Genomic DNA, 459,570 nt, shown 5'->3' on the forward strand with positions numbered 1-459,570 from the left:
CTCGGCAAAATGCCCCCGTAACTTCGGGAGAAGGGGGGCCACGCCTGGTGATCCGTCTTGCACGGTGAGCTGGGGGTGGCCGCAGAGACCAGCGAGAAGCGACTGTTTACTAAAAACACAGGTCCGTGCGAAGCCGTAAGGCGAGGTATACGGACTGACGCCTGCCCGGTGCTGGAACGTTAAGGGGACCGGTTAGTGGTGCTTCGGCGCCGCGAAGCTGAGAACTTAAGCGCCAGTAAACGGCGGTGGTAACTATAACCATCCTAAGGTAGCGAAATTCCTTGTCGGGTAAGTTCCGACCTGCACGAATGGCGTAACGACTTCTCGACTGTCTCAACCATAGGCCCGGTGAAATTGCACTACGAGTAAAGATGCTCGTTTCGCGCAGCAGGACGGAAAGACCCCGGGACCTTTACTACAGCTTGATATTGGTGTTCGGTTCGGCTTGTGTAGGATAGGTGGGAGCCGGTGAAGCATGCACGCCAGTGTGTGTGGAGGCGTTGTTGAAATACCACTCTGGTCGTGCTGGATGTCTAACCCGGGTCCGTGATCCGGATCGGGGACAGTGTCTGGTGGGTAGTTTAACTGGGGCGGTTGCCTCCCAAAGGGTAACGGAGGCGCCCAAAGGTTCCCTCAGCCTGGTTGGTCATCAGGTGGTGAGTGTAAGTGCACAAGGGAGCTTGACTGTGAGACTGACGGGTCGAGCAGGGACGAAAGTCGGGACTAGTGATCCGGCGGTGGCTGGTGGAAGCGCCGTCGCTCAACGGATAAAAGGTACCCCGGGGATAACAGGCTGATCTTCCCCAAGAGTCCATATCGACGGGATGGTTTGGCACCTCGATGTCGGCTCGTCGCATCCTGGGGCTGGAGTCGGTCCCAAGGGTTGGGCTGTTCGCCCATTAAAGCGGTACGCGAGCTGGGTTTAGAACGTCGTGAGACAGTTCGGTCCCTATCCGCTGTGCGCGTAGGAGTCTTGAGAAGGGCTGTCCCTAGTACGAGAGGACCGGGACGGACGAACCTCTGGTGTGCCAGTTGTTCTGCCAAGGGCATGGCTGGTTGGCTACGTTCGGGAGGGATAACCGCTGAAAGCATCTAAGCGGGAAGCCTGCTTCGAGATGAGGACTCCCACCCCCACTGAGGGGGTAAGGCTCCCGGGAGACGACCGGGTTGATAGGCCAGAGATGGAAGCCGGGTGACCGGTGGAGTTGACTGGTACTAATAGGCCGAGGGCTTGTCCGTAGATGTTCGCGTCCACTGTGTGGGTTCTGAGACCACGAACGGCCTCGGCAGGTTTTTCGGGGTTCTAATTGAACAGTGTGCTTGTTCGCTTGGAACACTCGGATGGTGTTTCGGTGGTCACAGCGTGAGGGAAACGCCCGGTTACATTCCGAACCCGGAAGCTAAGCCTTTCAGCGCCGATGGTACTGCATGGGGGACCGTGTGGGAGAGTAGGACGCCGCCGAACAATCTTTGAAGGGCCCTTGGTCCCAGCGTGCATGCTGGGACCAAGGGCCCTTTTGCTGTTTGTGCGCAAGATTGAACATGTACCACCCCAAGACAGGAGCCACATCAATGTCCAATTCCTCCGAGGAACAGCCGGGCCGGCCCGAGCGCTCGGACAGGCCGCGTCGCCAGAGTGGTGACGAGAGGCGGGGTGGCTTCCGTAGGGATGAGCGTCCGTCGTACCGCCGTGACGATCGGAGTGACGACCGGAGCGATCGGCCCCGTGGTCCGCGTCGGGACGATGAGCGTGGTGACCGTGGTGGTTTCCGTCGGGATGACCGGCGTGACGACCGCGGGGGTTTCCGGCGTGAGGACCGTCCGTCGTTCCGGCGTGACGACCGGGATCAGGGGCGTGGCGACCGGCGTGAGGACCGTGGTGGGTTCCGCCGTGACGATCGGGGTGAGCGGCCTCGTGGCCCGCGCCGCGACGATGAGCGTGGTGATCGCGGTGGTTTCCGTCGGGATGAGCGTCCGTCGTACCGCCGTGACGACCGCCGTGACGACCGGAGCGATCGGCCCCGTGGTCCGCGTCGGGACGACGACCGCGGAAGTGGTTTCCGTCGGGATGACCGGCGTGAGGACCGTGGTGGGTTCCGCCGTGACGATCGGGGTGAGCGGCCTCGTGGTCCGCGTCGGGACGACGAGCGTGGTGATCGCGGTGGTTTCCGTAGGGATGAGCGTCCGTCGTACCGCCGTGACGATCGGGGTGACGACCGGAGCGGCCGGCCCCGTGGTCCGCGTCGGGACGATGAGCGTGGTGACCGTGGTGGTTTCCGTCGGGATGACCGGCGTGACGACCGCGGGGGTTTCCGGCGTGAGGACCGTCCGTCGTTCCGGCGTGACGACCGGGATCAGGGGCGTGGCGACCGGCGTGAAGACCGTGGTGGGTTCCGCCGTGACGATCGGGGTGAGCGGCCTCGTGGCCCGCGCCGCGACGACGAGCGTGGTGATCGCGGTGGTTTCCGTAGGGATGAGCGTCCGTCGTACCGCCGTGACGACCGCCGTGACGACCGGAGCGATCGGCCCCGTGGTCCGCGTCGGGACGACGACCGCGGAAGGCGCCCGTACGGTCAGGGCGGCGGCCGCGGCCGTGACGACCGACGTGACGACAGGGGCGGTTACCGCGGGCGGCGCGAGGGTGGGGACACCGGCTACCGGCGTGAAGAGCGCCCGCGCGACCGCAACCAGGACCGGGAGCCCATCAGGCGGCTGCCGATTCCGGAGGACGTCACCGGGCAGGAGCTGGACAAGGACGTGCGGCAGGAGCTGATGAGCCTGCCCAAGACGCTGGCCGATGACGTCGCCAGGAATCTGGTGATGGTGGCGAAGCTGCTGGACGAGGACGCCGAGCAGGCGTACGGGTACGCCAGGGTCGCGCTGCGGCTGGCCTCCCGTGTCGCCGCGGTGCGCGAGGCAGCGGGCTTCGCCGCCTACGGGGTGGGGAAGTACGCCGAAGCGCTGGCCGAGTTCCGGGCCGCCCGGCGGATGACCGGTGCGTCCCACCTGTGGCCCGTGATGGCCGACTGCGAGCGCGGCCTCGGCCGGCCGGAGAAGGCTCTGGCCATGGCCGGCGAGCCGGAGGTGCAGAAGCTCGACAAGGCAGGCCAGGTGGAGATGCGGCTGGTCGCGGCGGGAGCACGGCGCGACATGGGGCAGGCCGAGGCCGCCGTGGTCACGCTTCAGAGCCCCGAGCTGGCGTCGAACTCCGTGCAGCCGTGGACGGCGCGGTTGCGCTACGCGTACGCCGATGCACTCCTGGCCGTGGACCGTGAGGAAGAGGCCCGCGAGTGGTTCGCCAGGGCTCTGGAGGCGGACCAGGGCGGGATGACCGACGCGTCGGACCGGCTGGCCCAGCTGGACGGTGTGGAGTTCCTGGACGCGCTCGACCCGGAGGCGGACCTGGAGGACGTGCCCGAGCCGGAGAAGGGGAACGGGGAGGTTCCCGCCGAGGCGGCCGAGGCAGGCCGGGAGGACCGGGAGAGCGGGGGCGGGAGCCGCGACCGCGACCGGGGCGTGGAGGAAGAGCGCTGAGCGGCGTCTGACGCGCTGTGCACGGCTGGGGGCGGGGTCCGTCGTGGGACGGACCCCGCCCCCAGCCGTACGGTCAGGCAGGCCCTTCCGGGAGGCCGTCGAGGGCGCGCAGCACCAGGCCGGTGGCCGGTTTGGGACCGAAGGACGTGGACTTGCGGGGCATGGTCACGCCTTGGCGGGCCAGCGCGCGCACGGTGTCCTCCGCGACCGCGCGCATCAGGACCGCCGAGCCGCCCAGGCGCTCGGCCTGCTCCACGGCCGCCGCCGCGTCGTGGAGGTAGCCGATCTCGGAGGGGCGGTCCGGGATGCGCCAGACGGCGGCCAGCAGGGTCGAGTGCAGGACCGTGGCGTCCAGCCGCCGCCATTCCTCGGGAGGGCCGTCGCGGACGGTGCGTGCGAGCAGGTCGAGGTCGGGGTCGTGGAGCAGGTGGAAGGCGCCGTCGCCGGTGAGCAGGAAGGCGTTGCCGGGGGCGGTTTCCAGAGCGCGCAGGGCGTGTGGGAGCGGACCGCCGACGGTTCGGACGCGGAAGGCGCCCTCCAGCCCGGCCAGGGCGTCGGCCACCGGCAGGCGGGGCAGCACGCGGTGGATGGCCTGCACCCGCAGCGGGTGGCGGACGGTGTCCACCAGCAGCACCAGGCCGTGGTCCCAGAAGCCGTCCCGGCCGGCGCCTTCCCCGGTGTGCTCGGACCGCAGCCGCAGATAGGTGGCCCAGCGGTGGTGGCCGTCGGCGATGAGGGCCTGGCGGCGGGAGAGGTCGCGCCCGGCCTCGGCGATCTCCTCCGCGTCGGTTACCGCCCACAGCCGGTGCGAGAAGCCGTCCTCGGTAGTGGTGGAGAACAGCGGGGGTCTGCCGGTGGTGCGCTCGATGACGGCGGTCGCGCCGGTCGCGGTGCCGTCGCCGCGGTACGACAGCAGCAGTGGCTCGAGGTTGGCGGCGGTCTCGCGCATCAGGGCCGCGCGGTCCTCGACGACCTCCGGTATCACGTCCTCGTGGGGCAGTACGACGCCCTCGTCCGGCGGGGTCAGCCGCAGGGCGCCGATCAGGCCGCGCTGGAGCACGTCGCCCCGGCGCTGCTCATAGACGTACAGGGCCGGCTCCGGGTCCCGTACGAGGACGCCGTCGGCCTCCCAGCGGCGCAGGGTCCGCGCGGCCTGCAGGTGGCGGGCGGCCGGGTCGGCGGCCTCCGGGAGGATCAGCCGGACGATGTTGTGGGGGTCGGCGGTCTGCAGGTGGTGCAGGCCGTCGGGCCGTACCACGACGTCGTACGGAGGCGAGGTCACGGCGGCCAGGCTGCCGACCCGGTCGGGGGCGTAGCGCAGGCCGCGGAAGGGAGCGAGGAGGAGGCCGCCCGAGGGGTGTTCGGGGCCCGGGGAACGCAGCATTGACGCATGCTATGCCGGTGCGCCGGGTGGGAGATGATCGGGGGAGGAGGACCGCCGACGCAAGGAGCGAGACGACGATGACCGGTTCACACCGCCCGATACGCACCCGGCCGGAGGGCTGTGCGGCCCCGCCGAGCCGGATGTACGACACCGCGCTGCTCGACCTGGACGGCGTGGTCTACGCGGGCGGTGAGGCGGTCGTCCACGCGGTCGACTCGCTCGCGGCGGCCCGGGAGGCCGGGATGCGGCTGGCGTACGTGACGAACAACGCGGCGCGCACCCCCCTGACCGTCGCCGGGCATCTGACGCGGCTGGGGGTGCCCGCCGAGCCGGAGGAGGTGGTCACCTCGGCACAGGCGGTGGCGCGGATGATCGCCGAGGAGCTGCCGGCCGGTTCGCGGGTGCTGTGTGTCGGCGGCGAGGGCCTGCGGGTGGCGCTGCGCGAGCGCGGCCTGGAGCCGGTGGAGTCCGCGGACGACGCTCCGGCGGCGGTCGTTCAGGGGTACGGCGGACCGGAGATGCCCTGGGGGCGGCTGGCGGAGGCGGCGGTCGCGGTGGGGCGCGGACTGCCGTGGTTCGCCTCCAACGGGGATCTGACGATTCCCAGCGGCCGGGGCATCGCGCCGGGCAACGGCGCGGCCGTGGAGGTGGTGCGGATCGCGACGCGCTGGATGCGCCCGGCGCCGGAGCCGAGGACGGCCGGCAAGCCGCTGCCGCCGATGCACCGCGAGACGATCCTGCGGACGGGTGCGGAGCGGCCGCTGGTGGTCGGGGACCGGCTGGACACCGACATCGAGGGTGCGTACGCGGGGGGCGTCGACTCGCTGCTGGTGCTCACCGGGGTGACGGACGCGGCGCAGCTGCTGGCCGCTCCCCCCGAGCACCGGCCGACGTACGTGGCCGCCGACCTGCGCGCACTGCACCGGGCGCAGCCGGAGGTGGAGGAGCTGCGCGACGGGGGCCGGAGCGGGTTCCTGTGCGGTGGCTGGGCGGCCTCGGTGGAGGGGGGCGTGCTGCGGCTGGAGGGCCGGGGGGACGATCCGCTGGACGGGCTGCGGGCGCTGTGCGCCGCCGCGTGGACGCATGCGGGGGAGGGCGTGTGCGACCTGCCCGGGGTGGACGAGGTGCGGGCCGTGCTCGGGCTGTGAGGTCCCTCCGCCGGGCCCGACCCGGGCCCTCGCCGGGGCCCCGCCTCCCGGGGCGTGGGGCCGCGGTGTGCCCCGGGCGGCGCCCGCTTCGTCGGGGAGGGCTCGTCCGGGAGAGTTCGCCGGGGAGGGCTCAGCGGAGGGTGAGGCACAGGGTCGCGACGTAGGCCTCCTCGACCGTACCGCCGGGGAAGAGGGCGTCCAGGCGGTCGCGCTCCCCGGTCAGGAACGTGCCGGCGGCCTCCTCCCCGATGACGAGGAAGTCGGAGTGGCTGGCGAGGTTGGCCAGGTGGGTCTCCAGCGGCACCCGCCGGGACCAGCGCACCTGCCGCCGGGTGAAGCCTGGCCCGGACGGCAGCGCACGGGCACGGGCCGCCTCCACCGCTTCCCGCCCGGCGCCGAAGAAGCGGCGCACCCGGGCGGCCTGGTCGGCGATCCAGCCGACGGACTCGTCGGAGTCGTTGCGCAGGACGGCGAGGGCGCCGCCGGGGCGCAGGACGCGGAGGGCCTCGGGCACCGACCGCCCGGGGTCGGTCCAGTGCCAGGCCTGGGCGTAGGTGACCAGGTCGAAGCGGCCGGAGGCCAGCGGCAGGCGGTCTCCGTCGCCGCGCACCACGGGGACGCCGGGGAGGGCGCGGCGGAACTCGGCCGCCATGCCGTCGCCGGGCTCGACGGCCACGACACGGGCGCCGCGGGCGGCCAGGAGCGCGGTGAGGAGCCCCGTGCCGGCCCCGACGTCGGCGGTGCGGGCACCGGCGAGGGGGCGGCCCGAGAGTTCCTCGACGGCGTCCAGGAGGGCGGGCGGGTAGGAGGGGCGGTTCGCGGCGTACAGGGCCGCGGCGGTGTCGAAGGAGCGGGCGTGGGAGGTGGCGGTCATACGGCCATCGTCGCCACCCGGGGCCCCGTCCACACCCGTTTCCCGCGGCCTTTCGGGCCCGGCCCGTCCGGCCGCCCGGCCCCCGGACGGAGTGGGGCCGTTCAGAGCAGGGACCGCAGCCGCAGCAGGTCCCGCAGGCCCGCCTCGAGCCTGACGCGGCCCCGGGCCCAGGCCCGGGCGAAGTTCAGCCGGCCGTCCACCAGCGAGACGAGGTCGTCGCTGGTCATGGCCAGTCTGATCTGGGCGCGCTCGGGGGGCGGGCCGTGGACGGTGGCCATGTCCTCGATGCGGCCGTGGACGAGCCGGCCGGTGAAGGTGGTGTCCAGATCCGTGAGATGGCAGCTGACCGAGCGCTCCAGGGCGGCGGCGCTGCGCACGTCGTCGTCCGCGTCCGCGAGGTTGGCCGCCAGCCGCTCCAGCGCGGTCCGGCACTGCTGTGTGGTCGCCATCGCCTCACGACGGTACCTCAGGAGGAGTGGCCGCCGTCGTGGCGGGCGCCGCGCGCGGTAGCGTCGTGACCGTGACTGCGCTCCCCGCCCGGGGGAGGGGCTTCCAGCCCGGAGGCCGCGGCCCGGACCGGTGACCGGCCCCTTTGGCGACGAACGGAGAGCCGTCACGTGTGAGGGGAGGCGGTCCTCCCCCGGCCTGGCCGGGGGCGGCCCCGCCTCCGGCCGAGTCAGGAGCAACCCCGCCACCGGCTGAAGCCGGTGGTCCCCTCGCTAGGAGACCGATGGACGAGCCGATGCCCGGCACGATGCCGGAGACGGAGCCACCAGCGCGGGCCCTGGTGGAGGCGGGCACGACGGAACCGGGGGAGGAGCCCTTCGCCGGGAACGGCGGGCCGCGGCCCCTGGGGCTGCACGTGACCCCCACCGGGAACGCCGGGGTCGACGCCCGGCTGCGCCGCCTGGCGGACGCCGACCACCTCGCCGTTCCCGGCCATCTGGAGGTGTACGAGGATGTGCACCGCGGACTGCGTGACACGCTGACCGCGCTCGACCAGCGACCCGGGCCGCCCGCACCGGGCGCGCCGTACAACCCCGGGAGCTGAACCGCACGTGGCAGCGTCACGAAACCAGCGTGGCCGGCGCAACCGGCTCGACGCGGAGCTGGTGCGCCGCGGCCTGGCCCGCTCGCGCGAGCACGCCGGCCGGCTCATCGCCGCCGGGCGTGTCACCGTCGGCGGTGCCACCGCGACCAAACCCGCCACCCAGGTGGAGACCGGGGCGGCCGTCGTCGTGGCCGAGGACGCGGCCGACCCCGACTACGTCTCGCGCGGAGGCCACAAGCTGGCCGGCGCCCTGGCGGCGTTCGCCCCGCGCGGGCTGACCGTGGCCGGCCGCAGGGCGCTGGACGCCGGAGCGTCCACCGGCGGCTTCACCGACGTGCTGCTGCGCGCCGGCGCCGCGCGGGTCGTCGCCGTCGACGTCGGCTACGGGCAGCTCGCCTGGTCGCTGCAGAGCGACGAGCGGGTGCTGGTGCGCGACCGCACCAACGTCCGCGAGCTGACCCTGGAGCAGATCGGCGGTGAGCCGGTGGACCTCGTCGTCGGTGATCTGTCCTTCATCCCGCTCGGGCTGGTGCTGCCCGCCCTCGCACGCTGCGCGGCGCCCGGAGCCGATCTGGTGCTGATGGTCAAGCCGCAGTTCGAGGTGGGCCGGGAGCGACTGGGCAGCGGGGGCGTGGTGCGCAGCCCGGCCCTGCGGGCCGAGGCGGTCCGCACCGTCGCGGGCCGGGCCGCGGAACTGGGTTTCGGCGTGCTCGGGGTGACCGCCAGTCCTCTGCCGGGGCCCTCCGGTAACGTCGAGTACTTCCTGTGGCTGCGTGCCGGGGCACCCGAACTGGACCCGGCCGATGTCGACCGAGCCGTGGCGGAGGGCCCCCAGTGACCGCGCAGAGCACGAAGAAGAGCACGACCGCCGAGAGCGCCGAGAGCACCGAGAGCGCCGAGAGCACCGGGGGTGTGGAGGGCGCCGGGCGGACCGTGTTCCTGATCACCCACACCGGCCGCCCGGCCGCCGTCCGCAGCGCCGAACTCGTCGTCCAGGGGCTGCTGCGCAACGGCATCGGCGCGCGTGTCCTGGCGGAGGAGGCGGCCGATCTGACGCTGCCGCCGTCCGTGGAGACGGTGCGGGACGGCGAGATCTGCGAGAAGGCCGTGGAGGGCTGCGAGCTGATCGTCGTCCTGGGCGGGGACGGGACGCTGCTGCGCGGCGCGGAGTTCGCACGTGCCTCGGGGGTGCCGATGCTGGGGGTCAACCTCGGCCGGGTCGGCTTCCTCGCCGAGGCGGAGCGCGACGACCTGGACAAGGTCGTGCGGCGGGTGGTCGCGCGCTCCTACGAGGTGGAGGAGCGGATGACCGTCGACGTGCTCGTCCGCAGCAACGGGGATGTGATCCACCGCGACTGGGCGCTGAACGAGGCCTCGGTGGAGAAGGCCGCCCGCGAGCGGATGCTGGAGGTCGTCGCGGAGGTCGACGGCCGGCCGGTCTCCCGCTTCGGCTGCGACGGGGTGGTGTGCGCCACGCCCACCGGTTCCACGGCCTACGCCTTCTCCGCGGGCGGGCCGGTGGTCTGGCCGGAGGTCGAGGCGCTGCTGCTGGTGCCCATCAGCGCCCACGCGCTGTTCGCCAAGCCCCTGGTGACCACGCCCGACTCGGTGCTGGCCGTCGAGGTGCAGCCGCAGACCCAGGGGGGCGTCCTGTGGTGCGACGGAAGGCGCACCGCGGAGCTGCCGGCCGGGGCCCGGGTGGAGGTGCGGCGCAGCGCGGTCCCGGTGCGGCTGGCGCGGCTGCACCACGCCTCCTTCACCGATCGCCTGGTGGCGAAGTTCGCCCTTCCGGTGGCCGGATGGCGCGGGGCGCCGCACTGACCGCGCCGCACCGGCCGCGCGTGCGCGCTGCGGGGAGGAAGGGGCGCGCGGGGCGCGTGGTGCGGACCGTGAGTGGGGATCCCGCCACGGAACCTCGTATGGTCGTATCCGTGTTGGAGGAAATGCGGATTCGGGCCCTGGGCGTGATCGATGACGCCGTCGTCGAGCTGTCCCCCGGCTTCACCGCGGTGACCGGCGAGACCGGCGCGGGCAAGACCATGGTCGTCACCAGTCTGGGACTGCTGCTCGGCGGACGGGCGGACGCCGCCCTCGTACGGGTGGGCGCCAAGGCCGCCGTGGTGGAGGGCCGGATCGTGCTGCCGCCCGGCGCGCCCGCGGCGCGGCGGGCCGAGGAGGCGGGCGCGGAGCTGGACGAGGGCGTGCTGCTGGTCAGCCGGACGATCTCGGCCGAGGGACGCTCGCGCGCCCATGTCGGCGGCCGCTCGGCGCCCGTCGGGCTGCTGTCGGAGCTGGGTGAGGACCTGGTGGCGGTGCACGGCCAGACGGACCAGCAGGGCCTGCTGCGGCCCGCCCGGCAGCGAGAGGCGCTGGACCGGTACGCGGGCGGGGCGGTATCCGTCCCGCTGGCCGAGTACGGCCAGGCCTACCGGCGGCTGCGAGCGGTCTCCGCCGAGCTGGCCGAGCTGACCACGCGCGCCCGCGAGCGCGCTCAGGAGGCCGATCTGCTGCGCTTCGGCCTGGAGGAGATCGCCGCGGCCGAACCCCGGGCGGGGGAGGACGCCGAACTGGCCGCCGAGGCCGAGCGGCTCGGCCACGCCGAGGCACTGGCGTCGGCCGCGGCCACCGCCCACGGCGCGCTGGCCGGCGATCCGGCCGACCCGGAGTCGGTGGACGCGGGCGCGCTGGTCGCCGGAGCCCAGCGTGCGCTGGAGGCCGTGCGGTCGCACGATCCGGCGCTGGCTGCGCTGGCCGACCGGCTGGGCGAGGTGGGCATCCTGCTGGCGGACGTCGCCGGGGAGCTGGCCGGGTACGCCGACGACCTGGACGCCGACCCGGCGCGGCTGGCCGCGGTCGAGGAGCGCCGGGCCGTCCTGTCCCATCTGACCCGCAAGTACGGCGAGGACACCGCGGCAGTCCTGGCCTGGGCCGAGGAGAGCGCCGCCCGGCTCGCCGAACTCGAGGGCGACGACGACCGGATCGGCGAACTGACCGCCGAACGCGATGCGCTCCGTGCCGAACTGGCCGCTCTCGCGCAGCGGTTGACGCAGGCGCGGACGGAGGCCGCCAAGCGGTTCGCCGACGCGGTCACCGCCGAGCTGACCGAGCTCGCCATGCCGCACGCCCGCGTCACGGTGGAGCTGCGGCAGCACGAGACGGCGGACGAGGAGTCGGGGATCGAGGTGGACGGGCGGCTGGTCGCCTTCGGCCCCCACGGCGTGGACGAGGTCGAGCTGCTGCTGGCACCGCACCCCGGGGCCCCGCCCCGCCCCATCGCCAAGGGGGCCTCGGGCGGCGAGCTGTCGCGGGTGATGCTCGCGGTCGAGGTCGTCTTCGCGGGCACCGCCCCGGTGCCGACCTACCTCTTCGACGAGGTGGACGCCGGCGTGGGAGGCAGGGCGGCCGTGGAGGTCGGACGGCGGCTGGCGCGGCTGGCGAAGTCGGCGCAGGTCGTGGTGGTCACCCATCTTCCGCAGGTCGCGGCGTTCGCCGACCGGCACCTGGTGGTGGAGAAGACCTCCGACGGCTCGGTGACGCGCAGCGGTGTGAAGACCCTCCGGGACGAGGAGCGGGTGCGTGAGCTGTCCCGGATGCTGGCCGGGCAGGAGGACTCGCAACTCGCCCGCGCCCATGCCGAGGAGCTGCTGGAGGCGGCCCGCTCCGGCATCTGAACCGCGGCCTTCGGGCACCCTTTCCGGGCCGCCCGCGTTTCACCCGTACGGCGTGGCGTCCCGCCGGGGGCCGGGGTGGCATCCTGGAGGTGCCGCACCGCCCGTACACCGTACGCTGCTGTGCGTGATCCGCGACCCCGTCCGGGGGCGGATCCGCGAGTCCGAGCCGTCCGAGCCCTCACACCAGGAGTCCCGGCCCCTTGTGAAGACCACCCCGGTTCCACCGCGCGGCGGACCGCCGCTGCACGTCGTGCAGGTGATCGGCGGCGGCAGCGCCCGAGTCTGCGCACATGTGCGCTCCCTGACCGCCGGACTGGTGGCGCGGGGGGTGCGCGTGACCGTCTGCGCGCCCCCGGGCACCGAGTTGGACTACGGCTTCACCGGCCTCGGCGCCCACTTCGTCCCCCTGCGCTGCGGCACCGGCCCCGAGGCGGCCGCGGTGCTGCGCGCGGTGTGCGCGGACGCCGGCGTGGTGCACGCCCACGGGCTGCGCGCCGGTGTGCCGGCCGCCCTGGCGCTGTGCGGGCGGCGCCGGACGCCGCTGGTGGTCACCTGGCACGCCCGGGCCCAGGCGGTGGGGGCGCGGGCCCGGCTGATGTGGCTGCTGGAGCGGCGGGTGGTGCGGGCCGCGCAGGTGGTGTTCGGCACCACGTCGGACCTGGTGGACCGGGCCCGCCGCCACGGCGCCCGCGACGCCCGGCTGGCTCCGGTGACGGTGTCCGTGCCGTGCGGTGGGCACGAGGGACGCCCGGGCCGGCCGGACGGGGCGGACGACACGGCGCGGGAGAAGACCCGGGCCGAACTCGGCGTCACCGGCCGCCCGCTGGTCCTCGCCGTCGGCCGGCTCGTTCCCCGCCAGGGGCACACCACCTTGCTGACCGCGTCCCGGGCCTGGCGCCGGCTGGATCCGCAGCCTCTGCTGGCCATCGCCGGGGAGGGCCCGGCGCGCCCCGCGCTCCAGCGCCGCATCGAGGCCGAGGAGCTGCCGGTACGGCTGCTGGGGCGGCGCGAGGACGCCCTGGAGCTGCTCGCCGCCGCCGACGTCGCCGTGCTGCCCGCGCGCTGGGAGGGCCGGGCGGTGGTGGCACAGGAGGCGCTGCGGGCCGGGGTGCCGCTGGTGGCGAGCGCGGTGGGCGGTCTGCCGGAACTGGTCGGCGACGCCGCGCTGCTGGTGCCCTACGGGGATGCGGAGGCGCTGGCGGACGCGGTGGGCGGGCTGCTCGGCGACCCCGCCCGGCGCCGCGGGCTGGCCGCGGCCGGGCGTGCCCAGGCCGCGACCTGGCCGAGCGAGGACGACACGGTGACCCAGGTGCTGAGCGTGTACGACGAGCTGGCGCAGGGAGGTTGACGGCCCGGGAGCCCGCAGTGCCCGGCTCCCGCCGTGCCCGGCTCCCGCCGTGCCCGGCTCCCGTGCCCCGGCCTTCGCCGTGCCGGGCGCGGGAACAGGGCCCCCGGCCCCGGCCGGGTCAGCTGGAGGCGCGGACGACCAGCCGGGCGGGAGTGACGACCGGGGCAGGCCGTCCGGCGCCGGAGGCGTCGGCCAGCCCGAGCCGCCGCAGCAGCAGCTCCGCCATCATCCGCCCCATCCCCTGGATGTCCTGGCGCACGGTGGTCAGCGCCGGCTCGGCCCAGGCGGCCTGCTCCAGATCGTCGTAGCCGACCACCGCCACGTCCTGCGGCACCCGCAGCCCGCGGGCGCGCAGCGTCCGCAGTGCGCCCGTGGCCGTCAGGTCGTTGCCGGCGAACACCGCGTCCAGGCCGGGCGAGCGGTCCAGCAGCTCGGCCATGGCGCGCTCGCCGCCCTCGGCCGTGAAGTCGCCGTGCGCGATCAGGGCGGGATCGGGCTCGGTCAGGCCCAGGGCGTCGAGATAGCCGTCGAGCCGGTCCAGGGCGGAGGTCTGGTCCAGCGGGCCGGTGATCACCGCGATCCGCCGCCGTCCCCGCCGCCGCAGGTGCTCCACCGCCTGCCGGGCGCCGCCCCGGTTGTCGGTGTCCACGTACAGCAGGTCGGGGTCGTCCTCGGCTCCGGGCCAGCCCGGCCGGCCGCCGAAGACCGTGGGCAGGCCGGAGGCGTTCGCCATGGACGGCAGCGGGTCGTCGCGGTGCAGCGAGAACATCAGCGCGCCGTCCACGTGCCCGCCCGCCAGATAGCGGCCGATGCGGTCGTAGTCCGTGCGGCCCTCCAGCAGCATGAGCAGCAGTTGCGTGTCGCAGGCCGCCAGCTCGCGGCTGATGCCGCGCAGTTGCTGGGCGAAGAAGGGGTCGGAGAACACCCGGGTCTCCGGCTCGGCGATCACCACGGCGACGGCTCCGGTGCGGCGGGTGACCAGACTGCGCGCCGCGCTGTTGGGTACGTAGCCCAGCTCGGCCACGGACGCCTGGACCCGGTCCCGGAGGGACTTGCGGACACCGGCGCCCCCGTTGACCACGCGCGACACGGTGGCGCGGGAGACCCCGGCATGGGCGGCGACCGCTTCGAGGGTGGGTCTGGGACCGTGCACGGGCGAACAACTCCTTCTCTCGCGGGATCCCGACGCTACCGCCGGACGCGGACAGTCGGCGGACTCTGTGGTGAGAGCGCTTTCACGACCCCGTTCTACGTTGTACAGCACCGTGGCACGGCACCGCCCGGCGCGTCCGGGAAACGGACGTCACCGGGCGGAGCCGGACGGGACGGCGGAGCCGGGGCCCTCAGCCGCCGTACGCGCCCGAGGCCGTCAGCCGCAGGGCGGTGTCGATCAGCGGAACGTGGCTGAACGCCTGCGGGAAGTTGCCCACCTGGCGCCCCAGACGGGAGTCCCACTCCTCCGCGAGCAACCCCAGGTCGTTGCGGAGCGAGAGCAGCTTCTCGAAGAGCCTGCGCGCCTCCTCCACCCGGCCGATCATCGCCAGGTCGTCGGCCAGCCAGAAGGAGCAGGCCAGGAACGCGCCCTCGTCGCCCTCCAGCCCGTCCAGCCCCGCGTGCTCGCCCGAGGTCGGGTAGCGCAGCACGAAGCCGTCCGGCGTGGACAGTTCGCGCTGGATGGCCTCGATGGTGCCGATGACCCGCTTGTCGTCCGGCGGAAGGAAGCCCACCTGCGGGATCAGCAGCAGGGAGGCGTCCAGCTCCTGGGACCCGTAGGACTGGGTGAAGGTGTTCCGCTCGGGGTCGTAGCCCTTCTCGCACACGTCGCGGTGTATCTCGTCGCGCAGCGCGCGCCACCGCTCCAGCGGGCCGTCCGCCTCGCCGGACTCGATCAGGCGGATCGTGCGGTCCACCGCCACCCAGGCCATGACCTTGGAGTGCACGAAGTGGCGGCGCGGGCCGCGCACCTCCCATATCCCCTCGTCCGGCTCGTTCCAGTGGTCCTCCAGATAGCCGATCAGCTTGATCTGCAGGAGGCTGGCGTAGTCGTTGCGCGCCAGACCGGTCATGTGGGCCAGGTGCAGGGCCTCGATGACCTCCCCGTACACGTCGAGCTGGAGCTGGGAGGCGGCGCCGTTGCCGACCCTCACCGGCTGGGAGTTCTCGTAGCCGGGCAGCCAGGACAGCTCCGTCTCGCCCAGCTCGCGCTCACCGGCGATGCCGTACATGATCTGCAGGTTCTCCGGATCGCCGGCGACCGCGCGCAGCAGCCACTCGCGCCAGGCGAGCGCCTCGCTGCGGTAGCCGGTGCGCAGCAGCGACGACAGCGTGATCGCCGCGTCGCGCAGCCAGGTGAAGCGGTAGTCCCAGTTGCGCACGCCGCCGATGTGCTCGGGCAGCGAGGTGGTGGGGGCCGCGACGATGCCGCCGGTCGGGGCGTAGGTGAGCGCCTTGAGCGTGATCAGGGAGCGCACCACCGCCTCCCGGTAGGGGCCGTGGTACGTGCACTGGCGCACCCAGTCGCGCCAGAAGTCCTCGGTCGCCGTCAGGGCCGTCTCCGGCTCCGCGGGCGCCGGGGGCTCCTTGTGCGAGGGCTGCCAGCTGATCGTCATGGCCACCCGGTCGCCCGGCGCGACGGTGAAGTCGGCGTAGGTGGTCAGGTCCTTGCCGTAGGTGTCGGCCTCGGAGTCCACCCACACGGAGTCGGGCCCCGCGACGGCGACGGTGCGGCCGTCCACCTTGTGCACCCACGGCACCACCCAGCCGTAGGAGAACCGCATCCGCAGCGCCGAACGCATCGGCACGCGGCCGCTGACGCCCTCCACGATGCGGATGAGCTGCGGCGCGTGGTGCTCGCGCGGCGGCATGAAATCGATCACACGCACCGTCCCGCGCGGGGTGTCCCACTCGGACTCCAGGATCAGGGAGTCGCCCCGGTAGCGGCGGCGGTTCGCGACCGGCGGCTCCTGGCCGGCGGGGTACGCGGGGCCCAGGCGCCAGAAGCCGTGCTCCTCGGTGCCCAGGAGTCCCGCGAAGACGGCGTGCGAGTCGAACCGGGGCAGGCACAGCCAGTCCACCGAACCGTCCCTGCATACCAGGGCGGCGGTCTGCATGTCCCCGATGAGTGCGTAATCCTCGATGCGCCCGGCCACGAGCATCTCCAGTCGAACAGTGGCTACGCCCCGTGGGACGTGCGGTTTTCCGTCCTGCCGCGCGGGAGGGCCCGCGCGGACAGTCTGAGCAGGATACGACGCGGCCAGATGTTCCGCGCCGAGGTCACCTTAGGGGTGACGGGCCCTTCCGGGTGACAACAATCCGGTGATTGACAACCGCGGTGGACGGCCGCGGCGGCGATCGCCGGGGCGGCCGCCCCGGTAACTGTGCCACGGCCCGGGCGGTGGCGGGCCGCGCCTCGGCAGCCCGGACGCGCCGCTGATACCCTGGTAGCCCGTGGAGCGGAGGGCACAACAACCCCCGAACCGCAGCGACGGCACCCCCACCGGTCGAGCCGATCCGACCGGGGCGCCGAAGCGCACGTCACCTCGCGACCACGGGAGCCCCCTCTTGGCCATGCCGACTCGATCCTCGACATCCATGACGACCAAGCACCTCTTCGTCACCGGGGGTGTCGCCTCCTCGCTCGGCAAGGGTCTGACCGCCTCCAGCCTGGGCGCCCTGCTCAAGGCGCGGGGACTGCGGGTCACCATGCAGAAGCTCGACCCGTACCTCAACGTCGACCCCGGCACGATGAACCCCTTCCAGCACGGCGAGGTGTTCGTCACCAACGACGGCGCCGAGACCGACCTGGACATCGGCCACTACGAGCGGTTCCTCGACGTCGACCTCGACGGCTCCGCCAACGTCACCACCGGCCAGATCTACTCCACGGTCATCGCCAAGGAGCGGCGCGGCGAGTACCTGGGCGACACCGTGCAGGTCATCCCGCACATCACCAACGAGATCAAGCACCGCATCCGCCGGATGGCCACCGACGACGTCGACGTGGTGATCACCGAGGTCGGCGGCACCGTCGGCGACATCGAGTCGCTGCCCTTCCTGGAGGCCGTGCGCCAGGTGCGGCACGAGGTCGGCCGCGACAACGTCTTCGTCGTCCACATCTCCCTGCTGCCCTACATCGGGCCCTCCGGCGAGCTGAAGACCAAGCCCACCCAGCACTCGGTCGCCGCCCTGCGCAACATCGGCATCCAGCCCGACGCCATCGTGCTGCGCGCCGACCGCGACGTGCCCGTCTCCATCAAGCGCAAGATCTCGCTGATGTGCGACGTGGACGAGGAGGCGGTGGTGGCCTGCAAGGACGCCCCGTCGATCTACGACATCCCCAAGGTCCTGCACACCGAGGGACTGGACGCCTACGTGGTGCGCCGGATGGGCCTGCCCTTCCGCGACGTGGACTGGACCCAGTGGGACGACCTGCTGCGCCGCGTCCACCAGCCCGACCACGAGGTGACCGTCGCGCTGGTCGGCAAGTACATCGACCTGCCCGACGCGTACCTGTCGGTCACCGAGGCGCTGCGCGCCGGGGGCTTCGCCAACAACGCCCGTGTGAAGATCAAGTGGGTCACCTCCGACGACTGCCGCGTCCCCGGCGGTGCGAGGAGGCAGCTCGGCGACGTGGACGCCATCTGCATCCCCGGCGGCTTCGGCGAGCGCGGCGTGGAGGGCAAGGTCGCCGCGATCACCTACGCCCGCGAGAACGGCGTCCCGCTGCTGGGCCTGTGTCTGGGCCTGCAGTGCATCGTCATCGAGGCCGCCCGCAACCTGGCCGGCATCGAGGGTGCCAACTCCACCGAGTTCGACCAGGCCGCGCCCCACCCGGTGATCTCCACCATGGAGGAGCAGCTCGACATCGTCGCCGGTGAGGGCGACATGGGCGGCACCATGCGACTGGGGATGTATCCGGCCAAACTCGCCGAGGGCTCGATCGTGCGCGAGGTCTACGGCGGCGAGCCGTACGTCGAGGAGCGCCACCGCCACCGCTACGAGGTCAACAACGCCTACCGGGCCGAGCTGGAGAAGACCGGCCTGGTGTTCTCCGGGACCTCCCCGGACAACAAGCTGGTGGAGTACGTGGAGTACCCGCGCGAGACCCACCCCTACCTGGTCGCCACCCAGGCCCACCCCGAGCTGCGCTCCCGGCCCACCCGCCCGCACCCGCTCTTCGCCGGTCTGGTCGGGGCGGCCGTGAAGCGGCAGCAGGGCTCGGGCGCCGCGCCTCAGGCCGCCCCCGCCGCGGCGGGCGAGGGGGCCTGAGCGGTGGCGGAGAAGGACGCAGGGGCTCTGCGGGACACCCCGAGGCAGTGGCGGGTCACCGCCTCCGAGACGCCCTTCGAGGGCGGCAAGACCAGCGTGCGCACCGACCGTGTGGTGATGCCGGACGGTTCCGTCGCCGCCCGCGACTACCAGGTCCACCCCGGTTCGGTGGCCGTCCTCGCGCTCGACGAGCAGGACCGGGTGCTGGTGATCAGCCAGTACCGGCACCCGGTGAGGCACAAGCTGTGGGAGATCCCCGCCGGCCTGCTCGACGTCCCCGGCGAGAACCCGCTGGGCGCCGCCCGGCGCGAGCTGTACGAGGAGGCGCACGTCAAGGCCGAGGACTGGCGGGTGCTGGTCGACGTGTACACCTCGCCCGGCGGCAGCGACGAGGCGGTGCGCATCTTCCTGGCCCGCGATCTGTCCGACGCCGACGGCGAGCGCTTCGAGGTCTGCGACGAGGAGGCCGACATGGAGGTGGCGCGTGTGCCCCTGGCGCAGTTGGTACGCGGTGCGCTGGCGGGGGACCTGCACAACAACTGCCTGGTGACCGGTGTCCTGGCCCTGACGGCCGCACGGACCGAGGGCGGTCCGGACGCCCTGCGCCCCGCCGAGGCGCCCTGGCCCGCCAGGCCGTTCCGGGCATGAGGAGCCGGCCGGCGGCCGGAGTGTGAACGTGCCCCGGGCGCGGAGCGGCCGCTCCGCGCCCGGGGCGCGCGGCGCCGGTGCGGACCGTCCGTGGTGAACTACCCTTCCAGCCGTGACGGATCAGGCGGTGCACACCGGCGGGCCGGCCCCGTCCGCCGGAGCCGTGGACGGAGGCGGGGCAGCGGGCGGTCTCCTGGGACGGCGGCGCGAACTGGACCGGCTGCGCGCAGACGCCGGACGCGCCGGGCTCGACGCCCTCTCCGGCAGCCCCTCGGCCCGTTGCCGCGTCCTGCTGATCGCGGGCCGGCCCGGCTCGGGCCGCACCGCGCTGGCGGAGGAGTTCGCGCGGCAGGCGGCCGCCGACTACCCCGACGGGATCCTGCGCGCCCGGCTCAGCGACCCGGACGGCACCCCCGTCCCCACCGAGCGCACCGCCCGCGACCTGCTCCGCGCTCTGGCGGCGGCCCGCGGCACGGCCGGCGAACCCCTGGCCGCGCCTCCCGCCGGGGCTGGGGACGTGGAGCTCGCCGAGGCGCTGCGCGCCGCCCTGGCGGACCGCCGCGCCCTGCTCCTCCTGGACGACGTGGCCGCTCCCGAACAGCTTCACGGCCTGCTGCCCGACGGCCGGGGATGCCTGGTGCTGGCCGTCTCCCGCGGGCCGCTGACCGGCATCCCGGACGTGCGCCCCTGCACGCTGGAGGGGCTCGGCACCGAGGCGGCCGTCGCCCTGCTGGAGAAGCGGGCCGGGGACACCCCCCGGGTCACCGTCGACCCGCGTGCGGCGGAGTCCCTGGCCGAGGCGTGCGGGGGGCGTCCCGCGGCGCTCGTCCTGGTCGGCGGCTGGCTGGCGGCCCACCCCACGGCGTCCGTCGCCGAGGCGGCCCGGCGTTTCGGAGCTCTCCCCGACGACCTGCCCGGCGGTGCGGCGGACGACGCCCACGCGCCCGAGGACGCGTCGGGACGCGTGCCCGGCGGCCACTTCGGCGGTCTTCCCGGCGGCCTTCCCAGTGGCCTCCCCGGTCCCGCGCGAGCGGCCGTCCCCGGGCCCCGGGCCCGTTCCGCCGCGGTCTCCCGGCCGCTGGTGCGGGCCTTCCACCTGGTCCACGGCTCGCTGCCGCCCTCGGCCGCGCGCTTCCTGCGCCTGCTGGCGCTCGCCCCGGCCGGACTCGCCGACGCCCACACCGCCTCGGCCCTCACCGGATGCCGGGCGGACGAGGCCGCGGCCACACTGGAGGCCTTCACCGGGCTCGGCCTGCTGCGCACCACCGCCACCCCGGGGCTGTACGCCGTCCCGGGCTGCCTCGCCCCCGTGCTCACGGCCGTGCTGGAGGAGCGGGAGCGCCCGCAGGACGTGAGGCTGGCCCGGGCCAGGGTGCTGGAGCGGTCGGCGCGGCTGCTGCGTTCCTGCCGGGCCGCGGCCGAGCCGCCCGGTTCACCGGCGCGCCGGGCGGCGGCCGAGCTGCCGCGCGCCCTGCGCTTCGAAAGCCGCGCCGCCGCCGCGGCCTGGCTCGGCCCCCGGCTGCCGGGCCTGCGCGCGGCCGCCCGCGCCGCCGTGGCGGACGGGGAACTGGACACCCTGGTCCGGCGGCTGGCCGCCGGGCTCGCCGGGGCGCTGATCGCGCACCTGGGGCACGAGGCGGCCGCCCCCGAGCTGTACCGGCTCCACGAACTGCTGCTGCCCGTCACCGAGCGGCGCGGGCTGCACGGCGAGCGCGCCGCGATCCTGCTCGACCTCGGGGACCTCGACGCCCACGCCGGCCGCCCGCACCGGGCACTGACGCGCTACCGCGGCGCACTGGAGGCCGCCCGCGCCGACGGCGGACGCGGCGGCGACCGGAGCGCGGCGGCGTACGCGCGGGCGCTGGAGTCGCTGGGCGACACCTACGCGCACCTGGGCGACGACCGGCGCGCCGGCGACTGGTACGGCCGGGCGCTGGCGCTGTGCCAGACCCGCGGCGAGCCGGCCGACGAGGCCCGGCTGCACGGGCTGATCGGGGCCGCGCACCTGCGCGAGGGGCGCTGGGAGGAGGCCCTGCGCGCCTGGCGGGCCTGTGCCGCGGCCTGCCGGCGGCTGCGGGACGGGGAGGCGTACGCGCGGGCGCTGGAGGAGGTTGCCAGGGTCCAGGAGTACGCGGGCCGCGGTGAGGAGGCGCGGCGCACCCGCCGCCGGGCCCTGCGGTGGGGGCGTCCGGGGGCGGTGCGCGGGGACGGGGGCGCGGCCCGGGGCGGGGAGACGGGCACAGGAGGCGGCGCCCGTTCGCGCCCCGCGGTGGCGCGGTGGATGCTGGAAGGAGCCTCGCGCACCGCCGAGAGCGGCGGTCGACCTGCGAAATAGACAGCGATCCTCGCAAAAATTGACCCTTTGCAAGGCTGGACAGGGAGAAACCCTTCATTAGACTGGCCGAGCTGCGGCCGCTCGACCGCATCCGACATTTACCCCGTGTACCGGTGCGGTGGGGTGGGCCCCGGTCCATTCCGCAACCATGACACCCCCATGAGACAAGGACCGTGATCGACGTGAAGGTCGGCATCCCCCGCGAAGTCAAGAACAACGAGTTCCGCGTGGCCATCACCCCGGCCGGTGTGCACGAGCTCGTACGCAACGGGCACCGGGTCTACGTGGAGCGGAGCGCCGGCGAGGGCTCCTCCATCCCCGACCGGGAGTACACCGAGGCCGGCGCGGTCATCCTGGACAGCGCCGACGAGGTGTGGGCCACCGCCGAACTGCTGCTGAAGGTCAAGGAGCCGGTCGCCGAGGAGTACCACCGGCTGCGCAAGGACCAGACGCTGTTCACCTACCTCCACCTGGCCGCGTCCCGGGAGTGCACCGACGCGCTGCTGCGCTCGGGCACCACCGCCATCGCCTACGAGACGGTGGAGACCGCCGACCGCGCGCTGCCGCTGCTGGCGCCGATGTCGGAGGTGGCGGGCCGGATCGCCCCGCAGGTGGGCGCGTACCACCTGATGCGCTCGGCCGGCGGCCGCGGAGTGCTGCCCGGCGGCGTGCCGGGCGTCGCGCCGAGCCGGGCCGTGGTCATAGGCGGCGGCGTCTCGGGCTGGAACGCCACCCAGATCGCCGTCGGCATGGGCTTCCACGTCACCCTGCTCGACAAGGACGTGCGCAAGCTGCGCGAGGCCGACCGGATCTTCGGCACCCGGGTGCGGACGGTCACCTCCAACGCGTACGAGCTGGAGAAGGCCGTCCTCGACGCCGACCTGGTCGTCGGCGCCGTGCTGATCCCGGGCGCCAAGGCGCCGAAGCTGGTCACCAACGAGCTGGTGTCGCGGATGAAGCCGGGCAGCGTGCTGGTCGACATCGCGATCGACCAGGGCGGCTGCTTCGAGGACTCGCGCCCCACCACCCACGCGGAGCCGACCTTCACCGTCCACGACTCGGTCTTCTACTGCGTCGCCAACATGCCCGGCGCGGTGCCGAGCACCTCGACGTACGCGCTGACCAACGCCACGCTGCCGTACATCGTCGAGCTGGCCAACCGCGGCTGGCGCGACGCCCTGCGCCGCGACCCCGCGCTCGCCAAGGGCCTGAACGTCCACGACGGCGAGGTGACCTACGGCCCGGTCGCCGAGGCGCACGGGCTGCCGGTGCGCGAGCCGGCCGCGCTGCTCGGCTGACGGGTCGGGCTGACGGCCGGTCGCCGACGGAGTAGACAAGTCGCCATATGAAGCGCCGGTGGCGGTCAACGGCGTGCGTCAACGTCACCCGTCAACACCGCCACGGCCGTTCCGCCGGCCGGAGCCCGGACCCTCCGGGCTCCGGTCGGCGGTTTCCCGTGTGCGGCGGGGGGTTGGCCGCGGGGCGGGGCCGGCGCCGGGCCGACGCGGCGTCAACTCGCCGCGATAGTTGCGCTTCGTCCCTTTCGCGCCCCCGGAAGACCTCGTCCGCGCGGCTGTTACGCCCTTGACAGACGGGTACATGGTTGCCGACACATCCGGCCGTCTACGGCGGATTGTGTTGCTGTGGACGGCCGACACGCCATAGAGTCGCCAATCATCGGCATGGTGCCACGCTGACCTGTCTAGAAGTTTCCTGGTCACCAAGGAGGTAGGACGACTTGTGAATGAGTCGACATTTACTCCCCCGGGTGGTCAACCAGGAATGCCTTCGCGGGGCGAAGCCCCTTCGGGACTCAAGGCCGTCGGCTCCGTCGCTGTCCAGACTTTCGCAGCCCACCAGAACCAGGCGAGCATGACAGCCCATCAGAGCATGGACGGCCACCGAGCGAACGCCATGGCCGCCGACCGCAGGGGCGGCGAGACCGGCCGGCCGGCCGACCACGCGGACCCCCACTACGAGGAACTCCCCGAGGGGCACTTCTACGACCCCGACGCGGAGTACGAACCCGACCCCGAGTACGCGGCCACCCTCGCGCCCGACGCCGCCCGCCAGCGCCGTGAGCGCATCGGGCCCACGGGCCGGCCGCTGCCGTACTTCCCGATCCCCGGCCCGGTCACCGAGCACGGCCCGGCGAAGATCATCGCGATGTGCAACCAGAAGGGCGGGGTGGGCAAGACCACCTCGACCATCAACCTGGGCGCCGCGCTCGCCGAGTACGGCCGCCGGGTGCTGCTGGTGGACTTCGACCCCCAGGGCGCCCTCTCCGTCGGCCTCGGCGTCAACCCGATGGAGCTGGACCTGACCGTCTACAACCTGCTCATGGAGCGGGGCATGTCGGCGGACGAGGTGCTGCTGAAGACGGCCGTGGCGGGCATGGACCTGCTGCCCAGCAACATCGACCTGTCCGCGGCCGAGGTCCAGCTCGTCAGCGAGGTCGCCCGCGAGTCCACGCTCCAGCGCGCCCTGGCGCCGCTGCTGCCCGACTACGACTTCATCGTCATCGACTGCCAGCCCTCCCTCGGCCTGCTCACCGTCAACGCGCTGACCGCCGCGCACAAGGTGATCGTGCCGCTGGAGTGCGAGTTCTTCGCGCTGCGCGGGGTGGCGCTGCTGACCGAGACGATCGAGAAGGTCCAGGAGCGGCTCAACCCGGAACTGGAGCTCGACGGCATCCTGGCGACGATGTACGACTCGCGCACCGTGCACAGCAGGGAGGTGCTCGCACGCGTGGTGGAGGCGTTCGACGACAACGTGTACCACACCGTCATCGGGCGCACGGTCCGCTTCCCGGAGACCACGGTCGCCGGCGAGCCGATCACCACCTACGCCTCCAACTCCGTCGGCGCCGCCGCCTACCGCCAACTCGCCAGGGAGGTGCTCGCCCGGTGCCACGCCGAGTGAGTCTCCCGGCAGCCGACGAACTGTTCCGTTCCACCGGAGGGTCCCCGGTCCAGCCGTCGACCCCCCAGCAGCACACCGGCGGCGACGCCTCCGCCGCCTCCCGGCTCCCCGCCCCGGCGGGCGGGCAGGGAGCCGCGGGCGAGCACGCCCCGGCGGACGACGGCGACGGCCCGGAGCGCACGGCGGCGGGCACCGCCGGAGCCCCGGAGGCCGGTGACCACGGCGGCCGCGAGCCCCGGCAGGCCCCGGTGCCCGGCCAGAGCGCCGGGCGAGGCGGCCGCGAGCCGGCGGAGGCCCGCCGGGGGACGGGCCAGCCCCCGGCCCAGTCCCCCGCGGGCGCCGCCCGGGGCCAGGGCAGGGGCCGTACGGCCGTGGGCGCGGCGGCTCCCCGGCGCGGCAGACCTGCGGCCCGGCGCCCCAGCGGACGCGAGCGCCACGACGAGAAGATCACCGTCTACGTCTCCGCCGAGGAGCTGATGGACCTCGAGCACGCCCGGCTGGTGCTCCGCGGTGAGCACGGCCTGGCCGTGGACCGCGGCCGGATCGTCCGCGAGGCTGTCGCCGTGGTCCTCGCGGACCTGGAGGCGCGCGGCGACGCGAGCATCCTGGTGCGCCGCCTGCGCGGCCGCTGACCCGCGGGGCGGTAGCCTGCCCCGCGATGCCGACCGCCGACGACCCCGCGCCCAACCCCCGGCGCTCCCGCCGCCCGCTCGGCCGGGGGCCGGGGGCGGCACCGGCCGCTCCGCGGCCGCCGGAAGCCCCGGCGGCCCCCGGGCCCGAGCCCACGGGGGAGCCGGAACCGGCCGGTCCGGCCGCCGCCGAGCCCAAACCCGTACCCGTACCCGAGCTTGAACCCGTACCCGAGCCCGAGGCCCTACCGGAACCGGCTCCGGTGCGCGGGCCCGTACCCGAGCCGGAACGGGTACGGCAGCCGCCGCCCGGGGAGGACCCGCCGCCCGGGGAGGGCGGAGAGCCGGAGGGCCGGGAGGAAGCCGGGGACGGGGGCGCCGAGTCCGGCGACGGCCGCTTCAAGGTCGTCTTGGACAACTTCGAGGGCCCCTTCGACCTCCTCCTCCAGCTCATCTCCCGGCACAAGCTGGACGTCACCGAGGTCGCCCTTTCGAAGGTCACCGACGAGTTCATGGCGCACATCCGCGCCATGGGCCCCGACTGGGACCTCGACCAGACCACCGAGTTCCTGGTCGTCGCCGCCACCCTGCTCGACCTGAAGGCCGCGCGGCTGCTGCCCGCCGCCGAGGTCGAGGACGAGGCCGACCTCGCCCTGCTGGAGGCACGCGACCTGCTCTTCGCCCGGCTGCTGCAGTACCGCGCGTACAAGCAGGTCGCCGGGATCTTCGACGGACGCCTGGCCGCCGAGGCACGCCGCCACCCCCGTACGGTGGGACTGGAGCCGCACCACGCCGAGCTGCTGCCCGAGGTGGTCATCAGCATCGGCCCCGAGGGCTTCGCCCGGCTCGCGGTCAAGGCGATGCAGCCCAGACCGGAACCGCAGGTCTACGTCGACCACATCCACGCCCCGCTGGTCAGCGTGCGCGAGCAGGCGGAGATCCTGGTGGCCAGGCTGCGGGAGCTGGGTGAGGCGAGCTTCGCGGCGCTCACCGAGGACGCGGCCGACACCCTCACCGTCGTCGCCCGCTTCCTGGCGCTGCTGGAGCTCTACCGCGAGCGCGCGGTCGCCCTGGAGCAGGAGGAGGCCCTCGGCGGCCTCACCGTGCGCTGGAGCGGCGGGGAGGAGACGCGGCCGCTGGTCACCGACGAGTTCGACGCGGGCGACGGCGCGGGCAGCGGCACAGGCGACGACGGGAAGGACGGCCTCGGATGAGCGCGGACACGGACACGGGACCGGACCCGGCCGGGACGGGGAGGAGCGGGGCGGCGGAGGAGCCCCGGCCGCCGGCCGGCGCCTCCGCCGTCGCCGAACTGGACCTCAAGCCCGCCCTGGAGGCGGTGCTGATGGTCGTCGACGAACCGGCCACCGAGGAGCACCTGGCCAAGGTGCTCCAGCGCCCCCGCCGCGCGATCGCCGTGGCGCTGCGCGAGCTGTCCGACGAGTACGCCCGGCAGGGCCGCGGCTTCGACCTGCGGCTGGTCGCCGGAGGCTGGCGGTACTACACCCGCCCCGAGTACGCCGACGCCGTCGAGAGCTTCGTCCTGGACGGCAGACAGGCCCGGCTGACCCAGGCCGCACTGGAGACCCTGGCCGTGGTCGCGTACCGTCAACCGGTCAGCCGCTCGCGCGTCTCGGCCGTGCGCGGGGTGAACTGCGACGGGGTCATGCGCACCCTCCTCCAGCGCGGGCTGATCGAGGAGGCGGGCACCGAACCCGAAACAGGTGCGATCCTGTACAGGACGACGAACTACTTCCTGGAGCGGATGGGCCTGCGCGGTCTGGACGAGCTTCCGGAGCTCGCGCCCTTCCTCCCCGAGGCGGACGCGGTCGAGGCCGAGAGCCAGGAGGGCGTGCCGTCGTTCGACGTGGACGACAGCGGCGATTCCCAGACTTAGAGACAGTTAGACGGAAACCTTGATGCGAAGCAGCGGCAGGAACAGCAACCGGAACCACCGGGGCGCGGGCAACAGCCGCGACGACAGGCAGAAGCGCGCGGGACGTCCCCGCCCGGAGGAGCGCCGTTACGACGCCGGCTCCGGCGGCGGGCCCGACAAGCCGGGCGGGCCGGGCAAGTCCGCCAAGCCCGGCGGCGCCAAGGGCCAGGGCCGGCGGCAGGGCCAGAGTCAGGGCCAGGAGGGCAGGCAAGGGCAGTCCTCCGGGGGCGCCTCCCGGGGCGGGCCGAAGGCGGGGGCCGGGACGGGAGGTCCCAAGGGCCCCAGGACCGGTCCCAGGCAGGGCGGCAAGGGCGGCGCCCGCGGGCGTTCGGTACCGGCGCGCCCCCGCGAGTACGACGCCCAGATCGAGGAGCGCAACCGCGCACGGCACGCCAAGCCGGCGCTCAAGCTCCCCAAGACCTTCGGCGAGGCGGAGGGCGAGAGGCTGCAGAAGGTCCTGGCCCGTGCCGGCATGGGCTCGCGCCGCGCCTGCGAGGAGCTGATCGACCAGCGCCGGGTGGAGGTCAACGGCGAGATCGTGGTCGAGCAGGGACTGCGAGTGGACCCGGAGAAGGACGAGATCAAGGTCGACGGCCTGACGATCGCCACACAGTCCTACCTGTTCTTCGCGCTCAACAAGCCCGCCGGCGTCGTCTCCTCCATGGAGGACCCGGAGGGCCGCCAGTGCCTGGGCGACTACGTGACCAACCGCGAGACCCGGCTGTTCCACGTCGGCCGCCTCGACACCGAGACCGAGGGGCTGATCCTGCTCACCAACCACGGCGAGCTGGCCCACCGCCTCACCCACCCCCGCTACGGCGTGGCGAAGACTTACCTCGCCGCCATCCAGGGGCCCATCCCGCGCGACCTGGGCAAGCGGCTCAAGGAAGGCGTGAAGCTGGAGGACGGGTACGCCCGCGCCGACAACTTCAAAGTCGTGGAGAACACCGGCAAGAACTACCTCGTCGAGGTCACCCTCCACGAGGGCCGCAAGCACATCGTCCGCCGCATGCTCGCCGAGGTCGGCTTCCCCGTCGACAAGCTGGTGCGCACCCGCTTCGGCCCCATCGCACTGGGCGACCAGAAGTCCGGCTGGCTGCGCCGGCTGACCAACACCGAGGTGGGCATGCTGATGCGGGAGGTCGACCTCTAGGCCGCCGTCCCGCCCGCCACCGGCCCCGGCCCGGGAAACCCCTGGCCGGGGCCTGTGCGCACCCGCCAGGGCGGGCGCATGGCCGCCCCGACCGCCGCCGGTCTCCCCGAGCCGCGCCCCGTACTCGCCCGGCAGCGACACCCCCTGGTCTTCGCGACCGTCTCCGGGGCGCATCTGTACGGCTCCCCCTCCCGCGACTCCGGCGCCGACCTGCGCGGGTTCCACCTGCTGCCGGTGGAGGACCTGACCGGGCCGCGGGAGGGCGAGGAGACCGCGGGCCGGATGCGGGACCGGGACGGGGCCGAGCCGGACCTGGTCACCCACGGCCTGCGCGGGTTCGCCCGGCTGACGCTCCGCCGCTACCGGGGCTTCGCCGGCACCCGGTGGCGGCTGTGCGGCAGGACCGGTGAGCCGAAGCCGCTGCTCCACACCTTCCGAGCGCCGCTCACCGGCATCCGTCCGATGCGCACCGGCGAGGTCTGCGCCCGTCTGCCCACCCTCGCAGAGGAGGTGGGGGAGGCCCCGGCCACCTCGCCGGGCTGATCGACGCCAAGGCCGAGGCCGGGTACGGGCCGGCCCCGCTGGACGGCGGCCGGGACGTCTTCCGGCCCCCGGACGAGCCCGGCGGCCGTGACGCCCTCCACGACCTGGCCGTCCGGGCCCGCATGGCCGCCGGGCGGCCGGTTCAGACGTAGGCGCGGCGGACGCGGACCAGGAAGTCCTCCACCCGGGCGCGGTCCGGTTCGGCGGGCAGCGGGGTGCCGGAGGCGGCCCCGTCCGCCTCCTCGCGGAGGCGCGCGAGCCAGGCCTCCACCTCGGCCCAGGCCACCTCACCGCGCCGGACGGCCAGCAGGCGGTCCCGGTACGGCCCCGCGTCCAGGACGAGTTCCCCGGTGCGCAGCAGATCGCGGCAGGACAGCAGCAGCCGCACCAGGTGCATGGCCTGCTTCCAGCGCATCTCGCCGCGGCTGCGCACCCGCGCCCGCAGCTTGCGGTGCTGCCCCCAGGCGTACCCGGTGAAGGTGCGGTGCACATGCCGGGAGAGGAACGCGCCGCGCAGGGCCAGAAGCTCCCGGCCGGTGTCGTCCAGGCGCTCGACGAGGGGGGAGTGCAGACACTCCAGGATGCTGGGGTTCGAGGCCAGCCCCAGCGCGCAGAAGCGCTCCAGTTCCCAGGAGAACTCCTCCGGACGCGGGCCCTCCACATGCGTCGGGGGCTTCTCCAGGCGCCAGAACAGCGGCGTCGGCGCGGCGTACACACCGCGCCGGTCGGTGTCGCTGTCCTCGGTCGCCAGGCCGAAGGCGTGCGAGCCCATCACACAGGAGTAGACGGTGTGGTCGCGCACCAGGCCGTGCGGGTCCGGGCCGTAAGCTGCCGGGCCGTGCGGGGCCTGGCCGTGCGGGGCGGGTGTGCCGGGCGCGGAGGGCATGGCCGCGATTGTGGCACGCGGCCGTCTCGCAGGGCGGGCGCGGACGCGGGAGCCGGTACACCGCCTCTACGCTGACCAGGACAGCATTACAGCCGCGGACGCAAGGGAGCGAGCAGGTGACGGTACGAGCGGTGCGGGGCGCCGTGCAGTTGGACCGGGACGAGGCCGGGCACATGGACGAGCGGGTCTCGCAACTGCTCACCGCGATACTGGAGCGCAACGCGCTGACGGCCGACGACCTGATCAGCGTCTGGTTCACGGCCACCCCCGATCTGCGCAGCGACTTCCCCGCCGCCGCGGCCCGCAAGCTCGGCATCGTGGACGTGCCGCTGATCTGTGCGCAGGAGATGGACGTGGCCGGCGCCATGCCGCGGGTGGTCCGCATCCTCGCCCATGTCGAGACCGGTCTGACCAGGGCCGGGATCTCCCACGTCTACCTCGGCGCCGCCGGGGCCCTGCGCAAGGACATCGCCCAGTGAGGACCGCGCTCGTCATCGGCACCGGACTGATCGGCACCTCCGTCGCCCTGGCCCTGGCCGGGCGCGGGGTGCGGGTGCACCTGGAGGACCACGACGCCGACCAGGCCCGCACGGCCGCCTCCCTGGGCGCCGGGACCGACCGGCCCCCGGAGGGGCCGGTGGACCTCGCCGTCGTGGCCGTACCGCCCGCCCACATCCCCGCCGTCCTCGCCGCGGCCCAGCGCCGGAAGGCGGCCCGCGGCTATCTGGACGTCGGCAGCGTCAAGGGCGGGCCGCGCCGGGAGGCCGAGGCGCTGGGCTGCGATCCGACCACCTACCTGGGCACGCACCCGATGTCCGGGCGCGAGACCTCCGGACCGCTGGCCGCCACCGCCGACCTCTTCGAGGGGCGGCCCTGGGTCCTCACCCCCACCCCGGAGACCGACACCGAGGTGCTCAACCTCGCGCTGGAGCTGATCTCGCTCTGCCGCGCCGTCCCCGTGGTGATGGACGCCGACGCGCACGACCGGGCCGTCGCCCTGGTCTCGCACACCCCGCAACTGCTGTCCAGCCTGGTCGCCGCCCGCCTGGAGGGCGCCGACGAGACGGCCGTGCGCCTGTGCGGCCAGGGCATCCGCGACGTGACGCGGATCGCTGCCTCCGACCCGGGCATGTGGATCGACATCCTCTCGGCCAACCCCGGTCCCGTGGCCGACATCCTGGCCGCGGTGGCCGGCGACCTGGAGGAGACGGTGCGGGCGCTGCGCGCGCTGGAGTCCGCCGACGAGACCGAGCGCACCGGCGGCGCGGCGGGCATCGAGGAGGTACTGCGCCGCGGCAACAGCGGCCGGGCCAGGATCCCGGGCAAGCACGGGCAGGCCCCGGCCGCCTACGAGACGGTGGCGGTGCTCATCAGCGACCGGCCGGGCGAGCTGGCCAGCATCTTCGCCGACGCCGGACGGGCCGGCGTCAACGTCGAGGACGTCCGGATCGAGCACGCCACCGGCCAGCAGGCCGGCCACGTCCAGCTCATGGTCGAGCCGAGTGCCGCCCCCGTGCTGACGGCGGCGCTGCGCGAGCGGGGCTGGGCCATCCGGCAGCAGTAGGGGTACCCGGCCGACGGTAGCCTTGTGCCGGACGGGGAGGGCGTGCCGGCGTTCCCCTCGCCGGCGCCCCCGCGCCCGCGTCCCGACCCGTGCTCCCAGCAGTTCGAGAAAGGTGCCCGACACCGTGGCAGCAACCTCCCGGCAGGCGTCCTCCGTGTCCCCGGACGCCCCGGCCCCCGTCATCGTCGCCATCGACGGCCCGTCCGGCACGGGCAAGTCGAGCACCTCCCGGGCCGTCGCGGCCAAGCTCGGCCTGAGCTACCTGGACACCGGTGCGCAGTACCGCGCGATCACCTGGTGGATGCTGACCCACGACATCGACGTCCGGGACGCCGAGGCCGTCGCCGCCGCGGCCGACCGCCCCGAGATCCTCTCCGGCACCGACCCGGCCGAGCCGACCATCACCGTGGACGGCACGGACGCCTCCGGTCCGATCCGCACGCAGGAGGTCACCGGCGCGGTCAGCGCGGTCAGCGCGGTGCCCGCGGTGCGCACCAGGATCACCGAGCTCCAGCGCGCCATCGCCGCGGGTGCCCCCACCGGCATCGTCGTCGAGGGCCGGGACATCGGCACCACCGTCCTGCCCGACGCGGACCTGAAGATCTTCCTCACCGCCTCCCCCGAGGCCCGCGCGGCCCGGCGCGGCGGCGAGCTGAAGGGCAGCGGCGGCCGTCCGGTCGACCTGGACGCCACCCGCGAGGCGCTGCTCAGGAGGGACGCCGCCGACGCCGGCCGCAAGACCTCCCCGCTGCGCAAGGCGGACGACGCGGTCGAGGTGGACACCACCGAACTGACCCTGGAGCAGGTCATCGAGTGCGTCGTCACCCTGATCGAAGAGAAGCAGCAGGCCAGGTGAGCGCGGCGGACGGCAGCGGCGGCCCGGGCCTGCCCAGCGCACGGGGCGCCGCGGTCGGGCGGCGCATCGGGATCGGTCTGATGTACGGGCTGTGGCGGCCCAGGGTGCTCGGTGCCTGGCGGGTCCCGGCCGCCGGGCCGGTGATCCTCGCCGTCAACCACACGCACGCCGTGGACGGCCCGCTGCTGATGGGGACCGCACCCCGGCCGGTGCACTTCCTGATCAAGAAGGAGGCCTTCATCGGCCCCCTCGACCCCTTCCTGACCGGTATCGGACAGATCGAGGTGGACCGGAAGGCCGCCGACCGCGTCGCGATCACCAGGGCGCTGGGCGTGCTGGGAAACGGCGGTGTGCTGGGCATCTTCCCGGAGGGCACCCGGGGGGAGGGCGACTTCGCCTCGCTCCGCTCGGGCCTGGCCTACTTCGCGCTGCGCTCCGGGGCGCCCGTCGTACCCGTCGCGGTGCTGGGGACGGCCGGGACGCGCGGGCGCGCGATACCCGCGCTGCCCCCGCTGCGGGCCCGCGTCGACATCGTGTTCGGCGAACCCTTCGAGGCGGGCGACGGCAGCGGCAGGCGCACCCGGGCGGCGCTGGACGAGGCGACGGTGCGCATCGGCAGGCGACTGACGGCCCACCTGGCCGACGCCCGGCGCGCCACCGGGCGCGGTTAGGCGACACTGGACCTCTGCGCCCGTGGCGCCCGCGCGTACCGCGCGGGCGCACACGGCCCCGGACGGGGGCGTGCGCCCACGGGGCGCGCAGGGTCACGGACAACACGTACACACGAGGACAGGACTTCATGAACGAGCAGACCCACGTCGGCGACGAGCACGGGCACGGTGAGCTCGGCGACGCCGAGTACGCGGAGTTCATGGAGCTCGCCGCGCAGGAGGGGTTCGAAGCCGAGGACGTCGAGGGGGCGCTCGGCGAGGCCGGGCATGGGCCGCTGCCGGTGCTGGCCGTCGTCGGCCGGCCGAACGTCGGCAAGTCGACTCTGGTCAACCGCATCCTCGGCCGCCGCGAGGCCGTCGTGGAGGACCGCCCCGGTGTCACCCGGGACCGGGTCACCTACGAGGCCGAGTGGGCGGGGCGTCGCTTCAAGGTGGTCGACACCGGAGGCTGGGAGCAGGACGTCCTGGGCATCGACGCCTCGGTGGCGGCCCAGGCCGAGTTCGCGATCGAGGCCGCCGACGCGGTGGTCTTCGTGGTGGACGCCACGGTCGGCGCGACCGACACCGACGAGGCCGTCGTCAGGCTGCTGCGCAAGGCGGGCAAGCCCGTGGTGCTGTGCGCGAACAAGGTCGACGGGCCCTCCGGCGAGGCGGACGCCGCCATGCTGTGGTCGCTCGGCCTCGGCGAGCCCCACCCGGTCTCCGCACTGCACGGCAGGGGCACCGGCGATCTGCTGGACGAGGTGCTGAAGGTGCTGCCCGAGGCGCCGCCGCAGACCTTCGGCGGCGGGATCGGCGGGCCGCGCCGGGTGGCGCTGATCGGCCGCCCCAACGTCGGCAAGTCCTCGCTGCTGAACAAGGTCGCGGGGGAGGACCGGGTGGTCGTCGACCAACTGGCGGGCACCACCCGCGATCCGGTCGACGAGCTGATCGAACTGGGCGGCAAAACCTGGAAGTTCGTCGACACCGCCGGCATCCGGCGCCGGGTGCACCTGACCGAGGGCGCCGACTACTACGCCTCGCTGCGCACGGCCGCCGCCCTGGAGAAGGCCGAGGTCGCGGTCGTCCTCATCGACGTCAGCGAGCCGGTCAGCGTGCAGGACACCCGCATCATCACCATGGCGGTCGACGCCGGACGCGCGCTGGTCATCGCGTACAACAAGTGGGACACCCTCGACGAGGAGCGCCGCTACTACCTGGAGCGCGAGATCGAGACCGATCTCGGCCAGGTGAAGTGGGCGCCGCGGGTGAACGTCTCGGCGCGCACCGGCCGCCACATGGAGAAGCTGGTGCCGGCGATCGAGACCGCGCTGGCAGGCTGGGAGACCCGGGTGCCGACCGGGCGGCTCAACGCCTTCCTCGGCGAACTGGTCGCCGCCCATCCCCATCCGATCCGGGGCGGCAAGCAGCCCCGCATCCTCTTCGGCACCCAGGCGGGCACCCGCCCGCCGCGTTTCGTCCTGTTCGCCTCCGGCTTCCTGGAGGCCGGCTACCGCCGGTTCATCGAGCGCAGGCTGCGCGAGGAGTTCGGTTTCGAGGGCACGCCCATCCACATCTCGGTGCGGGTGCGCGAGAAGCGCGGGCGCAAGAAGTGAGGCGAGGGCGGGGTGGGCGCCGGCCGGCGCCCACCCCGCCCTCCGCGGACGACCGGTGAGGGTCGTGCCCCGCAGCGGGGCACGACCCTCACCGGTCGTAGGGGCGGCCGTCCCGCGGAGCGGGCGGCAGGACGGCGGGCGCCGGAGCGGCGGGGAGGAAGCCGCCGGTCCGGCGCCCGCCGTACCAGTGGGCCGTCCCGGTGCCGAAGCCCGTGAACCGCAGTTCCTCCTCGCCGCTCCGGTCCCCGGGCAGGGCCCGGAACAGGCGCCGGTACTCGGCGTACAGCGCGTCGTAGATCGGAGTGGCCGGGAAGTGGCCCGACATGGGCTCGTGGGGGGCGCGCATCCCCGGGATCTGGCCGCGGTTGAGATGCGCGTTGTGGGGGCGGGAAGGTTCGTAAGGCTGCACGTCAGTGCCAACGATCACGCCGCCCGGCGGATGCGGGCCCGGTGGGGGGAAACCCCGGTAGGGGGAAGCGGGGCCCGCGGATTCCCCGGGTTCCTCAGGTGCCCGCCAGCGGCATGGCGGCGGCCACCAGGAGGCCGCCCGCGGCGGCCTTCTCCAGCGCGTCGCGCAGCAGGTCCTCGCGCGGCTGCTGCCCGATGGCGCCGACCGGTGCGGCGTAGACGTAGACCGTCCGGCTCCGGTTGGCCGCCGTCCGCCAGTCGTCGGTGACGGGCAGCGGCTGGTGCGCCTGCCACCAGGAGGTGGGCTGCCCGCCGCCGGGGCCCGGCTGGAGGATGGCGTGGAGCCGGCCCATGGCCAGCAGGACGGACCAGCCGCCGACCGGCGCCGGGGCCCGGGCCACGTCGTTCACGGGCATGAAGCCCTGCTCGATGAGGAGCGGCAGGAAGTCGTCGCCGGGGCCGTCGGAGCCGGGGCGGCTGATGGGCGCGGTGGGCTCGACGACGAGGGCGGGGTGGAGCTGGTCGTCGATGAGCACCTGTCCGCAGGTCACGCCCAGCACGGCCTGGCGCGGGGCGGGGGCGGACCCGGAGCCGGCGGGGGGCGCGCCGGAGGGGGAGGACGGCAGGGGCGCGCCGCTCCGGGCGGGGGCGTCGCCGGCCCCGGACCCGCCGGTGATGGTGCGCACGGCGTCCTTGAGCTGCTCCTCGGAGACCGGGACGACCTGGGACGGGATGCAGGTCGCGTGGGCGAAGGCGAGCACGGCCGTCTCCTCGCCGAGGAAGAGCACGGTGCTGGTGCGCTCCTGCTCGGGGTCGCCGGGGGCGCGGCAGGAGGTGCAGTCGTAGCTGCCGGGGGCGCTGTCACCGGCGATCAGCCGGGCGGCTTCCTCCTCGCCGATCTCGGCGCGGACGTCGTCGCTGACATCGAGCATGGGGGACACGGGGAAACTCCTGGCGTTCGGTTCTGGTTCACAAGCACAACGGGGGACCGAGTGCCGTGGTAACGCGCCGGGGGGAGCGCAGGTCGCACAGGCGGATGCGCGGCGCGCGACGCGCGCCGGTTCGTTCCGCTTCCCCTCGGGGAAGCCGGGGAACGCGGGGAGACACGGGGGAGGGGACGGCGGCGCGGAGCGCCCGGAGCCCGGTGCATTGTCGGCCGACCGGGTGGGGTCCGGGCCCCGCACCGGCGCGTTTGCGCCGGTCGCGCGCCTGCACGGGCCTAGCGTGGAGAGGTGCCGCATACGCGTCTCGGCCCCCGGGCCGCCCCCGCCACCGCTCCGCCCCGCGCCGCTCCGGCGGTCCCGGCCGCCGGAGCGTGCCGGCTGCGCGGCCGCTCCGGGCCGGGTGCGGGCGCGGTACCGTCCGACGCCGCCGGAGCCGTCGCGCCGGTGTGCGCGAGGAGACGGAGGCGGCCGGGAGGGAGATCGGAGAGAACCGGCGCGACGAACGGGGAGGACCTCCGGGAGCGGAGGTGCTCCCCGCACTGACCCCCGGGGCGCCGCCGCCCCGCCGGGCCGTCCGTACCGCCGCCCGCCGGGACGGGGGACACGGGGTCGCGCGCGGAAGGGCGCACCGGTGCCCCGCGCGGCGGCGCGGAGCGCCCGGAGAGCGCCCGGAGACGGCGGAACGAGCCGTTCGGTTCCCGAAAAAGACTCACATCAGGTGAACTTTTCGGGTACAAGGCGATCAAGCCGGTCAACCTTCGGCGGACGTCCGCGGTCTCTCCGGGCGAACGCGGCATCAATCAGGAGTGCGACACCGGGAAACACGGCGCCGGGATGCTTACCCGTGCGCTTCCGTGGGACATGGAGACGGATGCATATCTCTTTTCTGCTGCATCACGGGTACGGCATGGGTGGAACGATCCGGACCACCTTCAACCTCGCGTGCGCGCTCGCGGAGCAGCACGACGTCGAGATCGTCTCGGTCTTCCGGTACCGCGACCGTCCCGTCTTCGACCTGGACCCCGCGGTACGCCTGCGCCATCTGGTGGACATGCGCAAGCACAGCCCGGACTACGTCGGCGACGATCCCGAGCACGCCCGGCCGTCCAAGCTGTTCCCGCGCGCCGACGGCAACCACCGCAAGTACAGCGCGCTCACCGACCGCCGGATCACCGAGCACCTGGCCACCGTCGAGGCGGACGTCGTGATCGGCACCCGCCCCGGCCTCAACACCATGATCGCCATGCACACCCGGCCCGGCCCGGTGCGCATGGGGCAGGAGCACCTCACGCTCTCCACCCACTCGCGGGCGCTGCGGGCGACCCTGCGCGGCGCCTACCCGCGCCTGGACGCCATCACCACCGTCACCGAGGCCGACGCGCGTGACTACCGGCGCATGATGCGCCTGCCAGGAGTACACGTGCAGGCGGTGCCCAACGGTGTCCCCGCGCCGGCGGTGGAACCCTCCGACGGCACCGGGAAGTGGGTGGTGGCCGCCGGCCGGCTGGCTCCGGCCAAACGCTACGACGTACTGCTGAGGGCCTTCGCCAAGGTGGTCGAGCAGCGGCCCGACTGGCGGCTGAGGCTCTACGGGGCCGGACGTGAGGAGGCGAAGCTGCGGGCCATGGTCGAGGAGCTCGGCCTGTACAACCACGCGTTCCTCATGGGACCGGCCCACCCCATCGAGGCCGAGTGGGTCAAGGGCTCGGTCGCCGCCGTGACGTCCAGTCTGGAGTCCTTCGGAATGACGATCGTGGAGGCGATGCGCTGCGGCCTGCCGGTGGTGGCCACCACCTGCCCGCACGGGCCGGGGGAGATCATCGCCGACGGGGTGGACGGGAGGCTGGTGCCCACCGGCGACGTCGACGCCATCGCCGGGTCCCTGCTGGAGCTGATCAACGACGACGAACTGCGCCGCAGGATGGGCCGCGCCGCGATCGCGGACGCCGCCCGCTACGACCCCTCGCGGATCGGCGAGATGTACTCCTCGCTCTGCACGGAGCTCGTCGCACGCGGCGGGCGGAGCGGGATCGGCCGGCTGCGCTCCTCCCTGCACCGGACCCGGGGAGCCCTGCTGGGCGGGGCGTACGCCACCAAGGACGCCCTGGCCCGCGTCCGCCGAGGCGCGCTGAGAGGAGGAAGGACCGCATGACCGCGACCACCCGCAGGCCCGCCGGCGCCCCCGACGTCCCCGGGGCGACGGCACCGCGGGCCGACTGCACGGCGGACAGTGCGGGCGGCCTCAGCTTCGACATCAGGGTGCCCGGTGTCGCGGAGCGGTGGGACGCCGCCCTGCTGCTGCGGCTGCGCGACAGCGAACCGGAGGAGTCGGTGCGCCTGCCGCTGGAGCCGCTCTCCGGCGACCGGGACGGCTCCGTGCTGCGCGCCACCCTGCCCAGCACGGTTCCGCTGGCGGAGGGCCGCTGGGACGCCTATCTGGTGATCGGGGAGGGCGAGGCGCGGCGGCTGCTGCCCGGGTGCAGCGACCTGCGCTCCCTCGTCGACCGGGTGCCGCGCAACGACCGGACCTGGCTGGGCGTACGCATCCCGTACGCCACCAAGTACGGCAACCTCTCGCTGTGCTCCTGGCTGCGCTGGCCGCACGCCGAGGCGGGCGACGTCTGGCCCGCCGACGGCGGGCTGACCGTCCACGGGAGGCTGTACGGGGCCCGGCTGACCCCCACCGCGCGACTGGAGGCCCGCCCCCGCCGCGCCACCGCTCCCGACGGCGGGGAGGTGCGGCCCGTCACCGTACCGGTCACCCCGGCCGACGCACCTGCCCATGGGCACGGCTTCACGGCACGGCTGGCGTACGGCGACCTGGTCCGGGAGGGCGGCGCGGAGGGCGACTGGCAGCTGTGGCTGCGCCCCGGCGAGGACGCCGAGCCGGTGCGAGTGGCCCGCATCCTGGACGACATCGTCGACAAGCACAAGATCCTGCGCTACCCGGCGCGGCCCGTCGCAGCGGACGGGGACGCGGACAAGGCGGGCGGGAGCGGAGGGCTGACGGCCCGCCCGTACTACACCGGCGCCAACGATCTGTCCGTCCGGCTGGAGCGCACTGAGCCGTCCGGCTCCTGATCCCCGGCCCGGCCCGCAGGGCCCCCGCCCGTTCGAGGCCCTCCCGGGGCGGGCGGGGCGCCGGCGGGCACAGCGGACAGCCGCCGTCCTCGGTCCTCACGAGGTGGCAGACTCGGCCGCATGAGGGAGACATCGGCACGGCTGCTGCGTCTGCTGTCCCTGCTCCAGGCCCACCGCGAGTGGTCCGGGGCCGAGTTGGCCGAGCGTCTCCGGGTGACTCCGCGGACGGTGCGCCGCGACGTGGAACGGCTGCGGACGCTGGGCTACCCCGTCCACTCCACCACCGGTACCGCCGGCGGCTACCGGCTCGGCGCGGGCGCCGAGCTGCCGCCCCTGCTCCTGGACGACGACGAGGCGGTGGCCGTCGCGGTCGGGCTGCGCACGGCCGCGCACAACGCGGTACAGGGGATGGAGGAGTCCTCGGTACGGGCCCTGGCCAAGCTGGAACAGGTGCTGCCGCACCGGCTGCGCCGCCGGGTGAGCGCGCTCACCGCCTTCACCGATCCGCTCGGCGGGCGCCGCGGCCCGGCCGTCGAGGTGAAGACCATCACCGAACTGGTGAACGCCTGCCGCGACCGGCAGCGGCTGCGCTTCACCTACCGGGGCCACGACGGCTCCGGCTCGCGCCGCACCGTCGAGCCGTACCGCCTGGTGTGCAGCAGCCACCGCTGGTACCTGGTGGGCTGGGACGCCGACCGCGCCGACTGGCGCACGTTCCGCCTCGACCGGCTCGCCCTCACCCCGCCGCACGGCCCCCGCTTCACCCCGCGGGAACCGCCCGCCGAGGACTGGGCCGCCTATGTCTCCGAGGGCATCTCCACGGGGGCGTACCCCGAGCGGGCGACCGTACTGCTGCACGCCCCGGCGGACCGGGTCGCGGAGCGGATCGCGCCCACGGCCGGCGTGCTGGAACCGGTGGACGGACGCACCTGCCTGCTGCGCACCGGCGCCCCCTCCCTGGACGAGATGGCCCTCCACGTCCTGATGCTGGGCTTCGACTTCGAGGTGCGCGAACCGGCCGCGCTGGGCGAGCGGATAGAGGAGCTGGCGGGCCGTCTCGGCCGGGCCTCGCGGGCGTGGCGGGCGGACGGGGAGGGCCGGGAGGAAGGCCGGGGGAGGGGGTGAGGGCGGAACGGGGAGGACCGCGAGGGCCGCGAGGTCGCCGGACCCCGTCCGCCCCGTGCCCGTGTCAGTCCTCGCCCACCGGGTCCCCGGGCTCCCCGTCGCCGCCGGTGGCCCCGCCGCCGTCGATCTCGATGCCCAGGCTCACCGAGCGCTGGAAGTCGGCGAGATCCAGCCGCACGCGGCGGGCCTGGGCGTGCCAGAGGGCCGCGGCCCTCTCCGGCAGGTTCCGGGGGCGGTAGTCCAGGACGACCAGTACCCGGGTCAGGTTCTCGGCCGGCCCGTGGAAGGTGGCCACACCCCTGGCCGCCCCCCTGGCGTCGTGGGCGGTCCACACGACGAGATCGTCCCGGATCCGGTCGGTGACGCGCACCTTCCGGCCGCGCCCGGGCCACAGGATCCTCGCGCCGCCCGGGGCCCCGTCTCCGGCGCCGTCCTCCAGGAACTCCAGCCACCGGTCGTACGCCTCGCGAACCGGTACGCCGACCTCGACGGACTCGCCGACGGCCGGCCCGCGGGCAGCGGTGCGCGCCCGGCCCCCGGCCCCGCCCGGCCCGCGGGCGGCGGCGAGCAGCAGACGCCGGGCACGCACCGCGGCCCGGCCGCCGGACGCCTGCAGCACACGTCCGGCGGCCGGGATGCCGACGGCGGTCCGCCGACGGCCGCCGGCAGCGTCAGCCACGCCCGGAGCCTCCCGTGCGCTTGGCCGTACCGGTCGTCTTCCGGGTGCCGCCGGACGACTTGCCGGCCTGCTCGCCGGCCGAGCCCGTGGCCTTCTTGGCGGCTCCGGCCGGTTTGCGGGACGCGGAGGCCGTCTTCCCGGAGGCCCGCGACGCGGTCTTCTTGGCCGGGGCGCGCCGGGAGGTGCTCCGCTCGCCCTCCTGCGACTTGCCGGAACCGCCGGTGCTCCGCGAGCCGTTCGCGTCCTTCCCCGGCTTCTCCTCCGAGGTGCCGGAGGCATCGGAAGCGTCCGAGGTGTCGGAGGCATCCGACGCCTCCTCGCCGCCGCTCTTCCACGGCACCCTGCCGAGCTGCCCCCGTACGCCGCCGGTCAGCGCTCCCAGGCGCTCGGTCGGCAGCGCGCCGGTGGCGGCCCTGCCGGCCTCCCTGACATTGTTCCGCAGCCGGCCGGTGGCCTCTGCGAGCTGCGGGGTCCTCTCCTTGAACTGCTCGCCGAGCCGGCCCGGGTCCACCCCGAGCCGCCTGGCCAGCAGCGCCCCGCCCATGCCGAGGGGCAGTTTGGTCCTGCCGCGCCCCACCACGTAACCCGTGGCGAAGGCCAGCGCCAGTGCCGACCGGTTCGTCATCTCAGTACTCTCCTTGGTTGCGCCGTCTCTGCTCCTGTACGGCTTCCAGCCGGTCGAGCAGTTCGTCCTCCCGGCGGTCGAACTCCTCCTCGTCGATCAGGCCTTCGTCCAACTGCCTGGACAGTTCGTGGAGTTCACGCTGGATCGCCGACGGGTCGTAGTACTGCCGCTCCGCTTCGGCAACCACCTGCCGCAGCACCCAGCCCGCGCCGCGGAACGGCGCCGCGGGCAGCTTCAGGATCCCGCCGATCAGCCCCATGCCGGCTCACCCCGCGGGCGAACCCGCGGCCTGGGCGGTCCGCCCGGCCTCGTCGGGCCGGCCCACGAAGCTGTACGGCGGCAGCGGACCCGTCGCGCGGATGTCCAGGTGGGGGTTGGCACGCCCCAGTTCCTCGACCGCGGCGGTGAACCCTTCGGCCCCCTCGCGGTCGAGGAGGAAGGAGAGGTTCGCCAGCCAGCCGGAGCCCTCCGGACCCGGCACGTACCGCCGGGCCAGGGGGGCGAGCGTCTCCTCGATCAGCCGGGCGTCCTCCGCCTCGCGCTCGCGCACGGCGTTCGCCACGAGTTCGCCCAGGCGCAGCTTGTCCTCGTGGGAGCCGCCGCCGGCGGCGCGGTTGCGCTCCGCCAGGCTCCGTGCCTCGGCGTCCTGCGAGAGCACCAGGCGCAGCACCTCGTCCTCGCGGTGGACGGCCTTCACGTTGTACTCGGAGCGGCCGTCCAGCTCCTCCAACTGCCGGATGTAGTGGGCGGCGTGCTCGGCCAGGACCCCGCGCACGGCCTCCTCGCCGTCGGAGAGGCTGCCGAAACGCAGCGGCAGGACCGGCCCCTTGGCGCCGACCTCGGTCAGCACCTGCTGGTGGGCCAGGAGATCGCGGCGCTTGGGCCGCAGGTCGTCCGGGCAGTCGCTGACGATCGCGGCGAGGTCTCCCTCGCGCACGATCCGGACCTCACGCGGCGGCTGGCCGACGCCGGGCGCCTTCTCGGGCAGCGCCGGGTGGTCCGAGCGCGCGATTCCGTAGACGTAGACGCTCACTCCGTCTCCTCCTTGCGGCGGGCGGAGGCGCGGCGCCTGCGGGGTTCGGTCTCCTCCTCGTCGGAACGGCCCGGGCGGAACGCGTCGGATATGCTCTCGGCGGCTCCGGCCAGGGCGCCCTTGGTCTTGCTGCTGGCACCGCTCTCGGTGGCGTTCTCCAGCACCTCGGGCAGACCGGGCGACTTCCTGGGCCCGGATTCCAGATCGAGGCGGTTGCACGCCTCGGCGAAACGCAGATACGTGTCGACGCTGGCGACCACGACGCGTACGTCGATCTTCAGGATCTCGATGCCGACCAGCGAGACGCGGACGAACGCGTCGATCACCAGTCCGCGGTCCAGGATGAGTTCCAGAACGTCGTAGAGACCGCTGCTGCCGCCCCCACCTCCGGTGGAACGCTGTGCGGGAACTGCCGTAGTCATATACGGAGCCACTCCTCTCGGGTGTCGCAGCTCTCAGCCGCGGCGGGACGAATCGGCCCGGCCGCGCTCGTAGCGGCGGACGCGGCGGTAACCGGTGAGGTGGCCGTCCTCGTCGAGGGTCACCTCGTACGAGGCCATCAGGCTCATCGTGTCCGGAACCCGCTCGAGTTCCATGACCTCCACCTCCAGAGCCCAGCCGTCCCCGGTCCGTTCGAACCGGGAGACGCTCTCGGCGTGGAGGCCGGTGAGGTCGGTGAACTCCGACCGGGCCGTGCGCATCGCCTCGCCGAGCGGGACGGGGCTCCGCCCGTCCTGCGCCGTCTGCTTGCTGTCGTTGCTCGTCTTCTCTGTCATGGGGCTCCTCTCAACCCCGGATACCGCGAGAGGATTTCCGTAAACATGCCTGTTTCCGGGGGGAATTGAGAGGCCCTCGGAGTTCCTCTTCCGTTATTCCGCGCGGGGAGCGGGATGATCTTCTCGGAAAACCCCTCGCGGCGCGTTCGGAAAGCAGGGCGCGTGGAATCCGCGGCGGTACGCGCGGTACGCGCGGACGGCGCGGCCGTACGGCGTTTGCGCCGCGGAGCGTTGTGACACAAGTGTGACGCCGCCATGATCCGGTCGGAACTTCCGGCTGCGCCGCCGACGCCGTACGGTGCTGCCATGGCACCGGCACCCACGAACCCGAGCACACCGGACGACGACCCCGAGACCTACGTCGGACTCGACGCGGCCACCGCCGAACGGCAGGCCCGCGAACGCGGCTGGACCACAGTGCGGTCCCTCCCGCCGGACGCGGTCATCACCATGGAGTACCTGTCGGGGCGGCTGAACTTCACGGTGGAGGACGGCGCCGTGGTCCGCTGCTGGAAGGGCTGACACGTGCGGTGGCCCCGCCGCCCCCGGCCGGGGGCGGCGGGGCCACCGCACGTACCGGGCTCCGCGGGGCGGGGGGAGATGGTGCGTACCGTCCCGTCCCCGCGGAGCCGAAGCGGCGCTAGGGCGCCGTCACTTCCGCGGCCCCATCGGCGCGGTCCGCGACACCGTGCGCTCACCGTACGGCCGGCGGCTGCCGGCGGGGGTGATGGGGGAGCGCTCCGAGCGGGCGGCGTGCTGCCGCGCATGGGAGGGGTGGTGGGTGCGCGGCTCCCCGGCCCGGGCCGGCGGATCGGCGGACAGCGCGGTCGGCAGGGCCGGTTCGGACAGGGCCGGTTCGGGCCGGGAGGCAGGATACGCCCCGCCCGCGCCGGGCCGGGCGGCGACCGGTGGGATGCGGGCCCCGGCGGTGCGCAGGCGGGCCGACAGGGGGGCCACTCCCTCCCGGAACCGGTACCAGTGGCTCAGCAGATACGCCTCGACATGGGCGATGAGGGGCTCGAACCAGGGCAGCGCCAGCAGGATGAGCAGCCCCGAAGCCCAGCCCAGGAGCACGTCGCTGACCCAGTGGGTGCCGATGTAGACGGTGGTGGTGCCGACGCCGAGCGCGAAGACCGCCGCGACGACCGACAGCCGGCGCCGGGCCCGCGGCGTGGTGGCCAGATAGGCCAGGATCCCCCAGGTGACCACCGCGTTCGCCGTGTGGCCGGAGGGGAATATGTCGCCCGTCAGGAACATCTCGTTGGCGCCTATGCGGTTCGCGTAGTGCGGACCTTCACGCCCCATCCCGAGTTTCGCCGCCCCCACCGTCACGTTCAGCAACAGCAGGGAGGCGCTCAGGACCAGCAGCGGGCGCAGCGTCCGCTGCCGCCAGGAGCGCCAGCCGAGCCAGGCGGCGACCAGCACCGCGGTGGGGCCGCGCTGGCCGAGGACCACGAAGTAGTCGAGGAAGGCGTGGAGCTCCGGCCACTGCTTGTACGGGCGGAAGAGCATGACCTGCCAGTCCAGCCGGACCAGCCGGGAGGTGGTCAGCACCGCCGCCACGATGGCCGCGTAGAGGCCCAGCGTGGTGAAGAAGAGCGTCTTGCGGGTGCCGCTCATCTCCGGTGGGGGAGTGAGCGGCCGCGCTGGCTCCTGTTCCAGGCGGGCGAAGATCCGGTCGGTACGCACTCGAATGAGATTACAGGCGGTGACCGGTGCTACCGAACCGGCCACCTGCTTCGTAATGCCTATGTGATGTGCAACGGGCTTCCGCCCGTGCGCGGAGAGGCTGTTTTCCCACGTCCGGGAGAAGTCTGCGGATTTTCCGACCGGAGCTGTTATCGAAGTTGCGGCGCGTGTTCTTTTTCCCGGAAGACGGGCACAGTCCACCCGCCATTAACCGGTGCGCGACCCGGCCGGACGGGCCGGGCCGGGTCAGGGCGGGCCGGAACCGTGCAGCCACACCACCCCGTACACCGCCGCGCCGAACGCGGCCACGGTCAGGACCGTCGCCGATGCGGCCGTACGCCACCGCGCCAGGGCGGCCGCCGGCGGGCCGTACGCCGGGGCCACGGACTCCCGGGGCGGGGGAGAGGGGGGCGGCAGATCGCTCGCGGGCATGAACGAGGAGGGTATAGGGCCCGGACGGAGCGGCGAGATGGGTTTCGGTCCGGCGTCAACGTGAGGCGGGCCACGTGGCCGCGCGGAGGACTCGCGTACGCTGGCGCATTACTCGACCCTCCACACCGGGCCGGACGCTCCCCCGGCGTCCCGGCATTCCCCACGGCGGCGGTGCGAGCGCAACAGGAGGTGCGTACATGTCCGGGACGACCACGGCCGGAGCCACCAGGGCGGCGGACGTCCCCCGGCAGAGACCGCGACGGACGGGACCGGCCGGTCCGCCCGGCGCTTCCCCCGTGCCGGGCGGCGGCGCGAGCCGCTGGACCGTGCTGGTCGTGTTGTGCACCAGCCTGCTCCTGGTGGCCGTCGACGCGACGGTGCTGCACGTCGCCGTCCCCGCGGTCTCCCAGGCGCTGCGGCCCGGCGCCATCGAGCTGCTGTGGATCGTCGACGCCTACCCGCTGGTCTGCGCCTCCCTGCTGATCCTCTTCGGCACCCTCGGCGACCGGGTCGGGCGGCGCAGGGTGCTGCTGTGCGGCTACGCCGTCTTCGGCGTGGCCTCGGCGCTGGCGGCGTACGCGTACACCCCCGGGATGCTGATCGCGGCGCGTGCCCTGCTGGGGATCGGCGGCGCGATGATCATGCCCGCGACCCTGTCGATACTGCGCCAGGTCTTCCCCGACCGCCGCGAGCGGGCGCTGGCCATCGGCGTGTGGAGCGCGGTCGCCGCGGTCGGCGCCGCGGTGGGGCCGCTGGTCGGCGGCCTCCTGCTGGAGCACTTCTGGTGGGGATCGGTCTTCCTGGTCAACATCCCGCTGATGCTGCTGTGCATCCCGCTCGGGCGCCGCCTGCTGCCGGAGTCCACCGGCGACCGGGACGGCCCCTGGGACGTGGTCGGCGCACTGGTGGCCGCCGCCGGGCTCGGCGCGCTGATCCTGGGAGTGAAGCGGGCGGGCGGCGGCGAGGCGCTCCACCCGGGCACGCTGGTGTCGCTGGCGCTGGGCGCGGCGCTGCTCGCGCTCTTCGTGCGCCGCCAGCTCCGCCGCCGCCATCCCCTGGTGGACTGCGCCACCCTGGCCCGGCCCGCCTTCGGCACGGCGGTGGCATGCATCGTGCTGACGGTGCTGGCGCTGGTGGGCCTGGCGCTGATCGCCGCCCAGTACCTCCAGCTCGTCCTCGGGCTCACCCCCCTGCAGACCGGGCTGCGGCTGCTGCCGCTCAGCCTCGCCGCGATCGCCGCCGGGCTGGCCGGCTCCCGGATGCTGCGCCGGCTGGGGCCGCGCGTCATGGTGCTCGTGGGTTTCCTGCTCACCGCCGCCGCGGTGCTGTCGCTGACCGGTGTCGGCCTGCGGGACGAGCCGGCCCTGCTCGTCTGCGGCTTCGTCGTGCTGGGCTTCGGGCTGGAGACGACGCTGTTCGGTGCGTACGAGTCCATGCTCAGCGAGGCCCCGGCCCGGCAGGCGGGCGGCGCCGCGGCGATAGGCGAGACCGCCTACCAGCTCGGCGCGGGAATGGGCATCGCGGTCCTGGGCACCGTCATGAACGCCGCCTACGCCCCCGGTGTGCGGCGGACGGAGGGTGTGCCGGAGGCCGCCGGGGAGGAGGCCGCCCACTCGCTGAGCGCGGCGTACGAGGTCGCCGAACGCCTCGGCGGCCCGGCCGGCGAGGCGCTGCGCGAGGCGGCGCGGGAGTCGTTCGTCCACGGACTGCACGTGGCGCTGCTGGTCAGCGCCGCACTCCTGCTGCTCGGCGCGCTGGCCGCGCTGCGGCTGCCGCGTGCGATGGGGCTCCCGGGACAGGGCGGGGAGCCGGACGGGGACCCGGGCCAAGGGCTGGGCGGGGACTTCGGGCAGAGGCCGCCGGAGGAGCCGGACCGGGCGGACCGCACGGACCGGGACGGAGCCGCCCCCGCACGGGCCCGCACGTCCCCGGCCTCCGCCGGGCAGCCCGGGCAGCCGGGCGGCCGCCTCTTGTCCAGCGGGGTTACCCGGCCGTAACGTCGGGCGCGACCCTCGAAGACCCCCAGCCGGAGGCCACCGTGTTCAGCTCCGCCCCGCCCCCCTTCGATCCCGCCGACCCCCTCGGCCTGGACGATCTGCTCGCCCCCGAGGAGAAGGCGGTCCGCGACACCGTCCGCTCCTGGGCCGCCGACCGGGTGCTGCCGCACATCGCCGGGTGGTACGAGCGCGGCGAGCTGCCCGGCATCCGGGAGCTGGCCCGCGAACTCGGTTCGATCGGCGCCCTGGGCATGTCGCTCCAGGGTTATGGCTGCGCGGGCGCGTCCGCCGTCCAGTACGGGCTGGCCTGCCTGGAGCTGGAGGCCGCCGACTCCGGCATCCGCTCGCTGGTCTCGGTGCAGGGATCGCTGGCGATGTACGCCATCCACCGCTACGGCTCCGAGGAGCAGAAGCGGCAGTGGCTGCCGAGCATGGCCTCCGGCGAGGCCATCGGCTGCTTCGGCCTCACCGAGCCCGACCACGGCTCCGATCCGGCCGGGATGCGCACCCACGCCAAGCGGGACGGGGACGACTGGGTCCTCAACGGCCGCAAGATGTGGATCACCAACGGCTCGGTGGCCTCGGTCGCCGTCGTGTGGGCCCGCACCGACGAGGGCGTGCGCGGATTCGTCGTGCCCACCGGCACCCCGGGCTTCTCCGCGCCCGAGATCAGGCACAAGTGGTCCCTGCGCGCCTCGGTCACCAGCGAACTGGTCATGGACGACGTACGGCTGCCCGCCGACGCGGTGCTGCCTGAGGTCACCGGGCTGCGCGGCCCGCTGAGCTGTCTGAACCACGCCCGCTACGGCATCGTCTGGGGCGCGATGGGCGCGGCCCGCTCCAGTTTCGAGGCGGCCCTTCGGTACGCGCGCACCCGTGAGCAGTTCGGCCGGCCGATCGGCGGCTTCCAGCTCACCCAGGCCAAACTCGCCGACATGGCGCTGGAACTGCACAAGGGCATCCTGCTCGCCCACCACCTGGGGCGGCGGATGGACGCCGGCAGGCTCCGTCCCGAGCAGGTCAGTTTCGGCAAGCTCAACAACGTGCGCGAGGCGATCGAGATCTGCCGCACCTCCCGCACGATCCTGGGGGCCAACGGGATCTCCCTGGAGTACCCGGTGATGCGGCACGCCACGAACCTGGAGTCGGTGCTGACCTACGAGGGCACCGTGGAGATGCACCAACTGGTGCTGGGCAAGGCGCTCACCGGCGTGGACGCCTTCCGGTGAGCGGCCCGCCCGGCGCCGGTGCCGCGCCGGTCAGCTCTGGTTGAAGAAGCCGTCGGGGCTGCGGCGCTCCTGGCCGCTGATCACCTGGTAGTCGGGAGGAGTCAGCAGGAAGACGCGCGTGGCCACGCGCTCGATGGAACCGCGCAGGCCGAAGGTCAGGCCCGCGGCGAAGTCGACGACCCGCTTGGCGTCGGCGGGCTCCATGGCCGTGAGGTTCACGATCACCGGGACACCCTCCCGGAAGAGCTCGCCGATGCCCCGGGCGTCCCGGAACCCGTCGGGGGTGACCGTCGCGATCCGGGTGCCCTGGTCCTGGGCGGTCTCGGCGGTCACGCGCACCCGAGGGTCGGTGACCCAGGCGTCGCGGGCGTCCTCGGGCTCGGAACCCTCGGCGTACTCGTCGTCGTAGTAACGCATCTCGCTGTCGTCGACGAGGCCCAGCCAGGCACTCGCCTTGCGCACCGATCCCATGGACGCCTCCTCTCACATGCACGGTCCACCGTGTCTGGCAGCGCCTCCGCCGCGGGGCCCGCACCCCTATCGTCGTCCATGATGCTGACAACGCGCCAAACAGTTACCCGTTCCGCACGGGATTCGTGACGGTTCTGGTGCACAGGACGCGCGTGGCGCGCCCCCGCGGCGAGGGCCGGGAGGCTGTACGGGCGGTGACGCGGCGCCGAACCGGGCGGCCCCGCCGGACGGGTGGTCGCCAAGGGCATACGGGTGAAGTGCCCGGTATCGTGACGCGCACTCATGCGTAAGGGGTAACGGGGGGAAACTTGTTCGGCATCATCAGGCCGTGCCGTCACCGGCTCGGCGAGCGGCTGCTGGCCGCCTGGACCGCGCACCTGTGCGGACTCTGCCTCGCGCTGCGCGGCGACCACGGCCAGTTCGCGCGCGTCGTCACCAACTACGACGGACTCATCGTCTCCGCGCTCACCGAGGCGCAGACACCGCGCCCGGCGGGCGGCTCCGGCGCCCTGCGGCGCACCGCCGGCCCCTGCCCGCTGCGCGGGATGCGCACCGCCTCGGTGGCCCGTGGCGAGGGCGCCCGGCTGGCCGCCGCGGTGTCCCTGGTGCTGGCCTCGGCCAAGGTGCGCGACCACGTCGCCGACGGGGACGGGGCGATGGCGCGCCGCCCGGTGGCCGCGGCGGCCCGCAGGGTCGCGGTCGGCTGGGACCGGGCGGGAGCGCGTACCGGGGCCGAGCTGGGCTTCGACACCGCGGTGCTGACCGAGGCCGTCGAACGGCAGCCGCTGGTGGAGGCCGCGACGGGCCCGGGCGGTTCGCTGGTGACGGTCACCGAGCCGACCGAGACCGCCACCGCCGCCGCCTTCGCCCACACCGCCCGCCTCGCCGGGCGGCCCGGCAACGCGGAGCCGCTGGCCGAGGCCGGGCGGCTCTTCGGACGGCTGGCGCACCTCCTGGACGCCGTCGAGGACATGGCCGCGGACGAGGAGGCGGGTGCGTGGAACCCGGTCGCCGCCACCGGTACCCCCCTGCCCGAGGTGCGCAGGCTGTGCGACGACGCCGTACGCGGTGTACGACTGGCCCTGCGGGACGTGGAGTTCGCGGACGAGGAGGGCGCCGAGCTGGTGCGGGCGCTGCTGGGCCGCGAGGCGGGACACGCGGTGGACCGGGCCTTCGCGGCGGCGCGCGTCAGCTCGCCGCGACCCGGGCGTCCGGGATCCCCCGGTTATCCGGGGCATCCCGGAACGCCGTTTCCCGGCCCGCCGCGCCGCCGGGGCGCGGTGGCCGGATGCGCGGTGTGGACGGGACTGTTCTGCACCGGGCGGGTTTGCTGCAGCAAGGAGTACCAGGATCCCTGGTCGGGGCGCAGACGTGAGGGGCTGTGCCGGTCATGCGACTGCTCCAGCTGCGCCGACTGCTGTGAGTGCTGCGGAAACTGCTGTAGGTGCTGCAACAGCTCGGGTGGATCGGGGAGTTCCGGCGGTTCGGGCGGTGGTGGCGGGGGATGCGACTGCAACTGCTGCTGCGGAGGCTGCGACTGACGTCGGATCACGTCCGTTATGCGGGATGGCCGGTGCGCTGAGCGATGCAACTTGGCGCAACGGCACTCTTGCGCGCACGGATCGAACATGTGAATACTCCGTCGCGGTGCTTGTCAGGGACGCGTCGGACAGCGGGTCCCGGGCGGCTCCGCGTGCCCGTGCCCCCATCACGGGTTCCCCCCATACCCTTCACAGGAGGAACAGCCAGTGAAGACCGAGCGCACCTCCCCCAACGGTACTTCCGCCAGACGAGGCCGTATCCGCCTGGTCGCCGCGGCCTCCGCCGTCGTCGCCGCCGCGGCCATGGCCCTGCCGGCCTCGGCGAGCGCCGCCCCCTCGCCCTCGCCCGCGGCCCAGGTCGCCATGGCGGACAAGGCGATGAAGACCGCGGACGTCGCGGGGACCGCCTGGTACACCGACAAGGCGACCAACACCCTGGTCGTCACGGTGGACAGCACCGTCAGCCAGTCCGAGATAGCCAAGATCAAGAAGACGGCCGGCGCGGGCGCGGAAGCGATCCGCATCGAGCGCACCCCCGGCAAGTTCAACAAGCTGATCTCCGGCGGCGACGCCATCTACAGTGGCGGCGGGCGCTGCTCGCTGGGCTTCAACGTCCGCAGCAGCAGCGGTGTGGACTACTTCCTGACCGCCGGGCACTGCACCAACGGCACCTCCAGCTGGAGCAACGGGTCCTCCACCATCGGCTCGACGGCCGGTTCCAGCTTCCCGAACAACGACTACGGCATCGTCCGCTACACCAGCTCCATCAGCCGCCCCGGCACGGTGGGCAACCAGGACATCGCCCGCGCCGCCAACCCGTCCGTGGGCCAGACCGTCTACCGCCGCGGCAGCACCACCGGCACCCACAGCGGCCGCGTCACCGGCCTGAACGCCACGGTCAACTACGGCGGCGGCGACGTCGTCTACGGCATGATCCAGACCAACGTCTGCGCCGAGCCCGGCGACAGCGGCGGCCCGCTGTACTACGGCACCACCGCCTTCGGCCTGACCTCCGGCGGCAGCGGCAACTGCCGCACCGGCGGCACGACCTTCTACCAGCCGGTCGTGGAGGCGCTGAACGCCTACGGCGTGAGCGTCTACTGACCTCACCGCCTTCCGGGCCCCCGTCCGGCTCCGCCGGGCGGGGGCTCCGTCGTGCCTGCCGTACCCGCCGTGATCGTCGGACGGGCGGGGCGGGCGGGCCCGGCGTGCCGGACCGCGCCGGCGCGGGGATGATGGCGGAGGCGGTCGTCACCCTCCGGTGCGGTGTGCGCACTCTCCGTGTGTAACCCCGTCGGCCGAGGAAAGGATGACCGGGCCGGACATTCCTCCGGGGCCGCATCCCCACAGGCGGCCCCATCCCCCACGGGAGGCACAGTGTTGAAACACCGACGGACACTCACGCGGCGCATCGCCGTCGCGGGCGTGGGCGTGGCGGCGATGCTCTCCGCCCCCCTCGCCCCGGCGAGCGCGGACACCCCGGCCCCCGTCGCGCCCAGACCGCTCACCCCCACCGCCGCGGGCCAGCTGGCCTCGACCCTCTCCGGCGACCTCAAGGACGACATGGCGGGCGCCTACTACGACGCAGGGGCGCGCAAACTGGTGGTCAACGTCCTCAGCGGGACGAGCGCGGAGAAGGTCCGGCAGGCCGGTGCCGAGCCCCGGATCGTCAAGCACTCCCTCGCCCGGCTCGGCGCCGTGCAGAAGGACCTCGCGGCCAAGAGCGTCCCCGGCACCGCGCGCGCCGTCGACCACCGGCTCAACAAGGTCGTCGTCACCGCGGACAGCACGGTGGGGGCGGAGGCGCTGGCCGATCTGACGAAGCGGGTGGCGGCGCGGGGCGACATGGCGGTCCTCAAGCGGGCCGAGGGGAGGTTCGCCCCCCTGGCCCTGGGCGGCGACGCGATCTGGCGCGGGGACGGCGCGCGCTGCTCGCTCGGCTTCAACGTGGTCAGGAACGGCATGCCGTACTTCCTCACCGCGGGCCACTGCGCCCGGCTCCTCGACCGCTGGTCCGCCACCAGGTCCGGGCCGGGCATCGGGGTCACCGTGGCGAGCGAGTTCCCCGGCGACGACCACGCCCTGGTGCAGTACACCACCCGTACGGACCACCGCAGCCGGGTGAACCTGTACGACGGGTCCAGCCGGGCCATCACCCGGGCCGCCGACCCCATCGTGGGCCAGCGGGTACAGCGCAGCGGCAGCACCACGAAGGTCCGCGACGGCGAGGTCACGGCGGTGAACGTCTCCGTGACCTACCCGCAGGGCAGGGTCGACGGGCTGATCCAGACGAACGTCTGCGCCGAGCCCGGCGACAGCGGCGGCCCGCTGTTCTCCGACACCACCGGCCACGGCCTGACCTCCGGCGGACGCGGGGACTGCTCCAGGGGAGGCGAGACCTTCTACCAGCCGCTGACCGAGGCGCTGCGGGACCACGGCGCCCGGATCGGCTGACTGCGGCCCGGCCCGGACCGGCTCCGCTTCCCCGAGGGGCGCGGAAACGGCCCCGGCCCCGCCTCCAGCGGGAGGCGGGGCCGGGCGGCGGATGCGGGGCCGCGTACCGGGCGACGCCGGCCGGTACCCGTCGGAGCGGCCCTCCGGGCGGCTAGCGGGACTCGGCCGCGACCAGCTCCGCGATCTGGACGGCGTTGAGCGCCGCGCCCTTGCGGAGGTTGTCGCCGGCGCAGAACAGGGCCAGACCGTGCTCGGCGGTCTCGTCGGCGCGGATCCGGCCCACGTAGGTCGGGTCCTGGCCGGCCGCCTGCTGCGGGGTGGGGATCTCGGAGAGGACCACGCCCGGAGCATCCTCCAGCAGCTCCCGGGCGCGCTCGGGGCTGATCGGCCGTTCGAAGCGGGCGTTGATCTGGAGCGAGTGGCCGGTGAAGACCGGCACGCGCACGCAGGTGCCCGAGACCTTCAGCTCCGGGATGCCGAGGATCTTGCGGCTCTCGTTGCGGAGCTTCTGCTCCTCGTCGGTCTCGCCCAGCCCGTCGTCCACGATGGAGCCCGCCATCGGCAGCACGTTGAAGGCGATGGGCCGCACGTACTTGTCGGGCTCGGGGAACTCGACCGCGGAGCCGTCGAAGGCCAGCCGCGTGGCGTCGCCCTCGACCGCCTTGCGGGTCTGCTCGTCCAGCTCGGCGACGCCGGCCAGACCGCTGCCGGACACCGCCTGGTAGGTGGCCACGACCAGGGCGGTCAGCCCGGCCTCGGCGTGCAGCGGCCGCAGCACCGGCATGGCGGCCATGGTGGTGCAGTTGGGGTTGGCGATGATGCCCTTGGGGCGCTCGGCGACGGCTTGCGGGTTCACCTCGGAGACCACCAGCGGGACCTCGGGGTCCAGCCGCCAGGCGGAGGAGTTGTCGATGACCACGGGCCCGGCCGCGGCCACCTTCGGGGCCAGGGCCTTCGAGGTCGAGCCGCCCGCGGAGAACAGCACGATGTCCAGCCCCGTGTAGTCGGCCGTGGCGGCGTCCTCGACGGTGATCTCGCCGTCCTTCCAGGGCAGCGTCCGTCCGGCCGAGCGAGCCGAGGCGAACAGCCGGAGCTGCTCCACGGGGAAGTCGCGCTCGGCCAGGATCTCGCGCATCACTCCGCCGACCTGGCCGGTGGCTCCGACGATGCCGATTCTCATGGGGCTCCTTCTGTCGTGCGTGTCCCGCTGCGTCAGCCCTCTACCCTGCCCTGCCGGACGGGAGGGTGCCAATTCCTGTGGTTCACCTCACGTTCGCGGCGGTGGCGCGCACACGGCGGTGGCGGCCGCCTCGCGGCGACCGCCACCTTCGCTGTGCGGGGCTGTCCGTCCGATGCCCGAGGGCGCGGGTCAGCGCAGCGGGCAGCTGCCGCGGTACTCCTCGATGGCGAGGCTGGGCCGGGGCAGCGGGCACAGGAACTGCTCGTAGCGGGTGTCGTTGTCCACGAAGCGCTTCAGCCAGGAGATGCTGTACTTGGCGATCTCGGTGTTCGAGGTGTTCGGCGCGAAGTGCGTGGCGTTGTTCAGCTCCATGTACGCCCGGTTGGTGGTGGAGGGCAGGCTCTCGTAGAACGGCTCGGCGTGCGAGCGCACCGGGGCGATGCTGTCTCCGTCGGCTCCGACGATGAAGGTCGGGACGGTGATCTCGCGCCAGGTCTTGTCGAGGTTCCAGGGGGTGAGCGGGATCGCGGCCTTCAGGGACGGCCGGTCCTTGGCGGCCTCCAGGCTGCCTCCGCCGCCCATGGAGTGGCCCATGACCGCCAGGCGGCCGCTGTCGATGCGGCCGCGGACCGAGCTGCGCTGGGTCAGGTAGTCCAGCGCGGCCAGCAGCTGGTCGCCGCGGCTGGCGGGCTGGTCGTAGCGGGTGTTGGTGTCGATGGTGAAGACCACGAAGCCCTGCGAGGCCAGGCGGGGGCCGTACCAGGACATGCTGGACTGGTCGGCGGTGTAGCCGGGCGAGATCGCGACCGCGCCGAAGGTGCCGTCGCTGGTGGTGGTCGGGTAGTAGATCGTCCCGCCGCCGAAGCCGGTCACCGACAGGGAGGACACCCTGGTCTCGGAGACGGAGTAGGGGCCGCGGAGCGCCTCGATGCTCCGCTCGGTCGGGGCCGGGCCGCGCTCGTAGGGGTTCTCGGCGGCCTGGACGGCGGCCGGCGCGGCGCCGGAGCCCTGGGTGGCCTGGGCGGTGGGCAGGGCGACGCCCACACCGCCCAGGACCATGGCCAGGGCCACGCCCAGCTTCGTCAGACGGCGGGGGGCGCGGCGGTGTCTGGTGGCCGTGCCCGGTGTCGTGTCGTGCTGCTGCGGCTCCATGATGACCCTTTCCAGGTGTGTGAGGGGTGACCTTCTGGGGTCGGACGGATGCATCGTGGTGCCGGAGCAGGCGGCTCCGCATCGGTGAAACCGCCGGTTCCCGCCGGGACCCGGTGCGGGTGCGGCGGTCATCGCGGGCGCGGCGCCGGAGCCATTGACGTACCAGTCGGTATGCCGCGAGGATAAGCAAGCGCTTAGTCGTGGCCCGTGAAGGAGATCCCGTGCCCCCTGCGAACGCCCCCGTGACCGACCCGGACGAACTGCGCCGACGTACCCAGGCGCTGCTCGCGGAGCACGATCCGGCCGTCACCGAACCACTCGACTTCCTCCGCGCCCGCTACGACGCGGGACTGGCCTGGGTGCACTTCCCCCACGGCCGCGGCGGGCTCGACGCGCCCCGCGCGCTCCAGGCCGTCGTCGACGCCGAGCTGGCCGCCGCCGAGGCCCCCGGCAACGACCCCGGCCGCAACGGCATCGGCCTGGGCATGGCCGCGCCGACGATCCTGCGCTACGGAACCGAGGAGCAGAAGGAGCGCTTCCTGCGCCCGCTGTGGACCGGCGAGGAGGTGTGGTGCCAGCTGTTCAGCGAGCCCGGAGCCGGCTCCGACCTGGCGGCGCTGGCCACCCGGGCGGTACGCGACGGCGACTCCTGGGTGGTCGACGGCCAGAAGGTGTGGACCTCCGGCGCCCACAACGCCCGCTGGGCCATCCTGATCGCCCGCACCGACCCGGACGTCCCCAAGCACCGCGGCATCACCTACTTCGTCTGCGACATGACCGACCCCGGCGTCGAGGTGCGGCCGCTGCGCCAGATCACCGGCGAGGCGGAGTTCAACGAGGTCTTCCTCACCGGCGTCCGCATCCCCGACGCCCACCGGCTCGGCGGGGTGGGGGAGGGGTGGAAGGTCGCCCAGACCACCCTCAACAACGAGCGCGTCGCCATCGGCGGCCAGCGCATGCCGCGCGAGAGCGGCATGGTCGGCAAGGTCGCCGCCACCTGGCGCGAGCGCCCCGAACTGCGCACCCACGGCCTCCACCAGCGGCTGCTGTCGGGCTGGGTCGGCGCGGAGGTCGCCCGGCTCACCGGCGAACGGCTGCGCCAGCAGCTCACCGCGGGCCATCCCGGCCCCGAGGGCGCCGGGATGAAGCTCGCCTTCGCACGCCTGGCGCAGGAGCTCAGCGGCCTGGAGGTCGAGCTGCTGGGCGAGGACGGCCTGTCCTACGACGACTGGACCCTGCGCCGGCCCGAGGCCGTGGACTTCACCGGCCGCGGGGCGGGCTACCGCTATCTGCGCGCCAAGGGCAACTCCATCGAGGGCGGCACCTCGGAGATCCTGCGCAACATCATCGCCGAGCGGGTGCTGGGACTGCCCGCCGAGCCCCGCACCGACAAGGACCTGCCCTGGAAGGAGCTCGCCCGATGACGGACCTTCTCTACTCGGAGATCGAGGAGGAGCTGCGCGCCAGCGTCCGAGCTCTGCTCACCGACCGCTGCCCGCACGAGAACACCCTGGGCCGCTGCGAGACGGGCGAGCCCTACGACCGCGGGCTGTGGCAGACCCTCGCCCGCGACCTGGGCGCGGCGTCCCTGGCGGTGCCCGAGGAGGCGGGCGGCGCCGGGGCCTCCGTGCGCGAGACCGCCGTGGTGCTGGAGGAGCTGGGCCGGGCGGCGGCGCCGACGCCGTACCTGGGCAGCGCCGTCCTGGCCACCACAGCCCTGCTCGCCCTGGAGGGCGCGGACGGCGACAGCGGTGACAGCGGCGCCGGCGAGGCGTCGAAGCTGCTCGCGTCCCTGGCAGCGGGCGAGCGCACCGCCGCACTGGCGGTGCCGCTCTCCGTGACGCCGGGGACCGGAACCTTCCCCTCCGCCGTACGGGCCGACAGCGCGGGCACTCTGACCGGCACGGTCACCTCGGTCGCCGACGCCGCGGCCGCCGACGTCCTGATCGTCCCGGCCGAGGGCCGGGACGGGCCGGGGCTGTACGCGGTGGAGACGACCGCGGCGGCCCTGGCCGTCGTACCGCGCACCTCCCTCGACCTCACCCGCCCGGTGGCCGACGTGACGCTCACCGGCACCGCCGCCCGGCGGCTGGCCGGCGCGGAGCGGGCCCCCGCCGCGCTGGAGCGCGCACTGCTGACCGGCGCCGGACTGCTCGCCTCCGAGCAGCTCGGCATCGCCGAGTGGTGCCTGACCGCCACCGTCGCCCATCTGAAGGACCGGCGGCAGTTCGGGCGGCAGCTCGGCTCGTTCCAGGCCCTCAAGCACCGGCTGGCCGACCTCTGGCTGGAGGTGGTGGGCGCGCGGGCCGCCGCCCGGTACGCCGCCGACACCCTCGCGACCGGCGATCCGGACGCCCCCGTGGCCGTCGCGGTGGCCGCCTCCCACTGCGGGGAGCTGGCGGTACGGGCGGCCGAGGAGTGCGTCCAGCTCCACGGCGGCATCGGCATGACCTGGGAGCACCCGGCACACCTGTACCTCAAGCGCGCCAAGGCCGACCAGATCGCGCTGGGCACCCCCGACCGCCACCGCGCCGCGCTCGCCGCGCTGGTGGACCTGCCGGCGCCGGTGGGCTGAGGCCGGCCGCGACGGGCCGACGGACCGACGGGCCGACGGGCGCGCGGGAGGCCGGGGGTGCGGGGGGCTCCCGGCCTTCCGCACCCCCGGAGCCGGTGGGGAGACCCTCGCCGGCTCCGGAGGCGCGGGACGGCGGTGCGATGATCGCGCACCATGAGGAGCCTGCGGAACAGAAGACGGCACAGGGAGATCGTCGACGTCCACCTCGTCCTGCGGCGCGGTGAGGAGGTGCTGCTCGCGCGCCGGGCGGGCACCGGTTACGCGGACGGCCTGCTGAACGTGCCGTCCGGCCACGCCGAGGACGGCGAGGACGTGCGGGAGGCGGTGATCCGGGAGGCGTACGAGGAGGTCGGGCTGCGTCTCGCGCCCGAGGAGCTGAAGGTCGCCCTCGTGGTGCAGCACTGCTCCCCGACCGGGGACCCCCGGATGGGGTGGTTCTTCGAGGCATGGGCGGGGGAAGGGCGCGAGCCGGTCAACGCGGAGCCGGACAAGTGCTCGGAGCTGGGCTGGTTCCCGCTTGAGGCGCTGCCCGGCGACATGGTGGCCTACTGCCGGGCCGCGCTGGAGGCCTACCGGGCGGGCCACCGCTTCGCGCTCCACTGGCACCGGCCCGGGGACTCCATCGCCTACGACCCGGCCGCCCCCGGCCGGGTCGTGGTGCTTCCGGCCACCTGAGGGCGGGCGCGCCGGCTCAGCCGAACTGCACCGAGCGCTTGGCCAGCCCGCCCCAGAAGCCGTCGACGGCCGTGCGCTGGGAGCCCAGATCGGCCTCGCCCGCCCCGAGGGAGACGAACAGCGGCGCGAAGTGGTCGGTGCGCGGGTGGGCGATCCGGCCCGCCGGAGCCCGGTGCTCGAAGTCGAGCAGGGCGTCGAGGTCCGCCCTCTCCAGGGCCTCGCCGCCCCAGGCGTCGAACTCCTTCGACCAGGACGGAGCCTCGTCGGGCCCGGCGCCCCACATCAGACCGCGCAGGTTGTGGGTGAAGAAGCCGCTGCCGACGATCAGCACCCCCTCGTCGCGCAGCGGGGCCAGCCTGCGGCCCAGCCGCAGCAGCTCCCCGGGATCGAGGGTGGGCATCGAGAGCTGGAGCACGGGGACGTCGGCGTCGGGGTACATCTCGGCCAGCGGCACGTACGCGCCGTGGTCCAGGCCCCGGTCCGGCGCCTCGTGCACCGGGGTCCCCGGCCCGGCGAGCAGGGCCCGCACCTTCGCGGCCAGGGCCGGGGCGCCCGGGGCCGGGTAGGCGACGCGGTAGTAGTGCTCGGGGAAGCCGTGGAAGTCGTACATCAGCGGGACGGTCCGGGTGGCGCCCAGCGTCACCGGCGCGGACTCCCAGTGGGCGGAGACGATCAGCACGGCCTCCGGTCGCGGCAGCCGCGCGGACCAGTCCGCGAGCTGCGCGGTCCACAGGGCGTCGTCGGCCAGTGGCGGGGCGCCGTGGCTGAGGTAGAGCACGGGCATGCGGTCCGCCGCGGGGCGCGGGGCCGGAGGGACGGTTGCGGTCATGGCGGTGCCTTCCGTTTCTTCTGCGTCCCCGCCTCCCGGGCTCGTGCGGAAGCGCGTACCGGGGAGCCCGGGGGAGGGGTGGATCAGGAGCGGGCCAGCAGGGTCGCGCCCGCGACGACCACGGCCAGTACGACGGCGGCCGCGCCGTGGGAGAGCCGGTGCGAGCGGAGCACGGGCAGGGCGCGGTCCACGGCCCAGCGGCCGGGTCCGGAGAGGGTGAGCGCGGCGGCGCCCGCGGCGAGGAGGAGCTCGTACTCCACGCCCTGCGGCGCGAAGAAGCCGCCGCCCCACTTCACCGCCACCGCGTTGACCATGGTTCCCAGCACGGCCGCCCCGGCGAGCGGGGTGAGCAGGCCGAGGGCGAGGGCGAGGCCGCCCGCGGTCTCCGTCAGCCCGGCGACGACGGCCATCGCCTCGGGCGACGGGTAGCCGAGGGAGGCGAAGAACTGCCCGGTGCCCTCGACGCCGCCTCCGCCGAACCAGCCGAACAGCTTCTGCGCGCCGTGCGCGGCCATCGTCAGGCCGAGGGCGAGACGCAGCAGCAGGAGCCCGGCGTCATGGGCGGTGGGCGAGGACGCCGGGGCGCCGGCGTCGGCGTACGCGCCGTCGGTGCCGTGGAGGGTGCCGGTGGGGATGGCCATGAGTGCTCTCCTGCTCTGCCGTTCTGCTGGTTCAAATTCGAATCACTTGCTCACGGCGAGCGTACAGCTCGGTTCGAATTTGAACAACCGCGTACGATGGAGGCATGAACGAGCCCCGATGGCTGGACGAGCTGGAGATGGCGGCCTGGCAGGGCTTCCTCGAGGCCGGCAACCGCGTCGCCCGACGGCTGGAGCAGCAGCTCAAGGACGAGGCGGGCCTGTCGCACCCGCAGTACGAGATCCTGGTCCACCTCGCCGACGCCCCCGGCGGCGAGATCCGCATGACCGAGCTGGCCGAACGGCTGATCACCTCCAAGAGCGGCCTGACCTACCAGGTCGGCCAGTTGGAGAGGCGCGGCCTGGTACGGCGCCGCGCCTGTCCCACCGACGTCCGCGGCGTCTTCGCGGTTCTCACCGAGGAGGGGCGCGAACTGCTGCGCGGCGCGGCCCCCGGTCATGTGGCGGCGGTGCGCGAGGTGCTCATCGACGTCCTGGACCGCGAGGAACTCGCCGTCCTGGCGCGGGCGCTGGGCGAGGTCGGCCGGCGGCTGCGCGACTGAGCGGACGGCGGGCGGAACGCCGTGCGGGCCCCGCCGCCGTACGGCGGCGGGGCCCGCACCGGCGGAACCCGGCCTGATCAGCGGTACAGCTTGTCCACCGCCGTGCGCGCCGTCTCCTTGAAGTCCTTCACCGGAGCGTCCTCGAAGGTGCCCATCTGGCCCCAGGCGACGACCGTGACCGTGCGCCCGTCCCGCCCCACGCCGAACAGATGGATCCCGTACTCGGACTCCGGCGGAGCGGTGTGGACGCCGTAGACGTGGGCGCCCTCCTCGACATCGACGCGGCCGTAGTCCCTCCACCGGGCGGACGCCCCCGGGTACCGCTCCTGGAAGTCCGCCGCGCAGTCGCGCACCGACGCCTCGGCCTCGGCCGCCAGCCTGCGGGCCGCGCCGGCGCCGGCGGTACGCACCGTGACCTGTACGGCCCCGGTGTCGTACTCCGTGTGGAACTGCCGGTGCCAGGCGCCCTTGGCGGGCAGCGCCTTCTCCAGGCAGAAGACCGGGGACTCCGGGAGCCCCCGGGCGACCTCGCCCTCGTACCAGGGCGAGAGCGGGTGCGGCGGAAGCTCCCGGGCGGAGAGGAACCCCGGTGCGGCGCTCCGCTCCGGGGCGGCCTGGGCCGTGCCGGCGGTGGTCAGTGCGGTCAGCGCGGTGGCGGTGGCGACCGCCACCGCCGCGGCGGTGGCGGTACGGCGGTGCCGTGTGCGGATGGTCATGCGGGTCTCCGTTTCGTCGGGTCGGCGGTTCGTCACCGCGAGCCTGCGCCGCCCCGTCACACGGTGGCAACAGAAACCGCGGAAAGCGGGACGCGGGAACGTTCGCGCCTAGGCTGACCAGTGGAAACGCGCGCGCCTGGAACGCGCTCCCGGAACGGCGCAGACGAGGGGGATGCCATGGGGGCCGCACGGGGGACGGAGGATTTCGCCTCCTTCCTGAGGGAGCTGAAGGAGCGGTCGGGGCACAGCTACGGCACGCTGGCACGCCGGCTGCACACCAGCACCTCCACACTGCACCGGTACTGCAACGGCCGGGCGGTACCGGCGCAGTACGCGCCGGTGGAACGGCTGGCGAGGCTGTGCGGCGCGACTCCGGAGGAACTCCTGGAGCTGCACCGGCGGTGGATGCGGGCCGACGCGTTGCGCGGAAGGGGGGCGGAGCGGCCGGGCCCGGCGGCGGAGACCGCTTCCGGAGCCCGCTTCGAATCCGAGCCCGAATCCGAGCCCGAGCCCGCGTCGCCCGCGGCCGCCGTCCCCCGGCGGAGCCGGGTGCCGCCGCGGCCGCTGCCCGCCGTGATCGCCGTACTCGCGGTGCTCCTCGTCGCGGCGGTCGCCGCCGCGACGTACGCCCTCCCCGACCGCGCCGGCCCGCAGCGCCGCACCGCGGGCGGGCCCACCGCTCCCGTGCCGGGGGCCGACGGCGGCTCCGGCGCCTCACCGCCCTCTTCCGGGCCCTCTTCCGCATCCCCTTCCGCCCCGCCCTCCTCCCCGTCCCCGGCCGGGGACGGCGGTAACGCCCAGGGCGGCGCGGAGCCGGGCCGCACCCCGCGGACGGCCTCCTCCCGGCTGCCGGACGGCGGCGACCGGGAACGCGGGCGCGGCGGTGCGCCGGGAGCGGCCCCGCTGAGCTGGTCGGCCCGCTCCCACGTGTGGCGCCACGGCTGCGACCACCGCTACCTGATCGACCTGCCGCCCTCCCGGGTCCCCCCGCCCCCGGTGGAACAGGACGCGGCCGGCTGGGCCCGCTCCCTGGGCGCCGTGCACGGCGGCGAGACCATCGTGGAGGCCACCGTGTACGGGACCGGGGCGGCCCCCGTGGTGATCGAGACCCTGCACGTCCGGGTGACGGCCCGGCGTACGCCTCCGGCCCGGTCGGTCTTCGCGATGAACGACGGCTGCGGCGGGTCCCTCACCCCGGCCGCCTTCTCCGTCGACCTGGACGCCCCGCGCCCGCGGGCGAAGCCCGTGGACGGCTACGACGGCGAGGGCGGCCGGCCCCTGCCGGCCGACCGCCTGCCGTACCGCGTCACCGCCGACGACCCCCTCGCGCTGCGCGTGGAGGCGCGGACCGAGGGCTGCGACTGCGACTGGTACATCGAAGTGGAGTGGAGCAGCGGCGACGACAGCGGCACCCTCCGCGTCGACGACGGCGGCCGCCCATTCCGCACCGGCGCGGTGGAAGGACGGCCGGAGTACCGCTGGGCGCCGGGGACCGGGACCTGGGAGCGAGGCTGACATGCTGGTGCACAATCGACGCACCCGCCGTACCCGCCCCACCCGCCGTCCCGACCCCGCCGCAGGAGAAGTGCCGTGCCCCTGAGACTCGCCGTCGACCCGGACGCCCCCACCGCACCCTACGAGCAGGTGCGCGCCCAGATCGCCGAGCAGGCACGCGGCGGCGGGCTGCCGGTCGGCCACCGCCTGCCCACCGTGCGCGGACTCGCCGAGGAACTGGGGCTGGCGGCCAACACGGTGGCCAAGGCCTACCGCGCGCTGGAGGCCGACGGGGTGATCGAGACCCGGGGCCGCCACGGCAGCTTCATCGCCGCCACCGGGGACACCGCCGCCCGCGAGGCCGCGGCGGCGGCGCGGGCGTACGCCCAGCGGGCCCGGCGCCTGGGCCTGGACCGGGCCGCCGCGCTCGCCGCGGCCGAGGAGGCGATCGCCGCCGAATACGGCCGGGAGGGCTGACCCTCATCCCGCCGCCAGCCGCTCCCGGGCCGCCATCAGGGCGAAGCCCAGCAGGTTGCGTCCGCGCCAGCGTGCCGGGTCGGACGCCCGCTCGTCGTCCGCGGCCAGCCCGATGCCCCAGATCCGGTCCAGCGGACTGGCCTCCACCAGCACCCGTCCCCCCGTGGCGAGGAGGAACGCCCGCAGCTCGCCGTGCTGCCCGAACTTGTGGAGACAGCCCTCGACCACGATGCCGAAGCGGTGCCCGGCCCAGACTTCCTCGTCGAAGCCCCGCACCGTGCGGCCCGCGGCCTTGGCCGCGCCCGGCTCCGCCGAGGCGAGAATCCGCTCCTCGGCCGCCGCGTCGCCGAACAGCTGCGCCTTGGCGGCCATCATCCAGTGCTCGGCGGTGGGATGGAGGACCCCGTCCACGGTGAACGGCGAGGGCCACCACTGGCTGAGGCACCACGGGCCGGGCGAGCCGTCGCGCCGTCCCCGGGGCGGGGTGTGCCCCCAGAAGTGGAGGTACTCGATGCGCTCCCCGCGCGCCTGCCGCCCGGCCAGTTCCGCCACCGCATCGTCCACGTGCTCCTCGGACGCCCTTCCGAGAGCACTTCCAGGAGCCCTTCCGGGAGGCGTCACAGGTACATCCCCTCGTCCGACCTCCCCGGCTGCGGCGGCACCGAGGCCGGGCCCGAGCCGCGGCGCAGCGCGTACAGCTCGGCCAGGGTCGCCCCGTCGCGGCCGACGCCCTCCTCGGTGCCGAGCCAGTTCACGGCCTCCGCCCGCGTCAGCGGGCCGACCTCGATGCGGGCCAGGCAGCGGCCGGGGCGGACGACCGCCGGGTGCAGCCGCTCCAGGTCCTCGTTGGTGGTCAGGCCGACCAGGACGTTGCGGCCCTGGCCCAGCAGCCCGTCGGTGAGGTTCAGCAGCCGGGACAGGGCCTGGCCGGTGGCGTGCTTGGCCTCGCCGCGGATCAGCTCGTCGCAGTCCTCCAGGAGCAGCAGCCGCCAGCGCTCCCGGCCGGGCCGGTCCGGGGCGCCGTCGTCCTCGCCGATGGCGATGTCCATCAGATAGCCGACCTCGTTGAACAGCCGCTCGGGGTCGAGCACGCAGTCCACCTGGCACCAGTCCCGCCAGGAGCGCGCCAGCGTCCGCAGGGCGGAGGTCTTGCCGGTGCCCGGCGGGCCGTGGAGCAGCAGCAGCCGCCCGGTGATGTCGTCCGGGGTGGTCTTCATCAGCCCGTCCATGGCCTCGGCGACCGGGGCGGTGTAGTTGCCGCGGATCTCCTCCCAGCTCCCGGCGGCGATCCGGCGGGTGGTGCGGTACGGGCCGCGCCGCGGGGAGTTGTACCAGAAGCCCATGGTGACGTCGTCCGGCCGGGGCTCGGGCTCGTCCTCCGCGCCCTGCACCGCGGCCTTCAGCGTCCGCTCCGCCAGTTCCTCGCTGACGGCCGTCACGGTCACGTCGGCGCCGCGGGACCAGCGGGAGACCAGCAGCGTCCAGCCGTCGCCCTCGGCCAGGGTCGCGCCGCGGTCGCCGTCGCGGGCCGAGCGCAGTACGACCGCCCCCGGCGGCAGCAGTGCCACGCCCTTGCGCACCCGCTCCAGGGAGCGGCTGCGGGCGTGCGGCTGCTCGCCGGTGGTGAAGCGGCCCAGGAAGAGGGCGTCGATGACGTCGGAGGGGGAGTCGCTGTCGTCGATGTTGAGCCGGATGGGCAGCGACTCCTCGGTCGGCACGGCACGGCGGTCGGCACACATGGCCCCCATGATCCGGTACGGGGGGCCGCCGCGCACGCAGGTTTCCTCCGCCCCGCCGGGGATTCCGGCGGGCGCTCAGCGCAGGGCCACGGCCACGGCGAGAGCGGCCACCAGCAGGACCAGCAGCCCGGCGACGAGCACCAGCACCCCGCGCGGCCCCCGGTCGGCGTCCCAGGAGCCCGCCGCGGACGGCGGCCGCCGCTCCGGGGCCGTGCCCGGCGCGCCCCGGCGCCCGCCGTCCCCCTCCTCGCCGGAGTCCGTACGGCCCGCGTCCGGCGAGGAGGGGGGCGAGGACGGAGAGGGAGGAGCGGTGGCGCGCGGGCCGCCGCCGGCCGCGGCCACGCGCAGCAGCCGTTCGGCCCGGGCGGCGGTCGTACGCTCGGCCGGGTCCGCCCGCAGCAGCCCCTCCAGCACCGGTGCCAGCGCGCCCGCCCGCCGCATGGGCGGCAGATCGGCGTCGGTGTACGCGGCGAGGGAGCGCAGGGTCTCCCCGGGGGTGCCGCGGCGGAACGGCGAGACGCCCTCCACGGCCAGGTACAGCACCGCGCCCAGGGCCCACAGGTCCGCGGCCGGGCCCGGGTCCTGGCCCCGCGCGCACTCCGGGGCGAGGAACTCGGGCCGGCCGACCGCCGCACCGGGCCGGTCGTGCGCCGTGTCGGCCTTCACCTGCGCGGTGCCGAAGTCGGTGAGGACGATCCTGTTGTCGTTCCCCAGCAGGATGTTGGACGGCTTGATGTCGCGGTGGATGATGCCCGCCTCGTGGGCGCTGCGCAGCGCCGAGACGGCCTCGGCGCCGATCCGCGCGGCGCCGGCCGGGGACATCGGCCCCTCGGCCTCCAGCGCGGCGGCCAGCGACAGCCCCCGCACCAGCTCCATCACGATCCACAGGCGGCCGTCCTCGATCACCACGTCGTGGACGGTGGTGGCGTTGCGGTGGGAGATGCGCCCAGCCGTCATGGCCTCCCGCTCCAGGCGGGAGTAGAGGGCGCGCACCTCGGCCGGGGAGAGCTCCTCGGCGGCCCTGACCTCCTTGACCGCGACCTCGCGTCCCAGCACTTCGTCGCGTCCCTGCCAGACCACGCCCACCTCGCCGCGGCCCAGCTCGGCCGTGAGGCGGTAGCGGTCGGCGAGCAGCCTTCCACTGTCACCGGTGTTCATCCTCGTCCCCCGTCCCCGGCCCCGCCATGGGGCCGGTCGGATGCTGTTGTCTCGTACGGTGTTCGTCAACCCCCTTGCGGGGAAGGTGAATCGAGTGACCGGAATACCCGTGGGTCACGGTCGGGAGATAGGGTTACCCTGCCCGGGCCGGGAGCCCTCGTTTGGGTGGGGAGTGTCATGGAACAGATAACGGTACGCAGCAGGGCGCGGATCCCTGCGATCCAGTGCGGGAGCGGTGCGACCGGTTCGCGCCTGGACCGGCACTTGAGCGTGCTGGCGGGGCCCGCCGTCCCCCAGGATGACACGGCGGAGGCGACCTTGCTCATGCGCGAACTGACCGCGCGCGACGCAGTGCACATGCGCTCCCACAGCAGGGGCGCGCGGGTCTCCCTCTTCGCGCCGCTGCGGCGGCTGCGGCGCTCCCTCTTCGGAGGCCACGCCTGACCACGCCCGGTCATACCCGCAGCACCCGCAGCACCCGGGCCGGAGGATAAAGGTTTCGGCTCAGGGCTCCGGGGGACCGGCCTCCCCGCGGCGGGCCGGGCGTCACCGCCCGGCCCCGGCCACGTCCGCGCACTTCCCCTGGCGACCCGCTCCCGAACCGGCGGTCGGCCCGCCGCGGGGAGGCCGGCTCCTCACAGCAGTGCCAGCTGCCCCTCCGGGCCCTCCTCGCGGTGGTCCAGCACGGAGGCCGGGCGCCGCGCTCCCGGCGGCACCGGCAGCACACCGGCCCCGCGCAGCGTCGACGCCTCCACGGCCGGACGCCCGGCCAGCCTGCCGGCGAACTCGGCGCGGGCCCCGCGCAGCCCGTCGAGGAGGGTGAGCACGGTGATCAGCTCCAGCAGCTCCGAGGTCCACCCGGGCTGCCAGGCCTTCGGGCGCACCGCCTCCAGCGTGCCGGGCGCGGCCGGGGCCGTACGCCGGGCGAACCACTCGGCGAGCACCCGTACGCCACCCGCCTCGAACTCCCAGGCTCCGCGCGCCACCGGCGCTATCCGGCCGTCCCCCACCCACAGGGCCTCCTCCTCCGCGTCGTGGCGCAGCGCGTCCGGGGCCGGGCACTCGGGCAGCGTGGCCCGTACGTAGGGGCGCCGCCCGCCCGGCAGGCGCGGGCGGGAGCCGTCGCCGCAGCGGGCGCCGCGGGTGTGCGCCCGCAGGACCTCGCGGCCCAGCGCGACGCCCTCCCGCCACATCTCCCGGTCCGCGGTGAGCGGCACGGCATGGCCGCCGGGGGTGCCGGGGGTGCCGGGGGCTCCGGGGGCGGGGCGTACCGCGGCAGCCGTCCAGGCCAGGACGTCCTCGGCCGTCACCGGTGTGCCCAGTACCCGGGCCAGCAGTCCGGGCAGGCCGGGGGCGAGGTTGGGCTCGCGGCCGCCGGGGCGCCGGTAGAGGGGGCGTACGCGGCCGGGCCGGGACGCCGCGGCGGCGACCGGGAGCAGTTCGGTGAAGACCGGCTCCGGGGCGGGGGAGCGGGGCGCGGCCGGGGGCTCGACCAAGAAGACCTGCCGGTCGTCGGCGACCCGCCACAGCTCCGGCCGGGCGGCGTCGAGCAGGCGGTGGTCCGGTATCAGCCACTGCCGGTCGTACGGTCCGCACAGCACCCGCACCGGCTCCGGGCACGGCCCGTCCTCCCGGTCCAGCCGGACGGTGCGGGCGCCGGCGCTCCCTGCGGGGCCGGGGAGCTGCGGGACGGCGGTGCGGGTGGTGCGGGCGCGGCTGGGGACGAACAGCGCCTCGCGCTCGGCGCCGGAGGCCCGCAGGAGCTCGGCCCAGCGGGACCTCAGCGACGCGGCGTCCGGCGCCGTCACCCAGTCCCGGCCCGGCCGCGGCGGCCGGGCCGACCAGGGCATCAGGTCGTCGAGCGGGACGGCCTCACCACGGCCGCCGCCCGTTGCGGCACCCATCGGTTCCCTCCCCGTTCCCCTTCCCGTACGGCTCACCGCACGCATGCTACGGACGCGGATCAGTCCGCCTCCACGGTGACGGAGAAGGAGAAGCGGTCGCCGCGGTAGTGGATGCGGGCCACGTCCACCACCCGGCCGCTCTCGTCGTAGGTGACGCCGGTGTAGTGCAGGATCGGGCTGAGCAGCGGCACCTGGAGCATCTCGGCCGTCTCCGGGTCGGCCAGCCGCGCCTGGACGGTGTCGGTGATGCGGCTGATCCGCACCCCCACGGCGTCGCGCAGCACCTTCGTCATGGGCCAGCGCTCCAGGTCCTCCAGGTCGATGCGGCCGGCCAGTTCGGGGCGGACGAGGTTCTCCGCCCAGTTGGTCGGCTCGCCCGTCTCCCGGTCGCGGCGCAGCCGCCGGTAGGCCACCGCCTCGGTGAGGTCGGGGAAGTACTCGGCCAGTTCCCCGGGGACCGGGCCGGTGCCGTGTCCCAGCAGCACCGTCTCCTCGCCCGACTGCTGGGCCACGATGGCGTCCACCGAGCCGAGCAGCCGCACGGGGGACCCGCTGCGGGCGCTCGGCTCGATGAAGGTGCCGCGCCGCCGGTGCCGGGAGATCAGCCCCTCGTTCTCCAGCTCCTTGAGCGCCTGGCGCATGGTCAGCACGCTGACGCCGTAGTGCTCGGCGAGCCGCTCCTCGGTGGGCAGGCGCAGGGGCGCGCCGGGGGAGCGGCCGAGTATCGAGGCGCGCAGGGACTGCGAGACCTGATACCACAGCGGCAGTTTGCGGTTCAGCGCGAGCGAGTCGGGAGCGAAGGTGGTCAAGGCGGCCTCCGGACGGCCAGGCTGGGTTGCCGGGTGTTGCCGGGCCGCCGCGTCACGGTGCCGTGACGCGGCGGCGGTGCGGCGGTACGTCGTGGGTCACGGTACGCGCCATCGCCTCCGGATGCGGGCCCCTCATTCCCGGAAGTGGCGCTCCAGGCCCTGCCACACGTCGTCGTAGTCGCGCTGGAGGTGCCCGGCGTCGCGCGCCTGGGCGGTCAGCGTCACCGGCCAGCGGGTCTCGAACATGAAGGCCAGCCCGTCGTCCACCTTCTGCGGGACCAGCTCGGCTGCGCTGGCCCGGTCGAAGGTCTCGCGGTCCGGACCGTGGGCGGACATCATGTTGTGCAGCGATCCGCCGCCGGGTACGAAGCCGCCGGGGCCGGCCGTCTTGGCGTCGTAGGCGCCCTCGATCAGGCCCATGTACTCGCTCATCACGTTGCGGTGGAAGTACGGCGGCCGGAAGGTGTCCTCGCCGACCAGCCAGCGCGGGGCGAAGACCACGAAGTCCACGCCCGCCAGGCCCGGGGTGTCCGACGGCGAGGTGAGGACGGTGAAGATCGACGGGTCGGGGTGGTCGTAGCTGATGCTGCCGATCACGTTGAAGCGGCGCAGGTCGTAGACGTAGGGCACCAGGTTGCCGTGCCAGGCGACGACGTCGAGGGGGGAGTGGTCGTAGGTGGCCGTCCACAGGCCGCCGCAGAACTTGTTGACCACCTCCACCGGGCCCTCCACGTCCTCGTACGCGGCGGTGGGGGCGAGGAAGTCGCGGGGGTTGGCCAGGCCGTTGGCCCCGATGGGGCCGAGGTCGGGCAGGACGAAGGGGCGGCCCATGTTCTCGCAGACGTAGCCGCGCACCACGGCGTCCAGCGGCTCGACGCGGAAGCGGACCCCGCGGGGGATCAGCGCGATGTGGCCCGGCTCGGCGCGCAGCAGGCCGAACTCGGTGCGCAGCAGCAGGCCGCCGCGCTCGGGCACGATCAGCAGCTCGCCGTCGGCGGAGCTGAACACCCGGCGTTCCATGGGGGCGTTGGCGGCGTACAGGTGGATGGCCACGCCCTCGCGCCGGGCGGCGTCGCCGTTGCCGCCCAGGGTCCACAGCCCGTCCAGGAAGTCGGTGCCGGGGGCGGGGTCGGGCAGCGGGTCCCAGCGCAGCCGGTTGGGGTCGGGCTCGGTCTCGGTGAAGGGGGCGCCGCGCAGGGAGCCGCCGTCGGCGCGGACGAAGCGGGGGTGGGCGGCGGAGGGGCGGACGCGGTACAGCCACGAGCGGCGGTTGTGGGCGCGCGGCTCGGTGAAGGCGGTGCCGCTGAGCTGCTCGGCGTAGAGCCCCAGGGGCGCGCGCTGGGGGGAGTTGCGGCCGACCGGAAGCGCTCCCGGAACGGCTTCGGAGGCGTGTTCGTTGCCGAAACCGGAGGAGTACGCCAGCCCCTCCGCGGTCTTGCGCGCCTGCTCGAAACCGCTTGTGGTGCCACTCATCGCAACGCTCCCGGTGCTCAGGGTTTCCTGTTGTCAACCATAGGAATTCGGAGGTCCGCACGTCAACGGCGAGCCTTGGACGGGTGTGCCGCCGTTTCGGCTCCCACCCCTGGGCGGCCGGGGGGCGACGGGGCTAAGGTTCCCTTACCGGCCGGTCGGTATGGAGCCGCCGGACCGCACCGCCCATCCGGACGCCGCTCATCAGGGGGACCGATGCCGGAGAGTGTCACCACGCAGCCGAACGCGGAGCCCGGCCCCGCCGCGGGCCCCGGCGCCCGCACCGCCCTGCGGATCTGCCCGCTGTGCGAGGCCACCTGCGGACTGGTCGTCACCGTCGCACCGGACGACGGCGGACGGGAGCGGATCACCGCGGCCCGCGGCGACCGCGACGACGTCTTCAGCCGCGGCTTCGTCTGCCCCAAGGGGGCCCTCTTCGGCGAACTGGACGCCGACCCCCACCGCCTCGTCCGTCCCCTGGTCCGCCGCGACGGCGAACTGCGCGAGGCGAGCTGGGAGGAGGCGTTCGCGGCGGTCGCCGAGGGGCTGGGCCGCGTCCTGGAGGACGGCGACCCCCGGGCCGTCGCCCTCTTCCTGGGGAACCCCAACGTCCACACCGTCGCCGGCGCCCTCTATCCGCCCCTGCTGGTCAAGGCACTGCGCACCCCCAACGTCTTCACCGCCTCCACCCTCGACCAGATGCCCAAGCACGCCTCCAGCGGACTGCTCTACGGCGACCCCCTGGCCATCCCCGTCCCCGACCTGGACCGCACCGACCACCTGCTGGTCGTCGGCGCCAACCCGCTGGAGTCCAACGGCAGTCTGTGCACCGCCCCCGACTTCCCCGGCCGGCTCAGGGCCCTGCGCAGGCGCGGCGGCACCCTCACCGTCGTCGATCCGCGCCGCACCCGCACCGCGCGCCTGGCCGACCGGCACGTGGCCGTGCGGCCCGGCGGGGACGCCCTGCTGCTGATGGCGATGGTCCAGGTCCTCTTCGCCGAGGAGCTGGCCGACACCGGTGCGGCCGGGGAGCACCTCGGCGGTGTGGAGGACGTGGCCCGGCTGGCGGCCGGCTTCACCCCCGAGGCCGTCTCCGGCGCCTGCGGCGTCGAACCGGAGGTCATCCGCACCCTCGCCCGCGAACTGGCCGCCGCCGAGCGCGCCGCGGTCTACGGCCGCATCGGCAGCACCACCGTGGAGTTCGGCACCACGGCCAGCTGGCTGGTGGACGTCCTCAACGCGCTGACCGGCAACCTCGACCGGCCCGGCGGCGCGATGTTCCCGCTGTCGGCCACCGCCCGCGCCCCCCGCCCGCCCGCCCCGGGCCGGGGCTTCGCCACCGGCCGCAGACGCAGCCGGGTCAGTGGGCACCCGGAGGTCAAGGGGGAGTTCCCGGCCGCCGCGCTGGCCGAGGAGATCGACGCCCCGGGCGCGGGGCGGGTACGGGCGCTGGTCTGCGTCGCCGGCAACCCGGTGCTCTCCGCACCCGACGGCGCCCGGCTCGAACGCGCCCTGGCCGGGCTGGACTTCATGGTCAGCGTCGACCCGTACCTCAACGAGACCTCCCGCCACGCCCATGTGGTGCTGCCGCCGCCCCCGCCCTCCCGCTCCCCGCACTTCGACTTCAGCTTCAACGCCCTGGCCGTCCGCAACCAGGCGCGCTACACCCGGCCCGTGATCCCCCTGGGAGAGGGGGAGATGAGCGAGAGCGCGATCCTGGCCCGGCTGGTGCTGTGCGCCTCCGGCGCGCCCGGCGCCGACCCGGAGTCGGTCGACGCCCTGGCCGTCGAGCGCACCCTGTCCGCCGCCGTCGCCGACCCGCTCTCCCCCGTCCACGGCCGGGACACCGGAGAGCTGACCCGCCTGCTGAGCGGGGAGAGCGGCCCCGAGCGGCGGCTGGACATGATGCTGCGGCTGGGCCCCTACGGCGACGGCTTCGGCGCCGATCCCGGCGGCCTGACCCTGGCGAAGCTGCTGGAGCACCCCCACGGCGTCGATCTGGGCCCGCTGCGCCCCCGTCTGCCCGAGGTGCTGCGCACCCCCTCCGGCAAGGTCGAGCTGTGCCCGGAGCCGATCGCCGCCGACATACCGCGGCTGCGCCGCTTCCTGGCGGACCGCCGGAAAGAGGCCGCTGCCCTGGTGCTGGTCGGCCGCCGCCATCTGCGCTCCAACAACAGCTGGATGCACAACGTCCCCGGCCTGAAGGGCGGAAGCAACCGCTGCACCCTCCACGTCCACCCCGCCGACGCCGCCCGGCTCGGTCTGGCCGACGGCTCCCTGGCCGAGATCGCCGGCGACGGGGGCGCGGTACGGGCGCCGGTGGAGGTGACCGAAGAGGTGGCCCCGGGGGTCGTCAGCCTGCCGCACGGCTGGGGCCACGACCGGCCCGGCACCCGTGTGCCGGTGGCCTCCGCCGAGCCCGGGGCCAACGTCAACCAGCTCCTGGACGGGCGGCTGCTCGACCCGCTGTCGGGGACCGCCGTGCTCAACGGGTTCCCGGTCCGGGTGGCCCCCGCGCCGACGCCCGCCGGGGAGGCCGCCGGGGAGGCCGCTGCGGAGGCCGGACCGGCCTCCCCGGCTTCCGCCGGATCCACCGCCCCCTCCCCCGTGTGATCCACGGCATGCGCCGTCCTGCTGACACCCCAAACTAGCGCCGCTAGTTTGGGGGCATGCAGGCACACAACGGCATGTACATCGACGGAGAGTGGCGCCCCGCCGCGGGCACGGAGACGATCGAGGTCGTCGATCCGGCCACCGAGGAGATCATCGGCACCGTCCCGGCGGGCACCGCCGAGGACGTCGACGCGGCCGTGGCGGCGGCCCGCGCGGCCCTGCCCGGCTGGGCCGCCACACCGCCCGCCGAGCGCGCGGCGCGGCTCGGTGCGCTGCACGACGCCCTGGCCGCCCGCCGCGAGGCGATCGCGGCCACCGTCACCGCGGAGCTGGGCGCACCGCTGTCCTTCTCGCAGGCCGTCCACGCCGATCTGCCCATCACGGTCGCCGGGACGTACGCCAGGCTCGCCGCCGAGCACCCCTTCGAGGAGAGGCTGGGCAACTCCCGCGTACTGCACGAGCCGGTCGGCGTCGTCGGCGCCATCACCCCCTGGAACTACCCGCTGCACCAGGTCGTCGCCAAGGTGGCCCCGGCCCTGGCGGCCGGCTGCACGGTGGTCCTCAAGCCCGCCGAGGACACCCCGCTGGTCGCGAGGCTGTTCGCCGAGGCGGTGGCCGAGGCGGGGGTGCCCGCCGGGGTGTTCAACCTCGTCACCGGGCGCGGCCCGGTGGCCGGGCAGGCGCTGGCCGAGCACGACGGCGTGGACATGGTCTCCTTCACCGGCTCCACCGCCGTCGGCCGCCGCATCGGCGCGATCGCCGGCGGCGCGGTCAAGCGGGTCGCGCTGGAGCTGGGCGGCAAGTCCGCCAACGTCATCCTGCCCGGCGCGGACCTGGTGAAGGCCGTGAAGATCGGCGTGGGCAACGTGATGGCCAACGCCGGCCAGACGTGCAGCGCCTGGACCCGCATGCTGGTCCACGCCGACCGGTACGACGAGGCCGTGGAGATCGCCGCCGCCGCGGCGGCCAAGTACACCCCCGGCGACCCCACCGACCCCGCCACGCGCCTGGGCCCGGTGGTCAACGCCGGGCAGCGCGAGCGCGTCACCGGCTACATCCGCACCGGCGTCGAGGAGGGCGCGACCCTCGTCGCGGGCGGCGCGGACGCACCCGAGGGGATGGAGCGCGGCTACTACGTGCGCCCCACCGTCTTCGCCGGCGTCACCCCCGGTATGACCATCGCCCGCGAGGAGATCTTCGGTCCGGTCCTGAGCATCATGCGGTACGAGGACGCCGACGACGCCGCCAGGATCGCCAACGACTCCGCCTACGGGCTGTCGGGCGCGGTGTGGGCCGCCGACGACGAGACGGCCACCGCCTTCGCCCGCCGTCTGCAGACCGGCCAGGTGGACGTCAACGGCGGCCGGTTCAACCCGCTTGCCCCCTTCGGCGGCTACAAGCAGTCCGGCGTGGGCAGGGAGCTGGGCCCGCACGGTATGACCGAGTACCTCCAGACCAAGTCCCTGCAGTTCTGAGCGCCTTTCCCGTCCGCTCCCGTCCGCCCGTCCGCCCGTCCGCCCGTCCGGTCCCACCGCAAGCAGCCCGTCCGCCCGAGGACGCGAGAGGAGACGCCACGTGGTCCGCGCCGTAGTCCTGCCCGCCGCCCAAGCCCCGCTGGAACTGGGGGAGATCGACCTGCCGGAGCCCGGCCCCGGCCGGGTGAGGGTCCGCCTCGCCGCCGCCGGGGTCTGCCACTCCGACCTGTCGCTGTCCAACGGCACTCTGCGCCAGCCCGTGCCCGCCGTCCTCGGCCACGAGGGCGCGGGCACCGTGACCGCCGTGGGCGAGGGCGTCACGGCCGTCGCCCCCGGCGACGAGGTCGTCCTCAACTGGGCTCCCTCGTGCGGGAACTGCCACTTCTGCGCGAGGCTGGGCGAGCCCTGGCTGTGCACCGAGGCCAACGCGGCCAGCGGCGTCCCCTACGCCCGCTCCGCCGACGGCCGCGACCTGTACCCGGGTCTGGGCACGGCCGCGTTCGCCGAGGAGACGGTCGTCGCCGAGCGCGGTGTGCTGCCGCTGCCCGCCGGCATACCGCTGACCGACGCGGCCCTGCTGGGCTGCGCGGTCCTGACCGGCTACGGCGCGGTCAACCACAGCGTCCGCCTGCGCGAGGGCGAGTCGCTGGCCGTCTTCGGCGTCGGCGGGGTCGGTCTGGCGGTGGTCCAGGCGGCGCGGATCGCGGGCGCGGACCGGATCGTCGCCGTGGACGTCTCCCCGGGCAAGGAGGAACTGGCTCGCCGCGCCGGGGCCACCGACTTCCTGATCGCCTCCGACACCACGGCCAAGGAGATCCGGAAGATCACCGGCGGACTGGGCGCGGACGCCGCCGTCGAGTGCGTCGGCCGCGCGGAGACCATCCGCGCCGCCTGGTCCTCCACCCGGCGCGGCGGCCGCACCTCGGTGGTGGGCATCGGCGGCAAGGACAGCCAGGTCTCCTTCTCGCCGCTGGAGATCTTCCACTTCGCCCGCACCCTGTCCGGCTGCGTCTACGGCAACTGCGACCCCGTGCGAGACCTGCCGGTCCTCGCCGAGCACGTCCGCTCCGGGCGGCTGGACCTGGGCGCGCTGGTCACCGACCGGATCGGCCTGGCCGACGTGCCCGCGGCCTTCGAGGCCATGCTCGCCGGACGCGGCGGCCGGGCGCTGGTGGTCTTCTAGCCCGTCCGCTCCTCGCCGCCCTCCGCCTCCCGGGCCCGCCCCCGGTCCGGGAAGCGGAGCGCCAGCCCGTCGACGAGGGCGCGCAGGCCCGTCTCGAAGGCGCCCTCGTCGACGCGCTGCTGGTGCTCGGCCAGCAGGTGGGCCTGGTCCAGGTGCGGGTAGTCGCGCTCGTACAGCGCCGCGTCGTCGACGAAGCCGCGCGCGAAGGAGCCCAGCGCGGAGCCGGCCACGAAGTACCGCATCAGCGCGCCGATGCGGGTGGCGTGGGCGCGCGGCCATCCGGCGTCGAGCATCGCGCCGTAGACCGCGTCGGCCATCCGCAGCTGGCTCGGGCGCCGGCCCGGTCCCTGCGCCAGGTACGGGACGATGTTCGGATGGGCGCTGAGCGCCGCCCGGTAGGAGCGGGCCCAGGCCACCAGCGCCTCGCGCCAGTCGGTGCCGTCCTCGAACATCGACAGGTCGACATCGGCGCACACCGCGTCGGCCACCGCGTCCAGGATCTCGTCCTTGGTGCGGAAGTGGTTGTACAACGACGGGCCGCTGACGCCCAGTTCGGCGGCGAGCCTGCGGGTGGACACCGCGGGCAGGCCCTCGCCGTCCACCAGCGCGAGCGCCGCCGCCACGATCCGCTCGCGGCTCAGCAGGGGGGTACGTGGGCGTGCCACGGATCACATCCTCGGGTCTCGTCCGGTATCTGTGAAGTCGCAACTAGCACTGCTAGTTTATTGGGCATGGATCTGGAGCTGTCTCAGGAGCAGGCTGCCGTACGGCAGCTCGCCAAGGAGTTCGTCGACCGGGAGATCGTCCCGCACGCCGCCGAGTGGGACCGCGCCGAGAGCATCGACCGGTCCGTGGTGAGGTCCCTGGGCGACCTGGGCTTCCTGGGCCTGACCATCGACGAGGAGTACGGCGGCTCCGGCGGCGACCACCTGGCGTACTGCCTGGTCACAGAGGAGCTCGGACGCGGGGACTCCGCCGTGCGCGGGGTGCTGTCGGTCTCCCTCGGCCTGGTCGCCAAGTCGGTCGCGGCCTGGGGGAGCGAGGAGCAGAAGCGGCGGTGGCTGCCGGCCCTGTGCGCCGGCGAGGCGATCGGCTGCTTCGGCCTGACCGAGCCGGGCACCGGCTCCGACGCCGCGGGTCTCACCACCCGCGCCCGCCGCGACGGCGGCGACTGGATCATCGACGGCACCAAGATGTTCATCACCAACGGCACCTGGGCCGACGTGGTGCTGCTCTTCGCCCGTACCGGCACCGAGCCCGGCCACCGGGGGATCACCGCCTTCCTCGTCCCCACCGACACCCCGGGTCTGACCCGCCGGGAGATCCACGGCAAGCTCGGCCTGCGCGGCCAGGCCACCGCCGAGCTTGTGCTCGACGGTGTCCGCGTCCCCGACGACTGCCGCGTCGCCCAGGAGGGCAAGGGATTCTCCGTCGCCATGTCCGCCCTCGCCAAGGGGCGCATGTCGGTGGCGGCCGGCTGCGTCGGCATCGCCCAGGCGGCGCTGGACGCGGCCGTCTCCTACGCCACCGAGCGCGAGCAGTTCGGCAAGCCCATCGCCGGACACCAGCTCGTCCAGGAGCTGATCAGCGACATCTCCGTGGACGTCGACGCCGCCCGCCTGCTGACCTGGCGCGTGGCCGACCACATCGACCGGGGCCTGCCCTTCGCCACCGAGTCCTCCGTCGCCAAGCTCTACGCCTCCGAGGCCGCGGTACGCGCCGCCAACAACGCCCTCCAGGTCTTCGGCGGCTACGGCTACATCGACGAGTACCCCGTCGGCAAGCTGCTGCGCGACGCCCGCGTGATGACCCTGTACGAGGGCACCAGCCAGATCCACAAGCTGCTCATCGGCCGCTCGCTGACCGGGGTGTCGGCGTTCTGACGGCCGCCGCGGCGCCCGCTCCCCGGGCGGCCGCCGCCTAAGCGGCTGCTCAGCAACCGTTGTATGGTGTTCGCCCGGCGGGACGAACGGGCGAGGTGCTGATGGCTGCGGAGACGGGAGCGGAGTCCGTGGAGGCTGCGGAGTCCGCGGACGCCGCGGACGCCGTGAAAGAGGCCCGGGGCGACGCGGACGGCGCCGGGGGGCCGGACGACTCCTGGGGCGAGGTGGCCCCCGACGCCGCCCGCCGGCTGCTGCTGGCGGCGGTCGAGGCATTCGCCGAGCGGGGCTTCCACGCCACCACCACCCGGGACATCGCCTCCCGCGCCGGGATGAGCCCCGCCGCCCTCTACATCCACTACCGCACCAAGGAGGAACTGCTCTACCAGATCAGCCGGGTCGGCCACGAGCGCTCGGTGCGCATCCTCACCGAGGCCGGCAACAGCGCCGTGACCCCCGCCGACCGGCTCGCCGCCGCGGTGCGCGCCTTCGTCCGCTGGCACGCCGAGCGCCACACCACGGCCCGGGTGGTGCAGTACGAGCTGAACGCGCTGGCCGAGGAGCACTACGCCGAGATCGTCGCCCTGCGGCGGCGCAGCGAGGAGATCCTGCGCGGCATCCTGGAGGACGGGGTGGCCGCCGGGGACTTCACCGTCCCCGACATCCGGGGCACGGCGCTGGCCGTGCTCTCGCTCTGCATCGACGTCGCCCGCTGGTTCCGCTCCGGCGGCACGCGCACCCCCGAGGAGATCGGCGAGCTCTACTCCGGACTGGTGCTGAGGATGGTCGGCGCCCCGGCCGCCCCCGCCGCGGAAACCGCCGACGGGGCCGGCCGGGGCGCGTGAGCCCGGCGGGCCGCGGGCGTCACAGGTAGTAGCGGACGACGCTCTCCGCGACGCACACCGGCTTCTCCCCGCCCTCCCGCTCGACCGTCACCAGCGAGGTGAGCTGGGCGCAGCCCTCGCCCACCTCGGAGACCTCGGTGATCCGCGCGGTCGCGCGCACCCGCGAACCGACCGGCACGGGGGAGGGGAAGCGGACCTTGTTCACGCCGTAGTTGATGCCCATGCGCACGCCCTCGACGCGGATCAGCTGCGGCACCAGCACCGGCAGCAGCGAGAGCGTCAGATAGCCGTGCGCGATGGTCGTGCCGAACGGGCCGGCGGCGGCCTTCTCCGGATCGACGTGGATCCACTGGTGGTCGCCGGTCGCGTCCGCGAACAGGTCGATCCGCTTCTGGTCGACCTCCAGCCAGTCACTGGTGCCCAGCTCCTCGCCGACCGCAGCCCGCAGCTCGTCGACCGATGTGAAAACCCGGGGCTCCGCCATCGAAGCTCGCCTCCCCAACCGTGCGTGGTGTCAGTGGTGTCCGTGGTGTCGGTACACGCTACTAAGCGCTTGCTCAGCATGGTCGGGGGCATCGGACATGTCAACGGCCGGCCCCGCCTCCCTCCCGTACGCCCCACACGCCCGCGACGCGTCACGGCAGGCCCCGGGAGATCCGGGACCCGCCGTGACGCGTCATGCTCCACCAGGGCCGCCCGGGTCGGACGCGGTCTCGGCCGTCAGCCGCTGACCGCCATCCTCCCCGCGCGGCCGTGCGCCACCGCCCCCGGCCGCCGGGCCCGCAGGGCCTGCTCGGCGTTGTGCATCGCCTGCGCCGCACGCCGCGCCTCGCGCGCCTCCGCCTCGGCGACCAGCCGCCGCAGCACCTCCGCCAGCGGGGCGGGCGGTGCGGCGCCGGGGTCCTCGACGGGCAGCAGCCCGCGACCGCCCCAGCACCGGCGGTGCCAGGCGTCGCCCGGCGGCTGCCGGACGCCGAAGTGCTTCTGCTCCCTGCGCCGCCGCGCGAAGTCGCGCTCGTACGCCAGCCACACCTCCCGGGCCTCCTCCAGCTCCTCCAGTGCGGCCACCAGTCGCTCAGGATCGGGGCTGCGGTCGTCGGGGGAGATGCCCGCGCGGGCGCACAGATGGTGCCAGGTGGCGCGGTGCCCGTAAGGGGCGAAGCGCTCCAGGCACTTGCGCAGGGCCTGCCTGCGCTGGGACGGGTCTCTCTCGGGATCACGGACCTGTTCCGCCAGGGCATTGAAACCGGCCAACGCGTACCACCTCCGACGTAAGTGACCACAGCCGTCATCGTTGGGACGTACCGGACCCTCCAATGGATCCGTGTGCCCCCGAATCTTCCGATGCCACATACCGACTGGTTAGTCTGTGCAGGAAATCCGCGAATCGCCGGCCGCGGCCCCGACACGGCACGACGAGGCCCCGACACGGCCCCGACGAGGCCACCGCCGGCGACCGGAACGAGACGAAGGGTGGGCACATGGAGAACCTGCGGGACGCGGGCGTCGTGGTGACCGGGGCGGGCGGCGGCATCGGAGCCGCCCTAGCCCGCGCCTTCACGGCGCGCGGCGCCAGGGTCGTCGTCAACGACCTCGACGCAGGCAAGGCCGAGGCCGTCGCGCGGGAGATCGGCGCCACGGCGGTGCCCGGCGACGCCTCGGACGTCGTCGCCGCCGCCCGCGAGGCACTCGGCGGCGGCATCGACGTCTTCTGCGCCAACGCCGGCATCGCCCCCGCCGGAGGCCCCGAGGCCGAGGACGCCGTCTGGGACGCCGCCTGGGACGTCAACGTCATGGCCCACGTCCGGGCGGCGCGCGAACTGCTGCCCGAGTGGCTGGAGCGCGGCCGCGGCCGCTTCGTCGCCACCGTCTCGGCCGCCGGGATGCTCACCATGGTCGGCTCCGCGCCCTACAGCGTCTCCAAGCACGCCGCCCTCGCCTTCGCCGAGTGGCTGTCGGTCACCTACCGCCACCGCGGGATCGACGTCCACGCCGTGTGCCCGCAGGGCGTGCGCACCGACATGCTCGCCTCCGCCTCCACCGCCGGCGACCTGGTGCTCAGCCCCACGGCCATCGAGCCGGAGGACGTCGCCCGCGCCACGCTGGAGGCCGTCGACGCCGGGCGCTTCCTGGTCCTGCCGCACCCGGAGGTCGGCCGCTACGCCGTCGCGCGGGCGTCCGACACCGACAAGTGGCTGGACGGCATGAATCATGTGCAGCGGAAGCTGGAGACAATCCAGCGGGACCAGCAGGTCCGGTAAGGCCACGAGGAGCAGGAGGAACCGCCATGACGAGCCCGGCGAACCAGCGGCAGGACGACGCCCCCACCCAGCCTGTCCCGCAGCGGCTGCTGGCCGCCGCCACCCGGCTGTTCGCCGACCGCGGCTACGACCGCACCTCCGTCCAGGAGATCGTCGAGGCGGCGGGCGTCACCAAGGGCGCCCTCTACCACTACTTCGGCTCCAAGGACGACCTGCTGCACGAGATCTACGGCCGGGTGCTGCGCCTGCAGCAGGAGCGGCTGGACGCCTTCGCCTCCTCCGACGCGCCCGTGGAGCAGCGGCTGCGCGACGCCGCCGCCGACGTCGTCGTCACCACCATCGACAACCTCGACGACGCCTCGATCTTCTTCCGCTCCATGCACCAGCTCAGCGAGGACAAGCAGAAGCAGGTACGGGCCGAGCGCCGCCGCTACCACGAGCGGTTCCGCGCCCTGATCGAGGAGGGGCAGAAGGCGGGGGTGTTCTCCACCGCCACCCCGGCCGACCTGGTGGTGGACTACCACTTCGGCTCCGTCCACCACCTCAGCACCTGGTACCGGCCCGGCGGGCGCATGACCCCGCAGGAGGTCGCCGACCACCTGGCGGACCTGCTGCTGCGGGCCCTGCGGCCGTAAGCCCCCCGCCACGACCCGCGAGCCCGGCGCCTCACCAACCACCCGAAGAACCCGGCACGATCCACGACACCGGACCCACGACCCCACACGATCCACTACCCGAAGCGGAGGCCTCAGGTGAAGGCATGGCGCGTCCACGAGAACGGCGAACCGCGCGACGTGATGCGGCTGGAGGAGATCCCGGACCCCGAGCCGGGCCCCGGCCGCCTCCTGCTGCGCGTACGGGCGGCGAACGTCAACTTCCCCGACGCGCTGCTGTGCCGCGGCCACTACCAGGTACGGCCCCCGCTGCCCTTCACCCCCGGCGTGGAGCTGTGCGGCGAGGTCGTGGCGGCCGGCGAGGGCGCGGCCACCGCCGTCGGCGCCCGGGTCATCGCCCAGCCCGACCTTCCCCACGGCGCCTTCGCCGAACTGGTGGCGGTCGACGAGGCCCGCTGCGCCCCGGCGCCGAAGGCGCTGGACGACGCCGAGGCCGCCGCCCTCCACATCGGCTACCAGACCGGCTGGTTCGGCCTCCACCGCCGCGCCCGCCTCCAGGCCGGCGAGACGCTGCTGGTCCACGCCGCCGCCGGGGGAGTGGGCAGCGCCGCCGTCCAGCTCGGCAGGGCGGCGGGCGCGAAGGTGATCGGCGTCGTCGGAGGCCCCGGGAAGGCGGCGGTGGCGAAGGAGCTGGGCTGCGACACGGTGATCGACCGGCACGCGGTCGACGGCGCCAAGGGCCTGGCCGAGGCGGTCAAGGAGGCCACCGGCGGTCGCGGCGCGGACGTCGTCTACGACCCCGTGGGCGGCGACGCGTACACCGCCTCCACCAAGTGCGTCGCCTTCGAGGGCCGGATCGTGGTCGTCGGCTTCGCCAGCGGCACCATCCCCGCCCCCGGTCTCAACCACGCCCTGGTGAAGAACTACGCCATCCTCGGCCTGCACTGGGGCCTGTACAACACCCACGACCCGGCCGCCGTCCGCGCCTGCCACGAGGAGCTGACCAAGCTCGCCGAACAGGGCGCGGTCAGGCCGCTGGTGAGCGAGCGCGTACCGATGGAGGGCGCGGCCGACGCCGTCCAGCGCGTCGCCGACGGCACCACCACCGGCCGCGTCGTCATCCAGCCCTGAGCCCCGCCGGCCCGCCCACCGGCGCCGTGCGCCCCCCCGGACCGCCGGGCGGTCCGGGGGGCATACGGCTCTCTTGTGGGCGACCGGAAAGATCATGAGGAGTTCACCGGTTGCGCTTCTCCGCATCATGCAGGCGCTCGGCATCCTCAGCAGCGCCCCACTTGCGCGCACGCTCGAAGGCGCGCTTGACGCGCACTCCACGCTCCTGCCGCTCCAAGTAGGAACTGAGTGCCGGATTCACCGCTTCCCCCTTGTTCTGGCTTCCGCAAGCGCCATGACGCGTTGCAGGAGATTGCTGTCGAGGTCGATGCGAATCACGGACATGCGGCGCCTCCTTCCATGTGGTGCGACTACAGGCCCTCCACGTCCAGTTCGTCCGCCAGGGTCCGCAGGCTCGCGGGCGGCCGGGGGCTCATGACCAGCAGGTCGGACACGAGCTGCCTGACCACCGGCTTGGCGCGGACCAGTTCGGGGGCGAGGCGCCGGGCTTCGGTGAGGGCGGCCGTCGCCTCCTCGATCTGCCGGCGCTGGGCGTGAGCCCTGGCGAGATCGATGCGGAAACGCGCCTGCCGCTCGGAGGAGAGCGGAGAGGGATCGACGGATTCGGCGGCGCGCAGTGCGGTACCGGCGTCGCCCAGGTCGGCGGCGATGGCGACCTCGTGGAGGCCGACGTTGAGCGGTCCGAACTCCGTGCCGTAGTCGTTGCGGCCCTCTCCCACTCGCTCGGCCATCTCGCGTGCCTGCCGCAGAAGTTCGTATGCCTCCTCGCCCTGGTCCAGCCGGGCCGAGGCCACCGCGTGCTGCAACGTCAGCGCGCCGCGCAGAGCCACCGCCTCGGGCCGTTCCTCCGTGGCCAGTGGTGCCAGGGCTTCGGCGGCGCTGCGCGCGACCCGGGCCGCCTGCTCGTAGTACCCGGAGCCGAGGAAGACGATCGCCAGCCGGAACTCGCCGGCCGCCATCAGCAGCGGATCTCCGGTGCGTTCGGCGGCGGCGATGGCGCGGTCGACCGCGACCCACGCCACGTCCGGCTCGCCCATGTTCGCCAGTGCCGCACCGCATGCGCCGTACACGGAGGCCAGCAGGTGGAGCGGCTCGGCGGGACCCTCCCCGGTACCGGACCGGGCCGCCGACTCCAGGTGCGGCACGAGCCGTTCCAGCAAGCCGGACAGTTCCGCGTACCGGCCCTCGTGCGTCAGGGTCCAGGCGCGTTCCACATCGGTGCGCAGGGCCGGCATGTCCGGGTGCTCCGGTGGCCCGAGTACGGCACTGAGCCGGTGGGAACCGCTCAGCGCCAGCCGCAGCCGGTGCGCTCCGGACGGTTTCTCCTCCGCATGCGACGCCAGGACGGGTGATCCCGCTGCCAGTTCGGCCACCGGCAGGCCGAGGACGTCGGCGACCTTCTCCAGGACCGTCATGCGGTCGATCCGGCGCACTCCGCGTTCCACCTGCGACACCCAGGCTTCCGAGCGGTCCAGGAGCCTGGCGAGTTCCTTCTGCGACAGACCTCTGCGCCTGCGATGGGAGGCGATCCTGCGGCCGAGGGCCTTCTCGTAGTCAGCGCTCATGGACGACACCCTTGCCCGAGACGAACTCCAGACGGTCGACCTCGACGGCGGACAGGTACCGCTCCCGCTCATCGAGGAAGGCGCGCACGTAGTCCTGCGCCTCGTGGAAGGCGAAGGCGTCGGCGTCCCGGTACAGCTCGTAGAAGATCCGTTCCAGGGGGCGGCCGTCAACACGGTGCACGGTGTAGATCACCGTTTCGGGTTCATGGGCGCGGATCTGCTCTCCGGTCCGTGCCACCAGCGCGTCGAACGCCGCTGCCGCCGCCTCGTCCTTGCAGGTGAAGCGCACCATCAGACCGAACATCGGCTCTCCTTCTCCATCTTGGCGTCCCGGCTCTGCACCACGTCGTGGTGAACGCTATGCGGCAGTCGACCGGTACGAAAAGTGCGATCTCGCACCTCAAGTACTCGCACTACGGCTACGGTGCTAGTACTTATTGTACGTGCGAATGTGGCGGTGCTTGCTGCCAGGCGCCGGTGCCGCTGAAAACCGCAGCTCAGAGCAAGGAGACGCGCATGCTCATCCATCGACGGACCTTCGCAGGACGCCCTGAGGAGGTATGTAAGGCCCGCGAATGGACCCGCAAACTCCTCGCCGACACCTCCTGTGTGGACGACGCGGCGCTGATCGTGACCGAGCTGGGTGCCAACGCGGTCACCCACACCACCGGATCGGCCTTCCGCGTCACCGTCACCCGCGCCGCTGAGGCCGTGACGCTCTCCGTCACCGACACCGGCGCCACCACCACACACCCGTGCATCACCCACCCCGGTGCCGAGGCCACCCACGGCCGAGGACTGGAGATCGTCGCCACACTGGCCGACGACGTGAAGGTCCACCACACCGCTCACGGCCACACCGTGACCGCCCGGCTCCCACTCCCCGCACCGCTGCCGACCGCGCGGGAAGCCCAGCCATGCTGACCCGCGCCTACCGGTGCGAGGCCATCGCCTCCACCCCCGACGACGGCCGCATCTTCCCCCTCGGCACCCACCCGGCCGGCTCACCCCGCCTGGCCCTGCGCTGGCTCCACCTCCGGGCCCGCCACATCAGCGACCAGCTCGACCCACCAGCCGCACGGCCCCTCCTGGCCTGGCTCCACGACCACCAGGTCCACGAACACGCGTTAGCCGCCCTAGCCTCCGGCGCGCCTTACACCCACACCGTCTGCGACGACACCGTCCGCTACCTGCTCACCGCCCGACCCACCACAAGGCTCCGCCCATGACCCACGGCCGTGCCGCCGGCAACGAGCAGCTGTACCGCTACGAGATCACCGCCGCCTTGAACGCCGTAGTCCGCGTTTGCCACGTCATCGTCACCGAACACAGCCACCGCGGCTTCTGGACCCCCCACACCAGCACCGAGCCGACCCCCACCCACCGCGAGCTGATCGAGGCCGCCCGCCGCGACGTGCTCAACCGCCTCCAAATGGTCATCCACTGCGCCGAGACGGTCGCCTACACCATCGAGCACGACCGCCAACGCCAGCCCAACCGGCTGCCCGAGTAACAACCTTCGCTGAGCGGAGGGACCAACGAGGAAGCCAGGAGGCCCGGCGAACCGGCAGTGGGTCGGGTGACGGGCTCAGTGCGGTCGGCTCATGACGGTCGGCATCGAGGGTTCGGCAATACTGGTCCGTGATCTGCGTGTCGCTCGCGACAGCAGTCAGTGGGAGCCGAGCCCGGTTGAGCAGGTCCGCGCTGCTCGGATTCTGGAAGTCGTTGTCTCGCGCCCTCTCGGTGAGGCGATCGTCCAGGGCGTGCGGTGGGCGGCTCCCCGTGTGCTTTCGGCGTTCGGTGGCCCCGTCTCCCGTTGTCGGTCAGCAGGTCGAGGAGGCGATGTGCTGTGGCTTCAAGGGCCGGCCGGTGAGCGGCGCAGGCAGGGGCAGGGAGTGCACGATGTGGAGGCGGGAGACCGCCCGGGTGAGTGCCACGTACAGGCGGTTCATGCCGCGGGGCCCGGCTCGGACGATGGCAGAGGGCTCGACCACCACGACATGGTCGTACTCCAGTCCCTTGGCGGTGGAGGCCGGTACCACGGTGAGGCGGGCTTCGGGGAAGTCCGCTCCGGATGCCGGGAGTCCGGCCGTGATGAGAGCGTGGCGGAGTTCTCGCGCTTCGGTGTCGGCCGCGATGACGCCGATGGAGCCCGCTTGCTTCAGCGCTGTGTTCACGGCCGCGACTGTCGCTGCGGTCGCGTCATCGGCCGCCTCGATCCTCACCTCTCCGTCGCGGCGCAGGGAGCGGACGGGTGGTACGTCCGTGTCGAGGTGGTTCAGAAGGCGGTTGGCGAGTTCGGCGACGGCGCCGGGGACGCGGAACCCTGTGGTGAGCGGGGTGACGACGGCTTCCGGCTTCCCCAGGTGGGTGAGGAACTGCGGCCAGTCGCGTGCGGCCCAGGGGGTGGTGCCCTGGGCGAGATCCCCGAGGACGGTGACCGATCCGAAGGATGAGCGGCGGGCGATGGCGCGGCACTGCATGGGGGACAGGTCCTGCGCCTCGTCGATCACCACGTGGCCGTAGCCGTCGGGGCGCTCGATCAGACCGGCGAGTTCGTCGAGGAGGACGAGGTCGGCCGCCGACCAGCGGGCCGACCTGTGGGAGCGCGGGGGCTTGGGCCATCGAAGGACCCTCCGCTCGTCCGCGTCGAGGATGCCTTCGGCTGCGGCGGCCAACGTGTCCGGATGGGCGAACAGGCCGGCGAGGATCTCTTCGGGTTGCACAGCGGGCCAGACGGCGTTGAGCAGGGCGGTGACCGGGCGTGCCCGGGAGACCTTCTGCGCCCAGGTGTTGGTGCGAGGGCCGCCGCGGCGCTCGGCCTGCTGCTGAACGGCGTGGACGATGCGGGTGCGGACGCGTTCGCGCCCTACGGCATAGGGAGGCTCCTCGGCACGCACGTCCCGGACGATCTGCTCCAGTTCGTCGGTCGGTACACGCCAGCGGTAGGAGCCGTCCGGCAGTACGAGCGGCCGCGTCACCTCTGTGCTCACCCGTGCGTGGAGCGCGCGGCGCAGGACCTCTGCCATACGGATGTCGTGCTTGACGATCGCCGCGGCGTCACTGTCCTGTGCCGTGACCGGGTGGCGGGCGATCTCGTCGTCGACGGTGGCTTGTCTCACCCCGGTCTCGCCGAGTGCGGGCAGGACCTGGGAGATGTAGGAGAGGAAAGCGCGGTTGGGGCCGAGGATCAGCATTCCGCCGCGCTGGATGCGCTCTGGATGGGTGTAGAGGAGGTAGGCGGCGCGGTGCAGTCCGACCGCTGTCTTTCCCGTGCCGGGGGCGCCCTGGACGCAGAGTGACGTGGCGAGGTCCTCGCGTACGAGGTCGTCCTGTTCGGGCTGGATGGTGGCGGCGATGTCGCGCATGGGGCCGATGCGAGGACGCTCGATCTCGCCGGCGACGATGCCGCTCTCCCGCTCCTCGCCCTCGCTGAGGTGCTCGTCCTCCAGGCCGGTGAGATCGGCCGAGTCGCCGCGGCCGGAAGGTGACCAGCCGAAGCGGCGCCGGACGGCGATGCCTTGGGGGCTGCGGGCGCTTGCCTGGTAGAAGGCGCGTGCCACCGGGGCGCGCCAGTCGATCACCAGCGGCGGGGCGGACGGATCGTGCGTGATGCGTACACGCCCGATGTGGTACTCCTGCCCGGCGTGGTCGCCGGCGGCCCGGGCGTCCCGAGCGAAGTCGAGGCGCCCGAAGAACAGCGGGCCTTCGGGCGGTTCCCGGAGTTCCTTGGCCTGGCTGCGCAGCCGGTAGCCGAGCACTTCGGCGTCGGCACCGGAGGCGGAGGCGTTCTCGCCGACCACCACCTGTTCCTGCGCGCCGTCGATCATGGCCTTCAGCGCTGCTCGGCATGCGTCGTGGTGGGCGCGTTCCCGGGTCAGGGCGTCGGTGAGTACGGAGTCGGAGTCCGACATGCCTCCACGATAGTGCAACTGGGTAACTTTTTTTACTTGGTTGTGTTTTAGGGCCGGGCAAGGTGAGGCAAGCCGGCCTCGAGTTGCGCGAACGCCGACCGGGCCACCGCCAGGGCTTCGGGATGGAGTGCGTCCGCGCTGCGGCCTGCGGTGATCTGGCGCCAGTTCTCCTGCGCGAGGACGCGCTGGACGGCGATGATCTGCCCCGCGGCCAGACGCGCCTGGACGCCACCACCGGTCTCGACGCCGAGCGCATCGGCGAGAGCGGCCTCGTCCTGCTCCATGTGAGCGTGCAGGCGCGCCACCAGTGACGGCGTCGTGTACAGCAGCCGGTGGAAGGCGAGCACCTCGGCATCGTCGTTCAGGCCGGTCACCGGATCGCGGCGGGTGAGCCCGTCCACAAAGTGGCACCGCAGCGCTTCCAGCGGGGAACGCCCGGCGGGACGCCGTGCTACCACCCTGCCGGCCTCCCCCTCGTGGTCGGCCAGCCGGTGCAGAACGAGGTCCTCCTTGGAGGGGAAGTACCGGAAGAGCGTCGGCTTGGAGATGTCGACGGCCGCCGCGACATCGGCGACGGTCACCCGCTCGTAGCCTTTCTCCAGGAAGAGCCCGATGGCCGTGTCCGACAACCGCCGGTACATCTGTCGCTTCTTGCGCTCGCGCAGCCCGCCGCCCACGTCACCCATGTCATGAAGCGTACGCAGCGGCCGGTCATGCGTTGCCGTGCCGTCCTCGGCGTCGCGGACGCGCGAGGCCGGGCATGGCGGCCGGGGTGAGCCGCAAGGCGGCACTCGCATCAATGCTTCCCTCACCGCAGGGGTGGACAAGGGGCCGGGGCAGCGGGGCAAGCCCGGTGCTCCTTCGGGGACGACAGCCGTACACCGGCGATACGGTCAAGCCATGCAACCTGGTGAGGACATCACCGCGATACGGGAACCCCTGCCGTCCGGTCCCCCGGCCGGATACGTGCTGCGTCACCCTCTCAGGGCCCCGCTTCTGCTGCTGGCTCTGTTCGCCGTTGCGCTGGGGGTGGTGAATGCCAGGAAGATCGTCCCGTATCCGTGGGCGGCTCTGGCGTACGGATTCACCGTGGTGCTTGTCGGCTCGTGGGTGCGGCACAACGCCCGGAATCGGTGGATGAGGGAAACGGGGGACCCCGGTCGCCCGAGGACGGCGGAAGACGGCCGACGTTGACGACTGCCGGCGGACAGCTCGCAGGCCACGCCGCCGGCCCTCGGAAGGTCCCCGAGCCGGCGAGGCTCTGTGCCGCTTCTTCGGCTTCTGGCCGACCTGAGTACGTAATCGCCATGGGCGCTCCGCTCATGGACGGCCGCACCAGCGGTCTTCGCCAAGGTGGTGAACTGCTGCGAAGTGGGGAGTTGGCGTGCGGGACCTGTTCGATGACCCCAGGTGGGCGTCCTTCCTCGCTATCTTCTGGTTCTGGACGGCGGCAAGCACCGGAAGTGAGTTGTGGGTGCGAGCCGGGGCCGCTTTCTTCTCCGGGTTCTGGGCCGGAGAAGCTGTCGGAAGCATCGTCAAACGGAGGCGGGAGCGGTCCCCCTCGCCCGCCGGCGTCAGTGAGTGACGCCGGCGCTTATGGCGGCGCGGTACGGCACCGGCAGCCTCAGAGGGCGCTTGGCCCCCGTCCGGGCTCCGCAAGGCGGTTGAAGCCGGCGAGGCGGGGCGAGACGGTGAAGGGGAAGGACTCGCCGCCGGGGGTCTTGAGGGCGGCGACGATGTCGTGGTCCGGTTCGCCGAACACCTCGAAGTGCTGCACGGTGCAGTGCTCCATCACCTCGCGGATGTACGGGTCCGACAGCCGCCAGTGGGTGCGGACGGCGTCGGAGTCGCGGTAGAGCTGGAAGCTGTGCGCCAGCATCCGTTCCTCGTCGATGAAGACCTCCACCATGAGCTGGGGGCCGTGTTCCCGGGCGAACGCCACCGCCTGCGCGATGGCGCGGCGGAAGCCGTCGAGGTGGCCGTCGGTGATGCGCATGGTGTTGCGGAAGAGGATGGTGCCGCTGTCCGTGGTGTCCATGCGTTTGAGTGTCATATCTCAAGCGAGGTCGAGGTCAAGGGCGCGGTCCGGCCGGGGGCGCCGGCGCCGGTGACGAGGTCGTCGGTGAGTCCCCGGTGGTCCGCCTCCTGCTTCCTCGTGCCGCTCCCGGCGCGCGAGGACAGGCATCCGTCGGCCCGACACGTCGGTGGCTGTCAGACTCGTTCCGTGCGGGCGATCATCGAGGACATGGCGGGCCGTCTGGCCGAGGTGCCGGGCGTGGTCGGGGTGATGCTCGGCGGCAGCCGGGCACGCGGGGAGCACCGGCCCGGATCGGACTGGGACCTCGGCGTCTACTACCGGGGCGAGCTCGATCTCGCCGCGTTGCGCGCGCTGGCCGGTCCCGGCGTGGAGGTGGCCGGCCCGGGCGGCTGGGGGCCCTGGGTGAACGGCGGCGCGTGGCTGCTGGTCGACGGTGTGGCGGTGGACTGGATCCTGCGGGACCTGGACCGGGTCGAGCGGGTGTGGGCGGACTGCCGCGAGGGCCGGTACGAGGTGGGCGTACAGGCGGGGCATCCGCTCGGATTCTGGTCGCCGTGCTACGCGGGCGAGGTGGCGCTCGGCCGGGTACTGGCCGACCCGTCCGGCGAGTTGGCGGATCTTCGGCGCAGGACCGCGGTCTACCCCGAGCCGTTGCGGCAGGCGTTGACGGCGGGAGCCTGGGAGGCGGAGTTCCTGGTCGGTGCCGCGGCGAAGGGCGCGGCAGGGGCGGACACGCTCTACGTCTCGCTCTGCCTGTCCCGGGCGGTCGGTGTGCTGGTGCAGGCGGTGTTCGCCGAGGACCGGCGCTGGTGCCTCAACGAGAAGGGCGCGCTGGCCGTCGCCGAGACGCTGCCGGCCGCGCCGGCCGGCTTCGGCCCGCGAGTCCGCCGCCTGCTGGGGGCGCCCGGCGAGGCCTCCGAGTCGCTGGCGGCGACGGTGGCCGAAGCGCGGGCACTGGTCGGGGAGACCGTCGCCGCGCTGAGGAGCAGCACCGGGTGACAGCGCCTGCCCCGAGCGCGGGACCCGCGCGCCGCGGTGCCGGTTCGGGGTGCGCAAGGCCCTGCCGGCGGCCCTGAGCCGCAATGTGCTCCTCCGGCGCTTGTTGTACGGGCCTCAACCGATCCCGGACCACGGGCCGGCGGTTCTCGGGGCTGCGCAGCGTGTGCCGGAGTCCGATGGAGTAGGCCCAGCCGGCGGGTGCGCCGCCGTTCGCACCCATGCCCGTCACATGCCAGCCGGATTCGGTCACGCTCGCGGCCGTCCGGCGGTCGCGTTCCTCCCGGGCGGGCCCCTCCACGGAGGGCGTACAGAGGAGGCAGGAGCAGGGGGAGGCGCCCATGTGAGGAGCGTAGGGCGGGACTCCGGCCGGGCAGCGGGAGGGGACGACTCGGTGGGGTGGCCCGGGTGCCGCGTCTCGCCCCGGCGTCAGGACCGTACTTCTAAGGGGTGTAGTCCTGACACTCTCGTGCCCGGGGCCGCCACGAATACCACCGCGGCGACCCCGGGCGTGCGTACGCGCCCGGTGGGCGCGGGGCCTCAGGACCCAGGAGGCGCGAAGCGCTTCAGTTCGCGGCGGGCCAGCGAGCGCTGGTGGACCTCGTCCGGGCCGTCGGCGAGCTGGAGGGTGCGGGCGCCCGCCCACAGCTCGGCCAGCGGGAAGTCCTGGCTGACGCCGCCCGCGCCGTGCAGTTGCACCGCGCGGTCCAGGATGCCCACCACCGTGCGCGGCACCGCGATCTTGATGGCCTGGATCTCGGTGTGCGCGCCCCGGTTGCCGACGGTGTCCATCAGCCAGGCCGTCTTGAGCACCAGCAGCCGGAGCTGCTCCACCGACACCCGCGCGTCGGCGATCCACTGCTGGACGACGCCCTGCGCGGCCAGCGGCCTGCCGAAGGCGGTACGGGTGACGGCCCGGCGGCACATCAGCTCGATCGCCCGCTCGGCCATGCCGATCAGCCGCATGCAGTGGTGGATGCGGCCCGGGCCCAGGCGGGCCTGGGCGATGGCGAAGCCGCCGCCCTCCTCGCCGATCAGGTTGGCCACCGGCACGCGCACGTCGTGGAAGAAGACCTCGGCGTGGCCGCCGTGCCAGTGGTCCTCGTAGCCGTAGACCGTCATCGCGCGGCGCACCTCGACACCCGGGGTGTCGCGCGGCACCAGCACCATCGACTGCTGGCGGCGGATGTCGTCGCCGTCCGGGTCGGTCTTGCCCATCACGATGAAGACCGCGCAGTCGGGGTTCATCGCCCCGGAGATGTACCACTTGCGGCCGGTGATGACGTACTCGTCGCCCTCGCGCCGGATGCGCGTCTCGATGTTGGTGGCGTCCGAGGAGGCGACCTCCGGCTCGGTCATGGCGAAGGCCGAGCGGATCTCGCCGGCCAGCAGCGGCTTCAGCCACCGCTCGCGCTGCTCGGCGCTGCCGAACTGCGCCAGCACCTCCATGTTGCCGGTGTCCGGCGCGGCGCAGTTGGTGGCGGTCGGGGCGAGCTGCGGGCTGCGGCCGGTGATCTCCGCCAGCGGCGCGTACTGGAGGTTGGTAAGCCCGGCCCCGTGCTCGGCGTCGGGCAGGAAGAGGTTCCACAGGCCCCGCTCGCGGGCCGCGGCCTTCAGCTCCGCCACCACCGGCGGGGTGCGCCACGGCGAGTCCAGCGCCGCACGCTGCTCGTCGGCCACCGCCTCCGCCGGGTAGACGTGCTCGTCCATGAAGGCCAGCAGCTTCTTGCGGAGCTCATCGGTGCGTGCGTCGAATCCGAAGTCCATGGCTGATCAGCCCTCCTGAAGGGTGGTGAGGCCGTCCGAGACGAAGAGGGGGACGAGTGCGCCGATGCGGTCGAAGCCCGCGCCGACGGTCTGCCCGAGGGTGTAGCGGTAGTGGATGCCCTCCAGGATCACGGCGAGCTTGAAGTAGGCGAACGCCGTGTACCAGGCGATGTCCGACACGTCGCGGCCCGAGCCGGCCGCGTACCGCTCGATCAGCTCCCGCGAGTCCGGGTGGCCGGGCGCCTCGCGTGTGGTGGCGATGGGGGTGCCGGGGACGGGCCGCTGGCTGCTGTACATCACCAGCAGGCCCAGATCGGTCAGCGGGTCGCCGAGGGTGGACATCTCCCAGTCGAGGATGGCGGCGATCTCGTCGTCCGCGCCGACGAGCACGTTGTCCAGCCGGTAGTCGCCGTGGACGATCGCGGGGGCGGGGGAGGCGGGCAGCCGGCTGCCGAGCAAGGAGTGCAGCTCGTCGATGCCGGGCAGCTCGCGGCTGCGGGAGGCGTCCAACTGCTTCCCCCAGCGCCGCAGTTGCCGCTCCAGGAAGCCTTCCGGCCGTCCGAAGTCGCCCAGGCCGACGGAGGCCGGGTCGACCGAGTGCAGCTTCACCAGGGCGTCGGCCAGGCCGAGGACCAGCTCGCGGGTGCGCTCGGGGCCGAGCGGGGCGAGCTGCCCGGCGGTGCGGTACGGCGTGCCCTCCACGTACTCCATCACGTAGAAGGGCGCGCCGAGGACGGAGTCGTCCTCGCACAGCAGCACCGCGCCGGGCACGGGCACGCCGGTGGGGCCCAGCGCGCTGATCACCCGGTGCTCGCGCGCCATGTCGTGGGCGGTGGCCAGGACGTGGCCCAGCGGCGGACGCCGCACCACCCAGCGCGAGGTCCCGTCGGTCACCTGGTAGGTCAGGTTCGAGCGACCGCCCTCGATCAGCTCCGCGCTCAGGGGCCCCCGGACGAGCCCCGGGCGCTCGCCGTCCAGGTACGCGCGCAGCCGCGCGGGATCGAGGCCCGGTGGGTGGTGCTCGGTCATCGGAAGGCTCCTCGGCGGGAAGAGGGTGGTCGTACGTACCGAGCCATGATGCCGACCAGTCGGTATGGAGTCCAGAGAGGAGCGGCGAAAAGGCCGCCCCCGGCGCCGCACGCAAGACGGCGCCGGAAGCGGTACGGGGCGGTACGCGGACCGGGTCAGCGGGGGACGGCGGCGACGGCCAGCTCCGTGACCTCCTGCGGCGTCCCGTCGATGGGGACGGCCGCGCCCGCCTCGTCCGCGTCCAGCGCCTCCAGCGTCTCGAACTGGGACCTCAGCAGAGCGGACGGCATGAAGTGGCCGGTGCGGCCCGACAGCCGCTCGCCGATCAGCTCGGGCGAGCCGTCGAGGTGGAGGAAGAACACCTCCGGCGCGGCCCGGCGCAGCCGGTCGCGGTAGGCGCGCTTGAGGGCGGAGCAGGTGACCACGCCGCCCTCCCCGTCCTGGGCCTTGAGCCAGGCGGCTATCGCGTCCAGCCAGGGAACCCGGTCCCCGTCCGTCAGCGGGACGCCCGAGGCCATCTTCGCCACGTTCTCCGGGGGGTGGAAGTCGTCGGCCTCCGCGTACGGCACTCCCAGCCGCTCCGCCAGGGCCGTGCCCACCGTCGTCTTCCCGGACCCGGACACACCCATCACCACGACGAGCGGACTCACCACAGCCACACCACCATTCCCGAGATCGGCACGGTCAGCGTACAGACGGCCGCCGCGTACGCCGTGCGCGTACCCAGCGGGCCCGGCCGGGGCACATCCAGGACGCGGATGCGGCGGTGGGCCAGCGCCAGGAACACCAGCCACACCAGCGCCCCCAGCGCGGCCAGGGCGTACTGCCGCGGCGGCCCGCCGTCGTGCACCGTCCCGCGGGCCAGCAGCGCCACCACGGCGGCGAAGGCCAGGGTGGTGCGCCGCCAGGCCATCCGGGTGCGCTCCGGCTGCGCGGCCGGGTCGCGTACGGCCCCCTCGGCGCCGCGCGGCCCGCCCCCGGGGGCCCGGCGGTCCGCGCTCACCGGCCCAGCTCCCCGAGCACCACCCCGGCGACCACCGCCAGCGCGGTCACCGCCGTGCCCAGCGCCAGCAGCACGGGGAAGCGGGACAGCGGCAGGTCCTCCCCGCGCCGCATGGCCCGCTCGGTGCGCAGCCAGTGGTTGACCGCCCGCACCGCGCACAGCGCGCCGCCCGCCAGCAGCACCACGGCGATCGCCGTCCGCGGCGCGGCGCGCATCCCCGTCAGGAACTGGTCCACCGCCAGGCCGCCCGCCACCAGCGCCAGCGAGGTGCGGACCCACGCCAGGAAGGTCCGCTCGTTGGCCAGCGAGAAGCGGTAGTCGGGGGTGGTGCCCTCGGCCCGCATCCGCTCCGGTGCCAGCCACAGCCGCAGCGAGTCCCGGAGCCCGTACCAGAGCCGTTCGATCATGCTCTCGACACTACGCGGGACCTCCGCCCCGCTCCCGGTGCCACTCCTTCAGCCGCCGGTGGCACTCCAGCCCGTCGGGCACCACGTCCCACTCCGCCAGCCGCCGCTCCACCTCGTCCTCCGGCAGGAAGTCCCACCAGGCGACCTCCTCGGGCTGAGGGCGCACCGGCAGCTCGCACCGCACCTCGTAGACGGCCAGGAACCAGGTGTGCTCCGGCGACTCGTACAGGAAGGTCAGCCGGTGCTCCGGGTGCGGCAGCCCGCTCACCCCGAGCTCCTCCTCGGCCTCGCGCAGCGCCGCCTCGTCGTAGCTCTCGCCCGCGCCGACCACGCCCCCGACCACCACGTCGTACATCGAGGGGAAGACCAGCTTCCCCGGGGTGCGGCGGTGCACGAAGATCCGGCCCTCGGCGTCCCGCACCCGTACCGAAACGCACCTGTGCCGCATCCGCCGGGCGGTGGCCGTACCGCGCCGGGCCCGGCCGATCACGCGGTCGTACTCGTCCACGATGTCCAGCAGTTCGTCCGCGGATCCGCCCGCCGTCTCCTTACTCGTCATCCGATCATCAAAGCAGCCCGCAGGGGTGCCGCGGGCCCGGGCGTGGGGTTACTCTCCGGTCACCAGCGGGACGGACCGAGGAGCGGATGGGCCGATGGCGTACGACGCCGATGTGATCGTGATCGGGGCGGGCCTGGCCGGGCTCGCGGCCACCGCCGAACTGGCCGACGCCGGGCGGAAGGTGATCCTGCTCGACCAGGAGCCCGAAGCCTCCCTGGGCGGCCAGGCGCACTGGTCCTTCGGCGGGCTGTTCCTCGTCGGCTCCCCCGAGCAGCGCCGCATGCGCGTGCGCGACAGCCGCGAACTGGCCTGGCAGGACTGGCTCGGCACGGCCGGCTTCGACCGGGAGGAGGACGCCTGGCCGCGCCGCTGGGCCGAGGCGTACGTCGACTTCGCCGCCGGGGAGAAGCGCGCCTGGCTGCGTGCCCAGGGCGTGCGGCTGTTCCCCGTCGTCGGCTGGGCCGAGCGGGGCGGCTACGACGCCACCGGCCACGGCAACTCGGTGCCGCGCTTCCACATCACCTGGGGCACCGGGCCGGGCCTGGTCGAGCCCTTCGAGCGACGGGTGCGCCGGGGCGCCGAACGGGGTCTGGTGGACCTGCGCTTCCGCCACCGCGTCACGGGGCTGGCCCGCAGCGCCGGAGCGGTGGACACCGTCACCGGCGAGGTGCTCGCCCCCAGCGGCGCCGCGCGCGGCACGGCCAGCGGCCGGGAGGCGACCGGTGTCTTCGAACTGCGCGCCCAGGCCGTGATCGTCGCCTCCGGAGGCATCGGCGGCAACCACGACCTCGTCCGCGCCAACTGGCCGGAGCGCCTGGGCACCCCGCCCAGGCGGATGCTCTCCGGAGTGCCCGCCCACGTCGACGGGGCGATGCTCGGCATCGCCGAGGAGGCCGGCGGCCGGATCGTCAACCGCGACCGGATGTGGCACTACACCGAGGGAGTCGAGAACTGGGACCCGATCTGGGCGCGGCACGGCATCCGCATCCTGCCCGGCCCCTCCTCCCTGTGGCTGGACGCCACCGGCAGGCGGCTGCCGGTGCCGCTCTTCCCCGGCTTCGACACGCTCGGCACCCTTGAGCACATCATGGGCACGGGGTACGAGTACACCTGGTTCGTCCTCACGAGGAAGATCATCGAGAAGGAGTTCGCGCTCTCCGGCTCCGAGCAGAACCCCGACCTCACCGGCCGCAGCGTCCGCCAGGTCCTGGGCCGTGCCCGCTCCGGAGCGCCCGGCCCGGTGCGCGCCTTCATGGACAAGGGCGCCGACTTCGTCGTCGAGCGCGACCTCTCCGCCCTGGTGCGCGGCATGAACGCGCTCACCGGCGACGATCTGATCGACGAGGCCGCCCTGCGCCGCGAGATCACCGCCCGCGACCGCGAGATCGCCAACACCTTCACCAAGGACCTCCAGATCACCGCGATCCGCGGCGCCCGCACCTACCTCGGCGACAAGCTGATCCGCGTCGCCCCGCCCCACCGCCTGCTGGACCCGGAGGCGGGCCCGCTGATCGCCGTGCGCCTGAACATCCTCACCCGCAAGACCCTCGGCGGCCTGGAGACCGATCTGTCCTCCCGCGTCCTCACCGCCGGCGGCGAGCCGCTGCCCGGCCTCTACGCGGTGGGCGAGGCCGCCGGCTTCGGCGGCGGGGGCATGCACGGCTACCGCTCCCTGGAGGGCACCTTCCTGGGCGGCTGCCTGTTCTCGGGCCGCACCGCGGGCCGCGCGGCGGCGAAGGCGGTGGGCTGAGGCGGCACGGCACGGACGGCGAAGGCCCCCGCGGATCTCCGCGGGGGCCTTCGCCTCTTCCGTGTCCGGAGGGGGACTTGAACCCCCACGCCCGATAAAGGGCACTAGCACCTCAAGCTAGCGCGTCTGCCATTCCGCCACCCGGACAGGTGCGTGCCGCCGACCGTGGTCGTGGCGACGTGTAAACCATAGCACTGGAGCGGAGCCGGGCGATCACCCCGGCTCCTGTGCCTGCGGCCCCGGAGGCGGGAGGATGGGCGCGGACCCCGCAACACGAGGAGGCAGTGTGAGCGAGCCGAACGCGACCACCACCGCGGCGGAGGCGGTCAGGGGCGAGGACGAGGTCGTCGACCTGTGCCGCGATCTCATCCGGATCGACACCAGCAACTACGGCGACCACTCGGGACCGGGCGAACGGGCCGCGGCCGAGTACGTGGCGGAGAAGCTCGCGGAGGTGGGACTGGAGCCGCAGATCTTCGAGTCGCACCCGGGCCGGGCGTCGACCGTCGCCCGGATCGAGGGCGAGGACCCCTCCCGGCCCGCGCTCCTCATCCACGGGCACACCGACGTCGTCCCGGCCAACGCCGAGGACTGGACCCACCACCCGTTCTCCGGCGAGATCGCCGACGGCTGCGTGTGGGGGCGCGGAGCGGTCGACATGAAGGACATGGACGCGATGACGCTGGCGGTCGTGCGCGACCGGCTGCGCAGCGGCCGCAGGCCCCCGCGCGACATCGTGCTGGCCTTCCTCGCCGACGAGGAGGCGGGTGGCACCTGGGGGGCGAAGCACCTGGTGAAACGGCACCCGGAGCTGTTCGAGGGGGTGACCGAGGCGATCGGCGAGGTCGGCGGCTTCTCCTTCACCGTCAACGAGAAGCTGCGCCTGTACCTGGTGGAGACCGCGGAGAAGGGCATGCACTGGATGCGGCTCACCGTGGACGGCACCGCCGGGCACGGCTCGATGACCAACGACGACAACGCGATCACCGAACTGTGCGAGGCGGTCGGGCGGCTGGGGCGGCACAGGTTCCCGGTCCGGGTGACCAAGACGGTGCGCTCCTTCCTCGACGAGCTCTCCGACGCCCTCGGCGTGGAACTGGACCCGGAGGACATGGACGAGACCCTGGCCAAGCTCGGCGGCATCGCCAAGCTGATCGGGGCGACGCTGCGCAACACCGCCGCCCCGACGATGCTGGGCGCCGGCTACAAGGTCAACGTCATTCCCGGCCAGGCCGTCGCCCACGTCGACGGGCGCTTCCTGCCCGGCTACGAGGAGGAGTTCCTGGCCGACCTCGACCGGATCCTGGGCCCGCGCGTCAAGCGCGAGGACGTGCACGCCGACAAGGCGGTGGAGACCGGCTTCGACGGCGCCCTGGTGGACGCCATGCAGTCCGCGCTGAGGGCCGAGGACCCGATCGCGCGGGCCGTGCCGTACATGCTCTCCGGCGGCACCGACGCCAAGTCCTTCGACGACCTGGGCATCCGCTGCTTCGGGTTCGCCCCGCTGAAGCTGCCGCCGGAGCTGGACTTCGCCGGGATGTTCCACGGGGTGGACGAGCGGGTGCCGGTGGAGGGCCTGAAGTTCGGCGTGCGGGTGCTGGACCGCTTCCTCGACCAGTGCTGACCGGCCCGTCCCGCCTCCTCGGTAATCGCCCGTGTGTGCGCATGTGACCAGGACGGGTGAATGCGTCATCGGGCCGTAGCCCGCTTCCCCCGGTGTCGTTACAGGGAGTGCGGTCCGCGGCTGGGATCGCATTGCCAACAAGGAGGAAGAATGATCAAGAAGGTCGTCGCCGTCGCGGCTGCCACCGGTGGTCTCGTGCTCGCGGGCGCGGGTGTGGCCGCCGCCGACTCCGGTGCCCAGGGCGCTGCCATCGGCTCCCCCGGTGTCGTCTCCGGCAACGTCATCCAGGCGCCGATCCACGTCCCGGTGAACGTCTGCGGCAACACGGTCAGCGTGATCGGGCTGCTGAACCCCGCCTTCGGCAACTTCTGCGTCAACAGCTGACGTCGCGCCCGGGCTCGTGAGAGCCCGGTGCACGGCGGCCCCGGAGTGCGCGCCATGCGCTCCGGGGCCGCTGTTTCGGCGGGCGGGGAGTCGAGGAGTGCTCTCCGTCCGCGATCGCAACCGTAGATCGCAAGCCACCCGCACATCAGAGGGCAAGGGGAAGTACACATGCGACAGGTCACCAGGAAGGGCCTGATCACCATCGCCGCGGCCGGCGGCGTGCTGGCCATGTCGGGCGGCCACGCCGCCCACGCGGACGCCGAGGCCCGGGGCGTGGCCGCGGGTTCGCCGGGCGTGCTGTCCGGCAACACCGTCCAGGCTCCGGTGCACGCGCCGGTGAACGCCTGCGGCAACACCGCGACTGTCGGCGGCGGCCTCAACCCGGCCTTCGGCAACAAGTGCGCCAACGTGGACGACCACCGCGGCGGCCACCACCGGGGCGGGCACGACGGCGGGTACCACCGGGGCGGGCACGACGGTGGTCACCACCAGGGCGGGCACCAGGGCGGGCACCGCGTTGGCGGCCACCAGGAGAACCCCGGCGGGCAGCACCGCGAGCACGGCGAGGGGCACGGCAAGAAGCAGGACGGGAGGCACGCCGGCCACGGCGGTGCCAGGGCCGAGGGCGTGGCCGCGGGTTCGCCCGGCGTGCTGTCCGGCAACACCGTCCAGGCCCCCGTGCACGTGCCGGTGAACGTCTGCGGCAACTCCGTGAACGTGGTGGGTGCGCTCAACCCGGCCTTCGGCAACGAGTGCGCCAACGTGGGCGACCACGGGCCGTCCCCGGAGAAGCCCGGGCCCGAGAAGCCGAAGCCGGAGGAGCCCAAGCACCCGGAGAAGCCGAAGCCGGAGGAGCCCAAGCACCCGGAGAAGCCCAAGCCGGAGGAGCCCAAGCACCCGGAGAAGAGGGACGAGCCCCGTGCCGAGGCCCCCGAGAAGCCCGCTCCCCAGGTCATGGGCGGCGAGCTGGCCACGACCGGCACCAGCGGGCTGGGCTCGATCGCCCCGGTCGGTGCCGGGGTGCTGCTCGGCGGCGCCCTGCTCTACCGGCGCGCCCGCGCCATGCGGGGCTGACCGGCGGCCGGAAGCCACGGCCGGGAGCACGGCGAGGAGCGGGCTCCGCCCCTGCAGGGGGCGGGGTCCGCTCCTTCCGCCTTCCGCGTCACCAGGTGGCGCGCAACTGGCGGATGATCCGCCGCCGCAGCCGCACCTGGCGGCTGCCGTCGGAGTTGAGCCTGAGGCGGTCCAGTTCCCAGTGTCCGTACTCGGCGTGTTCGGTCAGCAGACGTGTGGCGGCCTTGCGGGAGACCCCGCGCGGGACGTACACATCACGAAATTCGTATTCCGGCATCACATCTATTGTGCGTGCGGGGCCCCGGTACGGATAGCGTCTGCACTATGTCTGATGCTGCGCAGCCCGGTGCTGCCGAGGTACGAGCCGCCGCCGAAGCGTTGAAGACCGCGCTGGACCGTCACCTCGAAGCCGTCGAACGACGGTCTGCCGAGGGGGGCTCGGGCGCCGGGGCCGCCCGGGCCGAGGCCGCCGTCCACGCCGCCTTCGACGAACTCGCCGCGGCGGGCGAGGCGTACGACGAGCTGTTGTACGACGTCTACGACGAGGTCACACCCTTCGAGATCCCGGGCGGCGACACCATGCCCGCCTACGCCGGGCCGGAGGAGCCCAGCACTCTCAGCGTCCTCATCCGCCGCGACTACACCGTCGTGGAGCCGCAGCGGCTGATGGCCCAGGCACAGCGCGTCACCGCGCTCGACCCGGACTCGGCGGACGCGGACGAGGAGGCGCTGGAGGGCCCCTTCGCCGGGAGCGGCGTGCATGCCGCGCTCAGCGTGCTGTTCGGCGAGTACGAACCCGACGAGATCGCCACCCGGCACGAGGAGTTCGGCCTGGAGGAGGGCGACTCCACGCTCTGGGTGATCGCGGGCGACGAGCCCGCCGAGCCGGGGGAGTGGCTGGGGTCGCCCTTCGACGGAGCCGACCCCGAGCAGGTCGTCTGCCGCTTCGACGTCAGCGCCGTCTTCGACGAGGAGGACCTCTACGAGGAGGAGGACGAGGGCGGCGGACCGGTGGTGCGGGCCGCGGACTGATCCGCGCCCTGCCGCCGGACCGCGAGCCGGTGCCGGCGGCGGGGCGCGCAGAGGTCAGCCCGCGGCCTCCGGCGGCGGGGCCGCCGCCGTCGCCGCCTGTGCGCGCAGCAGCGTGCGCAGGCGCGTCGTGCGCTCCGGGGCCGGGATCTGCGCCACCGCCCGCGGCAGCGCCTGGTCCACGCCGTGCACCACGGACAGATGCCGTTCGCCGCGGCCGAACGCCGTGTACACCCAGGCGCGGTCGAGGGCCGGGACCGCGTCGCCCGGAAGCACCACCACGGCCGCCGGCCAGCGCGTCCCGACGGCCTGGTGGGCAGTGATCGCCCAGCCGTGCCGCACCGTCCGCGCCACCCGCCCGCGCGGGACGGTGACGGCGCGGCCGGAGCAGTCCAGCCGCAGCCCCTCCTCGTCCCCCGACACCACCGTGCCCGGCGCGGTGTGTCCGGGGGAGGGGGAGTAGGCCACCCGGTCGCCCGGATCGAAGCCGCCGAACCGGCCGGGGCCGGGGTTGAGCCGCTCCTTGAGCGCGGCGTTGAGCACCCGGGTGCCCGCGGCGCCGCCGTGGCCGGGGGTGATCACCTGCGTCAGCCCGGGGGGCACCCCGAGCGCCCGCGGCACCGAGTCGGCGACGAGCTGCACGGTGCGGTGCACCGCCTCCCCGGCGTCGCGCACCGGGACGATCACCACCTCCCGTCCGGGCGCCTCCACCTGGTTCAGCTCGCCGATCCCGATGCCCGAGACCAGCTCGCCGACCGGCCCGGGATCCGGGGTGCGGGAGACCACCTGCGGGCAGACGCGCGCCGCGAGCAGATCGGCCAGCACCTGGCCGGCGCCCGCCGCGCCGAGCAGGTTCGGATCGCCGCTGAGGACCAGCCGCGCACCGTCCGGCAGCGCCTCGACCAGCATCGCGGCGCGTTCGGTGTCGAGCTGGGGGGCGTCCAGCACGGCGAGCAGGTCCAGCGCGTACGCGCCCTCCTCGTCGCGCCCGGGGCCCTCCCTGCCGGCCAGCAGCCCGTCGACGGTGACGGCCGCCGGACCCGGGCCGCCGTCCGGATCACCGTCCGGGCCGTCCGCGCCGGTGCCGTCCCCGTCGCCGCCCCGGGCGTCCAGCAGCTCCGCCAGCCGCCGCCTGCCGTCCTCGCTGTGCGCGGCGGCGTACGCCCGCAGCCCCAGTGCCCGGGCCGCGGCCACCAGGGCCGCCGGCTCGGCACGGGCGGCCTCGCCGCCGGTGTGCGCGACCAGACCGCTGCGGGCGGCGGCGCGCACCAGTTCCGCCGCGGACGGGCCGGGCGCACTGGCCGCGGCCTCCTCCCAGCGGGCCGTCTCCTCCTCCCCGGGCGGGGCGAAGGTGCCGCTCAGCCGTGCCAGGCCCTCGGCCAGACTCTCCTCGGCCAGCGCGTGGCGCTCCAGGCCGACGAGCAGCCGCACGGGCCGCTCGGCCTCCTCCTCGTCGCCCGCCCCGGGGCCGCCGGCCGCGGCATCCCCGGCTCCGGCCCCCTCCTCGCCGGCGTCCTCGAAGGCCAGCACCGCGCCCGCGTCGACCGCCTCGCCCACCGCCGTGTCCGGATCCGGCACGCCGTACCGGGCCAGCCCCTCGGCCAGGGCCTTCGAACCCAGCACCGTGTGCCCGGACAGCGCCGCCCGCTCCAGCAGCCACACCGCCAGGGCCCGGCCGCGCCGCTCGTCGCCCGGACCGCTCTCCGGCCCCAGCAGCGCCCGTGCGAAACCGTCCGCCTGCTCCGGCAGCACGCCCGGAACGGCCAGCAGCTCCCACGGATCGGCGCGCAGCACCTCCTCGGCGCCCTCGCCGAAGGTCTCCACCACGGCCGCGCCCAGCGCCGCGGGAGCGCCGCCCTCGGCCAGCAGCGCGGTGACGCCCTCGGGCACGGCCACCGGGCCGCCGGGGCCGCCCGGCCCGCCCGGCCCGCCGGGGACGCCGCCGGGCCGGGCGGCCGGGGCGGCCCGCCGGGGCCGGGGCGCGGGCCTCGGCTCGGCGAAGAACTCGGCGGCCGAGCGCTCGCCGCTCTCCACGGCGCGTACGGCGGCCATGAGCTCCGCGGCCTTGTCCCGGGCGCCCGGGGCTGCGGTCTGAGGGGCCTGATCGGCGTTGTCGGCGCCGGACGCGGTCACAGCGTGCTCCAGTCGTGATCGGGATAGCGGTGCACCGGGGCCGACACATCGTCCAGCGCCCGGCAGATCTCGTCGGGAAGCGTAAGGCTCTCCACTGACAGGGCCTCGCCGAGCTGCTGCGACGTACGCGGGCCGATGATCGGCGCGGCCACCCCGGGCCGGTCGCGCACCCATGCCAGCGCCACCTGGAGCGGGGTGACGGCCAGCCCGTCGGCGGCCGTGGCGACCGCGTCGACGATCCGCGCCGCCGCGTCGTCCAGGTAGGGCTCCACGAAGGGCGCCAGGCGCTCCGAGGCGCCGCGTGAGCCGGGCGGGGTGGAGCGGCGGTACTTGCCCGTGAGCACGCCCCGGCCCAGCGGCGAGGACGCCAGCAGCCCCACCTCCAGGTCCAGCGCGGCCGGCAGCACCTCCCGCTCCACCCCGCGCTGGAGCAGGGAGTACTCCATCTGGACGCCGGCCAGCCGGGTGCGCGCCCCCGGGGCGGCGAGCTGCCAGGAGGCGGCCTTGGCAAGCTGCCAGCCGCAGAAGCCCGCCACCCCCGCGTAGCGGGCGCGGCCGCTGCCCACCGCGGTGTCGAGGGCCTGGAGGGTCTCCTCCAGAGGGGTGAAGGGGTCGTAGGCGTGGACCTGCCACAGATCGACGTAGTCGGTGCCCAGCCGCTCCAGGGAGGCGTCCAGCGCGGCCAGCAGATGGCCGCGCGAGCAGTCGAAGCGGCGCTCGGGGTCGGGCACGCCGCCCGCCTTGGTGGCGATCACCAGGTCCCGGCGGGGCACCAGGTCCTGCACCAGCCGGCCGAGGAGGTACTCGGCGCCGCCGTCGGCGTACACGTCGGCAGTGTCCACCAGCGTCCCGCCGGCCTCCCAGAAGGTCTTCAGCAGGTCGGCCGCCTCACGCTCCCCGGTGTCCCGCGCCCAGGTGAGCGTACCGAGCCCGATCCGGGATACGCGGAGGCCGGTGCGGCCCACGTGCCTGTGCTCCATGGGCGTTGAGAGTACTTGCGGCCGCGCGCTAGAGTCCCGGCGACGGGCACGTTACCGATCGGTAAGGGGACGCGGATGAGGCTCGGGATCAACCTCGGCTACTGGGGCGCCGGGATGGACGCCGACAATCTCGCGGTCGCCCGGGAGGCCGACCGGCTGGGCTACTCCGTGTGCTGGGCCGCGGAGGCCTACGGATCGGACGCCCCCACCGTCCTGGCCTGGGTGGCGGCCCAGACCGAGCGGATCGACATCGGCTCGGCCATCCTCCAGATCCCCGCCCGCACCCCCGCCATGACGGCCATGACCGCCGCCACCCTCGACACCCTCTCCGGCGGCCGCTTCCGCCTGGGCCTGGGCGTCTCCGGGCCGCAGGTGTCCGAGGGCTGGTACGGGGTGCGGTTCGACAAGCCGCTCGCCCGCACCCGCGAGTACGTGGAGATCGTCCGCAAGGCGATGTCCCGCGAGCGGCTGACCCACTCCGGCGAGCACTGGACGCTGCCGCTGCCCGACGGCCCCGGCAAGCCGCTGAAGCTGACCGTCCACCCCGTCCGCGAGCGGATCCCGCTGTACATCGCCGCCATCGGCCCGAAGAACCTGGAGCAGACCGGCGAGATCGCCGACGGCGCACTGCTGATCTTCTTCGCCCCTGAGCACGCCGAGGAGACCACGCTCGGCGCACTGCGGGCCGGACGCGAGAAGGCGGGTCTGACCATGGAGGGCTTCGACGTGGTGCCCACCGTGCCGCTGGCCCTCGGCGACGACATCGACGCCCTGGCCGACACCTTCCGCCCGTACACCGCGCTGTACGTCGGAGGCATGGGCAGCCGCAAGCAGAACTTCTACAACCGGCTCGCCCGGCGCATGGGGTACGAGAAGGAGGCCGCCGAGATCCAGGACAGGTACCTGTCCGGGGACAAGGAGGGCGCCGCGGCCGCCGTGCCCCGGCAGCTCATCGACTCCACCGCGCTGCTCGGCCCTGTCGAGCGGATCGCCGACCGGATGCGGGCCTACGCCGAGGCGGGGGTGACCACCCTGTCGCTGGCACCGGCGGGCTTCACCCTGGAGGAGCGGATCGCCGCGCTGCGGGCCGGGGTGGAGGCTCTGGAGCGGTCCGGGACCGCCTCCTGAGGGACCGCCCCTCGTCCGCCCGCCCCGTCCCCGTCGCGCGGGGCGCGGCCGGGCGGCTCGGTCCGGCCGCGCCCCGCGCCGGGACGCGCCCACGGCCGTGGTGGGGGCTCGGGGGTCCTCCCCGCCACGGCCGTCTCCCGGCACAACGGCGCGGAGCCGCCGGGGTTACGCACGGCGGGGCGGACACGTCCGTTCGGCGCAGGGGCGGGGGTGAGCTGTTGCCGCCGCCCGCTCGCACCGGTTGACTCGGCTTCTGCGGATACGTCCACGGAAGGTGTCGGGCCATGCTGCGCAGAAGGGACCTGGTGCGGGAGGTCCTCGACGACGACGCGTCCTTCCGGCTGCTGTGCTCCCTGGCCGCCGCGGCCCAGGCGCGCAACGGCCGGGAGAGCCGCAGGATCGCCGCCCTCGTTCCCCAGGGCCGGCGCGAACTCGCCCCCGGGATGGCCCGGTACGGCGAGCTTCAGGAGCGGCACGCCCGGCTGCTGGCCGGGCTGCTCGCCGCCTGCGGTCTGGAACCGGCCGAGGTGCCCCCCGAGGCGGACCACGCCGCCCTCCTGGAGCGGCGGGGGAGTTGTCCGGCGCACGCCCGGATGAGGTGCGGGCAGCCCCTGAGCGAACGGGACGTCCTCGCCCACCTCGCCCACGGGCACGCCGCCTCGGCCCGTGCCGCCGCCTGGCTCGCCCGCCTGACCGGACACCTCTCCGGCCGCCCCGGAGCCGGCGAGGCGGTCCGGGAGATCCTCCGCGCCGAACGGGAGCACCTGGCCTGGTGCCGCGAGGGGATGCTGGGCTTCGCCCGCGCCGGCCACGTCGCGGCCGTCGAGTTGGTGCTCAGGGAGAACGCGCTGGCGGAGGCCCGCGCCCACCGCGACGCGGCCCTGGCCGTACTGGCCCGTGCCGGCCACCTGCTGGGCTGGAGCGTGGCCAGGTCGGTGGTGCTGGAGGGCGGCGTCCAGGCCCGGTACGCCTACGAGCGGCTGACCGTCCGGCGCCGCGCCGTGCGCCTGGACCCGCTCCCCCCGCTGCCGGAGCCGGAGCCGGAGCCGGAGCCGGACGCGGGACCGGGGCCGGGACCGGAACACGAGTCCGGGCTTGCGCGCGACGCGGTACGGGCCGGGTCCGTTTCCGGACCCGGGGCGGAATCCGGAGCGGGGCCCGGTGAAGGACCCGGAGCGGGGGCGAGGACTCCGTCCGGGGAGGCGGCTACAACCAGCCCCGGCGTTTGAAGAGGCGGTACAGACCGGCGCTCGCGGCGACCATCAGCACCACCACCCCCGGATAGCCCAGCGGGTGGTCCAGCTCGGGCATGTGGGCGAAGTTCATGCCGTACACCCCGGCGATCATGGTGGGGACCGCCGCCATGGCCGCCCACGCCGAGATCTTGCGCATGTCGTCGTTCTGCCGGACGCCCACCTGGGCCAGATAGGCCGACAGGATGTCCGACAGCAACCGGTCCAACGCCTCCACCTGCTCGTTCGCCCTGGTCAGATGGTCGCTGACGTCGCGGAAGAACGGGCGCGAGGCGTCGTGCACGAACGGCACGCCGGTGCCCGCCAGCCGCTCCATCGGCTCCGTCAGCGGCCCGGTGGCCCGGCGGAACTCCAGCACCTGGCGCTTGAAGCCGTAGATGCGGCCCGCCACGGCGCCGTACGCGGTGCCGCCGGGGGTGAAGACCTCCGCCTCCAGCTCCTCGAGGTCGATGTGCAGCTCGGCGGCCACCTCCATGTAGTGGTCGACCACCGAGTCGCTCACCGCGTACATCACGGCCGTCGGACCGTGCTGCAGCACCTGCGGGTTCCGCTCCAGCCGCTCGCGCACCGAGCCCAGCGGATTGGTCGTGCCGTGCCGCACCGACACCACGAAGGAGTCGCCGAGGAACAGCATCAGCTCCCCGGTGCCGACGGTGTCGGCCGCCTCGTCGTAGTCCACCGGCTTGAGCACCAGGAACAGCGAGTCCTCGTAGACCTCCAGTTTGGGGCGCTGGTGGGCCGACAGGGCGTCCTCCACCGCCAGCGGGTGCAGCCCGAACTCCCGGGAGACCTGGCCGAACTCCTCCTCGGTCGGCTCGTGCAGCCCGATCCACACGAAGGCGTCGCGGTCCGCGCGGGCCGCCCGGAGCGCCTCGGCGAGGCCGGAGGGGTCCTCGGCACGGCGTCCGTCCCGGTAGATCGCACAGTCCACAATCACACCGACGATTCTCCCCCGCCGGCCCGGCGGCACGTGCGACGGCCGCCCCCTCGGCGGCCGCCCGCCCACCGACCGGCCCCGCCCCTCCTCGGCCCCGCCGTCCTCGCCTACGCTGGCTGCCATGCCCACGCTGCTTCTCGTCCGGCACGGCCGGTCCACCGCCAACACCTCCGGACTGCTTGCCGGACGCACTCCCGGCGTCGGCCTGGACGAGCTCGGCGCCGCCCAGGCCGCCGCCCTTCCCGGACGCCTGGCCGCGCTCCCGCTGGCCGCCGCCGTCCACAGCCCGCTGGAGCGATGCCGCCAGACCCTGGCGCCGCTGGCCGCTGCCAGGCCGGAGCTGCCGCTGCACACCGAGGAGCGCATCGGCGAGTGCGACTACGGCGACTGGACCGGCCGCAAGCTCGCCGAGCTGAACGAGGAGCCGCTGATGGCCACCGTCCAGCAGCACCCCTCCGCCGCGGCCTTCCCCGGCGGCGAGACGATGCGCGGTATGCAGGCCCGGGCGGTGGAGGCCGTACGGGAGTGGAACGAGCGGATCGAGCGGGAGCACGGGCCGGACGCCACCTATCTGATGTGCTCGCACGGCGACATCATCAAGTCGCTGGTCGCCGACGCCCTCGGCATGCACCTGGACCTCTTCCAGCGCATCCACGTCGAGCCCTGCTCGGTCACCGCCGTCCGCTACACCCCGTTGCGCCCCTTCCTGCTGCGGCTGGGCGACACCGGTGACCTCACCTCGCTCGCCCCGCGCGAGGCGGACGCCGCGGACTCCGCGCACGGTGCGCCGCGGGCCGGCGGCGACGGCGGCGCGGTCGTCGGGGGCGGGGCCTGACGGCGCCGCCCGGAGGCGGGTCGCACCGCACGGGCATCCGGCCGGCACGGTCGCGGACACGGTGGCGGGTGCGGTGGTCGGCACGGTGATCGCCGTGCGCAGTAGGGTGCCAGTGTCCCAGCAGTCGAACCGATGGAGCAGGACGTGTCCCGTCAGGTGTTCCTCTACGACCCTCCGGAACGCTTCGTGGCCGGCACGGTCGGGCTGCCTGGCCGCCGGACGTTCTTCCTCCAGGCGTCCGCGGCCGGCCGCACCACCAGCGTCGCCCTGGAGAAGGCGCAGGTCGAGGCGCTCGCCGAGCGCATAGACGAACTCCTCGACGAGGTCGTGCGGCGCACCGGCGGCAGCGCCCCGGTCCCGGCCGTCGCGCCCGCCGAGACCGCCGACAACGCACCTCTGGCGACCCCGGTGGAGGAGGAGTTCCGGGTCGGCACCATGGCGCTGGCCTGGGACGGCGAGGACGAGTGCGTGGTCGTGGAGGCGCAGGCCCTCGTCGAGATCGAGGCCGACTCCGACGAGGACCTGGCCGAGGCCGAGGAGAGGCTGCTGCGGGACGACGAGAACGGCCCGCCGGTGCTGCGCGTGAGGATCAGCGGCACCATGGCCCGGGCCTTCGCCAAACGCGCCATGGAGGTCGTCAAGGCCGGCCGGCCGCCGTGCCCGCTGTGCAGTCTGCCGCTCGACCCGGAGGGACACGTATGTCCGCGCCAGAACGGATACCGCCGCGGGCTGTGAGGCCGGAGGCGCACCCCGGCGGCGTACCGCCGGCCGAACTGCTGGCCCGCGGTGAGCTGACGGTGCGCGGACGCCTCCGCGACGCCTCCAACGCGGTGCTGTACTGCACGGTCGCGGAGGCGGGCGAGGAAGGCGGGGACGGCGGGGACGGGGTGCCCTGCGTGTACAAGCCGGTGCGCGGGGAGCGCCCGCTGTGGGACTTCCCCGACGGCAGCCTCGCCCGGCGCGAGGTGGCCGCCTACGAGGTCTCCGAGGCCCTGGGCTGGCACCTGGTGCCGCCGACCGTGCTGCGCGACGGCCCGTACGGCGAGGGCATGTGCCAGCTTTGGATCGGACCCCGGCCGGACGGGACACGGGAACCGGAGGAGCGGGAGGAACCGGGAGGGGACGGCGGTCCCGCCGCCGCGGAACTGCTCGCGCTGGTGGAGGAGGGCGAGCCGGGCCCGGGCTGGAAGCCCGTCGTCCCGGTCGGCGTGGGCGGGGACCGCACCGCGCTGCTGGTGCACGCCGACGATCCCGGGCTGCGCCGCCTGGCCGTCCTGGACGCGGTGATCAACAACGCCGACCGCAAGGGCGGGCACCTGCTGACCACCCCGGACGGGAAGCTGTACGGCATCGACCACGGTGTGACCTTCCACACCGACGACAAGCTGCGCACCCTGCTGTGGGGCTGGGCGGGCGAGCCGCTGCCCGAGGAGACGCTGGAACCGCTGCGCGGCCTGTCCGCCGCGCTGGCCGACGGCGGGCCGCTCGCCGCCCGCCTGGCCGAGCTGATCACCCCCGCCGAGCTGGACGCCCTGCGCAAGCGGACCGACGCCCTGGTCGGCACCGGCCGCCACCCGCTGCCCGGCGGCGGCTGGCCCGCGATCCCCTGGCCGCCGGTCTGACCCGCCGGCCTGACCCGCCGTCCGGCTCGCCGCCCGGTCCGCCGAGCCCGCTCCCGGCGGTTCGTCAAGCGGGCCGCATCGGCCGCGGCGTTCCGGTTCAGGCCATTGCGCGCATCCCGCTCGTGGGCGGCGCCACGTGCCGGTTACGCTCATGACCATGCATGCCTGGCCCGCTTCCGAGGTGCCCGCCCTGCCAGGTCAGGGCCGAGACCTCAGCCTCCACGACACCGCGACCGGCGGACGGGTGACCCTCGCCCCCGGCCCCGTCGCCCGCCTCTACGTCTGCGGCATCACGCCGTACGACGCGACCCACATCGGGCACGCGGCGACCTACAACGCGTTCGACCTCGTGCAGCGCGTGTGGCTCGACACCAAGCGGCAGGTCCACTACGTGCAGAACGTCACCGACATCGACGACCCGCTGCTGGAGCGGGCCGCCGCCACCGGTGAGGACTGGACGGCCCTGGCCGAGCGCGAGACGGCCCTCTTCCGCGAGGACATGACCGCCCTGCGGATGCTCCCGCCCAGGCACTACGTCGGGGCCGTGGAGTCCATACCCCGGATCGTCCCCGTCATCGAGCGGCTGCGGGAGACCGGTGCCGCCTACGACCTCGAAGGCGACGTCTACTTCTCCGTCGCCGCCGACCCCCGCTTCGGCGAGGTCTCCGGTCTGGACGCCGAGACGATGCGGCGCCTGTCGGCCGAGCGCGGCGGCGACCCGGACCGCCCCGGCAAGAAGAACCCGCTCGACCCGCTGCTGTGGACGGCCGCCCGTGAGGGCGAGCCGTCCTGGGACGGCGGCTCGCTCGGCCGCGGCCGCCCCGGCTGGCACATCGAGTGCGTCGCCATCGCCCTGGAGTACCTGGGCATGGGCTTCGACGTCCAGGGCGGCGGTTCCGACCTGGCCTTCCCCCACCACGAGATGGGGGCCTCGCACGCCCAGACGCTCACCGGGGAGCACCCCTTCGCCCGCGCCTACGTCCACGCCGGGATGGTCGCCCTCCACGGCGAGAAGATGTCCAAGTCCAAGGGGAACCTGGTCTTCGTCAGCGCGCTGCGCCGCGACGGCACCGACCCGGCCGCCATCCGCCTGGCCCTGCTGGCCCACCACTACCGCGCCGACTGGGAGTGGACGGACGCCGTGCTCGACGAGGCGCTGGCCCGGCTCGGGCGCTGGCGGGCCGCGGTCTCCCGCCCCGACGGCCCGCCGGCCGACGCGCTGGTGGAGGAGATCCGCGCCGCCTTGGCCGACGACCTCGACGCTCCCGCCGCGCTGGCCGCGGTCGACCGCTGGGCCGAGCGCCAGAACGCGGACGGCGGCACGGACACCGGCGCGCCCGGCCTGGTGTCGCGGGCCGTGGACGCCCTGCTGGGCGTCGCGCTCTGAGCGTCCGCGGCCATCCGGAGCATCCTGGCGCCCGGGCGGTTCCGGGGGTTTCCGGTCGTCTCCGGCTCTCCGGACACTCCGGCACCGGCGCGTGACGGCAAAGACGGGGGCGCCCGCCGAACGGCGGGCGCCCCCGTCTTCGCGCCGTGCGCTCAGCCGTCACCCTCCGGGCCCTCGGCGCCGCCGTCCTCGCCCTCCGGGCCGCTCCCGCCCTCCGGACCGTCCTCCGGCGGCTCCGGCGGCCTCGCCGGACGCGTACGCCCCCCGGCCGAGGTGTCACGCAGATACGTACCGCCCTCGGCGGCCGTACCGCCCCCGGCGTGGCCGCCGGGCTGGCCGTCCCGCCGCCGCAGATAGCGCTCGAACTCCTTGGCGATCGCCTCGCCCGAAGCCTCCGGCAGCTCCGCGGTGTCCCGGGCCTCCTCCAGCGACTGCACGTACTCGGCCACCTCGTTGTCCTCGGCGGCGAGCTGGTCCACGCCCAGCTGCCAGGCCCGGGCGTCCTCCGGCAGCTCGCCCAGCGGGATCCGCACGTCCAGCAGGTCCTCCAGGCGGTTGAGCAGGGCGAGGGTCGCCTTGGGGTTGGGCGGCTGCGAGACGTAGTGCGGCACCGCGGCCCACAGGCTCACCGCGGGCACGCCCGCGTGGCCGCACGCCTCCTGGAGGATGCCGACGATGCCGGTGGGGCCCTCGTACCGGGACTCCTCCAGATCCATCGTGCGGGCCAGATCCGGGTCTGAGGTGACGCCCGTGACCGGGACCGGGCGGGTGTGCGGGGTGTCCCCGAGCAGCGCGCCGAGCACGACGACCATCTCCACACCCAGCTCATGGGCGAAACCCAGGATCTCGTTGCAGAAGGACCTCCAGCGCATGCTCGGCTCGATGCCGCGCACCAGCACCAGATCGCGGGCGCGGCCCCGGCCGTCGGCGTCGCCGATCCGCACCACCGACAGGCGGGTCGTCGGCCAGGTGATCCTGCGCACACCGCTCTCCAGCCACACCTGGGGGCGGTTGACCTGGAAGTCGTAGTAGTCCTCGGCGTCCAGCGCCGCGAACACCTCGCCCTTCCACTCCCGCTCCAGATGCGCGACCGCGGCGGAGGCGGCGTCACCGGCGTCGTTCCAGCCTTCGAACGCGGCCACCATGACCGGGTCGACCAGCTCGGGAACCCCCTCGAGCTCGATCACCCAGTGCCTCCTTCCGGCCGACCGGAGCACTCGCTCCGTACCGGCTGACGTTCCATTACCGTGCGGGCCCAGCCTACGGCGTGACCGTGCCCGCGCCGCAGCCATCGCACTCCTTTACCGGGCTGTGCGGTGGTGATCCGTCCGGATACCGCCGCTGCCGACCCGGGGCGGACCGCCACGACTGAACCGGTGTATACGGTAGGCGTCACCAGTGGCGGAGGAGGTGGACGGCATGACGCGACCGGCCGGACCGCGAGGAGCGGACGAGGCGAGGGAACTGGGCCGGACCGGGGTGCGGGTGCCGCCCCTCGGTCTGGGCTGCGCCCCCATCGGCAACTTCCGCCGCCCCGTGGGCGAGGAGGAGGCCCGCGCGGTCGTGGAGGCGGCCCTGGAGGAGGGCTGGAGCTACCTGGACACCGCCCCGCACTACGGCGTCGGCCTGTCCGAGGAGCGCCTGGGCCGCGCCCTGGCCGGACGCGACCGCGCCTCGTACGTGATCTCCACCAAGGCCGGCCGGCGGCTGCGCCCGCTGGGCGGGGACGAGGCGCCGCCCGACGGCGAGGGCTTCGTCGACACCCCGCCGCGCGTGCGGGAGTGGGACCTCAGCCGCGACGGCATCCGGGCCACGGTGGAGGCGTCTCTGGAGCGGCTGGGCACCGACCGGGTGGAGATCGTGCTGCTGCACGACGTGGAGAACCACGTCCGCGAGGTGTACGAGACCGGCTTCCCGGCGCTGGCCGAGCTGCGTGACGAAGGGCTGGTGCGGGCGATCGGCTTCGGCATGAACCACAGCGACCACCTCGCCCGGTTCGTCGCCGACCTCGACGCCGACGTGGTGCTGTGCGCGGGCCGCTGGACGCTGCTGGACCACCGCGCCGCCTCCGACCTGCTGCCGGTGTGCGCCCGCCGCGGCACCTCCGTCGTCGTCGGCGGGGTCTACAACTCCGGGCTGCTCGCAGACCCCCGCCCCGGCGCCCACTTCGACTACCGCCAGGCGCCGCCGTGGCTGGTGGAGCGGGCGCGGCGGATCCAGGAGGTGTGCGGGGAGTTCGGCGTGCCGCTGCGGGCGGCCGCGCTGCGCTTCCCGTTCGGCCACCCGGCGGTGGCCTCGGTGGTCGTCGGCTGCTCCACCGAGGAGGAGGTACGGGACAACGCGCGGATGTTCGCCCACCGGGTCCCGGGCGCGATGTGGCGCGCGCTGGTCGAACGCGGGCTGCTGGGGGAGGACCTGCCGCTGCCGGAGGGGTGAGGGGAGCGTGACGGCCGACGGCTACCGTTCCACGTCGTGCAGGTGGTGGACGGGGTCGTGGACGAAGTAGCGGGCGATGGACTCCACCGTGAAGCGGGAGCCGTCGCTGCGGTCGCCGGTGCGCCCCCACTGCGCGCCGGACACCGCGGCGAACCGCGCGGCCAGGACCTCGCCCGCCTCCCCCAGCTCGTCGGCGACCCGGTGCGGGTCCTGCTCGCCGTAGCGCTCGGCGACGGCGGTGGCGTCCTGGTCCCAGTCGGGGAAGGACGGGGAGTCCTCGGCGAGCATCAGCCGCAGCCGCCGGTCGAAGATCCGGAACGCATCGCGTACATGGCAGGCGTACTCCAGCGGGGACCAGACGTCCGGAGCGGGGCGCTCGCGCACGTCGGCGCGCTCCAGGACGGGGCGCCAGGCGGCGGTGTTCTCCCGCAGCAGGGCGGGTACGTCCTCGCCTCCCACCCGCCGGGAGTCGAAGCCGCACTCGGGGCAGGGACGCTCCAGCACCCAGGTCCAGTTCCTGGTGTCGGGTTCGATCACGACCCGAGCATCCCGCGCCGCGGCGTCCGGCACCAGCGATTCCTTCTTCACCCGAAGGTGTAGTGCCGCTTGAGCGGCGGCGTGCCGCGGGCCCGCACGGCGGGCGGGGGCCGTGGCCGTGCGGGCCCGGGGCGCGCGGGGATCAGGACCGGCGCCCGTCCAGCACCTTCGCGACCCCGGCGCGGATCTCCTCGGTGTCCAGACCGCGAACGGTCAGCGTGGTGCGGCGGCGCAGCACGTCGTCCGCCGTCGCGGCCCACTCGCGGTCCCGGGCGTAGACGACCTGCGCCCAGATCTCCGGAGCGTCCGGATGGACGCGCTCGCCCAGCGCCGGATCCTCGTGCACCAGACGGGCGATGTCGAACGCCAGCGCCCCGTAGTGGGTCGCCAGGTGCCGGGCGGTCCGCGGGTCGAGCCGGGAGCCCGGCTCGCGGTCCACCAGCAGCCGGTGGGCGACCGCGTCCGGATTGGCCACCCCCGGCAGCGGCACCCGCCGCACCAGCTCGGAGGCCGGTACGGCGTCCTCGGCGAAACCGGTCCGCGCGGTGCCCGGCAGCGTCGCCAGCTTCCGCAGGACGGTGCGGCCGATGTGCCGGTAGGTGGTCCACTTGCCGCCCGCGACCGAGAGCATCCCGCCGCGGCCCTCGGTGACGACCGTCTCCCGCCTGGCCGACTCCACACCGCCCGGGCCGCCGGGCAGCACCCGCAGGCCCGCGAAGGCGTACGTCACCAGCTCCGGCGAGAGCTGCTCGTCGCGCACCGAGAGCGCGGCCTCGTCCAGGATCTGCCGGACGTCGGAGTCGGTGGCCGACACCTCTGCCGGATCGCCCTCGTAGGCCTCGTCGGTGGTGCCCAGCAGCAGGTGGTCCTCCCAGGGGAGGGCGAAGGTGATGCGGTACCTGTCCACGGGCGTGGCCATCGCCGCCCGCCACGGCGCCGCCCGCCTCAGCACCAGGTGCGCGCCCTTGGACAGCCGGACGCTGGGCTCGGCGCCCGCGTACTCCATCCGCCGCAGGCGGTCCACCCACGGTCCGGTGGCGTTGAGCACCAGCCGGGCGTCCACCTTGAACTCCGCGCCGTCCAGCCGGTCCCTCAGCTCCGCGCCGGTGACCCGGCCGCGGGTGAAGCGCAGACCGGTGACCTCGGCGTGGTTGAGGACGACGGCGCCGGAGTCCACGGCGGCGCGGACGGTCATCACCGCGACCCGGGAGTCGTTCATCTGGTGGTCGCCGTAGACCGCGACCGCCTTGAGGCCCTCGGTGCGCAGGGCCGGGTTCTCGGCGGCGGCCTTCGCCGGGGAGATCAGCCGGCCCACCCCGTCGCCGAAGGCGGACAGGGCGGAGTAGGCGAAGACGCCCGCGCCGAGCTTGGCGGCGCCGTGCGGGCCGCCCCGGTAGACGGGCAGGTGGAAGGTGAGCGGACTGACCAGGTGCGGAGCCACGTCCCTGGCCAGCACCCGCCGCTCGTGGTGGTTCTCGGCGACCAGTTTCACCGCGCCGGTCTGCAGGTAGCGCAGCCCGCCGTGGACCAGTTTGGAGGAGGCGGAGGAGGTGGCGCCGGCGAAGTCGCCGGCGTCCACCATCGCCACCCGCAGCCCCGACTGCGCCGCGTGCCAGGCGACGGAGGTGCCCAGGATGCCGCCGCCGACGACCAGCAGGTCGAAGACTGCGCCTTCCAGTACCTCCCGGGTCTCGGCACGGCCAGGGTCCGGACCGGCGGCCGGGCGCGCCCCGAGGGTGGGGACGCTTCGGAGGGTGTTCATACGGATCAGTTCTCCTCTTCGAGCCAGCCCATGGCCCGCTCCACGGCCTTGAGCCAGTTCTTGTACTCGCGTTCGCGTACGTCGGCCTCCATCCGCGGCGTCCACTCCGCGGCCCGCCGCCAGTTGGCGCGCAGGGCGTCGGTGTCCGGCCAGAAGCCGACGGCCAGGCCGGCGGCGTAGGCGGCGCCCAGGCAGGTCGTCTCGGCGACCATCGGCCGGACGACCGGGGCGTCCAGGACGTCGGAGATGCACTGCATCAGCAGGTTGTTGCTGGTCATGCCGCCGTCCACCTTCAGTGCGGTCAGTTCGACGCGGGAGTCCTTCTCCATCGCGTCGACGATCTCGCGGGTCTGCCAGGCCGTCGCCTCCAGCACCGCGCGGGCGATGTGCGCCTTGGTGACGTAGCGCGTCAGGCCCGCTATGACGCCCCGGGCGTCGGAGCGCCAGTAGGGGGCGAACAGCCCGGAGAAGGCCGGGACGAAGTACGCGCCGCCGTTGTCCTCGACCGAGCTGGCCAGCGTCTCGATCTCGGCGGCGCTGTTGATCAGGCCCATCTGGTCGCGCATCCACTGGACCAACGAACCGGTGACCGCGATCGATCCCTCGAGCGCGTAGACCGGGTCCTGGCCGCCGATGCGGTACCCGACGGTGGTCAGCAGGCCGTTGTAGGAGTTGACCGCCTCGGAACCGGTGTTGAGCAGCAGGAACGTACCGGTCCCGTAGGTCGACTTGGCCTCGCCCGGCGAGAAGCAGGTCTGGCCGAACAGCGCGGCCTGCTGGTCGCCGAGCGCGGAGGCCACCGGGACGCCCGCAAGCGCCCCGCGGGCCTCGCCGTAGACCTCGGCGGAGGAGCGGATCTCGGGCAGCACCGCCATGGGCACGCCCAGGGACTCGCAGATTCGCGGGTCCCAGTCCAGGGTACGCAGGTTCATCAGCAGGGTGCGGGAGGCGTTGGTGACATCGGTCACGTGCACACCGCCGTCGGGGCCGCCGGTGAGGTTCCAGATCACCCAGGAGTCCATCGTGCCGAAGAGGATCTCGCCGGCCTCGGCGCGCTCGCGCAGCCCCTCGACGTTCTCCAGCAGCCAGCGGATCTTCGGGCCCGCGAAGTAGGAGGCCAGCGGCAGGCCGGTCTCGCGGCGGAAGCGGTCCTGCCCGACGTTGCGCCCCAGTTCCCGGCAGAGCGCGTCGGTGCGGGTGTCCTGCCAGACGATGGCGTTGTGCACCGGCTCGCCGGTGGCTCTGTCCCACAGCAGTGTCGTCTCACGCTGGTTGGTGATGCCCAGCGCCCGCACGTCCTCGCGCGTGATGCCCGCCCTGTCCAGGGCCTGGGCGACCACCTCCTGGACGTTGGCCCAGATCTCGGCGGCGTCGTGCTCGACCCAGCCGGGCTCGGGGAAGATCTGCTCGTGCTCCTTCTGGCCGACCGAGACGATGCGGCCGTCCCGGTCGAAGACGATGCAGCGGCTGGATGTGGTGCCCTGGTCGATGGCGGCGATGAACTCGCGGCGGGTGTCGCTCATGTCGGGGTGCTCCAAGGGTGGGCGGCGGGGAAGGGGGCGGGGGAGGGGAGCGAGGGGAGGAGGCGGGGCGGGCGGTCAGGCGAACGCGAGCCGGTAGAGGACGCCCGCGAGGGCTCCGCCCAGCAGGGGGCCCACCACCGGCACCCAGGCGTAGCCCCAGTCCGACCCGCCCTTGTTGGGCAGCGGGAGCAGGGCGTGCACGATGCGCGGCCCGAGGTCGCGGGCCGGGTTGATCGCGTACCCGGTCGGGCCGCCCAGCGAGAGGCCGATCCCGACGACGACCAGGGCGGTGACGAGGACGCCGGTGCCGGACAGGGCCAGCCCCTCGGTGAGGCCCTGGGTGAGGATGGCCAGGACCAGTACGACGGTGGCGATGGTCTCGGTGGCCAGGTTCTGCACGGGACTGCGGATCTCGGGAGCGGTGGAGAAGATCCCGAGCACCGGACCGGGGGCGTCGGACCGGCGGCGGTCCGCGGCGGCCGTCGTCTGGGCGCCGGGGCCGCCCACGACCTCGCGGTGGGTCAGGTGCGCCAGGAAGTGGCCGTAGTAGGAGACCCACACCAGGGCGGCGCCGATCATGGCGCCGAGCAGCTGGCCGGCGAAGTAGGCGGGCACCTTGGCCCACTCCCCGCTCTGCACGGCGATGCCCACGGTGACCGCCGGGTTGAGGTGGGCGCCGGAGAGGCCCAGGGAGATGTAGGCGGCGGTGAGGACGGCGAATCCCCAGCCGAAGGTGATGGCGACCCAGCCGGCGCCCATCGCCTTGGAGCGTCTGAGCGTGACGGCGGCGCAGACACCGCCGCCCAGCAGGATCAGGACGGCGGTGCCGATGACCTCGCCCAGGAATATGTCGGAGCTGGACACCCGCGACTCCTTTGCTCTTGTCCGGAGGGAGCCAGATGGAAGAGGTGGGGGAGGCGGACCGAGTTCCGTTCGCTGTTCGACATTGTCGACCGCCGAACGGCAGTTTTATACCAGTCGAACATCTCGTCAAGGGTGCGGACGTCGGATCGTGCCGGCGAACACGGTTCACGCGGGCGGAACCGCACGGGAGCGGCCGGGGTGAGCGGGGGCGTGCGCGGATGTCTTCGAACCATGCCCAGGGGCGACCGCTTCGAACCGGACGAGGGCCGGCATCGAACGAACAATGTGCCGAGCGGATGAACAGGCTCCTGCCGTCGACGGTTCGGCGCAGTCGGGGCCACGCGGCACCCGGCGGTTCAGAAGCGGCCCGCACCCAGGTCGCGCGACACGGCCCGCGCGCAGTCCCGTACGGCCGCCACCAGCCGCGGCTGCATCTCCCCGTCCGCGCACACCCGCTCCACCGCGCCGGTGACGGCCACGGCGCCCACCGGCATCCGGCGGCGGTCGTGGACGGGAGCGGCGATGGAGGCGACCCCCTCCCAGGTCTCCTCCACATCGGCCGCCCAGCCGCGGGCCCGGGTCAGCTCCAGGACCCCCTCGAACGCCTCCGGGTCGGTGATCGTGCGGGCGGTCAGCGCCTCGCGTTCGGAGTCCATCGCCTCGCTGTGGGCCACCGGGTCGTACGCGGCCAGCACCTTGCCCAGCGCGGTGCTGTGCAGCGGCTGCATCGCCCCCACCTCCAGCACCTGCCGGCTGTCGTCGGGGCGGAATACATGGTGCACGATCAGTACGCCCTGCTGGTGGAGCACGCCCAGGTAGACGCTCTCGCCGCTGGAGCGGGCCAGGTCGTCGGTCCATACCAGGGCGCGGGCCCGCAGTTCGTGGACATCCAGGTAGCTGTTGCCCAGCCGCAGCAGTTCCGCGCCCAGCTGGTACCGGCCCGAGGCGGGATCCTGCTCGACGAAGCCCTCCTGCTGAAGGGTGCGCAGCAGGCCGTGGGCGGTGCCCTTGGCCAGGCCCAGGGTGGAGGCGATGTCGGACAGCCCGAGGCGCCGCTCACCCCCGGCGAGCAGCCGCAGCACCGCCGCCGCCCGCTCCAGCGACTGGATGGTCCGGGCCATCGCGCACCTCTCCTCTGTTCGCTTCTCTCTCCGGTGGGCCGGGAGACGGCATTCGACAATGCCGAACGCTATCGGATCATGTCGATGGTGCGGTAGCCGTCCGGAGTCCACGCCTCGGAACACCTGCGGCCCCCGCGGTGCCGACAGATACCCTGGCCGGGTGCGCTTCCCGATGGAAGACGCAAAGCCGACAGCCGTCGCATCTCTGGGAGCCCTTCCATGGCAGCTTCGCCGACCCCGCACAACCTCGACCCGGCGCCGACCGCCGGACCCGCCTCCACGAGCACGTCGAAGACCCCCCGAGCCGACGCCCTGCGTGAGGCGTTGGTGTCGCGGGTGGTGGTGGCCGACGGGGCGATGGGCACGATGCTGCAGGCGGCCGATCCGTCGTTGGAGGATTTCCAGCGGTTGGAGGGCTGCAACGAGGTTCTCAACGTCACCCGTCCGGACATCGTGGCCTCGGTGCACGAGGCGTATTTCGCGGTGGGGGTGGACTGTGTGGAGACCAACACCTTCGGTGCGAACTTCGCGGCGCTGGCGGAGTACGACATCGCCGGCCGGGTGGGGGAGCTGTCCGAGGCCGGGGCGCGGATCGCGCGGGAGGTGGCGGACTCCTTCTCCGGGAGGGACGGGCGGCCGCGGTGGGTGCTGGGGTCGATGGGGCCGGGCACCAAGCTGCCCACGCTGGGGCATGTGGAGTACCGCGTGCTGCGGGACGCCTATCAGGCCAATGCCGAGGGGCTGGTGGTGGGCGGGGCGGACGCGCTGCTGGTGGAGACCACTCAGGATCTGCTGCAGACCAAGGCGGCGGTGCTGGGGGCGCGGCGGGCGTTGGAGGCGCTGGGTGTGGATCTGCCGGTGATCTGCTCGGTGACGGTGGAGACCACCGGCACGATGCTGCTGGGCAGTGAGATCGGGGCCGCGCTGTGTGCGCTGGAGCCGCTGGGCATCGACATGATCGGGTTGAACTGTGCCACCGGTCCGGCCGAGATGAGTGAGCATCTGCGTTACCTGGCCCGGCACGCGCGGGTGCCGATCTCGTGCATGCCGAACGCGGGTCTGCCGGAGCTGACCGCGGAGGGCGCGCGCTATCCGCTGACCGCGGAGGAGCTGGCGGATGCGCAGGAGGGGTTTGTCCGCGAGTACGGGTTGTCGCTGGTGGGGGGGTGTTGCGGGACGACGCCGGAGCATCTGCGGCAGGTGGTTCAGCGGGTGCGGGGCCTGGCGCCGACCGAGCGGGAGGTGCGGCCGGAGCCGGGGGCGGCGTCGCTGTATCAGGCGGTGCCGTTCCGCCAGGACACCTCCTATCTGGCGATCGGGGAGCGGACCAACGCCAACGGGTCGAAGAGGTTCCGCACCGCGATGCTCCAGGGGCGGTGGGAGGACTGCGTGGAGATCGCGCGGGAGCAGATCCGCGAGGGTGCGCATCTGCTGGATCTGTGTGTGGACTACGTGGGGCGGGACGGGGTGGCGGACATGGCCGAGCTGGCCGGGCGGTTGGCGACCGCCTCCACGCTGCCGATCGTTTTGGATTCCACCGAGCCGGCCGTGATCGCCGCCGGGCTGGAGAGGCTGGGCGGCCGGGCGGTGATCAACAGTGTGAACTACGAGGACGGTGACGGGCCCGGTTCGCGGTTCGCGCAGATCACGGCGTTGGCGGCCGAGCATGGTGCGGCGCTGATCGCGCTGACCATCGATGAGGCCGGGCAGGCGCGCACGGCCGAGCATAAGGTGGCCGTGGCCGAGCGGTTGATCGCGGATCTGACCGGTAACTGGGGCATTCGGGAGGAGGATGTCCTCATCGACTGTCTGACGTTCACCATCTGCACCGGTACCGAGGAGTCCCGCCGGGACGGGGTGGCCACCATCGAGGCGATTCGTGAGCTGAAGCGGCGGCATCCGCGGGTGCAGACCACGCTGGGGTTGTCGAACATCTCCTTCGGGCTGAATCCGGCCGCCCGGATGGTGCTGAACTCGGTGTTTTTGGACGAGTGTGTGAAGGCCGGTCTGGACTCGGCGATCGTGCACGCCTCCAAGATCCTGCCCATCGCCCGTCTGGACGAGGAACAGGTCAACACCTGTCTCGACTTGATCTACGACCGGCGCCGGGAAGGCTACGACCCGCTGCAGAAGCTCCTGGAGCTGTTCGAAGGGGCCACGGCGAAGTCGATGAGGGCGTCGCGGGCGGAGGAGCTGGCGGCGCTGCCGCTGGAGGAGCGGCTGCGGCGGCGGATCATCGACGGGGAGCGCACCGGGCTGGAGGCCGATCTGGACGCCGCCCTCCAGGAGCGTCCGGCGCTTCAGATCGTCAACGACACGCTGCTGGCGGGGATGAAGGTGGTCGGGGAGCTGTTCGGCTCCGGGCAGATGCAGCTGCCGTTCGTGCTCCAGTCCGCCGAGGTGATGAAGGCGGCCGTGGCCTATCTGGAACCGCACATGGAGAAGGTCGAGGGCGAGGCGGGCAAGGGCACCATCGTGCTGGCCACGGTGCGCGGGGACGTGCACGACATCGGCAAGAACCTGGTGGACATCATTCTGTCCAACAACGGCTACACGGTGGTCAACCTCGGTATCAAGCAGCCGGTGGCCGCGATCGTGGAGGCGGCCGAGGAGCACGCCGCGGATGTGATCGGGATGTCCGGGCTGCTGGTGAAGTCCACGGTGATCATGAAGGAGAACCTGCAGGAGCTCAACGCCCGCGGTCTGGCCGCCAGGTATCCGGTGATCCTGGGCGGGGCGGCGCTGACCCGGGCCTATGTGGAGCAGGACCTGCACGCCCTGTACGAGGGGGAGGTGCGCTATGCCCGGGACGCCTTCGAGGGGCTGCGGCTGATGGACGCGCTGATGGCGGTCAAGCGCGGCGTGCCCGGCGCCCGGCTGCCCGAGCTCAAGCAGCGCCGGGTGCCCCGGCGGGAGACCGCCGAACTGCAGGTCGCCGAGCCGGCCGGTCCGGTGCGTTCGGACGTGGCCACCGACAACCCGGTGCCCACCCCGCCGTTCCTCGGCACGCGGGTGGTCAAGGGCATCGCGCTCCAGGAGTACGCCTCCTGGCTGGATGAGGACGCGCTGTTCAAGGGCCAGTGGGGGCTGAAGGCGCCGCGCACCGGGGACGGGCCCGGCTACCGGGAGCTGGTCGAGGCCGAGGGCCGCCCGCGGCTGCGCGGCTGGCTGGAGCGGCTGCACACCGGCAACCTGCTGGAGGCGGCGGTGGTCTACGGCTACTTCCCCTGCCACGCCCAGGGCGATGATCTGGTGGTGCTGGGCGAGGACGGCACCGAGCGGTGCCGGTTCACCTTCCCCCGCCAGCGGCGCGGGCGCCGGCTGTGCCTGGCCGACTTCTTCCGCCCCAAGGAGTCCGGCGAGACGGACGTGGTGGGCTTCCAGGTGGTCACCGTCGGCTCGAGGATCGGGCAGGCCACCGCCGAGCTGTTCGCCGCGGACGCCTACCGCGACTATCTGGAGCTGCACGGCCTGTCGGTGCAGCTGGCCGAGGCGCTGGCCGAGTACTGGCACGCCCGCGTCCGCGCCGAGCTGGGGTTCGCCGGGCAGGATCCGGAGGCGATCGAGGACATGTTCGCGCTGAAGTACCGCGGGGCGCGGTTCTCGCTGGGGTACGGGGCCTGCCCGGATCTGGAGGACCGCGCCAAGATCGCCGAGCTGCTGCGGCCGGAGCGGATCGGGGTGCGGCTGAGCGAGGAGTACCAGCTCCATCCCGAGCAGTCCACCGACGCCATCGTCCTCCACCACCCCGAGGCCAAATACTTCAACGCGCGATAGTTCGCGGACCGACGTAAACTGATCTGTCCGGTACAGGCCGGTCGCCCGCACCCGTCAGGTGCGGGCGACCGGCCTTCGCGTCCCCGTAGGAGGCACACGGATGACTCGTCCCCTCTCCCGCGTCGGAGTTCCGCCCGCCTTCGGCGGCAGTGCCCCGGCCCCCGTCTCCGCGCCCGCGCACGTTCCCGGTGGAGGGGGGAGACCGGACACCGCGTCCGCAGCGTCCGGGGCCGCCGCGGCCGGTCTCCAGGCCGTCCTGCTGGACATGGACGGCACGCTGGTGGACACCGAGGGCTTCTGGTGGGAGACCGAGGTCGAGGTGTTCGCCGAGCTGGGGTACGCGCTGGCCGACGAGCACCGTGAGGTGGTGGTCGGCGGGCCGATGTCCCGGAGCGCGACGTATCTGATTCAGGCCACCGGGGCGGACATCTCCCTGGGGGACCTGACGGTGCTGCTCAACTCCAAGTTCATCGAGCGGGTCGAGCGCGGTGTGTCCCTGATGCCCGGTGCCCGGCGGCTGCTGACGGAGCTGGCCGCGCACGACGTGCCGGCCGCCCTGGTGTCGGCCTCGCATCGGCGGGTGATCGACCGGATGCTCGTCTCCCTGGGGCCGGAGCACTTCGCGCTGACCCTGGCGGGTGACGAGGTGGAGCGGACCAAGCCGCACCCGGACCCGTACCTGCTGGCCGCCTCGCGGCTGGGGGCGCACCCGGGGCGCTGCGTGGTGGTGGAGGACACCGTGACCGGTGTGACCTCGGCGGAGGCCGCGGGCTGCCATGTGGTGGCGGTGCCTTCGGTGACCCGGATCGAGCCCGCGCACCGGCGTACGGTCGTGCCGTCCCTGGAGGAAGTGGATCTGCCTTTTCTGCGCTCTCTGATCGCCTCCGCGCACTGAGCGTGCGCCGTTCGCTGCATGATGAATGCATCGTAAACGGTGAGCAGTGGGCCGCTCATTATCCGTGACGAATGCGGTGGCCGAATTCCTGCTTTTCGCCTGGCGGTTGAATGCGTGACGTTCATCACGCGATCCCGGGGTGCGGGGTGGGGTCCCGGGCGGCCGCGGGGGCGGTTGGCCCCTTTTCCGCGCGTCCATGTGTCCCGTTTGGTGCCCGCTCGCGCCGATCGCTCCACCGTCCGGTTATCGGATTGTGCGGCGGGGTTATCGGAGCGTGATAATTCCGCGCCGGTGGCTCGGAGAAGTGACGGACCCCACGGCTACTAATGTCTGTCTCCCGGCCGGAGAATTCGGCAACAGCCTGGCTGGACGAGGAGACCGTCACCGATGAACCGCAAGACGCTGCTGCTGCCCGCCGTCGCGGGACTGCTGGCCCCCATGCTCGTTGCATGCGGCAACGACAGCGCCGGCGGCGGAAACGGCGGGACGATCGTTGTCGGTACCACCGACCGGATCGAGGCCACGGAGAAGGCGCCCGCTCCGCTCGATCCCGCGGCGGTCTACGACGTCAGCACCTGGAACGTCTTCCGCAACACCTTCCAGACCCTGCTGCGCCTGCCCCGCGCGGGCAGCCAGCCGGAGGCGGAGGCCGCGGAGGAGTGCGGCTTCGCCGACCAGCGCAGCACGCAGTACCGCTGCACCCTCCGCGAGGGGCTCACGTTCTCCAACGGCCACGAGCTGACCGCCGAGGACGTGGTGTTCTCCGTCAACCGCATGCTCGGCATCGGCGACCCCGGCGGTCCCGCCTCGCTGCTGAGCAACCTCGACCGGGTCGAGGCGCCCTCCGGGCGCGAGGTGGTCTTCCACCTCAGGAAGCCCGACGCCACCTTCCCCCACAAGCTCGCCACCCCCGCGGCGGCGATCCTGGACAGCGAGGTCTACCCGGCCGACGAGCTCTACGAGGGGTACGGGCTCACCGGCTCCGGCCCCTACGTCCTGGAGTCCTTCGACGCCGAGGGCGGCCGGGCGGTCCTCGCCCGCAACGAGGCCTACAAGGGCGACCTGGAGCCGCGCAACGGCCGCGTCGAGTTGCGTTTCTTCGACGACTCCCAGGCCATGGAGAAGGCACTGCGCGACGGCGACATCGATGTGATGAACCGCAGCCTGTCGCCCGAGCAGATCGACCGGCTGGGGAGCGACAAGGGCGACGGCATCGACGTCGTCGAGATGTCCGGCCAGGAGATCCGCTACCTGGTCTTCGCCACCGACGACCCGGTCGCCGGCCGCAAGGCCGTGCGCCAGGCCGTCGCCCAGACCGTGGACCGCGGCGAGCTGGTGCGCGACGTGTACGAACGGACCGCCGAGCCCCTGTACTCCATCGTCCCCAGCGGGCTGACCGGGCACCACAACTCCTTCTTCAACGCCTACGGCGAGCCCGACGTCAAGGCGGCCCGCGCCACCCTCGAACGCGCCGGCGTCGACACGCCGGTCGAGCTGGAGCTCACGTACACCACCGACCACTACGGCCCCGCCACGGCCGAGGAGTTCAAGGTGCTGGCCGGGCAGCTCAACGACTCCGGGCTGTTCAGGGCGACGGTCAAGGGCGTGCCGTGGAAGACCTACCGGCCCGCCTCGGCCGAGCAGAAGTACGCCGTCTACGGCATGGGCTGGTTCCCGGACTTCCCGGACCCGGACAACTTCGTCGCCCCCTTCTTCGCCGAGGACAACTTCCTGGGCTCCCCGTACGAGAACAACGAGATCCGTGAGCAGCTCATCCCGCGCACGCGGGTCAAGGAGCAGCGCGAGCAGGCGGTCGACGACTTCGTCCGGGTCCAGGACATCGTCGCCAAGGAGGTGCCCGTGCTCCCGCTGTGGCAGGGCAAGCAGTACGTCGCCGCCCGCGACGGCGTCACCGGAGTGGAGTGGGCGCTCAACTCCTCCTCCGTGCTCCAGCTGTGGGAGCTGGGAAGAGGCGTTCAGGACTGAGCGGTTCCCGCGCAGCCCCGCTCCGGGGCGGCGCGGGGCTGCGCGAACGGGGGTTCGGAGAACAGCACATACCACTGATGAGGATGCGAACGTGAGGAAAAGGGCCCGTTTCCGGGCGCTTCCGGCAGGTACGGCCCTGGTCGCCGCACTGCTCACCGGCTGCGGTGACGAGCAGGGGACGAGCGCCGGCCAGGGCGAGCGGATCGTGATGGGGATGACCGACGAGGTCATGGCCGTCGACCCCGCCTCCGGCTACGACCCGGGATCCTGGCTGGTCTTCAACAACGTCTTCCAGTCGCTGCTCAGCTTCCCCAGGAGCGGGACGGAGCCCCAGCCGGAGGCCGCGCGGAGCTGCGAGTTCACCGACACCGGCAGCCGGGTCTTCCGGTGCGTCCTCAAGGACGGGCTGAAGTTCACCAACGGCAACCCGCTCACCTCCAAGGACGTGAAGTTCTCCTTCGAGCGGACCCTGCGCATCGACGACCCCGACGGCCCGGCCGTGATGCTGTCGAACATCGAGGAGATCGACACCCCGGACGCCCGGACGGTCGTCTTCCGCCTCGGCTCGCCCGACGCCACCTTCCCCCAGAAGATCGCCTCCGGCGCCGGCTCGATCGTCGACCACCGCGCCTACCCGGCCGACGAACTGCGCACCGACGGCAAGGCCGTCGGCTCGGGCGTCTACCGGCTGGACTCCTTCGGGGACGAGGAGGCGGTCTTCTCCGTCAACCCGGACTACCTCGGGCCCGCCGAGGCGAAGAACTCCGGGATCACGATGAAGCTCTTCCACGGCGACCAGGCGGCTCTGAAGGAGGCGCTGAGCAGCGGCGAGGTGGACCTGGCCTACCGAGGCCTGGCCATGGACGACATCGCCGACCTCGACGCGGCGGCGAGCGCCGAGAACGGGGTGAAGGTCGTCGAGGGCACCAGCGCCGAGGTGCACCACCTGGTCTTCAACATGGAGCACCCGGTCACCGGCAAGCCGGGGGTGCGCAAGGCCATCGCGTACCTGCTGGACCGCTCCACGCTGATCCGCGACGTCCACCGGCGCACCGCCGAGCCGCTGTACTCGATCGTGCCCGCCGGGATCACCGGCCACAACACCGCCTTCTTCGACGCCTACGGCAGCCGTCCGCAGCCTGCCAAGGCCAGGGCGGCCCTGCGCGCCGAGGGCATCACGGAGAAGGTGGAGCTCACCCTGTGGGCCACCCCGGTGCGCTACGGCCCCGCCACCGTCCGGGAGTTCGAGGAGATCGCCCAGCAGCTCAACGCCAGCGGCCTGTTCGACGCCGAGGTCGAGAGTGTGGAGCTGGAGGAGTACGAGAAGGGCATCGAGGCGGGCGAGTACGGGGTGTACGTCAAGGGCTGGGTGCCCGACTACCCCGACGCCGACAACTTCACCGCGCCCTTCTTCGGCGAGGACAACGTGCTGGGCAACGGCTACGACGCCGGGCGGATCACCTCCAAGCTGCTGCCGCGCACGGCCGCGGCGAGCGACCGCGCCGCCACCGTCGAGGACTTCGGCGAGATCCAGGACATCGTCGCCCGGGACCTGCCGATCCTGCCCCTCTGGCAGGGCAAGCAGTACGCCGTGGCGCACGAGGACATCTCCGGCCTGGAGTGGACGCTGGACGCCTCCACCGTCTTCCGCTTCTGGGAGATCGGCAAGGGCACCGGAGGCTGATCCGGCCCCCGGCCCCCGGCCGCTCCGGGTGCGCCGCCCGCCGCTTCGCCGCGGCGGGCGGCGCACCCGCGTCACCGGTCACCGGACCCGGCCCCGTTCCCGGCGGCGTCCTTACCGGTCGCCGGGGCGGACCAGCCCGCTCTCGTAGGCGTACACCGCCGCCTGCACCCGGTCGCGCAGGCCCAGCTTGGTCAGCACATGGCCGACATGGGTCTTCACCGTCGTCTCGCTGACGAAGAGGTCCGCGGCGATCTCGGCGTTCGACAGGCCGCGCGCCACCAGCTTGAGCACCTCGACCTCGCGGTCGGTGAGCGTGCCCAGCGCGTCGGGCACCTCCTCCTCGCCCGAGGGCAGCTTCCCGGCGTACTTGTCCAGCAGGCGCCGGGTGATGCTGGGGGCGAGCATCGCCTCGCCGGCCGCCACCACCCGGATCGCCTGCACCAGTTCGGCGGCCGGCGCGTCCTTGAGGAGGAAGCCGGACGCGCCCGCGCGCAGCGCCTCCACCACGTACTCGTCCAGGTCGAACGTGGTGAGCACCAGGACCTTGGCGGGACCGTCCCGCTCCGGGCCGGTGATCTGGCGGGTCGCCTCCACGCCGTCCATCCGCGGCATGCGGATGTCCATCAGCACCACGTCCGGCTGGAGCGCCCGAACCTGGTCCAGCGCCTGCAGGCCGTCCCCGGCCTCGCCCACCACGGCGATGTCCCCCTCGGCCTCCAGGATCATCCGGAAGCCGGTGCGCAGCAGCGGCTGGTCGTCGACCAGCAGGACGCGGATTGCCACGGGAACTCCTATCGGGGCCGGGGGCTTGGCAGGCCCATTCTTGCCTAGCCGGCCGCGCCCTCCGCCTCCGGGAGGGTGCCCGGGGAGCCGCCCGTGTCACTGCCCGTGCCGCCGCCCGTGCCGGCGTCCGGCTCCAGCGGCAGCCGCGGCTGGATCATCAGCGGGTACGGCGGGGGAGTGCCCCCGAACTCCGGGCACAGCGCCTGGTGGGCGCACCAGCCGCACAGCGGGCCCGGCCTGGGCCGCCAGTCGCCGGTCTCGGTCGCCTGCCGGATCGCCTCCCACAGGGCCAGCAGCTTGCGCTCCACGCCGCGCAGGTCGTTCTCGTCCGGGTCGTAGGTGAGCACGTCGGCGCTGCCCAGGTAGACCAGCTGCAGCCGGCGCGGGATCGTGCCGCGCAGCCGCCACAGCACCAGGGCGTAGAACTTCATCTGGAACAGCGCCTCGGCGGTGTACTCCGGCCGGGGCGCCTTGCCGGTCTTGTAGTCGACGATGCGGACCTCGCCGGTGGGCGCCACGTCGACCCGGTCGATGATGCCGCGCAGCCGCAGCCCGGACTCCAGGCGGGCCTCCACGAACAGCTCGCGCTCGGCCGGCTCCAGCCTGGTGGGGTCCTCCAGGGAGAACCACCGCTCGACCAGCTCCTCCGCCCGGGCCAGCCACCGCGCCAGCTCGGTGCCGTCGGCCGCGCCCTCGCCCCCGGCCTCCCGGCCGTCCTCCGTGAACAGCTCCGCGAGTTCCGGCCGCTTCGCCAGCAGCCGCTCCCACTCCCGCACCACCAGCGAGCGCGCCCGCCGTACGCTGCGCTCGGCGGCGGGAGCGTCGAAGAGCCGCTCCAGCACCGCGTGCACCACCGTGCCCCGGGTGGCCGCGGGCGTCGGTTTCTCGGGCAGCCTGTCGATCACCCGGAAGCGGTACAGCAGCGGGCACTGCATGAAGTCGGCGGCCCGCGACGGGGACAGGGAGTTGGGCGGCGAGGCGGCGGGGGAGGGCGCCTTGCCGGGTGCCGGATGGGAGACCATGGACACGACCCTACGGCCCGCCACCGACACACCGCCGCTTACCATCGATGGCGTACCCCTTCGCACCCCCCTCGCACCTCACGGCCGCGGGGGCGGACCACCGGGTGCGAGGGCACCTTCTACGAGGGGAACCCGTGGCGGACACGGACAACAGCGGGCGGCCGGAGCCCGGCTCCGGCGGATCGGCGGACGGCAGGCCGAAGCGCCCGCGGGAGAGCGGCGGCGGCATTCTCATGGGCCGCCCCTTCGGCGTGCCCGTGTACGTGGCGCCGAGCTGGTTCGTCGTCGCCGCGCTGATCACCTGGGTCTTCGGCGGTCAGCTGGAGCGCGTGCTCCCGGAGCTGGGCGGCGCCCGCTATCTGGTGTCCCTGTTCTTCGCGGTCGCCTTCTACGCCTCGGTGCTGGTCCACGAGCTGGCCCACACCGTGGCCGCCCTGCGCTTCAAGCTCCCGGTGCGCCGCATCCAGCTCCAGTTCTTCGGCGGGGTGTCGGAGATCGAGAAGGAGAGCGAGACCCCGGGCCGGGAGTTCGTCCTGGCCTTCGTCGGCCCGCTGCTCTCCCTGGTGCTGTCGGGCGTGTTCTACCTGGGGCTGTTCGCGGTCGAGCCCGGCACCGTGCCCGCGGTGCTGCTGGCCGGACTGATGATCTCCAACCTCATCGTCGCGATCTTCAACCTGCTGCCGGGCCTGCCCCTGGACGGCGGCCGGATGCTGCGCGCGGTGGTGTGGAAGATCAGCGGCAGGCCGATGACCGGCACCGTCGCCGCCGCCTGGACCGGCCGCGCGCTCGCCATCGCCGTCCTGGTCGGAATGCCGCTGCTCAGCTACGCGGGGGGCTACGGCGCCGAGGAGGGCTTCGGCGGGGTGGACTCCATCACCGACGCCCTGCTCGCCGCGATCCTCGCCGCGATCATCTGGACCGGCGCCGGGAACAGCCTGCGCATGGCCAGGCTGCGCGAGCGCCTGCCCGAGCTGAGCGCCCGCGCCCTGACCCGCCGCGCCGTCCCCGTCTCCGCCGACACCCCCCTGTCGGAGGGCCTGCGCCGCGCCAACGAGGCCGGGGCCAGGGCCCTGGTGGTCGTGGACGGACAGGGGGAGGCGGTCGCCGTCGTCCGCGAGGCGGCCATCGCCGGGGTGCCCGAGCACCGCCGCCCCTGGGTGGCGGTGAGCACCCTGGCCCAGGACATCACCGAGGGCATGCGGGTGTGGGCCGAGCTGGCCGGCGAGGAGCTGCTGGAGCACCTGCGAGCCACCCCCGCCAGCGAGTACCTGGTGGTGGAGGAGAGCGGCCAGATCTACGGGGTGCTGTCGGCCGGCGACGTCGAGCGGGCCTTCGTGGCGGCCATGGCCAAGCCCGCCTCCTGAACCGCGGGGCCCGCCCCCCGGTCGTAATCGAGCCCCCCGGGGCGCCCCGGGGGGCTCGATTACGGCCGGGGGGCGGGCCTGGACTACCCTTGCCCCCATGTCCGAACCGACCGGTGCCGCCCGCCGTCGCGGGCCCTTCCAGGTCGGGGACCAGGTCCAGCTCACCGACCCCAAGGGACGCCACTACACCTTCACGCTCGAGGCGGGGAAGAGCTTCCACACCCACAAGGGAGCCTTCCCCCACGACGAGCTGATCGGTGCTCCCGAGGGCACGGTCGTCCGTACCACGGGAAACGTCGCCTACCTCGCGCTGCGTCCCCTGCTCCCCGACTACGTCCTGTCCATGCCGCGCGGCGCGGCCGTCGTCTACCCCAAGGACGCGGGGCAGATCCTCGCGATGGCCGACATCTTCCCCGGCGCGCGCGTCGTCGAGGCGGGCGTCGGCTCCGGCTCGCTGAGCACCTTCCTGCTGCGGGCGGTGGGCGACCAGGGCATGCTGCACTCCTACGAGCGCCGCGCCGACTTCGCCGAGATCGCGCAGGCGAACGTCGAGCGGTACTTCGGCGGCCCGCACCCGGCCTGGCGGCTGACCGTCGGAGACCTCCAGGACAACCTGTCCGACACCGAGGTCGACCGCGTCATCCTGGACATGCTCGCCCCCTGGGAGTGCCTGGAGGCCGTCTCCAAGGCCCTCGTCCCCGGCGGCATCCTGTGCGCCTACGTCGCCACCACCACCCAGCTCGCCCGCACCGTGGAGTCCATCCGCGAGCACGGAACCTTCAACGAGCCGGCGGCCTGGGAGACCATGGTGCGCACCTGGCACGTCGAGGGCCTGGCCGTCCGCCCCGACCACCGCATGATCGGGCACACCGGCTTCCTCCTCACCGCCCGCCGTCTCGCCGACGGGGTGGAGCCCCCGATGCGCCGCCGCCGCCCGGCCAAGGGCGCGTACGGGGAGGACTACAGCGGTCCGGGCAGCGGCTCCGGCCGCGACTGAGGCCGTCTCCCCGCCGCCCACGACCCGCGGTGCCGCAGCCGCCCGGCTCCCGCGGGAGCCGGGCGGCTGCGGCATGTGGCGGGCAGGGCGGGGGCCGGGCGGAGACGGGGCGGCGCGGAGAGGCGCACCCGGCCGTTCCACCGCGGTGTGACGTATGGCACGATGCTGGGCACCCCCGGCCGCCCGCACCTCACAGGAGTCGTCCAGCGTGCAGCTTCCGGCAGACTCTGCGCCCGCTCCGTCCGCTCGGCCCCTTCCCGCCGCCTCCCCGTCGTACGTCCCGCCCCAGCCCGGCCCGGCCGGGTCCTCCGCGGCGGCGGGCCGTGCGCCGTCCTCACCCGCGCCTTCCCCCGCCGCACCCGCCCACACCCGCGCCCGCGCGCCGCACTGGCTCGCCACCGCCGCGGCGCTGGGCGCGCTGCTGGGCGCCTCCGCGCTGCTGGAGCCCGCCGGAGCCGACGCCACCCAGCCGCGGGAGACCGCCGCGGTGACTCCCGGTCCGGACGCGGACACGGCCCGCTACCCGCTGGACTGCGGCCCGGTGGAGGCCGAGGTGGTCGACAGGGCGGCGGTGGACTTCGACGGCGACGGCCGGGCCGAGACCGTCGCGGTGGTCCGCTGCGCCGCAGGGATCGGCACCCCGCCCAGCGGTGTGTACGTCCTGGCTCATCCCGTGAGCGAGGGAGGCCGTCCCCGGGTCGCCGAGACCCTGGTGGACCCCGAGGAGGGGATGACGGTGCAGGATCTGACCGTTCGCGACCGCACGGTATTCGCCAGGCTGCTGGGCTACTCCTCGCCGGATGTGCCCCGCTGCTGTCCCGACAGGGCGCGGGACGTCGAATGGGAGTGGCGGGGCGGGAAGTTCGTGCTGGAGGCGGCGCCGACCGCCCGGAGTGTCTGAGCGGTCACGCAGCGCCGCCGGAGGCCGGAGCGCCGCCGTGCCTCCGGCGCTGCCCGGCTCTGTCCGCCTCTGCCCGGCGCTATTCGGCGTCGGGGCCGTACACCTCGACACCGTCGGTCACCCGGCGCACGTGGATGCACTCGCCCGGGCACTCCTTGGCCGAGTCCACCACGTCGCCGAGCAGCGGGAGCGGGACGGGTGCGGTGGCGCCCGGCTCCGTGCGCAGCTCCGCCTCCTCGCCCGCGGGGGCGGGGCCCTTCACGTAGGCGAGCCCGTCGATGTCCAGCTCGAAGACCTCGGGCGCGTACTGCGCGCAGATGCCGTCGCCGGTGCAGAGTTCCTGGTCGATCCAGACTTCCAGCTCTGCGGTCTGCTCGTTGTGCGAGCCCATGTCGCTGCCTGCCGTTCCTGCGCTCGTGACCGGACCGTGTGACGGATTGTCGGTGTGATCTTGGCGGAATAGAGCCACCCGTGACGGGGGTTGACGCTTCAGACGATACAACCGGCCGCTTTCCGGCGAGGTTGGGTGGGTATTCACCCGGGGTAAGGGAGTGCGCAAGGGTGAAGATCAGACACACCCCGACCGTGTTTGTGATCTAGGGGTTTCAACCCCCACGGGTCCAGGTAGGGTCAGGAAGCGTCCAGCTCCCCTTGGAGGAGGTGAGGACCGTGGCAGCCCACGACGACGACATCAACCGCGGCATCCGGCCCGAACGGGGTTCCGACGACCCGGCAGGCCAGGTTGCCCATCTCGAGCAGGAGATCGCCGTCCTGCGCCGCAAGCTCGCCGACTCTCCGCGTCACACTCGGATTCTCGAGGAGCGGATCGTCGAGCTGCAGACGAATCTGGCCGGTGTGTCCGCACAGAACGAGCGGCTCGCCAACACCCTCCGTGAGGCCCGCGACCAGATCGTGGCCCTCAAGGAGGAGGTCGACCGGCTGGCCCAGCCGCCGGCCGGCTTCGGGGTTTTTCTGCAGGCGAACGAGGACGGTACGGCCGACATCTTCACCGGCGGGCGCAAGCTCCGGGTGAACGTCAGCCCCAGCGTCGACCTCGGTGAGCTCAGGCGTGGCCAGGAGGTCATGCTCAACGAGGCGCTCAACGTGGTCGAGGCCATGGAGTTCGAACGCGCCGGGGACATCGTCACCCTCAAGGAGGTCCTGGAGGACGGCGAACGCGCCCTGGTGATCGGGCACACCGACGAGGAGCGCGTGGTCAGGCTCGCCGAGCCCCTTATGAACGCCACGCTCCGGGCCGGTGACGCGCTGCTGCTGGAGCCGCGTTCGGGGTACGTCTACGAGGTCGTGCCCAAGAGCGAGGTCGAGGAGCTCGTCCTCGAAGAGGTCCCGGACATCGACTACAACAAGATCGGTGGCCTGGGCGGTCAGATCGAGCTGATCCGCGACGCGGTGGAGCTCCCCTACCTGTACCCGGACCTGTTCAAGGAGCACGAACTCCGCCCGCCCAAGGGCGTTCTGCTCTACGGCCCGCCCGGCTGCGGCAAGACCCTCATCGCCAAGGCCGTGGCCAACTCCCTTGCCAAGAAGGTCGCCGAGGTGACCGGGCAGCCCCAGGGGAAGAGCTACTTCCTCAACATCAAGGGCCCCGAGCTGCTGAACAAGTACGTCGGCGAGACCGAGCGGCACATCCGGCTGGTCTTCCAGCGGGCGAGGGAGAAGGCGAGCGAGGGCACGCCCGTCATCGTCTTCTTCGACGAGATGGACTCCCTGTTCCGCACCCGCGGCTCCGGTGTCAGCTCGGACGTGGAGAACACCATCGTCCCGCAGCTGCTGTCGGAGATCGACGGTGTGGAAGGGCTCGAGAACGTCATCGTCATCGGCGCCTCCAACCGCGAGGACATGATCGACCCGGCGATCCTGCGCCCGGGCCGCCTCGATGTGAAGATCAAGATCGAGCGTCCGGACGCCGAGGCCGCCAAGGACATCTTCTCGAAGTACCTGACCCCGAACCTCCCGCTGCACTCGGACGACCTCGCGGAGCACAACAACGACCCCGAGGCCACCGTCGCCGGGATGATCCAGTCGGTCGTCGAGCAGATGTACGCCGAGTCCGAGGAGAACCGCTTCCTGGAGGTCACCTACGCCAACGGTGACAAGGAGGTCCTGTACTTCAAGGACTTCAACTCCGGCGCGATGATCCAGAACATCGTCGACCGGGCCAAGAAGATGGCGATCAAGGCCTTCCTCGACCACAACCAGAAGGGTCTGCGGGTCTCCCATCTGCTCGCCGCGTGCGTGGACGAGTTCAAGGAGAACGAGGACCTGCCCAACACCACCAACCCCGACGACTGGGCCCGTATCTCCGGCAAGAAGGGCGAGCGGATCGTCTTCATCCGCACCCTCGTCACCGGAAAGCAGGGCGCGGACACCGGACGCTCCATCGACACGGTGGCCAACACCGGTCAGTACCTGTAGAAGACACCGTCCGGCTGCGGATGCCCGTGTCCCCGTCGAGAGGCGGGGCGGGCGTCCGCAGCCGGATCTTTTCGGACCGATCTCCACCGAGGAAACACGGGAAGTCCGCAGTGATCTCCCAACCACGGCCCGACGGCCCTAGGCTCGTCCGTACCGCCGCCATGCGGAGTGCGAGGCCAGGGGCCGCGCGGAGGCCGGATGCGCAGCGGGACTTGAGCGGTGGCCCAAAGGCGGGCCGCCGCCGGGCAAGGAGGGCCGCATGACCGTACGGCGAGTGATGGGCATCGAGACGGAGTACGGGATCTCCGTCCCCGGTCACCCGAACGCCAATGCCATGCTCACCTCGTCCCAGGTCGTCAACGCCTACGCGGCGGCGATGCACCGGGCGCGCCGCGCCCGCTGGGACTTCGAGGAGGAGAACCCGCTGCGGGACGCCCGGGGCTTCGACCTCGCGCGCGAGGCCGCCGACTCCAGCCAGCTCACGGACGAGGACATCGGCCTGGCCAACGTGATCCTCACCAACGGTGCGCGGCTGTACGTGGACCACGCGCACCCCGAGTACAGCGCCCCGGAGGTCACCAACCCGAGGGACGCCGTGCTCTGGGACAAGGCCGGCGAGCGGATCATGGCCGAGGCCGCCCGGCGCGCCGCCGAGGTGCCCGGTACCCAGCCGATCCACCTCTACAAGAACAACACCGACAACAAGGGCGCCTCCTACGGCTGCCACGAGAACTACCTGATGAAGCGGGAGACCCCCTTCTCGGACATCGTGCGCCACCTGACGCCCTTCTTCGTCTCGCGCCAGGTCGTCACCGGCGCCGGACGCGTCGGAATCGGCCAGGACGGCTCCGAGCACGGCTTCCAGATCAGTCAGCGGGCCGACTACTTCGAGGTGGAGGTCGGCCTGGAGACCACTCTCAAGCGGCCGATCATCAACACCCGCGACGAGCCGCACGCCGACGCCGAGAAGTACCGCCGGCTGCACGTGATCGTCGGCGACGCCAACCTGTCGGAGATCTCCACCTACCTCAAGCTCGGCACCACTTCCCTGGTGCTGTCCATGATCGAGGACGGCTTCATCGCCGTCGACCTGGCCGTCGACCAGCCCGTGCGCACCCTCCACCAGGTCAGCCACGATCCGACGCTGCGCCGCCCGATCACGCTGCGCAGCGGGCGGACACTGACCGCCGTACAGCTCCAGATGGAGTACTACGAGCTGGCCCGCAAGTACGTGGAGGAGCGCTGGGGGCAGGACGCGGACGAGCAGACGAGGGACGTGCTGGCCCGCTGGGAGGACGTCCTGGGACGCCTGGAGAGCGACCCGATGAGCCTGGCGGGCGAGCTGGACTGGGTCGCCAAGCGGGAGCTGATGGAGGGCTACCGGCGCCGCGACGGCCTGGACTGGGACGCGGCCCGGCTGCACCTGGTGGACCTGCAGTACGCCGACGTGCGCCCCGACAAGGGCCTGTACAACCGCCTGGCGGCCCGCGGCCGGATGAAGCGGCTGCTGGACGAGGCGGAGGTGGAGCGGGCCCGCTCCCAGCCCCCGGAGGACACCCGCGCCTACTTCCGCGGCCAGTGCCTGGAGCGGTACGCCGACGCGGTGGCCGCGGCCTCCTGGGACTCGGTGATCTTCGATCTGCCGGGTCGGGACTCCCTCCAGCGGGTACCCACCCTGGAGCCGCTGCGCGGCACGCGCGCCCACGTCGGCGAGCTGCTCGACCGCTGCCGCACGGCGGAGGAGCTGGTCAGGGCGCTGTCCGGGAAGTGAACCGGGGAGAAGGGACGGCTGAACGTCTCCGGATGAGGGAATCATGGAGATGGCTTCCGAACGTCTGTGGCGGCGGCGCGGCAGTGGTACGGCAGAGAAGCGCCACCGGCACGAGAAGAGCCGATGTCAGGCCCGGCTTGTAGGGTCTGATCTTGTACCGTCCAACCGAGCGGGGTGAGGTATATGGCGACCAAGGACACCGGCGGCGGTCAGCAGAAGGCGGCACGCTCCACCGAGGAGGTCGACGAGCAGGCGCAGGACGCGCAGGTCTCGGAGGACCTCAAGGAGCGCCAGGAGGCGCTGTCGGACGAGGTGGACTCCGTGCTGGACGAGATCGACGACGTGCTGGAGGAGAACGCCGAGGACTTCGTGCGCTCCTTCGTGCAGAAGGGCGGCGAGTAGGGCGTGCCCGTCCGTCCCGCACCCCCGCCGTCGCGGGGGTGCGGGACGGATGACATCCGCCGCCACGGGTAAGGTCCGTGCAGGATTCTCAAGATCCGGTCTCACGATCTGGTGGAAGGAAACGTGTGGAAGCCAACACCCGTAGCACAGGGCGTCTGCCTGCTGCCTTCCTGACGCCGGGCTCGTCCTCGTTCATGGACTTCCTGTCCGAGCACGCGCCCGAGCAGCTCCCCGGCAACCGCCCGCTCCCGCCCGTGAAGGGCGCCGTCGAGGCGCCGCACGGCACGACGATCGTCGCGGTCACCTTCCCCGGCGGCGTGGTGCTGGCCGGCGACCGGCGCGCGACGATGGGCAACATGATCGCCCAGCGGGACATCGAGAAGGTCTTCCCGGCCGACGAGTACAGCGCCGTCGGCATCGCCGGGACCGCCGGGCTCGCCGTGGAGATGGTCAGGCTCTTCCAGCTGGAGCTGGAGCACTTCGAGAAGGTCGAGGGCACCCAGCTGTCCCTGGAGGGCAAGGCCAACCGCCTGTCCACGATGATCCGCGGCAATCTCGGCATGGCCATGCAGGGGCTGGCGGTGATCCCGCTGTTCGCCGGGTACGACGTGGACCGGGACAGGGGCCGCATCTTCTCCTACGACGTGACCGGCGGGCGCTCCGAGGAGCAGGGCTTCGCGGCGGTCGGCTCCGGCTCGGTCTTCGCACGCGGTTCGCTCAAGAAGCTGCACCGCGACGACCTCAGCGAGCAGCAGGCGGCCACGGTCGTCGTCCAGGCCCTCTACGACGCCGCCGACGACGACTCCGCCACCGGCGGACCCGACCTGGTGCGCCGGATCTACCCCGTCGTCACGGTGATCACCGAGGACGGCTTCCGCAGGCTCACCGAGGAGGAGGTCGCCGAGATCGCCCGCTCGGTGCACGACGGCCGGCTCCAGTCGCCCAACGGGCCCCAGGCCCCTGTGCTCTAGATCAGGAAGGGACCGATAGCCGGTGTCGACGCCGTTCTATGTCTCACCCCAGCAGGCCATGGCGGACCGTGCCGAGTACGCCCGCAAGGGCATCGCGCGCGGCCGCAGCGTGGTCGTGTTGCAGTACGCCGACGGCATCGTGTTCGTCGCCGAGAACCCCTCTCGGGCGCTGCACAAGGTCAGCGAGATCTACGACCGGATCGCCTTCGCGGCGGTGGGCAAGTACAACGAGTTCGAGAACCTGCGCATCGGCGGTGTCCGCTACGCCGATCTGCGCGGCTACACCTACGCCCGCACGGACGTCACCGCGCGGGGCCTGGCCAACGTCTACGCCCAGACCCTGGGCACCATCTTCTCCAGCGCGGCGGAGAAGCCGTACGAGGTGGAGCTGATCGTCGCCGAGGTCGGGGAGGGCCCCGAGGACGACCAGATCTACCGGCTGCCGCACGACGGCTCGATCGTCGACGAGCACGGCTCGGTGGCGGTCGGCGGCAACTCCGACCAGATCGGCAACTACCTCGAACAGCGCCACCGGGACGGGATGACCCTGGCCGAGGCCCTCAAACTGGCGGTGGGCTCCCTGAGCCGGGACAGCAACGGCGGCGAGCGCACCCTCACCGCCGACCAGCTGGAGGTCGCCGTCCTGGACCGCACCAGGCCCCAGCAGCGCAAGTTCAAGCGGGTGCTCGGCCGGCAGCTCTCCCGGCTGCTGGAGGAGGGCGGTACCTCCGCGTCCGCGGGGGAGGCGTCCGGCGGAGACTCCTCGGGGGAGTCCTCCGCCTCCGAGGAGTAGCCCCCACATCCCCGCCCACTCCGTGGACCGTCCCGTGGGCCCCGGCCGCGCTCAGCGTCCGCCGGGGCCCACGGGCGAGTCCGGGGGCGGGGCGGTGGAGCCCCGCACGGTCAGCCGCACCGGCAGGGTGGTCACCCTGGCGGGGACTCCGGAGCCGCCGGCCTCCCGCGTCCGGCCGTCCAGGACGGCGCCCTCCTTCCGGCCGTCCAGGACGGCGCCCTCCTTCCGGCCGTCCAGGACGGCGCCCTCCTTCCGGCCGTCCAGGACGGCCAGCAGAGCCCGCATTCCAGCCGCCCCCGCGTCCTCGGCGGGCAGCCGTACCGTCGTCAGCTCCGGCTCGACCGCCCGAGCGAGCGCCAGATCGTCGAAGCCGGTCACCGAGACGTCCTCCGGCACCCTCAGCCCCAGCCGCCGCACCGCCTTGCACGCGCCCGCGGCGAGCACGTCGTCGTCGCACACCAGCGCGGTCGGCCGGGGGACCGCCGCCAGCGCCTGCGCGGCGGCACGCGCCCCGGCGGCCACGTCCAGGGCGGCCGTCCAGGTCTGCGGCGGCGGGCAGCCGGCCGCGGCCAGAGCCTCGGCCAGCGCCGCGGCCCGCACCTGGAAGGTCCAGGAGTCCACCGCCGCGGCGATGTGGGCCACCCGGCGGTGGCCCAGTCCCGTCAGATGCGCCACCGCCTGCCGCATGCCGTCGGCGATGTCGAGGTTGACGGTGGCCGCCGCCTGGGTGTTCTCCGGCCCGCTGTCGAGCATCACCAGGGGCAGCTCGCCGCCGGAGCGCAGGGCCGCAAGCGCCTCGGAGGCCATCGAGGAGGCGATCACGCCGTCGAGGGCGGCCCCGGCGGAGTCGAAGGGGTCCCGGGCCGGGCCGACGCCCTCCGGCGAGGGGTAGAGCACCACCCCGAAGCCGTGCTCGGCGGCCACTCGCGCGGCGCCCGCGTGGACCCGGGCGAAGAACTCGTTGGTGAGCGCCGGGACGACCAGCAGCGCGGTCCGGGTGCGCCCCAGTCGCAGACTGCGCGCGGCCAGGTTCGGCCGGTAGCCCAGCTCCCGCGCCGCCTCCCGCACCGCCTCGGCCTTGCCCGGCGAGACCCGGCCGCGCCACTTGCCGCCCAGCACCAGGGAGACGGCCGCCTGCGAGACCCCGGCGGCACGCGCCACGTCCCGGCTCGTGGGCCGGGGGCGGTCGATGGGCACTGGCTGGCTCCCGGAGCGGGCGGACGGTACGGGCGGTACGGGCGGGCAGGGCGGGCAGGGCAGGCAGGGCGGCACCCGGGGCCGGCATGGACCGGGGGGCTGACTCATGGTACGTATGACGGAGCGGGTTATACGTAACACTCTCAGGTCGCCGGAGGAGTCCGGGGAAGAGGAGACCATCCATGGCGACGGGCTACGCCGAACTGCTGCGCGCCAGGCACGCCGCGCGGCTGCTCGCGGGCACCCTGGTCGGCCGGCTGCCGAACGCCACCGCCGCCCTGGCGATCGTGCTGTTCACCCGCGCGGAAGGCGGCAGCTACACCCTGGCGGGCGCGCTGTCGGCCGTCTACGGGCTGTCCAACGCCGTCGGCCAGCCGCTGCTGGGCCGTGCGGTGGACCTGTGGGGCCAGCCGAGGGTGATGCTGCCCGCCGCGCTGCTCTCCGGTCTGGGCATGGCCGCCCTCGCCCTCACCGGCATCGAGCCGCTGCCCGCCGCCTACGCGGCGGTAGCCGTCGCCGGTCTGTTCACCCCGCCCCTGGAGGGCGGCCTGCGCGCCCTGTGGCCGTCCGTCCTGAAGCGCCCCGACCGGGTGCACGCCGCCTACGCGCTGGACGCGGTGGCCCAGGAGGTGATGTTCACCCTGGGTCCGCTGGCCGTCACGGTGCTGGTGGCCCTCTGGAGCGAGGCCGCGGCCCTGCTGGTGATCAACGCCCTGGGGGTGCTCGGCGCCCTGTCCGTGGTCGTCTCGCCGCCCTCCCGCCGCTGGCGCTCCGAACCGCGCGAGGCGCACTGGCTGGGCGCCCTGCGCTCCGGCGGTCTGCTCGCCCTGCTGGGTTCGTTCTTCTTCGTCGGCCTCGCCCTGGGGACGATCGCCGTTGCCGCGGTCGCCTACGCCGACGGCCACGGCGACGAACTGATCTCCAGCTATCTGCTCTCGGCGCTGGGAGCCGGCGCGCTGGTCGGCGGCCTGGCCTACGGAGCCCGGACCTGGGCGGGGGAGCCCGAGGCCCGGCTGCGCGCCCTGGTGGCCGCCCTGGCGGCCGGCTACCTGCCGCTGGCGCTGGCGCCGGGCCCCGTGGCGATGACCTTCCTGACCGGGGTCGCAGGGCTCTTCCTGGCCCCCGCGCTGGCCTGCGCCTTCGTGGTGGTGGACCGGCACGCGCCGCCGGGCACGGTCACGGAGGCGTTCTCCTGGCTGGTGACGTCCTTCGGTGTCGGAGCCGCGGCGGGGACGGCCGTGGTGGGCCCGGTGATCGAGTGGGGCGGGGCTCCGGCGGGCTTCCTCGTCGCCGGTGCGGGCGGCCTGGCCGCGCTGCTGGTCCTGCTGGCCACCCGGCGGGTCCTGGCGGCTCCCGCCCGGTTCCCGGCCCCGGTCCGCACCCCGTCTCCCGATGCCGCCGCCCGGATGGAAAGCGATCGGAACGGGGGCGCCGGAGCCGGTTTCAAAACCGGGCATCAGGCGTAAAGTTCATTCATGGACCGCCGAATCTTCGGGCTGGAGAACGAGTACGGCGTCACGTGTACGTTTCGGGGACAGCGGCGCCTGTCTCCTGACGAAGTGGCGCGGTACCTCTTCCGCCGTGTCGTGTCATGGGGCCGCAGCAGCAACGTCTTCCTCCGCAACGGCGCCCGCCTCTACCTCGACGTGGGATCGCATCCGGAGTACGCCACTCCGGAGTGTGACAACGTGACCGAGCTGGTCACCCACGACAAGGCCGGCGAGCGCATCCTGGAAGGACTCCTCGTCGACGCCGAGCGACGCCTCCACGAGGAGGGCATCGCGGGCGACGTCTACCTGTTCAAGAACAACACCGACTCGGCGGGCAACTCGTACGGCTGCCACGAGAACTACCTCGTGGCCCGGCACGGGGAGTTCTCGCGCCTGGCGGACGTCCTCATCCCGTTCCTGGTGACCCGGCAGCTCATCTGCGGCGCCGGCAAGGTGCTCCAGACCCCGCGCGGCGCGGTCTACTGCGTCAGCCAGCGCGCCGAGCACATCTGGGAGGGCGTCAGCTCGGCCACCACCCGGTCCCGGCCGATCATCAACACCCGCGACGAGCCGCACGCCGACGCCGAGCGCTACCGCCGCCTCCACGTCATCGTCGGCGACTCCAACATGTCCGAGACGACCATGCTGCTCAAGGTCGGCGCCACCGATCTGGTGCTGCGCATGATCGAGGCCGGCACGGTCATGCGCGACCTCACCCTGGAGAACCCGATCCGGGCGATCCGCGAGGTCAGCCACGACATCACCGGCCGGCGCAAGGTCCGGCTGGCCAACGGGCGCGAGGCCTCCGCGCTGGAGGTGCAGCAGGAGTACTACGAGAAGGCCGCCGACTTCTGCGAGCGCCGGGGCATCCGCACGGGCGTGGTGGACCAGGTGCTGGAGCTGTGGGGCCGCACCCTGGAGGCGGTCCGCACCCAGGAGCTCGACAAGGTCAACACCGAGATCGACTGGGTGATGAAGTACCAGCTCATCGAGCGCTACCGGGCCAAGAACAACATCACCATGTCCCACCCCCGGGTCGCCCAGATAGACCTCGCCTACCACGACATCCACCGCCGCCGCGGGCTGTACTACCTGCTGGAGCGGAAGGGGCAGGCGGCCCGGATCTGCAACGACGTCAAGATCTTCGAGGGCAAGTCCGTGCCTCCGCAGACCACCCGTGCCCGGCTGCGCGGCGACTTCATCCGCCGGGCCCAGGAGCAGCGCCGCGACTTCACGGTGGACTGGGTGCACCTGAAGCTGAACGACCAGGCCCAGCGCACGGTGCTGTGCAAGGACCCGTTCCGCTCGGTGGACGAGCGCGTGGAGAAGCTCATCGCCGGTATGTGAGCCCGGCGGCAGGCGCGCCCGGGACCGTGGCACACCGGCACGGTCCCGGGGCCGGGAACGAAATCGGTCCTTCCGCGAGTTGTGGGAGGTGGGCCGGGCGGCCCGTAGAGTGGCCGGACACGCCCGGAACGCCCGGACACCTCCTACACCACGAGTTGGACTGATGCTGCAATCTCGAGGGGGACGCCCCCCACACCCCCGCCCCCTGGCGAAGGTCGGCCGCCGCGTCGCCGCGGCCCTGGTCGTGCCCGCCATGCTCTTCACCGCGGCGTGCGGCTCCGACGGCTCCGACGGCTCCTCCGAGGCCGCCACGAAGGTCTCCGGCAAGATCGGTGAGGAGCCCAAGGTCACCGTCGCCGAGGACGCCGAGGCCCCCGACGAGGCCGCCACGCGGACGGTCACCGAGGGCAAGGGCGACAAGCTCGCCGAGGGCGACTTCGTCCGCGTCGACATCCTGATGACCAGCAACGGCCAGGAGCTGATCAACACCTGGAAACAGCAGCCCGAGGGCGCCTCCGCGGGCGACGCCCGCCGCCAGGAGGTCCTCCGTCTCGGTGAGGCACAGGGGCTTCCCGAGCCGGTCACCCGCTCCCTGATCGGCGAGCGGGCCGGCAGCCGCGTCCTGATCGAGGGCACCGCCGAGGCGATCATGGGCGACTCGATCAATCCGCAGCTGGGGATCGACGGGGGCGACAGCATGGTCTGGGTGATCGACGCCGTCGCCTCCGCCAAGACCGACGCCAAGGCCGAGGCCGACGGTGAGCAGGCGGCCGCCGAGGAGGGCATGCCCGAGGTGAAGGCCGACGGGCAGAAGGCCGCCACCATCACCGTCCCCAAGGGCGAGAAGGCCCCCGAGAAGCTGAAGCAGCAGGTGCTGATCAAGGGCGACGGGCCCGAGGTGAAGGCCGGCGACGGCCTGATCGCCCAGTACACCGGGGTCAAGTGGGAGGACGGGAAGAAGTTCGACTCCTCCTGGGACCACGGCGGCGCCACCGCCTTCCAGATCGGCACCGGCAAGGTCGTCAAGGGCTGGGACGACGCCCTGGTCGGCAAGAAGGTCGGGGACCGCGTCCTCCTGGTCATCCCGCCGGACCTCGCCTACGGGAGCAACCCGCAGTCGGAGCTGGCCGAGAACACGCTGGTGTTCGTCGTGGACATCGTCGGCAAGGTCTGACGGTCTCCGACGGCGGCGGTCCGCCGGGTCTGCGAGACTGGCCCGGTTGACCGATGGAAAAGTTCGTAGGAGCAATTTCGTGAGCATCGACAAGCCCGAGATCGACTTCCCGGGCGGCGAGCCCCCGGCCGACCTGGAGATCAAGGACATCTGGGAGGGCGACGGACCGGTCGCCAAGGCCGGCGACACCGTCTCCGTGCACTACGTGGGCGTCGCCTTCTCCACCGGCGAGGAGTTCGACGCGAGCTGGAACCGCGGCACCCCGCTGCGCTTCCAGCTCGGCGTCGGCCAGGTCATCTCCGGCTGGGACCAGGGCGTGCAGGGCATGAAGGTCGGCGGGCGCCGCCAGCTGATCATCCCGCCCCACATGGCGTACGGCGACCGGGGCGCCGGCGGCCGGATCAAGCCGGGCGAGACGCTCATCTTCGTCTGCGACCTGGTCTCCGTCTGAGACCGGTGGAACACCGGCCCGGGCCCCCGCCGCACGGCGGGGGCCCGGGCTTTGTACCGGGCCCGTCCGGAGCGGTACGGTCGACGGTCGGGACAAGTACGAGAGAGGGCGTCGATGGCCATTGCCAAGGCCGAGCGGCTGATGAATCTGGCGCTGTGCCTGCTGGGGACGCGGCGCCCGCTGACCAAGCGCGAGCTGCGGGCGTCGATCGAGGCGTACCTGGAGGTCGGCGGGGGTTCGGGCAGGGGCGGCGAGGACGCCTTCAACCGGATGTTCGAGCGGGACAAGGACGATCTGCGCGAGCTCGGCCTGGTGATCGAGACGGTGGAGAACCTGGAGGGCGAGATCGCCTACCAGGCCCGCCGCGACAGCAACCGCCTCCCGCCCGTCGCCCTGGACGCCGAGGAGGCCGCCGCCCTCACCCTGGCCGCCAAGGTCTGGCAGCAGGCCCGGCTGGCCGGGGCCGCCAGCGGCGCCCTGCAGAAGCTGCGCGCCGCCGGGATGCCGCTGGCCGACACCGGCGCGGACGACCCGTACGGCGGCCACAGCGCCCTGGAGCCGCGCATCCCCGTGCGCGAGGCCGCCTTCGAACCGCTGATGCTCGCCTGCCGCGACCGGCGACCGGTCACCTTCGCCTACCGCAAGTCCAACGCGGCCCGCCCCGAGACCCGCCACGTGGAGCCGTGGACGCTGGAGTGCTGGCGCGGCCACTGGTACCTGGCGGGCCACGACCGCGACCGGGGCGCCGAGCGGGTCTTCCGGCTGTCGCGCATCACCGGGCCGGTGCGCTCCCGCGCCGGGGCCTACACCGCCGAGGTGCCCGACCACGTCACCGTCCGCGAGACCGTCGAGCGATGGGCCGGGGAGATCGCCACCGCCACCGCCCGCATCCGGCTGCGGCAGGGTGCCGGCTACCCGCTGCGGGCCAGGGCCTCGGAGGTGCGCGACGCCGGGGACGGCTGGGACGAACTGGAGATCCCCTACGGCCACGGGCTGGACGCCTGGCTGGTGGAGTTCGGGCCGGACGTGGTCGTGCTGGAGCCCGCCGAGCTGCGGGCCGACGTGGTGGACCGGCTGCGCGCCGTCGCCAAGGGATGACGGGCCCCGCCAGGGGCCGACGGGCCCGGAGCAGGACCGCGCAGGTCCGCACGGGGCCGGCAAGGGCTTGAGGGAACGCGAGGGAAGAGGCACCACCGACATGGCCACCAACGCCATCGACCAGACCCGCCGGATGCTGTCCCTGGTGACGTATCTGCGCGAGCGGCCCGGCGCCCGCGTCGAGGACGTCGCCCGCGCCTTCGGCATCACCACCGACGAGCTGATCTCCGACCTCCACGTCCTGCCGATGTGCGGCACCAGCTTCCGCGGCGGGGACCTGCTGGACATCGACACCGACGGCGAGCGCATCTGGTGGCACAACGCCGACGCGGTGGGCTCCAGCACCGGCGAGCCGCTGCGGCTGGCCGCTGACGAGGCCACCGCCCTGCTGGTGGCCGCGCGGGCCGTCGCCACCCTGCCGGGACTGCGCGAGAGCGACCGCGAGGCCCTCCAGCGCGCCACCGCCAAGATCGAGGCGGCGGCGGGCGAGAGCGCCGGGGCCAGCTCCCGGCTGTCGGTCACCTTCGAGTCCGAGGGCGGGGTCTTCGCGGACGTCGACCGGGCCATCGCCGAGCGCCGCAGGCTGTGGATCCGCTACTACTCGCCGACGCGCGACACCCTGACCGAGCGCGAGATCGACCCGATCCGGCTGTTCGCCGTCGGCCACACCTACGTCGAGGCCTGGTGCCGCCTGTCCGAGGCGCACCGCACCTTCCGGCTGGACCGGGTGGCCGAGATCAGGCTGCTGGACGAGCCCTCCGACCCTCCGCCGGTGGAGCTGCGCGACCTGTCCGAAGGGCTGGTCCAGCCCTCCGCCGAGGATCCGCAGGTGGTGATCGAGGTGGGGCCGGGCGGGCGCTGGGTCGCCGAGTACTACCCGCACGACAGCGCCGAGGAGCTGCCCGAGGGCGGTCTGCGCATCACCCTGCGCGCCCCCGACCCGGCCTCCCTGCGCCGCCTGGCCCTGCGGCTGGGCCGCGACGGCCGGATCGTCTCCCCGCGGGAACTGGCCGACAGCGCCCGGGACGCGGCGCGGGCGGCGCTGGCGGCGTACGGCGACTGAGCCCCGGCCCGGTCCGGGCCCGCCCGGCCGGGGCCTCCCCGCTCCGGCCGCGGCCGTCCACTACGCTCGCCCCATGCTCTGGCCCATGTTCTTCCTCACGCTCGCCTTCTGCGGAATCGCCGTGCTCGGCGTCCTCGCCGTCCGGGTGGGACTGGAGGTACGGCGCTTCGCCCGCGCGGTCGGCGACGGCTGCGAGCGCGTCGCCAGGGCCGCGGAGGACCTGGAGCGGGCCGCGACCCCCCTGGCCGCACGGGCGCGCGTCGAGCGCTGAACCGGACACGGGCGGGTGCGGGCGGGGTGCCCCGGGGCGGCTGCCGGGCGTCGCCCCCTCCATGTCCGGAGCCCGGGGCGGTACCCTTCAAGACGGCGTACGCGCTGCGTCCGTGAGCGGCACCGGGATGACGCGGAGGCATTGCCCCGCGTTCACCCCCCGGGGTTACGATCGCTGCCAGCGCACCAGTACGAGGAAGCCCGTCCGAATCAGTAGGGCAGGCACGGATACCGCCGCCCCGGCGAGAAGGTAGTGGCACATGATCGGCAACCTGAGGCCCATGGAGATCGTACTGATCCTCCTCGTCGTCCTGCTGCTGTTCGGCGCCAAGAAGCTCCCCGACATGGCCCGTTCGCTCGGCAAGTCGGCCCGCATCCTCAAGAGCGAGGCCAAGGCCATGAAGAAGGAGAGCGAGAACGAGGCCGCCCAGCAGGACGCCTCCGCCCAGCAGGCCGCGCCCAAGACCATCCAGGCCGCGCCCGGCGACGTCACCAGCTCCCGCCCGGTGAACGAGCCCGGCCAGCAGACCACCAAGAACTGATCCGGACCCAGGCCCGGTGACGGGCCCGGTGCCGCCCGAGCCCAGACACCCGGCACACCGCCACTGACATCGAGGACGTGGGTTGCTCAAGTCCGCCCGCAGACAGGGGAAGCCGCAGAGGGATCCCGAGGGGCGCATGCCACTCGCGGAGCACCTGCGGGAGCTGCGCAACCGCCTGATGAAGTCGGTGCTGGCCATCCTGGCCGTCACCGTCGTCGGGCTGGTGTACTACAAGCAGATCGCCGACTTCCTCACCGAGCCGCTCCGCGACGCCGTCGGCTGCACCGCGGGCTTCGGCCGGGCCGCCGAGGAGGGCGAGGCCTGTGCCGAGATCACCATCAGCGGTGTGATCGCGCCCTTCACCCTCATGCTCAAGGTGGGACTCACCACCGGCATGGTGCTGGCCTGCCCGGTCTGGCTCTACCAGCTGTGGGCCTTCCTCGCCCCCGGCCTGCACAGCCACGAGAAGAAGTACGCCCGCTCCTTCGTCGCGGCCGGCGTGCCGCTCTTCCTCGGCGGCGCCTACCTCGCCTACATCGTCCTGCCGACGATGGCCGCCACCCTGATCGAGTTCACCCCCGAGGGCACCGGCAACCTCGTCCCGCTGGACGAGCTCCTCGACATCATCACGCGGATGGTGATCGTCTTCGGGCTCGCCTTCGAGCTGCCCCTGGTGCTGGTGATGCTGAACTTCGGCGGCGTCCTCACCGGCCGCAGGCTGCTGGGCTGGTGGCGGGTCATGGTCGTCTCCATCACCCTCTTCGCCGCCGTCGCCACCCCCAGCGGCGACCCGCTGACCATGGGCGCCCTGGCCGCGCCGATCGTGCTGCTGTACTTCATCGCCGTCGGGATCTCCCTGTTCAACGACCGCCGCCGCAGCCGCAAGGACCCCTACGCCGGACTGAGCGACGACGAGGCGTCCCCGCTCGACCACACCCCGGAGAAGGTCGGCGCGATCGAGCCCGTCGACGCCCCCTCCGCACTGCCCGAGAGCACCCCCGAGGACGGCCCGGCCAGGCGCAACGGTTACGACGACGCCACCTGAGCCGGTATGGTCCGCGCGTGACCAGCGAGATCACCCTGTTCGTCAACCCCACCGCCGGCCAGGGCCGCGGTGCGGGAGCCGCCCAGCCCGCCGCACGCGCCCTGCGTGAGGCGGGCTTCTCGGTGCGCACGGTCGTCGGCGCGGACGCCGACGACGCGCTCACCCGGGCGCGGCAGGCCGTGCGCGGCGGCACCGGCGCGCTGGTCGCCGTGGGCGGGGACGGCATGGCCTCCCTCGCCCTCCAGGCGGTGGCGGGCACCGACACGCCGCTGGGCGTCGTCGCCGTCGGCACCGGCAACGACATCGCCCGCGCCCTGGGCCTGCCCGTCCGCGACCCGGCCGGGGCGGGACGGGTGATCGCGCGGACGCTCAAGGAGGGGCGGAGCCGGCGAATCGACCTCGGCCGGGTCGGCGGGCGCTGGTACGGCAGCGTGCTGGCCTCCGGTTTCGACTCCCGCGTCAACGACCGCGCCAACCGCATGCGCCGGCCCGCCGGGCGCCTGCGCTACGACGTGGCGATGCTGGCCGAACTGGCCGGACTGCGGACGGTCCCGTACCGCGTCACGCTCGACGACGGCCCGCCGCTGGGGATCGACGCGACGCTGGTCGCCGTCGGCAACGGCCCCTCCTATGGGGGAGGCATGCGGATCTGCGCGGACGCCCGTCTCGACGACGGCCTGCTGGACGTCACGGTGGTGGGGGAGTGCACCCGCACCACCCTGCTGCGGGTCTTCCCGCGCGTCTACCGCGGCACCCACCTCTCCCACCCCGCCGTCACCATGCACCGGGCGGCGAAGGTGACCCTGGAGGCCGCCACGTCCGGGGAGACGGTGACCGGCTACGCCGACGGCGAGCCGCTGGGGCCGCTGCCGCTCACGGTCGAGGCGGTCCCGGGGGCGGTACGGGTGCTGGCGCCGGAGCCCGCCGGGCCGTAAAGACCGGTGTTCTGTCGGCGACGGCCGGTAGGCTCGTAAGTACGATGACCGAGGACATGTCCCCAGCAGAGCGCTATGCCGCCGCCCGGGTCCGCGCCGCCGAGCAGGCCACCGCTCTGGCTCCCTTCCGCGAGATGTACGACTTCGAACTGGACCCGTTCCAGATCGAGGCGTGCAGGGCACTGGAGGCCGGCAAGGGCGTGCTGGTCGCCGCGCCCACCGGATCCGGCAAGACGATCGTGGGCGAGTTCGCCGTCCACCTGGCCCTCGCCCGGGGCCGCAAGTGCTTCTACACCACGCCCATCAAGGCGCTGTCCAACCAGAAGTACAACGACCTGGTCAAACGCCACGGCGCACAGCGGGTCGGCCTGCTGACGGGCGACAACAGCATCAACTCCGACGCACCGGTGATCGTGATGACCACCGAGGTCCTGCGGAACATGCTCTACGCCGGCTCGCAGGCGCTCGCGGGCCTGGGCTACGTGGTGATGGACGAGGTGCACTACCTCTCCGACCGGTTCCGCGGCGCGGTCTGGGAGGAGGTCATCATCCACCTCCCCGAGTCGGTGACGCTGGTGTCCCTGTCGGCGACCGTCTCCAACGCCGAGGAGTTCGGGGACTGGCTGGACACCGTCCGCGGCGACACCGAGGTGATCGTCTCCGAGCACCGGCCCGTGCCGCTGTGGCAGCACGTGCTGGCCGGACGGCGGATGTACGACCTGTTCGAGGAGAAGAACGGCCGGCGCGAGGTCAACCCGGACCTGCTCCGCATGGCCCAGCTTGAGAACAGCCGCCTGCCCGCCTTCCGCGACCGGCGCCGGGGCAAGCCGGTGCGCGAGGCCGACCGGGAGCGCGAGCGGCGCCAGCGCAGCCGGATCTGGACGCCCAGCCGCCCCGAGGTGATCGACCAGCTCGACTCCCAGGGACTGCTCCCGGCGATCACCTTCATCTTCAGCCGCGCCGGCTGCGAGGCGGCCGTACAGCAGTGCCTGTACGCCGGACTGCGGCTGAACGACGCCGGGGAACGGGCGCGGGTGCGCGAGCTGGTGGAGGAGCGCACCGCCTCCATCCCCGACGAGGACCTGCACGTACTGGGCTACTTCGAGTGGCTGGAGGGCCTGGAGCGGGGCATCGCCGCGCACCACGCGGGCATGCTGCCGACCTTCAAGGAGGTCGTGGAGGAGCTGTTCGTCCGCGGCCTGGTCAAGGCCGTCTTCGCCACCGAGACCCTCGCCCTGGGCATCAACATGCCCGCCCGGTCGGTGGTGCTGGAGAAGCTGGTCAAGTGGAACGGCGAGCAGCACGTCGACATCACCCCCGGCGAGTACACCCAGCTCACCGGACGCGCCGGACGGCGCGGCATCGACATCGAGGGCCACGCGGTGGTGCTGTGGCAGCGCGGCATGGACCCGGGCGCCCTGGCCGGGCTCGCCGGCACCCGCACCTACCCGCTGCGCTCCTCCTTCCGCCCGTCGTACAACATGGCGGTCAACCTGGTCTCGCAGTTCGGGCGGCACCGCTCGCGCGAACTGCTGGAGACGTCCTTCGCGCAGTTCCAGGCCGACCGCGCGGTCGTCGGCATCTCCCGGAGGGTGCAGCGCAACGAGGAGGGCCTGGAGGGCTACCGCGAGGCGATGACCTGCCACCTCGGGGACTTCGAGGAGTACGCGCGGCTGCGGCGCGAGCTGAAGGACCGTGAGACCGAACTGGCCCGCCAGGGCGCCCTCCAGCGGCGCGCGGCGGCGGCCGACTCGCTGGAGAAGCTGCGGCCGGGCGATGTGATCCACGTGCCCACCGGCAAGTTCGCCGGTCTGGCACTCGTCCTGGACCCGGGCGTCCCGGCCGGGCGCAGCCACGGCCACCGGGGCTGGGACCACCACGACGGCCCCCGCCCGCTGGTGCTGACCGCCGCCAGGCAGGTCAAGCGGCTGGCCTCGATGGACTTCCCCGTGCCCGTCGAGCCGCTGGAGCGGATGCGGATCCCCAAGTCGTTCAACCCGCGCAGCCCGCAGTCCCGCCGGGACCTGGCCTCCGCGCTGCGGACCAAGGCCGGCCACCACGAGCCGGGGCACACCCGCCGCAGGCAGCGCTCGGAGGCCGCGGACGACACCGAGATCGCACGGCTGCGCAAGGCCATCCGCGCCCACCCCTGCCACGGCTGCGACGAGCGCGAGGCGCACGCCCGCTGGGCGGAGCGCTACCACCGCCTCAAGCGCGACACCCGGCAACTGGAACGCCGCATCGAGGGCCGCACCAACACCATCGCCCGCACCTTCGACCGCGTCTACGCGCTCCTGTCCGACCTGGGCTACCTGCGCGGCGACGAGGTGACCGACGACGGCAGGCGGCTGGCCCGGCTCTACGGGGAGCTGGACCTGCTGGCGAGCGAGTGCCTGCGCGAGGGCGTCTGGGAGGGCCTGTCCCCGACCGAACTGGCCGCCTGCGCCTCGGCCCTGGTGTACGAGGCGCGCTCCTCCGACGACGCCCTGCAGCCGGTGCTGCCCGGAGGGAAGGCCAAGGAGGCGCTGGGCGAGATGGTCCGCATCTGGGGCCGGCTGGACGCCCTGGAGGAGGAGCACCGGATCAACCAGTCCGAGGGCGTGGGCCAGCGCGAGCCCGACCTCGGCTTCGCCTGGGCCGCCTACCGCTGGGCGGAGGGCGACAGCCTGGACTCGGTGCTGCGGGAGGCCGAGATGCCCGCCGGCGACTTCGTGCGCTGGTGCAAGCAACTGGTCGACGTGCTCGGCCAGATCGCCGCGGCGGCGCCCGAGGGCGGCACGGTGGCGCGCAACGCCCGCAAGGCGTCCGAGAAGGTGCTGCGCGGCGTGGTGGCGTACACCTCCGTCGGCTGACACACCGGCACGGTTCGCCGCCCCGGGAGCACGCTCCGGCCCGGCGGGCGGCATCGCCGCGTGCCGGGCCGGGAGTGTCCGCTCGCCCCGCGTCAGTCTTCGGCCGTGTCAGTCTTCGGCCGCGTCAGCCCCCGGTCGCGTCAGTCCTCGGCCGCGCCGGCCTTCGGAGCACCCTCCTGCTCCGCCTCCACCTGTGCGTTCCACTCCCGCTTCGACGCCTGCCAGCCGTCCTCGTCATGGCCCAGGCGCCAGTAGCCGGAGACCGACAGCCGTTCGCGCGGCACACCCCGCTCGGTGCGCAGATGGCGGCGCACCTCCCGTACCCAGCCCGCCTCACCGTGGACGAACGCCTGTACGTCGCCGGGCGGGAAGTCCAGTGCGCGCACCGCCTCGATCAGACGGGCGCCCACCCGCCCGGCGCCGCGGTGCAGCCAGCGCAGCTCGGCGTTCGGGGGCAGGGCGAGCTCCTGCTCCTCCCGCGGGCCCGCGACCTCGACGAGGGCCTTCGCCGGCGCCCCGTCCGGGACCGCCTCCAACGAGGCGGCGACGGCGGGCAGCGCGCTCTCGTCGGCCACCAGCAGGTGCCAGGCGGCCTCGGGGGAGGGGCGGTAGCCGCCGCCGGGGCCGAGGAAGAGGACCTCCTCGCCCGGCTCGGCGCGCATCGCCCAGGGCCCGGCCAGCCCCTCGTCGCTGTGGACGACGAAGTCCAAGGTCAGTTCGCACGCCTCCGCGTCCCAGGCGCGCACGGTGTACGTGCGGGTGACGGGCCACTGGTCGCGCGGCAGACGGGCGCGGATGGCGGCCAGGTCGAACGGCTCGGGACAGCGCACGCCCTCGGCGGGGAACAGCAGCTTGACGTAGTGGTCGGTGAACGCGCCGACCGGGAAGCCGGCCAGGGAACCACCTCCGAGCACCACGCGGACCATGCCCGGGGACAGACGGCGGGTGCGCACCACCCGGGCCCGGTTCAGGCGGGGCGTGCGGCGGGTCGGACGGTCTGCCACGGCACTCTCCTCGTGAAGTTAGGTATACCTAACCTTACGGGATGCCGGTCCGATCCGCCCGGCCCGCCCGGTCCGCCCGGTCCGTCCGGGCGGACCGGGAGCTCATCCCGCCAGGGCGTCCAGCAGCCGCCGCAGCGATCCGCCCAGCCCCCACCGCCCGGCCAGCTCCTCCAGCTCCCGGGCGTGCAGCGGCTCGGCCGGAAGCGCCGGGTCGAACTCCGGCAGCGCCACGTCCCCGGCCACCCGCACCACCTTCGGCGCCACGGTCAGGTACTCCCGCGCCGCCTCCAGCTTCCGCCGCTGCGCGGGCGTCAGAGCGGAGGAGGGGTCGCCGACGGCGGCCAGGATGCCGTCCAGATCGCCGTACGACTCCAGCAGCCGGGCCGCGGTCTTCTCGCCGACGCCGGCCACGCCCGGAAGCCCGTCGCTCGGGTCGCCGCGCAGCAGGGCCAGGTCCGCGTACGCCGCTCCGCTCGCCACGCCGTACTTCTCCCGCAGGGCCGCCTCGTCGACGACCATGGGGTCGCCCATGCCCTTGACGGGGTAGAGCACCCGCACCCCGCGCACGTCGTCGACGAGCTGGAACAGGTCGCGGTCGCCGGTGACGACGTCCACCGGGCCGCCGGACCGGCGGACGAGGGTGCCGATGACGTCGTCGGCCTCGTAGCCGTCCGCGCCGACCCGGGCGATGCCGACCGCGTCCAGCACCTTCTCGATCACCGGGATCTGCGGGGAGAGGGTGTCGGGCACCTCTTCGGCGTCCGGACCCCGCTCGGACTCCTCCACCACCCGGTGCGCCTTGTAGGACGGGATCAGCTCGACCCGCCACCCCGGCCGCCAGTCGTTGTCCATGCAGGCGACCAGGTCGTCGGGGCGGTGGTCGCGCACCAGGCGGGCGATGAAGTCCAGCAGCCCGCGCACCGCGTTGACCGGCGTGCCGTCGGGCGCCCTGACCGACTCGGGGACCCCGAAGTAGGCACGGAAGTACAGGGAAGCGGTGTCGAGGAGCATCGTGCGTCGCGTGGTCACGCACCGATCATGCCGCACCGGTCGGACAGCCGGGCCCCGCGGCGGGGGAGCCGGGCCTAGGCTGGCCGCATGGCAGCCACCCACCGCTACGAGCTCACCCTGCAGTGGACCGGGAACCTCGGAGCCGGGACGCGGGACTACCGGGCGTACAGCCGGGACCACGAGGTCCTGGCCGGCGGCAGACCGCCCCTGCCCGGCTCCGCCGACCCCGCCTTCCGCGGCGACCCGGCCCGCTGGAACCCCGAGGAACTGCTGGTCTCCTCCCTCTCCCAGTGCCATCTGCTGTGGTACCTGCACCTGTGCGCGACCGCGGGCGTGGTGGTCACCGGCTACACCGACCGCCCGGTGGGCACCATGACCATGGACGGCGCCGGGGGCGGCGGGCGGTTCACCGAGGTGGTGCTGCGGCCGGAGGTGTACGTGGCCGAGGAGCCGATGCGGGAGAAGGCCCTGGCCCTGCACGGCGAGGTCGGGGCGGTGTGCTTCATCGCCCGCTCCGTCGCCTTCCCCGTGCGGCACGAGCCGACGGTGGCGGTACGGCCGTGACCGGCACCGTCCGCCGGGTCGTCTCGCTGGTGCCGTCCCTGACCGAGGCCGTCGCCGCCACCGGGCCGGATCTGCTGGTCGGGGCCACCGACTGGTGCAGCCATCCGCCCGGTCTGGACGTGGTGCGGGTGCGGGGCACCAAGAATCCCGACCTGGAGCGGATCGCGGCCCTCCGCCCCGATCTGGTCGTCGCCAACGAGGAGGAGAACCGCCCCGCCGACCTCGCCGCCCTGCGCGGCGCGGGCATCGAGGTGCTGGTCACCGAGGTCCGCACGCTCCCGCAGGCGTTCGCCGAGCTGGAGCGGGTGCTCACCGCCGGATGCGGGCTGCCCCGGCCCGCCTGGCTGGACGAGGCCGAGGAGGCATGGAGCGCGGTGCGGCCCGCCGCCGACGCCACCGCCGTGGTGCCCGTCTGGCGGCGGCCGTGGATGGTGCTGGGCCGGGACACCTTCGCGGGCGACCTCCTGGCCCGCCTCGGTGTACGCAACGCCTACGCCGGCCACACCGAACGCTATCCGCGCGTCGGGATCGGGGAGTTGAACGAGCCGGGCCGGGCCGGCCTCGTGGTGCTGCCCGACGAGCCGTACCGCTTCACCGCCGGTGACGGCCCCGAGGCGTTCCCCGGACTGCCCGCGGCCCTCGTCAGCGGACGGCACCTGACCTGGTACGGACCCTCGCTGGCCGAGGCGCCGGCCGTGCTCGGCGCGGCGCTGGCCGAGGCGTCGGCCGCTCCGCAGCCCTGACCGGCGCGCGCCGCCGCGGCCCCGGCCCGCCGGCGCCGCCGAACCCCCGGCGGACGGCGGCATGCCGGGACGCACGTCACCCCGCCGCGGCCGCTGGGGGCGCACCGGCCCTCCCGGGCGCCGGTTGCCGCTACTGTGCACGCCGTGAGCATGACGACACCGCCCGGCTGGTACGCGGACCCCGGGCACACGGGTCCAGGCCCGGCGCCGGAGCGCTGGTGGGACGGATCGGCCTGGACCGAACACACCCGGACCACCGGCGCCGGCACCCACGACACGTACACCCCGTACGGCGCCGGGGACACGTACACCCCGTACGGCCGGACGGCCCCCCTCCCGCGGGATCCGGAGGCGCGGCCCTCGCGCGGCCCGCTGGTGGCCGCCGTCATAGCCGTCGCGCTCGTGGTGAGCGCGCTTCTGGCGGGAGGACTGCTCCTGCTCGGCGGCTCCGGCGGTTCCGGCGACCACCGGGCGCGGCCCGACGCCACCGCCGGCGCGGGCGAGACGCCCGGCGGGCAGCCGGAGGGAGGGCCGGAAGAGGAGGAACCGGACGAGGACCCGGGAGGGAAGGCGGACGACGACACCCCCGGCACCGCGGTCGACCGCGTCAACGGCGTCAGCGTCCCCGTCCCCGAGGGCTGGAACGAGGCGGAGACCGACAGCGGGATCTGGCTGTCCTCCGGCTCCTACCCCTGCCCCGGGGACACCTCCCTCACCTGCGTCCGCGCCGGGGTCTCCCTGCGGCCCGCCGACGACCTCACCGGGGCGGGCCCGCGGGCGATGGCCGAGGCGGACGTCGCCCGCAACGCCGAGGAGTCCTACGACGCCAAGGGCTACGGCGGGATCGAGGAGCACGAGGTGGTCGCCTCCGGCGAGGTCACCGTCGCGGGGCAGAAGGGCCACCGGGTGCGCTGGCGGATCGCCAACGAGCTCGAGCCCGACGCGTACGTGGAGTCCGTCGTCTTCCCCGCCCCCGACGGCAGCGGCCGGATGCTGGTGATGCGCCTGGGCTTCGACATCCACGCCGAGGCCCCGGACCCCGGCGAGATGGACCGGATCGTGGCGGGCGTCCGCGCCGCCGGCGGCCCCGGCATGGAGATCTGAGCCCGGCCCTCCCGCCCCCGGCACGGCGGGTGCCCGGATGCGGGAGGGCCGGGGAGCGCAAGTCCGGGTGGTTCAGAGGAAGGTGCGGCCCTCGCCGCGGTAAGTCGGCACCGTCGCCGCCACCCGGTCGCCCTCGACCAGGTGCAGTGCCGCGAAGCGCTCGCACAGCTCCCCGGCCTTGGCGTGCCGGAACCACACCTTGTCGCCGATCAGCAGGTCGTCGGCGGGCGGTCCGAGCAGCGGCGTCTGCACCTCGCCCGGCCCCTCCGCCGGGTCGTAGCGCAGCCCGGCAGGCAGATACGGCACCGGCAGCCGGTCCCGGCCCGCCGCGCCGGAGGCCGGGTAGCCGCCGCCGAGCACCGTCACCACGCCCACCCCGGGCCGCCGCACCACCGGCTGCGCGAACAGTGCCGCGGGGCGGCCGGAGAACGAGGTGTAGTTGTCGAACAGCCGGGGCATCAGCAGCCCCGAGCCCGCGGCGATCTCGGTGACCGCCTCCTCGGCGGCGGTGTGCTGCACGCTCCCGGTTCCGCCGCCGTTGACGAACTCCAGGTCCGGCGCCACCGCCCGCACCGCGCGTACCGCCGCCGCGCGCCGCTGGGCCAGCTCGCGCCGCGCGGCCGACTGCATCAGCCGTACCGCCCGCGCGCGCAGCGGGCGCCCGGGAGGGGCGTCGCCCACGCCCGCGATGTGCCCCTCGTACGCCATCAGCCCCACCAGCCGGAAGCCGGGCCGGCGCGCCACCGACCGGGCCAGATCGGCCAGTTGGGCGGGGGAGTGCAGCGGCGAGCGCCGCGCGCCGATCCGTACCCGGCCGCCCAGCAGCCACAGCGAGGTGTCCAGCTCCAGGCAGACCCGGATCTCCTCGCGCCCGCCGCCGCGGGCGGCGTCGATCAGGGCGAGCTGCGCGGGGTCGTCGACCATCACCGTCACGGCCGCGGCCAGCTTCGGGTCGGAGGCCAGCTCGGCGTAACCGGCCCGGTCCGCCGACGGATAGGCGAGCAGGACGTCGCCGAACCCGCAGCGGGCCAGCCACAGCGACTCGGCGAGCGTGAAGCCCATGACCCCGGCGAACCCCTCCCGCGCCAGCGCGCGTTCCAGCAGGGCACGGCAGCGTACGGACTTGCTGGCCACGCGGACGGGCTTGCCGCCGGCGCGGCGCACCAGATCGGCGGCGTTGGCGTCGAACGCCGCCAGATCGACGACGGCGAGCGGCGCGTCGAGATGGGCGGTGGCCCGGTCGTAGCGGGCCCGTTCGGCTGCGGGATCAGCGGTCGCGTCGAACACCCTGGCAGCTTGCCAGAGCCCACCGGGCCCGGGACAGACCCGGTGGCGGCGACGCGGGCCCTCCGCCCCGGTCCGGGCCCCGCGCGGAGACCGGGACGCGGGTTGCCGCCACCGTGCCGGATCCCCGTAGAGTGACGCGCACACCACCGTCGGCCGCTGGTCAGCGGTGTGATGTCCCGATACCAACCGGCCTGCCCCGAAAGGGACTCGACGGGGCGGCACAGAACACGAGGGGGTGCCGGTGAGCACTGAGGCCGACCCGGTCCGGGCTCCGCTCCCACCCGTCGTACCACCGCGGCCCGCCCTGCCGCCGAGGGCCCCCCGGACCGCGGCCGCCGCGCCGCCGATAGCGACGGGACCGCCGCCACCGAGGTTCGCGGTCCCCCTGGTGTATCCGGGCGAGCCGGTCGCCGCCGCGGGGCCGGAACGGCGCGTGCGCGGTCCGTTCCGCACCGCCGCAGCGGCCGTCTGCCTCGTCCTGGGCTTCGGGCTGCTGGGTGGAGCCGCCGCCGGGACCTGGCTCACCGGGGACTCCGGTGAGCGCCCTGCGGCCGACTACGCCGAGGCGCGCTCGCTGTGGCACGAGATACCCGTCGACACGCTCTTCCCCCCGACCCTGCACGGCAAGGGGGCCGGGCCGGGGCGCGCCGACCGGCGCTGGACCCGGGTGGCGGTCGCCCCCGACGCCGACTGCCGCAACGCCTTCGACCCCCTGCTGGCCCAGGCCCTCTCCCCGGCCGGCTGCGAACGGCTGCTGCGCGCCACGTACACGGACGAGACCGGCAGCGGCGTCACCACGGTCGGGCTGCTGTTCACCGAGGCCGACGAGAAGGGCATGCGCGCCCTGCGCGAGCGGTTCGACGAGGACGACCTCGAACTGCGTGCCGATCTGATGCCCCGTCCGTACGCGGCGCGCGGCACCGCCGCGGCCCGTTTCGGCGACGCCCAGCGCGCGAGCTGGACGATCCGGCCGCTCACCGACGCCCCCGTGGTGGTCTACACCGTCTCCGGCTTCGCCGACGGCCGTACCGTCGGCGACCCGCAGCCGGCCTCCGAGGCCGTTCTGGAGGACCAGACCACCGCACCCGCCCAGGCGGGCCTCGGCCACGACGCCCGCGGCATCGCCGACCGTGTCGAGCGCGGCCTGCGCCGCATCGTCGCCCAGGGAACCGGACAGGACCGATGAACACGACCGGCCTCCCCGCCCCCGCGAACCCCCCGCGAGCCCGCCGCGCCCGCCCCGCCGCCGCGCTGCTCTCCGCGCTGTCGGCGCTCGCGGTGCTCTGCGCCTCCCTGCTGCTGACCGCGCCCGCCGCGCACGCCGACGAGGTGCGCGACCGGCAGTGGGGACTGGACGCGGTGGGCGCGCGCGACGCCTGGAACACCACCAGGGGCCAGGGCGTCACCGTCGCCGTGCTCGACACCGGCGTCGACGCCGGCCACCCCGACCTGCGCGGCCGGGTGCTGAAGGGCAGGGACCTCATCGGCTTCGGGGCCCGCCGGGGCGACGAGCACTGGGCCCGGCACGGCACCGCGATGGCCGGGATCATCGCCGGGCGCGGCCACGGCCCCGGCGACTCCGAGGGGGTCCTCGGAGTCGCACCCGAGGCGCGGATCCTGCCCGTGCGCGTCCTGCTGGAGGACGGCGACCCGCAGCGCAAGAAGGCCCGGGAGGAGCGCGGCGAGGCGCTGGCCGAGGGCATCCGCTGGGCCGCCGACCAGGGCGCCGACGTCATCAACCTCTCGCTCGGCGACGACAGCGCCTCCGCCCACCCCGACCCGGCCGAGGACGCCGCCGTCCGCTACGCGCTGGCCAAGGGCTCGGTGGTGGTCGCCTCCGCGGGCAACGGCGGGGAGGACGGCGACCGGGCCTCCTATCCGGCCGCCTACCCCGGCGTGATCGCCGTGACCGCCGTGGACCGCGACGGCCGGCGCGCCCCCTTCTCCACACGCCGCTGGTACGCCACCGTCAGCGCCCCCGGCGACGACGTGATCATCACCTACCCCGACCGCGAGTACTACGAGGGCTGGGGGACCAGCGCCGCCGCCGCCTTCGTCTCCGGCTGCGTGGCCCTGGTGCGGGCCGCCCACCCCGACCTCAGCCCGGCGCAGGTCAAGGAGCTGATCGCGCAGACCGCCCGGAACACTCCGCCCGGCGGGCGCAGCGACGACCTGGGCAGCGGCATCGTCGACCCGGCCGCCGCCATCGAACTGGGCGCGAACGTCGAACCGCGGCGGCAGCAACCGGTGGCCGAGGCGTATCCGGAGGAGTACTTCGGCGCGGGACCGGCCCCCGGGCGCGGGTACGGCGGCAGACTGGCGCCCGCCGCCGCGGTCGCCGGCCTGCTGCTGGTGGTCTGCGCCGTACTGCTGTACCGGGGCGACCGCCCGGCGGAGCGGTTCGGAGGGCGGACCGGGGAGCGGGCCGGGGGGCACGCCGTCTGACCCGGGCGGATACCCTCGAGGCGTGGCGCTCAAGAACATCCCCGATCCCGGCTTCGCCGGCGACGACGGCTCGGCCGACCCCGCACTCGCCCGGGCGCTGGCCGCCTGGGCACAGGACCGCACCGCCGAACCGGAGGTGCTGGCCGCGCTGGCGCAGGCCCGGCTTCTGGTGCCGGTGGTCGCCGTCCTCGGCGAGGTGGAGACCGGCGAGGACGGCCTGCGCCGGGAGAAGACCAGTGACATGGCGGTGCCCACGCTCAACGCGCCGGACGGGCGGAAGGCCCTGCCGGCCTTCACCTCCACCGACAGCCTGGCCCGCTGGCGCCCGGAGGCCCGCCCGGTCGCCGTCCCCCTGCGCCAGGCACTCCAGGCCCTCGCCCAGGAGGGCGCCGACACCCTCGTGCTGGATCTCGCCGGGCCGGTGACCTACCAGCTCACCGGCGCCGCGCTGCTGGCTCTCGCCGAGGGCCGCACCGGGACCGCCGACCCGCTGGACGACCCGGCCGTCGCCGAGGCGCTGCGCACGGTGCTGGCCGCCGAGCCCGCGGTGAGCGCCGCCCGGCTGGGCCCCGGACGCGGCACCGACGGCGTACTGGCCCTGCGCCTGGACCCGGCCGCGCCGCCGCGCGAGACCGCCGGGCGGGTGGCCGCCGCGCTCGCGGCGGACGAGACGCTCCGCGCGCGTCTGGTGCGCGGTCTGGACCTGGCCCTGCTGCCGCCGGAGGGGGCCCTGCCGGGGCGCCCGCTGTACGACCGCGACTGAAACCCTACGACCCCGGCCGAGCCGCGAGGCCGCGCGACCGAGTCGTGAGGCCGCGGCCGTGCCGGACGCCCGGGGCCGGCGGGTCTCAGCCGATGACCGGGCCGGTGAACTTCTCGCCCGGGCCCTGGCCCGGCTCGTCCGGCACCGCGGACGCCTCGCGGAAGGCGAGCTGGAGCGACTTCAGCCCGTCGCGCAGCGGAGCCGCGTGGTAGGAGCCGATCTCGGTGGCGGCGGCGGTCACCAGCCCGGCCAGCGCCTGGATCAGCTTGCGCGCCTCGTCCAGGTCCTTGTGGTCCTCGCCGCCCTCGGCCAGGCCGAGATTGACCGCGGCCGAACTCATCAGGTGGACCGCGACCGTGGTGATCACCTCGACCGCGGGCACGTCCGCGATGTCGCGGGTCATCGTCTCGAAGTCGGCCGCCGCTCCGGCCTCTCCGGCGGCGCCGGAGGAGGGGGAGGGGGTGCCGCTGTCGTCGCTCATCGTTCTCCGCTTCCTGCTGGTCGGGTGCGCTCCAGCCTAGGTCCCGTCCCGTCGCGCGCGTGCACGACGGGACGGGGAGGAACTTCTCCGCGACCCTGCTATGCTGGTATATCGACCGGCCGGACCACGTTCCCGACGTGGTCGCCGGGTGACCGCCCAGGTGGTTCACCCGGATGATCCGCGCAGAGCGCGTTCCGGCCCGCAAGTGGAGGCTCCGAAGCTCCCACCCGACCGACCCCCGGGTCGGCGGGTCACAGGTCAGGCTGCGCCCCGCGGTGTATCGCGGCGGTGCTCCCGGTCAATGAGGAGCCCCGCCTGCGTCCCGTCCGGGGCGTTCTCGCGTTCCGGCTCGGTGGTCGTACCGAACGCAACCGTGCGCGGCTGTCCGCCAGGCATCCGCGTGGCGCAACCGAGGAGGCCCCATCAGCGCCGAGCCCCGCATCAACGACCGGATTCGCGTCCCCGAGGTGCGACTCGTCGGTCCCAGTGGCGAGCAGGTCGGCATCGTGCCGCTTGCCAAGGCCCTGGAGCTTGCCCAGGAGTACGACCTCGACCTGGTCGAGGTCGCGGCGAACGCCCGTCCGCCGGTGTGCAAGCTCATGGACTACGGAAAGTTCAAGTACGAGTCGGCCATGAAGGCCCGTGAGGCGCGCAAGAACCAGGCGCACACGGTCATCAAGGAGATGAAGCTCCGGCCGAAGATCGATCCGCACGACTACGACACCAAGAAGGGTCACGTCGTCCGGTTCCTCAAGCAGGGGGACAAGGTCAAGATCACGATCATGTTCCGCGGTCGTGAGCAGTCCCGTCCCGAGCTGGGCTACCGGCTGCTCCAGCGCCTCGCGGAGGACGTCCAGGACCTGGGCTTCGTCGAGTCGAACCCCAAGCAGGACGGCCGGAACATGATCATGGTTCTCGGTCCGCACAAGAAGAAGACCGAGGCGATGGCCGAGGCCCGTGAGGCGCAGGCCGCCCGCAAGGCGGAGCGCCAGCAGCAGGGGAACGCAGCCCCTGCCGAGGAGCGCGCCGAGGCATGATCCGGCGGCCGCGGAACCGGCCGCCAGGTCACACGGGCCCCTTCCCGGGCCCGGACAGCAACCGAAACAGCTGACGCCGCCGTGCGCCGGCCCACGGGCCGGCGGGGCGGCGCCACCGACGAGGAGAGTACGGCGACATGCCGAAGAACAAGACGCACAGTGGTGCGAGCAAGCGCTTCAAGATCACCGGCTCCGGCAAGGTGATGCGCCAGCGCGCCGGCCGCCGCCACCTTCTCGAGCACAAGCCGTCCACGCTGACGCGCCGCCTTGCCGGCAAGACCGAGATGGCCCCGGCCGACGCCAAGAAGATCAAGAAGCTTCTCGGCAAGTGAGCCGGCCGCCCGCCGGTCCCCGTGACCGGCCGGGCGCAGGACACCGGACACCGGTACCCCATCGAACCTTCGGGCCGACGGCGCCGTAGCACGGCAGCCGGACCACCACACCGGCCCCGCGACAAGGAGTAATTCACGTGGCACGCGTCAAGCGGGCGGTCAACGCCCACAAGAAGCGCCGGGCGATCCTCGAGCAGGCCAGCGGTTACCGCGGTCAGCGCTCCCGCCTGTACCGCAAGGCGAAGGAGCAGGTCACCCACTCCCTCGTCTACAACTACAACGACCGCAAGCGCCGCAAGGGCGACTTCCGGCAGCTGTGGATCCAGCGGATCAACGCCGGCGCCCGCGCCAACGGCATGACCTACAACCGCTTCATCCAGGGTCTGAAGGCCGCCGAGGTCGAGGTGGACCGCAAGATCCTGGCGGACCTCGCGGTCAACGACCCGAACGCGTTCGCCGCGCTGGTCGAGGTGGCCCAGAAGGCGCTGCCGAGCGACGTCAACGCCCCCAAGGCCGCCTGACGACGGCACGGGACGTCAACGGACCCGCGGGCCATCGAGCCCGCGGGTCCGGTCGTTTGCCCCGGCCCGCCCGGCCGTCCAGTCTCCCCGCCCGCCGAGAAGCCCCGAGAAGCGAGAACGCCGCGCCATGGCCGCCGCCCCGGAACTGACCTCCCCGCGCTCCCCGCGCGTCATCGCCGTCCGGCGGCTGGCCCGCCGCAACACCCGCGGCAAGGAGCGCCGCTTCCTCGCCGAAGGGCCCCAGGCCGTACGCGAGGCGGTCGGCCACCGCAGCGACGGCGAGCCCACGCTCACCGAGCTGTTCACCACCCCCGAGGCCGCCGAGCGGCACGCCGACATCGTCGCCGCCGCCCGCGCCGCCGGGGCCCGCGTCCGCACCGCCACCGACGAGGTGATCGCGGAGCTGTCGCAGACCGTCACCCCGCAGGGACTGGTCGGGATCTGCCGCTTCCTCGACCTGCCCTTCGACCGGGTGCTGGCCGCCCGCCCGAAGCTGGTCGCCGTCCTCGCCAACGTGCGCGATCCCGGGAACGCCGGGACGGTGCTGCGCTGCGCGGACGCGGCCGGAGCCGACGCGGTGGTGCTCACCGACGCCTCGGTGGACCTGTACAACCCCAAGTCGGTACGGGCCTCCGTGGGCAGCCTCTTCCACCTGCCCGTCGCCGTCGGCGTCCCCGTGGAGCGGGCCGTGGCCGGACTGCGCGATGCGGGCGTACGGGTGCTGGCCGCCGACGGCGCGGGCGAGCACGACCTGGACACCGAGCTGGACGAGGGCCGCATGGGCGGCCCCACCGCCTGGGTCTTCGGCAACGAGGCGTGGGGGCTGCCCGAGGAGACCCGCGCACTGGCCGACGAGGTGGTGCGCGTACCCATCCACGGGCGCGCGGAGAGCCTGAACCTCGCGACCGCCGCGGCCGTGTGCCTCTACGCCTCGGCCCGTGCGCAGCGCGCACCCGGAGGGTGCCGCTGCGTCACCCCGAGCTAGTAGGGTGGCGGCCCCGGGGACCGAAGGGGGTGAACGGGAGTGGACGTGAGGACGTCCGGCGGACAGGGCGGCGAGCCGTCCGACGCGCCCGGCGCGCCCCGCACATCCCGCGCCCGTCCCGCGCGGCAGGCGCCGCCGCGGGCCGACGGCACGGGGGTGCCCCCCGACGACCTCCCCGACGGACTGGTCGTCGCCGACGCCCGCGGCCGGGTCGTCTGCTTCAACGCCGCGGCCGCCCGCATCACCGCCCTGCCCCGCGAGGACGCGCTGGGCCGCCCCGTCGAGCAGGTCCTGCCCCTGGAGGACCTGGAGGGACGCCGCTGGTGGAAGGTCACCGACCCCTACGGGGGCCTGGCCATCCGCACCGGCCAGCCCGAGCGCAACCTCTTACTCCCCGGAGGCCGGGAGGTCCTGGTCTCCGCCCGGTACGTCCGCGCCCGCCCCACCGGCCCCGTGCAACGCCTGGTGGTCTCCCTGCGCGGCACCGAGGCCCGGCGGCGCACCGAGCGCAGCCACGCCGAGCTGATCGCCACCGTCGCGCACGAACTGCGCTCGCCGCTGACCTCGGTGAAGGGCTTCACCGCGACGCTGCTCGCCAAGTGGGAGAGGTTCACCGACGACCAGAAGCGGCTGATGCTGGAGACGGTGGACGCCGACGCCGACCGCGTCACCCGGCTCATCACCGAGCTGCTGGACATCTCGCGCATCGACTCCGGGCGGCTGGAGATCCACCGCCAGCCCGTGGACATGGCCGCCGCCGTGGACCGGCACATACGGGCCCACATCGCCGCGGGCCGCCCCGAGGAGCGCTTCGCCCGCAGGATCGCCACCCCGCTCCCGCCGCTGTGGGCCGACCCCGACAAGATCGACCAGGTGCTCGGCAACCTGCTGGAAAACGCCGTGCGCCACGGCGAGGGGACGGTCACCATAGAGGTGGCACCGGCACGGACGAAGACGGGCGACGAAGGAACGGCGGTCACGGTGAGCGACGAGGGCCCCGGCATCCCCGAGGAGTCGATGAGCCGCGTCTTCACCCGCTTCTGGCGCGGCAGCAAGCGCGGCGGCACCGGCCTGGGCCTGTACATCGTCAAGGGCATCGTCGAGGCCCACGGCGGAGTGATCACGGTCGGCCGCTCCCCCGCGGGCGGCGCCGAGTTCCGATTCACCCTGCCCGCGGGCGTCCCGGCCTTCATGGCCTGAGCGGCACCCGCGGGCTCTCCGGGTCAGTAGCGATCTTCCTCGCCCCGTAGACTCGACAACCGGTACCTTCGAGCGGCCCGGGAACCGGATCCGCCGGGACACAGGGGTGCCGAAGCGCCGAAGCGGGGCGAAGCAACCAACCGAAACCACGGGCCAACCGAAAAGCACGGGAAGAGATGTCCGCACCCAACAAGTCGTACGACCCCGTAGAGGTCGAGGCACTGAAACCGGAAGAGATCGACCGGGCACGGGACGCGGCCCTCGCCGCGATCGCCGCCGCCGGCGATCTGGAGGCGCTGCGCGAGGTGAAGGCCGCCCACGCCGGCGACCGCTCGCCGCTGGCGCTGGCCAACCGCGAGATCGGCGCGCTGCCGCCGCACGCCAAGGCCGAGGCCGGCCGGCGCGTCGGCCAGGCGCGCGGCGCGGTGGGCCAGGCGCTCAAGCGGCGCCAGGAGGAGCTGGAGGCCGAGCGCGACGAGCGCGTGCTGGTCGAGGAGGCGGTGGACGTCACGCTGCCCTTCGACCGCGTCCCCGCAGGGGCCCGCCACCCGCTGACCACGCTGTCCGAGCGGATCGAGGACGTCTTCGTGGCGATGGGCTACGAGGTCGCCGAGGGGCCCGAGGCCGAGGCCGAGTGGTTCAACTTCGACGCCCTCAACATCGCCCCGGACCATCCGGCCCGCACCATGCAGGACACCTTCTTCGTCCAGGGCCCCGACGGCTCCGGAGAAGGGGAGTCGGGCGTCGTGCTGCGCACCCACACCTCGCCGGTGCAGATCCGCTCCCTGCTGGAGCGGAAGCCGCCGGTGTACGTGATCTGCCCCGGACGGGTCTACCGCACCGACGAGCTGGACGCGACCCACACCCCGGTCTTCCACCAGGTGGAACTGCTCGCCGTGGACGAGGGCCTGACCATGGCCGACCTCAAGGGCACCCTGGACCACATGGTCCGGTCCCTGTTCGGCGAGGACCTGCGCACCCGGCTCCGCCCGTCGTACTTCCCCTTCACCGAGCCGTCCGCCGAGATGGACATGGTGTGCTTCGCCTGCCGCGGCGAGTCCGTCGGCGATCCCGACCGCCCCTGCCGCACCTGCTCGTCCGAGGGCTGGATCGAGCTGGGCGGCTGCGGCATGGTCAACCCGCGGGTGCTGACCGCCTGCGGTGTGGACCCGGAGCGCTACAGCGGCTTCGCCTTCGGGTTCGGCATCGAGAGGATGCTGATGTTCCGCCACAACGTCGAGGACATGCGAGACATGGTCGAGGGTGACGTCCGGTTCACCCGGCCGTTCGGGATGGAGATCTGATGCGGGCCCCGCTTTCGTGGCTGCGGGAGTACGTCGACCTGCCGGCCGGTGAGACCGGCCGCGACGTCGCGGCGAAGCTGATCGCGGCCGGGCTGGAGGTCGAGACCGTCGAGCGGCTCGGCACCGGGATCACCGGGCCGCTGGTCGTCGGCCAGGTCCTGGCGATCGAGGAGCTGACCGGCTTCAAGAAGCCGATCCGCTACTGCCAGGTCGACGTCGGCGACGCCAACGGCACCGGCGAGCCGCAGAACATCGTCTGCGGCGCCACCAACTTCGCCGTCGGCGACAAGGTCGTGGTGATCCTGCCCGGCGGCGTGCTGCCCGGCGACTTCAGGATCGGCGCCCGCAAGACCTACGGCAGGCTGTCGGAGGGCATGATCTGCTCGGCCAGCGAGCTGGGCATGAGCGACGACCACGACGGCATCATCGTGCTCCCGCCCGAGCACGAGGTGGGCACCGACGCGATCGAGCTGCTGGAACTGGTCGACGAGGTCCTCGACATCGCCGTCACGCCCGACCGCGGCTACTGCCTGTCCATGCGCGGCATCGCCCGCGAGGCGGCCACCGCCTACGGCCTGCCGCTGCGCGACCCGGCGCTGCTGGACGTGCCCGTGCCCAACGAGCACGGCCACCCGGTGAAGATCGAGGACCGGCGCGGCTGCGACCGCTTCACGGCCCGCACGGTCACCGGTGTGCGGCCCGACGCGCGCTCCCCGATCTGGCTCCAGCGGCGGCTGCAGAAGGCCGGCATGCGCCCGATCTCCCTGGCCGTGGACATCACCAACTACGTGATGCTCGAACTCGGCCAGCCCCTGCACGCCTACGACCGCTCCCGCGTCAGCGGGGCGATCGGCGTGCGCCGGGCCCGGCCGGGGGAGAAGCTCACCACCCTCGACGGCACCAAGCGCGAGCTGCACCCCGAGGACCTGGTCATCACCGACGACAGCGGGCCGATCGGCCTGGCCGGGGTGATGGGCGGGGCCGACACCGAGATCGCCGACGCCCGGGAGGCGGCGGGCACCAGCGAGATCGTGATCGAGGCCGCGCACTTCGACCCGGTCTCCATCGCCCGCACCGCCCGCCGCCACAAGCTGTCCTCCGAGGCGTCCAGGCGCTTCGAGCGCGGGGTGGACCCGCAGGCCACCTCCGCCGCCGCCCAGCGCACCGTGGACCTGCTGGTCCTGCTGGCGGGCGGTACCGCCGAGGCGGGCGTCACCGAGATCGTCTCGCCCAGCGGCCCGCACACCATCAGGATGCGCGCCGACCACCCGGACCGGGTCGCGGGCGTGGCCTACGGCCGCGAGACCGTGGCGCGGCGCCTGCAGGACGTGGGCTGCGACGTCTACGGCACCGACGAGCTGACCGTGACCGTGCCGTCGTGGCGGCCCGACCTCACCGACCCCAACGACCTGGCCGAGGAGGTCATGCGGCTGGAGGGCTACGAGGCCCTGCCCTCCACCCTGCCGCGCCTGCCCTCGGGCCGCGGTCTGACCGAGCGGCAGCGGCTGCGCCGCAGGGTCGGGCGGGTGCTGGCCGGAGCGGGGTACGTCGAGGCGCTGAACTACCCGTTCGTCGGGGACGCCGCCTTCGACCGGCTCGGCCTGGAGCCGGACGACCCCCGCCGCCGCACCGTACGGCTGGTCAACCCGCTCTCCGACGAGGAGCCGGCGCTGCGCACCACGCTGCTGCCGGGACTGCTCGCCGCGCTGCGGCGCAACGACGGCCGCGGATCCCACGATCTGGCGCTCTTCGAGACCGGCCTGGTCTTCCGGCCCACCGGATGCGAGACCGCCGCGGTCCGGCTGCCGGTCGACCGCCGCCCGACCGACGAGGAGCTCGCCGCCCTCACCGCCGCGCTGCCCGCGCAGCCGCGCCGGGCCGCGGTCGTGCTGGCCGGCGCGCGCGAGCAGGCCGGCTGGTGGGGCAAGGGCCGCCCGGCGACCTGGGCCGATGCCGTCGAGGCGGCCCGCACCGTCGCCCGCGAGGCCGGTGTGGAGCTGGCCCTGGAGGCCGACCGGCACGCTCCCTGGCACCCGGGACGCTGCGCCGCGCTGTACGCGGGCGTCGACGGCGAGCGCACCCTGGTCGGGCACGCCGGCGAGCTGCACCCGCGCGTGATCAAGGCGATGCAGCTGCCCGCCCGCACCTGCGCCATGGAGATCGACCTCGACCTGCTGGAGCGCGCCTCCTCGGGCGCCCCGCAGGCCCCGCACGTGTCCACCTTCCCGGTGGCCACGCAGGACGTCGCCCTGGTGGTGGACGCCTCCGTCCCGGCGGCCGAGGTCGAGTCGGCGCTGCGCGAGGGCGCGGGCGAACTGCTGGAGTCGCTGCGGCTGTTCGACGTCTTCACCGGTGAGCAGCTCGGCGAGGGGAAGAAGTCCCTGGCCTACGCCCTGCGCTTCCGCGCACCCGACCGCACGCTGACGGCCGAGGAGGCCACGGCCGCCCGCGAGGCCGCCGTGGCGGCGGCGGTCGGACGCACCGGCGCGGTGCTGCGCGGCGCGTAGCGGCCCCCCGTCCGCCGCGGCCGGCCCACCCGGTACCGGCGGCGGGGAACGCCGGTGACGGAGAACGCCGACGGCGGGGCACCCCGGAAGGGTGCCCCGCCGTCGGCGTTCCCCGTGCCTGCCGGCCCGCCGCACCGGGCGGGCCGGCGTGCCGCGGGGTGTCAGTAGGTGTAGAAGCCCGCGCCGGTCTTGCGGCCCAGGCGGCCGGCGTCGACCATCCGCTGCAGCAGCGGCGGGGCGGCGTACAGCGGCTCCTTGTACTCCTCGTACATCGAGTACGCGACCGAGGCGACGGTGTCCAGGCCGATGAGGTCGGCGAGCTTGAGCGGCCCCATGGGGTGCGCGCAGCCCATCTCCATCCCGTTGTCGATGTCCTCGCGGCTGGCGATGCCCGTCTCGAACATCCGGATCGCCGAGAGCAGGTACGGGATCAGCAGCGCGTTGACCACGAAGCCCGAGCGGTCCTGGGCGCGGATGGCGTGCTTGCCCAGCAGCTTGACGACCGCGGTCTCGGCCCGCGCGATGGTGTCGTCGGAGGTGGTCAGCGCGGGGATCAGCTCCACCAGCCGCTGCACCGGCGCGGGGTTGAAGAAGTGGATGCCGATCACCCGGTCCGGGCGGGAGGTCGCCACGGCCAGCTTCACCAGCGGGATGGAGGAGGTGTTGGAGGCCAGGATCGCCTCCGGGCTGGTCACCACCTGGTCGAGGATCTGGAAGATCTCGGTCTTGACCTGCTCGTTCTCCACGACCGCCTCGATCACCAGATCACGGTCGGCGAACTCGCCGAGGTCGGTGGTGAAGGACAGGCGCTCCAGGGTGGCGTCGCGCTCCGCCTCGCTGATCTTGCCCCGTGCGGCGGCCTTGTCCAGGGAGGTCACCAGCCGGGTACGGCCTATCTCCAGGGCTTCGCCGGTGGTCTCGGCGACCATGACGTCCAGGCCGGCCCGTGCGCAGACCTCGGCGATACCCGAGCCCATCTGGCCGCAGCCCACCACTCCGACGCGTTCGATGTCGGTCACATCGTGCCTTTCGCTGATCCACTGGTCCGTGACGCCGCCCCCGTACGGTTCCGGCCGCAGCGCCTCGCCGACCGACGTTACCGCGTCGCGCCGGGGAAACGGTCGGCCGGGGCGCGCAGCCCCGGCCGACCGGTCGTCCGGACAGTGGTCCGGTGCGGTCAGCCCGTGGCGCAGGCCGCTCCGTTGAGCTCGAAGGCGGCGGGGACGCCGTTGGAGCCCGACCAGGAGCCGGTGAAGCCGAAGGACGCCGAAGCGCCCGGCTCCAGCCGCGCGTTCCAGCCCACCGAGGAGGCCGTCACCGTCGCGCCGCTCTGGGTGAAGGAGGCGTTCCACATCTGGCCGACCCGCTGGCCGTCGGCGAAGGACCAGACCGCCTTCCAGCCGTCGAGGGCCGTCGTGCCGGTGTTCCGCACGGTGACGTCGGCCTGGAAGCCGCCCTGCCACTGGTTGGTGACCTTGTAGGCGACGGCGCACCGCGCGGTGCCGGGGTCTTCAGGCTCCTCAGGGTCCTCCGGGTCCTCCGGGTCCGTCGGATCCGTGGGGTCGGTCGTCCCGGGGCTGTCGCCGTAGAGGATGCCGCGGCCGTTGGTGGAGACGTAGACCCGGCCGTACACCCGCGGGTCGCCGGTGATGTCCGCGCCGGTCCAGCCCCACTGGTGGGCGTCGTCGTTGATCCGCACCCAGCTCGACCCGGCGTCGTCGGAGCGGTAGATCCCCCGCACCCCGCCGATCTTCGCGCTGCTGTACAGGGCGGGGTGGGACGCGCCCGGCGCGGCCTTGCCGAAGCCGATGGTGTCCGCCTCCTCGACGCCCTCGACCCGGGTGAAGCTCTTCCCGCCGTCGGTGGAGCGCCATAGCCCGTAGGCGTCGCCGCCGCCGCCCGCGAGCCAGATGTGGCCCTCCTTCCCGGGCACGGCCTTGAAGCGGACGTTGCCGTCGGCGGGCAGTCCGGTGGCGCCGGAGGCCGTGAAGGTGGCGCCGCCGTCGCCGCTGACGTAGAAGGTGCCGTCGAGGAAGCCGTAGAAGGTGTCGGCGTCCACCCGGTCCGCCTCGACGCGCGCGCCCGCCGGGATGCCCCGCGAGGCCGACCAGGAGCTGCCGTAGCCGGTGGTGCGGTACACACCGGCGCCCTCCGGGCTCCAGACGAAACCGCTCGCGTCGGCCGCCGCGGCCACCGTACCGCCGCCGGTCACCCCGGGCGGCCGGCTGCCGCCGGCGAACCAGTTGGCGCCGTTGTCGGTGGAGAAGGCGATGCTCCCGGCGCTCCCGCCGCCCTGGTCGTCGCTGCTGCCGACCCGGACCACCGTGTTCGGGTTCTTCTCCGCGTAGTCCAGGCTGGAGACGTTGCCCATGAAGGGCGACTGGTACATCAGCTCCGGCACCCGGTCCAGGTCGGTGTGGCGGAAGCCGCCGATGTCGAGCATGCCGCTGAGCAGCGGGGCTCCGGAGGGCGGGCTGATCAGGTCGTTGACCGCGGTCTCCTCAAGGCCTCTGACCATCGGCTTGATGGTGAAGGTCTCGTCGCGGTCCCAGGCGGTCAGCTCCTCGGTGCCGTAGATCGTGGCCCCGGTGCCGTACATCATCCGGTCGGAGTCGAACGGGTCGATCTCCAGCGACTCGGTCATCCAGCCCAGCTTCGGCGCCGTCTCCGGTGGCGAGGGGTTGCCGCCGAAGGTCAGCCAGGGCACGGAGGAGACGTCCATGGTGAAGCGGTCGGAGCGGTTGGGGTAGCCGTCGTACTCCCAGGCCCGGGTCCAGGTCTCGCCGCTGTCGGTGCTGCGGAAGATCTGGGTGTCCGGCCACCAGGAGCTGTAGCCGGTGACCATGAGCGTGCCCGGGGCCCGGCGGTCGACCGTCAGCCCGCTGTAGCCGAAGTAGGTGTCGGCCTCGGGCACCGGGCTGACGTCCGTCCACTCGCCGCTGCCGGTGTCGTACCGCCACACCTGGCCCTTCCCGCCGTCGTACGGGCCGCCGGTGTCGGAGGTCGCGATGTAGAGGTGGCCGCTGTCGGTGTCCAGCACGCCCTTGTGGGGGAGGTAGCCGGTGGGCTGGCCGGGGACGGCCTCCCAGGTGGTGCCGCCGTCGGTGGAGCGGTAGACCGACTCCTCCTTGTCGGCGACGCCGACGTAGATCGTCCGCGTCCGGCTTCCGGTGCCGCCGGTTCGCTCGTCGAAGGTGACCCAGACGACGCCGACCTCGTCCGTCAGGTAGCTGTTGTCGCTCTCCGGGTCGGGCACGTAGGTGCCGGGGTTGGGGAAGCTCTCCACCTCCGACCAGGTGACGCCGGAGTCGGTGCTGCGCCACAGGCCGTGGCCGCTGGGGGCGCCCAGGTAGAGGACGCGGTTGTCGTTGGGGTCGACGGCCAGCCGCTCGCCCATGCCCCGGCCCGGCATGTTCCCGCCGAGCTTGAAGGGCAGTTCGGCGGTCTTCCAGGTGGCCCCGCGGTCCGATGAGCGCATGACCGCGCCGTTGTTCGGGTCCCAGTCGTTGGTGTAGTTGCCGACGGCGACGTACACGTTGTCGGGGTCGACGGGGTCGGTGGCCAGGGACGCGACGCCCGTGTGGCCCCACTTGTCCCAGCCGACGGAGTCCAGCAGCGGTGTCCACCGCTTCCCGGCCTCGTCCCAGCGGTAGGCGCCGCCGATGTCGGTGCGGGCGTAGACCAGGTCCTTCTCCGAGGGGTTGAAGACGATGCCGGGCACGAAGCCGCCACCGTCGATCCGGACGTTCTTCCAGGTGTAGCTGTCGGCCGAGACCTCGACGCCCTGTCCCCGGGCTTCGGGGCCGGCCGAGGCCGGGTCAGCGGAGGCGGTCAGTAATCCTCCGGCCAGAGCCAGCGCCGCCAGGGCGGCGCCGGCCGATCGTCTTCCGGGCACGGATACGTCCTCTCCGGGCAGATCCGCCCATGTGGGCGGTGCGGGGGTGAACCAGTGAGTGGGAGCGCTCCCAGATGTGCGGATGCTAGTTGTCGAACGGTGTTCGCATAAGGGGGTGTGTCAAGAGGGCGATGTGGCGCGGACGGGCGCCCGGTCGTCCGTTACGCGGAGTTGCCATGCCGCTACCCTGTCGGGATGATCGGGTGAGTCGTCGTCAGGAGGAGGCAGCATGGGGCTTTTCTCTCGGAGGACCTTCGGTGCGGCGGCGGTCGGGGTGCTCTCCGGCTCGCTGCTGACCGGCCCGGGGGCGGGAACCGCGTCCGCCGGGGAGTCGGGGGGCGCCCGGTACGGGCAGCGCCCGCAGTTGCGCGGGGTGTGGGTGGCGACCGTCGCCAACATCGACTGGCCGGCCAGGCCCGGGCTCGCCGCGGCCGAGCAGCGAAGACAACTGCTGGCCCATCTGGACACGGCGGTCGAGCGCCGCCTCAACACGGTTTTCCTCCAGGTGCGGCCCACCGCGGACGCCCTGTGGCCCTCGCCGTACGAGCCCTGGGCGCAGTACCTCACCGGCACCCAGGGCGAGGACCCCGGCTGGGATCCGCTGGGCTTCGCCGTGTACGAGGCGCACCGGCGCGGGCTGGAGCTGCACGCCTGGTTCAACCCCTACCGGGTGGCCAACCACGCCGACCCCGCGCGGCTGGCCGCGTCCCACCCCGCGCGCCGCCACCCGGAGTGGGTGGTGCCCTACGGCGGCAAGCTCTACTACAACCCCGGGCTGCCCGAGGTGCGCGCCTTCGTCCAGGACGCGATGTTCGACGCGGTGGAACGCTACGACATCGACGGCGTGCACTGGGACGACTACTTCTACCCGTACCCGGTGGCGGGCCAGGTCTTCGACGACGACGAGGCGTACGAGCGCTACGGCGGCGCCTTCGACGACCGGGCCGACTGGCGGCGCGACAACATCGACCAGCTGGTGCGCGAGACCGCGCTGCGTCTGAGGCGGACCAAGCCGCGCGTGCGCTTCGGGATCAGTCCCTTCGCCGTGTGGCGCAACGCGGGCACCGACCCGGAGGGCTCCGACACCCGCGCGGGCGTGCAGACGTACGACGACCTGTACGCCGACACCCGCAAGTGGGTGCGCGAGCGCTGGGTCGACCAGATCGTGCCCCAGGTGTACTGGAACATCGGCTTCGCGGCCGCCGACTACGCGAAGCTGGTGCCCTGGTGGGCCGATGTGGTGCGCGGCACCGGCGTCGAACTCCACATCGGCGAGGCGCTCTACAAGGCGGGCGATCCGGCCCAGGGGCCGGCCTGGCACGACCCGGCCGAGCTCTCCCGCCATCTGACGCTCTGCGGCCGTCACCCCGAGGTCCGCGGCAACGTCTACTTCTCGGCGAAGCACGTCGCCGCGGACCCGATCGGGGCGATGAGCCGGGTGGTGGAGGACCACTACGACCGTCCGGTGCGGGCACCCCGCTAGCCGGTCTCCCGCGGCGGCCCCCGTCTGTCCGTCTCCTTCGGTCCGGTACGCGGCCCCGGCGTCAGCGGCGCCGGGGTTCGCCGTGCTCCAGCAGGGGCTCGCCGTGGTGCCGCACCACGGAGTCGGGCCCCGGCGACATCACGGTCTCGTGTCCGTCCTCGAAGCGGACCCGGTACGGCGGCTCGCCGTTCGTCCCCAGTACCTCGATGATCTCCGCGACCCTCTCGTGCTGCCCCACGAACCTGCCGTGGACCAGCAGCAGGTCGCCCACGTTCGCCTGCATCGGCGGTCTCCTTCTGTCCGTATCGAGAAGAAAAAGCCCTTTGGTCACGATTCTAGGTGCGGAGAGGGGCCGGGCGCCCGCGAGCGCGGAAACGCGGGGAGACCCGGGGAGCGCGGGGAGGCGGAGGGGAGAGCGGGCAGGCGGAGGGGGAGCGGGGCGGAACCGGTCGGCGGTCCGCACGACGGCTGCCGGGCTCTCCCGCCACGAGCACCGCGTACGAGATCTCCGCCGACCCCGCCGCCCGCGGCCGGGGCCCGGGGAAGACGCCGGTGGAAGCCGCGCTCGCGGAGCCGGGGCCGTACGGGCCGAAGCGGGTGCCGCCGGCCGCGGAGGACGCGCACGGGCTCTGCGAGGGGTTCGGCTTCCGCCCGCCGGCGGAACCCGGACGGCTGATGGCGCTGGTCCCCCGGTGATCCGGGCATACGTCCGAAAACAGTCCGTGCCCGACCGTCGAACAATCCGGTTCACGGTTCTACCATCCGGTAATGCACCTGCGGATCACGCTTCTCGCCGCCGCCCGCAGCTCATCCCTGCTGGACGTGCGCTTCGAGGACGACCGCCCCCTGGACGCCGCCGGGTGGCGGGAGGCCGAGCGGGCCATTCCGGCGTACGCGCACCTGGCGGGCGCCGAACTGCGCTACTGCTCGCCGACCATGCGCTGCCGCGAGACCGGGGACGTGCTGGGCATGCGGCCGCTGGCCCAGCCCGCGCTGCGCGAGTGCGACATGGGCCGGTGGCGCGGGTGCACCTTCAAGGAGGTCGCGGCGAGGGAGCCGCGGGCCGTGGACGCCTGGCTCGCCGACCCCCACGCCACCCCGCACGGCGGGGAGTCGCTGTTCTCCTTCATCCTGCGGGTCGGAGACTGGCTCGACACCCGGCCGGGCGGCGAGGGCGAGACCCTGATCGCCGCGGTCGTCGAACCGACGGTGCTGCGCGCGGCCGCGGTGTACGCGCTGAAGGCTCCGCCGCACACCTACTGGCGCGTGGACGTCCGGCCGCTGTCGTCGGTCACCCTGGCCGGGTGGGCGGGGGACTGGACACTGGCCATGGACCACTGACGGCCTCCGGGGCCTCCGGGCCGCGCTCCGGAGGCCCCGGTCCCGGGAGCCGGAACCCCTACAGCTCACGCTCGGCGTAGGCGCTCATGGCGTCCCGGACGAAGGCCGCCGTGCCCTCGCCGTACCGGTCGTAGGTGGCGGTGAAACGGGGGTCGTCGACGTACATCTGCCCGAGCCCGGCGAACTGCTCCGCGCTGGGGCGCCTGCCCTGCCAGCCGCCGCAGACCCACTCGTAGTGCCGCCGGGTGATCGCGAGCACCTCGTCGCTGTCCGGCGCGAGACCGGCCCGGTGGGCGCGGGCGTAGTCGGTGGTGATGTCGATCTGGCGCTGCTGGAAGGACTTCTTGTCGTCCTCCGTCAGCGAACGCCACCAGCGGTCGCCACGCTCGAAGGCGTCGCGGCCCCAGCGTTCGATCACCTCGTCCTTGTACCTGGTGTGGTCGAAACCGTCGAGAGCCTCCTCGGGCATAAGGGGCTCGCCTCCTTTCATCCTGGCCAACGTCTTCCGTACCGACTCGATCCGCCGGCCCAGGCGCTCCCGCTCCTGCTCGAGCAGCTCCAGATGGGTGTGCAGCGCGGCGGCCGCGTCCCGCTGCCCGTCGAGCGCTTCGGAGATGGCCGCCAGCCCCAGGCCGAGTTCGCGCAGCAGCAGGATCCGCTGGAGCCGCACCAGCGCGTGCTCGTCGTAGTAGCGGATTCCGCCGTGCCCGACCCGGCTGGGACGCAGCAGCCCGACGGCGTCGTAGTGGCGCAGGGTGCGGCTGGTGGTCCCGGCCGAGCGGGCGATCTGCTGAATGGACCATTCCATCGCCTGTGGCCTCCGAGTCCCCGGTGGTTCGGTCGGTGCAGACGACGCTAGGGGTTTACGCAGCGTCAACCGCAAGCCCGGTGTCCGGGCTCTTCTCCGGTGGCAGCGGAGGGACGGTGCGGGCGCTGCGGAGGCGCTACGACCTGCGGCGGGGCCTGCCCCGCCTGCCGCCCCCGGAGCCCTTGGCGCCGCCGGAGCCGCGCCGGGGGGTCCGGCCGGTCTGCCCGCCTGCAGCGGACTTCCGCCGCGCGCCGCCCCCGTCCGAGCGCTTCGGTTTCGGCTTCTCCTGCTTGCCCGGCTCGGGCCCCTCGGCGGCGGGGCGGCGGCCCCGGGTGCTGTTGACGGTCCGCCCCCGGACGATCCCGATGAAGTCCTCCACCAGGTCGGTGGTCCGGTCCTCCCGCCACGACAGCGCGACGCGCGACTGGGGAGTGCCCGTGACCGGCCGGTAGGTGAGGTCCCTGCGGTGGTGCAGGCGGGCGAGCGACTGCGGTACGACCAGCAGCCCCACCCCCGCCGCCACCAGCTCGACCGCGTCCGCCGTCGTGGCGGGGCGCTCGAAGGCGGGCCGCCCCGGCGGGCGCTCCCAGTCCAGGGTGTCGTCGAGGGGGTGCAGCACGATCTCGTCGGCCAGTTCCTCGGCGGACACCTCCTCGGCCGCTGTCACGAGGTGGTCCTTGGGGACCACCACCACCGTGGTCTCGGTGTAGAGGGGGATCGCGCTGAGATCCGTCCGGTCGGTGGGAAGCCGCAGGAAACCCGCGTCGGCGCCGCCGTCGCGCAGCACGCCGGACGCCTCGGCGGCGGGCACCTGGACGAGGTCGAGCGGGATGCCGGGCAGGCGCTCGTTCCAGATTCGCACCCACTTGGTGGGCGTCACTCCCGGGACGTACGCGAGCCGGAACGAGGGGGATGCTTCCGAGCCGTTCACCGAGCCAGGCTACCGGGGAGCCGGGTGGCTGGAGGAGCCGTGGGCGCTCGATACCCTGGACCCCATGAAGTCGCAGCAGACCGCCCAGACGATGAAGCCCGCCACCGCGGCGAAGAAGCTGGGCGTGTACCTCGAGGCCACCCCCGCCGAGTTCCGGGAGGGCGTCGTCTCGCGCGCGGAACTGAACGCGCTGCAGACCGACCCGCCCGAGTGGCTGCGGGAGCTGCGGCGCAACGGACCGCACCCCCGTCCGGTGGTCGCGGCGAAGCTGGGCGTCTCCAACTCGGGGCTCGCGCGCGGCGGGATCACCGAGCCCCTGACCACCGAGCAGATCGAGGCGCTGAAGGCGGAGAACCCCGAGTGGCTGCAGAAGGAGCGCGCCACCCAGGCCGAGGTCCGCAAGGAGGCGGCGCGCCTGAAGGAGCGGAAGGCGGAGCAGGGCGACTGATCCCACCCGCCGTACTCCCGATTCCGGCCTCCGCCCCCGCGGCGCCCGTGTGACGCCGCATCCGTGCCCGTCACCCGCGGCCCCGGCCGCGCCCTTCCCCGGCCCGCCGACCGGTCCCTGCGACCGGCCGGCGGGCCGTACGTCTTCCGGGGCCGCTCCCCGGAGTCCCCGGCGCCGCACGGATTCATTGCATAAAACTGCTGACGTGCGTATAGTCATGCCATCGATGAGGAGGATTCCATGGCAGTGCGAGCGGCGGTGGCGGGAGCGAGCGGCTACGCGGGAGGCGAGATCCTGCGCCTGCTGGCCGGGCACCCCGAGGTCGAGATCGGGGCGCTGACGGGCAACTCCAACGCCGGGCAGCGTCTGGGCGCGCTCCAGCCGCACCTGCCGCCGCTGGCCGACCGTGTCCTGGAGGTCACCACGGCGGAGGCGCTGAGCGGCCACGACGTGGTCTTCCTCGCCCTGCCGCACGGCCAGTCCGCGGCCGTCGCCGGGCAGCTCGGCGACGATGCGCTGGTCATCGACTGCGGCGCCGACTTCCGGCTGAGGGACCCGGGGGACTGGGAGCGTTTCTACGGCACGCCGCACGCCGGCACCTGGCCGTACGGCCTCCCCGAGCTGCCGGGGGCACGCGACGCGCTGACGGGGTCCCGGCGCGTCGCGGTCCCCGGCTGCTACCCGACGGCCGTGACGCTCGCGCTCTTCCCGGCGTTCGCGGCCTCTCTGGTCGAGCCCGACGTGGTGGTGGTCGCGGCCACCGGCACCTCGGGGGCCGGCAAGGCGCCCAAGCCCCATCTGCTGGGCAGCGAGGTGATGGGCTCGATGAGCCCCTACGGTGTCGGCGGCGGCCACCGGCACACCCCGGAGATGGCCCAGAACCTCTCGGCCGTCGCGGACGAACCGGTCACGGTCTCCTTCACCCCGACCCTCGCCCCGATGTCCCGGGGCATCCTGGCCACCTGCACCGCCAAGGCCCGGCCCGGCCTGACCGCCGACCGGCTGCGCGAGGCGTACGGCAAGGCGCTGGCCGCCGAGCCGTTCGTCCACCTGCTGCCCGAGGGCCAGTGGCCGTCCACCGCCGCCGTGTACGGCTCCAACAGCGTGCTGGTGCAGGTCGCGTACGACGAGGCGGCGGACCGCGTGATCGCCGTCAGCGCCATCGACAACCTCACCAAGGGGACCGCGGGCGGCGCGGTGCAGAGCATGAACCTCGCCCTCGGCATCCCCGAGGAGACCGGCCTTCCCGTCACCGGGGTCGCCCCGTGAACCGGGGACACCTCCCGGCGGTGGCCGGGAGCGCACGCGCGGCTGCCGGTCCGCTGTCGGCGATGATGCCCGCGCGGTGCCGCGTGGGCGGAGAAGAGAACGGAGAGACACCGTGAGCGGCGCACGCGCGGCTGCCGGTCCGCTGTCGGCGATGATGCCCGCGCGGTGCCGCGTGGGCGGAGAAGAGAACGGAGAGACACCGTGAGCGTGACCGCGGCCAAGGGATTCACCGCGGCGGGGATCGCCGCCGGGATCAAGGACAACGGCAACCCGGATCTGGCTCTGGTCGTCAACACAGGGCCGCGGCTGGCCGCCGCCGGCGTGTTCACCTCGAACCGGGTCAAGGCCGCCCCCGTGCTCTGGTCCGAGCAGGTCCTCAGGGGCGGGCAGGTCTCGGCGGTCGTCCTCAACTCCGGCGGCGCCAACGCCTGCACCGGCCCGCTCGGCTTCCAGGACACCCACGCCACCGCCGAGAAGGCCGCCGAGGTGCTCGGCCACAGCGCCGGCGAGGTCGCCGTCTGCTCCACCGGCCTGATCGGCGTGCGGCTGCCGATGGACCGGCTGCTGCCGGGGATCGAGGAGGCCGCGAAGGAGCTCTCCGCGTACGGGGGCGACAAGGCCGCCATCGCGATCAAGACGACCGACACCGTGCACAAGACCGCCGTCGCCGAGGGCGCCGGCTGGGTCGTGGGCGGTATGGCCAAGGGCGCGGGCATGCTCGCCCCCGGTCTGGCGACCATGCTGGTCGTCCTCACCACCGACGCCGACGTGGACGCCCCCGGGCTGGACGCCGCGCTGCGCGAGGCCACCCGCACCACCTTCGACCGCGTCGACTCCGACGGCTGCATGTCCACCAACGACACCGTGCTGCTGCTCGCCTCCGGCGCCTCGGGGATCGCCCCGGAGGCGAGGGAGTTCGCCGAGGCCGTGCGGTCCGTCTGCGACGACCTGGCGCAGCAGCTGATCCGGGACGCCGAGGGGGCTTCCAAGGACATCCGGATCGAGGTGGTGAACGCGGCGAGTGAGGACGACGCCGTCGAGGTGGGCCGTTCCATCGCCCGCAACAACCTCCTCAAGTGCGCCGTCCACGGCGAGGACCCCAACTGGGGCCGGGTGCTCTCCGCCATCGGCACCACATCCGCCGCCTTCGAGCCCGACCGGCTGAACGTCGCCATCAACGGGGTGTGGGTCTGCCGCGACGGTTCGGTGGGCGAGGACCGCGAGCTGGTGGACATGCGCTACCGCGAGGTCCGCATCACAGCCGACCTGGCGGCGGGCGACGAGTCCGCCGTCATCTGGACCAACGACCTCACCGCCGACTACGTCCACGAGAACAGCGCTTATTCGTCATGAGCACACGTAGGCACACCGCCCTGCCCAAGGCCCAGATCCTCATCGAGGCGCTGCCCTGGCTGACCCGCCACCACGGAAAGACCGTGGTCGTCAAGTTCGGCGGCAACGCCATGGTCGACGAGGACCTGAAGGCCGCGTTCGCCCAGGACGTGGTCTTCCTGCGGCACGCGGGCCTCAAGCCCGTCGTCGTCCACGGCGGCGGTCCGCAGATCAGCGCCCACCTGGACAGGCTCGGCCTGGCCAGCGAGTTCAAGGCCGGACTGCGGGTCACCACCGAGGAGGCCATGGACGTCGTGCGGATGGTGCTGGCCGGCCAGGTGCAGCGCGAACTGGTCGGTCTGCTCAACCGGCACGGCCCGCTCGCCGTCGGCATGACCGGCGAGGACGCGCACACCCTGACCGCCACCAAGCGCTACGCGCACATCGACGGCGAGAAGGTGGACATCGGCCGCGTCGGAGAGATCACCGAGGTCGACGCGGGCGCCGTCCAGGCCCTGCTGGACGACGGCCGTATCCCGGTGATCTCCTCCATCGCCCGCAGCGCCGACGACGGGCACGTCTACAACATCAACGCCGACACCGCCGCCGCGGCCCTCGCCGCTGCGCTCGGCGCCGAGACGCTGATGGTGCTCACCGACGTCGAGGGCCTCTACGAGGACTGGCCCAACAGCGACGACGTGATCAGCCGCCTGACCGCGAGCGAACTGGAGAGGCTGCTGCCGGACCTGGCCAGCGGCATGGTGCCCAAGATGGAGGGCTGCCTGTACGCCGTGCGCAACGGCGTCAACACCGCCCGGGTCATCGACGGGCGCGTCCAGCACTCCATCCTGCTGGAGATCTTCACCGACGAGGGGATCGGGACCATGGTCGTGCCGGACGGAACCGCACCGGACAGGACCGCACCGGACAGGACCGCACCGGACAGGACCGCTCCGGACGAGACCGTGACGGACGAGGCCGCGACGCGGGAGACGGCGGCGGAGAAGGAGCAGCGGGCATGAACGACACCGCCGCCACACCCGGCAACGCCGGTCTCACCCGGCGCTGGCAGGGCGCGCTGATGGACAACTACGGCACCCCCCGCATCCCGATCACCCGCGGCGAGGGCGCCCGGCTGTGGGACGCCGACGGCAGGGAGTACCTGGACTTCGTCGCAGGCATCGCCGTCAACTCGCTCGGCACCGGCCATCCGGCGGTCGTCCGAGCGGTCTCCGAGCAGATCGCCACCCTCGGCCACGTCTCCAACCTCTTCGTCGCCGAACCCCCGGTCGCCCTCGCCGAGCGGCTGCTCCAGCTCTTCGGCCGTCCCGGACGCGTCTACTTCTCCAACTCCGGGGCGGAGGCCGTCGAGGCGGCGTTCAAGATCGGCCGCCGGACCGGCCGGACGCACATGGTCGCCACCGCCGGCGGCTTCCACGGCCGCACCATGGGCGCCCTCGCGCTGACCGGCCAGCCCGCCAAACGCGATCCCTTCCTGCCGCTGCCCGGCGAGGTCACCCACGTCCCCTACGGCGACGCCGACGCGCTGCGGGCGGCCGTCACCGAGGAGACCGCCCTGGTGATCGTCGAGCCGGTCCAGGGCGAGAACGGCGTCGTCGTCCCGCCCGAGGGCTACCTGGCCGCCGCCCGCGAGATCACCGCCGCCACCGGTTCCCTGCTGGTGCTCGACGAGGTCCAGACGGGCATCGGCCGCACCGGGCACTGGTTCGCCTGCCAGGCGCAGGGGGTGCGGCCCGACGTCGTCACCCTCGCCAAGGGGCTGGGAGCCGGACTGCCCATCGGCGCCACGGTCGCCTTCGACGAGGCCGCCGAACTGCTGGGCCCCGGCCACCACGGCTCCACCTTCGGCGGCAACCCGGTCTCCTGCGCGGCGGCGCTCGCCGTCCTGGACACCATCGCCTCCGAGGGACTCCTCGACCACGTCAAGCGGATCGGCGGCCGGCTGCGCGAGGCCGTCCGGGCACTGGGACACCCGTTGGTCGACCAGGTCCGCGGCGCCGGGCTGCTGCTCGGTATCGTACTGACCGAACCCGTCGCACCCCAGGTGCAGCAGGCTGCCCAGGACGCGGGCTTCCTGGTGAACGCGTGCGGTCCGGACGTCGTCCGGCTGGCACCACCGCTGATCATCGGCGAAGCCGAGGTGGACGCGCTGGTCCGGTCCCTCCCCGCCGTCCTCGACGCCGTCGACGGGACCCGACGAGCCGGAGACTGACGAGACGATGACCGAGGCGCAGGCGCAGGGCGGCAACCACGGCGGCCCGGCCGTACCCCACACGCGTACGGCCCGGCACCGCCGGATCGTGGAGATCCTGAACCGCGAGCCGGTCCGGTCCCAGAGCCAGCTCGCCAAGCTGCTCGCCGACGACGGGCTGAGCGTCACCCAGGCGACGCTCAGCCGGGACCTCGACGAGCTGGGGGCGGTCAAGATCCGCAACACCGGGGGCGAGCTGATCTACGCCGTCCCCGGCGAGGGCGGCGACCGCACGCCCCGGGCTCCGCTGGGGGAGTCCGCGAGCGAGGCGAGGATGGCGCGGCTGGCGGGCGAACTGCTGATCTCGGCCGAGGCGTCGGCCAATCTGGTGGTGCTGCGCACCCCGCCCGGCGCCGCCCAGTTCCTCGCCTCGGCCATCGACCAGGCGGAGGTGCACGACATCATCGGCACCATCGCGGGCGACGACACCCTGCTGCTGATCAGCCGCCACCCCACCGGCGGCCAGGCCCTGGCCGACCATCTGCTGCGGCTGGCGCAGAAGAACTCCCACCAGGGCAACGCCACCTGACGGATTCCGGGCCCCGGCAGCCGCCGGGTGCGCTCCGTCAGCCGCGCGCGCCGTGCCCGGCGGCGGTCCGCCACTCGTGCGCCAGCAGAGCCCAGACCTGGAGGTCGTGACGGCGGCCGCCCATGGAGAACACACTGCGCAGCGTGCCCTCGTGCGTCATGCCCAGCCGCCGGGCCACCGCGATGCTGGGCCGGTTGTCGGGGGAGACCAGCCACTCCACCCGCGCCAGGCCGCGCACCCCGACCGCCCAGTCGATCATGCGCCGGGCGGCGGTGGTCACCAGCCCGCGCCCCTGCGCCTCGGGCGCCAGCCAGGCCCCCAGCTCACAGGAGCCCTCGGAAGCGCTGAACAGCCGGAAGAGCATGCCGCCCACCAGCTCGCCGTCGAGCCGGATGCCGTAGATCCGGCCCTCGTCGGCGGCCTGCTTGTCGGCGTACCGCTGGAGGAAGGCCCGGGCCGAGGCGGTGTCGGTGACGGTGTGCGCCCACGGCAGCCAGGGCGCCAGATGGTCGCGCGCCCGGTCGGTGTACGCGGCCAGCTCCGCCGCCTGCCACGGCTCCAGGGGGCACAGCTCCGCGCCGCCGCCGAGAGGGGTGCTGAACATGGGGGGCTCCTCGCAGGGTCGCTCGCAGGGGGTGGGGCGTGCGGTCGCGGCGGTCCCGCCGGTCCCGGCAACGCCATGATCGAACCCGCCGTCACGCTAGCGGCGCCCGCCGCGCGGAACCAGCCGGTGGACGGCGGACCGGCGGGCGGTCGCGCGCCCGGTGCCCGCCGTCCACCGGATCAGAGCGGCTTCTTGTGGAAGAGGGTCGTGGGCCGGAGCACGCCCTCGGTGTCCGCCGCGTAGTCGGGGATCGTGCCGGCCTCGGTCCAGCCGGCCGAGCGGTAGAGGCGCTCGGCCGGGCTGCCGGTCTGGGTGTCCAGCACCAGCAGGGAGATCCCCGCGCCGGCGGCCTCCCGTTCGGCCGTCGCCAGCAGCCGCCGGCCCAGCCCCCGGCCCCGGGCGTCCCGGTGCACGATCAGCTTGGCCATCTCCGCGCGGTGGCGGCCGTTGGGCATGCCGCAGAACCTGAGCTGCACGGTCCCCAGGATCCGGCCGCCGCTCCGGGCGGCCCACACCACCGTCCGGCCGTCGGCGACCTCGGGTGCCAGGCCCTCCCACCAGGCCGCCGCCTCGGCGGGATCGAGCGGGGCGAGGAAGCCGATCGACGAGCCGCCCTCGACGGCGTCGCGGAGCAGGGCGGCCAGGTCCCGGGCCGCGGCGAGGAGATCGGCGGCCGGCAGGCGGGTGATCACCGGCGGGGCGCTGCTGATGTGTTCGGTTCGCACCGCCCGATGGAACTCCTTCCGGGGCCCTGGCCGCAAGGACGTTCCGCCAGGTGGTCAGGAGGGGGTGGGCGGCAGGGGGAGCGGCAGGCCCGGAAGGCCGTCGATGCTGGTGGCGACGTGCTCCTTCTTGTGGAAGTACGCGTCCAGCGACTCGTCCGTCTCGCGCTCGAAGCGCGAGCGGTGCAGTGGGCGGTCGCTCTCGTACGTCATCAGCGGCACGGCGTAGCCGCAGGTGTCGCGGATCAGCTCGGCGGTGACCACGATGATCGCGCGCAGGCCGTGCCGGGAGTGGTCGATGCCGGGGAAGCGGCCGACCAGCTCCCCCCAGCGCGGGTCGTCGCGGAAGACGGGCTCCCCGCGGCCGTGGACGCGCACGATGTTCGGCGGGCCGGAGAAGGCGCACCACATCAGGGTTATGCGGCCGTTCTCCCGCAGATGGGCGACGGTCTCGGCGTTGGAGCCGGCGAAGTCGAGATAGGCGACGGTGCGTTCGTCCAGGACGGCGAAGGAACCCCTCAGCCCCTTGGGGGAGAGGTTGACGGTGCCGTCGCCGGACAGCGGCGCGGTGGCGGTGAAGAAGACGGGCTGGGCCTCTATGAAGTCCCGCAGCCGTCCGTCGATGCGTTCGTATGTCTTTCCCACATTGGCATCATGCCGCCGCGAGGGCGTACGTGCCCGGTGATTACGGCGCGGGCCGGGCACATGGCCGGAGGCAGGGGCGGGCGCGGCGGGAGCGGCAGCCGGCAGGGGAGGGGACGCTGACGCCGCCCACGGCCGCCGGGGACGTGGAGCGCAGCCCGCGGCCGTGCCCGCCGAGGTGCCGCGGATCACCGGAAGGCCGTTGACCTGCTCTTTCTCCGGCCACCAGGTGCGCTTTGACGAATCATGCGGAGGAGTGCATACTTATACCAGTCACCGCATGCATCGTAAGGAGTCCCCCGTGACCGAGCGCGTCGTACTCGCCTACTCCGGTGGCCTGGACACCTCCGTCTGCATCGGCTGGATCGCCGAGGAGACGGGCGCCGAGGTCATCGCCGTCGCCGTCGACGTCGGCCAGGGCGGAGAGGACCTGGACGTCATCCGCAAGCGCGCGCTCGCCTGCGGTGCCGTCGAGGCCGAGGTCGCCGACGCCAAGGACGAGTTCGCCGAGGAGTACTGCCTCCCCGCGATCAAGGCGAACGCGCTCTACATGGACCGCTACCCGCTGGTCTCCGCCCTCTCCCGGCCGACCATCGTCAAGCACCTGGTGGCCGCCGCCAGGAAGCACGGCGCCACCACCGTCGCCCACGGCTGCACCGGCAAGGGCAACGACCAGGTGCGGTTCGAGGCGGGCATCTCCTCCCTGGCCCCCGAGCTGAAGTGCATCGCGCCGGTGCGGGACTACGCCATGACGCGCGACAAGGCCATCGCCTTCGCCGAGGACAAGGGCCTGCCGATCGCCACCACCAAGAAGTCGCCGTACTCCATCGACCAGAACGTCTTCGGGCGGGCCGTGGAGACCGGTTTCCTGGAGGACATCTGGAACGCGCCGATCGAGGACGTCTACGACTACACCCAGAACCCGGCCACCGCGCGCGAGGCCGACGAGGTGGTCATCACCTTCGACAAGGGCGTCCCCGTGGCCCTCGACGGCAGGCCCGTCACCGTCCTGCAGGCCATCCAGCAGCTCAACGAGCGGGCCGGGGCGCAGGGCGTGGGCCGGATCGACATGGTCGAGGACCGCCTGGTGGGCATCAAGTCCCGCGAGGTCTACGAGGCGCCGGGCGCCATCGCGCTGATCACCGCCCACCAGGAGCTGGAGAACGTCACGGTCGAGCGCGAACTGGCCCGCTACAAGCGGCAGGTGGAGCAGCGGTGGAGCGAGCTGGTCTACGACGGCCTGTGGTTCTCCCCGCTCAAGCGCGCCCTGGACGGCTTCGTGGAGGAGGCCAACGAGCATGTGTCCGGCGACATCCGGATGACCCTGCACGGCGGCCGGGCCACCGTCACCGGCCGGCGCTCCCACAAGTCGCTGTACGACTTCAACCTGGCCACCTACGACACCGGCGACACCTTCGACCAGTCGATGTCCAGGGGTTTCATCGAGATCTTCGGCATGAGCAGCAAGATCGCCGCCAAGCGGGACCTCGCGCAGTAACCTGCCCCCGCGGCAGCCGCACACCGCACACCGCCCGCCTCCTCCGCCCCGTGGCGGGGGAGGCGGGCGCCTTCCCGTCCCGCCGGGCCGGCGCCGTCCGAGACCGTCCCGCACCGTCCGACACGGCCCAGCACGCCCGGCACGTCCAGCACGACCGGCAAGCGCACGAGGAGCACCGATGACCAACGCCCCCCAGACCCCGCCCCCCGCCGCAGGCGGCGACGTACGGCTGTGGGGCGGCCGGTTCGCCGACGGACCGGCCGAGGCGCTGGCCGCCCTCTCGGCCTCCGTCCACTTCGACTGGCGGCTGGCCCCCTACGACATCGCCGGGTCGCGCGCCCACGCCCGGGTGCTGCACCGGGCCGGGCTGCTGACCGCCGACGAGCTGGAGAGGATGCTCGCCGGCCTCGACCGCCTGGCGGCCGACGTCGCCGACGGCACCTTCACCGGCACCGTCGCCGACGAGGACGTGCACACCGCCCTCGAGCGCGGCCTGCTGGAGCGCCTCGGCCCGGAACTCGGCGGCAAGCTGCGCGCCGGGCGCTCCCGCAACGACCAGGTCGCCACGCTGTTCCGGATGTACCTGCGCGACCACGCCCGGATCATCGGCGGCCTGCTCGCCGATCTGAACGAGGCCCTGGTCTCCCTGGCCGAGGCGCACCCGGACGTGGCGATGCCCGGCCGCACCCACCTCCAGCACGCCCAGCCGGTCCTCTTCGCCCACCATGTCCTCGCCCACGTCCAGGCGCTGTCCCGGGACGCCGAGCGGCTGCGGCAGTGGGACGCGCGCACCGCCGTCTCGCCCTACGGGTCGGGGGCGCTGGCGGGCTCCTCACTCGGCCTGGACCCCCGCGCCGTCGCCGCCGACCTCGGCTTCGAGCACGGCTCGGCCGCCAACTCCATCGACGGCACCGCATCGCGCGACTTCGTCGCCGAGTTCGCCTTCATCACCGCGATGATCGGTGTGGACCTCTCCCGGATCGCGGAGGAGGTGATCATCTGGAACACCAAGGAGTTCTCCTTCGTCACCCTCCACGACGCCTTCTCCACCGGCTCGTCGATCATGCCGCAGAAGAAGAACCCGGACATCGCCGAGCTGGCGCGAGGCAAGTCCGGCCGGCTCATCGGCAACCTCACCGGGCTGCTGGCCACTCTCAAGGCGCTGCCGCTGGCGTACAACCGCGACCTGCAGGAGGACAAGGAGCCGGTCTTCGACTCCTGCGACCAGCTGGAGATCCTCCTCCCGGCGTTCACCGGGATGATGGCCACCCTCACCGTCAACCGCGAGCGGATGGCCGAGCTGGCCCCGGCCGGCTTCTCCCTGGCCACCGATGTCGCCGAGTGGCTGGTGAAGCGGGGTGTGCCGTTCCGGGACGCGCACGAGATCGCGGGGGAGTGCGTCAAGGTCTGCGAGGCCGCCGGGATCGAGCTGGACGAGCTGACCGACGAGCAGTTCGCGCGGATCTCGCCCCACCTCACCCCCGAGGTCCGCACCGTGCTGAGCGTCTCCGGCGCCCTGGCCTCCCGCGACGGACGGGGCGGCACCGCGCCGTCCGCCGTCGCCGTCCAGCTCGCCGAGGTCAAGGAGGACCTGGCCCGGCAGCGGGAGTGGGCCGAGGAGCCCCGCCCCGGCGCTGTGAGCTGACCGGCCGCCAGGCCCCTGCCAGGTCTCTGCCGGGCCCCCGCCGGCCCATGTCAGGGACCGGCGGGGAACTCCACATTGCCGGTCTCCTCCCGGCAGTGGGCTCCGACCACCTCCAACTCGCCCCGCCGCAGCAGCGGCAGCAGGACCGGGTCGTCGCGCAGGTGCGCGACGACCCGGTCCTGCTGCGCCCGGACGGTGTTCTCCACCGCGTCGCCCGGAGCCTCCGAGCCGTCCCGGCAGGCCGCCGCCAACCGGGCGGCCGCCACGGCCAGATGGGCCGGCGGCCGGGTGCCGGCCGTACGCGACTCGAGCGCCGCCGCCACCGCCCCGCAGCGCTCGTGTCCCAGGACGACCACCAGCGGCACGCCCAGCTCCACCGGCCCGTACTCGACACTGCCCTCGACCGTCGCGTCCAGGGTGTGTGCGGCGGTGCGGATCACCAGCAGTGCCCCGGGCTCCTGGCCGAACAGCGTCTCCGGCGGCACCGGGCAGTCCACACAGGCCAGAACGGCGGCGACGGGGCGCCGGGCGGCGGAGCACCCGCCGCCTCCCCTCCTCGCGCCCCTCGCGCCCCTCCCGGCCCGGCGGGCGTTCCCCTCGCGCAGCAGCCGCAGCGCCTCGGCGGGTGTGAGCCGCCGCTCCTGTGCGTCCGTGCCCTCGGCGCCCGTGTTCCCGGCTCCCGTGCCCTTCTTCCCCGTGCCCTCCGCGCCGCGCGGCCGGACGTCCCGCGGAGCGCCGCCGGGCAGGCGGACGGCCCCGCGCAGTGTCCAGCGGTGGTTCCTCGGCGAGCGCGGCACGTGTTCCTCCAGGTCTGTCGGCGTCCTGGGGAAGCATGGACCGCCCTGCCTTCCGCTACGCCCCCGGAAGGGGTGAACCGGAAGGCGCCGAGGGGACGCGGTTCACCCGCGGGGGCGAACGGCCGCTTCGAGGGAGGGCCGTTTTCGGGAAGGGGCCGCCGCGCACCGCCGGCGGGGGTTCAGGCCGCCTTCGCCTTGGTGGCGTACATGTCCACGTACTCCTGGCCCGACAGCCGCATCACATGGCTCATCACCTCGTCGGTCACGGCCCGCAGCACATAGCGGTCGCGGTCCATGCCCTCGTAGCGCGAGAAGTCCAGCGGCTCGCCGAAGCGGACGGTGATCCGGCGGCCCGGGCCGATCCGGGGCAGTCCGCTGCCGCCCGGCTGTACGCGGTCGGTGCCGATCATCGCGAACGGGACGACCGGCGCGCCGGTCATCAGCGTCAGCCTGGCGATGCCGGTGCGGCCCCGGTACAGGCGGCCGTCGGGGGAGCGGGTGCCCTCCGGGTAGATGCCGAAGACGTTGCCCTCCTCCAGCACCCGGCGGCCGGTCATCAGCGCCGCGACGCCGCCGCGCCCGCCGTCGCGGTCCACCGGGATCATGCCGACGCCGGTGAAGAACCACGCCATCAGACGGCCCTTGAGGCTCTTTCCGGTGACGTACTCGTCCTTGCCGATGAAGAAGACCTGCCGGTCGACGACGATCGGGAGGATCATCGAGTCGATGAAGGTCAGGTGGTTGCCGGCCAGGATCACCGGGCCGCTGCCGGGGATCCGCTCCGCTCCCTCGACCTGCGGACGGAACAGCACGCGCAGGAGCGGGCCGAGCAGCGCCTTGATGAGCAGGAAACGGGACAACGTGCCCTCCGGTCGTGATGGTCAGCGCGCGCACCCGCGCAGGTGAGTACGGTACTCGCCGGTCACCGGCGGGCGCGCGCCGGGTTCGTCCCACGGATACCCCGTGATGGCGCGATTTGTCAGCCGTTCACGCCACGTTTCGTGTGCGGTCTCCCGCAGTGAAGCGACGCGCACCTACCATGCGCGGGTTCCGTTGCTTGTCAGGTGCGGGACAGTCACAGGCGTGTGAAGGGGAGAGGAGAGCCCATGGGACAGGCGCAGAGGCCGGACCGCAGAACCGTGCTGGGCGCGGCGGTGCTGGGCGCGGGCGCGGCGGCACTGGGACCGGCCGCCACCGCGGCGGCGGCCGACGGCGGGAAGGGGAGCGGCGCGGGCCGCGGGCGCACGGCCCTGCCGGCACCCGCCGTCATCGCCCACCGCGGTGCCAGCGGCTACCGGCCCGAGCACACCCTGGGGGCCTACCAACTCGCCCTCGACATGGGCGCCGACGTCATCGAGCAGGACCTCGTGCCCACCCGGGACGGTCATCTCGTCTGCCGCCACGAGAACGACATCACCGGCACCACGGACGTGGCCGACCACCCGGAGTTCGCCGGCCGCAGGACCACCAAGACGGTGGACGGCGCCGAGATCACCGGCTGGTTCACCGAGGACTTCACCCTCGCCGAACTCAAGACGCTGCGCGCCACCGAGCGCATCCCCGGCACCCGCCCCGACAACACCCTCTACGACGGCCGCTGGACGGTCCCGTCCTTCGAGGAGGTGCTGCGCTGGGCCGAGCGCGAGGGCCGCCGGCGCGGACGCCCGGTCTGGCTCCACGTCGAGACCAAGCACCCCAGCTACTTCCGCGCGCTGGGCCTGGGCCTGGAGGAGCGGCTGGCGAAGCTGCTGCGCCGCTACGGGCGGGACCGCGCGAACTCCCCCACGTTCCTGCAGTCCTTCGAGCCGACCAGCATGGAGCGGATGAGCCGGCTGGTGAGGACCCCGCGCGTGGTGCTGCTGTGGACCGCCGACTCCCGTCCCTGGGACTTCGAACAGGCCGGCGACCCGCGCACCGTGGCCGACCTCGCCACCCCCGAGGGGCTGGAGTGGATCTCCGGCTTCGCCCAGGGCGTCGGCCCGGTGCTCGACCTCGTCATCCCCCGGCGGGCGGACGGGCGGCTGGGCGAGCCCACCACCCTGGTGCGCGACGCCCACGCCCGCGGGCTGCTGCTCCACCCGTACACCATGCGCAACGAGAACCGCTTCCTGCCCGCGGACTTCCACCGCGGCGCCGACCCGGACGCGTACGGGGACGCCTTCGGCGCCCTGCGCGCGTACTTCGAGACGGGCATCGACGGCATCTTCGCCGACCAGCCGGACACCGCCCTGCTGGCCGCCGAGGACTTCCGCCGGGACTTCCGCCGGGGCTGACGGCCGGCCGGACCGGCCCGGCGGCCCCGAGGGCGGCGCGGACCGCGGTGGTCACCCTTGCGGGTGGCGCACACGCGGTCCGCGCATCCGTTTCCGCCCCCGAACGCCACGGCGGCCGCGGTACAGGAGGACCTGCCCACCGGACCCCGCCCGCGGGGAAGCCGCCCGGGAGTTGGGAATCTCACAGGGCGGTCCCGGACCGATTCGTTCCCATTGCATCGATTGCCTGCGCAGAATGCTCCCGGCGGAGGTTGCGCCCCCCGAACCAGGGGAAGGGTGCGGTGAACCACCGGCGTCATCAGGGCAGACAGTTCGGGCGCGCGACCCTCGTTCCGCATGCGCGCCCGGACGCGACGAGACATGGGGAGACGTGCGCACATGGGAATGAGCGTGACCATCTCTGCGGCGACGGACGAAGACGTCGAGCAGATCCTCAAACTGCAGTACCTGTGCTACCAGTCCGAGGCCGCGCTCTACGGCGACTACGGCATCGAGCCGCTCACCCAGACCCTCGACGACCTCCGCGCCGAACTGGCCCGCGGCTGCGTGCTCGTGGCCCGGCTCGGCGAGGAGGTCGTCGGCTCGGTACGCGGCCGTGTCGAGGACGACGGCACGGCCGTGATCGGCAAACTGATCGTCCACCCCCGCATGCAGCGCCACGGGCTCGGCAGGAGGCTGCTGTCCGCGGTCGAGGAGCGCCTGGCGCGGGAGCGGTCCGCCCGGCGCTACCGGCTGTCCACCGGCCACCGCAGCGAGGGCAGCATCCGCCTCTACCGCAGGCTCGGCTACACCCCGGTGGCCACCGAACAGGTCTCCTCCAGGCTGAGCATGGTGACCCTGGAGAAGGCGCCGCGGCCGTCTCCGGCGGGCGGGGAGGTCTCCCGGACGTACGCCGCCAGCGCCTGACCGGCGCCCGGTACGCGTCCCGTACGCGCTCGGGCCGCCCCGGCGACACCCGCCGGGGCGGCCCGAGCGCGTACCGGGGCCGCCGAGCCGGGGAGGAGCGCCGCGCCGCCCGTACCGCTTCCGCGGTCAGACCGCTTTGGCCCCGGCGGGCGAGCGGCGCAGCCACAGCAGGCCGATCACCGGCAGGACCAGCGGGAGCAGCAGATACCCCAGGCCGTAGTTCGACCAGACGGTCGCGTCGGGGAAGGCGGCCGGATCCAGCACCGTCCAGGTGCCGACCGTCAGCACCCCGGCCAGCTCGGCGGCGCAGCACACCAGCGCCACCCGGCGGGCGCCCCTGCCGCCGCGCACCAGGGCGACGGTGATCACCACGTACACCGCCGCGGCCACCGCCGAGAGGACGTACGCCAGCGGCGCCTCGTGGAAGCGCGTGGAGAGCTGGTAGACCGAGCGGGAGGTCGCGCCGACCGCGAAGACCGCGTACAGCGTGACCAGCAGCCTGCCCGGCCCGCGGTTCAGACCCGAGGGCGCCGGAGGGCCCGAGGGCTCAGCCATGCCCGCCTCCCCACACGTCGTACAGCCGCACCTGGAGCACGGCCATCACCACCGCGCCCGCGGCGACCGTCGCCGAACCCCAGCGGGTGCGTTCGGCCAGGGACATGAAGCCGACCGCCGGCACGCAGGCCGCAACGCCCAGCAGGTAGGAGACGAAGACCACCGTGCCGCCGTCCGGCTTCTCGCCGCGCGCCAGCTGCACGACGCCGACCACCAGCTGCACCAGGGCGAGCGCGGTCACCACGGCCATGCCGGCGAAGTGCCAGTCCTTGGTCGGCTGGTCCCGGTAGGCCGCGAAGCCGCACCAGGCGGCCAGGGCGAGCGCGGCCACGGCGACCGCGACCGTCAGCGGGGTGAGCATGTCGGCACTGTATTCGAGCCCGTCATCGCGGACGAAACGACCCCTCCCGAAGTCCCTCCGAATCTTTCCCGGGCCCCTGCCGACCGTGGCCTTGACCACATGCCGGGCTGTTCACCGGATGGTCCGCGAACGGCTTCCGCGCAGGTGGCGGCGGGTGCGACGGCTCTTTCCGCAGGTGGGCGCGCCGGGCGCCGCACACCGCCGGCCGTCCACTATCCGGACAGGGGCGTCCGTTTTTTACGTGTAGAGACCAGGAGTCTGCTTTACTCTTCCGCATGACCGCGACGAGCTACCGCATCCGTGCGACCGAGGCGACGATGACGCCCGGTGCTCGTCGTATGTGTCGAATGTGTGACCGCTGAGGGCCCCCGTCCGAGCCGCCTCGCGCCCCGAAGCGAGACCTGAGCCTTCCGCCTCCCGGCAGTCCGCCCGGAGGGCGCCGGATGCGCTCGGCCCCGCGCTCGCCCGTCGTCCGCCCGCCCGAGGCGTGATCTCCGGACAGCGGGTTCCCACCCTTTTCGTCAGGAACATCCGTGCCCGGCGCCGTACCCCCGCGCCGCGCACTCGACAGTGATGGACACCCAGTGATCACCACCACGGGACTCACCAAGGTCTACCGTTCCCGAGGCCGCGACGTGACCGCGCTCGACGGCGTCGACCTCCACGTCCGCGAGGGCGAGGTCTTCGGCGTCGTCGGCCGCAGCGGAGCGGGGAAGTCCTCCCTCATCCGCTGCGTCAACCTGCTGGAGCGCCCCACCTCCGGCACGGTCGTCGTCGACGGACAGGACCTCACCGCCCTGGCCGGGCGCGGACCGCGGGCCGGCGCCGAGCTGCGCCGGGCCCGCAGCCGCATCGGCATGGTCTTCCAGCACTTCAACCTGCTGTCCTCCCGGACCGTCCAGGGCAACGTCGAACTGCCGCTGGAGATCCTCGGCGTCCCCGGCCGCGAGCGCGCCCGCAAGGCCCGGGAACTGCTGGGCCTGGTCGGCCTCGCCGACCACGCCCGCTCCTGGCCCGCACAGCTCTCCGGCGGCCAGAAGCAGCGCGTCGGCATCGCCCGGGCACTGGCGGGCGACCCCAAGGTGCTGCTGTCGGACGAGGCGACCTCCGCGCTCGACCCGGAGACCACCCGCTCCGTCCTGGCCCTGCTGCGCGACCTCAACCGGCAGCTCGGCCTGACCGTCCTGCTCATCACGCACGAGATGGACGTCGTCAAGGCCGTCTGCGACTCGGCCGCGCTGATGCGGGACGGGAAGGTCGCGGAGTCCGGCACCGTCTCGGGGCTGCTTGCCACCCCCGGCTCGGAGCTGGCCCGCGAGCTGTTCCCCCTCGGGGGGAAGCCCCCGGCCGGGGAGGCGGAGACCGGGGCGGGGCCGGTCCGGGAGCGCACCGTCGTGGACGTCACCTTCCACGGCGAGAGCACCGGACGGCCGCTGATCTCCCAGCTCTCGCGCACCCACGACATCGACGTGTCGATCCTGGGCGCAGCCATGGACACCATCGGCGGCCGCCAGGTGGGCCGGATGCGGATCGAACTGCCCGGAGCCCCCGAGGACAACGCCGTGCCGATCGGCTTCCTGCGCGAGCGGGGACTGACCGTCGAGTTCCCCGGAGCGACCGGGACCGTCAGGCCCTCCGGAAGCCCCGGGACTCCCCGGACCCCCGAGAATCCCGGGACCCCCCGGGCCCCCGAGACCCCCGAGACCATGGAGAAGACCCGATGACCTGGCCGGAGATGCAGCCCATCCTGCTCCAGGGCACCGTCGACACCCTCTACATGGTCGGCTGGTCCACCCTCGTCACCGTCCTGGGCGGCCTCCCGCTGGGCGTGCTGCTGGTGCTCACCGACCGCGGCGGGCTGCTGGCGAACAGGACGGTCAACAAGGCCGTCGGCGTCGTGGTCAACGTCGGGCGCTCCCTGCCCTTCATCATCCTCGTCGTCGCCCTGATCCCCTTCACCCGCCTGGTCGTCGGCACCTCCATCGGCCCGACGGCCGCCGTGGTGCCGCTGTCCATCGGCGCCATCCCCTTCTTCGCCCGCCTGGTGGAGACGGCCGTGCGCGAGGTGGACCACGGACTGGTCGAGGCCGTCCTGTCCATGGGCGGCGGCACCGGCACGGTCGTCTTCAAGGCGCTGCTGCCGCAGGCCCTGCCCTCCCTCGTGGCCGGTCTGACCACCACCGTCATCACCCTCGTCGGCTACTCCGCGATGGCCGGCGCGGTGGGCGCCGAAGGCCTGGGCAGCAAGGCCATCACCTACGGCTACCAGCGCTTCGAGACCGGCTTCATGCTCGCCACCGTCGTCGTGCTGCTCGCCCTCGTCACCGCCGTGCAGCTCCTGGGCGACGGCGCGGTGCGCCTGCTCTCCCGCCGCGAGCGCACCACCTGAACCACCCCCCGACCACCCCCCACATGGAAGCCGGACCCCTTGTCCGGCACCGACCGGAGCCCGGCATCCCCCGGAGCCCCGGAGAACGCAGAACGGAAAGAGGCACTCTTCGTGCGCACCATCACCAAGTCCGCCATCGCCAAGTCCGCCCGCACCAGGGCCACCGCCGCCGCGGCCACCGCCGCGCTGGCCCTCTCACTGGCCGCCTGCGGCACCGACTCCGACCCCGCCGCCTCCGGCGGCTCGGGGGACGCCGACGCGCCGCTGACCGTCGCGGCCTCCCCGACCCCGCACGCCGACATCCTCGGCTTCGTCAAGGAGAACCTGGCCGAGAAGGCCGGACTGAAGCTGGAGATCAGGGAGTTCACCGACTACGTGCTCCCCAACACCGCCACCGAGAACGGCGAGGTCGACGCCAACTACTTCCAGCACAAGCCCTACCTGGACGACGTCAACGCCAAGCAGGGCACCCACCTGGTGCCGGTGACGGGCGTCCACCTGGAACCGCTGGGCCTCTACTCCTCCACCCTGAAGAAGGCCTCCGAGCTCGGCGCCGGCGACACCGTCGCGGTGCCCAACGACACCACCAACGAGGGCCGCGCCCTCAAGCTCCTGGACGACCATGGCCTGATCGAGCTCAAGGACGGCGCCGGGCAGGACGCCACCCTCTCCGACATCGCCGACGCCAAGGGCCTGGAGTTCAAGGAGCTGGAGGCCGCCGCGCTGCCCCGATCCCTCGACGACGTGGACGCCGCCGTCATCAACGGCAACTACGCCATCGAGGCCGGTCTGGAGCCCTCCGAGGACGCCCTGGCCCTGGAGGAGGCCGAGGGCAACCCCTACGTCAACCTCCTGGTCGTCAAGGAGGGCGGCGAGGACGACCCGCGGGTGAGGAAGCTGGCCGACCTGCTGGCCTCCGAGGAGGTCGCCGACTTCATCGAGCGCAAGTACCGGGGCTCGGTGGTGGCCGCGGCCGACGCCTCCTGACACCGGTACGGCGGTGAGCCGGGCCCCGGCGGGGGGCCGGGGCCCGCGCTGCACGCCGCCGGGACGATGCTGCATGCTGTGCACTCGACCCCGTCAGGCTGGAGCGGCGCATGACATCCATCTTCCCGGAGATCTCGATCAGCACGGAACGGCTCGTGCTGCGTCCCCTCGAGACCGAGGACGCCCCCGCGTTCACCGAGATGATGAACGACGAACTGGTCACCGCCTGGACCTCCGCGCCCGTCCCCTACACCGAGGACCACGCCCGGGAGTGGATCGCCCGGGGGGCGCCCGCGGAGCGGACCGAGGGACGCGGCATCGTCTTCGCCGTCGTCGAGTTCCTCACCCAGCGCCTGGTCGGCACCGTCCATCTGCGCAAGGCCGACTGGCGGGTGCTGTCCGTCGAGGCCGCGTACGTGATCGCCCCCTGGGCACGCGGCGAGGGGTATGCCGCCGAGTCGCTGCTCGCCGCCGTCCAGTGGCTGTTCCAGGACCGGAAGTTCGAGCGGCTGGAGATCCGCACCCCGGCCGACAACACCGCCTCGCAGCAGGTCGCCCAGAAGGTCGGCTGCGTCAGCGAGGGAGTGCTGCGCAACGCCTGGATAGCCCGGACCCGCACCGAGGACGGGAGCTGGACCGACATCCGCACCGACCTGATCGTGTGGAGCCTGCTGCCGGAGGACCTGGAGGACGGGCCGGGCGAGGCGGCCGGCGCCGGCGGGTACTCCGCCTACCCCGAGGCCGGGAGCTACTCCGCCTACCCCGACTGGCGCTGACGGCCCGGGAGCCCGAGCCGTGCGGCCCGAGCCGCGAAGCCCCGGCCGGCTCCCCGCGCCGGGCGCGGTAACCTCACTGCGGCGATCCCACCGCCCCACCGCCCTGCAGCCCCACCGTCCTGTCGACACCGCAACACCGCGCACCGCACACGTTCCCGCACCGCCTTCCGCCCCCGCCCCGCGACGCGCCAGGAGAGAGCCGACGATGGCCGACCGTGTCACCGTGATCGGGTGGGACGGCTCGCCGCTGACAGAGGCCGCCCGCGCCGCCCTCGGAGCCGCCACCCTCGTCGCCGGCGCCGCCCATCACCTGGCCCTCCCGGAGGTCCCGCCCGGTGCCGAACGCATCCGGCTGGGCAGCGTGGCGCTGGCCGCCCGCCGCATCGCCGGGCACCGCGGCACCGCGGTGGTGCTCGCCGACGGCGACCCCGGCTTCTTCGGCGTCGTCCGCACCCTGCGCGCACCCGAGTACGGCCTGGAGGTCGAGGTCGTACCGGCCGTCTCCTCCGTCGCCGCGGCCTTCGCCCGCGCGGGGATGCCCTGGGACGACGCGCAGATCGTCGTCGCCCACGGCCGCACCCTGCGCCGCGCCGTCAACGTCTGCCGCGCCCACACCAAGGTCGCCGTCCTCACCTCGCCCGGTGCCGGGCCCGCCGAACTGGCCCTGCTGCTGGAGGGGGTGCACCGCACCTTCTTCATCTGCGAGGCCCTGGGCACCGACCGCGAGCGGGTCACCGTACTGACCTCCGACAAGGTCGCCGACCACGTCTGGCGCGACCCCAACGTCGTGATCGTGGTGGGCGGTTCGGCCGCCGCTGCCGGGCCCGGCGCGGCGGACCGGGGCGGATGGCTGGCCGGACGCGATCCGAACTACCCGCCCGCTGTCCGGGGCTGGGCCCTGCCGGCCGCCGAGTACGCCGGGCAGGACACCCGGGCGGCGGCCCCCGCCGGGACCGCGGACTCCGCGCAGTTGCGCGCCGCCCAGCTCGCCCGGCTCGGCCCCAGACCCGGTGACCTGCTGTGGGACATCGGCGCGGGCAGCGGAGCCGTCGCCGTGGAGGCCGCCCGCTTCGGCGCCGCGGTCCTCGCGGTCGAGCGCGACGCGGCGGCCTGCGCGCGGATGTCCGCCGCCGCACGGCGCTTCGGCGTCCAACTCCAGGTCGTGCACGGCATCGCGCCCCTGGCGCTGGAGGCGCTGCCCGAACCCGACGTGGTGCGCGTCGGCGGGGGAGGGGTGCGTACGGTCGCCGCCTGCGCCGACCGCAGACCCGAGAGGATCGTCACACACGCCTCCACGCGCGACGAGGCCGAGGCCGTCGGGCGGGTGCTCGCGGACGGCGGGTACGCCGTGGAGTGCGCCCTGATCCAGTCCCTCGAACTGGACACCCGGGAATGGACGGAACGCGAACGCGCGGTCGTCTTCCTGCTGTCCGGCAGCCGGATGTGATCTCGCCCGAGACGAACCGGACCAACCGGGGCCAGTCGTCCACCCCCCGCCTCCCGCGGGGTGCGGCGGCGGGTAGGCTGATGGACCGTTGTGCCGCCAGCCGGGGTTGACGCTTTGTCTGTCGATGTCCGGATGGTTCAGGCGGGGGCACGGCGGGCGCCCGCTGGGGCTGGAAGGAGCACTACCGATGGGCGAGGGGTACGCATGACTGACACCGGCCGGGTCCCGGGCGAGGGACAGCCGGAGAACGCAGGCGGACAGCCGGAGCAGCCGGGTACACCGGCACCCGGCACGTACACCTTCGCGGGCCCGGTCGAAGGTGTGGGGTCGGGCTACGAGGACGACCTGCTGCTGCCCGGCTCCCAGGGATGGGGCGAGGCGGCGGCGTCCGCCCAGTCCCAGGCGCACGCGTCCGCCCCCGTGCCCGGCCCGCGCGGGTCGGACGGATACGGGCAGTACCCGGCGCCGCCCGCGCAGACGGCCCGCGGGCAGGCGCCCCACACCGCCGCGACGCCTCCCCGGCCGCTGCACCTGGGGCCGCCCGTGCCCGAGCAGTCCGGTGTGGTGCGCACGCTCGCCGACCGCAGCAGCTCCCCGGCGGCTCCGGCGCCCACGCCCCCGCAGGGCATGCCCGTACGGCAGCCGGGACCGCCGACCACGGGGCCCGAGTACTTCGACGTCGCCCACGAGGAGCCCGCGGCGCAGGCCGCCCCGTCCCCGGAGGCGCTCTCCCCGCAGGCGCCCGGGACGACCGCGCCCGCCCCCGCCGCGCAGCCCGGACCGCAGCAGCCCGGCACGCTTCCGTCGGACCCGGTGCAGCCGGGCGCCTGGGCGCCGCAGCCCCCGGCACCGGAACAGGTGGCGGAACCGGCGCCCGCTCCCGTGCAGCCGGCGGCCGGATGGCCGACCGAGCCGCTGCCCGGCCCGGACCTGGCCGCGATGCCTCCCCTCCCGGACGCCGGTGAGGTGCCCGCCGCGCAGGTCCAGGCACCCGCTCCGGAGTTCGCGCCCGAGGCGGAGGCAGCGGAGCCGCACCCTCAGGAGCCCGTGCCGGCACCGGCACAGGAGGCTCCCGCACCCGAGCCCGAGCCCGCACCCGAGCCCGCTCCGGAGTCGGAGCCCGCGGCAGAGTCGGCGGCGGAGGCGGTCGAGGCCCCTGCCGCCGAGCCGCCCGCCGCCGAGCCCTCCGCACCCGGGACCGCCGTGGCCGGCCCCGCACCGCAGACCGCCGAAGAGCCGCGGGCCGCGGAACCGGGGCAGCAGTCCCGGCCCGTCGCCGAGCAGGTACCCGGGCCCGAGGCGCCGGAGCCCCCGGAGAACCCGGAAGGCACCGGGGAGTCCGTCACGGAGGAGGTCCCGGCGGACGCTTCTGCCGAGCCCGAGCCCGAGCCCGAGCCCGAGGTCGGGGCCGAGGCGGCCCTTGCGGAGCCCGCCCCCGCGGAACCCGGTTCCGAGGCGGTGGCCCAGGCTCCAGCCCCCGAACCCACCGCGGCCGAAACCGCGCCGGTCCAGGCGCCGTCCGAGCCCGTGCCCTCCGAGCCCGCGGCCGGGGCCCCCGCTCCGGAGCGGGCCGGGACCGGCGACGAACAGGCCCCCGCCCCCGCCCCCGAGCAGCAGCTCGCCGTGGCGGCGGTGCCCGGCGCCGGACCGCAGGTGATGGAGGCCGTGGCGGTCACCGCCGAGGCCCCCCGTCGGGACGACGGACAGCCGCCCGCCGCCGAGCAGGCGCCCGAGCCCGGGACGCCGGAGCCGGCCGGCACTGCGGAAACCGACGGTGCTGCGGAAACCGACGGTGCTGCGGAAACCGACGGTGCTGCGGAGGCCGGCGGTGCCGAAGCCGGTGCCGAAACCGGCGTCGCTCCCGCTCCCGCCGCCCCGGGGTACGACGAGGCCGAACGCGAGACGCTGCACCGCCTCATGCGCGAGCGGCGCGACATCCGCAACGGCTTCCGCTCCGACCCGATCCCCGACGACGTGCTGCTGCGCGTTCTGGAGGCGGCCCACACCGCCCCCAGCGTCGGCCACTCCCAGCCCTGGGACTTCGTCCTCATCCGCTCCGAGGAGACCCGCAGGACGATGCACGAGCTGGCCATGCGCCAGCGCGACGCGTACGCCCGTTCGCTGCCCCGGGCCCGTGCCAAGCAGTTCAGGGAGCTGAAGGTCGAGGCGATCCTCGACACCCCGGTCAACATCGTCGTCACCGCCGACCCCACCCGCGGCGGCCGCCACACCCTCGGCCGCCACACCCAGCCGAAGATGGCGCCCTACTCCTCGGCCCTGGCGGTGGAGAACCTCTGGCTCGCGGCCCGTGCCGAGGGCCTGGGCGTGGGCTGGGTCAGCTTCTTCGACGAGCGCGAGATGGTCCGGGTCCTCGGCCTGCCCGAGCACCTGGAGGTCGTCGCCTACCTGTGCATCGGGTACGTGGACGCCTTCCCGGACGAGCCCGAGCTGGTGCAGGCGGGCTGGTCCAGGCGCCGCCCGCTGTCCTGGGTCGTCCACGAGGAGTCCTACGGCCGCCGGGTCCTGCCCGGCGCGGAGGAGCCGCACGACCTGCTCACCGAGACCCTGGCGGGCATCCGCCCGCTGGACGCCAAGGCGCTCGGCGAGGCGTGGGAGCGCCAGAAGCGGATGACCAAGCCGTCCGGCGCGCTCGGCATGCTGGAGATCATCTCCGCGCAGCTCAGCGGTCTGGCCCGGCAGTGCCCCCCGCCGATCCCCGAGCCCGCGGCCGTCGCCGTCTTCGCCGGGGACCACGGGGTGCACGCCCAGGGCGTCACCGCCTGGCCGCAGGAGGTCACGGCGCAGATGGTGGCCAACTTCCTGGCCGGCGGCGCGGTCTGCAACGCCTTCGCCGGCCAGGTCGGCGCCGAGGTGTGCGTGGTGGACGTGGGCGTGGCGGCGGACCTGCCGTCCGCGCCCGGTCTGCTGCCGCGCAAGGTGCGGCCCGGCACGGCGGACTTCACCACCGGGCCCGCGCTCACCCGCGAGGAGGTGCTGCGCGCGGTCGAGGTGGGCATCGAGACCGCCCGCGACCTGGTGGCGGCGGGCAACAAGGCGCTGCTGACCGGTGAGATGGGCATCGCCAACACCACCGTCTCCGCCGCGCTGATCTCCGTCTTCACCGGCGCCGACCCGGCCGAGGTCACCGGCCGCGGCACCGGTGTCAGCGACGAGATGCACGCCCACAAGGTCGAGGTGGTGCGCCGCGCCCTGGAGCTGCACCGGCCCGACGCCTCCGACCCCCTCGGCGTCCTGGCGGCGGTCGGCGGGCTGGAGCACGCCGCGCTGACCGGGCTGATCCTCGGCGGCGCCTCGCTGCGCACCCCCGTCGTCCTTGACGGAGTGAGCGCGGGGGCGGCGGCCCTGGTCGCGCGGGCCATCGCGCCCGAGGCGCTGGCGGCCTGCATCGCCGGTCACCGCAGCGCGGAGCCCGGCCATGTCGCGGCACTGGCCAAGCTGGGGCTGCGCCCCCTGATCGACCTCGACCTGAGGCTCGGCGAGGGGACGGGCGCGCTGCTGGCCCTGCCCGTGGTGCAGAGCGCGGCCCGGGCCATGCACGAGGTCGCCACCTTCGACTCGGCGGGCGTCACCGAGAAGAACTGACGCGCCCCGCCGCCGTACTCCCCGCAGGCCGCCGGGAGGGCCCGAGCCCTTCCGGTGACCTGCGGCACAGCGTGTCCGGGCCGCCGCGTCGTACGCTGCCCGCACCCGCTGCCCTCCGCAGCCAGTCCCGTTCCCGCCGCTCCACCGCCGCAGCGGCCCGCGATCCTCCAAGGAGCCGCACCGCCATGTCCGAGCACTCCGCGCACCCCGCCTACCCCGTGGGCCTGCGTCTGACCGGGCGCCGTGTGGTCGTCCTCGGCGGCGGGACCGTCGCCCAGCGGCGGCTGCCCGCGCTGCTGGCCGCGGGCGCCGACGTCCTGCTGATCGCGCCCTCGGCCACCCCCTCGGTGGAGGCCATGGCCGAGGCGGGCGAGCTGCGCTGGGAGCGCCGCGCCTACCGTCCGGGCGATCTGGACGGCGCCTGGTACGCGGTCGTCGCCACCGACGACGCCGAGGCCAACGCGGCCGCCTCCGCCGAGGCCGAGGAGCGCCGGGTGTGGTGCGTCCGCAGCGACGACGCCGACGCCGCCACCGCCTGGACCCCGGCCACCGGACGCAGCGAGGGCGTCACCGTCGCCGTCCTCACCGGACGCGATCCGCGCCGCTCGGCAGCCGTGCGCGACGCCGTGGTCGAGGGCCTGCGCGACGGCACCCTGACCGCCCCCCGGCACCGCGCCCGCAGGGCGGGCGTCGCCCTGGTCGGCGGGGGCCCGGGCGACCCGGACCTGATCACCGTGCGCGGCCGCCGGCTGCTGGCCGAGGCGGACGTGGTGATCGCCGACCGGCTCGGCCCGCGCGACCTGCTGGACGAACTGCCTCCGCACGTCGAGGTGATCGACGCGGCCAAGATCCCCTACGGCCGGGCGATGGCCCAGGAGGCCATCAACGCCGCGCTCGTGGAGCACGCCAGGGCCGGGAGGTTCGTCGTGCGCCTCAAGGGCGGGGACCCCTATGTCTTCGGCCGCGGCATGGAGGAGGCGCAGGCGCTCGCCGAGGCCGGGATCCCGGTCACCGTGGTGCCCGGCATCTCCAGCTCCATCAGTGTGCCCGGCGCCGCGGGCATCCCGGTCACGCACCGCGGGGTGGCCCATGAGTTCACCGTCGTCAGCGGCCATGTCGCTCCCGGTGATCCGCGTTCGCTGGTGGACTGGGCGGCCCTGGCGAAGCTGCGCGGCACCCTGGTGATGCTGATGGCGGTGGAGCGCGTCGGCGCCATCGCCGAGGCCCTCATCGAGCACGGACGGGCCCCGGACACGCCCGTCGCCCTGGTCCAGGAGGGCACCATGGCCGGCCAGCGCCGGGTGGACGCCACGCTGGCGACCGCGGCGCGCACGGTCGAGAAGGAGGGCGTACGCCCGCCCGCGGTGATCGTCGTCGGCGAGGTGGTCGGCGTGAACCGGGCCGAGACCGGCCGGTGACGGCGCCGGGGGCCGGGGGGACCGGAGGGACCGGGGGAGAGGACGAGGAGACCGCCGTGGCGGAAGGCGCGACCGGGGCGGCCCGGGGCCCGATCACCGTCGAGGACCCCGGAGATCCGCGCCTGGGCGACTACACCGGCCTGACCGACGTCCGGCTGAGGCGTGTGCGCGAACCGGCGGAGGGCCTGTTCATCGCCGAGGGCGAGAAGGTCATCCGGCGAGCCCTCGCGGCCGGCTACGAGATGCGGTCGATGCTGCTGACGCCCAAGTGGGCCGAGGCGATGCGCGACGTGATCGCCTCGGTCCGGGTGCCCGTCTACAGCGTCGGCCCGGAGGTGGCCGAGCGGGTGACGGGCTACCACGTGCACCGCGGGGCCCTGGCCTCGATGCGCCGCAAGCCCCTCCCGAGCCCGGCGGACCTGCTGGCGCACGCGCGCCGGGTGGCGGTGCTGGAGGCGGTGAACGACCACACCAACGTCGGCGCCCTGTTCCGCAGTGCCGCGGCGCTGGGCATGGACGCGGTACTGCTCTCCCCGGACTGCGCCGACCCCCTCTACCGGCGCTCGGTCAAGGTCTCCATGGGCGCGGTCCTCCAGGTGCCGTGGACCAGGCTGGAGTCCTGGCCGGAGGACGTCGGGGTGCTGAGGGAGGCGGGATACGTCACGGCGGCGCTCGCCCTGGACGAGGACGCGGTCGACCTCGGCGAGTTCGCGGCCCGCCGGCCCTCCAGGCTCGCCCTGATCCTCGGCTCCGAGGGGGACGGCCTGCGCCCGTCCACGGTCGCGGCCGCCGACGTGACCGTGCGGATCCCCATGAGCGCGGGCGTCGACTCCCTCAACGTCGCCGCGGCCGCGGCCGTGGCCTTCTACGCGACAGGCCCCGCCGCGGGGTGAATCCGTCCGGGCGCCCCTGTCCGCCAAAGCGGGCATCTCGTGACACTGCGTGATAAAGTGAGCGCGCCAGTACTCGGTCGGCGCGGCCGACGGCGGGCCGACCGCCGCCCCGGCCCGCTCACGTCGATGAAACGCAGGTCTGTACTGGGGGTGCAGACCTCGACTTTGCCCCATCCAGAGGATGGTCGGGTTGAGGCCGTTCGAACTCGGTCCGGCCGTCCTTCCGAAGGGAAGGAAGACGACCGATGAGCACCCAGCCCGTTTCACACCCCCCGGTGGTCAGAGCCCTGTGGGTCCTGGTGGCCGTGTTGTTCTCCACCCTGGTCGCCCTGGTCGCGGGCATCCTCTCCGGCGCCGCGGGCAGCCCCTTCCCCGAGGCCGTGCTGCACGCCGGCGGCGCCTTCGCCGCGGCCCTTCCGCTGTGCCTGACCGTCCTGTCCGCGCTCGGCGCGCTGTAGGCGCCGGGGTGAGGGGGCGTCAACGGGCGGGGCGCCCGGCCGAGTCGGCGGAGTCCGGCCGCCCGGCCCCGGACACCGCCCCGGCCACGCCCGCGTCCGCGGCGCCGACGGCCGGATCCGCGGAAGGCCCCAGCCCCCGGGCCGGCCCCTGACAGCCCTGCGCCGTCGCGATCCCGAGTGCGACCAGCAGCGTCACCGTCACGAACACCACCAGGCGCTGGCGCAGCAGACGGGGGTCGGCCGGCCGCCGCGCACCCGGCCGGGTGCCGCCCGCGGTGCGCACCGGACGCCGGGCCGAGGATCCTCCCGCGGTGCCGCCCGCCCGCCCTCCGGCGGACGGCCGGGCGCTATTCCGGGGCGGTGTGCGCGGTACCGGGCCCCGGGACGTGACCGCCCCGTCCCGTCCGGCGAGGCCCGTGCGACCGGGAGCCCCCTGGGAGCCGCGGCCGCCCGAGGGGCGGTCGCCGTCGCGCGAGGTGCGCTGCCGCAGGTACTGCTCGGCCCGCTTCCCGGTCGGCCGCACCGGACGTACGGCCGCCCCCGTGGCGGCGCCCTCCGGCAGCCCGCGTGCCTCCCGGGCGGCGATCTCCCGCAGCCGCAGCGACAGTTGCAGTGTGCTCGGCCGGTCCTCCGGATCCTTCGCCAGACACGCCCTCACCAGTGGCGCCAACGCCGCGTGCACACCGTGCAGCTGGGGCTCCTCGTGCACCACCCGGTACAGCATCACCTCCGAACTGCCCTGCCCGAAGGGCGAGTCCGCGGTCGCCGCGTACGCCAGCGTCGCGCCCAGCGAGAACACGTCCGTCGCCGGGGTCACCGCCGCCCCCCGTACCTGCTCGGGCGCCAGGAAGCCCGGGGAGCCCACCGCCGTGCCGACGTGCGTGAGGGTGCTGGCGCCGGTCGCCCAGGCGATGCCGAAGTCGATGATGCGCGGACCCTTGGGCGACAGCAGGATGTTCGACGGCTTCAGATCCCGGTGCACCACACCGGCCTCGTGCACCGCCACCAGCCCCTCGGCCAGCGCCGCACCGATCGAGGCGACCTGCGCGGCGGGCAGCGGGCCCTCCTCGTTCACCTTGTCGTGCAGCGACGGACCCGGCACGTACTGCGTGGCGAACCACGGGCGGTCCGCTTCCAGGTCCGCCGCCACCAGCCGGGCCGTGCACCCGCCGCGGATCCGGCGGGCGGCCGACACCTCGCGCGCGAAGCGCGAGCGGAACTCGGGGTCCTCCGCGAGATCCGGCCGGATCACCTTCAGCGCCACCCGCTGCCCGCGCCGGTCGGAGCCGAGGTACACCACGCCCATGCCGCCCGCGCCCAGCCGCCGGTGGAGCCTGAACGAGCCGACGACTCGCGGGTCCTCGCGCCGGAGCCGCATCATCGCCATGTCCTTCCCCTACCTCCGGCCGGGAGGCCCGTCCCGCCCCGTTGGGGCGGCCCTGCACTGCCCGGTCCCTCTGACGTGCCACAGCTTACGGACTGCGGCCCCTCCGCGCCGACAGGCCGCGCATGCGGACCGTGCCGGTTGTCAGTGCCCGGTGGGAGACTGAGGGAGTGGGCGCGCGGCGGTCAGGGGTGGGGAAAGCCCTGCTCAGGAGGCGTCCTGCAGGCATTCCCGGAAGGGGGATCGCACGATGAAGGGCGACTGGGTGGAGATCGTGGTGGACGCCGGAGACACCACCCGTACCTATGAGATGGCGGCCACGCGTGCGGGTCGGCGCGTGGAGACGCAGGTGCGCAGGGGAGTGGTGGAGGTGAGCGAGGTCACCCGCAGCGGCACGGTGGTGCGCACCGCGCGCTTCATGGCCAACCGGGTGCTGGCCCTGGTCGAGCACCCGGTGCCGCGGGAGGACGCCGCGCAGGAGCCGGGGCGCTGACCGGCGGTGCGGCTCGTCCGCTCGGGGTCTCCCCTCCGGGAAGTCCCGGGTCCGGGAGGGCGGTTCTCCACCCTGGGGAGTACCCGGGGCGGACCGGAGTCATCCTGCGGGAGGCCCCCGTTCGGTACGCGGGCATGACGCCCGGGGGCGCCCTTCGCTCCTAGTGTTGTCCTCAAGCGGCGGGTGCAGCACTCGTCCCCCGAGGCCAGACGCCCGCCGCCCCGGATCACGACAGGAGCGGAACCATGGCGCACACAGCAGAGCGCCCGGCGGCCCGGGCACGTGGGCGCCTGGCGGATCTCGCGGCCCTCGGCACCCGGCCGGGCGGCCGCCGCCACCCGCTGGTGGCCGCCGTCATGGTCCTTCCGCTGGCCGTGCTGCTGGCCGTCGTCTTCGGCGGTGTGGAAGCGGTGATCACACAGGCGTCGTCCGTGGCCGGACTGCTGGGGTTCTGACACAGGGCCCCGGGCTCGGGAGAGCGGCCCGAGCCCGGAACATCCGGTCACCCAACCCCGTGGGGACGGGGGTACGGCGGACGGCGCGGGGCCCGGGCAGGCGGGGAACTGCCCGGGCATCGCGCCGTCCGGGGCCGTACGATCCGCCGCACGGCCCGCGCCCGCGGGCCCGCAACGGACGGGGACACCGTGGCGCACGCACCGCTCACCGCGCATCTCGCGCACCGGGCCGCCTCCGCCCACGCCGCGACCACCGACGGCGCCGCCCGCCCCGTGGTGCTGGCCGAGCGGGCCGACGCCACCGTCGTACGCAGCGGGAGCGTCGTGGCCAAGGCACACGCCCCCGGCGGCGACTCCGGCCGGCTCGCGCTCCGGCTGAGCGTCGCCGCCCACCCGCTGCTGAGCCGCGTCCTGCTCGCGCCGCTGCCCGTCGCCGCGGATCCGCGCAGCGGGGCCCGGGAAGCGGGGAGAGGGCCGGAGAGGCGACTCCTGGACACCCTGCCCGACGGCCGCCCGGTGAGCCTGTGGCCCTACGGCACCCCCGTCGACCCCGGTGCGCCCGAGGCCGCCCCCTGGGAGGCGGTCGGCGCGCTGCTCGCCCGCCTGCACGCCGTACCGCCCGTCGCGCTGCCCGGCCCGCTCCCGCCGATGCGCGGCCCGGCCAAGGCGGCCCGCGCTCTGGAAGTGCTGCGCCGCACCGTCCGACGCACCGCCGCGGTACGGGCCGTCGAGGCGGCCTGGGCCCGTCTGCCCGCGTGGACGCGCGACGAGGCCCCGCCGCCGCGTGCGGACGCCCTCTGCCACGGCGACCTCCACCTGGGGCAACTCGTGCGGCACCCGGCGCACGACGGCCCCTGGCGCCTCATCGACGTGGACGACCTGGGCCTGGGCGACCCGGCCTGGGACCTGGCCCGCCCCGCCGCCTGGTGCGCCACCGGGCTGCTGGCGCCCGCGGACTTCGGCCGCCTCCTCGACGCCTACCGGGCCGCGGGCGGCACCGCGCTCCCCGGCGGCGCGGACGGCCCTCCCCCCGACCCCTGGCCGCGGCTGGACGCGCCCGCGCGGGCGCTGACCGCCCAGCTGGCGGCCCGTGCCCTGGTCAGGGCCGAGGCCGAAGGGCGGGCGCCGGACGAGACCGACCGGGCCCTGGTCGACGCCTGTTCCCGCATAGCGGGGTCCTGAGGAGCCCGCGGGCCCTACGCTGGTGCGCCCGGACGGCCCGCCCCACCGGTCCTGCCGGTGCGCGGACGCATCCAAGTCACCCCCGCAGCGCGTCCGCACAGTCACACGGCCCCTACCGCCACGGAGGCGAGACGCGATGCAGTGCCCCAAGTGCCGAGCGCACATGCAGACCTACAACCGCAGCGGAGTCCAGATCGAGCAGTGCAGCGGCTGCCGGGGGGTCTTCCTCGACTACGGGGAGCTGGAGGCGCTCACCCGCCTCGAGTCGCAGTGGTCGCAGCCCGCCCCGCCTCCGCCGGGACCTGCCGCCCAGCCCTACCCGGCCCCTCCCGCCTGGGGAACCCCGCACCACGGCCACCATGGTCATCACGGCCGCCACAAGAGCTTCAGCCGGATGCTGTTCTCCTCCTGACCGTCAGGTCCCCCCTCCCGGCCGCAGGACGGTCCGGGGCACGGCGAAGGGCCGGAGCACCAGGCTCCGGCCCTTCGGGATGTGGACGATACTGGGATTGAACCAGTGACCTCTTCCGTGTCAGGGAAGCGCTCTCCCGCTGAGCTAATCGTCCGCAGTGCGGTGTGCCGCGTGCGCGATACTGGGATTGAACCAGTGACCTCTTCCGTGTCAGGGAAGCGCTCTCCCGCTGAGCTAATCGTCCGCAGTGCGGTGTGCCGCGTGCGCGATACTGGGATTGAACCAGTGACCTCTTCCGTGTCAGGGAAGCGCTCTCCCGCTGAGCTAATCGCGCGGAACAAGGACCCCGAGGGGCCCTCGGTGGACGATACTGGGATTGAACCAGTGACCTCTTCCGTGTCAGGGAAGCGCTCTCCCGCTGAGCTAATCGTCCGAGGTGGAGACGGGATTTGAACCCGTGTAGACGGCTTTGCAGGCCGTTGCCTCGCCTCTCGGCCACTCCACCAGTGCGGGGGCCGCAGGGCCCCCATCGAGCGGACGACGAGACTCGAACTCGCGACATCCACCTTGGCAAGGTGGTGCTCTACCAACTGAGCTACGTCCGCAGTGCCTCTCCCGGGGCGGTGCTCGGGAGCTGCCGTCACCGCCCGCTGCCGCGCTCGGTGACGACATGAACTCTAGCGGATTCCCGGGCCAGCTCAAATTCCGTTTCCCCAGCGTGCCCGCCGTAGACTCGCCGCGTGCACGATCCGGCCCCTCTCGCCCGCTTCGGCGGTCTTGTCGCCACCGACCTGCGGGACGTCACCAGCGATCCCACCGCCCTGGACTCCACCGGCTGGTGGGCGGTGGTCGCCGACTTCGAGGGCCGCCTGGTCTGCGCCCGCTTCGGCGATGTGCGGCCCGCCCCCGTACCCCGCCCCCGTCCGGGGCGCTGGCGCGGACCGGACGCCGGCGCCTGGACGTCGTCCCTGGACCGCGCCGCCTACACCGCGGGCGTGCGGCGCATACGCGAGCACATAGCGGCGGGCGAGGTCTACCAGGCCAACCTCTGCCGCGTGCTCACCGCGCCGCTGCCCGACCCGGCAGCCGCCGACCCCGACGAACTGACCGCGCTCCTGGCGCTCGGCAACCCCGCCCCCCACGCCGGCACCGTCCGCCTCCCCGCCCACGGGGTCGAGGTCGCCACGGCCTCGCCCGAGCTGTACCTCGCCCGCCGCGGACGCACCGTGGAGTCCCGTCCCATCAAGGGCACCGGGCGTACGGCCGCCGACCTGCTGGACAAGGACCGCGCGGAGAACGTGATGATCGTGGACCTGGTCCGCAACGACCTCGGCCGCGTCAGCGCCACCGGATCGGTCACCGTCCCCGCCCTGTGCGCCGTCGAGCCGCACCCCGGACTCGTCCACCTCGTCTCCACCGTCCGCGGCGAACTGGCCCCGGGGGCCGGCTGGGCCGAGCTGCTGGAGCACACCTTCCCGCCCGGATCGGTCACCGGCGCCCCCAAGTCCAGTGCCCTGCGCGTCATCCGCTCGCTGGAGACCGCCCCGCGCGGCCCGTACTGCGGCGGCATCGGCTGGGTGGACGCCGACCGCGGCACCGGAGCGCTGGCGGTGGGCATCCGCACCTTCTGGATCGACCGCACCGCGCCCGGCGGCCCGGCGCTGCGCTTCGGCACCGGCGCCGGGATCACCTGGGGTTCGGATCCGGAGCGGGAGTGGGAGGAGACCGAGCTCAAGGCGGAGCGGCTGCTCGCGGTAGCGTCGGGGGAGTACGCGAAGACGCCTTCCGCGAGCGGCGCGATCCGGACCACCGGCGCGGCGAGCACGGCGGGCGGGACCGGAGGAGCTGGGGCATGACGCTGATCTGGGTGGACGGAGAACTGCGGGACGCCGACGCCGCGCGGGTGTCCGTGCTCGACCACGGACTGACCGTCGGCGACGGGGTCTTCGAGACGGTCAAGGCCGTCGACGGGCGCACCTTCGCCCTCACCCGCCATCTGGAGCGCCTGGCCGTCTCCGCCCGCGGCCTGGGCCTGCCCGAGCCGGACCGGGACGAGGTGCGCCGCGCCTGCGCCGCCGTGGTGGAGGCCAACCCCGTGCCGCTGGGCCGGCTGCGGATCACCTACACCGGTGGGCTCTCCCCCCTCGGCTCCGACCGCGGTGACGCCGGGCCCACCCTGGTCGTCGCCGTCGGCGAGGCGAAGCCCCGCCCCGACACCACCGCCGTCGTCACCGTCCCCTGGGTCCGCAACGAGCGCGGCGCGCTGGCCGGTCTGAAGACCACCTCCTACGCCGAGAACGTCGTCGCGCTGGCCCACGCCCACCGGCAGGGCGCCTCCGAGGCCCTGTTCGGCAACACCGTCGGGCGGTTGTGCGAGGGCACCGGCTCCAACGTCTTCGTCGTCCTCGACGGAGAGGTGCACACCCCGCCGCTCGCCTCCGGCTGCCTGGCCGGGATCACCCGCGCGCTGGTGGCCGAGTGGACGGGTGCGCAGGAGACCGATCTGCCGATGGACATCCTGGAGCGGGCCGAGGAGGTCTTCCTCACCTCCACCCTGCGCGACGTCCAGGCCGTCCACCGGATCGACGGACGCGAACTGCCCTCCGCGCCGGGACCGGTCACGGCCAAGGCGATGCGGATCTTCGCCGAGCGCTCGGCGGCCGACATCGACCCGTGAGGCGGCGGCCGCGCCCCCGGTGCCCCGGTGTCCCCGGTCTTCCCGTGTCCCGGTGACGGGCGGGGCGCCGAGGTGGGTAGAACCCAGTCGATGACCACCACCCTGCGCCCCACCGGACCCGAGCGGCGCGCCGCGGACGGCGCCCGCTCCCGCTCGTACGACATCTGCGTCAACGGCCGCCCCGTCGGCCGTGTGCGGCTGGCCGCGGACGGACGCCTCGGCCCGTCGGCCGGCCGCATCGAGGAACTCGCCGTCCACGGACCCGACCGCCGCAGGGGCCGGGCCACCGTCGCCGCGCTCGCGGCCGAGGAGGTGCTGCGCGGCTGGGGCTGCCGCCGGATCGAGGCGAGCGTCCCGGCGGACGCCGGTCCCGCCCTGCGGCTGGCCGCGGCCCTGGGGTACGCCGAGCGCAGCCGGAGCATGGCCAAGGAGCTGTCCGAGCCGCCCGTACTGCCCGGCGGCAGCGTGGTGCGCCCCCTGGGGGCGGACGAGTACCCGGCTTGGCTGGAGAGCCGCCGGGAGGCCTACGCCCGCGTCTGGGCCGGGTGGGGGACGGACCCGGAGTGGGCCCGCCTCAGGTCCGAGGCCGACCACGCCGGGCTGCTGCCCGACGGGCCGGACACCGCGGGCACCGCCCTGCGCGTCCTCGTCCACGAGGGAGAGGACGTCGGCACGCTCTGGCTGGCGACGGCCCGTGCGCGCGGATCCGGCGCCTGGGTCTTCGACGTCGAGGTGGCCCCGTCACACCGCGGCCGGGGCCACGGCCGGACGCTGATGCTCGCCGCCGAGCGCGAGTGCCTGGCGGCCGGGGTGCGCACGCTCGGGCTCAACGTCTTCACGGACAACGCCGCGGCCCTGCGGCTGTACGAGTCGCTCGGCCACCGGCCGACCGCCCACCACCTGCACAAGCCGCTGCTCTAGCCGTGCCGCCCGGTCCCCTCCCCGGACCCGGCCAGCAGCCGGTCGGCGATCTCCTCGATCCGCTCGCGCAGGCCGTCCTGGCTCTTGCCGCCGTCCAGCCGCTCGCCGCCGATCACATAGGTCGGGGTGCCGGTGACCCCGATCGCCCGGCCCTCGGCCTGGTCGGCGTCGACGACCAGCAGATGCCGCCCGTCGACCAGGGCGGTGTCCATCTCCTCGGCGTCCAGACCCGTCTCCCGGGCCACCTCCAGCAGCAGTTCCTCGCCGCGCTCGCCCAGCTCCCCGGCGCGGGCCAGGACCGCCTCGGCGTACTCGTCGCCGCGGCCCTGCGCGTACGCCTCCTCGGCGGCCTGGGCGGCTGCGTAGGAGTGGCGGTGCTTGTCCAGGGGGAAGTGGCGCAGCCGGATCTCCAGGGCGTCGCCGTACCGCTCGCGCAGCACGCGCAGGTCGGCCATGGCCCGGTAGCAGTCCGGGCACTGCAGCTCGCACCAGACGTCCAGGACGGGGCGGGCGGGGCGGGTGTCGTTCATGCGGACAGTCTCCCAGTCCGGCCCGGGGAGGAGACCGTGAGGTCCGGGAAGGGGGCCGGGGCCGGGGGATCCCGGAAATCTCCCCGGGCCACGGGGCCGGGCATGGCACATACGGGGCGGGAAGCGGCACGATGGATACATGCTGACCACGACCGTCTGCGCGGCGCTCTCCGCGGCGGGACTGGCCGTCGCCTTCCTGACGGCCTACCGCCGCCGCTTCGCCGCGGCCACCCGTATAGCGGCCCTCTCCCTGGTGCCCGTCGGACTGGCGATGTCCGGCCTGCTGGGAATGTTCGGCGAGATCGGAGGGGCGGTGGCGTCCTGGGCCTCGGGCCTGGTGCTCGAACCCACGGTCTGGGCCGGCTTCGGGGTGCTCGCCGCGGCCCTCGTCCTCTACGTGGTGGGCCGCGCCGCCGGGAGGCGTACGCGTGCCCGCGAGGGCGGCACCGGATCCGGGCGCGGCGGGCGCCGCGCGGCGGAGTCCGCCGCCTCCCGGCCGGCCCTCGGAGGCGAGGGCGCCGGGGGAGGCGGGGGCCGTGAGAAGCGGCCGGCGGGGGCGACCGACGCGGACGACTTCTCGGACATCGAAGCGATTCTGAGGAAACACGGCATCTGAATCCGGTGAACCGGGCCCGCGCGGTGGTGTGTTGAACCGCGCGCCACCTCGGCCTGCGTCATCATCGCGGCGAGATGCGCGACACCACCGACACCACCGACATCACCACCAGCGCCGCCACCGACACGACCGAGGACCGTGCTCCCGGCTCCCCGCACGAGGCGGGCCCCGGCGTACGGCCCGGCGGACCGCCCGCCGGGCTTCCCGAGCCCCGCGGCTGTCTGTTCGCCCTCTCCCAGCCGCCGCTGATGCTCTTCCTGGCCGTCGTCGGCGCACTGGTCTTCCTGGCGGCGGCGCACGACCTGTTCCTGCTCTGACCGCCGGCTGCTCCGCTCCCCGGCCCCGGCGCTCCCCGGCCGGTCCCGGTCAGCTTCCGGAGGCCTCGCGCTGCCGCGCCCGGTAGGCGGCCACGTGCAGACGGTTGCCGCAGGTGCGGCTGTCGCAGTAGCGGCGCGAGCGGTTCCGGGACAGGTCGATGAAGGCACGGCGGCAGTCGGGGGCGGCGCAGCGGCGCAGCCGCTCGCGCTCCCCGGCGACCACCAGGAAGGCCAGGGCCATGCCGCCGTCCGCGGCGAGGTGGTCGGCGAGGGAGGCGCCGGGTGCGAAGTAGTGGATGTGCCAGTCGTAGCCGTCGTGGTCGGTGAGCCGGGGCGTGGTGCCGGCGGCGGCGACCAGTGTGTTCACCAACTCGGCCGCGCGGTGCGCGTCGGAGGCGGCGAAGACCCGCCCGAACTGCTCGCGCACCTCTCGCACGGCGGCCAGGTCCGTCTCGTCCAGGGCGCCCACGTCGCTGACGGCGTTGCGCTCGACGAAGGCGCGCAGCGCGCCGACGTCGGCGAGCGTGTCGGGAGTGTGCTCGTCGGGCGCGGTGTTCAGGAGATCGACGACGGCGTCGAGAGCGCACCGGGTGTCGTGGTTGATCAGCACGGTCGTCGCTCCCTGGCCGGTGTCTCGTCGGCAGCCCTGCGGGCCCTGCTGCGGTGAGACTCTAGTCGCTCCCGGACACGGCGACGCCGCCGCCACGGTGATACGTGGCGGCGGCGTCGCCGTCGCCGGGCCGGGAGGGCCGGGCCCCGAGCCGTCGCCCCGAGTCGGACGGCAGCGGGGTGCCGGCGTCTGTCAGCTCTCCGCGAGGATGTGGGAGAGCTCGGTGTCGAGGTCGAAGTGCCGGTGCTCGGTGCCGGGGGGGACGGCGGCGTCCGTTCGCTTGAGGAAGGACTCCAGGGCCCGCGCGGGGGCCTCCAGCAGCGCCTCGCCCTCCGGTGAGCTGAGAGCGATGCAGACGACGCCCTGACCGTGGCTGCGGGACGGCCAGACACGGACGTCGCCGGTGCCTGTGGGACGGTGCAGGCCTTCGGCGAGGAGGTCGCGGGCGAAAACCCACTCGACGGTCTCCTCGGCACCTGTGTGGAAGGTGGCGTGCACGGCGTAGGGATCGGCCGTGTCATACCGCAGGCCCGCGGGCACAGGCAGGGAGGACTCGCTCGATACAACGAGGCGCAGGTGCAGCTCGCAGCTGACCGTGGTGTTCATAAGCGCCAGGGCCTTTCGCTCAGTGTGCGCTCGGGGATTCGCACGTCGGCGAAATCGACATGCCACCTACGGGATGGGTGTAAACCCCTCTGCCCCTTTTGTTTCCCTTCACATCATTCAGATGGAGGAATGCGGATTTAACCGGTGGTCTGTTCGGGCGAACGGTGCAGAGGCCTCGGGTAATCTGGGGCGGGTGGAAACCGAGAGTAAGGAACGGGCCCTCGGTTCACGGGCGCCGCAGTTCATCAAGGCGTCCCGGGCGCTCCATCTGAGCTGGCAGGTGGGGGTCTTCCTGGTCGGGCTCGCCATCGTGATCGCCGGAGTGCTGATGCTGGCGCTGCCGGGGCCGGGCTGGCTGGTGATCTTCACGGGGCTGGCGGTCTGGGCGACGGAGTTCGTCTGGGCCCAGATCGTCCTGCGGTGGACGCGGCGGAAGGTCTCCGAGGCGGCCAGGCGCGCGCTCGACCCGAAGGTGCGGCGCCGCAACATGGTGCTCACGGTGCTCGGCGTGGCCGTCGCGGCGGCCCTGGTGGCCGTGTACCTGGCGCTGTACGGGACGGCGATGCCGTGGGACGTCGCGAGCTGAGCCGGTGGGAGCCCCGGGGTGGGCGCGAGGGGGTCACGAGCAGTCGCTGACATGCGGTAATGTTGTCGCCGCACCCGGGCGATTAGCTCAGCGGGAGAGCGCTTCGTTCACACCGAAGAGGTCACTGGTTCGATCCCAGTATCGCCCACCGAAGGCCGGGGTCCCGGCAGGCTCGGAGCCTGCCGGGACCCCGGCCTCTTCCATGTGTGGCCCGTGCGCACCCGTACACGCTCCGGATGCCCGCCGGTGAATTCTGTCCGAACCGTTGACGCCTCTGCCGCTCGTCCCTAAGTTAGCCCGGCAAGCGCTTGCCTAAAACGTTTCAAACAACCGGGGTGGCGGGACGAACCCGCCCGGGAGGGGCGTTTCGATGAGTTCTCGACGGAGCAGGACCACGGGCCTGCGGGCGATAGGGGCCGGCCTGGCCGCGCTGGGGCTGCTCGCCTCCGGATGCGGCGGCGGCGACGGAGGCGCGGACGGCAAGGTGACCATCCGCTACTCCTGGTGGGGCGCGCAGGACCGGGCCGACCTGATCAACAGGGCCGTGGACCTGTTCGAGAAGGAGAACCCCGGCATCGAGGTCAAGACCGACTTCCAGGAGTACGGCGACTTCTGGACGAAGTTCAACACCCAGGCCGCGGGCGGCAATCCGCCGGACGTCTTCCAGAACTCCTATGCCTTCCTGCGCAAGTACGGGCAGAAGAACCTGCTGCTGGATCTCGACACCCAGGTGAAGGCGGGCAATCTGAACCTGGACGACTTCCGCCAGGGACTGGGCAGGGCCGGCGAGGTCGACGGAAAGCTGCTGGGCGTGCCGGTCGGCGCCAACACCTTCACCCTCGTCTACGACGTCAAGGCGTTCGAGGAGGCCGGGGTCACCCCCGAGCACGGCTGGACGTGGAAGGAGTTCGACGCGGCCGTCGAGAAGATCAGCGGATCCGGGAAGGACTTCTGGGGCGCCAGCAACAACGGCGGCGTGATGTACCTGTACGACCTCTACCTGCGTCAGCAGGGGAAGGCGTTCTTCACCGAGGACGGGCTCGGCTTCACCGAGGCCGACCTGAAGAAGTGGTGGGGCGACTACCGGGAGAAGCTCGACGACGGCCTGCTCGTCCCGGCCAAGCAGGCCGAGCAGGTCAAGCCCAAGTCCGAGGTCAGCGCCGGCCTGTCGGCCGCCGAGTTCACCTGGGACAACTTCCTGGTCCGCTACGTCTCCGAGACGGACAGGGAACTCGCCCTGGCGCCCATCCCGACCATGGACGGCGAGCGGACCGGGCAGTACCTCTCCTCGCTGATGCTCAGCGCCTCCGCCCGCACCAAGCACCCGGAGGAGGTCGCCAAGTTCATCGACTTCATGGTCAACGACCCCGAGGTCGGGAAGATCATGGGCTACAACCGCGGGGTGCTGCCGACCAACGCGCAGTTCGACGCCTACAAGCCCGAGGGTCCCGACGCCAAGATCGCCGAGTACGAGAAGAGCGTCACCGACTACCTCGAGCCGATCACGCCGCACCCGGCCGGAACCGACACCGTCGAGGCCGCCTTCCTGAGCATCTACGGCTCGGTGGCCCAGGGATCCGTCTCCGTCGACGACGCGGTGTCCCAGTTCTTCGACGAGGCCAAGACCGCCCTCGGCTCCTGACCCGAGGAGAACGTCCCGTGATGCGTACCGACACCCCCGCACCGGCCGGGGCGGAGGGGGAGCGGGCGGTGGAGACCCCCCGCCGCCCCGCCCCGTCCGCCCCCGCCCCCCGGCCCGCCTCCACCGCGCGGCGGCGGGCCCGCCGGGAGACCCTGGCCGGCTACCTGTTCCTCTCCCCGTGGTGCGTCGGCATCCTGCTGCTGACGCTGGGGCCGATGCTCGTCTCGCTCTACCTGGCCTTCACCGACTACAACCTCTTCGACTCGCCCCGCTGGGTGGGTCTGGCGAACTTCTCCGAGATGTTCTCCGACGGCCGCTGGTGGACGTCGGTCCGGGTCACGGCCGTGTTCGTGCTGATCGCCACCCCGCTCAAGCTCGCGGTCGCGCTCGGCGTGGCGATGCTGCTGGTGCGGCCCCGCAAGGGGCAGGGCTTCTACCGCTCGGCGTTCTACGCCCCCTCGCTGATCGGGGCGAGCGTGAGCATCGGCATCGTCTGGCGGGCCCTGTTCCAGGACGACGCGGTCGTCGACCGGTCCCTGAGCCTGTTCGGCTGGGACGGCGGCGGCTGGGTCGGCGACCCGGACTGGTCGATGCCCACCCTGATCGCCCTGTCGGCCTGGCAGTTCGGTGCGCCGATGGTCATCTTCCTGGCCGGCCTCAAGCAGGTGCCGCGCGAGCTGTACGAGGCGGCCGAGGTGGACGGAGCCGGCGCCTGGCGGCGGTTCCGCTCCATCACCCTGCCGATGATCTCCCCGGTACTCTTCTTCAACCTGTTGCTGGAGATCATCCACTCCTTCCAGATCTTCACCTCCGCGCTCGTGATCGCCGGACCCGGCGGCGGACGCGCGGGCGGCCCCGGCGACTCGCTGCTCGTCTACACCTGGTACCTGTACGAGCAGGGCTTTTCCAACCTGCGCATGGGCTACGCCTCCGCGATGGCCTGGATGCTGCTCGCCGGGATCGCCGTGGTGACCGCCGTGCTGTTCTGGTCCCAGCGCCGCTGGGTGCACTACGAGGAGGGGGGCCGATGAGCGCGCCCACCGGCACCGTCCGTACCGCCCGTCCCGTCCGCCCCCCGCGCGGCGGGGCCGGCGCCCCGGCGCGCCGCGGTGCGCGGTCGGTCCTGTGGCACCTGGGGGCGCTGGCCCTCCTGGCCGTGGTGCTCTACCCGGTGGTGTGGGTGCTGGGCGGCTCCCTCAAGCCGGGCAACGAGATCGTGGGCAGCCTCGAACTGCTGCCCACCGACCCGATCACCGACAACTACGAGCGGCTCGCCGACGGGATCGCGGGCATCGGCATCGAGACGTTCTTCCTCAACTCGCTGCTGGTGGCGCTGGGTTCGGTGATCGGTGTGCTGTTCTCCTGCTCGCTGGCCGCGTACGCCTTCGCCCGGATCCGCTTCGCGGGCCGCAACGTGCTGTTCACGCTGATGATCGGCACCCTGCTGCTGCCCGTCCACGTGCTGCTGGTGCCGCAGTACGTGCTGTTCCAGAAGATGGAGCTGATCAACACCTATGTGCCGCTGCTGCTGGGCAAGTTCCTCGCGGTGGACGCCTTCTTCGTCTTCCTGATGGTGCAGTTCATGCGCAACCTCCCCAGGGAACTGGACGAGGCGGCCCGCATCGACGGCTGCGGCCACTGGCGGATCTACTGGACGATCGTGCTGCCGCTGTGCCGCCCGGCGCTGATCACCAGTGCCATCTTCAGCTTCATCTGGGCCTGGAACGACTTCCTCGGGCCGCTGATCTACCTCAACGAGCCCGACAAGTACACCGTCTCGCTCGGTCTGAAGATGTTCATGGACCAGGACAGCCTCGCCGACTACGGCGGCATGATCGCCATGTCGGTCGCGGCCCTGCTGCCGGTGCTGCTGTTCTTCCTGGCCTTCCAGCGCTACCTCGTCGAGGGCGCGGCCACCTCGGGGCTCAAGGGATGAGCGGGGCGGGCGCCGCGGCGCGGGCTTACGCGGACACTTCCCCGGACACATCCCCGGACACCGCCGCGGGCGCCGCCGGAAGTGCGGACCGGCGGCCCCTCGCCGCCCGGTTCGCGCTCTTCGCCGAGTGCCTGCTGGCCGGGGTGTGGCTGCTGCTCGCCGCGCTCGCGCTGGTGACGGCGCTGCCCGCGTTCGCCGCCGCCTGCGGGCACCTGCGGCGGTACCTGGACGCCGAGCGGGCGGGGTGGCGGGAGTTCGCCGCCGAGTGGGCGGCGGCCGTACGCACCGGCTGGCGGTTCTCGCTGCTGTGGTGGGCCGCCCTGGCGCTGCTCGCCTTCGACCTGCGGGTGGTCTCCTCCGGGCTGCTGCCCGGAGGCCCCGTGGTGGCCGCGGTCGGCGCCGTCACGGCCGCCGCCGCGGTGGCCGTGGTGGTCACCGGGCTGCGCACCGCCGCAGCCTGGCGCCCCGGCGCGGACTGGTTCCGCACCGGCCGGGCCGCCGTCCTGCGCACCCTGCGCACCGAGCCGGGCGGCTCGCTGCTGCTGGCCGGAGGGCTGGCCGTGGTCGGCGTCGCCGCATGGATGCTGCCGCCCCTGGCCGCCCCGGCGCTCGGCTGCCTGGCCGCCTGCGCGGTCGCCGCCGAGCGGCGGTACGGCCGCCCCTGACCGCATTCCCGACCCGGCCGTCCGGCGCCACCGCCGGGCGGCCGGCACCTCGAACTGTCATGGCCCTGACATCAGAATGGGAGCGTCATGTCCCCGATCCCCAGACGGAACGTGCTCCAGGCCGCCGCGGTCGCCGGCGCCGCCGCCCACGCCTCCTGGCTGCTCGGCGGGACCCCCGCCCACGCGGCCCGCCCGGCCGGCGCCGCCACCGGCACCAAGGGAGCCGACGGCCCGGTGGAGATCACCTGGCTGGAGGACGGCGGCCTCGGCGAGGCCCCCGGCAACACCTTCGGAGTGCCCTGGCCCATGGGCGCCCTGAAGGCCGGCACCCCCTTCTCGCTCAGCGCCGCGGACGGCACCGCCGTCCCCGTCCAGACCTGGCCCACCGCGTACTGGCCCGACGGCACCCTGAAGTGGACCGCGCACGCCGTCGGCCCCCAGGCCGGGAACGCCGCCTCCTACCGCCTCACCCCCGGCGACGCGCCCGCCGCACCCGCCAAGGCCCTCACCGTCACCCGCAAAGGCGGCGACGTCGTGGTGGACACCGGTACCGTCACCGCCCGCATCGGCGGGGACGGCGGATCCCTGGTGAAGTCGGTGCGCCGGGGCTCCACCGAGATCGCCCGCGACGGCCGCCTGGTCCTGCTCCGCCAGGGGAGGATCGACGACGGCGACCAGGGCACGCAGAAGTGGCAGCGCTTCGACGGCGACATCGAGAAGGTCGCCGTCGAACAGGACGGCCCCGTCCGCGCGGTGGTCCGCGTCGACGGCAGGCACCGCCGGGGGAGCCGCGGCTGGCTGCCGTTCTCCGTCCGCCTGTACTTCCACGCCGGATCCGACGCCTTCCGGATGCTGCACACCGTCACCTTCGACGGCGACGAGCACGAGGACTTCGTCCGCGGCCTCGGCGTGCGCTTCACCGTACCCATGCGCGACGAGCACCACGACCGCCACGTCCGTCTCGGCGGTGAGGGCCGCGGTCTGCTGTCGGAGGCGGTCAGGGGCATCACCGGACTGCGCCGCGACCCCGGCGCCGAGGTCCGCGCCAAGCAGGTCAGGGGTGAGAGGCTGCCCGATCCCGCCACCTGGGACCAGCGTGTCACCAGCCGGCTGCACCTCATCCCCACCTGGGGCGACTACACCCTCGCCCAGCTCTCCGCCGACGGCTTCACCGTGCGCAAGCGCACCAAGCCCGGCCACGGCTGGATCGCCGCGGGCGGCGGGCGCCGCGCCTCGGGCTTCGGCTACGTCGGCGGGGCCGGCGGCGGACTCTCCTTCGGACTGCGCGACTTCTGGCGCAAGCACCCCGCCCAGCTCGACGTACGCGGCGCCGCCACGGACGAGGCCGAGGTCACCCTCTGGCTGTGGTCGCCCGAGGCGCAGCCGATGGACCTGCGCTTCTACCACGATGGCATGGGCCAGGACACCCACGCCGAGCAGCTCGAGGGCCTCAACATCACCTACGAGGACTACGAACCCGGCTTCGGAACCCCCTACGGCATCGCCCGCACCAGCGAGCTGATGTTCTGGGCCAACGCCGCCACCCCCGCCGCCGAGACCCTCGCCCGCCAGGCCGAGGCCGTGCAGACCCCACCGCAGCTGGCCGCCCCGCCCGCGCACCTGGCCGCCGCCGGAGTCCTCGGCGCACTGTTCGCCCCCGTCGACCGCTCCACACCCGCGAAGGCGAGGCTGGAGGACCACCTGGACTTCCTCTTCGACTACTACCGCGACCAGGTGGAGCAGCGCCGCTGGTACGGCTTCTGGGACTACGGCGACATCATGCACACCTACGACGCGGACCGGCACCAGTGGCGCTACGACGTCGGCGGTTACGCCTGGGACAACTCCGAGCTCTCCCCGGACCTGTGGCTGTGGTACGCCTACCTGCGCTCCGGACGCGCCGACGTCTTCCGCTTCGCCGAGGCCATGACCCGCCACACCGGCGAGGTCGACGTCTACCACCTGGGCAAGTGGGCCGGGCTCGGCACCCGCCACGGCGTGCAGCACTACGCCGACAGCGCCAAGCAGCAGCGCATCTCCACCGCCGTCTACCGCCGCCCGTACTACTTCCTCACCGCCGACGAGCGCTGCGGCGACCTGATGCACGCCCTGGTCGACTCCGACGAGACCTTCCTCGCCCTCGACCCGCTGCGCAAGATCCGCACCGAGCCCTACGAGCCCGACCCCCGGGCGCTGGGCATCGGGCTGGGCACCGACTGGAGCGGGCTGGCCGCCGCCTGGCTCACCGAGTGGGAGCGCCGCGGCCCCAAGGCGGAGAGGGCCGAGAAGAAGCTGAAGGCCACCATGCGCACCATCGCGCGGATGCCCAACGGGTTCTGCACCGGCGAGGGCCGCTACGACATCGAGACCGGGGAGTTCGCCGAGGCGGAGAAGAAGGTCTCGATGAGCCATCTGAGCGCGATGTTCGGGCAGGTGGAGATCTGCGCCGAGCTGATCCACCTCACCGACGTGGAAGGCTTCGAGGAGGCCTGGCTCCAGTACTGCCGCCTCTACGGCGCCACCCGGGCCGAGCAGCAGGCCGAACTCGGCGGCTACGCCACCAACCTCATCCTCCAGCAGGGCCATTCCCGCCTCACCGCCTACGCGGCCTCCCGGCTGAAGGACGAGCGGGAGAAGTACGGCACCCGGGCCTGGCGCGAGTTCTTCACCAAGGACGCCTGGGGTTACAGCGAGTCCTCCCCCTGGAAGACGGAGAAGATCAGCGGGCCCATGGCCCTGGTCGAGGGCAGCGGGGCCGCCTGGGTGGACACCAACACCACCGCCCTGTACGGCCTGGCCGCCATCCAGAACCTCGCCCTGATCGGGGACCTCCTACCCGAGTGAGGCCGGCCGGACCGGGGCGGACGGTCCAGGCTCCCGTCCGCCCCGTCCGCCCCTTCCGGTCCGGCCCGGTCCGGCCCGCTTCCGCTCCTGCCGCTTCCGGGATCGCCGCAGCCACCGGGCCGTCAGCGCATCCGGCCCACCGCGCGGCGCAGCCGCCGCGCTTCCCGCAGCCGCCGCTCGTAGGTCGCGCCGAGGGCCAGGAGCAGTACGCCCGCGGCGGCCGGCGGCGCCCACCGGGGGAGGAGCCCGGCCACCTGGACGACGTAGGGGGCCAGTTCGTGCACGGCGACCAGCGCGGCGGTGCCCCCGCCCATCAGCAGCGGGGCCTTCAGCCGCGACCGCGCGCCCAGCACCGTCAGGGCCAGTGCGGCGGTGCCCAGCAGCAGCGGGCGCAGCCAGTGCGTGTCCAGCCAGACCGCCACCAGGCTCGGCACCAGCGTCGTCGCCAGCCCGGGGCCGTACGCCGCCCAGGAGGAGACCTCCGGCCGGATCCGGTGCAGATGGCCGACGGCCAGCGCGGGGATCGTGACCGGCAGGGTGTACGCCTCCGGCGAGGTCACCTCCCAGCTCCCCAGCCGCACCCACCAGGCCAGCACCAGCAGCAAGCCCCCGGCGTACGCCGCGACCGGCCGGCGCTCCGCGCGCAGCGCCACGCCCCCCGCCGCCACCCCGCACAGGGCCAGCGCCAGGGAGAGCGCGACGGGCTCCGCGACCGTCAGCGCGACGGCCGCGGCGGCGACGGCGTACCCGGCGCACTCCACCGGCGCCCCGGTCGGACGCGCCCGCAGCCGGGCGGCCAGGGGCACCGTGGCGACCGCGGCGCCCAGCACCGCGAACGCCGCCCGGTGGGGCGGTGCGCCCAGGGACAGGGGTACGGCGGCCGCGAACGCGCCCGACCACAGCACCGCCGCCACGGCCACCGCCGGACCCACCGGCGCGGAGGCGCGCGCGGCCACCGCCGCCCCGGCGAAGGCCGCGGCCAGCGTGCCCAGGACGGCCACCGTCATCGCCGGTTCGGCCAGGGACCAGCCGCCCACCGCCACGGCCGCCGCCAGCGCGGTCACAGGAGCCGGCCAGGCCGTACCCGACCCGGCCGTGTCGGGTGCGGCCGGGTGCGGCCGGACAGGGCTCACCGAGACGGCCAGCAGCACCACCACCTCTGCCAGCAGCAGCACCACGGCCACCCGGTACGGCAGGTCCAGCACCACCGGCAGTACGGCCGCCGCCGCGGCCGCCGCCACCAGCGCGCCCCCTCGGGCCCGCGCGCGCCACTCCCGCGGCACCCGCGCCCCCGCCCCCGGGCCCCACCCCACCGCGGCCGACACCGCCGCCAGTGCGCCCAGCACCGCCGGCAGCGCCATCCCGTACGGCCAGCCCAGTCCCGGAGCGACCGCGGCCCGGGCGCCCTGCGGCGCACCGTCCCACACCCCGAACACCCACCCCAGCGGCCCCAGCACCAGCCGTGCCACGGCGGGCAGCGCCCACAGCGCGGCACCGGCGCACACCGCGGCGGACGCCAGTCGCAGCCCCGCCGCCACGGACCGTTCCCTCACCGGGACCGCCCCCAGCGCCATCGCGCACAGGAGGAAGCCCAGCACCGGCCACCCCGGCTCCGGCAACGCCCCCGTTCCCCGCAGCGCGCCACCACCCGCCACCAGCACGGCCAGCCCCGCCACCGCGGCGGGCACCACCGCGGCGGGCGCCACCGCCGAGGGCGCCGCCGCATCCGTGCGGGCGGTGATCCGGGCGAGACGGCGGGCCGCGTACAGCAGCACCGCCGCGGCCGCCGCGAGCAGCGCCGCCGAGTGCGCGGACCCGGCCCACCCCCTCGCCGTCAGGGCCAGTACGGCGGCGGTCAGCAGCCCCGGGACCCCCAGCGCGCACCCCGCGGCGAGAGCCGTCACCGCCACCGCCCGCCGTCCGGCGCACCACAGTGCCACCGCCGCATCACCGGCCGCCGTCGCCAGCAGCGCCCAGGAGAACGCGTACGGGCCGCCGCCCGCGCTCAGCGCCCACAGCGGCAGCGGGAGCTGGGCCAGGCACACGGCGACGGGCAGCGGACCGCGCAGCCGGGGCAGCGCCGCCCCGTACCCCGCCCAGAGCGCGGCGGTCACGGCCGCCGCCACCGCCGCGTAGCCGGCGTCGCCGGCCTCCGGCAGCGCCACCCGGTGCAGTGCGTAGGCGTCGAGCAGCAGCAGGACCAGCCCCAGCGACGCCACCGCCTCGGCCGTCGCGGTCAGCCCGCGGCGGGTCAGCGCCGCGGGCACGCCCAGCCCCAGAAGCGTCAGCGCGCCCAGCACGGCCGCGCGCCCTCCGATGCCCAGCCGGCCCCAGCTCACCAGCGTGAAGGCGGTCACCGCGACCGCCAGCAGCACCCCGCCGAGGGCCAGCAGCACGTTCCGCGCGGTCGGCGGGGCGGGCGGCGGTGCGGTCGATCGGCCGGGCGGACCGGCCGGGGGAACGCGAGGGGCGGTGTCCGCCCGGCCGCCGCCCCCGGAGCCGGGGGCGCGCAACCCGGCCAGCAACTGCCCGCGCCAGGACAGCAGTTCGGTGCGCCGGGCCTCCAGCCGCCACAACTCCGCGTCGATCTCCCGCACCTGCTGCGGCACCTGACCGGTGAGCGGCAGCGCGCACCGGGGGCAGGCGGCCGCCGGCGCACCGGGAACGAGTGGCAGGGAGCAACCGGGGCAGTAGGCAGGCGGTGGGAGGTTCGGCATGCGCGGAGTGTGGCGCGTACGAGGGCGATCGGACATGCGCGGTGGTACTCAGGGCCTTCTGAGTACCACCGCGCCCCGTGCGGAGGGAGGGTGACGCGGTGGGCCTGAGCCACTACCGCTTCCGCAGCGTCTGGGATCTGGACACACCGCCCGGGGACGTCTACGCCGTCCTGGAGCGGGCCGGGGAGTACCCCGAGTGGTGGCCGCAGGTGCGCGAGGTCGTCTGGCGGGGGGACGGCGGCGGGGGAGGAGAGCGGGCGGCCGGCTCCGCCCGTGTCCGCTCCCTGCTCCCCTACGACCTGCGGATCACCGCCCGGCTCACCCTCCGCGACCCCGCCGCCCGGGCTCTGGCGATCGAGATGGACGGCGACCTGGCAGGCTGGGCCCGCTGGCGGCTCGCCCCGCGCGCCGCCACCGGCACCCGGGCCGTCTTCGAGCAGGAGGTGGAGGCCCGCAGACCCCTCCTGCGGCTGCTGGCGCTGCCCGGCCGTCCGCTGTTCGCGGCCAACCACGCGCTGATGATGCGCGCCGGGCACCGCGGGCTGCGCCGCCGGCTGGGGGAGGGGCCGCCGGGAGGGCGCGGGAAGGAGTTTGGATGAACACCCGCGGTCCCTGTATGGTTCTCGTCGTGCCGCAGGGCACCGCAAGGGCGATTAGCTCAGCGGGAGAGCGCTTCGTTCACACCGAAGAGGTCACTGGTTCGATCCCAGTATCGCCCACCGCCCGGGAGGCCGGTTCCGTCCGACGGAACCGGCCTCCCGCGTTTCGCGCCCACGCTCCCGGTCGCCTCCTCCGGGACGGCTCCGGACCGCTCTCAGACCGCGGCCGGGAGCTCCGTCCGCAGCGGCCACGCCGGATCGACCACCTCGTCGGACCCGTTGCGGGCGAACCACGCCTGCAATCCGCGTGCCTGGGCCGCGTGCCAGACCGACTGCAGGGTGTGCAGCTCGGCCGGCGACAGCGAGGACAGCCGCCGCGAGTGGCGGTGCCCCACCTCCCGCACGACCTCCAGCGCCGCCGTGGCGTCCGCGGCGGCGTCATGGGCCTCGGCCAGTTCCACGCCGTAGTGCTCGCACAGCGCGGCCAGGGTGCGGCGGCCCTTGCGGTAGCGGTCCAGGTGCTTGTCCAGCACCCGCGGGTCGAGTACGCACAGCGGCCCGGACCCTGCGGTGTCGCTCAGCGAGGCGCCGTGGTGCCGCCGCAGTTCCCGGTCCAGCAGCGTCAGGTCGAACGGCGCGTTCATCACCACCAGCGGCAGCCCCTCGGCGGCACGCTCCGCCAGGGCCACCGCGATCTCCCCGAGAGCCTCCGCGGGGCGGCGGCCGTGCTCGCGCAGATGCTCCCCGGTCAGGCCGTGCACCGCCGCCGCCCGTTCGGGCACCGGCACCCCCGGGTCCACCAGCCAGCGCGCGGCGCGCACCGGCCCTCCCGGCGCGTCCTGCACCACCAGCGCGGCCGAGACGATCCGGTCCCGCTCCGGGTCCACCCCCGTGGTCTCGGTGTCGAATGCGGCGAGCGGCCCCTCGTACCACACCGTCATGCTCTCGTTCCCCTCCGTGTCGAGACCGGGACCGTCCCGGCGGGCGGGCGCACACGGCGGCGCGTACGCCCGTCGCCCGTCTTGATACCTCACCCGGCTCGCGGCCAACCCCGGCCTCCCTGGACCGGGCCGCGACCGTTTCGCGGCCGGGGCGTCCGGCTCGGTACGATTCACGGTGCGCGGCGATCGCCCGCGCCTCGGGCGTATCCCGAGACGGGGAGACCCGAGACGACAGCAGTCAGGAGAGACCGGTGGCGGACGTCCGTGTGATCATCCAACGCGATTCCGAGCGGGAAGAACGCGTGGTGACCACGGGCACCACGGCCGCCGATCTCTTCGCCGGCGACCGCTCGGTCGTCGCCGCCCGCGTCGGCGGGCGGCTGAAGGACCTGGCGTACGCCGTCGCCGACGGCGACGAGGTCGAGCCCGTGGAGATCTCCTCCGAGGACGGGCTGAACATCCTGCGGCACTCCACCGCGCACGTCATGGCCCAGGCCGTGCAGGACCTCTTCCCCGAGGCCAAGCTCGGCATCGGCCCGCCGGTCAAGGACGGCTTCTACTACGACTTCGACGTCGCCGAGCCGTTCACCCCGGACGACCTCAAGCGCATCGAGAAGCGGATGCAGGAGATCGTCAAGCGCGGCCAGCGCTTCTCCCGCCGCGTGACCGGCGACGAGGAGGCCCGCGAGGAGCTGGCCGGCGAGCCGTACAAGCTGGAGCTGATCGGCCTCAAGGGCAATGCGGCCGAGGCCGCCGAGGGGGCGTCGGCCGAGGTCGGCGCGGGCGAGCTGACCATCTACGACAACCTCGACGCCAAGACCGGCGAGCTGTGCTGGAAGGACCTGTGCCGCGGCCCGCACCTGCCCACCACCCGCAACATCCCGGCCTTCAAGCTGATGCGGTCGGCCGCCGCGTACTGGCGGGGCAGCGAGAAGAACCCGCAGCTCCAGCGGATCTACGGCACCGCCTGGCCGTCGAAGGACGAGCTGAAGGCGTACCTGGAGTTCCTGGCGGAGGCCGAGAAGCGCGACCACCGCAGGCTCGGCGCGGAGCTGGACCTGTTCTCCGTCCCCGAGGACATCGGCTCCGGCCTGGCCGTCTTCCACCCCAGGGGCGGCATCATCCGCCGCACCATGGAGGACTACTCGCGCAGGCGGCACGAGGAGGCGGGCTACGAGTTCGTCTACACCCCGCACGCCACCAAGGGGAAGCTGTTCGAGAAGTCGGGCCACCTGGACTGGTACGCCGACGGCATGTACCCGCCCATGCAGCTCGACGAGGGCGTGGACTACTACCTCAAGCCCATGAACTGCCCCATGCACAACCTGATCTTCGACGCGCGGGGGCGCTCCTACCGCGAACTGCCGCTACGGCTGTTCGAGTTCGGCACCGTGTACCGCTACGAGAAGTCGGGCGTCGTCCACGGCCTGACCCGGGCGCGGGGCTTCACCCAGGACGACGCGCACATCTACTGCACCAAGGAGCAGATGGCGGACGAGCTCGACTCGCTGCTGACCTTCGTGCTGAACCTGCTGCGCGACTACGGCCTGGAGGACTTCTACCTGGAGCTGTCCACCAAGGACCCGGAGAAGTTCATCGGGACGGACGAGAACTGGGAGGAGGCCACCGAGACCCTGCGCCGGGCCGCCGAGAAGCAGGGTCTGGAGCTGGTCATGGACCCGGGCGGCGCCGCCTTCTACGGCCCGAAGATCTCGGTGCAGGCGCGCGACGCCATCGGCCGGACCTGGCAGATGTCGACCATCCAGGTCGACTTCAACCTCCCCGAGCGCTTCGACCTGGAGTACACCGCACCCGACGGCTCCCGGCAGCGGCCGGTGATGATCCACCGCGCGCTGTTCGGCTCCATCGAGCGGTTCTTCGCCGTGCTGCTGGAGCACTACGCGGGCGCCTTCCCGGCCTGGCTGGCCCCGGTCCAGGCGGTCGGCATCCCGATCGGCGACACCCATGTGCCCTACCTGGAGGAGTTCGCGGCCAAGGCGAAGGCGAAGGGGCTGCGGGTGGAGGTGGACTCCTCCTCGGACCGGATGCAGAAGAAGATCAGGAACGCCCAGAAGAGCAAGGTGCCGTTCATGGTCATCGCCGGTGACGAGGACATGGCCAACGGCGCGGTCAGCTTCCGCTACCGCGACGGCTCGCAGAAGAACGGCGTGCCGGTCGACGAGGCGATCGCGGAGATCGCCAAGGCCGTCGAGGACCGCGTCCAGGTCTGACCGCCTGCGAAGGCGTGCTTCCGGAGCGCCGGCGCTCCGGAAGCACGCCTTCCTTCGTCGTCGTCCCGCCCCACCGGCCCGCCGCGGCCCGGTGAAGTCCTATGCTGGCCCGCATGAGCAGCGAGCCGGAGCAGCAGATCGGAGTGGGGTCGCCGGACGCCTTCCAGCGCCTGTGGACGCCTCACCGGATGGCCTACATCCAGGGGGAGAACAAGCCGAGCGGCCCGGGCGCCGGTGACGGCTGCCCGTTCTGCACGATCCCGGCCAAGTCCGACGAGGACGGACTGGTGATCGCCCGGGGCGAGCTGGTGTACGCGGTGCTCAACCTCTACCCGTACAACGGCGGCCATCTGATGGTGGTGCCCTTCCGGCACGTCGCCGACTACACCGACCTCACCGAGGAGGAGACGGTGGAGCTGGGCGACTACACCAAGCGGGCCATGAAGGCGCTGCGCGCGGCCTCCGGGGCGCAGGGGTTCAACATCGGCATGAACCAGGGCGAGGTCGCGGGCGCAGGGATCGCCGCCCACCTCCACCAGCACATCGTGCCGCGCTGGGGAGGCGACACCAACTTCATGCCGGTGGTGGGCCACACCAAGGTGCTGCCGCAACTGCTGGCCGACACCCGGCGGATGCTGGCCGAGAAGTGGCCCGCGGGGGCCTGAGGCGCCCCCGCCGCCGCACACACCGCACGCACCGCACGGACGACCGCGCGGGACCCGTACGACCGGAGGAACCGGTGCTCGTACGGGTCCCGCGCGGCCGTGCGCGAGGCCCCGGAGGGGCGGATCAGGCGTTGTACGCGTCGGCGTTGCCCGGCTCGGCGGCCTGCACCTGGCCGCTGAGGCTCAGGGAACGGGCGTTGAACTTCTCGGTGTCCACGTTGTTCTCCTTCAGCACCTTCAGGGCCGCCGCGTGCACCACCCGCAGCACCGGGGTGGCGGCGCGCAGGGCGTCGTCGGCCATGAAGCGGTGGCGCCAGGGCTTGTCGGCCCACACGTGCCGCAGCCCGAAGGGCTCGGGAAGCGTCAGCTTGCCGCCCAGGAAGTCCAGCACCGGCGGGAACCACGTCAGCGGGGCGCGCGCCGCCAGCCGCACCACCTCGCGGGCCTCGATCAGCGGCAGCTCGATGTCCTTGGTCTCCCAGAACCGGACGGTCTTGGAGACAGTCTTCTTCCTCGGCGACGGCTTGGAGAAGAACACCGGGTGCACCGGGCCGAGCGCGTGGCCGGTGACCTCGATGCGCAGGGTGTGGTGCAGCACGGTCACGTTGACCAGCAGGGTGAGCACGAGCTGGCCGTCCCACAGCACGAACTGGACGCCGAGGTAGTGGCGGTTGCCGCTGCCGAACTGCTGCTCGTTGCAGATCCGCTGGACCTCGAACTCCTTGACGCTGTACGCCTCGACGTTCTGGCCGTCGGGCCGGGAGACGTCCGAGGCGCCCTCCCCGACCGGGGCGACGACCCAGTGCCGGACGGAGGGCCTGGGGAAACCGCCCGTGTGCAGCGGGGTGCGCTCCAGCATCCGCAGCTGGTCGTGGATCGCGCGCGCCACGTCCCAGCTGCGGAAGGGGTTGATCTCGGTGCCGGGGGAGGCCGGCACCAGCTCCTCGGCGAGCTGCCAGCTCCCCCAGCGGGTGCCCATGCCGAGTATCCCCTTGGGGCCGGCGTAGAAGACCACGTTGCTGCGCTGCTCGGCCGTCAGCTTGGCCAGATTCAGCCTGATGCTCTCCGCGCCCGCGTCGCCGGGGGCGTGCGGCACCGCCTCGGGGATCTTGGCGCCGATGCCGCCGCCCGACAGCAGGCCCTCCCAGCGCGAGCGCAGGTCCTTGGCGTACCGCTCGCAGATCTGCTTGGCCAGCAGCCAGCCCACGACCGGGGCGACCAGCATCACGCGCAGATAGATCGCCCAGAAGCCGGTGAACGGCAGCTTCAGCACGAAGACCGCCGCCAGCACGCCGAGCGCGACGAGCACGCCCATGCCCAGCGCCCCGGCCCGGCGGTCCTGCGCGCCCGCCAGCGTCCGGCGCAGCTGGAAGCCCCCGAGCCACAGCAGGACGCCGGGCAGGAAGAGCACTCCGAAGAGCACCATCACCACCGTCAGCCGGGCGTCGCGCTCCCGGCGGATGCGGTTGGCCGCCAGGCAGTGCTCGACCACGACCTGCGGCTCGCAGCCGAAGGACTGGATCAGCGCCTTGCGGGCGCCGCCGAGCATCCGAGACTGGACCGCGCGGGAGAATGCCTCGCCCAGATTCGGCTCGAACAGCGAGAAGCGGGGCGCGGAGACCTTGGCGGAGTCGTTCGCCGCGAGCAGGTCCGTCACCGGGCCGTCGCGGTAGGCGGCCGAGGCCAGCGCCTGGGTGGCGGCGGTCTGCCCGCCGCCCGCGCCGGTCAACGGGACCTGCGCGCCGGGACTGAAGTCGTACGCGCCGCCCTCGACGTCATCGAAGCCCGCCAATGGTGCCCCCACTCCGCTCGCGCCGTCCGACGTCAGGCTCGTACCGACCGTTCCCAACCACGGCCCGCCGCACACCTTTCGGTGCCCGCCCGTGCCGGGCCCGACGCCGCGGCGCTCAGCGTACCGTCACCACGGGGTCACGCCACGCGGCTTTCGGCCTGCCCGCGGATCCGCTCCGCGACCTGCCGCGGCACCGGCTCGTGGCGCAGGTAGGAGCGGGAGAAGCGGCCCGTGCCGTGCGAGAGGGAGCGCAGGTCCACCGCGTAGCGGCCGATCTCCGACTGGGGGGCCTCCGCGCGCACCAGGGTGCTGCCGCCGGGGATCTGCTCGGTGCCCACCACCCGGCCGCGCCGCCCCGACAGATCGCTCATCACCGCGCCCACGTACTCGTCGGCGACCGTCACCCGCACCTCGTCGACCGGCTCCAGCAGGTGGATCCGCGCGCCGGCGGCGGCCTCGCGCAGCGCCAGGGCGCCCGCCGTCTGGAAGGCGGCGTCGGAGGAGTCCACCGAGTGCGCCTTGCCGTCGACGAGGGTGACGCGCACGTCCACCAGCGGACAGCCGGTGGCCACCCCGCGCGCCGCCTGGGCCCGCACCCCCTTCTCCACCGAGGGGATGAACTGGCGCGGCACCGCGCCCCCCACCACCTCGTCGGCGAACTCGACGCCCGAACCGGCCGGCAGCGGCTCCACGGTGATCTCGCAGACGGCGTACTGGCCGTGACCGCCGGACTGCTTGACGTGCCGCCCCCGCGCGGAGGCCCGTTCGGCGAACGTCTCGCGCAGGGCCACCCGGTGGGGTACGGCGTCCACCCGGACGCCGTAACGGGTGCGCAGCCGCTCCAGCGCCACGTCCCGGTGGGCCTCGCCCATGCACCACAGCACCAGCTGGCGGGTGTCGGGGTTCTGCTCCAGGCGCAGGGTGGGGTCCTCGGCGGTCAGCCGGGCCAGCCCCTGGGAGAGCCTGTCCTCGTCGCTCCTGGCGTGCGCCTCCACGGCCACCGGCAGCAGCGGGTCGGGCATCACCCACGGCTCCATCACCAGCGGATCGCCCTTGTCCGACAGGGTGTCGCCGGTCTCGGCCCTGGTGAGTTTGGCGACACAGGCCAGATCACCCGCCACGGCCAGCGGCACATGCCGCTGCTGCCCGCCGAAGGGGCTGGTCAGGGCGCCGACGCGCTCGTCCACGTCGTGGGGCTGCCCGGTGGAGGCGCCGTCGTGGTCCGTCAGGCCGTGGCCGCAGACGTGCACGGGGACGTCCGGGCGCAGAGTGCCGGAGAAGACCCGCACCAGCGACATCCGCCCGACGTAGGGGTCGGAGGACGTCTTTATCACCTCGGCCGCCAGCGGGCCGTCGGGGTCGCACTCCAGCGGGGGGCGGGGCCGTCCGTCGGGGGTGGTGACCGGGGGGATCTCGCGCTCCCCCGGGGTGGGGAAGCCGCGGGTGACCAGCTCCAGCAGCTCGACCGTGCCCAGGCCCTGCCGTGCTCCCTCCGCGGCGGGGGCCGCGGCCAGGACGGGGTGGAACACACCGCGGGCGACGGCCTTCTCCAGATCCCGCACCAGCGTTTCCACCTCGACGTCCGCACCGCCGAGGTAGCGGTCCATCAGGGTCTCGTCCTCGCTCTCGGCGATGATGCCCTCGATCAGCCGGGCGCGGGCGTCGGCGATCAGCGGAAGGTGCTCGGGGTCGGGGGCACGCTCGGCGCGCTCGCCGGCGGAGTAGTCGCAGATCCGCTGCGACAGCAGCCCGATCAGCCCGGCGACCGGCGCGTGCCCGTCGGGCCCCGGCTCTCCGAGCAGGGGCAGGTACAGCGGGAGCACGGCGTCGGGGTCGTCGCCGCCGAAGACCCGCCGGCAGATGTCGGTCATCTCCTCGAAGTCGGCGCGGGATGCCTCCAGATGGGTGACGACGATGGCGCGCGGCATCCCGACGGCGGCGCACTCCTCCCACACCAGGCGGGTGGAACCGTCCACGCCGTCGGCGGCCGAGACGACGAAGAGGGCCGCGTCCGCGGCCCGCAGACCGGCCCGCAGCTCCCCGACGAAGTCGGCGTAGCCGGGGGTGTCCAGGAGGTTGACCTTGACCCCGTCCCACTCCAGGGGGACCAGGGAGAGCTGGACCGAGCGCTGCTGCCGGTGCTCGATGTCGTCGTGGTCGGAGACCGTGGTGCCGTCCTCGACCCGGCCCGCGCGGCCCAGCGCGCCCGAGGTCTGGGCGAGCGCCTCGACCAGTGTCGTCTTCCCCGCGCCGCCGTGGCCGACCAGCACCACGTTCCGGATGGAACCGGGCCGGTCGGCCACCGGCGCCCTTCCCGCGGCCCCGGTGTGCGTACTGGTCCTGTCGCCCATGTCTTCCGCCTCCCGGTCCGCGCGGCTGGGTCGGATGGTCGTGCCGGATCGCACAAGAGGTGCTCCTTCGAGCTTTCCACCGCCACCGGAGTCCGTCCATACGTGGCATTCGGCACTACCGGGGGTACAGGTGCGAAACTCTCCGTTCATGCGCGAAGCTCACCCGGCAGGGCGAAACCGGACTCCCCGGCCCGCCCTTCGCCGCCACCGCCGCGGACGCCGTGACGCACCGGCGGAGCCCCGGACGCGGCTGGCTACGATGGGCGCGCCGACGGCCCCCCGGCCGCCGGCCCACCTCGACCTCCGGGAAGGCCATGCTGAACAAGTACGCGCGTGCGTTCTTCACGCGTGTTCTCACACCGTTCGCCGCCCTGCTCCTCCGGCTGGGGGTCAGCCCCGACACGGTCACGCTCATCGGCACCGGCGGAGTCATGGCGGGGGCGCTGGCCTTCTTCCCCCGCGGCGAGTTCTTCTGGGGCACCGTCGTCATCACCCTGTTCGTCTTCTCCGACCTGGTCGACGGCACCATGGCGCGGCAGTCGGGCCGTTCCAGCCGCTGGGGCGCCTTCCTGGACTCCACCCTCGACCGCATCGCCGACGCGGCCGTCTTCGGCGGCATCGCGCTGTGGTACGCGGGCGGGGGCGACGACCCGGTGCTGTGCGCGGTGGCGATCTTCTGCCTGGCGAGCGGCCAGGTCGTGTCGTACACCAAGGCACGCGGCGAGAGCATCGGGCTGCCGGTGAACGTCAACGGCCTGGTCGAGCGCGCCGAGCGACTGGTGATCACCCTGGTGTGCGCCGGGCTCGCCGGGTTCGAGACCACCTTCGGCGTCCCGTACATCGGGATCCTGCTGCCCGTCGCCCTGTGGGTGGTGGCCGCGGGCAGTCTGGTGACGATCCTGCAGCGCATGGTGACGGTCCGGCGGGAGGCCGCCGAAGCCGAGGCCGGCCGGGCCGGAGGAGAGGCCGCGGGGCCGGGACGCGGCGGAGCCGCCGCGACCGAGCAGGGGGGCGGCAGCTCATGAGGGAGCGGATGACCGGCGCCCTGTACGGGCTGGGCTGGGGCGCGGTCAAGCGCCTCCCCGAGCCCGCGGCCGCGGCCCTGGGCCGCGCCATCGCCGACGCCGCCTGGCGGCGCCGGGGCCGGGGCGTGCTGCGCCTGGAGGCCAACTACGCCCGGGTGGTCCCCGGTGCGGGGCCCGAGCGGCTCGCCGAGCTGTCCCGCGCGGGCATGCGCTCGTACCTGCGCTACTGGATGGAGTCCTTCCGGCTGCCGGTGTGGGACGCGGCGCGCATCCGCGACGGCGTCGAGGTCACCGACCTGCACCGGCTCACCGGCACGCTCGGCTCCGGCCGCGGTGTGATCCTGGCGCTGCCGCACATGGGCAACTGGGACCTGGCCGGCGCCTACCTCACCACCGGTCTGGGCATCCCGTTCACCACCGTCGCCGAACGCCTCAGGCCCGAGACCCTGTACGACCGCTTCGTCGCCTACCGCGAGGGCCTGGGCATGGAGGTGCTGCCGCACACCGGCGGCGCGGCCTTCGGCACCCTGGCCCGGCGGCTGCGCGCGGGCGGGCTGGTGGCACTGGTGGCCGACCGGGACCTGTCCTCCTCCGGCATCGAGGTGGACTTCTTCGGCGAACCGGCCCGGATGCCCGCCGGCCCCGCCATGCTGGCGCTGCAGACCGGGGCCGCACTGCTGCCGGCGTACCTGTGGTTCGACGACTCGCCCGTGATGAAGGGGCGCGTCCTGCCGCCGGTGGAGGCGCCCGCCGAGGGCACCCGCAAGGAGAAGGCCGCAGCCATGACCCAGGCGGTGGCGGACGGCTTCGCGACCGGCATCGCCGAGCACCCCGAGGACTGGCACATGCTGCAGAGACTGTGGTCGGCGGACCTCGCGCCGCGGGCCGGGACGGAGAACGGAACCGGCCCGGGCCCGGCCGGCCGGGGGGCGGGACGGCGGTGAGGATCGGCATCGTCTGCCCCTACTCCTGGGACGTCCCCGGCGGCGTCCAGTTCCACATCCGGGACCTGGCCCAGCACCTCACCGGCCTCGGGCACGAGGTCTCCGTCCTCGCCCCGGCCGAGGAGGAGACCTCCCTGCCGCCGTACGTCGTGCCGGCCGGGCGGGCCGTCCCCGTCCCGTACAACGGCTCGGTCGCCCGGCTGAACTTCGGCTTCCTGTCGGCGGCGCGGGTGCGCCGCTGGGTGCACGAGGGCGCCTTCGACGTCCTGCACATCCACGAGCCCGCCGCGCCCTCGCTCTCCCTGCTCGCCTGCTGGGCGGCGCAGGGGCCGATCGTGGCCACCTTCCACACCTCCAACCCGCGCTCGCGGGCGATGATCGCCGCCTACCCGATCCTGCAGCCCGCGCTGGAGAAGATCAGCGCGCGGATCGCGGTCAGCGAGTACGCCCGCCGCACCCTGGTCGAGCACCTGGGCGGGGACGCGGTCGTCATCCCCAACGGCGTGGACGTGGGCTTCTTCGCGGCCGCCGAGCCCAAGGCCGAGTGGCAGGGCCGCGACGGCGGGAACACCATCGGCTTCATAGGGCGCATCGACGAGCCCCGCAAGGGCCTGCCCGTGCTGATGCGGGCGTTGCCGCACATCCTCGCCGAACGCCCCGGCACCCGGCTGCTGGTGGCCGGGCGCGGCGACGAGGAGGAGGCCGTCGCCGGCCTGCCGCGCGAGCTGCGCGACCGCGTGGAGTTCCTGGGCATGGTCAGCGACGAGGACAAGGCGCGGCTGCTGCGCAGCGTGGACCTGTACATCGCCCCCAACACCGGCGGCGAGTCCTTCGGCATCATCCTGGTGGAGGCGATGTCGGCCGGGGCCCCGGTGCTCGCCAGCGATCTGGACGCCTTCGCCCAGGTGCTGGACGGGGGAGAGGCCGGCGAACTGTACGCCAATGAGGACGCCGGTGCGCTGGCCGCCGCCGCGGTGCGCCTGCTGGGCGACCCGGAGCGGCTCGCTGCGCTGCGCGAGCGCGGCAGCCGCCACGTACGCCGCTTCGACTGGTCCACCGTCGGGGCCGACGTCCTGGCCGTCTACGAGACCGTCACCGACGGCGCAGCCTCGGTCGCGCCGGACGAGCGGGTGGGACTGCGTGCCCGGCTGGGCCTGGCCCGCGACTGAACCGAGGGGAACCTTCCGACCGTGACCACCACGATCGTCTGGATCGCGGCGGCGCTGCTGCTCGTCGCCGTCTACCTGAGCTGGACCGCCGGACGCCTGGACCGGCTGCACGCCCGGATCGACGCGGCCCGCGCCGCCCTGGACGCGCAGTTGCTGCGGCGCGCATCCGTCGCACAGGAGCTGGCCACCGCGGGGGTGCTGGACCCGGCCGCCTCCATCGTCCTGTACCAGGCCGCGCACGACGCCCGGCAGGCCGAGGAGGAGCAGCGGGAGGTCGCCGAGAGCGAGCTCAGCCAGGCCCTGCGCGCGGTGTTCGCCGAGAGCGCGCAGCTGGAGGCGGTACGGGCGGCGCCCGGCGGCGAGGCGACGGCCGAGGAGCTGGCCGCCGCGGTGCGCCGGGTGCCGATGGCGCGGCGCTTCCACAACGACGCGGTGCGGGCCGCCCGCGCGCTGCGCCGGCACCGCAAGGTGCGCTGGTTCCGGCTGGCCGGACACGCCCCCTTCCCGCTGGCCTTCGAGATGGACGACGAACCGCCGGCGGTCCTGGCGGACCGGGCGGGACCGGCCGGGGAAGGCCACTGACTTCCGATTGGCCCTTTCGCGGGGGCCGATCGCCCCGTTTCATCGGTCCTGTAGCAGGGATCACCGTGAACTGGACCGGACGGCGGGCCCGGCAGGGAATCGAACGGCTCTACGATGGGTTCACAGTACGGCCGCCGCGCCCGTCCGCGCGGGTGGCCCGGCCGTCCGCCGGCCGGCGCCGTCCGCCGACGTCCACCGTCCCGGCCGTCCCAACCCGTCCCAATCGCTGTCACCGTCGCCGAGTGAGGTCACACCTTGTCCACCACGCCTTCCAGCACGCCCGAAACCGCCGCCGCGTCGACGCCCGAGACCGGTACCGCGCGCGTCAAGCGCGGTATGGCCGAGCAGCTCAAGGGCGGTGTGATCATGGACGTGGTCACCCCGGAGCAGGCGAAGATCGCCGAGGACGCCGGTGCCGTCGCGGTCATGGCCCTGGAGCGGGTGCCCGCCGACATCCGCAAGGACGGCGGTGTCGCCCGCATGTCCGACCCGGACATGATCGAGGGGATCATCGACGCCGTCTCCATCCCGGTGATGGCCAAGTCCCGCATCGGCCACTTCGTCGAGGCCCAGGTGCTCCAGGCCCTCGGCGTGGACTACATCGACGAGTCCGAGGTCCTCACCCCGGCCGACGAGGTCAACCACAGTGACAAGTGGGCCTTCACCACGCCCTTCGTCTGCGGTGCCACCAACCTGGGCGAGGCCCTGCGCCGGATCGCCGAGGGCGCGGCCATGATCCGCTCCAAGGGCGAGGCCGGCACCGGCAACGTCGTCGAGGCCGTACGCCACCTGCGCCAGATCAAGAACGAGATCGCCCGCCTGCGCGGCTACGACAGCAACGAGCTGTACGCCGCCGCCAAGGAGCTGCGCGCCCCCTACGAGCTGGTCAAGGAGGTCGCCGAGCTGGGCAAGCTGCCGGTCGTGCTGTTCTCCGCCGGCGGTGTGGCCACCCCGGCCGACGCCGCGCTGATGCGACAGCTCGGCGCCGAGGGCGTCTTCGTCGGCTCGGGCATCTTCAAGTCCGGCGACCCGGTCAAGCGCGCCGCCGCCATCGTGAAGGCCACCACCTTCTTCGACGACCCCAAGGTCATCGCGGACGCCTCCCGCGGCCTGGGAGAGGCCATGGTCGGCATCAACTGCGACACCCTCACCGAGGCCGAGAGGTTCGCCGGCCGCGGCTGGTGACCCGCGGCGCACACCGCGCCGCCGCCACGCCCCCGGCGGAGGGCGGCCCGCGCACCGCGCCGCGGGCCGCCCCCGTACGTCCCGCCCCCGTACGTCCCGCCCCGCCCGTCCCCACGCCATTTCCGTACGTCCGTGAAGAGGTGCGCCCCGTGACCACCCCCGCCATCGGAGTCCTCGCCCTCCAGGGCGACGTCCGCGAACACCTCGCCGCGCTGGAGGCGGCCGGTGCCGACGCCCGCACCGTCCGCCGCCCCGAGGAACTCGCCGCGGTCGACGGCCTGGTGATCCCCGGCGGCGAGTCCACCACCATCTCCAAGCTGGCCACCGCCTTCGGGCTGATGGAGCCGCTGCGCGAGCGGGTCCGCTCGGGCATGCCGGCCTACGGGTCCTGCGCGGGCATGATCATGCTCGCCGACAAGATCCTCGACCCCCGCTCCGGCCAGGAGACGGTCGGCGGGATCGACATGATCGTGCGCCGCAACGCCTTCGGCCGGCAGAACGAGTCGTTCGAGGCGTCCGTCGAGATGGCCGGGGTGGAGGGCGGGCCGGTCGAGGGCGTCTTCATCCGCGCGCCCTGGGTGGAGTCCACCGGGGCGGAGGTGGAGGTGCTGGCGGTCTTCGACGGCCACCCCGTCGCCGTGCGCCAGGGCTCCCTGCTGGCCACCGCCTTCCACCCCGAGCTCACCGGTGACCACCGCGTGCACCGGCTCTTCACCGGGGTGGTGCGCTCGGCGGCACGGTGATCCGCCGGTGTCACCCGCTGTAGTATCGGCCCGTTGATTCCTCCGTTGGCGACATGAAGGAGCGAGGCTGTGTCCGGCCACTCCAAGTGGGCAACCACCAAGCACAAGAAGGCCGTGATCGATGCCAAGCGCGGCAAGCTCTTCGCCAAGCTGATCAAGAACATCGAGGTCGCGGCCCGGATGGGCGGCCCCGACCCCGACGGCAACCCCACCCTCTACGACGCCATCCAGAAGGCGAAGAAGAGCTCCGTCCCCAACAACAACATCGACCGTGCGGTCAAGCGGGGCGCGGGCCTGGAGGCGGGCGGCGCCGACTACCAGACGATCATGTACGAGGGCTACGGTCCCAACGGCGTCGCGGTCCTGATCGAGTGCCTCACCGACAACCGCAACCGCGCGGCCTCCGACGTGCGCGTCGCCATGACCCGCAACGGCGGCTCCATGGCCGACCCGGGCTCGGTGTCGTACCTGTTCAACCGCAAGGGCGTCGTGATCGTCCCCAAGGGCGACCTGACCGAGGACGACGTGCTGGCCGCCGTCCTGGAGGCGGGCGCCGAGGAGGTCAACGACCTCGGCGAGTCCTTCGAGGTCATCAGCGAGGCGAGCGATCTGGTCGAGGTGCGCACCGCGCTGCAGAAGGCGGGCATCGACTACGACTCGGCGGACGCGAACTTCGTCCCCACCATGCAGGTGGAGCTGGACGAGGAGGGCGCCCGCAAGATCTTCAAGCTGATCGACGCGCTGGAGGACAGCGACGACGTGCAGAACGTCTTCGCCAACTTCGACGTGTCCGACGACGTCATGGCCAAGGTCGAGGCCTGACCTTCCGCACGTCCGGGCGCAGCCCGGTGCGGGGCCCGGCGTCGGCCCTCTTCCGTGTCGCCCTCCGGCGTTGTCGGTGGCAGCCGATAACCTGCGGGAACAGGTGATCGAACGACCAGTGGACGGAAGGGGGCCGCGGTGCGCGTGCTCGGCGTGGACCCGGGGCTGACCCGCTGCGGCATCGGCGTGGTGGAGGGGACCGCGGGCCGCCCGCTGCGGATGGGCGGGGTCGGCGTCGTGCGGACCCCCGCCGACGCCGAGGTGCCCGACCGGCTGGTGCTCGTCGAGCGCGGCATAGAGGAGTGGCTGGAGGAGTACCGGCCCGACGTCGTCGCCGTGGAGCGCGTGTTCAGCCAGCACAACGTGCGCACCGTGATGGGCACCGCGCAGGCCAGCGCGGTCGCCATGCTCTGCGCGGCCCGGCGCGGCCTCCCGGTCGCCCTGCACACCCCCAGCGAGGTCAAGGCCGCCGTCACCGGCACCGGCCGGGCGGACAAGGCCCAGGTCGGTGCGATGGTCACCAGACTGCTGCGGCTGGACGCCCCGCCCAAGCCCGCCGACGCCGCCGACGCCCTGGCACTGGCCATCTGCCACATCTGGCGCGCCCCCGCCCAGGACCGGCTCCAGCAGGCCAGACTCCAGCAGACCCGGCACCAGCAGCTCCACCGCCGGCAGATCCGCGCCGCCCGGGCCGTCTCCGAGGCGGTGGCGGGAGCGGAGCCGGCCCCGGCGCCCGGATCCGCGCCGCCCGCCGCGCCCGCCCGACGAACCCAGCGCACCCCGAAGGACAGCCGATGATCGCCTTCGTATCCGGACCGGTCGCAGCCCTCTCCCCGGACACCGCCGTGATCGAGGTCGGCGGCATCGGCATGGTCCTCCACTGCACCCCCGGCACCCTGACCGGCCTGCGCGTCGGTGAGCACACCCGGCTGGCCGCCTCACTGGTGGTCCGCGAGGACTCCCTGACGCTCTACGGCTTCGCCGACGACGACGAGCGGCAGGTCTTCGAACTGCTCCAGACCGCCAGCGGCGTCGGCCCGCGGCTGGCCCAGGCCATGCTCGCCGTCCACAGCCCCGACGCGCTGCGGCTGGCGGTCTCCACCGGAGACGAGAAGGCACTCACCGCCGTACCCGGCATCGGGAAGAAGGGCGCGCAGAAACTGCTGCTGGAACTGAAGGACAGGCTCGGCGAGCCGCTGGGCACCGGGGCCGCGGCGGCCGGCCGCGTCCCCGGCCCGGCCGCGGGCGAACCCGGCTGGCGCGAGCAGCTCCACGCCGCCCTGGTGGGCCTGGGCTACGCACCACGCGAGGCGGAGGACGCGGTCGCCGCCGTCACGCCGCAGGCCGAGGCGGCACTGGCCGATGGCGGCCGGCCGCCGGTGCCCCAGCTCCTCCGCGCCGCCCTGCAGACCCTGAACCGCGCACGCTGAGACGCCGGTCCGTGCCGCCGCGGCGGCACGGACCGGCGACGGACCGACGAGAGACCGACCATGACGCCGCACTCCCCGCCCCGCCTCCGCCCCACGGACCGGAACCCCGCCCCGGCCGCCGTCCCGCCCACCGCCCCGGGGAGGCCGTCATGAGCTGGGAGGACCACCCCGGCCACACCGACGGCGGCGCCGAACGCCTGGTCGGAGCCACGGCCGACGGCGAGGACACGGCGGTCGAGGCCGCGCTGCGCCCCAAGGACCTGGCGGAGTTCGTCGGGCAGTCCAAGGTGCGCGAACAGCTCGATCTGGTGCTGCGCGCGGCCCGGGCCCGCGGCGGCACCGCCGACCACGTGCTGCTCTCCGGCGCCCCCGGCCTGGGCAAGACCACCCTGTCCATGATCATCGCGGCGGAGATGGGCGCCCCCATCCGCATCACCTCCGGGCCGGCCATCCAGCACGCCGGGGACCTGGCCGCGATCCTCTCCTCCCTCACCGAGGGCGAGGTCCTCTTCCTCGACGAGATCCACCGCATGTCGCGGCCCGCCGAGGAGATGCTCTACATGGCGATGGAGGACTTCCGCGTCGACATCATCGTCGGCAAGGGGCCCGGCGCCACCGCCATCCCCCTGGAACTGCCGCCCTTCACCCTGGTCGGCGCCACCACCCGGGCCGGCCTGCTGCCGCCGCCGCTGCGCGACCGCTTCGGCTTCACCGCCCACATGGAGTTCTACGAGCCGGCCGAACTGGAGCAGGTCATCCACCGCTCCGCCCGGCTGCTGGACGTGGAGATAGACGCCGAGGGCGCCGCCGAGATCGCCGGGCGCTCCCGCGGCACCCCCCGCATCGCCAACCGGCTGCTGCGCCGGGTGCGCGACTACGCCCAGGTCAGGGCCGACGGCCTGATCACCCGGGAGATCGCCGGACAGGCCCTGGCGGTCTACGAGGTGGACGACCGGGGCCTGGACCGCCTGGACCGGGCGGTGCTGGACGCCCTGCTCAGGCTGTTCGGCGGCGGCCCGGTCGGCCTGTCCACGCTGGCCGTCGCGGTGGGCGAGGAGCGTGAGACGGTGGAGGAGGTCGCCGAGCCGTTCCTCGTCCGGGAGGGGTTGCTGGCCCGCACCCCCCGGGGCCGGATCGCCACTCCCGCGGCATGGGAGCACATGGGGCTCACCCCGCCCCGGCAGCCGCCGGCGTCCGCACCGGGAGGGCCGGGCCAACCCGGTCTCTTCGGATCGTGACGGCGTGCGAACTCGCCCCTGGCGGAACCTCAGTGCGATGCTTGACGTTGTTCCCCAAGCGCGGGCTCGCTTAGACTCCGCCGACGCCCTCCGTCCCGGAGGGCATGACCACCCCCGAATACCAGGCCGCTTCCCAGCGGTCGTGTGAAGGAAACCTTCCGCCGTGGATATTGGACTTCTCCTCCCCTTCATCATCCTCATCGGGGCCATGCTCCTGATGACGCGCTCGGCCAAGAAGAAGCAGCAGCAGGCCATGCAGATGCGCGACCGGATGGAGCCAGGCACCGGCATCCGTACGATCGGTGGCATGTACGCGTTGGTGAAGGAGGTCCACTCCGACACGGTCCTCCTGGAGGTGGCGCCGGGCGTACACGCGGTCTACGCGAAGAACGCCGTCGGCGCGGTGCTGGAGGCCGACGAGTACGAGCGCATCGTCAACGGTGAGGACCACGACGCGGACACCCCCGTCGTCCCGGACGACGCCTCCTCGCTGGTCTCCGACGGCAGCACCGGAAAGACCGACCTGAGCAAGACGGACTCCTCCGCCGACGACGCGGAGACCGGGGACGCCAAGCGGAAGGGCGACACCGACTCCAACTGAGTCGCCCCGCCGCCGGCCCCGACGGGCCCGGCGGTGCCGCACGTCCTTACGACCACTTCGCGCGCCGCGCGGCGACCATTCGAGCGCGGGCGGTTGGACAGGGAGATACGAGAAGGTGGCAGCACCGAAGAAAGGTCGCAGATCACCGGGCACCCAGGGACGGCCGTGGCGCTCCCTGGCGCTCATCCTGGTGGCCATGGTGGCGCTCACCGGAGGCATGTTCCTCTCCGGGCACACCACGCCCCGCCTGGGCATCGACCTCGCCGGCGGCACGAGCATCACGCTCACGGCCAAGGCCCAGCCCGGCAAGGAGGAGGCGATCAACGAGACCAACATGAACACCGCCGTCTCCATCATCGAGCGGCGGGTCAACGGTCTGGGCGTCGCCGAGGCCGAGGTGCGGACGCAGGGTGCCGAGAACATCGTCGTCAACATCCCGCGGGGCACCGACGAGAAGCAGGCCCGGGAGCAGGTCGGCACCACCGCCCAGCTCGCGTTCCGCCCGGTCCTGACCGTCGCGTCCGGAGCCCCCGCCCAGCCCCAGCCGGACCCCTCGGCGAGTCCGTCGGGCGCCGCCGGTGAGAAGGACGAGAAGGCGAAGGACGGCGAGAAGGCCGAGGAGGCGACGGACGGCGAGAAGTCCGGCGACTCCTCCGCGACCCCCTCGCCCGAGGTCTCCACCCAGGGCCGGGCCGTCACCGAGGACCTGCTGGCCGAAGGCTCCGAGTCGCCCACCCCCTCGGCGCCCGCGTCCGGGAGCGAGGAGGCCGAGGAGCCCGCCGACCCCGAGCCCTCCCAGCCTGCTCCGGCGCCGGACGCCGGCATCCCGGCCGACCTGCAGAAGAAGCTCGACGCACTGGACTGCGCCACCGACGAGGGCCGCTCCAAGGCCAGTCGGGCCGCCGCCGAGGCGGAGAACTCCGAGCCCGTCGCGTCCTGCGACGAGAGTGGCCTGTACAAGTACGCGCTCGGCCCCGTCGCCGTCCCCGGCACCAACGTCACCGACGCCGCGGCCCTCTTCGACGACCAGCGCGCCCAGGGCTGGATCGTCACCATGGAGTTCGACTCCAACGGCGCCGAGAAGTTCGCCGACATCACCCAGGAGCTCTCCACCCAGACCGAGCCGCGCAACCAGTTCGCGATCGTGCTGGACGGCGAGGTCGTCTCCGCCCCCCGCGTCTCCGAGCGGCTCGGCGGCGGCAGCGCCGAGATCTCCGGCAGCTTCAACCAGCAGTCCGCCGAGGAACTGGCCAACATCCTGTCCTACGGCGCCCTGCCGCTCTCCTTCGAGGAGAGCAACGTGACCACCATCTCGCCCACGCTCGGCTCCGAGCAGCTCAAGGCGGGCCTGATCGCCGGAGCCATCGGCCTGGTGCTGGTCGTCGCGTACCTGATCTTCTACTACCGGGTGCTGGCGCTGGTCGCGATCTCCAGCCTGGTGGCCGCGGCCATCCTCACCTACGTCGTCATGACCCTGCTCGGCCCGGCCATCGGCTTCGCGCTGAGCCTGCCGGCCATCTGCGGCGCCATCGTGGCCATCGGCATCACCACGGACTCCTTCATCGTCTACTTCGAGAGGATCCGCGACGAGATCCGCGAGGGCCGCTCCATCCGGGCCGCCTTCGAGCGGGCCTGGCCCAGCGCCCGGCGGACCATCCTGGTCTCCGACGTGGTCTCGATCATCGCCGCGATCGTGCTGTTCATCGTCTCGATCGGATCGGTCCAGGGCTTCGCCTTCGTGCTCGGCCTGACGACCGCGCTGGACCTGGCCATCGTCTTCCTGCTGACCAAGCCGATGATGACGATCATGGCCGGCCGCAAGTTCTTCACCAGCGGCCATCCGTGGTCCGGACTCGACCCGAAGCGGCTCGGGGTCACCCCGCCGCTGCACCGGGGCCGCCGCGCCGCGGTCGCCGCCCCCGCCGAACCGAAGGAGGCCTGAGATGTCACGATTCGGTGACCTCGGCGGCAAGCTGTACCGCGGCGAGGCCAGCTACGACTTCGTCGGAAAGCGGAAGCTCTGGTACGGCGTCACGCTGCTGCTGATGCTGATCTCCCTGGTGGGTCTGGGGGCCCGCGGCCTGTACATGGGCATCGAGTTCCAGGGCGGTGCCGTCTTCACCACCCCGCCCACCCAGATGTCGATCGAGGAGGCCCGCGAGACCGCCCAGGAGGTCTCCGGCACCGAGCCCCGCATCCAGGAACTGGGCAGCGGCGCGCTGCGCATCCAGGTCACCGGGCTGGACAACGAGCAGTCGGAGAAGACCCGCGCGGCCCTCGCCGACGAGCTCGGCCTGGAGGCCCAGGAGCTGGACACCGAGCTGGTGGGCCCGAGCTGGGGCGACCAGATGAGCAGCAAGGCGATCCAGGGCCTGATCGTCTTCCTCGTCCTGGTCAGCGTCTACCTGGCCATCGCCTTCGAGTGGCGGATGGCGGTGGGCGCCATGGGCGCCCTGATGCACGACCTGGTCGTCACCGTCGGCGTCTACGCCATCGTCGGCTTCGAGGTGACCCCGGGCACGGTGGTCGGCATCCTGACGATCCTCAGCTACTCGCTGTACGACACGGTGGTGGTCTTCGACAAGGTCAAGGAGAAGACCCGCGGCCTGCTCAAGCAGAACCGCCACACCTACGGCGAGCTGGCCAACCTCGGCATCAACGCCACCGTGGTCCGCTCCGTCAACACCTCGGTGGTCGCCCTGCTGCCGGTGGCCGGACTGCTGTTCATCGGCACCGGCCTGCTCGGCGGCGGCATGCTCAAGGACATCTCGCTGTCGCTGTTCATCGGCCTCGCCGCCGGTACGTTCTCCTCCATCTTCATCGCCACCCCGATCGTGGTGGACCTCAAGCTCCGCTCGCCGGAGATCAAGGCCCACGACCGGCGGACGCTGGCCAAGCGGGCCAAGGGCGGCGACGGAGCCGAGGAGACCGAGGAGACGGGCGAGAACGCGGACTCCGGTGCGCGGCGGCCGGCGGAGGCCGGCGCCGCGACGGCCGGAGCCGTCGGCGGACCCCGCTCGCCGGAGTCCGGCAGCCGCGGGCGCGGGCGTCCCTCCGGACGGCGGCGGTGACCCGATGATCTCCGTCACCGCCGACTTCGAGAGGCTGCGCGGCCTGCTGCTCAGCAGGATCCGCGACGTGCCCGACTACCCCAAGCCGGGAGTGCTGTTCAAGGACATCACTCCGCTCCTGGCCGATCCCGAGGCCTTCACCGCCCTCACCGACGCACTGGCCGGCCTCGCCCGGGAGCGCGGCGCCACCAAGGTGGTCGGCCTGGAGGCGCGCGGCTTCATCCTGGCCGCCCCGGCGGCGGTGCGGGCCGGCGTCGGCTTCATCCCCGTGCGCAAGGCGGGCAAGCTGCCCGGCGCCACCCTGTCGCAGGCGTACGAGCTGGAGTACGGCAGCGCCGAGATCGAGATCCACGCCGAGGACCTCACCACCGAGGACCGGGTGCTGGTGATCGACGACGTGCTGGCCACCGGCGGCACCGCCGAGGCGTCGCTGCGCCTGATCCGCCGCTCGGGTGCGCAGGTCGCCGGCGTCGCGGTCCTGATGGAGCTGGGCTTCCTGCCCGGCCGGACCAGACTGGAGGCAGCCCTGGAGGGCGCTCCGCTGGACGTCGTGATCACCGTCTGAGAGCAGCCGGTGCCGCCGCGGCACCGACTTCGCGGAGGGGATGGCCCGGAGCGCTCCGGGCCATCCCCTCCGTCGCTTCCGGCCCTCCGCCTGTGACACCCTCGAAGACGTCCGAAGACATCCGAGGCCACCCCGCGCCGGCGCCCGGCTCGTTCCGGGGCCGGGGTGGATACCATGGCAGTCCGGCCTGTTCCCGGCCGGAACCGCCCTCCTCACGCCGCGACCGGCGAGGAGGGGCCCACCGAGGAGTTGCCCTTGCCAGACGAGGCCAAGCCGCTCACCGCAGCGCAGCAGCAGGACGCCGGCAGGCCGGCGAAGCCCTCCACGGCAGGCGCCACCGCGGCCGGGAAGCGCGGCGGCGCCCCCAAGCCGTCGCAGTCCACCGCCCCGCCCGCGGGCGGGAAGCGCGACGACGCGGCCTCCCGGGACAAGGCCTCGGCCACCCGCGCCGTCTCGGGCGTCTCCGGGCGCTCGGGCTCCTCCAACCGCGTCCGCGCCCGCCTGGCCCGCCTCGGCGTCCAGCGGTCCAGCCCCTACAACCCCGTGCTGGAACCGCTGCTGCGGATCGTCCGGAGCAACGACCCCAAGGCCGACACCTCCACCCTGCGCCAGATCGAGCGCGCCTACCAGGTCGCCGAGCGGTGGCACCGCGGGCAGAAGCGCAAGAGCGGCGACCCGTACATCACCCACCCGCTGGCCGTCACCACCATCCTCGCCGAGCTGGGCATGGATCCGGCCACCCTGATGGCCGGCCTGCTGCACGACACGGTGGAGGACACCGAGTACGGCCTGGACACCCTGCGCCGCGACTTCGGCGACCAGGTGGCCCTCCTCGTCGACGGCGTCACCAAGCTGGACAAGGTCAAGTTCGGCGAGGCGGCCCAGGCCGAGACGGTCCGCAAGATGGTCGTCGCCATGGCCAAGGACCCCAGGGTGCTGGTCATCAAGCTCGCCGACCGCCTGCACAACATGCGCACCATGCGCTACCTCAAGCGGGAGAAGCAGGAGCAGAAGGCCCGCGAGACGCTGGAGATCTACGCCCCGCTCGCCCACCGCCTGGGCATGAACACCATCAAGTGGGAGCTGGAGGACCTCGCCTTCGCGATCCTCTACCCCAAGATGTACGACGAGATCGTCCGGCTGGTCGCCGAGCGCGCGCCCAAGCGCGACGAGTACCTGGCGACCGTCATCGACGAGGTCCAGGCCGACCTGCGCGGCGCCCGCATCAAGGCGACCGTCACCGGCCGCCCCAAGCACTACTACAGCGTCTACCAGAAGATGATCGTGCGGGGCCGCGACTTCGCCGAGATCTACGACCTGGTGGGCATCCGCGTCCTGGTCGACACCGTCCGCGACTGCTACGCGGCGCTGGGGACCGTCCACGCCCGGTGGAACCCGGTGCCGGGGCGGTTCAAGGACTACATCGCGATGCCCAAGTTCAACATGTACCAGTCGCTGCACACGACGGTCATCGGGCCCGGCGGCAAGCCGGTCGAGCTGCAGATCCGCACCTACGACATGCACCGCCGCGCCGAGTACGGCATCGCCGCGCACTGGAAGTACAAGCAGGAGGCCGTCGCCGGCGCCTCCAAGGTCCGCACCGACGCGCCCGCCAGGAAGGGCGATGCCGTCAACGACATGGCGTGGCTGCGGCAGCTGCTGGACTGGCAGAAGGAGACCGAGGACCCGGGCGAGTTCCTGGAGTCGCTGCGCTTCGACCTCTCGCGCAACGAGGTCTTCGTCTTCACGCCCAAGGGCGACGTCATAGCGCTCCCGGCGGGCGCCACCCCCGTGGACTTCGCCTACGCCGTCCACACCGAGGTCGGCCACCGCACCATCGGCGCACGCGTCAACGGGCGCCTGGTGCCGCTGGAGTCCACCCTGGACAACGGCGACCTGGTGGAGGTCTTCACCTCCAAGTCGCCCGGCGCCGGCCCCTCCCGCGACTGGCTGAGCTTCGTCAAGTCGCCGCGCGCCCGCAACAAGATCCGCGCCTGGTTCTCCAAGGAGCGGCGCGAGGAGGCCATCGAGCAGGGCAAGGACGCCATCGTGCGGGCCATGCGCAAGCAGAACCTGCCGATCCAGCGGATCCTCACCGGCGACTCCCTGGTCACCCAGGCGCACGAGATGCGCTACCCCGACATCTCGGCGCTCTACGCGGCCATCGGCGAGGGCCATGTCTCCGCGCAGAACGTCGTCCAGAAGCTGATCCAGGCCATCGGCGGCGAGGAGGCCGCCAACGAGGACATCGCCGAGACCGTCCCGCCCCTGCGCCGGCGTACCAAGCGGCGCTCCAGCGCGGACCCGGGCGTGATCGTCAAGGGCGTGGAGGACGTGTGGGTCAAGCTGGCCCGCTGCTGCACGCCCGTGCCCGGCGACCCGATCCTCGGGTTCGTCACCCGCGGCAACGGCGTCTCCGTCCACCGCGCCGACTGCGTCAACGTCGACTCGCTCTCGCGCGAGCCGGAGCGGATGCTGGAGGTGGAGTGGGCGCCCACCCAGTCCTCGGTCTTCCTGGTCGCCATCCAGGTCGAGGCGCTGGACCGCTCCCGGCTGCTGTCGGACGTCACCCGCGTGCTGTCCGACCAGCACGTGAACATCCTCTCCGCGGCCGTCCAGACCTCCCGGGACCGGGTGGCCATCTCCCGCTTCACCTTCGAGATGGGCGACCCCAAGCACCTGGGGCACGTGCTGAAGGCGGTGCGCGGGGTGGAGGGCGTCTACGACGTCTACCGCGTCACCTCGGCCCGCCGGTCGTAGCCCGGTCCACCCGTCCGGTCCGCCCGGCCGAGGCCGGGCGGACCGGGCGGCCCCGGCACCTTCGAAGGTGCCGGGGCCGCCCGTCGTGTACCCGCGTCCCGCGCTCTCAGCCGCTGAACTCCCGCAGCCCCTTGAGGGCCTGGTCCAGCAGGGCCTGCCGGCCCGCGAGCTCGCGCTCCAGCTTCTCCGCCTTGGCGGTGTTGCCGGCCGCGCGGGCCTTCTCGATCTGCGCGCGGAGCTTGTCCACGGCGTCCTGGAGCTGGCCGGTCAGGCCCTCCGCGCGAGCCCGGGCCTCGGGGTTGGTGCGGCGCCACTCGGCCTCCTCGGCCTCCTGGATCGCCCGCTCCACCGCGTGCATCCGGCCCTCGATCCCGGCCCGGGCGTCCCGGGGCACATGGCCGACGGCGTCCCAGCGCTCGTTGATCGCGCGGAAGGCCGCACGGGCCGCCTTCAGATCGGTGACCGGGAGCAGCTTCTCCGCCTCGGCGGCCAGCTCCTCCTTGCGGGCCAGGTTCTCCCGCTGCTCGGCGTCCCGCTCGGCGAAGACCTCGCCGCGGGCGGCGAAGAAGACGTCCTGGGCGCCGCGGAAGCGCTGCCACAGCGCGTCCTCGTGTTCGCGCTGGGCCCGGCCCGCGGCCTTCCACTCCTGCATCAGCTCGCGGTAGCGGGCCGCCGTCGGGCCCCAGTCCGTCGAACCGGACAGGGCCTCCGCCTCGGCGACCAGCTTCTCCTTGCGCCGCCGGGCCTCCTCGCGCTGGGCGTCCAGCGACGCGAAGTGGGCCTTGCGCCGCTTGGAGAAGGCCGAGCGGGCGTGCGAGAAGCGGTGCCACAGCTCGTCGTCGGACTTGCGGTCCAGCCGGGGCAGGCCCTTCCAGGTGTCCACCAGGGCGCGCAGCCGCTCCCCGGCGGCCCGCCACTGGTCGCTGGCGGCGAGCTCCTCGGCCTCGGCGACCAGAGCCTCCTTGGCCTTGCGCGCCTCCTCGGCCTGTCGGGCCCGGGTGGCCTTGCGCTCCTCCCGGCGGGTCTCGATCAGCTCGGTGAGCTGGTCCAGCCGCCTGCCCAGGGCCTCCAGGTCGCCCACCGCGTGCGCCTCTTCGACCTGCTGCCGCAGGTGCCCGACGGCGGCCAGGGCGTCCTTGGCCGACAGGTCGGTGGTCTTCACCCGGCGCTCAAGGAGGTCGATCTCCACGACCAGGCCGTCGTACTTGCGCTCGAAGTAGGCCAGGGCCTCCTCTGGGGCTCCGGCCTGCCACGAGCCGACGACCTTCTCGCCGTCGGCGGTACGCACGTAAACGGTCCCCGTCTCATCGACGCGGCCCCACGGGTCGCTGCTCACAGCGCCTCCTCCACATGATGCCGACGGGAGGCGTGCGCTCCCCGGCATCGTCCACGGTTGTCATACGGCCGACGGTCGGATTCGACCGGTCGGGCCGGTCCGGCCGCACCGGTTCGACCGGCCGGCCGGAGGGTTTGCCCGGCCGTCGGCGCAGGCACCCCGTACAACGCCCAACATAGGCGACCGGTGCCCGCCCTGTCCGCATCCCGGGCGACCGAAATCCGGGTGCGCGGCCGCCGGGAGCGGCCGCCGGGCACGGACGCGGCACCGGCCGCCGGGGGTCACTTCTTCCGCACCGTCGCCTTGTCGATCACCACGGTCGCGTTCGGCTTGGTGTTGCCCGTCTGCGGGTCCGGGGTCATACCGGCGTCGGCGATCTTCTTCAGCACGTCCATGCCCTCGGTGACGGTGCCGAAGGGGGTGTAGTCCGGGGGCAGCTGGCTGTCCTCGTAGACCAGGAAGAACTGGCTGCCGCCGCTGTCCCGGCCCTCCTTGGTCTGGGCGTTGTACCGGTTGGCCATGGCGACCGTGCCCGCCGGATAGGTGCCCTTCTTCACCTTCGGGTCGTCGAGGTTCTCGTCCGGGATCGAGTAGCCGGGCTGCTGGACCTTGCCGTCCTCGGACATGCCGGTGCCGGTGCCGGTCGGGTCGCCGCACTGCAGCACGTAGATGCCCTGGTTCACCAGGCGGTGGCACGGGGAGTGGTCGAGGTAGCCCTCACCGGCCAGGAACTCGAAGGAGTTCACGGTGCGCGGCGTCTTGGCGGCGTCCATCTCGATCTCGATGTCGCCGCAGGTGGTCTCCAGCTTCATCGTGTAGGTGGCCGAGGTGTCGATCGACATCTTCGGCTCCTTCTTCCAGTGCTTCTCGCTCGGCTCGCCCTTCGCCGGCTTCTCGCAGGGGTCCGGGGCCTTGCTGGTGGGCGGGGCGGAGGGCTCGGCGGAGGCCTTGTCGGCCTTCTTGTCGCCCGCCGCCAGGCCGCCCGCGGCCGCGTAGGCGCCGCCGGCCGCCAGGACCAGGGCCAGGCCGCCCGCGATGGAGGCGTTGCGGATCCGCCCCTTGCGCCGTGCCTCGGCCCGCCGCTGCTGCTGACGCAGGTACTTCTCGCGGGCGAGCTGCTTGCGCCGCTGCTCACTGCTGACCACGGGTCGTCTCCTTCGAATCCTTCGGGGCGTCTGTACGAGGCGTGCGTACGCACACGTGTGCCACAGCTTGGGCCGTACGGTATACGGGATACGGGTTCGCGGGCTCCGTCCCGTCGCCGGTAGGCTCTGTAACCGCTGCCCGCGGCCGGTCCGACGGCCGCGGCATCCCTGCCGGACGACCGAAGGACGATCGTGCTCATTGCCGGGTTCCCCGCCGGGGCCTGGGGGACCAACTGCTATCTGGTCGCCCCCGCCGCGGGCGAGGAGTGCGTGATCATCGACCCGGGCCACCAGGCCGCCGAAGGCGTCGAGGAGGCCATAGCCAGGCACCGCCTCAAGCCGGTCGCCGTCGTCCTCACCCACGGCCACATCGACCACGTGGCCTCCGTGGTCCCGGTGTGCGGCGCGCACGGTGTGCCCGCCTGGATCCACCCGGAGGACCGGGAGATGATGAGCGACCCCGAGAAGTGGCTGGGCCGCTCCATCGGTCAGCCGCTGATGGGCGAGCTCTCCGTGGGGGAGCCGGACGACGTGGAGGAGCTGGCCGACGGCGCCGTGCTGTCCCTGGCCGGACTGGAGCTGACCGTCTCCCACGCGCCGGGCCATACCAGGGGGTCGGTGACCTTCCGGATGCCCGAGCAGGCCGACGTCCCGCCTGTGCTGTTCTCGGGCGACCTGCTGTTCGCCGGCTCCATCGGACGCACCGACCTGCCCGGTGGCGACCACGCCGAGATCCTGCGGTCGCTGGCACGCGTGTGCCTGCCCCTGGACGACTCGACCGTGGTGCTCTCCGGCCACGGTCCCCAGACCACCATCGGCCGCGAGCGCGCCACCAACCCGTTCCTGCGGGAGGTGGCCGCCGGCGGCCCGTTCGGAACGGGAGGCGGCACCGCCGCCCCGCGACGAGGAATGTGACGACGAAGAAGACGTGAGCACCTTCTCCGCCCCCAGGGGCACCTATGACCTGATCCCCCCGGAGTCGGCCGACTACCTCGCGGTGCGCGAGGCGATCGCCGCGCCGCTGCGGCGCGCCGGCTACGGCTACATCGAGACGCCCGGCTTCGAGAACGTCGAGCTGTTCGCCCGCGGTGTCGGCGAGTCCACCGACATCGTGACCAAGGAGATGTACACCCTCACCACCAAGGGAGGCAGCCGCCTGGCGCTGCGCCCCGAGGGCACCGCGCCGGTCGTCCGTGCCGTGCTGGAGCACAACCTGCACCGCGGCGCGCTGCCGGTGAAGGTCTGGTACTCCGGCTCGCAGTACCGCTACGAGCGCCCCCAGGCCGGCCGCTACCGGCACTTCTCCCAGGTCGGCGCCGAGGCGCTGGGCGCCGAGGACCCGGCCCTGGACGCCGAGCTGATCATCCTGGCGGTGGACGCGTACCGCTCGCTGGGGCTGCGGAACTTCCGGCTGCTGCTGAACTCCCTGGGCGACCGCGAGTGCCGCCCGGTCTACCGCGCGGCACTCCAGGACTTCCTGCGCGGACTCGACCTGGACGAGGACACCCGCGCCCGCGTCGAGATCAACCCGCTGCGCGTGCTGGACGACAAGCGCGAGGCCGTCCAGAAGCAGCTCGCCGGCGCGCCGATGATGCCCGACCACCTGTGCGAGGCGTGCAAGGAGTACCACGAGCAGGTGCGCGGGCTGCTGACGGCGGCCGGGGTGGAGTTCGAGGACGACGAGAAGCTGGTGCGCGGCCTGGACTACTACACCCGCACCACCTTCGAGTTCGTACACGACGGGCTCGGCTCGCAGTCCGCGGTCGGCGGCGGCGGCCGCTACGACGGCCTGTCGGAGATGATCGGCGGCCCGCCGCTGCCGTCGGTGGGCTGGGCGCTGGGAGTGGACCGCACGGTCCTGGCCCTGCGGGCCGAGGGCGTGGAGCTCCCGCAGCCCTCGCGCACCCAGGTCTTCGCCGTCCCGCTGGGGGAGGAGGCGCGGCGTGCGCTGTTCGGCGTGGTCACCGAGCTGCGCCGGCAGGGGATCGCGACGGACTTCGCGTACGGCGGCCGCGGTCTGAAGAACGGCATGAAGTCGGCCAACCGCTCGGGGGCGGCGTACGCCGTCGTGGCCGGGGAGCGGGATCTGGCCGAGGGGGTCGTCCAGGTCAAGAACCTCGACAGCGGCGAGCAGGTCCCGGTGCCGCTGGACGGTGTGGTGGCGGAACTGCGACGGAATCTCGCCTGACTCGTTGTGCGTTGTGCACAATGAAGAACCCCACCTGAGATGACGGGATGACTCGACCATGACGACGACCACGGCACCCCGGGACGAAGCGGCCCGCACCGGCGACGACGGCGGCGGGCCGCCCGCGGGGGGTGCCGTGGGCGCGGGCCGCGCCTACGCCCTGCTGCTGGTGATCACCGGACTGGCCGGAGTGCTCGCCGCCTGGGTGATCACGGTCGACAAGGTCAGACTGCTGGAGGCCAAGCTCACCGGGGACACGCTGGACATGGCGTGCGACATCAACCCGATCGTCTCCTGCGGCAGCGTGATGGAGAGCCCGCAGGCCGAGGCGTTCGGCTTCCCCAACCCGGTGCTCGGCCTGGTCACCTACGGCATGATCGTCGCCGTCGGCATGGGCCTGCTGGCCGGGGCGCGCTTCCCCCGCTGGTACTGGCTGACCATGAACGCCGGCATGCTCTTCGGAGTCGGCTTCTGCACCTGGCTGATGTACCAGTCGCTGTACGAGATCGGCAAGCTGTGCCTGTGGTGCAACCTGGCCTGGGTCGCCACCCTGCTGATGTTCTGGTACACGACCTTCCGCAACATCCACAACGGTTTCCTGCCCGCCCCGGCCTGGCTGCGCGAGGGCGTGCGGGAGTTTCACTGGGTGATCCCCGCGGTCCACGTCGGCATCATCGGCATGCTGGTCCTGACCCGCTGGTGGGACTTCTGGACGAGCTGATCCGCGAACGGCCGGAGGGCCGCCCCGCGCCGTCACCGGTGCGGGGCGGCCCTCCGGCCGTTCGCCCCGGCAGCGCCGGCGCTGCCGGTACGGCTGTCGGCGGCGTGACTTAGGGTTGCGTTCCGTGGAACCGGATCTGTTCACCGCCGCCGCCGAGGAGCGCCAGGAGAAGGACCCGTCCGCCTCCCCCCTGGCGGTCCGGATGCGGCCGCGCACCCTGGACGAGGTCGTCGGCCAGCAGCACCTGCTGCGTCCGGGCTCCCCGCTGCGCCGCCTGGTCGGCGAGGGCGGGAAGGGGCCCGCGGGGCCGTCGTCGGTGATCCTGTGGGGGCCGCCGGGCACCGGCAAGACGACCCTGGCCTACGTCGTCAGCAAGGCCACCGACAAGCGCTTCACGGAGTTGTCGGCCATCACCGCCGGGGTCAAGGAGGTCCGGGCCGTCATCGACGGCGCACGGCGCTCGTCGGGCGCCTACGGCAAGGACACCGTGCTCTTCCTGGACGAGATCCACCGCTTCAGCAAGGCGCAGCAGGACTCGCTGCTGCCGGCCGTGGAGAACCGCTGGGTCACCCTCATCGCGGCGACGACGGAGAACCCGTACTTCTCGGTGATCTCCCCGCTGCTGTCCCGCTCGCTGCTGCTGACCCTGGAGCCGCTGACCGACGACGACCTGCGCGGGCTGCTGCGCCGCGCGGTCGCCGACGAGCGCGGGCTGGCGGGCGCGGTGGAGCTGCCGGGGGACGCCGAGGCGCATCTGCTGCGGATCGCCGGCGGCGACGCGCGCCGGGCGCTCACCGCGCTGGAGGCGGGCGCGGGCGCGGCCCTGGACAAGGGCGAGCGGGAGGTCACCCTGGCGACGCTGGAGGAGGCCGTCGACCGGGCGGCGGTGAAGTACGACCGCGACGGGGACCAGCACTACGACGTGGCCAGCGCGCTCATCAAGTCCATCAGGGGATCGGACGTGGACGCGGCCCTGCACTACCTGGCCCGGATGATAGAGGCGGGGGAGGACCCGCGGTTCATCGCCCGGCGGCTGATGATCTCCGCCAGCGAGGACATCGGCCTGGCCGATCCCACGGCCCTGCAGACCGCCGTGGCCGCGGCACAGGCGGTGGCGATGATCGGCTTCCCCGAGGCGCGGATCACGCTCGCCCAGGCGACCGTCGCCCTGGCCCTCGCCCCGAAGTCCAACGCCGCCTACCTGGCGATCGACGCGGCCCTGGCGGACGTACGGGCGGGACTGGCCGGCCCCGTGCCGCGGCATTTGCGCGACGGCCACTACCAGGGCGCGAAGAAGATGGGCCACGGCGAGGGCTACCGGTACCCGCACGACCTGCCCGGCGGCATCGCCGCGCAGCAGTACGCCCCGGACGGCGTCCACGGCAGGCGCTACTACGAGCCGACGAGGTACGGGGCGGAGGCCCGGTACGCCGAGGTGGCGGAGCGGGTGCGGGCCAGGCTGCGGGGGGAGGGGGCGCCGGACAAGCCCTGAGGGCCCGCCGCCGGCTCCGCCGGGCCCCGCGCGTTCCCGGCGCCGGGCCCCGAACCCCTCAGGACGCGGAACCGGCCTCGAACAGGGCCCGGACCGCACGGCGCAACCCCGACGCGTCCCGCACCGGCCGCGGGAAGTCGAAGAGGGCGTCGAAACCCCGCCCCTCCGCGCAGAACCGCACCCGCAGCCCGAAGCGGTCCAGGGCCACGGGCACCACCGCCTCCCAGGCGGCGCAGGCCCGCTCCCGCTCGCCCAGCAGCGAGCACAGCCCGCGCAGCAGGTCGCCGTGGGCGGCGGCGAGGTGCTGCAGGAACTCGGCCTCGTGGCGTGCCAGGGGGTCGGGCGCCGCGGCGGTGAACTCGTCCGGCTCGACGTGCCCCTCACCCCGCAGATCGCCGATCCACCCCTCGCCGACCTCCAGCCGCAGCGGTGTCCACGCCGTGCCCGGGAACGGCCCCGAGGGGTGCCGCTCGGCCATCAGCCGGGCGCAGGACGCCCGCTCGCCGCCGGAGACGGGGGTGAGCCAGCCCGCGACCTCGGCCCGTCCGCGGACGCGGTGGGGCACCGCGACGGGCGCCACGTCGGTGATCTCCATCACGGCGGCCAGATCGCCGTCCCGGGCGTGGGCCGCGGCCCGGGCGGCCGGGGAACCGGCCGGGACCAGCAGGAGCACGTCCCCCTCGGGGGTGACGGCGCGGGCCTCGCAGGCGCCCCGGCCCGGCCACTCCGGATCGCCCGGGTCCGCACCGGGAATGACCAGGGCGGCCGAGGCGTTCGACTCGACGAGGGTACGCATCCGCTCGGCGGCTCCGGGCCGCCGTTCGTCAGGCTCCGCCTCGGGACGCGGCTGACCCCTCCTCGCGCTCTCCGCCCCGGCGGCGGCTCCGGCACTGCCGCCGGGGCCGCCGCCGCGTGCGGAACCGGCGCCGGGCAGGGGGCTCCCAGGTCGAAACATGCGTTCTCCTCCGCTAAGGTTAGGCTCACCTAAATTACACGGAGGTCCGTTCAACGTGAACCAGTCGCGTCCCAAGGTCAAGAAGTCGCGTGCGCTCGGCATCGCGCTGACCCCGAAGGCCGTGAAGTACTTCGAGCAGCGCCCGTACCCGCCGGGCGAGCACGGCCGGGGCCGCAAGCAGAACAGCGACTACAAGGTCCGGCTGCTGGAGAAGCAGCGGCTGCGCGCCCAGTACGACATCAGCGAGCGCCAGATGGCCCGCGCCTACGACCGCGCCCGCAAGGCCGAGGGCAAGACGGGTGAGGCCCTGGTCGTCGAGCTGGAGCGCCGCCTGGACGCGCTCGTCCTGCGCTCGGGGATCGCCCGCACCATCTACCAGGCCCGCCAGATGGTCGTGCACGGCCACATCGAGGTCAACGGCCGCAAGGTCGACAAGCCCTCCTTCCGCGTCCGCCCGGAGGACGTGGTGTCCGTCCGCGAGCGCAGCCGTGCCAAGCACCCCTTCCAGGTGGCGCGCGAGGGCGGTTACGCGCCCGACGGGGAGACCCCTCGCTACCTCCAGGTCAACCTCCAGGCGCTGGCCTTCCGTCTGGACCGGGAGCCGAACCGCAAGGAGATCCCGGTCGTCTGCGACGAGCAGCTCGTCGTCGAGTACTACGCCCGCTGATCCGGCACCGCACCGCACCCGTACCGCCCGGTCCCCGGCCCTTCTGACGCATCGCGCGGCAGGAGGGCCGCGGCGCGTCGCGCACCGGCGCGCGGGCCGGTGCCGCCGGGCCGGGGGAGCGCGGTACGGGAACAATGCGGTACGGGCGACGGCCCGCGGCGCGATAAGGTCGGTATCCGCCGTCGCACCCGTGAGATCGGTGGGCAGGTACCCCCACGAACCGCAGGACGCGGCGGCCGACCCCATACGACCCGAGGGAAGCGGTGCAGCGTGTCCGGTGGAGAGGTGGCCGGCCTCCTGGTGGCCGTCTTCTGGGCGATCCTGGTGTCGTTCCTCGCCGTGGTGCTGGTGAGGCTCGCGCAGACGCTCAAGGCGGCGACCAGACTGGTGACGGGTGTGACGGAGCAGGCGGTCCCCCTCCTCACCGAGGCGTCCGAGACCGTCCGTTCGGCACAGAGCCAGCTCAGCCGGGTGGACGCCATCGCCTCGGACGTCCAGGAGGTCACCGCCAACGCCTCGGCGCTCTCCTCCACCGTCTCCACCGCCTTCGGCGGCCCGCTGGTCAAGGTGGCCGCGTTCGGCTACGGAGTGCGCCGCGCCCTCGGCCGCAGGAACGACCCGCCGCGGTCCAGGCGCCCCGTCGTCGTGGGCCGGTCCGTGCCGGCCGCGCGCCGGGGGGCCGGCCGGCGCCGCGACGGAAAGGACTGATCCCACCGTGTTCCGCCGTGCCTTCTGGTTCAGCGCCGGCGCCGCCGCCGGCGTCTGGGCCACCACCAAGGTCAACCGCAAGCTGCGCAGCCTCGCGCCCGACAGCCTCGCCGTACGAGCGGCGGACCAGGCCGTGGCGGCCGGGCACCGGCTCAAGGACTTCGCGCTCGACGTCCGCGCCGGAATGGCACAGCGGGAGATCGAGTTGAACGACGCACTGGGACTGACGGCCCCCGCCGACCCCGGGGCCGCAGGCCAGGCGGAAGAACGCCGGGGGATCGCCGGACGGGCCCCGCACCGTCCTGCCCTCGGAGCCACCCACCCGTACGACCGGAATGAGGACCACTGATGGAGTCGGCTGAAATCCGCCGCCGCTGGCTGCGCTTCTTCGAGGAGCGGGGGCACACCGTCGTGCCGTCGGCGTCGCTGATCGCGGACGACCCGACGCTGCTGCTGGTCCCCGCCGGCATGGTGCCCTTCAAGCCGTACTTCCTGGGTGAGGCCACCCCGCCGTACGAGCGCGCCGTCAGTGTGCAGAAGTGCGTGCGCACCCCGGACATCGAGGAGGTCGGCAAGACCACCCGGCACGGCACCTTCTTCCAGATGTGCGGCAACTTCTCCTTCGGCGACTACTTCAAGGAGGGCGCCGCGAAGCTCGCCTGGGAGCTGCTCACCACGCCCCAGGAGGAGGGCGGCTACGGCCTGGAGCCGGAGAGGCTGTGGATCACCGTCTACGAGGACGACGACGAGGCCGAGCGCATCTGGCGCGACGTCGTCGGCGTCCCCGCGGAGCGGATCCAGCGGCTGGGCAAGGAGGAGAACTACTGGGACATGGGCGTGCCCGGTCCCTGCGGCCCCTGCTCGGAGATCAACTACGACCGGGGCCCGGAGTTCGGCGCCGAGGGCGGCCCGGCCGTCAACGACGAGCGCTACGTGGAGATCTGGAACCTGGTCTTCATGCAGTACGAGCGCGGGCCGGGCGAGGGCAAGGACTACCCGATCCTCGGTGAGCTGCCCAGCAAGAACATCGACACCGGCCTCGGTATGGAGCGCCTGGCGATGATCCTGCAGGGCGTGCACAACATGTACGAGACCGACACCCTGCGCGCGGTCATCGACAAGGCCGGCGAGCTGACCGGGGTGCGCTACGGCGCCGCCGAGGACAGCGACGTCTCCCTGCGCGTGGTCGCCGACCACATGCGCACCTCCGTGATGCTCATCGGCGACGGCGTCACCCCCGGCAACGAGGGCCGCGGCTACGTGCTGCGCCGCATCATGCGCCGCGCCATCCGCAACATGCGCATCCTGGGCGCCGACAAGCCGGTCGTCGGCGAGCTGGTCGACACCGTGATCGGCACGATGGGGCAGCAGTACCCGGAGCTGATCACCGACCGGCAGCGCATCGAGACCGTCGCGCTCGCCGAGGAGGCCGCCTTCCTCAAGACCCTCAAGGCCGGCACCAACATCCTCGACACCGCCGTCACCGAGACCAAGGCCGCCGGCGGGGCCGTCCTGCCGGGCGAGAAGGCCTTCCTGCTCCACGACACCTGGGGCTTCCCCATCGACCTCACCCTGGAGATGGCCGCCGAGCAGGGCCTGTCCGTGGACGAGGAGGGCTTCCGCCGCCTGATGAAGGAGCAGCGGGAGCGCGCCAAGGCCGACGCCAGGGCCAAGAAGACCGGCCACGCCGACCTGAGCTCCTACCGCGAGGTCGCCGACACCGCCGGGACGACCGTCTTCACCGGCTACACCGACACCGAGGGCGAGGCGTCCGTTGTCGGCCTGCTGGTGAACGGCCTGCCCTCGCCGGCCGCCTCCGAGGGCGACGACGTGGAGGTCGTGCTCGACCGCACCCCGTTCTACGCCGAGGGCGGCGGCCAGCAGCCCGACACCGGCCGCATCCGCCTGGACTCCGGCGCCGTCGTAGAGGTCCGCGACGTCCAGCAGCCGGTGCCCGGCGTCACCGTGCACAAGGGCACCGTCCAGGTCGGCGAGGTCACCGTCGGCGCCTCGGCGTACGCCGCCATCGACGTCACGCGCCGCCGGGCCATCGCCCGCGCCCACAGCGCCACCCACCTCACCCACCAGGCGCTGCGCGACGCGCTCGGCCCGACGGCCGCCCAGGCCGGCTCCGAGAACGCCCCGGGCCGCTTCCGCTTCGACTTCGGTTCGCCGACCGCCGTGCCCGGCGCCGTGCTCACCGACGTCGAGCAGAAGATCAACGAGGTCCTCGCCCGTGAACTCGACGTCATGGCCGAGGTGATGAGCATGGAGGAGGCCAGGAAGCAGGGCGCCATCGCCGAGTTCGGCGAGAAGTACGGCGACCGGGTGCGCGTGGTGACCATCGGCGACTTCTCCAAGGAGCTGTGCGGCGGCACCCATGTGCACAACACCGCCCAGCTCGGCCTGGTGAAGCTGCTGGGCGAGTCCTCCATCGGCTCCGGCGTGCGCCGCGTGGAGGCCCTGGTCGGCGTGGACGCCTACAACTTCCTCGCCCGCGAGCACACGGTGGTCTCCCAGCTCACCGATCTGCTCAAGGGCCGCCCCGAGGAGCTGCCGGAGAAGATCTCCGGGATGCTCGCCAAGCTCAAGGACGCCGAGAAGGAGATCGAGCGCTTCCGCGCCGAGAAGGTCCTGGCCGCCGCCGCGGGCCTGGCCTCCTCCGCCCGCGACGTCAACGGGACCGCGTTCGTCGGCGCCCGGGTCCCCGACGGCACGACCGCCGACGACCTGCGCAAGCTCGTCCTCGACGTGCGCGGCCGTGTCCAGGGCGGGCGTCCGGCCGTGGTGGCGCTGTTCTCGGTGGCCAACGGCCGTCCGCTGACCGTCATCGCCACCAACGACGCCGCCCGCGACCGCGGCCTGAAGGCGGGCGACCTCGTCCGCGCCGCCGCCAAGGCCCTCGGCGGCGGGGGCGGCGGCAAGCCGGACGTCGCCCAGGGCGGAGGCCAGAACCCCCAGGCGGTCGACGAGGCCGTCGCCGCCGTCGAGCGCCTGGTGGCGGCCGCCTGATGCGGCGCGGCAGGCGGCTGGCCGTCGACGTCGGGGACGCCCGGATCGGGGTCGCCTCCTGCGACCCCGACGGGCTCCTGGCCACACCGGTGGAGACCGTGCCGGGACGCGACGTCCCGGCCGCCCGCCGCCGGCTGGCCGAACTCGTCGCGGAGTACGAACCGCTGGAGGTCGTGGTCGGGCTCCCCCGCTCCCTCAACGGGCGCGAGGGCCCGGCCGCGGCCCGGGTGCGGGCCTTCGCCCGGGAGCTTGCCCAGGCCGTCGCCCCGGTGGCGGTACGCCTGGTGGACGAGCGGATGAGCACCGTCACCGCGGCCCAGTCCATGCGCGCCTCGGGCGTCTCGTCGAAGAAGGGGCGCAGCCGGATCGACCAGGCCGCTGCCGTGGTCATCCTGCAGAGCGCCCTGGAGACCGAGCGGGTGTCCGGCCAGGCCCCGGGGGAGTGCGTCGGAGCGGGCGGCCGATAGCGGTACGGTAACGTTCCGCTTCGGACGGCGCCGTTCGAACACCAAGCCGTACGCCGGAGACGGCTGTTCGGGCAGCGGCGTCCGCGAGTACCGCAACCGGCTGCCGTCCGACGGCTCTAGGGGATCGATGACTGAGTATGGCCGGGGCACCGGCTCCGAACCGTGGCACCCCGACGACCCCCTCTACGGGGACCAGGGGTGGAACGACGGAGTCCACCACGGGGCCCAGCAGGGAACCCGGCACGGCGACTGGGACACCTACGGCGGGCAGAGCCAGTACCACCCCCAGCAGCACCAGGGCCAACAGCACCAAGGTCAGCAACAGCACCAGGACCACCAGCAGTCCGGCTACGGGCAGCAGGGCTGGGACACCCAGGGCGGCGGACAGCAGTACGGGCACCAGCAGCAGTACGGCGATCCGTACGGCCACCAGGACCAGCAGCACCACGGGCAGCACCAGGGCGACCCCTACGGCCACCAGCAGCAGTACGGCGATCCGTACGGCCAGCAGCACCACCAGCAGCACGGGCAGCACCAGGGCGACCCCTACGGACAGCACCAGGGGCAGCACCAGGACGATCCGTACGGCGGCGGACAGTACGCGGACCACACCGCTCACCCCGGAGCCCAGGACGCCTACCCGCAGTACCCCGAGCAGCATCCCGAGCAGCACGGGCACCGCGACCACCCCGAGCAGCACGGGCAGCACGAGGAGTACGGGCAGCAGCCTCCGCACCCCCAGCAGCCGGGGCGGCGGCGCCGCGACGAGCCGGACCCCGGCCCCGGGCCCGACGAGGAGACCGGCTGGGACCCCGGCCCGGACCAGGGCGAGCACGCCTTCTTCTCGGACGACGGCGACGACGAGCACGACGACGAGGGCGGCGGCCGGTCCGGACGCGGAGGCAAGGGCAGGGGCGGCAGGAAGGGAAGGAACGGCATCGCCTGCCTGACCGTCGCCCTCGTCCTGGTCGGCGGCGTCGGCACGGCCGGCTACTTCGCCTACGACTTCTACCAGAGCCACTTCGCCGCCGCGCCCGACTTCTCGGGTCAGGGCGAGGGCGAGACCCAGGTGGAGATCCCCGAGAACAGCACGCTGGCCCAGATGGGCGCCATCCTGGAGAAGGCCGGCGTGGTCAAGAGCCAACAGGGCTTCATCGAGGCGTCCAACGCCAATCCCAGGGCGCAGAGCATCCAGCCGGGCGTCTACATGCTCCGCAAGGAGATGTCCTCGGCGGCGGCCATCGAGATGATGCTCGACCCCTCCAGCCAGAACGCCCTGATCATCGCCGAGGGCAAGCGGGCCTCGGAGATCTACGCGCTGATCGACGAGAAGCTCGACCTGGCGGAGGGCAGCACGAAGAAGGCCGCCGAGAAGGCCGACCTCGGCCTGCCGGAGTGGGCGGAGGGCAACCCCGAGGGCTTCCTCTTCCCCGCCAAGTACACCGTGGGCGACAAGACCGAGCCCGAGGACCTGCTCAAGAAGATGGTTGAGCGGGCCGAGCGGGAGTTCGAGAAGGCGGACCTGGAAGGCCATGTGGAGCGGCTCGGCCTCGAGTCGCCGCTCCAGGTGCTCACCGTCGCCAGCCTGGTGCAGGCGGAGGGCAAGTACAAGCACGACTTCGTGAAGGTCTCCCGTGTGGTCTACAACCGGCTGAAGCCCGACAACACCGAGACCAACGGCTACCTGCAGTTCGACTCCACCTACAACTTCGCCAAGAACCAGTACACGCTGGACGTGCCCTCGCCCAGCACCATGGCCAAGTTCGACCACCCCTACAACACCTATGCCAAGAAGGGCCTGCCGCCCGGCCCGATCAACAGCCCGGGCGCCGAGGCGCTGCACGCGGCGGTGGAGCCGGCCGAGGGCAACTGGTACTACTTCGTGTCGATCACGGAGGACAACACGGTGTTCTCCGACACCTACGAGGAACACAGCCGGCACGTGGAGAAGTTCAACGCGGAGCAGGAGAAGAACGGGGAGGGCGGGTGAGCCCGGCCGCGAGGCGGGCGGCGGTCCTGGGATCGCCCATCGCCCACTCCCTCTCCCCGGTGCTCCACCGGGCCGCCTACCGTGAGATGGGCCTGACCGGCTGGTCGTACGACCGCTTCGAGGTGGACGAGGGCGGCATCGCGCCCTTCCTGGAGAAGCTCGCCGCCGGCGGCGAGGAGTGGGCCGGCCTGTCGCTGACCATGCCGCTCAAGCGGGCCGTCATCCCCCTGCTGGACGGGATCGGCGACACCGCGGCCTCGGTCGGGGCCGTCAACACCGTGGTCTTCACCGCGGACGGCCGCCGCCTCGGCGAGAACACCGACATCCCCGGCATGATCGCCGCACTGCGCGAACGCGGCGTGGAGAGCGTTCCGCACGCCGCGGTGCTGGGCGCCGGGGCCACGGCCTCCTCCGCGCTCGCCGCGCTCGCCCGGATCTGCACCGGCGAGGTCACCGCGTACGTCCGCAGCCGGGAGCGGGCCGAGGAGATGCGCGGCTGGGGCGAGCGGCTGGGTGTCGCGGTGGCGACCGCCGACTGGGCGGACGCGCCGCGGGCGCTGACCGCGCCCCTGGTGATCGCCACCACGCCCGCGGGCGCCGCCGACGCCCTGGCGGCGGCCGTGCCCGAGCGGCCCGGCACCCTCTTCGACGTCCTCTACGAGCCCTGGCCGACCCCGCTGGCCGCGGCCTGGGCCGGGCGCGGCGGACAGGTCCTCGGCGGCCTGGACCTCCTGGTGCACCAGGCCGTCCTCCAGGTCGAGATGATGACCGGCCGCTCCCCGGCCCCGCTGGCCGCGATGCGCGCGGCGGGCGAGGCCGCGCTGGCCGCGCGCACGGCCTGAGGCGGGGACCGGCAGCCGAGACGGGCGTCCCGCCTGCTGGACGGAGGGCCGGTCCCGCGGTGCGATCGTGAAAGGATCGGGACCGAGCACGTACGGGCCTGGACTGAGGAGCACCGTTGAGCAGGTTGCGCTGGCTGACCGCGGGGGAGTCGCACGGCCCCGCACTGGTGGCGACGCTGGAGGGGCTGCCCTACGGCGTGCCGATCACCACGGAGATGGTGGCGGACGAGCTGGCGCGGCGGCGGCTGGGCTACGGTCGCGGCGCGCGGATGAAGTTCGAGCGGGACGAGGTCACCTTCCTGGGCGGGGTGCGGCACGGGCTGACCCTGGGCTCCCCGGTCGCGGTCATGATCGGCAACACAGAGTGGCCCAAGTGGGAGAAGGTCATGGCGGCCGACCCGGTGGATCCGGCCGAGCTGGCCGAGCTGGCCCGCAACGCGCCGCTGACCCGGCCCCGCCCCGGCCACGCCGATCTGGCCGGGATGCAGAAGTACGGGGTGGGCGACGCCCGGCCGATCCTGGAGCGGGCCTCGGCGCGGGAGACGGCCGCCCGGGTGGCGCTGGGCGCGGTCGCCCGGTCGTACCTGAAGGAGACGGCCGGCATCGGGATCGTCTCCCATGTGGTGGCGCTGGGCGGGGCCGAGGCCCCGGCCGGGACGCTGCCGGAGCCGGGGGACGTGGCGCGGCTGGACGCCGACCCGGTGCGCTGCCTGGATCCGGAGGCGAGCCGGGCGATGGTGGAGGTCATCGACGCCGCCCACAAGGACGGCGACACCCTCGGCGGCGTCGTCGAGGTCGTCGCCTACGGGGTGCCGGTCGGGCTGGGCTCCCACGTGCACTGGGACCGCCGGCTGGACGCCCGGCTGGCCGGAGCGCTGATGGGCATCCAGGCCATCAAGGGCGTGGAGGTCGGCGACGGCTTCGAGCTGGCCCGGGTGCCCGGCTCCAGGGCGCACGACGAGATCGTGCCCGGTGAGGACGGCATCCGGCGTGCCTCGGGGCGGTCGGGCGGCACCGAGGGCGGGCTGTCCACCGGCGAGGTGCTGCGGGTGCGGGCGGCGATGAAGCCGATCGCCACCGTGCCGCGGGCGCTGGCCACCGTGGACGTGACCACCGGGGAGGCCACCCGCGCCCACCACCAGCGCTCGGACGTGTGCGCGGTCCCGGCGGCCGGGATCGTCGCCGAGGCGATGGTCGCGCTGGTGCTGGCCGACGCGGTCGCCGAGAAGTTCGGCGGCGACTCGGTCACCGAGACCCGCCGCAACGTGACCGGCTTCCTGGACCACCTGGGGATCCGGTGAGCACCGGGCGGCCGCGGGAAGCCGGCGCCGGCCCGGCCGTGGTCCTGGTGGGCCCGCCCGGCGCGGGCAAGACCACCGTGGGGGCGGTGCTGGCCCGCCGGCTGGGTGTGGCGCTGCGCGACACCGACGCGGACATCGAGGCCGCCGCGGGCAAGGCCATCCCCGAGATCTTCGTCGACGACGGGGAGGCGCACTTCCGCGCACTGGAGCGGGAGGCGGTACGCGCGGCCCTGACCGGGCACGAGGGCGTGGTCTCGCTCGGCGGCGGCGCGGTCATGGACGCCGGCACCCGCGAGCTGCTGGCCGGCCTTCCCGTGGTCTTCCTGGACGTGGCACTGGCCGACGCCGTCAAACGCGTCGGGCTGGACGCCCCGCGCCCCCTGCTGGCGGTCAACCCCCGCAAGCAGTGGCGCACGCTGATGGAGCAGCGCCGCCCGCTGTACACCGAGGTGGCCCGCGCGGTCGTCACCACCGAGGGCCGCGACCCGGAGGAGACCGCCCAGGCGGTCCTGGACGCACTTAGGTTGAAGGAAGCATGACCACCACACCTCCCACCCGCATCACCGTCGGCGGCACCGCGGGCACCGCGCCCTACGACGTCCTCGTCGGACGGCGGCTCCTGGACGAACTGCCGGGTCTGATCGGCACCGAGGCCCGCCGGGTGGCCGTGATCCACCCCGAGGCGCTGGCCGAGACCGGCCAGGTGCTGCGCGAGGACCTGGCGGAGCAGGGGTACGAGGCCATCGCCGTCCAGGTGCCCAACGCCGAGGAGGCCAAGACCGCCGAGGTCGCCGCGTACTGCTGGAAGGCGCTGGGGCAGTCCGGCTTCACCCGCACCGACGTCGTCGTCGGCGTCGGCGGGGGAGCGACCACCGACCTGGCGGGCTTCGTCGCGGCGACCTGGCTGCGCGGGGTGCGCTGGATCGCGGTGCCCACCACGGTGCTGGGCATGGTGGACGCGGCCGTCGGCGGCAAGACCGGCATCAACACCGCCGAGGGCAAGAATCTGGTGGGCGCCTTCCATCCCCCGGCCGGAGTGCTGTGCGACCTGGCCGCGCTGGAGTCGCTGCCGGTGCACGACTACGTCAGCGGCCTGGCCGAGATCATCAAGGCGGGCTTCATCGCCGACCCGGCCATCCTGGACCTGATCGAGGCCGACCCCGAGGCCGCCCGCACCCCCGAGGGCCCGCACACCTCCGAGCTGATCGAGCGCTCCATCCGGGTCAAGGCCGAGGTGGTCTCCTCCGACCTGAAGGAGTCGGGACCGCGGGAGATCCTCAACTACGGGCACACCCTGGCCCACGCCATCGAGAAGAACGAGCGCTACAACTGGCGGCACGGCGCGGCCGTCGCCGTCGGCATGGTCTTCGCCGCCGAGCTGGGCCGCATCGCGGGCCGGCTGGACGACGCCACCGCCGACCGGCACCGGGCGATCCTCACCGCCGTCGGGCTGCCCGTCACCTACCGGGGCGACCAGTGGCCCAAGCTGCTGGAGACGATGAAGGTCGACAAGAAGACCCGCGGCGACCGGCTGCGCTTCATCGTCCTGGACGGGCTGGCCAGGCCCGCCGTCCTGGAGGGGCCGGACCCGGCGATGCTGCTCGCCGCCCACGCGGAGATCGCCGCGTGAGCGGCGCCGGGCCCCGCAGGGTCCTCGTCCTCAACGGCCCCAACCTCGGCCGCCTGGGCTCCCGCGAGCCCGACGTCTACGGTTCCACCTCCTACGCCGGGCTCGTCGAGCGGTGCACGGAACTGGGCAGGGAGCTGGGCCTTGAGGTCGAGGTCCGCGAGACCAACGACGAGGGCGAGATGATCCGCTGGCTCCACGAGGCCGCCGACGCCTGTCTGCCGGTCGTCCTCAACCCCGCCGCGTTCACCCACTACTCGTACGGGATGCGCGACGCCGCCGCCCAGCGCACCGCCCCGCTGATCGAGGTGCACATCTCCAACCCCCACGCCCGCGAGGAGTTCCGCCACACCTCGGTCGTGGCGGCCGTGGCCTCCGGCACCATCGCGGGCTTCGGCATCGGCTCCTACGAACTGGCCCTGCGCGCCCTGGCCGGCGACCGGCCGCAGGGCTGAAACGGGCCGGGACGGGGGCGCGGGCACCACTTCGGACCGCCGACCGTTCACACGGCACCGGACGGGGAGGGTACCGTTCGGTGCCGGACGGACGAGGTGACGTCCGGCCGGGCCCACCGCGCCCGGCCGGCGCACCGGACGGAAACGGAGTTGGGACCGGATGCAGCAGTACGGGGCGCAGCGGCCCGTCCCGCCCTCGGGCTCACCCCAGGGCCATCCCCAGGGACACCCACCCCACCCCCACCCCCACCCCCATCCCCACCCTCACCCGCAGCCCGCTGCCCACCCCGGCTGGAACACCCCCCGCCGGGTCCCCCCGCCTCCGCCCCCGCCACCCTCGCACCCGGCTCCGCCCGCCGTGCCCACGGCACCTCCCGCCGGGCCGCCCCCGGCCGCCGCGCCCACCCCGGCGCCCCCGCCGCAGGCTCCGGACGCCACCGGCCACCTCCGGCTGCCGCCCGGCGCGCCGGTGCAGATATCGGGCACGGCCGACCCTGCCGCCGGCCCCGTCACGGTGGAGGCCGCGCACACCGCCGCCGTCGCCGTCCTGCTGATCGGTCCGGCGGGAGCCGGCAAGACCACCGTCGCCCGGTACTGGGCGGACACCCGCCGGGTGCCCACCGCGCACATCAGCCTCGACGACGTCCGCGAATGGGTGCGCTCCGGTTTCGCCGACCCCCAGTCCGGCTGGAACGAGCACTCCGAGGCGCAGTACCGCCTCGCCCGCCGCACCTGCGGCTTCGCGGCCCGCAACTTCCTGGCCAACGGCATCTCCTGCATCCTGGACGACGCCGTCTTCCCCGACCGGCCCGTCGTCGGCCTCGGCGGCTGGAAGCGCCACGTCGGCCCCGGCCTGATCCCGGTGGTGCTGCTGCCCGGTCTGGAGGTCGTCCTGGAACGCAACGCCGAGCGCAGCGGCAACCGGCGGCTGTCGGACGAGGAGGTCGCCCGCATCCACGGGCGGATGGCCGGCTGGTACGGTTCCGGGCTGCCGATCATCGACAACTCCCGGCAGGACGTGGCCACCACCGCACGGCTGCTGGACGAGGCCGTGGCGCGCGCGCTCACCAGCCCGCCGAGCTGGTAGCACGTGCGGCGGGCGGCGGGTGCCGCCGTCCGGACGTGTCGGGACGCCGCCGTGCGTCACCCTGCGTACGCTCAGGGGCATGTCCGAGGTGTACGTGGCCCGCCGCAGCCGACTGCGCGACCGCTGGACGGCGGAGGGCGGTGAGGCCGCACTGGTCTCCCGGTCCGCCAACGTCCGCTACCTGACCGGCTGGTCCGTGCCCGGAGCGGTCCTGCTGCTCGGGGCGGACGGCCGCGACACCCTGCTGAGCCCGTCCGCGCCCACCACCGACGGACGCACCGAGCCGCCGCGCGCCACCGGCGACCTGCGCTGCACCGTCCTGCCCGGGAACGTGCCCGACCCGGCCGTCGCGGCCGCCGAACTGGCGGCGGCCACGGCCGGGCCGGGCACGTCACTGCTGGCGGTGGAGGAGCACGACCTCACCGTGGCCCGGCACCGGGCCCTGGCCGCGGCCGCGCCCCGGCTGCGCCTGACCGACCTGGGCCGCGCCGTGGAGCAGCAGCGCCTGGTCAAGGACGAGGAGGAGCTCGCCGCCCTGCGCGTCGCCGCGGAGATCACCGACCACGCGCTCGGCGAGCTGCTGGAGTCCATCCTGGTGGGCCGCACCGAACGCCATCTGGCGCTGGAGCTGGAACGGCGCCTGATGGACCACGGCGCCGACGGCACCGCCTTCCCCACCTGCGTCGGCACCGGCCGCAACTCCGGCCTGCCCGGCCACCGGCCCGGGGACCGGCGGGTGGAGGAGGGCGACTTCCTGAGCGTGCGGCTGGGCGCCCGCCACCGCGGCTACCGCTGTCAGATCGGCCGCACCTTCGTGATCGGCCCGGCCCCCGCCGACTGGCAGATCGAGCTGTACGAGCTGGTCTTCGCGGCCCAGCGCGCAGGGCGGGAGGCACTGCTGCCGGGGACGGAGTACCGTGAGGTGGACAGGGCCGCCCGCCATCCGCTGGAGGCGGCCGGGTACGGCGACCTCCTGGAACCGGGCACCGGGCACGGTGTGGGGCTGGAAATCGGCGAGGACCCTCGGTTGTCGCCGGCGGCCATGGGTAAACTGGACGCTTGTGTGCCGGTCACCGTCGAACCGGGGGTCCACCTCCCGGGACGGGGCGGCGTCCGGATCGACGACACGCTCGTCGTCCGCCCGCAGGCGGACGGCGGACCGGAGCTACTCACCATCACGACCAAGGAACTGCTCGCCCTGTGACACGGGGGCGCGGTCCTTCGGTCTTCCGCAGCAGCAGCAGTCTCAGGAGATTCCGCGACCGTGGCCACCACGAACGACCTCAAGAACGGCATGGTGCTCAAGCTCGAAGGGGGCCAGCTCTGGTCCGTTGTCGAGTTCCAGCACGTCAAGCCCGGCAAGGGCGGCGCCTTCGTCCGCACCAAGCTCAAGAACGTGCTCTCCGGCAAGGTGGTCGACAAGACCTTCAACGCCGGCACCAAGGTCGAGACGGCCACCGTGGACCGGCGCGGCATGCAGTTCTCCTACAAGGACGGCGCCGACTTCGTCTTCATGGACACCCAGACCTACGACCAGATGCCCATCACTCCCGAGGTCGTCGGCGACGTCGCCAACTACCTGCTGGAGGGCCAGGAGTGCACGGTCGCCGTGTACGAGGGCAATCCGCTGTTCATCGAACTGCCCGCCGCCGTCGAGCTGGTCGTCGAGTACACCGAGCCGGGCGTCCAGGGCGACCGCTCCACCGGCGGCACCAAGCCCGCCCGGCTGGAGACCGGCTACGAGATCGGCGTGCCCCTCTTCATCACCACCGGTGAGAAGATCAAGGTCGACACCCGCTCCGGCGAGTACCTCGGCCGGGTGAACAGCTAACCGTGGCAGCCCGCACCAAGGCACGTAAACGGGCCTTCCAGATCCTGTTCGAGGCCGACCAGCGCGGCAGCGCCGTGACGGCCGTGCTGGCGGACTGGATCCGGCACGCGCGGACCGACGAGCGGCAGCCGCCGGTCGGCGAGTACACGATGCAGCTCGTCGAGGGGTACGCGGAGCACGCGGACCGGATCGACGAGCTGATCGCCACCTACGCCGTCGGCTGGACGCTGGACCGGATGCCGGCGGTGGACCGCAACCTCCTGCGGCTCGGCGCGTACGAACTGATCTGGGAGGACGCCGTACCCGACGCGGTGGTGATCGACGAGGCGGTGCAGCTCGCCAAGGAGTTCTCCACCGACGAATCCCCGACCTTCGTCAACGGCCTGCTGGGCCGTCTGAAGGAACTCAAGCCGACGCTGAAGCGCGTCTGAGCCGCCTGGCCGGGACCGCACCGAAGAAGCGGCGAGGGGCCCGGGACACCCGACGGGTGCCCCGGGCCCCTCGCCGTCGGAAATCCCCGGGGGACCGGCGCGGAGCGCGACCGCCACCGGGAGCGGAACCCTCGCACGAGGGCCCCGCCCGGTGACGGCCGCGCCGCGGGGAGTGCCTCAGGCCTCCTCGTGCTGGACCGCGCGACGGGCGTCGGCGTCCAGCACACCCCAGCCGATGAGCTGCTCGGTCAGCACCGAGGGCGACTGGTCGTAGATGACGGCGAGGGTGCGCAGGTCGTCCTGGCGGATCGACAGCACCTTGCCGTTGTAGTCGCCGCGCTGGCTCTGGATCGTCGCGGCGTACCGCTGCAGCGGGCCCGCCTTCTCGGAGGGCACGTGGGCCAGCCGCTCCAGGTCCAGAACGAGCTTCGGCGGCGGCTCGGCGGCTCCGCCCGGCGTGCTGCCCGGCAGCAGCTCCTGCACCGGGACGCCGTAGAAGTCCGCCAGCTCGGCCAGCCGCTGCACGGTCACGGCACGGTCGCCGCGCTCGTACGAGCCGACCACGACCGCCTTCCAGCGGCCCTGGGACTTCTCCTCGACACCGTGGAGGGAGAGCCCCTGCTGGGTGCGGATGGCGCGGAGCTTGGCTCCGAGCTGTTTGGCGTATTCGCTGGACATATGGCTCCCCGGAGGACGTCTTCGTAACTCACTGTGATGTTACGCAGCGTAATGTACGGCGTCAAGCCGGGCCGGTCCATACCGGGGGGTGCGCGGCGGGCGCGGCCCGCGCGCCCCGGTGCGGAACGGCCCCGGCGGGCGCCGGAGCGGACGCCCCGGACGGCCCGTCCGGACGGGCTGGTAACGTTGACGGCGCACCATCCGACGTCCTTTAAGGCCCGTCCCGTGAGGCGGGGAAGGAGGTCCGTTTACCGTGGACACATCCATGGGAGAACTGGACGGCAACGGTCCCGGCCCGGTCCGCCCCGTGCTGGAGGCACCGGACATCGCGCGGGTTCTCACCCGCATCGCCCACGAGATCGTCGAACGCGCCAAGGGCGCCGACGACGTGGTGCTCCTGGGCATCCCCACCCGCGGCGCGCACCTGGCCAGGCGGCTGGGAGCCAAACTGGAGGAGATCACCGGCCGCTCGCTGCCGGTCGGCTCGCTCGACATCACCATGTACCGCGACGATCTGCGGATGCGCCCCGCCCGCGCCCTGGCCCGCACCGAGATCCCGGCCGAGGGCGTCGACGGGCGCCTGGTCGTCCTGGTCGACGACGTGCTCTTCTCCGGCCGCACCATCCGGGCCGCGCTCGACGCGCTCGGCGACATCGGCCGCCCCCGCGCCGTGCAGCTCGCGGTCCTGGTCGACCGCGGCCACCGCGAACTGCCGATCCGCGCGGACTACGTCGGCAAGAACCTCCCCACGTCGCTGCGGGAGACGGTCAAGGTCCAGCTCACCGAGGAGGACGGCCGCGACGGCGTGCTCCTGGGCGTGCGAGAGGCCGCCCGGTCCGGCGAGCGGTAGCGCTCCCGCACCCCTCGCGCCCCTCCGCCGCTCCCGCCCTCCCGGGCCCAGCGGCCACTCGCGGCCGCGTCCGCGCGCCCGCATGCCTTGAAACCTCCACACACCGGAGCACATCCAGATGCCGCTCTTCCCCGGGGGCAACCCCCGGACTTCCGGTCACCTGATCTCGGCCGCCGACCTCACCCGCGACGACGCCGTGCGCATCCTCGACACCGCCGAGGAGATGGCGCGCCTGGCCGACCGCCCGATCAAGAAGCTGCCCGCGCTGCGCGGCCGCACGATCGTCAACCTCTTCTTCGAGGACTCCACCCGCACACGCATCTCCTTCGAGGCCGCCGAGAAGCGGCTGTCCGCCGACGTCATCAACTTCGCGGCCAAGGGGTCCTCGGTCTCCAAGGGCGAGTCCCTCAAGGACACCGCCCAGACCCTGGAGGCGATGGGCGTGGACGCCGTCGTCATCCGGCACGGCGCCTCCGGGGCCCCCTACCGCCTGGCCACCTCCGGCTGGATCGACGCCGCCGTCGTCAACGCCGGGGACGGCACCCACCAGCACCCCACCCAGGCGCTGCTCGACGCGTTCACCATGCGCCGCCGCCTGATCGGCCCGGACGCCGGGCTCGGCCGGGACCTCGCCGGCCGGCGGGTCACCATCGTCGGCGACATCCTGCACAGCCGCGTCGCGCGCTCCAACGTGGACCTGCTGAACACCCTGGGCGCCCAGGTCACCCTGGTGGCCCCGCCCACCCTGCTGCCGGTCGGCGTCGAGGGCTGGCCCTGCGAGGTCTCCTACGACCTGGACGCCGTGCTGCCGAAGTCCGACGCCGTGATGATGCTGCGCGTCCAGCGCGAGCGGATGAACGCCGCCTTCTTCCCCACCGAGCGCGAGTACTCCCGCCGCTACGGCCTGGACACCCAGCGCATGGACCGGATGCCCGAGCACGCCGTCGTGATGCACCCCGGGCCCATGGTCCGGGGCATGGAGATCACCGCCGAGGTCGCCGACTCCGGCCGCTGCACCGTCACCGAGCAGGTCGCCAACGGCGTCTCGATCCGCATGGCCGTGCTGTACCTGCTGCTCGGCGGCTCCGAGCACGCCAACGCCAACAACGCCAGCAACGCCAACGCCGCCGGCACCACCGCCCGTACCGAGGAGAAGTGACACCCATGAGCAAGACCCTGATCCGCGGCGCGAAGGTGCTGGGCGGCGAGGCGCTGGACATCCTGGTCGACGGCGAGACCGTCGCGGCCGTCGGCACCGGCCTGGACGCCGACGGGGCCCGCGTGGTCGAGGCCGAGGGGCAGATCCTGCTGCCGGGCCTGGTGGACCTGCACACGCATCTGCGCGAGCCGGGCCGCGAGGACTCCGAGACCGTGCTGACCGGCACCCGGGCCGCGGCCTCCGGCGGCTACACCGCCGTGCACGCCATGGCCAACACCTTCCCCGTCGCCGACACCGCCGGCGTCGTCGAGCAGGTCTGGCGGCTGGGACGGGAGTCCGGCTACTGCGACGTGCAGCCGGTCGGCGCCGTCACCGTCGGCCTGGAGGGCAAGCAGCTCGCCGAGCTGGGCGCGATGCACGAGTCGGCCGCCTCGGTGCGGGTCTTCTCCGACGACGGCAAGTGCGTGGACGACGCGGTGATCATGCGCCGGGCGCTGGAGTACGTCAAAGCCTTCGACGGAGTCATCGCCCAGCACGCCCAGGAGCCCCGGCTGACCGAGGGCGCCCAGATGAACGAGGGCGCCGTCTCCGCCGAGCTGGGCCTGGGCGGCTGGCCGGCGGTCGCCGAGGAGTCGATCATCGCCCGCGACGTGCTGCTGGCCGCGCACGTCGGCTCCCGGGTGCACATCTGCCACCTGTCCACCGCCGGCTCGGTGGAGATCGTGCGCTGGGCCAAGTCCAAGGGGTGGAACGTCACCGCCGAGGTCACCCCGCACCACCTGCTGCTCACCGACGAGCTGGTGCGCTCCTACGACCCGGTCTACAAGGTCAACCCGCCGCTGCGCACCGAGGCCGACGTCACCGCCCTGCGCGAGGCGCTGGCCGACGGCACCATCGACTGCGTCGCCACCGACCACGCCCCCCACCCCCACGAGGACAAGGACTGCGAGTGGGGCGCGGCCGCCATGGGCATGGTCGGCCTGGAGACCGCGCTCTCCGTCGTCCAGCACACGATGGTGGAGACCGGGCTGCTGGACTGGGCGGGCGTCGCCGACCGCATGTCCTTCCGCCCCGCGGCCATCGGGCGCCTGGCCGGCCACGGAAGGCCCGTCTCGGCTGGTGAGCCCGCCAACCTCACCCTGGTCGATCCGGCCTACCGTGGAGCGGTGGATTCCGCACGTTTCGCCTCCCGCAGCCGCAACACCCCCTACCAGGGACGCGAGCTGCCGGGCCGCGTCACGCACACGTTCCTGCGGGGCAGGGCGACAGTCATGGACGGAAAGCTCGTATGAACCTCTCACCGGTACCAATCGCCGTCCGCTACACCGCGGCGCCCGAGTCGCAGCAGGTCACGGACTGGGCGCCCCGGATCGCCTGGGTGATCGGCCTGCTGCTGGTCGTCGCCCTGGTGTACTGGCTGATGAGGGAGGGCTGGAAGTGGCGCTCGGTGCTCCAGTCCGACCTCCCCGAACTGCCCCAGGCGCCCGCCGACCCCGGTGAGCCGAGGCTGACCATGACCGGCCGCTACCACGGTTCCACCACCGCCGGGCAGTGGCTGGAGCGGATCGTCGCCCACGGCCTGGGCGCCCGCAGCCGCGTCGAGCTCACCCTCACCGAGCACGGGGTGGGCGTGGCGCGGCCCGGTGCGAACGACTTCTTCATCCCGGCCGGCCGGCTGCGCGGCGCCCGGCTCGACAAGGGCATCGCCGGCAAGGTCCTCACCGAGGACGGCCTGCTGGTGATCACCTGGGAGCACGGCGACCGCCTGCTGGACTCCGGCTTCCGCTCCGACCGCGCCGCCGAGCACGCCGCCTGGCTGGACGCGCTCCGTGCGATGTCCACCGGCACCGGCTCGGGCACGGCCTCGGGCACCGCGTCCGGCACCGCAGACGAACCCCACGGCACCACCGAAGCTGCCGCCACCAAGCACCACGAGGAAGGCGCACGATGACGACCTCCGCCCGCAAAGCCTCCAGGGTGCCCGCCGTACTCGTCCTGGAGGACGGCCGCACCTTCCGCGGCCGCGCCTACGGGGCCGTGGGCGAGACCCTCGGCGAGGCCGTGTTCTCCACCGGCATGACCGGCTACCAGGAGACCCTGACCGACCCCTCCTACCACCGCCAGGTGGTCGTCATGACCGCCCCGCACATCGGCAACACCGGCGTCAACGACGAGGACCCGGAGTCCAGGCGGATCTGGGTGGCCGGCTACGTGGTGCGCGACCCCGCCCGCGTGCCCTCCAGCTGGCGCTCGGTGCGCACCCTGGACGAGGAGCTGACCGCCCAGGGCGTCGTCGGCATCAGCGGCGTCGACACCCGGGCGCTCACCCGCCATCTGCGCGAGCGCGGCGCGATGCGGGTCGGCATCTTCTCCGGCGACGCGGTCACCGACGAGGCGGCCATGCTGGCCAAGGTGAAGGCCGCCCCCGAGATGACCGGCGCCGACCTGGCCGCCGAGGTCGCCACCACCGAGGCGTACACCGTCCCGGCGATCGGGAGCAGGCGCTTCACGGTCGCGGCCGTCGACCTGGGCATCAAGGGCATGACCCCGCACCGGATGGCCGAGCGCGGCATCGAGGTCCACGTGCTGCCCGCCACGGCCACCATCGAGGACGTCTATGCGGTGGAGCCGGACGGGGTGTTCTTCTCCAACGGCCCCGGCGACCCCGCCACCGCCGACCACCCGGTGGCCCTCATGCGAGGGGTGCTGGAGCGCTCCACCCCGCTGTTCGGCATCTGCTTCGGCAACCAGATCCTCGGCCGCGCCCTCGGCTTCGGCACCTACAAGCTCAAGTACGGCCACCGCGGCATCAACCAGCCCGTGCAGGACCGCCTCACCGGCAAGGTCGAGGTCACCGCGCACAACCACGGCTTCGCCGTGGACGCTCCCCTCGACGCGCCCAGCGACACCCCCTACGGGCGCGCCGAGGTCTCCCACGTCTGCCTCAACGACGGCGTGGTGGAGGGCCTGCGCCTGCTGGACCGCCCCGCGTTCAGCGTCCAGTACCACCCCGAGGCGGCGGCCGGCCCGCACGACGCCGCGTACCTCTTCGACCGCTTCGTCTCCCTGATGGAGGGCCAGCGTGCCTAAGCGCACCGACATCCGTTGCGTCCTGGTCATCGGCTCCGGCCCGATCGTCATCGGACAGGCCGCCGAGTTCGACTACTCCGGCACGCAGGCGTGCCGCGTCCTGAAGGCCGAGGGCCTGCGGGTCGTCCTGGTCAACTCCAACCCGGCCACGATCATGACCGACCCGGAGATCGCCGACGCCACCTACGTCGAGCCGATCACCCCGGAGTTCGTCGAGAAGATCATCGCCAAGGAGCGCCCCGACGCGCTGCTGCCCACCCTGGGCGGCCAGACCGCGCTGAACACCGCGATCTCCCTGCACGAGGCGGGCACCCTGGACAAGTACGGGGTGGAGCTGATCGGCGCCAACGTCGAGGCGATCCGCAAGGGCGAGGACCGCGACCAGTTCAAGGAGGTCGTGGAGGCGGTCCGGGAGCGGATCGGGCACGGCGAGTCCGCCCGCTCGGTCATCTGCCACTCCATGGAGGAGGTCCTGGCCGGCGTCGAGGAGCTCGGCGGCTACCCGGTCGTCGTGCGGCCCTCCTTCACCATGGGCGGCGCCGGCTCCGGCTTCGCCCACGACGAGGAGGAACTGCGCCGTATCGCCGGCCAGGGGCTGGCGCTCTCCCCGACCACCGAGGTGCTCCTGGAGGAGTCCATCCTCGGCTGGAAGGAGTACGAGCTGGAGCTGATGCGCGACCGCAACGACAACGTCGTGGTCGTCTGCTCCATCGAGAACTTCGACCCGATGGGCGTGCACACCGGCGACTCCATCACCGTCGCCCCGGCGATGACGCTCACCGACCGCGAGTACCAGGTCCTGCGCGACATCGGCATCGCCGTCATCCGCGAGGTCGGCGTCGACACCGGCGGCTGCAACATCCAGTTCGCCGTCAACCCCGCCGACGGCCGGGTCATCGTCATCGAGATGAACCCGCGCGTCTCGCGCTCCTCGGCGCTGGCCTCCAAGGCCACCGGCTTCCCGATCGCCAAGATCGCCGCCAAGCTGGCCGTGGGCTACACCCTCGACGAGATCCCCAACGACATCACCGAGCAGACGCCGGCCTCCTTCGAGCCCACGCTCGACTACGTGGTGGTCAAGGTCCCGCGCTTCGCCTTCGAGAAGTTCCCGGCCGCCGACTCCACCCTCACCACCACCATGAAGTCGGTGGGCGAGGCGATGGCCATCGGCCGCAACTTCCCCGAGGCGCTGAACAAGGCGCTGCGCTCGCTGGAGAAGAAGGGCAGCCAGTTCGACTTCGCCACCCCGGTGGAGAGCCTCGGGGACAAGGACGAACTGCTGGCCGCCGCCCGGCGCCCCACGGACGGCCGGATCAACACCGTCATGGCCGCCATCCGGGCCGGCGCGAGCCCCGGGGAGGTCTTCGAGGCCACGAGGATCGACCCCTGGTTCGTCGACCAGCTCTTCCTGGTCAAGGAGATCGCCGACGAACTGGCCGAGGCCGGCCGCCTCGACCCCGAACTGCTGGCCGAGGCCAAGCGGTACGGCTTCTCCGACGCCCAGATCGCCGCGATCCGGGGCCTGCGCGAGGACGTCGTGCGCGAGGTCCGCCACACCCTGGGGGTGCGCCCGGTCTACAAGACGGTCGACACCTGCGCCGCCGAGTTCGCCGCGAAGACCCCGTACTTCTACTCCTCCTACGACGAGGAGAGCGAGGTCGCCCCGCGCGAGAAGCCCGCGGTGATCATCCTCGGCTCGGGTCCCAACCGCATCGGCCAGGGCATCGAGTTCGACTACTCCTGCGTCCACGCCTCCTTCGCGCTGCGCGACGCGGGCTTCGAGACCGTGATGGTCAACTGCAACCCCGAGACCGTCTCCACCGACTACGACACCTCCGACCGGCTGTACTTCGAGCCGCTCACCCTGGAGGACGTCCTGGAGATCGTCCACGCCGAGCGGCAGGCCGGCCCCGTCGCGGGCGTCGTCGTCCAGCTCGGCGGCCAGACCCCGCTGGGGCTGGCCCAGGCGCTCAAGGACAACGGCGTGCCGATCGTGGGCACCTCCCCGGAGGCCATCCACCTCGCCGAGGACCGCGGCTCCTTCGGCCGGGTGCTGCTCGAGGCCGGGCTGCCCGCGCCCAAGTACGGCACCGCCTTCTCCTTCGCCGAGGCCAAGGAGATCGCCGCCGGGATCGGCTACCCGGTCATGGTCCGCCCCTCCTACGTGCTGGGCGGGCGCGGCATGGAGATCGTCTACGACGAGGCCTCGCTGGGTGACTACCTCACCCGCCACGCCGGCCTGATCTCCGAGCACCCGGTGCTGATCGACCGCTTCCTCGACGACGCCATCGAGATCGACGTCGACGCGCTCTACGACGGCACCGAGCTCTACCTCGGCGGCGTGATGGAGCACATCGAGGAGGCCGGCATCCACTCCGGCGACTCCGCCTGCGCCCTGCCGCCCATCACCCTGGGCGGTCACGACATCAAGCGGCTGCGGGCCTCCACCGAGGCCATCGCGCGCGGGGTCGGGGTGCGCGGACTGATCAACATCCAGTTCGCGCTGGCCGGGGACATCCTCTACGTGCTGGAGGCCAACCCGCGCGCCTCGCGCACCGTCCCCTTCACATCCAAGGCCACCGCCGTGCCCCTGGCCAAGGCCGCCGCCCGGATCTCGCTGGGCGCGACCATCGCCGAGCTGCGGGCCGAGGGCCTGCTGCCGGCGAGCGGCGACGGCGGCACCCTGCCGCTGGACGCGCCGATCTCGGTGAAGGAGGCCGTGCTGCCCTGGAGCCGCTTCCGCGACGTCCAGGGCCGCGGCGTGGACACCGTGCTCGGCCCGGAGATGCGCTCCACCGGCGAGGTCATGGGCATCGACTCGGTCTTCGGCACCGCCTACGCCAAGTCCCAGGCGGGCGCGTACGGCGCGCTGCCCACCAAGGGCCGGGCCTTCGTCTCGGTGGCCAACCGCGACAAGCGCTCGATGATCTTCCCGGCCCGCGAGCTGGTCGCCATGGGCTTCGAGCTGCTGGCCACCTCCGGCACCGCCGAGGTGCTGCGCCGCAACGGCATCGACGCCACCGTGGTGCGCAAGCACAGCGAGGGCGAGGGGCCGGGCGGGGAGAGGACCATCGTCCAGCTCATCCACGACGGCGAGGTGGACCTCATCGTCAACACCCCCTACGGCACCGGGAGCCGCCTGGACGGCTACGACATCCGCACCGCCGCGGTCGCCCGCTCCGTGCCCTGCCTGACCACGGTCCAGGCGCTGGCCGCCGCCGTACAGGGCATCGAGGCCACCTCGCGCGGGGAGGTCGGGGTCCGCTCCCTCCAGGAACACGCGGAACACCTGACCGCCGCCCGCGGGAAGTGACCAGGGGTGAGGGGGACGCCGGCAGCGGCGTCCCCCTCACCGCGAGAGCGCCCCGCCGCCGGATCCCGTACCGCCCCGCCGCACGGAAGACCCGTATGTATCCCCTGCTGTTCCGTCTGATCCTCAAGCGCCTGGACCCCGAGCGGGCGCACCACCTGGCGTTCGCCCTGATCCGGCTGGCCGCCCGCGTCCCCGGCCTGCGCGCCCTCGTCGCGGCCGTCGCGGCCCCGGGCCGGGCGCAGGCCCGCGCCCTGGCCACCGAGGCCTTCGGCCTGCGGATGCGCGGCCCCTTCGGGCTCGCCGCCGGCTTCGACAAGAACGCGGTCGGCGTCGACGGTCTCACCATGCTCGGCTTCGACCACGTCGAGATCGGCACCGTCACCGCCCACCCCCAGTCCGGCAACCCCGCACCGCGGCTGTTCCGCCTGGTCGCCGACCGGGCCCTGGTCAACCGCATGGGCTTCAACAACGACGGTTCCGCCGCCGTGGCCGCCCGCCTGGCCGGACGCCGGGCCGTCTTCCCCGCCACCGTCGGCGTCAACATCGGCAAGACCAAGATCACCCCTGAGGGGGAGGCCGCCGGTGACTACGCGCTCTCCGCCTCCCGGCTGGCCCCGTACGCCGACTACCTCGTCGTCAACGTCTCCTCACCCAACACCCCCGGCCTGCGGAACCTCCAGGCGACCGAGCACCTGCGCCCGCTGCTGGCGGCGGTGCGCTCCGCCGCCGACGACGCGGTGCCCGGCCGCCGCGTCCCCCTGCTGGTCAAGATCGCCCCCGACCTGGCGGACGAGGACGTCGACGCGGTCGCCGACCTCGCCGTGGAGCTGGGCCTGGACGGCATCATCGCCACCAACACCACCATCGCCCGCGACGGCCTGGGGCTGGCCGCCGACCGCGCCGAGATCGAGGCCGCCGGCGCCGGCGGGCTGTCCGGCGAGCCGCTGAAGGACCGATCCCTGGCCGTGCTGCGCCGTCTGTACGCGCGTGTCGGCGACCGCGTCACGCTCGTCGGCGTCGGCGGGGTGCGCACCGCCGACGACGTCTGGGAGCGCATCCTGGCCGGGGCCACCCTCGTCCAGGGCTACAGCGCCTTCGTCTACGAGGGGCCGCTGTGGTGCCGCCGCGTCCACCGGGGCCTGGCCGCGCGCCTGGCCGCCGGCCCGTACGCCACCCTCGCCGAGGCCGTCGGCGCCGACACCCGGAAGGTGACCTCCCGATGACCACCCCGGACACCCCCCGGACGCCGCACGCCCCGCACGCCCCCGAACCGTTCGGCGCCCGGCTGCGCCGCGCCCTGGACGACCGCGGCCCGCTGTGCGTCGGCATCGACCCGCACGCCGCGCTGCTCACCGCCTGGGGTCTGGACGACGACGTGGCGGGCCTGGAGCGGTTCACGCGCACGGTGGTGGACGCGCTCGCCGACCGGGTCGCCGTCCTCAAGCCGCAGTCCGCGTTCTTCGAGCGCTTCGGCTCGCGCGGGATCGCCGTGCTGGAGAGGGCGATCGCCGACGCCCGCTCGGCCGGCGCCCTGGTGCTCACCGACGCCAAGCGCGGCGACATCGGCTCCACCATGGCCGCCTACGCCGCCGCCTACCTGGACCCGGGCAGCCCGCTGTTCTCCGACGCCGTCACCGTCAGCCCCTATCTGGGCTTCGGTTCGCTGCGCCCCGCTCTGGACGCGGCGCGGGCGGCGGGTTCGGGCGTCTTCGTCCTCGCCCTGACCTCCAACCCGGAGGGCGCCGAGGTGCAGCGCGCCACCGCCGAGGGCGGTGCGTCGGTCGCCCAGACGGTGCTGGACCACATCGCCCGCGAGAACGCCGGGGCCGATCCGCTCGGCCCGGTCGGCGCGGTGGTCGGCGCGACGCTGGGGGAGACCGGCGCGGACCTGGCGGTCAACGGCCCGCTGCTGGCGCCGGGGCTCGGGGCCCAGGGCGCCACCGCGGCCGACCTGCCGAGGGTCTTCGGCGGCGCGGTGCGCAACGTGGTGCCGAGCATCAGCCGGGGCGTCCTGGGCCGCGGGCCCTCGCCGGAGGCCCTGCGGGAGGCCGCGGCGAGGGAGGCCGACGGCCTGAGGGAGGTCCTGGGCTGAGGAGCCGGGGCAGAACCGGAGGGTCCGGAAAAACCGGGGAACCCCGCGGAATCAGTCCCGCGACTGCAACCGTTTGTCCGGAAATGTCCAGGTCGACTCAAGTCTGACCTGGACTTTTCCCCTGTTCTCGCTGACTCAGGCGCGATCGGCCGCTAGTCTCCGACGAGAGCACCGCGAATTCCGGGGTCCTCGCAGGTCCGGAGGGCGCCGGGGAACGTGTTGCTCGTTGCTCCGCAGGTGCGGGGCCACTAGGTTCCTCACCGACCAATATCCGACCAGTTCGACATCCGAGGTGACGTAGGCGTGGCTCTTCCGCCCCTTACCCCTGAACAGCGCGCAGCCGCGCTCGAGAAGGCCGCCGCGGCTCGCCGGGAGCGCGCCGAGGTCAAGAACCGACTGAAGCACTCCGGCGCCTCGCTCCACGAGGTCATCAAGCAGGGCCAGGAGAACGACGTCATCGGCAAGATGAAGGTCTCCGCCCTCCTGGAGTCCCTGCCCGGCGTCGGCAAGGTCCGTGCCCGCCAGATCATGGAGCGGCTCGGCATCTCCGAGAGCCGCCGGGTGCGCGGCCTGGGATCCAACCAGATCGCCTCCCTGGAGCGCGAGTTCGGCGGCGGTTCCGCCTGACGTTTCCAGGTCTCCCTGGGAACCGGGATAATCGCCGTATGAGTGAACGTCCGCGGCTGACCGTGCTCTCCGGCCCCTCCGGGGTCGGCAAGAGCACGGTCGTCGCCCATCTGCGCAAGGTCCATCCGGAGATCTGGCTCTCGGTGTCCGCCACCACCCGCAGGCCGCGCCCCGGCGAGCGGCACGGTGTCCAGTACTTCTTCGTGGACGACGAGGAGTTCGACAAGCTGGTCGCCAACGGCGAGCTGCTGGAGTGGGCCGAGTTCGCGGGCAACCGCTACGGCACTCCGCGGCGGGCCGTCCTGGAGCGGCTGGAGGCGGGCGAACCGGTGCTCCTGGAGATCGACCTCCAGGGCGCGCGGCTGGTCCGCGAGTCGATGCCCGAGGCGCAGCTCGTCTTCCTGGCCCCGCCCAGCTGGGACGAGCTGGTCCGCCGCCTCACCGGCCGCGGTACCGAGTCCCCCGAGGTCATCGAGCGGCGGCTGGCCGCGGCCAGGGTCGAACTGGCTGCCGAGTCGGAGTTCGACGTGACCCTGGTCAACACCTCCGTCGAGGACGTCAGCCGCGAGCTGCTAGCCTTGATGAAGGTTTCGTGATCGTCGCCGGAGGGCCGGGCAGGACAGCCGCCGGATTCCGGGACACCGGCAGGAGGCTTCCCGCACCGGGGCCCGGCCGGATCACTGCCCGTCTTATCCACCGCAGCGGAAGGTAGAGCGTGTCCTCTTCCATCAACACGCCCGAGGGCATCATCAACCCGCCGATCGATGAGCTGCTCGAAGCCACCGACTCGAAGTACAGCCTGGTGATCTACGCCGCCAAGCGCGCGCGCCAGATCAACGCCTACTACTCGCAGCTCGGCGAGGGCCTGCTGGAGTACGTCGGCCCGCTGGTGGACACCCACGTCCACGAGAAGCCGCTGTCGATCGCGCTCCGCGAGATCAACGCGGGTCTGCTGACCTCCGAGGCCGTCGACAACCCGGCGCAGTGAGGCCCCGGCCGCCCACGGCGGCCGGCCGGCCGCACGACGGCACCACCACCACCGCCACGGGCCCGGCAGCGCGACTGCCGGGCCCGTGGTGTGTCATGGGTACCGGCGGAAGCGTCCCCGACGCGCCCGCCGCCGACGCGCGACAGTGAGCCGAGAGTGAGCCGAGAGTGAGCCGAGCGGCCGACGGGCCGCCGAGCTGGGAGAGGCGAGGGATGGACAGGTCCGACAAGCCCAGGGTGGTCCTGGGGGTCAGCGGCGGCATCGCCGCCTACAAGGCGTGCGAACTGCTGCGGAGGCTGACGGAGTCCGGTCACGACGTGCGGGTGGTGCCGACCGGGTCGGCGCTGAGGTTCGTCGGCGAGCCCACCTGGGCGGCGCTGTCGGGCAACCCCGTGACCACGGGGGTGTGGGAGGACGTCCACGAGGTCCCGCACGTGCGCATCGGGCAGGAGGCCGACCTGGTCGTCGTCGCGCCCGCCACCGCCGACACCCTCGCCCGGGCCGCCCACGGCCTCGCCGACGACCTGCTGACCAACACCCTGCTCACCGCCCGCTGCCCGGTGGTCTTCGCGCCCGCCATGCACACCGAGATGTGGGAGCACCCCGCCACCGCCGAGAACGTGGCCACCCTGCGCCGCCGCGGCGCGGTCGTCATCGAGCCCGCCGTCGGACGGCTGACCGGAAAGGACACCGGCAAGGGACGCCTGCCCGACCCCGGCGAGATCTTCGAGGTCTGCCGCCGGGTCCTGGCCCGCGGCGCCGCGCCCGGGCGCGACCTGGCCGGACGGCACGTCGTGATCAGCGCGGGCGGCACCCGCGAGCCGCTGGACCCGGTCCGCTTCCTGGGCAACCGCTCCTCGGGCCGGCAGGGATACGCCCTGGCCCGCACCGCGGTGGCACGCGGCGCGCGGGTGACCCTGGTGGCCGCCAACACCGCCCTGCCCGACCCCGCGGGCGCGGACGTGGTGCCGGTGGGCACCGCCGTACAGCTGCGGGAGGCGGTGCTGAAGGCCGCCGAGGACGCGGACGCGGTGGTCATGGCCGCGGCCGTGGCCGACTTCCGGCCCGCCCGCTACGCCCAGGGGAAGATCAAGAAGCGGGAGGGGCAGGAGCCGGAGCCGGTCGCCCTGGTCCGCAACCCCGACGTCCTCGCCGAGCTTTCAGCCGCCCGCCCCCGCCCCGGGCAGGTGGTCGTCGGCTTCGCGGCCGAGACCGACGATGTCCTGGCCAACGGCCGGGCCAAGCTCGCCCGCAAGGGGTGCGATCTGTTGGTCGTCAACGAGGTGGGGGAGGACAAGACCTTCGGCGCGGCGGAGAACGAGGCCGTCGTCCTGGGCGCGGACGGCAGCGAGACACCCGTGCCGCACGGCCCCAAGGAGGCGCTCGCCGACACGGTGTGGGACGCGGTCGTCCACATGCTGAACGCCGGATGACCTCCGCGGCGGGAGGGCCGCACCGCCGCGTCACCAGGACGGCGGGCCCCTTCCGGGCGCGGCCCCTCCCCTCGGCGGGGGCCGTGTGGCACGTTGGACGTGTGTCGGAGTGCGAGACGTCCTGGCGGATCCGCGATGAGCTGCGGATAAACTGACGGCGGACCGCGCTCGGGCCAGCCCGACGACCGGATCCGCACACCAAGTCAGCCAGCAGCCGCTGCAAACCCAGGGAGCGATGTGTCCCGCCGCCTGTTCACCTCGGAGTCCGTGACCGAGGGCCACCCCGACAAGATCGCCGACCAGATCAGCGACACCATCCTCGACGCCCTGCTGGAGCAGGACCCGGCCTCCCGGGTCGCGGTGGAGACGCTGATCACCACCGGTCTGGTGCATGTGGCCGGCGAGGTCACCACCGCCGCCTACGCCGACATCCCCACCCTGGTGCGCAACAAGATCCTGGCCATCGGCTACGACTCCTCCAAGAAGGGCTTCGACGGCGCCTCGTGCGGGGTGTCGGTGTCCATCGGGGCGCAGTCCCCCGACATCGCCCAGGGCGTGGACACCGCCTACGAGACCCGCGTGGAGGGCGATGAGGACGAGCTGGACCGGCAGGGCGCCGGCGACCAGGGCCTGATGTTCGGCTACGCCTGCGACGAGACGCCCGAGCTGATGCCGCTGCCCATCCACCTGGCCCACCGCCTGTCGCGGCGGCTGAGCGAGGTCCGTAAGAACGGCACCATCCCCTACCTGCGCCCGGACGGCAAGACGCAGGTCACCATCGAGTACGACGGCGACAAGGCCGTGCGCCTGGACACCGTGGTGGTCTCCTCCCAGCACGCCTCCGACATCGACCTGGACTCGCTGCTGGCGCCGGACATCCGCGAGTTCGTCGTCGAGCACGTGCTGGCCTCCCTGGTGGCCGACGGCATCAAGCTGGACACCGACGGGTACCGGCTGCTGGTCAACCCCACCGGCCGGTTCGAGATCGGCGGCCCGATGGGGGACGCGGGCCTGACCGGACGCAAGATCATCATCGACACCTACGGGGGCATGGCCCGCCACGGCGGCGGCGCGTTCTCCGGCAAGGACCCCTCCAAGGTGGACCGCTCGGCCGCCTACGCGATGCGCTGGGTGGCCAAGAACGTGGTGGCCGCCGGGCTGGCCGCCCGCTGCGAGGTGCAGGTGGCCTACGCCATCGGCAAGGCCGAGCCGGTGGGCCTGTTCGTGGAGACCTTCGGCACCCACACGGTGGACCCCGAGCGGATCGAGCAGGCCATCTCCGAGGTCTTCGACCTGCGCCCGGCCGCGATCATCCGCGATCTGGACCTGCTGCGGCCGATCTACGCCCGGACGGCCGCCTACGGCCACTTCGGCCGCGAGCTGGACGACTTCACCTGGGAGCGCACCGACCGCACCGACGCCCTGCGCAAGGCCGCCGGGCTGTAACACCGCGCGCCGCGGCAGCAGCCCGCGCCCGTCGGCGCGGGCCCGGCCCCGCGACTCCCCGCCGGGAGCCGCGGGGCCGGGCCGTGTCAGAGGGTTCTGGTAGGACTGGGGGCTGTGAGCAGCGAGAACGGGCGATCGGACAGGCCCCCGGCGCAGGACCCGCCGGGGGGCGAACAGCTCGCGCTGATCCGCGAGACCGTCCGCCGGGCCAAACCGCCCCGCGCCCGGCCGCGCACCTGGCGCGGCGCCGAGCTCGCCGAGCGCGACCCCGTCGCCCGCGTCCTGGTCGACAAGGGGCTGCTCCACCTCGACCGTCTCTTCGACTACGCCGTCCCCGCAGCCATGGACGCCGAGGCCCGGCCCGGGGCGCGGGTGCGGGTGCGCTTCGGGGCGGGGGAGCGGGGCGGACGCCGCGAGGGCGGCGGGCTGGTCAACGGCTTCATCGTCGAGCGCCGCGCGGACTCCGACTTCCCCGGCGTCCTCGCCCCCATCGCCCAGGTCCTCTCCCCGGAGCCCGTCCTCGGCCCCGGCCTGCTGCGGCTGTGCCGGGCCGTCGCCGACCGCTACGCCGGGGCGCTGGCCGACGTCGTCCAGCTCGCCGTGCCCCCGCGCATGGCCCGCGCGGAGAAGGCGCCCGCCGCGGGGGCCCCCGCCGCGCCCCCGCCCCGGCCGCCCGAGGCGTCCTCCTGGGCGCGCTACCCGGCCGGGCCCGGCTATCTGAGGGCGCTGGCCGAGGGGGAGTCCCCGCGCGCGGTGTGGACGGCGCTGCCCGGCCCGCACTGGCCCGACGAGCTGGCCCGCGCCCTGGCCGCCGCCCTGGCCTCCGGCCGCGGCGCGCTCGCCGTACTGCCCGACGGACGGGCCGCGGCCCGGGTGGACGCCGCCCTCACCGCCCTGGTCGGCGACGGCCGGCACGTGCTGCTGACCGCCGACGCCGGAGCCGAGGCACGCTACCGCCGCTGGCTCGCCGTCAACCGCGGGCTGGTCCGCTGCGTCGTCGGCACCCGCGCCGCGATGTTCGCGCCCGTGCACGACCTGGGGCTGGTCGCGATCTGGGACGACGGGGACCCCAGCCACCGCGACCCCCGCGAACCGATGCCGCACGCCCGCGAGGTGCTGCTGCTGCGCGCCGCCCGTGACAGATGCGGCTTCCTGCTGGGCGCGCACAGCGGCACCGTGGAGGCCGCGCAGCTCCTCAGGACCGGCTGGGCCCGCCCGCTGGCCGCCGACCGCGACGCGGTACGGGCGAGCGCCCCCCTCGTCCGCACCGTCGGCGACGGCGACGAGGCCCGCGACCCGGCCGCGCGCGCCGCCCGGCTGCCCACCCTCGCCTGGAGCACCGTGCGCGAGGCGCTGCGGCGCGGCCCGGTGCTGGTGCAGGTGCCGCGGCGCGGCTATGTGCCCCGGCTGGCCTGCGACCGCTGCCGCGAGCCCGCCCGCTGCGCCCACTGCTCCGGCCCCCTGGAGGCCACCGGCGGTGGCGCCCCGCCCCGCTGCGGCTGGTGCGGACGCGACACGCCCGGCTGGGCGTGCGCGGAGTGTGGCGGGACCCGCCTGCGGGGACGGGTCTTCGGAGCCCGGCGCACCGCCGAGGAACTGGGCCGGGCCTTCCCGTCGGTGCCCGTCCGCACCTCCGGCCGCGACCACGTCCTGGACGCGGTGCCCGACCGGCCCGCCCTGGTGGTCAGCACCCCCGGCGCGGAGCCGGTCGCCGAGGGGCCCGGCTACGCGGCGGCCCTGCTGCTGGACGGCTGGGCACTGCTCTCCCGCCCCGACCTGCGCGCGGGGGAGGAGGCCCTGCGCCGCTGGCTGGACGCCGCCGCGCTGGTGCGCCCCCACACCGAGGGCGGCACGGTGGTGGTCATGGCCGAACCGGCGCTGCGGCCCGTCCAGGCGCTGGTGCGCTGGGATCCGGCCGGGTACGCGCGGCGCGAGCTGGCCGAGCGGGCCGAGCTGGGCTTCCCGCCGGTGTCCCGGATGGCCGCTGTGACCGGGCCGCCCGAAGCCGTCGCCGAGCTGCTGGCCGCGGCCGAACTGCCGTCCGACGCCGAGGTCCTGGGGCCGGTGCCGCTGCCGGTGCCCGACGCGGGGCGGCCCCGGCGCCCGGGCGGCCCTCCGCCGGGCGAGCGGTGGGAGCGGGCCCTGGTGAGGGTGCCGCCGGGCAGCGGCGCGGCGCTCGCCGCCGCGCTCAGGACCGCCCGTGCGGCCCGCCTCGCACGCCGGGGGAGCGAGCCCGTACGCGTCCGCGTCGATCCGGAGGACATCGGCTGACCGCCCGGCGCCGGGCCGAGGGGGAGGGGCCGGGCGCCGGGCGGCGGGGGAGACGGCTGGGGATCAGCCGTTGCGGGGGGAGGGGAGGGTGCCCGGGCGGGAGTCCGGCGGCGGCTGCACCGGCCGCCCGGGCGGCGGATGGGGGGCGGACGCCGGGGCGGCGTCCGATCCCGCGGTCAGGGCGTGTGCGGCGGCCCCGGCGTCCCGGCCGCCCTCCCCGTCCCGGTCGGCCCGCCGAGCCGCCTCCGCCCCGTCGGAGGCCGGCGCCGTGGTCGTGGCCGTAGTCGTGACCGTGGCCGGTGCGGTGGCGGTGACGGCCGTGGTGGGCCGTGCGGTGGCCGCCGCCACCGTCGCCGTCGCGGCGCCTCCCGCCTGCGCCGCCGGCCGGCGTGAGCCGTAGCGGCGGTGGACGGCCTGCTTGGTCACGCCGAGGGCCGAGCCCACCGCGTCCCAGGAGAAACCCAGCGAGCGGTCGAACTCCACGGCCGCCGTCACCAGCGTCTCCACGCTGTCGCGCAGCTCCTGTGCGAGCCGTACGGTCGGCGCGGGCGCCCTGCCGTAGACGACGAAGCCCGTCGACGGCCCCGTGCGCCGCGGCCGGTAGACGTTGCCGAGCTGCGCGGTGAGCGTGCGCAGTGCGTCCACCTGCCGGCGGACCCGCTCGATGTCCCGCACCAGCAGGTGCAGGCTGGCCCGTGCCTGGGCGTCGGGGGTGGCGTGGTCGGCCATGGTCAAGCCTCTCGAACCGGCGTGGGATCGGCCGGCCGCGTCTGCGGCCGTTTCGGTCAAGCTGCATTGACCAACGCCGCACCGGGGGCCGGGGTCACGCTGAGGGGGCGTGAAAAAGCCTGCGGGAGCGGCGTGCCCGGGGCCGTACGCCCCGGCCGGCGCCCGGAGCGCGCGCGGGGCCGGCCGCCGCGGACCGTAGACTGGTGCGCCGTTCCGCGCCCGGCGCCTCTCCGCGTCCGGCGCGGCCCGGTGCCCGTCTCCGACACACCCGCCCGCTCCCGCCCGTCCCCGACACACCCGTCTCCGAGAGGTGGTCCCGCACCGATGAGGCTCGTCTTCGCCGGTACCCCCGAGGTCGCCGTACCCGCCCTCGACGCACTGATCGCATCGGAGCGGCACGAGGTCGCGGCCGTCGTCACCCGCCCCGACGCGCCGGCCGGGCGCGGGCGCCGCCTGGTGGCGAGCCCGGTCGCCCAGCGGGCCGAGGAGGCCGGCATCGAGGTCCTCAAGCCCGCCCGGCCGCGCGACGAGGACTTCCTCGCCCGGCTGCGCGAGATCGCCCCGGACTGCTGCCCCGTCGTCGCCTACGGCGCGCTGCTGCCCAGGGTCGCGCTCGACGTCCCGGCCAGAGGCTGGGTCAACCTGCACTTCTCGCTGCTGCCTGCCTGGCGCGGCGCAGCGCCCGTCCAGCACGCGATCATGGCCGGGGACGAGGTCACCGGGGCCTCCACCTTCCTCATCGAGGAGGGGCTGGACTCCGGGCCGGTCTACGGAGTGGTCACCGAGGAGATCCGGCCCACCGACACCAGCGGCGACCTGCTGACCCGGCTCGCCTTCGCAGGCGCCGGACTGCTGGCCGCCACCATGGACGGCATCGAGGACGGCACGCTGCGGGCCGTCCCCCAGTCCGCCGAGGGCGTCAGCCTCGCCCCCAAGATCACGGTCGAGGACGCCCGTGTGGACTGGGCCGCCCCCGCCCTGCGGGTGGACCGCGTGGTGCGCGGCTGCTCGCCCGCTCCCGGCGCCTGGACGCTCTTCCGCGGTGAGCGGCTCAAGCTGCGGCAGACCGCCCTCGCCCCCGACCGCACCGGCCTGGCCCCCGGCGAACTGGCCGTCGGCAGGAACACCGTGCACGCCGGCACCGGCTCGCACGCCGTCGAACTGCTGTGGGTCCAGCCGCAGGGCAGGAAGCCGATGGCCGCCGCCGACTGGGCGCGCGGCGTGCGCATCGCCCAGGGAGAGCGGCTGGGGGAGTGAGGCGGCCGGTTCCGGACCGCCCCACCCCGCCCCGGCGGGGAGCCGGCGCCACCCGGGCGGGACGCCCGGGCGGGTGCGATTAGGCTGGAATGCCGCATCCACCCGGCGCCCACCGCGCGCCGCCCCCGACACCACCCGGAGCACCTTTTCCGTGAGCAGCCGGCCACGCCGTCCCGCCAGGCCCTACCGCCGCCCCAAGAAGGACCCCGTCCGCCTGATCGCCTACGAGGCGCTGCGGGCCGTGGACGAGCGCGACGCGTACGCCAACCTCGTCCTGCCCCCGCTGCTGCGCGGGGCCCGCGAGCGCGGCGACATCGACGGGCGGGACGCGGCCCTGGCCACCGAGCTGGTCTACGGCACACTGCGCCGGCAGGGCACCTACGACGAGATCATCGCCGCCTGCGTGGACCGCCCGCTGCGCGAGGTGGACCCGCCGGTGCTGGACGTGCTCTCGCTCGGCGCCCACCAGCTGCTGGGCACCCGCATCCCCGCCCACGCCGCGGTGAGCACCACCGTGGAGCTGGCCCGGGTGGTGCTCGGCGACGGGCGGGCGAGGTTCGTCAACGCCGTGCTGCGCAGGATCGCCGCCGACGACCTGGAGGGCTGGCTGGAGAAGGTCGCCCCGCCCTACGAGGACGACCCCGAGGAGCACCTGGGGATCGTCCACGCCCACCCCCGCTGGATCGTCTCCGCCCTGTGGGACGCGCTCGGCGGCGGGCGCGGGGACGTCGAGGCGCTGCTGGAGGCCGACAACGCCCGGCCGGAGGTCACCCTGGTCGCCCGCCCCGGCCGCGCCACCGCCGAGGAGCTGCTGACCGGCGACGCCGTCCCCGGCCGCTGGTCGCCGTACGCCGTACGGCTCACCGAGGGCGGCGAGCCCGGCGCGATCGACGCCGTGCGCGAGGGGCGCGCCGGGGTGCAGGACGAGGGCAGCCAGCTCGTCGCCCTCGCACTGGCGAACGCGCCGCTGGACGGCCCCGACCGCCGCTGGCTGGACGGCTGCGCCGGACCGGGAGGCAAGGCCGCGCTGCTGGGCGCGCTGGCCGCCGGACGCGGCGCGGCCCTGCTCGCCGCCGAGAAGCAGCCGCACCGCGCCCGCCTGGTGGCCCGCGCACTGCGCGGCAACCCCGGCCCGTACCAGGTGGTCACCGCCGACGGCACCCGCCCCGCCTGGCGGCCCGGCTCCTTCGACCGCGTCCTGGTCGACGTGCCCTGCACCGGGCTGGGCGCGCTGCGCCGCCGCCCCGAGGCACGCTGGCGCCGCCGCCCCGAGGACCTGGCCGGCTTCGCCCCCCTCCAGCGCGGACTGCTGACCGAGGCGCTGCGGGCGGCCCGGCCCGGCGGCGTCGTCGGCTACGCCACCTGCTCGCCGCACCCGGCCGAGACCCGCGCGGTCGTCGACGACGTGCTGAAGCACGAGAGCGCCGAGATGATCGACGCCCGGCCGATGCTGCCCGGTGTGCCCGCCCTCGGCGACGGCCCCGACGTCCAGCTCTGGCCGCACCTGCACGGCACCGACGCGATGTACCTCGCCCTGCTGCGCCGCACCTGAGCCGCGGGCCGGCGCCGGTGCGCGGGGCGCACCCGGCGGGCGGGGCCGGACGGGTGACACGACATACTGGGGCCATGGTTCAGATCAACCCCAGCATCCTGTCCGCCGACTTCGCGCGCCTGGCCGAGGAGGCGCGGCGCGTCGGAGGACCCGAGGGCGCCGACTGGCTCCATGTGGACGTGATGGACAACCACTTCGTCCCCAACCTCACGCTCGGTGTCCCGGTCGTCGAGTCGCTGCGCAAGGCGACCGACACTCCGCTGGACTGCCATCTGATGATCGAGGACCCCGACCGCTGGGCGCCGCAGTACGTCGAGGCGGGGGCCGGCTCGGTCACCTTCCACGCCGAGGCCGCCGCCGCACCGGTGCGGCTGGCCCGGGAGATCCGCGCCAAGGGCGCCCGCGCCTCCATGGCGCTCAAGCCCGCCACGCCGATCGAGCCGTACGAGGACCTGCTGCCCGAGCTGGACATGCTGCTGGTGATGACCGTCGAACCCGGCTTCGGCGGCCAGGCGTTCCTCGACGTCATGCTGCCCAAGATCCGCCGCACCCGGCAGCTCATCGACAAGCACGGCCTGCAGCTGTGGCTCCAGGTGGACGGCGGGGTGTCGGCCTCCACCATCGAGCGGTGCGCCGAGGCCGGCGCGGACGTCTTCGTGGCCGGCTCGGCCGTCTACGGCGCGGACGACCCGGCCGCGGCGGTGCGGGCACTGCGCGCCCAGGCACGGGAGGCCGCCGACGGAGCCGCCGATACGTGCGCCCACTAAAGGAGGGCCCGGGGCGCCTGAGGGGCGGCCGGCGGTGACGGGCATGGGTGCACCGTGCACGGAGTGGATCAGGACCGCCGCGGATCTGCGAGGATGAACGCGCAGAGTGAGGGACGGGTGCGTACACGAGTACGGCGGAACGGTAGCGAGGTGAGTGCGGTGTCGACCGGGCGGTCAGCCACGAGAATGGGTCCCGCCGAGCTGATGCAGGCGGCGGCCATGGCGCGCCGCTTCTATCTGGAGGGCAAGTCCAAGATCCAGATCGCGGACGAGTTCGGGGTGAGCCGCTTCAAGGTGGCCCGGGTGCTGGAGACCGCGCTGGAACGGGATCTGGTGCGCATCGAGATCCGCGTCCCGGCCGAACTGGACGCGGAGCGGTCCGACGCGCTGCGCGCCCGCTACGGGCTGCGCCACGCCGTCGTCGTCGAGTCGCCCTCGGACGCCGCCGAGGACGCCGCCGACCCGGAGAACCTGGGCGAGGTCGCCGCCGACCTGCTGGGCGAGCTGGTCACCGAGGGGGACGTCCTGGGCCTGGCCTGGGGCCGCTCCACCATCCACATGGCCACCGCGCTGCACCGGCTCCCGCCGTGCACCGTCGTCCAGCTCACCGGCGTCTACGACGCGGGCACCGCCGAGCGCGGCTCGGTGGAGGCCGTGCGCCGCGCCGCCACCGTCTCCGGCGGCGCGGCCCACCCGATCTACGCGCCGATGCTGCTGCCGGACGCGGCCACCGCCGCCGCGCTGCGCGGCCAGACGAGCATCGCCGCGGCGTTCGAGTACTTCGACAAGGTGACCGTGGCCGCGGTCTCCATCGGCTCCTGGGAGCCGGGCGTCTCCACCGTCCACGACATGCTCGGCGAGGAGGAGCGCGCCCACTACGCCTCCCTCGGGGTCGCCGCCGAGATGTCCGCGCACCTCTTCGACGCCGAGGGCCGCCGCATCGGCCGCGACCTGGGGGAGCGCTGCATCACCGTCGAGGCCGACCGGCTGCGCCGCATCCCCGAGGTCATCGCGATCGCGGGCGGCCGCCGCAAGGCCGCGGCGATCGGCGCGGTGCTCCGCTCCGGACTGGTGACCAGCCTGGTCACCGACACCGCCGCCGCCGACTACCTGCTGCACGAGACCGGCCCCGGCCCCCGGCCCGCGCTGGACCGCGCTGACCCGGACGAGAGCGCGCGCTGACCGAGGGTCCGGGCCGGAGGGGTCCGGCCCGGACCCCGGCACTGTGGTGGGAACGTACGACGGCGTCCCCGCCCACCTGGGCTTTTCTCCATGGCCGGGGGCGGGGGCGGGCATGCAACAATGAAGTACGTGCGATTTCTCAACGACCAGCGGCCCGCGTACGACCTGACGTACGACGACGTCTTCATGGTGCCCAACCGCTCCGCGGTCGGCTCCCGGCAGGGCGTGGACCTCTCCGCGCCCGACGGGACGGGCACCACCATCCCGATCGTCGTGGCCAACATGACCGCGATCGCCGGGCGCCGGATGGCCGAGACGGTCGCCCGCCGCGGCGGCCTCACCGTCATCCCCCAGGACATCCCCCTGGACGTGGTCACCGACGTCATCTCCTGGGTCAAGCAGCGCCACCTGGTCCTGGACACCCCCATCGTCCTGGACCCGTCCGCGACCGTCGCCGACGCGCTGTCCCTGCTGCCCAAGCGGGCGCACGGCGCGGGCGTCGTCGTCGACGGGGAGCGGCGGCCGGTCGGCGTCGTCACCGACTCCGACCTGACCGGCGTGGACCGCTTCACCCAGCTCTCCCAGGTGATGTCCCGCGACCTGCTGCTCCTGGACGCCGACATCGACCCGCGCGAGGCCTTCACCCGCCTGGACGGCGCCCACCGCAAGCTCGCCCCCGCCGTCGACGCCGAGGGCCGCCTGGCCGGCATCCTCACCCGCAAGGGTGCCCTGCGCGCCACCCTCTACACCCCCGCGACCGACGCCGCCGGACGGCTGCGGGTGGCCGCCGCCGTCGGTATCAACGGCGACGTCGAGGGGCGGGCCAAGGGGCTGCTCGACGCAGGGGTGGACACCCTCGTCGTGGACACCGCCCACGGCCACCAGGAGTCCGTGCTCTCCACCCTGAGGACGATCCGCGCGCTGGACCCGCAGGTCCCCGTCGTCGCGGGCAACGTCGTCTCCGCCGAGGGCACCCGCGACCTGATCGAGGCCGGCGCAGACATCGTCAAGGTCGGCGTCGGGCCGGGCGCCATGTGCACCACGCGCATGATGACCGGTGTGGGCCGCCCGCAGTTCTCCGCCGTGCTGGAGTGCGCCGCCGAGGCGCGCAGGCACGGCAGGCACGTCTGGGCCGACGGCGGCGTGCGGCACCCGCGCGACGTGGCCATGGCGCTGGCCGCCGGAGCCTCCAACGTCATGATCGGCTCCTGGTTCGCCGGCACCCACGAGTCCCCCGGCGACCTCCAGCAGAGCGCCGACGGGCGCCTGTACAAGGAGAGCTTCGGCATGGCCTCCGCGCGCGCGGTGCGCAACCGCACCGCAGAGGAGTCCGCCTACGACAGGGCCCGCAAGGCCCTGTTCGAGGAGGGCATCTCCACCTCCCGGATGTTCCTCGACCCGGCCCGGCCGGGGGTGGAGGACCTGATCGACTCGATCATCGCCGGAGTGCGCTCCTCGTGCACCTACGCCGGAGCCGCCACCCTGGAGGAGTTCGCGCAGAGGGCCGTCGTCGGCGTCCAGAGCGCCGCCGGCTACGCCGAGGGCAAGCCGCTGCACGCCAGCTGGTAACCCGCCGCCTCCGCCTCCGCCTCCGCCCAGAGCAGGATCCGCCCGGACCCGCGGTCCGTCCCCTTTCCGGGACGGGCCGCGGCTGCTTCCATGGGTCCATGAGCGGACCGGTGCACGAGGAGACCCGTCGGGGCCACAGCGGTACGGGCCCCGGAGCGATCACCCCCGACGGCTGCGCGGTGGAGGTCTACACCCGCCTGCCCGTCGGCGACGAGCCCGACGTCATCGCCTCGGCCGTCCCCGCCGGGGCGAGCCTGCTGGAACTGGGCTGCGGCACGGGCCGGGTGACCCACCCCCTGCTGGAGCGCGGCTTCGCGGTGACGGCCGTCGACGAGTCGCCGGGGATGCTGGAGCACGTGCGCGGCGCCCGCACCGTGTGCTCGCCCATCGAGACGCTGGAGCTGGGCGAACGCTTCGACGCCGTCCTGCTGTCCTCCTTCCTGGTCCACGCGGGCGACGTCCGGGTGCGCGACGCGCTGCTGCGCGCCTGCCGCCGGCACGTCGCGGACGACGGGTGCGTACTGATCCAGCGCGAGGGCGAGGACTGGCACGACAGGGTGCCCCGGGAGCGGAGGGCCGGCGGCGGACTGGTCAGGATCGCCGCGGCCGACCCCACCGACGACCCGCGGGTGTCCTCCATCCGCTGCGAGTACGTCTTCCCGGACGGGACGTGGACCCAGACGTTCCTCTCCCGGCGGCTGGACCGGGAGGAGTTCGAGGAGGCGCTGGCCGGCGCGGGTCTGGCCGTCGACTCCTACCTCACCGAGGACCGGACCTGGGTGAGGGCCCTGCCCACGGGATGACGCGCGGGCGGGCAGCGGCGGCGGGCCCGGCGGGCCTCAGGTGCACTCGCCGGACTTCCCGACGGCTTCGGCGTAGGCGGCGATGAGCTTCTTCATCGCCGCCTCGTCGGGCCTGCCGGGTTCATCGACTCTCGCTGCTACGAAGAGATCGTCATCCGGTTTCCTCGGCTTGGGACAGGCGACCTTTCCGACGGCTCCGGTGCCGGAGTAGATGTACCTGCCGTCCTCCGTCTTCTTGTCGCCGGGCTCGACGTTGGGGAAGACGGAAGCGAACCTGGCCAGGGGGGACCCCTTCTCCCGCCACTCGATGTTGAAGGTGAGGACCTGCGTGTCGTCGACGTAGACGAGACAGCGCGTCATCCCGTCCGCTCTGTCGGAGACAGCGGTGGAGATCTTGTCCCCCGCCGGCAGGAGGGGGTCCGTGAGTTTCGGGGACACGGCCGTGCCGCACATGGAGGAGGGGGTTTCGTAGTTCTTCTCCTGCGCGGAGCAGGCTGCTGTCCCGAAGCTGAGGAGCAGCGCAGCGGCGGCCGAGAACGTAAGCCGGGATCCTGGTCGCATGTTCCTTCCCGAGGGGCTCGGATCGATTCCTGCCCTGGCAGGCGGGGACGGAACGACCGGAGCGCGCCGGGGGGTCATCTGGGAATCTCCGTGTCGAGGTCGTCTGCCATCTGGGAGACGTTGACCGAGGCGCTGTCGAAACCGTCCTCGTTGCCCCGCCTCACCCAGTCCGCCACCTGGTCGGCGTACGGCAGGTCGTGTGCCTTGGCAGCCTCCATAGCGGCCGTCTGGCCGTGCCAGAGGCTGTTTTCCCTGGAACGTTCCCACCTTTCGCCCACGTTCTCCCCGGCGTCCTTGAGATTGCTCGGCTCCAGATCACCAAAGATCTGCTCCAGGACGACGCTGCTCACGGTGTTCGCGGTTCCACCCGCGACGGCCCCCGCGACGGGTGTCGCGACGAAACTCGTCCCCACGCCGATGCCGGTGCCGATGGTGCCGGAAATGATGTTCTTCACCTGGCCCATCGACTTCTTGTAATCCTCGTCCTTCTGGTGCGCATCCCCCAGGATCGCCTCTTGTCGGCCGATGGACAGCGTGCCGCTGATCTCCCCCGACCTTCGAGCGATGTCCTCGATGGTGGTCTGGGGGTTCTGCGGGTACCGCCTGTCTTCCGGGAGGTCGGGGTTCAGGTGGTAGTCCATCAGGTTGGTCATGTAGGCCTTTTGGCCCATCTCGACCCTGGAGAACCCCTCCGGGTTCTGACCCACGCTGACGAGGAAGCGTGTGACGTCGTTGTGGTCCAGTTCGGCGGCGGTGCCGGCGACGGGGAACAGCAGATTGGTGTTCCCGTACTTGTCGTCGGCCATGGCCCGGTTGATGTCGGGCAGGTACTCCGCCGCGATCTGACCCATGCTGTCCGACAGGTAGCCGCGCTCGGTGAGGCGTTCGGTGTCCGCCGAGACGGAGTCGAAGATCTGCTCCACCAGCCGGGCCTGCTCCGGGCTGTGCGGAGGGGTGTCCGGGCCAGGCTGCTCACCGGCCGGGTGGCCGGTCGCCGCGGCCTCCAGGGCCCAGCCCATGGCGTTCTGTCCGGCGATGCTCTCCTTGAAGTCGAAGTCGTACTGCTTGGGCCAGTCGCGCTCCTCGAAGAGGTACTGGAAGTTGGTCAGGCCGACCTTGCCCTCCTTGCCGTTGCCGTCGGTGTCCCGGGTGAAGTCGTGGTCCTCGTCCTTGGTGACGAAGGTGCCGTTGAAGAAGTCGGTGGCGGCGTCGGGGCTCTTGCCCAGGGCCATCATGAAGCCCGTCATCGGGTCCGAACCCTCGTCGGTGCCCGTCCGGTTGAGCATCGGCCCCATGGGGAAGTGCCAGGCCAGATCCGCGCTGCGGCCGTTGCCGCTGCGCTCCTTCTCGACCCGGATGAGCTCGTCGCCGTAGTTCTTCAGGAACTTGTCGTCGAAGTCGCCCCAGCGCATCAGGTTGCTCATCACCTGGGCGCCCACGGCCCGGGGGTTGTCCCTGCTCGGGACGAACTCGCCGGTCAGCCCGACCATGTCCCGCTCCCAGCGCTGCATGGCGGGGCTGTCGGACTGGGTGGCGGTGGCCAGGGTCAGGCCGAGGTTCTCCTGCAGGGCGCCGTACTTGTCCACCCGGGCCTGGCCGAGCTGCATGTTGGTGTGCGGGTCGTTGATGCCCGCCCAGAAGTCCAGCACGCCCTGGGGGCCCAGCCCGGTCGCGAACCGCTCGGCGAAGAGGGGGTCGTCCTTGTACCGCGCCATGGTGGAGTTGAAGTCGTCGAACTCCTGCGGGGACATGTCCGCGGGGTCCTTGGCGAGTTCGACGGCCCGGTCGGCGGCCTCCATCGCCTCGGCTGCGGAGTCGCGGTCGGAGTAGGAGGCGTCGGAGAAGCCGTGGGGGGTCTGGTCGGCCAGGGCCCTGAGCGCCCTGGCGGCGCTGGAGTCGCTCTCGGTGGCCTTGGTGAGGATGCCCTGGACCTCGTCGCGCAGGGCGGTGACGTCCTCGGGGGTGTGGTCGGGGACGTCGGTGCCCCGGGCGGCGCGGTCGGGGTGGATGTTCATGGTGACGGTGAAGCTGCCGTCGGAGTTGGCGATGACGGTCAGGTTCTTCTTCAGACCGCGTTCGATGGCGTCGTTGAGCTGCCTGCGGTACTCGACCAGCTCGTCACGGGTGTCCTTGAGGATGTTGTGGATCGAGGAGGCCTGGGTGTGGGCGTCGGCGAACTCGCCGGCGGTCTTGGCGACGAACTCCCGGGTGACGGCGGCGTTGAGACCGGTCCAGTCGGCCTTGTCGGCCTTGCCCTTGAGCTGCGAGCGGGCGTCCTCCTTCAGGACGCTCAGTTTCTCGACCATCTCCGACCAGTCGGTGACGGCCGCGCTCAGCTTGGAGAAGTCGGCGTGGCGGAGGGCGTCGAGCTTCACTGGAGCCGGGTCCTCTCGTCGAAGCCCTCGTCGAGCGTGGAGACGCTGTTGAACAGCGAGCTGATGTGCTGCTCGTCGTCGGCGTGGGCCTTGTTGCTGTACTCCATGTGGTTGGAGATGTGGGCGCAGGCGTCGGTGAGGGTGCGCAGCTGCTCCTGCCACCGGGTCGCGACGTGGTCCAGTGCGCCGCCGATCTCGAAGTCGCCCTTCAGCCCCGCGGCCGCGCCGGTGCTGCTCTCCCGGGCGTGGTCGCCGTCCTTGCGCAGCCGCTCGTAGAGGTCGAACGCCGCGTCCCCGACGGCGGCCAGGTCTTTTTGCGACACCTCGAGCTCGCCGGAGGACGTCGCGACCCCGCCTCCTCCGCCGCCGTCGAGCTGGTTCAGGCGCGTCTGCGCGGCCTTCCGCTCGGCGGCGGCCTGCACCAGCCGGTTCCACTCCTCGTCGAACGACACGTTCTCTCCCCCGCGTCCGGCTCCGCTTGTCGGGCCACACGGTATAGAAGCGCGGCTCCCGGTCGCCAGCGAGGGCCGTGCGGAAGGGATCCGGCAGGGGACCGCCGCGCCGCCGGCGGCGGACGCCGGTACGCCCGGTTCGCGGGGGTGCGGCCTGAAAGGGGCGCCCGGAAGTTCGGACATGCTCCCCACCGGGCGGCGCCGCCGGGCCGTGTGATGCTTCGGTGAAGATTCCCCGGCCGTCCGTGCCGCGGACCGGCCCCGCCGGAGGACCGTCCCGCGGGCCCGGTGTGCTGTACTTCGCTGCCGGGGCGACGCGATCACCGCGGCGTCCCGCGTACCGCCCGCACGACAGAAGTGGCCCACCCGCAGTGCGACTGAACGAGCTCGACGAACGCATCGTCCGCGCCCTCGCCGAGGACGCCCGGCGCTCCTACGCCGACATCGGCGCCGAGGTGGGCCTGTCGGCCCCCGCCGTCAAACGCCGGGTGGACCGGCTGCGCGAACAGGGCGCCATCACCGGCTTCACCGTACGGGTGGACCCGGCGGTGCTCGGCTGGGAGACCGAGGGCTTCGTCGAGATGTACTGCCGCCACAAGACCTCCCCCGAGGACATCCGCCGGGGGCTGGCGCGCTACCCGGAGGTGGCGTCCGCCTCCACCGTGACCGGCGACGCGGACGCGATCGTCCAGGTCTTCGCCTCCGACATGCGGCACTTCGAGCGGGTGCTGGAGCGGATCGCGGGGGAGCCGTTCGTGGAGCGCACCCGGTCGGTGCTCGTCCTCTCCCCGCTGCTGCGCCGCTACGGTTCGGGGTCGCCGGCCTGAGGCGTCTCCGGACACAGTTCCGGAGGCACCCCCGGGCGCTCTCGTGGACACTCTCGCGGGCGCACAGCCGCTGCGCAACGAATCGACGGACGAGGGCCCCAAGACGCAACGGATCGATGCCCGGTGCGCAACGGGTGCGGCTTGTGGGGCGCGGAGGGCGGACCGTACCGTCGAAGCGTCCCCAGATCCCGCAGCCGTACCCCGGCACGCCCGGTACGGCCGTCCGACGTGAACGCGAAGAGGTCCCATGACGCCGCTGCGCACCGCGCTGCTCCAGGGCCCAGGCGGTGTCCCCGGCTCCACCGCGGACAGCCTGGCAGCCCTCGACCGTGCCGCCCGCCGGGCCGCCGCGCAGGGGGCACGGCTGCTGGTCGCCTCCGAGATGTACCTGACCGGGTACGCGATCGGGGAGCGGATCGCGGAGCTGGCCGAGCCCGCCGACGGCCCCGGGGCCGAGGCGGTGTCCCGCATCGCCGCCGAGCACGGGATCGCCGTCGCCTACGGCTACCCCGAGCGCGACGGCGACGCGGTGTACAACTCCGCCGGGCTCGTCGGTCCCGACGGCGCCCGGCTCGCCGACTACCGCAAGACCCACCTGTACGGCGGCTTCGAGGCCTCCGCCTTCCGCCCGGGCGACACCCCCGTCGTCCAGGCCGACATCGACGGCGTCCGCGTCGGGATGCTGATCTGCTACGACGTGGAGTTCCCCGAGAACGTCCGCGCCCACGCGCTGGCCGGCACCGAGCTGCTGCTGGTGCCGACCGCGCTGATGCGGCCGTACGAGATCGTCGCCCGGACCCTGCTGCCGGCCCGCGCCTTCGAGAACCAGCTCTACATCGCCTACGCCAACCGCTGCGGCACCGAGGGCGAGGGCGAGGGTGCGATCACCTTCACCGGACTGAGCTGCCTGGCCGCCCCCGACGGCACGGTCCGCACCCGCGCGGGCGCGGGGGAGGACCTGATCACCGCCGACGTCGATCCCGGGCGGCTGAGGGCGTCGCGCGCGGACAACCCGTATCTGCGCGACCGCCGCCCCGAGCTTTACGGCTCCCTCGTCTGAGGCACGGCCCCCGCCCGGTTCCGCCCCGTCCCGTACCACCCGACACCGCAGCCGCCGCCGTCCGGGCCGACTGCCCGGGCACAGCCCGCCACGTACCACCAGGAGAACCGTCCATGACCTCCACGGTGCCCGCCGCCGTCCACGACGAGCAGCACGCACAGGCGCAGAACGAGCCGCCCGTCACCATGTTCGGCCCGGACTTCCCCTTCGCCTACGACGACTACCTCGCCCACCCCGCCGGTCTGGGCCAGGTGCCCGCGACCGCGCACGGCACCGAGGTCGCGGTCATCGGCGGCGGGCTGTCGGGGATCGTCACCGCGTACGAGCTGATGAAGATGGGCCTGAAGCCGGTGGTCTACGAGGCCGACCGGATCGGCGGACGGCTGCGCACGGCCCGCTTCGACGGCTGCGACCCCGAACTGACCGCCGAGATGGGCGCGATGCGCTTCCCGCCGTCGTCCACCGCCTTCTGGCACTACGCGGACCTGGTGGGCCTGGAGACGAAGCCGTTCCCCAACCCGCTGGCGCCCGACACCCCCTCCACCGTCGTCGACCTCAAGGGCGAGTCCCACTACGCCCGCACCCTGGACGACCTGCCGGAGGTCTACCACCAGGTGATGGACGCCTGGAACGCCTGCCTGGAGGAGGGCGCCGACTTCTCCGACATGCAGCAGGCCATACGGACGCGCGACGTGCCGCGCATCCGCGAGATCTGGTCGCGCCTGGTGGAGAAGCTCGACAACCAGACCTTCTACGGCTTCCTGTGCGACTCCCCGGCGTTCTCCTCCTTCCGCCACCGGGAGATCTTCGGCCAGGTCGGCTTCGGCACCGGCGGCTGGGACACCGACTTCCCCAACTCCATCCTGGAGATCCTGCGGGTCGTCTACACCGGTGCCGACGACGACCACCGCGGCATCGTCGGCGGCAGCCAGCAGCTTCCGCTGCGGCTGTGGGAGCGCGAGCCGGAGAAGCTGGTGCACTGGCCGCTGGGCACCTCGCTGAAGTCCCTGCACGGCGGCGACCCGCGCCCGGCCGTGACCCGGCTGCACCGCACCGCGGGCAACCGCATCACCGTCACCGACGCCACCGGCGACGTGCGCACCTACCGGGCGGCGGTCTTCACCGCCCAGTCGTGGATGCTGCTGTCGAAGATCGACTGCGACGACGACCTGTTCCCCATCGACCACTGGACGGCGATCGAGCGGACCCACTACATGGAGTCCTCCAAGCTGTTCGTGCCGGTGGACCGGCCGTTCTGGCTGGACAAGGACGAGCGCACCGGCCGGGACGTGATGAGCATGACGCTCACCGACCGCATGACGCGGGGCACCTACCTGCTGGACGACGGCCCGGACCGGCCGGCCGTGATGTGCCTGTCGTACACCTGGTGCGACGACTCCCTGAAGTGGCTGCCGCTCAGCCCCCAGGAGCGGCTGGAGGTCATGCTCAAGTCCCTGCGCGAGATCTATCCGGACGTCGACGTCCGCAAGCACATCATCGGCAACCCGGTCACCGTCTCCTGGGAGAACGAGCCGTACTTCATGGGGGCGTTCAAGGCCAACCTGCCGGGCCACTACCGCTATCAGCGCAGGCTGTTCACGCACTTCGTGCAGGACCGGCTGCCCGAGGACAAGCGCGGCATCTTCCTCGCCGGCGACGACATCTCCTGGACGGCCGGCTGGGCCGAGGGCGCGGTGCAGACCGCGCTCAACGCGGTGTGGGGCGTGATGCACCACCTCGGCGGCTCCACCGACCCGGCCAATCCCGGGCCGGGCGACGTCTACGACGAGATCGCCCCGGTCGAGCTTCCCGAGGACTGAGCCGGGCCGGCGGGCCGAACCGGCTTACGGGGGCACGTCGTCCGGCCCCTGCCCGCTCTGGGTGGTGCCCCGGTCCCGGCGGCTCCGTGCCGCCGGGACCCACCGGTGCCCGCGGCCCGCACGGCCGCGCGGGCCGTGCCTCCAAGGTCCCGTCCCGGTGTGCCCAGTGTGTTTACAACGTTGATACATCGTTGTAAAAACCTGGTTCACCGTCATCCGCACCGAGGAGGACCACATGGGGACCGTACGCAGACCGGGCCCGAGAGCCCGCCGGACGCTGGCCGTCCTGGCGATCGCCGCCCTGACGGCGGGCGGCGCACAGGCGCCGGGCGCGGCCGCCGAGCCCGGGCAGGGCGCCGACCGCGACGGGCGGCAGGGGGCCGGGACGTACGTAAACCCCGTCTCCAGGGGCTTCGCCGACACCTTCGCCGACCCCGCCGTCGTCAGGGGCGAGGACGGCCACTGGTACGCCTTCGGCACCACCGATCCCCTGCGCTCCGGCGAGGGCAGGATGCACTCGATCCCGGTCGCCCGCTCCGCCGACCTGGTCGACTGGACCTACGTCGGCGACGCGCTCGGCGGTGACGCCCCGGCCTTCGCGGACACCGGCGCCGCCTACTGGGCTCCCGACATCACCCGCCACGACGGCCGCTACTGGCTCTACTTCACCGTCACCGAGACCACCGTGACCGGCGAGCGCGGCGACAGCGCCATCGGGGTCGCCACCGCGCCGACCCCGGCCGGGCCGTGGACCGTCCACGACGAGCCGGTCGTCGCCCCCCGCCCCGCCGACGGCGGCAGCGGCTTCAAGTGGACCTTCGACCCGGCGCACGTGGTGGACACCGACGGCCGCCGCCACCTCTACTACGGCTCCTACCACGGCGGGATCTGGGTCACCGAGCTGTCGGCCGACGGCACCCGGGCGGTGGGGGAGCCGGCCATGGTGGCGACCGACAACCGCTTCGAGGGCGCGTACGCCGTCCGGCGCGGCGGCTGGTGGTACCTGTTCGCCTCCTCCGGCGACTGCTGCGCCGGACCGACCACCGGCTACTCGGTCTTCGCCGGGCGCTCCCGCTCGGTGCGCGGTCCGTTCACCGACCGCGAGGGAGTGCCCCTGACCGCCTCCCGCACCGGCGGCACCGTCGTGCTGACCCCCAACGGCAACCGCTGGGTGGGCACCGGCCACAACTCCGTGGTCACCGACCTGGCGGGGCAGGACTGGATGGTCTACCACGCCATCGACCGCGAACGGCCGTACCTGGACGAGCCGTACGGCGTCAACCGCCGCCCGATGCTCATCGACCGGCTGGACTGGGAGGACGGCTGGCCCGTGGTGCGCGGCGGACTGGGCGCCTCCGAGCGGCGGCAGAAGGCACCGGTCACCGATCCCCGGCACGCCCGCGCGGCGGACCGCGAGCGGGACGGGGGCCACCGGGAGCGCCGGGGCCACCGCCCCGGGCGGCTCGACCCGGCGCGCGGCGACGAGTTCGAGGGCGACCGGCTCGGGCCCGGCTGGAGCTGGGTGCGCCCGGCGGACGTACGGCTGGACGGGGGCCGCCTGGTGTGGCCGACGCAGGACGCCGACCTGCACAAGGGGAGCAACACCGCCTCGGTGCTGCTGCGCGAGGCGCCGCGCGGGGACTACACGGTCGAGACCAGGCTGACCATCGACCTCGGCGAGGACACCGTCCGCAACTACCAGCAGGCCGGGCTGGTGGCCTACACCGACGACGACCGCTACCTGCGGCTGTCGCACGTGGCGATCTGGAACACCCGCCAGACCGAGTTCGGCAAGGAGCGGCCGTACGCAGACCGCGTCGCCTACGGCTCGATGACCGTCGGGCCGCCCGCGCGGACCACCTGGCTGCGGTTGCGGCACACCACCGATCCGCGCACCGGCGAGCACCGCTTCCGCGCGTACACCAGCCGGGACGGCGCGCGGTGGATCGCGGGCGGCACCTGGACGATGCCCGCGGACGCGAAGGTGCGCATCGGACTGGTCTCGCACGGAGGTTCGGGGGCGACGGCGGAGTTCCACCACTTCCGCGTCCACCGCGGCTGACGGACCGGCCGCCCCGCGGGAACAGGGCGGGAACGGGGCGGGGCATGCGGCCGCAGCCCGCCCCGCCCCCGCCCTCCGTCCCGGAAACCCCGCGGTGTCAGGGCCTGACGGTGCTCTCCCGGACGATCAGCCGGTAGTCCGCCTCCACCTCGCGCCGCCCGTCGTCCTCGGCCGGCCGGCCGCCGCGTCCGCTCCCGCTGATGCGGGCGTCCAGCAGTTCCACGGCCGTCCGCGCTATGTGGGCCTTGTCGGGGGAGATCGTCGTCAGGGTCGGGGTGCTGTAGCGGCCGTCCTCGATGTCGTCGAAGCCCGCCAGCGCCAGGTCGTCGGGGACCCGCAGACCGGAGGTCAGCGCGGTGCGCAGGGCGCCGAGCGCCAGGAGGTCGTTGAAGCAGAAGACCGCCTGCGGGGGTTCGTCCAGCTCCAGCAGCCGGCGCATCACCGCGGCGCCGTCGGCGCGGTGGTACGACGCCGTCGGCGGGGCCAGCCGCTCGTCGTAGGGGAGTCCGGCGGCCTCCAGCGCCTGCCGGTACCCGGCCAGCCGCAGGTGGGCGGTGTTGGCGCTGGGGTTCTCCTGGGCGCCGATGGCACCGATGCGGGTGTGGCCCAGCGAGATCAGGTGCTCGGTCATCTCGCGGGCGGCGCGCTGGTTGTCGATGGCCACGTGGTGCGTGGGGCCGTCCATGATGCGCTCGCCGAGCAGCACCATCGGGGTGCTGTCGGTGCGGGCCGCCAACTCCTCGCGGCCGACGGTGATGGGGCTGAAGATGAGCCCGTCGGTGAGCTGCTCCCGGATGCCCTGGAGCACTTCGCGCTCGCGGTCGGCCAGGCCGTCGGTCTGGTCGATCAGCACCGTCCAGCCGCGCTCGACGGCGGCGTCGATGACGAACCGGGACAGCTCGGCGAAGTACGGGGCGTCCAGTTCGGGCAGGGCCAGGGCGATCACGCCGGTGCGGCCGCGGCGCAGGTTGCGCGCCGAGAGGTTCGGGCGGTAGTCCAGCTCCGCCAGCGCCTGCTCGACCTTCTCCCGCGTGTGCGGAGCCACGTAGGTGTAGCCGTTGACCACGTTGGATACGGTCTTGACCGACACCCCGGCCCGTGCGGCCACGTCCTTGAGGCTGGCGCCCACCTCTGTTCACCTCCACCCGGCACCCACCGGTGCCGCTCACGAAGCGGTACGGGCCACCCTGGCACACCACCGGCGCGCGGCGCGGACCGACCCGGCACCGCCTGCCGCACGCGGCGCCCTCGTGGCTCCGCGGTCGGGTTCCCGCCCGGTTCGGAAGAACCGGTGTCGGGACTATTTACAACGCTGTTTCAACGATGTAATCGTATCAGCGCACGCCACCCGCCCGGTTCGCCCCTCCCAGCGGCCGGGCGGGAACCGCTGCCAGCGGCCCGCCGCAGCGGTCCCGTACGCGGTGAGCGTGCCCCGCGGACGGGACCGCCCTCCCCCTCCCCCTCGTCCCGTCCGCGGCACGCCCAGCCCTCTGAGCCCCATGGAGCGCCCATGCCCACCGCCCGTCTCACCGTCGACCCAGGCTTCCGCATCGGGGCCGTGGACCGGCGCCTGTTCGGCTCCTTCGTCGAGCACATGGGCCGGTCGGTCTACACCGGGGTCTTCGAGCCGGACCACCCGGCGGCCGACGAGGACGGCTTCCGTACGGACGTCCTGGACCTCGTCCGCGAACTCGGCGTCACGCTCGTGCGCTACCCCGGCGGCAACTTCGTCTCCAACTACCGCTGGGAGGACGGGGTCGGCCCGGCCGACCGGCGTCCCACCCGCCTGGACCTGGCCTGGCGCAGCGTGGAGAGCAACGCCTTCGGCCTCAACGAGTTCATGGCCTGGGCCGCCAAGGCCGGCATCGAGCCGATGATGGCCCTCAACCTCGGCACCCGCGGTACCTCCGAAGCCCTGGACCTGCTGGAGTACACCAACCACCCCGGCGGCACCGCCCTGTCGGACCTGCGCCGCTCCCACGGCGTGGCCGACCCGCACGGCGTGCGCCTGTGGTGCCTGGGCAACGAACTGGACGGCCCCTGGCAGATGGGCCACAAGACCGCCGCCGAGTACGGCCGGCTCGCCGCCGAGACCGCCCGCGCCATGAAGCGCTTCGACCCCGGCCTCGAACTGGTCGCCTGCGGCAGCTCCAACGCCCACATCGACACCTTCGCCTCCTGGGAGGCGACCGTCCTGGAACACACCTACCCGTTCGTCGACTACGTCTCCCTGCACGCGTACTACGACCCCACCGACCGCGACACCGACTCCTTCCTGGCCAGCGCCGCCGAGATGGACCGGATGATCGACTCCATCGTGTCCACCGCCGACCACGTCGGCGCCAAGCTGCGCGACCGCAAGAAGATCAAGCTCTCCTTCGACGAGTGGAACGTGTGGTACCAGAGCCGCTTCGGCGGCGAGGACTCCCTGGACTGGCGGCCCGCGCCGCGCCTCATCGAGGACGTCTACGACGTCACCGACGCGGTCGTCGTCGGCAGTCTGCTGATCACCCTGCTGCGCCACGCCGACCGGGTCGGCGCCGCCTGCCAGGCACAGCTCGCCAACGTCATCGCCCCGATCATGACCGAGCCCGGCGGACCCGCCTGGCGGCAGACCATCTTCCACCCCTTCGCGCAGACGGCGCGCCACGCGCGGGGTACCGTGCTGCGCGTGGAGCCGGACTCCCCGGTGATCGAGACCGAGCGCTACGGCGAGGTCCCGGCCCTGTGGGCCACGGCCACCCACGACGAGGAGAGCGGCGAGATCGTCCTGTTCGCGGTCAACCGCGACCGCACCTCCCCCCTCGCCCTCACCGCCGACCTGAGGCCCTTCCCCGGCGCCCGGGTCCTCGAACACCTCGTGCTCGCCGACGACGACCCGGGCGCGGTCAACACCGCCGAGCGCCCCGACCGCGTCCGGCCCCGCCCGGTGGACGGCACCGGGACCTGCGACGGCGCCCTCACCGCGCAACTGCCGCCGGTCTCCTGGAGCATGATCCGCCTCGCCACCCGCTGACCCTCCCGCCTCCCCGCTTCCCCGCCCCCTCCGGTAACGGTCGACCGCCTCCCAGGAGCAGACAATGAACAGTGCATCCCCGTACGGTACGAACATGCGGCGCAGGTCCTTCCTCGGTGCCGCGGGCGCCCTGGCCGGCACCGGCCTGCTCACCGCCTGCGGCGGGGGCACCAAGCTGGGCGCCGACGACAGCGGCCCCGACGAAGCGCCCGAGTTCGACGGCGGCGAGTACGACGGTCCCAAGGTCACTCTCCAGTACTGGAACGGCTTCACCGGCGGCGACGGCCCTCACATGCGCGCCATGCTCAAGGCGTTCAACAAGGAGTACGCCGGGAGGATCGAGGTGCGCAACACCACCAGGCAGTGGCAGGACCTCTATCCGGCGATGCCCACCGCCATCACCGCGGGCAAGGGCCCCGACGTGGCCGTCATCCACAACGACTGGGTCGCCACCTTCGCCGCGCGCCGCACCCTCGTCCCGCTGGACGACGTGGTCTCCGCGCTGGAGCTGACCGAGTCCGACTTCATCCCGGCGGTCTGGCAGGCCGGGATCTACGGGGGCAAGCGCTACAGCATCCCCCTGGACGTGCACTGCCTGGCCGACTACGCCAACGCCAGGCACCTGTCCCGCGCCGGGCTGGACGCGCCGCCCACCGACCGCTCCGGCTACGAGGACGCGCTCGCCGAACTGCGCGACGCCGGGATCGACAACCCGTTCTGGATGCCCAACAAGTGGCCCGCCCACCTGATGTTCATGTCCCTGCTGTGGCAGTTCGGCGGCGAGCTGTACGACGCCGAGGGCACCGCCGCCCTGTGGGGCTCGGACGCCGGGGTCGAGGCCCTGTCGTGGATGCGCGAGCAGATCACCAAGGGCCACAGCCCCGCCCAGGTCGCCCAGGACGCCCAGTACAACGCCTTCAAGAACAACAAGGTCAGCTTCACCTGGGACGGCATCTGGCAGATCAACGACCTCAAGGCCAACGCCAGGGACCTGCGCTGGGAGATGGCCCCGATCCCCACCATCGGCGACACCCCCGCCGCCTGGAGCGCCTCCCACAACTTCGTGCTCACCTCGCAGGCAGCCAAGGACGAGAACAAGGTCAAGGCCGCCAAGTTCTTCATCGACCACATGAGCAAGCGCTCCACCGAGTGGGCCAAGGCCGGGATGATCCCCGCCCGCAACTCCGCCCGCAAGGACCCCGAGGTCGCCGGACTGCCGCAGATCGCGCTGGCGAAGGACGTGGGGGTCTTCCACTTCCTGCCCGCCCTCCCCGGCATCGGCGACGTCCAGTCCAAGGCGCTCGAACTGGCCGTGCAGAAGGCCGTCCTGGGTCAGCTCCCGCCCGCCAAGGCCCTTGCCGAGGGCGTGCGGACGGCCGACAAGCTCCTTGCGGAGAACAAGCAGAAGTACGCGAAGTGAGGCATCCGACGTGGCACTGCGGCTGACCGCACGGCCGACCACCGCGGGAGCGCGGCCCAGGCGGGGCGCGGCTCCCGCCCGGGTCGCCACCCGCCCCTACCGCTGGTGGACGCCGTACGTCTTCATGGGCCCCTACCTGGCCCTGTTCGCCGTCTTCGTCCTCGCCCCGATCGGCTACGGCCTGTGGATCAGCCTCCACGCGTGGGACATCAACGTCCCGGCCAAGCCCTTCGTCGGCCTGGGCAACTACCGCGAACTGTTCGACTCCGGGAGCGTGGAGGGGCCCCGCTTCTGGAGCGCGATGCGCGCGACGGGGATCTTCACCGCACTGTCCCTGCCGTTCCTGCTGGTCGTGCCGCTGTTCGTGGCGATGCTGATGAACGGCAGATTCCGCGGCCGCAACCTGTACCGCGCGGTCTACTTCGCCCCGTACGTGCTCGGCGTCGCCGTGGTCGGCCTGCTGTGGCGCTTCCTGCTCGACGGCAACATCGGCATGGTCAACCACTACCTGGGCGTGCTCGGACTGCCCGACGACATCCAGTGGACGACCGACACACCCGCCGCCTGGTGGGGCCTGGTGGGCGTCACGGTCTGGTGGACGCTCGGCTTCAACGCCGTCATCTACCTGGCCGGACTCCAGGACATCCCCGCCGAGCTGTACGAGGCGGCCCGCGTCGACGGCGCCGGCGCCTGGCACCGGTTCGTCCACGTCACCCTGCCCGGACTGCGACCGGTGCTGCTGTTCGTGGTCAACGCCACGCTTCTGGCCTCGGCCAACATGTTCGGCCAGTCCTATCTGATCACCACCGGCGCCCCGGCGGACGAGACCAAGACGGCGATCTTCCTGATCGCCGAGACCGGTCTGCGCCGGTTCGAGATGGGCACCGCCTCGGCGATGAGCTTCGTACTCGCCCTGGCGCTGATGGCCGCCAGCGCGGTGCTCTTCCGCATCTTCCGCGAACGCCAGGAGGACCGATGACCGCCGTCCGCTCCGGCTCCACCCCGGCGTCCGGGCCCCGAACGCACGAGGACGGAACCGCCCCCCGGGCGCCGCAGCCGCCCCGGAGGGCGGGGGAGCGGACCGGTGCCCGCCGGGCGGGCGCGGCCGGCGGGCCGGCCACCCGGCGGCTGCGCCGCTCCCTGCTCCACCTGGTCCTGGGCGTCGTCGCCGCGCTGTACCTCAGCCCGCTGCTGTACATGCTGACCACCTCGCTCAAGACCCGCGGCGAGGCCGGGGCCACCGAACCGCGCTGGATACCCGATCCGTTCACCCTCGACGCGTACCGCCACGTACTGGGCTCCACCGACAGCCCGGTCATGCAGTGGTTCCTCAACAGCCTGCTGGCCGCGACCGCCCACGCCGCGCTGGTGCTGGCCACCGCCACCCCGGCCGCGTACGCGCTGGCCCGCATGGACTTCCGCGGCCGGGGCGTGATCTTCGCGGGGGTCGTGGCCACCCTCTTCGTGCCCCCGGTGATCCTGCTGGTCCCCAACTTCCTGATCGTCAACGAGCTGGCCTGGGTGGACACCCTGCCCGCGATCGTCGTCCCGGCGGCGGCCGGCGCGTTCGGCGTCTTCTTCCTGCGGCAGTTCTTCCTCACCCTTCCCGGGGAACTGGAGGAGGCGGCGGAGATCGACGGCTGCAACCGGTGGCAGATCTTCGTCCGGGTGGTGCTCCCGCTCGCCCGTCCGGCCCTGGTCACACTCGCCCTGCTGTCGTTCCTGACCAACTGGAACGACTTCCTGTGGCCGCTGTACGTGCTGCTCAGCCCCGAGTCGCTGACCCTGCCCGCCGGGCTGGCCAACTTCCAGGGCGCCAACAACATCCGCTACGACCTGCTGATGGCCGGGGCCGTCATCGCCAGCGTCCCCGTGCTGCTGCTGTACGTGGTGGCGCAGCGCTGGGTGATCGAGGGGGTGTCCCGCTCGGGGCTGAAGGGGTGAGAGGGGCCGGGCGGGTGCGGGCCCGGGGCGCTCACACCGTCCGTGCGACCGGGCGGCGCTCCAGCGGGGTGAGCAGGAAGCGGCCCACCAGGCCCACCCCGGTGTCCAGCCGGTGGGTGAACTCCTCGGCCAGCTCCGGCAGTCGCCGCATGCTCCACAGCAGCCGCGCCGCCGACCAGGCCGCGTCCCGGGCCCGCTCCATGTTCCAGCCGGCGATCAGGTGGGTGAGCGGGTCGGCGACGTCCAGCGGATCGGGGCCGGGCACCAGGTCCTCGCGGATCCGTTCCTCCAGCTCCACCAGGACGTCCCCGATCCGGTCGAACGCGCCCTGGAGCGCGGAGGGTTCGCACCCGTGCGTCCGGGCGGTGTCCACCACGGCCAGCACCAGGTCGTACCCGATGTGCGCGTTGACCCCCGCCAGCGCGAACTGCACGGGGTGCACTCCCGTGTGGTGGCGCGCCCGGAACAGCGGGCGCCAGCAGGCGGGGACGGGCTCCCCGGCGGCGGCCAGGTCGACGGCGGCCGGATAGCGGCCGGCGAAGACCGCCGCCAGGGCCGCCGCGGAGCGGGGGCGGGGCAGGAGGCCGTCGAGGAGGCTCCGGCGCACCGACAGCGTCACGGCCAGGTAGACCCGGTTGAAGGCCGCCACCCCGTCGTGCGGCGGCAGTTCCTCCTGGAGCGCGCGCATCCGCGCGATCACCCCGTCCACCCCGTCCACCCCGCCCGCCTCGTCCGTCCCGTCCGCGGCGGGCCCGGTGACGGGCCCGGACTGCGTCATCGTCATGCGCTCAGCGTGACAGAAGGGGACGGGGCGCAGGAGGGTCCACGGGAAGTCCGCCCGGATCGGGCGACCTCCGAACGAGGGGCGAACCCCTGTCCGCGGGAACGCCGCGGGGGCGTGGGCGGCGCGGCGGGCGGCCGCCCCGCCGCCTACCGCTTGCCGGGCCCGGTGCCGCCCGCGTCCTCCGCACCGCCGGTGCCGTCCGTGCCGCCGCCCGCGGTCGCGGCGTCGTAGGAGGAGGTGCCCTCGTCCAGCAGCGGTTCCTGCTCGCGCATGTGCGCCGGGGCCAGCGCCCGCAGCACGTGGTAGCCGGTGAGGACGACGATGGTGCCCAGCGCGATGCCGTTCAGCTCGAAGCCGTCGGTGATCTGCAGACTGACGCCGCCGACGCCGATGATGACGCCCGCCGACACCGGCACCAGGTTCAGCGGGTTGCGCAGGTCCACCCGGCCCGCGAGCCAGATCTGCGCCCCGAGCAGGCCGATCATGCCGTAGAGGATCACGGTGATCCCGCCGAGCACGCCACCGGGGATCGCGGCGATCACCGCGCCGAACTTCGGGCACAGCCCGAACAGCACGGCGAAGCAGGCGGCGGCCCAGTAGGCGGCGGTGGAGTAGACGCGGGTCGCGGCCATCACGCCGATGTTCTCGGAGTACGTGGTGGTGGCCGGGCCGCCGACCGCCGTGGACAGCACCGTGGCCACGCCGTCGGCGCCGATCGCGGTGCCCAGCTTGTCGTCGAGCGGGTCGCCGGTCATCTCGCCCACGGCCTTCACATGGCCCGCGTTCTCCGCGATCAGCGCGATCACCACGGGCAGCGCCACCAGGATCGCCGACCACTGGAACTCGGGGGCGTGCAGGGAGGGCAGCCCGATCCAGTCGGCCTCGGAGACGGCCGAGAGGTCCAGCCGCCAGTGGTCGACGGCCTCCCCGCCGCCCGCCGGGGAGTGGATCTTCCCGAAGACGCGGTCCAGGGCCCAGGAGACGGCGTAGCCGAAGACCAGTCCGAGGAAGATCGCCACACGGGACCAGAAACCGCGCAGCGCCACCACCGCGAGCCCGGTGAAGAGCATGGTCAGCAGCGCCGTCCACTGGTCCTGCGGCCAGTACGTCGAGGCCGTCACCGGCGCCAGGTTGAAGCCGATCAGCATCACGACCGCGCCGGTGACCACGGGCGGCATCACGGTGTGGATGACCCGCGCGCCGAACCTCTGCACCACCAGGCCGGCCAGCAGCAGCACCACGCCGACCACCAGCAGCGCCCCGGTGATCGTCCCGCTGTCGCCGCCCGACGCCCGGATCGCCGCGGCGACGCCGACGAAGGAGAGGCTGGAACCCAGGTAGCTCGGCACCCGGCCGCGCGTCATGAGCAGGAACACCATGGTGGCGACACCCGACATCATGATGGCCAGGTTGGGGTCCAGACCCATGAGGACGGGCGCGACGAAGGTGGCGCCGAACATCGCCACCACATGCTGGGCCCCCAGCCCGGCCGTCCGCGGCCACGACAGCCGCTCGTCGGGCCGTACGACGGCTCCGGGCGCCGGCGTGCGGCCGTCGCCGTGCAGGGTCCAGCGCAGACCGAGGCCCATGGGTGCTCCGTTTCGTGCTCGCGCGGTGGTGCTTTGCGGCGCGCCTGGAAGCGCGCCGGGATGCGATCGGGTGTGTGACCGGAATCGGTCGGCCCACATGCTACGGGGCGCCTGCGGGGATGTCAGTCGGCGGAGTGGGAGGGAAAGGCAGGTCACGCCCGCTGGTCAGGAGCCGGGGCGGCCGGGGCGGTCACCGGCCGGCGGCGCCGGGCCGCCTGCCCGCCGCCTGCCTGCCGCCCGTCCGCCGTTGCCGCCCGTCCGCGTCCGCCCGTGCCGCTCCGGTCAGTTCCCCTGCAGCTCCGTCCGTGTGTCCCCGGCGCTGCGGGCGACGACGCCGCTCCGGCCGGGGGTGCCCAGTACTCCGGCGGCCAGGACGAGGACGGCGGTGGCAGCGGTGACCAGGACGAACGAGGCGCGCAGCGAGACCAGTTCGGCGAGCAGGCCGATGACGGTCGGCGCGGCCAGTCCGGTGGTGTAGGTGATGGTGGCGACGCCGGCGATGGCCTGCCCGGGGGCCGGACCGCTGTGCCCGGCCGCGGCGAAGGCCAGCGGCACCACCACGGCGATCCCGACGCCCAGCAGCGCGAACCCGGCGACGCCCGCCACCGGACCGGGTGCGGCCACCACCAGCGCGCCGCCCGCGGTGGCCAGAACGCCGCTGATCCGCACCGTGCGCACCGGGCCGAAACGGCGTACGGCGGCGTCACCGGCCAGGCGGGCGGCGGCCATGGTGCAGGCGAACGCGGTGTAGCTCGCGGCCGCGACCGTCGCCGACGCCCCGGTGACGTCCCTGAGGTAGACACCGGACCAGTCCATCGACGCGCCCTCGGCGAGCACCGCGCACATCCCCACGGCGCCGATCAGCAGGGCCGAACGCGGCGGCAGCGCGAAGCGCGGCGGTGCCTCCTGCCCCGGCGCGGGCCGTACGTCCAGCAGCCCGCGGCAGGCCGCCGGAACGGCCGCGGCCAGGGCGGCGGCGGCCAGGGCCAGGTGGATCCGGGCGTCCAGGCCGAGGTGGACGGCCCCCACGCCGGCCGCCGAGCCCAGCAGCGCGCCCACGCTCCACATGCCGTGCAGCCCGGACATGATCGAGCGCCCGTAGCGCCGCTCCACCTCCACGCCCTGCGCGTTCATGGCCACGTCCGCCATCCCGGCGGCGGCGCCCAGGACCAGGAGCGCGGCGCACAGCGGCGCCAGGTGGGGGGAGAGGGCGGGCAGGGCGAGGGAGGCGCACCACAGGGCGAGCAGGGCGCGTACGGCGGCCCGTCCGCCGTAGCGGTGCACCAGACGTCCGGCCAGCGGCATGGCGAGCGAGGCGCCGATCGCGGGGAAGGCCAGGGCGAGACCCAACTGGCCATTGCTCAGGTCGAGTTGGTCCCGGATCCAGGGGATGCGGGTGGTGAAGCCGCCGGAGACCGCGCCGTGCAGGGCGAAGACCAGGGCGACCGAGCGCCGGGCCCGGCGGATGGGGGAGGAGGGCATGCGCGTAAACTATCAGGAAGGCTTCCTGAATGAAAAAGGAAATCTGCGAGGATTCCCGCATGACCACGCCCCCGCGGCCCGCGCCTCCCGCCGCCCCCGCGCCTCCGCCCCGCCCCGCGCGTACCGCGTCGCCCCGTACCGCCCGCGCCATCAACGACCGGATCGCGCTGGAACTGCTGGTGGAGCACGGCCCCCTGACGGCCGGCCGGCTCAAGGAGCTGACCGGGCTCTCCCGTCCCAGCGTCGCCGACCTGCTGCGGCGCCTGGCCGACGACGGGCTGGTCCGGATCGTCGGCCAGGCGGGGGAGGCCCGCCGCGGACCCAACGCCCGGCTGTACGGCCTGGTCGCCGACCGAGCCCACGTCGCGGCCGTCGACCTCCGTGCCGACGGTGCCTCCTTCGCCCTGGCGGACCTCGCCGGCGGTACGGCCGGCGGGGCGGAAATCCCGGTCGGAGACGGCGCGGACGGCGCGGACGCCGGAGACGGCGGAGGCGATCCCGTGGAGCGGACGGTGACCGCCCTGCGGGACGCGCTGGGCGAGAACGGCGTCACCACGCTGCACACCGTCGCCGTCGGCGCCCCCGGCATGATCGACCCGGCCACCGGAGCCCTCGGCCGCGGCACCACGCTGCCGGCCTGGCACGCCCGCGTCCCGGCCGCGATCCGCGAACGGCTGGGCGCCCCGGTGGTCCTGGAGAACGAGGTGAACCTCGCGGGCATCGCCGAGCACCGCCTCGGCGCGGCACGCGGCCGCGACACCTTCGTCCTGCTCTGGCTGGGGCACGGCGTGGGGGCCGCCGTGATCCTGGACGGCGCACTGCGCCGCGGCGCCTCCGGCGGCACCGGCGAGGTCGGTTTCCTGCCGGTGCCCGGCACCGCAGGGCTGCCGTCGGCGACGGTCTGCGACGGCGGCTTCCACTCCCTGGCCGGCGCCGAGGCGGTGTGCGCGCTGGCGCGCGGACACGGCCTGCGACCGCCGCGGTACGCCTCCGCGCACGGCGTCCACGCCGCGGAGGCGGTGGTGCGCGCGGCGGTGGCGGGCGAGGCGGGAGCCGGCGCCGAGGCGTTCCTGGATGCGCTGGCCGAACGGGTCGCCGTGGGCGCCGCGGCCGTCGCCTCGGTGCTCGACCCCGGCTGCGTGGTGCTCGGCGGCGAGGTGGGACGGGCCGGGGGGCAGCCGCTGGCGGAACGGGTGGCCGGCCGTCTGGCCGGGATGTCCCCGCTGGCCACCGAGGTGCTGTGCGGCACGGTCGAGGGAAGCCCGGTGCTCGGCGGCGGCCTGGTGACGGCCCTGGACGCGGCACGGCGGGAGCTGTTCACCCCGCGGTGACGCGGTGACGCGGTGCGAACGGCTCCCGCCGCGGGGGCGGTTCGCCGCTGCGGGGCCCCGGCGGGCGTCCAGGCCCCGCCGGACGCCCGCCCCGTTCGCCGGTGGTGGCGGCACCTCTCGTCCCGGCTCGTCTCCGTGTCCACCGCCCGGCCTCCGCCCGGCCCCCGCCCGGCGCTCCGCCCGCGGCCCTTCCGGGAGACGGTCCCTGTGAGTCAGTCCACAGCCCTTCCCCAGCGCCGCCCGATCCGGACGTGGCACACTGGTCGCGTACCAACGTCAAGCGCACTCCGGGGTCGGTGAAAGTCCGAACCGGCGGTTACAGTCCGCGACCCGACCGCTGCCAGCGGCCGGTTGACCAGGTGAAATTCCTGGACCGACGGTTAAAGTCCGGATGGGAGGCAGTGCGCGGCGGGCCGCGAGACGGCCGGTACGCCGCCGCAGGCGGATCCTCGGGCGCCCACCGGGCCCCGGAGTCCGGCCCGCCGCCCGGCGTACCGCCCACCCCGCGAGACCGCTCGTTTTCCCGTACCGCCCCGGAGTCCGTGCCCGAAGAGGCAGGAGGACCCGGTGGCCACCGAAGCCGCAGCGCCCACCGCGCGGGAGCGCGAACGCGACGCCATGCGCCGCGCCGTCGCCCTCTCCGCCCGCGGCCTCGGCTCCACCAGCCCCAACCCCGTCGTCGGCTGCGTCGTCCTCGACGCCGCCGGGCGGATCGCCGGCGAGGGCTGGCACCGGCGCGCCGGCGGCCCCCACGCGGAGGTCCACGCCCTCGCGGAGGCCGGCGAGGCGGCCCGCGGCGGCACCGCCGTCGTCACCCTGGAACCCTGCGACCACACCGGCCGCACCGGCCCGTGCAGCCGGGCCCTGATCGACGCCGGCGTCACCCGGGTGGTCTACGCCGTCGCCGACCCCACCCCCGCCGCCCGCGGCGGCGCGGACACCCTGGCCGCCGCCGGGATCGACGTCGAGGGCGGCCTCCTGGCCGAGGAGGCCGCCGAGGTCAACGCCCCCTGGCTGACCTCGGTGCGCCTGGGCCGCCCGTACGTGCGCTGGAAGTACGCCGCCACCCTCGACGGCCGTACCGCCGCCGCCGACGGCACCAGCCGCTGGATCACCTCCGGCGAGGCCCGCGCGGACGTCCACCGGCTGCGCGCCGAGGCCGACGCCGTGCTCGTCGGCTCCGGCACCGCCCGCGCCGACGACCCCCACCTCGCGGTGCGCGGCGTCCCCGGCGCCGTCCAGCCGCTGCGCGTCGTCGCCGACACCGAGGCCCGCGCCGTCCATCCCGGCGCCCGTGTCCTGGACGGCGCAGCCCCCACCCTGGTCGCCGTCGCCGACGACCTGCCGGACGCCGCCACCGCCCACCTCGACGGGCACGCCGAGGTGCTGCGGCTGCCGCGTGCCGGCGGGCACGGCGGCGGGTACGGCCGGGGCCTGGACGTGGCCGCGCTGCTCACCGCCCTCCACGGCCGCGGCGTGCGGTCCGTGCTGCTGGAGGGCGGCGCCACCCTGGCCGGGGCCTTCGTCGCCGCCCGTGCGGTGGACCGGGTCACCGCCTACCTCGCCCCGGCCCTCCTGGGCGCCGGGCCCGCCGCCCTCGCCGATGCCGGAATCGCCACCATCGCCGATGCGTTGCGACTGACGGTGACCGCGATCGGGAGGATCGGGCCCGATCTGCGCATCGACGCCGTACCCGCCGCGTCCGTACCCGCCGTACCCGCCGCGCCCGTTCCCGCCCCCGCCGTCCACGAGCCCAAGGAGTCCTGAGTGTTCACCGGAATCGTCGAAGAGCTGGGCGAGGTCGCCGCCGTCGAGAAGCTGAGGGAGAGCTCCCGCTTCCGGCTGCGCGGCCCGCTGGTCACCGAGGGGGCGAAGCACGGCGACTCGATCGCGGTCAACGGCGTCTGCCTGACCGTCGTGGACACCGCGGACGGCGAGTTCACCGCCGACGTCATGGCCGAGACGCTCAATCGCTCCTGCCTCGGCGCCCTGACCGCCGGCGACCGCGTCAACCTGGAGCGCCCCATGGCGCTGGGCGGACGGCTCGGCGGCCACATCGTCCAGGGCCATGTGGACGGCACCGGCACCATCACCGAGCGCGTCCCCGGCGAGAACTGGGAGATCGTCAGGATCGCCGCCCCGGGCGGGCTCACCCGCTACATCGTGGAGAAGGGCTCGATCACCGTGGACGGCGTCAGCCTCACCGTCGTCGAGGCGGGCGAGACGGACTTCACCGTCAGCCTCATCCCCACCACCCTCGCGCTGACCACACTGGGTGTGAAGGGCGTCGGGGACCCGGTCAACCTGGAGGTCGACGTCCTGGCCAAGTACGTCGAGCGGCTGCTCGGCCACCGGGCCGCGACCGGGTCGACCGGGTCGGCCGGGGCCGTCGAGACCGCCGGGACCGCCGGGGTCGTCCGATGAGCGCGCTGGAGTGGCTCGACGGGACCCTCAACGGCACCGCCTTCGAGGCGTTCGGCCAGGGCGTGAAGTGGTCCGACATGGTCGGCAACGTCATGGGCCTGACCGCTCTCGCCCTCGGCTGGCGCCGCTCCATCTGGACCTGGCCCGCGCAGTTCCTGGCCGGGCTCATCCTGGTCGCCGCCTACGCCTCCGCCCAGCTCTCGGGCGGCGTCGGCAAGCAGCTGCTGGTCATCGGCGTCGCCGTGTGGGGCTGGCGCCAGTGGCAGCGCGGCGCCTCCGCGGCGGCGGAGGACGGCGGGAGCGCGGCGGCCGGGCGGCCCTCCGGCGACAGGGCGGGCGACAGGGCGGGCGACAGGGCCGACGGCAGGATCACCGTACGGTTCGCCACCTGGCGCGAACGCGGCCTGCTGCTGGCCGGAACGGTCGCCGGCACCGCCGCGGTCGGCGGGCTGTTCACGCTCTACCCGCAGCTTTCCTGGAGCCCGTGGGCCGACGCCTACATCTTCGTCGGCACCCTGGCGGCGATGGTCGCCCAGGCCCGCGGATGGGTGGAGTTCTGGTTCGCCTGGCTGCTGGTGGACCTGGTCGGCGTCCCGCTCGCCTTCGGCAGCGGCCTCGCCTTCTCCGGCCTGGTCTACGTCATCTACTTCGTCCTCGTCCTGTGGGGCCTGCGCGACTGGTGGCTGCGCTCCCGCGCGAAGGCGGCGAACGACCCCGCTCTGGAAGGAACCCCGGCATGACCGTGCTGCACACCCGGAACCCGCGTCCCGCGGACCCCGTGGCCTCCGCCGGCCCCGTGGCGGCCGACGCGTTCGGCGGTGCGTTCGGCGACGCCCTGGCGCTGGACCCGGTCGAGCGCGCGATCGCCGACATCGCCGCCGGACGCCCGGTGGTGGTCGTGGACGACGAGGACCGCGAGAACGAGGGCGACCTCGTCGTCGCGGCCGAATCGATCACGCCCGAGATCGTCGCCTTCATGATGAGCGAGTGCCGCGGCCTGATCTGCACACCGATGGAGGCCGGTGAGCTGGAGCGGCTGGAACTGCCGCAGATGGTCGGCGACAACACCGAGTCGATGGGCACCGCCTTCACCGTCTCCGTGGACGCCTCCGCCGCCCACGGCGTGACCACCGGCATCTCCGCCGCCGACCGCGCCACCACCATCCGGCTGCTGGCCGACCCGGCCTGCGAGGCCGGCGACCTCGTGCGCCCCGGCCATGTCTTCCCCCTGCGCGCGCGCCCCGGCGGCGTACTGGAGCGGCCCGGCCACACCGAGGCGGGGGTCGACCTCGCACGCCTGGCCGGACTGCGTCCCGCCGCCGCCATCGTGGAGATCGCGGGCGAGGACGGCACCATGCTGCGCCTGCCCGAGCTGGTGCCCTTCGCCCGCAAGCACGGCCTGGCGATCGTCTCCATCGAGGCGCTGATCGCCTACCGCCGCTCCCGTGAGCAGGCCGGCCCCGCCGGTCCCGTGCCCGCCGCCCCCGTCGCCTCCGCGACCCTCTCCGCCGCCCCCTCCCTGCCCACCGTCCGCCGTGAGGCCGTCACCTCCCTGCCCACCGCCCACGGCGACTTCCGCGCCCACGGCTACCGCTCCACCGCCGACGGCGTGGAGCACATCGCCCTGGTCGCCGGGGACGTCGAGGACGTCGAGGACGTCCTGGTGCGGGTGCACTCCGAGTGCCTGACCGGCGACGTGTTCGGCTCGCTGCGCTGCGACTGCGGTCCCCAACTGGAGGACTCCCTGCGCCGCGTGGCCGCCGAGGGCCGCGGCGTGGTGGTCTACCTGCGCGGGCACGAGGGCCGGGGCATCGGCCTGCTGTCCAAGCTGCGTGCCTACCAGCTCCAGGAGGCGGGCCGCGACACCCTCGACGCCAATCTGGAGCTCGGCCTGCCCGCCGACGCCCGCGACTACGCCGCCGCCGCGCAGATGCTCACCGACCTCGGTGTGCGCTCCCTGCGCCTGATGACCAACAACCCCGACAAGACCGGCGCCCTCGCCCGGTACGGTCTGCGCGTCACCGGCCGCGAGCCGATGCCCGTCCAGGCGGGCGAGCACAACCTGCGCTACCTGCGCACCAAGCGGGACCGCATGGGGCACGACCTGCCCTGGCTGGAGGGGGAAACGGTCCCCGTCTGCAGCGGCCAGTGACACCGGCCCGGTGACGCCGGCCCCGCCGGACGTCCCCGTCCCCGCACCCATCCACCGAACGACCCACCGACGAGGAGCAACGTGAGCGGCAAGGGCGCCCCCGAACTGACCGTCAAGAACTGCGGCGACCTGCGCGTGGCCGTGATCGCCGCGCAATGGCACGAGAAGGTGATGGGCGGCCTGCTCGACGGCGCGCTGCGCGCCCTGGGCGAGCTGGGCATCCACGAACCCACCGTGCTGCGCGTCCCCGGCAGCTTCGAACTGCCGGTCGCCGCCAAGGTGCTGGCCGCCCGCGGCTACGACGCGGTCGTCGCGCTCGGCGTCGTCATCCGCGGCGGCACCCCGCACTTCGACTACGTCTGCCAGGGTGTCACCGCCGGCCTCACCCAGGTCTCCGTGGAAACCGGCGTGCCCGTCGGCTTCGGCGTGCTGACCTGCGACACCGAGGAGCAGGCCCTGGACCGTGCCGGACTGGAGGGCTCCAGCGAGGACAAGGGACACGAGGCGGTCACCGCCGCCGTCGCCACGGCCGCCGTCCTGCGCACCGTCGCCGAACCCTGGCGGTGATCCCCGGCCGATCCCCGGCCGATCCCGGCGGTGAGCCCCGGGGGCGAGCGGGCCCGCGACCGGCGTAGGGTAGGGGGCACCATGGCGAACAAGACATTCGAGGAGCTCTTCGGCGAGCTCCAGCAGAAGGCCGCCACCGGCGACCCCGCCACCTCCCGTACCGCCGAGCTGGTGGCCGCGGGCGTCCACACCATCGGCAAGAAGGTCGTCGAGGAGGCCGCCGAGGTGTGGATGGCCGCGGAGCACGAGGGAGCGGAGCGCACCGCCGAGGAGATCTCACAACTGCTCTACCACCTTCAGGTGATGATGGTCGCCCGGGGCATCGGCCTCGACGACGTATACGCTCACCTGTAGGAAGCGCCGTCCCGGACCTCGCGGACGCGTCCCGCCGAGGCCACCGCCGACCGCACCGTTCCGCCCGCACATCCCACCCCGCACCACCCACTCCGAGCCGCCCGCACCGGCCCGAAGAAGCGAAGGAAGACCACCCCATGCTGCGCATCGCCGTCCCCAACAAGGGTTCACTGTCCGAGCCTGCGTCGGCGATGCTCCATGAGGCCGGCTACAAGCAGCGCAAGGACCGCCGCGAGCTGGTCCTGGTGGACAGCGACAACGAGGTCGAGTTCTTCTTCCTCCGCCCCCGCGACATCGCCGTCTACGTGGGCTCCGGCAAGCTCGACATCGGCATCACCGGCCGCGACCTGCTGCTGGACTCCGGGGCCGCCGCCGAGGAGATCCTCCAGCTCGGCTTCGCCGCCTCCACCTTCCGGTACGCCACCCGCCCCGGCACGGCGGGCGGCGTCGGCGACTTCGGCGGCATGACCATCGCCACCTCCTTCCCCGGCCTGGTCGCCAAGCACCTGGCCGACAACGGGGTGGACGCCTCCGTCGTCCGCCTCGACGGCGCGGTGGAGACGGCCATCCAGCTCGGTGTCGCCGAGGTCATCGCCGACGTCGTCGAGACCGGCACCACGCTGCGCAACGCCGGGCTGGAGATCATCGGCGAGCCCATCCTGGAGTCCGAGGCCGTCGTCATCCGGCGTACCGGAGCACCCGCCGACGACCCCAAGGTGCGGCAGTTCCTCCGCCGCATGCAGGGCGTCCTGGTGGCCCGGCGCTACGTGATGATGGACTACGACATCCGCGCCGAGAAGGTCGAGCAGGCCGTGGCCCTCACCCCCGGCCTGGAGTCGCCCACCATCTCGCCGCTGCACCACGAGGGCTGGGTCGCGGTGCGCTCCATGGTGCCCGCCCGCGACGCCCAGCGGATCATGGACGACCTGTACGACCTGGGCGCCCGGGCGATCCTCACCACCGGCATCCACGCCTGCCGCCTCTGAGGCCGCCGGCATCCACCGAAGCACCGACCCACCGGAGAGCGACGCACGTGCCCGCCCCCGCCCCCGAGCCCGGCGCAGAGCCCGGCCCCGGCCCCGAACTGCCGGTGACCTTCCGGCCCGCCCGCACCCGGATCGTCCTGCTGTCGGTCGGTGTCGCGATCCTGGCCACCCTCACCGCGGTCGCGATGATGCTGGAGGGGATCGGCGCGGGGGAGCGGGCCTCCTTCGTCCTCACCGGCCTGCTGTTCCTCGGCGTCCTCCTCCTGCTCAGCCGTCCGAAGGTGGTCGCCGAGGAGAGCGGCGTCACGGTCGTCAACCTCACCACCGTCCGTCACCTGGAATGGGCGGAGATCGTCAAGGTGAACCTCCGCCCCGGCGACCCCTGGGTGCTCCTCGACCTCGCCGACGGCACCACCCTGCCGGCCATGGGCATCCAGCCGGGCATCGCGAGACAGCAGGCCATCCGGGACGCGAGGGCGCTGCGCGCGCTGGCCGAGCGCCACGGCACGGGGCCGTCCTCCCGCTGACCCCGGTCCTTGCGCGCCGGTCCGGCACCGAACCGCCGTACATCCCGCGCGGCCCGAGCCGCGCCCACCCTGCCCGCCCGCGGGGCGCCCGGCGCCCCGCGGGCGGGGATCAGGTGAACGAGGGAGGCTCGCGCCGCGGCCCCTCGGGGCCGCGGCCGGACAGCACCTCGCCGTAGGCCTGCATCAGGTCCGGCAGCCGCAGCGTCGCCAGCTCCTCCCGGGAGGGCGTGCCCGGGTAGTCCGACAGCCGCAGATCACGGTAGGCGCAGGACTTCTCGTACAGGGTGCGCAGGAAGCGGCCGTTGCCCAGCTCGTCGATCCAGCCCTGGTCCACCACATGGCCGCTGATGCTGCGCAGCTCCTCCAGCGCCTCCTCGTCCCACACGTCGCCGTTCTCGGCCGCCAGCACCTCGCCGATGGCCGTCAGCTCCGGCGGGCGGTAGCTGGGGAAGTCCACCCGGGTGGTGAAGCGCGAGCCCAGACCCGGATTGGCGGCCAGCAGACGGTCCATGCCCTCCGGATAGCCCGCCAGGATCACCACCAGCCGGTCCCGGTTGTCCTCGGCGCGCTTGAGCAGCACCTGGAGCGCCTCGTCGCCGTACGCGTCGCCCTTGCCGTAGCCGGTGTTGGACAGGCTGTACGCCTCGTCCACGAAGAGCACCCCGCCCAGCGCCGAGTCGATCAGCTCGTTCGCCTTGACCGCCGTCTGGCCCAGGTACTCGCCCACCAGATCGGAGCGCTGCGCCTCCACCAGGTGGTCGCCGCCCAGCAGGCCCAGCGCGTAGAACACCCGCCCCAGGATCCGCGCCACCGTCGTCTTCCCCGTCCCCGAGGGGCCGGAGAAGACGAAGTGCCGCTTGGGCGGCTGGACGGGCAGCCCCTGCTCGGCGCGGAGCCGCGCCATGTGCAGCTGCGCCGACAGCGCCCGCACCTGGCGCTTGACCGGCTCCAGCCCGACCATGCGCTCCAGCTCCTCCATCGCGTGGGCCAGCAGCACCGGGTCGGCCGGTCCCGCCGGGAAGCGCCCGGCCGTGCCCCGGCGGCCGGAGGACCGCTCCCGCACCCCGTCGGCCTCCACCGGCACGGGCCCGCTCACACCGCCGCCCGTGCCACCGACCGAGCCGGCGGAGCGCAGGCCCCCGGCGGCCGGATCGGCGAGGTCCGCGCCGTCGGCGGACCAGTCCACACCGGCCGGCAGGTCACCCGGTGGAGCATCGAACGGGGGGCCGCCCGCTCCGTCGGCGCCGTCCGCGAGCGTCACGGCCGTGGCCGCCATCCCCGGCGCGTCGTCCAGCCCGTCGCCTTCGGCGATGGCGGTGAGCCGGGCGGCGGTGTCCATGAACGCCGGATCCACCCGGTACACCGCCCGGTACAGCGGCAGCGCCGCCGCGCTGCGCCCGGTGCCCTCCCGGGCCCGGGCCAGCCAGTAGCGCAGCTCCTTGCGCTGCGGCTGCTCGCTGCGGCAGCGCATCAGGGCGGCGGCCAGCAGCGGCTCGGCCTGCCCGTACATCTCCAGCCGCACCCGGGCCATGCCCGCGAACAGGCCGGCCTCGACGCCCAGCAGCGGATCGCCCACCAGCGGCTCGGTGTGCCGGACCAGCAGCTCCCAGTCCTTGGCGAGATAGGCGCGGCAGGCGTGCAGGAACCGCACCTGGGGGTCGGCCTCCACCGGCGGGCACTCGGCCAGGGCGCGGTCCAGGTCGGCCACGTGGCGGCCGTCCAGCCAGTGCGAGGCGTGCGCCAGCAGCAGGTCGCGCTCGGTCTCCAGCACCGGCTGCACCCACCAGCCCAGCCAGTACCAGGAGTTGAGGGCGCGGCCGTGCCGGGCGCGCTGCTCGCCGAACCGGTGGCGGTGCTCGTGCATCCGCAGCAGCGCGGTGGTGGCGTCCACGCGCAGGGCGTGCAGCCCCAGCCAGGCGTCGGCCATGCCGGGATCGATGCGCACGGCGGCGCGGAACTCCTCCTCTGCGTGGGTGTAGGAGCCCACGGTGTACGCGTCGACGCCGCGCAGCCAGGCGAGATCGGCGGGGGCCTGCGGACCGTGGACGTCCTGCGTGCCGTAGTCCCTCACGTCCCCCACGAAACGTCCCCCGAAGGTATGCGCCGGGCGGTCACCCGGCGGCGGCGATGGTTCTCAACGTCGCTCAACGGCCATGCTGCGGAAGGGAGTTGCCGCAGGCAACAGGGCAGGACCCCGGCCGTCCGCGGCCTTTGGCATGGTACCCGCGCCGCGGTTCCCGTCGTAGACGGCGTATGGGCAGGCCGGAGGGGCGCGGGGGAGGCCCGGCGGGCCGGCGGCTCCCGCCCGGTGGCGGACGGTGACGGGAGGTGAGAAAGCGCCGGAGCCGTCCGGGCGGAACCCGGGCAGGACGAAGCCCCCGATCACGGGGGAACAACCGGGGGCTTCGCGTGGGAACGGCCTGTCAGGCCGTTCAGGGAGAACGTAGAACCAGGAGCCGGGGCCGGTCAAGCCGGTGCGGGACGGAACGTACGGCCCGGTACGGTGAGGGCGCGTACCGCTGACCCGGCGTCACCCACCGTGATCCGCGACGGACTTCCCCCCGCCCCCTCGCGGCCCCGGAAGCACCAGGTACCCCTGTGCGCACCCCCGTACCAGGAGGTCGGCGTGGGGGAGGGTGGGGTCGGCGGCGAAGTGCCGCTCCTCCGCGCGCTCCCAGCCGTCCCAGAAGCCCGCGAGTTCCGGCCCGTCCCTGTGCCGCCCCCGGGCCCAGGCATCCTCGCGCGGCACCTCCAGCCATACGACACAGGCCAGATGGGGGCGCAGGGCACGGCGCCCCGCGCCGACCCCCTCCACCAGCACCACCGGCGCGGGAGGCAGCGTACGCTCCCCGCCGAACACCCGGTGCTCCCAGTCGTACACCCCGTACCGGGCCGGCTCCCCGCGTGAGAGGGGGGCGGCCACCTGCTCCAGAAAGCGGTCCGTCCACTCGAACAGGGCGTCGTGGCTGGCCAGGTCGTCCAGATGGAGCACCGGCGCCCCGCCCAGCCGAGCCGCCAGGCGCCCGGCCAGCGTGCTCTTGCCGGACCCGGCGTGCCCGTCGACCGCCACCAGCCGCACCGGACCGCACGACGGAGGCAGGGCGCGCAGCCGCCGGACGAGGCCGGCCAGACCGGAACGGGCACGGGAGATCACCGCTCCAGCGTACGGCCGACCGGGTAACGCCACTGGTCGACACCAATGTTTTCGGGTGTACGAGGGCCCGCAGCACTGGCCCCGAAGATCCGGCGGCGGCAAGATGTGGACACTCCGCGGTCCGTCCGCGGCGCCATCGCCGCCGTATCGGCGCAGCACCCATGCGCGGCACCGCACGCGCACCGACTCACGGAAGGACCGGGGTACCCACCGCCATGACCGACAGCAGACCGGCCACCCGCCGCACCGTACTCGCCGCCGCCGTCGCCACCGCCGCAGCGGCCGCCGTCGCCTCCCAGACCGCGCTCTCCCCGGCCGCCGCCTCCCCGCTCCCGGCCTCCCCGTCCACACCCGGGACGGGCCCGGGCGGCGCACGGACCGGCGCACGGACCGGCTCCACGGTGGACTACCGCGCCTGGACCTCCGCCGCCGACTGGCGCTCCGGCACCGGGCAGGGCACCCGCGTGGCGGCCGGCCACCGCCCCGGCATCGCCATCGCCGCCCCCGCGGGCACCACCGACTACACCGACCCGCACACCCGGCGCACCGCCGCCTGGGAGTACGCGGTCTGGACCTCGCCCGTCCACCGCCTGCCGGTGCCCGCGAGCGAACTCGTCGCCTCCTGGAACGCCCACACCCCCGCCGGCACCTGGATCCGGATCGAGATGCGGGGCACGTACACCGACGGCACCGACACCCCCTGGTACACCCTGGGCGTCTGGGCCGCCGGCGACGAGGACATCCGCCGCACCTCCGTGGACGACCAGGGCGACGGCAAATCCAGCGTCTGGACCGACACCTTCGCCGTCGACGACACCTCCACCGGCCTGCGCCTGGCCTCCTACCGGCTGCGCGCCACCCTCCACCGCGCCCCCGGCACCGACGCCACCCCCGTGGTCTGGCGCCTGGGCGCCATGGGCTCCGACGTCCCCGACCGCTTCGAGGTCCCCGCCTCCGCGCCGGGCGTGGCCGCGGGCATCGAACTGGACGTCCCGCGCTACTCGCAGAACACCCACATCGGCCAGTACCCGGAGTACGACAACGGCGGCGAGGCGTGGTGCAGCCCCACCTCATCGCAGATGATCATCGAGTACTGGGGCCGCAAGCCCACCGCCGAGGACCTGTCCTGGGTCAACCCCGAGTACGCCGACCCCCAGGTCTGCCACGCCGCCCGCTTCACCTACGACTACCAGTACTCCGGCTGCGGCAACTGGCCGTTCAACACCGCTTATGCGGCCACGTACCGCGACATGCAGGGCATCGTGACCCGCCTGGACTCCCTCGCGGACGCCGAGAGCCTGATCCGCGCCGGCATCCCCCTGATCACCTCCCAGTCCTTCATGGAGTCCGAACTCGACGGCGCGGGCTACGGCACCGCGGGCCACCTGATGACCGTCATCGGCTTCACGAAGGACGGCGACGTCATCGCCAACGACCCGGCCAGCGACAGCAACGAGGCCGTCCGTCACGTCTACAAGCGCCGGCAGTTCGAGAACATCTGGCTGCGCACCAAGCGCTACGACGCCAACGGCCGGGTCAGAAGCGGTACGGGAGGCATCTGCTACATCCTCTTCCCGGCGAAGCCCTCTCCGGCCCAGCACCGCGCGCTACGCGCGCTCGGCATCCGCTGACCCGGCGCCGTCGAAGACGGCCCCGAGCACCTGCCGGCAGCGTTCGCTGCCGTCGGCGGTGAGGTGGCCGTAGCGGTCCGCCGTGACCCTGATGGAGGCGTGCCCCATCCACCGCGACACCTCGTGGAGGGGAACACCGATACTCAGGGGCACGGCGGACTTTTCATCCCTCAAGCCGCGAGGGTTGCACTTGCAGGCGCAGCGCGTCTGAGACCCACCACGGTCAACACGCGCACGTGACGCACGTCACGTAACTCTGCGTGTTCGTTGTCTCATTGAGAGCTAGATGTCCGCTTGGTGGGGCTGGCTGGTCCGTGGTGAAGCGTTTACGGTCTCCTCCGGACCTTTACGTGATCTTCATGTCTTCTCTGGGGGGTCGGGGGATGTTTCGTCGTGCCCGCACGCGCGGCTTCGGTGGCCCGGTGGCCATCGCACTGGGGGCCGTGCTGGTCGCGGGGCTGACACCCGGCCTCGCCGAGGAGGCGTCGGCTCGGCCCCGGCCGCAGCGCGTGCTCACCGAGGATGGGGACTCGAAGCAGCCGTCGGCGTTCTCCGAGGATGAGGCGCTGGCAGAGGCGAAACGTTCCGATGAGAGTGTGGAGGTCCTGTCGCTGCGCGGTGAGAGCAGCGACGTCCATGCCACCCCGGACGGGCAGTTGGAGGCGCGCGAGTATCTGCGTCCGATCCGTACCCGGGTGAAGGGGGAGTGGCAGCCGATCGACACCGGTCTGGCCGCGACCCCCGACGGGACGGTGGCGCCGAAGGCGACCACGGTGGGGCTGGAGTTCTCCGGCGGTGGCGACGCCCCGCTGGTGCGGATGGAGAAGGCCGGACGCGAGCTGGCCCTGACCTGGCCGGGGGAGCTGCCCGAACCGCGGCTGGACGGTGACACGGCCACCTATCCGGAGGTCCTGCCCGGGGTGGACCTGCGCATGGGGGCCCAGGAGGACGGCTTCACCCAGCTGCTGGTGGTCAAGTCGGCGGAGGCGGCGGCCAGTCCCGAGCTGGCCGAGCTGCGCCTGAGCCTGGCGGCCGACGGGATGGACGTCCGCGAGACCGCCCAGGGCGGACTGGAGGCGATCGACGACGGCGCCAAGGGCGTGGTCTTCGAGGCGCCGACCCCGCTGATGTGGGACTCCAGCACCGGTGGGACCGGCGAGGCGGCGGCGCAGAAGGCCCCGGCCCAGGAGACGGCCGCCGGAACCGGGGAGGCCGGCGGTGAGCCCGGCGCGGGCGAGTCGGGCAAGCTGGCACCGCTGGACGTGGAGGTCCCCGAGGACGGGAGCGAGCTGGTCTTCACCCCTGACCAGGAGGTGCTGCGCGGAGCGGACACGGTCTACCCGGTGTTCATCGACCCGCAGTGGTACTCGCCGCGCGCCTCGGCGTGGACGATGGCGTCGAAGTACTGGGCCTCCTCGCCGCAGTGGAAGTTCAACGGTGAGCCGGACGCCGGCATGGGCTACTGCGGCTGGGACTACTGCAAGCCGTATGACACCAAGCGGCTGTTCTACCGGATACCGGTCTCCAGGTTCGCGGGCAAGTCGATCCTGTCGGCGGAGTTCGTCGTCCGCAACGTCCACTCGGCGTCGTGCTCGGCACGCGGAGTGCAGCTGTGGCGCACCAAGGGCATCTCCTCCTCCACGACCTGGAACACCCAGAACAACTCCGACTTCTGGATCGACCACCTCAAGACGGAGTCCTTCGCTCACGGCCACGACGGTTGCGCGGCCAAGGATGCCGAGTTCAACGTGAAGTCGGCGGTCCAGCAGGCCGCGAACGGCAATTGGTCGACGATGACGTTCGGGTTGCAGGCCTCCAGCGAGACCGACCGCTACGGATGGAAGCGGTTCTCGGACAAGGCGTTCCTGCGAGTGAAGTACAACCGTCCCCCGTATCAGCTGAAGATGTCGCAGTTGACGATGGAGTACGGCGGCACCTGCAAGCGGCCGGCGGACGCGGCGCGGGTGCGCAGCCTGGGCACGATCTACGCCAGCAACGTCACCGACCCCGACGGCGACAACATCGCGGTGCAGTTCCAGGCCAAGTGGGACGCCGGGGACGGCAAGGGTCTGATCGCACGGTGGAAGCCGCCGCTGACCGGCTACAAGAAGTCCGGCTCCAGCTTCTCCATCAAACTGCCGACCTCAGTGCCCGCCAACAAGCAGATCCACTGGTACGCGCGGGTGCGGGACACGGACTCGACCGGGTACGGGAACTACTCGCCGTGGTCCTACGCGGGCGACCCGACCGGCTGCTACTTCGTCTACGACACCAGCGTGCCCAAGGCCCCGGCGGTCTCCTCGGGTGAGTATCCGGCCTCGGACCCGGAGAACCCGGACGACCCCTGGTACGACGGGGTGGGCCAGTACGGCACCTTCACGGTGGACTCGTCCTCGACGGATGTGACCCGCTACCGGTACGGCATCAATGGTGATCCGGTGGCAGCGAACCAGATCAGCACTTCCGGTGGAGGGGCGAAGGAGTTCAAGATGCTGCCGGCGAAGCCGGGGCTGAACTTCATCACCGCTCAGGCTTTCGACGCGGCCGGTAACGGGTCGGAAATCCGCACCTACCAGTTCCGGGTCAGGGCCGGGCAGCCCGAGCGGGCCACCTGGCAGATGGACGAGGAGGTCGGCGCCGCCCGGGCCGAAGGCTCCACCCCGGCCCGCAACGCGACCCTGCACGGCGGCGCCACCCCGGGGGCGGCGGGCAAGAAGGGCACCGCCGTGGAGTTCGACGGCACCGACGACTACGCGGCCACTGACATCCCGGTGGTCGACACCAGCCGCGGATTCGCCGTCTCCGCCTGGGTCAAGCTCTCCGCGATGCCCGGCAGAGCGGCGATCATCGCCGCCCAGCCGGGCAACCACAGCCCCGGCTTCGAGCTGTACTACTCCCAGGCCTATGACCGGTGGGTGTTCAACCAGTACGCCGCCGACCAGGTCGGCGCGGGCATCGTCCGCGCGATGGCCGACACTCCCGGCGGGGTGAGCACCGGCACCTGGACCCACCTGGTGGGCTCCTACGACTCTGCCCGGGACATGCTGGAACTGTTCGTCGACGGCACCCTGGTCGGCCAGACCCCGTACGCCACCCCGTGGAACGCCCGCCGCGGCCTGACCATCGGCGCCGGTTCCTACAACGGCACCATGGGCAGCTTCTTCCCCGGCGCCGTCGACGACCTCCAGCTCTTCGACAAGCCGCTCACCGCCAACGAGGTCGGCAAGCTCGGCGCCCACCAGCAGGTCGGCGACCCCGGACGTCCCGCTGTGGCGGTCTTCCCCCTCGATGAAGAGGCGGACGCCACCCAGATCACCGGGCACGGCGATGTGCTGCCCGCCCGCTTCCACGGCGGTGTCACCCCCGGCGAGCCCGGCGTGGCGGGCAAGGCCGCCCACTTCAACGGCACCGACGCCTACGCCAGGATCGGGCAGACCAGCGGCCCGCACGTGAACACCGCACGCAGCTTCACCATCTCCGCCTGGGCCAAACTGGACAGCAAGCCCGGCAGAGCGGCGATCATCGCCGCCCAGGCGGGCCAGGCCCGCCCCGGCTTCGAGCTGTACTACTCGGCCGCCAACGACCGGTGGGCGTTCAACCAGTACGCCGCCGACAGCGCGGGCTCCGGCCTCATCCGCGCCATGCAGCCGGAAGGAACCACCGCCCACGCCGGGCAGTGGACCCACCTGGCCGGCGTCCACGACACCGTCGCCGACACCCTGACCCTGTACGTCAACGGCACCAAGGCCGGATCCACCACACTGGAAGGCGCCTTCTACGCCAACCAGTCCATGTACCTCGGCGCCGGCTCCTACAGCGGCGTCATGGGCAACTTCTTCCCCGGCGCCATCGACGACGTCCGCCTCTTCGACCGCCCCGCCTCCTCGGCCGAGATCCAGCAGCTGTTCAAGCAGCGCCCGCTGGTCAAGGGCCGCTGGAACTTCGAGTCCACCGACGGGACCTCCCCGGTCACCACCCCGGACTCCTCCCCGGAGGGCCGCCCCATGACCCTCCACGGCGGCGCGGCCGGCGGCATGGAGTCATGGATCGACTTCGGCTCCCTGGAACTGGACGGCGTGAACGACTATGCCGCCACCGGCGTGGTACCGGTGGACACCAGCGCCAGCTTCACCGCGACGGCCTGGGCCAAGGCCGCCGCAATCCCCGAGGCCCCGGTGACCCTGCTCAGCACGGAGGGCTCTCACCGAAGCGCCTTCGCCGTGCGCTACCTGCCAGATGACGACCCTGAGCACCCGGGACGCTGGCAGATCACCGTCTCCGAGGCGGACAGCGCCGGTTCGCCGGTGACATCAATGGAGAACGAAGCATCCTTCTACGACGCAGGATCGTGGAACCACCTGGCCCTCGTCTACGACGGCTTCTCCAAGGAAGCACGGTTGTACGTCAACGGCATGCTTGAGGAGGTCGCCTGTGTGGACGGGGACGATGACGGCAGCGCGGACGACGCGTCCTGCACCGACCGGATTCCGTGGGCGGAAAACGTGCTGTCGTTCAAGGCCACTGGAGCCTTCCAAGTGGGCAGGACGAACGACGCCGGTGTGGGGCGTGAGCACTGGCCCGGACTGGTGGACGATGTATGGATCTTCCAAGGGGCGCTGAGCGCCGCTCAGGTGTCCTACCTGGCTGAGCAGATCTACGGGACACCGACCGAGGTGCCTGATACGGACTGACCAGGTGCGGATGTAACGAGGTTCGACTCGAGGCGCACCCACAGCGGCTTTCCGGCATGACGTACGTGTTTTTCCGCGCCTTCGTGTGTACGGGCAATCCTCTGCCCGGAAGCGGCGCTTGCGGTGAGGGATGGGGACAGGGATGAGCGGCAGACCGAACAGATTCGTGATGAAGATGCGGCACCACACGGCGTTGGCGGTGTCGGCCGTGATGGTGGGGACGTTGCTGCAGGCGGTGGCCGCGCCCACGGTCGCGGCCGACGACAGGCGAGGCCGCTCCGGCCTGCCGACGGCCGAGAAGACCGTGGCCGGCAAGGACGGCATCAAGGTCAAGCCCCGGAAGATGTACAGAGGGCCGAAGACGCCCAAGGAAGCCCCAAAGGCGGCCTGGCCGAAGGCCGGCACGGACGTGGTGACCCTCCCCAAGGCCACGGCGAGCGGCCCCGCCGCTCCCGCTCCGCGAAAGGCGAAGGGACTGCCGATCGCGCTCGGCGTCCCCGGAACAGAGACCGGACATCCCGGGGCCCGGGCCAGAGCCGCCGAGGCCGCAGCCGACGGGGACGTCGAAACACGCGTCCTGGGGCGCAAGCGCGCGGCCGAGGCGGGCATCGACGGCCTGCTGTTCAGCCTCATTTCCCGCAGCGGTGATGGCATGGGCAAAGCCGGAAAGACAAGCGTGACGGTCGACTACTCGGCCTTCGCGCAGTCCTACGGCGGCGGCTACGCTTCCCGGTTGGCTCTGGTGGAGCTGCCCGAGTGCGCACTGACCACCCCGGAGAAGAAGGACTGCTCGACACGCCGGGCGGTCCCCACCACCAATGACACCGAACGGCAGAAGCTGACGGCCGACACCGTCACCCTCCGCTCGGACGCGCCGACCGTGCTGGCCGCGGTCGCCGACGACCAGGGCATGGAGGGCGACTACAAGGCCACCCAGCTCTCCCCGTCGGCCACCTGGGACACCAACCTCAACACCGGAGACTTCACCTGGTCCTACGGCATGCCGGTGCCTGAGGTGCCCGGCGGCCTGAAGCCGAACGTCGGCCTGTCCTACTCCTCGGCGACGATCGACGGCCGTACGGGCTCGACCAACAATCAGTCCTCCTGGGTGGGTGACGGCTTCGAGCTGTGGCCCGGTTACATCGAGCGCCGCTACAAGCCCTGCGCCGACGACGGGGTGAAGAACGCCGACGGCAACAAGCCCGGCGACCTGTGCTGGGGCTACGACAACGCGTTCATCTCGTTCAACGGCAAGGGCGGGGAGCTGGTCCCGGCCGGAGACGACGAGTGGAAGTTCAGGCAGGACGACGGAACCCTCATCAAGAGGCTGACCTCCACCAACCGGGGCAACGGCGACGACAACGGCGAGTACTGGCGGCTGACGGACCCGCAGGGCAACCGCTTCTACTTCGGGTACAACCGCCTCCCCGGCTGGGCGTCGGGCAAGGAGACCACCGATTCCACCTGGAACGTCCCCGTCTTCGGTGACGATGCGGGCGAGCCCTGCCACGCCTCCGCCTTCGCCGACTCCTGGTGCCGGCAGGCATGGCGCTGGAACCTGGACTACGTCGTCGACCGGCACGGCAACGCCATCGCCTACTACTACGACAAGGAGACCAACTCCTACGGCCGCAACCTGAAGGCGTCGGACGACACCCGCTACGACCGCGGCGGCCATCTGGACCGCATCGAGTACGGGCTGAAGTCCTCCAGCATGTACGCGGCCGAGCCGCTGGCCAAGGTCGACTTCACCAGCTCGGAACGCTGCCTGCCCAAGACCGGGGTGACCTGCGCCGCGGACACCATCGACGACCAGGCGTTCTACTGGTATGACACCCCCTGGGACCTCAACTGCGAGGTCGGCGAGGACTGCGACCGGCGCCTGTCGCCCACCTTCTGGACCCGCAAGCGGCTGACCGAGGTCTCCACCCACGTCCTCAAGTCCGACGGCTCCTACGGCAAGGTCGACTCCTGGAAACTCGGCCACCGCTGGGGCATGGCAGACATCGACTACCAGCTCCTGCTGGACAGCATCCAGCGCACCGGGCACACGGCCAGCCCGACGGTGACCCTGCCGAAGACCACGCTCGATTACACCCAGATGGAGAACCGGCTGGACGAGACCGGAGACGGGTACGCGCCGTTCGTCAAGGAGCGCCTGTCGACGGTGGCCGACGAGTCCGGCGGCCAGATCGACGTCAACTACTCGGCTCCGGTCTGCAACTCCGCCTCCCTGCCGACCCCGCAGACCAACACCATCCGCTGCTTCCCGCAGTACATCGGCGGATCGGCGGAGGAAGACCCGGAGCTGCACTGGTTCAACAAGTACGTCGTCACCGCCGTCACCGCCACCGACCGCACCGGAGGGGCACCGGACCAGGTCACTCGCTACAACTACCTGGGCGGAGCCGCCTGGCACTACGACGATGACGACGGCCTGACCAAGGAGAAGCACAAGACCTGGTCCCAGTGGCGCGGCTACGGGCACGTGCGGGTGCAGACCGGCGGGCAGGACACCGGCAGCATGAAGACGCAGCAGGACACCTACTTCCTGCGCGGCATGCACGGCGACCGCAAGGACACCTCCGGGGACACCACCAAGACCGTCACCGTCTCCCTCGGCGAGGGCGAGGGCGACCCCATCACCGACCACGAGGCGGCCAGCGGGTTCGCCTACAAGACCGTCACCTATTCCGCACCCGGCGGAAAGATCCTCGGCAAGACGGTCAGCCGGCCCTGGCGCCACGAAACCGCCAGGAAGGTCCGTGACTGGGGCACGGTGACCGCCAACTTCACCGGTACCTCCCACACCAGGACCTGGACCTCCCTGGACAACGGCGCCGGCAGTCAGTGGCGCGTCACCTCCTCGTCGAAGACGTACGACACCGTCGCCGGACGCGTCACCGAAGTGGACGACCGGGCCGACAACTCCACCGCCGCCGACAACCGGTGCACCCGCACCACCTACGCCGCCAACACCGAGAAGAACATCCTCACCCTGCCCTCCCGGGTGGAGACCGTCACCAAGGACTGCGCCACCACGCCCGACCGCTCCAGGGATGTCGTCTCCGACATCCGCACCGCCTACGACGGCGGTGGCTACGGCGATGCCCCCACCAAGGGCGACGCCACCGCGAGCGCGGTGCTGAAGAAGCACGACGGCACCACGGCCACCTACCTGGAGTCCGGCGCGACCTTCGACTCCTACGGTCGTGAACTGACCACCACCGACCTGACCGCGAACCTCACCGTCACCGGCGACGGTGCACCGGTCCGCACCCCGCGCACCGACGGCCGCACCACGACCAAGGCGTACAGCCCGGCCACCGGCATCCCGACGAAGCTGACCGAGACCGGACCGCCCGCGGTCGAGGGGGACACCACCTCGGCACTGACCACGACCACGGAACTGGAACCGCTGCGCGGCCAGCCCAGCGCCGTCTACGACGCCAACAACGTCCGCACAGCCTTCGCCTACGACGCACTGGGCCGCTCCAGCAAGGTCTGGCTGGCCGGCAAGCTCACCGGCTCCGTCCCCGACCACGAGTTCGTCTACTACGTCAACGAGAACCAGCCGGTCGCGGTGGCAAACAGGATTCCCAACCACAGCGGCGGCCAGTACATCACCTACACGATCTACGACGGCTTCCTGCGTGAACGCCAGACCCAGGCCCCCGGCCCCGAAGCCGGACGGATCATCACGGACGCCTTCTACGACGAACGAGGCCTGGTCGCCAAGACCTTCGCCCCGTACCACGCCGAAGGCAACCCGAGCATCAACCTCTTCGCACCGGACAACGCCCTGTCGGTGGAGACCCAGTCACGCCACCTCTACGACGGACTCGGCCGGGAGACCGAGGTCCGGCAGATCGCAGGCAACGGCGACGGCGGCACTGTCCTGAACACCACCAAGACCCTGTACGGAGGCGACCGCACCACCGTCATCCCGCCCGTCGGAGGGACGGCCACCACCACTCTCACCGACGCCCGCGGGCAGACCACCGAACTGCGCCAGCACCACCACCGCGCGGCCGACGCCCCCTACGACACCACCGCCTACCGCTACACCCCCCGGGGCGAGCTGTCGAAGGTCATCGACCCCGAGGGCAACACCTGGGAGTACTCCTACGACCAGCTCGGCCGGCAGATCACGGCCAAGGACCCCGACAAGGGCACCACGACAAGCCGCTACGACGACCGCGGCCAGCTCACGTCTACCACCGATGCCCGCGGCACCGCCCTCGCCCACGTCTACGACGGCCTGGGCCGCCAGACCGAACTGCGCGAGGACTCGGCCACGGGCACACTGCGCACCAAGTGGGTCTACGACACCATCAGCGGCGCCAAGGGGCACCTGGCCGAGGCCATCCGCTACCACGACGGGAACGCGTACACCTCCAAGGTGACGATGTACGACCGGTACTACCGGCCGATCAGGACCGCCGTCGAAATCCCCTCCGCCGAAGGACCACTGGCGGGCACCTACCAGACCGGCACCTCATACAAGCCCTCCGGTCTGATCGGCGGCGTCAGCTACTCCGCCGCCGGCTCCCTGCCCGGGGGCGGCTCCACCTACCTCTACGACAACCGCACCCTGCGCACGACCTCGGTGTTCGGGCTCAACTACGACGCCGACGTCACCTACAGCCTCACAGGCAAACCGCTGATGTACTCACTCGGTGCCTCCGGCAGCAGCCCGAGAACCGAGATCACCAACACCTACGAGTGGGGAACCCAGCGCCTGGCCACCTCGCGTGTGGACCGGCAGAACATCAACGGCGTCGACCGGCACAACACCTACCGCTACGACGAGGCCGGCAACGTCCTGTCCATCACCGACGTCTCCCGCTCCGGCACCGACAACCAGTGCTTCACCTACGACTACCTGCGCCGCCTCACCCAAGCGTGGACACAGCCCACCCAGACCTGCGCGGGCACCCCGAGCGCCGGCGTACTCGGCGGCCCGGCCCCCTACTGGCACTCCTACTCCTACGACAAGACCGGCAACCGGCTGACCGAAACTCAGCACGACATCACTGGCGACACCGCCAAGGACATCGAGCGGGCCTACGACTACCCCGCGCCCGGCAGCCCGCAGCCGCACACACTGGCCTCGGTGACCACCACCGGACCGACCGGCACGGCCCGCGACAGCTACGGCTATGACGAGTCCGGCAACACCACCACCCGCACCCTCGGCGGCGACACCCAGCGGCTGACCTGGGACCCCGAGGGACACCTGGCCAAGGTCACCGAACCCGTCGAGGGCGAGGACGACCAGGTCACCGAGTACCTCTACGACGCCGACGGCAACCGACTCATAGGCCGCACCCCGACCGAGACCACCCTCTACCTCGGCCACACCGAGATCACCCTCGCCAAGGGCACCACGAAGCCGAAGGCCACCCGCTACGTCGACCTCCCCGGCGGCCACCAGGCCGTCATCGAGGACGACGGCACGGTCTCCTTCACCATCGCCGACCACCACGGCACCGGCCACCTCGCCATCGACGCGAGCGACCTGTCGATGACCCAGCGCCGCAGCCTGCCCTTCGGCGGCCCGCGCGGCGAGCAACCGGAGGTCTGGCCCGGCACCAAGGGCTTCGTCGGCGGCACCACCGACACCGCCACCGGCCTGACCCACCTCGGCGCCCGCGAGTACGACCCCGCGATCGGTCGCTTCATCTCCGTCGACCCGATCATGGACCTCGCCGACCCCCAGCAGATCCACGGCTACACCTACGCCAACAACAATCCCCTCACCTGGTCCGACCCCACTGGTCTCATACCGGTAGGCATGTGTCAGGGCTTCGTCGGCTGCGACACGGATGACACAGAGGTCGACGAATGGTTCAGCCAGAACGACGACGGAACGTGGACCCAGCACACCGTCACGACGCAACTCGATAGTCGGACAGACGGAACCAGGCTCTGGACCTACACCTATACCGAGGGCGGGGAGAAGACGGTCAATTATGTGACCGAAAATGCCCGAACCGGGTATTCTGTGCCTTTCGAAACCCCAGTGGGGGAACACCACTTGTGGACGAAGGCGAAAGAAGCTTTCAAATTCTTCGTACTCGATCCACAAGACTGCGCGGACATCGCTAGCTGGGACTGCGCCTTCGGTGCCGTCACTTTCTTGCCGCCCGCCAAGGCCGCTAAGTTGATCAAGCTTGGCAGGCATAGCGATGAGGCAGCCGATGCAGCGTCATGCGTGAGAAAGCACAGCTTCCTCCCGGGAACCGACGTACTCCTCGCTGACGGCACCACCAAGAACATCGAGGACGTCGAGATAGGTGACAAGGTCGTCGTCACCAATCCCGAAACCGGTGAGACGACCACCCGCGAGATCGTCGCCACCATCGTCACCGAGGACGACAAGCACTTCGTCGACATCACTATCACCACCGAAGACGGCCCCGCCTCCCTCGTCTCCACCACCACCCACCCCTTCTGGGTGGAGAGCGAAGAGAAGTGGCTGGACGCCGGCGAGCTCACCCCCGGTATGTCCCTGCGTGCTCCCGACGGGTCCACTGTCACCGTCGACGAGGTCCGCTCCTTCACCAAGCGCCAGCGCACCCACGACCTCACCGTCCAGGGCATCCACACGTACTATGTGCTGGCGGGGGCCACGCCGGTCCTGGTTCACAATTCTGGCCCTTGCGATCCGCCTCTGAAGTCGTTGCACCCTGACAGCTCGCTCGATAAGAGTTCGCTGGACTTCTGGGGCAAGCAAGACACGGAAGATATCCTCTTTTCCTTGAGGCCAGGGGCGAAGGAGGCGCTGAGAGTGAAGCCGGACGGGACGATCGCGAATGGAAACACTCGGATCAAGGTCCTGCGGGATCGCGGATACGATGTCGATTCCTTGCCTCGCGAACCCTATGGCAGCAGCCGCCCAATGACGGACGAGGATTTCTGGGACATGGATCAATGAATATTCGAGATCGAGTGCTTGCGGTCCTGGAGTCCGAGTCCAAGGAAGTGTTCCTGCTGGCCTTGGGGCACCGGCTGGGGATATCGGCGCGCTTCATTTTCTCGGAGGGAAGTTCGGATGCACTGCAACAAGCCCGAGCTTGCAACGAGATGATGATCGCCATCTGGCTGCAAGTGTGGGCTATGAAGGATGCTGAGGGAGATGGTTACCCGGATTCAGAATTCCTTCCGATCTTGCTGGGAAAGGCTGACGCAGGAAACGCGCGTCCGCATCTTCGTGACGCAATTGAGAGCGCCCTGTTTTCGGTCCACGGCAATGGGGCATCAGGCCAGGGATCTATAAGCCACTAAAGCGTCCCGATAAGAGATCTGAGGGAATCGAGGAGCCCCGTCGGAAGGAAATTCCGGCGGGGCTCCTGTGGCGTTTGACGGCAACGCTGACGGCAACGTCAACGGACGACTGCTGCGGTGGGTGGGTCGTCACGGTCGCCGTCGGTCGGGCTAAGGGCGTTGCCCAGGGCGTCGATGGCTTGGCGTTGCAGGCGGAGCCGTACGTGGGCGTAGACGCCGGCGGTGACGCCGATGTGGGCGTGGCCGAGGAGTTCCTTGATGACGACGAGGTCCACGCCCTGCTCCAGGAGAAGGGTCGCGGTTGAGTGCCGGAGGTCGTGGAAGCGGATGCGGCGGAGTCTGGCCCGGTCGAGGAAGCTACGGAAGCGACGGGTGAGGTTGGCAGGGTCGAGAGGTCCACCGGTCGGCGTGGTGAAGACCAGGCCACTGCCCTTCCAGCCCGAGCCGACAGCCTGGCGCTCCATGTCCTGCCGCTCCTTGTATTCCTTGAGGGAATGGAGGCATTCGGTCGGGAGGGCGATGCGGCGTTCGGACGCTCGGGTCTTGGTGGGCAAATGTGTGAGACCGCCGGTGCGGGTGCGCTGGAGTGAGCGGCGGATGCTGGCCGTACCGGTGGTGAGGTCGAGGTCTTCCCAGTGGAGGCCGAGGAGTTCGCCTTTGCGGAGTCCGGTTCGCAGGGCGAGTTCGTACAGCGCGTGGAGCCGGTCGGTGCGGGCCGCGTCGAGGAACTGGCGGGCCTCGGTGGCGGTGAGCGGACGGAAGCGCCTGGGCTGGTGCGTGGTGGTCTTGACGTTGCCGGCGACGTTGCGGGGCAGCTCGTCTTCGCGGACGGCGTATTCCAGTGCCGACTTCAGCACCGAGTGCACGTAGGTCACGGTCAAAGCGGACAGCCGCTTCTGGCAGCACTCGCCGACCGCGCAGCACTTCTTCCGTTCGGTGTCTACCCCTTGGGCGCAGCACTGGCAGGTCGTGCGGAGCCGGTCGAGGAAGGTGCGGACGTCCTTGGCGGTGAGGCGCGCGATCTTCTTGGTGCCGAGGCCGGGGATGAGGTGGAGGCGGACGCAGGCCGCGTAGCGGGTGTGGGTGTTCTCCCGAAGCCGGTGGACGGCGACGCTGCCGAGCCAGTAGGTGAGGTAGTCGCCGACGGTGCTGTCGGCGGTGGCGACGGGCAGGCCGCGGTTGCTGTCGGCGATCTTCTCGGCGAGCTTGTCGGCCGCATTCTTGCGGGTGGTGCCGTAGACGCGGACGCGTTTGCGGGTGCCGTTGGCGGCGAGGACGTAGCCGGCGGCTTCCCAGCGGCCGTCCTTGCGCTGGTAGATGGTGCCTTCGCCGTTGGCGCGGGCCTTCTTGCGCATGGGGGCGGTCATCAGGCGGCCTCTTCCAGGTGGCGCTGGACGTAGTCAGCGAGGGCGTGGGCGGGGATACGGCGGGCGCGGCCGATGGTCAGCGAGGCCAGGCGGCGGGTGCGCAGGAGGTCATAGAGGGCGGAGCGGCCGATCTTGAGCCGGGCCATGACCTCGGGGACGGTGAGGAGTTCGTCGTCACGCACGAGTCGCTACCTCCTGTTCGCCCGTCGGGCCGCCGTGGATGAGTGCGGCGAGGCGTTCGAGGTCGGGGGTGAGGCCGGTGCCGTCGTAGGTCCAGTAGGTGAGGACGAGGGTGGTTGGTGAGGGCGGAGGGGTGTGTCGGCGGTGCCAGGCGGCGCGGGCGGCCCGGAGGGCGCCGAGGGTGGTGGAGTAGGCGCGGGTCTTGGCGGAGAAGTGGCCGCGGAAGCCGAGCATGTGGGCCCACTTGCGCAGGTTCAGGTGCTTGAGGTCCTCGCGGGCGCCGAGGGACCAGGCGGTGCGAATCATCCGGGCGGCGTGCTCGGGCACGGACTCGAACCAGAGGTCGGTGATCCTCCTCAGACGGTGGTCGAGGGTGCCGGTCGCGGTTTCGGTGCCCTTGGTGGCGTACTTGGCGACGTATCCGGCGACCTTGCCCTCGGTGATCGTGGTCCCGGCCTGGAAGGCCGTGGACCGGATGATCCTGGTGTCGATCTGCTCGCCGAAGACGAAGGCACGGGCCCGGCCGTTGACCTCCGGCCCGTCGATGCGGGCGCGGGTGGCCGAGATCCGAATGGCATCGGCCAGCAGGTCGGGTGTGGCCCAGGCGGGCGGCGGGGTGTAGGGGCCTGCGGGGCCGTCGAGGCGGATGACGGCGTGGAAGTGGATCAGTCCGCGCTGCTGGTACTCGGCGACCTTGGCGTACGAGACCCGGATGACCTTGGAGAGCAGGCGTTGCGGGACACCAGCTGCGGCGGCGATGGTGCGGCGCAGGTGGAGCATGAAGCGGGCCCACAGGGCCGGGGCATGGGCGTTCCACAGCACCGCGCCGGTGTAGTCGTAGCGCTCCGGGTCGAGCGCGGTGCCGAGGAGCGGGTCGCCCTTGGGGTGGGTGCGTCCGCAACGGCAGCGGGCGGAGCCGCCCACGTGTCGCCCGTGCACGGGTCCGTAGGAGGGTGCGGTGAGGGTGGCGAAGACGCGGGGATGGGAGGTGACCTGTTCGGGGATGTTCTTGCCGCCGCGCAGGCCGGCGGCGATGAGCTGGTAGGTGTCCTGCCGGTAGAGCTCGGCGCAGGAGGGGCAGCGGGTGATGCGGCGGTTGCCGCAGCGGACCAGAAGGTGCCCGGCGGGCAGTTCCTTGGACTTCAGTTCGCGCAGGATCTCGCCGGTGAAGGCGTCGATCTCGGTGCGGTGGCCTTCGAGCCGGATCGGCTGGGCGCACCCGCCGAGCGAGGACAGCTGCCGTACCAGGCCGAGCAGGTCGCGGTACCCGGTGAACGTGGGCAGCGCGGCCATGGCGGGTTCGGGGCGGGGGATTGTGGTGGTCGGGTCGCGCGGTGGCATGCTGGCGGGACCTCTCTGCACTGCGGCACACGCGTGTGCCGTGGATGGATTGGGGAGGGAGGCCCCGGCAGGGGCGAGGGTTTGGCGACTACACGCCCTTGCCGGGGATCACTGCGAAACGGGACCAGGAGGCGGCGGTCACGCCGCCTTGCCCAGGTCGACGCGGTCGGGCAGCTCGCGGACCTTGAACCCTTCGGCGCACATCAGGTCGTTGATCTGCCAGCAGGCTTCGGTGGGCAGGTAGACCGAGCGCAGCCGGACGGGGGTGCGCATGTCGCCAACGGAGGCGATGGACACGCCCTGGGGCATGGTGCGGTCGGCGGCGGTGATGTCCAGTTCCCGGCCGTCGGGGAAGAGGTGCAGGAAGTCCTCGACGGTGTCGACGCGGTGGCAGATCCGGGCGGACAGGTTGGTTCGTACGGCGGTGGTGAGCACGTCGGCGGAGGGCTTCTGGGTGAGCAGCCACAGCCGGATACCGAACTTGGCGCCCTGGCTGGCGATGGCCAGCAGCTCGGCCTCGAAGCGTTCGCGGGCCTTGCGGTCCGGGTGCCGGGTGTAGTTCGCCACCTCGTCGATCACCACCAGCAGCAACGGCAGCTCCGGGCTGAACTCGGTGATGCGGTCGGTGCGACCGGACCAGAACAGCCGCTCCCGGCGCTGCATCTCCTCGCGGACCCAGCGCAGGATCTCGGTCGGCTCGTCGGGATGGACGGCGTCGGAGACCTTGTAGGCGGTACGCCACCAGGGCGCGACCGCACCGAGGTTAGGGTCGATCACGATCAGCCGCACGTCCCGCATGAGCGAGGCGTAGGCGAGCAGGGTGTTGACGGTGATCGACTTACCAGAGCGGGTGAGGCCGGCGACCAGGGCGTGCGCGGAATAGGCAAGGTTGAGCACGATCGGGGTGCCGTCCTCGTCCCAGCCGAGCAGCACATCATCGGTGGAGACGAACTGCCCCGGTCGGCAGACGGGGGAGCCGTCCGGGCCAAGGAGTGGTGACCGGATCACCGCCTCCAGCGGCTCACGCCGGAAGCCGCGCGCGACGATCACTCCGGGCTTGGGCTGACTGATCCGGATGCGACGCATCCCCCAGGCGTCACACAGGCCCTCGCTGGCGTCCTGCCAGGCGCTCAGCCCGACCTGCGGCAGCGCATCGGCGGTGACGGTGACGCCGAAGGCATCGGCGCGGGTGCGCAGGCGCGGCACCAGCACGCGCGGCTTGGTCGGTTGGTCCTGCGGGCCGTACTGCTGGAGCACGGTCGGGGTGGCGTCCTTGACCGCCAGGCCCAGCATCGGGGCGAGCCGCTTCCAGCCCCACCGCAGCCGCCGCGCCTGCCGCAGACTGACCCGGGTCTCGGCATCGGCCCGGTACCAGCGGGCGAAGCAGAAGCCTGCCCAGCCCAGCAGCCCGAGGACGCCGAGAACGACCACGGTCAGGAGCACAAGGCCGAGGGGGCTGTCGGTCATCAGGCACCGGCCTTGGCGGTGACGGCGTCGGCGCGCAGGGAGATGCCGTGCCGGTCCTTGCCGTTGATCTCGTTCTCCCAGGCCGAGGCGACAAGCCCGGTGAAGACGACCGGCAGGCCGACCTTGAGGCCCTTGCCGAGACCGGGCTCCGGGACCTTCACGGTGATCACTTCGGCGCGACCGTTGAAGGCGAACATCACGTCCACCAGGTACAGGTGGGCGCCGGTGGGCCGGTCGATCGCGGGCTGCTGGCCTTCGCGGTCCTTGAAGTGCGGGCGGGACTCGGAGGCCAGGATTACCAGGGCCTGGGACTGGTCGATGGGCATGGTCTTCACGGCAAACCTCCAGGTAGAGGGGTGCGAGTCACCCGTGTGAGTGATCGCGTGCCGCAACCATACATTTATTCCATCCGAAGTCCATTCCTATTGAGTTCCATCCGTTCTTGCGGTGGTCCATCCATCAGGCGGCTACTCTGACCCGTGAGGCCGCTGAGCTGGTGAAACGCGACAGTCAGCGGGCGGCCTGCGGCGGGTGGAATCGGACTGGGACCAGGGATGGACATGGCTGCTGCTGACAAAGCGCGCTTGACGTTCGAACGCATTGCGGACGACCTGCGGCAGCAGATCCGGGACGGCGAGCTACGGCCCGGTCAGCTCCTGCCGACGCAGAGCCAGCTCATGCAGACCTACAAGGCGTCCAGCCTGACGGTGCAGAAGGCGATCCGGCTACTTAGGAACGAGGGCTGGGTCATCGCCCGCCAGGGGCGCGGCACATTCGTCACGCGCTCAGCCGACTTCGAGGACGCCTTCGAGAAGGTCGCTGGCGATCTCCAGCAGCAGATCTACTCCGGCACCCTGGCCCCCGGGGCCAGGCTTCCCGCGCGCGAGGTCCTGGCGGAGCACTACGCGGTGCCGCTCAGCGTGGTCACCAACGCCATCTCCCTGCTGGCCGGCAACTTCCTCTTGCGCTATCCCGGCGAGCTGCCCGGCGATGAGGTGTACGTGCGCGACTGGGACGACCACGGCTTCGCCACGCAGCTCATCCACGGCCGTCTGGTCCGCAAGATCAGGGATGGATCACTGGCCAGGGGGGCCAGGGTCACAGTGGACGAGGTGGTCGACACGATCGGCGGCGACCCGGAATCCGCGGACCAGGCCCTGACCTTCCTCGCCTTGGAGGGCAGGATGAAGAAGGCCCACCAGCGCAACGGGTCGATGGCGTATGTCGTCGTGGGGGGCGAGTTCGGCACAGAGGTGCCCGTCACGGTTCAGCCGGTGGACGAGTCGGACGAAGCGTCGACTGCCCCACAGAAGGAGTTCCCGGCGGCTGCCGGAGTGGCGGATCTGGCCTACAAGCTGGAACGAGCCCTGGAGCGGATCGAGGAGCTGGAGGAGCGCGTCGAACGCCTCGAAGGCCGCGACGTGGACTGAGGCGGACACGTGAACGGCAGCGTCTCCGAACGCCGCAGGCTGGCATTCGGAGACGCTTCGCGTGGACCGGTCAGGGCTGGTACTCGTAGCCGATGGTGAACCGGGGCGGCAGACACCACTCCCCGTACTCGATGATCCCTTCTGCGTCCGACCAGCGGTGGGCGCCGGCCAGGATCGGGGAGCCGACCGGCAGTCCCAGCGCGCTCGCCTCGCGGGCGTCAGCGGGGCGGGCGTGCATGTCGTCGCGGGCGTGGGTGATCGTGCGCTCGGTGGCTTCCAGGACCCGGGCGGACAGTCCGTGATTGCGGCCCGGGGCGGTGTTCAGCAGGTCCGGCACGAGGGCGGCGAACGGGGCCGGGTACCAGGTCACCGCGAACACGGTCCGGGTCTTGCCCCGTCCGGCCAGCCACTCGCGCCGCACCACCTGGTCCCCGGCCTCCAGGTCGAAGATCTCCGCCACATACAGCGGCGGGGTGGTCAGTTCGGCGGCCGTCACCCGACTCGTCTCACCCTCGGCCAGGAACGATTTCACCCGCTGGACCCGGGCCAGCCGGTCGCGCGCCGACAGCGTCCAGCGCGGGTCGTCGGCAACGTAGGTGCCGCGCGGGGTGGTGCGGATGAAGTTCTCGACCTGGAGGGCCTGCAAGGCGCGGGAGACGGTGGCGGCTGCGGCTTGCCACTGGCCGGCGATCTCCCGGTTCGTCGGCAGCTTGGCGCCCGGCTCAAGTTCTCCCGACAGGATGCGTTCCCGGAAGTGATCCGCGATCTTCGTGAACGTCTTGGGACTGGGCATAAGGCGTGCCCCTCCGTTGAGTTGACGTGGTGTCAGTGAGGGACACTAGTGCACTACGAACCGTAGCGGGAGTGCTTCGGCCACTCGAATACTGAACTAGAGCACCAACCTGTCAAGAGGTCGGGCCATGTGACGTTCGAGAGGTGGCGATGTGCAATGACGGAGCCGACCAGGTACTCCACCCAGCCGGTCGAACTCCCCTTGCGCCTGGAACTGGAGCCGACTCCCGTTGAAGGCTGCGCGGGCTGCGCCGAACTGGCCAACGTACGCGACCGGGCCCGCACGGTCGGCGACATGACCACCGTCAGCGACTGCAACGTCTACATGCGACGCCACCCCGAGGGTCACCAGTGAGCCCCCGCGCCGTATACCGGCACATCACCCACACCATCCGCCACGCCCCTGAAGGCGGCATCACCTACGAGGCGTTCTGCACCGCTGCCAACTGTGAAGCCGAATCCGGACCCCACGCCGAGCAGGAAGCCGCACAGGACTGGGCACTCCGCCACACCGGACGCACCGGTCACAACCTGTTCAGACGCGTCTTCACCGACCACGCCAAGGTCACGCGAGCCGAATAGAACCACCACCGCCAGCCTGAACAGGACCCACAACCCGCAGACCATCGCCCCAGGCCAGCAGCCAGCCGGACGCTCGGCAACCGACCACGGCGTACCGCCGAAGCGGGATGCGTCCAAACTTTCTCTACGTCTTCAAGGCGACCCGCTGACGCGGGTCGCGCGCGGCACGGCCGCCCACCCGGCCCGCTCTCGGCTCCGCCACCGCGGGCCGGCCAGCGACCAGGCCGCGCAGAAACGCGTAGCGGACCACCGGAAGCGCTGAGGAAGCCGGAGGCGCCCGCACGCGAACGCCAGGCCGACGGCGAGGCGACGGCGGGGAGTTGGCCGGGGCGAAGGCCCGGAGGTGGGGCCGGTCGGCTCCGTGGGCTTTACCCACCTCCCCGGGCCGGGGCCCGCGTCGGGCAAGGCCAGGGGGCCACTCGTTCAAATTCCGGGCAGGATCACGACCTGCCCGAGTTGCCGGGCCAGCGTACGGCCCCCTGACCATGCCCGACCCCAACCCAGGCAGGACACCGGCCAAAGCCCACTCCACCGCCCTCACGCGCGCAGCACTCTGACGGCAACGCCGACGGCAACACGGGCGTACGACAGGGCACTTCCACGCACGTCCACGGACCGGCCGGAATTCGCTGACCAGCGAAAACGCAGGTGACGCCCGCCGGGCGAGCACACGTACTATGTGCTGGCGGGGGAGACGCCGGTCCTCGTTCACAATAGCAATGGGTGCCCAACGCATGTGATCGGAAAGGGAGACGATCCCCTCGTTCCCGACCTGGTTGACGACATCAACGCACGCTATCCGGGACACGTCCGGGCGCAGGGAGTCGATATTGTCGGCGCGGATGGCCAAGTGCTCACGGATTTCGACATCGTGACCAGGAACGCCGTGGTTCAGGTCAAAACGGGTTCGGGTAAGGGAGCGCTGAAGCAGGCTTTGAGAACTCAGAGTCTGACGGATTATCCGGTCATCGTATACCTCCCGCAAGGGCGAGGAAGCGTGATCAAGAGTCTTGAGCAGGCCGGCATCATGGTCACTCGCGACAAGAATGTCCTGCTGGATGTCTTGGCTCCGTAGTCCAAGATGCGTCATCAGCACCCGTCACGACAGGAAGATCCATGCGCCCTACCATCGTTCTCCTCAGTCCCCCAGGGAGCCATCAGCGCATCGTGGCTCGTCTGCAGAAGGCTGGTGCCTACAGCGAGGGTGAAACCTTCGATCGGCTGGATCGGGGAGAATGCAGCTTCGGCGTAGACGCGTCCGGGGATGTCCTCGATGAATTCGATGAGGAAGAAGTGGATGAGATTCGCCAGAAGATCGGCGAGTTTCAGGCGATCACGCTTGAATACCCGGGAGTGTCTTGCATTCGCGATCTCCTGGGCGAGGTAATCCAGGGGCTATCAGGCTTGCTGGATACGAATTACGGTGAACTCATCGAATATGGAGAGGTTCTAGCGCGGTTCCAGAGGGAACCTCTGTGGGATTGGCGATTCACCGTGGGTGAATAACCTCCGCAGGCGGGTGCGGTAAATCGCGAGAGGGGGCAGGTCGATGACCTGCCCCTCTCCCTATAGCCCGCGACCTTGCTTTCACTCGCGAATCGCCACTTGGTGGGTAGTGCCCAATGAGACCGCCTGACGGCAGTAGTTGACGGCAACGTCAGCGGACAAGGACGGTGCAAGGTGGCGGCTCATCGCCATCGGAGCTGGCCGTCTCGGTGATCCCACCACTGCTGAGCGCGGTGCTGAGAGTGTCGATGGCGTTGCGCTGGAGGCGGAGTCGGACGTGGGCGTAGACGGTGGCGGTGACGCCGATGTGGGCGTGGCCTAGGAGTTCCTTGATCACGACGAGTTCGACGCCCTGCTCCAGAAGCAGGGTCGCGGTCGAATGGCGGAGGTCGTGGAAGCGGATGCGGCGGAGGCCAGCCTTGCGGAGGAGCGTGATGAAGGCGCGAGTGAGGTTGGTCGGGTCGATCGGCCCGCCCTGCACCGTGGTGAACACGTGCCCGCTGTCCTGCCACGCCGTGCCTGCGGCCTCACGTTCGCGCTGCTGCTGCTCGCGGTGGAGCTTCAGCGACTGGAGGCAGCGGGCGGGGAGGGCGATGCGGCGCTCGGAGGCTCGCGTCTTGATGGGCAGCGTGGTGAGACCGCCGGCATTGGTGCGCTGGAGTGTGCGGCGGATGGCGGCGGTACCTGCGTCGAGGTTGAGGTCTTCCCAGCGGAGGCCGAGGAGTTCGCCTTTGCGGAGTCCGGTGTGGAGGGCGAGTTCGAACAGGGCGTGCAACCGGTGTCCGCCCGTGGCCGCGAGGAACTGGCGGGCTTCGTCGGCGGTGAGGGGTTCGAAGCGCCGGGGCCGTGGGGTGCCGGTGCGGACGTTGCGGGCGACGTTGCGTGGGATCTCCTCCTCGCAGACGGCGTGCTCCAGGGCGGACTTGAGCACGGAGTGGATGTAGGTCAGCGTCGGCGGGGAGAGCAGCTTGCGGCAGCACCGACCGGCGGCGCAGCAACGGGGCTGGTCGCGCCGGGCGTCGATGCCGCGCGCGCAGCACTGGCAGATGGTACGGAGCTGGTTGAGCCAGGTGCGGACGTCCTTGGCGGTGAGCTTGGCCAGCTTCTTCTTGCCGAGGCCGGGGACGAGGTACCGGTGGACGCAGGCGGTGTAGCGGGTATGGGTGTTCTCGCGGAGGTGGTGGACGGCGACGTTCTCCAGCCAGTACGTCAGGTACGCGGCCACGCTGCCTGCCGAGGACGGGGGGAGGCCGCGGTTACTGGCGGCGATCAAGCCAGGGGGTTTGGTGGCGAGGTGTCAGACCGTCTTGGGATGACGGCCACCGGCCAAGGCTTTTCCGGCCGGATGTGCGAAGCGCAGGCAGACTCTTCCACCCAGGCGTCCGTGGATCACCAGCGGTACCCGGATCCCTTTCGGGGCCTCGAAGTTGTGGAAGCGGTGGAAGCACACAGCGGGTGTGCGCCGCTGTGTCCGTGGGCCCTCCGGTGCTACACCGGCCGCTCGGCGACATACACCTCGCGTCCGGTCCCCAAGTCGAGTTCGATCACCAGCAAGTCGTCCCGCATACTGCCCTCCTGTTGCCTGACCAGCATTCGGTACAAGAGCAGCAGTTGTGGCCAGAGCATATCGAGCCTGTCTGCTGCTGTGGTCCGGTACGGCGTGCTGATGAGGAGGAGCTTCAATTGCAGGGGAGGGAGTCAGGGCCTGAAGTGTGTGTTGCTCATGTCGTTGTGCGGCGCTTGCGCTCCATCCACTCCCGGATTTCGGCGGGGGAGAAGCGCAGCTGCCGGCCGATGCGGAAACGGGGGATGGCTTCTTTGGCGTGGTTGTCGTAGACCCAGGAGACGGGTTTCCCGAGGAACTCGGCCAGGGCGGCGACGTCCCAGAGCGGCTCGGTCATGGTGCCTCCGGATGATTTGATCCTCTGGTGAGGACGAAGGTATGGAGGAGGAGCGGCTGCGCCAAAGGCGTTGTCCGTTCCTCTGGTAGGCGGTCACCCTCGGTGAGAGGTAGCCGTCTGGGTGGGGGAGCGTGGTGCGGGGAGGGCGCCGATGGCCCGGGCCGGTGGGCGGAGTCAGCACCGAGCCAGCACGACGGGCCCGAGCGGACCGGAACGGACGGCAACGGGGGTCGGCACGGGGGCGGCGTGGGCCCGTCCGCGGGGGACGGGACCACGCCGTTGAGCTGGTCGTTTGCCGTGCGGTGCCGCTTCTGGTATGGCGCGTTGTAGCAGTTCGAGAACATCTGGCTGCGCACCAAGCGCTACGACGCCAACGGCCGGGTCAGAAGCGGTACGGGAGGCATCTGCTACATCCTCTTCCTGGCGAAGCCCTCTCCGGCCCAGCACCGCGCGCTACGCGCGCTCGGCATCCGCTGACGAAAGCGGACGGGTTCTCCTCGCTCCGGCGAGGAGAGCCCGCTCACCTTGATCCAAAAGGGCTGGGAGGGTTCGAGGAGATCGTTCGGGAATCCGCTCGAATCACTCCTGCATCGAGCGGAGCCCGCGCCCGTCGGCCTCCGGCATCATGTCGCTTACACCCGCGGCTTGGTCGTCGAGTCCGCGGGTCCCCCACTGCAGCGATGGTCCGGCATCCGGCGAGCGCGTACCTTGCCGGAATCCGGCATGCCCAGGGCCGACGGCGCCGCCGTACCGTGGCGGGCACGTCCGGGGCCGGTACCGGCCGGGGCGGATGTGCGGCGAAGGGAGAGGGGCGATGTTCTCGGTGGCTTGGGGGGTGTTCGCGGCGGCCTTCGGCTGGATCGTCGCGACGGATTTCCGGGGCGCCGCCCAGCGCTTCCACACGTTGTCCCACGCCGCCGTGCCGTTCGGCGACGCCGACGCGCCGGTCGTGGGTGTCGGCTTTCTCCGCTCGCTGGCAGGGGTGTTCGCCCTGGCCGGTCCGGTCGTCCTGGTCGGCGGGCTCATGGACGTGTGGGGCGGCGAGACGGGATCGTTCGGTCTGCCCTCGGTTCCCGCCTGGGTCGTCGTGGTAGAGGCGGCGGTCGTCGGTGTCGTGCTGTGGAGGGCCTGGCGGCGCTCCGGGGTGCTGCGCCGTGAGTGGGAGGCAGGCAACGGCCTGCGGCGTATCGCCGTTGCCGGCCTCACGGCATCGCTCGTCGCCTTCGTCATGGCGCTGGGCTTCGGCGGAGGGACGTGGATGACGGCCAGTTGGCTGGTCGGCGGCCTGTGTGGGCTCGCCCTGCTGCCGGGCGGTCGCCCCGGCAAGCCGTCGGGCACCGGGGCGGCAGGCCGTCGGCCTTAGGCGTCGCGAGCCGGTATCGCACTGTGCTGGTGGTGCCGAGGCGCACGAGCTGCTTCGGCTTCTGCCCCGCCTGATCAGCCGGTCTCCGCACCTGTGCAGGTTCGGTCAGCACGTCTCCAGCGATCGGATCGGATGGCACTGCCACCCGATCCGCCATGATCACTGACTCAGCCGGCCTATGCGGTCACAGCAGTTGGCAACGTGTCATTTCGCCACGACCACGGTAGCGATGACACCGGCAACGGCCGCTGTCGCCGCGATGGCGCTCCATATCACTGAGCTGCGGTGCCACCAGGGTTGCGGGGGCGTCTGCGAGGGTTCATCGACAGTGGCGGTCGCTGTGCTGTCACCAGTGGCTTTCGCGCTTGGCGCCACGATGTTGATCGTGGTTCCGTCGCCTCCCGTGATGTTGAATGCTTGCTGCGCAGCAGAGTCGATCTGATCAGGGCCGGGATTCCGCTGGCCGGGCGGCATAGCCGCTCTCACCTCCGCGACGAACAACGTCAAGCGTGTCCTGATGTGGTCAAGGACTTGCCGAAGAGACGTCAGATGCACTCTCCAGTGCAGGGACAGAACGGTGGATCCGTTGCCCAGTTCATCCGTCACCTCCGCCAGGTACTCGGCTGAACCCGGCGGGCGAACCTCCAGGCTCCACCCCATGGCGATCAGGGCTTCCATCTCCCTGCCCCCGTATCGGATCGGCGCGTCCTCCCCGATGCCGCGATCACGTACCGACTGAGGAAGCTGGTGCGAGCTGATTTTCCGGGTGTCTTCCATCCGTGGTCGGCCAGGCGTGCGGGGCTCCAGCGTTATCTCGAGCGTTGCTGCGACCTCTCGGAATCTGGGCAGTTCCTCGCCGACCTCATATCCTTCCAACTGCTTCAGCGCCCAGGTGCGGAGTTCTTCCTGGTGGGCATAGTCGGCTATGAGTAAGAACTGCCGGAGGGCTGCGGCCAGGGAAGCGTCCTCGTTCAAAACGGCACGCTCAAGCTGCTCCAGACCTTCGACGTCAGGTGTCGTCACAGCAGTCGAGTGTGCCCTGCTCGCCGTTGCCAACAGGGCGCTTCGTTTGTAAGCAAGGGGGGAAGGAGGGGTGCCCAGGAACAGCACATCCACAAGGCCCGCATCCCCGCGGGCATCACGGACGGCCAGGAGGGCCGGATCCGCGAGCTCGGCGGTCCCGGCGAGCAGGGCGGTGCGCCAGGGGCCTGGACGTCACCGTGCACGTCCCGCCGCGCCGGGCAGGGGCTCACCCGGCCGCATCGGCGTCGTCGCCTCCGGCGGCACGGGCCGATCGAGCGGCTGCGACGGCGAAGGCGCGGCGGAGGGCCGGGCAGTTCACCACCTCGATTTCGGCGTCGAACCGCAGCAGCCATGCTGCCAAGCCGGTCCAGGACCAGGAGCCGACTCTGACACGGCAGCGGTCGGGCTCTGTCGCCAGGACGACGCCGTCCCCGATGAAGGGGAGGACCCGGCCGGGAGGGAGGCCGATGACGACGTCGGCCCGGCAGGGCCAGGCGCCGGTGTCCTGCGCGCCTTTGAAGCGGGCGGCCAGGAAGGACGCCACGTCGCCGCCGGGCAGCTCACGGGGGGTGAAGCGGGGGCCGTTGGGGCTGCGTACCGTCATCCGGTCGACACGGTGGACACGCCAGTCCTGGTGCCCGGGGTCCCATGCGACGAGGTACCAGCGCCCGGCACGGGCGACGAGGTGATGGGGCTGCACCTGCCGGGGCGGCCGGTGGGTCTCGTGGTCCTCCGGCCGCCCCGGCGTGCGGTAGTCGAAGCGCAGCTCTTCACGGGTGCGGATGGCGGCGCCGATGGCCAGCAGCGTCTGAGTGTCCGCCGGCTGACCGTTCCCTTCGGTGTGCGCGACCGGGGTGACGTCGAAGCCGTCGACGCGGGCGCGCAGCCGGGCCGGCATGACCTGGCTCAGCGTGGCCAGCGCGCGTCCGGCCGCCTCCTCGATTCCTGCGCCGCTCATCACGGCCGTCCGCAGGGCGATGGTGAGGGCGACGGCCTGTTCGTCGTCGAAAAGCAGGGGAGGCAGCCGGGTGCCGGCCCCGAGCCGGTAACCGCCGTCGGGTCCTTTGGTCGCAGTGATGGGGTAGCCCAGGTCACGCAACCGGTCGATGTCGCGGCGCAGGGTGCGCGGGCTGACGTGCAGGCGTTCGCTGAGGACCGCGCCCGGCCAGTCCCGGCGGGTCTGGAGCAGGCTCAGGAGGTTGAGCAGGCGCTGAGATGCCGCCGGTGCCGAACTGGTGGGCACGTTCCCGTCCTCTCTCGCGCTCTCCCGGGCCGTCGACCCCTGCCCCGCGGCAGGGCGCTGTCCGGTCTGTCCCGGTGTCGTTCACTCCGTACCCGGTGGGCGGGCCGGGTTCCGGCAGTGCCCGCCGGGCGGTCCGTGCGGGCCGCCCGGCGGTACGCGCCGCGGGAATCATCCCTCCGCCGGGTGATTCTCACCCGGTCGGGGCCGCCGCCCGCTCGACGGGCGGGACGGCGGCGCGGTGCGGGGCCCCGCGGCGCCGGCGGTCGATGGGCGATGTCCATGCCGCGATGTCGGTGCCGGGCGGGACGGGCGTGTCGATGCGGTCGAGGGGCGCTTCCTCCGGCACCACGCCCGCGCCCGCCGGCAGGTCCTCCAGGTGTGCGAGCGTACGCGGGCCGATGATCCCCTCGGTCTCGCCGTACCCGTAGACGTCGGCGGTGTCGATGAAGTTGACACCGGCGCCCAGGGCCCGGTGGATGGTGCGGGCGCAGTCCTTGAGACCGGGATCGCCGGGTTTCCCGAAGACCATGGTGCCCGGGCGGGGGGCTGACCTGGACGCCGGTCCGCCCCGGTGCGCGTGTCCTCACGCCCGTGGTCCTCGTGCCGTTCAGGAGGGGACGTACTCGGTGGCGACGTCGAGGGTCCAGGTGACGCCGAACCGGTCGGTGAGCATGCCGTACAGCGGTGCCCAGGCGGACGGGGCGAGGCCGGAGACGATGGTGGCGCCCTCGCGGAGCTTGTGCCAGTAGCGGCTGATCTCGTCGGCGTCCGTGCCGCGGACGGAGACGAAGTAGGAGCTCACACCCTGGTCGTACGGCAGTGCGGAGGGGACGTCGAAGGCCATGATGTGGAAGCCCGCCGGCGAGGTCACCTGACCCCACGAGAGCTGGTCGGCCTCCTTCGGCTCGGTCACCGCCTGAATGTCGGCGTAGGTGACGGCGACGAGGTCACCACCGAAGACGGACCGGTAGAACTCCAGCGCCTCCCGGGCGTTGCCGCGCAGGTTGACGTGGGCGACGGTCTTGATGCTCATGCCGTTGTTCCTGTTCCTCTTTCCGGCCCTCGCGGGCCGCTGGGGCCGTGTGCCCCGGCAGGGGAACATTCACAGGGGTAGAGGCCAGGGAATGACCTCTGCCCCGGGGACGATGCCCCGCATGCCGATAACCTTCCCCGCCGGTCACCGGACGCCGCCGGCCCGCCCGTACGCCACGTCACCGACGCGGAGCGCCGCGCCCGGCTCGCCGTCCGGCACATGCCGGTCCCTTCGTTCCGCGCCGGATCACCGCAGGACGTCACCCGGGCGATGACCGTCCAGCACGCCACCGAACCGGCCACCGTCCACCTCTCCTGCCACGCCCGCATGAACGCGCTGACGACCGCCGACATCGTCCGCGGCACCAACACCGCCGGCTGCTGCACGTCCCGTCCCCGCTGGACCCTGACGCGCCACTGGCTCGGCACCACCACGCCCGCCGCACTCGACCCCGCCGCCGGCTACCGCGAGATCGTGCGCCGCTGGCTGTACACCTTCGGCCCCGGCACCGAGGACGACCTGGTGTGGTGGCTCAGAGCCACGAGAACCATCGTCCGCGCCGCCCTCGCCGCCCTCGGCGCGCTCCCCGTGACACTGGACACCGCAGCGACCGGCCGGCTGCTGCCCGACGACCTCCAGGAAGTCGCCGACCCCGGCCTCCGGGCGGCGCTGCTGCCCGTCCTCGACCCGACCGTGATGGGGCCGGCACGGCCGCGACTTCTACCTCGGCCCGCACCGCGCCCAGCTGTTCGAACGCCGCGGCAACGCCGGTACGACCGCCTGGGTCGGTGGCCGTGTGGTGGGCTGCTGGGCTGCTGGGTGCAGGACGTGGCCGGACGCGTACACCTGCGGCTGCTGGAGCCCGTCACCCCCGCCGAACGACGCCTGCTCGACCAGGAGGCGCAACGGCTGACCGCCTGGCTCGACGGCTTCCGCGTCACCCCCGTCCACACCTCACCCGCGATGAGGACGTGACACCGGTCCCCTTCACGAGAACAGGTTCCGGCTCAACTCCTGTGGAGCGGCGCTCGGTGTTGTGATGGGTCAGGCCGGGGCCGCGGGGCCTGACAGGGGGCGGCAAGCGCCACGAGGCGCGGTGCCGGGGCCCGCGGGGCCGGGACGCCCCGGGCAGAGGCCCTGGTTGTCAGAGCGGTATGAGACCTTGCCGCCCATGACGACGGAGAACGATCCCCTGGCCGGGCTGGACGAGATCGACTGGTCGGCACTGGAGCACGCCTACGGTGCCGCGGACGACGTCCCGGAGCAGCTGCGGGCACTGTGCGGGGCGGACGCCGAGGAGCGGGCCAAGGCCCTGCACGAGCTGTACGGCAACATCTTCCACCAGGGCAGCCGCTACGAGGCGTCGGCCGCGGCCGTGCCGTTCCTGGCCCGCATGGCGGCCGACGTCTCGCTGCCGGACAGGCACGAGGCCCTGGAACTGCTGGCGGCGCTGGCCATCGGCTACGACGAGGCGCACCTGCCGGGCGGCGTCGACGTGACCGGCTGGCGGCAGGAGACCGCACGGTTCGCGGCGAAGGACCCGGAGCGGATACGCGCCGAGTACGACGCATGGGTGGCGGAGGCGTCCGACGAGGGCGAGCGGCGCGTGCGCGAGATGCACCGCGCGATGCTCGACGTCGACGCGCAGCTGCGGGCCGCCGGCGCCGAACTGGGCGCCTACGGCGCGGTGCGGCAGGAGGTGCCGGCCCTGTGCGTGCTGCTGGACGACGGCGATCCGGCCGTGCGCGCGGCCACGGCGTACCTCCTGGCCTGGTTCCCGGAGGAGGCCGATCGCACGGTGCCGCCGCTGCTCCGGCTGCTCGACCGTGAGACCGACCAGGCCGTGGTGGCCACGGCGCTGGTGGCGGTGGGACTGCTGGGTGATGCCGAGCAGGCCGGCAGGCTGGGGACGTTCCTTACCGCCGGGGACCGGACGGTGCGGTGGGCGGCGGCGACCGCCCTGGCACGCCTGGGCAGCACGGGCTCCGGAGCCGCGGTGGGCGCGGAGGTGCTCGCCGAGCTGGCCGCCGCCGAGGCGGACCCCCCGGAGCCCGGCCCGCCCGGCATCCTGTTCCACGAGGGCGACCTGCGCGGCTACGCCGCGGCGAGCCTCACCCAGCTGGCCGACCGCTACCCGGCCGAAGCCCTGGACGCCGTGACGGACGGTCTGGCCGCCGCCACGGGACCCGCCTGCTTCGCTGTCGCAGCAGCCGCCCTGCGCCTGGCCTTCGGCGGGCAGCGCCCGGCCGGCCTCCCGGCCTTCGCGGACCTGGACCACCGTCAGCAGCGCCTGGTCCGCGTACTGGCCGCGCTCGACGACGGCACGTGGCGATGGGTGAACTTCCTGGAGATCCTGCGGGCATGGGGCCTGCCCCAGGACCGTGCGGCGATGCGCGCCTACGCGGGGATGCCCGCATAGGGGGACGGGCGCTCGCTGCCGGATGCGGCGTCGGGCGGCTCCGGCAGCAGAGCCGCCCTGAACCCCGCCCTGCTCCGGGGCAGGAAGGCGAACCCTCCACCGGTGCCTGTTGTGAGGGCGGCAGTTCAACGGCGACGGTTCGGCGGACGAGGGGAGGGTTGCCCCGGCTGCCAGGTGGAACTCGTGCAGCGCAGAGTCGGTGGCGGGGAGCGGGGGCGGGGGAGCGTGGAGCGGGCCCGGGCGGTTTGGGTTCGGCGGACGTCCAGTGGTGTGGGGGCGGAGGGTGTCGGTGGTTCGAGCGGGTTCGCCTCGACCAGTTCCCGGCACCGGTCGGGCACCTCGGCCCGGCCCGGCGCGAGGGTACCGAGCAGGACGCCGCGGTCGTCCGGGCGTACGTCCCCCGGCTTGCGGCCCGACAGGCCGGGACGCGGATCGACGGCCTTGGCCGCGCTCTGCTCGGGCAGCAGCGCCGCCAGGGTGGTGACGCCCTTCTCCGGCGGCTCCCGGTCCGCCTGCCGGGCCTGGGCACCGCCGTCGCGCGGGAGGACCGCCCGACCCGCCCGGTGGCGGACGTGTCGGCTCCGCGATGATGGGTCGTCATGGGGAGAGGACGCGGGCAGGGTCGGGGACTGGCGGTGCTGGCGGCGGTGGCGCTGGTGGCGGCCGTCGGGTTCGGGGCGCGGGCCGCGCGCAGCGGCGTCGTGGTGGACGGCGCGTTCGACGGGGTGGGCGCGGTGATCGCCCTGGTGTCCCTGGCCGTGGCCCTGGTCGCCGCCCGGCACAGCGCCCGGGCCCTGCGCTGGCAGGAGACCAACCTCCAGGAGGTGGCGGCGCGGCTGGCGGTAGCGGTGCTCGACGAGACGCGCACCGCCCGGCAGCAACTCCTCGGCGACCACGACAGGACCATCGACGTCCGGTTCGTCCTGCGGCCGGCCCCGGCCCACACCGCCGCCGGCGCCGGGGCCGGCGGGCGGCTCGGGGGAGTCGTGGACTACTACCGCGACCTGCGCCCCCGCAGGCTGGTGGTCACCGGGGCCCCGGGAGCGGGCAAGACCGTGCTGGCTCTCCAGCTCATGCTGCGTCTGCTGCGGGGGCGCACACCGGACGATCCGGTGCCGGTACGGCTGTCCCTGGCGTCCTGGGACCCCGACGAGGACCTCGGGGAGTGGATCGCCCGGCGTCTGAGGGACACCTACCGGCTGCCCGCTGCCTCGGCCCGCGAACTGGTCAGGGCCCGGCGGGTGCTGCCGGTGCTGGACGGCCTGGACGAGATGGACGCCGATCCCGAGCCCGGCTACGCCTCCCGGGCCGGCCGGGCGGTGCGCGCCCTGAACCGCTACCAGTACGCCGACGGCAAGGCCGAACTGGTGCTGACCTGCCGCACCCGCGCCTACGAGGCGCTGGAGGCCCTGTGGGGCGTGTGGGCCCAGGACGCCGCCCGCGTGGAGATCCGCCCCGTCGACGCGGCCGGGGCGGGCGGCTTCCTGCGCGCCCGGGCCGCCGACCCCGGGCGCTGGCAGCCGGTGATCGACGAACTGGAGCGGGCCCCCGACGGCCCGCTGGCCCGCGGTCTGTCCACCCCCTGGCGCCTGACCCTGGCCTCCCTCGTCCACGAGCCGCGCGACGAGAGGACCGGCGCCTACCTGCGCGACCCGGCCGAGCTGCTCGCCCCGGAGCTGGACACCGCCGAGGCGGTGAGCGAGTACCTGCTCGGACTGCTCGTCCCCACCGCCACAGCCACCGCCGACGCCCTGTCCGGCACACGGCGCCGTGCCCGGTACACCCCCGAACAGGTCCGCGCCTGGCTCACCGAACTGGCCGTCCACCTCGACCACAACGCCGCCACCGGGCGGACCGTGGGCGGATGGCCGCTGTCCGGCACCGACATCGTGCTCCACGAACTGTGGCCGCTGGCGGGCTCCCGCCTGCCCCGGGCCGTCCACGCCGCTCTCCTCGCGACCGCCTGGCTCCTCTGCGCCGCCGCGCTGCTTCCCTGGGCGACCACCGACTCGGGGTTCCTCCCGCTGCAGCTGACGGGCGCCGGGCTGTTCCTCGTGACGGCCGCGGTGTCGGTGTCCGTGGCCTGGACGGTGGTCATGCCGCGACCGAACCGGATGAGTCTGCGACCGTTCCGGGACCCGGCCGGCCGGCGCCGCGCGGTGAAGCGGCTCGGACTCGGGGGTGCGTACGGATTCGTGGCCGGAGGCGGTGTCGGATCCGTGACCGGGCACATCGCCGAGGGCGAGGGCGTGCTCGGGTTCGCGGCCGGAGGCGCGTCCGGCGCCGTGCTCGGCCTCGGATTCGCGTCAGCGCTTCTGCTGGTGGCTCCCGGGGTGGCGGGAGCCACCGACCCGCGGGACGTCATGCGGGGCAATCTCGTGTTCGGGACCGTCTTCGGTATCGTGCTCGGTTTCGTGTCGGGGGGCTCGGCCCCCGTCGTCCTGGGTGGCATCGACCCGCAGGACACGGAGAGGCGTTTCGACGCCGAGCTCGTGTGCGTGCCCGCGTTCGCGCTCGCGGCCGGGCTGCTGTTCGGGATCGCGGGTGTGCGGTACGCGGCGCTGCTGCTGTGCACCCGGCGGTGGAACCGCCACCGGCTCCCGTGGCGGCTCGGCCGGTTCCTCCACTGGTGCTACGGCGCCGGGCTGCTGCGTCTGGCGGGCACCGCCTACCAGTTCCGCCACCGCGAACTCCAGGACCACCTCGCCTCCCGCGCCCGCACCCCGTAGCGGCCGTCTCCCCGCGCCGGCCTCCGCGGGCCGCTGCCGGTGGTCGGGTGCCGGGCCGGCGGCCGGGTGTCGGCGAGCAGGCGTCGGCGAGCAGGCGTCGGCGGTCAGCTGTCCGGGAGGGAGGCGCGGGCGGCACGGGTGGCGCCCGCCGACGCGACCACCACGCACAGCACCGCCAGCCACTGCGACCAGTACAGCGACTCCCGCAGCACCACCAGGCCGATGAGGGCCGCCACCGCCGGTTCCAGGCTCATCAGGATGCCGAACACACGCGGCGGCATCCTGCGCAGAGCCTCCAGGTCCAGCGAGTACGGGATCACCGACGACAGCAGCGCCACCCCGAGCCCCGCGACCAGGACCCACGGCTGGAGCAGCGCCGTCCCGCTGTCGGCCACGCCGAACGGCACGGCCATCAGCGCCGCGACGGCCATGCCCAGAGCCAGGCCGTCGCCTTCCGGGGTGTGGCGGCCCAGCGCCGCGCCGAGCAGGATGTACAGCCCCCAGCACACCCCCGCGGCGAGGGCGAACAGGCAGCCGACGAGATCGAGTTCGCCGCGTCCCTCCATCAGCAGGACGACCCCGCCCGCCGCGAGCACGGCCCAGAAGGCGTCCAGCCACCGCCTCGCCCCGGCCAGGGCCACCCCCAGCGGCCCGAGGAACTCGATGGTCACCGCGATCCCCAGCGGGATCCGGGCCAGCGCCAGGTAGAAGCACAGGTTCATCAGGCCCAGGACCGCGCCGTAGCCGAGCACCACCGTCCACGCGCGGCGGTTCATGCGCGGCGACGGCCGCCACAGCAGCATCAGCACCGCCGCAGCGAAGAACAGCCGCAGCGCGACCGTCCCGAAGCTGCCCGCCGCGCCGAACAGGTTCTTGGCCAGTGCCGCGCCCACCTGGACGCTGACGATGCCGAGCAGTACCAGCACCGTCGGCGGGACCGTGTCGAAGACACGGCCGGCCGACGCGGTCAGGGGGGACCGGGGGGACGGGCCGGTTCCGGTCCTGTCCGCGTCCGAGGTGTTCCAGGTGTTCGAGGTGTTCGAGGTGGCCACGCGCGGAGTATCGGTGATCGGGCGCCGCGCGTCACACGGTTTTCCCGCCGCCGCCCAGGTCTGGGACCATCCCGTGGTGGACCTCCGGCGCGGCGGACCATCGGAGCCGGCGCGGACCGGGAGCGGTGGGGAGGCGGGATGCTCACATGGCGGCGGGTGACCGAGGGGGACTTCGGGCTGCTGCGGGAATGGCTCGCGCAGCCGCACGTGGCGCGGTGGTGGCACCACGACACGTCCGCGGAGGCGGTCGCGCGGGACTTCGGCCCGGCGGCGCGCGGCGAGGAGCCGTCCGAGGACCTGCTGGTGATGGAGGACGGCGCACCGGTCGCCCTGGTGCAGCGGTGCCGCTTCGCGGACTACCCCGACTACCGCGCGGAGCTGGCCGGCCAGGTCGAACTGCCCGACTCGGCGGTCACGATCGACTACCTGATCGGCGACCCCGCCCGGGTGGGACGGGGGCTGGGGCCGCGCGTGGTCCGGGCGGTCGTGGCGGCCACCTGGACCGACCACCCGGACGCGTCCGCCGTCGTCGTCCCGGTGAACGCGGCCAACCGCGCGTCGTGGCGGGCACTGGAGAAGGCCGGGCTGCGCAGGGTCGGCACGGCCGACCTGGATCCGGACAATCCGGCCGACGGCCGCGCCCACCACGTCTACCGCGTCGACCGGCCCACCGGCGAGGCCCCCGGCCCCGCTACCCCGGCCTGAGCGCGGCCCCCGGGCACCGGGCGTGGCCGGAGAACGTCAGAGCGGGTCGAGGCGGGCCTTGAGCAGGCAGAACTCGTTGCCCTCCGGGTCGGCGAGGACGTGCCAGGGCTCCTCGCCGGTCTGGCCGACGTCGGCCGGGCGCGCCCCGAGTTCCAGAAGGCGTTCGAGCTCGGCGTCCTGGTCGCGGTCGGTGGCGTTGATGTCGATGTGCAGCCGGGACTTCCCCGGCTCCGGCTCGTCCCTGCGGCTGAGGATGATCGTCGGCTGCGGACCGCCGAACCCTTCGCGCGGCCCGATCTCGATGCAGCCCTCCTCGCGGTCGAGCACCACGAAGTCCAGGACCTCGCACCAGAACCGCGCCAGCACCTCGGGGTCGCGGCAACCGAGTACGAGCTCACTGCGGAGCCTGGGACGGGCGATCGGCGAGCGCGGCGGCGCCGAGCAGCTGCTGCACGGCGAGCCGCACCCGGGCAACGTGCTCGGCACGGAGAACGGGCTGCTGTTCGTGGATTTCGAGACGTGCTGCCGCGGACCCGTCGAGTTCGACCTCGCCCACGCGCCCGAGGAGGTCGGCGAGCACTATCCGGGTGTGGACCAGGACCTGCTGCGCGAGTGCCGCGTCCTCGTGCTCGCGGTGATCACGGCGTGGCGCTGGGACCGGGACGACCAACTCCCCGGCGGACGCCGGCTGGGCACGGAGTGGCTCGGCCGGATCCGGTCGGCACTCGATCGCAACGGCCCGGGCGCCCATGGCTGATGAGCCCAGGGCTCGTGTGCCGGGTGTCGTCGCGGCTCCGCGTCAGGGCGTCGGGACAGGGCGCAGCCGCCCCCTGCGTGGCACCACTGGCCCGGCGTCAGCGGCGGCTCACCGCGCCGTGCGGGGGGCGCCACAGGGGCGGTCAGCGTTTGACGCGGTTGCGCACGGCCAGGACCGCCAGGCCCAGCAGGACGGGTTCGACGAGGCGGGAGGCCATTTCGGTGTAGGTGCCCGTCGTGGTCAGGTCCTGCCCGGAGGAGCGGAACACCACCGAGTTGAGCGTGACGTTCAATGCCTTCTCGAAGCGCTCGCCGGTGAACCTGTCCCCGGTGGGGTTCTGCGGGTCGGCCTTGCCGATGGTGAGGGTGACCGTGCCGCCGCCGGGCGGCACGGTGCCGGCCGCCTCCTGCTTCGGCGAGTCCTCGGGGATCCCGAAGCTCATCAGCAGCACGACGGTGACCAGCATCGCCGCCCCCAGCCAGCCCAGCGCGCGGGCCGCGCGCAGCCCGTAGCCGGAGACGGCCCAGTAGGCGGCCAGCAGCGCCCGCTCGCTCCAGGGCCGGGAGGCGTCGTGGCGGCGCATCTCCATCTCGCCGTAGTAGAAGTCGGCCGCTCCGGGCTCGTCCTTGCCGTCCTCGAACGCCTTGCGCAGCGCCCGGTACACCGGCGCCAACTGCGCCGGCCCGGCGTGACCGGCGCCGAGCACCGCCACGTTCCAGCCCCGGACCGCTCCCGGCCGGCGCGCACGCCAGTGGTGCTCCTCGGCCAGGGTGCGGCGCGGAGTGAACCGTACCGGCCGACTGCGCACCCAGTGCGTGCCGGGCGGGACCTCGCCGAAGGAGTAGGCACCCTCCAGCCGCAACTGGTCCAGGTGCACGGTCCCGGTGAAAAGGCACCCCGACAGATCGACGTCGGCCAGGACCAGATGGGCCGCGTCCACCCCGCGTAGCGAGGCCAGCCGCACCGCGGCGTCCGGTGCACCGGCGAGAGCGTGTTCCTCCACCGGCCGCCCGTTGGGGAGCACGAAGCGGTCAGCCTCCGCGGCGATCGTGAGCGGGTACTCGAAGACCGCGTGGGAGAAGTCGACCGTCGCGTAGCGCAGCCGCACATCGGCCGTCGACGACCAGCGGGTCCGTCGGCACTCCAGTCGGTGCGCGGCCAGTGAGAGGGTCACCGGGCCGCCGAACACCGCCCCCGACAGCACCAGCCGCCCGGCACACACCAGCGGGCCGAAACTCGCCGACCGATCGAACACCGTATCCGCGAACCAGGCGTCGCGCTCGATGACGGCCGCTTCGAATCCGCTGCCGCTTTCGAAGGTGGCCGCTTCGAACTTCGCGTTCCCCTCAAAGACGGCTGTCCGGAACCGGGCGTTGTCCTTGAAAGTGGTCCTCGCGAAGTTGGCGTCGCCCTTGAAGACGGCGGCTTCGAAGCAGACATCACGCTCGAAGGTGGTCGCCTCGAACGAAGCGCTGTTCCTGAAGGCGGTCGATTCGAACCAGGCGGTGCCCGCGAAGGTGCTCTCCACGAGCCCGGCCGTGCCCTCGAACGTGGCCTCCTCGAACCAGGCGACGTTTTCGAAGACGGTTCTCCTGAATCCTGCGGTGCCCTTGAAGGTGGTCGATTCGAACCTGGCGGTGCCCTTGAAGGTGGTCGATTCGAACCAGGCGGTGCCCGAGAAGGTGGCTGCCCCGAATCCTGCGGTGCCCTTGAAGACGGTCGTCCCGAACCAGGCCGCGCTTTCGAAGGTGGCCGCCCCGAATCCTGCGGTGCCGTTGAAGACGGTCGATTCGAACCAGGCGACACCTGCGAAGGACGCCCCTTCGAACCAGGCGTTCTTCTGGAAGGTGACCGATTCGAATCCGACATCGCTCCGGAAGGTCGCTGAATCGAACCCCGCAGTGCCGAAGCAAGGGCGCCCGGTGGCGGGGTCGCGGAGGGCGTCGAGCAACCGGCCCAGCAACTCGGCGGTGAAGGTGGTGCCACGGTAGTCGATGTCCGAGCCGGGGGACAGGGTGGCGAGATAGGCGTCGCGGCCAGTGTCCGACAAGTGGGCCAGGCACGCGGTGTGGCCGGGGACGCGGATGCCGCGGCAGCCGACCGGGTCCTCCGTCGTGGTGCCGTGGCCGCAGTGCGGCCAGCCGGGCATACGTGGGGACGGCGCGGGGCTCGGGTGTGTCATGTCCGGAGGACGACCGGGCGTGGGTGGATAGTTGCCCGTTCCGCTTCCGAGGTCGCGCGCTGCCGGAGCCTTCCGCGCGATCCGACTTGTGAGCGGCAGGGCGCGCCCCTTCGAGCATCCCCCGAGAAGAGGGAACGCATGTGGGTGCGTTCGCGGCCTTCGTGGGGCATACCGCTTTCCGTGTGCCTACGTTGGCGGCCGGGGGAGTGCCCACGGGGCCGGTTGTACGTGTTCGGCCGCCGGGTGAAGCGGTTCCGGATGCGTCCGGGCATGAACCGTGAGGAACTCGGCCTGATGGCGGGTTGCTCGCCCGCGACCATCGCCTCGATCGAACAGGGGCGGCGCATCCCGTCGGACCGCTTCATCGACAAGACCGACGAGGTGCTGGACGCGAGCGGAATCCTCAAGGAGATGAAGGAGGAGATCCACAAGGCCCGCTGCCCGAGGTCCTTCCAGGGCGCGGCGACGCTGGAACGGGAAGCCGTCGAGCTGTACTTCTACGACGCGCACGTGGTCAACGGCCTGCTGCAGACGGAGGACTACGCGCGGTGCGTCTTCGGGATGCACCGGCCCGCGCTGGACGAGGAGACCGTCGAACGGCGTCTGGCGGCCCGTACGGCCCGGCAGGAGATCTTCACCAAGGGGTCCACACCGTTGATGAGTTACGTCATCGAAGAGGTGGCGCTACGGCGGCCCGTCGGCGGTCGCCGTGCCATGCGAGGACGGTCGGAGCGAATCCTCCAGGTCGGGCGGAGGCGCGGCGTGGTCGTGCAGGTGATGCCGACGAACTGTGAGGAACACGTCGGCCTCGCCGGACCGTTCACCCTGATCGAGACCGGTGAGGGACGACGTATCGCTTACGCCGAGGTGCGGAAGAGCGGCACCTCCACACGGAGCGGAAGTCCGTCCGGGACTCGAAGCGCAGCATGGGGTCATCCGTGCTCAGGCGCTTACTCCGAGTGAGTCCATGGCCTTCATCGAGAGGTTGCCGGGAGAGACCCGAGGGATCGAGAGCCGAAGCCGATCACGGCGGAACCGGCTTGGTTCAAGAGCAGCTACAGCAGTGGTGAGGGCGGCCGGTGTGTCGAGGTCGCCGCCCGTCCCGGGACCGTCCACGTACGGGACTCCAAGGACGCCGTCCGGCCCGGCCCGGCCTGGCGGTCGGCCCGGACGCCTGGGTGTCCTTCCTCGGCCTGGCGTCCCGCTCGCATGTCTGACGCTCACGTCGCGCCTGTGCCCTGTTGGCCCGGCTCCCTCGGGGCCACAGGGCGCAGCCGTACCGTCCCCCTGCGGATCACCGACCATGGCCACCCTGGTCGTGACCGTCTCGCTGCGTTCCCCGGCCACCTGGCGAACTACCCCGACGGCCTGCGGCCGGCGCAGCGGCAGGCCCGGCGCGGGGCCATCGGTTCCGGCCTGTGACCCCACGCCGGAACGCGCTTTACGGGGCGTGCCCGCGGCCTGGACACTTGGGGGACGGTGCGGGAAGGGGGCGGGGCGGACATGGCCGAGGACCGGGGGAGTTGGGGGAGACCGGTGCCGCTGGGGCAGGGCGGCGCGTCCGAGGCGGCCCACTTCGTCGCCGCGCCGCTGCTGGCCGGCGCCTGCATCGCCACCGTCGGCGTGCTGGGCGCGGACGCCGAGAAGTTCCGCTGGCCGGGGCCCGCGATGCTGCTGCTCACCCTCGCCTTCGCCGCGCTCGTCGGCAGCGTGCAGTACGGCTTCCACGCCCGCCGCCACCTGTACTCCCCGGCGGACGTGGAGTCCTGGCATCCGCCGGACTCCTTCAGGCCCTCCGGCGAGGCGCTGCGCCGGGAGCAGCGCCGCCACTTCGGGGAGTGGCTGCGGCTGAGCCGCCGGGCGGCACTGGCCTACAACCTGGGCATCGTCCTGCTGGGCGCGGGCGGGGCGCTGGCCCTCGCGGCCCCCGAGGGCGCCTCGTTCTGGCACGCTGTGTGCCGCTGGACGGCGAGCGCCGTGCTGGCGGCCGGCGCCCTGGCGGAGCTGGAGTGGACGCTGCGCGAGTGGTGGACGCGCAGATGGCTGCTGCGTGCCGCCCGGGCCGGCGGCGGGGGAGAGGGCAGGGGAGGGATCAGGGGGGAGGGGCGCGATGTCTGAGTCCGCCGTGCGCGCCGTCGGCGGCCCGTGGGAGCCGGAGGTGACGCACTGCTGTGTGTGCGGAGGGCAGTTGCTGCTGCGCGGGCGCCCGCTGACGGCGCGTCCGCGCGTGTGGTTCCTCGGCAGGCAGGGCTTCCCGGACGACCTGGCGTACGACCACGACGGCGGCTGCGCCGCGGCGGCGGTCCCGGCCGGTGTGCTCATCGGGATGAGCAGGGAGCAGGCCCTGGCGGAGGCGGCCCGCCGCGGCGCTTCGCCGGAAGACGGGGACGGCGGTACGCGGGACGGCGGTACGGGAGACGGGAGCACGGGGGACGGGGGCGGCTGAGCCGGGGCCCGCCCGGCGGCCGAGTTCGGCGGGGCCGGAGCCGGGCATACGGACAACATCCGTATTCGGTGGGGCGGTTCGCCGCCGGGAACGCCGAGGACAGCCGAACCGAGGAGGACCGTATGGCCGTCACGTTCCGCAAGAGCATCCGGATCCTGCCCGGAGTGCGCCTGAACCTCAACCGCCGCTCCTGGTCGTTCACCCTGGGCAAGGGGAAGGGGCCCAGGCACACGTTCGGGTCCAGGGGACGCCGCACCACGTCGATGAACCTCCCCGGTCCGTTCGGATACCGCAGGACGACGACGAGCCGGAGCCGCCGCGGCGGGCGCTGACACCGCGCACGCCGCACACCGGGCCGGCCCCGGAACCCCTCGGGGGTTCCGGGGCCGGCCCTTTCGCCGACGGCTCCGCACCGACGGCTCCGCACCGACGGCTCCGCACCGGGGGCTCCGCGCGGGCGGCCGCCGAATGGCCGAAAAGGGGCTGCACGGAACCTTGCCAGTGACCAGTGGCGTACCTACAGTCAACCTACTCGCCGGTATTGACATGTTCACTAATACCGGGAGCCTCCCCGTGCGCCCCGGCCGGGCGCGGGGTGGAGCCGCGCCACCGTACGCACCGGTCCGCCGCCGGGCCGCGAACAGCACCCCGCCGACGGAGCCGAACCGGGGCCCGGCACCAGCACAGAACCTCGCAATCCGTATGCCACAGGCACGTCCGCGAGATGTTCGCGGGCTCCACCGGAAGGGTGTGTCATGAAGGACGAGCAGGAGAGACCCGTGGAAGGCCGCGTCAGATGGCGCAGGTTCGCCGCCGTGTGCGTGCCCGGCTTCGCCGTCACCGGCGTACTGGCCGTCGCGCTGGCCGAGGGAGCCCTCGCCGCGTCGTTCGCCGTGTCCGGCCAGCAGTTCAAGGTGTCCGCGGACCGGCTCACCGGCGACGGCTTCGTGCAGTACGGCAGCGTGGACGTCAACGCCCGCGACCAGCTGCTGCCCGTCGCGGTGACCGGCATCAAGAAGGCGAGGATGGAGAGCCTGTGCCAGTCCGTCGTCACCACCCTGCCCGTCCTCGGCGACATCTCGCTCAAGCTCTCCGCCGGCACCGGCGACAAGCCGGTGGAGGCCACCGACCTGTTCGTGGACGCCACCCAGCTCTCGGGTGACGCGTCGTTCAAGAACATCGAGATCGGCCGCGACGCCTCCACGCTCGACAAGGGCCCCGACGGGGCCCAGGGCATGCAGGACGCCTTCTCCCAGCAGGCCGACACCCTTGAGATCAGCGATCTGAAGCAGACCGCGTGGGCGACCAACGCGGGCACGTTCAAGCTCGCCGACCTCAGCATGAAGATCACCAAGGGCAAGCGCGAATGCTTCTGAGGTGGCGGCGCTGGCGTCGCGGCCGGCCCTTCTGGGGAGGGCTGGTCACCGTCGCCGCGGGCGTGGAGATCGCGGCCATCCCCCTGGCCCCGATGAAGGTCATGCTGCACCAGGGGGTCGCGGGCGCCGCGTCCGTCCTCCTGGGCGCCGTACTGATCGTGCTGGGCCTGTCGGCCTGGTTCACGCCGCACTACCGGACCCTCACCGGCATCCTCACGGCCATGATCGCCGCGGCCGCGCTGGTCCTCTCCAATCTCGGCGGCTTCCTGATCGGGACGGTCGCCGGACTCATCGGCGGCGGGCTCGTCTTCGGCTGGCAGCCGGGGACGGCGCCCGCGCCGGAACCCCCCCACCCCAAACCCCCCTTAGTCGAGGAGGAAGCGTGACCCTCAGCTCATCACGTTCCCGCACCCCCCTGTCCATCGGCGCCGCTCTGGCCGCCGCGGCCGCCCTGACCCTGGCCGGGGCCGGCAGCGCCACGGCCGGGCCGGCCGCCGCCGCGGGCTCCACGACCGTCACCCCCGCCGGGCACTACTTCGCCGCCAACCTCAGCGGCAGCGCCACCTTCAAGGCCGGCAGCGTGACGGTGACCTGCACGGTCTCCAGCTCCACCCCCACGGGCACCGGCGACGCCAACCGCGTCCCGCAGGCGCCGGACAACAGCAACGCCGCCGGCCCGGTCGGAGGCCCCCTCAACGCGCCCACCTACAGCTCGTGCCGCACCAGCATGCCGGGCGTCTCGGCCACCGTCACCACCAGCGGCGCCTGGGGCGTCTCCGTCCAGCACGGGGCGCCTTCCACCGCGACCCTGTCCATGCCCATCGGCGGCCTGGTCGTCAAGACCAGCGGCCTGGCCAACTGCACCGTGACCGCCGCGCCCGACGCCGGCGCCTCGATCACCGGCACCTGGACCAACGGGGCGCCCTCCAAGCTCACCTTCACGAACGTCTCCGTGCCCGTCGACGTCGTCGGCGGATTCGGCTGCCCGACCAGCGCCACCAGCTCCGTCTTCAACGCCACCTACGACATCACCGACACGACCGACCCCGCCTCGCAGATCACCGTGACCGGCTGACCCGGCGAGCGGCGGCTCCCCGATGGGCCCCGGGCGGCGACCAGGCAGCCGCCCGGGGCCCGTGGTGCCGGCCGGCCGTACGGCGGCGCGACGGGCCCCGCGGGTCAGCCGCCCGCCGTGCGGCCGCCGGGCACCCGCCCCTCGATACGGTGCCTGACCTCGGCGGCCAGGCGCGACAGGGCCCCGGAGGCGACGGGCTCCGGCGGCACCGGATCCACCACACGCCGCGCCTCCTCGGGCAACCGCGCCAGATCGGCCTCGAAGCGCTCGCGGGCGACCGCCAGGGTCGCGGGCGCGGCGACGCGCCGGCCGCCGCTCATCACCGTCTCCAGCAGCGGTTCGGCACCGGGCGGCGGCGCCTCGTCCCGCAGGGCGACGACATCGGCGAAGTCCGGGCCGCGGAAGACCTGCTTGGCCCCCGGAGCGGTCACCTTGGCCGCGGACAGCTTCATCACCGGCCGCCCCTCGTAGGCCACCAGCTTGTAGGCGGAGTCCAGATAGGGGGCGTCGGCCGACACCCCGACGCGGGTGCCCACGGCGTAGGTGTCGATCGGGGCGCCGGAGCGCACCAGGCGGTCGACGCCGTGCTCGTCCAGGCCGCCGCTGGCGACGATCCGCACCTCCTCCAGCCCGGCCCCGTCCAGGATCCGCCGCGCGCGCACGGCCAGTTCCCCCAGGTCGCCGCTGTCGAGCCGGACGGCGCAGCCGGGCCCGTACCCCAGATCGCGCAGCACCCGCGCCGCCGTCCGCACGCCCTCCTCGGTGTCGTAGGTGTCCACCAGGAAGGTCACCGGGCCCGGATGGGCCCTGGCGAAGGCGCGGAACGCCGCCTCCTCGTCCTCGTACGCCTCCACGAAGGAGTGCGCCATGGTGCCCACCGCCGGGATGCCGTAGGCGGCGGACGCGGCCACGTTGCTGGTCCCGGCGAAACCCACCAGGGCGCCGAGCCGGGCCATGCGCAGACCGGCCTCGACCCCGTGGGTGCGGCGCAGCGAGAAGTCCACCACCGGGCGGCCGCCGGCTGCCAGGACGCAGCGCGCCGCCTTCGAGGCGACGGCCGTCTGGTGGCTGAGCTGGTTGAGCAGGCAGGTCTCCGCCAGCTGCGCCTGCGGCAGCGGTGCGGTCACCTCCAGCAGCGGCTCGCCCGCCAGCACGATCCGGCCCTCGGGCACGGCCCGCACCTCGCCGGTGAACTCCAGCCCCCGCATCGGCTCGAGGTCCTCCACCGGGCGGTGCAGAGCCTCGGCGAAGGCGGCGGCCTCGCTCGCACCGACCCGCAGCCCCTCCAGATAGGACAGCGCCGACTCCAGCCCCGCCGCCACCAGGAAGCCGCGGTCCGGCGGCAGCTTCCGCACGAACAGACTGAAGACGGCCTCGCCGGTCATGTCCTCGCGCAGGTACGCCAGGGCCATGCTCACCTCGTACAGGTCCGTGGTGAGCGCTCCGGGGACGGTCATCTGTCCGGTCATGTCCGCAGTCTCCTTCCGCGCGCGGCCCGGCGCACCTTCGCGGGGGCGCGGCCCGTCCCGCAGGGCGCCGCTCCGGCCGTCGGCCCGTCAGTCCGGCTCCATGTAGGGGCGGCGGAAGGCCGGTGCGGACCCGGCGCCGTACGGATGGACGGCCGCCATCGCCTGGTCGGCCGCCGCCCGGAGCGGGCCGGAGGTGTCCACGGCGACGGCCTCCGGCCACGGCGCCTCCCGGGCCGTCATCTCGGCGGCCACATCCGCCCCGGCGTCGGAGACCCCCGGCGCGCGGCCGGCCAGCCGGGCCGCGGCAACGTCGCCCGGCACCCGGCAGTGCAGGGCGACCAGGTCCGCGCCGGCGCGCTCGGCGGTACGCCGGGCCGCCTCCCGCTGCTCCGGATCCGTCCAGCTGGCGTCCAGCACCACCGACTCGCCCGAGGACAGCAGGGCGGCGGCGCGGTCCAGAAGGGCCGTGTAGACGGCGCGCGTCCGCTCCGCCGTGTACAGGCCCTCGCCGTAGGAAGCGGGCGCCGGCCGCTCGGCCGGGATGCCCGCCAGCTCCTTGCGGACGCGGTCGCTGCTGAGCAGCGTGACACCCATCCGGTCCGCCAGCGCCCCCGAGAGCGTGGACTTGCCGCGGCCCGGCAGCCCGCCGACCAGGACCAGGCGTACGGCGGAGGCGCGCAGATGGCGCAGGGCCGCGGTGACCAGCCGCCGCGCCTCCTCCTCCGCGTCCGGCGCGCCCTGGACGGCCTGGATGAGGGAGACCTTGGCGCGTACGAAGGCGCGGTAGGCGACGTAGTGGTGCCACAGGGAGGGCGGGGCGGGATCCCCGGAGTACTCGCCGTAGTGGGCCAGGAAGAACGCCGCCGCGTCCGGCGCGCCCAGCCGCTCCAGATCCATCGCCAGGAACGCGGCGTCGTCCAGGCCGTCGACGCGGCGCAGCCGGTCGTCGAACTCCAGGCAGTCCAGGACGCGCGGGCCGTCGTCGAGGCAGAAGATGTCCTCGGCCCGCAGATCGCCGTGCCCGTCGACGACCCGGTTGCGGCGGACACGGGTCTCGAACAGCACCTCGCGGCCGCCGAGGTAACGGCGCACCAGCCGCTCGGCCTCGGGCACCCCCTCGGGCAGCGCGACCGCGCCCTCCAGGGCGCGGACCTCGGCGAAGTTCGCCTCCCAGCGCCCGGCGAGCGCGTCCCGGGTGCCCTCGCGCACCACCTCCGGGCCGCGCGGGGAGTCCGCGTGGCGCGCCGCCAGCAGCCGTGCCACGGCCCGCAGCGGCTCCCGCACGTCCGCGCCCCGGCGCACCAGGGCGGCCAGCCGGCGCTCGGCGGGCATACGGCGCATCACCACGACCGGCTCGGGCCCGGCGTCCTCCTCCGGCCCTCCCTGCGGCCCGCCGGGCCGTGCGGGACGGAGGCCGGGAGGGCAGTGGACCTCGGCGAGCCCCAGGTAGACGTCGGGCGCGAAACGGCGGTTGAGCTCGATCTCCCGCTCGCACCCCCGCCGCCGGGCGGCGAGGGTGGTGAAGTCCACGAATCCCAGGCCGACCGGCTTCTTGAGCTTGTAGACGCGGTCCCCGAGGAAGAACAGCACCGCGGTGTGGGTCTCGCGGACCTCCGCCCGCGGGGGGTGCTCCGCCCCCGCCCCGGCGCCGGGGCGGGGTTCGGGACCGGGGGTCGGCGGTGTGGGCATCCTGTCGCTCCCTGACTGCGGCCGGGTTCGTGCGGGGCCGTGCGCAGGCCCCGCGGGCGGGCCCCGCGGGCGCCGCCCGGTGGGGAGTACCGGGGAGCCCCGGCCCGGAAACCCCCGCCGCCCCGCCCCGCCCGGACCGGGGCGGGGCGGGGCGTACGCCGTCCGATGGAACCCTCACGGCACCGGGGTTACGGTGGGAGGCAGAAGCCGGAGGCGCATCCGCGCCGGGCGGGCGCCGGCGACGCGCGGTGCGGCGACCGCCGAAGCCGGCGGGCCCGGCGTGCGGAGGGCGTGGACACCGGACCGGGCCGGACGCATCCGGACCGCATCGGCCCCGCACCACCCCAGGGAGCAGACGATGGCTCACACACAGGACTGGAAGGTCCGCGTCCACCTCTTCGAGGAGGAGGGCACGACGAAGGCCCGCGCGGTGCTGGACCTCGGGGGCACGGAGATCAGCGGACAGGGTGTCGCACGGCGCAACCCGCACGACAGGGACGTCCCCGAGATCGGTGACGAACTCGCGGCGGGACGCGCGATGAACGACCTGGCGCAGAAGCTGCTGAGCGTCGCGCGCACCGACATCGAGGGCGTGGCGCACCCCGGCCCCTGACCCCGGCCGGATCCGGCTCGACCGAGCCCCGGGCGCGCCCCGGCCCGCGAGCGCGCCCCCCCGGGACCGCCCGGCCGGCAGGCCGGCGGCCGCCAGGACCGGGGAGGCCCGATGGGCACAGGGGATCTGTCCGACGGACGCGTGACGGACGCGGTCCGCGACGCCACCGCGGCCCCCGTCCACGCACAACACCCGGCCCCGGCGCTTCCGCTGTCCGCGGAGCTAGGGCTTCTTCCAGGTGCGCGCGGACTTCGGCCGCGCGCTCCCGCGCGCAGTCCCCGACGGGTGCGCCCTCCACATCGGCTGCGGCGCCGCCCTGCTGAAGCCGGGAGTCGGGCTCGCCCACCAGGGGCTGCGGCCGTGTTCCCGGGACGCCGCCGCGGCCCGGTGGCGGGCGGGGCGGGGACAGGCTCGGGGCCGGGTCAGCGAGGGGAGTAGGTCAGGCAGTCCGCCGAGTCGTGCCGGGCGCCCACCGAGATGCCGGTCGCCTGGCACTCGAAGTCGGTGTTGTACCGGCAGTCGGACATCTTGCAGGCGCCGACGTGCGCGGCGGCCTCCGGGCTCCCGCCCTTGCGCGGAGCGGTGAAGAAGGTGTCGCAGTGGGCGTGCAGGGGGTCGCCGACGGTGATGGCGAGCGCGTGGCAGGCGTGCTCCCTGTTGTACACGCAGGAATCCACGGCGCATTCGGTCACGGCGGGCATCTCCATGGAAGTCTCCTGTGCTCTCGGGCGTGCTCTCGGATGGTCCTCGGGTGCTCCGGGGGCGTCCGGCCGGGGTGCGGCCGTCCAGGGTGGAGTGCTTCCCCGGCCGGGCGGCGGCGCCCGCCGCCGGGACGCCGGAGTTCACCCGATGGGCCGAGTGCGGAGGGGCTGCCGGACCTCGGTCCGAAAAAATAATGTGCCAAGCGGTTCATATTGCGAATTAGCGGCCGGGGCCGGACACCCCGAAGCAGGGCAGCGGCCCGCCCGGGTGAACCGATACCTTTGGGTAAAGGCCCGAGGGCCTGACGGAGGGACCGGTGGGCATGGGGAGCGAGAAGGACGCGGGGCGTCTGCCTCGGCTGCAGTTGGACGAGTTGCTGGACGAGTTGCAGGCCCGCGTCGACGCGGTGCGCGGCACCCGGGACCGGGTGCACAGTCTGCTCGAGGCCGTGATGTCGGTGGGGCAGGAACTGGAGCTGTCCCACGCCCTCCAGCGGATCGTGGAGGCCGCGGTGCTGCTGGTCGACGCCGAGTACGGCGCCCTCGGCGTCATCGGTGAGGACGGCCTGCTGTCGCAGTTCATCCCGGTGGGCATCGACGCGGAGACGGTCGAGGCCATCGGTCCGCTGCCGTCGGGCCACGGGCTGCTGGGCGAGCTGATCCGCCACCCGGAGCCGCTGCGCATCCCGGAGCTGGCCGAGCACCGCAACTCCTCGGGTTTCCCGCCCAACCACCCGCCGATGCACTCCTTCCTGGGCGTGCCGATCCGGGTGCGCGAGGAGGTCTTCGGCAACCTCTACCTGACCGAGAAGCGGGGCGGCCTGGAGTTCGACGCCGAGGACGAGGCGGTGCTGTCCACCCTCGCCGTGGCGGCGGGCGTGGCCATCGAGAACGCCCGCCTCTACGAACAGGCCCGCAACCGCGAGCGCTGGATGGAGGCCAACGCCGAGATCACCGCCGGACTGCTGTCCGGGGTGGACGAGCACGAGGTGCTGGCGCTGGTCGTCGACCACGCGCGCCACATCCTCGCCGCGGACCTGGGCGTACTGGCCCTGCCCCTGGAGGACACCGGCAACCTCCAGGTGGTGCTGGCCGAGGGGGAGGGGAGCGAGGAGTTCCGCGGCCTTGTGCTGCCCGAGGAGGGGTCGTTCGTGGGGGCGGCGCTGGCCGCCGGCGAGGCGATCACCAGTGCCGACATCGCGGGCGACCCCCGCATCTCGGCGGGTACGGAGCGATGGAAGGGCATGGGCCCGGCGGTGGCGGTGCCGATGGGCGCCGGCGACGGGGTACGCGGTGTGCTGCTGCTGGCGCGCAGGGAGAGACGCGCGCCGTTCACGGAGACGGAGACGGCGCCGCTGGCGTCCTTCTCCGGACAGGCCGCGGTGGCCATGGAGCTGGCGGAGCGGCGCCGGGCGGCCGAGCAGGTGGCCCTGCTGGAGGACCGCGACCGCATCGCCCGTGATCTGCACGACCTGGCCATCCAGCGGCTGTTCGCCACGGGTATGACGCTGCAGAGCGCGGTGCGTTTCGTCCAGCACCAGGAGGCGAGCGAGCGGCTGCTGCGGGCCGTGGACGATCTGGACGAGACCATCAAGATCATCAGGTCGACGATCTTCGGTCTGCGCAGCCACGGCGACGGCCAGGGCAGGCAGCAGGGACTGCGGGTGCGGGTGGCCCGGCTGGTGGAGGAGGCCGTGGGGAACCTGGGCTTCACCCCGGCCCTGCGCATGGAGGGGCTGCTGGACACCGATGTGCCGCCGGCCGTGGCCGACCATGTGGTAGCGGTGCTGGCCGAGGCGCTGTCGAACGTGGCGCGGCACGCGCGGGCCGCGGTGGCCGAGGTCTCGCTGGTGGTGGCGGGCGGTTCCCTGACCGCCACGGTGGCCGACGACGGGGTGGGCATCCCGGAGGGCGGACGCCGCAGCGGGCTGGTGAACCTGGCGGAGCGGGCCGAGAAACTCGGCGGCGAGCTGCTGGTGGAGAGACCGCCGTCCGGCGGCTCCTGCCTGGTGTGGCGGGTGCCGCTGGACGGGGCCTGAGGGACCGGGGCCCGAGGAACCGGGCCCGCCGGCCGGGGCGGCCGGCCGGGGCGGCGCGGTCAGAAGCCCGCCTCCAGCACCTCCCGCACGGGCCGGCGGGGCGTGGCCGGTCCCTCGGGGCCGTAGCCGAGGCGGACGAGCATCTGGACGTACCGCGGGCCCGCGGTGCGGTGCAGGGAGCTCCGGAGGTCGGGCCACTCCAGGGCCTGGTGCAGCAGCGAGGTCCGCACCGAGTGGGCGGTGGCGGCCAGCAGGACGTGTTCCAGCGCCTGCCCGGCGCGGAGCCAGTCCGCGCGCCGGTCGCGGGCCGTGGCGAGGACGGCGATGGTGGGGCCGGTCTCGAACCGGGCCGTGAGGGTGCCGGCCGCCCCGACGCCGGAGAAGTCGCGCAGGGGAAGGCGCCCGGTGGCGTCGCGGGCGCCCAGGGCGGCGCCGGGGAGTCCGTCGTGGGCGCCCTCGCGCATCCAGGAGCGGTTCTCGGCGCGGCGTGCGTCGGTCTCGGTGTTGCGGCGTTCGGCCGCGGCGGTCAGACGCATCATCCGGGTGGTGTCCCGGACGCCGGGGAACCACAGCGAGGCGCCCTCGGCGCGGGCGGCGGCGGCCAGTTCGCGCAGGAGCTCCTCGGGCGGGCGGTGGGGTGAGAAGGGGAAGCGGCTGCTGTGCCGGCGCCACAGGGCGGCGTACAGGTCGGGGCGGTGGCGCGGGTCGGGGGCCTCGGCCCCGACCGGGTGCACGGAGGCCAGCAGGTCCGGTTCGGCGGGGCGGGGCAGCAGCCGTACGGCCGGGTCCCAGCCCGTGTGGGCCACCGCCACGCGGAGGTTGAACAGGGCGGCGCCGACGGAGACGTGCAGGGCCCGCCCGACGGGGTCGGTGTGGCGCAGTCCCCGCCCCGCGGCGGCGCGTACCTCCAGGGTGGCTGTGGCGGGGTCCAGGCGGTAGTGCCAGGGCTGGGTGTTGTGGATCGACGGTGCGGCCACGGCCGCGGAGACGAGGTTCTCCAGGACGACCGCGTCGAGTGTGGTGGGTGGCATGGTGTGCTCCTCCCGTTCCGGCCGTCACCAGGCTGCCGCCGCGGCGGCCCGCCGGGGCAGTGCCTTTGGTCCCGTTCCGCGCCGCCGACCGGTCCAGTGCGGCCGGCGCCCGGGAAGCGGGTGGGGGAGGCGCGGTTGCGCGTGGTGCTGCCGCAGGACATCGGGGTGGTGCGCACCCGGGCGCCGGCGGCGGTGGTGGGCCACTGCACGGTGCGCGACTCGCTGCGGCAGCCGCCGCGGGTGGGCATCGGGACCGGCTGAGGAGCCGAGGGCGAGGAGGGGAGCGGCCGGGCCGAGGGGATCGGCCGGGCCGCGGTCTTCGACCCCGGGCCCTGGCCGCGGTCTTCGGTCCGGGTCTTCGGCCACGGGTTTGGGGGGAGGGGTTTCGGTCCGGCTTCCGGGGTGCGCCCGGAAGCCGGACCTCCGCCGTGTCCCCGGTGCGGGCCGGAGGCCCGGGTGCCCGCTCCTGCTCCGGTGTCCTTCAGGTGTTCTGGGCCGCACGGGTGAGTTCGGCGGCGACAGAACGCGCCCACCGCCGGATGTGCTCGCGGTCGCGGAAGTCCCCGCCCTTGCCCTGCTTGACGATCTGCCGGGCGATGAAACCGCGTGCGTCCTCCCCCAGCCGGCCGCCGAAGGTGGTGTGGCCGCGCGCGTCGACCAGGGCGGCGACGCGCACGGCGCCGGGGGCGGGCGGGATGTCGCGCTCCTCGGCGGAGGAGTCCAGCGGGCCGCTGCTGAACAGCCACACCGGGAGCCGCGCCAGGGCGTGGCGGTGGCGCCGGGCGAACCGGGTGGCCTCCCCGACCCAGCGGCCCGCGTACAGGCCGGAGCCCAGCAGTACGGCGCCGTAGGCGTCGAGGTTGCCGAGGGCGGCTGCCTCGGCGGCGGGCAGGACGTCGGCGGTCAGGCCGTTCTCCCGCAGGTCCTGGCCGATCCACTCGGCGATCTCCGCCGTGGAGCCGTTCTTCGAGCCGTGGGCGACGAGTACGTGCGGTGGTGTCATCGTGATCGCCTTCCTGCGAGTCGCCGGGCGCTCCCGGGCGCCCGGGACGTTCCCGGGTGCCCGGCAGGGCCGTTGGTGTGCCGACGGTGTTGTCAGTGGTTGCGCAGCCACCGGTCGGCGAGGCCGTGCAGTGCGGGCTCCTCGGGCCGCAGCCGTGAGTCGTCCAGGTGGTAGGTGAGCCGGCTGACGACGTCGACCACACCGTCGAGGCGGCGGATGAGGGCGGTGGCGACGGGGATCTCGCTGCGCCGTTCGACCCGCCCGGTGAGGGTGACCACGCCGTCGGCGACGGAGACGGAGACGGTGTCGGGCGACAGCCACAGGGACCGGACCAGGACCTCGTCGACGACCTGGGCGCGGATGTCGGCGTCCGGGCGGAGGAAGACGCCCAGCAGGTCGCGGCGGGTGACGATGCCGACCAGCCGCTCCTCCTCGTCCAGGACCGGCAGCCGCTGGACGCCGTGGGCGACCATGGTGCGGGCGGCGCGTGCCACGGAGTCCAGGGCGTGGACGGTGACGGCCGGTGCGCTCATCAGCTCGCCGGCGGTCAGCGGGCGTCCGGTGGCGGCCCTGCGGCGTCCGGCGCGCCCCCTGGGCGGGGGGCCGTCCGTTCCCTGGCGCGCCTGGTGGGCCAGGAGGTCGGTCTCGGAGACGACCCCGAGGACCTTGTCGTCGTCGTCCACGACGGGCAGGCCGCTGATGCCGTGGCGTGCGAGCAGGTGGGCCACCTGCTTGAACGGTGTCGTCGGGTGGGCCTTGACGACGTCGATCGTCATGACGGCGCCGACCACTTTGTGCTTCATGGTGTCCTCCGTGTTCTCTTTCCGGCGGCCTGTCAGCGCAGCCGGCGCAGGTGGGGGTCGTGGGCGCGCCTGGGCAGCAGGCGCACGCGGGCGTCGACGGCGGTGGCGCCGTCGGGCCGGGCCAGGACCGGGTTGAGGTCGGCCCCGGCGAGTTCGGGCAGGTCGCAGGCCATCCGCGACAGGCGCAGCAGGATCTGCTCCAGGGCCTCCAGGTCCACCGGCCTGCCGCCGCGGTGCCCGAGCAGCAGGGGGGCGCAGCGGGGTGCGGTGAGCAGGTCGTGGACGTCCCGGTCGGTGAGCGGGGCGAGCCGGGCGGCGTGGTCGGCCAGGACTTCGGCGGCGGTGCCGCCCGGCCCGAAGAGGACCAGGGGTCCGAAGACCTCGTCCTGGACGACGCCGGCGACCAGTTCGGTGCCGCGCGGTGCCATGGGCTGGACGAGCGCGCCGGTCATGGCGCCGTCCAGGCGGGCGGACAGGTCCCGCCAGGCGGCCCGTACGCGGTCCTCGTCCTCGAGGTCGAGTGCCACGGCGTCCTCCTCGCTCCGGTGGTGCCGGCCGGGCCAGTGGGCCTTGAGGGCGGCGCGTTCGCCGGGCCGCCCGGCCAGGCGGGCGGCGGCCTCGGCGGCGGCGTCCTCGTCCTCGGCCCAGGCCTGGGGCAGGTGGGGGATGCCGTAGTGGTCCAGGAGGCGGGCGCGGTCGCGGGGGCCGAGCAGGCCGCCCGAGGGGTGGTCGGCGAGGAAGGCGCCGACCAGGGCGCGGGCGGCCCCGGTGTCCACGCCGTGCAGTTCGGGGACCTCGCCGGGCGGGCGGCCCAGCCAGCGGGTCCGTTCGGCGGCGTGGGCCAGGGCGCGGGCGGCGTCCTGGGGTTCGGCGTACGCCGGGAGGGCGGTGCCGTCGTCCGAGCGGAGCAGGCGGACGCGTTCGGCCTGGCCGGGCAGGACGGCGACGATGGTGCGGGAGGGGTGGGCGGAGGCGGTGCGCAGCAGTTCGCGTACCTGGGCCTCGTCCGTCGCCCCGCCGTCCCCGTGCCTGCCGTCGCCGCCGCCGGCCGGGGCGGTGGGCACCAGGACGGCCAGGACGGCGTCCACGCCTCCGTACCCGGCCAGCCGTCCCACGCACTCGGCCGGCCGCGGCCCGCCGCTGCGGTCGGTGTCGACGGGGTTCGCGGTGGAGGCGCCGGAGGGCGGGGCGCCGAGCAGGTCGGCGGTGAGGGAGTCGGGCAGCCGGGGGAGGGTCAGCCCGGCCTCGGCGCAGGCGTCGGCGGCCAGGACCCCGGCGCCGCCGGCGTTGGAGACCACGGCTACGCGGGTGCCGGTGGGCAGGGGCTGGGAGTGGAGCAGGGCCGCGGTGTCCAGGAGTTCGCCGATGCCGTGGGTGGCGATCACCCCGGCCTGGGCGGACAGGGCGCGGCGGGTCATGGCGGGGGCGGACGCGGCGGCGGTGTGCGCCGCGGCGGCGCGGCGGCCGGCCTCGGAGCGCCCGGCGTCGACGGTGAGCACCGGCATGCGGCGGGAGACGCGGCGGGCGGTGCGGGAGAAGGCGCGCGGGTTGCCGAAGGACTCCAGGTGGAGCAGGGCCAGGTCGGTGCGGCCGTCGCCCTCCCACCACCGGAGCATGTCGTTGCCGCTGACGTCGTACTTGTCGCCCAGGGAGGCGAAGGTGGAGACGTCGATGCCCAGACGGGCCAGTCCGCCCAGCAGGGCGGCGCCGACTCCGCCGGACTGCACGGCCACCCCGGCGGTGCCGCCGGTGCCGGCGGCCGGGAGCGCGGGGGTGAGGACGGCCGCCAGGCGGATGTCGTCCTCGGTGTTGGCGGCGCCCAGCGAGTGGGGGCCGAGAAGGCGCATGCCGTGGCGGCGGCAGGCGGCCAGCAGGGCGGCGCCCTGCCCGGCGTCGAGGCGGGGGCCGAGCACGGCCAGGGCGCGCACCCCCGTCTTGCCGCACTGCTCGGCGGTCTCGGGCACCTCGTGGGCGGGGAGGGCCAGTACGGCCAGCTCGGGCGCCTTGGGGAGGGCGGCCACCGAGGGGTGGGCGGGGACGCCCTCGACGGACCGGGCACCGGGGGCGACGGCCAGCAGGCGGCCGGTGAAGCCCGCGCGGCGCAGGCCGCGCAGGACGGCGCGGCCCGCCGCCCCCTCCGGCCCGCCGGCGCCGACCACGACGAGGGAGCGGGGGCGCAGCAGCGGGCGGAGGCTGGCGGCGTCGGCGGTGCGGGCGCGCTCGTCGACGGCGGCCAGGTAGTGCTCGTCGGGGTCCAGCCGGATGGTCCAGCGCACCTCGCCGCCGTCGTAGCGGCGGGTGGTGTGCAGCCCGAGGTCGGCGAAGACCTTCTGCACGGCGTGGTTGTCGGCCAGGGCCCCGGCGGTGAAGGCGGTGACGCCGGCGGCGCGGGCGGCGTGGACGAGGTGTTCGAGCAGCAGGGTGCCCACGCCGCGGTGGTGGAACTCGTCGGCCACCGCCAGCGCGACCTCCGCGGTGCAGCCCGCGCCGTCCTCGCCCTCGTACTCGGCGATCCCCACGGGCCGCCCCTCGTGGAGGGCCAGCAGGGCCAGGCTGCCGGGGCGGGGCGGTCCGCAGACGCGGCGGGCGGCCTGCCGGCCCAGTTCGCGGCCGGAGCCGAAGAACCGCAGGCGCAGGTTCTCGGGTGACATCCGCTCGTACAGCCCGTCGACGCCGGTGCGGTCCTCGGGGCGGGCGGGGCGGATCTCCACGGTCCGGCCGTCGGCCAGCAGCGCGTGGGCCGGCCGTACGGGGCGTGCGGAGCCCGCGGTGTCCGCTGTTTCCGTTATCCCAGTGGTGCCCGTGGCGCCCGTGGTGCCCGTCATGGCCGGTCCCCTCTCCTTCTGCCTCGCTTCCCAGCGTCGTACGGGAGCGGGGCCGCTCCCAGGGCCGGCAGGGGTGCGGCGGAGGGCCGTTCGGCCCCGGCCGGGCGGGGCGGGACGGCCGGGCAGGCCGGTCGGTCCCACCCGTAGGGACCTGTGTCCCCTCGCGGTGGCGGGTACCCGGCCGCAGCCTGGAGGTGGAGCGGACGGCCGCTCCGCCCGGAAGGCTTGGAGGTACACACCATGACCCGCACCGTCACCGTGGGCCTGGACGGCTCGCGCGAGAGCCTGGCCGCTGCCGAGTGGGCGGCCCGCGAGGCGCTGCGCCGCACGCTGCCGCTGCGGCTCGTGCACGTGAAGGAGAACGACTCCCACCCGAGGGTGCTGTCGGGGATGGACCCGGAGGCGCGGGAGCGGTGGGAGGCGCTGCCGGACGAGACGGCGGCCGACCTGGCCCGCAAGCACCCCCCGCTGGAGGTCGCCGTGGAGCGGCTGGCCGGCCGCCCGGCCGAGGTGATCGGGGACTCGGTGGGCGAGGCGGAGCTGCTGGTCCTCGGGTCGCGGGGCCGCGGGACGCTGACGGGCTTCCTGGTGGGCTCGGTGGCGCTGTCCACCGTGGCGCACGTGGAGTGCCCGGTGGTGCTGGTGCGGGCCGGGACGGCCGAGCAGGACACCGGTGACGTCGTGGTGGGACTGGACCTGTCCAGACCGCGCGAGGAGCTGCTGGAGTTCGCCTTCGACGCCGCCGCCCGGCGCGGGGTGCCGCTGACGGTCGTCCACGGCTGGGACCCGCCGCCGGTGTACGGGATCAACCCGGTGGCCGTGAACCCCCATCTGATCGACGATCTGGCCGAGGAGAAGGCCGACGCCCTGACCCGTGTGCTGGCGTCCTGGCGGGAGAGGCACCCGGAGGTGGAGGTGAGGCCGCAGGCCGTGGTCGGCAGGGCCGCCCACCACCTGCTGGAGGCCGCCGAGAACGCCTCCCTGCTGGTCGTGGGACGCCGCAACCGCCGCGCCCGGCTGGGTTTCCACACCGGACCGGTCACCCACGCCCTGATGCACCACTCGCCGGCGCCGGTGGCCGTCGTACCGCACGACTGAGCCGTGTCCGGTGCGGCCGGGCAGGCCCGGCCGCACCGGGGCCGCGAACCCGTCCGACCGAGGTGCTCCGCCGCCGGGCGCAGGCCCGCACGGGCGCCGAACCGCTGAGGAGACCGTGACCATGGTCCGCTACGTCCAGGACTTCACCGAGGGCGGCCGGGAGCAGGCAGACCTGCTCGGGGGCAAGGGCGCCAACCTCGCCGAGATGACCCGCATCGGCCTGCCCGTGCCGCCCGGTTTCACCGTCACCACCGAGGCGTGCCGGGCCTATCTGGCCACCGGCTCCGAGCCCGAGGGGCTGGAGCGGGAGCTGGCCGAGCACCTGGCGGCGCTGGAGCGGGCCGCCGGCCGGAGGCTGGGCGACCCGGACGATCCGCTGCTGCTGTCGGTGCGCTCCGGCGCCCGGTACTCCATGCCGGGGATGATGGAGACGATCCTCGACATCGGGCTGAACGACGCCTCCGTGCACGGGCTGGCCCGGACCTCCGGGCACGAGGACTTCGCCTGGGACTCCTACCGGCGGCTGATCCAGATGTTCGGCACCACGGTGATGGGGATCGACGGGGCGCTGTTCGCCGAGGCGCTGGCCCGCCGCCCCGACCCGGGGCAGCGGCGGCTGCTGGTGGAGGACTTCCGCCGCATCGTGCGCGAGCGGACGGGCGAGGAGTTCCCGCAGGACCCGGCCGAGCAGCTGCGGCGCTCGGTGCGCGCGGTGTTCTCCTCCTGGAACACCGAGCGCGCCCGGGTCTACCGCCGCCGCGAGCACATCCCCGAGGACCTGGGCACGGCCGTCAACGTCCAGACGATGGTCTTCGGCAACGCGGGCCCGGACTCGGGCACCGGTGTGGCCTTCACCCGCGACCCGGCCACCGGGCTCCAGGGCGTCTACGGCGACTACCTGGCCGACGCCCAGGGCGAGGACGTGGTCTCCGGGGCGCGCAACACCGTGCCGCTGGCCGAGCTGGAGCGTCTGCACCCCGAGTGCTACGCGCAGCTGTGCGAGTACATGGAGAGGCTGGAGCGGCACTACCGGGACCTGTGCGACATCGAGTTCACCATCGAGCGCGGCAGGCTGTGGATGCTGCAGACCCGGGTGGGCAAGCGCACCGCCGAGGCCGCCTTCCGCATCGCCGCCCAGCTGGCGGACGAGGGGACGATCGGCTGGGACGAGGCCCTGGACCGGGTCGGCGGCGAGCAGCTCGCCCGGCTGATGTTCCCGCGCTTCGACACCGCCGGAGCCGGTGAGCCGCTGGCCCGCGGGGTGCCGGCGTCCCCCGGCGCGGCCTCCGGGGCGGTGGTCTTCGACTCCGCCGAGGCCGCCCGCCGGGCCGCGGCCGGCGAGAAGGTGGTGCTGGTGCGCGGCGAGACCACGCCCGACGACCTGCCCGGCATGGTGGCCGCCCAGGCGGTGCTGACCAGCCGGGGAGGCAAGACCAGCCATGCGGCCGTGGTGGCCCGGGGCATGGGCCGGGTGTGCGTGTGCGGTGCCGAGGCCGTCGAGATCGATGTCGCCGCGCGCCGCTTCACCGTGGACGGCACGGTGGTCGCCGAGGGCGAGACGGTCTCCGTGGACGGATCGGCCGGCGCCGTCTACCTGGGTGAACTGCCCCTGGTGGGCTCCCCGGTGATGCGGTACTTCGAGACGGGGGAGCGGCAGCCGGGCGTGGTCGACGCGGTCGCCCGGCTGATGGAGCACGCCGACGCCACGCGCCGCCTGGGCGTGCGGGCCAACGCCGACACGCCCGAGGACGTCGAGCGGGCCCGCCGCTTCGGCGCGCGGGGCATCGGCCTGTGCCGCACCGAGCACATGTTCCTGGGGGAGCGGCGGCGCCTGGTGGAGGCGATGATCCTGGCCGAGGACGACACCGGGCGCGAGAAGGCGCTGGCGGCGCTGCTGCCGCCGCAGCGCGAGGACTTCACCGCCATGCTGGAGGCCATGGACGGCCTGCCGGTCACCATCCGCCTGCTGGACCCGCCGCTGCACGAGTTCCTGCCCGACCACACCGAGCTGGCGGTGCGGGTGGCGTCCGCCGAGGCGGCCGGGGGCGAGCCCGACCCGCACGACGTGCGGCTGCTGAGCGCGGTGGAGCGCATGCATGAGCACAACCCGATGCTGGGGCTGCGCGGTGTGCGGCTGGGCCTGGTGGTGCCGGGGCTGATCGCCCTGCAGGTGCGGGCGGTGGGCGAGGCCGTGGCACGGCGGCTGCGCGCCGGCGGCGACCCGCGGGTGGAGATCATGGTGCCGCTGGTGGACACCTCCGACGAGCTGCGGCTGGTGCGCGACGAGGTGGACACCGTACTGGCCGAGGTCTCCCGGGAGACGGGGGTGGAGGTCACCTGCCCGGTCGGCACGATGATCGAGCTGCCCAGGGCGGCGCTGACCGCGGACCGGATCGCGGCCGAGGCCGACTTCTTCTCCCTGGGCACCAACGACCTGACCCAGACCACCTGGGGGCTGTCCCGCGACGACGTGGAGGCGTCGTTCTTCTCCGACTACCTGGAGCGGGGCATCCTCCAGGACTCGCCGTTCGAGACGCTCGACCTGCAGGGGGTGGGCCGGCTGGTGCGGATCGCGGTCGAGGAGGGCCGGGCCGCCCGGCCGGGTCTGAAGGTGGGGGTGTGCGGCGAGCACGGCGGGGACCCCGAGTCCGTGCACTTCTTCCACCAGGTGGGTCTGGACTACGTCTCCTGCTCTCCCTTCCGGGTGCCGGTCGCCCGGCTGGAGGCGGCCCGTGCGGCCCTGGACCCCGGCCGCGCGCGGTCGAGGACCGCCTGACGGCCGCACGGGCGCCGGGCGGGAGCGGCCCCGGGCGGCCGGGGTCCAGGGCCGCACGGGCCACCGGAAGGGCGGCCGATCCCAGGCGGAAAAGGATTTTTCCGGTAAGGCTGGAGGACGGCGGGCGGAACACCCGCCGCGTGCGGCGGAACGGGAGGATCGACGATGGAGGCCAACCCGGCCGGACCCCGGGGCCATGTGGCCGTCGGGGTGGACGGCTCCCGGCACGCCGAACTGGCGCTGGAGCAGGCGGCGGCCGAGGCGCGGCGCCGCGGGGTGCCGCTGGAGGTCGTGCACGGCCGCCCATGGGCCGCGCTCCCGCAGACCGGGGCGGAACCCGCCGCGCACACCCCCTCCCGCGAGGAAGCCCAGGCGCTGGCGGAGTCGTCCGCCGAACACGCCCGGCGCCTGGCCCCGGGGCTGGAGGTGGTGGCCTCGGCCGTGGACGAGGAGGCCCCGGACGCCCTGGTGCGCCTGAGCCACCTGGCCGGCCTGACCGTGGTCGGCTCCCGCGGGCTGGGCGGTTTCACGGGCCTGCTGCTGGGGTCGGTGGGCCTGCGCGTCGCCGCGCACACCGCCGGGCCGCTGCTGGTGGTGCGCGGCGACCTGCCGCCGGAGCACAACCGCGTCCCCCACGGCACCGTGCTGCTGGGCGTGGAGAGCGACGCCGACGCCGACGCGGTCGGCCTGGCCTTCCGCGAGGCCGTCGTCCGGGATGCGCGCCTGGTGGCGCTGCACGCCTGGGTCTACCGGCACCTCGCCCCGCCCGGTGAGCCGCTGGTGCCCACCAGCCCGCGGCGTGAGGACATCGCCCGGATCGCGCGCGCCGAGGCGGCGGCGGCCGAAGGGGCGCTGGCCCCGTTCCGCGGCCGCTACCCGCAGGTGCGCGCGGAGGTCAGGGCCGTCAACGGCGGCGCCGCCCATGCGCTGGTCGAGGCCAGCGAGGCGGCGGACGTGGTGGTGGTCGCCGTCCACCGGCGGCGCGGCCGGCTGGCGATGCGGCTGGGCCCGGTGGTGCACTCCCTGCTCCACCACGCCCGCTGCCCGGTGCTGGTGGTGCCGGTCCCGCTCGGCGGCGGGCACGGCGGGCACGGAGGGGGCCACGACGGGGACCGCGGCGAGGACGAAACGACATGACCGTACTGGTGGGGTACGCCAGCGTCCACGGCTCCACCCGCGAGATCGCCGAGCGCATCGCCGCCCGGCTGGCCGAGCGGGGTGTCGAGGCCGAGACCGCGTCCCTGGACGCGGTCGGCGACGCGGGCGGCTACGACGCCTATGTGCTGGGCAGCGCCGTCCACGGGATGGCCTGGCTGCCGGAGGCCACCGGATTCGTCCACGCCCACCGGGAACTGCTGGCCGGCCGGCCGGTGTGGATCTTCAGCGTCGGCATGCCCGCGGCCCTGCGCGGCCCGTGGAGGCCCATGGCGCCCAAGGAGGAACCGAAGGTGACCGAGGAGGTCCTGGCCGACCTCTCCCCCCGCGACCACGCCATGTTCTCCGGGGTCGTCGCACCGGAGCACCTGCCCGGCGCCGGACGCGCGGTCTTCCGGGCGATGGGCCTGCGCTACGGCGACTACCGCGACTGGGAGGCGATCGACGCCTTCGCCGACACCGTCGCGGGCTCCCTGCACCCGGCCCCCGGCAGTCCCTGAGCACCCGCGGACACCACAGAACGAAGGAGCTGATCACCGTGTTCCCCATGGCGGAAACCGGGGCCCACCGGCCAGTGACGGTGGAGGCGGAACTGGACGAACCGCTGTCGAGGTGGCTGTGGCTGGTGAAGTGGATCCTGCTGATCCCGCACTTCGTCGTGCTGTTCTTCCTGTGGATCGTGTTCTTCGTGGTGACCGTGATCGCGTTCTTCGCGATCCTGTTCACCGCGCGCTATCCCAGGCCGCTGTTCGACTTCAACGTCGGCGTGCTGCGCTGGAGCTGGCGCGTGGGCTTCTACTCGACCGCCGCGTTCGCCACCGACCGCTACCCGCCCTTCAGCCTGGGCCGGGAGCCGGACTACCCGGCGCGGCTGGACGTCGGCTACCCCGAGCGGCTCTCGCGCGGCCTGGTACTTGTCAAGTGGTGGCTCCTGGCGATCCCGCACTACATCGTGGTCGGCTTCTTCGTCGGCGGCGGTGGCGCCGGAGGCGGTACGGAGGAGCAGTGGTTCTGGTCCGCGGGGCTCATCACCGTCCTGGCGTTCATCGCGATCATCGCCAAGGCATTCACCCGCACCTACCCCGAGGGGCTGTTCGACCTGATCACCGGGCTCAACCGCTGGGTGCTGCGGGTGGCGGCCTACGCGGCCCTGATGACGGACGCCTACCCGCCCTTCCGGCTGGACAAGGGCGGCTCGGAGCGAGGGCCGGCGCCGGAGCGGTCGCCGTGATCAGGGCGCTGGTGGTGGTCTTCCTCCTCGCGCACGCCCTGGTGCACTTCAGGGTCTGGGTGACGCCTCCGGACCCGGACAACCCGCCCCCCTTCGCCCCCGGCCACTCCTGGGTGCTCGCCGCGGCCCATGTGACCGAGGAGACCTCCAGGGCGGCGGCGACGGCCCTGGCCGCGGTCACGGGCCTGCTGTACGCCGTCGCGGGCGTGGCCCTGCTGGCGGACGCCGGCTGGTGGGCCCCGGCGGCCGTGGTGGCGGCGGCGGGCGGACTGGTGCTGAAGGTGGTCTGGTTCAACCCGTGGCTGCTGCTGGGCATCGCGCTGGACGCGGGCGTCGTCCTGGCCGTGACGCTGACCTGGCCCGCCTCCCTGTACTGATCCGGCCCGCACCGGTCCGGCCCGTACCGGTCCGGGCCGTCCACGGCATGACGTGCGGGGACCGCGCGGGTACCGGCAGGGGCTCCGGCGCCCCTCCCGGCCCGTGCGCCGGGCGGGGCGCCGTCGCGCACCGCGCCCACGCCGCACCACCGCGCCATCGCACCGCCCGCACCCACCACCCGCCCGCCCGTACGGCCGGACGGGCACCGTGACGAACCGGAGCAGACCATGCAGGACCCGCCCGCCCTTCCCGCCGCGCGCCCCGACGGCCTCACCGAGCAGGAGGCCGCCCGGCGGCTGGCGGAACGGGGGCGCAACGAGGTGGGGCGGCCCCCGGGCACGCCGCTGCGGGCGCGGGTGGCCGCGCAGTTGCGCGACCCGCTGATCCTGGTCCTGCTCGGCGCGGTGGTGCTGACGCTGCTGACCGGGGACCACGGCGACACGGCCGTCATCGCCCTGGTGATCGTCGCCAACACGGGCGTGGGAGTGGCCCAGGAAGTGCGCGCCGACAACGCGATCGCGGCGCTGACCGCCATGTCCGCCCCCGTGGCCCGGGTGGTGCGCGGCGGCGCCGAACGGGAGGTGCCCTCGGCCGAGGTGGTGCCCGGCGACGTGCTCCTGCTCGGCGAGGGCGACATCGTCCCGGCGGACGCGCGGCTGCTGCACTCCTGGGTCCTGTCGGTGGACGAGTCCGCGCTGACCGGCGAGTCCGTGCCCGTGGACAAGGACGTGCGGGCCGACGGGCCGGAGGCCACCGCCCTGCGGGCGGGCACCGTCGTCGTACGCGGCCGGGCGGTGGCCCGCGTCACCGCCACCGGGGCGGACAGCGCGCTGGGCCGCGTCGCCGCCCTGCTGCGCCCCCGCCGCGGACCCACCCCGCTCCAGCGCCGCCTGGCGGGCCTGGGCCGGGTGCTCGCCGCGGTCACGGTGGCCCTGTGCCTGCTGGTGCTGCTGACGGGCCTGGCCCGCGGGCAGTCGCTGGAGACGATGGCCGTCACCGCGAGCAGCCTGGCCGTGGCCGCCGTCCCCGAGACCCTGCCCGCCGTCGTCACCCTCGCCCTGGCCCTCGGCGCCCGGCGGATGGCCGCCCGCAACGCGCTGGTGCGGCGGCTGCCCGCGGTGGAGACCCTCGGCTCGGTCACCGTGCTGGCCACCGACAAGACCGGCACCCTCACCGAGGGGCGGATGGTCGTGGAGCGGGTGTGGACCCCCGAGGGCACCGTCCGCCTCACCGGCGGCGGATACGAGCCGGCCGGCGAGATGCCGGCCGACGGCGGCAGCGGCAGCGGCGCCGGTGGCAGCGGTGACGGGACCCCCGCACCCGCGGCGGCACGGGCCGTACGGGCCCTGCTGACCGCCGCCGTGCTGTGCAACGACGCCGCGCTGCGCCCCCCGCACGACGACGAGGAGCGCTGGACCGCGCTCGGCGACCCCACCGAGGCGGCGCTGCTGGCCGCGGCGTCCAAGGCCGGCCTGGACCGTGCCGAGGTGCTGCGGGAGCACCCCCGGATCGGCGAGGTGCCCTTCGACAGCCTGCGCAAGCGCATGACCACCGTTCACCGGGAGCCCTCCGGCGGGCGCCTGGTGTGCCTCAAGGGCGCCCCCGAGGCGGTCCTGAACGCCTCGCTCCTGGACGAGACTCCCCTGCGGCTGGAGCGCGCCCACCGGGAGGCCGCCGCGCTGTCGGCGGAGGGCCACCGCGTCCTGGCCGTGGCGTCGGGCCCGCTCGGCAGGACGCCCGGCCGCTGGGAGGAGGCCGAGAGCGGGCTGCGGCTGCTGGGGCTGGCGGCGCTGAGCGATCCGCCCAAGGAGGTGGCCGGGGCCGCCGTCGCCGCCTGCCGGGAGGCGGGCATCACCCCCGTGATGATCACCGGGGACCACCCGGCCACCGCCCGTGCGATCGCCGCCCGGCTCGGCATCCTCGGCCGGGGCCCGGGCCCGACCGGAACGGACGGGGCCGCGCCCACCGAGCCGCCCGAGGTGGTCACCGGCCGCGCACTGGCCGCCGGGCGGGTCGCCGACCCGTCCACGGTGCGGGTGTTCGCCCGCACCGACCCGCAGCAGAAGGTGGACATCGTCCAGGCATGGCGGGCGCGCGGTGCGGTGACGGCCATGACCGGCGACGGCGTCAACGACGGACCGGCGCTGCGGCAGGCCGACATCGGGGTGGCGATGGGGCGGCGGGGCACCGAGGTCGCCCGGCAGGCCGCCGACCTGGTGCTCGCCGACGACGAACTGCGCACGGTGGTCGCGGCCGTGGAGGAGGGGCGCCGGGTCCACGACAACATCCGCCGCTTCCTGCTCTACGGCGTGGCCGGAGGAGCGGCGGAGATCCTGGTGATGCTCATCGGCCCCTTCCTCGGTCTGACGGTGCCGCTGCGGGCGGGCCAGATCCTGTGGATCAACCTGCTCACCCACGGTCTGACGGGCGTGGCCATGGGAGCCGAACCGGTCTCCCCGAACGCCATGCACCGCCCGCCGCACCCCTCCGGCCGGCATGTGCTCGGCGGCGGGCTGTGGCTGCGGATCCTGCGGCTGGCCGCGCTGGTGGCGGCCGCATCCCTGGCGGCGGCGCTGTGGGCGCGCGGTGCCGGGCAGCCGTGGCAGACCACGCTGTTCCTGGCCCTGCTGGCGGCCCAGCTCGGCGTCGTGCTGGGCCTGCGGGAGCGGCTGCTGACACGGGAGAACCCCTTCCTGCCGGCGGCGGTGCTGGCCGCGGTGGCGCTGGGCGCGGCCGCCGTCTCGGTGCCCTTCCTGGAGGAGGTGCTCCGCACCGAACCGCTGGGCCCGTCCGCCCTGGCGGCCGTAGCGGCCGTCGCCGCGGCCGGGTTCGCCGCGGCCCGCTTCGAGAGCCGCTTCACGCGCGGCGCGGCGGGAGGCGCGGCCGCGTCCCCGGGCCCCTCCGCCCCGGGCGGCCCGGCGGGTGCCGGGCGGCGCACACGGGCCTGAGGCCCGTGTGCGTACGGCCGCCGCTCCCCGGCGGGTGCGGCGGCCGTACGCGGGCCGGACCCCGGCCGGGGCCCGCGTACGGTCAGCGCGGGCCGGGCGGGGGAACCAGGACGTTCTCGCCCGTGCGCCCGGCCAGGTGGTCCTCGACGTTGCGGGCGGTGGCCTGGACGATCTGCCCCACCGCGTCATGGGTGAAGTACGCCTGGTGGGAACTGACCAGGACGTTGCGGAAGGTCATCAGCCGGGCGAGGGTGTCGTCGGTCATCACGTCCAGCGAGCGGTCGAAGAAGAAGACCCCGGCCTCCTCCTCGTACACGTCCAGCCCCACCCCGTCCAGGCGGCCCTCGCGCAGGGTCTCCACCAGGGCGTGGGCGTCCATCAGACCGCCCCGGCTGGTGTTGATCAGGATCGCGTCGTCCTTCATCCTGCGCAGGGCGTCGCCGTCGACCACGTGGTAGGTGTCGGGCAGCAGCGGCAGGTGAAGGCTGATCAGGTCGGACTCGGCGAACAGCCGGTCGCGGTCGACGTACTCCATGCCCAGGGCCAGGCACTCGGGGTTCTCGGCGACGTCGGAGCCGAGCAGGCGCATGCCGAAGCCCGCGGCGATGCGGGCGAAGGCCGCGCCGATCTTCCCGGTGCCCAGGATCCCGGCGGTGCGCCCGTGGAAGTCCCGACCCATCAGGCCGTTGAGCCGGAAGTCGAAGTCGCGGGTGCGGGTCACCGCGCGGGGCACCCGGCGGTTGACCGCCAGGGCCAGGGCCCAGGCGAACTCGGCCACCGAGTGGGGGGAGTAGTGCGACACGCGCGCCACCGACAGGCCCAGCTTCCGGGCGGCGTTCAGATCGATGTTGTTGTAGCCGGTGGCGCGCTGGGTGACCAGCCTGGTGCCGCCGTTCGCCAGGACGGTCAGGACCTCCTCGTCCAGCACGTCGTTGACGCTGCTGCACACCACCGCGCATCCGGCGGCCGTCGCGGCGGTGTCCCGGTCCAGGACCAGGTCCAGGCAGCGCAGGCGGTGCCGCCCGTCGAACGCCTCCTCCAGGAGGGGCCGTTCGTCGGCGACGACTCCGTAGGCGACGACGTCCACCGCCTTCCCGGCCCTTCCGGTCGTGCCCTCCACCGTCTGCTCCACCGTTTCCTCCCTCGTCCTGCGCCGTCCTGCGCGCGTACGTGCCCGGCCGGCCGTGCGGGGCCGGTGGGGGCGCGGGATGCCGCACCCCCGGGGAACACGTTGCCCGCAAGCCTTCCCCGGACGCCTCCCTCCGGCCCAGGGCCGAACGGGCCACCCGCTCCCTCCCCCGGAAGGAGGCGCCTCGGGAGGCGGGCGGCCGGAGGGTGCGGGCGGCCGGGAGGGCGGAAGGTCAGCCGAAGCACGCCTCCCAGGTCTCCGGACCGACGACGCCGTCGACCGCCAGGCCGTGCCGCGCCTGGAAGCGCTCGCACACCTCCTTGGACCGCGCGTCGTACCGCCCGTCCGTGCCGGGGGACCAGCCGCGCTCGCGCATCCGCCGCTGCCACAGCCCCACGGCGGGGTGCTCGGTGGCCGGCGGATGGCTGAGGTAGACGCCGGGCCAGGCGGGGGGACCGGAGGCGGGCTCCAGCGAGCCGTTGCGCACATAGGAGGAGAGCCTGCCGGGGCAGGACGTCGGCAGGTGGTCGCTGTGCCGGTTGATCCCGCGGCCCGCGCCGCCGATGTCGCGCAGGTTGGCGATCGACCAGCGGAAGGCGTCCAGGAGCTGCTCGGTGACGGGGTCGTAGTCGGAGGAGGAGCCGCCGGTGAGCGCGCACACCGCGTACCAGTTCCGGTTGCCGGAGTCGGTGCCGTTGGCGGCGGTCCGCACCCAGGGCCCCCGGCCCTCGAATACACGGCCGTGGACGCACACCAGATAGGTGTAGGCGATGTCGGCCCAGCCGTTGCCGTCCATGTGGTGGCTCTGGATGCCGCGCACCTGGCCGGCGCACTCGCCGTGGTCGGAGCGGGCGGTACGGGTGCCGCCGACGTGGTGGACGGTGGTGCCGCCGTTCCCCGGCGCGATGTCGGAGGGCCGGTTGGTGGGGGCGCGGGCGCCCCATTCCGAGCGGGGGACGAAGACGGCCATCAGGCGTCCACCCCCTCCCGGCAGCACTCCACACCGGCGTTGAGGGGCTCGCCGGGAGCGTCGTCGTCGGCGTCCTCGGGATAGAGGGCGGCAGGGTGGTAGGGGTGGGTGACCGCCGGGAGCCGGTACTCGCCGGCCACGGCGCCGGCGCCGAAGACACCCAGGGGCGGAAGCGCCGCCGCGCCGGCCGCGGCCGCCGCGGCGGCGCCGGTCAGCCCCAGGAAGCCGCGCCGGGTCGTACGGGGAGACGGGCCGGAGGGCGGGCCTGAGGAAGGGCCGGGAGACGGTCTGGGGGACAGTGTGGAGGACAAGGGGCTCTCCTGCCGCCGAGGGGGTGGGGAGGGAGGACGGGGACGGGGGCCCGTCCGCCTGAGTGCGCACATGGGCCTACCCCCCGGCGTCCCGGACAGGCTCGGCCGTACCGGTGAACATCACCGCCCCCAATGCTGACCGACCAGACGGTATGCAACGGGCGGCGGGGCGTCTAAGCTCCTGCCGACCCCCGCCGAAGGCGGGCGGCAGCGCACCGGCGCACCGACACACCGACACGGCGGCAAGGAGACCTCCATGGCCATCGACCCCACCGGAGCCGACCTCAAGCGGATGCTGGCCGAGGACCCCGGAGGCCCGGTCGTCATGCTCAACCTGCTGCGCTTCGCCCCGGACGGCCGGGCCTCGTACGCGGAGTACGCACGGCACCTGGCGGACCGCTTCCTGGAGCGCTACGGCGCCGAGGTGCTCTACGCCGGCGACGGCGCCACGGCCCTGGTCGCCGAGGACGGGCAGGAGTGGGACGCGGTGCTGCTCGTCCGCTACCCCAGCCGGGAGGCGTTCTGCCGCATGGTCGCCGATCCCGAGTACCAGCAGGTCACCGCTCTGCGCACCCGCGCGCTGACCGAGGCCGTGCTCCAGCCGACCGTCCCGTGGACCTCCCGCGGCGGTTCCTCGCCCGAAGCGGCCTGACGAGCGGCGGTCCCGCCGGACATGGCACCGTGACCGCCGTGACGAGGGACGTGACGACGAGGGACGAACTGCTGTCCGCACTGGCGGGGCTGAGACGGGCCGCCGTCGGGGGGCGGCGCGCACCGCACAAGCCGCTCCTGCTGCTGTGGCTGCTGGGCCGCTTCACGGCCACCGGCAGCACGGCGGTGGCCTACGGCGAGGCGGAGGAGCCGGTCGGCCGCATGATCGACGACTACGGCCCTCCCGCGCGGTCCACCGACCGCGCCGCGATGCCGTTCGTGCACCTGGAGCGCACCCTGTGGGACCCGCGGGACGCCGACGGCCGGCCGATACCCCCCTCCGCCCCCGAGCGCGGCTCCTGGCTTCGCGCCCGGGGCGCGACCGGAAGACTGCGCGCACCCGTCGAGCGCCTCCTGGCCGACCCCGGCACCCTGGCCTCCGCCGCCCGGCTCCTGCTGGACCTCCACTTCACACCCGCGCTCGAACCCGCGATCCGCGCCGACGCCGGACTGGACCTGACGGCCGTGGAGGAGGCCGCGCTCACCCTCCGGGCGCGAAGGAGCCGCCCGCGCCGGCCGGACTTCGCCGAGCGGGTGCTGCACGCGTACGCCCGAGCCTGCGCGATGTGCGGCTACGACGGGGCGCTGGGCCGCAACCCGGTCGGGCTGGAGGCCGCCCATGTGCGGTGGCACAGCCAGGACGGCCCGGACGAGCCGTCCAACGGTCTGGCGCTGTGCGCCCTGCACCACGCGCTGTTCGACCTGGGAGCGCTCGGCCTCACCCCGGACCTGCGCATCCGCGTCTCCCCCCGCTACACCGCCCGCAGCAGGCCGGGCCGGGCCGTCGGGGAGCTCCACGGCGCCCCGCTGGCCAGGCCCCGCCCCGGACGGCCGCCGCTCGACCCCGCCTTCGTGAAGTGGCACGACCGCCAGGTCTTCAAGCACGGCGACCGCTCGGCGACCGCCTGAACCGGTGCGGACACCGGCGGGCGGAGCACGCGGCGGCGGCCGGTGCGGACGCGGACGCGCATGCGCCGTCCGCGAACGGGTACGGCGTCCTCCTGCACAGGAGATCACGGGCGGTCGCAGACGACCGCAGACGCCACGGAGCCGAGGAGGCCGTCATGACCACTCCCGAGGAGAACCGGCCGAAGACCGAGAAGACCGACCAGGTCGTCTTCGACGAGCAGGGCCAGGAGTCCGCCCGCCGGGCCGAGGAGGCCAACAAGGACCGGGGGAACGTCGGGCGGCAGCTCGAGGACGCCATGAACGAGGCCGGTGTGGACCGCGAGGACCTCACCGGCGAGAACGGCGAGGGCGGGCGGGGTTAGCCGTACCACCACGCGGACCCTTACCGTACGGGGCACCGCACGCGCCTCCGGGGCGCGGCCGCTGGGCGGTCGCGCCCCGGAGGGATGTCGTAGGGGGGCTCAGTCCTTGCCGAAGACCGCCTTGCTCACATCGTCCGGCCCGTCGAAACGGTCCTTCTTCAGGGACGAGAGCTCCTCGACGACCTCCTTCTTGGCGCCCTTCTCCTTGGCGTTCCTCACCAGGGACTCGCGGTCGGCGGGATAGTCCACGCCGCCCAGGGCCTTCTGCAGTTCGATCGGGTTGCTGATCTTCGCCATCGGATGCCTCCTGCTCTACGGGCCGTAAGGGCCGCATGCCGTGCGGGCCGCCGGGGTACCCCGGCGGCCCGCACGGCATGCACGGCGGCCCGGCCACCCCGGCCGACCGGGTGACCCGGTCGGCCGGGAGCCGGTCAGGAGGAGGTGCTGCTCGCCGCGCCCGGCGCGCGCCGACCGCGCCCCTGGCGTCCCCGGTGCCCGCGGGAGGCGCCGGACGCGCCGCCCCGGCCGGAGGCGCCGCCGCGGCCGGACGTGCCGCCGCGGGGCCGCTGGGGCCGCTGAGCCCGCTCGGCGGGCGGTGCGGCGAGGACCACGGGAACGCCGGAGGGCTCCTTCGCCCCGGTGATCCGGACGAGTTCCTCGCCGGTGGAGCGGACCGGGGTGACCCGGGGCGACACACCGGCGGCGGCCACCATCCGGTCGACCTCGCGGCGCTGCTCGGGGGTGACCAGGGTCACGACGCTGCCGGACTCGCCGGCCCGTGCGGTACGGCCGCCGCGGTGCAGGTAGTCCTTGTGGTCGGCGGGCGGATCGACGTTGACGACCAGGTCGAGGTTGTCGACGTGGATGCCGCGGGCGGCGACGTTGGTGGCCACCAGGACCGTGGCCTGCCCGTCCTTGAACTGCTCCAGCGTGCGGTTGCGCTGGTTCTGGGACTTCCCCCCGTGCAGCGCGCCGGCCCGCACCCCGCTGGCCAGCAGTCTCCTGACCAGCCGGTCCACGGCGCGCTTGGTGTGCACGAACATGATCACGCGCCCGTCGCGGGCGGCGATGCGCGTGGCGACGGCGTTTTTGTCGTCGGTGCTCACCCGCAGGATGTGGTGCTCCATCGTGGTGACGGCGCCCGCCGGGGGGTCCACGGAGTGGACCACCGGGTCGGACAGGAAGCGCCGCACCAGCCGGTCCACGTCGCGGTCCAGGGTGGCGGAGAACAGCATCCGCTGGCCGTCGGGGCGCACCTGGTCCAGCAGGGCGGTGACCTGCGGGAGGAAACCCATGTCGGCCATCTGGTCGGCCTCGTCCAGCACGGTGGTCCGCACCTCCTCCAGCCGGCAGTCGCCGCGCTCGACCAGGTCCCTCAGCCGCCCGGGGGTCGCGACGACCACCTCGGTGCCGCTCCTGAGCGCCGCGGCCTGGCGGCCGATGGACAGGCCGCCCACGACGGTGGCCGTCCGCAGCCGTACGGCCTTCGCGTACGGGGTGAGGGCGTCGGTGACCTGCTGGGCCAGTTCCCGGGTGGGTACGAGCACCAGGGCCAGCGGGCGGCGCGGCTCGGCGCGGTGCCCGGCGGTGCGGGCGAGCAGGGCCAGCCCGAAGGCGAGGGTCTTGCCCGAGCCGGTCTGCCCGCGGCCCAGGACGTCACGGCCGCCCAGCGAGTCGGGCAGGGTGGCCGCCTGGATCGGGAAGGGCGCGGTGACACCCTCGCGCCCCAGGGTCTCCAGCAGTGCGGCGGGCATGTCCAGCTCGGCGAACGAGGCGGCCGGGGGCAGGCCGGGCGTGCCGGCCTGCGCCAGGGGCTCCTCCCGGCGCGGGGCGCCCCCGCGGCCGTGGGCCGCCTTCTGCGCGGGGACCCGCGCGGGGGCCTGGGAACGGGAGGGGCGGCGTCGGGCGGGACGGGGGGAACGGGCGGAACGGGTTCCGGAATTCTGGTTCACGCGGGGTGTGACCTTCCTCGGGGCGGCGCGTGCCGGGGAGGCTCCGCAGCGCGTGAGCGGGCGGAGAGTCGCGGGAACGAGCCGGTGAAAGAGCGGATCGCGCTGCTGCGCGGAGAAAGCCGGCGCAACGGGCCGGCGGGGGGGGTACGGCGGTGCGGCGGAGTGGCGGCGCGGCGGTGGCGCGGCCCGGAAGGCGGCACGAGCCGGGGCCCGCACCCTGTGGTGCGGGCCCCGGCTTCTGGTGGTGCTGCGCGTCGCGTTCGCCGAACGCGGCGGGATCAGGCGGGGAGGATGTTCTCCGCCTGCGGGCCCTTCTGGCCCTGGGTGACGTCGAAGGTGACCTTCTGGCCCTCGTGGAGCTCGCGGAAGCCCTGGGTGGCGATGTTCGAGTAGTGCGCGAAGACGTCGGCGCCGCCGCCGTCCTGCTGGATGAAACCGAAACCCTTTTCCGCGTTGAACCACTTGACGGTGCCAGTAGCCATACTTTTCTCTCCTCCAGATAGGCGCAATGCAGGAAGCCCGCACTGTGCGGACTTCCTTGTCGCCGCAATGAGACCCCGCCGGAAGAGCCGGAAAAACAAAGGCGCCTGAAGGTCACAAACCGTCAGGCGCGCACAAAGTTCATGGGTACCAAAACTGCAACGTGCTCCAACATAACACAGATCCGCCCCGGGCGGCGGTCCCGCCCGGCATTACGGGAAACCGGGGGAGGACGGGGGAGAGACGACCGCGGGGAAAGGCGCCCGGGGGCGACGAGAGGCCGCCCGGCGCGGGCCGGGCGGCCTCTGCTCCGCGCGCCCCCGGGCGCGGCGTACAGGGGTGTCGGGCGGTGTCAGGCGGTGTGCAGCGTCAGGCCGTACACCGACAGGATCTCGTTGACCGGCTGGAACCACGTCTCGCCGCCGCCGGAGCAGTTGCCCCAGCCGCCCGAGGTCACGCCCTGGGCCTGGTCGCCGCTGATGAACGAGCCGCCGGAGTCGCCGGGCTCGGCGCAGACGCTGGTCTTGGTCATCTGGTGGACGGCGCCCTGGCTGTAGTTGACCGTCTCGTTCTTCGCCAGCACCCGGCCGCAGTGCCAGCGGGTCGTGGAGCCGGAACGGCAGATCGAGGCGCCGACCGGGGCCTCGGCGGAACCGCGCACCAGCACGTCGGGCACCGTCCCCCAGCCCAGCACCACCGGGACGGTCCACCAGCCGTGGCCGGTCCTCACGAAGGCGTAGTCGTTGCCGGGGAAGGACGAGCCCTGGAAGGTGCCCATCTGGGAGCCGTCCCAGCCGCGCACCGACGCTCCGGCCGGCCCGCAGTGCCCGGCGGTGACGAAGCCGCCGTGCACCGAGAAGCCGATGGAGCAGCGGGCGTTGCCGGTGTAGTAGGGGTCGCCGCCGACGACGCCGGCGGCGAAGGTGCGCGGCGCCCCGCCGGTGCTCTCGCGGACCTCGACGGGGCCGGCCTTCCGCGCGGCGGCCAGGAAGCCGCGCACGGCGGCGTCGTCCCCGGCGCCCTTCACGAGCTCGACCACCACGCTGTTGGCGCGGGGATCGACGTACCAGCCGCTCACTCCCTCGGGAGCGGCCTCGCGCTCGGCCCGGGCGTCGATCCGATCCTTGACGGCGTCCAGTTCCTTCGCGCTGTGCTCGACCACCCGCGCCCGGGCGCCCGCGGCCCGTACGGCGCCGGCTCTGCCGGGGGTGGTCACGCCGACGACGAGCTCGCCGGTGCGGGCGTCGAACCAGGAACCGGCGAAGGCGGCGCCCGCGGCCCGCTCGGCCCCGGGGGCCGCCTCCATGGCCGCCGCCTCCTGCCGCAGCCGCTTCCGCGCCTGGCCCTCGGTCAGCCCGAGGTCGCGCTCCATGGCGTCCACCAGCTCCTGCGCCGGTGCGCCGGCGCGGGGTTCCGCCGGGGCGGGCGAGGCGGAGGCGAGTCCGCTTCCCGTGGCGGTCAGGGCGCCCAGCGCGAGCAGCGCGGACAGGCCCGCGCGCACGCCGATCCTGCGTCGCATGACGGTTGTTCTCCTTCTGTCGGCTCTACCTGGTGAGGTCGAGGTGGGGTCGGACAGCGGAGACATGAGAGCGCTCTCAGGTCTGGTCCAGGAGAGCGTAGAAGGGATCCGAGGTCATGTCCATACCAATGGCGCGGGCGGTCCGTCCGGCCGCCGTACGGGGACGCCGGACCGCCGGGTTCAGCCGTCGGTGCGGACCTCGGAGCGGTCCAGCCCCCACAGGGTGTGGTAGGAGCCGGGCCGGTCGGTGCGCCGGTAGGTGTGGGCGCCGAAGTAGTCGCGCTGCGCCTGGACGAGAGCGGCGGGCAGCCGCTCGGCGCGCAGGGCGTCGTACGAGGCCAGCGCCGCCGACAGGCCCGGCACGGGGACGCCGTGCCGGACGGCGGTGGCCACCACCTCCCGCCACGCCTCCTGCGCCCGGCCGGTCTCCTCGGCGAACCCCGCGTCGGCCAGCAGCGTGGGCAGCTCCGGATCCGCGGCGTACGCGGCGCGCACCCGGTCCAGGAAGGCGGCCCGGATGATGCATCCCCCGCGCCAGACGGCGGCCACGGCTCCCAGGTCGATGCCCCAGCCGTACTCCGCGCTCGCCGCCCGCATCATGTTCCAGCCCTGGGCGTAGGAGGTGATCTTCGAGGCGTACAGGGTCTGCTCGACCCGGTCGGCGAAGCGCGCGGCGTCCCGACCGCCGAGCGGGGGCCGGTGCGGTCCCGGCAGGCCGGCGGCGGCCCGGCGCAGGCCGGTGTGCCCGGACAGGGAGCGGGCGAAGACCGCCTCGGCGATGCCGGAGACCGGAACGCCCAGGTCCAGGGCGGTCTGCACCGTCCAGCGGCCGGTGCCCTTCTGCTCGGCGGCGTCGGCCACGACGTCGACGAAGGGACGCCCGGTGGCGGCGTCGGTGTGGGCCAGCACCTCGGCGGTGATCTCGACGAGGTAGGAGTCCAGGGGGCCGGTGTTCCAGGCGCGGAAGACCTCGGCGACACGGGCCGGCCCGTACCCTGCGACGTTGCGCAGCAGGTCGTACGCCTCCGCGATGAGCTGCATGTCGGCGTACTCGATGCCGTTGTGCACCATCTTCACGAAGTGCCCGGCGCCGTCGGGCCCGATGTGCGCGGTGCAGGGCGCGCCGTCGGGCGCCTTCGCGGCGATGTCCTCCAGCAGCGGGCCGAGCGCGGCGTACGCCTCGTCCGAGCCGCCGGGCATGATGCTCGGCCCGTGCAGGGCGCCCTCCTCGCCGCCGGAGACGCCCGCGCCGACGAAGTGGACGCCGCGCTCGCGCAGCGCCTCCTCGCGACGGCGGGTGTCGGAGAAGTGGGCGTTGCCGCCGTCGACGACGATGTCCCCCGGCTCCAGCAGCGGTGCGAACTCCTCGATGACGGCGTCGGTCGCCTCGCCCGCCCTGACCATCACGATCACGCGGCGCGGCCGCTCCAGCGCGGCGACGAACTCCCGGGGCGTCCCGGCGGGCACGAAGTCCCCCTCCCGGCCGAACCCCTCCACCAGCTCCTCCGTCCTGGCGCCCGTGCGGTTGTGCACGGCGACGGTGTAGCCGTGGCGGGCGAGGTTGCGGGCCAGGTTGCGGCCCATGACGGCGAGTCCGGTGACGCCGATCTGTGCGGTGCCGCTCATGGTGTCGCTCATGGTGTGGCTCCTCGGAACACGGGGAACACGGGAACGGTCGGGCAAGGCCGGGAAGGGCCGCGACGGTGCGGTGTACCCGGGTACGCCGCCGTGACCCCCGAGGGTCCCCGCCCGCGCCCGTCCGGCGCACCGGCGGGCGCGCACGGGGGGAGGACGGGCGTCGGAGGGAGAGGGTGTGTTCGAGGGATTCGCGCTGGAGCGGATCGACGTGGGCGAGGCGGCCTTACGGGTGCGCCACGGCGGCTCGGGACCCCCGGTGCTGCTCCTCCACGGCCACCCGCGCACCCACGCCACCTGGCACCGCGTCGCACCCCTGCTCGCGGACGGCCACACCGTCGTCTGCCCCGACCTGCGCGGCTACGGGCAGTCCTCCAAACCGCCCACCGACGACGGCCACACCCCGTACTCCAAACGCGCCATGGCCCGCGACTGCCTGGAGCTGATGCGGCGACTGGGCCACGACCGCTTCGCCGTCTTCGGCCACGACCGGGGCTCCTACGTCGCCCACCGGCTCGCACTGGACGCGCCCGGGGCCGTGACCCGCCTCGCGGTCGGCGACTGCATCCCCATCAGCGAACACCTGGCCCGCTGCGACGAGCGCTTCGCCCGCGCCTGGTACCACTGGTTCTTCTTCGCCGTCCCGGACAAGCCCGAACGCGCCATCCTCGCCGACCCCGCCGCCTGGTACGGCGGCTCGGAGGAGGCGATGGGCGCCGGGGCGTGGGAGGACTACCAGGCGGCCATCCGGAATCCGGCCACCGTGCGGGCGATGCTGGAGGACTACCGGGCCGGGCTGACCGTGGACCGCCGCCACGAGGAGGCCGACCGGGCCGCGGGCCGCCGCATCACCTGCCCGGTGCTGGTGCTGTGGTCGGAGAAGGACGACCTCGGCGACCTCTACCCGGACATCCCCGGCATCTGGCGCGCCTGGGCGGACGACGTCACCTGCGGCACGATCGACAGCGGCCACCACATGGCCGAGGAGGCGCCCGAGCAACTCGCCGGGGCGCTGCGCGACTTCCTCGCCCCGGAACGGGCGCGTACGGCTTGAGCCCCGGAGCGGGCGCGTACGGCTTGAGCCCCGGAGCGGGCGCGTACGGCCCGGGAGCCGGCGGCCACGGCCGCCGTACGGCCAGGGCCCCCGCTCACTTGGCGTCCGCGTAGCACCCCACCACGGCCGTGGTGAACGGGAAGCGCACCGGGGTCTCGCCGAAGGCCGCGCGGCCCGCCCGCTCGCCCGCCGCCCGGACGGCCTCCACCACCGCCTCCGCCTCCCGCTCGGGGCAGTGCACGATCACCTCGTCGTGCTGGAAGAACACCAGCTCGGCGCGCATCCCGGCCAGGGACTGCCGCAGTGCGGCCAGCACCAGCAGCATCCAGTCGGCCCCGCTGCCCTGCACCACGAAGTTGCGGGTGAACCGGCCGCGGGCCCGGGCCGCGCCGCCGCCCGCCGGACCCTCCGCACCCGCCTCCGGCGGGCCGACCCCGCCGTCCCCGAAATCCGCCTCCCGGGCGGCCGCGGGCGGACAGGTGCGCCCCAGCCAGGTGCGCACCAGGCGGCCCTCCTCACCGGCCCGCGCCGCCTCGTCCACGTACGCCACCGCCGCCGGGTAGCGGCGCCGCAGATCCGCCAGGTGCCGCAGGCCGTCCCCCGAGGTCTGCCCGTACACCGCGCCCAGCAGCGCCAGTTTGGCCCGGTCCCGGTCGCCGCCGAACGCCCGGTCCGACAGCACCGAGTACATGTCCCGGCCGCTTCCGGCCACCTCCATCAGCCCGCGGTCGCGGGAGACCGCGGCCAGCACCCTGGGCTCCATCTGGTCGGCGTCGGCGACCACCAGCCGCCACCCCCGGTCGGCCACCACCGCACGCCGCACCACCTTGGGGATCTGCAGCGCGCCCCCGCCGTTGCTCGTCCAGCGGCCCGAGACCGAGCCGCCGGGCACGTACTCGGGACGGAAGCGGCCGTCGCGCACCCAGGTGCGCAGCCAGGACCGGCCGTGCGCGGTGTGCAGCCGGTACAGCGTCTTGTGGCGCAGCAGCGGGGCGACGGCCGGGTGGTCGACCTTCCGCAGCTCCCACGCCCGGGTCGAGGACAGCCGGATCCCGGCCCGCGCGAACGCCTTGAGCACGTCCGCCGGCAGATCGGGCCGCACGCGCGCCCCCGGCCCGAAGGCACGCGAGACCTCCTCCGCCAGCTCCGCCAGCCGGACCGGCTCGCCGCCCGGATAGCTCTCGCCCAGCAGTTCCCGCAGCAGCTCCCGGTGGACGTCCGCCCGCCAGGGCACCCCCGTGCGGTTCATCTCCGCCGCCACCAGCGTCCCCGCGGACTCCGCCGCCAGCAGCAGCCGCATCCGCTCCGGGTGCCCGGCCGCCTCCACCCGCCGCAACTGGCCGGCGTACACCTCCAGCAGGGCGGCGAGCGGATCCGTGCCCGGGGGCAGCGGCACCGGGCCCGGCGCGAACAGCGAGGGCTGCTGGTCGGCCGCGGGCAGCGGCGGGTCGTCCGGCACCGGGGCCCCGTGCAGCCGAGCCCAGGCCGCCGCCAGCGAACGCGGCTCGCCCCACCGGCCCTCGTGGCCCAGCAGCAGCGCCTCGCACGCCTCCGTGTCATGGCACCGCTCCACCCGCACCCCGGCCTCCAGCAGCCGCGGATACACCTGCGCCGTCGACCGCCACACCCACCGGGTGACCGAGCCGGACGCGGTGCGCTCCGCCACGGCCCGCGCCACGTCCGGCTCGGCCGCCACCGGGCCCGCCGCGCGCCCCCGCTCGTCCAGCGGGCACAGCAGGGCCGTGCCCTCGGCGGTCACCGCCACCGCCCAGCGCACCGCGTCCTCCCGTTCCCGTCCGCCCCTCAGCCCGGGGCCGTGGCCGTCCCGCATACGGTGGAGTGTGGCAGCGGGGACCGACAACCCGGCGGCCGGCCGGCGGCGGGGTCCCGCCCCGCGGTGACGCCGGGCCGCCGATCGGGCATACTCCAATCGCCACAGCCGCTGGTCAGCCGCTCTCGCAACCCGAGGAGCGGTATCGGCTGGGACCACCACTCACCGGTGGCGGCGCCCCACCCCGAGCGTCCGCCGCCGCAGCCCCCGACAGGGAGGAGAGCGCCGCGATGACCCAGTACGGCCCCCAGCCGGTGGAACGCCGGATGCCCACCGAGGAGGCCCGCGATCTCCTCACCCTGGTGCGCGACCTGGCCCAGCGCGAGATCCGGCCGACCGCGGCCGAGGAGGAGGAGTCCGGCCGCTTCCCCCGCGAGACCTTCACCCTCCTGTCGGAGTCCGGGCTGCTCTCGCTGCCCTACGGCGAGGAGTTCGGCGGCGGCGACCAGCCCTACGAGGTGTACCTGCAGATCCTGGAGGAGCTGGCCGCGGCCCGGCTCACCGTGGGCCTGGGCGTCAGCGTCCACACCCTCGCCTGCCACGCGCTCGCCCACTACGGCTCCAAGGAGCAGTGCGCCGAGCACCTCCCGGCGATGTTCACCGGCGGGCTGCTGGGCGCGTACTGCCTGTCCGAGCCGTCCTCCGGCTCCGACGCCGCGGCGCTGCGCACCCGCGCCGTCCGCGACGGCGACGACTGGGTGCTCGACGGCACCAAGGCGTGGATCACCCACGGCGGCATCGCCGACTTCTACACCGTCATGGCCCGCACCGGGGAAGAGGGCCCGCGCGGCATCACCGCCTTCCTCGTCCCGGGCGACGCCGAGGGGCTCAGCGCCGCCGCCCCCGAGCGCAAGATGGGGATGGGCGGGTCGCCGACGGCGCAGGTCCACTTCGACGGGGTGCGCATCCCCGACAGCCGCCGGATCGGCGAGGAGGGGCAGGGCTTCACCATCGCCCTGGACGCCCTCAACTCCGGCCGGCTCGGCATCGCCGCCTGTGCGATCGGGGTCGCCCAGGCCGCCCTCGACGAGGCACTGGGCTACACCGCCGGGCGCGAGCAGTTCGGCCGTCCCGTCTCCGACTTCCAGGGCGTGCGGTTCATGCTGGCCGACATGGCCACCCAGATCGAGGCCGGACGCGCCCTGTACCTGGCCGCGGCCCGGCTGCGCGACGCCGGGGAGCCCTTCGCCCGGCAGGCCGCGATGGCCAAGCTGTTCTGCACGGACGCGGCCATGAAGGTCACCACCGACGCGGTCCAGCTCCTCGGCGGCTACGGTTACACCCGCGACTACCCGGCCGAGCGCCTGATGCGCGAGGCCAAGGTGCTGCAGATCGTCGAGGGCACCAACCAGATCCAGCGGGTGGTCATCGCACGCCACCTGGCGGGGCCCGAGAGCCGCTGAGGGCATCGGCGGTCCGCGCCGCCGGACGACCCCGGGCGCGGACCGCGGGCTTCGGACCGGGGCTCCGCGCCGGGGCGCGGCGGTGCGCCCGCGTCCACCGGCGCCGAGGGGCGCGCGGAACGCCCCGTGCGTGCCCGGCTCCGCCTCCTCGGGGACCGGCTCGGCCGGCCCTCGCGCAGCCGTCCCGCCGCCCTTCGGCGGGACGTGCGCCGGGCCCGTCGAGCCGCCACCGGGCCCGCCGGCGCTGCCGGGCGGTGCGCTCCGGCGCGGTACCCGGCCGGCGGAGAACGGCCGGGCCGGGACTGCCGCCCGTGCCGTGCGGGGCGGCGCGAGCCGTCAGTGGCGCGGGTGCCGCCCGCGCGGAACGCGCATCGGGTGCGTGCCCGGGCCGCCGACGTGGGAGAACGGCTGCATCCGCCAGTGCAGCCCCTCGGGCAGCGTCAGCAGCGTCGCGGCGTCCTGCTCGCGGGTCTCGTGCCCGGAGCCCTCGGGCCCGGCGTCCTCCACCGGACGCCCCGAGCCCTGGCACACCGTCAGGCCGAAGGGGTTCCACGGAGTCGGGCACAGGGCGTGCTCGGGGAGCGTCTCCTCGTCCGCCAGCAGTGCTATCGGCTGGGCGCAGTCCGGGCAGACCACCCGGAAGATCTCGTAGGTCTCGTAGGCGTCGTAGGCGTCGTAGGCCTCGGCACTCTCCTCGTGGGCCTCGGTGTCCGGGTGACCGGCGTCGAGCGACTTCACCTTGCGCATGCAATCCCCCTTGGACGGGCTGCCGGGTGTCCGATCGAGGGAGTCCCGGCCACAGCAAGCATTTCCCTGCGCCGCCCATCCGTAATCTCCGCGCCTTCCCGGACACGGGAGCACGGATGTGGCGTTCGTCACACGCCCGCGCCCCGGGGTCGCCGACAGGCCGATCGGTGTGCCGTGGTGCGCCCGGCGCAGTAGGTTGCCTGTCGTGGAGGAGCTGGATCGTCGCATCGTGGAGTTGCTCGTCAGGGACGGGCGGATGAGCTACACCGACCTGGGCAGGGCCACCGGCCTGTCGACCTCGGCGGTGCATCAGCGCGTCCGCAGGCTGGAGCAGCGCGGTGTCATCCGCGGCTACGCGGCCATCGTCGACCCCGAGGCGGTGGGACTGCCCATGACGGCCTTCATCTCGGTCAAGCCGTTCGACCCCAGCGCCCCGGACGACATCGCCGACCGGCTCGCCGAGGTGCCCGAGATCGAGGCGTGCCACAGCGTCGCGGGCGACGAGAACTACATCCTCAAGGTCCGGGTCGCCACCCCCATCGAACTGGAGCACCTGCTGGCGCGCATCCGCTCCCTCGCCGGGGTCTCCACCCGCACCACCGTCGTGCTGTCCACCCCCTACGAGGCCCGGCCGCCGCGCGTGTGAGGGTCCCCGCGCCGCGTACGGGCGACCCCGGCGGCCGAGGGCGGCGGGGGAGGGGGAGACTGGCAGCCATGAGCGACAGCACGGCCCCTCTCGACCGCCCCGACCGCCCCCGCACCGTCCTCCTGCGCGGAGGCGAGGTCCACAGCCCCGCCGACCCCTTCGCCACCGCCATGGTCGTCGACGGCGACGGCATCGCCTGGGTCGGCTCGGAAGGGGCCGCGGACTCCTTCGCCGACGGCGTCGACGAGGTGGTCCACCTCGACGGCGCACTCGTCACCCCGGCCTTCACCGACTCCCACGTCCACGCCACCGCGACCGGCCTGGCCCTCACCGGCCTCGACCTGGTCGGCGCCGGCTCCCCGGAGGAGGTCCTGGAACGCGTGCGGGAGCACGCCCGCGCCCGCCCCGACGACCGGGTCCTGCTCGGCCACGGCTGGGACGCCAGCGCCTGGCCCGGGCAGCGCCTCCCCTCCCGCGCCGAACTCGACGAGGCCGCCGGCCACCGGCCGCTCTACCTCACCCGCGTCGACGTCCACTCGGCGCTGGTCACCACCGCGCTGCTCGATCTCGTCCCCGGCGCCGCCGACGTCACGAACCTGCCCGGTTACGCCCCCGACGCCGCCCTGACCGGCGACGCCCACCACGCGGTGCGCGCCGTCGCCCACGCCTCCGTCACCCCGGCCCAGCGCACCGACGCCCAGCGCGCCGCCCTGCGCCACGCCGCCTCGCGCGGCATCGGCACCATCCACGAGTGCGCGGGACCGGAGATCTCCGGCGAGGACGACCTCACCGGCCTGCTGGAGCTGGCCGCCGCCGAGCCCGGGCCCCGTGTCTTCGGCTACTGGGCCGAGCACGTCACCTCCCCCGAGGGCGCGCGGCGGGTGCGTGAGCTCGGCGCCCTCGGCGCCGCGGGCGACCTCTTCGCCGACGGGTCCCTGGGCTCCCACACCGCCCATCTGCACGAGCCCTACGCCGACGCCGGCCACCGCGGTACCGGCCACCTGGACGCCGACGCCGTCGCCGCCCACGTCGCCGCCTGCACCGAGGCCGGGATCCAGGCCGGCTTCCACGCCATCGGCGACGCCGCCCTCACCGCCGTGACCGAGGGCGTGCGCGCGGCCGCCGAACGGGTCGGCCTGGAGCGGGTGCGGGCCGCCCGGCACCGCGTCGAGCACGCCGAGATGCTGACCGGGGCCACCATCGCGGCCTTCGCCGAGCTGGCCCTCACCGCCTCCGTCCAGCCCGCCTTCGACGCCGCCTGGGGCGGCGAGGACGGCATGTACGCCCGGCGCCTGGGCCGCGAACGCGCCCGCACCCTCAACCCGTACGCCGCCCTGCTGCGCGCCGGTGTGCCCCTGGCGCTCGGCTCCGACAGCCCCGTCACCCCGCTCGACCCCTGGGGCACCCTGCGCGCCGCCGCCTTCCACCGGACCCCCGAGCACCGGATCTCCGTCCGCGCCGCCTTCACCGCCCACACCCGCGGCGGCTGGCGGGCGATCGGCCGCGACGACGCCGGTGTCCTCGTCCCCGGAGCACCGGCCGACTACGCGGTCTGGCGCACCGGCGACCTGGTGGTGCAGGTGCCCGACGGCCGGATCGCCGCCTGGTCCACCGATCCGCGCTCGGGCACCCCGGGCCTGCCCGACCTCGGCCCGGACCGCCCGCTGCCCGTCTGCCTGCGGACGGTGGTCGGGGGACGGACGGTCTACGAACACCCGAACGGGTGATGGGGGACGGCTCCATACCGCCGAACGATGTTCCCGCGGTTCGCCGTCCCGCGGCGGCTCCCTCGGCACTGACCTGCTGCTTTGGAGCAACGCCGCAGGTCGTGAGGGTGTTGACAGGCGGCGGAGGTCGGCGGGTAGGTTCGGCCGGGTCCACCACAGGATGTCCGACCGGGGATCCTCCGCGCACAGTCGTCGAACGAGCTGGGTCATGGGCGGTGCGTCGCACCGGCGTACGGCCGGGAGCCAGATCCAGCGTCCGCGGCACGGAGACGGAGGGGTCCCGGCTGGTCGGCGGGTGCGACCCGGGTGGGGGCCCGGAGGCTCAGTAGACAACGACTTTCGGCCGATCCGCAGCCAGCGGGTCCCAGGTCGGCCCGAAGGGCGCCGGGCCCCGATCCCGAGCGGACCCCTGCCCTTGGCCCTGCCCCTGGCCCGCCCCGCCCGCCGTCCGCGCGGGGCCGCCCGCCCGCCTCCGTGCGGAATCTCCGCATCCGCCCCACCCCGCCCCCATGGGAGCCGCCGGGCGTTGTACGGTCGGGCTCGTCACCGCACGATCTGCAAGAAAGGCCGCGACCGTGCCATCGGGCCCCGAGACCACCGCCGAAGCCGAGACCGGCGGCGCGGCCGCCGACCGTCCGGACGAGCCACCGCACCGCCCTACGGCAGCCCGGGCCCCCCGGCCCGCCGCGGCCGCCGCGGCCGGAACCCGCCCGGCGCCCCGGCCCGCCGGGCGCTCCGCCGGGCCCCGGCTCCCCGTCCGCCTGGCCCGGTCGGCACGCCGCGAGGCGTGGCGCACGGTGGTGGCGGCGGTGAGCGGCGCCGCCCTGGCCGCCGCCTTCCCCCCGTACGGCCTGTGGCCGCTGTCGGTCGCCGCGGTCGCCGCCCTCGCCCTCCTCACCCGGGGGCGTACCGCCCGGCAGGGGGCCTGGCTCGGCCTCGCCATGGGACTGCCGTTCTTCTTCGTACTGCTCAAGTGGCTCCACGTCATCGGCTGGGACGCGGTGCTCGGCCTGTCCCTGGTGGAGTCGCTGTTCTTCGTCCCGTTGGGCGCCGGGCTGGCCGCGACCTCGCGGCTGCCGCTGTGGCCGCTGTGGGGCGCCTGCCTGTGGGTCGCCGAGGAGTGGGCGCGCGACCGGATCCCCTTCGGCGGTTTCCCGTGGGGGCGGCTGGCCTTCGCCGTCACCGACTCGCCGTTCCTGCCGCTGGCCGCACTGGGCGGCGCACCCCTGGTGACCTTCGCCGTCGCGCTGACCGGCGCCCTGCTGGCCGCGGCGGCCGTCTCGGCCGCCGCGGCGGTCACCGCCGCCCGCCGGCGGCGCGGAGCGGCCGAGCCTGCCGAGACGGCCGAGCCTGCCGAGGCCGACGAGACCGCCGCCCCGGCGGCGGGCGGCCCCCGTACGTCGCGTCCGGCCCTCGCCGCCGCCGGGGCGGCCGTCCTCGCCGTCGCCGTGGCCGCGGCCGGCCAGGCCGTACCGGTCCGCGACACGGCGGCCGACACCGTCCGCATCGCCGTCGTCCAGGGCAACGTCCAGCAGCCCGGCATGGACTTCCTCGGCCGCCCGATGCTGATCCTCAACAACCACGTCGAGGCCACCCTGAAGCTGGCCGAGGACGTGGCGGCGGGCCGGGAGGAGCGGCCCGATCTGGTCATCTGGCCGGAGAACGCCTCGGACCTGGACCCGCACCGGTACCCGCAGGCGTACGACGCCATCGACCGGGCGGCGAGGGCCGTGGGCGTCCCCGTCCTCGTCGGCGCCCTCGTCGACCACCCCGAGCACGAGGGCTACGTCGAGAACCAGGGCATCGTCTGGGACCCGGAGACGGGCCCCGGCGCCTCGTACACCAAGCAGCACCCGGTGCCCTTCGGTGAGTACGTGCCCTACCGGGACCAGCTCAGCAAGGTCATCACCCGCCTCCAGCGCGTCCCGCGCGACTTCTGGCCCGGTGAGAGCACCGGTGTGATGGACGTCGGCCCCGCCCGGCTCGGCGACGTCATCTGCTTCGAGGTCGCCTACGACGAGATCGTGCGCGACACCGTCAACGACGGCGCCCGGGCCCTGGTGATCCAGACCAACAACGCCACCTACGGCAACACCGGCCAGCCCGAGCAGCAGCTGGTCATGTCCCGGCTGCGGGCCGTCGAGCACGGGCGGGCCGTGGTCACCGCCGCCACCAGCGGCATCAGCGCGGTCGTCGCCCCCGACGGCACGATCGGGCAGCGTACGGAGGAGTTCACACAGGATGTGATCACCGCCGACCTCCCGCTGCGCGACGAGACCACCCCCGCCGACCGGATCGGCTCCGTACCGGAGTGGGTGCTCGCTATGGTGGGCGTCCTGTCCTGCGCCGCGGCCTTCGCGACCGGCCGACGGGGGCGGGCACACGGGGTGAACAGGACGGACGAGAAGAGGCAGCAGCAGTGAACGACGCGCGGCAGCGCCGGAAGGATCCGCTCGGCAGGATCCTCGTGATCATCCCGACCTACAACGAGGTCGACAACATCCGGCCGATCGTCACCAGAGTGCGCACCGCCGTCCCCGAGGCCCACGTCCTGGTCGCCGACGACAACAGCCCCGACGGCACGGGGAAGGTCGCCGACGAGATGGCGGCGGAGGACGAGCAGGTCGAGGTCCTCCACCGGGAGGGCAAGGAGGGGCTGGGCGCCGCCTACCTGGCGGGCTTCCGCTGGGGCATCGACAACGGCTACGACGTCCTGGTCGAGATGGACGCGGACGGCTCCCACCAGCCCGAGGAACTGCCCAGGCTGCTGACCGCGCTCAAGGGCGCCGACCTGGTGCTGGGCTCGCGCTGGGTGCCGGGCGGACGGGTGGTCAACTGGCCCGGTCACCGCAAGTTCCTCTCGCGCGGCGGCAGCACCTACTCCCGGCTGCTGCTGGGCGTGCCCCTGCGGGACGTCACCGGCGGCTACCGGGCGTTCCGCAAGGAGACCCTGCTGGGGCTGGGCATGGACGACGTGGCCTCCCAGGGCTACTGCTTCCAGGTGGACCTCGCCCACCGCGCCGTGCAGGCCGGATACCAGGTGGTCGAGGTGCCCATCACCTTCGTGGAGCGCGAGCGAGGCGACAGCAAGATGAACCGCGACATCGTCGCCGAGGCCCTGTGGCGGGTCACCGCCTGGGGCGTGCGGTCCCGTGTGAACCAGGCGCTCGGCCGCAGGCACACTGGATGACATGACGACCGGCGCACCGTACCCGTACGAGCCCCCTCCACAGCACTCCCGGCCCGGACCGGGAGGCCCCGGATCCCCCGGCACCGGGCCCCGGCGCCGGCCCCGGCGCAGCTTCGTCCCCCTGGGACTGGCCGCCTTCGTGATCCTGGAGATCTGGCTGCTGACCCTGCTCGCGGACGCCACGGGCGGGCTGGTCGTCCTGGCCGTCCTGGTCGCGGGGGCGGTGCTGGGCGCCGCGGTCGCCAAGCGCGCCGGGCGCCGTGCCTGGCGCGGGCTGGTCGAGACCGTCGAGAGCCTCCAGCCGGGTGCCGAGCCGCGCCCCGGTGCTCAGTCCGCCCGGGGCGGGCACGGGCTGGCCATGCTCGGCGGCCTGCTGCTGATGCTGCCCGGCCTGATCTCGGACGCGGCCGGGCTGCTGTGCGTCTTTCCGCCGACGGCCGCGTTGCTGCGGCGCGGTGTGGAGCGCCGGCTCGGCCGCGGTACCGGCTTCGCCCCCGGTTCCCTGGAGGACACCCTGCGGCAGGCGCGTACGGCGGAGGAGCAGTTCCGCATCCACCGGCCCGACGGCAAGGTGGTCCAGGGGGAGGTCGTGCGCGACGACGAGCGCGACGCCCGCGGCGGGGAGGGCGGGGGAGCGCGCTAGCCCCCGCCGGGCCCGCTCGAAGACACACGTGGGCGAGGGTCCGACCACCGGCCGGTGGTCGGACCCTCGCCCACGTGCTTGTGACGTGCCGCGGCGCCGCGTGCCGCCGTCAGGCGGACTTGCGCTTGCTGTCCCGCGGATGCACGGCGATGTTCATGGTCCCGGAGCGCAGGACCGCCAGCCTCTCGGCCAGCACCTCCTCCAGCTCCTCACGGGTGCGCCGCTCCATGAGCATGTCCCAGTGCGTACGCGCGGGCTTGCCCTTCTTCTCCTCGGGCCCCTCGCCGTTGACCAGGAGTGCCTGGGCGCCGCACACCTTGCACTCCCACTCCGGCGGGATCTCGGCCTCAACCGAGAACGGCATCTCGAACCGATGACCGTTCTGGCATGCGTACTCCACGGCCTGGCGCGGCGCCAGGTCGATACCGCGGTCGGTCTCGTAGCTGGTCACCACGAGTCGCGTGCCGCGCAGAGCTCGCTCACTCATGAATCGTGCCTCCCGGGCTTGTCGCCCACAGGACAGGTGTCGCTGTCGTCGTCATCCGGTCAACGTCCGGTCGGCGGTGAAGATTCCCGATCTGGGACATGCGTCGCCCGTCGTGCCGCTGCCTCGTCGGATATGCGGTACCCGCAGCCGCCCGCTTTGTCACATCCCACACGGGGCGTAACGTAACGTTCGCCTATCTTTGGCGTGCGGTAACGGTCCATCCGACGAGTTGCAGGCGTACACTACCCGCCCTTCGGCCGATGGCCTAAATCCGATCCGGCGCAGCGCCGCCCACCGCCGCCACCGCTCGTCTGACCGGTACCCGCAGCAGCAGGATGAAACCCAGAACGAAGAAGATCACCAGGGAGATGATCGCGTCCCGGTAGCTTCCGGTGAGCTGGTAGGTGAGCCCGAACACCAGCGGCCCCAGCCAGCTGGTGCCGCGGTCGCTCACCTCGTACAGCGAGAAGTACTCCGCCTCCTTGCCCGGCGGCACCAGCTGCGCGTACAGCGACCGGGACAGCGCCTGGGTGCCGCCCAGCACCATCCCGATCGCCGCGGCCAGCACGAAGAACCACACCGGCTCGCCCGCGGGCAGCACGTACCCGGCGCCCACCGTCGCCGTCCACGCCACCAGCGAGCCCAGGATCGTGCGCTTGGCGCCGTAGCGCACCGCCAGCCGCCCCAGCAGCAGCGCACCCGCCACCGCCAGGACCTGCACCAGCAGGATCGCGCCGATGAGGGTGGTCTGGTCCATCCCCAGCTCCCCGGCGCCGAAGACCGAGGCCTGGGTGATCACCGTCTGCACGCCGTCGTTGTAGAGCAGGTAGGCCAGCAGGAACATCAGGGTCAGCGGGTAGCGGCGCAGATCGCGCAGCGTCCCGGCGAGCTGCCGCCAGCCGCCCCGCAGGGACACGCCCCCGCCGGCGGGCGCGTGGGCGGCGGGCCGCTCGCGCAGCCGCCGCAGCGGGATGATCGCGAAGACCGCCCACCACAGGCCCGCCGAGGCCAGGCAGATCCGCACCGCCGTACCCTCGCTCACCCCCAGCGACTCGTGCCCGAGGAACAGCGCCAGGTTGGCCACCAGCACCAGGGAGCCGGAGGCGTAGCCGAAGGCCCAGCCGCGGGAGGAGACCGCGTCCCGCTCCTCGGGGGTCGCGATCTGGGGCAGGAAGGAGTTGTAGACCACCACGGCCGTGGCGTAGGAGACGTTCGCCACCACCAGCAGCGCCCCGCCCAGCAGGTAGCGGTCGCCCTCCAGGAAGAACATCCCCGTGGTGGCCGCCGCCCCCAGGTAGGCGAACACGCCCATGATCGGCTTCTTGCGGCCCGACCGGTCGGCTATCGCCCCGGCCAGCGGCATCACCAGCACCGACAGCAGCACCGAGACGGAGACGGCGTAGGCGAAGTACGCGCCGGCGCGGACCGGGATGCCCAGGGGGTGGACGTAGCCGGCGCCGTCCGCCGCGGCCTCGGCGACCGAGGTCAGATAGGGGCCGAGGAAGACGGTGAGCACGCTGGTGGAGAAGACGGAGACCGCCCAGTCGTAGAAGTACCAGCCGCGCTGTTCGCGGCGCCGCTCGGCGGCCCCGGCGAAGCCCTCCGCGTCGCCCGTGCCGCCGCCCGCGCTCTTCGCGCTTCTCCCGGCGTCCCCGGTGCCCCCGGCTCCCGCCACGGTCTCGGTGCCCACCCGCGCCCCCTCGTCCGTCCGTGCGCAGACGCGGGACCACGGGCGGGGGCGCGGCCCGGACCGCCCGGCGGCTGCCGGACGCCGTGGCCGCCGGACGTCAGATCCAGGCCCCTCGCTCGGCCAGCACCGTGCGCAGTGTCTCGATGTGATCGGTCATGATGCCATCCACGCCCAGATCCAGCAGCGCCCTCATCCGCTCCGGATCGTTGACCGTCCACACGTGCACCTGCAGGCCCCTGCGGTGGGCCTGGCGGACGAACGCCCGGTCCGCCACCGGTATCCCGCCGTGCCGCACCGGGACCTGCGCGCACAGCGCGCCGCGGCCGACCGCCCCCGGCAGGCGGTACGAGCGCAGCCGCAGGCCCAGGACACCGCGCGTGCCCAGTGAGGTGGCCAGCCGCGGGCCCGCCAGGCGCCGGGCCCGGGCCACCCGGGACTCGTCGAAGGCCCCCAGGCACACCCGGTCCCAGGCGTCGGCGCGGTCCAGGATCTCCAGCAGCGGGGCGAGCGCGGCGTCCGCCTTGACGTCGATGTTCCAGCGGGCGCGGGGGAAGGCGCGCAGCAGGTCGGCGAAGAGCGGCACCGGCTCACCGCCGCCCACCCGGACCCGCCGCACCTGTGCCCACGGCAGGGAGGCGATCGCCCCGCTGCCGTCGGTGACCCGGTCCAGCGTGGCGTCGTGGAAGGCGACCAGCTTCCCGTCCGCCGTGGCGTGCACGTCGGTCTCCAGGTAGCGGTAGCCCAGCTCCACCGCCCGCGCGAAGGCGCCGTGGGTGTTCTCCGCTCCCGGCGCGGCGCCGCCCCGGTGGGCGAAGGCCAGGGGGGCGGGGTGGTCGAAGAAGGGGTGGTCGGGGCGCGGTGCGAGGGGGTCCGGTGCCGTCATGGACGCAGTATGACTCGCCGCAGACGCCTTTGCGGGCGGTCCGCCGGCCCGTCTCCCGGGGCCTCTCCCGGGGCCTCCCCCGGTCCGTCTCCCGCGCTGCCTCCCTCCCCCCGGCCGCCGCCCGCCCTGGGGGAGGGAGGCGTGCCGAAGATCCTCAGGAAGAACTGGGAGAGCGGCCCGATCGCCAGGGCATAGAGCACCGTGCCCGCGCCCACGGTGCCGCCCAGCAGGAAGCCGGTGGCCAGGGCGACCACCTCGATGCCCGTCCGCACCAGGCGCACCGAGTGCCCGGTGACCCGGTGCAGACCGGTCATCAGGCCGTCGCGCGGGCCCGGCCCGAAACGCGCCGTGATGTACAGGCCGGTCGCCGCCCCGTTCAGCACCACCGCGCCCACCAGCAGCGGAGCCCGTACCGCGAGCGCGCCCGGCTCCGGCAGCAGGGCCAGGGTGGCGTCCATGGCCAGGCCCACCACGACCACGTTGGAGACGGTGCCCAGGCCGGGCCGCTCCCGCAGCGGTATCCACAGCAGCAGCACGGCCGCGCCGGTGATGATCACCACGGTGCCGATGGTCAGCCCGGTGTGCCCGGAGACGCCCTGGTGGAAGACGTCCCACGGACCGAGGCCGAGGTCGGCGCGGACCATCAGCGCCAGGCTGGCCCCGTAGAGCACCAGGCCGGCGTAGAGCCGGACGAGGCGGCGGGCGAGGCGGTCGGGGAGGCGGCGGCCGGGGCGCACGGCGAAGCCGCCTGAATCCCCGGAACCTCTGGAAGCGGACAAGGAGCCGTCCTTTCTGGCGCGTTGGACCGATGCGTGACACTCTGTGGCCTGTAAGCGGTTCCCGAAAACAGCCAATCCCGAGAAGGTGGACTCAACCGATGGCTCAGTGGACCTCGGCGGTCGGAGCGTCCCAGCTCGCCCGCCTCCTGTCCTCCCACCGCGCCGAGGCCGGAGGAGCGCGGCGGACGCCCGCCTACCGGGCCCTCGCCGACGGAGTCCGCCTGCTGGTGCTGGAGGGCCGCGTCCCCGTCGCCGCCCGGCTGCCCGCCGAGCGGGAGCTGGCCGCCGCCCTGTCCGTCAGCCGCACCACCGTGGCCGCCGCGTACGAGGCGCTGCGCGGTGACGGGTTCCTGGCGTCGCGCCGCGGCGCGGGAAGCTGGACGGCCCTGCCCGCCGGGAACCCCCTGCCGTCGGGCGGACTGGCGCCCCTGCCGCCCGACGCCGCCGGGACCGTGATCGACCTGGGCTGCGCCGCCCTCCCCGCCCCCGAGCCCTGGCTCACCCGCGCCTTCCAGGGGGCCCTGGCCGATCTGCCGCCCTACGCCCACACCCACGGCGACTACCCGGCGGGACTGCCGGTACTGCGCCAGGCCCTGGCCGACCGCTACACCGCCCGCGGCGTCCCGACGATGCCCGAGCAGATCATGATCACCACCGGTGCCATGGGCGCGGTGGCCGCGATCCGCGCGCTGTTCGCACCGCGCGGCGAGCGCGTCGCCGTCGAGCACCCCTCGTACGCCAACGTGCTGCGGCTGCTGAGCGAGGCGGGCGCCCGGCTGGTGCCCGTCGCGATGGGGGAGGGGCTCACCGGCTGGGACCTGCCCGCCTGGCGCCGGGTGCTGCGGGACGCCGCGCCGCGGATGGCGTACGTCATCGCCGACTTCCACAACCCCACCGGCGCGCTGGCGGGGGAGGAGCAGCGCCGGGAGCTGGTGGCCGCCGCCCGGGCCGCGGGCACCGTCCTGGTGGTGGACGAGACCATGGCCGGCCTCGACCTCGACGCCCCGCCCGGCGAGCCGATGCCCCGCCCGGTCGCGGCGTTCGACCCGGGCGGCTCCACCGTCGTCACGGTCGGCTCGGCCAGCAAGGCCATCTGGGCCGGGCTGCGCATCGGCTGGATCAGGGCCGCCCCCGAGACCATCCGCAGTCTGGTCGCGGCCCGTGTCTACGCCGATCTCGGCAGCCCGGTGCTGGAGCAGCTCGCCGTCGCCCGGCTGCTGGCGGAGGACCTCGGACGGAACGGCGGGCAGGGCGGTGGGGACAGCGGCTGGGACCGGGCCATGGAAGTCCACCGGGAGCGGGCCCGGGAGAACCGCGCCGCCCTCACCGAGGCTCTGCGGGAACACCTTCCGGAGTGGGGGTTCACCGTCCCGCGCGGCGGCCTCACCCTGTGGGTGCGCACCGGCGACCTGTCCGGCTCGCGGATCGCCGAGGCGGGCGAGCGGCTTGGGGTGCGTGTCCCCTCCGGGCCGCGCTTCGGGGTGGACGGCGCGTTCGAGGGCTACGTGCGGCTGCCGTTCACGGTCCGCGGCCCCGTGGCCACCGAGGCCGCGTCCCGGCTGGCGACGGCCGCGCGGCTGGTCGCCGACGGGCGGAGCGCGGGAGGCGACATCCCGCGCAGCTCCGTCGCCTGAACCGCCGTCCGGGCCGCCGTCCGGACTCCGGCGACGGCCCGGCGGGGCCGGAACCCTCAGCGGACCGCCCACCGGGCCGGGGCCCTCGGCGGGCCGGCCACCGGCTCCGGCAGCAGTTCCAGGACCGCCCGCCGCTGCGGCTCGGCCGCCTCCTCGTCGAAGGGGTCCGGGGCGGCGGGCACCTGGAGGCGGTGCACCGGTCCCGAGCCCAGCCGGGCGTAACCGCGTCCCGGGGGCACCTCGGGCGGCGGCGTGGTCGACGGCGCCTCGCCGAGCACCGCCCGCACCTCCTGCGGCGTCGCCGCACCGAGCACCACCCGCGCCCGGGTGTACGCGCGGACGGCTCCGGTCAACTCCCCCGCACCCTCGAACTGGTCGGCCAGCGCCACGGTCACCCGCACCGCCCGCCCGTACCGCAGGGGCACCTGGAGCAGGTCCTGAGGGTCGCGCTGCCCCTCGGCGCGGGCCAGGTGGCTGAGCACCGAGGGCCGGTCCACCAGCACCCACAGCGGGCGGCAGACGTCCTCCGGCGCGTCCCGCCCGGTCTGCCGGACCCGGTTGGCGGCCAGCAGCCTGCGCTCGGTCTCCCGGACCACCCACTCCAGTGCCGACAGCGCGCCGGCCGGTGTGGACTCCACCGCCGGCACCCTGCCGCGTCCGGCCAGGAACGCGTACTCGCCCGCTCCGCCGCCGTCCACGACCAGCACCTCGCCCTGCCGCAGGGCCTGGAGGGCGATCGACCGCAGCAGCGTGGTCGTCCCCGACCCCGGGTGGCCCAGCGCCAGCAGGTGCGGCTCGGTGGAGCGCGGGCCCGTGCGCCACACCACCGGCGGCACGTCCCGCCGCTCGCCGCCCTCGTCGACCACCGGCACCGTGCGCCGGACGGTGTGGAGGTCGGTGAAGCCCAGCACGGTCTCGCCGGGGGCGGTGACGAAGCGCTGCGCGCAGACGCCGGCGGGCAGCGGCGGCAGCGCGGTCAGGGTCAGCTCGCCCACCTCCTCCTCCCAGGCGAAGTGGTACTCCCGGCCCCGGCCGGCCTTGGCGCACAGCAGTTCCTGGAGGTGTGCGCGGGCCTCCGGATCGCCGTCCCCGAAGTGCGGCGGGTAGCGCAGCCGCAGCCGGGCCAGCCGGCCCTCCTCGGTGAACGCGAAGTCGGCGAAGGCCCGCCGCCAGTCGCCGTCGTGGGCGTACAGGGGCTGCGGACGGGGATCGTCGGTGAGTGACAGATGCGGCACCAGCGCTTCGTAGAGGGTCTGCAGCCGTGCGCGCTCGGCCTCGCCCGGTTCGCCTCCGGCGGTGTCCGAGGGCCGGTCGCGGCCCTGCCAGATCGCGGCGCCCGCCAGCGCGACCGCCCCCAGCAGCGGCCCGTACGGGGTCAGCCACAGCACCAGCAGACAGGTGGTCACGGCGAACAGCGCCGGGCCCCGCCGGTCCCGGGGGGTGCGCTCCCAGCGGCGCCGCACCGCTGAGGCGAGCCGGGCCAGCCCGCGGGCGGTCACGGCCGGCAGGTGCAGGGCGTCGAGGGCGTGGTCCGCGGCCGCCCGCCGCAGGTCCCGCCCGCGGTCCGGCGGGGCGAGGTCCGGTGCGCTGTGGGGGTGGGGATGGGAAGCGTGCAGCGGGGTGAGTGCCGGGGGGAAGGGCCGCCAGGCCACGCCGAATCTCCTGCCGTCCGGAGCCCTGGGGCTCGAAGTCCTGAGGGTCGTGGGTGTGGGGGTTCCGGTGGGCGTACCAGGGAGGCCGCGCCGGGGAGGACGCCGCGCCGGGGAGGATGCAGCGCCGGGGGAGGACGCTCCGCGAAGGGCCCTAGAAGGGGATGTTCCCGATGAGGTTGGCGAGGGTGGCCCCGCCCGCCTGGATACCGGGTGCGATCGCCGATCCCGCCAGGTAGAACCCGAAGAGCGCGCACACGATGGCGTGGGAGAGCTTGAGGTTGTCCTTGCGGAAGAACAGGAAGACGATCACTCCGAACAGCAGGACACCGGAGATCGACAGCACCATGGGTCAACTCCCTGTGTGGCGATGGGTTTGTCACCGTGTGTCCCTCAAGCTTCACAGAGCGTCCGGGGTGTCGAAAGCGGCGGAAGGGTGATTCAGCACATTTCCTCTGCTCCGTCCGGGGTACGCACCGGGCGGAGGGGGCCGGCCGGCCTCCGGCGGCCGGGAGGTAGCTTCTCGGGAGCCGACACGCGACAGGGAACGGAAACCATGCGCCGCAAGCCCGCACTGCTCTACGTTACCGACCTCTCCTACGAGGCCCGGGGCCGCCGCTACGGCGACGAGGACGTCCGCCTCTCGGCCCGTCTGGGCGACGACTTCCGGATCGGGCTCTGCCACCCGCGCGACGCGGCGGCGCTGATGGACGCCTTCGACGCGGTCGTCGTGCGCAACAGCGGCCCCGTCCTGCACCACCGGGACGCCTGGGAGGAGTTCCGTGCCCGGGCGCTGGAGCGGGGTGCCCGGGTCTTCAACGAGCTGTCGGGCAGGGCGGACATGGTCGGGAAGCGGTACCTGACCGAGCTGAGCGCGGCGGGGGAGCCGGTCATCCCCACCGTCGACCGCCGCGAGGACCTGGACCGGCTGCCGCCGGCGGCCGAGTACGTCGTCAAGCCCGAGCTCGGCGCCGACTCCATCGGACTGGAGGTCGTCCCCGCGGACCGGCTGGCCGGGCTCGCCCTCGGGCTGGACGCCGGCCTGCTGGTCCAGCCGAGGGTCGACTTCCGCCACGAGGTCTCGTTCTACTTCGTCGACCGCTCCTTCCAGTACGCCCTCTACGCACCCGACCCCGCGCGGCGGTGGGAGCTGGAGCCGTACGCCCCCACGGCGGGCGACCTCGCCTTCGCCCAGCGGTTCGTGGACTGGAACGCCATCGACCACGGCATCCAGCGGGTGGACGCCTGCCGCACGGCGGAGGGGGAACTGCTGCTCGTGGAGCTGGAGGACCTCAACCCCTACCTGTCGCTGGACCGGGTGGACGGTGCCACCGGGGACGCGTTCGTCGCGGCGATGACCGCCTCGCTGCACGCGCTGCTGGCCTGAGCCGAGGGGCGGGGATCCGTTCCGCTCCGCACGGAGGGGAAAGGGAAAAGCGGCCGGGGTTGATGAATGAACCCCGCACTCGCTATATTCGCGGACTCGCGTCTTTTTCGAATAAAAAGGCGAGACTCGACTGATTTGATAATAGCGAATGGGGGAGTAATTTGTCAAGGCAGGAAATCGAGGGGGAACAGCGTTACGTCACCCGCCTGTACCGCAGGCTCGACGAGCTGCGCGAGCGGGAGGCCGGGCGGCTGGAGACGGCTCTGTCGCAGGCCGGGACCGGCCACCAGGCCCTGCTGGAAAGGGATGTGGCCGCCGCCCGCCACCGGGCGGGAATCAGCCGTCTGGACTCCGCGGAGAACGGGCTGTGTTTCGGCCGGCTGGATCTTCTCGACGGCGGACGGCGCTATGTCGGGCGGCTCGGAATTCCGGGCGAGGACGCGGACGGGGAACCGCTGCTCATCGACTGGCGGGCCCCCGCCGCGCGTCCTTTCTACACCGCCACCGGAATCTCCCCGCAGGGTGTGCGGCGCCGCCGCCACATCCGGACCAGCGGCCGGACGGTCACCGGTGTCCAGGACGAGCTGCTCGGACCGGACGGCGGTGACGGCGCGCTCGTGGGCGAGGCCGCCCTGCTGGCCGCGCTGAGTGCCGACCGCACCGGCCGGATGGGCGACATCGTCGAGACCGTCCAGGCCGAACAGGACCGGGTCATCCGCTCCCCCCACGCCGGCGTGCTGGTCGTACAGGGCGGTCCCGGCACCGGGAAGACCGCCGTCGCACTGCACCGGGCGGCGTACCTGCTGTACACCCACCGGGAGCGGCTGGCCCGGAGCGCGGTGCTGGTCGTCGGCCCCAGCCCGGTCTTCCTGCGGTACGTCGGGGAGGTGCTGCCCTCCCTCGGCGAGACCAGCGTGCTGCTGTCCACGGTCGGCGAGCTCTACCCCGGCGTCACGGCCGACGGCGAGGAGCCGCCCGGCACGGCCGAGGTCAAGGGCCGGGCGGTCATGGCGGAGGTCGTGGCCGCCGCCGTGCGCGACCGGCAGCACGTTCCCGACGGCGGGCTGGAGGCCGTCCACGGCCGCGAGACCGTACGGCTCGGCCGCGCCGAGTGCCTGCGGGCGCTGGAGCGGGCCCGCGCCACCGGCCTGCCGCACAACCGGGCGCGGCCGGTGTTCGTCCGGCTCGTCCTCGACGCCCTCGCCCGACGGGTCGCCGAGGAGCTGACGGAGTCGGTGCTCGGTGTCCTCGGAGACGACGGCGAGCCGTTCGCCGAGCCCGCCCCCGTGCCCGGCGAGGACCTCGACGCCGAGCTGCTGGGCGAGGAGGAGGTCGAGGGCATCCGCCGGGAACTGGCGGCGGACGCCGGGGTGCGCGCGGCGGTCGACGCCATGTGGCCCTCCCTCACCCCGCAGCGTCTGCTGGCGGACCTGTACGCCTCGCCCCGCCGGCTGGCGTCCGCCGCCCCCCGGCTCGCGCCCGCCGAACGCGCGCTGCTGGAGCGCGCCCCCGGAAGCCGGTGGACCCCGGCGGACGTACCGCTGCTGGACGAGGCCGCCGAACTGCTGGGGGAGGACGACCGGGCCGCCCGCGCCGCCGCCGAGGCCGAGCGCCGCGAGCGGATCGCCCTGGCCCAGGAGGCGCTGGACACCGCCCACGGCTCCCGCTCCACCGACCTGGAGGCAGGCGAGGAGGCCGAGATGCTCACAGCCCACGACCTGCTGGACGCCGGACTGCTGGCCGAGCGCCACGAGGAGGGCGACCACCGCACCCCGGCCGAGCGCGCGGCGGCCGACCGGACATGGGCCTTCGGCCATGTCGTCGTGGACGAGGCGCAGGAGCTGTCCGCGATGGACTGGCGGCTGCTGATGCGGCGCTGCCCCGGCCGGTCGATGACCCTGGTCGGCGACGTCGACCAGGCGGGAGCACGGTCCGGGGCGGCCTCCTGGGGCGAGGCGCTCGCCCCGCACGTGGGGGACCGGTGGCGGCTGGAGCGGCTGGAGGTCAACTACCGCACCCCCGCGGAGATCGCGGAGGTCGCCGCCGGTGTGCTGGCCGAGCTCGGTACGGCCGCCGAGCCGCCGCGGCCGGTGCGCTCCACCGGCGTCCGGCCGTGGCGTCTGCGTGTGCCGCAGGGAGAACTGCCCTGTCGGCTCGGCGAGTTGGCGGCGAAAGAGGCGGTCGCGGTGGGGGAGGGGCGGCTGGCGGTGATCGTGCCCGGCGCCCGGCTGGCGGAGCTGGGCCGCGCGGTGGCGGCGGCCGTGCCCGGTGCGGAGACCGGGCGGGATGTGCGGCTGGAGGGCACGGTGGCGGTGCTGGACGTCGCACGGGCCAAGGGTCTGGAGTTCGACTCCGTCCTGCTCGTCGGACCGGAGGAGATCGCGGCCGCCTCGCCGCGCGGCCTGAACGACCTCTACGTCGCCCTCACCCGCGCCACCCGGCGGCTGGGCGTGGTGCACACCGGCGAACTGCCCGGCGCCCTGGCCCGGCTGGTCCCGTACGGCGAGCACGGCGGCCACGGGGAGCGCTGACGGGCCCCTGTCCGCGGGCCCCGTTCAGGAGCGGAGCCCGGCCAGCTCGGCGGCCAGCCGGGTGCGCCAGGCCGGGACGAGGCCCAGCAGGCGCAGCGTCACGTCGCGGCCGGCGCGGACGGGCAGGGACCGGGCGGTGGCGGCCCGGGTGAGCCGGTCGGTGAAGGAGATGACGCGCTCGGCCGCCGGCCGCCGCTCCCGTTCGTAGGCGTCCAGCCGGACGCCGGGGTCCGCGCCCCGGGTGAGGACGTCGGCCAGCGCCCGGCCGAGGGCGCAGGCGTCCTGGATGCCGATGTTCATGCCCTGGCCCCCGGCCGGGCTGTGGACGTGGGCGGCGTCGCCGGCCAGCAGGATCCTGCCGGCGCGGTAGCGGTCGGCGATCCGGTGGTGGACGTGGAAGCGTGAGCTCCACAGCACCTCGCCGACCCGCCCCTGCCCGCCCGCGCGTTCGTCCAGCACCCGCTGCACGAACGCGGCGTCCGGCTCCCCGGGCGCCTCGCGCACGGCGGCCACCACGCGGAAGACGTCCCCGGGCAGGGGCGCCACCACGATCGGCCCGTCCGGGCCGAGCAGCATGGACACCTCCTCGCGACCGGGCGGCCACTCCATCCGCACGTCCGCCAGCGCGAAGGACTGGGCGTAGCGCCCGCCCCGGTAGCCGATGCCGGCCGCCTCGCGGACCGTGCTGCGCATCCCGTCGGCGCCGACGGCGTACGCCGCCCGTACCGTCTCCGTCCCCCGCGGGCCGTCCACCGTGACGACCGCCCCGCCGGGCTCCTGTCCGACGCCGGTAACGGTGTACGGGCGGCGCACGGCGCCGGAGCCGCCGAGGGCGCGTACGCGGTCCAGCAGGACGGCCTCGGTCTCGTACTGCGGGAGCAGCAGCGCGTAGGGGTGCGGGGTCGGCAGGCCGTCGAACGCGACGGTCGCCAGCCGGTGCCGTCCCCGGCGGATGCCGAACCGGGTCAGCCGCAGACCGCGCTCGACCAGCGGGGCGGCGGCCCCCACCGGCTCCAGCGCCTCCAGCGTGCGGGCGTGGACGACGCCCGCACGCGAGGTGCCCGCGCCCTCCGGCCGCCGGTCCAGCAGCAGGAAGCCGACGCCCGCGGACGCCAGGTGGGCGGCCAGGGCCAGGCCGGTGGGTCCGGCGCCGACGATGACGACGCCGGTCCGGTCCGGGAGCGCGGGGACGGTGGTCCGGTCGGGTCCGCTCATGGGACAGCACCTCTTCCGCTTGAGGCCAACACTTGTTGGCCAACACGTGATGACAGCATGGCGCGCGGGCCGACGCCAAGTCAACATCCGTTGGCAAACGGGCGTTGGCGTTCGGGGTGCGTCAGGGCGACTCCGCCGTCAGATAGCGCTGCACCGTCGGCGCCAGCCAGGCGACGGCCTCCGCCCGCGGCATTCCGGCCGCGGGCGGGAAGCACAGCACGTACCGGCTCACGGCCATGCCCAGGATCTGCGACGCCACCAGGGCCGCGCGGACCCCCGCCCGGTCCGGGTCGGGGCAGACGACCGCCACCGCGGGGGCCACCTGCTCCTGGAAGACCGCGCGCATGCGCTCGGCGCCCGCGGGGTTGGTGACGCCGACGCGCAGCAGCGCGGTCAGCGCGCCGTCCTCCTCCCAGCGCTCCAGGAAGTGCCCGACCAGCACGGCCCCGGCCTCCTCGCGGGGCACGGCGGCCAGGTCGGGAAGGCGCAGGTCGAACTCGCTGGCCGCCGCGAACAGCCCCTCCTTGTTGCCGTAGTACCGCATCACCATCGAGGGGTCGATGCCCGCGTCCCGGGCGATGGCGCGGATGGTGGCGCGCTCGTAGCCGTCGGAGGCGAAGCGCTTCCGGGCCGCCTCCAGGATGGCGGCCCGGGTGGCGTCGGAGCGGCGGGGACGGCCGCCGGAGGCGGTGTCGGTCGGCTGCATGGCGGCGAGTCTAGGCCAACGGCCGTTGGCGTCCCCCGCTCCGGGAGGGCGCGGCCAGGGGTCAGGAGCGCGTGGAGGAGTGCCGGGGCGGGCCGCCGCCCCCGCCGCGCACCTCCAGGTCGTCCAGGAGTTCCCGGGTCGCCTCGGCCACCGCCTCGACGGCGCGCTCGAACGCGGCGCGGTTGTGGGCGGCGGGCGCCCTGAAGCCCGAGACCTTGCGGACGTACTGCAGGGCGGCGGCGCGGATGTCCTCGTCGCCGACCTCGGGCGCCATGGGCGGTCGGAGTGTCCTGATGCTGCGGCACATGCCCCCAGTGTGACGCGTGCCCGCCGCGGCCGGGGGTACAGCGAGAAGCACCGGACCCCGCCCGACGGATGGAGTGGACGTGCAGGCGCTGACCGTGGCTCCCGACCGGAAGAACTCCCTGCGGCTCGACACCCTCCCCGACCCCGAGCCGGGAGAGGGGGAGCTGCTGGTGGACGGCCTGGCAGTCGGAGTGTGCGGCACCGATCTGGAGATCGTCTCGGGAGGTCACGGAGCCCCGCCTCCGGACCGTGAGCGCCTGGTCATCGGCCACGAGTCCCTGGGCCGGGTGCGCCAGGCGCCGCCGGACAGCGGCTGGGTGCCGGGCGACCTGGTGGTCGGTGTCGTCCGCCGGCCCGACCCCGTGCCGTGCGGGGCCTGCGCCCACGGCTACTTCGACATGTGCCGCAACGGGATGTTCACCGAGCGCGGCATCAAGGGGCTCGACGGATACGCCTCGACCTCCTGGACGGTCGAGGCCGACTACGCGGTGCGCCTGGACCCCGGACTGGAGCACGTCGGGGTGCTCATGGAGCCCGCCACCGTGGTGGCCAAGGCGTGGGACCAGGTGGAGCGGATCGGCGGGAGGTCCTGGTTCGCCCCGCACTCGGTGCTCGTCACGGGGGCGGGGCCGATCGGGCTGCTCGCCGCGCTGCTCGGGCGGCAGCGCGGTCTGGAGGTCCACGTCCTGGACCGGGCGGAGAGCGGACCCAAGCCCGAACTGGTCCGGCGGCTGGGCGCCGAGTACCACTGCGAGGACGCCGAGCGGGTCATGGAGCGGGTGCGGCCGGACGTGGTGATCGAGGCGACCGGCGCCGCGCCGGTGGTCTTCGGGGTGATGTCGGCCATGGACCCCTACGGCGTGCTCTGCCTGACCGGGCTGTCGCCCGCCGGGCGCACCCTGGAGGTGGACGCCGGGTACCTCAACCGCGAACTGGTGCTGGACAACTCCGCGGTGGTCGGCTCGGTCAACGCCAACCGGCGGCACTACGCCGCCGCGGCCGCCGCCCTCGCCGAGGCGGACCGGGGCTGGCTGGACGCGCTGATCACCCGCCGGGTGCCGCTGGAGTCCTTCGCGCAGGCCTTCGAGCGGCGGCCGGACGACGTCAAGACGGTCATAGAGCTCACCCGGCACTGAGCCCGCCGGCCGGACGGGGCCGGGCTCACCGGGACGGGGTCAGGGGCCCTCGCCGCCGGAGCGGGACCTGGACGGGCCCAGGTCCCCGGCCAGGTTCTGCGCGGTGTCGATCAGCGGGATGTGGGAGAGGGCCTGGGGGAAGTTGCCGACCAGCCGCCGGTGCCCGGTGTCGTACTCCTCCGACAGCAGGCCCAGGTCGTTGCGCAGGTCCAGCAGCCGCTCGAACAGCTCCCGCCCCTCGCGTACGCGGCCCTGGAGGATGTAGTTGTCGGCCAGCCAGAAGGCGCAGGGGATGAAGGCCGCCTCGCCCGCGGGCAGGCCGTCCACGGCATCGGTGCGGCTGCCCATCGTGTAGCGCTGGACGAGGCCGTCCCTGAGCAGCTCCCGCTCGATCGCGGCCACGGTGCCCCTCATCCGGGGATCGTTCGCGGGCAGGAAGCCCACGGACGGGATGAGCAGCAGCGACGCGTCCAGTTCGGCGGAGCCGTAGTACTGGGTGAAGGTCGCGCGTTCGGTGTCGTAGCCGTACGCGCAGACCTCCTGGAAGATCTCCCTCCGCAGGCGCCTCCACCGGTCGGCGGGCCCCTCCAGGCCGAATCGCTCCACGGCCTTCACCGCCCGGTCGGCGGCCACCCAGGCCATCACCTTGGAGTGGGTGAAGTCCCGCCGCGGGCCGCGCACCTCCCAGATGCCGTTGTCGGGATCGCGCCAGTGCGACTCCAGGAAGTCCATCAGCACGGACTGGACCCGCCAGGCGTCCGGGTCCGGCGGTACACCCCGGGCCCTGGCCTGGTGCAGGGCGTCCATGAGCTCCCCGTGGACGTCCAGCTGGAGCTGTCCGGAGGCGGCGTTGCCGATGCGCACGGGGCGGGAGTGCTCGTATCCGGGCAGCCAGTCCAGCTCCGTCTCGGGCAGCATGCGCTCGCCCTCGATGCCGTACATGATCTGCATCCGCCGCGGATCGCCGGCCAGCGCGCGCAGCAGCCAGTCGCGCCAGGCCACCGCCTCCCGCTCGTATCCGGAACCCAGCAGCGCCATGAGGGTGAAGGTGGCGTCGCGCAGCCAGCAGTAGCGGTAGTCCCAGTTGCGCACCCCGCCCAGCTGCTCGGGCAGGGAGGTGGTGGGGGCGGCCACGATGCCGCCGCTGGGCGAGTAGCTCAGCGCCTTGAGCGTGACCAGGGAGCGCACCACCGCCTCGCGGTACTCGCCGGAGTAGGTGCAGTGGCCGGCCCACTCCCGCCACCACCGCTCGGTGGCGGCCACGGTCCGGACCAGCCCGGCGGTGTCCGGCCGTTCCGGCTCCCCGTGGCGCAGCCCCCTCCAGGCCAGCCGGAAGCCCACCTTCTCGCCCTCGCCCACGGAGAAGTCCGCGGTGCAGTCGCCGTCCTCCGCGGTGAAGTCCGCACCGGAGTCGAAGACGACCACGTCCGGCCCCGCGTAGGCGCGCAGTCTGCGCCCCTCGGGCCGCAGCCACGCCGGGGTGTTGCCGTAGTCGAAGCACAGGCGCATCAGCGAGCGCATCCGCACCCGCCCCTCCAGGCCCTCGACGATGCGTACCACCGAGGGGTGGTCGCCGTCGACGGGCATGCAGTCGATCACCCGGGCCCGGCCTTCGGGGCCGGCGTACTCGGTCTCCAGCACCGCGCTGTCACCGCGGTAGCGGCGGGCCAGCGGCCGGGCCCGGTCACGGGGGGCGAGCAGCCAGCGGCCGTGCTCGGGACGGCCGAGCAGGGCGGCGAAGCACGCTTCGGAGTCGAACCGGGGCAGGCACAGCCAGTCCACCGAGCCGTCGTAGCCCACCAGCGCGGCGGTGCGGGTGTCGCCCAGCAGGGCGTAGTCCTCAAGCCGGAGCGGCACGGGCGTCTCCCTTCGGCCCGCTCGGGTCGCCGGCGGTCGGTGTACCCGGTGTTCCCGCCGCTACACGGACGGGCGAGGGGGAGTTCCGGCGCTTCGGCGAGAGGAAAGAGAACTTCTCATTTTTGTCCATGTTTGCGACATTTGCCGGTTTTCCGGCCTTTCGGGTGGTTACCCGAAGTCTTGGAGTCAGAGGAACCGGCAACGAGGAGAGCCTCATGATCACCAAGGAGCAGATACCCGAGGTGCTGGACCACCAGGTCTACGACGCCGAAGGCAAGAAGATCGGAGAGGCCGGGCACGTCTTCCTCGACGATGTCACGGGCCAGCCGGAGTGGGCGAGCGTCCGCACCGGGCTCTTCGGCAGCCATGAGACCTTCGTTCCGATCCACGACGCGGCCATGGTGGAGGACCACCTGGAGGTGCCGTACTCCAAGGACCAGGTCAAGGGTGCGCCCCACGTCGACGTGGACCAGGGCGGTCACCTGTCCGAGCAGGAGGAGCGCCGGCTGTACGACTACTACGGCGTGGACTGGGGCGGCCGCGGGCAGGAGGAGACCCGCCGCACCGACACGGGGACGGCGGGCACGGCCGGTACGGCCGCCGCGGCGGGCACTGCCGGCACGGCGAGGGACCGCACCGGTGCGGGCGGAACCCGCGGCCGCGACGACGCCATGACGCGTTCCGAGGAGGAGATGCGCGTCGGCGTCGAGCGCCAGGAGACCGGCAGGGCCCGGCTGCGCAAGTACGTCGTCACCGAGGACGTCCAGAAGACGGTGCCCGTGCGGCGCGAGGAAGTCCGCGTGGAGCGCGAGCCCATCACCGAGGAGAACAGGGACGAGGCCCTGAGCGGCCCGGAGATCACCGAGGCCGAGCACGAGGTGACCCTCCACGAGGAGCGCCCGGTGGTCGAGACCGAGGTGCACCCGGTGGAGCGGGTGCGCCTGACCACCGACGAGCGCACCGAGGAGGAGACAGTCGAGGGGCAGGTGCGCAAGGAGCGCATCGAGGAGGAGGCCACCGACGACAAGCGGCGCCGCCGCCGCTGAACCGCCGGCTCCCGCCTTCCCCCAGGGCCCGTTCGGAGATGTCCCTTCCGTGCGGGCCCTGGTCGCGCCGGGGTGCCGCCGGTGCACCGGTCAAAAGGGAATGTTGTGTGAATGCCAGGTCGAAGGCCGGGTACTTCGCCCTTTGTGAGCCACTAGTCACATATAACGCAAAAGGCAAATCCCGTAAGACCAACTGGAGGCACCGGTGAGTGAATCTCCGACCGCGGGCAACGGCCCCGCACAGCAGACAGGCCAGGCCGCGAAGCAGGAGACCCGGGCCACGGCCGACCGGGCGAAGGAGGCCGCGGGCACCGTGGCCGGCAGCGCCAGGGATCAGGCGCGCAACGTGACGGGCGAGGCCCGCGACCAGGTCGCCAACGTGGCGGGCCACCTCAGGGAGCGTGCCACGCAGGAGGCGGACACGCAGACCAGGAGGACGGCCGACACCATACGCCAGTGGGCCGACGACCTGTCGGGCATGGCGGAGAACACCCGGTCCGACTCCCCGGTGCGGAATCTGGTGGCCCAGGCCGCCGACGGCGGCCGCCGCGCGGCGGACATGCTGGAGGAGCGGGGCGTGGGCGGCCTGGTCGAGGGCGTGGAGTCCTTCGCGCGCCGCCGTCCGGGCGCCTTCCTGGCGGGTGCGGCGCTGGCCGGCTTCGCCATCGGGCGCGTGGCCAAGGCGGGCACCAAGGCGGCCCAGCAGGGGCAGGACGGCTCCGGTACGGCCCAGGCCCAGGGCTACGAGGCCTACCCGCCGGCGCAGGGCACGGCGGTCGCCACGGGCCCGGGCGGAGAGATCCGGCAGATGCCGGGCTACGGAGAGCCCCCCTACGGCGGCACTCCGGGCACCACCGGCACCGGCGGCTACGGGGCCACCGGCACCTACGGGACCCCCGACGTCCCCCGCCGTCCGGAGGTGGGCTGACATGGCGTACACCGCTCATCGGCCGGACACCGATCCGGAGGTCCGGGACAGGAGGACGCAGGACGACGCCTCGATCGGCGAGCTGCTCTCCGCGGTCACCTCGGACGCGCAGAAGCTCTTCCGGCAGGAGGTCGAGCTGGCCAAGGCCGAGATCCGCGAGGAGGCCACCAAGGCCGGCAAGGCCGCCGGCATGTACGGCGGCGCCGGGTTCGCCGGCTACATGACGATCCTGTTCGCCTCCCTGGCGCTCACCTTCGGTCTGGCCAACGTCATGGACTGGGGCTGGGCGGCGCTCATCGTCACCGTCCTGTGGGGCGTGGCGGCGGCCGTGATGTACGTGATGGGCCGCTCGAGGATGAAGCAGGTCCACCCCAAGCCGGAACGCACCGTCCAGACCCTCAAGGAGGACGCCGAATGGGCACGTCACCCGACGAGCTGAGGGCTCAGATCGACACCACCCGGCAGGAGCTGTCGGAGGATGTCGGCAGGCTTGCCGACCACGCCAACCCCCGCCACGCCGTCCGCCGCCGCAAGGAGCGGGCGCGGGGCAGGATGACCGTAGTACGGGAGCGAGTCATGGGAACCACCTCGGACACGACGCAGTCGGTCCGCGAGAGCGCCGGGCACGGCGTGGACAAGGCGCGCGAGGGAGCCGGCCAGGCGGGCGAGGCCGTCAAGGCCGCCCCCCACCACGCCGCGCGCAAGACCCAGGGCAACCCGCTGGCCGCCGGTGTGATCGCCTTCGGCGCCGGGATGCTGGCGGCCTCGATGCTGCGCAGTTCGCACAAGGAGGAGCAGGCGATGGGCCGGCTCTCCGAGAAGGCGGGCGAACTGGCCGAGCCGGTGAAGGAAGCGGCGATGGAGTCGGTGGAGCACCTGAAGGAGGACGCCCGGCAGTCCGGCCAGCAGGCGGTCCAGCAGGTCAAGGAGACCGCCTCGGACGCCGCCCGCACCACGGCCGACGAGGCGCGCGGGCAGGCGGAGGAGGTCAAGGGACAGGCCCGCCAGTCCGGGCAGAGCGTGGCCGACGAGACCCGCCGCCAGAGCCCCGGCTCGGCGCACTGAGACAGGCCCCGCGGCGGCCGCCCCCTCCCTCGCGGGCGGGGGCGGCCGGGCCGGGAGCCGGTGAGGTGCCACCACATGTCGAAGCACAGGAGTCAGCAACAGCAGCGGGGCGGTTCCAACGGTCAGGCCCCCGAGGAGCCCACCGACCTGCCGAAGAAGTCCTGGAAGAACGTGCTGAAGCGTACGGGCGCCGAGTTCAAGGACGACAACGTCACCGACTGGGCGGCCGCCCTCACCTACTACGGAGTCCTGTCGATCTTCCCCGCGCTGCTCGCGCTGGTGTCGATCCTGGGTGTGATCGGCAGGTCCGCGATCCAGCCGCTGATCGACAACCTCGGCGGCATCGCGCCGGGCGCCGCGCGCGACATCCTCGAGAGCATGCTGACGCAGCTCCAGAACAACCAGGGGGCCGCCGGGTTCGCGCTGGTCATCGGTCTCGCCCTGGCGATCTGGTCCGCGTCCGGGTACGTCGCCGCCTTCATGCGGGCCTCCAACGCCATCTACGACATCGAGGAGGGGCGCCCGATCTGGATGACGCTGCCGGTACGGGTGGGCATCACCCTGGTCCTGCTGGTCATCCTGGCGCTGAGCTCGATCGCGGTGGTCTTCACGGGCGACATCGCACGGCGGGCCGGCGACGTCATCGGCCTGGGCGACACCTTCCTGACGGTGTGGAGCATCGCCAAGTGGCCGGTGCTGGTCCTGCTCGTCGCCTTCATGATCGCGCTGCTGTACTGGGCCGCGCCCAACGTCAAGCGCCGCTTCCGCTGGGTCAGCCCCGGCAGCCTGCTCGCCGTGCTGCTGTGGATCCTGGCGTCGGCCGCCTTCGCCTTCTACGTCGCCAACTTCGGCAACTACAACAAGACGTACGGCAGCCTGGCGGGCGTGATCATCTTCCTGATCTGGCTGTGGATCACCAACATCGTGATCCTGCTGGGCCAGGAGCTCAACGCCGAGATCGAGCGCGGCCGGGCCATCGAGGCGGGGCATCCGGCCGACGAGGAGCCCTACGTCGAGCCGCGCGACACCCGCAAGTTCCCGGAGGACAACCCCAGCGGCCGGGACTGAGCCCGGGCGTGCGCCGGGCCCCCGGCCGGAGCCGCCGGGGGCCCGGCGCACGCCCGGGCGGGGGCGGGCATCGGACGGACCGCTGCGGGTACGGGGCGTCGTGGGGACGCCGGGCCGCCGGGCGCGGCGGGAACACGAGCACCGGGCGGACCGGACCCGGAGGGAGAGGGAGACATGCCGCAGAGCGGAACCGCGGGCGAGCACATCGCCGACGCCGTGGAGCAGGTGACCCGGGAGGCGTCCGAGCTTTTCCGCGACCGCTTCCAGGGGTTCGGCGACGGACTGCGGACCACCGTCCGGCAGGCGGGCGCCGGCGGCGCCCTGCTGGGCGGCGCCGGGGTGTGCGCACTGCTGGCGGTGGGCTCCGCCCACCGGGCGGCGCTGCGGACCCTGGAGTCCGTCCTGCACCCGGCGCAGGCGGCGGCCGTGCTCTCGCTGGCCTACACCGCGGGGGCCGGGGCGCTGGCGAGACTGGGCCGCGACCGGCTCAGGGCCGCCGGGCGCGCCTCGGGGGCGCGCCCGGAGCGGACCGGCCCGTGACCGTGCGTACCGCCCGGGGCGAATCAGCCGGGAATGTGGGGGTACGCAGCAGACAACCCCGCTCACGGGGGTGGAACCGAGCAGAGGAGGCTCGCTGTGAAGGGTGAACACGACAAGGAAGAGTCCTCCGCGCCGCGGCCGACGCACCTGCGCACCGGCAGCGAGCAGCCGGTGGACCCGGAGGATCTGGTCATGCTGTCCGGCCGCGAGCCCACGCCGGAACGGATCGAGAAGGCGCGCAGGGAGCTGGAGGAGCACGGAGCCGCCGCCGTCGAGAAGTACCTCCCCTAGCAGGCCGAGCGGGCCGCGGGGGTCTCCCGCGGCCGTTCGACGGCACCGCCCGCCCCGTGCGGGCGGTGCCGTCGCCGGTCACCGGCCCGTGTGCTCCGTACGGATTCCGGCCGCCCGTCCCCCGGGACGGGAACCGGACGGCCGCAGAACACGCTGTATGTTCCAGCCACAGGTGCCGTCCGGCACCACGATTCCCGGGCGGCGCGTGTGCCCGAGGTCTCGTCCCGGCGCATGCAACCGTTTCAGGAGCACGTCCCCAGTGACCCCCCTCGCGCTCGGTCCGGCCTGGCTGGACCCGGACCACCTCATCCAGACCTTCGGTCTGATCGGCATCCTCTGCATCGTCTTCGCCGAATCAGGGCTGCTCATCGGCTTCTTCCTGCCCGGTGACTCGCTGCTGTTCACCACCGGTCTGCTGGTCGCCACCGACCAGTACCTGCACTATCCGCTGTGGCTGGTGTGCACCCTGATCGTCGTCGCCGCGGTCGCCGGGGACCAGGTGGGCTACCTGTTCGGCCGGAAGGTGGGACCGGCTCTGTTCAGACGGCCGGACTCCCGCCTCTTCAAGCAGGAGAACGTGGAGAAGGCCCACGAGTTCTTCGAGAAGCACGGGCCCAAGTCCCTGGTGCTGGCCCGCTTCGTGCCGATCGTGCGGACCTTCACGCCGGTCATCGCCGGCGTCAGCCGGATGGACTACCGCAGCTTCCTGATCTTCAACGTCCTCGGCGGGGTGCTGTGGGGCGCGGGCGTGACGCTGCTGGGCGCGGCGCTGGGACAGGTCCGGTTCGTCCGCGACAACATCGACCTGATCCTGATCCTGATCGTGCTCCTCTCGGTGCTCCCGATCGTCGTCGAGTACCTGCGTGCCCGGCGCCGGCCGGGCGTGGCGGCGCCCGCCGCCGACGCCCTCCCGGACGACGCCACCATCCCCCTGCGGGGTGTGGCCGAGGCGGTGGCGGCCGACACGCCCGCGGAGGCGAGGCGCGGCCGGGGCCGCCACGCCAGGCGCTGAACCGCCGCCCCGCCCCGGCCGCGGCCCCCCGTCCCGCACGTCACGGCTTGACGCCGACCCCGCCGTACTCGTCCACGGCGGGGGGAAGGCCGCCGGAGAGCGGCGCTCCGGCCGGCGGGGCCTCCGGCCGCCACTGCGAGACCGGCACCACGCCCGGCTCCAGCACCTCCAGGCCCCTGAAGTACCCGGCGATCTGCTCGGGGGTGCGGAGCAGGTAGGGGATCCCGGCCATCTCGTTGTAGAACCGCTGCGCGCGGTTGAACGCCTCGTTGCCGTCGGTGCCGTCGTTGCTCACCAGGCAGCTGCCCGACGGCAGCGCCGCCATCAGCCGCTTCACGATCGACCTGGCCTCGTCGTAGTCCTCGATGTGGCCCAGGATGTTCATCAGCATCAGGCCGACCGGGCGGTCGAGGTCCAGGGTCCGGGCGGCCTCGGCCAGGATGGTGTCGGGGCTGCGCAGATCGGCGTCGATGTAGGCGGTGGCGCCCTCGGGGGTGGAGGTCAGCAGGGCCCGGGCGTGGGCCAGGACCAGGGGGTCGTTGTCGACGTAGACGATCCGCGACTCGGGGGCGGTGCGCTGGGCGACCTCGTGGGTGTTGTCGGCGGTCGGCAGGCCGGTGCCGATGTCCAGGAACTGCCGGACGCCCAGGTCTCCGGCCAGATGCGTCACGGCGCGGGAGAGGAATCCCCGCGAGGCGCGGGCGAGTTCCACGATCCCGGGGAAGATCTCCTGGTACTGGTCGCCCGCCTCGCGGTCGGCGGCGTAGTTGTCCTTGCCGCCCAGCCAGTAGTTCCAGATCCGCGCCGAGTGGGGGATGCTGCGGTCGATCGCGGACAGCGCGTCCCGGTCGGTGCGGGGTTGGCCGTCGGTCATGGGACCCTCCTGATCCTGTGCCCTGTGTGACGGCGGCCGGGCCGGCCGCTGTGCACAACCTAGGACCTCTCGCCCTCCGCGCGCCGGTGGTCGCGCGAGCGGACGGGAGGCCGAGCGGCTCCGGCGGCCCGTCCACCACCGGGAACATGCCATTCACGGCTATATGCTGTGAGAAGTAAATCCGTTATGGTGGCATTTACCCCGGGTGATTAACAGACATCGTGTGTACGTAGGTAAAACCTCACCCGGATGGGCGTGTGAGTTGTTCGGGGCCGGGTACGCGCCGTGCTGCACATGACAGATCAAAAGAGGAGGGCATGATGCGTAGCCTGAGCCCCGAGGTTCAGCTGACGAGCGGTGACGTCTTGCCGGACCAGGAGCAGGAGACCGCCTCCACTGATCTGCCCGAACTGCCGAGAATCGAGGACGCGGGCAAGGTCGCGCCCCGCGATGCCCGGCAGCTGTCGAAGCTGTTCTTCGAGCGCCTGCGCGTGCTGGAGGAGGGAACGCACGAGTACCAGTACGCGCGCAACACCCTCATCGAGCTGAACCTGACGCTCGTCAACTACGTCGCCTCCCGCTTCCGCCACCGTGCGGAGCCGATGGACGACATCGTCCAGGTCGGCACCATCGGCCTGATCAAGGCCATCGACCGCTTCGACCTGAGCCGCGAGGTGGAGTTCACCTCCTTCGCCGTTCCGTACATCGTGGGGGAGATCAAGCGCTTCTTCCGGGACACCAGCTGGGCCGTACGCGTGCCCAGGCGGCTGCAGGAGCTGCGTATCGAGCTCGCCCGGGCGAACGAGGAGCTCGGCCGCCGGCTGGGCCGCTCCGCCACCACCGAGGAGCTGGCGGAGTTCATGAACGTCACGGTCGAGGAGGTCATCGAGGGGCAGGTGGCCAGCAACGGCTATGTCGCCGGTTCCCTGGACCTCCCCGTGGGCGACGAGGGCAAGGACACCCCGCTGGCCGACCAGCTCGGGGACGTCGACCCGGCCCTGGAGAAGGTGGAGAACCTCCACGCCCTCAAGCCGCTGATGGAGCAGCTCGACGAGCGCGACCGGCGCATCCTGCAGATGCGCTTCGGCGGCGACATGACGCAGTCGGAGATCGGGGCCGAGCTGGGGATCTCGCAGATGCACGTCTCACGTCTGCTGAGCAGGGCGCTGGCGCGCCTGCGCGAGGGCATGCTGACCCAGAAGTGAGCCGGACGGCCGGCGTCCGCCCCGGGCGGCGCGCACGGCGACGCGGGGCCCGGCCTCCCGGCCGCAGGCCCCGCGTCGGCGTGCCCGGACGCGTCCGGGCACGTCCGGGGCCCGGCGGGGCGGGAGGCGCACGGCGGCGGGTCACAGGGCGTTAGCCGCCTCGGACTCCGGGCACACGTTGCCTGTGTCCGCCTCCTCGGCGGACGCCTGTGACAGACGGCGAAAGGAAGACACCGGCCATGGGACACGGCGGAGACATCATCCAGGAGCTGAGCACGGACCACCGGGAGGTCGAGGAGCTCTTCGGCAGGATCGAGGCCATGCCCGTGGGAGACGCGCGGCGCAGGGAGTTCGCCGACCAGGCCGTCATGGAGCTGGTGCGGCACTCCGTCGCCGAGGAGCAGTACCTGTACCCGGCGGTGCGGGAACTCCTGCCCGACGGCGACGAGATCGCCGACAAGGAGATCGAGGAGCACTCCGCGGCGGAGCGCACCATGAAGGCGATGGAGGGGCGCGGCGCCGACGACCCCGAGTTCGACCGGCTCGTCGCCGAGCTGATGACCGAGATCCGCTCCCACATCGCCGACGAGGAGCGCAACCTCTTCCCGCGGCTGCGCCAGGCGGCGACCCAGGAGCAGCTGGACAAGCTGGGCGACAAGGCGCGCACCGCGAAGAAGACGGCCCCCACGCGCCCCCACCCCTCGGCACCCGACACCCCGCCGGCCAACAAGATCATGGACGCGGGAGCGGGCATGGTCGACCGGCTCCGCGACGCCCTCACCGGCCGGGGCAAGGGCCACTGAGGCCGCCCACCGGAACCCCTGCGGCGGCCGCCGTTCCCGCTCCCGGGAACGGCGGCCGCCGCACGTACGGCTCCGGTGCACGGCGCCTACCGCACCGTCGGCGCGGCGGCCCGGTCCCGGTGGAAGACCAGGGTGCCGTCCGACACGTCCACCCGCAGCCGGGTGTGCGGCGCCAGTTCGCCGCCGAGCAGCATCCGCGAGAGCTGGTTGTCCACCTCCCGCTGGATGGTGCGGCGCAGCGGCCGGGCCCCGTACTCCGGCTGGTAGCCGTGCCGGGCCAGCCACTCCACGGCCTGCGGGGTGAAGTCGACCTCCACGTCCTGCGCGTGCAGCCGCCGCCGCGTCTCGTCCAGCAGCATGTCCGTGATCCGCCGCAGCTGCTCGTCGGAGAGCTGGCGGAAGACCACGATCTCGTCGATGCGGTTGAGGAACTCCGGGCGGAAGTGCTCGCGCAGCGGGCGCAGCACCCGCTCGCGGCGGGCCGCCTCCTCGGCCTCGCCACCCGCCCCGCCGGGGGAGAAGCCCAGCGCGCCGCCGCGCCCGGTGATGGCCTCGGAACCGAGGTTGCTGGTCATCACGATGACGGTGTTGGTGAAGTCCACCGTGCGGCCCTGGGAGTCGGTCAGCCGCCCGTCGTCGAGGACCTGGAGCAGGATGTTGAAGACGTCCGGATGCGCCTTCTCCACCTCGTCCAGCAGCAGCAGCGAGTACGGGTGGCGGCGCACCGCCTCGGTGAGCTGGCCGGCCTCCTCGTGGCCGACGTACCCCGGGGGAGCGCCGACCAGCCGGCTGACGGTGTGCCGCTCCTGGTACTCGCTCATGTCCAGGCGCACCATCCGGTCGTCGGTGCCGAACAGCGCCTCCGCCAGCGCGCGGGCCAGCTCGGTCTTGCCCACGCCGGTGGGGCCGAGGAAGAGGAAGCTGCCGATCGGGCGGTCGGGGCTGGACAGGCCGGCCCGCGAGCGCAGCACGGCGTCGGCGACGACGGAGACCGCCTCGTCCTGGCCCACGACCCGCTGGTGCAGGTGCTCCTCCAGGCCCAGCAGCCGGGCCTTCTCCTCCTGGGTGAGGGTGCTGACGGGGATGCCGGTCTGCCGGGAGACGACGTCGGCGATGTCCTCGACGCCTACCTCGGCGATACGGTCGCCCACCGGCTGCCTCCCGCCTCCCTCGGCGGCCTGCCGCTCCACCTCGGCGAGGCGGTCGCGCAGCTCCCTGGCGCGCTCGTAGTCCTCGTCGGCCACCGCCTGGTCCTTGTCCCGCCGCAGTTGCTCGGCCTCGCGCTCCAGGGCGCGCACGTCGGTGCCCCGGGTGGACGAGCGCAGCCGCACCCGCGCGCCCGCCTGGTCCATCAGGTCGATCGCCTTGTCCGGCAGGAAGCGGTCGGTCAGATAACGGTCGGACAGCTCCACGGCCGCCAGCAGCGCCTCGTCGCTGTAGCGGACCTGGTGGTGCGCCTCGTAGCGGTCGCGCAGCCCCCGCAGGATCTCCACGGCGTCGGCCGTGTCCGGCTCGGGGACCAGGACGGGCTGGAAGCGGCGGGCCAGCGCGGCGTCCTTCTCGATGTGGCGGCGGTGCTCCTCCAGCGTGGTGGCGCCGATGACGTGCAGCTCGCCGCGGGACAGGGCCGGCTTGAGCATGTTGCCGGCGTCCATCGCGCCGCTCTCCCCGCCGCCACCGGCGCCCACCACCGTGTGCAGCTCGTCGATGAAGACGATCAGCTCGTCGGTGTGGGCGCGGATCTCCTCGATGATGCCGTTGAGCCGTTCCTCGAAGTCGCCGCGGTAGCGGGTGCCGGCGACCACGCCCGCGAAGTCCAGCTGGACGACGCGGCGGCCCAGCAGGTTGTCCGGCACGTCGCCGTCGGCGATGCGCTGGGCCAGGCCCTCCACGATGGCGGTCTTGCCGACGCCCGCCTCGCCGATCAGCACCGGGTTGTTCTTGCCCCGCCGGGCCAGGATCTCGATGGTCTGCTCGATCTGCTCGTCGCGGCCGATCACCGGGTCGATGCGTCCCTCGAGGGCGAACTCGGTCAGATCGCGGCCGAACTTGTCCAGGTTCGGTGTGCTGCTGCCTCCCGGGCGTCCTCCGGGAGCGGGCTGGCGTTCGCCGGCCGGGCCCGGGCCGCCGGGCTGCGGCCCCTCGGGGAGCCCGGAGCGCGGATCGAAGTGGGCGGCGTTGAGGATCTGGCCGGCCGCGGAGTCCCGGTTGGCGGCCAGGGCCACCAGCACGTGCTCCGGGCCGATGTACGACGAACCGGAGGAGCGGGCGACCTGGTGGGCGTCCATCAGGGCGCGCTTGACGGCGGGGCTGACGGAGATGGAGGAGCGCGGCGGACCGTCCCCGGCGTGCCGGTCGATCTCGGAGACGATGGTGTCGGGATCGCCGCCGGCGCGGGAGACCATGGCGCGGGTCGGCTCGGTGGTGAGCGCCGCCCGCAGCAGATGCTCGGTGTTGAGGTCGGTACTGCCGTGCTGCGCGGCGTAGGACGCCGCGGAGGAGACGAGCTGCCGGGCGGGCTCGCTCATCAGCCGCACGAAGTCGAAGTACCGGGGCCCCGGCCGCTGCCCGCCCGACGACGAGGCGCCCAGGAAGCGCGCGAGGAACTCTCCGAGCGGATCCCGGCCGAAGTCCTCGGAACCCATGTACCCGCTGGTCATAGACGTCCGTCCCGCCGGCCCGGCGGACCGGGCCGCGCTTGCTCTCTCGGTTGCTGTCTGGGTGCGTCTGTCTCGACGCACCGGGGTTCCCCCTCGGGGCGGGACGACACGTCGCCGAGGCGTCTTCAAGGAGGAGATCCCTCCGGGCGCAGGTCGAGCTTCCCCTGGTTCCTCGCCGGCCCGGTCCTCTGCGCCGGTCTCCTCGCGGCGGTCACCGCGGCGCCGGAGCGGCCGGCTGCGGCGGCCGACCCGGAACCGGCAGGTGTGAGCAGGGCGGAAGGGGTTATCCGGAGCCTGTAACCCCCGTGGCGCGAGCCCGGGCCCGGCCGTCCGGCCGCACCCGGCTCCCGACGGTGGTGCCGGGTGTCTGCCAAACCGCGGTCGGAAGGGCACGGTCGATGTCGTTGCTGTCGGGTCTGCCGGGTGTGTCGGGTCTTCGTCTGCCGGTGCCGCCGCTGATCGGTCTGGTGCCGGAGGGGGTGACGGCCGGGGCGCGCGAGGCGGTCGGCACCGCCGGCCGGCTGGCCGGACAGCTTGTGGGAGTGTCGCGGCGGGCCGTGTGGTCCCGGCCGGGACGCTGCTACATCACCGTCCACGGGATCAACACCCCCGGGGGCGAGCGGACCGCCCGGCGTGTGGAACGCGTCCTGGAACGGCACCCCGGGGTGCTGTGGGCGCGGGTGAACGCGCCGTCGGGGCGGGTGGTGGTGGCGCTGGAGTCCCCGCCGCCGCCCGAACGCGAGCTGGTGGCGCTGGTGGAGCGCGCCGAGGGGCACGTCCCCTGCACGGACGAGGAGCACGAGGAGTGGTGCCAGGAGCCGCACCACCCCTGCGAGGGGCCGCGCACCGGCCAGTCCGTCACCGCCCTGGCCGCCGACGTGGTGGGGCTGGGACTGTCCACGCTCAACCGGGTGGCCCCCTGGACGCCGCTGCCGCCCGAGGTGGCCTCCCTCACCGGAGCCGTCGCCCGCCACCCGCGGCTGCGGCGGCTCGTCGCCCAGGGCCTGCACGACCCGCAGCAGGCCGACTCCCTGCTGCCGGTCCTCACGGCCCTGACCCAGGGCGTGGCCACGCGCGGCGGCGGCCTCGTGCTCGACGTCGTGGAGCGCATGGCGCAGTGGCGGGAGGCCGGGGCCTACCGCAAGGCGTGGGAGGAGGCCGAGGCGAGGCTGGTGGGCAGCCCCGGGGACGCGGCGGCCGGCCCGGTCGCGGTGGAGCGGCCCGTGCCTCCGCCCCCCGACGCCGTCGACCGCTACGTCGAGCGCTCGATGGCGCTGACGGCCGCGGCCGGGGCGGCCGCCGCGCCGTTCACCGGACCGCGGCGCGGACTGGCGGTGGCGCTCTCCGGCGTGCCCAAGGCCCCGGACGCGGGCCGGGAGGGCTTCGCCACCACGCTCGGCCGCGCCCTGGCCCTGCGGGGTACGACCGTCATGGACCGGAGCGTGCTGCGGAGGCTGGGCCAGACGGACACCGTCGTGCTGGACGAGGAGGCGCTCAGCGGCAGCCACCACGAACTGGCCGACCTGGTGCCGCTGGAGGGGGCCGATCCCCAGGAGGCCGCCGAGCGGCTCTTCGCGCTCTTCGCCCCCGAGAGGGTCGGCGGGACCCACCGCGACGAGGACGGCTGGGTCCTGGGTCCGCTGGAGGAGCTGGAGCTGACCGGGCGCAGGGGAGCGCGGGCGGCGGCCCGGCTGCGCAGGCAGGGCAGCGAGAGCGTCCTGGGCCTGGCCCGGGGCAGGCGGCTGATGGCCGTCGCGGGCCTGGCCCGGCAGAAGGCCCCGGGCGCGGACGCCGTGGCGGCCGCGGCCCGCCGCGCCGGGGTCCGCGTGGTCCTGGCCAGTGCCCGCCCGGAGCCGGCCTTCGGCTTCGCCGACGCCGTCGTCCCCGGAGGGGACCGCCTCACCGCCTCGCTGCGCGGGCTGCAGGCGGACGGCGCGGTGGTGCTGCTGCTGTCGGGCGACCGGCGGGCGCTGGCCGCCTCGGACTGCGGAATCGGCGTCCACCGCGACGGCGATCCGCCGGCCTGGGGCGCGCACATCCTGATCGGCACCGACCTGGAAGCGGCCGGCCTGATCGTGGAGGCGGTCGGGGTGGCCGCCCAGGTCGACCGGGAGAGCCGGTTCCTGGCCGCGGGCGGCAGCGGCGTCGGCGCCGTCGCAGCCCTCCAGGGGCCCGCCCACCGGGCGACGGCCCGCGGCGCGGCGGCGGGCACCGCCGCCGGTACCGCCGCGTTCTGCCTGGGCACCTGGCGGGCCCGGCAGCTGCTGTCCCGCCCGGTCACCCCGCCGGTGGAGACCACGCCCTGGCATCTGATGCCCGCCGCCCGCGTACTGGAGCGGCTGGGCAGCACCGACGAGGGTCTGAGCAGGGAGGAGGCCGAGCACCGGGCGGGCCGGGACACCACCTCCGAGCAGCCGTCCCGCATCGGCCTGCCGGCCGCGTTCATCGAGGAGCTGGCCAACCCCCTCACCCCGGTGCTCGCGGCGGGCGCAGCCCTGTCGGCGGCCGTGGGATCGCGGACCGACGCGGCGCTGGTGGCCGGTATCACCGGCGCGTCCGCCCTGGTGGGCGCCGTCCAGCGGGTCAGGACCGACAAGGCGCTGGAGGAGCTGTTCGCCCGCTCGGCGATCGGCGCGCGGGTGCGGCGCGGCGGGGTCGAACGCCTGGTGGCCGCGGGGGACCTGGTGGCCGGGGACGTGGTGGTGCTGCGTTCCCAGGAGGTCGTGCCCGCCGACTGCCGGCTGCTGCGGGGGGAGGGGCTGGAGGTCGACGAGTCCTCGCTGACGGGTGAGTCCCTGCCGGTGGCAAAGGACCCGGCACCGGTGGTCGCCGCGCAGATCGCCGACCGCCGCTCGATGCTCTACGAGGGCACCACCGTCTCGGCGGGCACCGCGGTGGCCGTCGTGGTGGCCACCGGATCGGCCACCGAGGTCGGGCGCAGCCTGGCGACCGCCCGTCAGAAGGCCCCCGACACCGGGGTGGAGTCGCGGCTGCACGCCCTGACGAAGACCAGCCTGCCGCTGGCGCTCGGCTCGGCCGCCGCGGTCGCCGGGTCCGGGCTGCTGCACGGCCGCCCCCTGGCGAACACGCTCGCCTCCGCGGTGAACCTGGCCGTCGCCTCCGTGCCCGAGGGGCTGCCGCTGCTGGTCAACGCGGCCCAGCTCGCCGCCGCCCGCCGCCTGGCCGACCACGGCGCGCTGGTGCGCAACCCCCGCACCATCGAGGCGCTCGGCCGCGCCGACGTGCTCTGCTTCGACAAGACCGGCACCCTCACTGAGGGCGACCTGCAGCTCGCCGCCGTCAGCGACGGCCGGCGCGAGCTGCCCGCCGACCGGCTCGACACCGCCTGCAAGCAGATCCTGGGCGCCGCGCTGCGCGCCACCCCGCCGGCCCGCACCTCCGAACCCATGGAGCACCAGACCGACCGCGCGGTGGTGGCCGGGGCCCGGCGCGCGAAGGTGGCCGTACGCCAGGGGGCCTCGCAGTGGCGGCGCACCGACGCCCTGCCGTTCGAGCCGTCCCGCGCCTACCACGCCACCGTGGGCCGCACCTCGCGCGGAATGCTGCTCAGCGTCAAGGGCGCGCCCGAGAACGTGCTGGAGCGCTGCACCCGGCTGCGGGAGGGCGGCGGCAAGGACGGCGGCAAGGAGAAGGAGCTCGACGCGGCGGCCCGCGAGCGCCTGACCGGCGCGGCCGAGGAACTCGCCGGCGCCGGGCGGCGGGTGCTGGCCGTGGCGGAGCGCCCGCTGGGCGAGGGGGAGGACCTCACCGACGAGGCCGTCGCCCGCCTGACGTTCCTCGGCTTCGTCGCCCTCGCCGACCCGGTGCGCTCCTCGGCCGCGCCGGCCACCGCGCGGCTGCGGGCGGCCGGCGTGCAGACGGTGATGCTCACCGGCGACCACCCCGCCACCGCGGACGCCATCGCCGCCACCGTCAGCGAGGACCCCGACCAGAAGGTGTGCACGGGTGCCGAGATCGACGAGCTGAGCGACGAGGAGCTCGACGAACTGCTGCCCACGCTGGACGTCATCGCCCGGTGCAGCCCCCACCACAAGGTCCGCATCGTCCAGGCGTACCAGCGCATCGGACGCGTGGTGGCGATGACCGGGGACGGCGCCAACGACGCCCCGGCCATCCGGCTGGCGGACGTGGGCATCGCCCTGGGACGGCGCGGCACGCCCGCCGCGACCGCGGCCGCCGACCTGGTCGTCGGCGACGACCGGCTGGAGACGATCATCGCCGCGCTGCTGGAGGGGCGCGCGATGTGGGGCTCGGTGCGCGACGCGCTGGCCATCCTCGTCGGCGGCAACCTCGGCGAGGTCGCCTTCAGCGTGCTGGCCGCCGCACTGACCGGCAGTTCCCCTCTGAACGCCCGTCAGATCATGCTCGTCAACCTCCTCACCGACCTCGCCCCGGCGCTGGCCATCGCGGTGCGCGAACCGGCGACGGAGGCAGGCGAGCGGCTGCTGAGCGAGGGCCCGGACCGCTCCCTGGGGGCCGGTCTGAGCCAGGAGGTGCTGCTGCGCGGCGCCACCACCACGCTCGGCGCCGGGCTGGCCTGGGGCGCGGCCAGGCTCACCGGGCGGGGCCGGCGCGCCGGGACGGTGGCCCTGGCCTCGGTGGTGGGCACCCAGCTCGCGCAGACGCTGCTCACCGGCGGGCTGGACCGCAACGTGCTGACGGCCGGGATCGGTTCGGCGGCGGCCCTGGTGGGGGTCATCCAGACGCCGGGGGTCAGCCAGTTCTTCGGCTGCACCCCGCTCGGCCCCGTCGCCTGGGGCATCACCCTCGGCTCGATCACCACGGCGACGCTGCTGGGGGCCGCGGCGGCTCCGGTGGTGCGCAGGCTGGCGCCGGCTCCGGCGGACTGGTCCCCGCCGGAGCCGGCCGGGGACGCCGAGCCCCCGGAGCGGCCGGGGGAGTGAGAGCCCGGGCACGACGGGGGGCGTACGGCATGCCGTACGCCCCCCGTCTCCTTTCCCTCTCGTCCCCCTTCTCCCTTCCCGTTTTCCGTTTTCCGTCTCCGCCGGGACGGACGGGACGCGTGACGCCCCCGCGCACGGGAAAACCGCGGCCCGTGACCACCTGGGAGGTGGTCACGGGCCGCGGCCACATGACAGGGGGATGAGGAGCCCCCTCGCGGTCCGGAGGGCCGGATCAGACCTGGCCGCGCCAGGCGCCCGTCTCCGCGCCACGCTTCTCGATGAACTCCTTGAACCGCTTCAGGTCGCCCTTGACGCGGTGGCGGACCACACCGAGCTTGTCGCCGACGGTGTCCGTCGCGCCCTCGGGGTCGTGGTCCATCTGGAGCATCACCTTGGTCGTGCTGTCGTCCAGCCGGTGGAAGGTGACCACACCGGCCTGCTTGGCCTCGCCGTCGACCGTCGTCCACGCCACCCGCTCGTCCGGGATCTGCTCGGTGATACGGGCGTCGAACTCCCGCTCGGCGCCGGCGACCTTCGTCACCCAGTGGGTCAGCGTGTCGTTCTTCTGCTCGACCCGTTCGACGCCCTCCATGAACTCGGGGAAGCTCTCGAACTGGGTCCACTGGTTGTACGCGGTGCGCACCGGTACGCGGACCTCGATCGACTCCTCGACGTGAGACATCCAGCATCCCTTCTCTCGCTGTGATGACTGGTATGTGACGCTTTGTGTCGTTGCCTCACGCCTACCCGGAAGGAATACGGCCATGCGGGTGCGCTTGACGAATACCCGTCAGGTCCGTGGGTCCTGCCGACGGAACGTCAGGGCAGGGGGGTCCCGCCGGTGGCGTTGACGATCTCGGCGGTGATGTAGCTCGCCTCCTGGGACGCCAGGAAGACATAGGCCGGGGCCATCTCGGCGGGCTGGGCGGGCCGGCCCAGCGGGGACTGCTTGCCGAACTCCGAGGTGTCGGGCAGCGTCGAGGGGATCAGCGGAGTCCACACCGGCCCCGGCGCGACGGCGTTGACCCGGATGCCCCGTTCGGCCAGGTTCTGGGCGAGCCCCTGGGTGAAGGTGACGATGGCGCCCTTGGTCGTGGCGTAGTCGAGCAGGTGGGGGCTGGGCTTGTAGCCCTGCACCGAGGTGGTGTTGATGATGCTGCCGCCCGCCGGGATGTGGGGCAGGGACAGCTTGGACAGCCAGAACATGCCGTAGAGGTTGGTGCGCATCGTCCGGTCGAACTGCTCGGTGCTGATGCCCTCGATGCCCTCGGACTGCGCCATCTGGAAGGCCGCGTTGTTCACCAGGACGTCGATGCGCCCGAACTCCGCCACCGCCCGTTCCACCAGCCGGCGGCACTCGGACTCCTCGCGGATGTCGCACAGCAGGGGCACGGCCTTCCGGCCGGCCTCCTCGACCAGCCGCGCCGTCTCCCGGGCGTCCTTCTCCTCCTCGGCGAGGTAGGTGAACAGTACGTCCGCGCCCTCCCGCGCGAAGGCGAGGGCCACGGCGCGGCCGATGCCCGAGTCGCCACCGGTGACGATCGTCTTCCGGTCCGTCAGGCGGCCGCTGCCCCGGTAGGACGACTCGCCGTGGTCGGGCTCCGGCTCCATCCGCCCGGTCAGACCGGGGTGCGGCTGGTCCTGCTGGGGGAACTCCGGCTGCGGGTGCTGCCGGGTGGGGTCCTGCTGCTCCTGGTCGCTCATGTCCGCCCTTCTCCTCCGTCTATCCGTGTCTCCGTGTCACCGGTTGCCCGGCTCTGTCCGCCACCGCCACCGCCGTCATCGCCGGCAACGGCCGCGGTGCGCCGTCACCCGCTCCCGGAAGACGCCGCATCCGCCCGGAGCGCGAGCGCTCCGGGCGGATGCGGCCTCCGGGCGAACGCGGCGTCCTCCAGCCCCGGGCCGGAGTCGCCCCCGGGCCGTCGCCGTCAGGTGCGGTGGCTGGTGTCCTCGACGCCCAGGCCGAGCGCCCGGGCGATGTCCTGGACGTTCCGGAACTCCTGTCCGGCCGGCAGCCTCCCGGCCAGGCCCAGCAGGCGGTCGGGGGCGTTGTTCTCACGCAGCTTGTCGAGCACCGCGTCGCGGTCGGCCGGGTAGAGGCCGAGGCCCAGGTGCCGGGCCAGCTCGCTGCGCACCTCGACGTCGTTCTGGTCCATCCCCGGAGGGGTGCCGCCGGTGAGCACGGTGTTCGGCGCGCGGTCCACGTCGGGCTGGTCCTCGCCCGAGGGCTGGAGTTCGTGCTCCTCGTCCATGCGGAGGGACCGGCCCGCGCGGAGTTCGCCCTCCATCTCCTGCTTGAGCTCGTCGTCCCGGGCGGCGCCGGTCTTGTTCTTCCCGTGCGTGGCCATCTCGTCCTCCCGAAAGGTCGAAGCGCTGGTCGGCGGCGTGCGCCCATGTGGGGATCGCGTTCCCGGGGATGACTGGATTACACCGTTTGAGGATCTTTTGATCCGGCCCCGGCGGTCACCCCATGTCGCTCTTCCGCTCCGGAGTGACGTCGGCGATGTCCCTGCGGCCGACGTTCTCGGCCTGGTCGATGGCCGCGACGTCCGGGTGGTGCAGGTCGAACGCCGGGGATTCCGAGCGGATCTTCGGCAGGGTGACGAAGTTGTGCCGCGGCGGCGGGCAGGAGGTCGCCCACTCCAGCGAGCGGCCGTAGCCCCACGGGTCGTCCACCGTGATCTTCGGCGCGTACTTCGCCGTCTTCCAGACGTTGTACCAGAAGACCAGGAACGACATGCCCAGCAGGAACGAGCCGATGGTGGAGACCGTGTTCAGCGCGGTGAAGCCGTCGGCCGCCAGGTAGTCGGCGTACCGGCGCGGCATGCCCTCCGCGCCCAGCCAGTGCTGGACCAGGAAGGTTGTGTGGAAGCCGATGAACAGCACCCAGAAGGTGATCTTGCCGAGCCGCTCGTCGAGCATCTTGCCGGTGAACTTCGGCCACCAGAAGTGGAAACCGGCGAACATCGCGAAGACGACCGTGCCGAAGACCACGTAGTGGAAGTGCGCCACCACGAAGTAGCTGTCGGTGACGTGCCAGTCCAGCGGCGGGGAGGCCAGGATGACGCCGGTCAGACCGCCGAAGAGGAAGGTGACCAGGAAGCCGATCGCCCACAGCATCGGCGTCTCGAAGCTCAGCGAGCCCTTCCACATCGTGCCGATCCAGTTGAAGAACTTCACGCCGGTGGGCACCGCGATCAGGAACGACATGAAGGAGAAGAACGGCAGCAGCACCGCGCCGGTGGCGAACATGTGGTGCGCCCAGACCGTGATCGACAGGCCGGTGATCGCCAGGGTGGCACCGATCAGGCCGATGTAGCCGAAGATCGGCTTGCGGCTGAAGACCGGGACGACCTCCGTGATGATGCCGAAGAACGGCAGCGCGATGATGTAGACCTCGGGGTGGCCGAAGAACCAGAACAGGTGCTGCCACAGCAGCGGGCCGCCGTTGGACGGGTCGAAGATGTGCGACTGGAACACCCGGTCCGACTCCAGGGCGAAGAGCGCGGCGGCCAGCGGCGGAAAGGCCAGCAGGACCAGCACGCTGGTCAGCAGGACGTTCCAGGTGAAGATCGGCATCCGGAACATCGTCATGCCGGGCGCGCGCATGCAGACGATCGTGGTGATGAAGTTGACCGCGCCGAGGATCGTGCCGAAACCGCCCAGGCCGAAGCCCATGATCCACAAGTCGCCCCCGACCTGGGGGGTGCGTGTGTCGTCCGACAGCGGCGTGTACGCGGTCCAGCCGAAATCGGCCGCGCCCTCGGGCGTGAGGTAGGAGGAGACCGCGATCAGCCCGCCGAAGAGGTAGAGCCAGTAGGCGAGCATGTTCAGCCGCGGGAAGGCCACGTCGGGCGCGCCGATCTGCAGCGGCATGATCCAGTTCGCGAAGCCGGCGAACAGCGGGGTGGCGAACAGCAGCAGCATGATCGCGCCGTGCATGGTGAACGACTGGTTGTACTGGTAGTTGGAGAGGATCTGCGTGCCGGGGCGGGCGAGTTCGGCCCGGATCAGCAGAGCCAGCACACCGGCGATCGTGAAGAAGCCGAAGGAGCTGATGAGGTAGAGGGTGCCGATCTTCTTGTGGTCGGTGGTGGTCATCCATTCGACCATCACCGCCCCCACGGTTTTCCTCTTCTCCTGCTCCGGCGTCGGCTCGTCCGTCTGCACTGCCATGCCCGTGTCCTCTCGACCCACCAGCTCCGACCGGTGCCCCGGCCGCGTCGCCTGTCCGGCGCACGCACCCGCGATCCCGGTTCCCGTCCTCTCCACGGGCGGTCTCATCCGACGGGCCGCCCCGACGTGGATAACACCGCCGCCCGGCTCAACCGGCTTTTGACCCTTCGGTGGGCGTGTATGACGAATGGTCCTTTTGTTGTCTTCTGTCTTACGCGCGCGAGCCGCCGGCGGCAACGGCGCCGTCCGGGCGTCCGGCCTCCGCGGCGGCCTCGGCGCCGCGGCCGAGCCCCGAGGAGGCGGGTATCCGGACCGCGTCCCCTCCGGCGGACGTTCCGCCCTCGGGAGGGTCGGCCGGGGCGAACCACAGCAGCCATGCCGCGAAGGCGGCGCCGGTTCCCAGCAGGACGGCGAGGACACAGGTGCTCAGCACTTCGGGGGAAGGGGCGAAGGAGGCCGTCAGGTCGTAGACGATGTGCCCGGCCACCAGCGGTGTGAGCCTGCGGCAGCGCAGGTAGAGCAGGAGGGCGCACGATCCCAGCAGCAGCAGGGCGATGCCGGGCACGCCCAGGTACAGGTGCGCCGCCACCCGCAGCAGCAGGCTGATCGCACAGGCCGCCCACAGCGGGCGGCCCGCCGCCCGGCCCAGCACGACGACGGCGCCCACCAGCACCATCTCCTCGGCGATGCCCGTGAACAGGATGTTGGCCACCATGTCCGCGGGGCCGCTCCAGCCCAGTGCCGCGCTCTGGGCGCGGTCCAGAACGGGCAGCCAGGGCGCGGCCGCCGGCAGACCCGTCTGGAGGCCCGCCATCCAGGTGACGGTGGTGTAGGCGAGGACGAAGACGGCGCCGAGGACCATCGCGGCCGTCAGCCGTCCGGCGGCGGTGCGCGCACCGGGCGGAGCGATCCCCAGCCCGCGCCACCCGGCCCCGTGCCGCACCGCCAACTCACCGCAGAGCCAGGCCAGCAGGGCGGTGGTGGCGACGCTGCCCACCACCCCCTGGGCCTCACCGGCCCGCACCAGATCGGCGACGCGGGCGGCGCAGGCGACGACGGTCACGGCGAGTGCGGTACGCCGCCGCGCCGCGCGGCGCTCCGAGAGCAGCCCGGCCAGCCAGCAGCCCGCGGCCGTCGAGCACAGCAGCCGCAGCCACGGGAGCACCGCGCCGGACCAGCCGTCCACCGGCGCGCCGGACAGCCGGGCGAAGTCGAGTGCCGACCCGGTGAGCGGCACCGCGCACGCCACCAGCAGCAGGCCCCACAGGTCGCGTTCGGCCCGCCGCGCGCCGGCGGTACGCGCGGGGCGGCGGACCGGACCGGTCGCGGTGGTGTTCGGCGGGGTGTGGGCCACGGGTGTGTCTCCCGTACGTCGGCGCCGGCGGACGGCCGCGCTGTCGAGGACTGCTGGGACTTCTCTCCTTTCCGAGTAGCCGGTCACGGGCGGCCGACACCTGCGAGGGCGGTATTCCGGTGCGGCGCCGGCCGCGCGGCCACGCGAAGGAGCCCGCGGGAACCGCCACCCGAACGGCCTCAGGAGGAACGCCCGTGAGGCAGCGTCAGGGAACGGCCGGAACACTTCCGGCCGTCAGAAGACGTCCAGGGGGATCTCGGGGACGGCGCCCAGCGCCTGCTCGGTCCAGATGGTCTTGCCCGAGGGGGTGTAACGGCTGCCCCAGCGGTGGGCGAGCTGGGCGATGAGGAACAGACCGCGGCCGCCCTCGTCGGTCAGACGGGCACGGCGCAGATGGGGCTGGGTCTGGCTGGGGTCGGACACCTCGCAGATCAGGGTCTTGTCCTTGATCAGACGCAGCCCGATGGGGGAACCGGCGTAACGGATGGCGTTGGTGACCAGTTCGCTGACGATCAGCTCGGTGGTGAAGGCCATCTCCTCCAGCCCCCAGGCGGCGAGCTGGGAGGTGACCAGCTCGCGGGCCTGGCCGACGACGGTGGGGTCCGCGGTGAACCGCCAGGCCACGGTGGCCCCTTCGGGCAGTGCCCGCACCCGGGCGACGAGGAGGGCGATGTCGTCGGCCGCGGGTTCGGTCAGGACGCGGTCGACGGCGGCGCGTCCGATGTCGGCGGGGGAGCCGCCGGCCTGGACCGCGGCGTGCAGGGCGTCGCGCAGCCGCCGCGTCCGGTCCTTGGACGACGCCTCGTCATGGGCCACCAGCTGGTTGGTGTAGAAGGCCAGTACGCTCCCCGGCCCCAGGTGGAGCTCGACCGGCTCGAAGGGCATGCCGCCCACCCCCAGGGCGGGACCGGGCTTGAGGTCCACCCGGCGGGTGTGCCCCTCGGGGCTGGTCAGGATCGGCGGTGGATGACCGGCGCTGGCCATGGCGCAGCGCCCGGTGATCGGGTCGTAGACGCAGTACAGGCAGCTCGCGCCCACGACGCCGCCCGCGCTGCCGTCCGACTGCGGTTCGGTGTAGGCCAGGCGGGTGGCCAGGTCGTCGAGGTGGGTGAGCAGTTCCTCGGGGGCGAGGTCGAGGTCGGCGAGGGTCTGCACGGCGGTGCGCAGCCGGCCCATGGTGGCCGTCGCGCCCAGCCCGTGCCCGGCCACGTCGCCGATGACGAACGCGACCCGCGTGGAGGACAGGGGGATGACGTCGTACCAGCTTCCGCCGATCCCCGCGGCGGTGCCGGCCGGTACGTAGGTGCCGGCGGTCTCGGCCGCGCTGAACTCCACTCCGGCCGGGGGCAGCAGACTGCGCTGCAGGGTCTCCACGGTGCGCAGTTCGGATGTGTAGCGGCGGGAGTTCTCCACGCTGAGCGCGGCCCGGGAGGCGATCTCCTCCGCCAGGGGGACGTCGTTCACGCCGAAGGGGATCCGGTCCCGGCCGCGCCACAGGCCCAGCACGCCCAGCACCCTCCCACGGGCGCGCAGCGGGGCGATCAGCGCCGAGGTGGCCAGCTCCGGGAACATCAGCCGCCGCCGCTCCCGGTCGGGGGACAGCCGCTTCTCCAGGTCGGCCAGATCGGGCACGAGGATGGCCTGGCCGTCACGGAGGGCGTCGCTCTCCAGGTCCCTGGCGTAGACGGAGTCCCCGCGCTGGTACGTCTCGGGGGGCCAGGCGCCGTCCGCAGGGGCCACCGCGATCCGGCGCAGGGGCGTCCCGGGGGAGAAGGCGCCGGGATCGTCGCCCTGGATCACCTTCTCCACCAGGTCCACACAGGCCAGGTCCGCGAAGTCGGGCACCAGGACGCGGGTCAGCTCCTCGGAGTTGCGGGTGACGTCCAGGGTCTGCCCCAGCCGCGCGGCGGCGGCGTGCAGGAGGGCCAGCCGCCGCCGCGCGGTGTGCTGCTCGGTGACGTCGGTGAAGACCGCGGCGACCCCGATGGCGCGGCCGTGGCTGTCGTCGAGCCGGAAGGCCGAGGAGGACAGGATCCGCTCCTGGTCGGGAGCGTTCAGGCGCCGTGCCGAGTGCTCCCAGTCGATGACCGCCTCGCCGGTCCGCAGGACCCGCCGCCACTGCTCCTCGATCGCGGCGGCGTCCTCCGGCACGAGGATCGCCCGCAGGCTCCGGTCGGGCACGTGCTGCCAGGGGTCCGCGGCCAGGGGGATGCCGAAGAACTCCCGGCCCAGGTTCGCGCGGGTCGTGCGCAGTTCGGTGTCGTGGACCACCAGGCCGATGCGGCTCTGGTCGAACAGAGCGCGGATGAGGGACTGGTCCTCCGTCCAGCGCCGCCCGGCGGCGGACGGAATGGCGCACACCAGGAACCGCGCCCCGCCGGCGGCGGGCAGCGGCAGCACCTCGGCGTTCACCTCGACCTCCGTGCCGTTCCGGTGGCGCAGGGCCGTACAGAGTTCCAGCGGCTCGGTGCCGGCGTGCCCGGCCGCACCGTCCCAGGGACCGGGGGTGGTGGCGAAATCCGTCATCGGCCGCCCGCGGACCTGGTCGGCCGGGCGGCCGATCAGGTCCAGTACGCCGGTCGTGCACTGCAGCACGGTCCCGTCCCCGTCCAGTACGAACACCACCGCGCCGCCCTGCGCGGGGCCGGGGCCGGCGTCGTGGCGATCTGTGGTCGGGTTCACTCGGCTGCCTCGCTCCGTGGAAGTGCGACGCTACTTTCGGTCATTCAACCCCGACCGGAGCCCGTGCGCATGACGACGGCCGTCCGCGTACCGGCCCGGCGGGGCGCATACCGTGAGGACAGACGGTTACCCCGTGAGCCGGGTGGGAATCGCGGTGCCGCTCATGTGCCGCCCGCGGGCCGCCGAAGGCGGCGCGGGGCGGTGGGGAGCGGCGGACGACGTCGGGAGGCGCCATGGCGGAGGGCCCGAAGCCGGCTCCGCTCCTGTACACCGTGGGGCACGGCACGGCCGGCCGGGAGAGGCTGGCCGGTCTGCTGACGGAGGCGGGCATCGGCCTGGTGGTGGACGTGCGCACCGCCCCGGGCAGCCGCCGCGCCCCGGACCTCGCCCGCGACAGGCTCGCGCGGTGGCTGCCCGAGCACGGCATCGCCTACCGCTGGGAGAAACCGCTGGGCGGCTTCCGCAGGCCCCCGGCCGACTCGCCCGACGTCGTGTGGCGCAACGCCTCCTTCCGCGGATACGCCGCCCACACCCGGGACCCCTCCTTCCGGGAGGCTCTGGAGGGGGTGCTGGGGGACGCCGCACGGACCGCCACGGCGGTCATGTGCTCCGAGTCCGTGTGGTGGCGCTGCCACCGCAGGCTGATCGCCGACGCCGCGGTCCTGACCGCCGGAGCGGACGTCCTGCACCTGATGCACGACGGCAGGCTCACGCCGCACGGGCCGACGCCGGGGGTACGGCTGAGGGAGGACGGACTGCTGGTCTACGACGACCTGGCCGCCGCCGGCGGGGACCGGTGACGGCCAAGTGACGGACCGGTGGCGGCCCCGCACCGGCGGCGGCCGGTGCGGGGCCGGGATCAGACCACCGCCCACAGCCCCAGGGCGATCAGGAACGCCGACAGGCCCAGGGTCGTCTCCATCACCGTCCAGGTCCGCAGGGTGGTCTTGACGTCCATCCCGAAGAAGCGGCTCACCAGCCAGAAGCCGGAGTCGTTCACGTGCGAGAGCACCGTGGCGCCCGCCGCGACGGCCACCACCAGCAGGGTGAGCTTCAGATCGCTCAGCTCCGCGGCGCGGGCCGCCCCGGCGATCAGGCCGGAGGCGGTGGTCAGGGCGACCGTGGCCGATCCCTGGGCGACGCGCAGCAGGGTGGCGATCACGAATGCCTGGACGATCAGGGACATGCCCAGACCGGACAGGGAGTCGCTGAGCGCGGTCCCGATGCCGGACAGCTCCAGCACACCGCCGAACATGCCGCCCGCGCCGGTGATCAGGATGATGGAGCAGACCGGCCCGAGGGCGCCGTCGATGATGTCGCCGACCCTCCCCATCGGGGCGCGCGGCCGCCCCAGCACGAGGATCGCGGCGATGACGGTGATCATCAGGGCGATCGGGGTGAAGCCCAGCAGGCCCAGGAACTCCGCCCAGTCCTCGCCCTCGTCGATGGCGCCCGCGGTGACCAGTGTGCTCAGGACGGTGTCGAAGGAGATCAGCACCAGGGGGATCAGCAG

At 73.6% G+C, this 459,570-nt stretch carries 407 protein-coding genes, 9 tRNA genes, 2 rRNA genes, 6 pseudogenes and 1 riboswitch (2 of these 425 running past the window's edge); of the genes and pseudogenes, 271 read left to right on the forward strand and 153 right to left on the reverse strand.

Going from position 1 to position 459,570, the window contains the following annotated elements; all coding sequences use genetic code 11:
* The 4 genes and pseudogenes from QPK52_RS21610 to QPK52_RS21625 form a co-directional block, all read left to right on the forward strand.
* Positions 1-1,239, forward strand: a 23S ribosomal RNA gene (locus QPK52_RS21610); it begins 1,880 nt to the left of the window's first position.
* A 109-nt stretch (positions 1,240-1,348) separates the two neighbouring features.
* Positions 1,349-1,465 (forward strand): 5S ribosomal RNA (rrf, locus tag QPK52_RS21615).
* 77 nt (positions 1,466-1,542) lie between these two features.
* Positions 1,543-2,421 (forward strand): annotated as a pseudogene (locus QPK52_RS21620) (hypothetical protein); the annotation flags it as partial.
* A 291-nt stretch (positions 2,422-2,712) separates the two neighbouring features.
* Positions 2,713-3,534: a hypothetical protein gene (locus QPK52_RS21625; protein WP_410540431.1), complete on the forward strand. Its 822-nt coding sequence runs from the start codon at positions 2,713-2,715 to the stop codon at positions 3,532-3,534.
* A gap of 73 nt (positions 3,535-3,607) precedes the next feature.
* On the opposite strand, the gene QPK52_RS21630 is transcribed toward QPK52_RS21625, so the two are convergent.
* On the reverse strand, positions 3,608-4,918 hold the full coding sequence (locus QPK52_RS21630; RefSeq protein WP_410539102.1) for a DUF1015 family protein: 1,311 nt from the start codon (positions 4,916-4,918) through the stop codon (positions 3,608-3,610).
* 77 nt (positions 4,919-4,995) lie between these two features.
* On the opposite strand from QPK52_RS21630, the gene QPK52_RS21635 reads away from it, so the two are divergent.
* Positions 4,996-6,066: an HAD hydrolase-like protein gene (locus QPK52_RS21635; RefSeq protein ID WP_410539104.1), complete on the forward strand. Its 1,071-nt coding sequence runs from the start codon at positions 4,996-4,998 to the stop codon at positions 6,064-6,066.
* A 130-nt stretch (positions 6,067-6,196) separates the two neighbouring features.
* Here the strand turns inward: QPK52_RS21635 and QPK52_RS21640 are convergent, their stop codons facing one another.
* Both QPK52_RS21640 and QPK52_RS21645 read right to left on the reverse strand, forming a co-directional pair.
* Positions 6,197-6,940: a class I SAM-dependent methyltransferase gene (locus tag QPK52_RS21640; protein WP_410539105.1), complete on the reverse strand. Its 744-nt coding sequence runs from the start codon at positions 6,938-6,940 to the stop codon at positions 6,197-6,199.
* 101 nt (positions 6,941-7,041) lie between these two features.
* Positions 7,042-7,389, reverse strand: a complete 348-nt coding sequence (locus tag QPK52_RS21645; protein WP_410539106.1) for an SCP2 sterol-binding domain-containing protein — start codon at positions 7,387-7,389, stop codon at positions 7,042-7,044.
* Positions 7,390-7,670: 281 nt separating this feature from the next.
* Here QPK52_RS21645 and QPK52_RS21650 point away from each other — a divergent pair, with 281 nt between their 5' ends.
* From QPK52_RS21650 to QPK52_RS21670, 5 genes are all read left to right on the forward strand, one after another.
* Positions 7,671-7,991 (forward strand): hypothetical protein, encoded by a 321-nt coding sequence (locus QPK52_RS21650; RefSeq protein WP_410539108.1) that lies wholly within the window; start codon positions 7,671-7,673, stop codon positions 7,989-7,991.
* Positions 7,992-7,998: 7 nt separating this feature from the next.
* Positions 7,999-8,829, forward strand: a complete 831-nt coding sequence (locus QPK52_RS21655) for a TlyA family RNA methyltransferase (protein ID WP_410539109.1) — start codon at positions 7,999-8,001, stop codon at positions 8,827-8,829.
* A gap of 95 nt (positions 8,830-8,924) precedes the next feature.
* A complete protein-coding gene (locus tag QPK52_RS21660; RefSeq protein WP_093662942.1) occupies positions 8,925-9,812 on the forward strand; it encodes an NAD kinase in 888 nt (295 codons plus the stop codon).
* 98 nt (positions 9,813-9,910) lie between these two features.
* Positions 9,911-11,662 carry a DNA repair protein RecN gene (recN, locus tag QPK52_RS21665; protein ID WP_410539111.1) on the forward strand — a complete coding sequence of 584 codons (1,752 nt, stop codon included), beginning with the start codon at positions 9,911-9,913 and terminating at the stop codon, positions 11,660-11,662.
* A gap of 202 nt (positions 11,663-11,864) precedes the next feature.
* Positions 11,865-13,010: a glycosyltransferase family 4 protein gene (locus QPK52_RS21670; RefSeq protein WP_410540432.1), complete on the forward strand. Its 1,146-nt coding sequence runs from the start codon at positions 11,865-11,867 to the stop codon at positions 13,008-13,010.
* A 118-nt stretch (positions 13,011-13,128) separates the two neighbouring features.
* Here the strand turns inward: QPK52_RS21670 and QPK52_RS21675 are convergent, their stop codons facing one another.
* Positions 13,129-14,163, reverse strand: a complete 1,035-nt coding sequence (locus QPK52_RS21675; RefSeq protein WP_410539112.1) for a LacI family DNA-binding transcriptional regulator — start codon at positions 14,161-14,163, stop codon at positions 13,129-13,131.
* A gap of 190 nt (positions 14,164-14,353) precedes the next feature.
* A complete protein-coding gene (locus QPK52_RS21680; protein WP_410539113.1) occupies positions 14,354-16,165 on the reverse strand; it encodes a glycoside hydrolase family 15 protein in 1,812 nt (603 codons plus the stop codon).
* A gap of 412 nt (positions 16,166-16,577) precedes the next feature.
* Between QPK52_RS21680 and QPK52_RS21685 the strand changes: the two genes are divergently transcribed.
* The 10 genes and pseudogenes from QPK52_RS21685 (at position 16,578) to QPK52_RS21730 (ending at position 28,596) form a co-directional block, all read left to right on the forward strand.
* Complete coding sequence (locus tag QPK52_RS21685) at positions 16,578-18,278, forward strand: CTP synthase (protein WP_410539114.1); 1,701 nt, start codon at positions 16,578-16,580, stop codon at positions 18,276-18,278.
* 3 nt (positions 18,279-18,281) lie between these two features.
* Entirely contained in the window at positions 18,282-18,926 is a 645-nt protein-coding gene (locus tag QPK52_RS21690) for an NUDIX domain-containing protein (protein ID WP_410539115.1), read from the forward strand.
* 112 nt (positions 18,927-19,038) lie between these two features.
* Positions 19,039-21,261, forward strand: a complete 2,223-nt coding sequence (locus QPK52_RS21695) for a tetratricopeptide repeat protein (RefSeq protein ID WP_410539116.1) — start codon at positions 19,039-19,041, stop codon at positions 21,259-21,261.
* 182 nt (positions 21,262-21,443) lie between these two features.
* Positions 21,444-22,559 (forward strand): alanine dehydrogenase, encoded by a 1,116-nt coding sequence (gene ald / locus QPK52_RS21700; RefSeq protein ID WP_410540433.1) that lies wholly within the window; start codon positions 21,444-21,446, stop codon positions 22,557-22,559.
* A 484-nt stretch (positions 22,560-23,043) separates the two neighbouring features.
* Positions 23,044-24,183: a ParA family protein gene (locus QPK52_RS21705; protein ID WP_410539117.1), complete on the forward strand. Its 1,140-nt coding sequence runs from the start codon at positions 23,044-23,046 to the stop codon at positions 24,181-24,183.
* Positions 24,180-24,815, forward strand: coding sequence for a hypothetical protein (locus QPK52_RS21710; protein ID WP_410539118.1), 636 nt, complete (start codon positions 24,180-24,182; stop codon positions 24,813-24,815). The genes QPK52_RS21705 and QPK52_RS21710 overlap by 4 nt, the downstream gene beginning before the upstream one ends.
* Before the next feature lie 26 nt (positions 24,816-24,841).
* Complete coding sequence (locus QPK52_RS21715; RefSeq protein ID WP_410539119.1) at positions 24,842-26,026, forward strand: segregation and condensation protein A; 1,185 nt, start codon at positions 24,842-24,844, stop codon at positions 26,024-26,026.
* Positions 26,023-26,709, forward strand: a complete 687-nt coding sequence (gene scpB / locus QPK52_RS21720; RefSeq protein WP_410539120.1) for an SMC-Scp complex subunit ScpB — start codon at positions 26,023-26,025, stop codon at positions 26,707-26,709. The genes QPK52_RS21715 and scpB overlap by 4 nt, the downstream gene beginning before the upstream one ends.
* 22 nt (positions 26,710-26,731) lie before the next feature.
* Entirely contained in the window at positions 26,732-27,901 is a 1,170-nt protein-coding gene (locus QPK52_RS21725; protein ID WP_410539122.1) for a pseudouridine synthase, read from the forward strand.
* A gap of 78 nt (positions 27,902-27,979) precedes the next feature.
* Positions 27,980-28,596 (forward strand): annotated as a pseudogene (locus QPK52_RS21730) (DNA polymerase beta superfamily protein).
* Here QPK52_RS21730 and QPK52_RS21735 read toward each other — a convergent pair.
* Positions 28,587-29,330, reverse strand: coding sequence for a DNA polymerase beta superfamily protein (locus QPK52_RS21735; RefSeq protein WP_410539123.1), 744 nt, complete (start codon positions 29,328-29,330; stop codon positions 28,587-28,589). The pseudogene QPK52_RS21730 and the gene QPK52_RS21735 overlap by 10 nt on opposite strands.
* A gap of 116 nt (positions 29,331-29,446) precedes the next feature.
* On the opposite strand from QPK52_RS21735, the gene aroH reads away from it, so the two are divergent.
* From aroH to der, 5 genes are all read left to right on the forward strand, one after another.
* Entirely contained in the window at positions 29,447-29,809 is a 363-nt protein-coding gene (gene aroH, locus QPK52_RS21740) for a chorismate mutase (protein WP_410539125.1), read from the forward strand.
* Positions 29,806-30,894: a prephenate dehydrogenase gene (locus tag QPK52_RS21745; protein ID WP_410539126.1), complete on the forward strand. Its 1,089-nt coding sequence runs from the start codon at positions 29,806-29,808 to the stop codon at positions 30,892-30,894. Before aroH ends, QPK52_RS21745 begins: the two co-directional genes overlap by 4 nt.
* 124 nt (positions 30,895-31,018) lie before the next feature.
* Positions 31,019-31,750 carry a (d)CMP kinase gene (gene cmk / locus QPK52_RS21750; protein ID WP_410539127.1) on the forward strand — a complete coding sequence of 244 codons (732 nt, stop codon included), beginning with the start codon at positions 31,019-31,021 and terminating at the stop codon, positions 31,748-31,750.
* A gap of 80 nt (positions 31,751-31,830) precedes the next feature.
* Positions 31,831-32,421: a lysophospholipid acyltransferase family protein gene (locus tag QPK52_RS21755; RefSeq protein ID WP_410540434.1), complete on the forward strand. Its 591-nt coding sequence runs from the start codon at positions 31,831-31,833 to the stop codon at positions 32,419-32,421.
* 128 nt (positions 32,422-32,549) lie between these two features.
* Positions 32,550-34,016, forward strand: coding sequence for a ribosome biogenesis GTPase Der (gene der / locus QPK52_RS21760; protein WP_410539128.1), 1,467 nt, complete (start codon positions 32,550-32,552; stop codon positions 34,014-34,016).
* Between the two features lie 88 nt (positions 34,017-34,104).
* Here der and QPK52_RS21765 read toward each other — a convergent pair whose 3' ends face one another.
* Positions 34,105-34,362, reverse strand: a complete 258-nt coding sequence (locus QPK52_RS21765; protein ID WP_410539129.1) for a hypothetical protein — start codon at positions 34,360-34,362, stop codon at positions 34,105-34,107.
* A 157-nt stretch (positions 34,363-34,519) separates the two neighbouring features.
* Entirely contained in the window at positions 34,520-35,356 is an 837-nt protein-coding gene (locus QPK52_RS21770) for a hypothetical protein (protein WP_410540435.1), read from the reverse strand.
* Between the two features lie 883 nt (positions 35,357-36,239).
* Here QPK52_RS21770 and QPK52_RS21775 point away from each other — a divergent pair.
* From QPK52_RS21775 to QPK52_RS21785, 3 genes are all read left to right on the forward strand, one after another.
* Entirely contained in the window at positions 36,240-37,520 is a 1,281-nt protein-coding gene (locus QPK52_RS21775) for a glycosyltransferase family 4 protein (protein WP_410539130.1), read from the forward strand.
* Positions 37,517-38,449 (forward strand): hypothetical protein, encoded by a 933-nt coding sequence (locus QPK52_RS21780; protein WP_410539131.1) that lies wholly within the window; start codon positions 37,517-37,519, stop codon positions 38,447-38,449. Before QPK52_RS21775 ends, QPK52_RS21780 begins: the two co-directional genes overlap by 4 nt.
* Before the next feature lie 120 nt (positions 38,450-38,569).
* Entirely contained in the window at positions 38,570-39,574 is a 1,005-nt protein-coding gene (locus QPK52_RS21785; protein ID WP_410539132.1) for a helix-turn-helix transcriptional regulator, read from the forward strand.
* Between the two features lie 64 nt (positions 39,575-39,638).
* Here the strand turns inward: QPK52_RS21785 and QPK52_RS21790 are convergent, their stop codons facing one another.
* The 6 genes from QPK52_RS21790 to QPK52_RS21815 are packed head-to-tail and all read right to left on the reverse strand — an operon-like array spanning position 39,639 to position 42,687.
* On the reverse strand, positions 39,639-40,253 hold the full coding sequence (locus QPK52_RS21790; RefSeq protein WP_410539133.1) for a hypothetical protein: 615 nt from the start codon (positions 40,251-40,253) through the stop codon (positions 39,639-39,641).
* Positions 40,246-40,878 carry a hypothetical protein gene (locus tag QPK52_RS21795; RefSeq protein WP_410539134.1) on the reverse strand — a complete coding sequence of 211 codons (633 nt, stop codon included), beginning with the start codon at positions 40,876-40,878 and terminating at the stop codon, positions 40,246-40,248. The genes QPK52_RS21790 and QPK52_RS21795 overlap by 8 nt, the downstream gene beginning before the upstream one ends.
* 1 nt (position 40,879) lies before the next feature.
* The gene (locus QPK52_RS21800; protein ID WP_093662876.1) at positions 40,880-41,137 is read right to left on the reverse strand and encodes a gas vesicle protein GvpG; all 258 of its coding nucleotides are present in this window, start codon (positions 41,135-41,137) and stop codon (positions 40,880-40,882) included.
* Positions 41,138-41,143: 6 nt separating this feature from the next.
* Complete coding sequence (locus QPK52_RS21805; RefSeq protein ID WP_410539135.1) at positions 41,144-41,911, reverse strand: GvpL/GvpF family gas vesicle protein; 768 nt, start codon at positions 41,909-41,911, stop codon at positions 41,144-41,146.
* On the reverse strand, positions 41,908-42,333 hold the full coding sequence (locus tag QPK52_RS21810) for a gas vesicle structural protein GvpA (RefSeq protein WP_410539136.1): 426 nt from the start codon (positions 42,331-42,333) through the stop codon (positions 41,908-41,910). The genes QPK52_RS21805 and QPK52_RS21810 overlap by 4 nt, the downstream gene beginning before the upstream one ends.
* Before the next feature lie 33 nt (positions 42,334-42,366).
* Entirely contained in the window at positions 42,367-42,687 is a 321-nt protein-coding gene (locus QPK52_RS21815) for a gas vesicle protein (RefSeq protein ID WP_410539137.1), read from the reverse strand.
* A 306-nt stretch (positions 42,688-42,993) separates the two neighbouring features.
* On the opposite strand from QPK52_RS21815, the gene QPK52_RS21820 reads away from it, so the two are divergent.
* On the forward strand, positions 42,994-43,209 hold the full coding sequence (locus QPK52_RS21820) for an I78 family peptidase inhibitor (protein ID WP_093662880.1): 216 nt from the start codon (positions 42,994-42,996) through the stop codon (positions 43,207-43,209).
* A 129-nt stretch (positions 43,210-43,338) separates the two neighbouring features.
* On the opposite strand, the gene QPK52_RS21825 is transcribed toward QPK52_RS21820, so the two are convergent.
* Positions 43,339-44,376, reverse strand: a complete 1,038-nt coding sequence (locus QPK52_RS21825; protein ID WP_410539138.1) for a phosphatase PAP2 family protein — start codon at positions 44,374-44,376, stop codon at positions 43,339-43,341.
* A gap of 246 nt (positions 44,377-44,622) precedes the next feature.
* Entirely contained in the window at positions 44,623-44,808 is a 186-nt protein-coding gene (locus QPK52_RS21830) for a hypothetical protein (protein WP_410539139.1), read from the reverse strand.
* 197 nt (positions 44,809-45,005) lie between these two features.
* Between QPK52_RS21830 and QPK52_RS21835 the strand changes: the two genes are divergently transcribed.
* Both QPK52_RS21835 and QPK52_RS21840 read left to right on the forward strand, forming a co-directional pair.
* Positions 45,006-46,805, forward strand: coding sequence for an MFS transporter (locus QPK52_RS21835; RefSeq protein WP_410539140.1), 1,800 nt, complete (start codon positions 45,006-45,008; stop codon positions 46,803-46,805).
* 41 nt (positions 46,806-46,846) lie between these two features.
* The gene (locus QPK52_RS21840; RefSeq protein WP_410539141.1) at positions 46,847-48,034 is read left to right on the forward strand and encodes an acyl-CoA dehydrogenase family protein; all 1,188 of its coding nucleotides are present in this window, start codon (positions 46,847-46,849) and stop codon (positions 48,032-48,034) included.
* 30 nt (positions 48,035-48,064) lie between these two features.
* Here QPK52_RS21840 and QPK52_RS21845 read toward each other — a convergent pair whose 3' ends face one another.
* Positions 48,065-48,505 (reverse strand): cell division protein SepF, encoded by a 441-nt coding sequence (locus tag QPK52_RS21845; protein WP_093662885.1) that lies wholly within the window; start codon positions 48,503-48,505, stop codon positions 48,065-48,067.
* A gap of 308 nt (positions 48,506-48,813) precedes the next feature.
* On the opposite strand from QPK52_RS21845, the gene QPK52_RS21850 reads away from it, so the two are divergent.
* The 3 genes from QPK52_RS21850 to QPK52_RS21860 all read left to right on the forward strand — a co-directional run bounded on the left by QPK52_RS21850 (position 48,814) and on the right by QPK52_RS21860 (position 52,500).
* Positions 48,814-50,046, forward strand: coding sequence for a DUF5685 family protein (locus tag QPK52_RS21850; RefSeq protein WP_410539143.1), 1,233 nt, complete (start codon positions 48,814-48,816; stop codon positions 50,044-50,046).
* 207 nt (positions 50,047-50,253) lie between these two features.
* Positions 50,254-51,150 carry a S1 family peptidase gene (locus QPK52_RS21855; protein ID WP_410539145.1) on the forward strand — a complete coding sequence of 299 codons (897 nt, stop codon included), beginning with the start codon at positions 50,254-50,256 and terminating at the stop codon, positions 51,148-51,150.
* Between the two features lie 276 nt (positions 51,151-51,426).
* Entirely contained in the window at positions 51,427-52,500 is a 1,074-nt protein-coding gene (locus tag QPK52_RS21860; protein ID WP_410539146.1) for a S1 family peptidase, read from the forward strand.
* Between the two features lie 151 nt (positions 52,501-52,651).
* On the opposite strand, the gene QPK52_RS21865 is transcribed toward QPK52_RS21860, so the two are convergent.
* Both QPK52_RS21865 and QPK52_RS21870 read right to left on the reverse strand, forming a co-directional pair.
* Positions 52,652-53,680, reverse strand: coding sequence for an aspartate-semialdehyde dehydrogenase (locus tag QPK52_RS21865; protein ID WP_410539147.1), 1,029 nt, complete (start codon positions 53,678-53,680; stop codon positions 52,652-52,654).
* A 189-nt stretch (positions 53,681-53,869) separates the two neighbouring features.
* Positions 53,870-54,832, reverse strand: a complete 963-nt coding sequence (locus tag QPK52_RS21870; protein ID WP_410539148.1) for an alpha/beta hydrolase — start codon at positions 54,830-54,832, stop codon at positions 53,870-53,872.
* A gap of 242 nt (positions 54,833-55,074) precedes the next feature.
* Here QPK52_RS21870 and QPK52_RS21875 point away from each other — a divergent pair, with 242 nt between their 5' ends.
* The 3 genes and pseudogenes from QPK52_RS21875 to QPK52_RS21885 form a co-directional block, all read left to right on the forward strand.
* The gene (locus QPK52_RS21875; protein WP_410540436.1) at positions 55,075-56,256 is read left to right on the forward strand and encodes an acyl-CoA dehydrogenase family protein; all 1,182 of its coding nucleotides are present in this window, start codon (positions 55,075-55,077) and stop codon (positions 56,254-56,256) included.
* The gene (locus tag QPK52_RS21880) at positions 56,253-57,407 is read left to right on the forward strand and encodes an acyl-CoA dehydrogenase family protein (RefSeq protein WP_410539149.1); all 1,155 of its coding nucleotides are present in this window, start codon (positions 56,253-56,255) and stop codon (positions 57,405-57,407) included. Before QPK52_RS21875 ends, QPK52_RS21880 begins: the two co-directional genes overlap by 4 nt.
* Before the next feature lie 177 nt (positions 57,408-57,584).
* A pseudogene (locus QPK52_RS21885) lies at positions 57,585-58,082 on the forward strand (NUDIX hydrolase); the annotation flags it as partial.
* 16 nt (positions 58,083-58,098) lie between these two features.
* Here the strand turns inward: QPK52_RS21885 and QPK52_RS21890 are convergent.
* Both QPK52_RS21890 and QPK52_RS21895 read right to left on the reverse strand, forming a co-directional pair.
* Entirely contained in the window at positions 58,099-58,911 is an 813-nt protein-coding gene (locus QPK52_RS21890; RefSeq protein ID WP_410539150.1) for a dioxygenase, read from the reverse strand.
* 83 nt (positions 58,912-58,994) lie between these two features.
* Complete coding sequence (locus tag QPK52_RS21895; protein WP_410539151.1) at positions 58,995-59,552, reverse strand: DoxX family protein; 558 nt, start codon at positions 59,550-59,552, stop codon at positions 58,995-58,997.
* Between the two features lie 104 nt (positions 59,553-59,656).
* Between QPK52_RS21895 and QPK52_RS21900 the strand changes: the two genes are divergently transcribed.
* Entirely contained in the window at positions 59,657-60,112 is a 456-nt protein-coding gene (locus tag QPK52_RS21900; RefSeq protein ID WP_093662897.1) for a MarR family winged helix-turn-helix transcriptional regulator, read from the forward strand.
* Positions 60,113-60,189: 77 nt separating this feature from the next.
* Here the strand turns inward: QPK52_RS21900 and QPK52_RS21905 are convergent, their stop codons facing one another.
* On the reverse strand, positions 60,190-60,828 hold the full coding sequence (locus tag QPK52_RS21905; RefSeq protein WP_410539152.1) for a hypothetical protein: 639 nt from the start codon (positions 60,826-60,828) through the stop codon (positions 60,190-60,192).
* A gap of 177 nt (positions 60,829-61,005) precedes the next feature.
* Here QPK52_RS21905 and QPK52_RS21910 point away from each other — a divergent pair, with 177 nt between their 5' ends.
* Both QPK52_RS21910 and QPK52_RS21915 read left to right on the forward strand, forming a co-directional pair.
* Complete coding sequence (locus tag QPK52_RS21910) at positions 61,006-62,343, forward strand: helix-turn-helix domain-containing protein (protein WP_410539153.1); 1,338 nt, start codon at positions 61,006-61,008, stop codon at positions 62,341-62,343.
* A gap of 75 nt (positions 62,344-62,418) precedes the next feature.
* The gene (locus QPK52_RS21915) at positions 62,419-62,799 is read left to right on the forward strand and encodes a GntR family transcriptional regulator (RefSeq protein ID WP_410539154.1); all 381 of its coding nucleotides are present in this window, start codon (positions 62,419-62,421) and stop codon (positions 62,797-62,799) included.
* Between the two features lie 3 nt (positions 62,800-62,802).
* Here QPK52_RS21915 and QPK52_RS21920 read toward each other — a convergent pair whose 3' ends face one another.
* The 3 genes from QPK52_RS21920 to QPK52_RS21930 all read right to left on the reverse strand — a co-directional run bounded on the left by QPK52_RS21920 (position 62,803) and on the right by QPK52_RS21930 (position 65,696).
* A complete protein-coding gene (locus tag QPK52_RS21920; RefSeq protein WP_410539156.1) occupies positions 62,803-63,363 on the reverse strand; it encodes an NADAR family protein in 561 nt (186 codons plus the stop codon).
* Positions 63,364-63,416: 53 nt separating this feature from the next.
* Positions 63,417-64,547 carry a DUF5925 domain-containing protein gene (locus QPK52_RS21925; protein ID WP_410540437.1) on the reverse strand — a complete coding sequence of 377 codons (1,131 nt, stop codon included), beginning with the start codon at positions 64,545-64,547 and terminating at the stop codon, positions 63,417-63,419.
* 66 nt (positions 64,548-64,613) lie between these two features.
* Positions 64,614-65,696, reverse strand: coding sequence for a serine/threonine-protein kinase (locus tag QPK52_RS21930; protein WP_410539157.1), 1,083 nt, complete (start codon positions 65,694-65,696; stop codon positions 64,614-64,616).
* A gap of 177 nt (positions 65,697-65,873) precedes the next feature.
* On the opposite strand from QPK52_RS21930, the gene QPK52_RS21935 reads away from it, so the two are divergent.
* The gene (locus QPK52_RS21935) at positions 65,874-66,140 is read left to right on the forward strand and encodes a hypothetical protein (protein WP_093662902.1); all 267 of its coding nucleotides are present in this window, start codon (positions 65,874-65,876) and stop codon (positions 66,138-66,140) included.
* 191 nt (positions 66,141-66,331) lie between these two features.
* Here the strand turns inward: QPK52_RS21935 and QPK52_RS21940 are convergent, their stop codons facing one another.
* The 3 genes from QPK52_RS21940 to hmgA form a co-directional block, all read right to left on the reverse strand.
* Positions 66,332-67,600, reverse strand: coding sequence for a type ISP restriction/modification enzyme (locus QPK52_RS21940; RefSeq protein ID WP_410539159.1), 1,269 nt, complete (start codon positions 67,598-67,600; stop codon positions 66,332-66,334).
* A 59-nt stretch (positions 67,601-67,659) separates the two neighbouring features.
* Positions 67,660-68,409, reverse strand: coding sequence for a GntR family transcriptional regulator (locus QPK52_RS21945; RefSeq protein ID WP_410539160.1), 750 nt, complete (start codon positions 68,407-68,409; stop codon positions 67,660-67,662).
* Positions 68,410-68,541: 132 nt separating this feature from the next.
* Positions 68,542-69,882 carry a homogentisate 1,2-dioxygenase gene (gene hmgA, locus QPK52_RS21950; RefSeq protein WP_093662904.1) on the reverse strand — a complete coding sequence of 447 codons (1,341 nt, stop codon included), beginning with the start codon at positions 69,880-69,882 and terminating at the stop codon, positions 68,542-68,544.
* Positions 69,883-70,095: 213 nt separating this feature from the next.
* Here hmgA and QPK52_RS21955 point away from each other — a divergent pair, with 213 nt between their 5' ends.
* The 3 genes from QPK52_RS21955 to QPK52_RS21965 all read left to right on the forward strand — a co-directional run bounded on the left by QPK52_RS21955 (position 70,096) and on the right by QPK52_RS21965 (position 75,150).
* On the forward strand, positions 70,096-72,492 hold the full coding sequence (locus tag QPK52_RS21955; RefSeq protein WP_410539161.1) for a molybdopterin oxidoreductase family protein: 2,397 nt from the start codon (positions 70,096-70,098) through the stop codon (positions 72,490-72,492).
* A gap of 56 nt (positions 72,493-72,548) precedes the next feature.
* Entirely contained in the window at positions 72,549-73,967 is a 1,419-nt protein-coding gene (locus tag QPK52_RS21960; protein ID WP_410539162.1) for an aldehyde dehydrogenase family protein, read from the forward strand.
* Positions 73,968-74,067: 100 nt separating this feature from the next.
* Positions 74,068-75,150, forward strand: a complete 1,083-nt coding sequence (locus QPK52_RS21965) for a zinc-binding dehydrogenase (protein ID WP_410539163.1) — start codon at positions 74,068-74,070, stop codon at positions 75,148-75,150.
* Here the strand turns inward: QPK52_RS21965 and QPK52_RS21970 are convergent.
* Positions 75,147-75,815, reverse strand: coding sequence for a TetR/AcrR family transcriptional regulator (locus QPK52_RS21970; RefSeq protein ID WP_410539164.1), 669 nt, complete (start codon positions 75,813-75,815; stop codon positions 75,147-75,149). The two genes, QPK52_RS21965 and QPK52_RS21970, sit on opposite strands and share 4 nt — an antisense overlap.
* A 66-nt stretch (positions 75,816-75,881) precedes the next feature.
* Between QPK52_RS21970 and QPK52_RS21975 the strand changes: the two genes are divergently transcribed.
* The gene (locus QPK52_RS21975; protein WP_410539166.1) at positions 75,882-77,033 is read left to right on the forward strand and encodes an acyl-CoA dehydrogenase family protein; all 1,152 of its coding nucleotides are present in this window, start codon (positions 75,882-75,884) and stop codon (positions 77,031-77,033) included.
* Between the two features lie 101 nt (positions 77,034-77,134).
* On the forward strand, positions 77,135-77,875 hold the full coding sequence (locus QPK52_RS21980) for a TetR/AcrR family transcriptional regulator (RefSeq protein ID WP_410539168.1): 741 nt from the start codon (positions 77,135-77,137) through the stop codon (positions 77,873-77,875).
* Positions 77,876-77,894: 19 nt separating this feature from the next.
* Here QPK52_RS21980 and QPK52_RS21985 read toward each other — a convergent pair whose 3' ends face one another.
* Together QPK52_RS21985 and QPK52_RS21990 are read right to left on the reverse strand one after the other, a co-directional pair.
* Entirely contained in the window at positions 77,895-78,359 is a 465-nt protein-coding gene (locus tag QPK52_RS21985) for a MaoC family dehydratase (protein WP_410539169.1), read from the reverse strand.
* Between the two features lie 236 nt (positions 78,360-78,595).
* Positions 78,596-79,129 carry a hypothetical protein gene (locus tag QPK52_RS21990; RefSeq protein ID WP_410539170.1) on the reverse strand — a complete coding sequence of 178 codons (534 nt, stop codon included), beginning with the start codon at positions 79,127-79,129 and terminating at the stop codon, positions 78,596-78,598.
* Positions 79,130-79,356: 227 nt separating this feature from the next.
* Between QPK52_RS21990 and QPK52_RS21995 the strand changes: the two genes are divergently transcribed.
* From QPK52_RS21995 to QPK52_RS22005, 3 genes are all read left to right on the forward strand, one after another.
* Positions 79,357-80,136, forward strand: a complete 780-nt coding sequence (locus QPK52_RS21995) for an SDR family oxidoreductase (protein WP_410539171.1) — start codon at positions 79,357-79,359, stop codon at positions 80,134-80,136.
* A 26-nt stretch (positions 80,137-80,162) separates the two neighbouring features.
* Positions 80,163-80,771 carry a TetR/AcrR family transcriptional regulator gene (locus QPK52_RS22000; RefSeq protein WP_093662912.1) on the forward strand — a complete coding sequence of 203 codons (609 nt, stop codon included), beginning with the start codon at positions 80,163-80,165 and terminating at the stop codon, positions 80,769-80,771.
* 117 nt (positions 80,772-80,888) lie between these two features.
* Complete coding sequence (locus QPK52_RS22005) at positions 80,889-81,881, forward strand: NADPH:quinone oxidoreductase family protein (RefSeq protein ID WP_410539172.1); 993 nt, start codon at positions 80,889-80,891, stop codon at positions 81,879-81,881.
* 350 nt (positions 81,882-82,231) lie between these two features.
* Here the strand turns inward: QPK52_RS22005 and QPK52_RS22010 are convergent, their stop codons facing one another.
* Positions 82,232-83,446: a helix-turn-helix domain-containing protein gene (locus QPK52_RS22010; protein ID WP_410539173.1), complete on the reverse strand. Its 1,215-nt coding sequence runs from the start codon at positions 83,444-83,446 to the stop codon at positions 82,232-82,234.
* Positions 83,436-83,750 carry a putative quinol monooxygenase gene (locus QPK52_RS22015; protein ID WP_410539174.1) on the reverse strand — a complete coding sequence of 105 codons (315 nt, stop codon included), beginning with the start codon at positions 83,748-83,750 and terminating at the stop codon, positions 83,436-83,438. Before QPK52_RS22015 ends, QPK52_RS22010 begins: the two co-directional genes overlap by 11 nt.
* A gap of 212 nt (positions 83,751-83,962) precedes the next feature.
* Between QPK52_RS22015 and QPK52_RS22020 the strand changes: the two genes are divergently transcribed.
* Genes QPK52_RS22020 through QPK52_RS22030 form a run of 3 tightly spaced genes read left to right on the forward strand, consistent with a single transcriptional unit; the run spans position 83,963 to position 84,959 of the window.
* A complete protein-coding gene (locus QPK52_RS22020) occupies positions 83,963-84,370 on the forward strand; it encodes an ATP-binding protein (RefSeq protein ID WP_410539176.1) in 408 nt (135 codons plus the stop codon).
* Positions 84,364-84,675 carry a hypothetical protein gene (locus tag QPK52_RS22025; protein ID WP_410539177.1) on the forward strand — a complete coding sequence of 104 codons (312 nt, stop codon included), beginning with the start codon at positions 84,364-84,366 and terminating at the stop codon, positions 84,673-84,675. Before QPK52_RS22020 ends, QPK52_RS22025 begins: the two co-directional genes overlap by 7 nt.
* On the forward strand, positions 84,672-84,959 hold the full coding sequence (locus tag QPK52_RS22030) for a hypothetical protein (RefSeq protein ID WP_410539178.1): 288 nt from the start codon (positions 84,672-84,674) through the stop codon (positions 84,957-84,959). The genes QPK52_RS22025 and QPK52_RS22030 overlap by 4 nt, the downstream gene beginning before the upstream one ends.
* Positions 84,960-85,269: 310 nt before the next feature.
* Here the strand turns inward: QPK52_RS22030 and QPK52_RS22035 are convergent, their stop codons facing one another.
* From QPK52_RS22035 to QPK52_RS22045, 3 genes are all read right to left on the reverse strand, one after another.
* On the reverse strand, positions 85,270-87,360 hold the full coding sequence (locus QPK52_RS22035) for a HelD family protein (RefSeq protein ID WP_410539179.1): 2,091 nt from the start codon (positions 87,358-87,360) through the stop codon (positions 85,270-85,272).
* A gap of 47 nt (positions 87,361-87,407) precedes the next feature.
* Positions 87,408-88,046 carry a TetR/AcrR family transcriptional regulator gene (locus tag QPK52_RS22040; RefSeq protein WP_410539180.1) on the reverse strand — a complete coding sequence of 213 codons (639 nt, stop codon included), beginning with the start codon at positions 88,044-88,046 and terminating at the stop codon, positions 87,408-87,410.
* A 938-nt stretch (positions 88,047-88,984) separates the two neighbouring features.
* Positions 88,985-89,398: a hypothetical protein gene (locus tag QPK52_RS22045; protein ID WP_410539182.1), complete on the reverse strand. Its 414-nt coding sequence runs from the start codon at positions 89,396-89,398 to the stop codon at positions 88,985-88,987.
* 207 nt (positions 89,399-89,605) lie between these two features.
* Between QPK52_RS22045 and QPK52_RS22050 the strand changes: the two genes are divergently transcribed.
* Complete coding sequence (locus QPK52_RS22050; RefSeq protein ID WP_410540438.1) at positions 89,606-90,397, forward strand: nucleotidyltransferase domain-containing protein; 792 nt, start codon at positions 89,606-89,608, stop codon at positions 90,395-90,397.
* A 537-nt stretch (positions 90,398-90,934) separates the two neighbouring features.
* On the opposite strand, the gene QPK52_RS22055 is transcribed toward QPK52_RS22050, so the two are convergent.
* The 6 genes from QPK52_RS22055 to QPK52_RS22080 form a co-directional block, all read right to left on the reverse strand.
* On the reverse strand, positions 90,935-92,161 hold the full coding sequence (locus tag QPK52_RS22055; RefSeq protein ID WP_410539183.1) for an acyl-CoA dehydrogenase family protein: 1,227 nt from the start codon (positions 92,159-92,161) through the stop codon (positions 90,935-90,937).
* A gap of 6 nt (positions 92,162-92,167) precedes the next feature.
* Complete coding sequence (locus QPK52_RS22060; protein WP_410539185.1) at positions 92,168-93,190, reverse strand: phosphotransferase family protein; 1,023 nt, start codon at positions 93,188-93,190, stop codon at positions 92,168-92,170.
* Positions 93,191-93,345: 155 nt separating this feature from the next.
* Positions 93,346-93,819, reverse strand: a complete 474-nt coding sequence (locus QPK52_RS22065) for a gluconokinase (protein WP_410540439.1) — start codon at positions 93,817-93,819, stop codon at positions 93,346-93,348.
* 17 nt (positions 93,820-93,836) lie between these two features.
* A complete protein-coding gene (locus QPK52_RS22070) occupies positions 93,837-94,193 on the reverse strand; it encodes a DUF202 domain-containing protein (RefSeq protein ID WP_410539186.1) in 357 nt (118 codons plus the stop codon).
* Entirely contained in the window at positions 94,190-94,600 is a 411-nt protein-coding gene (locus QPK52_RS22075; RefSeq protein WP_410539187.1) for a YidH family protein, read from the reverse strand. The genes QPK52_RS22070 and QPK52_RS22075 overlap by 4 nt, the downstream gene beginning before the upstream one ends.
* 10 nt (positions 94,601-94,610) lie before the next feature.
* Entirely contained in the window at positions 94,611-95,159 is a 549-nt protein-coding gene (locus tag QPK52_RS22080) for an NUDIX domain-containing protein (RefSeq protein WP_410539188.1), read from the reverse strand.
* A 94-nt stretch (positions 95,160-95,253) separates the two neighbouring features.
* Between QPK52_RS22080 and QPK52_RS22085 the strand changes: the two genes are divergently transcribed.
* The gene (locus QPK52_RS22085; protein ID WP_410539190.1) at positions 95,254-96,909 is read left to right on the forward strand and encodes an FAD-binding dehydrogenase; all 1,656 of its coding nucleotides are present in this window, start codon (positions 95,254-95,256) and stop codon (positions 96,907-96,909) included.
* 62 nt (positions 96,910-96,971) lie between these two features.
* Here QPK52_RS22085 and QPK52_RS22090 read toward each other — a convergent pair.
* A tRNA-Leu gene (locus tag QPK52_RS22090) sits at positions 96,972-97,056 on the reverse strand.
* A 106-nt stretch (positions 97,057-97,162) separates the two neighbouring features.
* Between QPK52_RS22090 and QPK52_RS22095 the strand changes: the two genes are divergently transcribed.
* The 3 genes from QPK52_RS22095 (at position 97,163) to QPK52_RS22105 (ending at position 99,991) form a co-directional block, all read left to right on the forward strand.
* A complete protein-coding gene (locus QPK52_RS22095; protein WP_410539191.1) occupies positions 97,163-98,533 on the forward strand; it encodes a M20/M25/M40 family metallo-hydrolase in 1,371 nt (456 codons plus the stop codon).
* A gap of 150 nt (positions 98,534-98,683) precedes the next feature.
* The gene (locus tag QPK52_RS22100) at positions 98,684-98,917 is read left to right on the forward strand and encodes a chaplin (RefSeq protein ID WP_410539192.1); all 234 of its coding nucleotides are present in this window, start codon (positions 98,684-98,686) and stop codon (positions 98,915-98,917) included.
* A 168-nt stretch (positions 98,918-99,085) separates the two neighbouring features.
* Positions 99,086-99,991, forward strand: a complete 906-nt coding sequence (locus QPK52_RS22105; RefSeq protein ID WP_410539193.1) for a chaplin — start codon at positions 99,086-99,088, stop codon at positions 99,989-99,991.
* Positions 99,992-100,079: 88 nt separating this feature from the next.
* Here the strand turns inward: QPK52_RS22105 and QPK52_RS22110 are convergent, their stop codons facing one another.
* The gene (locus QPK52_RS22110) at positions 100,080-100,268 is read right to left on the reverse strand and encodes a DUF5703 family protein (RefSeq protein WP_093662929.1); all 189 of its coding nucleotides are present in this window, start codon (positions 100,266-100,268) and stop codon (positions 100,080-100,082) included.
* Positions 100,269-100,315: 47 nt separating this feature from the next.
* Between QPK52_RS22110 and QPK52_RS22115 the strand changes: the two genes are divergently transcribed.
* Positions 100,316-101,023, forward strand: coding sequence for a hypothetical protein (locus tag QPK52_RS22115; RefSeq protein WP_410539194.1), 708 nt, complete (start codon positions 100,316-100,318; stop codon positions 101,021-101,023).
* 54 nt (positions 101,024-101,077) lie between these two features.
* On the opposite strand, the gene QPK52_RS22120 is transcribed toward QPK52_RS22115, so the two are convergent.
* Entirely contained in the window at positions 101,078-103,153 is a 2,076-nt protein-coding gene (locus QPK52_RS22120; RefSeq protein ID WP_410539195.1) for a helix-hairpin-helix domain-containing protein, read from the reverse strand.
* On the reverse strand, positions 103,150-104,133 hold the full coding sequence (locus tag QPK52_RS22125) for an aldo/keto reductase (protein WP_410539196.1): 984 nt from the start codon (positions 104,131-104,133) through the stop codon (positions 103,150-103,152). The genes QPK52_RS22120 and QPK52_RS22125 overlap by 4 nt, the downstream gene beginning before the upstream one ends.
* A gap of 75 nt (positions 104,134-104,208) precedes the next feature.
* On the opposite strand from QPK52_RS22125, the gene QPK52_RS22130 reads away from it, so the two are divergent.
* Positions 104,209-105,261: an LLM class F420-dependent oxidoreductase gene (locus QPK52_RS22130; protein WP_410539197.1), complete on the forward strand. Its 1,053-nt coding sequence runs from the start codon at positions 104,209-104,211 to the stop codon at positions 105,259-105,261.
* 284 nt (positions 105,262-105,545) lie between these two features.
* Positions 105,546-106,490: a ferritin-like domain-containing protein gene (locus QPK52_RS22135; RefSeq protein ID WP_410539198.1), complete on the forward strand. Its 945-nt coding sequence runs from the start codon at positions 105,546-105,548 to the stop codon at positions 106,488-106,490.
* Here the strand turns inward: QPK52_RS22135 and corA are convergent.
* Complete coding sequence (gene corA, locus QPK52_RS22140) at positions 106,468-107,460, reverse strand: magnesium/cobalt transporter CorA (protein WP_410540440.1); 993 nt, start codon at positions 107,458-107,460, stop codon at positions 106,468-106,470. The two genes, QPK52_RS22135 and corA, sit on opposite strands and share 23 nt — an antisense overlap.
* Before the next feature lie 112 nt (positions 107,461-107,572).
* Between corA and QPK52_RS22145 the strand changes: the two genes are divergently transcribed.
* From QPK52_RS22145 to mshC, 4 genes are all read left to right on the forward strand, one after another.
* Entirely contained in the window at positions 107,573-108,286 is a 714-nt protein-coding gene (locus QPK52_RS22145) for a histidine phosphatase family protein (RefSeq protein ID WP_410539199.1), read from the forward strand.
* A 144-nt stretch (positions 108,287-108,430) separates the two neighbouring features.
* Positions 108,431-109,021, forward strand: coding sequence for a DUF3090 domain-containing protein (locus QPK52_RS22150; RefSeq protein ID WP_410539201.1), 591 nt, complete (start codon positions 108,431-108,433; stop codon positions 109,019-109,021).
* Positions 108,985-109,908, forward strand: coding sequence for an SCO1664 family protein (locus QPK52_RS22155; RefSeq protein ID WP_410539202.1), 924 nt, complete (start codon positions 108,985-108,987; stop codon positions 109,906-109,908). Before QPK52_RS22150 ends, QPK52_RS22155 begins: the two co-directional genes overlap by 37 nt.
* A 157-nt stretch (positions 109,909-110,065) precedes the next feature.
* Complete coding sequence (mshC, locus tag QPK52_RS22160) at positions 110,066-111,295, forward strand: cysteine--1-D-myo-inosityl 2-amino-2-deoxy-alpha-D-glucopyranoside ligase (RefSeq protein ID WP_410539203.1); 1,230 nt, start codon at positions 110,066-110,068, stop codon at positions 111,293-111,295.
* A 152-nt stretch (positions 111,296-111,447) separates the two neighbouring features.
* On the opposite strand, the gene QPK52_RS22165 is transcribed toward mshC, so the two are convergent.
* The gene (locus QPK52_RS22165; RefSeq protein WP_410539204.1) at positions 111,448-112,482 is read right to left on the reverse strand and encodes a PAC2 family protein; all 1,035 of its coding nucleotides are present in this window, start codon (positions 112,480-112,482) and stop codon (positions 111,448-111,450) included.
* A 232-nt stretch (positions 112,483-112,714) separates the two neighbouring features.
* Between QPK52_RS22165 and QPK52_RS22170 the strand changes: the two genes are divergently transcribed.
* Positions 112,715-113,731 (forward strand): aldo/keto reductase, encoded by a 1,017-nt coding sequence (locus tag QPK52_RS22170; protein WP_410539205.1) that lies wholly within the window; start codon positions 112,715-112,717, stop codon positions 113,729-113,731.
* A 21-nt stretch (positions 113,732-113,752) separates the two neighbouring features.
* On the opposite strand, the gene QPK52_RS22175 is transcribed toward QPK52_RS22170, so the two are convergent.
* From QPK52_RS22175 to QPK52_RS22195, 5 genes are all read right to left on the reverse strand, one after another.
* Positions 113,753-114,268 carry a DinB family protein gene (locus QPK52_RS22175; protein WP_410539206.1) on the reverse strand — a complete coding sequence of 172 codons (516 nt, stop codon included), beginning with the start codon at positions 114,266-114,268 and terminating at the stop codon, positions 113,753-113,755.
* Positions 114,269-114,410: 142 nt separating this feature from the next.
* On the reverse strand, positions 114,411-116,030 hold the full coding sequence (locus QPK52_RS22180; protein WP_410539207.1) for an FAD-dependent oxidoreductase: 1,620 nt from the start codon (positions 116,028-116,030) through the stop codon (positions 114,411-114,413).
* A gap of 5 nt (positions 116,031-116,035) precedes the next feature.
* Positions 116,036-117,553 (reverse strand): glycerol kinase GlpK, encoded by a 1,518-nt coding sequence (glpK, locus tag QPK52_RS22185; protein ID WP_410539208.1) that lies wholly within the window; start codon positions 117,551-117,553, stop codon positions 116,036-116,038.
* Between the two features lie 75 nt (positions 117,554-117,628).
* Positions 117,629-118,417, reverse strand: a complete 789-nt coding sequence (locus QPK52_RS22190; RefSeq protein ID WP_410539209.1) for an MIP/aquaporin family protein — start codon at positions 118,415-118,417, stop codon at positions 117,629-117,631.
* Positions 118,418-118,773: 356 nt separating this feature from the next.
* Positions 118,774-119,538: an IclR family transcriptional regulator gene (locus QPK52_RS22195; protein WP_410539210.1), complete on the reverse strand. Its 765-nt coding sequence runs from the start codon at positions 119,536-119,538 to the stop codon at positions 118,774-118,776.
* Positions 119,539-119,757: 219 nt separating this feature from the next.
* Between QPK52_RS22195 and metH the strand changes: the two genes are divergently transcribed.
* The 4 genes from metH (at position 119,758) to QPK52_RS22215 (ending at position 127,880) form a co-directional block, all read left to right on the forward strand.
* Positions 119,758-123,315 carry a methionine synthase gene (gene metH / locus QPK52_RS22200; RefSeq protein ID WP_410539211.1) on the forward strand — a complete coding sequence of 1,186 codons (3,558 nt, stop codon included), beginning with the start codon at positions 119,758-119,760 and terminating at the stop codon, positions 123,313-123,315.
* Between the two features lie 100 nt (positions 123,316-123,415).
* A complete protein-coding gene (locus QPK52_RS22205; protein ID WP_410539212.1) occupies positions 123,416-124,210 on the forward strand; it encodes an HAD family hydrolase in 795 nt (264 codons plus the stop codon).
* A 387-nt stretch (positions 124,211-124,597) separates the two neighbouring features.
* Positions 124,598-126,196, forward strand: coding sequence for an ABC transporter substrate-binding protein (locus QPK52_RS22210; protein ID WP_410539213.1), 1,599 nt, complete (start codon positions 124,598-124,600; stop codon positions 126,194-126,196).
* Between the two features lie 91 nt (positions 126,197-126,287).
* Complete coding sequence (locus tag QPK52_RS22215; RefSeq protein WP_410539214.1) at positions 126,288-127,880, forward strand: ABC transporter substrate-binding protein; 1,593 nt, start codon at positions 126,288-126,290, stop codon at positions 127,878-127,880.
* A 111-nt stretch (positions 127,881-127,991) separates the two neighbouring features.
* Here QPK52_RS22215 and QPK52_RS22220 read toward each other — a convergent pair whose 3' ends face one another.
* On the reverse strand, positions 127,992-128,663 hold the full coding sequence (locus QPK52_RS22220) for a response regulator (protein ID WP_093662337.1): 672 nt from the start codon (positions 128,661-128,663) through the stop codon (positions 127,992-127,994).
* 44 nt (positions 128,664-128,707) lie between these two features.
* A complete protein-coding gene (locus QPK52_RS22225; protein ID WP_410539215.1) occupies positions 128,708-129,685 on the reverse strand; it encodes a RecB family exonuclease in 978 nt (325 codons plus the stop codon).
* A 134-nt stretch (positions 129,686-129,819) separates the two neighbouring features.
* On the opposite strand from QPK52_RS22225, the gene QPK52_RS22230 reads away from it, so the two are divergent.
* The 3 genes from QPK52_RS22230 to QPK52_RS22240 all read left to right on the forward strand — a co-directional run bounded on the left by QPK52_RS22230 (position 129,820) and on the right by QPK52_RS22240 (position 132,947).
* Positions 129,820-131,049 carry a site-2 protease family protein gene (locus QPK52_RS22230; protein WP_410539216.1) on the forward strand — a complete coding sequence of 410 codons (1,230 nt, stop codon included), beginning with the start codon at positions 129,820-129,822 and terminating at the stop codon, positions 131,047-131,049.
* Between the two features lie 97 nt (positions 131,050-131,146).
* Complete coding sequence (locus QPK52_RS22235; protein WP_410539218.1) at positions 131,147-132,046, forward strand: tRNA (adenine-N1)-methyltransferase; 900 nt, start codon at positions 131,147-131,149, stop codon at positions 132,044-132,046.
* A gap of 208 nt (positions 132,047-132,254) precedes the next feature.
* On the forward strand, positions 132,255-132,947 hold the full coding sequence (locus QPK52_RS22240) for a hypothetical protein (protein ID WP_410539220.1): 693 nt from the start codon (positions 132,255-132,257) through the stop codon (positions 132,945-132,947).
* Positions 132,948-133,026: 79 nt separating this feature from the next.
* Here QPK52_RS22240 and QPK52_RS22245 read toward each other — a convergent pair whose 3' ends face one another.
* Positions 133,027-133,338 carry a ferredoxin gene (locus tag QPK52_RS22245; protein ID WP_410539221.1) on the reverse strand — a complete coding sequence of 104 codons (312 nt, stop codon included), beginning with the start codon at positions 133,336-133,338 and terminating at the stop codon, positions 133,027-133,029.
* 278 nt (positions 133,339-133,616) lie between these two features.
* On the opposite strand from QPK52_RS22245, the gene arc reads away from it, so the two are divergent.
* The 5 genes from arc (at position 133,617) to prcA (ending at position 139,320) form a co-directional block, all read left to right on the forward strand.
* On the forward strand, positions 133,617-135,383 hold the full coding sequence (gene arc, locus QPK52_RS22250; protein ID WP_093662587.1) for a proteasome ATPase: 1,767 nt from the start codon (positions 133,617-133,619) through the stop codon (positions 135,381-135,383).
* A 259-nt stretch (positions 135,384-135,642) separates the two neighbouring features.
* Positions 135,643-137,154, forward strand: coding sequence for a depupylase/deamidase Dop (dop, locus tag QPK52_RS22255; protein ID WP_410539223.1), 1,512 nt, complete (start codon positions 135,643-135,645; stop codon positions 137,152-137,154).
* A gap of 183 nt (positions 137,155-137,337) precedes the next feature.
* A complete protein-coding gene (locus QPK52_RS22260) occupies positions 137,338-137,556 on the forward strand; it encodes a ubiquitin-like protein Pup (RefSeq protein WP_093662349.1) in 219 nt (72 codons plus the stop codon).
* A gap of 125 nt (positions 137,557-137,681) precedes the next feature.
* Positions 137,682-138,527, forward strand: coding sequence for a proteasome subunit beta (gene prcB / locus QPK52_RS22265; RefSeq protein ID WP_410539224.1), 846 nt, complete (start codon positions 137,682-137,684; stop codon positions 138,525-138,527).
* Positions 138,528-138,549: 22 nt separating this feature from the next.
* The gene (gene prcA, locus QPK52_RS22270; protein WP_410539225.1) at positions 138,550-139,320 is read left to right on the forward strand and encodes a proteasome subunit alpha; all 771 of its coding nucleotides are present in this window, start codon (positions 138,550-138,552) and stop codon (positions 139,318-139,320) included.
* A gap of 51 nt (positions 139,321-139,371) precedes the next feature.
* On the opposite strand, the gene QPK52_RS22275 is transcribed toward prcA, so the two are convergent.
* Positions 139,372-140,517: a LacI family DNA-binding transcriptional regulator gene (locus QPK52_RS22275; RefSeq protein ID WP_410539226.1), complete on the reverse strand. Its 1,146-nt coding sequence runs from the start codon at positions 140,515-140,517 to the stop codon at positions 139,372-139,374.
* A 182-nt stretch (positions 140,518-140,699) separates the two neighbouring features.
* On the opposite strand from QPK52_RS22275, the gene QPK52_RS22280 reads away from it, so the two are divergent.
* The 11 genes from QPK52_RS22280 (at position 140,700) to QPK52_RS22330 (ending at position 152,784) form a co-directional block, all read left to right on the forward strand.
* Positions 140,700-141,983: an MFS transporter gene (locus QPK52_RS22280; protein ID WP_410539227.1), complete on the forward strand. Its 1,284-nt coding sequence runs from the start codon at positions 140,700-140,702 to the stop codon at positions 141,981-141,983.
* Between the two features lie 9 nt (positions 141,984-141,992).
* On the forward strand, positions 141,993-143,354 hold the full coding sequence (pafA, locus tag QPK52_RS22285) for a Pup--protein ligase (protein WP_410539229.1): 1,362 nt from the start codon (positions 141,993-141,995) through the stop codon (positions 143,352-143,354).
* A 163-nt stretch (positions 143,355-143,517) separates the two neighbouring features.
* Complete coding sequence (locus tag QPK52_RS22290) at positions 143,518-144,528, forward strand: FKBP-type peptidyl-prolyl cis-trans isomerase (RefSeq protein WP_410539230.1); 1,011 nt, start codon at positions 143,518-143,520, stop codon at positions 144,526-144,528.
* Between the two features lie 79 nt (positions 144,529-144,607).
* The gene (locus QPK52_RS22295; RefSeq protein ID WP_093662363.1) at positions 144,608-144,979 is read left to right on the forward strand and encodes an FKBP-type peptidyl-prolyl cis-trans isomerase; all 372 of its coding nucleotides are present in this window, start codon (positions 144,608-144,610) and stop codon (positions 144,977-144,979) included.
* A 114-nt stretch (positions 144,980-145,093) separates the two neighbouring features.
* Positions 145,094-146,077, forward strand: a complete 984-nt coding sequence (locus tag QPK52_RS22300; protein WP_093662365.1) for a helix-turn-helix transcriptional regulator — start codon at positions 145,094-145,096, stop codon at positions 146,075-146,077.
* Positions 146,078-146,177: 100 nt separating this feature from the next.
* Positions 146,178-147,140 carry a helix-turn-helix transcriptional regulator gene (locus QPK52_RS22305; RefSeq protein WP_093662367.1) on the forward strand — a complete coding sequence of 321 codons (963 nt, stop codon included), beginning with the start codon at positions 146,178-146,180 and terminating at the stop codon, positions 147,138-147,140.
* 73 nt (positions 147,141-147,213) lie between these two features.
* The gene (locus QPK52_RS22310) at positions 147,214-147,411 is read left to right on the forward strand and encodes a hypothetical protein (RefSeq protein WP_410539231.1); all 198 of its coding nucleotides are present in this window, start codon (positions 147,214-147,216) and stop codon (positions 147,409-147,411) included.
* Positions 147,412-147,670: 259 nt separating this feature from the next.
* Entirely contained in the window at positions 147,671-147,952 is a 282-nt protein-coding gene (tatA, locus tag QPK52_RS22315; RefSeq protein WP_410539232.1) for a Sec-independent protein translocase subunit TatA, read from the forward strand.
* A 136-nt stretch (positions 147,953-148,088) separates the two neighbouring features.
* Complete coding sequence (gene tatC, locus QPK52_RS22320) at positions 148,089-148,997, forward strand: twin-arginine translocase subunit TatC (RefSeq protein ID WP_410539233.1); 909 nt, start codon at positions 148,089-148,091, stop codon at positions 148,995-148,997.
* Between the two features lie 17 nt (positions 148,998-149,014).
* A complete protein-coding gene (locus QPK52_RS22325; RefSeq protein WP_410539234.1) occupies positions 149,015-149,932 on the forward strand; it encodes a diacylglycerol kinase in 918 nt (305 codons plus the stop codon).
* Positions 149,933-149,976: 44 nt separating this feature from the next.
* Entirely contained in the window at positions 149,977-152,784 is a 2,808-nt protein-coding gene (locus tag QPK52_RS22330; protein WP_410539235.1) for a DEAD/DEAH box helicase, read from the forward strand.
* Positions 152,785-152,924: 140 nt separating this feature from the next.
* Here the strand turns inward: QPK52_RS22330 and QPK52_RS22335 are convergent, their stop codons facing one another.
* Positions 152,925-153,788 (reverse strand): siderophore-interacting protein, encoded by an 864-nt coding sequence (locus tag QPK52_RS22335; protein ID WP_410539237.1) that lies wholly within the window; start codon positions 153,786-153,788, stop codon positions 152,925-152,927.
* 102 nt (positions 153,789-153,890) lie between these two features.
* Positions 153,891-154,799 carry a 5'-3' exonuclease H3TH domain-containing protein gene (locus tag QPK52_RS22340; RefSeq protein WP_410540441.1) on the reverse strand — a complete coding sequence of 303 codons (909 nt, stop codon included), beginning with the start codon at positions 154,797-154,799 and terminating at the stop codon, positions 153,891-153,893.
* Between the two features lie 87 nt (positions 154,800-154,886).
* Between QPK52_RS22340 and QPK52_RS22345 the strand changes: the two genes are divergently transcribed.
* From QPK52_RS22345 to QPK52_RS22355, 3 genes are all read left to right on the forward strand, one after another.
* Complete coding sequence (locus QPK52_RS22345) at positions 154,887-155,363, forward strand: OsmC family protein (protein ID WP_093662383.1); 477 nt, start codon at positions 154,887-154,889, stop codon at positions 155,361-155,363.
* The gene (locus QPK52_RS22350; RefSeq protein WP_410539239.1) at positions 155,360-156,106 is read left to right on the forward strand and encodes a helical backbone metal receptor; all 747 of its coding nucleotides are present in this window, start codon (positions 155,360-155,362) and stop codon (positions 156,104-156,106) included. Before QPK52_RS22345 ends, QPK52_RS22350 begins: the two co-directional genes overlap by 4 nt.
* Positions 156,107-156,256: 150 nt before the next feature.
* Positions 156,257-157,210, forward strand: a complete 954-nt coding sequence (locus QPK52_RS22355; RefSeq protein WP_410540442.1) for a DUF2510 domain-containing protein — start codon at positions 156,257-156,259, stop codon at positions 157,208-157,210.
* A 72-nt stretch (positions 157,211-157,282) separates the two neighbouring features.
* Here the strand turns inward: QPK52_RS22355 and QPK52_RS22360 are convergent, their stop codons facing one another.
* The gene (locus tag QPK52_RS22360; RefSeq protein ID WP_410539241.1) at positions 157,283-158,497 is read right to left on the reverse strand and encodes an amino acid deaminase/aldolase; all 1,215 of its coding nucleotides are present in this window, start codon (positions 158,495-158,497) and stop codon (positions 157,283-157,285) included.
* A gap of 433 nt (positions 158,498-158,930) precedes the next feature.
* On the opposite strand from QPK52_RS22360, the gene QPK52_RS22365 reads away from it, so the two are divergent.
* Genes QPK52_RS22365 through QPK52_RS22375 form a run of 3 tightly spaced genes read left to right on the forward strand, consistent with a single transcriptional unit; the run spans position 158,931 to position 161,705 of the window.
* Positions 158,931-159,683 carry a hypothetical protein gene (locus QPK52_RS22365; protein WP_410539242.1) on the forward strand — a complete coding sequence of 251 codons (753 nt, stop codon included), beginning with the start codon at positions 158,931-158,933 and terminating at the stop codon, positions 159,681-159,683.
* On the forward strand, positions 159,680-160,942 hold the full coding sequence (mycP, locus tag QPK52_RS22370) for a type VII secretion-associated serine protease mycosin (protein WP_410539243.1): 1,263 nt from the start codon (positions 159,680-159,682) through the stop codon (positions 160,940-160,942). Before QPK52_RS22365 ends, mycP begins: the two co-directional genes overlap by 4 nt.
* Before the next feature lie 22 nt (positions 160,943-160,964).
* Complete coding sequence (locus QPK52_RS22375) at positions 160,965-161,705, forward strand: SseB family protein (RefSeq protein WP_410539244.1); 741 nt, start codon at positions 160,965-160,967, stop codon at positions 161,703-161,705.
* Between the two features lie 85 nt (positions 161,706-161,790).
* On the opposite strand, the gene QPK52_RS22380 is transcribed toward QPK52_RS22375, so the two are convergent.
* A complete protein-coding gene (locus QPK52_RS22380; RefSeq protein WP_093662589.1) occupies positions 161,791-162,108 on the reverse strand; it encodes a DUF1844 domain-containing protein in 318 nt (105 codons plus the stop codon).
* Positions 162,109-162,608: 500 nt separating this feature from the next.
* Between QPK52_RS22380 and infC the strand changes: the two genes are divergently transcribed.
* The 7 genes from infC (at position 162,609) to pheT (ending at position 170,072) form a co-directional block, all read left to right on the forward strand.
* On the forward strand, positions 162,609-163,223 hold the full coding sequence (gene infC / locus QPK52_RS22385; protein ID WP_093662397.1) for a translation initiation factor IF-3: 615 nt from the start codon (positions 162,609-162,611) through the stop codon (positions 163,221-163,223).
* Between the two features lie 137 nt (positions 163,224-163,360).
* Positions 163,361-163,555, forward strand: a complete 195-nt coding sequence (rpmI, locus tag QPK52_RS22390; protein ID WP_093850868.1) for a 50S ribosomal protein L35 — start codon at positions 163,361-163,363, stop codon at positions 163,553-163,555.
* A gap of 137 nt (positions 163,556-163,692) precedes the next feature.
* The gene (gene rplT / locus QPK52_RS22395; RefSeq protein ID WP_093662401.1) at positions 163,693-164,076 is read left to right on the forward strand and encodes a 50S ribosomal protein L20; all 384 of its coding nucleotides are present in this window, start codon (positions 163,693-163,695) and stop codon (positions 164,074-164,076) included.
* Positions 164,077-164,203: 127 nt separating this feature from the next.
* A complete protein-coding gene (locus tag QPK52_RS22400; protein WP_410539245.1) occupies positions 164,204-165,061 on the forward strand; it encodes a TrmH family RNA methyltransferase in 858 nt (285 codons plus the stop codon).
* 39 nt (positions 165,062-165,100) lie between these two features.
* Positions 165,101-166,261, forward strand: a complete 1,161-nt coding sequence (locus QPK52_RS22405; RefSeq protein WP_410539246.1) for an ATP-binding protein — start codon at positions 165,101-165,103, stop codon at positions 166,259-166,261.
* Positions 166,262-166,437: 176 nt separating this feature from the next.
* Positions 166,438-167,565, forward strand: a complete 1,128-nt coding sequence (pheS, locus tag QPK52_RS22410) for a phenylalanine--tRNA ligase subunit alpha (RefSeq protein ID WP_093662407.1) — start codon at positions 166,438-166,440, stop codon at positions 167,563-167,565.
* The gene (gene pheT / locus QPK52_RS22415; protein WP_410539247.1) at positions 167,565-170,072 is read left to right on the forward strand and encodes a phenylalanine--tRNA ligase subunit beta; all 2,508 of its coding nucleotides are present in this window, start codon (positions 167,565-167,567) and stop codon (positions 170,070-170,072) included. The genes pheS and pheT overlap by 1 nt, the downstream gene beginning before the upstream one ends.
* Before the next feature lie 161 nt (positions 170,073-170,233).
* On the opposite strand, the gene QPK52_RS22420 is transcribed toward pheT, so the two are convergent.
* Both QPK52_RS22420 and QPK52_RS22425 read right to left on the reverse strand, forming a co-directional pair.
* Positions 170,234-171,091, reverse strand: a complete 858-nt coding sequence (locus tag QPK52_RS22420) for a 3-hydroxybutyryl-CoA dehydrogenase (protein WP_093662411.1) — start codon at positions 171,089-171,091, stop codon at positions 170,234-170,236.
* Positions 171,092-171,249: 158 nt separating this feature from the next.
* Positions 171,250-173,967, reverse strand: a complete 2,718-nt coding sequence (locus tag QPK52_RS22425; protein WP_410539248.1) for a cellulose binding domain-containing protein — start codon at positions 173,965-173,967, stop codon at positions 171,250-171,252.
* Between the two features lie 229 nt (positions 173,968-174,196).
* On the opposite strand from QPK52_RS22425, the gene QPK52_RS22430 reads away from it, so the two are divergent.
* On the forward strand, positions 174,197-175,450 hold the full coding sequence (locus QPK52_RS22430; protein WP_410539250.1) for a glycoside hydrolase family 10 protein: 1,254 nt from the start codon (positions 174,197-174,199) through the stop codon (positions 175,448-175,450).
* 61 nt (positions 175,451-175,511) lie between these two features.
* Here QPK52_RS22430 and QPK52_RS22435 read toward each other — a convergent pair whose 3' ends face one another.
* Positions 175,512-175,733, reverse strand: a complete 222-nt coding sequence (locus tag QPK52_RS22435; protein WP_093662414.1) for a DUF1918 domain-containing protein — start codon at positions 175,731-175,733, stop codon at positions 175,512-175,514.
* A gap of 485 nt (positions 175,734-176,218) precedes the next feature.
* On the opposite strand from QPK52_RS22435, the gene QPK52_RS22440 reads away from it, so the two are divergent.
* Positions 176,219-176,791, forward strand: coding sequence for a histidine phosphatase family protein (locus QPK52_RS22440; RefSeq protein WP_410539251.1), 573 nt, complete (start codon positions 176,219-176,221; stop codon positions 176,789-176,791).
* Between the two features lie 58 nt (positions 176,792-176,849).
* Here QPK52_RS22440 and QPK52_RS22445 read toward each other — a convergent pair whose 3' ends face one another.
* Both QPK52_RS22445 and QPK52_RS22450 read right to left on the reverse strand, forming a co-directional pair.
* On the reverse strand, positions 176,850-177,599 hold the full coding sequence (locus QPK52_RS22445) for a MerR family transcriptional regulator (RefSeq protein WP_410539252.1): 750 nt from the start codon (positions 177,597-177,599) through the stop codon (positions 176,850-176,852).
* A gap of 136 nt (positions 177,600-177,735) precedes the next feature.
* The gene (locus tag QPK52_RS22450) at positions 177,736-178,530 is read right to left on the reverse strand and encodes a LysR family transcriptional regulator substrate-binding protein (RefSeq protein WP_410539253.1); all 795 of its coding nucleotides are present in this window, start codon (positions 178,528-178,530) and stop codon (positions 177,736-177,738) included.
* A 64-nt stretch (positions 178,531-178,594) separates the two neighbouring features.
* Between QPK52_RS22450 and QPK52_RS22455 the strand changes: the two genes are divergently transcribed.
* The 6 genes from QPK52_RS22455 (at position 178,595) to QPK52_RS22480 (ending at position 184,380) form a co-directional block, all read left to right on the forward strand.
* Positions 178,595-178,978: a DUF5997 family protein gene (locus tag QPK52_RS22455; RefSeq protein ID WP_093662422.1), complete on the forward strand. Its 384-nt coding sequence runs from the start codon at positions 178,595-178,597 to the stop codon at positions 178,976-178,978.
* Positions 178,979-179,218: 240 nt separating this feature from the next.
* Positions 179,219-180,247, forward strand: coding sequence for an N-acetyl-gamma-glutamyl-phosphate reductase (gene argC, locus QPK52_RS22460; protein WP_410539254.1), 1,029 nt, complete (start codon positions 179,219-179,221; stop codon positions 180,245-180,247).
* A 201-nt stretch (positions 180,248-180,448) separates the two neighbouring features.
* The gene (argJ, locus tag QPK52_RS22465) at positions 180,449-181,600 is read left to right on the forward strand and encodes a bifunctional glutamate N-acetyltransferase/amino-acid acetyltransferase ArgJ (RefSeq protein WP_410539255.1); all 1,152 of its coding nucleotides are present in this window, start codon (positions 180,449-180,451) and stop codon (positions 181,598-181,600) included.
* The gene (gene argB / locus QPK52_RS22470; RefSeq protein WP_410539256.1) at positions 181,597-182,601 is read left to right on the forward strand and encodes an acetylglutamate kinase; all 1,005 of its coding nucleotides are present in this window, start codon (positions 181,597-181,599) and stop codon (positions 182,599-182,601) included. The genes argJ and argB overlap by 4 nt, the downstream gene beginning before the upstream one ends.
* The gene (locus QPK52_RS22475) at positions 182,598-183,812 is read left to right on the forward strand and encodes an acetylornithine transaminase (protein WP_410539257.1); all 1,215 of its coding nucleotides are present in this window, start codon (positions 182,598-182,600) and stop codon (positions 183,810-183,812) included. Before argB ends, QPK52_RS22475 begins: the two co-directional genes overlap by 4 nt.
* Positions 183,813-183,819: 7 nt before the next feature.
* Complete coding sequence (locus QPK52_RS22480; protein WP_093662430.1) at positions 183,820-184,380, forward strand: arginine repressor; 561 nt, start codon at positions 183,820-183,822, stop codon at positions 184,378-184,380.
* Positions 184,381-184,417: 37 nt separating this feature from the next.
* Here the strand turns inward: QPK52_RS22480 and QPK52_RS22485 are convergent, their stop codons facing one another.
* From QPK52_RS22485 to QPK52_RS22495, 3 genes are all read right to left on the reverse strand, one after another.
* Positions 184,418-184,984: a GNAT family N-acetyltransferase gene (locus QPK52_RS22485; RefSeq protein ID WP_410539258.1), complete on the reverse strand. Its 567-nt coding sequence runs from the start codon at positions 184,982-184,984 to the stop codon at positions 184,418-184,420.
* 179 nt (positions 184,985-185,163) lie between these two features.
* A complete protein-coding gene (locus tag QPK52_RS22490; RefSeq protein ID WP_410539259.1) occupies positions 185,164-185,709 on the reverse strand; it encodes a GNAT family N-acetyltransferase in 546 nt (181 codons plus the stop codon).
* A 54-nt stretch (positions 185,710-185,763) separates the two neighbouring features.
* Positions 185,764-186,351, reverse strand: coding sequence for a pyridoxamine 5'-phosphate oxidase family protein (locus QPK52_RS22495; RefSeq protein WP_410539260.1), 588 nt, complete (start codon positions 186,349-186,351; stop codon positions 185,764-185,766).
* A gap of 298 nt (positions 186,352-186,649) precedes the next feature.
* Between QPK52_RS22495 and QPK52_RS22500 the strand changes: the two genes are divergently transcribed.
* Positions 186,650-187,846 (forward strand): argininosuccinate synthase, encoded by a 1,197-nt coding sequence (locus QPK52_RS22500; RefSeq protein WP_410539261.1) that lies wholly within the window; start codon positions 186,650-186,652, stop codon positions 187,844-187,846.
* Positions 187,847-188,024: 178 nt separating this feature from the next.
* Positions 188,025-189,491 (forward strand): argininosuccinate lyase, encoded by a 1,467-nt coding sequence (argH, locus tag QPK52_RS22505; RefSeq protein WP_410539262.1) that lies wholly within the window; start codon positions 188,025-188,027, stop codon positions 189,489-189,491.
* Positions 189,492-189,541: 50 nt separating this feature from the next.
* Here argH and QPK52_RS22510 read toward each other — a convergent pair whose 3' ends face one another.
* Complete coding sequence (locus tag QPK52_RS22510) at positions 189,542-190,288, reverse strand: carbonic anhydrase (RefSeq protein WP_410539263.1); 747 nt, start codon at positions 190,286-190,288, stop codon at positions 189,542-189,544.
* Positions 190,289-190,467: 179 nt separating this feature from the next.
* Positions 190,468-191,148, reverse strand: a complete 681-nt coding sequence (locus tag QPK52_RS22515; protein WP_410539265.1) for a lysophospholipid acyltransferase family protein — start codon at positions 191,146-191,148, stop codon at positions 190,468-190,470.
* Between the two features lie 246 nt (positions 191,149-191,394).
* On the opposite strand from QPK52_RS22515, the gene QPK52_RS22520 reads away from it, so the two are divergent.
* Both QPK52_RS22520 and QPK52_RS22525 read left to right on the forward strand, forming a co-directional pair.
* Positions 191,395-192,561, forward strand: a complete 1,167-nt coding sequence (locus QPK52_RS22520; protein ID WP_410539266.1) for a glycerophosphodiester phosphodiesterase — start codon at positions 191,395-191,397, stop codon at positions 192,559-192,561.
* A gap of 378 nt (positions 192,562-192,939) precedes the next feature.
* Positions 192,940-193,467 carry a GNAT family N-acetyltransferase gene (locus tag QPK52_RS22525; protein WP_410539267.1) on the forward strand — a complete coding sequence of 176 codons (528 nt, stop codon included), beginning with the start codon at positions 192,940-192,942 and terminating at the stop codon, positions 193,465-193,467.
* 126 nt (positions 193,468-193,593) lie between these two features.
* On the opposite strand, the gene QPK52_RS22530 is transcribed toward QPK52_RS22525, so the two are convergent.
* Together QPK52_RS22530 and QPK52_RS22535 are read right to left on the reverse strand one after the other, a co-directional pair.
* Positions 193,594-194,022, reverse strand: a complete 429-nt coding sequence (locus tag QPK52_RS22530) for a hypothetical protein (RefSeq protein WP_410539268.1) — start codon at positions 194,020-194,022, stop codon at positions 193,594-193,596.
* Positions 194,015-194,383 (reverse strand): hypothetical protein, encoded by a 369-nt coding sequence (locus QPK52_RS22535; RefSeq protein WP_093850905.1) that lies wholly within the window; start codon positions 194,381-194,383, stop codon positions 194,015-194,017. The genes QPK52_RS22530 and QPK52_RS22535 overlap by 8 nt, the downstream gene beginning before the upstream one ends.
* Positions 194,384-194,967: 584 nt before the next feature.
* On the opposite strand from QPK52_RS22535, the gene QPK52_RS22540 reads away from it, so the two are divergent.
* The 9 genes from QPK52_RS22540 (at position 194,968) to QPK52_RS22580 (ending at position 206,354) form a co-directional block, all read left to right on the forward strand.
* Entirely contained in the window at positions 194,968-196,107 is a 1,140-nt protein-coding gene (locus QPK52_RS22540; protein ID WP_410539269.1) for a methionine ABC transporter ATP-binding protein, read from the forward strand.
* On the forward strand, positions 196,104-196,772 hold the full coding sequence (locus tag QPK52_RS22545) for a methionine ABC transporter permease (RefSeq protein ID WP_410539270.1): 669 nt from the start codon (positions 196,104-196,106) through the stop codon (positions 196,770-196,772). The genes QPK52_RS22540 and QPK52_RS22545 overlap by 4 nt, the downstream gene beginning before the upstream one ends.
* A 111-nt stretch (positions 196,773-196,883) precedes the next feature.
* Complete coding sequence (locus tag QPK52_RS22550) at positions 196,884-197,759, forward strand: MetQ/NlpA family ABC transporter substrate-binding protein (protein WP_410539271.1); 876 nt, start codon at positions 196,884-196,886, stop codon at positions 197,757-197,759.
* 110 nt (positions 197,760-197,869) lie between these two features.
* Positions 197,870-198,535, forward strand: a complete 666-nt coding sequence (locus QPK52_RS22555; protein WP_410539272.1) for a GNAT family N-acetyltransferase — start codon at positions 197,870-197,872, stop codon at positions 198,533-198,535.
* A 205-nt stretch (positions 198,536-198,740) separates the two neighbouring features.
* Positions 198,741-199,982, forward strand: a complete 1,242-nt coding sequence (cbiE, locus tag QPK52_RS22560; RefSeq protein ID WP_410539273.1) for a precorrin-6y C5,15-methyltransferase (decarboxylating) subunit CbiE — start codon at positions 198,741-198,743, stop codon at positions 199,980-199,982.
* A 204-nt stretch (positions 199,983-200,186) separates the two neighbouring features.
* Positions 200,187-203,585, forward strand: a complete 3,399-nt coding sequence (gene cobT / locus QPK52_RS22565) for a nicotinate-nucleotide--dimethylbenzimidazole phosphoribosyltransferase (RefSeq protein ID WP_410539274.1) — start codon at positions 200,187-200,189, stop codon at positions 203,583-203,585.
* A gap of 185 nt (positions 203,586-203,770) precedes the next feature.
* Positions 203,771-205,003, forward strand: a complete 1,233-nt coding sequence (gene cobA / locus QPK52_RS22570) for a uroporphyrinogen-III C-methyltransferase (protein ID WP_410539275.1) — start codon at positions 203,771-203,773, stop codon at positions 205,001-205,003.
* Positions 205,004-205,059: 56 nt separating this feature from the next.
* Positions 205,060-205,896 carry a TrmH family RNA methyltransferase gene (locus tag QPK52_RS22575; protein ID WP_410539276.1) on the forward strand — a complete coding sequence of 279 codons (837 nt, stop codon included), beginning with the start codon at positions 205,060-205,062 and terminating at the stop codon, positions 205,894-205,896.
* 245 nt (positions 205,897-206,141) lie between these two features.
* Positions 206,142-206,354, forward strand: coding sequence for a hypothetical protein (locus tag QPK52_RS22580; RefSeq protein ID WP_093662464.1), 213 nt, complete (start codon positions 206,142-206,144; stop codon positions 206,352-206,354).
* A gap of 19 nt (positions 206,355-206,373) precedes the next feature.
* Here QPK52_RS22580 and QPK52_RS22585 read toward each other — a convergent pair whose 3' ends face one another.
* Complete coding sequence (locus QPK52_RS22585) at positions 206,374-207,741, reverse strand: serine/threonine-protein kinase (protein WP_410539277.1); 1,368 nt, start codon at positions 207,739-207,741, stop codon at positions 206,374-206,376.
* A gap of 247 nt (positions 207,742-207,988) precedes the next feature.
* On the opposite strand from QPK52_RS22585, the gene QPK52_RS22590 reads away from it, so the two are divergent.
* The 4 genes from QPK52_RS22590 (at position 207,989) to QPK52_RS22605 (ending at position 210,280) form a co-directional block, all read left to right on the forward strand.
* Positions 207,989-208,231: a hypothetical protein gene (locus QPK52_RS22590; RefSeq protein WP_093662468.1), complete on the forward strand. Its 243-nt coding sequence runs from the start codon at positions 207,989-207,991 to the stop codon at positions 208,229-208,231.
* Positions 208,232-208,476: 245 nt separating this feature from the next.
* Positions 208,477-208,686, forward strand: a complete 210-nt coding sequence (locus tag QPK52_RS22595; RefSeq protein ID WP_410539278.1) for a hypothetical protein — start codon at positions 208,477-208,479, stop codon at positions 208,684-208,686.
* Between the two features lie 189 nt (positions 208,687-208,875).
* On the forward strand, positions 208,876-209,868 hold the full coding sequence (locus QPK52_RS22600) for a phosphotransferase family protein (protein ID WP_410539279.1): 993 nt from the start codon (positions 208,876-208,878) through the stop codon (positions 209,866-209,868).
* Positions 209,869-210,004: 136 nt separating this feature from the next.
* Entirely contained in the window at positions 210,005-210,280 is a 276-nt protein-coding gene (locus QPK52_RS22605) for a zf-TFIIB domain-containing protein (protein WP_410539280.1), read from the forward strand.
* Between the two features lie 82 nt (positions 210,281-210,362).
* On the opposite strand, the gene QPK52_RS22610 is transcribed toward QPK52_RS22605, so the two are convergent.
* The 6 genes from QPK52_RS22610 to QPK52_RS22635 form a co-directional block, all read right to left on the reverse strand.
* Positions 210,363-210,434 (reverse strand) — tRNA-Val (locus QPK52_RS22610).
* Positions 210,435-210,452: 18 nt separating this feature from the next.
* Positions 210,453-210,526, reverse strand: a tRNA-Val gene (locus tag QPK52_RS22615).
* Positions 210,527-210,542: 16 nt separating this feature from the next.
* Positions 210,543-210,614, reverse strand: a tRNA-Val gene (locus tag QPK52_RS22620).
* 27 nt (positions 210,615-210,641) lie between these two features.
* Positions 210,642-210,713: transfer RNA gene (locus tag QPK52_RS22625), tRNA-Val, on the reverse strand.
* 1 nt (position 210,714) lies between these two features.
* A tRNA-Cys gene (locus tag QPK52_RS22630) sits at positions 210,715-210,785 on the reverse strand.
* 27 nt (positions 210,786-210,812) lie between these two features.
* Positions 210,813-210,885 (reverse strand) — tRNA-Gly (locus tag QPK52_RS22635).
* 135 nt (positions 210,886-211,020) lie between these two features.
* On the opposite strand from QPK52_RS22635, the gene QPK52_RS22640 reads away from it, so the two are divergent.
* The 3 genes from QPK52_RS22640 to QPK52_RS22650 all read left to right on the forward strand — a co-directional run bounded on the left by QPK52_RS22640 (position 211,021) and on the right by QPK52_RS22650 (position 213,878).
* The gene (locus tag QPK52_RS22640; protein ID WP_410539281.1) at positions 211,021-212,136 is read left to right on the forward strand and encodes a chorismate-binding protein; all 1,116 of its coding nucleotides are present in this window, start codon (positions 211,021-211,023) and stop codon (positions 212,134-212,136) included.
* Positions 212,133-212,957: an aminotransferase class IV gene (locus QPK52_RS22645; protein ID WP_410539282.1), complete on the forward strand. Its 825-nt coding sequence runs from the start codon at positions 212,133-212,135 to the stop codon at positions 212,955-212,957. Before QPK52_RS22640 ends, QPK52_RS22645 begins: the two co-directional genes overlap by 4 nt.
* Before the next feature lie 90 nt (positions 212,958-213,047).
* A complete protein-coding gene (locus QPK52_RS22650; RefSeq protein WP_410539284.1) occupies positions 213,048-213,878 on the forward strand; it encodes a GNAT family N-acetyltransferase in 831 nt (276 codons plus the stop codon).
* Here the strand turns inward: QPK52_RS22650 and QPK52_RS22655 are convergent.
* Positions 213,875-214,408 (reverse strand): DsbA family protein, encoded by a 534-nt coding sequence (locus tag QPK52_RS22655; protein WP_410539285.1) that lies wholly within the window; start codon positions 214,406-214,408, stop codon positions 213,875-213,877. The genes QPK52_RS22650 and QPK52_RS22655 overlap by 4 nt on opposite strands.
* A gap of 139 nt (positions 214,409-214,547) precedes the next feature.
* Here QPK52_RS22655 and QPK52_RS22660 point away from each other — a divergent pair, with 139 nt between their 5' ends.
* Together QPK52_RS22660 and QPK52_RS22665 are read left to right on the forward strand one after the other, a co-directional pair.
* Positions 214,548-215,024 (forward strand): hypothetical protein, encoded by a 477-nt coding sequence (locus tag QPK52_RS22660; RefSeq protein WP_410539286.1) that lies wholly within the window; start codon positions 214,548-214,550, stop codon positions 215,022-215,024.
* A gap of 74 nt (positions 215,025-215,098) precedes the next feature.
* Positions 215,099-215,341, forward strand: a complete 243-nt coding sequence (locus tag QPK52_RS22665) for a hypothetical protein (protein ID WP_410540492.1) — start codon at positions 215,099-215,101, stop codon at positions 215,339-215,341.
* A 49-nt stretch (positions 215,342-215,390) separates the two neighbouring features.
* Here the strand turns inward: QPK52_RS22665 and QPK52_RS22670 are convergent, their stop codons facing one another.
* Positions 215,391-215,951, reverse strand: coding sequence for a CGNR zinc finger domain-containing protein (locus QPK52_RS22670; RefSeq protein WP_093662486.1), 561 nt, complete (start codon positions 215,949-215,951; stop codon positions 215,391-215,393).
* Positions 215,952-216,143: 192 nt separating this feature from the next.
* A complete protein-coding gene (locus QPK52_RS22675) occupies positions 216,144-216,557 on the reverse strand; it encodes an SsgA family sporulation/cell division regulator (RefSeq protein ID WP_003959770.1) in 414 nt (137 codons plus the stop codon).
* A 121-nt stretch (positions 216,558-216,678) separates the two neighbouring features.
* Here QPK52_RS22675 and QPK52_RS22680 point away from each other — a divergent pair, with 121 nt between their 5' ends.
* The 7 genes from QPK52_RS22680 to QPK52_RS22710 all read left to right on the forward strand — a co-directional run bounded on the left by QPK52_RS22680 (position 216,679) and on the right by QPK52_RS22710 (position 224,230).
* The gene (locus QPK52_RS22680; protein WP_410539291.1) at positions 216,679-217,143 is read left to right on the forward strand and encodes a TIGR02611 family protein; all 465 of its coding nucleotides are present in this window, start codon (positions 216,679-216,681) and stop codon (positions 217,141-217,143) included.
* Positions 217,144-217,219: 76 nt separating this feature from the next.
* Positions 217,220-217,291 (forward strand) — tRNA-Val (locus QPK52_RS22685).
* 222 nt (positions 217,292-217,513) lie between these two features.
* Complete coding sequence (locus QPK52_RS22690) at positions 217,514-218,785, forward strand: ABC transporter substrate-binding protein (RefSeq protein ID WP_410539292.1); 1,272 nt, start codon at positions 217,514-217,516, stop codon at positions 218,783-218,785.
* Positions 218,786-218,805: 20 nt separating this feature from the next.
* The gene (locus QPK52_RS22695; RefSeq protein ID WP_410539293.1) at positions 218,806-219,816 is read left to right on the forward strand and encodes a carbohydrate ABC transporter permease; all 1,011 of its coding nucleotides are present in this window, start codon (positions 218,806-218,808) and stop codon (positions 219,814-219,816) included.
* A complete protein-coding gene (locus QPK52_RS22700; protein WP_410539295.1) occupies positions 219,813-220,721 on the forward strand; it encodes a carbohydrate ABC transporter permease in 909 nt (302 codons plus the stop codon). Before QPK52_RS22695 ends, QPK52_RS22700 begins: the two co-directional genes overlap by 4 nt.
* Positions 220,718-221,386 (forward strand): hypothetical protein, encoded by a 669-nt coding sequence (locus tag QPK52_RS22705; RefSeq protein ID WP_410539296.1) that lies wholly within the window; start codon positions 220,718-220,720, stop codon positions 221,384-221,386. The genes QPK52_RS22700 and QPK52_RS22705 overlap by 4 nt, the downstream gene beginning before the upstream one ends.
* Positions 221,387-221,473: 87 nt before the next feature.
* A complete protein-coding gene (locus QPK52_RS22710; protein WP_410539297.1) occupies positions 221,474-224,230 on the forward strand; it encodes a Tat pathway signal sequence domain protein in 2,757 nt (918 codons plus the stop codon).
* A 122-nt stretch (positions 224,231-224,352) separates the two neighbouring features.
* Here QPK52_RS22710 and QPK52_RS22715 read toward each other — a convergent pair whose 3' ends face one another.
* On the reverse strand, positions 224,353-226,947 hold the full coding sequence (locus QPK52_RS22715; protein ID WP_410539298.1) for an SCO7613 C-terminal domain-containing membrane protein: 2,595 nt from the start codon (positions 226,945-226,947) through the stop codon (positions 224,353-224,355).
* Between the two features lie 77 nt (positions 226,948-227,024).
* Between QPK52_RS22715 and QPK52_RS22720 the strand changes: the two genes are divergently transcribed.
* Together QPK52_RS22720 and QPK52_RS22725 are read left to right on the forward strand one after the other, a co-directional pair.
* Positions 227,025-227,546 (forward strand): SRPBCC family protein, encoded by a 522-nt coding sequence (locus QPK52_RS22720; protein WP_410539299.1) that lies wholly within the window; start codon positions 227,025-227,027, stop codon positions 227,544-227,546.
* Positions 227,547-227,594: 48 nt separating this feature from the next.
* Positions 227,595-227,666, forward strand: a tRNA-Val gene (locus tag QPK52_RS22725).
* A 95-nt stretch (positions 227,667-227,761) separates the two neighbouring features.
* Here the strand turns inward: QPK52_RS22725 and QPK52_RS22730 are convergent.
* Positions 227,762-228,487 (reverse strand): exonuclease domain-containing protein, encoded by a 726-nt coding sequence (locus QPK52_RS22730; protein ID WP_410539301.1) that lies wholly within the window; start codon positions 228,485-228,487, stop codon positions 227,762-227,764.
* A gap of 251 nt (positions 228,488-228,738) precedes the next feature.
* Between QPK52_RS22730 and thrS the strand changes: the two genes are divergently transcribed.
* Together thrS and QPK52_RS22740 are read left to right on the forward strand one after the other, a co-directional pair.
* The gene (gene thrS / locus QPK52_RS22735) at positions 228,739-230,718 is read left to right on the forward strand and encodes a threonine--tRNA ligase (protein WP_410539303.1); all 1,980 of its coding nucleotides are present in this window, start codon (positions 228,739-228,741) and stop codon (positions 230,716-230,718) included.
* Positions 230,719-230,819: 101 nt separating this feature from the next.
* A complete protein-coding gene (locus tag QPK52_RS22740) occupies positions 230,820-231,383 on the forward strand; it encodes an HIT family protein (protein WP_410539304.1) in 564 nt (187 codons plus the stop codon).
* A 124-nt stretch (positions 231,384-231,507) separates the two neighbouring features.
* On the opposite strand, the gene QPK52_RS22745 is transcribed toward QPK52_RS22740, so the two are convergent.
* Together QPK52_RS22745 and QPK52_RS22750 are read right to left on the reverse strand one after the other, a co-directional pair.
* Positions 231,508-233,175: a hypothetical protein gene (locus tag QPK52_RS22745; protein ID WP_410539305.1), complete on the reverse strand. Its 1,668-nt coding sequence runs from the start codon at positions 233,173-233,175 to the stop codon at positions 231,508-231,510.
* 137 nt (positions 233,176-233,312) lie between these two features.
* Positions 233,313-235,526 (reverse strand): elongation factor G-like protein EF-G2, encoded by a 2,214-nt coding sequence (locus QPK52_RS22750; RefSeq protein WP_410539306.1) that lies wholly within the window; start codon positions 235,524-235,526, stop codon positions 233,313-233,315.
* A 314-nt stretch (positions 235,527-235,840) separates the two neighbouring features.
* Between QPK52_RS22750 and pgsA the strand changes: the two genes are divergently transcribed.
* The 15 genes from pgsA (at position 235,841) to QPK52_RS22825 (ending at position 251,661) form a co-directional block, all read left to right on the forward strand.
* Positions 235,841-236,551 carry a phosphatidylinositol phosphate synthase gene (pgsA, locus tag QPK52_RS22755; protein WP_410539308.1) on the forward strand — a complete coding sequence of 237 codons (711 nt, stop codon included), beginning with the start codon at positions 235,841-235,843 and terminating at the stop codon, positions 236,549-236,551.
* Positions 236,548-237,495: a phosphatidylinositol mannoside acyltransferase gene (locus QPK52_RS22760; RefSeq protein WP_410539309.1), complete on the forward strand. Its 948-nt coding sequence runs from the start codon at positions 236,548-236,550 to the stop codon at positions 237,493-237,495. The genes pgsA and QPK52_RS22760 overlap by 4 nt, the downstream gene beginning before the upstream one ends.
* Positions 237,492-238,664 (forward strand): glycosyltransferase family 4 protein, encoded by a 1,173-nt coding sequence (locus tag QPK52_RS22765; RefSeq protein ID WP_410539310.1) that lies wholly within the window; start codon positions 237,492-237,494, stop codon positions 238,662-238,664. The genes QPK52_RS22760 and QPK52_RS22765 overlap by 4 nt, the downstream gene beginning before the upstream one ends.
* Positions 238,665-238,685: 21 nt before the next feature.
* Positions 238,686-239,246: a hypothetical protein gene (locus QPK52_RS22770; protein ID WP_410539312.1), complete on the forward strand. Its 561-nt coding sequence runs from the start codon at positions 238,686-238,688 to the stop codon at positions 239,244-239,246.
* Between the two features lie 255 nt (positions 239,247-239,501).
* Positions 239,502-240,431 carry a pyridoxal 5'-phosphate synthase lyase subunit PdxS gene (gene pdxS, locus QPK52_RS22775; protein WP_410539313.1) on the forward strand — a complete coding sequence of 310 codons (930 nt, stop codon included), beginning with the start codon at positions 239,502-239,504 and terminating at the stop codon, positions 240,429-240,431.
* Positions 240,432-240,580: 149 nt separating this feature from the next.
* The gene (gene pdxT / locus QPK52_RS22780) at positions 240,581-241,174 is read left to right on the forward strand and encodes a pyridoxal 5'-phosphate synthase glutaminase subunit PdxT (RefSeq protein ID WP_410539314.1); all 594 of its coding nucleotides are present in this window, start codon (positions 240,581-240,583) and stop codon (positions 241,172-241,174) included.
* Between the two features lie 69 nt (positions 241,175-241,243).
* Positions 241,244-241,996, forward strand: coding sequence for a YebC/PmpR family DNA-binding transcriptional regulator (locus tag QPK52_RS22785; RefSeq protein WP_093662518.1), 753 nt, complete (start codon positions 241,244-241,246; stop codon positions 241,994-241,996).
* Positions 241,997-242,134: 138 nt separating this feature from the next.
* Positions 242,135-242,794: a crossover junction endodeoxyribonuclease RuvC gene (gene ruvC / locus QPK52_RS22790; protein WP_410539316.1), complete on the forward strand. Its 660-nt coding sequence runs from the start codon at positions 242,135-242,137 to the stop codon at positions 242,792-242,794.
* Positions 242,791-243,426 carry a Holliday junction branch migration protein RuvA gene (gene ruvA, locus QPK52_RS22795; RefSeq protein ID WP_410539317.1) on the forward strand — a complete coding sequence of 212 codons (636 nt, stop codon included), beginning with the start codon at positions 242,791-242,793 and terminating at the stop codon, positions 243,424-243,426. Before ruvC ends, ruvA begins: the two co-directional genes overlap by 4 nt.
* Positions 243,427-243,575: 149 nt before the next feature.
* A complete protein-coding gene (ruvB, locus tag QPK52_RS22800; RefSeq protein ID WP_410539319.1) occupies positions 243,576-244,664 on the forward strand; it encodes a Holliday junction branch migration DNA helicase RuvB in 1,089 nt (362 codons plus the stop codon).
* A gap of 163 nt (positions 244,665-244,827) precedes the next feature.
* Positions 244,828-245,265 (forward strand): preprotein translocase subunit YajC, encoded by a 438-nt coding sequence (gene yajC, locus QPK52_RS22805; RefSeq protein WP_410539320.1) that lies wholly within the window; start codon positions 244,828-244,830, stop codon positions 245,263-245,265.
* Positions 245,266-245,380: 115 nt separating this feature from the next.
* Complete coding sequence (gene secD, locus QPK52_RS22810; RefSeq protein ID WP_410539321.1) at positions 245,381-247,207, forward strand: protein translocase subunit SecD; 1,827 nt, start codon at positions 245,381-245,383, stop codon at positions 247,205-247,207.
* A 1-nt stretch (position 247,208) separates the two neighbouring features.
* Positions 247,209-248,336, forward strand: a complete 1,128-nt coding sequence (gene secF / locus QPK52_RS22815; protein WP_410539322.1) for a protein translocase subunit SecF — start codon at positions 247,209-247,211, stop codon at positions 248,334-248,336.
* Positions 248,337-248,340: 4 nt separating this feature from the next.
* A complete protein-coding gene (locus QPK52_RS22820; protein ID WP_093662611.1) occupies positions 248,341-248,901 on the forward strand; it encodes an adenine phosphoribosyltransferase in 561 nt (186 codons plus the stop codon).
* 255 nt (positions 248,902-249,156) lie between these two features.
* Positions 249,157-251,661 (forward strand): RelA/SpoT family protein, encoded by a 2,505-nt coding sequence (locus tag QPK52_RS22825; protein WP_410539323.1) that lies wholly within the window; start codon positions 249,157-249,159, stop codon positions 251,659-251,661.
* A 106-nt stretch (positions 251,662-251,767) separates the two neighbouring features.
* Here QPK52_RS22825 and QPK52_RS22830 read toward each other — a convergent pair whose 3' ends face one another.
* The gene (locus QPK52_RS22830) at positions 251,768-252,997 is read right to left on the reverse strand and encodes a DUF349 domain-containing protein (RefSeq protein WP_410539324.1); all 1,230 of its coding nucleotides are present in this window, start codon (positions 252,995-252,997) and stop codon (positions 251,768-251,770) included.
* A 281-nt stretch (positions 252,998-253,278) separates the two neighbouring features.
* A complete protein-coding gene (locus QPK52_RS22835) occupies positions 253,279-254,142 on the reverse strand; it encodes a peptidylprolyl isomerase (protein WP_410539326.1) in 864 nt (287 codons plus the stop codon).
* A gap of 192 nt (positions 254,143-254,334) precedes the next feature.
* Here QPK52_RS22835 and QPK52_RS22840 point away from each other — a divergent pair, with 192 nt between their 5' ends.
* The 4 genes from QPK52_RS22840 (at position 254,335) to QPK52_RS22855 (ending at position 258,543) form a co-directional block, all read left to right on the forward strand.
* Entirely contained in the window at positions 254,335-255,057 is a 723-nt protein-coding gene (locus tag QPK52_RS22840) for an MBL fold metallo-hydrolase (protein WP_093662536.1), read from the forward strand.
* 13 nt (positions 255,058-255,070) lie between these two features.
* Positions 255,071-256,330: a histidine--tRNA ligase gene (hisS, locus tag QPK52_RS22845; protein WP_093662538.1), complete on the forward strand. Its 1,260-nt coding sequence runs from the start codon at positions 255,071-255,073 to the stop codon at positions 256,328-256,330.
* Between the two features lie 58 nt (positions 256,331-256,388).
* Positions 256,389-257,051 (forward strand): vitamin K epoxide reductase family protein, encoded by a 663-nt coding sequence (locus QPK52_RS22850; RefSeq protein ID WP_410539327.1) that lies wholly within the window; start codon positions 256,389-256,391, stop codon positions 257,049-257,051.
* A 124-nt stretch (positions 257,052-257,175) separates the two neighbouring features.
* Positions 257,176-258,543, forward strand: a complete 1,368-nt coding sequence (locus QPK52_RS22855) for a replication-associated recombination protein A (protein WP_410539328.1) — start codon at positions 257,176-257,178, stop codon at positions 258,541-258,543.
* A 58-nt stretch (positions 258,544-258,601) separates the two neighbouring features.
* Here the strand turns inward: QPK52_RS22855 and QPK52_RS22860 are convergent, their stop codons facing one another.
* Positions 258,602-259,339: a DUF2470 domain-containing protein gene (locus QPK52_RS22860; RefSeq protein ID WP_410539329.1), complete on the reverse strand. Its 738-nt coding sequence runs from the start codon at positions 259,337-259,339 to the stop codon at positions 258,602-258,604.
* A gap of 157 nt (positions 259,340-259,496) precedes the next feature.
* Here QPK52_RS22860 and rpsD point away from each other — a divergent pair, with 157 nt between their 5' ends.
* The 15 genes from rpsD to nusB all read left to right on the forward strand — a co-directional run bounded on the left by rpsD (position 259,497) and on the right by nusB (position 273,916).
* Positions 259,497-260,165 carry a 30S ribosomal protein S4 gene (gene rpsD, locus QPK52_RS22865; protein WP_410539330.1) on the forward strand — a complete coding sequence of 223 codons (669 nt, stop codon included), beginning with the start codon at positions 259,497-259,499 and terminating at the stop codon, positions 260,163-260,165.
* 270 nt (positions 260,166-260,435) lie between these two features.
* Positions 260,436-260,873, forward strand: coding sequence for a DUF948 domain-containing protein (locus tag QPK52_RS22870; protein ID WP_410539331.1), 438 nt, complete (start codon positions 260,436-260,438; stop codon positions 260,871-260,873).
* Between the two features lie 7 nt (positions 260,874-260,880).
* The gene (locus QPK52_RS22875; RefSeq protein WP_093662550.1) at positions 260,881-261,222 is read left to right on the forward strand and encodes a DUF6167 family protein; all 342 of its coding nucleotides are present in this window, start codon (positions 260,881-260,883) and stop codon (positions 261,220-261,222) included.
* Entirely contained in the window at positions 261,222-263,885 is a 2,664-nt protein-coding gene (gene alaS, locus QPK52_RS22880; RefSeq protein ID WP_410539332.1) for an alanine--tRNA ligase, read from the forward strand. Before QPK52_RS22875 ends, alaS begins: the two co-directional genes overlap by 1 nt.
* Positions 263,885-264,352 carry a Holliday junction resolvase RuvX gene (gene ruvX / locus QPK52_RS22885; protein WP_410539333.1) on the forward strand — a complete coding sequence of 156 codons (468 nt, stop codon included), beginning with the start codon at positions 263,885-263,887 and terminating at the stop codon, positions 264,350-264,352. Before alaS ends, ruvX begins: the two co-directional genes overlap by 1 nt.
* A gap of 127 nt (positions 264,353-264,479) precedes the next feature.
* Positions 264,480-266,342: an endolytic transglycosylase MltG gene (mltG, locus tag QPK52_RS22890; protein ID WP_410539335.1), complete on the forward strand. Its 1,863-nt coding sequence runs from the start codon at positions 264,480-264,482 to the stop codon at positions 266,340-266,342.
* Complete coding sequence (locus QPK52_RS22895) at positions 266,339-267,184, forward strand: shikimate dehydrogenase (RefSeq protein WP_410539337.1); 846 nt, start codon at positions 266,339-266,341, stop codon at positions 267,182-267,184. Before mltG ends, QPK52_RS22895 begins: the two co-directional genes overlap by 4 nt.
* A gap of 116 nt (positions 267,185-267,300) precedes the next feature.
* Entirely contained in the window at positions 267,301-268,485 is a 1,185-nt protein-coding gene (gene aroC, locus QPK52_RS22900; RefSeq protein ID WP_410539338.1) for a chorismate synthase, read from the forward strand.
* Entirely contained in the window at positions 268,482-269,024 is a 543-nt protein-coding gene (locus tag QPK52_RS22905) for a shikimate kinase (RefSeq protein ID WP_410539339.1), read from the forward strand. The genes aroC and QPK52_RS22905 overlap by 4 nt, the downstream gene beginning before the upstream one ends.
* The gene (gene aroB, locus QPK52_RS22910; RefSeq protein WP_410539340.1) at positions 269,021-270,115 is read left to right on the forward strand and encodes a 3-dehydroquinate synthase; all 1,095 of its coding nucleotides are present in this window, start codon (positions 269,021-269,023) and stop codon (positions 270,113-270,115) included. The genes QPK52_RS22905 and aroB overlap by 4 nt, the downstream gene beginning before the upstream one ends.
* Positions 270,112-270,567, forward strand: a complete 456-nt coding sequence (gene aroQ, locus QPK52_RS22915; RefSeq protein WP_410539342.1) for a type II 3-dehydroquinate dehydratase — start codon at positions 270,112-270,114, stop codon at positions 270,565-270,567. Before aroB ends, aroQ begins: the two co-directional genes overlap by 4 nt.
* Positions 270,568-270,727: 160 nt before the next feature.
* A complete protein-coding gene (locus QPK52_RS22920; RefSeq protein ID WP_410539343.1) occupies positions 270,728-271,654 on the forward strand; it encodes an AAA family ATPase in 927 nt (308 codons plus the stop codon).
* A gap of 79 nt (positions 271,655-271,733) precedes the next feature.
* Positions 271,734-272,858 carry a M24 family metallopeptidase gene (locus tag QPK52_RS22925; protein WP_410539344.1) on the forward strand — a complete coding sequence of 375 codons (1,125 nt, stop codon included), beginning with the start codon at positions 271,734-271,736 and terminating at the stop codon, positions 272,856-272,858.
* A gap of 60 nt (positions 272,859-272,918) precedes the next feature.
* Positions 272,919-273,485, forward strand: coding sequence for an elongation factor P (efp, locus tag QPK52_RS22930; RefSeq protein WP_410539345.1), 567 nt, complete (start codon positions 272,919-272,921; stop codon positions 273,483-273,485).
* A gap of 2 nt (positions 273,486-273,487) precedes the next feature.
* Complete coding sequence (nusB, locus tag QPK52_RS22935; protein ID WP_410539346.1) at positions 273,488-273,916, forward strand: transcription antitermination factor NusB; 429 nt, start codon at positions 273,488-273,490, stop codon at positions 273,914-273,916.
* Positions 273,917-274,093: 177 nt separating this feature from the next.
* Here nusB and bldD read toward each other — a convergent pair whose 3' ends face one another.
* A complete protein-coding gene (gene bldD, locus QPK52_RS22940; RefSeq protein ID WP_093850776.1) occupies positions 274,094-274,594 on the reverse strand; it encodes a transcriptional regulator BldD in 501 nt (166 codons plus the stop codon).
* A 265-nt stretch (positions 274,595-274,859) separates the two neighbouring features.
* Between bldD and pyrR the strand changes: the two genes are divergently transcribed.
* From pyrR to QPK52_RS23010, 14 genes are all read left to right on the forward strand, one after another.
* A complete protein-coding gene (gene pyrR / locus QPK52_RS22945) occupies positions 274,860-275,444 on the forward strand; it encodes a bifunctional pyr operon transcriptional regulator/uracil phosphoribosyltransferase PyrR (RefSeq protein WP_410540444.1) in 585 nt (194 codons plus the stop codon).
* Between the two features lie 118 nt (positions 275,445-275,562).
* Entirely contained in the window at positions 275,563-276,603 is a 1,041-nt protein-coding gene (locus QPK52_RS22950) for an aspartate carbamoyltransferase catalytic subunit (RefSeq protein ID WP_410539347.1), read from the forward strand.
* Between the two features lie 5 nt (positions 276,604-276,608).
* The gene (locus tag QPK52_RS22955; RefSeq protein WP_410539348.1) at positions 276,609-277,895 is read left to right on the forward strand and encodes a dihydroorotase; all 1,287 of its coding nucleotides are present in this window, start codon (positions 276,609-276,611) and stop codon (positions 277,893-277,895) included.
* The gene (locus QPK52_RS22960) at positions 277,892-278,554 is read left to right on the forward strand and encodes a hypothetical protein (RefSeq protein WP_410539350.1); all 663 of its coding nucleotides are present in this window, start codon (positions 277,892-277,894) and stop codon (positions 278,552-278,554) included. The genes QPK52_RS22955 and QPK52_RS22960 overlap by 4 nt, the downstream gene beginning before the upstream one ends.
* Entirely contained in the window at positions 278,551-279,693 is a 1,143-nt protein-coding gene (gene carA / locus QPK52_RS22965) for a glutamine-hydrolyzing carbamoyl-phosphate synthase small subunit (protein WP_410539351.1), read from the forward strand. The genes QPK52_RS22960 and carA overlap by 4 nt, the downstream gene beginning before the upstream one ends.
* On the forward strand, positions 279,686-283,006 hold the full coding sequence (gene carB, locus QPK52_RS22970) for a carbamoyl-phosphate synthase large subunit (RefSeq protein WP_410539353.1): 3,321 nt from the start codon (positions 279,686-279,688) through the stop codon (positions 283,004-283,006). The genes carA and carB overlap by 8 nt, the downstream gene beginning before the upstream one ends.
* Before the next feature lie 95 nt (positions 283,007-283,101).
* Positions 283,102-284,229 carry a quinone-dependent dihydroorotate dehydrogenase gene (locus tag QPK52_RS22975; protein ID WP_410539354.1) on the forward strand — a complete coding sequence of 376 codons (1,128 nt, stop codon included), beginning with the start codon at positions 283,102-283,104 and terminating at the stop codon, positions 284,227-284,229.
* Complete coding sequence (pyrF, locus tag QPK52_RS22980; protein WP_410539355.1) at positions 284,226-285,098, forward strand: orotidine-5'-phosphate decarboxylase; 873 nt, start codon at positions 284,226-284,228, stop codon at positions 285,096-285,098. The genes QPK52_RS22975 and pyrF overlap by 4 nt, the downstream gene beginning before the upstream one ends.
* A 303-nt stretch (positions 285,099-285,401) precedes the next feature.
* Positions 285,402-285,725 (forward strand): integration host factor, encoded by a 324-nt coding sequence (locus tag QPK52_RS22985; protein WP_093656674.1) that lies wholly within the window; start codon positions 285,402-285,404, stop codon positions 285,723-285,725.
* Between the two features lie 38 nt (positions 285,726-285,763).
* Entirely contained in the window at positions 285,764-286,321 is a 558-nt protein-coding gene (gene gmk, locus QPK52_RS22990; RefSeq protein ID WP_410539356.1) for a guanylate kinase, read from the forward strand.
* 119 nt (positions 286,322-286,440) lie between these two features.
* On the forward strand, positions 286,441-286,713 hold the full coding sequence (gene rpoZ / locus QPK52_RS22995) for a DNA-directed RNA polymerase subunit omega (RefSeq protein WP_093656669.1): 273 nt from the start codon (positions 286,441-286,443) through the stop codon (positions 286,711-286,713).
* 212 nt (positions 286,714-286,925) lie between these two features.
* Entirely contained in the window at positions 286,926-288,146 is a 1,221-nt protein-coding gene (gene coaBC, locus QPK52_RS23000; RefSeq protein WP_410539358.1) for a bifunctional phosphopantothenoylcysteine decarboxylase/phosphopantothenate--cysteine ligase CoaBC, read from the forward strand.
* A gap of 237 nt (positions 288,147-288,383) precedes the next feature.
* Positions 288,384-289,592, forward strand: a complete 1,209-nt coding sequence (gene metK, locus QPK52_RS23005) for a methionine adenosyltransferase (RefSeq protein WP_410539360.1) — start codon at positions 288,384-288,386, stop codon at positions 289,590-289,592.
* Between the two features lie 114 nt (positions 289,593-289,706).
* Positions 289,707-291,863, forward strand: a complete 2,157-nt coding sequence (locus QPK52_RS23010) for a primosomal protein N' (RefSeq protein ID WP_410539361.1) — start codon at positions 289,707-289,709, stop codon at positions 291,861-291,863.
* A 63-nt stretch (positions 291,864-291,926) separates the two neighbouring features.
* Here the strand turns inward: QPK52_RS23010 and QPK52_RS23015 are convergent, their stop codons facing one another.
* Positions 291,927-292,592, reverse strand: a complete 666-nt coding sequence (locus QPK52_RS23015) for a hypothetical protein (RefSeq protein WP_410539362.1) — start codon at positions 292,590-292,592, stop codon at positions 291,927-291,929.
* A 324-nt stretch (positions 292,593-292,916) separates the two neighbouring features.
* Between QPK52_RS23015 and fmt the strand changes: the two genes are divergently transcribed.
* The 6 genes from fmt (at position 292,917) to QPK52_RS23045 (ending at position 299,722) form a co-directional block, all read left to right on the forward strand.
* On the forward strand, positions 292,917-293,849 hold the full coding sequence (gene fmt / locus QPK52_RS23020) for a methionyl-tRNA formyltransferase (protein WP_410539363.1): 933 nt from the start codon (positions 292,917-292,919) through the stop codon (positions 293,847-293,849).
* 151 nt (positions 293,850-294,000) lie between these two features.
* Positions 294,001-295,401, forward strand: a complete 1,401-nt coding sequence (locus tag QPK52_RS23025; protein ID WP_410539364.1) for an RsmB/NOP family class I SAM-dependent RNA methyltransferase — start codon at positions 294,001-294,003, stop codon at positions 295,399-295,401.
* A 74-nt stretch (positions 295,402-295,475) separates the two neighbouring features.
* On the forward strand, positions 295,476-296,168 hold the full coding sequence (rpe, locus tag QPK52_RS23030) for a ribulose-phosphate 3-epimerase (RefSeq protein WP_410539366.1): 693 nt from the start codon (positions 295,476-295,478) through the stop codon (positions 296,166-296,168).
* Between the two features lie 186 nt (positions 296,169-296,354).
* Complete coding sequence (locus QPK52_RS23035) at positions 296,355-297,350, forward strand: sugar-binding transcriptional regulator (RefSeq protein WP_410539367.1); 996 nt, start codon at positions 296,355-296,357, stop codon at positions 297,348-297,350.
* A 120-nt stretch (positions 297,351-297,470) separates the two neighbouring features.
* Positions 297,471-298,919 carry a GuaB1 family IMP dehydrogenase-related protein gene (locus QPK52_RS23040; RefSeq protein ID WP_410539368.1) on the forward strand — a complete coding sequence of 483 codons (1,449 nt, stop codon included), beginning with the start codon at positions 297,471-297,473 and terminating at the stop codon, positions 298,917-298,919.
* Between the two features lie 98 nt (positions 298,920-299,017).
* On the forward strand, positions 299,018-299,722 hold the full coding sequence (locus QPK52_RS23045; RefSeq protein WP_410539369.1) for a class I SAM-dependent methyltransferase: 705 nt from the start codon (positions 299,018-299,020) through the stop codon (positions 299,720-299,722).
* 36 nt (positions 299,723-299,758) lie between these two features.
* On the opposite strand, the gene QPK52_RS23050 is transcribed toward QPK52_RS23045, so the two are convergent.
* The 3 genes from QPK52_RS23050 to QPK52_RS23060 form a co-directional block, all read right to left on the reverse strand.
* Complete coding sequence (locus tag QPK52_RS23050) at positions 299,759-300,283, reverse strand: hypothetical protein (RefSeq protein WP_410539370.1); 525 nt, start codon at positions 300,281-300,283, stop codon at positions 299,759-299,761.
* A gap of 74 nt (positions 300,284-300,357) precedes the next feature.
* Positions 300,358-302,658 carry a DUF6571 family protein gene (locus QPK52_RS23055; protein ID WP_410539371.1) on the reverse strand — a complete coding sequence of 767 codons (2,301 nt, stop codon included), beginning with the start codon at positions 302,656-302,658 and terminating at the stop codon, positions 300,358-300,360.
* A complete protein-coding gene (locus tag QPK52_RS23060) occupies positions 302,655-303,110 on the reverse strand; it encodes a hypothetical protein (protein WP_410539373.1) in 456 nt (151 codons plus the stop codon). Before QPK52_RS23060 ends, QPK52_RS23055 begins: the two co-directional genes overlap by 4 nt.
* A gap of 371 nt (positions 303,111-303,481) precedes the next feature.
* On the opposite strand from QPK52_RS23060, the gene QPK52_RS23065 reads away from it, so the two are divergent.
* The 4 genes from QPK52_RS23065 (at position 303,482) to QPK52_RS23080 (ending at position 308,879) form a co-directional block, all read left to right on the forward strand.
* Positions 303,482-303,937, forward strand: coding sequence for an Lrp/AsnC family transcriptional regulator (locus QPK52_RS23065; protein ID WP_093656644.1), 456 nt, complete (start codon positions 303,482-303,484; stop codon positions 303,935-303,937).
* Between the two features lie 247 nt (positions 303,938-304,184).
* Positions 304,185-304,997, forward strand: coding sequence for a carbon-nitrogen hydrolase family protein (locus QPK52_RS23070; RefSeq protein ID WP_410539374.1), 813 nt, complete (start codon positions 304,185-304,187; stop codon positions 304,995-304,997).
* A gap of 113 nt (positions 304,998-305,110) precedes the next feature.
* Positions 305,111-306,817 carry a flavin monoamine oxidase family protein gene (locus tag QPK52_RS23075; RefSeq protein ID WP_410539375.1) on the forward strand — a complete coding sequence of 569 codons (1,707 nt, stop codon included), beginning with the start codon at positions 305,111-305,113 and terminating at the stop codon, positions 306,815-306,817.
* 235 nt (positions 306,818-307,052) lie between these two features.
* On the forward strand, positions 307,053-308,879 hold the full coding sequence (locus tag QPK52_RS23080; RefSeq protein WP_410539376.1) for a family 43 glycosylhydrolase: 1,827 nt from the start codon (positions 307,053-307,055) through the stop codon (positions 308,877-308,879).
* 97 nt (positions 308,880-308,976) lie between these two features.
* Here QPK52_RS23080 and QPK52_RS23085 read toward each other — a convergent pair whose 3' ends face one another.
* Positions 308,977-310,008, reverse strand: a complete 1,032-nt coding sequence (locus QPK52_RS23085) for a LacI family DNA-binding transcriptional regulator (protein WP_410539377.1) — start codon at positions 310,006-310,008, stop codon at positions 308,977-308,979.
* A gap of 381 nt (positions 310,009-310,389) precedes the next feature.
* Between QPK52_RS23085 and QPK52_RS23090 the strand changes: the two genes are divergently transcribed.
* The 4 genes from QPK52_RS23090 to QPK52_RS23105 all read left to right on the forward strand — a co-directional run bounded on the left by QPK52_RS23090 (position 310,390) and on the right by QPK52_RS23105 (position 315,259).
* The gene (locus QPK52_RS23090; protein WP_410539378.1) at positions 310,390-311,895 is read left to right on the forward strand and encodes an alpha-N-arabinofuranosidase; all 1,506 of its coding nucleotides are present in this window, start codon (positions 310,390-310,392) and stop codon (positions 311,893-311,895) included.
* Positions 311,896-311,989: 94 nt separating this feature from the next.
* Positions 311,990-313,315: an ABC transporter substrate-binding protein gene (locus tag QPK52_RS23095; protein ID WP_410539380.1), complete on the forward strand. Its 1,326-nt coding sequence runs from the start codon at positions 311,990-311,992 to the stop codon at positions 313,313-313,315.
* Between the two features lie 10 nt (positions 313,316-313,325).
* A complete protein-coding gene (locus QPK52_RS23100) occupies positions 313,326-314,294 on the forward strand; it encodes a carbohydrate ABC transporter permease (protein ID WP_410539381.1) in 969 nt (322 codons plus the stop codon).
* Positions 314,291-315,259: a carbohydrate ABC transporter permease gene (locus QPK52_RS23105; protein ID WP_410539383.1), complete on the forward strand. Its 969-nt coding sequence runs from the start codon at positions 314,291-314,293 to the stop codon at positions 315,257-315,259. The genes QPK52_RS23100 and QPK52_RS23105 overlap by 4 nt, the downstream gene beginning before the upstream one ends.
* 31 nt (positions 315,260-315,290) lie before the next feature.
* Here QPK52_RS23105 and QPK52_RS23110 read toward each other — a convergent pair whose 3' ends face one another.
* The 3 genes from QPK52_RS23110 to QPK52_RS23120 all read right to left on the reverse strand — a co-directional run bounded on the left by QPK52_RS23110 (position 315,291) and on the right by QPK52_RS23120 (position 319,114).
* A complete protein-coding gene (locus tag QPK52_RS23110) occupies positions 315,291-316,043 on the reverse strand; it encodes a DUF5995 family protein (protein WP_410539384.1) in 753 nt (250 codons plus the stop codon).
* A gap of 146 nt (positions 316,044-316,189) precedes the next feature.
* The gene (locus QPK52_RS23115) at positions 316,190-317,632 is read right to left on the reverse strand and encodes a uracil-xanthine permease family protein (protein ID WP_410539385.1); all 1,443 of its coding nucleotides are present in this window, start codon (positions 317,630-317,632) and stop codon (positions 316,190-316,192) included.
* Positions 317,633-317,914: 282 nt separating this feature from the next.
* Positions 317,915-319,114, reverse strand: coding sequence for an MFS transporter (locus QPK52_RS23120; protein ID WP_410539386.1), 1,200 nt, complete (start codon positions 319,112-319,114; stop codon positions 317,915-317,917).
* Positions 319,115-319,173: 59 nt separating this feature from the next.
* Between QPK52_RS23120 and QPK52_RS23125 the strand changes: the two genes are divergently transcribed.
* The 9 genes from QPK52_RS23125 to QPK52_RS23165 all read left to right on the forward strand — a co-directional run bounded on the left by QPK52_RS23125 (position 319,174) and on the right by QPK52_RS23165 (position 327,455).
* Positions 319,174-320,445, forward strand: coding sequence for an ROK family transcriptional regulator (locus tag QPK52_RS23125; protein WP_410539387.1), 1,272 nt, complete (start codon positions 319,174-319,176; stop codon positions 320,443-320,445).
* Positions 320,446-320,723: 278 nt separating this feature from the next.
* Positions 320,724-320,854, forward strand: a riboswitch (FMN riboswitch).
* Positions 320,855-321,063: 209 nt separating this feature from the next.
* Positions 321,064-322,212, forward strand: coding sequence for a bifunctional diaminohydroxyphosphoribosylaminopyrimidine deaminase/5-amino-6-(5-phosphoribosylamino)uracil reductase RibD (gene ribD, locus QPK52_RS23130; protein ID WP_410540445.1), 1,149 nt, complete (start codon positions 321,064-321,066; stop codon positions 322,210-322,212).
* Positions 322,213-322,869, forward strand: a complete 657-nt coding sequence (locus QPK52_RS23135; RefSeq protein ID WP_410539389.1) for a riboflavin synthase — start codon at positions 322,213-322,215, stop codon at positions 322,867-322,869.
* On the forward strand, positions 322,866-323,609 hold the full coding sequence (locus tag QPK52_RS23140) for a nicotinamide riboside transporter PnuC (RefSeq protein WP_410539390.1): 744 nt from the start codon (positions 322,866-322,868) through the stop codon (positions 323,607-323,609). Before QPK52_RS23135 ends, QPK52_RS23140 begins: the two co-directional genes overlap by 4 nt.
* Positions 323,606-325,021, forward strand: a complete 1,416-nt coding sequence (ribA, locus tag QPK52_RS23145; RefSeq protein ID WP_410539391.1) for a GTP cyclohydrolase II — start codon at positions 323,606-323,608, stop codon at positions 325,019-325,021. Before QPK52_RS23140 ends, ribA begins: the two co-directional genes overlap by 4 nt.
* 81 nt (positions 325,022-325,102) lie before the next feature.
* The gene (ribH, locus tag QPK52_RS23150; RefSeq protein WP_093656616.1) at positions 325,103-325,588 is read left to right on the forward strand and encodes a 6,7-dimethyl-8-ribityllumazine synthase; all 486 of its coding nucleotides are present in this window, start codon (positions 325,103-325,105) and stop codon (positions 325,586-325,588) included.
* An 81-nt stretch (positions 325,589-325,669) separates the two neighbouring features.
* A complete protein-coding gene (locus QPK52_RS23155; RefSeq protein WP_093656614.1) occupies positions 325,670-325,942 on the forward strand; it encodes a phosphoribosyl-ATP diphosphatase in 273 nt (90 codons plus the stop codon).
* Between the two features lie 137 nt (positions 325,943-326,079).
* Positions 326,080-326,928, forward strand: coding sequence for an ATP phosphoribosyltransferase (hisG, locus tag QPK52_RS23160; RefSeq protein WP_410539392.1), 849 nt, complete (start codon positions 326,080-326,082; stop codon positions 326,926-326,928).
* Positions 326,929-326,975: 47 nt separating this feature from the next.
* A complete protein-coding gene (locus QPK52_RS23165; protein ID WP_410539393.1) occupies positions 326,976-327,455 on the forward strand; it encodes a PH domain-containing protein in 480 nt (159 codons plus the stop codon).
* A 109-nt stretch (positions 327,456-327,564) separates the two neighbouring features.
* Here QPK52_RS23165 and QPK52_RS23170 read toward each other — a convergent pair whose 3' ends face one another.
* Both QPK52_RS23170 and QPK52_RS23175 read right to left on the reverse strand, forming a co-directional pair.
* Positions 327,565-329,535, reverse strand: a complete 1,971-nt coding sequence (locus tag QPK52_RS23170) for an AAA family ATPase (RefSeq protein ID WP_410539394.1) — start codon at positions 329,533-329,535, stop codon at positions 327,565-327,567.
* 450 nt (positions 329,536-329,985) lie between these two features.
* Positions 329,986-330,609 (reverse strand): uridine kinase, encoded by a 624-nt coding sequence (locus QPK52_RS23175; RefSeq protein ID WP_410539395.1) that lies wholly within the window; start codon positions 330,607-330,609, stop codon positions 329,986-329,988.
* Between the two features lie 215 nt (positions 330,610-330,824).
* Here QPK52_RS23175 and QPK52_RS23180 point away from each other — a divergent pair, with 215 nt between their 5' ends.
* The gene (locus QPK52_RS23180) at positions 330,825-332,240 is read left to right on the forward strand and encodes a peptidase C39 family protein (protein ID WP_410539396.1); all 1,416 of its coding nucleotides are present in this window, start codon (positions 330,825-330,827) and stop codon (positions 332,238-332,240) included.
* Here the strand turns inward: QPK52_RS23180 and QPK52_RS23185 are convergent.
* The gene (locus QPK52_RS23185; protein ID WP_410539397.1) at positions 332,217-332,348 is read right to left on the reverse strand and encodes a hypothetical protein; all 132 of its coding nucleotides are present in this window, start codon (positions 332,346-332,348) and stop codon (positions 332,217-332,219) included. The genes QPK52_RS23180 and QPK52_RS23185 overlap by 24 nt on opposite strands.
* 275 nt (positions 332,349-332,623) lie before the next feature.
* Here QPK52_RS23185 and QPK52_RS23190 point away from each other — a divergent pair, with 275 nt between their 5' ends.
* Positions 332,624-336,931, forward strand: a complete 4,308-nt coding sequence (locus QPK52_RS23190; protein ID WP_410539398.1) for a LamG-like jellyroll fold domain-containing protein — start codon at positions 332,624-332,626, stop codon at positions 336,929-336,931.
* 142 nt (positions 336,932-337,073) lie between these two features.
* Positions 337,074-343,871, forward strand: a complete 6,798-nt coding sequence (locus tag QPK52_RS23195; RefSeq protein ID WP_410539400.1) for an RHS repeat-associated core domain-containing protein — start codon at positions 337,074-337,076, stop codon at positions 343,869-343,871.
* Positions 343,872-344,319: 448 nt separating this feature from the next.
* Here the strand turns inward: QPK52_RS23195 and QPK52_RS23200 are convergent, their stop codons facing one another.
* From QPK52_RS23200 to QPK52_RS23220, 5 genes are all read right to left on the reverse strand, one after another.
* Positions 344,320-345,588, reverse strand: a complete 1,269-nt coding sequence (locus QPK52_RS23200; RefSeq protein WP_410539401.1) for a tyrosine-type recombinase/integrase — start codon at positions 345,586-345,588, stop codon at positions 344,320-344,322.
* A complete protein-coding gene (locus QPK52_RS23205; RefSeq protein WP_127434669.1) occupies positions 345,588-345,770 on the reverse strand; it encodes a helix-turn-helix domain-containing protein in 183 nt (60 codons plus the stop codon). The genes QPK52_RS23200 and QPK52_RS23205 overlap by 1 nt, the downstream gene beginning before the upstream one ends.
* Positions 345,763-347,109, reverse strand: a complete 1,347-nt coding sequence (locus QPK52_RS23210) for a replication initiator (protein WP_410539402.1) — start codon at positions 347,107-347,109, stop codon at positions 345,763-345,765. Before QPK52_RS23210 ends, QPK52_RS23205 begins: the two co-directional genes overlap by 8 nt.
* 138 nt (positions 347,110-347,247) lie before the next feature.
* Complete coding sequence (locus tag QPK52_RS23215; protein WP_410539403.1) at positions 347,248-348,576, reverse strand: FtsK/SpoIIIE domain-containing protein; 1,329 nt, start codon at positions 348,574-348,576, stop codon at positions 347,248-347,250.
* Complete coding sequence (locus QPK52_RS23220) at positions 348,576-348,902, reverse strand: hypothetical protein (RefSeq protein WP_410540446.1); 327 nt, start codon at positions 348,900-348,902, stop codon at positions 348,576-348,578. The genes QPK52_RS23215 and QPK52_RS23220 overlap by 1 nt, the downstream gene beginning before the upstream one ends.
* A 258-nt stretch (positions 348,903-349,160) precedes the next feature.
* Here QPK52_RS23220 and QPK52_RS23225 point away from each other — a divergent pair, with 258 nt between their 5' ends.
* Positions 349,161-350,006 (forward strand): GntR family transcriptional regulator, encoded by an 846-nt coding sequence (locus QPK52_RS23225; RefSeq protein WP_410539404.1) that lies wholly within the window; start codon positions 349,161-349,163, stop codon positions 350,004-350,006.
* A gap of 70 nt (positions 350,007-350,076) precedes the next feature.
* On the opposite strand, the gene QPK52_RS23230 is transcribed toward QPK52_RS23225, so the two are convergent.
* Positions 350,077-350,799 carry a GntR family transcriptional regulator gene (locus QPK52_RS23230; RefSeq protein ID WP_410539405.1) on the reverse strand — a complete coding sequence of 241 codons (723 nt, stop codon included), beginning with the start codon at positions 350,797-350,799 and terminating at the stop codon, positions 350,077-350,079.
* A gap of 156 nt (positions 350,800-350,955) precedes the next feature.
* Here QPK52_RS23230 and QPK52_RS23235 point away from each other — a divergent pair, with 156 nt between their 5' ends.
* The 4 genes from QPK52_RS23235 to QPK52_RS23250 all read left to right on the forward strand — a co-directional run bounded on the left by QPK52_RS23235 (position 350,956) and on the right by QPK52_RS23250 (position 352,886).
* A complete protein-coding gene (locus QPK52_RS23235) occupies positions 350,956-351,153 on the forward strand; it encodes a hypothetical protein (RefSeq protein WP_175513419.1) in 198 nt (65 codons plus the stop codon).
* A complete protein-coding gene (locus QPK52_RS23240; RefSeq protein ID WP_410539406.1) occupies positions 351,150-351,380 on the forward strand; it encodes a hypothetical protein in 231 nt (76 codons plus the stop codon). The genes QPK52_RS23235 and QPK52_RS23240 overlap by 4 nt, the downstream gene beginning before the upstream one ends.
* 736 nt (positions 351,381-352,116) lie before the next feature.
* On the forward strand, positions 352,117-352,455 hold the full coding sequence (locus QPK52_RS23245; RefSeq protein WP_410539407.1) for a hypothetical protein: 339 nt from the start codon (positions 352,117-352,119) through the stop codon (positions 352,453-352,455).
* Between the two features lie 92 nt (positions 352,456-352,547).
* Positions 352,548-352,886 (forward strand): hypothetical protein, encoded by a 339-nt coding sequence (locus QPK52_RS23250; protein WP_410539409.1) that lies wholly within the window; start codon positions 352,548-352,550, stop codon positions 352,884-352,886.
* Between the two features lie 151 nt (positions 352,887-353,037).
* Here QPK52_RS23250 and QPK52_RS23255 read toward each other — a convergent pair whose 3' ends face one another.
* Both QPK52_RS23255 and QPK52_RS23260 read right to left on the reverse strand, forming a co-directional pair.
* Positions 353,038-354,159 (reverse strand): tyrosine-type recombinase/integrase, encoded by a 1,122-nt coding sequence (locus tag QPK52_RS23255; protein WP_410539410.1) that lies wholly within the window; start codon positions 354,157-354,159, stop codon positions 353,038-353,040.
* Between the two features lie 448 nt (positions 354,160-354,607).
* Positions 354,608-354,787: a helix-turn-helix domain-containing protein gene (locus QPK52_RS23260; protein ID WP_410539411.1), complete on the reverse strand. Its 180-nt coding sequence runs from the start codon at positions 354,785-354,787 to the stop codon at positions 354,608-354,610.
* A 330-nt stretch (positions 354,788-355,117) separates the two neighbouring features.
* On the opposite strand from QPK52_RS23260, the pseudogene QPK52_RS23265 reads away from it, so the two are divergent.
* Together QPK52_RS23265 and QPK52_RS23270 are read left to right on the forward strand one after the other, a co-directional pair.
* Positions 355,118-355,264 (forward strand): annotated as a pseudogene (locus tag QPK52_RS23265) (peptidase C39 family protein); the annotation flags it as partial.
* 337 nt (positions 355,265-355,601) lie between these two features.
* A complete protein-coding gene (locus tag QPK52_RS23270) occupies positions 355,602-356,150 on the forward strand; it encodes a hypothetical protein (RefSeq protein ID WP_410539412.1) in 549 nt (182 codons plus the stop codon).
* A 204-nt stretch (positions 356,151-356,354) separates the two neighbouring features.
* Here the strand turns inward: QPK52_RS23270 and QPK52_RS23275 are convergent, their stop codons facing one another.
* The 4 genes from QPK52_RS23275 to QPK52_RS23290 all read right to left on the reverse strand — a co-directional run bounded on the left by QPK52_RS23275 (position 356,355) and on the right by QPK52_RS23290 (position 359,449).
* The gene (locus QPK52_RS23275) at positions 356,355-357,173 is read right to left on the reverse strand and encodes a hypothetical protein (protein ID WP_410539413.1); all 819 of its coding nucleotides are present in this window, start codon (positions 357,171-357,173) and stop codon (positions 356,355-356,357) included.
* Between the two features lie 226 nt (positions 357,174-357,399).
* Entirely contained in the window at positions 357,400-358,416 is a 1,017-nt protein-coding gene (locus tag QPK52_RS23280; RefSeq protein ID WP_410539414.1) for a helix-turn-helix transcriptional regulator, read from the reverse strand.
* Between the two features lie 190 nt (positions 358,417-358,606).
* Entirely contained in the window at positions 358,607-358,945 is a 339-nt protein-coding gene (locus tag QPK52_RS23285; RefSeq protein WP_410539415.1) for an aldo/keto reductase, read from the reverse strand.
* Positions 358,946-359,023: 78 nt separating this feature from the next.
* A complete protein-coding gene (locus QPK52_RS23290) occupies positions 359,024-359,449 on the reverse strand; it encodes a VOC family protein (protein WP_410539416.1) in 426 nt (141 codons plus the stop codon).
* Between the two features lie 192 nt (positions 359,450-359,641).
* Between QPK52_RS23290 and QPK52_RS23295 the strand changes: the two are divergent.
* The 3 genes and pseudogenes from QPK52_RS23295 to QPK52_RS23305 all read left to right on the forward strand — a co-directional run.
* Positions 359,642-360,424: pseudogene (locus QPK52_RS23295) on the forward strand (DNA glycosylase AlkZ-like family protein); the annotation flags it as partial.
* Between the two features lie 196 nt (positions 360,425-360,620).
* Positions 360,621-361,868 (forward strand): HEAT repeat domain-containing protein, encoded by a 1,248-nt coding sequence (locus QPK52_RS23300; RefSeq protein WP_410539418.1) that lies wholly within the window; start codon positions 360,621-360,623, stop codon positions 361,866-361,868.
* Positions 361,869-362,467: 599 nt separating this feature from the next.
* On the forward strand, positions 362,468-364,597 hold the full coding sequence (locus QPK52_RS23305) for an NACHT domain-containing protein (protein ID WP_410539419.1): 2,130 nt from the start codon (positions 362,468-362,470) through the stop codon (positions 364,595-364,597).
* 104 nt (positions 364,598-364,701) lie between these two features.
* On the opposite strand, the gene QPK52_RS23310 is transcribed toward QPK52_RS23305, so the two are convergent.
* Entirely contained in the window at positions 364,702-365,649 is a 948-nt protein-coding gene (locus tag QPK52_RS23310) for an EamA family transporter (protein ID WP_410539421.1), read from the reverse strand.
* Positions 365,650-365,787: 138 nt separating this feature from the next.
* On the opposite strand from QPK52_RS23310, the gene QPK52_RS23315 reads away from it, so the two are divergent.
* Positions 365,788-366,354: a GNAT family N-acetyltransferase gene (locus tag QPK52_RS23315; protein ID WP_410539422.1), complete on the forward strand. Its 567-nt coding sequence runs from the start codon at positions 365,788-365,790 to the stop codon at positions 366,352-366,354.
* A 36-nt stretch (positions 366,355-366,390) separates the two neighbouring features.
* Here the strand turns inward: QPK52_RS23315 and QPK52_RS23320 are convergent, their stop codons facing one another.
* Positions 366,391-366,774, reverse strand: a complete 384-nt coding sequence (locus tag QPK52_RS23320) for a VOC family protein (protein ID WP_410540448.1) — start codon at positions 366,772-366,774, stop codon at positions 366,391-366,393.
* Here QPK52_RS23320 and QPK52_RS23325 point away from each other — a divergent pair.
* Positions 366,752-367,111 (forward strand): annotated as a pseudogene (locus tag QPK52_RS23325) (phosphotransferase family protein); the annotation flags it as partial. The gene QPK52_RS23320 and the pseudogene QPK52_RS23325 sit on opposite strands and share 23 nt — an antisense overlap.
* A 142-nt stretch (positions 367,112-367,253) precedes the next feature.
* Here QPK52_RS23325 and QPK52_RS23330 read toward each other — a convergent pair.
* Complete coding sequence (locus QPK52_RS23330) at positions 367,254-369,293, reverse strand: pentapeptide repeat-containing protein (protein ID WP_410539424.1); 2,040 nt, start codon at positions 369,291-369,293, stop codon at positions 367,254-367,256.
* A 270-nt stretch (positions 369,294-369,563) separates the two neighbouring features.
* Here QPK52_RS23330 and QPK52_RS23335 point away from each other — a divergent pair, with 270 nt between their 5' ends.
* The 8 genes from QPK52_RS23335 (at position 369,564) to QPK52_RS23370 (ending at position 374,190) form a co-directional block, all read left to right on the forward strand.
* On the forward strand, positions 369,564-370,256 hold the full coding sequence (locus QPK52_RS23335; RefSeq protein ID WP_410539426.1) for a helix-turn-helix domain-containing protein: 693 nt from the start codon (positions 369,564-369,566) through the stop codon (positions 370,254-370,256).
* A gap of 60 nt (positions 370,257-370,316) precedes the next feature.
* The gene (locus QPK52_RS23340; protein WP_410540449.1) at positions 370,317-370,715 is read left to right on the forward strand and encodes a DUF397 domain-containing protein; all 399 of its coding nucleotides are present in this window, start codon (positions 370,317-370,319) and stop codon (positions 370,713-370,715) included.
* Positions 370,716-370,796: 81 nt separating this feature from the next.
* Positions 370,797-371,411 (forward strand): hypothetical protein, encoded by a 615-nt coding sequence (locus QPK52_RS23345; protein WP_410539427.1) that lies wholly within the window; start codon positions 370,797-370,799, stop codon positions 371,409-371,411.
* Positions 371,404-371,739, forward strand: coding sequence for a hypothetical protein (locus QPK52_RS23350; RefSeq protein WP_410539428.1), 336 nt, complete (start codon positions 371,404-371,406; stop codon positions 371,737-371,739). The genes QPK52_RS23345 and QPK52_RS23350 overlap by 8 nt, the downstream gene beginning before the upstream one ends.
* A 122-nt stretch (positions 371,740-371,861) precedes the next feature.
* The gene (locus QPK52_RS23355) at positions 371,862-372,071 is read left to right on the forward strand and encodes a DUF4236 domain-containing protein (protein WP_410539429.1); all 210 of its coding nucleotides are present in this window, start codon (positions 371,862-371,864) and stop codon (positions 372,069-372,071) included.
* A gap of 423 nt (positions 372,072-372,494) precedes the next feature.
* Positions 372,495-373,115 carry a DUF6230 family protein gene (locus QPK52_RS23360; RefSeq protein ID WP_093656568.1) on the forward strand — a complete coding sequence of 207 codons (621 nt, stop codon included), beginning with the start codon at positions 372,495-372,497 and terminating at the stop codon, positions 373,113-373,115.
* Positions 373,106-373,501 (forward strand): DUF6114 domain-containing protein, encoded by a 396-nt coding sequence (locus tag QPK52_RS23365; RefSeq protein ID WP_410539431.1) that lies wholly within the window; start codon positions 373,106-373,108, stop codon positions 373,499-373,501. The genes QPK52_RS23360 and QPK52_RS23365 overlap by 10 nt, the downstream gene beginning before the upstream one ends.
* On the forward strand, positions 373,498-374,190 hold the full coding sequence (locus QPK52_RS23370) for a hypothetical protein (RefSeq protein ID WP_410539432.1): 693 nt from the start codon (positions 373,498-373,500) through the stop codon (positions 374,188-374,190). The genes QPK52_RS23365 and QPK52_RS23370 overlap by 4 nt, the downstream gene beginning before the upstream one ends.
* A gap of 104 nt (positions 374,191-374,294) precedes the next feature.
* Here the strand turns inward: QPK52_RS23370 and QPK52_RS23375 are convergent, their stop codons facing one another.
* Both QPK52_RS23375 and QPK52_RS23380 read right to left on the reverse strand, forming a co-directional pair.
* Positions 374,295-375,659: a nicotinate phosphoribosyltransferase gene (locus tag QPK52_RS23375; protein ID WP_410539433.1), complete on the reverse strand. Its 1,365-nt coding sequence runs from the start codon at positions 375,657-375,659 to the stop codon at positions 374,295-374,297.
* An 87-nt stretch (positions 375,660-375,746) separates the two neighbouring features.
* Positions 375,747-377,348 (reverse strand): AAA family ATPase, encoded by a 1,602-nt coding sequence (locus QPK52_RS23380; protein ID WP_410539434.1) that lies wholly within the window; start codon positions 377,346-377,348, stop codon positions 375,747-375,749.
* Between the two features lie 358 nt (positions 377,349-377,706).
* Between QPK52_RS23380 and QPK52_RS23385 the strand changes: the two genes are divergently transcribed.
* The gene (locus QPK52_RS23385; protein WP_093656560.1) at positions 377,707-377,961 is read left to right on the forward strand and encodes a DUF1876 domain-containing protein; all 255 of its coding nucleotides are present in this window, start codon (positions 377,707-377,709) and stop codon (positions 377,959-377,961) included.
* 422 nt (positions 377,962-378,383) lie between these two features.
* Here the strand turns inward: QPK52_RS23385 and QPK52_RS23390 are convergent, their stop codons facing one another.
* On the reverse strand, positions 378,384-378,668 hold the full coding sequence (locus QPK52_RS23390; RefSeq protein ID WP_093656554.1) for a DUF1540 domain-containing protein: 285 nt from the start codon (positions 378,666-378,668) through the stop codon (positions 378,384-378,386).
* A gap of 317 nt (positions 378,669-378,985) precedes the next feature.
* Between QPK52_RS23390 and QPK52_RS23395 the strand changes: the two genes are divergently transcribed.
* Positions 378,986-380,701 carry a GAF domain-containing protein gene (locus QPK52_RS23395; RefSeq protein WP_410539435.1) on the forward strand — a complete coding sequence of 572 codons (1,716 nt, stop codon included), beginning with the start codon at positions 378,986-378,988 and terminating at the stop codon, positions 380,699-380,701.
* Positions 380,702-380,760: 59 nt separating this feature from the next.
* On the opposite strand, the gene QPK52_RS23400 is transcribed toward QPK52_RS23395, so the two are convergent.
* The 4 genes from QPK52_RS23400 to QPK52_RS23415 all read right to left on the reverse strand — a co-directional run bounded on the left by QPK52_RS23400 (position 380,761) and on the right by QPK52_RS23415 (position 386,363).
* Entirely contained in the window at positions 380,761-381,732 is a 972-nt protein-coding gene (locus QPK52_RS23400) for an Acg family FMN-binding oxidoreductase (RefSeq protein WP_410539436.1), read from the reverse strand.
* Positions 381,733-382,213: 481 nt separating this feature from the next.
* Positions 382,214-382,735 (reverse strand): flavodoxin domain-containing protein, encoded by a 522-nt coding sequence (locus QPK52_RS23405; protein WP_410539437.1) that lies wholly within the window; start codon positions 382,733-382,735, stop codon positions 382,214-382,216.
* 92 nt (positions 382,736-382,827) lie between these two features.
* Positions 382,828-383,538 carry a CBS domain-containing protein gene (locus QPK52_RS23410; protein WP_410539439.1) on the reverse strand — a complete coding sequence of 237 codons (711 nt, stop codon included), beginning with the start codon at positions 383,536-383,538 and terminating at the stop codon, positions 382,828-382,830.
* Positions 383,539-383,570: 32 nt separating this feature from the next.
* Positions 383,571-386,363: a GNAT family N-acetyltransferase gene (locus QPK52_RS23415; protein WP_410539440.1), complete on the reverse strand. Its 2,793-nt coding sequence runs from the start codon at positions 386,361-386,363 to the stop codon at positions 383,571-383,573.
* Between the two features lie 240 nt (positions 386,364-386,603).
* On the opposite strand from QPK52_RS23415, the gene QPK52_RS23420 reads away from it, so the two are divergent.
* From QPK52_RS23420 to QPK52_RS23450, 7 genes are all read left to right on the forward strand, one after another.
* Positions 386,604-387,461, forward strand: a complete 858-nt coding sequence (locus QPK52_RS23420; RefSeq protein WP_410539441.1) for a universal stress protein — start codon at positions 386,604-386,606, stop codon at positions 387,459-387,461.
* A gap of 121 nt (positions 387,462-387,582) precedes the next feature.
* A complete protein-coding gene (gene ppdK / locus QPK52_RS23425; protein WP_410539442.1) occupies positions 387,583-390,237 on the forward strand; it encodes a pyruvate, phosphate dikinase in 2,655 nt (884 codons plus the stop codon).
* A 165-nt stretch (positions 390,238-390,402) separates the two neighbouring features.
* Positions 390,403-391,374, forward strand: coding sequence for a universal stress protein (locus QPK52_RS23430; RefSeq protein ID WP_410539443.1), 972 nt, complete (start codon positions 390,403-390,405; stop codon positions 391,372-391,374).
* On the forward strand, positions 391,371-391,892 hold the full coding sequence (locus QPK52_RS23435; protein ID WP_410539444.1) for a flavodoxin domain-containing protein: 522 nt from the start codon (positions 391,371-391,373) through the stop codon (positions 391,890-391,892). The genes QPK52_RS23430 and QPK52_RS23435 overlap by 4 nt, the downstream gene beginning before the upstream one ends.
* 47 nt (positions 391,893-391,939) lie before the next feature.
* Entirely contained in the window at positions 391,940-392,623 is a 684-nt protein-coding gene (locus tag QPK52_RS23440) for a DUF4389 domain-containing protein (RefSeq protein ID WP_410539445.1), read from the forward strand.
* Positions 392,620-393,000 (forward strand): hypothetical protein, encoded by a 381-nt coding sequence (locus tag QPK52_RS23445; protein ID WP_410539446.1) that lies wholly within the window; start codon positions 392,620-392,622, stop codon positions 392,998-393,000. Before QPK52_RS23440 ends, QPK52_RS23445 begins: the two co-directional genes overlap by 4 nt.
* A gap of 228 nt (positions 393,001-393,228) precedes the next feature.
* Entirely contained in the window at positions 393,229-395,949 is a 2,721-nt protein-coding gene (locus tag QPK52_RS23450) for a cation-translocating P-type ATPase (protein ID WP_410539447.1), read from the forward strand.
* 82 nt (positions 395,950-396,031) lie between these two features.
* On the opposite strand, the gene QPK52_RS23455 is transcribed toward QPK52_RS23450, so the two are convergent.
* From QPK52_RS23455 to QPK52_RS23465, 3 genes are all read right to left on the reverse strand, one after another.
* Entirely contained in the window at positions 396,032-397,036 is a 1,005-nt protein-coding gene (locus QPK52_RS23455; RefSeq protein ID WP_410540450.1) for a 2-hydroxyacid dehydrogenase, read from the reverse strand.
* Positions 397,037-397,310: 274 nt separating this feature from the next.
* Entirely contained in the window at positions 397,311-398,048 is a 738-nt protein-coding gene (locus tag QPK52_RS23460; RefSeq protein ID WP_410539448.1) for a peptidoglycan-binding protein, read from the reverse strand.
* On the reverse strand, positions 398,048-398,359 hold the full coding sequence (locus QPK52_RS23465; RefSeq protein ID WP_410539449.1) for a hypothetical protein: 312 nt from the start codon (positions 398,357-398,359) through the stop codon (positions 398,048-398,050). Before QPK52_RS23465 ends, QPK52_RS23460 begins: the two co-directional genes overlap by 1 nt.
* A gap of 256 nt (positions 398,360-398,615) precedes the next feature.
* Here QPK52_RS23465 and QPK52_RS23470 point away from each other — a divergent pair, with 256 nt between their 5' ends.
* From QPK52_RS23470 to QPK52_RS23480, 3 genes are all read left to right on the forward strand, one after another.
* Positions 398,616-399,011, forward strand: a complete 396-nt coding sequence (locus QPK52_RS23470; RefSeq protein WP_410539450.1) for a DUF1330 domain-containing protein — start codon at positions 398,616-398,618, stop codon at positions 399,009-399,011.
* 50 nt (positions 399,012-399,061) lie between these two features.
* The gene (locus QPK52_RS23475) at positions 399,062-399,979 is read left to right on the forward strand and encodes a phosphorothioated DNA-binding restriction endonuclease (protein ID WP_410540451.1); all 918 of its coding nucleotides are present in this window, start codon (positions 399,062-399,064) and stop codon (positions 399,977-399,979) included.
* A 155-nt stretch (positions 399,980-400,134) separates the two neighbouring features.
* Complete coding sequence (locus QPK52_RS23480; protein ID WP_410539451.1) at positions 400,135-400,341, forward strand: hypothetical protein; 207 nt, start codon at positions 400,135-400,137, stop codon at positions 400,339-400,341.
* Positions 400,342-400,440: 99 nt separating this feature from the next.
* Here QPK52_RS23480 and QPK52_RS23485 read toward each other — a convergent pair whose 3' ends face one another.
* The 5 genes from QPK52_RS23485 to gndA form a co-directional block, all read right to left on the reverse strand.
* Positions 400,441-400,638, reverse strand: a complete 198-nt coding sequence (locus tag QPK52_RS23485) for a DUF2795 domain-containing protein (RefSeq protein WP_410539452.1) — start codon at positions 400,636-400,638, stop codon at positions 400,441-400,443.
* A gap of 134 nt (positions 400,639-400,772) precedes the next feature.
* Entirely contained in the window at positions 400,773-402,293 is a 1,521-nt protein-coding gene (locus QPK52_RS23490) for a DEAD/DEAH box helicase (protein WP_410539453.1), read from the reverse strand.
* A 278-nt stretch (positions 402,294-402,571) separates the two neighbouring features.
* A complete protein-coding gene (locus tag QPK52_RS23495) occupies positions 402,572-402,775 on the reverse strand; it encodes a cold-shock protein (protein WP_093656524.1) in 204 nt (67 codons plus the stop codon).
* 350 nt (positions 402,776-403,125) lie between these two features.
* Positions 403,126-404,292 (reverse strand): S1 family peptidase, encoded by a 1,167-nt coding sequence (locus tag QPK52_RS23500; protein ID WP_410539454.1) that lies wholly within the window; start codon positions 404,290-404,292, stop codon positions 403,126-403,128.
* A gap of 180 nt (positions 404,293-404,472) precedes the next feature.
* Positions 404,473-405,918, reverse strand: a complete 1,446-nt coding sequence (gene gndA / locus QPK52_RS23505) for an NADP-dependent phosphogluconate dehydrogenase (RefSeq protein ID WP_410540452.1) — start codon at positions 405,916-405,918, stop codon at positions 404,473-404,475.
* Between the two features lie 187 nt (positions 405,919-406,105).
* Between gndA and QPK52_RS23510 the strand changes: the two genes are divergently transcribed.
* Positions 406,106-406,981 carry an alpha/beta fold hydrolase gene (locus QPK52_RS23510; RefSeq protein ID WP_410539455.1) on the forward strand — a complete coding sequence of 292 codons (876 nt, stop codon included), beginning with the start codon at positions 406,106-406,108 and terminating at the stop codon, positions 406,979-406,981.
* A gap of 94 nt (positions 406,982-407,075) precedes the next feature.
* Here the strand turns inward: QPK52_RS23510 and QPK52_RS23515 are convergent, their stop codons facing one another.
* Complete coding sequence (locus QPK52_RS23515) at positions 407,076-408,812, reverse strand: bifunctional 3'-5' exonuclease/DNA polymerase (RefSeq protein ID WP_410539456.1); 1,737 nt, start codon at positions 408,810-408,812, stop codon at positions 407,076-407,078.
* Positions 408,813-408,820: 8 nt separating this feature from the next.
* Here QPK52_RS23515 and QPK52_RS23520 point away from each other — a divergent pair, with 8 nt between their 5' ends.
* Positions 408,821-410,215 (forward strand): acyl-CoA dehydrogenase family protein, encoded by a 1,395-nt coding sequence (locus QPK52_RS23520; protein ID WP_410539457.1) that lies wholly within the window; start codon positions 408,821-408,823, stop codon positions 410,213-410,215.
* 336 nt (positions 410,216-410,551) lie between these two features.
* Here the strand turns inward: QPK52_RS23520 and QPK52_RS23525 are convergent, their stop codons facing one another.
* Positions 410,552-410,962 carry a hypothetical protein gene (locus tag QPK52_RS23525; protein ID WP_410539458.1) on the reverse strand — a complete coding sequence of 137 codons (411 nt, stop codon included), beginning with the start codon at positions 410,960-410,962 and terminating at the stop codon, positions 410,552-410,554.
* 205 nt (positions 410,963-411,167) lie between these two features.
* On the opposite strand from QPK52_RS23525, the gene QPK52_RS23530 reads away from it, so the two are divergent.
* From QPK52_RS23530 to fxsA, 5 genes are all read left to right on the forward strand, one after another.
* Positions 411,168-411,608, forward strand: a complete 441-nt coding sequence (locus QPK52_RS23530) for an Lrp/AsnC family transcriptional regulator (RefSeq protein ID WP_410539459.1) — start codon at positions 411,168-411,170, stop codon at positions 411,606-411,608.
* 68 nt (positions 411,609-411,676) lie between these two features.
* On the forward strand, positions 411,677-413,335 hold the full coding sequence (locus QPK52_RS23535) for an amidohydrolase (protein ID WP_410539460.1): 1,659 nt from the start codon (positions 411,677-411,679) through the stop codon (positions 413,333-413,335).
* Between the two features lie 575 nt (positions 413,336-413,910).
* Positions 413,911-415,758: an apolipoprotein N-acyltransferase gene (gene lnt, locus QPK52_RS23540; protein ID WP_410539462.1), complete on the forward strand. Its 1,848-nt coding sequence runs from the start codon at positions 413,911-413,913 to the stop codon at positions 415,756-415,758.
* Entirely contained in the window at positions 415,755-416,525 is a 771-nt protein-coding gene (locus QPK52_RS23545; RefSeq protein WP_093656506.1) for a polyprenol monophosphomannose synthase, read from the forward strand. Before lnt ends, QPK52_RS23545 begins: the two co-directional genes overlap by 4 nt.
* Before the next feature lies 1 nt (position 416,526).
* Positions 416,527-417,168: an FxsA family membrane protein gene (fxsA, locus tag QPK52_RS23550; RefSeq protein ID WP_410539463.1), complete on the forward strand. Its 642-nt coding sequence runs from the start codon at positions 416,527-416,529 to the stop codon at positions 417,166-417,168.
* A 109-nt stretch (positions 417,169-417,277) separates the two neighbouring features.
* Here the strand turns inward: fxsA and QPK52_RS23555 are convergent, their stop codons facing one another.
* The 4 genes from QPK52_RS23555 to QPK52_RS23570 all read right to left on the reverse strand — a co-directional run bounded on the left by QPK52_RS23555 (position 417,278) and on the right by QPK52_RS23570 (position 421,007).
* Complete coding sequence (locus tag QPK52_RS23555; RefSeq protein ID WP_093656502.1) at positions 417,278-417,655, reverse strand: RNA polymerase-binding protein RbpA; 378 nt, start codon at positions 417,653-417,655, stop codon at positions 417,278-417,280.
* 265 nt (positions 417,656-417,920) lie between these two features.
* Positions 417,921-419,330 carry an MFS transporter gene (locus QPK52_RS23560; protein WP_410540453.1) on the reverse strand — a complete coding sequence of 470 codons (1,410 nt, stop codon included), beginning with the start codon at positions 419,328-419,330 and terminating at the stop codon, positions 417,921-417,923.
* Positions 419,331-419,442: 112 nt separating this feature from the next.
* Positions 419,443-420,228 carry a glycerophosphodiester phosphodiesterase gene (locus QPK52_RS23565; RefSeq protein ID WP_410539464.1) on the reverse strand — a complete coding sequence of 262 codons (786 nt, stop codon included), beginning with the start codon at positions 420,226-420,228 and terminating at the stop codon, positions 419,443-419,445.
* Positions 420,225-421,007 (reverse strand): YczE/YyaS/YitT family protein, encoded by a 783-nt coding sequence (locus tag QPK52_RS23570; RefSeq protein WP_410539465.1) that lies wholly within the window; start codon positions 421,005-421,007, stop codon positions 420,225-420,227. The genes QPK52_RS23565 and QPK52_RS23570 overlap by 4 nt, the downstream gene beginning before the upstream one ends.
* A 98-nt stretch (positions 421,008-421,105) precedes the next feature.
* On the opposite strand from QPK52_RS23570, the gene QPK52_RS23575 reads away from it, so the two are divergent.
* On the forward strand, positions 421,106-422,641 hold the full coding sequence (locus QPK52_RS23575) for a PLP-dependent aminotransferase family protein (RefSeq protein WP_410539466.1): 1,536 nt from the start codon (positions 421,106-421,108) through the stop codon (positions 422,639-422,641).
* Positions 422,642-422,697: 56 nt separating this feature from the next.
* Here the strand turns inward: QPK52_RS23575 and QPK52_RS23580 are convergent, their stop codons facing one another.
* The gene (locus QPK52_RS23580) at positions 422,698-424,293 is read right to left on the reverse strand and encodes a hypothetical protein (protein ID WP_410539467.1); all 1,596 of its coding nucleotides are present in this window, start codon (positions 424,291-424,293) and stop codon (positions 422,698-422,700) included.
* Between the two features lie 151 nt (positions 424,294-424,444).
* Positions 424,445-424,639 (reverse strand): hypothetical protein, encoded by a 195-nt coding sequence (locus QPK52_RS23585; RefSeq protein WP_093656496.1) that lies wholly within the window; start codon positions 424,637-424,639, stop codon positions 424,445-424,447.
* Between the two features lie 207 nt (positions 424,640-424,846).
* Here QPK52_RS23585 and QPK52_RS23590 point away from each other — a divergent pair, with 207 nt between their 5' ends.
* Positions 424,847-425,677, forward strand: a complete 831-nt coding sequence (locus QPK52_RS23590; protein ID WP_410539468.1) for a hypothetical protein — start codon at positions 424,847-424,849, stop codon at positions 425,675-425,677.
* A 161-nt stretch (positions 425,678-425,838) separates the two neighbouring features.
* Positions 425,839-428,208 carry an ATP-binding domain-containing protein gene (locus tag QPK52_RS23595; protein ID WP_410539469.1) on the forward strand — a complete coding sequence of 790 codons (2,370 nt, stop codon included), beginning with the start codon at positions 425,839-425,841 and terminating at the stop codon, positions 428,206-428,208.
* Between the two features lie 24 nt (positions 428,209-428,232).
* On the opposite strand, the gene QPK52_RS23600 is transcribed toward QPK52_RS23595, so the two are convergent.
* The 3 genes from QPK52_RS23600 to QPK52_RS23610 all read right to left on the reverse strand — a co-directional run bounded on the left by QPK52_RS23600 (position 428,233) and on the right by QPK52_RS23610 (position 430,436).
* A complete protein-coding gene (locus QPK52_RS23600) occupies positions 428,233-429,423 on the reverse strand; it encodes an FAD-dependent oxidoreductase (protein ID WP_410539470.1) in 1,191 nt (396 codons plus the stop codon).
* A 121-nt stretch (positions 429,424-429,544) separates the two neighbouring features.
* Positions 429,545-430,129 carry a TetR family transcriptional regulator gene (locus QPK52_RS23605; RefSeq protein WP_410539471.1) on the reverse strand — a complete coding sequence of 195 codons (585 nt, stop codon included), beginning with the start codon at positions 430,127-430,129 and terminating at the stop codon, positions 429,545-429,547.
* A gap of 61 nt (positions 430,130-430,190) precedes the next feature.
* Entirely contained in the window at positions 430,191-430,436 is a 246-nt protein-coding gene (locus QPK52_RS23610; RefSeq protein WP_410539472.1) for a DUF2277 domain-containing protein, read from the reverse strand.
* 79 nt (positions 430,437-430,515) lie between these two features.
* On the opposite strand from QPK52_RS23610, the gene QPK52_RS23615 reads away from it, so the two are divergent.
* On the forward strand, positions 430,516-431,571 hold the full coding sequence (locus QPK52_RS23615) for a glucose 1-dehydrogenase (protein WP_410539474.1): 1,056 nt from the start codon (positions 430,516-430,518) through the stop codon (positions 431,569-431,571).
* 39 nt (positions 431,572-431,610) lie between these two features.
* Here QPK52_RS23615 and QPK52_RS23620 read toward each other — a convergent pair whose 3' ends face one another.
* Positions 431,611-433,428: a glycoside hydrolase family 15 protein gene (locus tag QPK52_RS23620; protein WP_410539475.1), complete on the reverse strand. Its 1,818-nt coding sequence runs from the start codon at positions 433,426-433,428 to the stop codon at positions 431,611-431,613.
* 215 nt (positions 433,429-433,643) lie between these two features.
* On the opposite strand from QPK52_RS23620, the gene QPK52_RS23625 reads away from it, so the two are divergent.
* From QPK52_RS23625 to QPK52_RS23660, 8 genes are all read left to right on the forward strand, one after another.
* Positions 433,644-434,474 carry a DUF2382 domain-containing protein gene (locus QPK52_RS23625; RefSeq protein ID WP_410539476.1) on the forward strand — a complete coding sequence of 277 codons (831 nt, stop codon included), beginning with the start codon at positions 433,644-433,646 and terminating at the stop codon, positions 434,472-434,474.
* A 205-nt stretch (positions 434,475-434,679) separates the two neighbouring features.
* Positions 434,680-435,402 carry a hypothetical protein gene (locus tag QPK52_RS23630; protein WP_410539478.1) on the forward strand — a complete coding sequence of 241 codons (723 nt, stop codon included), beginning with the start codon at positions 434,680-434,682 and terminating at the stop codon, positions 435,400-435,402.
* A gap of 1 nt (position 435,403) precedes the next feature.
* Entirely contained in the window at positions 435,404-435,841 is a 438-nt protein-coding gene (locus QPK52_RS23635) for a phage holin family protein (RefSeq protein ID WP_410539479.1), read from the forward strand.
* Positions 435,817-436,467: a DUF3618 domain-containing protein gene (locus tag QPK52_RS23640; RefSeq protein WP_410539480.1), complete on the forward strand. Its 651-nt coding sequence runs from the start codon at positions 435,817-435,819 to the stop codon at positions 436,465-436,467. Before QPK52_RS23635 ends, QPK52_RS23640 begins: the two co-directional genes overlap by 25 nt.
* Positions 436,468-436,542: 75 nt before the next feature.
* Entirely contained in the window at positions 436,543-437,535 is a 993-nt protein-coding gene (locus tag QPK52_RS23645) for a YihY/virulence factor BrkB family protein (RefSeq protein WP_410539481.1), read from the forward strand.
* A gap of 174 nt (positions 437,536-437,709) precedes the next feature.
* Positions 437,710-438,075, forward strand: coding sequence for a phage holin family protein (locus QPK52_RS23650; RefSeq protein WP_410539482.1), 366 nt, complete (start codon positions 437,710-437,712; stop codon positions 438,073-438,075).
* A gap of 96 nt (positions 438,076-438,171) precedes the next feature.
* Entirely contained in the window at positions 438,172-438,366 is a 195-nt protein-coding gene (locus QPK52_RS23655; RefSeq protein ID WP_093656470.1) for a hypothetical protein, read from the forward strand.
* 259 nt (positions 438,367-438,625) lie between these two features.
* Entirely contained in the window at positions 438,626-439,378 is a 753-nt protein-coding gene (locus QPK52_RS23660; protein ID WP_410539483.1) for a DedA family protein, read from the forward strand.
* Positions 439,379-439,418: 40 nt separating this feature from the next.
* On the opposite strand, the gene QPK52_RS23665 is transcribed toward QPK52_RS23660, so the two are convergent.
* Complete coding sequence (locus QPK52_RS23665; protein WP_410539484.1) at positions 439,419-440,252, reverse strand: SAM-dependent methyltransferase; 834 nt, start codon at positions 440,250-440,252, stop codon at positions 439,419-439,421.
* Positions 440,253-440,572: 320 nt separating this feature from the next.
* Between QPK52_RS23665 and QPK52_RS23670 the strand changes: the two genes are divergently transcribed.
* Positions 440,573-441,457 (forward strand): RNA polymerase sigma factor SigF, encoded by an 885-nt coding sequence (locus QPK52_RS23670; protein WP_093656464.1) that lies wholly within the window; start codon positions 440,573-440,575, stop codon positions 441,455-441,457.
* 239 nt (positions 441,458-441,696) lie between these two features.
* Entirely contained in the window at positions 441,697-442,260 is a 564-nt protein-coding gene (locus QPK52_RS23675) for a hemerythrin domain-containing protein (protein WP_410539485.1), read from the forward strand.
* 86 nt (positions 442,261-442,346) lie between these two features.
* Here QPK52_RS23675 and QPK52_RS23680 read toward each other — a convergent pair whose 3' ends face one another.
* Entirely contained in the window at positions 442,347-444,920 is a 2,574-nt protein-coding gene (locus tag QPK52_RS23680; protein ID WP_410539486.1) for an ATP-dependent Clp protease ATP-binding subunit, read from the reverse strand.
* 398 nt (positions 444,921-445,318) lie between these two features.
* On the opposite strand from QPK52_RS23680, the gene QPK52_RS23685 reads away from it, so the two are divergent.
* Positions 445,319-449,845, forward strand: coding sequence for an HAD-IC family P-type ATPase (locus tag QPK52_RS23685; RefSeq protein ID WP_410539487.1), 4,527 nt, complete (start codon positions 445,319-445,321; stop codon positions 449,843-449,845).
* A gap of 232 nt (positions 449,846-450,077) precedes the next feature.
* Here QPK52_RS23685 and QPK52_RS23690 read toward each other — a convergent pair whose 3' ends face one another.
* From QPK52_RS23690 to QPK52_RS23715, 6 genes are all read right to left on the reverse strand, one after another.
* Positions 450,078-450,527, reverse strand: a complete 450-nt coding sequence (locus QPK52_RS23690; protein WP_410539488.1) for an SRPBCC family protein — start codon at positions 450,525-450,527, stop codon at positions 450,078-450,080.
* A gap of 137 nt (positions 450,528-450,664) precedes the next feature.
* Positions 450,665-451,549: an SDR family oxidoreductase gene (locus QPK52_RS23695; protein ID WP_410539489.1), complete on the reverse strand. Its 885-nt coding sequence runs from the start codon at positions 451,547-451,549 to the stop codon at positions 450,665-450,667.
* A gap of 224 nt (positions 451,550-451,773) precedes the next feature.
* Positions 451,774-452,193, reverse strand: coding sequence for a DUF2795 domain-containing protein (locus QPK52_RS23700; RefSeq protein ID WP_410539490.1), 420 nt, complete (start codon positions 452,191-452,193; stop codon positions 451,774-451,776).
* 115 nt (positions 452,194-452,308) lie between these two features.
* Positions 452,309-454,021, reverse strand: a complete 1,713-nt coding sequence (gene ctaD, locus QPK52_RS23705; RefSeq protein WP_410539491.1) for a cytochrome c oxidase subunit I — start codon at positions 454,019-454,021, stop codon at positions 452,309-452,311.
* Positions 454,022-454,232: 211 nt separating this feature from the next.
* Positions 454,233-455,375 carry a type II CAAX prenyl endopeptidase Rce1 family protein gene (locus QPK52_RS23710; protein WP_410539492.1) on the reverse strand — a complete coding sequence of 381 codons (1,143 nt, stop codon included), beginning with the start codon at positions 455,373-455,375 and terminating at the stop codon, positions 454,233-454,235.
* A gap of 234 nt (positions 455,376-455,609) precedes the next feature.
* A complete protein-coding gene (locus QPK52_RS23715) occupies positions 455,610-458,057 on the reverse strand; it encodes a SpoIIE family protein phosphatase (RefSeq protein ID WP_410539493.1) in 2,448 nt (815 codons plus the stop codon).
* 233 nt (positions 458,058-458,290) lie between these two features.
* Between QPK52_RS23715 and QPK52_RS23720 the strand changes: the two genes are divergently transcribed.
* A complete protein-coding gene (locus QPK52_RS23720; RefSeq protein ID WP_410539494.1) occupies positions 458,291-458,857 on the forward strand; it encodes a DUF488 family protein in 567 nt (188 codons plus the stop codon).
* Positions 458,858-458,916: 59 nt separating this feature from the next.
* Here the strand turns inward: QPK52_RS23720 and QPK52_RS23725 are convergent, their stop codons facing one another.
* A protein-coding gene (locus tag QPK52_RS23725; RefSeq protein WP_410539495.1) for a GntP family permease crosses the window boundary here: on the reverse strand, positions 458,917-459,570 show its final stretch. The gene runs 771 nt beyond the window's last position; only the last 654 of its 1,425 coding nucleotides appear in the window; its start codon lies off the right edge, out of view; its stop codon occupies positions 458,917-458,919.

This window comes from Streptomyces sp. KL2, from assembly GCF_046529545.1.
GTDB classification, from domain to species: domain Bacteria; phylum Actinomycetota; class Actinomycetes; order Streptomycetales; family Streptomycetaceae; genus Streptomyces; species Streptomyces radiopugnans.

Coding starts and splice junctions, on each gene's coding strand:
- QPK52_RS21630 (WP_410539102.1), bottom strand. CDS start 4,918: ATGCTGCGTTCCCCGGGCCCCGAACACCCCTCGGGCGGCCTCCTCCTC.
- QPK52_RS21635 (WP_410539104.1), top strand. CDS start 4,996: ATGACCGGTTCACACCGCCCGATACGCACCCGGCCGGAGGGCTGTGCG.
- QPK52_RS21640 (WP_410539105.1), bottom strand. CDS start 6,940: ATGACCGCCACCTCCCACGCCCGCTCCTTCGACACCGCCGCGGCCCTG.
- QPK52_RS21645 (WP_410539106.1), bottom strand. CDS start 7,389: ATGGCGACCACACAGCAGTGCCGGACCGCGCTGGAGCGGCTGGCGGCC.
- QPK52_RS21650 (WP_410539108.1), top strand. CDS start 7,671: ATGGACGAGCCGATGCCCGGCACGATGCCGGAGACGGAGCCACCAGCG.
- recN (WP_410539111.1), top strand. CDS start 9,911: ATGGTCGTATCCGTGTTGGAGGAAATGCGGATTCGGGCCCTGGGCGTG.
- QPK52_RS21680 (WP_410539113.1), bottom strand. CDS start 16,165: ATGCTCGTGGCCGGGCGCATCGAGGATTACGCACTCATCGGGGACATG.
- QPK52_RS21685 (WP_410539114.1), top strand. CDS start 16,578: ATGCCGACTCGATCCTCGACATCCATGACGACCAAGCACCTCTTCGTC.
- QPK52_RS21705 (WP_410539117.1), top strand. CDS start 23,044: ATGCCTTCGCGGGGCGAAGCCCCTTCGGGACTCAAGGCCGTCGGCTCC.
- QPK52_RS21715 (WP_410539119.1), top strand. CDS start 24,842: ATGCCGACCGCCGACGACCCCGCGCCCAACCCCCGGCGCTCCCGCCGC.
- scpB (WP_410539120.1), top strand. CDS start 26,023: ATGAGCGCGGACACGGACACGGGACCGGACCCGGCCGGGACGGGGAGG.
- QPK52_RS21725 (WP_410539122.1), top strand. CDS start 26,732: ATGCGAAGCAGCGGCAGGAACAGCAACCGGAACCACCGGGGCGCGGGC.
- QPK52_RS21735 (WP_410539123.1), bottom strand. CDS start 29,330: ATGCCCTCCGCGCCCGGCACACCCGCCCCGCACGGCCAGGCCCCGCAC.
- QPK52_RS21755 (WP_410540434.1), top strand. CDS start 31,831: ATGTACGGGCTGTGGCGGCCCAGGGTGCTCGGTGCCTGGCGGGTCCCG.
- der (WP_410539128.1), top strand. CDS start 32,550: ATGAACGAGCAGACCCACGTCGGCGACGAGCACGGGCACGGTGAGCTC.
- QPK52_RS21765 (WP_410539129.1), bottom strand. CDS start 34,362: ATGCGCGCCCCCCACGAGCCCATGTCGGGCCACTTCCCGGCCACTCCG.
- QPK52_RS21770 (WP_410540435.1), bottom strand. CDS start 35,356: ATGCTCGATGTCAGCGACGACGTCCGCGCCGAGATCGGCGAGGAGGAA.
- QPK52_RS21775 (WP_410539130.1), top strand. CDS start 36,240: ATGCATATCTCTTTTCTGCTGCATCACGGGTACGGCATGGGTGGAACG.
- QPK52_RS21780 (WP_410539131.1), top strand. CDS start 37,517: ATGACCGCGACCACCCGCAGGCCCGCCGGCGCCCCCGACGTCCCCGGG.
- QPK52_RS21785 (WP_410539132.1), top strand. CDS start 38,570: ATGAGGGAGACATCGGCACGGCTGCTGCGTCTGCTGTCCCTGCTCCAG.
- QPK52_RS21795 (WP_410539134.1), bottom strand. CDS start 40,878: ATGACGAACCGGTCGGCACTGGCGCTGGCCTTCGCCACGGGTTACGTG.
- QPK52_RS21800 (WP_093662876.1), bottom strand. CDS start 41,137: ATGGGGCTGATCGGCGGGATCCTGAAGCTGCCCGCGGCGCCGTTCCGC.
- QPK52_RS21810 (WP_410539136.1), bottom strand. CDS start 42,333: ATGACTACGGCAGTTCCCGCACAGCGTTCCACCGGAGGTGGGGGCGGC.
- QPK52_RS21815 (WP_410539137.1), bottom strand. CDS start 42,687: ATGACAGAGAAGACGAGCAACGACAGCAAGCAGACGGCGCAGGACGGG.
- QPK52_RS21820 (WP_093662880.1), top strand. CDS start 42,994: ATGGCACCGGCACCCACGAACCCGAGCACACCGGACGACGACCCCGAG.
- QPK52_RS21830 (WP_410539139.1), bottom strand. CDS start 44,808: ATGCCCGCGAGCGATCTGCCGCCCCCCTCTCCCCCGCCCCGGGAGTCC.
- QPK52_RS21835 (WP_410539140.1), top strand. CDS start 45,006: ATGTCCGGGACGACCACGGCCGGAGCCACCAGGGCGGCGGACGTCCCC.
- QPK52_RS21845 (WP_093662885.1), bottom strand. CDS start 48,505: ATGGGATCGGTGCGCAAGGCGAGTGCCTGGCTGGGCCTCGTCGACGAC.
- QPK52_RS21865 (WP_410539147.1), bottom strand. CDS start 53,680: ATGAGAATCGGCATCGTCGGAGCCACCGGCCAGGTCGGCGGAGTGATG.
- QPK52_RS21870 (WP_410539148.1), bottom strand. CDS start 54,832: ATGGAGCCGCAGCAGCACGACACGACACCGGGCACGGCCACCAGACAC.
- QPK52_RS21880 (WP_410539149.1), top strand. CDS start 56,253: ATGACGGACCTTCTCTACTCGGAGATCGAGGAGGAGCTGCGCGCCAGC.
- QPK52_RS21890 (WP_410539150.1), bottom strand. CDS start 58,911: ATGACCGCAACCGTCCCTCCGGCCCCGCGCCCCGCGGCGGACCGCATG.
- QPK52_RS21895 (WP_410539151.1), bottom strand. CDS start 59,552: ATGGCCATCCCCACCGGCACCCTCCACGGCACCGACGGCGCGTACGCC.
- QPK52_RS21900 (WP_093662897.1), top strand. CDS start 59,657: ATGAACGAGCCCCGATGGCTGGACGAGCTGGAGATGGCGGCCTGGCAG.
- QPK52_RS21905 (WP_410539152.1), bottom strand. CDS start 60,828: ATGACCATCCGCACACGGCACCGCCGTACCGCCACCGCCGCGGCGGTG.
- QPK52_RS21910 (WP_410539153.1), top strand. CDS start 61,006: ATGGGGGCCGCACGGGGGACGGAGGATTTCGCCTCCTTCCTGAGGGAG.
- QPK52_RS21925 (WP_410540437.1), bottom strand. CDS start 64,547: ATGGGGGCCATGTGTGCCGACCGCCGTGCCGTGCCGACCGAGGAGTCG.
- QPK52_RS21930 (WP_410539157.1), bottom strand. CDS start 65,696: ATGAACACCGGTGACAGTGGAAGGCTGCTCGCCGACCGCTACCGCCTC.
- QPK52_RS21935 (WP_093662902.1), top strand. CDS start 65,874: ATGGAACAGATAACGGTACGCAGCAGGGCGCGGATCCCTGCGATCCAG.
- QPK52_RS21940 (WP_410539159.1), bottom strand. CDS start 67,600: ATGGGTGCCGCAACGGGCGGCGGCCGTGGTGAGGCCGTCCCGCTCGAC.
- hmgA (WP_093662904.1), bottom strand. CDS start 69,882: ATGAGTGGCACCACAAGCGGTTTCGAGCAGGCGCGCAAGACCGCGGAG.
- QPK52_RS21955 (WP_410539161.1), top strand. CDS start 70,096: ATGCCGGAGAGTGTCACCACGCAGCCGAACGCGGAGCCCGGCCCCGCC.
- QPK52_RS21960 (WP_410539162.1), top strand. CDS start 72,549: ATGCAGGCACACAACGGCATGTACATCGACGGAGAGTGGCGCCCCGCC.
- QPK52_RS21975 (WP_410539166.1), top strand. CDS start 75,882: ATGGATCTGGAGCTGTCTCAGGAGCAGGCTGCCGTACGGCAGCTCGCC.
- QPK52_RS21980 (WP_410539168.1), top strand. CDS start 77,135: ATGGCTGCGGAGACGGGAGCGGAGTCCGTGGAGGCTGCGGAGTCCGCG.
- QPK52_RS21985 (WP_410539169.1), bottom strand. CDS start 78,359: ATGGCGGAGCCCCGGGTTTTCACATCGGTCGACGAGCTGCGGGCTGCG.
- QPK52_RS21995 (WP_410539171.1), top strand. CDS start 79,357: ATGGAGAACCTGCGGGACGCGGGCGTCGTGGTGACCGGGGCGGGCGGC.
- QPK52_RS22000 (WP_093662912.1), top strand. CDS start 80,163: ATGACGAGCCCGGCGAACCAGCGGCAGGACGACGCCCCCACCCAGCCT.
- QPK52_RS22010 (WP_410539173.1), bottom strand. CDS start 83,446: ATGAGCGCTGACTACGAGAAGGCCCTCGGCCGCAGGATCGCCTCCCAT.
- QPK52_RS22015 (WP_410539174.1), bottom strand. CDS start 83,750: ATGTTCGGTCTGATGGTGCGCTTCACCTGCAAGGACGAGGCGGCGGCA.
- QPK52_RS22020 (WP_410539176.1), top strand. CDS start 83,963: ATGCTCATCCATCGACGGACCTTCGCAGGACGCCCTGAGGAGGTATGT.
- QPK52_RS22025 (WP_410539177.1), top strand. CDS start 84,364: ATGCTGACCCGCGCCTACCGGTGCGAGGCCATCGCCTCCACCCCCGAC.
- QPK52_RS22030 (WP_410539178.1), top strand. CDS start 84,672: ATGACCCACGGCCGTGCCGCCGGCAACGAGCAGCTGTACCGCTACGAG.
- QPK52_RS22035 (WP_410539179.1), bottom strand. CDS start 87,360: ATGTCGGACTCCGACTCCGTACTCACCGACGCCCTGACCCGGGAACGC.
- QPK52_RS22040 (WP_410539180.1), bottom strand. CDS start 88,046: ATGGGTGACGTGGGCGGCGGGCTGCGCGAGCGCAAGAAGCGACAGATG.
- QPK52_RS22045 (WP_410539182.1), bottom strand. CDS start 89,398: ATGGACACCACGGACAGCGGCACCATCCTCTTCCGCAACACCATGCGC.
- QPK52_RS22050 (WP_410540438.1), top strand. CDS start 89,606: ATGGCGGGCCGTCTGGCCGAGGTGCCGGGCGTGGTCGGGGTGATGCTC.
- QPK52_RS22055 (WP_410539183.1), bottom strand. CDS start 92,161: ATGGACTTCGGATTCGACGCACGCACCGATGAGCTCCGCAAGAAGCTG.
- QPK52_RS22060 (WP_410539185.1), bottom strand. CDS start 93,190: ATGACCGAGCACCACCCACCGGGCCTCGATCCCGCGCGGCTGCGCGCG.
- QPK52_RS22065 (WP_410540439.1), bottom strand. CDS start 93,819: ATGGGTGTGTCCGGGTCCGGGAAGACGACGGTGGGCACGGCCCTGGCG.
- QPK52_RS22075 (WP_410539187.1), bottom strand. CDS start 94,600: ATGATCGAACGGCTCTGGTACGGGCTCCGGGACTCGCTGCGGCTGTGG.
- QPK52_RS22080 (WP_410539188.1), bottom strand. CDS start 95,159: ATGACGAGTAAGGAGACGGCGGGCGGATCCGCGGACGAACTGCTGGAC.
- QPK52_RS22085 (WP_410539190.1), top strand. CDS start 95,254: ATGGCGTACGACGCCGATGTGATCGTGATCGGGGCGGGCCTGGCCGGG.
- QPK52_RS22095 (WP_410539191.1), top strand. CDS start 97,163: ATGGGCGCGGACCCCGCAACACGAGGAGGCAGTGTGAGCGAGCCGAAC.
- QPK52_RS22100 (WP_410539192.1), top strand. CDS start 98,684: ATGATCAAGAAGGTCGTCGCCGTCGCGGCTGCCACCGGTGGTCTCGTG.
- QPK52_RS22105 (WP_410539193.1), top strand. CDS start 99,086: ATGCGACAGGTCACCAGGAAGGGCCTGATCACCATCGCCGCGGCCGGC.
- QPK52_RS22110 (WP_093662929.1), bottom strand. CDS start 100,268: ATGCCGGAATACGAATTTCGTGATGTGTACGTCCCGCGCGGGGTCTCC.
- QPK52_RS22115 (WP_410539194.1), top strand. CDS start 100,316: ATGTCTGATGCTGCGCAGCCCGGTGCTGCCGAGGTACGAGCCGCCGCC.
- QPK52_RS22125 (WP_410539196.1), bottom strand. CDS start 104,133: ATGGAGCACAGGCACGTGGGCCGCACCGGCCTCCGCGTATCCCGGATC.
- QPK52_RS22130 (WP_410539197.1), top strand. CDS start 104,209: ATGAGGCTCGGGATCAACCTCGGCTACTGGGGCGCCGGGATGGACGCC.
- QPK52_RS22135 (WP_410539198.1), top strand. CDS start 105,546: ATGCTGCGCAGAAGGGACCTGGTGCGGGAGGTCCTCGACGACGACGCG.
- QPK52_RS22145 (WP_410539199.1), top strand. CDS start 107,573: ATGCCCACGCTGCTTCTCGTCCGGCACGGCCGGTCCACCGCCAACACC.
- QPK52_RS22155 (WP_410539202.1), top strand. CDS start 108,985: ATGTCCGCGCCAGAACGGATACCGCCGCGGGCTGTGAGGCCGGAGGCG.
- mshC (WP_410539203.1), top strand. CDS start 110,066: ATGCATGCCTGGCCCGCTTCCGAGGTGCCCGCCCTGCCAGGTCAGGGC.
- QPK52_RS22170 (WP_410539205.1), top strand. CDS start 112,715: ATGACGCGACCGGCCGGACCGCGAGGAGCGGACGAGGCGAGGGAACTG.
- QPK52_RS22180 (WP_410539207.1), bottom strand. CDS start 116,030: ATGAACACCCTCCGAAGCGTCCCCACCCTCGGGGCGCGCCCGGCCGCC.
- glpK (WP_410539208.1), bottom strand. CDS start 117,553: ATGAGCGACACCCGCCGCGAGTTCATCGCCGCCATCGACCAGGGCACC.
- QPK52_RS22195 (WP_410539210.1), bottom strand. CDS start 119,538: ATGGCCCGGACCATCCAGTCGCTGGAGCGGGCGGCGGCGGTGCTGCGG.
- metH (WP_410539211.1), top strand. CDS start 119,758: ATGGCAGCTTCGCCGACCCCGCACAACCTCGACCCGGCGCCGACCGCC.
- QPK52_RS22205 (WP_410539212.1), top strand. CDS start 123,416: ATGACTCGTCCCCTCTCCCGCGTCGGAGTTCCGCCCGCCTTCGGCGGC.
- QPK52_RS22210 (WP_410539213.1), top strand. CDS start 124,598: ATGAACCGCAAGACGCTGCTGCTGCCCGCCGTCGCGGGACTGCTGGCC.
- QPK52_RS22225 (WP_410539215.1), bottom strand. CDS start 129,685: ATGGTCTCCCATCCGGCACCCGGCAAGGCGCCCTCCCCCGCCGCCTCG.
- QPK52_RS22235 (WP_410539218.1), top strand. CDS start 131,147: ATGTCCGAACCGACCGGTGCCGCCCGCCGTCGCGGGCCCTTCCAGGTC.
- QPK52_RS22245 (WP_410539221.1), bottom strand. CDS start 133,338: ATGGGCTCGCACAACGAGCAGACCGCAGAGCTGGAAGTCTGGATCGAC.
- dop (WP_410539223.1), top strand. CDS start 135,643: ATGACCGTACGGCGAGTGATGGGCATCGAGACGGAGTACGGGATCTCC.
- QPK52_RS22260 (WP_093662349.1), top strand. CDS start 137,338: ATGGCGACCAAGGACACCGGCGGCGGTCAGCAGAAGGCGGCACGCTCC.
- QPK52_RS22280 (WP_410539227.1), top strand. CDS start 140,700: ATGGCGACGGGCTACGCCGAACTGCTGCGCGCCAGGCACGCCGCGCGG.
- pafA (WP_410539229.1), top strand. CDS start 141,993: ATGGACCGCCGAATCTTCGGGCTGGAGAACGAGTACGGCGTCACGTGT.
- QPK52_RS22290 (WP_410539230.1), top strand. CDS start 143,518: ATGCTGCAATCTCGAGGGGGACGCCCCCCACACCCCCGCCCCCTGGCG.
- QPK52_RS22300 (WP_093662365.1), top strand. CDS start 145,094: ATGGCCATTGCCAAGGCCGAGCGGCTGATGAATCTGGCGCTGTGCCTG.
- QPK52_RS22305 (WP_093662367.1), top strand. CDS start 146,178: ATGGCCACCAACGCCATCGACCAGACCCGCCGGATGCTGTCCCTGGTG.
- QPK52_RS22310 (WP_410539231.1), top strand. CDS start 147,214: ATGCTCTGGCCCATGTTCTTCCTCACGCTCGCCTTCTGCGGAATCGCC.
- tatA (WP_410539232.1), top strand. CDS start 147,671: ATGATCGGCAACCTGAGGCCCATGGAGATCGTACTGATCCTCCTCGTC.
- tatC (WP_410539233.1), top strand. CDS start 148,089: ATGCCACTCGCGGAGCACCTGCGGGAGCTGCGCAACCGCCTGATGAAG.
- QPK52_RS22330 (WP_410539235.1), top strand. CDS start 149,977: ATGACCGAGGACATGTCCCCAGCAGAGCGCTATGCCGCCGCCCGGGTC.
- QPK52_RS22340 (WP_410540441.1), bottom strand. CDS start 154,799: ATGCTCCTCGACACCGCTTCCCTGTACTTCCGTGCCTACTTCGGGGTC.
- QPK52_RS22345 (WP_093662383.1), top strand. CDS start 154,887: ATGGCAGCCACCCACCGCTACGAGCTCACCCTGCAGTGGACCGGGAAC.
- QPK52_RS22355 (WP_410540442.1), top strand. CDS start 156,257: ATGACGACACCGCCCGGCTGGTACGCGGACCCCGGGCACACGGGTCCA.
- mycP (WP_410539243.1), top strand. CDS start 159,680: ATGAACACGACCGGCCTCCCCGCCCCCGCGAACCCCCCGCGAGCCCGC.
- QPK52_RS22380 (WP_093662589.1), bottom strand. CDS start 162,108: ATGACCCGCGACATCGCGGACGTGCCCGCGGTCGAGGTGATCACCACG.
- rpmI (WP_093850868.1), top strand. CDS start 163,361: ATGCCGAAGAACAAGACGCACAGTGGTGCGAGCAAGCGCTTCAAGATC.
- QPK52_RS22400 (WP_410539245.1), top strand. CDS start 164,204: ATGGCCGCCGCCCCGGAACTGACCTCCCCGCGCTCCCCGCGCGTCATC.
- pheS (WP_093662407.1), top strand. CDS start 166,438: ATGTCCGCACCCAACAAGTCGTACGACCCCGTAGAGGTCGAGGCACTG.
- pheT (WP_410539247.1), top strand. CDS start 167,565: ATGCGGGCCCCGCTTTCGTGGCTGCGGGAGTACGTCGACCTGCCGGCC.
- QPK52_RS22430 (WP_410539250.1), top strand. CDS start 174,197: ATGGGGCTTTTCTCTCGGAGGACCTTCGGTGCGGCGGCGGTCGGGGTG.
- QPK52_RS22435 (WP_093662414.1), bottom strand. CDS start 175,733: ATGCAGGCGAACGTGGGCGACCTGCTGCTGGTCCACGGCAGGTTCGTG.
- QPK52_RS22440 (WP_410539251.1), top strand. CDS start 176,219: ATGCACCTGCGGATCACGCTTCTCGCCGCCGCCCGCAGCTCATCCCTG.
- QPK52_RS22445 (WP_410539252.1), bottom strand. CDS start 177,599: ATGGAATGGTCCATTCAGCAGATCGCCCGCTCGGCCGGGACCACCAGC.
- QPK52_RS22455 (WP_093662422.1), top strand. CDS start 178,595: ATGAAGTCGCAGCAGACCGCCCAGACGATGAAGCCCGCCACCGCGGCG.
- argC (WP_410539254.1), top strand. CDS start 179,219: ATGGCAGTGCGAGCGGCGGTGGCGGGAGCGAGCGGCTACGCGGGAGGC.
- argB (WP_410539256.1), top strand. CDS start 181,597: ATGAGCACACGTAGGCACACCGCCCTGCCCAAGGCCCAGATCCTCATC.
- QPK52_RS22475 (WP_410539257.1), top strand. CDS start 182,598: ATGAACGACACCGCCGCCACACCCGGCAACGCCGGTCTCACCCGGCGC.
- QPK52_RS22480 (WP_093662430.1), top strand. CDS start 183,820: ATGACCGAGGCGCAGGCGCAGGGCGGCAACCACGGCGGCCCGGCCGTA.
- QPK52_RS22485 (WP_410539258.1), bottom strand. CDS start 184,984: ATGTTCAGCACCCCTCTCGGCGGCGGCGCGGAGCTGTGCCCCCTGGAG.
- argH (WP_410539262.1), top strand. CDS start 188,025: ATGACCAACGCCCCCCAGACCCCGCCCCCCGCCGCAGGCGGCGACGTA.
- QPK52_RS22520 (WP_410539266.1), top strand. CDS start 191,395: ATGGGACAGGCGCAGAGGCCGGACCGCAGAACCGTGCTGGGCGCGGCG.
- QPK52_RS22525 (WP_410539267.1), top strand. CDS start 192,940: ATGGGAATGAGCGTGACCATCTCTGCGGCGACGGACGAAGACGTCGAG.
- QPK52_RS22530 (WP_410539268.1), bottom strand. CDS start 194,022: ATGGCTGAGCCCTCGGGCCCTCCGGCGCCCTCGGGTCTGAACCGCGGG.
- QPK52_RS22535 (WP_093850905.1), bottom strand. CDS start 194,383: ATGCTCACCCCGCTGACGGTCGCGGTCGCCGTGGCCGCGCTCGCCCTG.
- QPK52_RS22545 (WP_410539270.1), top strand. CDS start 196,104: ATGACCTGGCCGGAGATGCAGCCCATCCTGCTCCAGGGCACCGTCGAC.
- QPK52_RS22555 (WP_410539272.1), top strand. CDS start 197,870: ATGACATCCATCTTCCCGGAGATCTCGATCAGCACGGAACGGCTCGTG.
- cbiE (WP_410539273.1), top strand. CDS start 198,741: ATGGCCGACCGTGTCACCGTGATCGGGTGGGACGGCTCGCCGCTGACA.
- cobT (WP_410539274.1), top strand. CDS start 200,187: ATGACTGACACCGGCCGGGTCCCGGGCGAGGGACAGCCGGAGAACGCA.
- cobA (WP_410539275.1), top strand. CDS start 203,771: ATGTCCGAGCACTCCGCGCACCCCGCCTACCCCGTGGGCCTGCGTCTG.
- QPK52_RS22580 (WP_093662464.1), top strand. CDS start 206,142: ATGAGCACCCAGCCCGTTTCACACCCCCCGGTGGTCAGAGCCCTGTGG.
- QPK52_RS22585 (WP_410539277.1), bottom strand. CDS start 207,741: ATGGCGATGATGCGGCTCCGGCGCGAGGACCCGCGAGTCGTCGGCTCG.
- QPK52_RS22590 (WP_093662468.1), top strand. CDS start 207,989: ATGAAGGGCGACTGGGTGGAGATCGTGGTGGACGCCGGAGACACCACC.
- QPK52_RS22595 (WP_410539278.1), top strand. CDS start 208,477: ATGGCGCACACAGCAGAGCGCCCGGCGGCCCGGGCACGTGGGCGCCTG.
- QPK52_RS22605 (WP_410539280.1), top strand. CDS start 210,005: ATGCAGTGCCCCAAGTGCCGAGCGCACATGCAGACCTACAACCGCAGC.
- QPK52_RS22645 (WP_410539282.1), top strand. CDS start 212,133: ATGACGCTGATCTGGGTGGACGGAGAACTGCGGGACGCCGACGCCGCG.
- QPK52_RS22650 (WP_410539284.1), top strand. CDS start 213,048: ATGACCACCACCCTGCGCCCCACCGGACCCGAGCGGCGCGCCGCGGAC.
- QPK52_RS22655 (WP_410539285.1), bottom strand. CDS start 214,408: ATGAACGACACCCGCCCCGCCCGCCCCGTCCTGGACGTCTGGTGCGAG.
- QPK52_RS22660 (WP_410539286.1), top strand. CDS start 214,548: ATGCTGACCACGACCGTCTGCGCGGCGCTCTCCGCGGCGGGACTGGCC.
- QPK52_RS22665 (WP_410540492.1), top strand. CDS start 215,099: ATGCGCGACACCACCGACACCACCGACATCACCACCAGCGCCGCCACC.
- QPK52_RS22675 (WP_003959770.1), bottom strand. CDS start 216,557: ATGAACACCACGGTCAGCTGCGAGCTGCACCTGCGCCTCGTTGTATCG.
- QPK52_RS22680 (WP_410539291.1), top strand. CDS start 216,679: ATGGAGGAATGCGGATTTAACCGGTGGTCTGTTCGGGCGAACGGTGCA.
- QPK52_RS22690 (WP_410539292.1), top strand. CDS start 217,514: ATGAGTTCTCGACGGAGCAGGACCACGGGCCTGCGGGCGATAGGGGCC.
- QPK52_RS22695 (WP_410539293.1), top strand. CDS start 218,806: ATGCGTACCGACACCCCCGCACCGGCCGGGGCGGAGGGGGAGCGGGCG.
- QPK52_RS22700 (WP_410539295.1), top strand. CDS start 219,813: ATGAGCGCGCCCACCGGCACCGTCCGTACCGCCCGTCCCGTCCGCCCC.
- QPK52_RS22705 (WP_410539296.1), top strand. CDS start 220,718: ATGAGCGGGGCGGGCGCCGCGGCGCGGGCTTACGCGGACACTTCCCCG.
- QPK52_RS22710 (WP_410539297.1), top strand. CDS start 221,474: ATGTCCCCGATCCCCAGACGGAACGTGCTCCAGGCCGCCGCGGTCGCC.
- QPK52_RS22715 (WP_410539298.1), bottom strand. CDS start 226,947: ATGCCGAACCTCCCACCGCCTGCCTACTGCCCCGGTTGCTCCCTGCCA.
- QPK52_RS22730 (WP_410539301.1), bottom strand. CDS start 228,487: ATGACGGTGTGGTACGAGGGGCCGCTCGCCGCATTCGACACCGAGACC.
- QPK52_RS22740 (WP_410539304.1), top strand. CDS start 230,820: ATGCTGGCCCGCATGAGCAGCGAGCCGGAGCAGCAGATCGGAGTGGGG.
- QPK52_RS22750 (WP_410539306.1), bottom strand. CDS start 235,526: ATGGGCGACAGGACCAGTACGCACACCGGGGCCGCGGGAAGGGCGCCG.
- pgsA (WP_410539308.1), top strand. CDS start 235,841: ATGCTGAACAAGTACGCGCGTGCGTTCTTCACGCGTGTTCTCACACCG.
- QPK52_RS22760 (WP_410539309.1), top strand. CDS start 236,548: ATGAGGGAGCGGATGACCGGCGCCCTGTACGGGCTGGGCTGGGGCGCG.
- ruvA (WP_410539317.1), top strand. CDS start 242,791: ATGATCGCCTTCGTATCCGGACCGGTCGCAGCCCTCTCCCCGGACACC.
- ruvB (WP_410539319.1), top strand. CDS start 243,576: ATGAGCTGGGAGGACCACCCCGGCCACACCGACGGCGGCGCCGAACGC.
- secF (WP_410539322.1), top strand. CDS start 247,209: ATGTCACGATTCGGTGACCTCGGCGGCAAGCTGTACCGCGGCGAGGCC.
- QPK52_RS22820 (WP_093662611.1), top strand. CDS start 248,341: ATGATCTCCGTCACCGCCGACTTCGAGAGGCTGCGCGGCCTGCTGCTC.
- QPK52_RS22850 (WP_410539327.1), top strand. CDS start 256,389: ATGACGACGACCACGGCACCCCGGGACGAAGCGGCCCGCACCGGCGAC.
- QPK52_RS22860 (WP_410539329.1), bottom strand. CDS start 259,339: ATGCGTACCCTCGTCGAGTCGAACGCCTCGGCCGCCCTGGTCATTCCC.
- rpsD (WP_410539330.1), top strand. CDS start 259,497: ATGCGTTCTCCTCCGCTAAGGTTAGGCTCACCTAAATTACACGGAGGT.
- alaS (WP_410539332.1), top strand. CDS start 261,222: ATGGAGTCGGCTGAAATCCGCCGCCGCTGGCTGCGCTTCTTCGAGGAG.
- ruvX (WP_410539333.1), top strand. CDS start 263,885: ATGCGGCGCGGCAGGCGGCTGGCCGTCGACGTCGGGGACGCCCGGATC.
- mltG (WP_410539335.1), top strand. CDS start 264,480: ATGACTGAGTATGGCCGGGGCACCGGCTCCGAACCGTGGCACCCCGAC.
- aroB (WP_410539340.1), top strand. CDS start 269,021: ATGACCACCACACCTCCCACCCGCATCACCGTCGGCGGCACCGCGGGC.
- QPK52_RS22920 (WP_410539343.1), top strand. CDS start 270,728: ATGCAGCAGTACGGGGCGCAGCGGCCCGTCCCGCCCTCGGGCTCACCC.
- QPK52_RS22925 (WP_410539344.1), top strand. CDS start 271,734: ATGTCCGAGGTGTACGTGGCCCGCCGCAGCCGACTGCGCGACCGCTGG.
- bldD (WP_093850776.1), bottom strand. CDS start 274,594: ATGTCCAGCGAATACGCCAAACAGCTCGGAGCCAAGCTCCGCGCCATC.
- pyrR (WP_410540444.1), top strand. CDS start 274,860: ATGGGAGAACTGGACGGCAACGGTCCCGGCCCGGTCCGCCCCGTGCTG.
- QPK52_RS22950 (WP_410539347.1), top strand. CDS start 275,563: ATGCCGCTCTTCCCCGGGGGCAACCCCCGGACTTCCGGTCACCTGATC.
- QPK52_RS22955 (WP_410539348.1), top strand. CDS start 276,609: ATGAGCAAGACCCTGATCCGCGGCGCGAAGGTGCTGGGCGGCGAGGCG.
- QPK52_RS22960 (WP_410539350.1), top strand. CDS start 277,892: ATGAACCTCTCACCGGTACCAATCGCCGTCCGCTACACCGCGGCGCCC.
- carA (WP_410539351.1), top strand. CDS start 278,551: ATGACGACCTCCGCCCGCAAAGCCTCCAGGGTGCCCGCCGTACTCGTC.
- QPK52_RS22975 (WP_410539354.1), top strand. CDS start 283,102: ATGTATCCCCTGCTGTTCCGTCTGATCCTCAAGCGCCTGGACCCCGAG.
- pyrF (WP_410539355.1), top strand. CDS start 284,226: ATGACCACCCCGGACACCCCCCGGACGCCGCACGCCCCGCACGCCCCC.
- gmk (WP_410539356.1), top strand. CDS start 285,764: ATGAGTGAACGTCCGCGGCTGACCGTGCTCTCCGGCCCCTCCGGGGTC.
- coaBC (WP_410539358.1), top strand. CDS start 286,926: ATGGACAGGTCCGACAAGCCCAGGGTGGTCCTGGGGGTCAGCGGCGGC.
- QPK52_RS23015 (WP_410539362.1), bottom strand. CDS start 292,592: ATGGCCGACCACGCCACCCCCGACGCCCAGGCACGGGCCAGCCTGCAC.
- fmt (WP_410539363.1), top strand. CDS start 292,917: ATGAGGCTCGTCTTCGCCGGTACCCCCGAGGTCGCCGTACCCGCCCTC.
- rpe (WP_410539366.1), top strand. CDS start 295,476: ATGGTTCAGATCAACCCCAGCATCCTGTCCGCCGACTTCGCGCGCCTG.
- QPK52_RS23035 (WP_410539367.1), top strand. CDS start 296,355: ATGGGTCCCGCCGAGCTGATGCAGGCGGCGGCCATGGCGCGCCGCTTC.
- QPK52_RS23040 (WP_410539368.1), top strand. CDS start 297,471: ATGAAGTACGTGCGATTTCTCAACGACCAGCGGCCCGCGTACGACCTG.
- QPK52_RS23045 (WP_410539369.1), top strand. CDS start 299,018: ATGAGCGGACCGGTGCACGAGGAGACCCGTCGGGGCCACAGCGGTACG.
- QPK52_RS23050 (WP_410539370.1), bottom strand. CDS start 300,283: ATGCGACCAGGATCCCGGCTTACGTTCTCGGCCGCCGCTGCGCTGCTC.
- QPK52_RS23070 (WP_410539374.1), top strand. CDS start 304,185: ATGACGCCGCTGCGCACCGCGCTGCTCCAGGGCCCAGGCGGTGTCCCC.
- QPK52_RS23075 (WP_410539375.1), top strand. CDS start 305,111: ATGACCTCCACGGTGCCCGCCGCCGTCCACGACGAGCAGCACGCACAG.
- QPK52_RS23080 (WP_410539376.1), top strand. CDS start 307,053: ATGGGGACCGTACGCAGACCGGGCCCGAGAGCCCGCCGGACGCTGGCC.
- QPK52_RS23090 (WP_410539378.1), top strand. CDS start 310,390: ATGCCCACCGCCCGTCTCACCGTCGACCCAGGCTTCCGCATCGGGGCC.
- QPK52_RS23095 (WP_410539380.1), top strand. CDS start 311,990: ATGCGGCGCAGGTCCTTCCTCGGTGCCGCGGGCGCCCTGGCCGGCACC.
- QPK52_RS23105 (WP_410539383.1), top strand. CDS start 314,291: ATGACCGCCGTCCGCTCCGGCTCCACCCCGGCGTCCGGGCCCCGAACG.
- QPK52_RS23110 (WP_410539384.1), bottom strand. CDS start 316,043: ATGACGATGACGCAGTCCGGGCCCGTCACCGGGCCCGCCGCGGACGGG.
- QPK52_RS23115 (WP_410539385.1), bottom strand. CDS start 317,632: ATGGGCCTCGGTCTGCGCTGGACCCTGCACGGCGACGGCCGCACGCCG.
- QPK52_RS23120 (WP_410539386.1), bottom strand. CDS start 319,114: ATGCCCTCCTCCCCCATCCGCCGGGCCCGGCGCTCGGTCGCCCTGGTC.
- QPK52_RS23125 (WP_410539387.1), top strand. CDS start 319,174: ATGACCACGCCCCCGCGGCCCGCGCCTCCCGCCGCCCCCGCGCCTCCG.
- ribD (WP_410540445.1), top strand. CDS start 321,064: ATGCGCCGCGCCGTCGCCCTCTCCGCCCGCGGCCTCGGCTCCACCAGC.
- QPK52_RS23140 (WP_410539390.1), top strand. CDS start 322,866: ATGAGCGCGCTGGAGTGGCTCGACGGGACCCTCAACGGCACCGCCTTC.
- ribA (WP_410539391.1), top strand. CDS start 323,606: ATGACCGTGCTGCACACCCGGAACCCGCGTCCCGCGGACCCCGTGGCC.
- QPK52_RS23155 (WP_093656614.1), top strand. CDS start 325,670: ATGGCGAACAAGACATTCGAGGAGCTCTTCGGCGAGCTCCAGCAGAAG.
- hisG (WP_410539392.1), top strand. CDS start 326,080: ATGCTGCGCATCGCCGTCCCCAACAAGGGTTCACTGTCCGAGCCTGCG.
- QPK52_RS23180 (WP_410539396.1), top strand. CDS start 330,825: ATGACCGACAGCAGACCGGCCACCCGCCGCACCGTACTCGCCGCCGCC.
- QPK52_RS23185 (WP_410539397.1), bottom strand. CDS start 332,348: ATGGGGCACGCCTCCATCAGGGTCACGGCGGACCGCTACGGCCACCTC.
- QPK52_RS23190 (WP_410539398.1), top strand. CDS start 332,624: ATGTTTCGTCGTGCCCGCACGCGCGGCTTCGGTGGCCCGGTGGCCATC.
- QPK52_RS23195 (WP_410539400.1), top strand. CDS start 337,074: ATGAGCGGCAGACCGAACAGATTCGTGATGAAGATGCGGCACCACACG.
- QPK52_RS23200 (WP_410539401.1), bottom strand. CDS start 345,588: ATGACCGCCCCCATGCGCAAGAAGGCCCGCGCCAACGGCGAAGGCACC.
- QPK52_RS23210 (WP_410539402.1), bottom strand. CDS start 347,109: ATGCCACCGCGCGACCCGACCACCACAATCCCCCGCCCCGAACCCGCC.
- QPK52_RS23215 (WP_410539403.1), bottom strand. CDS start 348,576: ATGACCGACAGCCCCCTCGGCCTTGTGCTCCTGACCGTGGTCGTTCTC.
- QPK52_RS23220 (WP_410540446.1), bottom strand. CDS start 348,902: ATGCCCATCGACCAGTCCCAGGCCCTGGTAATCCTGGCCTCCGAGTCC.
- QPK52_RS23230 (WP_410539405.1), bottom strand. CDS start 350,799: ATGCCCAGTCCCAAGACGTTCACGAAGATCGCGGATCACTTCCGGGAA.
- QPK52_RS23235 (WP_175513419.1), top strand. CDS start 350,956: ATGACGGAGCCGACCAGGTACTCCACCCAGCCGGTCGAACTCCCCTTG.
- QPK52_RS23260 (WP_410539411.1), bottom strand. CDS start 354,787: ATGACCGAGCCGCTCTGGGACGTCGCCGCCCTGGCCGAGTTCCTCGGG.
- QPK52_RS23270 (WP_410539412.1), top strand. CDS start 355,602: ATGTTCTCGGTGGCTTGGGGGGTGTTCGCGGCGGCCTTCGGCTGGATC.
- QPK52_RS23285 (WP_410539415.1), bottom strand. CDS start 358,945: ATGGTCTTCGGGAAACCCGGCGATCCCGGTCTCAAGGACTGCGCCCGC.
- QPK52_RS23290 (WP_410539416.1), bottom strand. CDS start 359,449: ATGAGCATCAAGACCGTCGCCCACGTCAACCTGCGCGGCAACGCCCGG.
- QPK52_RS23300 (WP_410539418.1), top strand. CDS start 360,621: ATGACGACGGAGAACGATCCCCTGGCCGGGCTGGACGAGATCGACTGG.
- QPK52_RS23305 (WP_410539419.1), top strand. CDS start 362,468: ATGGGGAGAGGACGCGGGCAGGGTCGGGGACTGGCGGTGCTGGCGGCG.
- QPK52_RS23315 (WP_410539422.1), top strand. CDS start 365,788: ATGCTCACATGGCGGCGGGTGACCGAGGGGGACTTCGGGCTGCTGCGG.
- QPK52_RS23330 (WP_410539424.1), bottom strand. CDS start 369,293: ATGACACACCCGAGCCCCGCGCCGTCCCCACGTATGCCCGGCTGGCCG.
- QPK52_RS23335 (WP_410539426.1), top strand. CDS start 369,564: ATGAACCGTGAGGAACTCGGCCTGATGGCGGGTTGCTCGCCCGCGACC.
- QPK52_RS23345 (WP_410539427.1), top strand. CDS start 370,797: ATGGCCGAGGACCGGGGGAGTTGGGGGAGACCGGTGCCGCTGGGGCAG.
- QPK52_RS23350 (WP_410539428.1), top strand. CDS start 371,404: ATGTCTGAGTCCGCCGTGCGCGCCGTCGGCGGCCCGTGGGAGCCGGAG.
- QPK52_RS23355 (WP_410539429.1), top strand. CDS start 371,862: ATGGCCGTCACGTTCCGCAAGAGCATCCGGATCCTGCCCGGAGTGCGC.
- QPK52_RS23360 (WP_093656568.1), top strand. CDS start 372,495: ATGAAGGACGAGCAGGAGAGACCCGTGGAAGGCCGCGTCAGATGGCGC.
- QPK52_RS23365 (WP_410539431.1), top strand. CDS start 373,106: ATGCTTCTGAGGTGGCGGCGCTGGCGTCGCGGCCGGCCCTTCTGGGGA.
- QPK52_RS23375 (WP_410539433.1), bottom strand. CDS start 375,659: ATGACCGGACAGATGACCGTCCCCGGAGCGCTCACCACGGACCTGTAC.
- QPK52_RS23380 (WP_410539434.1), bottom strand. CDS start 377,348: ATGCCCACACCGCCGACCCCCGGTCCCGAACCCCGCCCCGGCGCCGGG.
- QPK52_RS23385 (WP_093656560.1), top strand. CDS start 377,707: ATGGCTCACACACAGGACTGGAAGGTCCGCGTCCACCTCTTCGAGGAG.
- QPK52_RS23390 (WP_093656554.1), bottom strand. CDS start 378,668: ATGGAGATGCCCGCCGTGACCGAATGCGCCGTGGATTCCTGCGTGTAC.
- QPK52_RS23395 (WP_410539435.1), top strand. CDS start 378,986: ATGGGGAGCGAGAAGGACGCGGGGCGTCTGCCTCGGCTGCAGTTGGAC.
- QPK52_RS23400 (WP_410539436.1), bottom strand. CDS start 381,732: ATGCCACCCACCACACTCGACGCGGTCGTCCTGGAGAACCTCGTCTCC.
- QPK52_RS23405 (WP_410539437.1), bottom strand. CDS start 382,735: ATGACACCACCGCACGTACTCGTCGCCCACGGCTCGAAGAACGGCTCC.
- QPK52_RS23410 (WP_410539439.1), bottom strand. CDS start 383,538: ATGAAGCACAAAGTGGTCGGCGCCGTCATGACGATCGACGTCGTCAAG.
- QPK52_RS23415 (WP_410539440.1), bottom strand. CDS start 386,363: ATGACGGGCACCACGGGCGCCACGGGCACCACTGGGATAACGGAAACA.
- QPK52_RS23420 (WP_410539441.1), top strand. CDS start 386,604: ATGACCCGCACCGTCACCGTGGGCCTGGACGGCTCGCGCGAGAGCCTG.
- ppdK (WP_410539442.1), top strand. CDS start 387,583: ATGGTCCGCTACGTCCAGGACTTCACCGAGGGCGGCCGGGAGCAGGCA.
- QPK52_RS23430 (WP_410539443.1), top strand. CDS start 390,403: ATGGAGGCCAACCCGGCCGGACCCCGGGGCCATGTGGCCGTCGGGGTG.
- QPK52_RS23435 (WP_410539444.1), top strand. CDS start 391,371: ATGACCGTACTGGTGGGGTACGCCAGCGTCCACGGCTCCACCCGCGAG.
- QPK52_RS23440 (WP_410539445.1), top strand. CDS start 391,940: ATGGCGGAAACCGGGGCCCACCGGCCAGTGACGGTGGAGGCGGAACTG.
- QPK52_RS23450 (WP_410539447.1), top strand. CDS start 393,229: ATGCAGGACCCGCCCGCCCTTCCCGCCGCGCGCCCCGACGGCCTCACC.
- QPK52_RS23460 (WP_410539448.1), bottom strand. CDS start 398,048: ATGGCCGTCTTCGTCCCCCGCTCGGAATGGGGCGCCCGCGCCCCCACC.
- QPK52_RS23470 (WP_410539450.1), top strand. CDS start 398,616: ATGGCCATCGACCCCACCGGAGCCGACCTCAAGCGGATGCTGGCCGAG.
- QPK52_RS23480 (WP_410539451.1), top strand. CDS start 400,135: ATGACCACTCCCGAGGAGAACCGGCCGAAGACCGAGAAGACCGACCAG.
- QPK52_RS23485 (WP_410539452.1), bottom strand. CDS start 400,638: ATGGCGAAGATCAGCAACCCGATCGAACTGCAGAAGGCCCTGGGCGGC.
- QPK52_RS23495 (WP_093656524.1), bottom strand. CDS start 402,775: ATGGCTACTGGCACCGTCAAGTGGTTCAACGCGGAAAAGGGTTTCGGT.
- QPK52_RS23500 (WP_410539454.1), bottom strand. CDS start 404,292: ATGCGACGCAGGATCGGCGTGCGCGCGGGCCTGTCCGCGCTGCTCGCG.
- gndA (WP_410540452.1), bottom strand. CDS start 405,918: ATGAGCGGCACCGCACAGATCGGCGTCACCGGACTCGCCGTCATGGGC.
- QPK52_RS23515 (WP_410539456.1), bottom strand. CDS start 408,812: ATGCGGGACGGCCACGGCCCCGGGCTGAGGGGCGGACGGGAACGGGAG.
- QPK52_RS23525 (WP_410539458.1), bottom strand. CDS start 410,962: ATGCGCAAGGTGAAGTCGCTCGACGCCGGTCACCCGGACACCGAGGCC.
- QPK52_RS23535 (WP_410539460.1), top strand. CDS start 411,677: ATGAGCGACAGCACGGCCCCTCTCGACCGCCCCGACCGCCCCCGCACC.
- fxsA (WP_410539463.1), top strand. CDS start 416,527: ATGACGACCGGCGCACCGTACCCGTACGAGCCCCCTCCACAGCACTCC.
- QPK52_RS23555 (WP_093656502.1), bottom strand. CDS start 417,655: ATGAGTGAGCGAGCTCTGCGCGGCACGCGACTCGTGGTGACCAGCTAC.
- QPK52_RS23565 (WP_410539464.1), bottom strand. CDS start 420,228: ATGACGGCACCGGACCCCCTCGCACCGCGCCCCGACCACCCCTTCTTC.
- QPK52_RS23575 (WP_410539466.1), top strand. CDS start 421,106: ATGGCTCAGTGGACCTCGGCGGTCGGAGCGTCCCAGCTCGCCCGCCTC.
- QPK52_RS23585 (WP_093656496.1), bottom strand. CDS start 424,639: ATGGTGCTGTCGATCTCCGGTGTCCTGCTGTTCGGAGTGATCGTCTTC.
- QPK52_RS23590 (WP_410539468.1), top strand. CDS start 424,847: ATGCGCCGCAAGCCCGCACTGCTCTACGTTACCGACCTCTCCTACGAG.
- QPK52_RS23600 (WP_410539470.1), bottom strand. CDS start 429,423: ATGAGCGGACCCGACCGGACCACCGTCCCCGCGCTCCCGGACCGGACC.
- QPK52_RS23605 (WP_410539471.1), bottom strand. CDS start 430,129: ATGCAGCCGACCGACACCGCCTCCGGCGGCCGTCCCCGCCGCTCCGAC.
- QPK52_RS23610 (WP_410539472.1), bottom strand. CDS start 430,436: ATGTGCCGCAGCATCAGGACACTCCGACCGCCCATGGCGCCCGAGGTC.
- QPK52_RS23625 (WP_410539476.1), top strand. CDS start 433,644: ATGATCACCAAGGAGCAGATACCCGAGGTGCTGGACCACCAGGTCTAC.
- QPK52_RS23635 (WP_410539479.1), top strand. CDS start 435,404: ATGGCGTACACCGCTCATCGGCCGGACACCGATCCGGAGGTCCGGGAC.
- QPK52_RS23640 (WP_410539480.1), top strand. CDS start 435,817: ATGGGCACGTCACCCGACGAGCTGAGGGCTCAGATCGACACCACCCGG.
- QPK52_RS23645 (WP_410539481.1), top strand. CDS start 436,543: ATGTCGAAGCACAGGAGTCAGCAACAGCAGCGGGGCGGTTCCAACGGT.
- QPK52_RS23650 (WP_410539482.1), top strand. CDS start 437,710: ATGCCGCAGAGCGGAACCGCGGGCGAGCACATCGCCGACGCCGTGGAG.
- QPK52_RS23665 (WP_410539484.1), bottom strand. CDS start 440,252: ATGACCGACGGCCAACCCCGCACCGACCGGGACGCGCTGTCCGCGATC.
- QPK52_RS23670 (WP_093656464.1), top strand. CDS start 440,573: ATGCGTAGCCTGAGCCCCGAGGTTCAGCTGACGAGCGGTGACGTCTTG.
- QPK52_RS23675 (WP_410539485.1), top strand. CDS start 441,697: ATGGGACACGGCGGAGACATCATCCAGGAGCTGAGCACGGACCACCGG.
- QPK52_RS23680 (WP_410539486.1), bottom strand. CDS start 444,920: ATGACCAGCGGGTACATGGGTTCCGAGGACTTCGGCCGGGATCCGCTC.
- QPK52_RS23685 (WP_410539487.1), top strand. CDS start 445,319: ATGTCGTTGCTGTCGGGTCTGCCGGGTGTGTCGGGTCTTCGTCTGCCG.
- QPK52_RS23690 (WP_410539488.1), bottom strand. CDS start 450,527: ATGTCTCACGTCGAGGAGTCGATCGAGGTCCGCGTACCGGTGCGCACC.
- QPK52_RS23695 (WP_410539489.1), bottom strand. CDS start 451,549: ATGAGCGACCAGGAGCAGCAGGACCCCACCCGGCAGCACCCGCAGCCG.
- QPK52_RS23700 (WP_410539490.1), bottom strand. CDS start 452,193: ATGGCCACGCACGGGAAGAACAAGACCGGCGCCGCCCGGGACGACGAG.
- ctaD (WP_410539491.1), bottom strand. CDS start 454,021: ATGGCAGTGCAGACGGACGAGCCGACGCCGGAGCAGGAGAAGAGGAAA.
- QPK52_RS23720 (WP_410539494.1), top strand. CDS start 458,291: ATGGCGGAGGGCCCGAAGCCGGCTCCGCTCCTGTACACCGTGGGGCAC.